This window comes from Staphylococcus sp. 11262D007BW, from assembly GCF_053547815.1.
The window spans coordinates 980418-1441790 of the sequence record NZ_JBPWPJ010000001.1 but is presented as its reverse complement, the minus strand read 5'-3'; the positions used below and the strand labels follow the sequence as shown (position 1 = coordinate 1441790).

Here is a 461373-nt window from a genome sequence, read left to right as displayed (position 1 = left end):
TCGGACGCAAACACTCGCACTGACGAACAGAAACATCATACTAAGGCTATGTAGAATGGATGAATCTGCTATACAAGATAAAGTCCTATACTACCCGAGTTCTATATAGTAAATGATGTGGTGACATGAGTGGAAAGAGGTTACACCTTACCCGGGGAGGTCTCATAAGCGATTCGTAGAATCGTAGTAACAACGAATTATGAGAAATCAGCAGAAGTCATAGTAGGTATAAACATATCGAAGGACTGAACAATATTAAATACAAAGTAAAGAATGGAGGTTATAGATTTACGGTGTGCAGAAAACGGTTTATACCGGCAACTTATAGAAAGATAAGTAGTGGAACGAAAAAAGGATATATAAGTGTGTACAGTAAATCTTAGGTGAAATGAAAGAAATGTATCGTGAGTCTCCATCTTTGATGGAACTTGTTGTAAGACCAAACAACATTGAAAAAGCAATTAAGAAAGTGAGAAAGAACAAAGGTGCACCTGGAATTGATGGTATGAGTGTTAGTGACTTGAATAGGCACTTCTCGCAGTACTTTCCTCAAATTCGAAAGAAACTGCTTGATGGTACATACAAACCACAAGCAGTAAGGAAAGTTGAAATCCCAAAATCAAATGGGAAAAAACGAGTGTTGGGTATTCCTGTCGCAAGAGATAGAGTTATCCAACAAGCCATTAAACAAGTCATTGAACCTAAAATTGACCGTACATTTTCAAATCACAGTCATGGTTTCAGACCAAATCGTAGTACAGGTACTGCATTGAAGCAATGTGCATTATACTATGAAGAAGGTTATTCAGTCGCAGTCGACTGCGACTTAAAACAATGTTTTGATATGTTAAATCATGACAAGTTAATGTATCTATTTGAGCGTCATATCCAGGATAAAACTATTTCTAAGTTCATTCGTAGAAGTCTACAAGTTGGTGCCATTGACCTCAATGGTAACTACAAGAATAAAGAAATCGGTGCACCGCAAGGTGGCGTTATATCGCCGCTATTATGTAACATCTATCTGCATGAATTAGATAAAGAACTGGAAAAACGTGGACATCGTTTTATTCGCTACGCTGATGACTTCGTCATCTTTGTGCGTTCAAAACGAGCAGGCCAACGTGTTATGGAGAGTGTGACAAAATTCATCGAAAAGGATCTTAAACTTATTGTAAATAAGGAAAAGAGCAAGGTAGGTGCAGTCACACGTTTAAAGTTCTTGAGTTGTCTAATGACCAAAGTAAATGGCATTTATCGTTTCAGACCGACTATGGAAGCAAAAAGAAGTTTAAAACGCTCCTTAAGACGCCTAACGAAACGAAATAGACCAGGTACCTTCAGACAGATTATAACAGAAATCAATCAAGTGACTCGAGGGTGGATAAATTATTTTGGTAGAGGGTTTATTAAAGGCTTTTTAACAAAAGTACAATCATGGCTAAACCGTCGTATTAGACAACTGATTCTTAAAAGATGGAAGAAAACGAAAACAAAATACAAAATGTTACGTAAATATGGACTTGACCATGATAGCGCAATGAGAGTTTCACAATCACGTAAGAAGTATTGGCGACTCTCAAGTGTAAAAGAAGTCCATCGTGCGCTTACAACAAAACAACTCTACGAGTGGGGACTAATACCTTTAGTCCACCTCGCAGAGCTGGCTTACGCAAGATATTGAACCGCCGTGTACGGAACCGTACGCACGGTGGTGTGAGAGGACGAATAACCAAATAATGGTTATTCTCCTACTCGATTAAATTCATGTTATATCAAACATAAAGCGTTCTTTCGAAATGTTTTTAAGAGTATTTTTGAAATCCCCAATTCCTCATTTATATTAAATAGCCTTTATTATTTACGCTTATATTTGCATGAGCAATTACATTTTATAAAATATTGTAAACAAATAGAATGTTTTATTTTCAATTTAATGGTATATTTAAGTAAATTATAGCGTGAGGTGTAGATTAATGTATATTATGGGGTTAATTCTGGTAGGTATCATATTAGCAGGAATAGGTTTTGGAATAATGAAAAAGTTTTATGATAAACAATAAAAAGTTTATTAGAGTTTTAGAAATAAGATGGTTAATGAAAGAGAAGGTGTAGTTACACTATATTATGTTTATCGCCTTAATAAATAAGCGTCTCACATAGATTGCAAAATCGTTTATGTGAGACGCTCATTTTTATTTTAGAAAGGTTCGCCTGCTCGCTGGCACTCGCATGCATAACGTGCACTAATCTCACTATGTTCGAAGTGCACGTAATTGTCCGCACTTTTATAAATATAATGTGCCGAGTGCGCCTGCGTAGGCTCCGTTGTGTAAATAATGTGGTTTGAAACCTCTTAAAATAGTATAGTTGGTCACGACTTCTTGAAGTAGTGGATTTTGATTGAAAGAAGAACCAATGTATACCACATCTTCTACATTATGTTCACGGGCTACATGAATGGCGACAGTGGTTAAACTCTCACCAACAACGCCGATAAGTGATGCTAGTTTATCGGCATCAGTAAATGTTTTGTCTAAATTAAGCAATACATGTCCGAAGTTAGCTGCTGTGAGTTCTCCCGAAATAGGCGGCGTATCATTTTTGTAGATATGTTTAACTTTTAAATCGATAATGTCGCGATTTCCTTCTAGCGCAAGTTGGGTGAGTGTTTCATAATCTTCTATATTTGTGAGTAAGTAGCCTAAACCACGAATCATGCCGCCGCCTGTACCAATACCACCAACACGTTTTTGGCCTTCCTCATCTGAATAGTGTAAAGATGTCCCAGTACCAACATTAGTGAAAATATAGCGATGAATATCAATATTTTGTTCTTTTAGCAACATTTCAACGCCTTTATCTGCAGCGTCAAACTCAATATAAGACTTTGGATTACAATCAATATAATTCGATAATACTTTGGCATTGCCGCCAGTAACGTGTATATCTTGACAAGGTAGCGTGTTCAACCACTCTGCCACTTGTTGAATTTCTGTTGCAAGATAAGTGCGATAAGTCCGCTCGCTTTGATCTTCTATTGCGACTTTGATGAGTGTTCCACCAGCATCAATTCCAATACGCATGTCATGTCACCTCAAAAAATAATTTGCCTTATTAGTATATCGATAAAATTGTAAAAAACAAGGAGAAATTTTCGACAAATTCGTTAAGTGACCCTTCATTACATTTCATTATCATGTTCACGTTCTTCAATGGTTTTTGAGAAGTCTTTTTCATCTTCAATATGTGACATTTTAAAGTGTCTTGTATGTTCTCGACGTAAGGCATTCATTAGCGAGAAAATCATTAATAATAATATGATTGAAAATGGCAGACCTGTTACGACAGAAGCCGTTTGTAAACTTGTTAAACCACCAGCAACCGTTAGCGCAACAGAAATCGCACCAATGAGGATGCCCCAAACCATTTTATGTTTTTTACTTGGATTTTCGACACCACCTGTCGCCATACCTGAAACGATATGTGTTGTGGAATCGGCACTTGTAATTAAAAATGTAAAAATCAAGATAATCGCAAGACTACTTGTGACTTCATACAGTGGAAATTTACTTAATAATTCAAATAGCGCAATGGTGTAATCTTGGTCGACAATTTTTTCAATTTGATCATTTTTCGTTAAAGCCCAATTGATGGCTGTGCCACCAAATCCTGCAATCCATGTAAAAGAGATAAAAGGTGGAATGAGCAGGACGCCGATAACGAATTCTCGAATAGTACGACCTCTAGAAACACGTGCGACAAAGCCGCCTATGAAAGGTGACCATGAGATAACCCATGCCCAGTAAAAGACTGTCCATTGTTGAATCCAGGAATTATCCCCTGAGTATGGATCGATGCGTAAACTGTATTGAATAAAATGCGTTAAATATTCACTGATTGAAGCGGTAAATGTTTCAACAATAAAACGTAAATCCCCAAAAATTAGAATAAAAATAAGTAATAACGCTCCAATAATAATATTTAAGTTACTCAACCATTTGACGCCTCGATTAATGCCAGTTAACGCTGAACCTAGGAAAATCACTGTCATGAGTAAGGTAATAATAATTAAAGTTAAAGCGTTGTTCGGAACTGAAAATACATGTTCCAAACCACCACCGATTTGTAAAATACCTAATCCAATAGACGTTGCTATACCCATTACAGTCGCGATAATGGCTAAAATATCGATAATATTTCGAAAAGGGCGACGGTACGTTTCACCAAAAACAGGTTCCATCGCTGTTGAAATAAGTCCGTCACGATTTTTACGAAATTGAAAATAAGCGACAATTAATCCACTAATAGCGAAAATAGACCACTGAGAAATGCCCCAATGGAAGAAAGTATATCCCATTGCTAGTCGTGCTGATTCTTCCGTTTGTCCTTGTACTTCATTAGGAAAGGGTGAATGGAGATAATGTGTTAGCGGTTCAGCAACACCCCAAAACACAATTCCGACACCTAAACCAGCTGAAAATAACATACCAACCCAAGATATAAATGAAAATTCAGGTGATTCGTTATCGCTACCGAGTTTGAAACGGCCATAACGTGAAATAGCTAAAAAGATTAAAAAGATATCTAAAACGAAAACGATGATTAAAAAGAGCCATCCAAAATTAATAGCAATGGCATCATATGTACTTTGTGCATAGGCACCAAATCGTTTTGGAAATATCGCAGCAAGTAGTGTTAAAATTAAAATAATTGTGAATGAAATGGTATAGACCAAATTTCGATTCTTTTTCTTTTGTGTTGTTTCTTTTTTCATCCTATCCCCTCTTTTATGCTGTTATCTATTTTGTTTACCCGTTCTAATTGCTAGAATGCGTGATACTGCATTTTTGTGTTTAATTTTTGGAAAATTAGTGTAAAAACTAAATAACTTATTAAAGCAAAGGAATGGGTAAACTAAAATGACAAAAAGTAAACACTTTGATGATATTACTATACAATTGTTTGACGAGCAATACCGCGAGGCTTTAAATCATTTTGAACTGAGCGAGCGTCAACAAATTTATTCTTCTTTACCTAAAGAAGTATTAGATGATGCATTAAATGATAAGGATAGAGTGGCTAATGTTGTGACGAATGAGGAAGGGGACGTAGTAGGTTTTTTCGTGCTACATAAACACTATCAACATGAAGGCTACGACACACCTAAAGAAGTCGTCTATATTCGTTCTCTCTCAATTAATGAAGCGTATCAAGGCAATGGGTATGGAACGAAAATTATGATGACGATACCTGAGTATGTGCAATTGATATTCCCTGATTTTAACCATTTATATTTGGTTGTGGATGCTGAAAATGAAGCGGCATGGAATGTCTATGAGCGTGCCGGCTTTATGCATACGGCTACAAAAGAAGAGGGACCTATTGGAAAAGAACGTTTATACTACTTAGATCTCGACCATAAATATGTATCATCTTTAAAATTAAGATATAATGAACACTCTGAAAGTAGTCCAATCAATATAGTAGATTTATGTTTAGATCATCAAAAAGTAGGATTTATTGCGATTGAAGCATTTGAGGAACGCTTAATTATTCGCTCACTTTACGTCTATGATCAATATCGCGATACAGGTATAGCGCAAAATGCTTTAAGACAATTAGCCACGTATGTACGCAAAAACTTCAATGATATCAAAGTAATCGAAATGACTTTATTCGGTCCAAGACACCGCTTAAAACCGTTATTTGAAAAAAGTAATTTTGTAGAAACCATTTCAACGAGTGATTTCATCACATTTGAAAAATACATTAACTATTAAAAATATAAAATGGATGTCTTTAAAAATGGTAAAAGTAAGAGATAAGGCGTTTGGTTTTTAATAACATTTCTCTAAATAGAAACGTTTTGAATTTTCATCGTCTTCCATTGCGAAATTATGAACAGTCATATATAATCTAATTCTGTTGGAAGTATATTTTTAGTAGTTGATGTGAACAACGTATCATTTTTTAAGATAAAAGTTTTTGAGAAAAGACAATGATATTGAAGTTAAGCTACCGTTTTGTGAATAAACTCTATATCATTGAAGTCAATCTTGAAAGGAAGATGCACGGATGAAGTTACAAGATTATACAAAAGAAATGGTAGATGAAAAGTCATTTATCAATATGACTTACAAATTATTAAAAGAAAAAAATACAACAATGAATCTGTATGATATTATCGATGAATTTAAGCGTCTTGGTGGATATGAAGACCACGAAATTGAGAACCGCATTGTTCAATTCTATACAGATTTAAATACAGATGGTCGTTTCCTAAGTGTGGGCGAGAACATTTGGGGATTACGCGATTGGTATTCTGTAGATGATATAGAAGAAAAGATTGCACCAACTATTCAAAAATTCGATATTTTAGATGAAGACGACGAAGAAGATAAAAACTTGACGTTGTTAGGTGAGGATGATGAAGAAGGCGATGCCAATATTCCTAACGAAACAGACGATCAAGAAGGTTTAGAAGATCCAGAAGATGAACATGTAGAAGATGAAATTGAAGAATCTGATCTAGTCGTTGAAGATGATGATATCGATGAAGAATATGATGACGATTATGAAGATGAAGCAGACAACGAAGACGACGAAGAAGAGGAAGCATCATACGAATAAGAGGTATGTATAAAAGTTTAGTTCGGTATAAAAATGATTGACTTTTATACTCAACGTGATAGAATTTTATTCGGGCTCCTTATAAAAAGGACGAATATATTAATGTGTACGTCTTAAGATGAATAGATCTTAATTTTTAATATATCAACTGATATTCAGTTTGACGTAAACGTTCCCCTTACAATATCAACATTGTGAGCGGGAACTTTTTTATTTGGATGTGGTTCATCGATACTGTCATTAATAGAAATGATAGAAATCAAAAAAGCTAAAATTAAAGCAATGAAGTATCAGTAATGAAGAAACTGACAACACAGACATTTGTGAAATTTTTAGTAGTAACGTGTGAAAAGATAGGTCGATGTCATAATTAAGTAGAAAAATCACTATTTTATTATTTATATTGAGTTGAGGAGGCAATAAATTTATGACTAAATTTATTTTTGTAACTGGTGGTGTTGTATCCTCTTTAGGTAAAGGGATCACGGCCGCTTCACTTGGACGTTTATTAAAGGACAGAGGATTAAAAGTCACAATTCAAAAATTTGACCCTTATTTAAATGTGGATCCAGGTACGATGAGTCCATATCAACATGGGGAAGTATTTGTGACAGATGACGGTGCGGAAACAGACTTAGATTTAGGACACTATGAACGTTTTATCGATATCAATTTAAATAAATATTCTAACGTGACAGCTGGTAAAGTGTATTCTCACGTCCTTCAAAAAGAACGTCGAGGCGATTATCTTGGCGGTACTGTTCAAGTCATTCCACACATTACGAATGAAATTAAATCTAGACTATTATTAGCTGGTGAAAGTACAAATGCGGATGTTGTCATTACAGAAATTGGTGGCACAACTGGTGATATCGAGTCACTTCCATTTATCGAAGCGATTCGTCAAATTCGAAGTGATTTAGGTCGTGACAATGTAATGTACGTACACTGTACCTTATTACCATACATTAAAGCTGCTGGGGAAATGAAAACAAAACCAACCCAACATAGTGTTAAAGAATTAAGAGGACTTGGTATTCAACCTGATTTAATTGTGGTGCGTACAGAATATGAAATGGGTCAAGATTTAAAAGACAAAATTGCTTTATTCTGTGATATCGATAATAAAAGTGTCATTGAATGTCGAGACGCTGAATCACTTTATGAAATTCCGCTTCAATTAAATCGCCAAGGCATGGATGATATTGTTATCAATCGATTAAACTTGTCTGTTGAACAAGATGCGCAATTAGATGAGTGGAATCATTTATTGAACATTGTTAATAATTTAGAAGGTAAAGTTACAATTGCGTTAGTCGGTAAATATGTTGCTTTACAAGATGCTTATTTATCAGTTGCAGAATCATTAAAACATGCAGGATATCAATTTATGAAAGATATTGATATTCGTTGGATTGATTCAAGTGAGGTAACAGATGAAAATGCCGCATCTTATTTAAGTGATGTCGATGGTATTTTAGTACCTGGTGGCTTTGGATTTAGAGCAAGTGAAGGTAAAATCTCTGCGATTAAGTATGCGCGTGAAAACAAAATACCATTCTTTGGTATTTGTTTAGGTATGCAACTAGCGACAGTTGAGTATGCGCGTCACGTTGTAGGTATGCATGATGCACATTCTGCAGAGTTAGATCCAAATACGCCATTCCCAGTAATCGATTTATTACCAGAACAAAAGGATATTGAAGATTTAGGTGGTACACTACGTCTAGGTTTATACCCATGCTCAATTAAACCAGGCACATTGGCAGATAAAATCTACAATCAATCTGAAATAGAAGAAAGACATCGTCATCGTTATGAGTTTAATAATCATTATCGAGAAAGATTAGAAGAAGCAGGTATGATTTTCTCAGGAACAAGTCCAGATGGTCGTCTAGTCGAAATGGTGGAAATAGAAGATCATCCATTCTTCCTTGCTTGTCAATTCCATCCAGAATTTTTATCTCGCCCAAATCGACCACAACCTATCTTTAAATCCTTTATTGAAGCAGCAGTTAATCAACAAAATAAATAATATGTTCAAAAGAGGTTGGGACAAAAGCGTTCAGGATTTGAACAGAAGCAAACGAAGCGCTAAAATTGTTTTTCAAATTTTGGCGAATCGTGAACTTTCTGCCGAAAATCCTGCTTTTGGGACACCGTTAATCGGTTTTCCAGAGCATTAGCGCTTTATGTCTCAGCTCTTTTTTTAGCTTTAATGTGGTACTTTCGTCAAAAATCTCACTATTTCACTCGCTAATAAAGTACCCAGATACTATACTTTATTGGCTTTTGTTTATATGAATAAAAATTATATTGACATATGCTTTAAATGTTCATAAAATTTATTGAGATATTAAAATCAATATCAAATACTTAATGAGAAAATGAGCTTCCAACTTGTTGAGTACAAAGGTTTTATGGTGTGTTCATTTACTCAAAAACAACGAGGATAGGAAAAGGAGGATGGGTGATGTTTCAATTTTTAAAGCCACCTAAATCAGCACCAAGCGTATCGGAAGATCGTGTTGATGATACATATAAGCGATTACGCTTACAAGTGTTTATTGGTATTTTTATTGGTTATGCTGGTTACTATTTATTGAGAAAGAACTTTTCAATGGCGATGCCTTACTTAACTGAAGAAGGCTTTTCAACAGGTCAATTAGGTATTGCATTATCTGCTGTCTCTATTGCTTATGGGATTAGTAAATTTGTAATGGGAACAGTGAGTGACCGTAGTAACGCGAGGACATTTTTAACATTAGGATTGTTATTAAGTGCGATTGTGAATTTGATGGTTGGTTTTATTCCAGCATTAACATCAAGTATATTGATCATGTTTATCATGATGTTTTTAAATGGATGGTTTCAAGGTATGGGATGGCCACCATCAGGTCGAGTACTCGTGCACTGGTTTAGTGTCAGTGAACGTGGTAGTAAAACGGCTATATGGAACGTAGCGCATAATGTCGGTGGCGGATTAATGGCGCCAATTGCGACGTTAGGGATTACTGTAGTTAGTTTATTTGGCATTAGTTATTTAAAAGGTTATGAAGGTGTATTCATTTTACCTGCCATTGTTGCCATTATTTTGGCAATTTTAGCTTATTTCTTAATTCGAGATACACCACAATCAGTAGGATTACCTACAATTGAATCTTACCGTAACGATTATCCGACTAAAGAAAGAAATACGTTAGAAACGGAATTGACAACAAAAGAAATTTTATTTCAATACGTACTCAATAATAAATGGGTTTGGGCTATTGCGATTGCCAATATCTTTGTGTATTTTGTGCGTTATGGCGTGCTGGATTGGGCACCGCTATATTTAAGTGAAGAAAAACAATTTGATATTAGCAATTCAAGTTGGGCTTACTTTTTATATGAGTGGGCAGGGATCCCTGGTACACTTGTATGTGGATGGTTATCAGACAAGGTCTTTAAAGGTAGAAGGGGACCAGCTGGATTTATTTTTATGATTGGTGTCACAATTGCCATTGTTGTTTATTGGCTTAACCCACCAGGCAATCCACTTATTGATAACTTAGCCTTAATTACAATTGGGTTCTTAATTTATGGACCGGTTATGCTCATCGGCTTACAAGCGTTAGACTATGTACCTAAAAAAGCAGCTGGAACAGCAGCAGGGCTTACAGGATTTTTCGGTTATTTAGGTGGCGCAGTGATGGCTAATATTGTATTAGGGTATGTTGTAGAATATTTCGATTGGAATGCAGGCTTTACATTATTAACAATCATCAGTATTTTAGCGATGGTTAGCTTTGTATTCACTTGGAATAAACGTGGACAAGAAGTCGTTAAATAATACGCTAAAGTAATCAAAATTAAGGTTGGGACAAGAGCATGAACGCTGTTGTTCCAACCTTTTTTACGTCACATTTTAATCATTAAATTATAAATCTAAATCTTTAATCATCTCTACCATTTGAGTGTAGATTTCATAATAAATGTAGTGGAATGCGATAGCATGAGGTGTAACCACTTTTTCAAAATCCTCGGTATAAACGATAGGGCGCGGGGTAGATAAATCGATAAAGTGTACCAGATGATCAGGTAAAGTTGTAGATTTCGGTTTATTCGTAATAACGACAATATCACGATCATCTTCAATTAATTGCGTTAAATCTTGCTCCATTGCCTCATCGAAGTAAGGGCTGAATAATAGCACACGATCAGTACTATCGAGTTGATCAAAATGATCTAAATCATCTAATGCTTTACTTTTTTTCAAATGCTCTGAGCTATGCATAATATATGATTCAAAAGGTTTAAGGTCACCATAACCTTTCACATAAACATAGCCTTCACCGCCGATTGCTTGAATTAAACTTTGTGCTGCCATTTGGATATCCAAATCTTGCGCTTCTAAGCGATTGAAAACGCCGGTTAATTGTGTGGATAACATTTTAGACAATGAAATCCCTCCTATTTTTAAATAAATAATTAGTTTGTAAGTCTATATACGTCACTTATTGTATTAAATTTAAATTTAACATTCAAATATATGTTTAATTAATGATTGAAAACTCAGGCGTCACCACACACGAAAAGAAGAGCTAGAAAAAGTTTTGAATTTATTCACAATTTTTTATAATTTAACCGATTTAGTCATGCAGAAGTTGTCTAATTTTGGTATAATTTCAGTATAAAATATTCGTGCTTCATGCACCATAGGAGGAACTTTCATGCCTTTAGTTTCAATGAAAGAAATGTTAATCGATGCAAAAGAAAAAGGTTATGCAGTAGGACAATATAACTTAAACAATTTAGAGTTTACACAAGCAATTCTTCAAGCTTCTCAAGAAGAAAATGCACCGGTCATTTTAGGAGTATCTGAAGGTGCCGCTCGATATATGGGTGGTTTCTATACAGTTGTAAAAATGGTCGAAGGATTATTACATGATTATCAAATTACTATTCCAGTAGCGATTCATTTAGACCATGGATCAAGTTTTGAAAAGTGTAAAGAAGCGATTGATGCTGGCTTTACATCAGTGATGATTGATGCGTCACACGAAACTTATGAAAACAACGTTAAAATCACATCTAAGGTGGTAGACTATGCGCATGAACGTGGTGTGTCAGTCGAAGCGGAATTAGGTACTGTCGGAGGTCAAGAAGACGACGTAGTTGCTGATGGCGTAATCTATGCGGATCCAATTGAATGTCAAAACTTAGTTAAAGCAACAGGAATTGATACGTTAGCACCTGCTTTAGGTTCAGTGCATGGACCTTACAAAGGTGAACCAAACTTAGGATTTAAAGAAATGGAAGAAATTGGTGCTTCAACAGGATTACCACTTGTCTTACATGGCGGCACAGGTATTCCAACACATGATATTCAAAAAGCGATTTCTTTCGGTACGGCTAAAATTAATGTAAATACTGAAAACCAAATTGCATCAGCTAAGCGTGTACGCGAAGTATTAGATGAAAATAAAGACATGTATGATCCGCGTAAATATTTAGGACCAGCAAGAGAAGCGATTAAAGAAACAGTGAAGGGCAAAATTAAAGAATTTGGTACATCTCAAAAAGCGGACTATATTAAAGGTTAGTCAGTGGCGTTTATTTAGAGTGTTTTGAGGTAAAGAATAGAGACATACCTTTCTTTATCGTTTATATGAACTTTATAAAGTTAAATGAATTGAGAACGGAGTGGAAAGTTGAAAGTGGGGGTTTCCATTTCGTTCTTATTTATTTAACTTTTATATGTGATAAATCATTTATCTTTTAGGGTTGTCTAAATATTGGAATTGAAAAACAGTGCCTTTGCAATTTTGGCACGAGTACATTATAATGCTTTTAATGTAGTATTTTATGTAGAAATGAGTAAGGGAAAAGGAGTTCAATGACATGGCACAAGAAGTTATTAAAATTAAGGGTGGTCGACCTTTAAAGGGAAAGGTCGATATCAGTGGTGCAAAAAATAGTTCAGTTGCGATTATTCCTGCATCATTAATGGCTACAGAGCAAGTGACTTTAAAGGGCTTGCCGAAAATTTCAGATGTTCAAACGCTAGTCAGCTTATTAGAAGATTTAAACATCAAAACGACTTTAGAGGGAACAACACTCCAAATTGATCCAACTCATATTCAAAATACAAGATTACCTAACCATAAAGTAGAATCATTGCGTGCGTCATATTATATGATGGGCGCAATGTTAGGTCGTTTTAAAAAGTGCGTTATTGGACTCCCAGGAGGATGCCCGCTCGGACCACGACCAATTGACCAACACTTAAAAGGGTTTAAAGCTTTAGGTGCGACAGTTGATGAAACTGATGAACATACAATGAAACTTGAAGCGGATCAACTTGTAGGGGCTAACATCTATTTAGATATTGTTAGTGTGGGAGCTACAATCAACATCATGCTAGCGGCAAGTCATGCTGAAGGGCAATCTATTATTGAAAATGCTGCTAAAGAACCAGAAGTGGTGGATGTAGCTAACTTTTTAAATAGTATGGGAGCTCAAATTTCTGGTGCTGGAACAAGTACAATTAAGATTAACGGTGTTCAATCTTTAAAAGGTGGCGAACATACCATCATTCCTGACCGTATTGAAGCAGGTACTTATATGTGTGTTGCTGCAGCTAAAGGTGAACGTGTTGTAATTAACAATATTATTCCGAAACACGTGGAGCCACTCACAGTGAAGCTTAAAGAACTTGGCGTCGGCATCGAGTTAGGTGATGACTACGTGGTGGTGCAATCACGTGATGAATATAATAGTGTGGATATTAAAACACTGGTTTATCCAGGTTTTGCCACAGATTTACAACAACCAGTTACGCCGTTATTATTTTTAGCAAATGGCCCAAGTTTTGTAACAGATACAATTTATCCTGAACGTTTTAAACATGTGAAAGAATTACAAAACATGAATGCGTCTATCACTTCTGATAGAGGCACAGCAACGATTAAACCTTCAGAATTAACAGGCGCCGATGTATACGCTAGTGATCTTCGAGCGGGGGCTTGCTTAATCGTAGCGGGACTGATTGCAAATGGTGTGACAACAATTTTTAATGTAAGGCATATATATAGAGGTTATACTGATATTGTTCAAACATTAAAACAATTGGGTGCAGAAATATGGACTGAAACAGTCGATGCCTAATCATAAATGTTGTTATCATATCGTATTTTTTTAAGAGGTGATAACTATGGAAGTATGCCCATATTTAGAAGAAACATTTAAAGTGCTAGGGCGTAGTTGGAACGGTTTGATTTTGCATTACTTATCAAAGTGTCCTAATCAAAAAGCCCATTTTTCTGAGATGAAACGGGATTTAAAACCGATCACAAATAGAGCTTTGTCACTCAAAGTGGCAGAATTAGCTGAAGCGGGATTGCTTACGAAAGAGGTTATATCAGAGAATCCACCTTCAGTATGTTACCATTTAACAGATAAAGGCATGGAATTAGCGAAAGCGTTAAAACCTCTAGAAGATTGGGCGCATAAGCATATCCAATTAGATGATACTCCAAAAACGAGTTAAATTATAAATAACGACAAGCTATGGCATACATTTAAAAGTATGTCATAGCTTTTTTTAATTGGTCGCAATGCGTTTTGTACTTAAGCGTAAAGCGTTTTAGCTATTGAATAATAGGTCGAAATAATTGCATAACGAGTGATAAAACGTTTATCCTGATTCCCTAACGGTTATAAAATAACTAACAAATTATTTAGAGGAGTGTCAGTTCATGAGAGATCAAGTAAGACAATATATTAATGGCGAATGGATTGATAGCGCAAGTGGCGAAACAATGGAAGTCATTAATCCAGCAACAGAAGAAGTTATTGGCCACATTGCGAAAGGTAACAAAGAAGACGTCGATAAAGCTGTAGAAGCAGCACGTAATGTTTATGTTGAATTCCGTAATAAGCCAGTAAAAGAACGTCAAGCACTTCTTGGAAAAATTGTTGAAGAATATAAAAATCGTAAAGATGATTTAATTGAAGCAATGACATTAGAATTAGGATCTCCAGTAACGAAATCTGAAGAAGTTCATTATCAAATGGGATTAAATCATTTCCAAGCAGCGTATGATGCATTAGATAATTTCCAATTTGAAGAACAACGCGGAGATAACTTAGTTGTTAAAGAAGCGATTGGGGTTGCAGGATTAATTACACCTTGGAACTTCCCAACTAACCAAACATCACTTAAATTAGCAGCCGCATTTGCAGCAGGTAGTCCAGTAGTATTAAAACCATCTGAAATGACACCATATGCAGCAATCATTTTAGCTGAAATCTTTGATAAAGTAGGCGTACCTAAAGGTGTATTCAACCTTGTTAATGGTGACGGTGAAGGTGTAGGTAACCCACTTACTGAACACCCAGATGTACGCATGGTTTCATTTACAGGTTCTGGTGCAACTGGTTCAAAAATCATGGAAAAAGCAAGCAAAGACTTTAAAAAAGTGTCATTAGAATTAGGTGGTAAATCACCATATATTATTTTAGATGACGCTGACATTAAAGAAGCGGCTAAAGCAGCAGTTGGAAAAGTTGTAAATAATACTGGTCAAGTTTGTACTGCTGGTACAAGAACAATCATTCCAGAATCAATGAAAGATGACTTTTTAGAAGAAGTTAAAAAAGTAGTGAGTGAAGTTAAAGTAGGAGACCCTCAAGATAAAGAAACAGAAATGGGTCCAATCGTGAGCGAAAAACAATTTAACCAAGTTCAAGATTATATTCAAAAAGGTATCGATGAAGGTGCGACACTATTCTATGGTGGTGTTGGTAAACCGGACGGCCTTGAAAAAGGTTACTTCGCTAAACCTACAATCTTCACAGATGTTGATAATAAAATGACAATTGCGCAAGAAGAAATCTTTGGACCTGTTATGTCAGTTATCACTTACAAAGATTTAGATGAAGCAATTGATATTGCAAATGATACAAAATATGGTCTTGCAGGCTATGTTTATGGTAAAGACACTGAATCATTGAAAAAAGTTGCTCGTTCTGTAGAAGCGGGTACAATTGAAATCAACGAATCAGGTCGCACACCTGACCTACCATTCGGTGGTTATAAACAATCAGGCTTAGGTAGAGAATGGGGCGACTACGGTATTGATGAATACCTTGAAGTTAAATCAATCACTGGTTATTATAAAATTTAATCATGTATTTAAATGAAGATGTTGGGGCAGAAGTATTTATACTTTTGTCCCAACTTTTTTAGGTTATATAGGGGTTACTATTGTTATTAAGGTTCACTTGCATAACGAACACTAAATTACTTCGCTCAAAGTGCACGTAATCACATTGAATCCTGAGCGCAATTGTCCACACTTTGTATAATCCGGTTCCAGAAAGCAGAAATTTCAACAGAACTACGCAAGGCGCAAAGATTAAAGAACAATCTTCGCTTCTTGCTTGATTCTTCTCAATTTCTAAACGCTTTCTTCCACACTTTGTATAATCCGGCTCCAGAAAGCAGAACCCTCAACAAAAATCCCAGGGCGCATAAATTTGGAAAACAATTTCTGCTTCCTGGACGATTTTGCTCAGGTTCAAAACGCTTTCTTCCACACTCTTTGTGTTTACTGAGGATTTTTGCTATAGTATTGTTGATGTCGTATCGCTAAATGCTTTATAATGATAGAAAATAAAATGAAATGAGTGTTTAATATGGCTACACGAGAAAGAACTTCGCCTCAATACGAGTCCTTTCATGAACTATATAAAAATTACACAACAAAAGCTTTGACGCAGAAAGCAAAAGATTTAAAGGTTGTTAATTATAGTAAGTTAAATAAAAAAGAATTGGTGCTTGCTATTATGGAAGCCCAAATGGAGAAAGACGGTAACTATTATATGGAAGGTATTCTTGATGATATCCAACAAGATGGTTACGGCTTTTTAAGAACTGTTAACTTCTCTAAAGGAGAAAAAGATATTTATATTTCTGCAAGTCAGATTCGCCGTTTTGAAATTAAATTAGGCGATAAGGTTACTGGTAAAGTAAGGAAGCCTAAGGAAAATGAAAAGTACTATGGCTTATTGCAAGTTGACTTTGTCAATGACCACAATGCAGAAGAAGTAAAAAAACGACCGCACTTCCAAGCGTTAACACCGTTATACCCTGAGGAACGCATTCAACTGGAAACTGAACCTCATCATTATTCAACACGTATGATGAATTTAATTACCCCAATTGGTCTCGGTCAACGTGGATTGATTGTAGCACCACCTAAAGCAGGAAAAACCTCATTGCTTAAAGAAATCGCTAATGCAATTGTTAAAAATAAACCAGATGCTAAATTATTTATCCTTCTTGTTGGAGAACGTCCAGAAGAGGTGACAGATTTAGAACGTTCTGTTGAAGAAGCTGAGATTGTTCATTCAACATTTGATGAACATCCTAAACATCACGTTAAAGTATCTGAATTACTTTTAGAACGTGCTAAACGTCTTGTTGAAATTGGTGAAGATGTCATTATTTTGATGGATTCAATCACGCGACTTGCAAGAGCGTATAACTTGGTGATTCCGCCTAGTGGACGTACACTATCAGGTGGTTTAGATCCAGCTTCTTTACATGGTCCTAAACGTTTCTTTGGGGCTGCTCGTAATATCGAAGCGGGTGGTAGTTTAACAATTTTAGCGACAGCGCTTGTAGATACTGGATCTCGCATGGACGACATGATTTACGAAGAATTTAAAGGGACTGGAAATATGGAATTACATTTAGATCGTCGCTTATCAGAACGACGTATTTTCCCAGCAATTGATATTTCACGCAGTTCTACACGTAAAGAAGAGATTTTATTATCAAAATCAGAACTAGATAGTTTATGGCAACTTCGCAATATGTTTTCAAATAGTCCGGACTTTTCTGAGCGCTTTATTCGCGCACTTAAACGTACGAAGACAAATGAAGAATTTTTTAATGAACTTCAAAAGCGTGCAGTAGAAAGTACCAAAACAGGTAAACCGATTATTTAACATGAATAAATGTCTATGTAGGGTTGCTTTTTAATTTTTTAGCATATATAATGTGTAAGTATTGGGTAAAAACTCACAAATAACTCTGTTCCAGATGGTTCAGGGCAAAGGAGCTGAAAATAATGAAACAAGGAATCCATCCTGAATACCGCAAAGTTATCTTCTTAGATACAACAACTAATTACAAATTCTTAAGCGGTTCTACAAAACAATCAAGCGAAACTATGGAATGGGAAGATGGCAACGAATATCCTGTTATTCGTTTAGATATTTCTTCTGATTCACATCCATTCTACACAGGACGTCAAAAGTTCGCAGCTGCAGACGGACGTGTGGAACGTTTCAACAAAAAGTTTGGTTTCAAATCAAACAACAACTAATGAGTATTCAAGCATTTCCATTTTGTATGGAAATGCTTTTTTAAGTTACATAGAAAAGTGAAATAGATAACATCAGGGAATAGGAAGGTTAAATTTTAAATGATTTTTTAACTCTTTTCGAGAATGACTATAACGATGTTAAAAATATGATATAATGAAGTGATTTTGTTTTGAAGAAAAAGGTGGAAAGTTTATGTATGAAGCGTACCATTCGGGTTGGATAGAATGCATCACTGGAAGTATGTTTAGTGGTAAATCAGAAGAACTAATTCGACGATTACGAAGAGGTGTGTATGCAAAACAAAAAGTAATCGTGTTTAAACCTACAATAGATGATCGTTATCAAAAAGAAAAAGTAGTGTCTCATAATGGCAATGCGATAGAAGCCGTTACTATTCAAAAGGCAAATGAAATATTAGAGTATGATTTTACAGGTGTAGACATTATAGGTATCGATGAGATTCAATTTTTTGATCAAGAAGTTGTACGTATCGCAGAACAACTTGCTGAAAAAGGGTATCGTGTGATTGTGGCTGGCTTAGATATGGACTTTAGAGGCGAACCGTTTCACCCTGTTCCAGAAATGTTAGCGGTCAGTGAGCATATTACGAAACTTCAAGCTGTCTGTGCTGTATGTGGTGCATCATCAAGCCGTACCCAACGACTGATTGATGGCAGACCTGCTAAATTCGATGATCCTACAATATTGGTAGGTGCTAATGAAAGTTATGAACCGAGATGTCGTGCGCACCATGTTGTTGCACCTTCAAATACTAAAGAGGAGGACTTAAATTAATGTTTAATCAATTAGATATCGTAGAAGAAAGATATGAACAATTAAATGAATTATTAAGTGACCCTGATGTTGTAAGTGATCCAGAGAAATTGAGAAAGTACTCTAAAGAACAAGCGGACTTACAAAAAACAGTAGAAGTGTATCGTCACTATAAGCAAGATAAAGAAGATGTCTCAGAAATTGAAATGATGCTTAATGACACAACAGATCAAGATGAAGTTGAGATGCTCAAAGAAGAATTAAGTACTTTAAAAACTGAGATTCCAGAATTAGAAGAGCAACTAAAAGTATTATTAATACCAAAAGATCCAAACGATGAAAAAGACGTCATTGTTGAAATTCGTGCCGCAGCAGGTGGGGATGAAGCTGCAATATTCGCAGGTGATTTATTCCGTATGTACTCAAAATACGCGGAATCTCACAACTTCAAAACTGAAATTGTCGAAGTTGCTGAAAGTGATCATGGTGGCTATAAAGAAATCAGTTTCCAAGTTTCTGGTGAAGGTGCCTACAGTAAATTGAAATTTGAAAATGGCGCACATCGTGTTCAACGTGTTCCTGAAACAGAATCAGGAGGACGCATTCATACATCAACAGCGACGGTAGCAGTCTTACCAGAAGTTGAAGATGTTGAAATTGAAATTAGAAATGAAGATTTAAAAATAGATACGTATCGTTCAAGTGGTGCCGGTGGACAACACGTTAATACTACAGACTCTGCTGTGCGTATTACACACTTACCAACAGGTATCATTGCCACTTCTTCTGAAAAATCACAAATTCAAAACCGCGAAAAAGCGATGAAAGTATTAAAAGCACGTCTTTATGATATGAAACGTCAAGAAGAGGAACAAAAATATGCAGCACAACGTAAATCAGCTGTAGGTTCTGGTGATCGTTCTGAACGTATTCGTACTTATAATTATCCACAAAGTCGTGTTACTGATCACCGCATTGGTCTTACATTGCAAAAATTAGATCAAATTATTGAAGGTAAGTTAGATGAAATCGTTGATGCATTAACGATGCATGAACAAACTGAAAAACTGAAAGAACTTAATAATGGTGAATTATAGATCTTGGGTACAAGCAGCAAAAGCTCAACTTGCTGATCATAATCAAGAATCACAAAATGCTGAGTGGTTAGTGATTGATTTAATGCAATGGTCAAAATTAGACTTTTTAATGAATCAACAAGAAGACATACCACCTGAGCAATTGCAACAATTGGATGGTGGGTTAAGCCAATTAATACATCATGTACCGTTACAATATATTGTAGGGGCGACATCTTTTTATGGACGAACATTTAGTGTGAATGACAATGTGTTAATTCCTAGACCTGAAACAGAAGAGGTTGTCCATCATTTTATGAGTCAGTTACCTGATAAAGGGTGTATTGCAGATATTGGTTGTGGTAGTGGCGTAATTGCGATAACACTAAAGTTGGAAAAACCACATTTAACTGTGTATGGAACTGATATTTCTTCAGAAGCTTTGAAAGTGACGGAAGATAATTGTAAAGCACATCAATGTGCCATTCATTTATTACAAGGCGATGGTTTAACACCACTCATAGAAGAAAATATCCGTTTAGATGGATTGATTTCTAATCCGCCTTATATTGGGGTTGAGGAAACGCAGTACATGGATGAAAGCGTATTGGACTATGAGCCGCACATTGCGTTATTTGCTGAAGATAATGGTTTCGCGATGTATAAAGCGCTATTTGAAAAACTACCGTACGTTTTAAATGAGGGAGCGCCTGTTGTATTAGAGATTGGTTTTAAACAAGGCCGTCATCTAACAATGATATTACAGCAAATGTATCCACATTTGACACCGGAAGTGATTCTAGATATTAATGGTAATGAACGTATTTTTAGTTTTATTTGGTCAAGTGCTTAAATGAAGATAGTAAATTGTATATTTTATAGAGGTTGGGAAATAAAGGTTTTACGCTCGAAGACTTAACAACGGTCTTCTACAAGCAGAGGTTATGGTAGAACATTTACGAATTTATGAAACTTAAAAAAGTGGTCGTTATCGTGTCGTTCTTCTTAAGCCTTAAACACTTTGCTCTCAACCTCTTTCTTTTAAATCGAAATGAGGTGATAGTTATGAAAGAGACACACATTTGGGATGTGCGCGAGTATACACACAGTTTGGAACGTTATCCTAAGTTTAATGAGATATTGGCCACTTTTCGTGATGGGGGGCTTGTCGTCTTACCAACTGAAACGGTGTATGGCTTAGGTGCTAATGCTTTAGATGAAACAGCCATTCAAAATATTTATAAAGCGAAAGGGCGTCCGTCTGATAACCCTTTAATTGTTCATATCTACGACAGGGCACAATTAGATGATTTTATATCACATATATCTACAGAAGTCCGTCAATTAATGGATGCGTTTTGGCCTGGACCGATTACATTTATATTACCGTTAAAAAAAGGATATTTAAGTGAACGTGTGACGGGAGGTCTTGACTCGGTAGCAGTACGCATGCCAAGCCATCCGATTGCGAGACAAGTATTAAAGGCATTAAATCTACCTGTTGCAGCACCTAGTGCCAACTTAAGTGGCCGTCCTTCTCCAACGACATTCGAACATGCTTACCACGATTTGAACCACCGCGTTGATGGAATAATTCGTTCAACACAAAGTGATGCTGGGCTTGAAAGTACTGTATTAGATTGTACTTCTTATCCTTTTAAAGTGGCACGTCCAGGTACCATTACACGAACGATGTTAAATGAAGTGTTACCACATTCTATTGATCAAAGCGATGTGGCTTTAAGTGATAAGCCGATTGCGCCAGGGATGAAATATAAACATTACGCTCCAAATACACCACTTGTAATGATTAAACATTTTAATGGTCCGGTAAGGCAAGATACTCATAATGATTGGGAAAACATCGCCTTCATTATTCCAAACACTTTCAAAAAATGGGTACCTTCTACTGCCAAAGTGCTTATTCTGAGTGAAGATGCCAACGATATTTCAACCGCAAACCATAATTTGTATAGTGCGTTACACCAATTAGATACATTAGACAATGTTGAAATAGCGTATATATATGGATATCCTGAATCAAATCAAACTGAAGCATTACATAATCGAATGCTTAAAGCGTGTAATCATCAAATAGTGGAGGATGAAACTTTATGAATATTGTTTTCGTTTGTACAGGCAATACATGTCGTAGCCCAATGGCTGAGGGGATCGCGAAGAATCTTTTAGCAGAACATCGCATTTCGTCAAAAGGAATTATGGTGCCTCAAGCTATGCCCATTGCAGAGCATGCTAAACAGTTAATGACCCAACATCAATATACAATTAAAGCACAATCAGAATCCTTTACAGAAAATGATGCCGAAGCGGATTTAATTTTAACGATGACTCCCGAGCATAAATGGTTTATTCAACAACAGTATGGCAGTGAAGTGAATGTACACGTCTTAACTGAATATGTCGATAAACCTGGCTATATTTCGGATCCGTTTGGAGGTAGCCAAGCGATTTACGAAGAAACGTTCAATCAACTGTATGCTTTAATTGAAGCGTTGAAACATAAAATTCATGCTTTCTGATATGTATAAACAGTATAAGTCATTAGCAAAATAAGTTATAATAAATGTATATCGCATGTTTAGTTGATATAGATGCGCATATAGTGACATTATGTAATGAGGTGGAGGTTGGGACACCGTTAATCGGTTTCCTAGAGTATTAATACTTTATGTCTCAACCCCTGACTTCTTATTTACATAAGGTAAGGAGGAATGCAATGAAGGCGTTAGATGATTTATTAGACGAACTTAAGGCGCAATCATTTTTTCAAAAAGGAGAAATTTGCGTGATAGGTTGTTCTACATCTGAAATTAACGGTCATCGTATAGGCACAGAGGGCTCGTTAGATAGTGCACAAATGCTGTTTGAAAAGTTGCAAAATATTGAAAAAGACACAGGTGTTATTTTTGCTTTTCAAGGTTGTGAACATATCAATCGAGCGTTAACGATCGAACGTGAGCATTTTGATGCTTACCAAATGGAAGAAGTATCTGTTGTGCCAGATACACATGCAGGTGGATCTTTATCAACTTATGCGTATCGACATATGAACAATCCAGTGGTGGTCGAGCGTATTCAAGCAGATAAAGGCATCGATATCGGTCAAACGTTGATAGGCATGCATTTAAAGCATGTTGCGGTACCTATACGCACATCTGTTAAGAAGATAGGAGAAGCCGTTGTCACTGTAGCTACAACACGACCTAAAAAAATTGGAGGAGAACGTGCTAAATATCATCTTTAAGAAAAGGGGAGATGTCAATGTCTTATATCGAAAAACAAGACAATGCAGTATTTGAAGCAATTCATAACGAATTCAAACGTCAGAATAGTCATATTGAATTAATTGCCTCAGAGAACTTTGTATCAGAGGCAGTTATGGAAGCACAAGGCTCAGTAATGACCAACAAATATGCTGAAGGCTATCCTGGGCGTCGTTATTATGGAGGTTGTAAGTTTGTAGATCAAACTGAGACATTAGCGATTGAACGTGCAAAAGCATTATTTAAAGCAGAACATGTCAATGTCCAACCCCATTCAGGTTCCCAAGCAAATATGGCTGTTTATTTAGTTGCTCTAGAACATGGTGATACAGTTTTAGGCATGAACTTAAGTCACGGTGGCCATTTAACCCACGGCTCACCAGTCAATTTCAGTGGTAAATCTTATAACTTTATTGACTATGGTGTTACAAAAGAAGAAGAGCGTATTGATTATGAAGAAGTACGTCAATTAGCTCAAAAACATCAGCCAAAATTAATTGTTGCTGGCGCTTCTGCGTACTCAAGACAAATTGATTTTAAAAAGTTCAAAGAGATTGCTGATGAAGTTGGCGCTAAACTAATGGTAGACATGGCACATATTGCTGGTTTAGTGGCAGCTGGATTACATCAAAATCCTGTAGAATATGCAGATTTTGTAACAACAACAACGCATAAAACATTACGTGGTCCACGTGGTGGTATGATTTTATGTAAGGAAAAATATAAAAAAGACATTGATAAAACCATTTTCCCTGGTATCCAAGGTGGACCTTTAGAGCATGTGATTGCAGCTAAAGCAGTGGCATTTGGTGAAGCATTACAACCAGATTTTAAAGATTATCAACAACGTGTTATTGATAATGCAAAAGTATTAGCAGAAACACTTCAGAAAAATGATTTCCGCATCGTTTCAGGCGGTACTGATAATCATTTAGTGGCTGTAGATGTTAAAAATTCTATCGGCATAACTGGCAAAGTAGCAGAAGAAACTTTAGATGAAATTGGAATCACATGTAATAAAAACACGATTCCATTTGATCAAGAAAAACCATTTGTAACAAGTGGTATTCGATTGGGCACACCTGCTGCTACAAGTCGAGGATTCGACGAAAAAGCATTTGAAGAAGTAGCGAATATCATGAGTGATGTACTTAAAAATCATGACGATGAAGCTACTTTGAAAAAAGCGAAAGAACGTGTTGCTCAATTAACTGAAAAATTCCCTTTATATCAGAACTAGTACAAACGGAGGCATGACCATGGGCAAGGTACAAGTATTAGATCACCCATTAATTCAACATAAACTAAGTTATATTCGTGACGTTAACACTGGTACGAAAGCATTTCGTGAGTTAGTAGACGAAGTTGGTATGTTAATGGCATATGAAGTGACACGAAATCTTGAATTGCAAGATGTAGAAATTGAAACACCAGTGACAAAAGCTGTGGCGAAACGTTTATCAGGTAAAAAACTAGCTTTTATTCCGATTCTAAGAGCAGGATTAGGTATGACAACTGGTATTTTAAATTTAGTACCAGCAGCACGTATTGGACATGTAGGGTTATATCGTGATCCTGAAACATTAGAAGCGGTTGAGTATTTTGTGAAGTTACCTCAAGATATTGAAGAACGTGAAATTATCGTCGTAGACCCAATGTTAGCGACAGGTGCTTCAGCTATTGAAGCAATCAATTCACTTAAAAAACGAGGGGCAAATCATATTCGATTTATGTGCTTAATTGCAGCGCCAGAAGGTGTTGAAAAGTTAAAACAAGCACATGAGGATGTGGATATTTATATTGCAGCCTTAGACGAAAAGTTAGATGAAAATGCCTATATCATTCCAGGACTTGGAGATGCTGGTGACCGATTATTCGGCACTAAATAATTTAAACAAGGAGTTTAATGGTAATGAAAAGGATTATGACAATTTTCGGTACAAGACCAGAAGCGATTAAGATGGCGCCTCTTGTTTTGCAACTTCAAAAAGATGATCAACTTGAACCAATTGTTGTTGTAACAGCACAACATCGTGAAATGTTAGATTCTGTACTTGATACATTTAATATCGAACCAGATTATGATTTAAATGTCATGAAACCTGGACAAACCTTATCACAGGTGACGTCAAGAGTACTAATGGGGTTAGAAGATGTCATCCAAGAAGCTAAACCCGATATGATTTTAGTACATGGTGACACGACAACAACTTTTGCAGGAAGCTTAGCGGCTTTTTACAATGAAATTAGCATTGGACATGTTGAAGCCGGATTAAGAACTTGGCACAAATATTCGCCATTCCCAGAGGAAATGAATCGCCAAATGACAGGTGTAATGGCGGATTTACATTTTGCACCAACAGATCAAGCAGCTCAAAATTTATTAAATGAAAATAAAAATGCAGAACATGTTGTTGTAACTGGAAATACAGCTATCGATGCTATGGGTACAACAGTAAGCGATGAATATCAATCTGATATTATTCAACGTCATCAAGGTAAACGCATTATTCTACTTACAGCACATCGTCGTGAAAATATTGGCCAACCGATGGAAAATATTTTCAAAGCAGCGCGTCGTGTAGTGGAAGAAGTTGAAGATGTCGTCATTGTGTACCCAATGCACAAAAATCCTAAAGTACGCGAAATTGCACAACGTCATTTAGATGGGCATGAGCGTATTGAATTAATTGAGCCATTAGAAGTGATTGATTTTCACAACTTTGCAGCGCAATCGCACTTAATTTTAACGGATTCAGGCGGTGTACAAGAAGAAGCACCATCATTAGGTAAACCAGTGCTTGTACTTAGAGATACAACTGAACGCCCAGAAGGTGTTGAAGCAGGTACATTGAAATTAGTGGGTACGGAAGAAGAAGAGGTTTATCAAAATACAAAAGCCTTATTAACGGACCAATCACTTTATGAAAAAATGAGTGTGGCTCAAAATCCGTATGGTGATGGACAAGCTTCAGAACGAATCTGTGAAAATATTAAGTACTATTATGACTTAATTAAAGAAAAACCATACCCATTTAAAGTATAAAAACGGAAAATGTGTCTAATTTGTGACAAAATTTCATGTATTTTTTATACCTTTTTGATGCGCAATTGACACATTTTTCCCCCTATATTATCATGAAAGTTGTATGTATGGAACGGCTTTCATCGGTGTGTCTGAAATAGAAAAGAGGGGCTTCATGAAACGCTTTATATCATTTGTACAGCCGTTTTTATCATATTATATTGTTATGTTTATCGTGCTTTTAATCCTGTATTATTTCTTCAATAATGCTTTCATTTTAGGACTAATGGTTGGTCTCGTTGGTTCTTTAATTAATACGCTTATTTTTGAGTATTATTTAAACCAATCCATTAAAAAGACAAGTGGAGCGATTTCTACTGGTAATGGCTGGCGTTATCTTATAGCGATACTTTGTTGTGTCGTTTGGTTGTTGTTTAAAGACCAACTACATATTATTGGGATATTAATCGGGTTATTAGTATCGTATGTGTTAATTATTTGCCGGCCTTTATTCAAACATGATTAAAGGTAGGAGTTTAGATGAAAAGAGGTGAAATTGAATATGGATCATAAAGACCCCATTGTAACTTGGCAACTATTTGGAGTGGACATTAATTTTAACTTATCTACTATCATGATGGTGCTTATTACCTCATTAATAGTGTTTGTTATTGCAGTCTTATGTACTCGTCGCCTCCAAAAAAGACCAAAAGGTGCTCAAAACTTTATAGAGTGGGTTTTTGACTTCGTAAGAGGTATCATTGAAAGTAATATGGCATGGTCTAAAGGTGGGCAATTTCACTTTTTAGCTGTGACCCTCATATTGTTTATTTTCGTAGCCAACATGTTAGGTTTACCACTACAATTCATAAATGATGAATACTTATGGTGGAAATCACCAACTGCGGATGCCCACGTAACACTCACATTAGCAACAATGATGATTGTGTTAACGCATTATTATGGTATTAAGATGCGTGGCGGTAAACAATACATGAAAGGATTTGGACAACCGTATATTGCATTACTTCCAATCAACATCTTTGAAGAGTTTGCTTCAACTCTAACGTTAGGCTTACGTCTTTACGGTAACATTTACGCTGGTGAAATCTTAATCGGCTTACTAGCAGGCGTAACATTTACTACATTTGGTTGGATTATCGGTATTCCAGGTTTAATCATTTGGCAAGGTTTCTCAATATTTGTAGGTTCAATTCAAGCTTACATTTTCATTATGTTATCAATGGTTTATATGTCACACAAAGTGGCAGACGACCATTAATTATAAACTAACTTTAAATTACTAGGAGGATTTATAAATGAATTTAATCGCAGCAGCAATCGCAATAGGTTTATCAGCTCTTGGGGCAGGTATTGGTAACGGTTTAATCGTATCTAGAACAGTAGAAGGTGTAGCACGTCAACCAGAAGCGCGTACACAATTAATGTCAATTATGTTTATCGGTATCGGTTTAGTTGAGGCACTTCCTATCATCGGGGTAGTTATTACATTCATCGTATTATTCATGTAATCAAACTTTTAATGAACCTTATCGTAACAAGTAATGAGTACGACAATTGTCGCGTTTCATATCACGATACATATGAACGAACAACTGTCAAAGAGGTTGGGACAAAAGCGTTAATCATCGGTTTTTCAGTGTATTAATTCTTTATGTTCCAGCCCTTTAAAATACTTTGAATTGATTTTCAAAATGGATGATTGTTTTAAATGAGTTCATCTTTATGGTTTAGGGCACTAATATTTGTACACTATCAACAAATGTTTAAATTTGAAGTGTTTAAAGTGTGTGAGACAAAACGCTGCTTTTGGTAGATCATTATTGTGCTTTCAAAGGTATTAATGTTTTGTGGCTCATCTCAACTTACACTCGTCCGATATCAGGCTCATTTACTGAGTACTCAGTGGCTTTATTAGACTATGGAATGAAGACCTTGAGTTGACTATCACCATTCCGAATTGTTTATTTTACTTAAAATAGTTGACTGAAAGGAGTGTACAACAACGTGACTGCTAACACATTTTTATTCGCGGCGGGTTCCGGAGTAAATATTGGTGACATCATTGTAACAATGGTTACGTTCATCATTTTACTAGCGTTACTTAAAAAGTTCGCATGGGGACCCTTGAAAAAAGTCATGGATGATCGTGAGCGCTCTATTAATCAAGATATTGATGATGCAGAAAATGCAAAATTAAATGCGCAACGATTAGAAGAAGAAAATAGAAAAAAATTAAAAGAAACACAAGAAGAAGTCCAAAAAATTATTGAAGATGCTAAACTTCAAGCACGACGTCAACAAGAAGAAATCATTCACGAAGCAAATCAACGTGCAAATGGCATGATTGAAACGGCACAAAGTGAAATTAAAAGTGAAAAAGAACGTGCATTGGCTGATATCAATAATCAAGTTTCCGAACTTTCTGTACTGATCGCATCTAAAGTTTTACGCAAAGAAATTTCTGAACAAGATCAAAAAGCATTAGTAGAGAAGTACATTAAAGAGGTAGGCGATAAGTAATGGCTAATGTGGCGCAAAGATATGCCCGAGCACTTTTTGATGTAGCTCAACAACATGAAGTGTTAGATGAGGTATATAGTGATTTTATTGAAATCAACACTGCAGTTCAGGATAAAATAAATTATTTAAAACAGATTGATTATGAACCAAAAGTATCAATTAGTGATCGTAAAAAGTTAATTGATCATGTCTTTAAAGGAATCAATCCGTTCTTATTTAACACATTAAAAATCGTTGCAGGACATCGCAATTTTCGTTTAATTGATGATATTTTTACTGCTTTTAAAGGGTTTTATAATGAATCACGTGGATTGGCAGAAGCGCATATCGAAACGGCGCAACCTTTAACTGATAATGAATTAATTCAAATTAAACAAGCTTTAATTAACCGAATTGGACTTAATGATTTAATTGTTGAGTCAGAGGTCAATGATTCATTAATCGGAGGCGTTCGTGTCAAAATTGGAACGAAAGTTTATGATGGCAGCGTTCAAAATGATTTAGAACAGCTCGTTAAAAAGTTTAACCGAGCAAATTAATAACGATGAGATAGAGGAGTGACATAGATGGCCATAAAAGCTGAAGAAATCAGTGCATTACTTCGCTCACAAATCGAAAACTATGAGTCTGAAATGTCTGTAACTGATGTCGGTACCGTAATTCAAATTGGTGACGGTATTGCGTTAGTACACGGATTAAATGATGTAATGGCTGGAGAATTATTAGAATTTCATAATGGCGTTCTTGGATTAGCCCAAAACTTAGAGGAAACAAATGTGGGTGTCGTAATCTTAGGGCCTTTCGATGATATTAAAGAAGGCGACGAAGTTAAACGTACTGGTCGTATTATGGAGGTACCTGTTGGCGAAGAGTTAATTGGTCGCGTAGTAAATCCTCTTGGTCAACCAATTGATGGTCAAGGTCCAATTAACACATCAAAAACTAGACCAATCGAGAAAAAAGCAACAGGTGTTATGGCACGTAAATCAGTAGACGAGCCTTTACAAACAGGTATCAAAGCGATTGACGCTCTTGTACCAATTGGTCGTGGTCAACGTGAATTGATTATCGGTGACCGTCAAACTGGTAAAACAACAGTAGCAATTGATACGATTTTAAACCAAAAAGATCAAGACATGATTTGTGTATATGTCGCAATTGGTCAAAAGGAATCTACTGTTCGTGCACAAGTTGAAAAATTACGTCAAGCCGGTGCGTTAGATTACACAATCGTTGTATCTGCATCAGCAGCACAACCTGCACCAATGCTTTATATTGCACCATATGCTGGTGTATCTATGGCAGAAGAGTTCATGTTCAATGGTAAACACGTATTAGTTGTTTATGATGACTTAACTAAACAAGCAGCGGCTTATCGTGAATTATCATTATTATTACGTCGTCCACCAGGTCGTGAAGCGTACCCAGGTGATGTCTTCTACCTACATAGTCGTTTATTAGAACGTGCGGCTAAGTTAAATGATGATTTAGGTGGCGGTTCAATTACTGCATTACCATTCGTTGAAACACAAGCAGGCGATATTTCTGCTTACGTACCAACAAACGTTATTTCCATTACTGATGGTCAAATCTTCTTACAATCAGATTTATTCTTCTCAGGTATTCGTCCAGCGATTAATGCCGGATTATCTGTATCTCGTGTAGGTGGATCAGCACAAATCAAAGCAATGAAAAAAGTTGCTGGGACATTACGTTTAGACTTAGCTTCATATCGTGAATTAGAATCATTTGCGCAATTTGGTTCAGATTTAGACGAAGCAACATCTCGTAAATTAGAACGTGGTAAGCGTACGGTTGAGGTGCTTAAACAAGACCAAAACAAACCATTACCAGTTGAACACCAAGTATTAATTATTTATGCATTAACACGTGGATATTTAGATGATATTCCAGTAGAGGATATTACACGTTTTGAAGCTGAAATTATTGAATGGGTTAAAGGTAATGCAAACGACATCTTCACTGAAATTCGTGAAACTGGCGGCTTACCAGCAGATGAAAAATTTGAAGATGCAATTAATACATTCAAAAAAAGTTTCAAAGTAACTGAATAACGTATGATGATTAATATAGAGAAGGTGGTGAAATAATGGCTTCATTAAAGGAAATTGATTCTCGAATTCATTCAACCAAAAAAATGAAACAAATCACGAGTGCAATGAACATGGTTTCTAACTCAAAACTTCGTAAAGCAGAGAAAAATAACAAAACATTTAAACCTTATATGACTAAAATGGAAGATGTGATTACTGCTATTGCAGGTTCAAATACCAAATCAGGACATCCAATGATGGTTGAACGTCCGGTTAAAAGAGTTGGATATATGGTTGTGACAAGTGATAGAGGGCTAGCAGGAGCATATAGTGCTAATGTCATTAAAAACATGTTAAGAGATATTGAAAAGCGTCATAACAGTTCAGACGAATATCGCATTATTGTGTTAGGGCAAATCGGTGCTTCTTTCTTAAAGGCTAGAGGTTATGAGATTGCTAACTCATTAACAGATATACCTGACCAACCTTCATTTAAAGCGATACAATCAATTGGTAAACGTGCGATTGATATGTATGTTGATGAAGAAATAGATGAATTAAACATTTATTATAGCCATTATATTAGTGTCATTGAAAACACACCGAAACACAAAAAACTTTTACCATTAACATCTGAAGATTCAAGTTTAGGACATAGTGCGATGTCTTCTTATGAATTTGAGCCAGATAAAGAATCCATTTTAAAAGTGCTTTTACCACAGTATATTGAAAGTTTAATTTACGGTGTTATTTTAGATGCTAAAACGAGTGAGCATGCTTCTCGTATGAATGCTATGAAGAATGCAACTGATAATGCTACAGAAATGATTGACGATTTATCATTAGAATATAACCGTGCCCGTCAAGCAGCAATCACGCAACAAATCACAGAAATTGTTGGTGGATCTGCAGCATTAGAATAATTGATTATAAGGAGGAAGAAAGATGGGATTAGGCCATGTAACACAGGTCATGGGGCCAGTTATTGATGTGCGCTTTGATGAACAAACTATTCCAAATATCAACAACGCATTAATTGTTGAAGTGCCTAGAGAAGGTCAAATGGAAAAATTAACATTAGAAGTCGCACTTCATTTAGGTGATGACTTAGTTCGTACAATTGCGATGGATTCAACTGATGGAATTCAACGTGGTGCAGAAGTTAAAGATACAGGAGCACCAATTAGTGTACCTGTTGGTGATGCAACGTTAGGTCGTGTATTTAACGTTTTAGGTGACCACATCGATTTAGATGGAGAATTGGATGATTCTGTTCGTCGCGATCCTATTCATAGAGAAGCACCACAATTTGATGAATTATCAACTGAAGTAGAAATCTTAGAAACAGGTATTAAAGTAGTTGACTTACTTGCACCTTATATCAAAGGTGGAAAAATCGGGTTATTCGGTGGTGCCGGAGTTGGTAAAACTGTATTAATCCAAGAATTAATTAACAACATCGCGCAAGAACACGGCGGTATTTCTGTTTTTGCCGGAGTTGGTGAACGTACACGTGAAGGTAATGACTTATACTATGAAATGAAAGACAGTGGCGTTATTGCTAAAACAGCCATGGTTTTCGGTCAAATGAACGAGCCACCTGGTGCACGTATGCGTGTAGCACTTTCAGGATTAACAATGGCTGAATACTTCCGTGATGAAGAAGGACAAGACGTTCTTTTATTCATTGATAACATTTTCCGTTTCACACAAGCAGGTTCTGAGGTATCTGCATTATTAGGTCGTATGCCATCAGCAGTTGGTTACCAACCAACACTTGCTACTGAAATGGGTCAATTACAAGAACGTATTACATCAACAAATAAAGGTTCGGTTACATCTATTCAAGCGGTCTTCGTACCAGCCGATGACTATACCGATCCAGCACCTGCGACAGCTTTCGCTCACTTAGATGCAACAACAAACTTAGAGCGTAAGTTAAGTGAAATGGGTATTTACCCAGCGGTGGATCCATTAGCTTCTACTTCACGCGCGCTTGAACCAACTGTTGTAGGTCAAGAACATTATGATGTAGCACGTCAAGTACAATCAACATTACAAAAATATCGTGAATTGCAAGATATCATTGCAATTTTAGGTATGGATGAATTATCAGATGAAGATAAGAAAACAGTTGAACGCGCACGTCGTATTCAATTCTTCTTATCACAAAACTTCCACGTAGCTGAACAGTTTACAGGACAACCTGGTTCATATGTACCAGTAAAAGAAACAGTTGAAGACTTTAAAGCTATTTTAAATGGTAAATATGACCACATTCCTGAAGATGCTTTCCGTTTAGTTGGTGGCATTGATGATGTCATTGCAAAAGCGAAAGACATGGGTGTTGAAGTATAATTCAATTAGGAGGCTTGGATAATGCAAACATTAACCTTAGATATCGTCACTCCTAATGGTTCTGTTTATAAAGAAGACAATGCTGAAATTGTTGTCTTACAAACTACAGCAGGCGAAATGGGTGTGATGCATGGTCACATTCCGACAGTTGCACCATTAAGAATTGGTCACATTAAAGTCACTCAAGAAGGTAAATCCGATTATATCGCTGTAACTGAAGGATTTGCTGAAATTCGCCGTGAAAAAATAAATATACTTGTACAAGCCGCAGAAGCTGCAGAAGATATTGATCTCGAAAGAGCAAAATCTGCTAAAGAGAGAGCGACTTTTTATATTGACGGTGATGAAGAAGATACAGATTTAAAACGCGCAGAACGTGCATTAAAGCGTGCTGAAAATCGTATCGAAATAGCTAAATATAAATAATCAAAAAAGTTCGATGAGATGCTCATCGAACTTTTTTACTATTCATTAACAATTTTATGCTGTCTTCTTGTTATAATTAGCTTATAACGGGTATGATACAATTTGAATAATTGGTCATATAAAACCGCTATTATTAGGATTTGATATAAAAATCATGTAAAATTAAGAAAAGGCAATGATTTGAAAGGATAAGACTGATCATGAATTACTTAGGTCAATTTTCTATCGTGCAAATTATACTACATGTTGTGTGTATATGTGTTGCGTATTGGGCATTAAACGCCATTCGTTTAGAACAATTTTTTAAAAAAGGGTTTCCTGTTCAAGTACAAGTCGTTATGATTTTTGCCGCGATCTTGTTAGGGACAGCAGTAAGTAACTTTTTAACTGATTTACTATATACATCAACGCAAATGAAGTATTTATTTAATTGATATTTAACGATAGCAACAAATAGATAAGAGTACATAACGTTAAACAAATCATGTTACAAATTGTCTCAAATAAGAAATTTAAAATTTTAAATGTAAGATGACTTTTAGTAATAAATTCATGTTACAATCTATTAGCAACGATCAAATAAAATGTCATTTTGAATAGAATTTTGTATATAATGAGATTAAGTGTTGATAACTAGTGGAGGATTATGAAAGATGGATAAAATTGTAGTAAAAGGTGGAAACCAATTAAAAGGGAATGTGCAAGTAGAAGGAGCAAAGAATGCAGTATTACCGATTATTACAGCATCACTACTTGCAAGTAACGGTAAAAGTACATTATGTAATGTACCTGCCTTAAGTGATGTGGAAACGATTAATAATGTATTGCGTGTTTTAAATGCAAAAGTAACTTATAAGGAAAAAGATCAATCAGTAATAGTGGATGCAACTAAAGATTTAAGTGAAGAAGCTCCATATGAATATGTTAGTAAGATGAGAGCAAGTATTTTAGTAATGGGTCCTTTATTAGCTCGATTAGGACGTGCAAAAGTCGCATTACCAGGTGGGTGTGCAATAGGTTCACGACCAATAGAGCAACATTTAAAAGGATTTGAAGCGTTAGGTGCAGAAATTCACCAAGAAGCAGGATTTATTTATGCAGAAGCACCACAAGGTTTAGTAGGGAACGAGATTCACCTAGATTTTCCAAGTGTAGGGGCTACACAAAATATTATTATGGCAGCATCTTTAGCACAAGGTCGCACTGTGATTGAAAATGTCGCTCGTGAACCAGAAATTGTGGATTTAGCCAACTATATTAATGAAATGGGCGGCGATGTAAAAGGTGCCGGAACAGATACTATTATTATCAATGGTGTTGAAATGTTAAATGGTGTGGAACATAATATTATTCCAGACCGTATTGAAGCAGGAACACTCATCATTGCGGCAGCTATCACAAGAGGAGATGTATTTGTTAAAGGTGCAATTCAAGAACATATGACAAGTCTTGTTTATAAGTTGGAAGAAATGGGTGTACAACTGGACTTTAGTGAAGAAGGTGTTCATGTTACAGCACCGGAAACTTTAAATCCAGTGGATGTCAAAACGTTACCACATCCAGGATTTCCTACAGATATGCAATCTCAAATGATGGCGTTATTACTAACAGCTGAAGGGCATAAAGTGATTACTGAAACAGTCTTTGAAAATCGCTTCATGCATGTAGGAGAGTTTAAACGCATGAATGCTAATATTTCAGTTGAAGGTAGAAGTGCTAAAATTAAAGGAAAAAGTGAACTTCAAGGTGCAGAGGTTAAAGCAACAGACTTACGCGCTGCTGCGGCACTTATTTTAGCAGGACTTGTTGCAGAAGGGACAACGATTGTCACTGAACTTAAACATTTAGATCGTGGATATGTGAACTTCCATGAAAAATTAAAATCATTAGGTGCTGATATTGAAAGAATTAATGACTAATCAAAATAAACGATTACAACGTTTATTTGAGTTGGTTTCTTTTCGAGTCATTTTATTTTTAGGTATCTGCTTTATCATGTTATTTATCGGTGTTATGTTCGGTTTATTATTAAATCATGATAATATATGGAATGTATTTAGTTATACATTCTGGCAACATATTGTTAAAGCAATAGGAGGCAAATAATGGAAACAGTTTTTAATTATAACGAAATAAAAAATATTATACCGCATCGTCAACCTTTTTTATTAATTGATAAGGTCGTTGAATATGAACCTGGTCAACGTTGTGTAGGTATTAAACAAGTATCGGGTAATGAACCATTTTTCCAAGGTCATTTTCCAGAATACGCGGTAATGCCAGGTGTGTTGATTACTGAAGCACTTGCTCAAACAGGCGCAGTAGCGATGTTAAATAGCGAAGAAAATAAAGGTAAATTAGCATTGTTTGCAGGTATTGATAAGTGTCGTTTCAAAAGACAAGTCGTTCCTGGAGACACTTTACAATTAGAGGTAGAAATCACTAAAATTAAAGGGCCTATCGGCAAAGGCACAGCTAAAGCGACTGTTGACGGCCAAGTTGCTTGTACGTGCGAATTAACATTTGCATTACAAGATCCGAACGCATAAATGATAAAAAAACAACACTAAGTTCAGATACATCATGTCTGATTTAGTGTTGTTTTTATTTATGTTAATCATTAATCTCTTTCATCTTTTAGTCTAGGTTTAGATTGCATCATTCGATTGAACGTTGTAATTAAAGCTTCTCCTTCTAATCCCTCATTAACTAATTGCTCAAGTAAGCTTTCAGCATAAACTTGTCGTAATGTATAGATATGACATTCAAACACTACAGATATCGTGGTATTTAATTGCGTAATTTGTTTGATTGTCGCATCAAATAAAGCAGGGTCGTTAGAAGGTCGTGTAATGACGACACGTATGTCAAGCATGGTTTCATTATCTAAATACATTTCCATCTGTTCTTTATGTATGTCAGAGATGACAATTTCTAAAAGCCATCCAGTTCCACTATTTTCTTTATTGATAATAACACCATCATATAGTTCATATTCTGTCACACTTCGATCATCAGAAACAATTTGAAAACGTACGGCCTTAAAAGTCTTCATAACATTATCACCTCAAATTTTTAAAAGTTTACGAAAATTCAACTTCTCACACTATTATAGCGTAGTTTTTAATAAAATTCTTGTTATGCTTAATTTTTTGCAAAGTTTTTATTGTAAAACATGCATTTTTGAACTTTGCCAAAATAATTATCTCTAGTATATGATAATGCTACCAAGGAGGTGAACACTATAAACCAATTTCAAGCTATTGGTAGAATAACAAAACCACCAAGGTTTTACCCAAAAGAAAATCGTGATTTTATTACTTTTACCATTTCAGTGGAACGTGATTATCGCAGTAAACTTAATAAACCAATATACGATTTTCTAAATTGTAAAGCTTTCGGAGCACTCGCAATTGAAATTAACCAAACGCTTTCAGAAGGTGATATTGTAGGTATCACAGGGCATATTCAAACTAGAAGGTTCGATTATAATGGTGAAAACCGTTATACTACTGAATTATTGGTGACAACAATTCAGCATTTATCTTTGCACGACGAGTTACCCTTGCTCAAGGCAAAGTAGGCATAAGTATTAAAAGATATAACTAGGCAATTAAAATTTTTTTCATATTTAACTCCTTTTATCTCTCAATATTATTTAAACAGTATAACCAGTCTATACTACTCCCAAATTTTGACGAAAATATAAGTATATAGAATATATCTCAGGAAATCAGCAATTAATATTTTTTTATAAAATGAAGTGATGGACATTTTATATGAAGACATTTGTGTATTGTACTCATATGACAATTTGAGCTTTACATTAATATAATCAATATTTTCATTATTCTCACATAGGTTATAGGCTAGTCCCTTAAATTTGCGCTTAAGAGACTGGTCTGTAGCCAATACATAAACTCAATAGTGCACAAATTGATATATTTGATATTTTGAAATCTATTTGATACATTAAAATCAAATTAATCAATAAAGACTACTAGGGGAGCCATTATTATGGCTGAGATGCATTAAATGTTAGACCCTTTGAACCTGATGTGGTACAAGCCATCGTAGGGAAGTAGCGTTATACATATTCTGAAAAGATATGTCATTAAGGCTACGTTCTAACAAGTAGTCTTTTTTTATATCAAAGGAGTAATGAATATGTGTTTTGTTAATCAACTTAAAAAAGAAGCGGAACCAATAATTACAAAAATTTATAATGATCCTTTTATTCAGTCTTTATTAAAAGGAGATATTTCAAAAGAAGCAATAAGTCATTATTTACAAGCAGATTCACGTTATTTAGATGAATTTGCAAAAATTTATGCATTATTAATTCCAAAAGTAGATACAAAAAAAGAAATACAATTTTTATGTGAACAAGTTCAATTTGCTGCTTCAGGAGAAGTAGAAGCACACCATATTTTAGCAGATTATGTAGGTAAACCATATGAAGAGATTATTGAAGAAGGAGAATGGTTTCCTACAGCTGACCACTATATTAAACATATGTATTATAATGCGTATGGCTTTGATAATGTTGCGTATACTATCGCTGCTATGGCACCATGTCCATACGTCTATCAACAAATTGGTAAACGTGCGTTAGAGAATGATGATATTGCGAAAGACAATCCTTTAAGAGCTTGGTTTGAATTTTATGCTACAGAAATGGATGACTTAATGAATCATATTGATGATTGGCTTAATCAGTATGCTGAACAAAGTGATCAAAAAGTACGAGAAGATTTTAAACGTAACTTCTTACAAAGTACCGTTCATGAACGTCATTTCTTTAATATGGCATATACGCAAGAAAGATGGGACTTTGGAGGTGCAGAAAATGAAAAAGCCTAATATTGCTTTATCAATTGCAGGTACAGATCCTAGTGGTGGCGCTGGTGCAATGGCTGATTTAAAATCATTCCATGCTTGTGGTGTATATGGTATGGCAGCGATCACAAGCATTGTCGCTCAAAACACTAAAGGTGTCCAACACATTCATAACCTTGATGTGGGTTGGTTGGAAGAACAACTTGATAGTGTATTTAATGATGAATTACCTCATGCCATGAAAACAGGTATGATTCCAACGACGGAAATGATGTCATTAATCGAAACGTATTTAAAGAAATATGATTTACCTTATGTCATCGATCCAGTGATGATTGCTAAAAGTGGTGATTCATTAATGGATCAAGGTGTTAGAGATCAACTCAAAACGACGTTATTACCGTATGCTGATGTTGCAACGCCTAATCTTCCAGAAGCAGAAGAAATTGTGCAATTTCAAATTGATAGCGTTGATAAGGTGCACAAAGCAGGACGATTTTTTATCGATGAAGTAGGCTCAAAAGGCGTTGTGATTAAAGGAGGGCATATGGAAGGAGATGCCGTCGACTACCTTTTTACTAAAGAGGGTCATTATACGTTTGAAAGTGAGCGCTTTGATACAAAACATACACATGGTACAGGCTGTACGTTTTCAGCTGTTATTACTGCTGAGTTAGCCAAAGGTCGCTCTATTTATGATGCCGTTGCAAAAGCTAAGTCTTTTATTTCTTTAGCGATTAAACATACCCCAGAAATAGGACAAGGTAGAGGTCCAGTTAATCATTTCGCATATCAACATATGAATGGATGGGATTAGAATGAATTATTTAACACAATTAAGAGAAAAGCAACCATTAGTCGTATGTTATACCAATGATGTTGTAAAAAATTTTACAGCTAATGGATTGTTAAGTGTGGGAGCAAGCCCTGCAATGAGTGAAGCACCAGAAGAGGCTGATGACTTTTTCAAAGTAACAAGCGCACTACTCATTAATATCGGTACGTTAACGGTTGATCGTGGGGAAGATATGATTAAAATTGCCCAAGCAGCTAATCGTGCCGATGTACCTGTCGTCTTTGACCCTGTGGCAGTCGGTGCTTCCCAATTTAGAAAGTCATTCTGTCAACGATTCCTTAAAGAAGTTGATGTATCAGTTATAAAAGGTAATGCATCCGAAATTTTAGCGTTAATTAATGAGGAAGCGACGATGAAAGGCACAGATAGTGCTTCAGATTTAAATGTAATAGATATTGCCAAAGAGGCACACGAATTATTGAATACTGCCATTGTGATATCAGGTGAAAAGGATATTATTGCTCAAGATGGTTCGGTTGTCGAGTTATCTAATGGTACACCATTACTAACTAAAATTACAGGAGCTGGGTGCTTACTAGGTGCAATTATCGCGAGCTTTTTATTAGGAGCGTTAAAACCATCACGTGACCAATTAGAAGAAGCGGTATCGTTCTACAACATTGCTGCAGAACGCGCAGAAATGATGGAAGGTGCTGATTTACCTGGTACGTTTTTAATCCAACTAATCAATGAATTAAACCAAATTACACCTGAGTCGTACCAACTCGAGGTTAAAAAGAGAGAAGTGTGAGCAAGATGCAATTTAAAAGATCTTATTTAAATGTATATTTTATTGCAGGTACCCAAGATGTTAAAAAAGGTGAGTTAACTGATATTTTAAAACAAGCATTAGAAGCTGGTATTACGATGTTTCAATTTCGTGAAAAAGGACCTTCAGCGTTAACAGGAGAGGCTAAAAAGCAGAAAGCGATTGAATTAAAAGCTTTATGTCATGAATATGATGTTCCTTTTATTGTGAATGATGACGTCATGCTTGCGATTGATATAGATGCTGATGGTGTTCACGTAGGTCAAGATGATGAAAAGGTCGCTAATTTTTATCAACAATTAAGTGATAAGATAATTGGATTAAGCGTGCGTGATTTTAAAGAATATGATCAATCTGATTTAACACATGTCGATTACATCGGAGTTGGACCAGTTTATGCGACACAATCCAAGGCTGATGCTAAACAACCTGGCGGTATTGAATTAATACGTCGTATGAGAGAATATGATAATACTATTCCAATTGTTGCGATTGGTGGTATTACTGAAGAAAATGTAGCACCATTAGTTAAGAATGGGGCAGATGGGATTGCGACAATTTCTTCTATAACTGCTAGCCAAAATATTGAAAAATCTGTGTCACGTTTTCTTGAAAACTTCAAATCATAAAAGAATTACTCGAATAATGTTTCCCCATTAAGATAATATATGATAAAATACACCTTATGTGAATAAATTATTGAGGTGGAAAAATGAAGAACAAAGCGCTATTAGCGACGCTCGTTGGTGTTGCATTATTATTAGCCGGTTGTGATTACAGTCAACCAGAAAATAGAACGGGTTTCTTTTATAATACGTTTGTTTCTCCAATGGATAGTTTAATTCATTGGCTAGGCGAAAACTTAAATAATAATTATGGTTGGGCCATCATTATTATTGTATTAGTTGTTCGTATTGTCTTATTGCCATTTATGTTAGCGAACTATAAAAATATGCATATGATGCGCGAAAAAATGAAAGTGGCTAAACCTGAAATGACAGAAGCACAAGAAAAGGTTAAGCGCGCACGTACATCTGAAGATAAAATGGCAGCAAACCAAGAAATGATGCAGGTTTATAAAAAATACAACCTTAATCCAGCTGCAACAATGCTCGGTTGTTTACCAATGATTATACAATTGCCAATTATCATGGCGTTATATACTGTTTTAAAATATCCGTCAGGTGGCGGTATTACGAAGTATTCGGATTTCTTATGGTTCCAATTAGATAAACCAGATATTTGGATTACATTAATTGCCGGTGCTTTATATTTCCTTCAAGCATATATTAGTATGGGCAATATGCCTAAAGAACAGCGTCAAATGGGCTATATGATGATGATTATTTCACCTATTGTAATTATTTGGATGTCATATAGTTCTGCCGCAGCATTAGGTTTATATTGGTCTGTATCTGCCGCTTTCCTTACTGTCCAAATGTATATTGCGAATAAAGTATATAGTAAGAAAGCCAAAGAAGAAGTGGCACCACTTCTTGCAAAACTGGAAGAAGAGAAAAATCCTAAAACCGGTAAAAATACACAAGTTGTTTCTAAAAAGAATAAAAAGAAATAATATGAAAGCGTGACGAAGCACTAGGAGCTTACGTCACGCTTTTTGTGTAATTTAGTCTAAATGATGGGATTGCCATTCATTAAAAAATTGTTGTAAAAATGTCTCCACAACATGATGGCGTTGATCGGCTATCTTTTTTCCTTTAGGTGTATTCATTAAGTCTTTTAATTTTAATAATTTTTCAAAACAATGTTTCACCGCTGAAGGAGGCAAAGTAGTCACGTCCTCCATTTGTTGCATTTCATTATAATTGTAATGACCGGTCCACAGGGGTTCTTCAAATACGCCAGCAAATTGAAAGGTCCTTGCTAATCCGATCGCACCTAACGCATCTAAACGATCTGCATCTTGTACGATTTGAGCTTCAATCGTTTGAAGGGTGTTTACTTGATGACGATGACGGAAACTCATATGCGTTATAACGTAGACAATCTCGTCTTGCTCCTCTTTGGAAACATGAATACGATTTAGAAATTGTCTCAGTGCCTCAATAGAAATGGCATGAGGTAATTTTTCATCTACAGTATCATGTAAAAGGGCTGCCAATTGAATCACACGTAAGTTCGCATTTGGGTAATCCTTGGCGATGGTTAATGCCAATTGTAAGACGCGTTCCACGTGTGTATGGTCATGACCGCTATGATCTCGTTGATGAAGAGAGGTCATAAATGCTCTCGATTGTGTAATATAATCGATTTGTGTCATCTTTTTACTCCTTGTCTATAAAATTGGCGACAATAATTGACTGATGGATTCTTTAAATTTAATCCATAATCCGCGTTGCTCATAACGTTCTTTTGTTAATTCAGAACAAACCTTTAAATCTTCTTCAAAGCTTTGTCTTACCTCTTTTGCTAAGTGGTCATTGTACACAAACGCATTCACCTCGAAATTTAAAGTGAAACTTCGATTATCCATGTTTGTTGTACCAACACTTGTGATTTCATCATCAATGGTTAAAGTTTTCGCATGTAAAAAGCCATTTTCATATAAGTACACTTTGGCGCCCGCTTCAAGTAGACTTGCTACATTTTTATATGTTGCCCAGTATACAAAAGGGTGGTCTGGCTTACATGGGATCATAATATTAACATTGACACCGCCTAAAGCTGCAATTTTAAGCGCGTCCATAAAGGCTTCATCAGGTATAAAATAGGGAGTTTGAATATAAATATCTTTTTCAGCCATAGAAATCATTTTTAAATATCCATATTTAATTTGTTCCCAAGATTCATCAGGACCACTTGAAGCAATTTGAACACCAATATTACCTGTTTTACCTTCTGCATTGTTTGGAAAATATTTACTTGAATATTCGATGTTATTGCGGTGTGATTGTGAGTTCCAATCTAATATGAAGCGTAACTGTAAAGCATTGACCGCTTCTCCGGTAATACGTAAGTGTGTATCACGCCAATAGCCAAACTTTTTAGATAAACCTAAATATTCATTTCCGACATTAAACCCACCCACATAACCAATATTGCCATCAATGACAACAATTTTACGGTGGTTGCGATTATTCATACGTAGATTAATCAATGGTAATTTTGAAGGGAAGAAAGCTTCGACTTTACCACCTTTTTCTTTAAACAACTTAAAGTCGCGTAAGGTTAAGGTCCGTGAACCCATATCATCGTATAACATTTTAATTTCCAGGCCTTCATCCAACTTTTGTTCGAGCAATTCTAAGATACTTTCACCTAATGTATCATTTCTAAAAATGTAATATTGAATATGTACATAGGATTTAGCATTTAAAATATCTTTTTTGAGTTGGTTGAATTTATCGTGACCATCAGTAAACATTTGAATTTCGTTATTATTTGTATAGAAAGCAGCATTATTATAAACAAGCATTTGAATCATGTGTTTATAATGCTCAATATGAGGATTATCCGCTTCGAATTCATCTCTACGTAATAAATCAAGTTGTTGATTTACAATTTGTTCTAAACCAATACGGTCTTTTTCCTCTAATTTAAAGATAGAACGTCTTTGAATTTGGCGACCAAATAAAAGATAAAGAATAAACCCTAAAATTGGAATTAAGCCAAGTACAAGAATCCATGCCCATATAGAACCTGCACTCCGACGTTCCATAAAAATAATAATAAAAACAAATCCTAAATTTAATAAGAAAGCACCAATGAAAATGTAATTCATGATGGCGTTCAAATCAAATCCATACGACACAAGCATATCTAGCATTGGATGTGTCCTCCCTTATCTTTTTAGTAGTATATCATTTTTTGTGATAAATCGGGAGTTGTCCCGTTGACATATACCTATATAGGGTATAATATAAAGGTAAATGATCACGATAGGAGTTTTTCATATGACGGAAAAAGCCCATCATTCAGAAGAAATTAAACGAAATTTAAAATCGCGCATGAATCGGATTGAAGGTCAGGTTCGGGCGATTAATCGTATGATAGAAGAAGATGTGTATTGTGATGATGTATTAACACAAATACGTGCGACACGTTCGGCGTTAAATAGTGTTGCGACACGGTTATTAGATCATCATATGAAGGGATGTATTATGCATAAAATCGAAAATGGCGCCGAACAAGAAGCCATGGAAGAACTATTAGTCACATTCCAAAAATTAATGAAAGATTGAGAGGAATCTATTGATGCAACAAAGCACAGTGCTTATTAAAGCATTAAATACTGAAGAAGATCAACAACGTTTAATGACTCGATTAAACGATATGACTGGTGTTGAACAAGTTACAATTGATATGGCTAATCAAACAGTCAAATTAAGTTATGAAACACCTATGAATTTAAATACTTTAGAAAAAGAAATTTATGATGCAGGTTTTCCTGTCATCGATGCGTATTAAAAACGATAAAAGGAGTGTCATTAAATGGAAAAATATACAATTGCAGTAGAAGGTATGACATGTGATCATTGTAAAGCAGCAGTAGAGGAAGCGGTAAGTGAAAATCAATCAGTTGTTTCTGTTGAAGCATTTCCTTCAGAAGATAAAGTAGAAGTTGAAACAAATGATGAATCAGCACTTAAAGATATTAAACAACGCATTTATGATGTTGGTTATGATGTGAAGTAGGACGAATAGCAGTCGTTTCATAGCGAGGTTGGGTTAATTCGATTAGGAGTTAAGCAATAGTCAACGAGATGTATCAATTAGTCAAATCGTGGGCTTACCGATAGTAATGTCTTATACCCAGCCCCGCTTTATTTAGACTTTAATAAATACCATATAGGGGTATAGGAGCGATTAATATGGTCAAAGAAACTTTTAAAATTTCAGGAATGCATTGTGCAGCATGTGCTTCACGTATCGAACGTGTCCTTAATCGAGAAGACGGTGTAGATGAAATGACGGTCAATTTAGTGATGGAAAAAGGGACAGTTTCTTATGATCCTAAGAAGATTTCGCGTGAGCAAATTTTTGAACGTATTCAAAAAATTGGTTTTGAGGCATATGAGATTAAATCGCATCAAGAGACAAAACAACGTCAAAAAGATGAATTGAAACATCAAAAATATAAATTTATTATCTCGTTAGTGCTCTCACTGCCATTGATTTATACGATGTTTGCGCATTTTAGCTTTTTAGATTTTGTCCCCGTTCCACAACTATTTATGAATCCTTGGTTTCAATTATTGTTAGCTACACCAATTCAATTTATTTTAGGGGCTCAATTTTATGTTGGGGCTTATCGTTCTTTAAGCAATAAAAGTGCGAATATGGATGTACTCGTAGCAATGGGTACGTCCGCAGCGTATTTTTATAGTATCTATTTAATGATAGTACATTTTGGTAGCGGCCATGATGTGCCACTATATTTTGAAACAAGTGCTGTATTAATTACGTTAATTTTATTAGGTAAATACTTTGAAAAACGTGCTAAAGGCCATGCAAGTGATGCAATCGAGAAATTAGCCTCTTTACAAGTCAAAGAAGCGGAAGTTGAACGCCAAGGTAAGGTTGAATTTGTCCCAGTTGAACGTGTCAAAGTAGGGGACGTTGTTTGGGTACGCAGTGGTGAAACAATTCCTTTAGATGGTGAAATTATCGAAGGTACCACTACCATTGATGAATCATTAGTGACTGGGGAGAGTATGCCAGTTGAAAAAAATGAAGGTCATGAAGTCATTGGAAGTACGATCAATCAAACTAATTTTATTAAAGTACGTGTAACACATGTCGGAGAGGATTTGGTTCTAAATCAAATTATCAATGTAGTCGAACAAGCTCAAAATGATAAACCACCTATTCAAAGATTAGCAGACAAAATTTCAAATATATTTGTTCCAGCTGTCGTCAGCATAGCGATTATTGCATTTTTAATTTGGTATATTTGGGTAACACCTCAAGAGATGAGTAAGTCATTAGAAATATTTATTGCTGTGATTGTCATTGCCTGTCCGTGTGCTCTAGGTTTAGCAACGCCAACTTCAATAATGGTTGGATCTGGTAGAGCAGCCAAATCAGGTATTTTGTTCAAAACGGCAGAAGCTTTAGAACAAACTCAAAAAGTAGATACACTTGTATTTGATAAAACAGGTACGATTACAAATGGTCATCCTCAAGTTACTTCTGTAGTTGAAATAATGCACGATGAGCACGTGCCTAGTTATATCAAAAGTTTAGAAATGCAATCTGAGCATCCGTTATCACGTGCACTAGTGGACTATTATGAAGATGCACAAGCCTATTCCATTCAATCGTTTCAAACGCATACAGGAAGTGGTATTTCAGGTATCATTGAAGATCAATCAGTGCGCATTGAATCTATTGCTTCGATTCAAAAAGAAATGACGTTAAATACAGCGCAACAAGATACGGTCGAGGAGATGGAAGAAACAGGTGCAACTGTAATAGGTGTTGTAATCAATGAACAGTTGATGACGCTCATTGGATTGAGAGACGAACCTAAACCGCACGCCGAAACGATGATTGAACAACTAAAACCAAACTATGATGTGATACTCTTAAGCGGTGATAGTCAAAAAACAGCAGAAGCCATCGCAAAACAAGTGTCTATTCAACAAGTGATTGCCAATGTTAAACCAGAAGAAAAATCTAATATCATTAGCAAACTACAACAAGAGGGCAAATCTGTCATGATGATTGGTGATGGGGTCAATGATGCTCCGGCACTCATGCAAAGTGATATTGGTATCGCAATGGGCTCTGGTTCAGATATTGCCATAGAATCTGCGGATATCGCTTTAGTTAAAAATAACTTAAATGATATTCCTAAATCTCTATTTTTAAGTAAACTTACTATGAAAAATATTAAACAAAATTTATTCTTTGCTTTCATTTATAACTTAATTGGTATTCCGATTGCAGCCAGTGGATTTTTAGCTCCGTGGTTGGCAGGAACAGCCATGGCATTTAGTTCTGTGTCAGTCGTATTGAATGCTTTACGCTTAAATATTATTAAAAAATAATTAAAAAACAATTAAAAATAACGATTTGATGTAGTAAAGTGTGAAAATTTGGGGTAGTATATAGTTAGTAGACTGATAAACTCGAGGTGATCATATGGCAAATCAAACTGATAAGCTACAAAATGTGGTCAAAATGTTATCATCAATCGGTGTGAAGGTTAAAAAAACAAAATCACGATTAGATATTATGCGATCACTACCAACAACAGAGCCAGCCACAAACAAGTTGAAATAATATATAATGTCACAAGCAGATTATGTCAGTCATTTAAAATCAACTTAAATTAAAATAAAGCTCAGTTGAGGTTGGGACAAAAGCGCTCAGGATTTGAGCAGAAGTGAACGAAAAGCTAAAATTGTTTTTCAAATTTTGGCGAATCGTGAACTTTCTGCCGAAAATCCTGCTTTTGGGACACCGTTAATCGGTTTCCGAGAGTATTAGCGTTTGATGTCTTAGCCTCGACTGAGCTTTTTTTAATAAAAGGGAAATGAGCAGCTTATATTAACTTTTCTGTAGATTTACGTTTACGATGAGGTATCTCCTTGCTGATACCGTTGTGGTCGATGGTAGTAAATACTTAAGAGTACACCGACACCGATCATTAAACTCCAAATAGAACTTCCGCCATAACTAATAAATGGAAGCGGGATCCCCGTAATAGGTAATAACTGAATGGTCATACCGATGTTTTGGATAATGTGGAATAGCAATAAACTCATATAACCAATGATAAATGTTTTATTAAATAAACTTTCTTGATGAATTGCTAAGCGCGCTAAATGCAAGAGCAATAATAAAAATACAACTAATAATAAGACAGCGCCAATAAATCCAAATTCTTCCCCGATAACTGAAAATATAAAGTCAGTATGGTTCTCAGGAATGTAAACCTCTCCATGATTAAAGCCTTTTCCAATTAATTGACCTGAACCAATTGCTTTCATAGATTCCGTTAAGTGGAAGCCATCACCTGAACTATATGTATAAGGGTCAAGCCAAGAATTGATACGCCCAAGTTGATACGTTTTAATACCAGCAATATTTTCAATGAGACTTGGTTTAAATATAATCGAAAGCACAAGACTCACACCGACCGCAATGATGACACCAAATATAGGTGCAAGTATTTTCCAGGTAATACCACTAACGATCATGACACCTGCAATAATCGCTAAGAAAACTAATGTCGTACCTAAGTCATTTTGTAAAAGGATTAGCACCATCGGAACAATTGAGACAAGCCCAATTTTGAGGATTAACTTCACATCTGTTTCGATGGATTTATTAAATGTAAATCGATTGTGTTGTGCTACGACACTAGCCAACGCTAAGATGAGCACAATCTTCATAAACTCTGATGGTTGAATGCTGATTGGTCCTAGTCGATACCAACTCTTTGCACCATTAATAACAGGTGTAATGGGTGACTCAGGAAGAATCAATAAACCTAAGAGCAAGAAGTTAAATATCACATAAATCAACATTGTATTTTTGCGAATAGTCTTTGGAGAAAAGAGCATAATGACTAAGGCAGCAATGGCGCCCGTTAAATAATAAAATCCTTGTCTAATACTAAAATCAGCGCTATATTGACCACCACTCATCGCTGAGTGAATGGTTAAAATACTGATTAAACATAATATCGCGAGTAAAATAATAAGCCGCCAATCTAGACGACGAAAAAAGGATTTTTGTGCTTGTTGACGTGAAGAAGCCATGACAATCTCCTTTGTAAAAAATTTTTCTATGTTTTATTATATACCGATTCTACCTAAGTTGTAATCAAATTGCTATTAAAGTCTAAAAATAAATGCATTATAAATCCATCTCATGGTAAGATGTAGTTTAGAAAATAATTTGGAGGCGGACTTATGGCAAAAGAAAGATTATGTATTATTTATGGTGGTAAAAGTGCCGAACATGATGTTTCTATATTAACAGCACAAAATGTTTTAAATGCGATTGACAAATCACAATATGATGTCGACATTATTTACATTACAAATGATGGTGCTTGGAAAAAGAAAGATCATATTACTGATAACATATCAGATATTAATATATTAAGGTTAGAAGACGTTGAAGAAGGAGAAGTTTCAACATTATTAACTTCATCTAGTCAAGGTGGTTCATACGATGCAGTGTTCCCATTATTACATGGACCAAATGGTGAAGATGGTACCATTCAGGGATTATTTGAAGTCTTAGATATCCCTTATGTAGGTAATGGTGTTTTAGCAGCTTCAAGTTCAATGGATAAACTTGTCATGAAACAATTGTTTGCACACAGAGGATTACCACAACTGCCATATGTGAGCTTTTTACGAAGCGAATATGAGAAATATCAACATAATATTTTAAAATTAGTTAAAGACAAACTTGAATTTCCTGTTTTCGTTAAACCTGCTAATCTTGGTTCAAGTGTAGGTATCAGCAAGTGTGATGACGAAGCATCACTTATCGAAGGTATTGAGGAAGCATTTCAATTTGATCGTAAATTAGTCATTGAACAAGGTGTAAATGCTAGAGAAATTGAAGTGGCTGTATTAGGAAATGATTACCCAGAAACAACATGGCCTGGAGAAGTCATTAAAGATGTTGATTTTTATGACTATAAATCAAAATATAAAGATGGCAAAGTGAAGTTAAGTATTCCAGCAGAACTCGACAAAAACGTTCAAATGACTTTACGTAATATGGCAATTGAAGCCTTTAAAGCAACTGATTGCTCAGGCTTATTACGTGCCGATTTCTTCGTAACAGAAGATCAACAAATCTATATTAACGAGACAAATGCGATGCCTGGATTTACAGAGTTTAGTATGTATCCAAAACTTTGGGAAAACATGGGCATTCCATATGCAGAGTTAATTACAAAATTAATCGAATTAGCAAAAGAACGTCATGCAGATAAACATAAAAATAAATATAAAATTGATTAATAAAAGAGGTGCAGACTGTTGATACATGTTACATTACATCAAATTGCACAATGGCTTGATGACTGCGAAATTGATGATCGTTATCTTGACCATACGATATCAGGCGCAACGATTGACTCAAGACATATTGAAGAAGGCCAACTGTTTATTCCTTTTAAAGGGGAAAACGTAGACGGTCATCGTTTTTGTGAACAAGCATTAAAAGACGGGGCTGGCGCTGTGCTCTATGAAACAGATAGCGACATTGAGCCACCCACTGAAGGGCCGGTCATCTATGTCAAAAATACGTTGAGTGCATTACAACAACTTGCTGAACATTATTTAGCTTATGTGCAACCAACTGTTATTGCAGTAACAGGATCAAACGGTAAAACGACAACAAAAGATATGATCGAAAATTTACTATCAAGTCGCTACCGAGTTAAGAAAACACAAGGTAACTACAATAATGAAATTGGAATGCCGTTGACGATTCTTGAATTAGATGAAGATACAGAAGTTTCAATATTAGAAATGGGCATGTCAGGTTTTCACGAAATTGAATTACTTTCAAAGATTGCTAAACCAGACATCGCTGTCATTACAAACATCGGAGAATCTCACATGCAAGATTTAGGATCACGTGAAGGCATTGCTCAAGCCAAATTCGAAATTGTTCAGGGTCTCAAAAAAGATGGTTGCTTAATTTATGATGGAGATGAGCCGTTATTAAAACCACACGTTGAAACGTTAAAAGAAGCGAAAACGTATAGCGTAGGGTTAGGTAAAGAGAACCATCAACAGTGCCACATTATTGAACATAATCAATTTGGTATTACATTCTCAATCAATGGTAAGGAAGAATATTCCATCCCAGTGCTTGGTGAACATAATATGCAAAATGCAACGTTTGCCATCACGATCGCGCAGTTATTAGATGTTTCAAACGAAGCTATTCATGAGCAATTAAAATACTTAACACTAACAGGTATGAGAATGCAGAAGTTTCAATCGCCGAGTGGGGCATTAGTAATTAATGATGCCTATAATGCGAGTCCAACAAGTATGAAAGCAGCAATCGATACGCTATCTTCTATGGATGGACGTAAAATATTAATTCTTGGTGATGTGTTAGAATTGGGCGCACAATCGAAACAAATGCATGCATCAGTCGGTAGATATTTAGAAAATAAAAATATAGACATGATGTATACATTTGGTGAAGCGGCCATGGATATTCATGAAAAAGGAAAACACTTTGTAGAAGAAGCGATTCATTTTGATACGAAAGATAAAATGAGCAAGTATATTCGTTCGATCCTTCTTCAAAAAGATATCGTTCTTGTTAAAGGCTCTCGAGGCATGCATTTAGAAGAAGTTGTCGATGAATTGATTGAAGCAAAATAAGTGACGATTTATGAGACAAAGACTCATTTCTCTATTAAGAGAATTGGGTCTTTTTTGATTTAAACAGGGTAGACTCACTTTTAAAAGTTGCGTTGATTTTTCTGTTTAAAAGTCAACTTAACGAGTCGGATTTTAAAGTGACATCGTCCTCGTTTATTGCGATATTGTGACTTAGGTGGTAATATGTAGAAGTTAGATTAAACTTATATAACAAAATCATATAGAATTACGAACGATAAAGGAGAATTACTTTGCAAAATTTTATTGAACTAGGTGTTTCTGAAAAGACAGCAGAAACCCTTGAGGCTATGGGATTTACTGAGCCGACTCCCATTCAAAAAGACAGTATCCCATATGCACTTAAAAATGTAGATATACTCGGGCAAGCACAAACAGGGACAGGTAAAACAGGCGCCTTTGGTATCCCGTTGATTGAGAAGGTAGTAGGTAAGCAAGGTGTACAAGCATTGATTTTAGCACCTACACGAGAGCTTGCAATGCAGGTGGCTGAGCAATTAAGAGAATTTAGCCGAAATCAAAAGGTCCAAATTGTAACTGTTTTTGGTGGTATGCCGATCGATAGACAAATCAAATCGCTTAAAAAAGGCCCTCAAATTGTAGTTGGTACGCCAGGTCGAGTGATTGATCATATTAATAGACGCACTTTAAAAACACAAGATATTAAAACATTAATCCTTGATGAAGCTGACGAAATGATGAATATGGGCTTCATTGATGATATGCGTTATATTATGAGCAAATTACCATCTGAAAATCGTCAAACAATGCTCTTTTCAGCGACAATGCCAAAAGCAATTCAAGAACTTGTTCAAAACTTTATGAATGATCCAAAAATCATTAAAACAATGAACAATGAAATCTCTGATCCTCAAATTGATGAATACTATACAATTGTTAAAGAATTAGAGAAGTTTGAAACATTTACTAATTTCTTAGATGTTCATCAACCAGAACTTGCGATTGTTTTTGGACGTACGAAACGTCGTGTCGATGAATTAACAAGTGCTTTATTATCAAAAGGCTATAAAGCTGAAGGATTACATGGTGACATTACACAAGCTAAACGATTAGAAGTACTTAAAAAGTTTAAAAATGATCAATTAGACATCTTAGTAGCCACTGACGTAGCAGCGCGTGGTCTAGATATTTCAGGTGTAAGTCACGTATATAATTTTGATATTCCTCAAGATACTGAAAGCTATACTCACCGTATCGGCAGAACAGGTCGTGCGGGTAAGCATGGTATCGCTGTTACATTTGTTAACCCGATTGAGATGGACTATATCCGACAAATTGAACAAACAAATCGCCGTCAAATGCGTTCACTACGCCCACCATACCGTAAGGAAGTTTTAAAAGCACGTGAAGATGAAATTAAAAATAAAGTTGAAAAATGGGTAGCAGGCGAAAAAGAAGCTCGAATTGAAAAAATCGCAAAACAATTATTAGAGACATATAACCAAGAAGATTTAGTGACTGCACTATTACAAGAATTAGTTGAATCTAATGATGACGTTGAAATTCAATTAACTTTTGAAAAGCCACTTGCGCGTAAATCACGTTCACAAAAAGGTGGACGTAAAAGTAACAATAAACGTCATTCAAAATCTTCCCGAAATTTCAAATCAAATCACCATAAAAAAGGTAATAACAAACAAAAACGTGATGTAAAAGTGAAAAAAGGACGTACTTTTGCAGACCATCAAAAATAGATAGATGTTTAAGGAGAATGTAGTACACATGTGCTACGTTCTTTTTTTATGGATGAAGTAAAATGGCTCTATTCCAGCAAGAACCAATTGGATTTTTATAAAATAGATTTTTTGAGGCTCTCCATAATAATTAAGCTGTATGCTATAATAACCAATAACAAAATCAAGGAGTCGAGCGGAATGAAAGGGCAGTTTCATAGGAGTCCATTATGTACAAGACTTTATTTATTGCAATATAATTTACTGGATTTATTGGTGACGTTTATTATATTAGGCGCATTTATTTTTGCGGCGGTTTATTATCATTGGCCTCATTTTTGGTTGTACCTCTTTATAGGGCTAGCCATTATTGATCTCATTTACCGTATCATTTCTCCAATTTCCGAGTTTTATTTTACACAATATCGGGTGATAGATGAACGTATTGAGGTAAAACGTGGCCTTTGGTTTCAAGAATTAGATGTAATTAAAATTAAGCATATTCAATTTATGTCTCGACAAAGTGGTCCCTTAACACGTCGTCATCAGTTAAGCGCTCTAACATTATTTACGGCAGGGAACGTTTTAACATTGCCTTATTTAAAAGAAAGTGATGTCACCCACCTTGAAGACGATATTTTAAATGTTTTGGAAAGAGGTGATGTTAATGGATAATCCACAAAAATTACATCCCATCACGTACTTCACGGGTCTCATTAAGGTGATTAAACAGAACTTTATATTGATCATTATTTTTGTATTTTTTCAGATGAAAGATTTTGATTTTACAAATTGGAAGAGTTATATCGTACCGGGTGTTGTGACCCTTGCTTTTCTTGTTGGATTTATTAGATCGGCCATTATCACCTATAGAACGCGTTATTGGATTGAAGGAGATCATTTTATTGTGACTTCAGGGATTTTTAATTATGAACGTAAGGAGCTCGATATTAGACGTATTCAGTCCATTGATACTACACAAGATGTCGTTCATCGTATTGTTGGGGGTGTCAAATTGATTGTTAAGACACCGAGTGATGGTATTGATTTAGAAACGATTACGCGCCAACAAAGTGAACTGATTCGTGAGACATTACAAACAAAACAAAACCAACTTTTACATACGCAAACTGATGCGCCAACGGACTCGGTAACTTCAAGTGCGGAAGTTGAGAAGGAAGAAGTGCCTACAGAAGCACTATTTCGCTTATCTACAAAGAATTTGATTTTAATGTCTATGACAAACGAAGCGATTTTTGTGGCACTATTGACTATTGGACCTATTTTAGGTTCGATGACGGAGTTAATCCCATGGGAAGCGTTATTTGACACAGTAGGTACAGTGTTTAGAGGCGCCATTAGCACTACTATTTTTACAATTTGTGTTTTATTATTGATTAGTTACATAATCGGTATCGTAATCAATTTTGTGCGTTATTTTGGATTTATGTTGTACCGAAATGGTGACTTACTAACAGTGCGTTATGGTTTATTGAGTGTTAAAAATATGACGGTACCACTTTCTAGAGTTCAATCGATTATCGAAAAACAATCCTTTATTCAACGTTTATTTGGATACACTTCTTTTCAATTTGTGACGACAAGCGATATGAAAACCAATTTAGAAGATGATACAACAGACGGTAACGTCATCGTACTCCCATTTATTCAAAAAGAGGAAGCGTTAAAAATCTTTAGTGAGCTTGTGCCAGATACTGCTTTTTATAATGCTCAAAAAGGGTTACCATGGCGAGGATTCCATCGTCGTTTTTGGCTTTGGTGTATAGGACTTATCGTTGTCGGTGGTGTTGCAGAGTATTATTTAAATCAGTATATTGCTCATTGGTTATGGCTTCCTATTAGCGTGATTATTATCTATTCTATTATTCATAGTTTGCTTGCGGTGACACAAAGTGGTATGACAATCACTCAGCAAGAACTTACAGTGCGAAAAGTAAAGTTATTTAGTTTTGAAACAGATTACGTGAAGCATTCTAAGATTATCGGATTCTATCAGATGAGCCATCCATTCATGCAACGTGCGCAATTGAGACACTTTCATTTTGAGGTGGCAAGTGGTCAAGACTATCGTAAAATAGGACTCAAGTTCGCTGAAAATGAGCAAGCTCATCGTTGCTTTAATTGGTACATCAAAGGAGATGTGAATGATGCATAAAATGAGTAAAAATGGCATAAAAGTCATGCGTCAAGTGGCATGGATTTATGCGTTGATTGGATTATTGATCGTACTCGGACTTTTGATTACGAGCTTCTTTGTAGATGGTTTTGCGCAAAGCGTCTTGAGAATCTCAACGTTGGTGGCTGCTGTTCTTTTAATCATCTTTATCATCATTAGTGTCTGGATTAAACCGAAATACGAATACCTTAACTTTGGATACGCTTATAACGAGGAGTTCATAACCATTCGCAAAGGATTTTTATGGATTAAACAAGCGAAAATGCCGATTTTTCGTATTCAAAATATTGATATGGATGAAGGGTTTTTTATGAGAAAGTATGATTTAGTGACCATCACATTATCCAGTGCTGGAGGAAATCGTACACTCAAATTGTTAGATAAGATGGAAGCGAGTAAAGTAATGCAAAAAATAAAAACCAGTGCCGTACCTAGCGATCAATTTAATAGAAAATTAGATGATGAAATCGCAGAATTATCGAATGACAATGAGAGAGAAGAGGAAGACGTATGATTCACGGGATAGGTATAGATTTAATTGAAATTGATCGCTTACAAACGATTGTGAACCGAAAACCTCATTTCCCACAACGCATTTTATCTGAAAGTGAATTTAAAAAATATAATCAGATTTCGAGTCCAAAGCGACAAATTGAGTTTTTAGCTGGTCGTTTTGCTGTTAAAGAAGCATTTAGTAAAGCTTTAGGGACAGGTATTGGTAAGGAAGTTGCGTTTCAAGACATCCATTGTGAAAATGATGCAAACGGCCGTCCATATATTCAATTTGAAGGTTTTACTGTACATGTTTCCATTTCTCACACAGATCATTATGCAACAAGTCAAGTAGTGTTAGAAAAAGCTTAAAAAAGTTGTCTTACATCTATGGTTTGTGTTTAACGTAGCATCCTTTAGCCTGTTATAATTAGAATGAGATACATTTGAGGAGTGAGAAAGATATATGGCAGGTAAATACTATCGACCCACCGTTTTAAATATAGATTTAGAAGCAATTACTGAAAACTACAAAGCATTAAGCACATTACATGCTAATAAAACATTAATGGCAGTTGTAAAAGCGAATGCTTATGGTTTAGGTAGTGTTGCCATAGCGAATCATTTAAAATCATTAGGGGCAGAATTTTTCTGTGTCGCTACTTTAGATGAAGCGATAGAATTAAGAATGTATGGTATTCGCGAAAAAATATTGATTTTGTCGAGCATACCACCTTATGCAATTAATAAAGCCATTCAACACCGTGTGGCTATTGCAGCCCCATCAAAAGAATGGTTAGAAGAAACAATTCGTTATATTGATGAAGATACAAGTAAATCCGTTTGGTTACATATCAAAATAGATACAGGAATGAACCGTCTTGGCATTAAGGATGTACAAACTTACCGAGAAATGATTGAAATGATTCATGCGCATCCAAACTTAATATTTGAAGGTGCGTTTTCTCATTTTTCTTCTGCTGATGAAGAAAATGATTCAGCTCAAAAACAATACGAAATATTTGAAGCAATTGTAAAAGAAGCTGAACGTCCTGATTATGTTCATATCCAAAATTCTGCTGGTTCACTTCGTTTTGATCCGGCTTTATGCAATGCGTTCCGTTCAGGAATTGCATTATATGGGTATTACCCATCACCATTTATTGAACAAAAAGAGACAGCGCAGTTATATCCATCCGTTCAGTTAACCACAGAAGTGATGCAAGTGAAATCACTGAAAAAAGGTGAAGTCATTGGTTACGGCGAAACATATAAAGCTAAAGAAGATATGTATATTGCTTTATTACCAATTGGCTATGCGGATGGTTATTTAAGATGTATGCAAGGCGCTCACGTCAGTATTAATGGTGAACAGTGTGAAGTCGTTGGTCGTGTGAGTATGGATCAAATTGCTGTTCAAGTCCCATCTACTGTAAAATTAGGGGATTCCGCCGTTATTTTAGAACGCGCATCGCACCATCCTCAATCATTAGAAGCCATTGCTGAAAAGCAACAAACTATCAATTATGAAGTATTATGTAATTTTGGGCGTAGAATACCAAGAAATTATCACTTAGGACAAAAAACTGAAATATGGAATGAATTGTTAAAATAGTATGGTTAAATGAAATAAATTTTGTTATCATGATTATTAATTAGAGAATTTTTGTGTTGTATTGGTTTGGAGGTCCTAGTTATGTCAACGTTCAATCAAACAAGAGTTAAAACATTGGAACAGTCATTAAAAGAAGGTTACTTACAAATGGCAGATTTAAATCTCTCCCTAGCAACTGAAGCCTATTCGGTGGAATGTGAAGCATGTGATTGCAATGAATCACATTTAAGCAATTATAAGGACGACTAGATGAAGCGAGGAGACGTTTATCTAGCGGATTTATCTCCGGTGCAAGGGTCTGAACAAGGGGGAGTAAGACCCGTCGTCATTATCCAAAATGACACTGGAAATAAATATAGCCCGACAGTTATCGTCGCAGCGATAACGGGCAGAATTAACAAAGCTAAGATACCAACACATGTTGAAATTGAAAAACACAAATATAAACTGGATAAAGATTCAGTTATCTTATTAGAACAAATTAGAACCGTCGACAAAAAACGACTTAAAGAAAAATTAACCTACCTATCTGATAAAAAAATGAGAGAAGTTAATAATGCTCTCGGTATCAGTTTAGGTTTACATATGCAACATCACAGAAAAGATCAACATGCGAAGTGATTATTGATGGGAATATGTTTAAGGTTATTCATTTAGTAGTGTCATTATGGGGTGTATTTAATGTGAATGGGAATATGGTCTCACATTAACACAATAGCATTACTATAAATGAAAACTTCAAAAGTGACCGGTTTCTAAAAGTGCGTGTCACATGCTTTTTAGAAACTGGGTCACTTTATTTTTAGTAGGAAGGAAGCGTCACAATCAAATATACTGATCTTTTCCCTTTAAGCATCTTTGTTTTTGATAGTGCACCACGTCCTGCTGTTTAATTGAGTAAAGGGAGGCCATGTTATGTCTCAAGATTTAGAGTCATTATACTTTAATAAATTAGACGCATTGCTTCAAGCGAATGATTCTAAACTGCTTTCGGAATATTTAAGTAATTTTCCCGAGGTAAGTAGTTCAGAAGCGATACCACCCGAACGTATTATTAAATTACATAAAATGTATTTACAACAACACCATTTAACTGATGAGCAATTGAATTTAAGTATGGATTGGTTAGAAGCTGTCGTACAACAGTTTGGATATAATTATTCAGACTATAAGCGGCTTGTGGATCGTATGCAAGTGCATGAAAAAGAGATGGATGTGGCTTCTCAATTACAACAAACTATGCTTAAAACGGATATTCCTCAGTTTGATAGCATTCAAATCGGGGTTATTTCAGTGGCGGCACATCGGGTGAGTGGTGATTATTTTAATTTAATTGATCATAAAGATGGAACGATGAGTTTTGCTGTAGCAGATGTCATTGGTAAAGGCATTCCTGCTGCGCTTGCCATGAGTATGATTAAATTTGGTATGGATTCGTATGGACATTCTCAATTGCCTAATGATGGATTGAAACGATTGAATCGTGTTGTTGAGAAAAACGTCAATCAAAACATGTTTGTGACGATGTTTTATGGACTTTACGAAGATTTAAATCATGTATTGTATTGTAGTTCAGCGGGTCATGAACCAGGATATATTTATCGTGCCGAAACAGATGAGTTTGAAGAAATCAAAGTAAGAGGTCGTGTGTTAGGGGTTAGTCCTCATATGCGATATCAACAAGAAGAAATCAAAATTCATATTGACGATATGATTATTATTTTTACAGATGGTGTAACAGAAGTTCGGAATCAAGATGGTGAATTTATCGATACAAACTATTTATTTGATTTCATTTCATCATATAAAGATTTACATCCTCAAGATATTGTGCAACTGTTATATGAAGAGTTATTAAGGTTGCAAGGGAATAGTAAGCGTGATGATCTTACGATATTAATTATAAAAAGAGTAGATTAGTACTGAAATTGAGATTAAAACGACTTAAAAAGGGTAAATTTGGTTAGTAAAGGATAAATGTAGGAGTGGAACAAATCATGAACCTTAATATTGAAACACGAGAATTAGAATCCTGCTATGAAATAAAAGTTGAAGGCGAATTAGATGTAGCGACTGTACCACAACTTGAAAGTATTTTAATACCAATGAGACAAGAGGGCAGTCACGATATATATGTCAATCTTGAAAATTTAACCTATATGGACTCTACAGGTTTAGGATTGTTTGTTGGTACATTGAAAGCATTAAATCAACATAATCGAGAATTATATATATTAGGTACAAATGCACGCATTAAACGTTTGTTTGAAATCACAGGTTTAAGTGAATTAATGCATGTTAATGAAGGATCGGAGGTTGAATAATATGACACAACCTAATGAGTGTGTTGAAATGAAAGTTCCAGCAGCAGCACAATATGTCAGTTTAATTCGCTTAACATTATCAGGTGTCTTTTCTCAAGTAGGTGCATCTTATAATGATATTGAAGATGCTAAAATTGCGGTGAGTGAAGCGGTCACAAACGCGGTAAAGCATGCCTACAAAGATAAAGAAGAAAAAGGATTTATTAATGTTGTTTTTGAGATGTTTAACGACTATATTAAAATTACTGTATCAGACAAAGGTGAAAGTTTTGATTATCAAGAAACAAAAGCTAACCTTGGACCTTATCAAGACAACGAAAATGTTGACTTTTTAAGAGAAGGTGGGTTAGGGTTATTTTTAATAGAATCTTTAATGGATGAAGTAACCGTAGACAAAGATACAGGCGTGACAATTAGTATGATTAAGTATATCAGAAAAGAGCAGGTGCCAAACAATGACGAAAGAGCAGAAATCGGTTAAAAACGTTTCACCTGAACAAATTAATGAGTGGATTACATTACACCAACAAGAACATGATGAAGAAGCACAAGAGAGATTAGTTAAACATTATGAGAAGTTGATTGAATCACTTGCTTATAAGTATTCAAAAGGTCAATCGCATCATGAAGATTTAGTGCAAGTAGGTATGGTCGGTCTGATTGGTGCGATTAATCGATTTGATTTATCATATGATCGAAAATTTGAAGCCTTCTTGGTACCTACTGTTATAGGCGAAATAAAGCGTTATTTACGTGATAAAACATGGAGTGTTCATGTACCAAGACGGATCAAAGAAATCGGACCTAGAATTAAAAAAGTAAGTGACGAGTTAACCAATGAGTTAGAGCGCTCTCCATCTATACATGAAATTGCTGAGCGACTTGAAGTATCAGATGAAGATGTTTTAGAGGCAATGGAAATGGGTCAAAGCTATAATGCGCTAAGTGTGGACCATTCTATTGAAGCAGATAAAGATGGCTCAACCGTAACACTCCTTGATATTATGGGAACTCAAGATGATAATTACGATTTAACAGAAAAACGAATGATTTTAGAACGTATTTTACCCATTTTATCTGAAAGGGAACGTGAAATCATTCAATGCACATTTATTGATGGCTTAAGTCAAAAAGAAACTGGTGAACGCATAGGATTAAGTCAAATGCATGTTTCCAGATTACAACGTACAGCTATACGTAAATTGCAAGAAGCAGCAAAACAATAATATGTATCACAACCGCCTTTTCTAAAGTAAATGTTGAAGCAATCTTTAGGAAAGGCGATTTTATTTGATGCCATCTCATATTAAAGTAATAACTGAAGTAGAAAAGAAAGTGGTGACTAGAGTGGAAGATTCATTGATTCAAACAATTCAACAAACATATCAGTATACTAAAAAACAAATAGAAGCAGTGTTAAACCTCTTAGAAGATAATAATACAGTACCTTTTATTGCTAGATATCGAAAAGAAGCAACAGGTGGGCTAGACGAAGTAGAAATTAAGACGATCTCGGATGAATATCAATATATGGTACAGCTTCAAAACAGAAAAGATGAAGTAATACATAAAATTGAAGAACAAGGTTTGCTCACTGAAGCATTAAAAAAAGATATTTTAGCACAAACGAAACTGCAACGTGTCGAGGATTTATACCGTCCATATAAACAAAAGAAAAAAACAAGAGCAACAGAAGCTAAAAGAAAAGGATTAGACGCATTAGCTGAATGGATTTATGCTCAAGAGATGACAACTTCTTTAGAAGAACAAAGTAAGAAGTATATAAACGACGAAGTTAAAACAGTAGATGAGGCGATGCAAGGCGCTCAAGATATAATAGCTGAAAAGATTGCAGACCAACCACAATATCGGAAATATATCCTTGATAAGACTATGAAAAATGGAACGATTTTAACTCAAAAACGTAAAAAAGCAGAAGACGAAAAGAAAACATATGAAATGTATTATGAATACGAAGAATCGATTCGTCATATTGCCAATCATCGTATTTTAGCCATTAACCGTGGTGAAAAAGAAAAAGTATTAACCGTTAAAGTGGATACAGATAAAGAAGCTTTAATTCAATTTCTTACTAAAAAAGAAGTACGCCACCAGAATGCATTATCAGAGGTAGTTCACCAAGCTATTGAAGATGCGATGAAGCGACTTATCTTTCCTTCAATTGAGCGTGAAATACGCCATGAATTAACACAAGGTGCTGAAGAACAAGCAATTACTGTATTTAGTGAAAACTTAAAAAGTCTATTATTACAACCTCCTTTAAAAGGTAAACGCGTTTTAGGTGTTGACCCAGCTTTTCGAACAGGTTGTAAATTAGCTGCAATTAATCCAGTTGGCACGTTTCTTGATAAAACTGTTATTTACCCACATCCACCGATTTCAAAAAAAGAAGAAGCGGCTAAACGTTTTGTCGATATGGTTAAAAAACATGATATTGAACTGGTAGCGATCGGTAACGGGACAGCAAGTAGAGAAACAGAACAATTTGTAGCTCAAATGATTCAAGACTATCAGCTACAAGCGCAATTTATCATAGTCAATGAAGCGGGGGCTTCAGTTTATTCAGCTTCTGAAATTGCACGTCAAGAATTCCCAGACTTTCAAGTTGAAGAGCGAAGTGCCGTGTCAATTGGTCGACGCGTACAGGATCCTTTAAGTGAGCTCGTAAAAATCGACCCTAAATCTATAGGAGTAGGACAATACCAGCATGATGTTAATCAAAAAGCGTTGACGAATGCATTAGACTTCGTCGTGGAAACAGTAGTGAACCAGGTAGGCGTTAACGTAAATACAGCTTCTACTACATTACTACAACACGTATCTGGGCTTTCAAAACAAATCGCAAATAATATTGTCAATTATCGTGAGGAAAACGGTTTATTTACACATCATACAGACATTCAAAAAGTAAAACGTTTAGGCCAAAAGACATTTGAACAATCAATTGGATTTATGAGAATCGTAAATGGCACTGAACCATTAGATAACACAGCCATTCATCCAGAAAGTTATGGGGTAACTTATGAACTATTAAAAGCATTAGACTTACCTGTTCATGAATTAGGTTCTGACATAATGAAAGATAAACTGAAATCGTTATCTATCTCTACCTATGCCCACGAGTTAAATGTGGGTATACCGACATTAGAAGACATTATTAAAGCACTTATTTTACCTAATCGAGATCCAAGAGATGAGTATCAAACACCTGAACTTAAATCAGATGTGTTATCTATTGATGATTTATCTGCAGGTATGAAATTAACTGGTACTGTTCGAAATGTCGTTGATTTTGGTGCATTTGTAGATATTGGTGTTAAACAAGACGGGTTAGTGCATATTTCAAAACTGGCGAAGCAATTTGTTAAACACCCAATGGATATTGTTAAAGTAGGAGATATTGTGGACGTATGGGTACATGAAATTGATAAAGAAAAAGAAAAAGTTGCTTTAACAATGATTAATCCAAATGAAAAATAAAGCACTACAACACTTAACAGAACGTATTGCTAAAGAAGTGTTTGGTAAATCTTTTCAACATCAGGCCTATTTTAATCATCGTTTAAGCACAACAGGTGGAAGATACATGTTGAAAACACACCATATCGAAATAAATCCGAAGCAATATGAGATATATGGTAAAGAGGCGATAATACGTATTATAAAACATGAGCTATGTCATTATTTTTTACATCTAGAGGGGAAAGGTTATCAGCACAAAGATCAGGATTTTAAATGATTAAGTCATCAAGTAGGTGCGCCTCGTTATTGCGATCCTGTAAAAAACTATCATCAACGTGTTCGTTATCTTTATCGTTGTACTGCTTGTGGTCAACAATATCAGCGTATACGTCGTGTAAATACTCAAAAGTTAAGGTGTGGAAAGTGTCATGGCGTTCTGCATATGACTCATAAATATTAAAAGGTGTCAAAGTCAGGGCATATAGATTATGTTATGTCCTGACTTTTTGAATGTTTTATAATTCATTTCAAACAAATTACAAACTTATCGTTGACAAAGTAAAACAATCTATGTATAATTCTAAAAGTCGCTTCGTTGAAACAAGAACCGATATAAAAAACTTAAATAAAGTGTTGACATCTCTTAACACAAATAGTAATATAGATAACATCGAATTGATTAATTATTAAGAAATGATTACAAACATTAAAAAATATTTAAATTATTGTTGACTTCGCTTAAAGCACATGATACAATACTTATTGTTGTAATCGCCTAAGCGGTCGTGGCGGAATGGCAGACGCGCTAGGTTGAGGGCCTAGTGGGAGAGATCCCGTGGAGGTTCAAGTCCTCTCGGCCGCATCAACCATCAAATATATATTTTAATTACAATCAAGCGGGTGTAGTTTAATGGCAAAACCTCAGCCTTCCAAGCTGATGTTGTGGGTTCGATTCCCATCACCCGCTCCATTATTTGAGAGTTATTATTAATGAACATTGAAAACTGAATGACAATATGTCAACGTTAATTCCGATAAAATAGTGTTGAAACACTAAAGTGTGATTGACTTAATCAATCAACGAGCTAAATCAAGCTTACTCTAATATGGAGAGTTTGATCCTGGCTCAGGATGAACGCTGGCGGCGTGCCTAATACATGCAAGTCGAGCGAACTGACGAGGAGCTTGCTCCTTTGACGTTAGCGGCGGACGGGTGAGTAACACGTGGGTAACCTACCTATAAGACTGGAATAACTCCGGGAAACCGGGGCTAATGCCGGATAACATGTTGAACCGCATGGTTCTACAGTGAAAGACGGTCTTGCTGTCACTTATAGATGGACCCGCGCCGCATTAGCTAGTTGGTAAGGTAACGGCTTACCAAGGCAACGATGCGTAGCCGACCTGAGAGGGTGATCGGCCACACTGGAACTGAGACACGGTCCAGACTCCTACGGGAGGCAGCAGTAGGGAATCTTCCGCAATGGACGAAAGTCTGACGGAGCAACGCCGCGTGAGTGATGAAGGTCTTCGGATCGTAAAGCTCTGTTGTTAGGGAAGAACAAATGTGTAAGTAACTGTGCACTTCTTGACGGTACCTAACCAGAAAGCCACGGCTAACTACGTGCCAGCAGCCGCGGTAATACGTAGGTGGCAAGCGTTATCCGGAATTATTGGGCGTAAAGCGCGCGTAGGCGGTTTTTTAAGTCTGATGTGAAAGCCCACGGCTCAACCGTGGAGGGTCATTGGAAACTGGAAAACTTGAGTGCAGAAGAGGAAAGTGGAATTCCATGTGTAGCGGTGAAATGCGCAGAGATATGGAGGAACACCAGTGGCGAAGGCGGCTTTCTGGTCTGCAACTGACGCTGATGTGCGAAAGCGTGGGGATCAAACAGGATTAGATACCCTGGTAGTCCACGCCGTAAACGATGAGTGCTAAGTGTTAGGGGGTTTCCGCCCCTTAGTGCTGCAGCTAACGCATTAAGCACTCCGCCTGGGGAGTACGGTCGCAAGACTGAAACTCAAAGGAATTGACGGGGACCCGCACAAGCGGTGGAGCATGTGGTTTAATTCGAAGCAACGCGAAGAACCTTACCAAATCTTGACATCCTTTGATCGCTCTAGAGATAGAGTTTTCCTCTTCGGAGGACAAAGTGACAGGTGGTGCATGGTTGTCGTCAGCTCGTGTCGTGAGATGTTGGGTTAAGTCCCGCAACGAGCGCAACCCTTAAACTTAGTTGCCATCATTAAGTTGGGCACTCTAGGTTGACTGCCGGTGACAAACCGGAGGAAGGTGGGGATGACGTCAAATCATCATGCCCCTTATGATTTGGGCTACACACGTGCTACAATGGACAATACAAAGGGTAGCGAAACCGCGAGGTCAAGCAAATCCCATAAAGTTGTTCTCAGTTCGGATTGTAGTCTGCAACTCGACTACATGAAGCTGGAATCGCTAGTAATCGTAGATCAGCATGCTACGGTGAATACGTTCCCGGGTCTTGTACACACCGCCCGTCACACCACGAGAGTTTGTAACACCCGAAGCCGGTGGAGTAACCATTTGGAGCTAGCCGTCGAAGGTGGGACAAATGATTGGGGTGAAGTCGTAACAAGGTAGCCGTATCGGAAGGTGCGGCTGGATCACCTCCTTTCTAAGGATATATACGGAATATCACCTTCAGGTGATAAACGGATTAACGTGACATATTGTATTCAGTTTTGAATGCTCATATTAATGAGGATTCATGATTGTACATTGAAAACTAGATAAGTAAGTATAGATTTTACCAAGCAAAAACCGAGTTACAAGCGAACGCTTGAAACAAACAATTATCGCTAGTCGTTGAAAAACGACTCACATAATTAATAACTGGTGATGATAACGAGTGTTCTGTAATAGAAGTGATAGACGTGAATGAAAACGTTTGTCAGTCTATGAATCATGAACAAGAACGAAGGCGCTTACTACGCGTAAGTAACTGAGTGATTGTGAAATGATGAAGCAGAATGCAAGCGTTTATCAGAACGTCTAGATTAAGTTATTAAGGGCGCACGGTGAATGCCTTGGCACTAGAAGCCGAAGAAGGACGTTACTAACGACGATATGCTTTGGGGAGCTGTAAGTAAGCTGTGATCCAGAGATTTCCGAATGGGGAAACCCAGCACGAGTCATGTCGTGTTATCCATGTGTGAATTCATAGCACATGAGAAGGTAGACCCGGAGAACTGAAACATCTTAGTACCCGGAGGAAGAGAAAGAAAAATCGATTCCCTGAGTAGCGGCGAGCGAAACGGGAAGAGCCCAAACCAACAAGCTTGCTTGTTGGGGTTGTAGGACACTCTTATGGAGTTACAAAAGAATGAGTTAGACGAATAACCTGGAAAGGTTAATCAAAGAAGGTAACAATCCTGTAGTCGAAAGCTGATTCTCTCTTGAGTGGATCCTGAGTACGACGGAGCACGTGAAATTCCGTCGGAATCTGGGAGGACCATCTCCCAAGGCTAAATACTCTCTAGTGACCGATAGTGAACCAGTACCGTGAGGGAAAGGTGAAAAGTACCCCGGAAGGGGAGTGAAAGAGAACTTGAAACCGTGTGCTTACAAGTAGTCAGAGCCCGTTAATGGGTGATGGCGTGCCTTTTGTAGAATGAACCGGCGAGTTACGATCTGATGCAAGGTTAAGCAGGAAATGTGGAGCCGTAGCGAAAGCGAGTCTGAATAGGGCGAATGAGTATTTGGTCGTAGACCCGAAACCAGGTGATCTACCCTTGGTCAGGTTGAAGTTCAGGTAACACTGAATGGAGGACCGAACCGACTTACGTTGAAAAGTGAGCGGATGAACTGAGGGTAGCGGAGAAATTCCAATCGAACTTGGAGATAGCTGGTTCTCTCCGAAATAGCTTTAGGGCTAGCCTCAAGTGATGATTATTGGAGGTAGAGCACTGTTTGGACGAGGGGCCCCTCTCGGGTTACCGAATTCAGACAAACTCCGAATGCCAAATAATTTAACTTGGGAGTCAGAACGTGGGTGATAAGATCCATGTTCGAAAGGGAAACAGCCCAGACCACCAGCTAAGGTCCCAAAATATATGTTAAGTGGAAAAGGATGTGGCGTTGCCCAGACAACTAGGATGTTGGCTTAGAAGCAGCCATCATTTAAAGAGTGCGTAATAGCTCACTAGTCGAGTGACACTGCGCCGAAAATGTACCGGGGCTAAACATATTACCGAAGCTGTGGATTGTCCTTTGGACAATGGTAGGAGAGCGTTCTAAGGGCGGTGAAGCATGATCGCAAGGACATGTGGAGCGCTTAGAAGTGAGAATGCCGGTGTGAGTAGCGAAAGACGGGTGAGAATCCCGTCCACCGATTGACTAAGGTTTCCAGAGGAAGGCTCGTCCGCTCTGGGTTAGTCGGGTCCTAAGCTGAGGCCGATAGGCGTAGGCGATGGATAACAGGTTGATATTCCTGTACCACCAACAATCGTTTTAAGCGATGGGGGGACGCAGTAGGATAGGCGAAGCGTGCTGTTGGAGTGCACGTCCAAGCAGTGAGACTGAGTGTTAGGCAAATCCGGCACTCATAAGGTCAGGCTGTGATGGGGAGAGGAAATTGTTTCCTCGAGTCGTTGATTTCACACTGCCGAGAAAAGCCTCTAGCTAGATATTTGGTGCCCGTACCGCAAACCGACACAGGTAGTCAAGATGAGAATTCTAAGGTGAGCGAGCGAACTCTCGTTAAGGAACTCGGCAAAATGACCCCGTAACTTCGGGAGAAGGGGTGCTCTTTGGGGTTCACGCTCCGAAGAGCCGCAGTGAATAGGCCCAAGCGACTGTTTATCAAAAACACAGGTCTCTGCTAAACCGTAAGGTGATGTATAGGGGCTGACGCCTGCCCGGTGCTGGAAGGTTAAGAGGAGTGGTTAGCTTCTGCGAAGCCACGAATCGAAGCCCCAGTAAACGGCGGCCGTAACTATAACGGTCCTAAGGTAGCGAAATTCCTTGTCGGGTAAGTTCCGACCCGCACGAAAGGCGTAACGATTTGGGCACTGTCTCAACGAGAGACTCGGTGAAATCATAGTACCGGTGAAGATGCCGGTTACCCGCGACAGGACGGAAAGACCCCGTGGAGCTTTACTGTAGCCTGATATTGAAATTCGGTACAGTTTGTACAGGATAGGTAGGAGCCTTAGAAGCGTGAGCGCTAGCTTACGTGGAGGCATTGGTGGGATACTACCCTAATTGTATTGGATTTCTAACTCGCAGCACTGATCGTGCTGGAAGACAGTGTCAGGCGGGCAGTTTGACTGGGGCGGTCGCCTCCTAAAGTGTAACGGAGGCGCTCAAAGGTTCCCTCAGAATGGTTGGAAATCATTCAAAGAGTGTAAAGGCATAAGGGAGCTTGACTGCGAGACCTACAAGTCGAGCAGGGTCGAAAGACGGACTTAGTGATCCGGTGGTTCCGCATGGAAGGGCCATCGCTCAACGGATAAAAGCTACCCCGGGGATAACAGGCTTATCTCCCCCAAGAGTTCACATCGACGGGGAGGTTTGGCACCTCGATGTCGGCTCATCGCATCCTGGGGCTGTAGTCGGTCCCAAGGGTTGGGCTGTTCGCCCATTAAAGCGGTACGCGAGCTGGGTTCAGAACGTCGTGAGACAGTTCGGTCCCTATCCGTCGTGGGCGTAGGAAATTTGAGAGGAGCTGTCCTTAGTACGAGAGGACCGGGATGGACATACCTCTGGTGTACCAGTTGTCGTGCCAACGGCATAGCTGGGTAGCTATGTATGGACGGGATAAGTGCTGAAAGCATCTAAGCATGAAGCCCCCCTCGAGATGAGATTTCCCAACTTCGGTTATAAGATCCCTCAAAGATGATGAGGTTAATAGGTTCGAGGTGGAAGCGTAGCGATACGTGGAGCTGACGAATACTAATCGATCGAAGACTTAATCAATTTTAATAACTCAGGCGATTGCTTGAAAATCTACTTACTATCTAGTTTTGAATGTATAATACATTCAAGTTTATCTGGTGCCAATGGCAAAGAGGTCACACCTGTTCCCATGCCGAACACAGAAGTTAAGCTCTTTAGCGCCGATGGTAGTCGGACTGACGTTCCGCAAGAGTAGGACGGCGCCAGGTAGAGTTAAACGATAGTTGCTTTCATATAATGAAAGTAGCTATCGTTTTTTTAGTTATTATTGAAGGTTAAAAACCTACATTCAGCGATGGTAAACTTAATGTAGTTTTTTTGTTTAAATGAGTAATGAATACAGCATTTTGTTTTCATTAATATAAATATTTTTAGGATCAAATTGACTAACTCGTTGTAATAGGGCACTACGGTCTTCATGATTTTGGAGTTGAATGCCGATGATGACTGTCCCCGTGTTTTGTGACGTCTTTTTCAAGTATTCAAATTTAGTAATGTCATCTTGAGGACCTAATACTTCATTAACAAATTGTCTCAGAGCGCCAGGGCGCTGTGGGAAATTTAGAATAAAGTAGTGTTTCATTTCTTCAAATAACAATGAGCGCTCTTCAATTTCTTTCATTCGATTAATATCATTGTTACCACCACTAATGATACAAACGACATTTTTTCCTTTAATATGTTGTTTAAATTGTTCGAGTGCACTGACACTTAACGCGCCTGCAGGTTCTGCTACAATGGCTTGTTTAGAATACATATCAAGAATGGTTGAACACACTGCACCTTCATCTATCTGTAAGTAGTGATGTAATAAGTTTTTGCAAATATTGAATGTGATGTCTCCCACACGTGCAACAGAGGCACCATCTACAAATTTATCAATATTTTGTAGGGTAACCACTTTGTTTTGACTGACTGATTCAAACATACTACTTGCGCCTAATGGTTCTACACCAATCAGTTGAGTTTGTGGGGCATGTTCGGCAAAGTATGTTGCGATACCAGACATCAACCCGCCACCACCAATTGCCCCAAAGACGTAATCAAAAGTAATTTGTGATTCATGGGCTGTTTCTAAAATTTCTTTTGCTACTGTACCTTGGCCTGCAATTGTATGAATGTTATTAAATGGATCAATAAAAGTCATATTATGCGATGTGGTATAGGCTAATGCTTCTTTTAAACAATCGTCGAACGTGTCGCCAATTAATTGTATATCCACATTAGAGCCTCCGAAAAATCGAACTTGATTAATTTTTTGATTAGGGGTAGTGACTGGCATAAAAATGACAGCTTTTAAGTTCAATTGTTGGGCAGTAAATGCGACACCTTGGGCATGATTACCTGCACTTGCACATGTTATCCCTTTTTGTTGTTGCTCTCTAGGTAACACAGAGATCGCATTGTATGCGCCACGCAACTTAAATGAGCGTACCCATTGAAGATCTTCGCGTTTTAAATAAACATTACATTCATATTTTTGAGAAAGATAATGATCTTTTTCAAGTGGTGTTTCTTTGACAGTTTGGTTAAGACGTAAAAAGGCATCATCTACGTCTTGAGCTGTTACTGTTTGTTTTTCTACAGCCATAGTATTCACTCCTCGTTGTGCTTAGTTTTGTCGTTCGTATTGTTTGATTTCATCCTCATATTGTAGTGTTAAATCGATATCGTCCAGTCCATTTTCAAGTTTATACTTCCAAGCTTTATCAATATCAAAATGAATTTTTTGATCAGGTAATTCAATGATTTGTTGTGGAAGGTCAATAGTGATGGTTGTGTGTTCAGCAATAGCCTTACGATTAGCCTCGTTAAGTTTGATTGGTAGAATGGCATTTTTGGTACAATTCATATAAAAGATGTCACTAAAGCTATCAGCAATGACAATATCAATACCAAAATCCTTAAGTGCCCACGCGGCGTGTTCTCGACTGGAACCACATCCGAAATTATCGCCTGTCACTAAAATTGTCGCATCTTTATATTCAGGTTGATTGAGTACAAAATCAGGATTAGGAGATCCATCTTCCAAATAGCGCCATTCATCAAACAAAAATTGACCGAACCCTGTTTTAGTAATTCTTTTTAAATGATACTTAGGAATAATTTGATTAGTATCGATATTATGATGAAAAAGCGGTGCGATTTTACCTGTATAACGTTGAATCGGTTTAATTTTCATGTTGAGCAACCACCTTTCGTACATCAATAAATCGACCGTGAATGGCAGCAGCGGCAGCCATTGCTGGAGAGACTAAATGCGTTCTAGCGCCTTTACCTTGTCTGCCTTCAAAATTACGGTTACTTGTAGAAGCACAGTGTACACCATTTGGCACTTGGTCTGGATTCATGCCTAAGCACATACTACAACCAGGTTCACGCCATTCAAATCCAGCGTCTTTAAAAATGGTATCTAATCCAAGTTGTTCGGCTTGTTGCTTCACTTTACGAGAACCTGGCACTACTATCGCGGTAATATTTGGGTGAACTTTTTGATTTTTAACATATTTACTAGCTTCTTTTAGATCTGATAACCGTGCATTGGTACAAGAGCCAAGGAATACGTAACCAAGAGGGATATCAGATGCTGTTTGACCTGGTTTTAAGCCCATATAGCGATAAGCTCTTTCATCATTATCATTTTTTATTTCAGGGAAAGGGGTGCTAAAGTGAACACCCATTTCTGGACTTGTGCCCCAAGTCACTTGAGGTTCCAAATCGCTAACATCAATATGAATCGTATGATCAAATTCAGCATCTGTATCTGAATAAAGTTGTTGCCATTCTTGGATTTTTTCGTTGATATCGCTGGTATAAGGACGGTTTTTTAAATAATTAAAAGTCGTTTCATCTGGTTGAATGAGGCCATATTTTGCACCCGCTTCAATGGCCATGTTACAAATAGTCATGCGTTCTTCCATCGACAATTGTTGAATAGTTTCACCTGTAAATTCTAGTGCATAGCCCGTTCCAAAATGCACACCATAATGATTAATAAGATATAGAATAATATCCTTAGCATAGACGCCAGGGGGTAACTGCCCGTTGACCTCTATTTTTAAATTTTTAGGTTTAGTTTGCCAGATCGATTGTGTTGCAAAGACATGTTCCACTTCACTTGTTCCAATACCAAAAGCGATGGCACCAAAAGCACCATGTGTTGCAGTATGACTATCGCCACATACAATGGTTTTACCAGGTTGCGTTAGCCCGAGTTCAGGTCCTACCATATGCACGATTCCTTGTTCATCACTTCCCATATCAAACAATGTGACATCAAATGCTTTACAATTATTTTGTAGCGTTTCAATTTGTTTTAAAGCAATGTCATCTTTAATATTAAAAATATCTTTAGTTGGGACATTATGATCAATCGTTGCAAACGTTAAATCAGGACGACGTAAAGAACGACGATTCATTCTCAAACCTTCAAAGGCTTGAGGGGATGTGACTTCATGGATTAAGTGTAAATCGACATATAATAGTTGCGGTTCGCCTTCTTTACCAGTAATCGTATGGTTGTTCCAAATTTTATCAAATAGTGTTTGTCCCATTGTTATGCCTCCTCTAAAAGTTGATGCATTCTTTCAAATATTTCACTTGTATGATAATCTCCTCCTAAATCAGGGGTAACCACTTTTTGATCTATGAGTTGATAAGTTAACGATTCAATGAGGTCTGCAGCTGAAGGTTGGTTTAAAGATTCTCTTAGACACATTGCTAGCGATAAAATCATAGCGTATGGGTTCGCAATATTTTGATCAGCAATATCTGGTGCAGAACCATGAATTGGTTCATATAGTCTAGGGCCTTCAATACTAAAACTAGCAGAAGGGGATAAACCGAGCGTGCCCGGTAAAACTGACGCTTCATCACTTAGAATATCTCCAAATAAGTTTTCAGTAATAATGACATCAAAATCAGTAGGACGCTGGAGTAGGTGCATACTACATGCATCTACTAGTAAATGTTCAACTTCTACGTTAGGATAATCCAACGCCACTTCATTGACGGTTTGTCGCCATAACTGACTTGATGAGAGTACATTTTCTTTATCAACGGATGTTAATTTTTGGCGTCTAGATTGAGCCAGTTTAAAACCTACATGAGCAATACGTTTAATTTCTTCTTTTGTATAATGTAATGAATCCAATGCTTCTTCAGACTTTAAATATCTTGGTTCACTAAAATATAGACCACCAGTTAATTCGCGCAAAATTACAAAATCTGTATTTTGGACAATATTCGCTTTTAACGGCGAATATTGCACTGTCGCTGCTGTTACAACAGTGGGTCTAACATTCGCAAATAGTTGTAATGATTGTCTTAACTCGAGTAACCCTTGTTCTGGTCGACAAGATGCATCAGTCCATTGCGGACCTCCTACAGCACCTAATAAGATGGCATGTGCCTTTTGACATGCTTCTAATGTTTTAGCAGGTAGGGGCACGCCATATCGATCAATCGCATCGCCACCAAAAGGAAAGAAGTCTACAGACACTGAGAAGTTAAATTTTTCTGAAATATGTTTTAATAATTCTACTGTACCACTCATGATTTCAGGGCCGATACCATCACCTGGTAGTGCGATAATACGATGCGTCATTGCGTATCACCGACCTTTTTTAAAGGGGATGTGACTAATTTCGATGATGCTTCTACATACGCTTTACAAGATGCATAAAGAATGTCATGGTCAAATCCAATACCTGTGACTTCTGTTTCACCTAATTTAAGTCGAATATGTACTTCTGCTTGAGCATCAATTCCTTCTGTAAGTGCTTCAATTCGATAGTCACATAATTCTGGTTTAATATTGAAAATACGATCAACAGCATTATAAATGGCAATAATAGATCCTGTACCAATACTTGAATCTTGATACACTTGATTGTTTTTATCTTTTAAAATGACGACTGCACTTTGTACGCCGGTAGAGACAAATTGTAATTGTAGCGCCTCTAATTGATATTGAGCATGTTGTTCATGTTCAGTACCTTGAATTAAAGCATGAATATCACGATCGGTAACTATTTTTTTCTTATCGGCAATAGACTTAAATGCCTTGAACAATGATTTTTGATCTTCTTCTTCAATGCGATAACCTAAATTTTTAAGTTTTTCTTGGAAAGCGTGTTTACCAGACAATTTGCCTAATGGTAATTCTGTACCTTTCACACCGACCATTTGTGGCGTCATAATTTCGTAAGTTTCACGATGTTTCAGAAAACCATCTTGATGTATACCAGATTCATGACTAAAAGCATTTTTACCAACGATTGCTTTATTACGAGGGACACGAATACCTGAATAACGTGCAATTAAATCTGACGTATGTTTTGTTTTTTCAAAGTTAATTTGAGTTGTAGCATTGTAGTGATCTTGTCGGACATACAAGCCTAGAACAACCTCTTCTAGCGCTGTATTCCCAGCACGTTCACCAATGCCATTCACAGTACCTTCAATGCGTGTTGCGCCATTTTCAATAGCAGCCATACTGTTAGCGACCGCGAGACCTAAATCATCATGACAGTGTGCACTATACGTAATTGGTACATCAGTTCGAATACGGTCGAGGAGTGATTTGAATATATGTCCATATTCAGTAGGGTAAGTGTAGCCTACAGTATCTGGAATGTTAATAACAGTGGCGCCAGCATCGACAGCAGTTTGGACACATTGAATTAAAAATGGAAGCGGTGTGCGTGTTGCATCTTCTGGTGAAAACTGTACTGTATCAAATAAAGTACGTGCATAAGAGACATGTTCTTGAATGGCATCTAATACTTCATCTTCACTCATTTTTAATTTATGTTCTAGATGAATTGGGCTGGTCGCAATAAAAACATGAATTGAAGGAGAAACAGCTTCTCGTGTTGCTTCATAAACGGCATCGATATCTGGTTTTCTACAACGTGCAAGTCCTAATACAGTTGCTTTATTTAGTGTTTGGGCAATTGATTGAACGGACTTAAAGCTCCCGTCACTGGAGGCAGGGAATCCCGCCTCTATGACGTCTACACCCCAATCTTCAAGCTGTTGTGCAATCGCAATTCTTTCTTCAAAAGAAAAGCTCACGCCCGGGGTTTGTTCACCGTCTCTAAGGGTTGTATCAAAAATTTGAATATGGTTAGACATCTATCATCACTCCTCACCTTTATCGAATTGTGTTTATTTTTGAATGCGTTTAGATTTAATAAATGGCATCATATCCCGAAGTGTTTGACCGACTTGCGTAATTTGATGGTTAGATTGGTCTTCTCTCAGTTGTTTAAATTCCTTAAATCCATTGTCATTATCTTTAATAAAACGATCGCTAAACTGACCACTTTGAATATCTTTTAAAACGGCTCTCATGTTCTCTTTTGTATCTTCTGTGATGACACGTGGGCCAGAGACATAGTCACCAAACTCGGCTGTGTTTGAGATAGAATAACGCATATTTTCAAGACCGCCTTCATACATTAGATCAACAATTAATTTCATTTCGTGTAATACTTCGAAATAAGCAATTTCTGGTTGATAACCTGCTTCTACTAGTACTTCAAAACCACTTTGAATTAAACGTGTGACACCGCCACAAAGTACTGCTTGTTCACCAAATAAATCTGTTTCAGTTTCTTCTTTGTAAGATGTTTCTAATACACCAGCACGTGTTGCACCAATTCCTTTTGCATAACTTAAAGCTAAGTCACGTGCTTCGCCAGTAGCGTCTTGTTCAACCGCAAATAAAGCGGGGACAGCTGATCCCTCAACAAAAGTACGACGCACAAGATGGCCAGGGCCTTTAGGTGCTACTAAAAAGACATCGACATTTTGAGGTGGTTTAATAACACCGAAGTGAATATTGAAACCATGGGCAAAAGCTAAGGCGTTACCAGTTTCTAAGTTAGGGGCAATCTCTTCCTCATAAACTTTGCCTTGGATTTCATCGGGTAGTAGTACCATCACGACTTCCGATGATTTTACAGCCTCTGCTACAGAATACACCTCGAAACCATCTTTTTTGGCTTGATCGAATGAGCGTCCAGGACGGATACCGATTACGACGTCATAACCATTATCTTTTAAATTTTGAGCATGAGCGTGTCCTTGAGAACCATAACCTACTACTGCGATTTTTTTACCTTGTAATGCATCTTTTTCAACGGATTGATCATAATAAACTTTTGTCATAATAAAAACCTCCAAATTTAATTAAAATAAACTTTATTCTATACCAGTAGTGCCAGAGCGAGACAATGCATCTATATCGAATGGCTTTAGGTCTTCAATAAGTTGATCTAAGGTGTAAGGGGGACCTGCAGCTTGTAAATAAATAAACTGATTTTCTTCTTTTAGTATCTTTAAAATATCTGAATAGGGTTGAATCACTTTTTCTAAATTATTTTTATTTTCAGTATTTTTAAGTTTGACTAATAGTAATTCTCGGTTAAATGTATTGGTTTCTGTAATATCTTTGACGGATAACGTATTTACTTGTTTTTTTAGTTGTTGGACAATTGTACGTAAAACTTGATCGTTAGGGACTTCAGCGACAAAAGTGATTTCAGTAATACCATTTTGTAATGTTTGACCTGCTGTGATATTGACGATGTTAAATTGGCGTCTCACAAATAGGCTGGTTAATCGGTTTAATGTACCGGCTTTATCGAATACAAGTACTTTAAAAGTTCTCCTCATAATAAGCCCTCCATTTCATGATTCGCTTTGCCACTAGGAACCATAGGTAATACAGGTTCAGTAGGGGAGATGCGAATTTCGATGACTGCTGGCCCATCGTATTGAAAAGCCTCATCTAGTGTTGATTCCATATTAGATGGATCTTCTATTAAAAAGCCTTTAACACCGTACGATTCACTTAACTGAATGAAATCGGGTTGATGATTAAATACTGAATGAGAAAAACGTTGATCGAAAAACTTATCTTGCCATTGTTTCACCATTCCAAGTGTCCCATTATTAATGAGTACTACTTTAATATTTAAATTGAATTCATTCATAAGCGCAATTTCTTGATTGGTCATTTGAAATCCACCATCACCAACAAACGCAACAATCGTTTTATCCGGTTTAGCAAATTTGGCACCTATTGCAGCTGGGATACCGAATCCCATTGTACCTAAACCACCACTTGTAATGAGTTGGCCGTGTGTTTTAAAAGGATAAAATTGGGCTACCCACATTTGATGTTGTCCAACATCTGTAGTGACATAAGCTTCGCCATTGGTAAGTTCACCAATATATTCAATAGCACGTTGTGGCTTACAAAAGGCATTTTCATGTGTTTCTGTTTGATACGTGAAAGGGTGTTTGTCCTTGTTAGATTGAACATGTTTTACCCATTCATCATGTTGTTGTGGTGCATAATTAAAACGTAATAATTGGGTAAGGACCTCTTTAGCATCTGCGACAATCCCTAAATCTGTTTGAATCACTTTATTGATTTCGGATGGATCGATATCGACATGGACAATCGTTGCATGAGGCGCAAATTCTGCAGGGTTACTTGCTAATCTATCGTCAAATCTTGACCCAAAATTAATGAGTAAATCGCATTCTGTAAGCGCCATATTACTCGCATATGAACCATGCATACCGCCCATTCCTAAAAATAATGGGTGAGAATAAGGGATGGCACCCAAACCATGTAACGTAGTAACAACAGGAATGTGATGTCGTTCAACAAAGGTAAGTAATTCCTGATTCGATTTTGAAAAATTAATGCCAGCACCAGCCAACACTACTGGTTTTTGAGCCTTTTTTAAGTAATTTAACAACTTTTGTACTTCATCTAATTGCGGTGTTGTATTAACAGTGTAACCAGGCGTATGAACAGTCGTATCATGTATTTCATTAGTTGAGAGCACGCCCATATCTTTTGGGAAGTCAATCACTACTGGCCCTTTACGGCCTGAATTGGCTACATGAAACGCTTCTTTCACGACTCTAGGAATATCTTTAACATCATGAATCTGATAATTATGTTTTGTAATTGGTGTCGTCATTGATAAAATATCTGCTTCTTGAAAAGCGTCTTTCCCGATCCCCGGAGTAGCTACTTGGCCTGTAATAACAATTAAAGGTAGAGAATCACTATAAGCGTCTGCAATACCTGTGATGGCATTGGTTGCACCTGGTCCACTTGTTACTACAACAACTCCTGGTTTACCGCTGACTCTCGCGTAACCCTCAGCTGCATGTGTTGCACCTTGTTCATGACGATATAAAATATGTGGGATATGTTCATCATAAAATGTATCGTATAACGGTAAAACAGCACCACCTGGGTAGCCGAAAATATACTCTACGTCTTCTTCTAAAAAAGATTGTACTAATAATTCGGCTCCTGATTTCAATGATTCTACAGGGGTTAAGTTTTTTTCTAATTTTTTGATGTCGTCATGAAATGTATGATTGATGTTTTCAGATTCTATCATGAGGACTCCCTCCAGTTTAAATTAAGTATGTTGGCACTTGCATTACACCACCAGTATTGGCACTTGTTACAAGCGCAGTATATCGTGCTAAATAACCTGTTTTTACTTTTGCTTTAAAAGGTTTTTGGTTTTCTTTACGACGATTTAAAGTTTCTTGGTCTACATCTAAGTCGAGCTTTCGATTTGTTAAATCAATGGTAATTTGATCGCCATCTTCAATTAAGCCGATGGGTCCACCAGAAGCGGCTTCAGGAGAAATATGGCCTACTGCAATACCACGCGTTGCTCCTGAGAATCGTCCATCTGTAATTAATGCGACATCTTTACCTAAGCCTCTACCAACGATGGAAGAAGTGGGGGCAAGCATCTCAGGCATTCCTGGACCACCTTTAGGACCTTCATAACGGATGACAACGACATGGCCTGAACGTACTCGATGATCATCAATGGCAGCTACCGCTTCGTCATGGCTATCGAAACAAATAGCTTCACCAGTGAATGTTTTAATTGATGGATCTACACCACCAACTTTAATGACTGCTCCCTCAGGTGCAATATTGCCAAAGAGTACAGATAAGCCACCTTGTTGATCATATGGTCGATCGAGGGTACGAATGACTTCCTCATTTAAAATTGCTTTATCTTTGTTGTTGTCACGTAACGTTTGACCAGTAACTGTGATACGATCTGGATGTAAAACACCTTCTTTTTTCATCAGTTCATTAATAATAGCAGGGACACCACCAGCTTGATGGACATCTTCCATTGAATAAGAAGAACTTGGTGCAATTTTGGATAGGTAAGGTGTTTTTTGTGCAATTTCGTTAATTCTTGATAAATCATAATCGATGCCAGCTTCATTAGCGATTGCGAGTGTATGTAGGACAGTATTCGTTGAACCACCCATCGCCATGTCTAACGCAAATGCATCATCTATTGCTTCTTTCGTTACAATATCACGTGGTTTCACGTCGTTTTTTACGTTTTCAACGAGTTGTTTAGCCGCTTGTTGAATCATTTCACGGCATTGGTCACTAATTGCTAGGGCAGTGCCGTTGTATGGTAAGGCCAATCCTAAAACTTCCATTAAGCAGTTCATTGAGTTAGCGGTAAACATACCTGAACACGAACCACAAGTTGGACATGCATTTTGTTCCATATCTAAAAAGTCTTCTTTAGTCATGTTTCCTTCTTTAAATGCACCAACTGCTTCAAACATTGAAGATAGGGTAAGGGCTTTTCCTTGTGATGATAATCCAGCTTTCATAGGACCACCAGAGCAAAAAATTGCTGGTACATTTGTTCTGACAGCTGCTAATAACATACCTGGTGTAATTTTGTCGCAGTTAGGAATGTAAAATACACCATCAAACCAATGCGCATTGATGACTGTTTCTGCTGCATCTGCAATAATTTCACGACTAGGTAGGGAGTAGCGCATACCAATATGTCCCATAGCAATGCCATCATCCACACCAATTGTATTAAATTCAAAAGGGATGCCACCTGCTTCACGAATGGCTTCTTTAGCGATATCACCAAGTTCTCTTAAATGCACATGTCCTGGTACGATATCGATATAGGAATTACAAATCGCTATAAAAGGCTTATTCATATCCGTAGGGGATTGAATTTGTCCTGTAGCATGAAGTAAACTTCGAGCTGGCGCTTGATGATCCCCTTTTTTGATAACATCACTTCTCATAGTTGTGACCTCCTCGATTTTTAGCAAATAAAAAATACGCCCCAATGATGAATTGGGACGTATTAGGTAAGTCCCATTCAACTTGAAATAGGACTTAAGCATTTAGTATAACGATACTAAAGCTCCAGCCCTGAGCGTAATAATAAAATAATAATATTTTGATGATTATGGGAAGGGTTAAATGGTGTATTCATAACGATTACGCTCCTTTCAAGTTAAATGGTAAAGTAAGTTTGTGTCTGAATTTAGAGAATTGTTAGAAAATTCATCTTCTTAATTTACCTCATCAGTAATCATTTGTCAACAAGAAAAATGAATTTTTTGAAAATATCTGTAATTTCGATTGATATTAACATAAAGTCAAAGTCATGAAAATCTGTTACAATAAATAGGAAGATTAACGAGGGAGCGTTCATATGATTACAATAAACAATATTGAAGAGATGCAACAATTTGCCAATCAATTAGTGCCATTGTTAAAAGAAAAAGATGTGATTTTACTTGATGGTGATTTAGGAGCAGGAAAAACGACATTATCAAAGTTTATTGGGCAAGCATTAGGTGTCAAACGAACGATCAACTCACCAACATTTAATATCATTAAATCCTATCGTGGACGAGAATTGATGTTTCATCATATGGATTGTTATCGACTAGAAAATGCAGAAGAAGATTTAGGGTTTGAGGAATACTTTAATGACCATGCCATTACGGTCATCGAATGGAGTCAATTTATTTCCTCATTTTTACCAAGCAACGTTTTAAAAATAAAAATTAAAGTGTTAAATGAAACACAGCGTAATATTGAAATTGAAGCATACGGCGAACATTTTCAACAAGTAAAGGAGGCACTTATTCATGGTTAGTTTGTGCATCGATACGTCTAATCAACCCATTTCAGTCGCGCTTGTTCAGGAGGGCGCAGTACTAAATGTGCATACTTCGAATGTTAAACGTAATCATTCTCTACAACTGATGCCAATTATTGAGCAATTGATCAGTGAAGCAAAGTTAACACCCCAACATATCAGCGAAGTTATTGTAGCCGAGGGGCCTGGTTCGTATACCGGACTACGCATAGGTGTGACGACAGCAAAAACATTAGCTTATACTTTAAACTGTCAATTGTATGGTGTTTCTTCATTAAAAGTTCTAGCAGCAACCGTTAAACAATCAGAGTGTTACGTTGTGCCAATCATTGATGCACGACGTCAATATGTTTATACAGGTGTTTACAAATGGTCTGATAAAGAATTGATGACGATAATGGAAGATCAATATATCGCATTAGAGGATTTACTTTCTCATATACAGTCATATGATAACGTCATATTTGTAGGACAGGATACGCAACATTTCGATGAATTAAAATCATATTCTCAACAACCTAATTTACCTCAAGCAGATCAAATGGTAAATATCAAGGATACACCAAGTGCAGTTCATTCATTTACACCACAGTATTTAAAATTATCGGAGGCAGAACAAAATTGGTTGGACAAACAACAATCGAAGAACGACTAAACATTCGAAAAATGACAGTTCAAGATGTCCCGATGGTTAATCATATTGAACAATTGAGTTTTAATGATAGCTCTTGGACAAAGGATGCGTTTTACCACGAGCTATTAGAAAACAACTTTGCACATTACTTTGTGATAGAGTATGACAATGACATTATTGGTTATTGTGGAATATGGATTGTGATTGATCAAGCACAAGTGACGACGATTGCTATCACACCTCACAACAGAGGCATTGGTTTAGGTCAATTATTATTACAATATGTGATGAATTATGCGGCACATTCAGCGACTACCATGAGTTTAGAAGTGCGAGTGGAGAATGAAACGGCGCAACATGTGTATCAAAAGTTAGGTTTTGAATATGGAGGACGTCGAAAAAATTATTATGGTGATGGAAAGGATGCTTTAGTAATGTGGGTGAATTTAAATGACGAATGAAACATTAATTCTGGCGATTGAAACCAGTTGTGATGAAACAAGTGTCAGTGTTGTTGCTGATGGTAAACAAGTATTAAGTAACAGTGTGTTAAGTCAAATCGACAGCCATAAACGATTTGGCGGTGTAGTACCAGAAGTCGCGAGTCGTCATCATGTTGAAAATATAACAATTATGATTGAAGATGCCTTAACAAAGGCACAAGTCACAATGGATGATGTGGATGCGATCGCAGTCACACAAGGACCAGGCTTAATTGGTGCGCTATTAGTAGGGGTAAGTGCAGCGAAAGCACTCGCCTTTGCGCATCAAAAACCGTTAATTCCTGTGCATCACATTGCTGGGCATGTGTACGCTAACCAATTAGAAGAACCGATGCAATTTCCGCTGATTGCTTTAATTGTTTCTGGGGGCCATACTGAACTGGTATATATGAAAGATCATCTTAATTTTGAAATCATAGGTGAGACACGTGATGATGCGGTTGGAGAAGCTTATGATAAGGTGGCTAGAACGATAGGATTAGCTTATCCTGGTGGTCCTGTGATTGATCAATTAGCAACTAAAGGGCAAGATGTATATGACTTTCCAAGAGTATGGTTAGAACCCGATAGCTTTGATTTTAGTTTTAGTGGATTAAAAAGTGCAGTGATTAACAAATTGCATAACTTAAAACAAAAAGGAGAAACCATTGTTCCTGAGAATGTAGCGACAAGCTTTCAAGAGAGTGTCATTGAAGTACTTGTAGGTAAAGCGATGAAAGCATGTGAAGCTTATAATGTTCAGCAACTCATTGTTGCGGGAGGCGTAGCAAGTAATAAAGGATTACGCAAAGCATTACAACAAGAAACAGAACAACGAAACATTGCACTTAAAATTCCAGAGCCCTCATTATGTACCGATAATGCGGCAATGATCGGTGCAGCAGGATACTATGTCTATCAAAAAGGCATCAGAGGAGATATGACATTAAATGGTAAAAGTAGTATGGATATCGAATTATATCAAACGATGTAATTTAACCTAATGCGCTAATGTCAATAGCGAACATTTGTACTTATGCACAATTTGTGAATAACTTGTGCATAAGTTTCTTTGTTGTGTGGGTAACATGTACATAATCACTTTCTATATATCATAAATCTAATGAAAAACCCTAGTAAATCGGCGCTTCATTTTAAACGTTATTTTATAGAATGTCGTACGCCACCATTACTAGGGATTATTTATAATTATTGATAGTCATCAAGTTGTAATTGTAATGTTTCCCATTCTGACAGGGTATCCTCAAGTTTTTGTTCAAGGGTTTGTCTTTCTTCTGATAATGATTGAGTCTTTTCATAATCATTCATCACATCTTCTTCTAACATTTGTGCATCAATTTCAGCAATCGATGCCTCAAATTGCGAGATGTTTGTTTCTAAATCCGAGATTTGTCGCTCTAGTTTTCTCTTTTCACGTCTAATGATTTTTTGATCTTGATAGTCATGTTGTTGCGTTGTAGCAGTTTTAGATGGACTAGGCTCTGTATTTGTTGCTTTTTGCTCTTGATATGCACTTAATGCTCGTTGTTCTTCTAGTTTATCAAGATAGTATTGATAATTACCTTGATAAACGGTTGCACCATGATGATCAAGTGCGACGATTTTATTCGCTAGTGCACGGATAAAATAACGATCATGCGAAACAAAGATTAAAGTGCCTTCAAAGTTTGTTAAAGCTTGTTCTAACATTTCTTTAGAATCAATATCTAAATGGTTCGTCGGCTCGTCTAAAATTAAAACGTTATTTTCTTCTAACATGAGTAAAGCGAGTTGAAGTCTTGCTTTTTCGCCACCAGATAAATCATGAATAATTTTATTAACATCATTTTGTGTGAAAAGAAAACGACCTAAAATAGCACGTATATCTTTTTCAGGAATATGTTTATATTGATCCCAAACGTAATCTAAAATCGTTTTATTAGATGAAAATTCTGCTTGTTTTTGGTCATAATAGCCAATTTTTAAGTTTGCACCTTGTACTATCTCACCAGACAAAGCGGGTAAACGTTGTGCAAGCGTCTTAATAAATGTTGATTTTCCAATACCATTTGGGCCGATAATCGCAATATGATCTCCTTTTTGCACCTCTAAATGAATTGGAGACGTAATCGGATGATCATAGCCAATTTCTAGATGTCTTATATGAAACACATCATTGCCTGTGTTACGTTGAAAATTGAACTGGATATTAGCACTTCTAGCATCAATCATAGGTTTCGCGATGCGTTCCATTTTTTCTAACATTTTGCGGCGACTTTTTGCCATACCACTTGTCGACGCACGTGTGATATTTTTATCAACAAACGTTTCAAGTCGTTTAATTTCCGCTTGTTGACGTTCGTATTCTTGTAGACGTTTTTCATAATATTGGTCGCGTAACTGAATGAATTTTTCATAGTTACCAATATAGTGTTTAACTTCGCCTAAAGAAACATCATAAATCTGTGTAACGATTTTATCTAAAAAGTAACGATCGTGTGAGATGATAACGATGGCGCCTTTAAAATAATTGAGATAATCTTCAAGCCATTCAGTGGTTTCCATATCAAGATGGTTCGTCGGTTCATCGAGTAATAGAATATCGGGTTCACTCAATAACATTTGAGCTAAAGATAAGCGTGTTTTTTGACCCCCACTAAAATCATTAACCGTACGATTGTAATCTTTTTCTGTAAAATTTAACCCATTTAAGACCGTTTTGATTTTACTATCAATTTGATAACCTTCTTGTTGTTCAAAAGTATTCGATAGTTGTTCATACCTTGATAGATGTTCTTGATAGGCGTCAGAATCATGAGCATCCGCATGTTCACTTAACCATTCCACTTCTTCTTCCATTTTTTTAGAGATAGATAGAAGGTCTTGGAAGGGTTTAGCCATTTCTTCATACACTGTATTTTGGGTATCTAAAGTCATTTGTTGGGTTAAATAACCAATGCGTAAATTTTTTACTTTTGATATATGGCCTTCATCATATGTCTCTGTACCAGCAATGAGTTTCATTAATGTTGACTTACCGGCACCATTTCGCCCAACTATACCAATACGTTCAGCGGTTTTTATTTCTAAATTGACATTTTCAAAGATTGTTTCGCCATCAAAGGATTTACTAATTTGACTTAATTGCATTAATATCATGAAGGACACTCCTCTCAAATACTTATTGTACAATAAAGCCACAAAGTATAAAATAGTTACTGTTTTAATACATAATAAATTCAGGTATAATTTAAGTATTAACTGTGAACAGTCTCACAAGAATGAACACTATTTCAAAGGAGGATAAATAGTGAAAGAAATAAATAAAATACCACGTGCAACATTGAAACGTTTGCCTTTGTATTATCGATTTGTAAATACCTTAAAGGCAAAAGGGGAAGATCGTGTAAATTCTAAAGCCATTAGTGAAGGTTTAAATATAGATTCAGCAACCATTCGTCGTGATTTTTCTTATTTTGGAGAATTAGGAAAAAAGGGTTACGGATATAATATAGACAGTTTATTAGAGTTTTTTAAATCAGAGTTGAGTGATTCAGAAGTCATCAATATAGGCGTTGTCGGTGTAGGTCATTTAGGGAAAGCATTAATCAATTATAACTTTTCCATACATGATGACATGACGATTACAGAAGCTTTTGATATAGACGAAGCATTGATTGGCACACAAATTGGAAATGTGACGGTTAAATCTATGGAAGACATCAAAAAATTAATAAAAGAACATCACATTGAAGTCATCATCTTAACGACACCAGCACGTGTAGCACAAGAAGTAACAGATTATCTTGTCGATAACGGCATCAAAGGCATATTAAACTTTACACCAAAACGCCTAAGCACACCAAACAACGTTCAAGTACATCAAATCGACCTAGGCGTCGAACTCCAATCCTTACTATTCTTCATGAAAAATTACGGGAACTAAAAACAGAGTGTGGACAATTGCAGTCAGGGTTCGATGTAATACCTAGGGACAAGCGAAAATCGCTCTTTGATTTTTGCGCGTCACGTAGTATTATCGAGAACCCTGCAATTGGGAGCCGGATTAAAACAAAGTGCGGAGTGCTGCGGTCAGAACTCGAGCAAAATCGAGCGCTGAACTCAAACCGGTCTTTGGTTTTAGTGAAGCGACTCATTTTGTCGAGAGTTTTGCAGCACGTAGCCGGATTAACAAAGTGCGGACAATTACGTGCACTTCGAACGCAGTGAGTTAGTGCACGTTATGCATGCGAATGAAGATGAGCAGGCGAACCGAGATTAACTTCGAACGCAGTGAGTTAGTGCACGTTATGCATGCGAATGAAGATGAGCAGGCGAACCGAGATTAACTTCGAACGCAGTGAGTTAGTGCACGTTATGCATGCGAATGAAGATGAGCAGGCGAACCGAGATTAACTTCGAACGCAGTGAGTTAGTGCACGTTATGCATGCGAATGAAGATGAGCAGGCGAACCGAGATTAACTTCGAACGCAGTGAGTTAGTGCACGTTATGCATGCGAATGAAGATGAGCAGGCGAACCTTTAAAACAATGCGCCTAGAGCTTTTTGTTGAGGGGACAACTTTTGAAGCAGTGTATAGCGCATAATCTGATGAATTAAATATTTAAACTGAGAGACGCAATCAAAAGAGGAGCCGTGCCAATGGGAAGGACACGACTCCTCTTTTTTGAGGAACATTTTTTTAATATTGGGAAGGGAGTTTTATAATTGGAGTATGGTTAAAGTATACAGTTAAAAAAGAGTGAAAAGTGAAACATTGCATGCTTTCCCGTATTTTGTGCTTAGCTGTAAAAGTGAGCACACTCAAAGACACCTAAGCATTCGTAATTGAACTTAATGTCGATTAAAGTGAGAAGCAATGCGAGCTTGCGCATAATCTTTACGAAAAACGCCTCTTTCCTGAAGAATGGGAATGACTAAATTGACAAATTGGTTAAAAGACTCAGGGATGGTTGGCGGCATGAGCATAAAGCCATCACAAGCCTCGTCTTTAAACCATGCAATCATTTCATCTGCTACTTTTTCAGGTGTACCTACGATGGTCTTATGACCAATCCAAGTCGAAAAACGCTCAAGTAATTGTCTTAAAGTAAGATGTTCTGTAATGACTGCATTTCGAATAGCTTCATACACTGAACGAGTCACTTTTTTAGGATGTGCTTCATAAGGTGGCAGCGTCGGTACCATTTCATCTAATTCCCAATGTTTTGTATCAAACTGAATGGCTTTTTCAAGTTGAGCTTGTTTATGTTGTAAAGGAATGAAACTATCTAACTTTTCTTTCATCTCATAAGCTTTTTGTTCATTTTCATGAACGTAAACAGTAAGGCCTGGCAATACAAGTGGTGGTGTACGTTTAAACTGTTGAGCGCGTTGATGAATATCATCTCGAAACGTTTTAGCATCATGTTTATTCCAAGCAATCGAAAAAATCGCATCCACATGTTGCGCTGCGACATTTCGACCAGGAATGGAAGTGCCGGCTTGAAAGAGTAAAGGTCTTCCTAGTTTATCAGAGGAAGGAATATTTAAAGCACCATCGACGTAAAAATGAGTGCCTTTATGATGAATCGGTTGAATATACTGCGCATCTAACCCTTTACCAGATTGTTTATCATTTTGAATCGCTTTATCAGAGAAAGAGGACCACAATCGCTTCATGACCTCGATAAATTCAGTTGCTCTTTCGTAACGTGTCTCTAGAGGTGGTAAAGTATGCATAGAATAGTTGTGGGCTTCTTTATCAAACTGTGAAGTAACGATATTGGCTCCTATTCTACCTTGAGAGATTGTATGTAAGCTTGATAACAAACGAGCAGCATGAAAGGGTTCATAAAACGTGCTTGAGATTGTACCGACTAAACCAATCGCATGCGTTTCTCGAGCAATGGCAGCTAGGGCGGTCATTGGTTCAAAATAATAAGAAAGGTGTCCAGTTTCTTCACCAGAAATATATTGTCCATCTGCTAAAAAGAAAGCATCCAATTTTCCACGTTCAGCTAATTGTGCAACTTCAATCAAATACTCAATCGTCCCAATTTCATTAATACGTGAGTGATCAAGTCGCCATGCAGCGGGGTGTAACCCTGTACTATAACACAACACCCCTAAGTGCATTTGTTTATCCATTTAATCATCCCCCTATATAATCTCTATGTTGAGTATAACAAAGAAACGATAGAATACTCAGATGATCCTCCTTCAATTGAAGCTCATAAAATAGAATATTGATATTAATTTTATATTTAAAGAGAAGTTAGGGTTGTCTGACATGAGCCTTTAGGAATATGATAAAATAGAATTTAAAGTTTTAAGGTGAAGTAACGTCATTCACCATTACATATTGAGTAAGGGAAACGACTGATATAAGTAATACAATCACAATATTAAGATTGATAGATACATATCAACAGAAAAGTCGTTTTTCTCCAAGATGAATATAAACGTTATAGTTTTTATATTCTATTGATAAACCAAGAAGTAACTAATACATTAAAGAGGAGGTACGCTTCCATGGAGCAATGGAGCCGAGATCAACGTTATCGAAAACTTGAAGATATTGATGATCAAACTTACGAAGCGCTTAAACAAAAAGTTGCTCAATCTTCTTTTCGACAACGATTTCATATACAACCTATAACGGGGTTGCTTAATGACCCAAATGGTTTAATTTATTTTAACGGGCAATATCATCTATCTCATCAGTGGTTCCCTTTAGGTGCTGTACATGGCCTAAAATATTGGGACCATTATAAAGCAACGAACTTAACCAATTTTAAACGTGAAGGCATTATTATGAAGCCAGATACGTCTTACGATAGTCATGGTGTGTATAGCGGAAGTGCCTTTGTATTTAACGATACACTTTACTATATGTATACTGCTAATCATCGTACAGCACAGTGGCAAAGAGAAAGTAGACAAATGATTGCTAAAGTAGATGAAAAAGGGGAAGTACATAAAATAACACCACCAGCTATTGAAGCACCGCCTGAAGGCTATACACAACACTTTAGAGATCCTAAAGTGTTTCAAAAAGATCATAAGCTATACGCCATCATCGGTGCTCAAAGAGAAGATATGACAGGCTGTGCGCTATTATATGAAGCGGATCACCCTGAAACACAATGGACATTTTTAGGAGAAATTCAAACGGACTTAACCAATTTTGGATATATGTGGGAATGCCCAGATTACTTTAATATTAATGGATATGATTTTTTAATGTTTTCTCCTCAAGGGGTAGAAGCGACCAATACTGCATTTAGAAATCAATATCAAAGTGGCTACATCATGGGTAAACTTGATTTTGACACGTTAGTATTTGAACATGGTCCTTTTCAAGAATTAGATCATGGTTTCGATTTCTATGCGCCGCAAACATTTGAAGATGAAGTAGGGCGACGTGTATTAATAGGGTGGATGGGCCTACCTGACACACAATATCCCACTGATGATGAAGGTTGGGCGCACTGTTTAACATTACCTCGCACATTAGTAGTAGAACATGGTCGATTGAAACAAAAACCACATATGCATTTACGAAAATTGCGTGGAGAAAAAGAAACAGCTCTAGGTTATGCTGACAAGTTTGTTAAACAATTAAATCCATACGAAGGTAAGCAATATGAACTTATTATTGATATTTTAGACAATGAAGCATCAGCGATTGAGTTCCAATTAAGAGCTTCAAAAATGGAACATACGACCATACGCTATAATAGCCGAACTAGAGAGGTTACTTTAGAGCGTTTTGATAGCGGTCAATTGCCATATCCAGTCGAAGGAACAGATCGTGTCGCAACATTGAATGAAGATTTATATCAATTGCGTATTTTTGTAGACACTTCAAGTATTGAAATTTTCTGTAATGAAGGAGACAAAGTTTTAACTTCTAGAATTTTTCCAAGTGACAACTCTAATAAAATTAAAGTCTCCACTGAAACAGGACAAGTGTATTTGAAAATGTCAAAATATGATATTCAAACTGAAGCTTCACAAGAAGATAACGAAATATAGTGTTATAAAAAAGAAAGGGACATCAAGCGTAACGGCTTTTGTCCCTTTTTAATGTCATTATATTTTCTTTAAATTACGTACTGATACATAACAAAATTCATCATTTTTAAAATATGCAATGCGTTCTTTAGAATTAACATGGGTAATGTTATGACGATTTAACACAAAACTATTGTGACATCTGAAAAAACGATCGTCTAATTGAGCAATTTCTTTTAAATTACCATAAAATTCTATTTGGCGATTATCTAAATGCGCAATAAGGCGATGAGATTTAGGAGATGATTCAAAAAACATCACATCATCGTAATTGACATAAACAGAATTGCTACCACGTTTAAGCTCTAATGTTTCAATAGTGTTGTCTTTAGTTAACAAATCTAAACGTGCTAATGCAGTTTCTAAACAATCTATAATGCGTGTTTGTAAGTTATCAGGATCATCTTTAAAAATGAAATCGAGTGCTGCGACTTTATAGACAAAAGTGAGATATGTTAGCTCACTATGACTTGTCACGAAAATAATATTGCCCACAGGATCATGCTTTCTAATTTCGCTACCTAGTTTGATACCATTGATATCTGATTCGAGTTGAATGTCTAAAAAGTAGCAACCGATATCAGTCATATTTTTAGCTGTATCTAAAATTTCGTATGGATCATCGGTAGCGACTTCAATTTCCATAGGCTTTTCTTCAATCATAATATAGTTTTCAATGATTTCAACCATACGTTCACGTTGTTTTTGATCATCTTCACAAATCAGAATCTTCATGTATCGTCACTTCCTTACAAATCTTCATTTAAGATTTCTAATTTTTGTATAAAATAATGATTTTCAATCGTTGTATCTAATAATACATTTGGTGTGTTATCTGTAATTTCTTTTAGTGTAGATAAACCAAGACCTCGACCAGACCCTTTTGTAGAATAGCCTTCTTGGAATAAAGTATGTAGTTTCGGTAAATTATCTGGTGCTTTATTCATAATAATAATAAGTACAGCATCATCAGTTTGAATAAATGCAATTTGTATCATTGGGTTCTCAATATCTAGAGAAGCTTCAATGGCGTTATCCATAATAATACCTAAAACACGACTTAAATCAATAAAATCCATGTTAATAGCATCAATCTCATCCGCTACTTCTACACTAACTTCGATATTGTTTTCTTGTGCTTGTAAAATCTTAGTAGTTAGTAAACCTTTGATTTCACGAATTTTTAATTTATCAATACCATTCAGTTTAATCGTATTCATTTCAAAATTGTTTTTTAAAGGACTAATTTTTTCATGATAATAAGTCTTCAAGCCCTCAAGATCGTCTTCTCTTAGGTATTCTGACATTGTTGATAAAATATTAATATAATCATGACGAAACTTACGCATTTTGTTATTAATCTTTTCAATTTGCAACGTATACTTATAATAATCCTCTATTTCTTTTTGATTACGACGATAGCGCATCTCTCGTGCGACACTAATGGATACAAGTGTAATCACGGCGATAAATGCAAAAAAATAGGAAAATACTAAAACTGAAACTGCGAGCATATCATCCAAGTCGTTTACGGTTTTCGGTATGTAGAAATAAATGGTAATGGAAAAAATAATTAAAAATGCAAATAAAGATATTAAATACCAACGATTAATGTATAACCAAGACACTTTTAATACATTCATTAATTGACGTAATACAAATGCGATAGAGAATGCTATAATCGCAAATACTAACCCGTACATAAATTGACTGAAATAATAATTATCATTAAAGCTAATAATATATTGATAGACCAAAGTTGAAACAAAGTCACATAATGTAAGTATCAATACACTAATAATTACACTAATAATACCAATAATTCTTCTCTTCTTATAAAAGAACCATAAAAAACCAACTGTTAAATATACAAGACTAGCCTTATCAATGAATAAATATAAAAGTATTGAAGGGATTACAATCCCTAAAAATATAGAGAGGTAATCCCTTCGTGTGTATGTTGGTTTGTCTATTAATATAATATTAGTGACTGTAAAAAGGACAAAAGCTTGGAATAATGCAGTAATAAAAATTAATATAATTTCCAAATTTATACACACTCTCTAATCATAAATCTTATTTATCTAAATCAAGTAATTCCTGAGGTACTTCAGGTTCATCGAAAAATACAGTACATGTATCAATTTTTGCGAAATTACCAATTGATTTGAATAGATTTGTAAATAAGTTTAATAAGTTGTCTAAAAAGTTCATAATTCCTTCTCCTCCTTAGGGAAAAATATGGGTAATAAAGTGCTTGCTTGTAATGCTAAACCATAATTAATCATTATATTATATGGTTGAGGTACTATAAGTGAAATTCCTATTAGTATTACCATAGTTAAAATAGATTTCCACTTTAAGTTGGGTTTACGTGATGCTTTAATAGGTTGTTTACGTGTTGCGGCTGGCGCATAACGTATGGCTATAATTAATCCTATTATAGATAAGCATAACATAAACACAAATGGTATGTCATAATGGCTCAAAAGTAGTGGCACTAATACAAAAAATAAAATATTTTGTATATGACATAACAGTGATGATTTCGCATGCGCACCATGCGAAAAATGTCGTAAGGCTGAGTAACTAAGATGAACTACGAGTGTGTATAAAAAGATGTTCAATAGGAGTGCTAGTCCGTATGTCACAATCCCTTTAAATAGATTGATAGCAACAACTTGCATACCTAAACGTACTTTTAAAAACGCGATATGATCAAGATTCTGTTTTTGTTGTAGTTTACGAGCAAGTCGTTCGATTCCTCTATCTATGATGTGCACAAGCTTTCCTCCTTAATCAAATTATATAACACTTTTAGTAGTAAATTATTATTTTTGCCTAACTGTTCAAATATTATGCTTAACTGTTTATGAATTAAATTATAAGCTTATATTAACATAAAAGTTAACAGTTAAGTACTTAAAATGGTGAGTTACGCAAAAATACACAAATACTAAAAATAACGTGTTTTAATATAACCATAATCACAAATAAGTGATTGGGTCGCATCATAATAGAAGATATGATAGAAGGCTTACTATTATTATGAGGCCTCAAGCTAAAAGTCGGTTTACATCTTAGTATGTCGTATTCTTCGCTCGGATAATGTCATACTAAGCAATTACACAATCTATAGTCTTTGGATTAACATATTTATAGGAGGTGGAGCACTATGGCACAAGATATCATTACAACAATTGTTGATTTCGTTAAATTAATCGCAGAAACAGTTCAAAAATTCACTAAGTAGTTCGTAGCCACAAAATATCCCGTATTTATATGAGAATATCAAAAGCGATGAGTCAAACTCATATAGCTAACACAAACACTATACTTAATAATCGGTAAATTCACTAATTTTTTCATAATTTAAACATCCCTAATTATAATAAGTAGAATAACTGTAATTAATAACATTCCCTTAATATTAATAGAAACCAAGCAAGTCCCTCCCAAACTTGCTTGGTTATTTTTATGACGTCAAATTCAACAATGCTCAAGTGTTCTTTTTAGCGTACCGATAGACATCTGGACGCATATTATCGAATACTGGAATAGCTTGTCTTTGCTTTGAAACGTTTGAAATATCAATATCTACAGTTAGTACCGTCTCTTCTTCACCCGCTTCAGCTAAAATGTTTCCATTTGGGTCGACTACCATTGAGTGTCCTGCATATTCCGTTGAATGATCTGTACCACAACTATTTGTCGCTACGACAAAACAATCGTTTTCTATGGCACGTGCTTGGAGTAATTGACGCCAATGATTAAGACGTGCTTTTGGCCATTGGGCAACATAAAATAAGATTTCACTACCTGTTGCTGCAGGGTAACGACTGATTTCCGGAAATCTTAAATCATAACAAATAATCTGTGAGGCTTTTGTGCCATTACTTAAATTGAAGGTATAAGGTACAGTTTGGCCACCTTGTAGAAAATGATGTTCATCTAACATAGGAACAAGATGAATCTTATCGTATTCATAAATTTGCTCGCCATTTTGATTGACTGTGAAAGCTGTATTATAGATGTGATTGTTTTTTTGATTTGATACTGAACCTGCCACAATGTCAACATTGTATTGTTTAGCAAGGTGTTGAATCTCTTTTAAAGAAGGTTGTAAATTTTGATCTGCCAATGTTGTTAATTGATCTAATGCATAACCGTTGTTCCACATTTCAGGTAAAACTACGACATCTGTTGCAGCGTGCACATTGTTTTCACAAAGTGTTTTGATATGTTGAAGATTATTGTTCAACTGTGCAGGTTCAATCGTCATTTGAAAGAGTTGAATTTTCATAAAAAGCCACCTTTCTTAAAATACGTTACATATTCATTGAGTAAAATGTTAAAATTTAAACCTTAGCTTAATGCTTTTCTTATATTGTACTAAAGGATGTAAAATGATACAAAAAACGCATTTTTAAATAAATACGTAATAAATAAAAATGACATTAAATACGCCTTCTATTAATGTTATAATGGGGTGGAAATATAAAGATTAAACTTTTAATAAGCACTTAGGTCCCAAAGTAATTTTTGTAATGATCGTTAATTCAGCTAGGAGTGACAAAAGACATGCGACATCAATATCCTATTTATTTAGGGAGGATTATGGGGACAGTTGTGATGTTGTTTAGTTTAATGACTATAACATCTAACCACATAGTTTCTGCAGCTGAGCAATCGAATGCGCCAGAAAGACAACAGTCCATGGAACCTTCCCAAGATTCAAGCTTAGAAGCCACTTTGGAAGAAGAAAACGATACAACTCAAACAGATACGACGGAAAACAGTGAGGAGGTGTCAGCTGAGCATCAGTCTGTTGAACAACCAGAAGACGAAACAGTGGAAACCACTGAAACACCGTCATCAGAAAATAATGACATGGATTCAACAGAAGCGGTGCCATCACCCGATCAACCTATCTCGCCGGAATCTAATCAAGATGCCAGTACTCTAGAAAAAAAACCACAAACTGGGAGTAGTGAAGAACCTATGTTAGAACCTGAAAAGAATGGGGGAGGAGGTGGCGGTGGTAACCCGATACCACCTCAATCTGAAGAAAACGATAAAGAATCTGTAGAGCCTTCTACTGAAAATGAAACGAATGTACCCTCTACAGAAAATAGTCGTGAACAAAACGGCCAGGAATCTACGCAGTCTTCCCAATTACCTTCATCACAGGAATCGAATAATAACAAGCGTAACCAACAATCAGTGCAAAATGAAGCATCAATGTCTAATAGCAATGAACGTCAAAATGATGTTATCCCTTCGTCTCAACAAGCGTCACAGCGCACACAAAAGGATACTCAAGTAGAGCATCAGCGTGATGAAGAAATCGAGACGTCATCATCCCAACAAATGAAGTCATCTGAAGAAGGGGGAGATAAATTAGAGGGGACTAAACCGCAGTCAGTGGTCAGTCGCGATGCCCATGATACAGTTAGAACAATAGAACAAAATGGAGAAAATGTCAGTACTACTAAAAAAGATATTGAACCAATGATACAACACGAACATATGAACCTCTTAAAGAAAATCATCATCGTGGCGACAAGTGTCGGCGTGGCATTTGCGATTGGGTTATTTATTTGGCGTTTAAAATAGAGTAATCAAATGAAATATAAAAAAAGGAGTGCACAGAAATAGATTGAATCGCTGTGTACTCCTTTTGTATTAATCTTGATTACATGATTATATGGTGAATAAAGAATGTAATAAAAGATGTTTCTTTTAACATTTCCTCAAAAACCTTTTCAGGAATAAGTAATTGCATGACAGTCACAAGTGCATTTTGGGCCATATGAATACCAATCGCAACGCTAAGTCTTTTAGTATAGATATAAAAGGCAGCAAATACCATTCCCATTACAAAATAAGTTAAGAAATGTGTAAAATCCATGTGCGCTAAAGAAAAAATAACTGAACTAACAATGGAAGCAACTAGAAATTTAATCGCTGGACTGGATTTAATGGCATTGTATATTTCTCCAAAGATAACCTTTCTGAAAACAAATTCTTCCAAAATAGGACCGACAATCGCAATTAAAATAATAAAGACGGGCATTTGTCGTGCTACTTTCATAAGTTCTAATGTATTTTCACTAGCTGGATCGATACCAAAGACAAGCGTAGTCAGTAAATTGATAACGATTTGAGCGATAAATACAACGCCTAATCCTGCGATGATCCAAATAGGTATGTATCGTTTTTCTTCTTTAGGTTGTAATTCAAAGGCCATTGGATTTTTAATGGTGTACTGTAAGATGATAATTAAAATGGCAGCCACAATGAAACTAATGACTTGTATGTTGATGCTCATTTTAGCGAGCTGTACCGCATTATCACTGGATAATAAGCCGGTTGATAAAGCGATAGATGGTAAAAATTGTGCAAGTAGATAAATAACAATAGTAAGTATCGATACAACTATACGATTCATAATTTTCCCCCTTATGCACTTATTTTAACTAAATTAATCGTTTGCTACAACGACTAGCATTTCACTTGCTATTTTGACCAAATTTGATTAATATAGACAATAGATTAGCAATGAAAGAGTTAGAGTGCTAAATAAGGTTAATATAAGGAGGCATTATGATGCTTAAACCATTAGGAAACCGAATCGTAATTGAAAAAAGAGAGCAAGAGCAAACAACAAAAAGTGGTATTGTATTAACAGACACTGCAAAAGAAAAATCAAATGAAGGTACTGTCGTTGCGGTAGGACCGGGACGCATTTTAGATAATGGACAACGTGTAGAAGTGGAAGTCAAAGTTGGAGATCACGTTGTATTTGATCAATATGTTGGCACAGAAGTAAAACGTAATGATGAAAAATATCTTGTATTACAAGAAGATGACATTTTAGCAGTTATCGAAGAGTAAGACATACTTAATAGAAGAAAATGGAGGGATATTCATAATGGCAAAAGAACTAAAATTTTCTGAAGATGCACGTCAAGCAATGCTTCGTGGTGTTGATAAATTAGCCAATGCAGTTAAAGTCACAATTGGACCTAAAGGACGAAATGTCGTATTAGATAAAGAATATACTGCACCGTTAATTACAAATGATGGTGTCACTATTGCAAAAGAGATTGAACTTGAAGATCCGTATGAAAATATGGGTGCAAAACTTGTTCAAGAAGTAGCAAATAAAACCAATGAAATCGCTGGTGACGGTACGACTACTGCAACTGTATTAGCTCAAGCGATGATTCAAGAAGGATTAAAAAACGTGACAAGTGGCGCAAATCCAGTTGGTATTCGTCAAGGTATTGATAAAGCAGTCGCTGTAGCGATTGAATCATTACAAAACATTTCTCAAAAAGTAGAAAATAAAGAAGAAATCGCACAAGTTGGCTCCATCTCTGCTGCAGATGAAGAAGTTGGCCGTTATATTTCAGAAGCAATGGAAAAAGTAGGCAATGATGGTGTCATTTCAATTGAAGAATCAAGTGGCTTAAATACTGAGTTAGATGTCGTTGAAGGTATGCAATTTGATCGTGGTTATCAATCACCATACATGGTTACAGACTCAGATAAAATGACTGCTGAACTTGAAAAACCATATATTTTAATTACAGATAAGAAAATTGGTTCATTCCAAGATATCTTACCTTTATTAGAACAAATTGTTCAATCTAATCGCCCAATTTTAATCGTAGCCGATGAAGTAGAAGGCGATGCATTGACAAACTTAGTATTAAATAGAATGCGTGGAACATTTACAGCAGTAGCCGTAAAAGCTCCAGGATTCGGTGATCGTCGTAAAGCTATGTTAGAAGATTTAGCAATCTTAACAGGTGCGCAAGTGATTACAGATGATTTAGGTCTTGAACTTAAAGACGCATCTATTGATATGCTAGGTTCAGCAAGCAAAGTCGAAGTAACGAAAGATAATACAACTGTTGTAGATGGCAATGGCGATGCGACAAATATTGATGCGCGTGTGAGCCAATTAAAAGCACAAATTGATGAAACAGAATCAGACTTTGATCGTGAAAAATTACAAGAACGTTTAGCGAAATTAGCTGGCGGTGTTGCTGTAATCAAAGTAGGTGCTGCCTCTGAAACAGAATTGAAAGAACGTAAATTACGTATTGAAGATGCGTTAAACTCAACACGTGCCGCAGTTGAAGAAGGTATTGTTGCTGGTGGCGGTACAGCATTAATGAATATTTATAAAGATGTTGCAGAGATTGAGGCTGAAGGGGACGAAGCAACAGGTGTGAATATCGTCCTTAAAGCATTACAATCTCCAGTTAGACAAATCGTAGAAAATGCTGGCCTTGAAGGTTCAGTAATTGTAGAACGTATGAAAAATGCAGAACATGGTGTGGGTTATAATGCGGCGACAGATGAATGGGTCAACATGTTAGATGCAGGTATTGTAGACCCTACAAAAGTAACACGTTCTGCGTTACAACATGCTGCAAGTGTGGCTGCAATGTTCTTAACAACAGAAGCGGTTGTAGCCAACATTCCTGAAGCTAATGACAACAGTAATGATATGCCACAAATGGGTGGCGGCATGCCAGGTATGATGTAAAAAGACCTCTAAACGGTGTCATATCAACGTTTAAGGTTTTCGATGATCATAATGATGACATAATCAATTAAAAAGACACAGTATATAAGGATGACGCTTATATACTGTGTCTTTATTTAATATCTTATTTAATTGGATGGTCATACCATGATGTTAAAAATTCGTATAAAACATCTGTGAATTGAACCAGTTCTGCTATTTTAATTTTTTCATTTGTGCCATGTGCTTCATTTAATGCGCCGGGGCCATATAAAATAGTAGGTACACCCGCGTTTGCCGTCCATCCTCCATCTGTCACTGTCGTACTCATAGCAGTTTGAAGCGGCGATTGATGTACTGTTTCATGGCACTGACTTAAAAGGGAGAAGCCCGGATGATCTTTAGGAATTGTAAAACTTGGGAAAATCTCTCCTTTATCTTCAATCATCGAGTCGCCACCCCAATCAAAACGTAACGGATGGTCTTTCAACCATAAGTCGCTATCAGCCACACGTTGTAAATAAGTTTCAATTTCTTCAATAATAGCTTCATAATCCTCATCAGGCAAATAATGAACCGTAATCCATAATTTACATTGATCCGCGATAAACGCTGGATGACGTCCACCTTCTATTACAGCAGGATTAATCGTATTGGCACCAGCAGGCATATCAGGGTAAGACTTTGTAACTGCCCAATGACGCTCAAGTTCTTGTAAAGCTTGAATGATTTTCATCATTTTTTCGATGGCACTTGCACCATGACGTCCACCACCTGCATGGATAATGTGACTTCTTGCACCATCATGAATGGTCTCATCACTTTCAATGGTAATCCATCCAGTAATAACACCACCTTGTCCCATCGCAATGGATTCACTTGTATCCAAAACAAGCGCTAAATCAGCTTTTGGACTATGTTCACAAGCTACTCGAGTCCCTGCTTCTCCTACTTCTTCTCCAACGACGGATTGTACAATAATATCTCCTTGAGGCTGTTTATTTTCTAAATGAAGTCGTTCTAAATTATAAAATAGGCTCGACATGCCACCTTTCATATCCGCTACACCGCGGCCAATTAAAACATCTTCATCTTTAGTGAGTTCAAACGGTGGTGTTTGCCAATATTGCTCGTTTTCAACTTCGGCAACATCGACATGTCCGTTCAAAATTAATTTAGGTGCATTAGGATCTTTTCCTTTTAATACACCTACTATAATAGCGTCGTTGTGATAAAACGGAATGTGTTGAACCTCAAATCCCCATTGTTCTAACCAAGATTGAATTTGATTTTGTAAAGGTAATGTATTTCTAGCAGGGGGACTTTGTGTAGGATGTTCGATTAACGTTTTTAAAAATTCAAAATGACGTTGTGCTATCATGATTCATCGCCTCCAAGTTTAAGAGTATAGATTTGCGGTGAAGCCCACTATTAAACCCACCTAAACGTCCATCTTTACGTACTACACGATGACACGGAATGATGATAGAAAGTGGATTTTGTCCAATAGCAGTAGAGACCGCACGCACACTTTTAGGTTTTTTTATTATATGCGCAATATCGCCATAAGTTACCGTTTGACCATAGTTTAGTTGTGATAATGCCTGCCAAACTTGCTGTTGAAATGGTGTACCAATGACAAATTCAAATGGTGTACTAAATGTTTTTAAATAACCATGAAAATACCCTTCAAGTTCAATGGCGATTTGATTAATAATAGGGTGGTGAGAAGTTTGTTTCAAAGGCGCTTGTTTGCGTAATTTTTGAAGTGCTGTTTGATAATCATTCGAATCTGTAAAAGATAAACTAACCAAAGCAGTTTGATTCACGACAGCCGTCATTTTGCCAATAGGGGTTTTAATTGTTTGATAGTAAAAACACATATGTATAACTCTCCTTAATCTAAAAGAAAGAGACATCTTACTCTTTCCTTGATGACCTTTCTAATGAGAATGGGGCTGAGACATAAAGTATTAATGCTCTGGAAAACCGATTAACGGTATCCCAAAAGCAGGATTTTCGGCAGAAAGTTCACGATTCACCAAAATGTGAAAAACAATTTTAGCTTTTCGTTCGCTTCTGCTCAAATCCTGAATGCTTTTGTCCTAACCCCATCATAGAATGAATATTTAAATATAACTGAATGGTGTACTCCTGTACATTAGTACATCATCGATATTACATGTTTATTGTTGTTGTAATGTTTGAATCGCTTCAGCAATCTTTTTAAACACATGTTCAATGTTTTCTTTTTCAATACAGCTAAATGCAATTCGAATATCTGTTTGATTTAAAGCGATAATACCAATCGATTCATTTTCGATTAAATAAGTACGTAATGTTTCAGGGTCCACATCCTTTACTTTTAACGCCATAAAGTAACCTGAATTAAAATCATACGGTTGCCATAATGATTGATATTGATCTTGGTAAACAATGTCTTTCGTTACATTATAACGTGCTTGAAGTGTATCGATATTTCGTTGAATCTCATGGTTGAATTGATCTGGATGCGCTAATACATGTTGAATCGCTGATTGTGAAGGTGTAGGACCACTTGAAATATTACTTCGGATAAGTCCTTTCACTTTAGCTTCTAACACTGATTTTGTCGTTGAATTAGATGTACCGAATGTAATAAATCCTACACGAAAGCCCCATGCGAAAAACTCTTTTGTCGCACCATCTAAGCGAATGGGTAAAACATAGTCATTATGAAGGTTCGTCAATGCTGTAAAAATAGATTGAGTATAAACATCTTCATAAAATAGACCGTAATAAGCATCGTCGACAATAGCGACAACGTTAACTTGACGTTTACCAAGTTCATCAATCGCATTAACGATTGTTTGAACTTCTTCTTTCGTGGGCGTGTAGCCAGCTGGATTGTTTGGGTAGTTCAAAATCATAATGACTTTGTCTTTATTGATGGATTGTAGTTTATTGACGAGACCTTCAGTTGAAAAGTGACCGTCTTCATCGAAAATAGGATATGTTTCAATTTGTGCTCTATGACGTACGCCGTATACTAATTTGTAATTGCCCCAATTATGTTCAGGTAATAAAACCGTATCATTTGGATCCACGAGTAAATCACCTGTTAGTGATAAGCCATGCGTAAGTGCATTAGTAACGATCGGTTGAGTTATATCATCAGCATTTAAATCTGGATTTTCTTTTAAGATCTTGTCTTGCCACAATTTGCGTAAGGATTCAATACCTTGTGGTGGCGCATAAGCGAATAGTTCATCAGGTTCAAGGTCATTAAACATACCTGCTAACGTATCTGCATACATTTTGCCATCGCCTTGTGTAGCCATCCCAATTGTAGCGTTGTAGTCTGTTGATTTTGCTTCAGCTGATTGCGTTAATATGCCTTTAGGATAGTACATACTTACCCCTAAGTCAGACAGCATATTTAAAACAGTAGGGTCCGATGATTTTAATTCTTCATTTAAATTTAATGCTAAAGGGTTCATAACGTTAACCTCTTTTCTAAAATACTTAATCTATTTCTATCATACCGTGAATATAGCGAAAGTTAAAGAATGAAAACAGTAAATAAAATTTTCTAGTCTTAAAAATAGAACATATGTTCGTGTTTGTGTTAAAATAAAATCAACTACCTAGGTCCTACTTCATTCATTAGGTTGATAAGCAACAACGTTTGTAGGGGGTGCATAATCATGTCTTTGAGCGAATTTATATTATCAATTCTCTCAGGAGGTATATTAATCGTATTTAGATGTTGGTTTGAATCCAAATGGAAACGTAATAACCGACATCAAAAAGACGATCGAAGGGATAAGTAAATCATTAGGGATGATTATGAATTGATGTTATAAGTGAATAGACAACGAATACTACACCCATTTATGTTTGAACGTTGTCGCGGGATAATGCTTTTGCTATACTTTTGTCGATGAGGTGAACAAATATGATGAAGCATTTGACGAAAATCTTTGTGATTATCGCATTGATCATCTTTATCATTGGTGTTGTCTTACAAGTAATGGGAGAAGAAGCTTCATCCATTAAATTATTTGTTGCAACAATCATGTTTATGATTTGTGCATTTATTAGTCGTCACAATGATCGAAAGAAAAATCGTTAACTTGATAAGGATTAAGCTAAGATACATGTGTAAAACTCTATTTGAATCTATGATGATAGAAACATTTGCATTGATTGTATCTTAGTTTTTTTAGTTAAACTGTATATATAGTATATATACAGTTTGGTTTTTAAATGACTTGATGTTAATTAGAAACCCTTTAATTGCACTGTTTTTGATAAATTAAGGTAAATGAATTTAAAAAATATATTTACATCACTGTCTATATTGTGTATATTAAGTATATACAGTTATCAAGGGGGTTCATCATGAAAATATTACTTCAAGAAAATAGTGAGTCTCCAATATATGAACAAATTAAACGTCAAATTAAGGAACAAATATTAACTGGTTCCTTGGATGCAGGTACCCATTTACCTTCAATGAGAGAGCTAGCCAAAACATTAGGGGTTAGTGTTATTACAACTAAGCGAGCATATGAAGATTTAGAAAAAGATGGCTATTTAATTTCAGTACGAGGCAAGGGTACATATGTGAAAGCACAAGATACTTCCATATTAAAAGAAAAGCAATTTATCGTTATTGAATCCCTCGCTCAAAATTTAACGAAAGAGGCTAAAACCATTGGTATGTCATTGGCAGAATTACAAGACATTGTGGCCATGATTTATGAGGAGGATGAACAATAATGACAACGCATGCTATCGAAGTAAACGGACTAAGTTATAAAAAGAAGCAGTTTGAACTTAAAAATATCAATTTTAATGTTCCTCAAGGCTATGTAACGGGATTTATCGGTGCTAATGGCGCAGGCAAAACAACACTTATTCGTATGATCATGGACTTGATTAATACTTATGAAGGCGATATTCAGGTGTTTGGAGCGTCAATGGCCTCTAACCCTGTAGCCATTAAAGATAAAATAGGATTTGTTTATTCGGAACTCTATTTAAATGAAAAGTGGACGATTAAAAAGGTTGAAAAAAGAATTTCTCCTTTTTATACAAAATGGAATCATCATACATTTCAATCTTTGTTAGACCGATTTCAATTGAATGATAAGCAAAAAATACATCAACTTTCAACGGGAATGAAAATGAAATTATCGTTAGCCATTGCATTTAGTCACGAAGCGGAATTGTTTATCTTTGACGAACCGACAGCTGGATTAGATCCGATTGTGCGACACGAAGTCCTTGAAATGATTCAAGAATTATTGATTGATGCTCATAAGACGGTGTTATTATCAACGCATATCATTTCAGATTTAGAACATATTGCAGATTATATTGTACATCTAAAAGAAGGATCTATCATTTTTCAGGAATCTAAAGAAACCTTGTTGGAAACGCATCGATTAGTGCGAGGCGATATTAAAGACTTAGACGACGAATTAAAAAGTTTAATGATTTCTTTAAAAGTAACAGATGATAGTTATTCAGGAGTAACCCAACATGCTCAAGTATTTAAGGAATTATTTGGTAATAAAATCACTATTTCACGAATGTCGATTGAAGATATTATGATAGCCTATGAAAAACCGAATAGCCATCATATATCTTTAGATGATATCAAACTGTGATATACGACATTATAAAAGAGGTTAGAGTTATGCGGCAATTATTAATGAGAAACTTATATTTAAGAAGATGGACCATCATACTTTATAGTATTTTGTTACTTATCTTTCCACTTTATCGTTTAGCAAATAAAGATACAGCATTATGGGTTCAAATTATCATCTTTTTACTGAATATCATTATTATCATAGATAGTGCACACGCTTTTCGGTTATTTAGACGTTTAGGGCATAGAGAGGCTTATATTTTTTATCATAGTTTACCAGTATCAAAATTACAGTTATTTCATGCACATTATTTAACAGTGATTTTACTAACCGCATTTGGTGCGCTGCTGATTCAACTATATGATGTCCAAGAAACAATGGTTGACTTTAATGGCATCACCTTTAGCACTTTTTGGTTATATATTAGTGTTAATTTATTTACTTTTATAATTGGGTTTCCACGATATAGTGAAAAAATGACGGATCATATACCGATTGTAGCGTATATTATAGCTATGTTTTTTGTTATCCCATTTGTGATTGGTATTATTTTGATCACATTAGGTATTTTGAAATATGATAATCCATTATATTATTCACCGCTAGATGTTGGCTTTTGGTATTTTATGTTATCACTTGGCTTAGCCATTATTGTTTATTTTTATAATTTAATTACACTAATGAAGCGATAGGAGGGTTTTTATGCAATTACAACATATTACGAAACAATATGGACAAAATACAGTCATCGATAATATCGATTTTGACTTTAAAGATAGTAAAATTGTTGGATTAATCGGTAAGAATGGTGTTGGTAAAACAACATTGATGAAAATGATGAATGGAAATATCGCAAATTTTTCAGGAGAAGTGAAAACTGATAAAGGGGATCGAATTGGATATCTAATCGAACATCCAAAATTATACGATAATAAATCAGGTTTATATAATTTAAAAATGTTCGCACAAGTATTAGGAAAGGGCTTTTATAAAGACTATACCAATGACATTATTCAAGCATTTGGTATGGAAACTTACATCAAGAAGAAAGTTAAAAAATATTCTATGGGGATGAAACAAAAATTAGCCATAGCCGTTTCATTAATGAATAAACCTAAATACTTAATATTGGATGAGCCAACAAATGGTATGGACCCAGATGGTTCAATTGATGTATTAAAAACCATTGAAAATTTAGTTCATTCTCTAGATATGAAAATATTAATCTCTAGTCATAAATTAGAAGATATTGAATTAATTTGTGATCGCGCTGTCTTTTTAAGAAATGGTCATTTTGTTCAAGATGTCAATATGGCAGAAGGGCAAACGACAGATCAAACAGTCATTGAAGTAGAAGAACAAGATTATCAAAAAGCATTAGATTGTTTAACAGAACATTTCAAAGTGCTTCAATCTCAAAAAGATTTATGCGAAATTACGGTGCCATCTCAACGTAATTATCAATCTTTACTAAAACATTTAGCACAAGTCGATGTTTTTCCTAAGTTCATTGAAACAAGAAAAGTCTCATTACGTGATACGTATTTCAATATTAATCAAAGAGGTGATCAATAATGAATAGTTTGCAACTTGTGAAATTTGATATGATCAGTGTCTTGAAAAGCCCCTTAACCTATATCGCTATTTTATTAGGTGTCTTACCATTAGTGATTACGGTAGCTATTATGGTTGCAAATGATACAGATGTGGATGCGAATACCATGTTTGAAGTAGCGAAATGGTTCTTTTCTTTAATTGGTTTATTATTTGTTATTAAAACGATTACGCGTGACAGTAGTCAGGGTACCATTCAACTTTATTTAAATAATACAAAAAACCGTGTTGGCTATTTTATTGCAAAATGTATATCTATTATTTTTATCGCTGTTTTTACGACAGTAGTCGTATTAATTATCACTTATTTAATTCAAATTTTTACAGAAGGTAAGAATCTTGAAACAGAAAGTATTTGGGAATTATTGGTATTTTATTTGATGTTGTTTCTAATCTATGGTTTATTACTATTCTTAATTAATCTATTTGTTCAAAAACCATCGTTAGTATTTACACTCGGTATTTTATTATTATTAATTTTACCAGTGGTTAAACCATTTATTCCATTAATTCCAGAAATTGGAGATAATATCCAAAAATCATTAAAATATATTCCAATAAGCTATTTAAGTGACAAAAGTTTAGAAGGAAATTTAACGTTTACAAATTGGCAATGGTTCATTAATATTGCGGCAATTGTTGTGCTATTTATCGCAAACTTAGGTAGTATCGTTAAAAAAGATATTTAAGTCACCTGAAAAGAGGGCTGGTGTTGGATGCCAACATCAGCCCTTTATCTGTATTTTTTAAATAAATCACAATCTAAATTAAACGGTCAACGATAGAATCATAGACATTTTTCCAAAAATGCGCATCTGTTTGATAACGATTATGAATGATTTGATGAACTTCTTTTTCTTTGCTCGCAAATTGGTCATCAGACCGATCAGGAAGATGTTGTGCACGAAGATCTTCAACAAAAGATTGAACTTGTTTAGCTCTTGGTCCCCAAACAGCTTGTTGTTCGAATTGTTCATTTAGAAATACAAAAATGGGAATTGAGCGAGACTTGCCGTTTGTTAAGTATTGATCAATCAATTGTGTATCATCATCACGATAAAAAACACGGACCTCTAAATCAGTGGCCTCGGCGATATGTTTTAAAATAGGGACGTTCATCATCGCATCACCGCACCAATCTTCACTAATTACAAGCACATAACGATACGGTTTTTGTTTAATCGCCTCTATTCTCGAATCATCTGTCGGCATATCAAAAGCATTATAAATCTTATTGAATCCTTCTTGGTTCGTTGTCATGTCAGCGATATATTGTTTTAAAGGCTTTGACTGTTCAAAATAAGCTTTTAATGTAGTCATACATATCACTCCTATTTTCTTTTTAGTATATCAGTTTAACGCTAGAAAGAAAATTAAAAAGATTTAGACAAATTAAGATTATAACAATTAAAATACATTTTCTTATGGAACATTTAAAATAAACAAAAAACACTCTATAATTTATATGAATGAAAATCAATGATTATACTGAAGAGGGGAGGTCGTATCAATTGAATAAAATAACGTATCTGAATGAATTAGAATATCGTCTAGATAAATTGCCAAGTAGGCAAGTGGACGAAATCATGTCTCAATATGAAAATATATTCTATGAAGAAGGCGCTAAGGGAAAAACGGATAAAGACATTATTCGTAAATTGGATACGCCAAAGAAAATCGCCAAACAAAAATATGCGGCGTATGCGGTAAAAAATGCAGAACGAAAACCAGATTTCAAACATATTTTAAGTGCATTAATCGCGACAATTGGTATAAGTTTGATTACACTGCTAATTGTTATGATTCCGTTATTAATCGTGTTATTAATTATTTTAGTAGGTACGTTTATTTCAATTGGTATGGTACTAGCCCCTGTTTTAGTAATTATTTCTTCCATATGGGTCGGGCTTCAATATTTCTCGTTAAGTAATTTAATTTTTAGTATTTCCTTTTTAGGGTTAGGTATTATTTTTGTCGTCATTATATTGAAATTATTACTTCTTGTTAGATATGCGATTATCAAATATTTAACATGGAATATTCAACTTTTTAAAAAAGGAAAAATTAAATGATGAAAAAATTATTTATTACTGGCATGGTCGTTTTTATCCTATTTTTTGTATTAGGGACAGTGGTTTGGTTTGGTTTTGAAAAAAACAATCATAAAGTAAAAACGGTCCAAAAAGAATATGATGCAGACGATATAGATCGTCTTATCGTAAATACAGATACCGCTGATATTTCGGTATCACCAGGTGACAAATTTAAATTTGAATATAAAGGGAAAAATAAGTTGAATGTTTCGACATTAAACCAAACCTTACAAATCGCAGAAGTACCGATGACGACTAAACGAATGTTAGATGTTAACCCGTTTAAAAATAATCATGGAGATCTTAAAATTGAAGTACCATCCTCAAAATTAAATGAACTTAAAGTAACGACGAGTGCCTCAAATATGGATATAGAGGAAATTAATAGTACTAATGCCACATTGTGGAATGAAGAGCATGGTGAAATTAATTTAAATAATAGTCATTTTGAACAAACACAAATTCGTGGTTATGAAACTTTTGTCAACGTTAATGATAGTACTTTGGTTGATAGTGATGTAAGTTTAGAACAAGGTGCCATCAATGTTGAAGAAACAGAAGTTAATAATAGTGTGTTTAAAGCAGTAGAAGGCATGATTAATTTCCGAAATATGCCAGCAGAATGTGCTTTAAAAGCTTCTATCAAAAATGGTGATATTCTATTACAATACAAAGAGGTTCCTAAAAACGTGATGTTAAAACTGATGCCAGATCAAGGTAAAGCACTCATTAAAAATGATCAATTAAAACAAGGCAAAAATGGTGATGGCGATCGAAAAGTTGAACTTTATACGTCTAAAGGGGACATTACAGTCAAATAATGTTTATAAATGATCAATCAAAAAGCGGTTATCTTTCACAGATAGCCGCTTTTGTTATGTGTATTTATTCTGAGGCAAAGGTGATTTCTGTGTCGAGATTGCCTGAAAATTGATGGTGTTGCAAAGGCGTTCCCTTTAACCATTTTGAAAAATCAATTTCAATTGGTGACTGATTTTCTCCGAGTGCAATATAGGCAGTTAATGAGTGAGGTTCATACATAGACGTGTGAATCGTCCCACTCCAACTTTTAAATAACTTACTATAAATTTGATAGTCAGGATTATTAAATCGATTAAAAACATCGAATTTATCTAAGTTGGAATAACTTAATGTTGTGTCTAAACGTTCAAGGCGCTCCATTGATTCTTTCGTATAATTACGATTTTCATGAGTAAGCAATTTAAAGTGATTCGTGCACGTTTGATCATATCTTACTTCCACACCTCTTGGCGTTACCTCGACGATAGCATGATTACCTGTAGCGTCTTGTAATATATATGAAAAGGAACTTCGGTGTGGTAACTGTTTTAAAAAGTATATTGCCTCATTCACATCTTTGCATAGTTCTAAGACGAGGCGTCCAATCATATAGCAGACAAAGCCATTCGCAGGCTTTTTGCGGTGCATAAAATTATAAGCCATCACTAATCCGCATTCATTCATGCCATCCATACGACCTGTTGTTCGTGACATTGGTCCAATTTGAGCATAGCCATGATCAGTAGGTTGATAAAGTTGATAACGGCCATCATATGTAGCGGGATGATAGTCATAATTTCTAACAAGATAATTGTCACCGATGAAAACAGTACAACCACTATCAGGTAAATCTGTAAAACGATAGTGTGCAAAGTTAAGTATTGCTTGGCGCAATGGAATATTAAGTACATCTCGTATGCCTAAAATTTCTTCCCATATTGCTGGGGCGAAGTGTTGATAAACAGCTTGAGTTTCATTGATGTTAATATCAAAACGAGGCACCCTTTTTTTCCATTCTTTTTCTCGATTTTTAAGCATTTCGGTTTGTAGTAACCATTGGCCAACGGAAACGCCATAATCATAGTGGTTACCTCTATAAGTTAAAATATCAGATGTTACACGTTGCATACTCTACGAAACCCTTTCTGACATATGTTTAAAATAATTTGTTATGATGTTGTAATCTATTATTAATGGTCATTCATCCACTCAATTATTATAATGAAGAAACATTGAAAATAGGTTGATAGATTAAAGGAGTGGAAAATGTGTTGGAAATGTTTGGTAAAACGTTTTTAAAGACACGGCAATGGGTTTATAGGAATTTTTTTAATTGATTCATAACCCTTTCTTAATTCTTAAGTGGTTAAAGAATTAAGTTGTACTGAACATTTAATGTGAACGCGTCATAGGGGAGAGGATTGATACGTTGAATCATTACGACGTATCAATTCCTTTATTCTGACATCCCTTTAATATTAGGAGCGATATACACCATTTTAATGCGATGAGGATTATCAGCCTCTGAATCGAATATAATCGTTATCATTGTTTTATTGGTTTCATTATAGTTTGCATGTTCATTAGAATAGGTATAAAAAATAACCATATTTTGCCCATGGAACCGTGCTCTATGAACAATTTCAAAATTCCATTGTAAATTTTCATTCGAATCAACTTGTTGCATACGTTTTTTAAGTAACGTCAGCAACATTGATTTTGTTAAATGTTGAGGAATTCCGAGTTCATTAAGATAATACACTACGACGTGATCATCTAACATCTCATCTACTCGATTAATATCATGATTTTTCCACGAGTTTAATAAAGATATGTATGGCATAAAACATACCTCTTTCATTTTTATTGTTATTATTACTGTATCATAATTGTTTAGATATTTATATAGTTGAAATGTTAGAAAGTAACTGATTAGGGTATTTATTTAATGAATCCTCACTTATGTGGTATGATATTAAAGAAGACAATGATTTAGAGGTGAATATTTATGTGGAATTTTATTAAAGGATTTTTTAAATTTGTATTAAGTTTTACACTAATTGCTAGTTTAGTATTAGGTGTAGGTGCTGCTGTATTAGCATATGTTTTCAAAAAAGACTTTGAAGACATCGAAAATAAAACAAGAGAAATTATTGCTGACATTGAATCTAATCAATAAAGCATATTGGGTTGAGGTGAGATATCTCAACCCTTTTTCTTTATCAAATTTAAAAAATAGGTGATGTGGGTGTATCAAAGTAAAAATAGTTTAGTATCCTATCAATTGAGTTCCCAAGTAGCTATTCAATTACAAAGGTTTAACGAACAAATCGATAACCAACATTTAAAACATACGATGCCAATTCAAATAATCGATCGTTTATTAGAAAATTTTTATGAAGCGAGACAAATTATTATTGGTGTGAGTAATGACGCATTAATGATAGAGAGTGCGCAACGTTTTAAACATCAATTAGAAAGCTATTTACATCATCACAATATCGTCCCTTATAATATTAACGTGGTTATTTGGAAAGAAAATGCTAAAAATATGAAGAAATTTGAGAGTGCTTTTGTCGATAATGATCCAGATTTATGGCTTATATTTTCGAAACCTTTTAGTTTTGGACGGTTATTAAAACGTCTGTATCGTAATCCTAAATTTGACCCTACGCGGACATTTTGTATGAGTAATTTTTGTTCACATGATTTAATGCAAGTCATTGGTTATAAATATTTTGAAGGCATCACAGGATTATCGCCAATGGGGAGAGCTTGGTGTGTACAAAGTGGGGAACTTGAATTATTGTCCTCTTAACTGCTTTATTCATTCAACATTTGTTACAATATGCATAACATATATTGGAAGGAGACATACTTATGACAAAAGGTTGGATTGGTTCCTATACTAAAAAAGATGGCAAAGGTATTTATAGGTTTGAATTAAATGAAGAAAAAGGACAAATTGAAACACTTGAAACAGGATATGAACTAAACGCATCCACTTATTTAACACAATATCAAGATATGCTTATTGCTATCACTAAAAATGACGAGCGTTCTGGTTTAGCTACTTTTCATATTCAAGAAGATGGCACTTTAGAAAAGACAGGAGAAGTCCTACAATCCTTTAAAGGTTCAGGATGTTATGTAGCAGTCTCACCAGATGGAGAATACGTATTTGAAGCGGTTTATGGTGATGGTATTGCACGTATTTATAAATTGAATGCAGAGGAACGCAAAATAGACAGACTTATAAAAGAGGTTTATCATGACTATGAACATGGTCCGAATGTTGAACGCCAAGAACAATCTCATGTTCATTATTTAGACGCAACACCAGATCAAAAATATGCGGTTGCTGTTGATTTAGGAGCTGATTTATTAGTCAGTTATCATTACGGTGATAAAGGGTTAGAGGTTGCTGAACGTACTACAATGGAACCTGGAGATGGCCCACGTCACATCGCTTTTCACACATCAGGTAAGTATGCTTATGTGGTGAATGAACTTTCTAATACAGTAGTTGTAATGGATTACCATGATGGTCAATTTAATGAAATCGAAAGACATTCAACGATTCCTGAAGACTTTTTACATCCTACTAAGCTAGCTGCCGTTCATATTTCCAAGGATCAACGTTTTCTATATATTAGTAATCGTGGCCATGACAGTATTGCGATATTTAAAATTACTAGTGAAGGCAAGCACTTAGAACTTGTAGATATTGTCTCAACTCATGGTGAATTCCCACGTGACTTTAATATTACCGCTTCTGATGACTATATTGTTGTAGCGCATCAAGAAGGGGATTCAGTGGTGACAGTATTTAAACGAGATCAAGATACGGGTCAACTCAAATTAGTACAAAACGAACATAATGCTAGTGAGGGTGTATGTGTTCAATTTATGAAAGAAAGCTAACACAATAGAGTGTATATTATATTTAAGAAGAGGTAGAGCGCTGATTGATTAATGGCGCTATCTACCTCTTTTTTAACATGTGGTAGAGATAAGAGATTTACTTCTTAAAAATTTGTTTAATGTATTTTAGTTTACCTTTATAGGGTGGAAAAAGTAAGGCTGTTTCCAGTTTGGTCGTTTTAAAAATATATGGTTTTTCGTGTGAAAAGGTATCAAATGAATAACGTCCATGATAGCGACCTATACCAGAACGACCGACCCCGCCAAATGGTAATTTAGGATTGGCTAGTTGAAGTATCGTATCATTAATCGCACCGCTACCAAAAGATAATTCACTCAGGATACGATTAGTCGTGTTTTCATCTTCACTAAATAAATATAGTGACAATGGTTTAGGTTTAGATTGAACATAAGCTATGGCTTCATCTAAATTACGATATGAAAGGATAGGTAAAATAGGGCCAAAAATTTCTTCTTGCATAATTAAGTCATCGGAGGTCACTTGATGCATAATCGTAGGTGCAATATAAAGATCATTTTGATCCGTTTCGCCACCATAAACAATTTGATGACGGTGTGACTCAATGAATTGATTAAGACGATTAAAATGTTTAAGGTTAACGATGCGGCCGAAATCCGGACTGTTTTGTGGATTTTTGGAATAAAATTCAATCAAAGTTTTTTGTAATGCTTCGATAAAATCTGATTTAACTGTTTCATCTATTAAAATATAATCAGGCGCCACGCATGTTTGTCCCGCATTTAAAAACTTTCCAAAACAAATACGTTCACTAGCCACTTTTAAATTTGCTGTTTTATCAATAATCGTAGGAGATTTTCCACCTAACTCTAAAGTGACAGGTGTTAAGTTTTTAGCTGCTGCTTCGTAAACGATTTGACCTACTCTTGGGCTACCTGTAAAAAAGATATGATCAAAAGGTAACGTTAACAATGATTGCAATACATGAGCGTCTCCTTGTACAACTCTAATGTAATCCTCTGAAAAAGTTGATGCTATGATTTTATGAATGACTTCACTCACATGAGGTGTGAGTTCAGAAGGTTTAAGAATGACCGTATTACCAGCTGCAATGGCACCAATTAAGGGTTCAATAACTAATTGAAAAGGATAATTAAAAGGGCCAATAATCAATACAGTGCCTAAAGGTTCTTTCATCGTGAAGCTTTTTGCCGGAAATAAATAGTATGGCGTTTCAATCGATTTCTTTTTAGCCCATTTAGTCACTTTTTGGCGTGCTTTTTTTATGTTATGAAGCGTAAAGCCAATCTCCGTAGCATACGATTCTACGTTACTTTTTCCTAAGTCTTCTTCTAAAGCATCAAATAATTCTTGTTGATGTTGCTTGATACTTTTAGCTAATAACTTTAATTGTTTTTTACGAAATGAGAGAGATTTTGTGGCTTGTGTATTAAAAAAAGCTTGGGACTGATCGAATAACGTTTGATATGGATTCACTCAGATCCTCCTTTCTGAAAATATGACATAAGTTACATTAATACAATCATTAAACCGCATATGGATATAAAAAGCGAGACAGTTATAAATCAAACAACAGTCTCGCTTAAATCGTTAGGAATGTCTTTCGACGAATCAACAAAAATTATGCTTTTAAATCGTTCAAATCCTCATTTTTCTCAAATTGATGTGAGACATAAGAACAAGTTGGTATAATTTTCAATTGCTCTCGTCTTGCTTTATCAATGACTTTATTAAACAATTGTTTTGCAATCCCTTCACCACGTAAAACAGGACTAACATAAGTATGATTGACATCAATGACGTCATTTCCGACGTGATTGAATGTAATCTCAGCAATCATACGCGCGTGTTCATCATTGATATAAAAACGATGAGAATCCTCTTGAATTTGATAATTCATAACATCACATCCCTTATGCTTGATTAAGAAAGTGCTTCAGTAATAGGGGGTACAATTTGTTTTTTACGTGAAACGATACCCGCTAAAAATGCTGTGTTATTTTCTAATTTTGTATCAAATGCATGCGCAACTTTGTCTTTTTCAGCACCTGCTACTAAAATTTTAGAATCGCTATTTAAAATATCAGTGACTACAAGGACAAACGTATTATATCCTTCATTTGCAATCGCTTCATTCATAACATTTTCAAGTGTTTCTTGTCTTGCGATTACTTCTTCGATATCTACGGTATTCACTTGAGCGATACGTACAATTTTATCACCCATATTGAATGATTTAGCATCTGCGTTAATTAATTCGCTATCTGATTTATCAGCTACAGAAGCACCTGCTTTTAACATTTCTAAACCATATGATTCTAAGTCGATGTTTGCAATAGAGGCTAATGCTTTTGCTGCATTGACATCTTCTTCTGTACAAGTTGGTGATTTGAATAATAAACTGTCAGAAATAATCGCTGAAATCATTAGACCAGCAATTTCAGGTTTAATGTCATAATTTTTTTCATTATACATTTTGTATAAAATTGTAGCAGTACAACCCACTGGTTCAGCACGATAATAAAGTGGCGCTGCTGTTTCGAAATTAGCAATACGATGATGGTCAATAACATGCTTAATAGATGCTTTATCAATCGTATCAGCACTTTGTTGGAATTCATTATGGTCTACTAAAATAACATCTTTATCTGTTAAGTCTTCATTTAATAATTCAGGTTGATCAACGTTGAAATACTCTAACGCATAAGCTGTTTCAGGACCAACTTCTCCTAAACGATATGCTTTTGCTTCTTTGTTGCCATTTAATTGTTCAAAATCTGCCATAATAATTGCAGAAGAAATTGCATCTGTATCTGGGTTTTTATGTCCGAAAATGTATGTTGTCATGATATAATCTCCTCATTTATTAATTAGTTTTAATACTATTTTATCATGGGTATGAATAATTATTCTACCGTTGCACCTAACGTATTTTTAAAGTGGTTTAAAGCCCACTCGTGTCCTGTTAAATCAAAAGAAGCAACACCATTTTTAGGAATAATTAATTGATAATTTAAGTTATAGGCACTTGCTGCAGTATGAAGTACGCAAATATCCGTACATACACCTACGATTTCTAACGTATCGATTTGACGTTCGCGCAGTAAGCTATCTAAAGGTGTGCCATAAAATGAATCAAATCTTCTTTTATCTAAAAAGAATACGTGTGAAGCGTCTTTAATCTTTTCATATTCTTGACCTATATCACCATATAAATCGCGACCATCAGTGCCTTCAATATTGTGTGGTGGAAATGTTTTAGTTTCTGGGTGATAAGGATCATTTTCGAAATGTAAGTCCATCATAAAGAAAATAGGACTGTTAGATTGATGATAGTCGCGAATACGATCGAGAATAAAAGGTTCAATCGCTTGACCAGGCTCTCCACATGTTAATTTGCCATCATTTGCCACAAAATCATTTGAATAGTCTACAATTATTAATGCACGTTTTGTCATAAATAGAACCTCCTAGAAATGCAGAATCGATATTTATTACAATATTATATATAGTATAACCTAATTTAAGGAGGAATCTACATTTCTAATGCGAAAACTTTTTAGAATTTTGAATAATATATTAATGACGATAAAAGATACTGTTCAATTACAACACGCTTTAAATAAAGGGAAACAACGACCAATCACGATTCATGTACCTAAAGGCATTTACTTTATAGGAAAAGCATTAAAAATTTATGAAGGGACAACATTGGTTTTACATCCAGATGCAGTGTTGTTAAGGAAAGGTCGAGATGCCCTGATTAAAAATGGTTCAAGTTTGCGAAAATACCATTTTTATGATGGAAACGGTAATATTCGAATTATAGGTGGCACATTTGATATGAATGGGAATGCGTGCCCATATAACAATACAGCGATGTGTTTAGGTCATGCTACAAATGTTGAAGTGGGTCATGTCACTATAAAAAATGTAGTGGGGGGTCATGGGATTGATGCTTGTGGCTTAAATCATGCCCATATTCATCATTGTCAGTTTCTAGGATTTTATGACGTGAATGGCAATCGCTCTTTTTCAGAAGCAATCCAGTTAGATTTGTTTGTCAAAGGAGCATTTCCAAAATTTGGCGCAAATGATGGGACGATTACTAAAAATATGGTAATTGAACATTGCTATTTTGGAAGCTCGCATGAAGGAAATATGCACGCATGGAACAGAGCGATCGGTTCACATGCCAGCCGGTTGAATCATTTTTATGAAAATATAGTCATACGACATAACTTTTTTGAAGGTACAAAAGACTATGCATTAACACCATTAAAAGGGAAACACATCCAAATTTACAACAATATCTTCTTAAATTGCGCTGGAGGCGTGCGCTATTTAGGTGTTTACAAAGGGAAAAATATGCATAGCCTTGATGGTACCGAAGCAGGGAAACAAGGCGGTTATCATTTTGATGTATGTCACAACATTTTTAAGAACTGCTTCAAAAGTGATACTTTGCATATACGCAGTCATCAAGAAGCACCCCATATCGATGTGAATATTATAAACAATACATTTTTAAACCATAACCAACCCATTCATCTAAAAGGCATCAAAGGGTTAGTCATCAGTCAAAACAAAAACTTACCACCTCTTAAAAAGATACACGTCCAAAACCAATAAATTACTCTAAAAAAGTGCGGACAATTGCGGTCAAGGTTCGATGTGATTACGAACACTTCGAACGTAAGTGAGTTAGTATTCGTTATGCATGCGAATGAAAGTGAGCAGGCGAACCTTTTTCTTAAGAAGAAAATCGCTCTTTGATTTTTGCGCGTCACGTAGTATTATCGAGAATCCTGCAATTGGAAGCCGGATTATACAAAGTGCGGACAATTTAGAAACACTGTGAACGTAAGTGAGTTAGTGTTCGTTATGCATGCGAGCGCTAGCGAGCAGGCGAACATTTCTTTATGAGCAAAATCGAGCGTCGAATGCAAAATAAAAGCTGTCAAAAACGCGTATTAATAACGTTTTTGGCAGCTTTTATGTTTAAGATAACGAAAGCGTATTAAAATGGCCTAATAAAGTGACATCAAAATCCAGTGTAGTTAAAATTGTCATTACTTTTTCTAAATGAGTTTGATCGATTGATTCAGCTTGTATAAAAAAGTGATACATGCCTAATTTAGTTTTAAGAGGGCGCGATGCAATCCATGTCAGATTAAGGTTCAACATATAAAATGTATTTAAAATACTCATTAACACACCAGGCTGATCAGAATTCGGTGTAATAATAAATAAACATTCACTGCCGGTTTGCTGCTTATACGTCATATTATTAGACAAAATTAAAAAACGCGTCATGTTATGTGGTGAGTCTTCTATATGATTCTGTAATGAATAGTACCCATAGAGTTCACCACTGCCTAATGGCGCAATGGCTGCGCTTGTATCATCAATATAGGAAAGGGCAGCGACAGTGCTCGATGCAATACCAATATCGAATTGATAATTTCGAATAAAAGTTTGTGCTTGGTTGATAGCTGGATCAATGGAATAAACTTTATGAATATCCGACACTGATTGATGTTGTTTACCATATAGAGCTAAATTTACCTTCATTACCACTTCGTCGACGACACATAAATAGTCACGTGTTAGCAAATCTGCGACGGTATTTATTATCCCTTCTATAGCATTTTCAATCGGAACAATCGCCATGACTTCTTCCGATGACTCTAATGCGGTAATGACTTCATATAAATTATTTTTAGGTACTAACTGAATACGCTCTGGATGCGTTTGGTGTGCTAAATATTGTTGTGCTGCTAAATAAGAAAATGTGCCTTCTGGTCCTAAATAATGTAACTGCATGCCATCAGCCCCTTAACGATATTTGTACTATTGTACAATAAGTTAATGAAAAGGGCACCCTGATTGAGAGGGCTGTTTATAGAAAAAGTTGGGTTCTCTAGTCTCGTTCGCATAACCATGATGATAGTTTGACGTTAAAGTAGGGGACAAAGGCGGTGCTAACCAGGACCATTTACCTGTGACAGTACGCTCGTTTTGTTCCTCGTTTCGTTCAAACTGCTCAAATTGTTTAGATGCGGTTAAGTGATCGACGATAGAAACACCTGCATTTTTAAATGATTGATAGACCGCATCATTTATTTCCACTAAAACACGATCCTTATTAAAACTACTATTTTTTAAATTATGATAACCCATCGCTTCAGCGAATTGAGGTAATAAATTGTAGCGGTACGTATCTGTGAAATTGCGGACTGCAATTTCGTTAACCATATACCATCCATTAAACGGTACAGTTGGGTAAGTGATGCCTCCAATTTTTAAGTCCATGCTAGAAATGATAGGGACGGCATACCATTTCAACTGTAAATCGGCTACCTTTGGAAATTCTGAATGGGTGATTGGTACTTCTTTAACTAACTCTGATGGATAGTCATGATATTTTATCGGTTCATTAGGTAATTGATAGATAAGTGGTAACACATCAAAAGCAGTGCCTGCGCCTTGCCAGCCTAAATGTTCAGCGAGTTGTGTGACCTTCTTTTCAGCAGGATCTCCTATATTATCGTAACCTGCATATCTAATGAGTTGATTATTGAAAATTTTAGGACCTTCTTCATCAGCTTGAGCATAAATAGTAATGGTTGGACGAATTTTTCCATGATTTGTAGCGTCTTCCAAGTGTTGATGAATAGAGTGAAGAAAGTCAGATTCTGTCTTAACATCACGCGCATCATGAACAATCAGACTGTTCCAAAAAAGCCGGCCAATACATCTATTAGAATTACGCCATGCCATTTTTGCACCATAAGTTAATTCTTCAGCCGTATGTCGATAAGTACCCGTTTCAGCAATGGCTTGTTTAATTTCAGCAATTCTCTCTTGATATTGTGTCTCTGGATAATTCAATTCTTGATACATTTGTTTAATAAACGATAGTGCTTTATCTAACATGTTTTCACCTCATTTACATTATAAGGAATTTAATATAAAGGGGGTATTAAAATGAAGAATTGTCATCATTTTGTTGGAGTTGAAAAGAAATGCGTGTATCACAGAAACTGAACGGTAAATATGATACTATGAAGATAATCAATTACAAATACATAAGCAGTGAAAAAACAAAGTTTAAGAGGAGATAATGATGTATCAATACAAAGATGATAGTTTAATGTTACACAATGATTTATATCAAATAAATATGGCAGAATCATACTGGTTTGATGGCATTCATGAACGTACAGCAGTGTTTGATTTATACTTTAGAAATATGCCTTTTGAAAGTGGGTATGCTGTTTTTAATGGTTTAAGAAGAGTGATTCAATTTCTAGATAATTTACATTTCTCTGACACAGATATCGAATATTTACGTTCTGTAGGTTATCAAGAAGACTTTTTAACGTATTTGTCGAATTTAGAATTTACAGGAAATATTCGAGCAATGCAAGAAGGGGAATTATGTTTTAATAATGAGCCGCTTATTCGCGTGGAAGCACCTTTAATTCAAGCGCAGTTAATTGAAACAGCATTGTTGAATATTGTAAACTTCCAAACTTTAATTTCTACAAAAGCAAGTTTAATTAAACAAGTGGCTATGAACGATACATTAATGGAGTTTGGCACAAGACGTGCGCATGAATTTGATGCAGCGCTATGGGGTGCTAGAGCAGCCATTATTGGTGGTTTTGATTCAACGAGTAATGTACGAGCGGGTAAATTATTTAACTTACCGATATCTGGTACACATGCGCATGCTTTTGTTCAAACGTATGGCGATGAATATGTCGCTTTTAAAAAGTATGCAGAACGTCATAAAGATTGTGTCTTTTTAGTCGATACCTTCCACACTCTAAAATCAGGTGTACCGAATGCGATTAAAGTAGCGAAAGAGTTAGGGGATAAGATTAATTTTATCGGTATTCGTTTAGATTCAGGCGATATTGCTTATTTATCTAAAGCTGCACGTAAAATGTTAGATGAAGCGGGCTTTAAAGACGCTAAAATCATTGCATCTAATGATTTAGATGAACAAACCATTACAAGTTTAAAAGCACAAGGTGCCACAGTGGACTCTTGGGGTGTTGGTACAAAACTAATTACAGCTTATCAACAGCCTGCTTTAGGTGCTGTTTATAAAATGGTAGCAGTAGAAGATGAAAATGGAAATCTTGTAGATCGTATCAAATTATCCAATAATGCTGAGAAAGTAACGACACCAGGTAAAAAACGCGTATATCGTATTATTAACACTAAAACGAATAAATCTGAAGGGGATTACATTACGTTAGAACACGAAGACCCTAATGCGTTAGATAAACTTAAAATGTTCCATCCAATTCATACTTACAAGATGAAATGGGTAAAACAATTTAAAGCAATTGATTTACATCGGGACATTTTTAAAGATGGGAAATTGGTTTATCAATTGCCTTCAGAACTTGATGCAAAGGCCTACTTACAAGACAATTTACAACTATTATGGGAAGAAAATAAACGTTATTTAAACCCTGAAGAATACCCTGTTGATTTAAGTTCTGAGTGTTGGGATAACAAACACAAACGCATATTTGAAGTGGCCGAAAATGTGAAAGAAATGGAGGAAGAACATGAGTGAATTACAATCCATTATCGTGGAAGAAATGAAGGTTCAACCTACAATTGATAGTGATAAAACGATTGAATCTATTAAACATTTTATAAAGGAATATATTACAAGTCATTCTTTTATAAAAACATTAGTATTAGGTATTTCTGGTGGTCAAGATTCCACATTAGCAGGAAAATTGGTTCAATTAGCTGTTAATGAATTAAATGAAGCGGGCGATGGGCACTATCAATTTATTGCCGTTAAATTGCCATATGGTGAACAACTTGATGCAGATGAAGTAGAAGATGCGATTGCGTTCATCCAACCTGACAAAGTGGTGACCGTAAACATTAAGCCAGCTGTAGATCAAAGTGTACAATCATTAAAAGAAGCGGGCATTGTACTGAATGATTTTCAAAAAGGAAATGAAAAAGCACGCGAACGTATGAAAGTTCAATTTGCCATTGCAGCTAACTTAAGCGGTATTGTTGTGGGGACAGATCATTCAGCAGAAAATGTGACTGGTTTCTTTACTAAGTATGGTGATGGTGCTGCTGATATTGCGCCATTATTTGGATTAAACAAAAGACAGGGTCGTCAATTACTTGAATATTTAGGAGCTAGTGCCCACCTTTACGAAAAAGTGCCAACAGCTGATTTAGAAGATTTAAAACCACTATTGCCTGACGAAGAAGCCTTAGGTGTATCTTATGAAGATATTGATGATTATTTAGAAGGTAAAGCCGTTTCTAGTGAAGCAGCTAAAACAATTGAATCACACTATGTTAAAAATGCACATAAACGAGAATTAGCCTATACACGATTTACTTGGCCGAAGTAAAAATTTCTAATGACAAATAAGCAATCAGTTGGTACAATAAGCTCAATTTTATTAGGAAATGAGGATCATGATGAGTTTTATTAATGATAACCCATGGATGATGATTATTGCGATATTTGTCATTAATGTTGCGTATGTAACAGCTTTAACAATGCGGGTGATATTAACATTAAAAGGCTATCGTTATGTCGCAGCGATTGTCAGTTTCATAGAGGTTTTAGTCTATGTAATCGGGCTAGGGATGGTAATGTCTAGCTTAGATCAAATTTTAAATATTATCGCGTATGCCCTAGGTTTTTCTGTAGGGATCATTGTCGGTATGAAAATAGAAGAAAAACTCGCTTTAGGTTATTCTGTCGTCAATGTGACTACTGCGGATTATGAATTAGATTTACCAAGACAATTACGTGATTTAGGGTATGGCGTTACCCATTTTGGCGCACATGGTAGAGATGGTGATCGATTAGTGATGCAAATCCTTACACCACGTCGCTATGAATTAAAGTTAATGGATACGATTAAACAACTTGACCCTAAAGCGTTTGTGATTGCCTATGAACCTAGATCAATCCATGGTGGTTTCTGGGTTAAAGGGGTACGTAGTAAAAAAGTAAAGGCGTATGATACAGATGAAATTTAAAGTAGAAGATAATGAAACCATTGAAGCATGTTTATCCAGAATGCGAGCACAAGGTTATATGCCTGTTAAACGATTTGAAAAGCCAGTCTTCAAAGAAAATAAAGACGGCTCTGTTGAAGTGCTAAAACAAGACATTGTGTTTGTAGGTAAAAAGATCGAAATTGAGTAAAGAAGTGGGGCATTTATTAACGTTATAGTGCAAACGTTATTTCCGCCCCTATCTCTTATGCATTATCTCGTCTTTTGAAAAGGATAAAATCATAAAAATTCGTGTTTTTGCATTTTGAGCGTTATTTTATTTCGTTATTAATTAGAATAAACACTTGATTACGAACATTAAATCTGTTTGAATAAGAAATGTACATAAATGTAAACTTTGCTATAATTAAATTATCCATATAGGTTAGGAGTTTAAAACAATGATTGAACGTTATTCTAGAGAAGAAATGTCAAATATTTGGACGGATCAAAATCGCTATGAAGCATGGTTAGAAGTTGAAATATTAGCAAGTGAAGCATGGAGCGAACTCGGTTATATTCCTAAAGAAGATGTTAAGAAAATTCGCGACAATGCTCAAGTAGATGTTGCACGTGCCAAAGAAATTGAAGAACAAACTCGCCATGATGTTGTGGCATTTACACGCCAAGTATCAGAAACATTAGGCGAAGAGCGTAAATGGGTACATTATGGATTAACTTCTACTGACGTAGTAGATACAGCGTTAAGTTATCAAATTAAACAAGCGAATGAAATTATCGAAAAAGATTTAGAACGTTTCATTGATGTATTAGCTGAAAAAGCTAAAAAATATAAAAATACATTAATGATGGGACGTACACATGGTGTTCACGCTGAACCAACGACTTTCGGCTTAAAAATGGCATTATGGTATGCAGAAATGAAACGTAATTTTGACCGTTTCAAACGTGTTAGAGAAGAAATTGAAGTTGGTAAAATGAGTGGTGCGGTTGGTACATTTGCTAACATCCCACCTGAAATTGAAGCATATGTTTGTAAACATTTAGGTATTGGTACAGCACCAATTTCTACGCAAACATTACAACGTGATCGTCACGCGTATTATATTGCGACATTAAGTTTAATCTCTACATCTCTTGAAAAATTCGCAGTAGAAGTGCGTAATCTTCAAAAAACTGAAACACGTGAAGTAGAAGAAGCATTTGCGAAAGGTCAAAAAGGCTCTTCAGCAATGCCACATAAACGTAATCCTGTCGGTTCAGAAAACATCACAGGTATTGCACGTGTTATTCGTGGCTATTTAACAACTGCATATGAAAATGTGGCTTTATGGCATGAAAGAGATATTTCTCACTCTTCTGCAGAGCGTATTATGTTACCAGACGTGACAATTGCATTAGACTATGCCCTTAACCGTTTTACAAATATTATTGACCGTTTAACAATTTATGAAGACAATATGGCAGAAAATATGAATAAAACATTTGGATTAATTTATTCTCAACGTGTCTTATTAGCGTTAATCGATAAAGGTATGGTTCGTGAAGAAGCATATGATACAGTCCAACCAAAAGCAATGGAATCATGGCAAACTAAAACACCATTTAGAGAGTTAGTAGAACAAGATTCTAAAATTACAGATCAACTATCTAAAGAAGAATTAGACGCATGTTTTGACCCTAGACACCACCTTAACCAAGTTGATACAATATTTAAAAGGGTGGGATTAGCATAACTTTACTACACTTTAATCTATTAATGCGTTAAAATGAACATAGATTAAAAATTAGGGGTTGTTTTGCATGCAAATTGAAAAGTTACGAGGACAGACTTTAGATGAACTGTTCGATGCAATTCTTACATTAGAAACGAGAGAAGAATGTTATCAATTTTTTGATGATTTATGTACAGTCAATGAAATCCAGTCGCTTTCTCAACGATTGCAAGTTGCTAAGATGATTAAGCAAGGCTATACTTATGCAACAATTGAGCAAGAGTCGGGCGCTTCTACAGCAACCATTTCTCGTGTTAAGCGATCACTACAGTGGGGCAATGACGCCTATACCATGATTTTAGATAGAATGAATATTGAAACAAAATTTTAATAGATTAAATGAAAAGTATGTTAATGCATAAAAAAACAGATAGAAATAGAACAAATGACGATACATTGAGTTGTTCTATTTCGACCACTTTTAACGGTTAGTGAATCAAATCACTAGCCGTTTTTTTAGGTTGAAAACGATGTGTCAATCGCTTTATTGTTCTTAGATATCATCGTTTAAAAATGCTATAATGAACTGTATGAAATTTTAAAGGAGTGTACGACGATGTATGACATTAACAACTGGAGACATGTATTTAAATTAGATCCAGCTAAAGATATCTCTGATGAGGATTTAGAAAAAGTATGTATGTCTCAAACCGATGCCATTATTATTGGAGGGACGGATAATGTGACTGAAGATAATGTATTACATTTAATGAGTCGTGTTCGTCGTTATCCCTTACCGCTTGCACTTGAAGTTTCAAACCTAGAAAGTACGATGCCTGGGTTTGATTTTTACTTTGTGCCCACAGTGTTAAACAGTAAAGATACTGAGTTTCATAACGGCATACTTCATCGTGCACTCAAAGCGTATGGTCATATGATTGATTTTGAAGAATTTATATTTGAAGGATATGTCGTACTGAATCCCGATAGTAAGGTCAGTCAACTTACGCAAGCACAAACAGATTTAGATGAAGATGATGTGATTGCATACGCCCAAATGGCCAATGAATTTTATCGTTTTCCAGTACTTTACCTTGAATATAGTGGTACATATGGTGATTTAAATTATGTGGAAGCTGCCAAAGATCAATTAACGAATACGCAATTATTTTATGGTGGCGGTATTTATAATTTAGAAAGTGCACAACGAGTAGCTGAAATTGCGGATACCATTGTAGTAGGTAATCTGATATACGAAGATATTCGTCAGGCGATTAAAACGACTAAAATAAAGGAGAGAACATAATGAATCCACTTTTAAAAAATATGAATAATGAACAAAGTGAAGCGGTGCGCACAACTGAAGGCCCGCTTTTAATTATGGCAGGTGCGGGTTCAGGTAAAACACGTGTACTTACCCATCGAATTGCTTATTTATTAGATGAAAAAGATGTATCTCCGTATAATATCTTAGCAATCACCTTTACGAATAAAGCAGCAAAAGAAATGAAAGAACGTGTCGGCACACTTGTTGGTGAAGAAGCAGAAGTCATTTGGATGTCTACGTTTCACTCTATGTGTGTAAGAATATTAAGACGCGATGCTGATCGAATTGGCATTGAACGTAATTTTACAATTATCGATCCTACTGACCAAAAATCAGTCATTAAAGATATTTTAAAAAAGGAAAATATAGACTCTAAAAAATATGACCCGAGAATGTTTATCGGTGCCATCAGTCAATTGAAAAATGAATTAAAAACACCAAAACATGCAATGGCTGAAGCAGAAGATATGTATAGTCAAATGGTGGCTAAGGTATATGAAGGCTATCAAAAACAATTGTTACGAAATCAAGCCTTAGATTTTGATGATTTAATTATGACAACGATTAAATTATTCGATCGCGTACCGGAAGTGTTGGAATTTTATCAAAATAAATTTCAATATATTCACGTGGATGAGTATCAAGATACGAATAAAGCACAATATACACTTGTGAATATGATTGCTCAAAAATTTAAAAACCTTTGTGTCGTGGGTGACTCAGACCAATCCATTTATGGTTGGCGTGGTGCAGACATTCAAAACATTTTATCCTTTGAAGAAGATTATCCTACAGCTAAGACGATCTTTTTAGAACAAAATTACCGTTCCACAAAGACCATTTTAACTGCAGCTAATGAAGTGATTCGTAATAATACAGAAAGAAAACCAAAAGGCTTATGGACTGCTAATCAACAAGGTGAAAAAATTCATTATTATGAAGCGTTTAGTGAACGTGATGAAACAGAATATGTTGTAAGAGAAATATTGAAACAACAGAAAAAGGGTAAACAGTTCAAAGATATGGCAGTACTTTATCGTACAAATGCCCAATCACGTGTGCTAGAGGAAACATTTTTAAAATCAAATATTCCATATGTAATGATTGGCGGTCAAAAATTCTATGACCGTAAAGAAATCAAAGATGTATTAAGTTATTTAAGATTAATTGCAAATAGTGCAGATGACATTAGTTTACGTCGTATTATTAACGTTCCTAAAAGAGGTATCGGACCTTCTTCAGTAGATAAAATCGCTAACTACGCATCAGCACATGACATTAGTATGTTTGATGCATTAGCAGAAGTTGACTTTATTGGTTTATCTAAAAAAGTCACTCAAGCGGCAGCTGAATTTTATACATTAATGAGTAACTTGATGAAAGAACAAGAATTTCTTGAAATTACGGATATTGTAAATGAAGTGATGGATAAGTCCGGCTATCGAGAGATGTTAGAACAAGACCGTACACTTGAGTCACGTAGTCGTCTTGAAAACATTGACGAGTTTATGTCTGTACCTAAAGACTATGAAGAAAATACACCTTTAGAAGAACAATCACTGATTAATTTCTTAACAGACCTTTCTCTCGTTGCTGACGTAGATGAGGCTAATTTAGAAGATGGTGTGACATTAATGACGATGCACTCTGCTAAAGGGTTGGAATTCCCAATTGTCTTCATCATCGGTCTTGAAGAATCTATATTTCCACATATTCGAGCAATCAAAGCAGATGATGATCACGAAATGGAAGAAGAAAGACGTATTAGCTACGTAGCCATTACACGAGCAGAAGAAGAGTTGTATTTAACACATGCATCCACACGTACGCTTTATGGACGCTCACAATCTAATTTCCGTTCACGTTTTCTAAATGAAATTCCTGAAGATTTATTAGATCAACCTACTCAAAAAACGACATCAATTAATTCAAAAAGCGAGAAACCTGCTAAGCGTGGCTTTAGTCGTCGTATTAATAATAAAACATCACACTCTACATCAGATTGGAACGTCGGTGATAAAGTAATTCATAAATCTTGGGGAGAAGGTATGGTTTCAAACGTGAATGAGAAGAATGGATCAGTAGAGTTAGATATTATTTTCAAAAGTGAAGGACCTAAACGTCTGATTGCACAATTTGCACCTATCGAAAAAAAGGAGGATTAAGTAATGGCAGACCTTAAATCTCGAGTGGCAGAATTACACAAACTGTTGCACCAATATAACTATGAATATTATGTACAAGATCAGCCTTCTGTGCCAGATAGTGAATATGATCAATTATTACGTGAACTTATGGATATCGAAGAAGCGCATCCTGAATATAAAACAACAGATTCTCCTACTGTCCGTGTAGGTGGAGAAGCGCAATCCACATTTGAAAAAGTACGTCATGACACGCCAATGTTGAGTTTAGCCAATGCTTTTAATGAAGAGGAATTGCGTCGTTTTGATCAACGTGTTCGTGAAGCTGTAGGCGATGTTACATATATGTGTGAACTTAAGATTGATGGTCTAGCAGTGTCGTTAAAATATGTAGATGGTAAGTTTGTTCAAGGTTTAACGCGCGGTGATGGTACGACTGGAGAAGATATCACTGAGAATTTAAAAACCATTCAAGCGATTCCACTGACATTAAAAGAACCTATTTCTTTTGAAGTTAGAGGCGAAGCATATATGCCTCGTCAGTCCTTTTTGAAGTTAAACGAAATGAAAGAACAAAATGATGAACAACCTTTTGCGAATCCACGAAATGCAGCGGCGGGTTCATTAAGACAACTAGATAGTAGATTAGCAGCCTCTAGAAAGTTAGACGTATTTATGTATAGCATTAATGATTTGACTGAATTAGATGCTACGTCACAAAGTGAAGCTCTAAATCAACTGGACCAACTAGGGTTTAAAACAAATCATGAGCGAACTGAAGTAGCGTCTATAGAAGGGGTACTAGACTATATCGAAAAATGGACTGATGAACGTGGTCAACTTTCTTATGATATTGATGGTATCGTAATTAAAGTCAATTCTTTAGCGCATCAAGAAGAGATGGGATTCACTCAAAAATCACCTAGATGGGCGATTGCTTATAAATTCCCTGCTGAAGAAGTCGTAACAGAACTATACGATATTGAATTAAGTATAGGACGTACTGGGGTCGTCACACCCACTGCTGTGTTAAAACCGGTCCGTGTAGCAGGAACAACAGTTTCTCGCGCGTCGTTACACAATGAAGATTTAATCCACGAGAAAGATATTCGAATAGGGGATCATGTAGTCATTAAAAAGGCCGGAGACATTATTCCAGAGGTAGTGCGCGTTATTTTAGATCGACGAGATGACAATGTTGAAAAATATCATATGCCAACACATTGTCCAAGTTGCGGTCATGAACTTGTGCGTATTGAAGGGGAAGTAGCGTTAAGATGTATTAACCCAAAATGCCAAGCTCAGTTAGTAGAAGGATTAATTCACTTTGTGTCAAGACAAGCGATGAATATTGATGGTCTAGGAGACAAGATTATCCAACAACTATTTTCAGCGAATTTAATTAAAGATGTGGCAGATATCTTCTACTTACAAAAAGAAGATTTATTACCTTTAGACCGTATGGGTGAAAAGAAAGTACAAAATCTATTGCAAGCGATAGAAGATGCTAAAAGTCAATCGTTAGAGCATTTATTATTCGGTTTAGGCATTCGTCATCTGGGTGTTAAAGCGAGCCGTGTATTAGCTGAAAAATATGAAACGATGGATCGATTATTAACTGTTACTGAAGAAGAGTTAGTTGAAATATATGATGTTGGCGAAAAGCTAGCACAATCTTTAATCACGTACCTTGCAAACGAGGACATTCAGTCGCTTATTCATAAACTAAAAGACCAAAATGTAAATATGACATTTAAAGGCCAAAAGGTTACTAATGTTGAAGGTCACCCTGAATTTAATGGGAAAACGGTCGTACTCACTGGTAAACTTGAGCAAATGACACGCACAGAAGCGTCAAAATGGTTAACACTTCAAGGTGCAAAAGTGACAAGTAGTGTAACTAAGTCTACAGATCTTGTGATTGCCGGAAAAGATGCGGGCTCTAAATTAACGAAAGCTGAATCATTCGGAACAGAGATTTGGGATGAACAACAATTTATTGATAAGCAAAATGAAATAAACTAGTATAAGGGGTTTAGTGATGAAAAAGAAGATAATGGTAATCTTAGGTTTATCCTTAGTATTAACTGCTTGTGCACCTGCCAAAGACAATGACGCTAATAATAATGAGGCGTCGAAAAATGCGTCTCAATCATCCGATGAAGTGAAAGATATAGCAACAGATAAAGCGGTACAAGGGGACGAATATCGTACCATTTTACCTTTTAAAGAAAGCCAAGCTAGAGGGTTAGTTCAAGAAACGATGGCGAATAGTTATAATGGGGAAGACTTTGAAGATGGATTATTAGAAAATAGTAAAAATGTCTTTCCAACTGATGATTATTTGTATCAAGATGGTCAGTACTTAGATAAAGATACGATTCGTGCTTATTTAGAGCCTAAATATACGAAAAAAGAGCTTGATCAGATGAGTGACGAAGAAAAAGAAGATAATAATGCAACAGAAAACTTAGGCTTAAACCCTTCTACAAATGGTGAAAAAGATGAAGAGAAAATTGCTAAAGCATCGCCACCTGTATTGTCTAATATCTTAGAACAAGATTTTTATGGCACATCTGATACAAAAGGTGAGAAGATAAAAGGAATGACAATAGGTCTAGCCATGAATAGCGTTTATTATTATCAAAAAGAAAAGTATGGCGAAACGTATAGTGAAAATTTAGATGAGAAAAAGGTAAAACAACAAGGTAAAGAAATGGCGGATGAGATTCTGACACGACTTCGTGCCAATGATGAATTAAAAGATATTCCAATTCACTTTGCGATTTACATTCAATCAGCACAAGATGATATTGTACCAGGCCACTTTGTCGCCTCAGCAACTTCCGAGGAAGCGGATGCTGATTTAAGTCAATGGAAAGATATTAACGAAAAAACAGTATTATTACCGTCTAGTGAAGCCAATGATTTAAATGAAAATTTAAATACGCATTTTCAAAACTTTAATAGTAATTTACAATCATATTTTTCAAACTTTACACAAGCAGTAGGAAAAGCGAAGTTTGTCGATAAAAAAGCAGATCACTTAGTTGTAGATTTGCCGATTGATTATTATGGTAAGGCTGAGTTAACTGGTATTACCCAATATGTTACGCAGCTAGCAGAAAATGAATTTAAAGATGTAGATAGTTATGAAATTCACATTAAAGATGGTAGCCAATCACGCGCGCTAATTGTTAAATCAAAAGATGATAAATCACCACAAGTGCATATTTACAATAACTAAAATGACATAAAAAGAGAGGAGAAATCATGATGAAGTGATTTCTCCTCTTTATTAATTTAGTGTTTAATATTGGATAGTTGACGTTTAACTTCTGCTAAGTCTTTACCAACAAAATCGCCTGGTTGCTTTGTAAATTTAGATACTACAATTGTAACAACTAAACTTACAATAAAACCTGGTACAATTTCATACAGATTAAAGATATCATTCATTTCACCTAATGGTAATACGAATACAATCCATAAAATAACTGTTAATGCACCTGCAATCATTCCACTTATTGCACCTGTTCGAGTTAATCCTTTCCAATATAAGGATAAAATCACAAGTGGTCCGAATGAGGCACCAAAACCAGCCCACGCATTACCAACTAAATTTAAGATCGTATCATTAGGCGTCCAAGCAATCAAGATTGCAACAATCGCTACAATCACGACTGAAATACGACCTACTAATACAAATTCTTTTTCATGCTTTGCTGAATCTGCTTTTGCACCGCGAACGAGTTTATAAAAATCTTCAGTTAAAGAACTTGAAGTAACAAGCAGTTGAGATGAAATCGTACTCATAATTGCTGCTAAAATAGCCGCCAGTAAAAATCCGCCTACAAGTGGGTGGAATAAAATTTGGCCCATTAAGATAAATAAAGTCTCTGGATCTTGAATTTCCACACCTTGTGCAGGTACGAATGCAATACCTAATAAACCAACTAGTACAGCACCAATTAAACCGATGCCCATCCAACCGATACCTATTCTTCTCGTAAATGGAAACAGTTTAACGGAACGAATAGACATAAATCGCACTAAAATATGCGGTTGGCCAAAATAACCTAATCCCCATGCGAAAAAGGAAATAATACCAACAATCGTTGTCCCTTTAAAAAAGTCTAAATTAGTTGGTTTCATTTCAGCGATAGTTCCAAAAGTATCTAATCCATTAAGTTTTAATAAAGTAACAATAGGTACCATAATCATTGCGATTAACATGATAACCCCTTGGAAAAAGTCAGTGATTGAAACTGCTAAATAACCACCAAAAAATGTATATAAAATGACAATGGCTGCAATTAAAATTAAACCGACACGGTAGTCTAAACCGAACGCACTTTCAAATAATTTTCCTCCTGATACTAAACCAGAATGTGTGTACAGTGTAAAAAAGACCACTATGATTAAACCAGAAACAATTTTAATGATATTAGTTTGGTCATTGAGTCGATTTTTAAAGAAATCTGGTAAAGTAATTGCATCACCAGCAATTTCTGTATGCACACGTAGACGTGGTGCCACCACCAAATAGTTAACATATGCTCCGATCGTTAAACCAATCGCTAACCAAAGTGCAGATAATCCTGTGGAATACACCTCACCAGGTAATCCCATGATCATCCAACCACTCATATCAGAAGCACCAGCTGATAAAGCGGTTACCCATGGTCCAATACTACGACCACCTAACATATATTCACTAAGGTTATTTGTTGCTTGCTTATAACCATAATAACCAATACCTAGTAAAATGATAAAATAGACGGCAATCATAATATAAGTTTGCCAGTCAGGATTCACTTGACTAGATAATGTAGCCCCTAATAAGTTCAAAATGTTTTCCCCCTTTTAATAACGTGCTTATATTTATTATACCGAAAAGTCAAATTAAAAAAAGATACTTTTTAAATTTAAGTCAAAATCTTGCTTTAAAAGACTGAAATAATTCATGAATTGTGTAGAATGAGGTTGGGACACCGTTAATCGGTTTTCCAGAGCATTAGCGCTTTATGTCTCAGCCCCAAAGATAAAATCAATCAAAATGAGCGTAGTAAACTAAAACAGAGGGGACTCAATCATGAAAGGTTTAGATTTTTATAATAAAATTTGATACACTTTATAGATAAAAGACTATTTTTAAGGGAGGCTTTGTTGTAATGACTGAAATTACACAAGAACAGGTCGAATATATTGCAAATCTTGCTCGCTTAAATGTGACTGATGAAGAATCAAAAGATTTACAAGGTACTTTAGAAGGTATCATCAATTTTTGTCATCAAATCGATGCTGTTGATACAGAAAATGTTAAACCCACGAATCACGTATTAGATTTACAAAATGTTTTACGTGAGGATCAAGCAGTTCCTGGTTTAACACAAGAAGAAGCTTTAACAAATGCTAAAGAAGTAGAAGCTGGTCAATTTAAAGTGCCAGCAGTTATGAATGAGGAGGACGCATAAAGATGAGCATCCGTTATGAATCAATTGAAACTTTACAAAAGATGATCCAAAATAACGAAATTAAACCATCTGACATTGTAAAAGATATTTATGATGCAATTGAAGAAACTGACCCTCAAATCCAATCTTTCCTTGCATTAGATAAAGACAATGCCGTGAAAAAGGCTGAAGAGTTAGATGCATTGCAAGCAAAAGGTGAAATGGAAGGTCAATTGTTTGGTATTCCAATGGGGATTAAAGATAACATTATTACAGAAGGCTTAGAAACAACATGTGCTAGTAAAATGTTAGAAGGTTTTGTGCCTATCTATGAATCTACTGTAATGAAAAAATTACATGCAGAAAATGGTGTACTCATTGGTAAAGTGAACTTAGATGAATTTGCAATGGGTGGTTCTACTGAAACGTCATACTTTAAAAAGACAGTGAACCCATTTGATCATAAAGCAGTACCTGGTGGCTCATCAGGTGGTTCGGCAGCAGCAGTTGCAGCTGGTTTAGTACCATTTACGTTAGGTACAGATACGGGTGGTTCAATCCGTCAACCTGCAGCTTATTGCGGTGTTGTTGGATTAAAACCAACTTATGGTCGCGTGTCTCGTTTCGGTTTAGTTGCGTTCGCCTCCTCTTTAGACCAAATTGGACCTATTACACGCAATGTTAAAGATAACGCGATTGTATTAGAAGCCATCTCTGGAGAAGATGAAATGGATGCGACAAGTGCGCCTGACGTGGCTAAAGACTTCGCAGCTGATATTGGTAAAGATATTAAAGGTATGAAAGTCGCATTACCAAAAGAATATATTGGTGATGGCGTTGATACTGAAGTTAAAGAAGCAGTATTAAAAGCAGCAGAAACATTAAAATCATTAGGTGCTGTTGTAGAAGAAGTGAGCTTACCGCGTACATCTGCAGGTATTCCTTCATATTATGTCATTGCATCTGCAGAAGCGTCTTCAAACTTAGCACGCTTTGATGGTATCCGTTACGGTTATCATTCAAAAGAAGCTAAATCTTTAGAAGAACTTTACAAAATGTCTCGTAGTGAAGGATTTGGTGAAGAAGTTAAACGTCGTATCTTCTTAGGAACATATGTTTTAAGTTCTGGTTATTACGATGCATATTATAAAAAAGCGTTAAAAGTTCGTACATTAATTAAAAATGATTTTGAAAAAGTCTTCGAAAACTACGATATCGTATTAGGACCAACTACGCCGACTGTCGCTTTCGATTTAGGTGCGGAAATTAATGATCCATTGACAATGTATGCGAATGATTTATTAACAACACCAGTAAACTTAGCAGGCTTACCAGGTATTTCATTACCATGTGGTTTAGCAGAAAATGGACGTCCGATAGGTTTACAATTAATTGGAAAACCATTCGATGAAAAAACACTATATCGCGTAGCATATCAATACGAAACTCAGTTTAATCTACACGATCACTATCAAAAATTATAAGGAGTGGCAAGAATGCATTTTGAAACAATAATAGGGCTAGAAGTCCACGTTGAATTGAAAACAGATTCAAAAATGTTTTCAAGCGCACCTGTTGCTTATGGTGCAGAACCTAATACAAACACGAGTGTTATTGATTTAGCATATCCTGGTGTATTACCGTCAGTAAACCGACGTGCTGTAGACTGGTCAATGCGTGCTGCAATGGCTTTAAATATGGAAATTGCTACAGAATCTAAATTTGATCGTAAAAATTACTTTTATCCAGATAACCCAAAAGCGTATCAAATTTCACAATTAGACCAACCAATAGGTGAACATGGTCATATCGAAATCGAAGTAGATGGTGAGAAGAAACGCATCGGTATTACACGACTTCATATGGAAGAAGATGCTGGTAAATCAACACATAAAGAGGGCTATTCTTTAGTTGATTTAAACCGTCAAGGTACACCACTTGTTGAGATCGTGTCAGAGCCAGATATCCGTTCACCTCAAGAAGCGTATGCTTACTTAGAAAAAATAAAGTCTATCATTCAATATACAGGTGTATCTGACTGTAAAATGGAGGAAGGTTCATTACGTTGTGATGCCAATGTGTCTTTACGTCCATACGGTCAAGAAGCTTTTGGTACGAAAGCAGAATTAAAGAACTTAAACTCCTTTAACAACGTCCGTAAAGGATTAGAATATGAAGTTAAACGCCAAGAAGAAGAGTTATTAAACGGTGGCGAAATTTTACAAGAGACACGTCGTTTTGATGAATCAACAGGTAAAACTATTCTAATGCGTGTTAAAGAAGCATCAGATGATTACCGTTATTTCCCTGAACCTGACATTGTACCACTATATATCGATGAAGATTGGAAAGAACGTGTACGTCAAACGATTCCAGAATTACCAGACGCAAGAAAAGAAAAATATGTGTCTGAATATGGTTTACCAGCTTATGATGCGCACGTATTAACATTAACGAAAGAAATGTCTGATTTCTTTGAAGGTGCTATTGCAAAAGGCGCTGATATCAAATTGACATCTAACTGGTTAATGGGCGGCGTGAATGAGTATCTGAACAAAAATCAAATTGAGCTAAATGATACAGCATTAACACCAGAAAATTTAGCTGGAATGATTAAACTGATTGAAGATGGCACAATGAGTAGTAAGATTGCCAAAAAAGTCTTCCCTGAATTAGCTAAAAACGGTGGCGATGCTAAGCAAATTATGAAAGATAAAGGGCTCGTTCAAATTTCAGATGAAGGTGCAATATTGAAATTTGTACAAGAAGCCATTGAAAATAACCCACAATCTGTTGAAGATTACAAAAATGGTAAAGGTAAAGCAATGGGCTTCTTAGTCGGACAAATTATGAAACTTTCAAAAGGACAAGCAAATCCTCAACTAGCTAACAAATTATTAAAATCTGAATTAGACAAGATGTAAAACAAGCTGTAAGTTTGATTTGCAGAAAGCTATAAAATTTAAATATTGAGGTGGGTTTCGATGAACGAACTCACCTCAATTTTATTTGTAGAGACGTGTTATTCAAACTTTAAATGAACTTAGTGAAACGCTTCCGAATTAAGGTTTCTGACTTTTAAAATGAGCGTTATTACTATAATATTAAGTGTGAGTAAATAAAAATAGAGGGATTTGTATGAGAAAACGTGCAAGAATAATTTATAATCCAACTTCTGGTAAAGAAGTTTTTAAACGGGCACTGCCAGACGTTTTAGCTCAAATGGAAAATGCAGGATATGAAACAAGCGCTTATGCCACGCAAAAAGCGGGAGACGCGACAGAAGAAGCGGCTCGTGTGATTCATCAAAACTTCGATTTATTAGTTGTAGCAGGTGGCGATGGGACTTTAAATGAGGTTATTAATGGTATTGCAGAGCAACCTAACCGTCCTAAACTTGGTTTAATACCAATGGGTACCGTTAATGATTTTGGTCGTGCTTTACATTTACCTAATGATATCTTTAAAGCCGTCGATGTCATTTTAAGTGGAAAGACAGTAGAAGTAGATATTGGTAAGATGAATAGCCGTTACTTTATCAATTTAGCAGGTGGCGGTAAAATTACTGAAGTTTCCTATGAAGCACCGAGCAAATTGAAATCGATTGTTGGTCCCTTTGCTTATTATATTAAAGGGTTCGAAATGTTGCCTCAAATGCATGCTGTCAATGTAAGAATTGAGTATGATGATGAGGTGTTTGAAGGCGACATTATGTTATTCTTATTGGGTCTCACAAACTCTATGGCTGGTTTTGAAAAATTAGTACCCGATGCTAAACTAGATGATGGAAAGTTTACGTTGCTCATTGTGGAAAAGGCAAATATCGCAGAGTTAGGACATATTATGACATTAGCTTCAAGAGGAGAACATATTAAACATCCAAAAGTGCATTATTATAAAGCACAATCCATTAATATTTCTTCTTATACAGATATGCCATTAAACGTTGATGGGGAATATGGCGGCCAGTTACCAGCTAATTTTTATAATTTAAAAAGACATATTGAAGTATTTTCACCTTCACAACAAAACAATGACTTATTGATGGATGAACCACAACAATCTGAATAAATACGTGAGCGAGACACAAATGACAGTGAACGGATAATGGTACACATGAGACCAATATGACAAGAGGTAAAGTATTTTCATAAATACTCACTGTTATGGTTCTCGCTCTTTTTAATGTATCAATTTTGTTAAAAAGACAATGTAAGGAGATAGAATATGGCAGTAGTTGAAAAGAACAAAATGTATGAAGGACAAGTAGTGGATTTGACACATGAAGGTCATGGGGTCGTTAAATTTGATCGTTATCCTATCTTTGTGCCACGTGCTTTAACAGGAGAAAAGATTACATTTAAAGTCATTAAAGTGAAGAAAAATTTTGCCATTGGAAAGCTTGATACTATTCAACAACAAAGTAGTCAAAGGGTTACCCCGCCATGTGAATATTATTATAAATGTGGTGGTTGTCAACTTCAGCATTTATCTTATCAAGTACAACTGGATATGAAAAAAGAACAGGTTGTCAATTTGTTTCAGAGAAAAGGTCGATTTTCAGATGTGACCATTCATCAAACAGTAGGTATGGAGCATCCTTTTTCATATCGTAATAAATCTCAAATTCCAGTTGGTTTAGATAAGCAAGGTCACATTAAGATGGGCTTTTATCGCCAAAGAAGTCATGATATTATCGACATTGATGAATGTCTAATTCAATATGACGATCAAGATCATATTTTAAATGCGTTAAAACGTATTTTTTCTCAGTACGGTATTAAGCCTTATAATGAGGAAAAACACGCTGGCTTATTACGGCATGTCGTTATTCGTAAGGGATATTTTACAAATGAGGTTATGGTGATTTTTGTCATTAATGGTAAGAAGATGCCTTATCAACAAGACATTATTCACGATTTAACACAACGTTTTCCAAACATCCAAAGTATGAAAGTAAATCAAAATATGAAGCAATCCAATGTGATTATGGGTGATCATTCGTATACAATTTACGGAAAAGACACGATTAACGATCAATTGAATGATGTGACATTTGAAATCAATGATCGTTCTTTTTACCAAATCAATGTGACTCAGACAGAGAAGCTCTATGGTATCGCGCAACGTTATGCGCAACTTACGGGTGAAGAAATTGTACTAGATACGTACTGTGGTATCGGTACGATTGCATTGATGATGGCACCTTATGCGAAACACGTGTATGGCGTAGAAGTAGTGCAAGCCGCAATAGAAGATGCTAAGCGAAATGCGCTCCAAAATAACATGAATAATACGACCTTTGAGGTAGGGGCTGCAGAAGAAGTTATCCAACAGTGGCAACAACAAGGCATTCAACCAGACGTGGTTACAGTTGACCCACCACGTAAAGGCTGTGATGAAACATTCATTCAGACACTATTAGAACTCGAACCTAAACGTATCGTGTATGTTTCATGTAATCCAAGTACGCAATTACGAGATGTTGAACGATTAAACGAGAAATATCAATTAGAAGAAATTACACCAGTAGATATGTTTCCACAAACAACTCATGTAGAGACAGTAGCATTACTTGTAAGAAAATAAAGCAGACCTTTAACTATATAACCATCGTTTTAACGATAAAAAGGGTGTGACAATGATTGAACGTCGAATCATTCATATAGATATGGATTATTTTTTTGCACAGGTAGAAGTACGAAATAACCCTAAATTGAAGGGAAAGCCAGTTATTGTAGGAGGGAAAGCGAGTGGGCGTGGCGTCGTCTCAACAGCTTCTTACGAGGCGAGACGTTATGGTGTTCACTCTGCTATGCCCATGGCACGAGCGCATCAGTTATGTCCGAATGGTTACTATATTACACCCCATTATGAGACATATAGAGAAGTCTCACATCAAATTATGGAGATTTTTAAAAGTTATACCGATCAAGTTGAACCGCTCTCATTAGATGAAGCGTATCTAGATATAACACACTTGGTCAGACGAGACTTACCAGCATCACGCATTGCTCAATTTATTAGAAGAGATATTTTTGAAAAAACGCAACTAACTGCAAGTGCTGGTGTTTCTTATAATAAATTTTTAGCTAAATTAGCAAGCGGGATGAATAAACCGAATGGACTGACTGTGATTGATTATCAAAATGTCCACAGTATTTTAATGGCATTAGATATAGGAGATTTTCCGGGTGTTGGCAAAGCTTCAAAAGTGAAAATGCATGAGCATCAAATCTTTACTGGTAATGATTTATATCAATTAAATGAGAAGACACTCATTCAATGGTTTGGTAAAAAAGGCCAACATCTTTATCAACGAGTGAGAGGCCAAGATGATCGCCCGGTAAAATCAGAGCGTATTCGAAAAAGTGTAGGTGCTGAACGTACATTTTCAATTGATACTAACGATGATGAAGAAATTCTAAGAAAGATTGAAGAATTGTCTGTGAAAATTGCTAAACGTTTAGAGGAATTAGAGCAGTTAGGTAACACGGTAACAGTTAAAATAAAAACCTACAAATTTGAAAATTATTCAAAACAAAAAAGTCTGTTGTATCCTATTAGAGAAAATGACGATATCTATCAAATTGCGTATGAATTGTATTACGAGGTAAAAGACCCGAACGTGCCGATACGATTAATTGGTGTCTCAGTAGGTGGACTACAAACGCACTTTGTTCAAAATATGACAATATATGATTATTTATAATACATCTTTATCCGTTAAATCCTTACCATATAGGGTCAACACATGGTCAAGGTCTGTATAGTGTTGAAGTAATCGATAAGTAATCATTCCACATGCTTTTGCATCATTTAATGCATCATGATGACCTTTAAAGTCTAATTGATAATAGCGCATCATATGATTTAAGCCGTATCGTGGTGCATCCACTGTGCGTTTGGCAAGTTGATAAGAACAAAAATATCGAATGTCAGGTGTTTGAAAGTGATCAGCTTTAAGACTCGCATGTAAAACGGACATATCAAATGCTGCATTATGTGCTACTACTGGATAGTCTTCGATAAATTGTAACATGTATGGAAAGACTTCTTTAAATGTAGGCGCTGAAACGACATCTTGAGGTTGAATTCCATGTACTTCGATATTACGTTTTGAAAAATAATCATGTGGATTAACGAGCGTATAAAATGTCTCTGTCAATGTATGGTTGATTATTTTGACCATACCTACTGAACAAATACTTGTACGTTTATAATTAGCTGTTTCAAAATCTAATGCGATAAAAGCTTGTGACATCAATATTCTCCATTTCTAAATAAAAATAATTAAAAACAGGCTGGGACCTCTATCATCATAATTGGATAACGATCAACCGTGTTCCTAAATAAGATGTTGTCCCAACCTTAATAAAGATTAAGCTTCACTGTTGAATGAACGTGTCGCTAAATCTTTTTCGTAAAGGTAAAGTGCATTGCAATCATCACCAATACGTTTTAGATAATCAATGTGTGTTTCAAAAGTAGATTCTTCTTCAACTTGTTCGTCTAAGAACCAATTTAAAAATGAAATGGTAGCATAATCTTTTAGACGATTTGCAATCTCAGACAGGTTATAAAAGCGTTGTGTTACATCTTGTTCTTGTTTTAAGCCATCCTCAAATGTCTCTAAAATAGAATTGAATTCTACTTTAGGCGCTTCTAGATTTGAAAAAACAGCTTTTTCTCCATGATCATTGATATAATCATATATTTTTTGACCATGAAAACGTTCTTCTTTCGCTTGTTCGATATAAAAGTTGGCAAAACCATCATAAGAATGATAATTGCAATATGCGGCCATGGCCATATAAGCATGAGCTGCATAATATTCGTGGTTCATTTGGTCGTTTAATGCATCTAGTAATTCTTTATCTAGCATAGAAATCCTCTCCTAGAAAATAGTTGTAGTGATAGTTTAAATGGTACCCTTTATTTTAGCTTAATACACATGAAATTGAAATCATCAAGTTTTTGGTATTGTAAATAAGCCTCGCGTGTTATAATAATGTAATGAAATTGGAGGAGAATATGGAATGAGACAATGGACAGCAACGCAAATGGCAAAACTTGCCAGAAAAGCAAGCCGTGCAGCAGGTAAAAAAGGAACAGACTTACCTGGTCAAGTTGCACGAAAAATCGATCATCATATTTTACGTAAACTTGCAGCAGAAGTTGACGAAGTGGTTTTCATTAGTGGGACGAATGGAAAAACAACCACTTCTAATTTAATTGGTCATACATTAAAAAGTAATGGAATTGATATTATTCATAATAATGAGGGTGCGAATATGGCGGCAGGGATTACATCTGCATTTATCATTCAATCTACACCTCAAACAAAAATCGCTGTAATCGAAATCGATGAAGGCTCAATTCCAAGAGTATTAAATGAAATGACACCGACAAAAATGGTGTTTACTAACTTTTTCAGAGATCAAATGGACCGTTTTGGTGAAATTGATATTATGGTTAATCGCATTATCTCTTCAATTCAACATAAAGGGATACAATTAATATTAAATGCAGATGATCCATTTGTGAGCCGACTAAAGATTGCGAGTGATCAAATTACATATTATGGTATGAAGCCGCATGCTTATCACTTTGAACAATCGACAATGAACGAAAGTAGATACTGTCCAAATTGTGGAAAATTATTAAACTATCGTTATATTCACTATAATCAACTTGGTGTGTATGATTGTCAGTGCGGTTTTCATCGTCATACGCCAGATTATGAGGTTTCAACGTTTAACATTAATCCATTTATTACATTAACGCTTGATGATGTGACGTTTAATATGAAAATTGCCGGTGATTTTAATGCTTATAATGCTTTAGCAGCATATGCGACATTAAGAGAATTAGGATTAAACGATACAGCCATTAGAAAGGGATTTGAAACATATACATCTGATAATGGTCGTATGCAGTATTTTGAAGGTAAGACACATAAAGCGCTGATCAACTTAGCCAAAAATCCTGCGGGTATGAATGCGTCAATGGCGATGGGTGAAAAGTTAGAACATCGTAAAACTTATGTATTGAGTTTAAATGACTATCCTGCAGATGGCCAAGATACATCTTGGATTTACGATGCAGATTTTGAAAAGCTGACGCATCAAGATATAGAAAAAATCATTGTAACAGGAACACGTGCTGAGGAACTTCATTTAAGATTAAAAATTGCAGGTCTTAATGTACCAATTGTAGTTGAAAAAGATATTTATAAAGCCACAGCATTAACAATGAATGCGTCGTCATTTATAGTAGCTATACCAAACTATACCTCTTTAACACCAATGCTTGATCAATTAGAGCGTTTATTCAAGGAGGAACAATCATGACTAATGAGTTAACCGTTTTTCATTTTATGCCAGATCGCTTAAATCTTTATAGTGACATTGGCAATATCATGGCATTAAAATATCGCGCTAAACAGCGAAATATTGAATTAAATGTAGTTGATGTTAACGAAACAGAAAATATTGATTTAACACAAGCCGATATCTTTTTTATCGGTGGCGGCAGCGATCGTGAACAATCACTAGCTACTCAAGAATTAAGTAAAATTAAAACCCAATTAAAAGAAGCAATAGAAGAGGGTATGCCTGGTCTTACTGTATGCGGAGGATATCAATTTTTAGGCGAGAAATACATTACGCCTGATGGCCAAGTATTGGAAGGTCTAAACATATTAGACTTCTATACTGAATCTCAAGAAGATCGTTTAACGGGCGATGTTGTGATCGAAAGCGATACATTTGGAACAATCGTAGGATTTGAAAATCATGGCGGACGTACGTACCATAATTATGATACGTTGGGTCACGTTACACATGGCTTTGGAAACAATGATAAGGATCAAAAAGAGGGTATTCACTATAAAAACTTATTAGGGACTTATTTACATGGACCAGTCCTTCCTAAAAATCACGAATTAACGGATTATTTATTACGCGCTGCAGCAGAACGAAAAGGCATTCCTTTTGAACCAGTTCATATAGACAATACAGTCGAAGAAGCGGCCAAAGCTTATTTAGTTAATCGTGCCAAAGAACAAAAATCAAAATAAAAAAAGAGTCTTTCTCATTTTAATATCGAATGAGAAAGACTTTTTTAACGTCAAATTTATTATTTTACACGATAACGTAATAGTAATATGCGATAAATTAAAAGTATTTCGTAGATGGTATGACTTTTAACTTGATTAGTATCAAACTCATTTAAACCTTTAACTGAGTTTTTCAATGTTGAAGCGGCTTTTCGTTCAGGTATAAATGTGCCACAATTGATAATCTCTTCAATACGTTGTGAGATCGAAATAATGGCTTTCTTTTCTTCTTCTGTAAATACCATCATCGCATCTTCAGGTAGATAAATAATATTAGAAAGATGTGTGATCAGTAAGCGATTTTCATGCGCACGATTGGTAAATTTTCGAATTTTTAACCAGTCTTTACGATGGCGTTTACTGTTATGGAATTTCAGTTCATCTCTTTGAAAGCCGAGTAATACTTCAATACGGTTATTAAACACTTGTAATTGTTCTACAGCCGCATCACTTGTTTCAGACTTAAATTGGCCAATCATTAATTCTTTCATACGGGTATTAAATAGCTGATAAATGTGCCGTTCAGTTTTTAGAATTAATTGGTCAATTTGATTGTAATACTTTGGAGGAAACACAATAAAATTAACCAAGCCCGCTGTCACAAGTCCGATAATAGCGGTAAGTAGTCGTGAAAAGAAATTGAACATATAGTTTTGTCCGATGTCAGGTATCATTGCTAAAGCAGTTAATGTAGCGACGGTAATACCTACTTGTAAGTTAAATTGAATACATAAAATAATCGTAATCGTTGCAGTTAAACCATATGTAAAAGCAGAATCTTCACCTAAAAAATAAGTACATACCACAGCTATAAAAGCACCCATAACGGTAGCTGGTAGCCTTTTGTATCCCTTTCGAATAGAGGCTTTAACGGTTGGTTCAATTGTCACCACTGCTGAAAGAATCGCAAAAATAGGATTAAGATCTAGCATGAGGCAAAATAAAGCAGTTAAAAATGTGGCGAGCCCAGTCTTAATTGTACGGGCACCAATAAGGTGTTTATGTTTTTTGACGTTCATTTCCATTACTCCTGTTATATAGTCACAACTAGTATATCAGAAAAATTTTGTTATAATAAGTAGGGTAGAAAATTAGATAAAGGAACGGGATAATATGATAGTAAAAACTGAAGAAGAGTTAAATGCATTAAAAGAAATCGGACAAATTTGTGCACAAGTACGCGATGATATGCGTGCAGCTACTAAACCGGGTATCACTACAAAAGAATTAGATGATATTGCGAAAGAAACATTTGAAGCAACGGGCGCAATTTCTGCTCCTATTCACGATGAAAACTTTCCCGGTCAAACATGTATCAGTGTCAATGAAGAAGTCGCACATGGCATACCAGGAAAACGTGTCATTAAAGAAGGCGATCTTGTAAACATTGATGTATCAGCATTAAAGAACGGTTATTATGCTGATACAGGTATCTCATTTGTTGTAGGAGAAACAGATGAAGATATGAAACAAAAAGTCTGTGATGTTGCTGAAGCGGCTTTTGAAGCAGCGATGACAAAAATTAAACCGGGTGGCAAGTTAAGTCAAATTGGTAAAGCCGTACACGCAACGGCACGAAAAAATGACCTTAAAGTCATCAAAAATTTAACTGGACATGGTGTAGGTCAATCATTACACGAAGCGCCTGCACATATTATGAACTATTTTGATCCTCAAGAAAAAACATTATTAAAAGAAGGTATGGTTTTAGCAGTAGAACCATTTATTTCATCAAATGCAACATTTGTAACAGAAGGTAAAAACGAGTGGGCTTTTGAAACGAAAGATAAAAGTTATGTCGCACAAATTGAACATACAGTGATTGTAACTAAAGATGGCCCACTATTAACGACAGAAAGCAAACAAGATTAATAATCCGACCTAAGTCTTAAGTTAAAATGGTTCCATAGCCTATTCCTTGGTTTATGGAACCATTTTATAATGGAATCAATAATGAGGTGATTCCATGACAGTACAAATCATTCCAGTATTAATTAAAAATATGATTGATACCTTGTACTTTGAAATGTTTCAAAATTACTTAGAAAAGTTAGATCAACAGCTCGAAAATACAACTCAAGCTATTCGATATATTCAAAATAAAAAACATCAGTTACAATTAATGATTGACAGACAAACGATCGAATTAGAAAATAAATATATTGATATAATGGAACAGTACCAAATTAACATCGCACAAAATATCTACTGTATGGATATTAGTAAAATGAAATGTGCCCTAAATGAAATTGAAAATGAGTATGCACAACTTGAAAATTACGTCATGCGTTTAAATGAAGACAAAGATGAGACGAAACAAAAATGTCATGTTGTCCAAGCGCTAATGAATGCATACTAGAAAGGTGGAAATATGACCCAAAAATATATTTCAACTGAGCTACTCATTATTTTTACAGCATTAATGATTATCGCTAATTTTTATTATATCTTTTTTGAGAAGATTGGCTTTTTATTTGTGCTCTTGCTCGGTAGTATTTTAATGTATGTAGGCTATATCTATTTTCATAAGGTTCGTGGATTACTCTGTTTTTGGATTGGCGCCTTAATGATTATGTTTACACTACTCTCGAACAAATATACTTTAATCATTTTATTTATCTTTATGATTCTAGTAGGGATTCGTTATTTTATTTTTAAACGCCGTCCATTAGAGGTACTTGCAAGTGATGAACCTACAGATTCACATGCATTTATTAAACAACGTTGGTTTGGTGAACAAAAAACGCCTGTCTATGTATATAAATGGGAAGATTTACAAATTCAACATGCTATTGGTGATGCCATGATCGATATGAGTAAAGCGGCAAATTTAAAGTACGAAAATAATATTGTGATTCGTCATATCGTTGGAAAAGTACAAATCATCGTGCCGTTGAATTATAATGTAAAGTTAAATGTTGCTGCTTTTTATAGTAACGTGAATTTAGATCAGCAAAAATATAAAGTTGAAAATAATAATATTCAACTTAAATCTGACCAAAAAGCCGATCGTTATAGTGTGAATGTCTTTATTTCAACATTTATTGGAGATGTTGAGGTGATTTATCGATGAATCACTATGTCAGAACGATTGGTTCAATGCTAATTCTTGTGTATAGCATGTTCACAGCTTTTTTCTTTATCGATAAAGTGTTTGCGAATATTATTTTCTTTCAAGGTATGTTTTATACTCAAATATTTGGCATCCCAGTTTTCTTGTTTTTGAATTTGGTTGTCATTTTTTTGTGTATTATTGTAGGCAGTGTCTTAGCTTATAAAATCAATCAACAAAATGATTGGTTAAAACAACAAATTGACCGCGCCATAGAAGGAGAAACTGTAGGTGTGAATGATAAACAGATTGAACTTTATAATGAAACATTAGAAATTTATCGTTCACTTGTACCTTTAAATCAAGAGTTACATAAGATGCGTATTAAAACGCAAAATCTTACGAATGAATCCTACAGTATGAATGACGTTAAAGTGAAGAAAATTATTGAAGATGAACGTCAACGTTTAGCGCGAGAGTTACATGACAGTGTATCACAACAACTTTTCGCTGCGAGTTTAATGTTATCAGCGATTAAAGAAACAAAACTACAACCGCCATTGGATCAACAAATTCCAACATTGGAAAAGATGGTTCAAGATTCGCAATTAGAAATGCGTGCCTTGTTGTTACATTTACGTCCGATTGGTTTAAAAGATAAGTCACTAGGTGAGGGGATTCGCTCACTTGTTACAGAATTACAGAAAAAGGTACCAATGAAAGTCACTCAAGAAATCGATGAGTTTGAAGTGCCTAAAGGTATTGAAGATCATTTGTTTAGAATTACCCAAGAAGCGATGTCTAATACATTACGCCATGCTAAAGGAGAACAAGTTACTGTAGAGTTACTCAAACGCCAAGATTATTTGTTATTGCGTATTCAAGATGATGGTATTGGATTTAATGTTGATGATAAAATAGAACAAAGTTATGGATTAAAAAATATGCGTGAAAGAGCAATAGAAATCGGTGCTACTTTTCACATCGTTTCACTTCCAGATGCAGGGACACGGATAGAGGTGAAAGCACCATTAGATAAGGAGGAACATCATGCCGATTAGAGTTTTATTTGTTGATGATCATGAAATGGTTCGCATTGGTATATCAAGTTATTTATCCACCCAACCTGATATAGAAGTTGTTGGGGAAGGTGCTTCTGGTAAAGAGGCGATTGAACAAGCAAAAGCCCTTGAACCAGATTTAATTTTAATGGATTTAGTAATGACCGATATGGATGGGGTAGAAGCCACAACGTATATTAAAAAAGATATGCCCCGTATAAAGGTTGTGATGTTAACAAGTTATATTGAGGATAAAGAGGTCTATCGTGCTTTAGATGCTGGGGTAGATAGTTATATTCTAAAAACAACGAGTGCGAGTGATATTGCCTCAGCGATACGTAAAACGTACCAAGGCGAATCGGTATTTGAAGCAGAAGTTTTAGTAAAAATGAGAAATCGCATGAAACAACGAGCAGAGCTTTATGAATTGTTAACAGAGCGAGAAATGGAAATTTTATTATTAATCTCTAAAGGGTACTCCAACCAAGAAATTGCGAATGCGTCACATATCACAATCAAAACGGTAAAAACGCATGTAAGTAATATATTAAGCAAATTAGAAGTACAAGACCGTACGCAAGCGGTTATCTATGCCTTTCAACATGGTCTTATCGAATAATAGTATATGGAAACAAAATCTTTAATGATGACTAATAAATAAACGCCAAGCGCTAGGAATATTTTCCTATATCGCTCGGCGTTTTTAAATTGCTCTATGAATTTATTTGTCATTGGTATCAATGTGAGTGTAGCCATCATGGACTAGTTCAAGTTCACCAGTATGAGGATCAATGACTAAGCCGTGTACTGGCACTTTATTATCAAATAAAGGATGTGTATAAATCATTTCAATATTTTGACGTACATTATCATACACATCATCGAATCCTTTAAGGAAGTTTGAAACATCAATGCCTGAGTGCTCAAGAATGTTAAAGACTTCTTCGTTGACACCACGTGATTGCATCGTTTGCATGACTTCATTTACATTAATGCTACCCATTCCACAGTCTTTATGTCCCATGATAATAATTTCTTCAGCACCTAAAGCATAGATACCTACTAAGAGGCTACGCATTGTAGAGCCATAAGGATGACTGATTGTCGCTCCAGCATTTTTAACGACTTTTAAGTCACCATTGTTAAATCCAAGCGCTTTAGTAGATAAATCCTGTAAACGCGTATCCATACAAGTTAATAATACGGCTTTTTTAGATGGTGTTTTACTTGTTGTATAAGCTTCATATGATTTATTTTCTACAAATTCTTTATTATACGATAATATACTTTCAAGTAATGACATGTTTCATACCCCCACAATTGATATCTCAAATTAATCTTTTTTCATTTTAATATGTTTGCTTAAACCTTCATTTTCATGGTTTACAGTTTCGTTAGATGAGGATGATGTAGATGATGTATTTTCTGAAGTGTGGTGTTCTTCGTCATCTTCATTTCCATAATTATTATATGATTCAGCTAAATCTTGTTTGTCTTCTTCTTCTAATTTATCGTAAATTTTTTCTTCCGGTGTCTTACCTTTGACCACTTTACGTTGGTGAATGATTGCATTAATTTCAGCACCAATAATTAAAATAAAGCCTGTAATGTATAACCAAAGCATTAGGACGATAACGCCCCCGATACTACCGTATGTTTTAGAATAGTTTGCAAAGTTTGAAACATAAAAACCAAAACCGACAGTACCAATAATCCAAATGATTGTCGCAAATAGGGCACCAGGTATCACTGATTTCATTTTAATTTTGACATTTGGCGCGACCGTATAAAGTACGACGAATACAACAAAGATAATAATAGCTGGTAGGGCAGTACGTAAAATACTAAAAACCCATCTCACTTGTTCATCTAAACCTAAAGGTCCGAAGAGCAAGTTACCAATTTCTTGACCAAACGTAAATGACACCATTGTTAATGGTAATGTGACGCCAATAATAACAGTGAATAGAATCGCTAACCCTTTAGAAACAAAAAAGTTACGGCTATCTTCTACATCATAAGCGACGTTAAAGGAATTCATTAAAGCTGTCATACCATTTGAAGCCGTCCACAATGCCAAGATTAACCCGACTGATAATAGGCCACCACTTGCATTACCCATGACGTCTTCTATGATACCTGTAATGATTGAAGCTGTATCAGCAGGTGCATTGTTTTCAATTTGTTTTACAACAGAATCTGTATCGATTTGGAATAACGGCACCAATGATAAAATAAAAATCAACATTGGGAATAACGCTAGCATAAAATAATATGCAAGTTGAGCTGCTAATCCTGATGTATCGTCTTTACCAATACGATAGATTAAATAACTTAAGAAATTTGGACGATCCGTATATTTCGCCGGTTTATTGATACGCGAAACGAAAAAAGTTTGATTATCTTTAGGCGCTTCCTTTGATTGGAAAGGTTGAGGCTTTACATAATTTCGATCCGCTTCAATCTTTCCTGAAGCATCTCCTTTACGGTTCGGGTTATTACCTTTTGTATCCCCTTTAATATCGTCAACTTTATCTTTAATTTTGTCTTTTAAATTTTCTGATGTCTCTTTCTTATCCGACATATTTAAACCTCCTTGAATAGGCCATATACTAAAATGAGTGTTAAAATGACATAATATTTTGAAACCAAACCAATACATCGAATGTCTTAATATTAGTTTTGTTCGGATATGTAGGTCAATCTATTGAAAATCACGATTAAAAGGCAAATCAAGTATTCAATGCGCAGTCTTAAAGCCATTGAATATTAACATTGACCTCATTTTACAATACTACAAATCATAGGGCCGGGAGATGTCCCAGCCCTAACCAAGTTACTGGTCAATTATTGACCAAGTTTTTTATTATTTTTACGCTCCATAAACGTATCTTTCGCATTAAGTAATGAGCGTTCTAATTCTGGATTGTTACGACGGATTTCGTCGAATGTATCTTTCCAATACATAATTTCATCTGTAATTTGTGAAAATTTAGATGGTCCATTGGAATTTTTTGATGCTTTTAGAGAGTGACGTGTGTTTTTATCAAACGCTGTGATTGCGCCACCTGCAATTGCACCACCGACTAGAGCGCCAATAATGACACTTGGAATGAGTTTGTTTTGCATAGTTGGTTACCCCTTTCTAATTTGCAGTGTCCTCAATGATAAAATCGATGAGATGATCACATGCGGATTGAATCATTTCATAGACACCTTCAAAATTGTTAGTATAATATGGGTCAGGGACATCTGTCTCTTCCATATCACTAAATTCAAGTAATTTAAATATCTTACCATTTAGATTTGGATTGATATACTTAATATTATCCACATTACTTTGGTCCATTGCAATAATGTAATCAAAATCATCATCTTTTGTGAATAATTCGCTTATCATACCTTCAAATCCAATGTCGTGTTCTTTTAAGATTTTTTGTGTCCCTTCATGTGGCGGTTCGCCTAAATTCCAACGACCTGTACCACGTGAATAGACATCAATGCCTTCAATACCGCGTTCTTCTAAGCGTTGGCGCATAATTGCCTCAGCCATCGGAGAACGACAAATATTTCCCAGACATACAAATGCAACTGTTGTCATTAGATTCCCTCCGTATCGTATTGTATATGCCCATTTTAGTCCTTTTTAAAACAATTCAAAACCCTATTTCTTAAAAATTTTTCAAAATTGCGGTGCCTCTGTTAAAATACTTGTTATGAAAGGGTGATTGAATGGCTTCAAATCAAATGGAAAAAATGATTATAGATATTAGAGATCGTTTAAATCTAGTTAATCCAGGATTAATTGATCCGGAGAATTTTAGCGACTCGGATTATGAGGATATTAAAGAGATTCATTCTTATGTAACGTCAAAAGATAATTTCACACCGAGTGAAATGTCTGGTATTACAGATGCATTAGGTCAATTAAGAAAAAGCTAACAAAGGGGGTTATTGCATGACTTTAGAAGAAAAATTAGAACAATATGCCCAATTATTAGTTAAAGTAGGGTTGAATGTGCAAAAGGGGCAACCTGTCTTTATTCGTTCGACTGTAGATGCTGTGCCATTTACGCGAATGATTGTTAAAGAAGCATATGAGTTAGGCGCTTCAGATGTACGAGTTAAATATGGCGATCCAGTGTTAACACGTTATGCTTATGAATATGAATCTGCTGAATTTTTTAAAGAAAACATTAAAGCATACGATGTAGATGAACGAATGGATTATGCGAATAGAGGCGCATGTAATCTTGCTTTGATTACGGAAGATCCAGATTTATTAAGTGGTATTGATTCTGATAAGTTAAAAGCAGCTCAATTGAATAAAAGTAAAGCTTTTAAACCATATATGATTCAATCTCAAAAGAATGCTTTTCCTTGGTTAGTTGCATGTTATCCTTCTGAAGCGTGGGCAAGCCGTGTTTATCCAGATTTAGAAAAAGAAACGGCATTTAATCGATTCTTAGAGGATATTTTAGACATCGTAAGAGTTGATGGGGAAGATACAATTGAAAAATGGGAACAACATAAAGCACAACTAGAAGCACGTGCGAATCAATTGAATAACAAAGCCTATCAATCACTACGTTACCGTTCAAAAGGTACAGACCTTGAAATTGGTTTGCCAGAAGGTCATTTATGGGAACACGCAACGAGCTATACAGATGACGGTCAAGCGTTTGTTGCTAACATCCCGACAGAAGAAGTGTTTACAGCACCACATGCCTATCGCGTGAATGGTTATGTTAGTAATACGTTACCACTTAGTTACAATGGTACAATCATAGATGGCTTTACTTTAACGTTTGAAGAAGGTCGAGTAGTCGATTTTAAAGCTGAAAAAGGAGAAGCGGTGTTAAAATCTTTACTGGAAACAGATGAAGGCGCACGTAGACTTGGTGAAGTAGCGCTTGTACCTGAGGATTCTCCAATTTCAAATCGCAATACTATTTTTTATAATACATTATTTGATGAAAACGCCTCTTGTCATATTGCACTTGGTGCTGCCTATGCATTTAACTTAAAGAATGGTACGACAATGGACGGGGAAACGCTTCAAGAGCACGGGCTAAACGACTCTCTTGTTCATGTTGATTTTATGATAGGTAGTGAAGACTTATCTATTAAAGGTGTCCTGCCTGATGGTACAGAAGAAGCTATTTTCTACAATGGCAATTGGACAAATTAAATAAAATATAGAGGCGATAGAATGACTAATGTAAATCAAAAATCAATGGAATATGCTAAAACGTTTAAGTCAAGACAGGTCTTTCCTCAAGATACAAACCATTTAGGTACGTTATTTGGTGGTACAATGATGGCCAATATAGATGAAATTGCGGCAATTTGTGCCAAAAAACATGCAGGAACGACAGTGGTTACAGCGTCCACTGACTCAGTAGACTTTTTGAAACCGATCAAGAATGGTGACATCTTAACGTATGTCGCGATGGTATCGTATGCTGGGCGATCTTCAATGGAAATTTGTATTCAAATATTTATTGAAGATATCGTGAATGGCGAAAGAGTACTTGCTGGGTTGAGCTTTTTAACGTTTGTCGCTATTGATGAAGAAGGTAAACCGACACCTGTACCTGAAGTATATCCCGAAACAGAAGAAGAAAAATGGTTTCATGACACAGCTTCAGTACGGGTTCAAAGAAGAAAAGAGCGTCGTAAAGAAAGCAAAGATACGATTGAGTTCTTAAGACAAATTCAAAATAAACACTAAAAGTAGCGAGGTTGGGACAAAAGTGTTCAGGATTTGAGCAGAAGCGAACGAGAAGCTAAAATTGTTTTTTTTCAAATTTTGGCGAATCGTGAACTCTCTGTCTAAATCCTGCTTTTGGGACACCGTTAATCGGTTTTCCAGAGCATTAATACTTTATGTCTCACCCTCGCTATTTTTCATCTTTAACAATTGCAGGGATTACTTTGATATACACTAATTCGCTGATGAGTTCTATGATCGTTTGAGTAACGACGACGGTTGTTGCGATGGTAGCCCATGAACTAGGCAAGGATAGAGCTAAAGGTAAGACGACTAAAGCGTTTCTAGTACTAGAGCTAAAAGCTAACGTTCTTATATTTTCTGGACTTAATTTAAAAAGTTTACCTAATAGTATGGCGATAATCGGTGCCATAATAGCAAAAGCGATATATACAGGAATAACTGATAACACAATACTGAAGTCATGTGATATTTTACCAATTTGAGAACTGACAACGGCAAATAATACAAGTGCCATGAAAGGGACAGGTAGCCATTCGGTTAAGTTTAAGACAGTATGGCTACTTTTGGAATGTCGGCTCAATAGTTGCAGGATTACGGCACAGATTAAAGGTATAAGGATGATCAAAGTAAAAGATTCCAAAAATGGCTTAAAATCAATAATGGCATTCATTTGTTTATCAATAAATAAGGATAAATAAATCGGTAATAACATGAGCTGTAATATTAATAAAATGGGTGTAGACATCAGCATATAATGTGTATTGCCTTGACCAAGGTTCGTAAATACGATGACATAGTCTATACAAGGTGTTAATAACACTAAATACGCACCGATCATTATAGGTGTTGTATGGACATTGAATATCGACATTAATACAAACACGAACATAGGTATTAACACGAAATTTGATAAGATTAGCGCCAATATATAATGAATATTAATACGATGCTTTGTTATTTGTAAAAATGGTATTTGAGTAAACATGCCGAACATCAATATCGCAAGCAGTATAGGTACTATTACTTCCAGTGACGCTGTGATTGTTGTAAATTGAAGACCTAAGATTGCCCCTAATATAAGGGCGATGAAATAAAGATAAACTTGTTTATTTTCCATTAATGCTTTCACATGATTCATATTTAAACTCCTAATAGTTTAATATTAATAAAGGTTACGCGAATGATAAATAGGTGCACTTGAAACGCTGATATGCAGAACTAAAACTCCGATAGTCAAACGTTAAGTACACCTATGTATGTTATTCATTACTGTCCGAACCTTATTTTAAAGGCGTATGAATGCGTTCATGCATTTTTCGTTCTTGTTCTTTAAAGTCGACATTAGGATAATACATATTTTTTACCAAAATATTTGGTCCTAAGCATTGGACATGTGGACAATGACAATTAATTGATCGAGATAAAGGTGATTCAAGCCACTTATTAAAGACATCGTCAAGTTTATCTTGTTTAATATTAGAAATCGTGCCAGTCTCATCACCAAAGTCTGTGACAATTACATCACCAGTAAATACATTCACGTTTAAGCGACTACGACCATCTGGATCATTACGTAACGTTACATTAGGTGCTTCATGTAATTTGGTTAATAACTGTTGATCTGATGCATCATTAATACATGGAAAGATCGGTAGTGTACCAAATAGCATCCATACATTTGGATCTCTCACATCAAGTAAATGGTGAATGGCTGATTTCATATCTGCTAAATTAAGCACTTCAAGTTGACTTGCAAAGTCTGCCGGATACATTGGATGTATTTCATGACGGCTACATTTCATATCATTGACTACTTCTTGATGAATAGATTGAAGATAAGGGTATGTACTTTGATTAAGCATCGTTTCAGCTGAGACGAACATACCTTGTTCACTTAAGGTTTGTGCATTGCGAATCATTTGATCATATAATTTTAATTTAGCTTTTAATGGAGGTTGTTTCTCCATAGCACCAAATCCTACATTGGCAAATGTATCTCTTGTGCCCCAATTATGTGAAATGTGCATCACATCGATATATTCCGCAATATCTAAATAACGATTTAACGGTAGGGTAAGATTTGAGTTCATTTGCACATATATCCCTCTTTGATAGGCATATTTTAGCAAAGGTTTAACGACTTCACGAATGGACTTTTTAGAAAACATAGGCTCTCCGCCTGTAATTGAAATCGTACGAAGTGTAGGGATTTCATCTAAACGTTTTAATATTAAATCCATCGGTAAAGCATCAGGGTCTTGGGTTTGTAAGGTATAACCAACTGCGCAATGACTACATCTCATGTTGCATAAATTGGTTGTTGTAAATTCGACATTACTTAATGTAAGGTGCCCATGTTCTTCAATATCTTGATAAGCTTCCCATGGGTCATTTTGAATTGAAATAGGTTTCTTTATAGGCATAATTAAAACTTCTTTCTATATTATTGTCGTCATTTGACTTGTCTAGTTTAATAAACACAAAATATGTTAATATATTGATAACAATGTCATTATAAAGGAGATTCCTAAACTATGAAAGAACCACAAACAATGAATCAAGTAAAAGAACGACTTTCTCAATTTTTAGAGGATATTGATCATGTTAATCCTGATACAGTAGAAGTAGAAGATATCGATGAATGGATTCAGTTATTAGATCAATTAGAAGAGAAAGTCAATCAATTAAGAAAGTAATCATCACTTTACTTAAAATGTAAGCAAGAATGTTTAAGTACCGTCCTTTCTTGGTTATAGTAAGTACTAGGTAATTGATAAACATTCTTAAAGAAAGGTGATTACGAGATGGCTAAAAAAGTAGCAGTTTTATTAGCAGATGAATTTGAAGATATCGAATTTACAAGTCCAAAAGAGGCTATTGAAAACGCTGGTCACGAAGTTGTTGTAATTGGTAATGAAGCAAACGCTGAAGTAGTAGGTAAACATGGCGAAAAAGTAACTGTAGATGTTGCCATTGCAGATGCTAAACCTGAAGATTATGATGGTTTATTATTACCAGGTGGCTTCTCACCAGACCATTTACGCGGTGATGAAGAAGGCCGCTATGGTACATTTGCAAAATATTTCTTAAAAGAATCATTACCAACATTTGCAATTTGCCACGGACCTCAAATCTTAATTGATACTGATGACTTAAATGGTCGTAAATTAACAGCAGTATTAAACGTACGTAAAGATTTATCTAACGCAGGTGCAAACGTTGTTGATGAATCAGTTGTTGTAGATAACAACCTTGTAACAAGTCGTGTACCTGATGACTTAGATGACTTTAATAGAGAAATTGCGAACCAATTAAATCAATAAGTCGATGATAATGATTCATTAATAAAATGGGAGTCATGAAGCGCATTATCGCTTTCATGGCTCCCATTTTTTGGTTTTATTTAACTTTTTTTATCTTTGTGTGAGTCGATAGAGAAGCGGGCGTAAAGGTTTAATAAAATCGCCTGGATATTCTTCTACGTGTGCGTTAAACCCATTCTTAAATTGTTGAACACCATAATCTTCTGCTTCTTTTGAAAAGTCTCCAGTTATACCATAAAAGTTATAACGAGGGATATTGTGTGCTTTAGCAAATTTTATCATTTCCCATTGTAAACGGTAAGCGCCCATAAAGCGGTTATATTTAGGATTAGAACCACTTGATAAATAATAAACTTCCCAATTATTAAAAATAAAGACAGCTGCAGCTAAGTCTAAAATTTCACCGTCTTCTTGATATAACTGATGTGCTTCTTTGTACTGACGTTCCATACTTGCGATTTGTTGTTTAAGTTGTTGCGCTTTTGTTTTATTCTTTTTAGAGTTTGGGTGTTCTTCTAAAGCCGCTTCTACTGTTTGAAGTTGATCTTCAAGGTCTTTTTGTTTACCACTTAGACGTTTTGTATACGTTTTAAGATTAATATAAGCTAATTTGAGTGTGATTTGATCGCCATATATGTTTTGAAGTCGTTTGAAATAATCTAAGTCTCTAAATTTAAAATCGTGCTTTTCTTCCGCCATTTTATTGAGTTTATAAAAGCGTTCAGTTTCCTCAATAGACAATGTTTTAACTTCGACACCCATTTCATAGGTTTTCTTGATATTTCGACGGGTTTGATAGGCCATATCTTTTAATAGTTGTTGTTCAGTTTTATCTTTTAAATCTAACACAGATAACCATCGAATTTGACTGATATCGGAATAACCAGTGGTATAACCTTGATGTTTGTAACCTAACTGTTCTAATTCGTTCATCCATGTTTGATAAGAAGATGTCGTAATAATATGACCATCTTGACCACGCACATGTTGAATAGCGTAAGGATCGACGCGTACGTATAATCCTTTATGGCGTTTTAAATAACTTGTTAAAGATTTGAAAAAGAAGTGGACAAGAGGGGTGTTATCAAAATCCATAATTGGTCCACGTTGCGTATAAAAATATTTAAAAAATTTGAGTGCACGTGCTTCTGTTAATAGACACGCAGCTATCACTTGATCTTGGTCGTTTTTGACACCGACAAGATGAGCATTATCTTGTGCATGATAAAGTGCACTAGATTGAGTATAATGACTAAAATGAGTGTCGGCAAAATGTTGAAACTCATCTTCAGTCAATTGTACAAACTTCATAAAGATTCCCCTTTAAAGATTATAATAAGTCATATTCCATTTATATTATATCAAATATAAAAGGACTCGCAAATATTATCCGCAACTTATTTCTTTCTTTAATAAGTAGGATATCAAAAAATAAATGAATATAAAAAACCACAAGAATCAATAAAATCCTTGTGGTTAATGGCTATATGGTTTAGAAGAAACGTTTCATTGCTGTAGTCAGTGATGGCATTTCACCAAATACAAGTTTACGATCTTCAGTTAAACTACGGTAAGCCCATTTAGCATAGTTTTTAGCTTCTTCAGGCACAATTTTACCTGGTAAAGGTGCTGCGTTATGATCGACAATGACATTGACGATGGTTGGTTTGCTTTGTTGAACGGCTGTTTGCACTACTGCATCAATATTTTCTGGGTCATCTAATGTAAGACCAACACCGCCGCAAATTTCAGCAAACTTAGCAAAGTCCATATCGCTAAAGTCGATACCATATTCTAATTCTCCAGCTGCTTGTTGTTCATATTTAATAAATGATAACTCTCTATTATTCAATACGAATAATACCATTGGAAGTTTATATTGAACAGCTGTTGCAAAGTCTTGCATAACCATTTCAAACGCACCATCACCAGTGATACCAATGACTTGGCTACCTGGAAATGCGAAACGTGAAGCAATAGCTGTCGGTAAAGCACAACCCATTGTACCTAACCAACTAGAAATGATGAATTTATTATCTATACCAAGATTTAAATAACGAGTTGTCCAAACTGTAGATGTACCAACGTCTGCTGCAATCACTGTATCTTTGTTAATCACTTTATTAATCGCATGCATTAAACGTTCTGGTCGAATTGGTTTAGAGTCATTTTTCATATCTTCTTTCATCCATAAATCCCAAGTTTCTTTATGATCTAACATTTCATTTAAGAATGGACGATTATCAACTTGGTCAATTGCTTCTGTTAATGATTGTAATGCCATTTTGCTATCGCCTACAATTGGCGCATCTATATTGAAACGATGACCAATCGCTTGTGTATCTGTATCAATTTGAATAGCAGGGATATCTTTTTTAGGTAAATAATCAACGTAAGGATAGTTTGTACCTGCTAAAATTAATAAATCTGCATTTTGCATTGCTTGATAAGATGGTTTTGTACCAATTTTACCGATATTACCTAAATGATAAGGGTGATCATCTGGTACAACTGTTTTTGCTGGTAATGTGACCATTGTAGGAATTTTACCTTTTTCGATAAATGCGCGTACTTCATCTTTAGCATGTTCAGCACCTTTACCAACTAAAATGACAGGTTTTTTACTTTTATTAAATAATTGTGCTGCATCATTAATAGATTGTTGTGACGGTGCTTGAGGTTGAGGGAAAGATTTATCAACTTCAGTAGGGAAGTTATCGTTAATTTTTGTACCTAAAATATTATTTGGTAATGTTAATACAGCTACGCCATTTTCTTGGTATGCTGTACGGATAGCTTCATCCACAATATCAAAAATGCGAGGGGCATCTCCATCAGTTAATTGATAATTGTAAACAGCCACATCTTCAAATAACTTAGGTAGATCAACTTCTTGGAATGCTTTCGTACCTAATTTGTCACTGTCTGCTTGACCAGCTAAAACAAGTTGAGGTACGTTATCCATTTTGGCATCATACATTCCGTTAAGTAAGTGAATAGCACCAGGGCCTCCGATCGCTAAAGATACACCAATTTTACCAGTCAATTTAGTGTAAGCTGCAGCTGCAAGACTTGCGACTTCTTCATGACGAACATGTACGAATTTAATGCTGTCTTCTGCAGCTTTTAAACCATCAATGACTGCATCGATTGAGTCACCTGGAATACCATAAACATGATCAATATCCCAAGCTTCAAGTGCTTTAACAACACCCATATTTGCTTTAACCTTACCCATAATATCACTACTTTCTTTCTTCTAATTAACATATTATAAAAAATCACTTTTCATATTATAACGAAATTCTCACATAATCTTTAGAAATCTGCTTATAAAAATGAAAAAAGTGGAAAATTGTGCTTTTATTAACAAAATGTTTGAACGATTCATAAAGACGTAATCTATATAATTTTTAGTAAAATGATACTCATCCTAGGGACTGATTTTCGCGTATAGATATAGATTTATAGAAAGGTTATTGATAAACTCAAAGGGATTAGGATAATGCTTAAATGCAAATACAGAAATATAATATTTGGGTTTATCAATGCTAAGTAAATAAGAAAGTAGGTCCAATTAATATGAAACGTTCAGACCGAATGCATCACCAGTATAAACAACAAGCGAGTGAGCCACGGTATAATACGTACTATCAACCTGTGGGTCAACCACCGCGCAAACAAAAATCAAAGCGTATTTTTAGAACAATAATATTTACTATATTATTACTGTGCTTATTATTTGTTGGAATGATGTATGTTTTATCTAGACAAGCCGATGTTGAAGAGCTATCTTCCATTGAAGATAAAACGACTTATGTTCCATCAAACTCAATGCCTGACTACACGAAAGGGGCATTTATTGCAGTTGAAGATAGGCGCTTTTATGATCATCATGGCGTCGATATCAAGGGGAGTCTTCGAGCGATATTTTCTACTGTAAAGAACAGAGATAACTTACAAGGTGGCAGCACGATTACACAACAACTTGTTAAAAATTACTACTATGATAATCAACAAACGGTGACACGCAAACTTAAAGAAATTTTTGTGGCATATCGAGTAGAAAGAGAATATGATAAAGCGCACATTTTAAGTTATTATCTCAATAATATATATTATGGTGATGATCAATATACGATTGAATCTGCCGCAAATTATTATTTCGGATCAACGGTTGATACCACTAACCCAAATTTATCTCAAATCACTGTTTTACAAAGTGCTATTTTAGCAAGCAAGGTTAATGCGCCATCAGCTTATCAAATTAATGATATGTCGCCATCGTTTATTAACCGAACTAAAATGACACTAGAAAAAATGAAACAACAAAATTATATCGATGAAAGCCAATACAATGAGGCATTGCAACAACTTGGAGCATAACGAAAGAATATGTCATAATGAGCTTATAAATTAAACTGGAAGTGAAACAATGGGCGCTTCCAGTTTTTTTGATAGAAGGGAAGAGTTTATGTCAAAGATTACTAAAATCGAAGTGCAACAAAATAATAAAGAGCGTTTCAATATTTATGTTGATGACCGCTTTGCGATTGGGATTTCAATGGATACGATGGTTCATTTCAATTTAAAAAAAGGAGATACAATTGAATCCAAACAATTAAAAGAGATAGAATTAAAAGAATATCAACAACAAGCTATTAATGATGCGTTAAATTATTTATCTTATCGCAAGCGCACACGTTTTGAGGTTGAACAACATTTAACTAAAAAAGGGTACCCTGAAACAACAATAGAACCTGCATTGATGTATTGTGAAAAACATCGTTTAATTGATCATGAAGACTATGCCGAAAGTTTAAAAAACACGATGATTAGAACATCGGATAAAGGACCGGAAATATTTCGTCAAAAATTACGTAAAGCTGGTGTAGAATCTCATTTAATTGAAAATATGGTGGACCGTTATGCGATGGATCAGCCATTTGATAATATCGTAAAGATTGCTCAGAAAATTGCCAATCAGAAAAAAGGTCCATCAAATAAGATCAAGCAACAAGTTCATCAGTCTTTAATGCAAAAAGGGTACCATCAAGATAGTATCAATGCTGTCTTAGACACATTAAATTTTGAGCAAGACCCTGAAGAGGTTGAGGAATTATTGCAACGGGATTTAGAGAAAGTCTATAATAAATATCAAAGGAAATATGAAGGCTTTGAATTAACGCAAAAAACAATTCAGGCGCTTATGCGTAAAGGATATACGTATGATGCTATTAAGCATAAATTAACAGAAAGTGGTATTGATAATGATGAATAAACGTTTTAGTGATATGACACGTCAAGAAATAATGCACGAGATTCAAACATATAAAGAAAAAATGAGAAAAGCGGAAATGAATGGTATTCTTAACGAATATGATGTGTACGAGAATAAAGTCGTCATAGCCGAGAGCTATTTGGTTGATCTAGATAGTATTGAACTCGGAAAGGTTTATCAGCTTAAAGATGGCACTGATGAATGGTTTAAAGTTAATCGACTAAAAGGTGTCTTTGCTTGGGGATACCGTCAAAATAAAGTCATTGCTACAGAAGAGGGATTGCCTGTATCTTTATTGAAATTATAGAGGGGGTAGCGTAATGGGTAGTGCTATTGTATTAAAAATGATAAAAGTCACACATTATTATCGAAATCAAAAAAAGCAGAATGTGTTAAAACCATTCAGCTATCAACCTGAAGATATAGAACTCAATAATATTACTTTACATATTTATCAAGGAGAATCATTAGGAATTATTGGGGAAACAGCTTCTTCAAAATCCTTAGTAGGCGAAATATTAGCGGGTACTGTAAAGCCGGATAAGGGACGAATTGTACGTAGTGGTTCAATGTTTTATGCGAATATGAATCAAAAATCAGTTGAGCATATTAAAGTGATAGATTATATACGAGATGCGATGAAGCTTTTTCCGTATGAGACACCAGAACATAAAGATCAACAAATTTTAAAATATGCTCATCTAGAAACAGTCGAAAATGAAACAATTGATCAACTCACAGATCAACAGTATGCACAGTTACTGTTTAGTTTGGCGCGTTCTTCTAAAGCAGAGATTGTTATTTTAAGTCATATCTTAAGTTATTTAACACATGACTTTTTTGATAAAGCTCAGCAAATGGCTAAAGAATACATTAATGAAGGCTTAACTTGGGTGACCATCGATAATGATATCGACAAAGTTAAAGCAGTAAGTAATTATATTGCTTGGATTTCGCATGGCCAATTGCGAGAAGAAGGGTCAATTAATCAAGTGGTTCCTCAATTTGTTGTACATGAAAGAGATCGAGCAACATTAAAAACGGAACAAGAAAAGAAGCAGTTTGATGAAGATTGGAAAAAAAGTCGTTCAAAAATGCCAGAACTGACATATAGTTTTAAGCGAATCGAGAGATATCATCATGCTAAACCGCCAGCTTTTTTATCTCGTATTTGGATGTTTACAAGTCTATTTTTGATAGGGATGGTGTTGTTTGGCGGGCTTGTGTTCGCAAATATTGGTAATATCGAATCTAATCAAGGCGATCCTTCAGCGATAACACAACAATCCAAAGATCCTTTTGTAGATAAACTGGCATATGGGGTCGTTAAAAAGAAAAGTGTACAATTAGATGCACAAGCTTCCAAAGATAAATCGTTAACATTACCTAAATATGCATTTATGACGATAATTGGAGAGAATAAAGTGCGTTATCAAGTTGACATGAATGATAAAACTTATACGGTGCCCAAAGAGGATATTCATTATTTTGATCCAGCTGCGTTATACAAAGAGGTAGAACAAAAAGAATTAGAACCTTATTTAAATAATAATTACATTTCATCCTATGAATATTTTAACGGCGAATTACATAATGATCATAAAGATGTGAATGAAAAACTTGTGCCGGAACGAAAAAATCAATATGTAGAACCTATCGTAGAGCAACCTATATCAATGATTTTTAATGATCAACAACAACTTATAGGGTACACATTTCCTATGAAAAATAAGGAAAAGTTAACCAATAAGTTTAATATTAAAGATGACTTCTGGGTTGCCAAAACAGAAGATGGATATTTTATAGCGGATATGAACCAATCTAATTGGTTGTATATTGAATTGTAGGTGAGAAACTTGGACAAATGGATAAACTTCTTTAAAACAACACCTGAGTTATTTCAACACAGTTTATATCGATTAAAGATGCAAAAAAAATGGATTTATTTAATGATTGCGATAGGTGGTTTATTCGTTTTGGGTATGGCCGTCCTATTAAAAACAATGGAACTACTTGATATCAAACAGGCAAATTTAATGTATCGATTTGTTGGTTTGATTGTATTTGGTGTGATTGTCGTAACAATCTATTTGAATTTTCGTTCTTACCCAAGAGACTATTATGTAACACGGCACTATAATGAAAGTCCATTATTTTATAATATTTTATCGAATGGCTTATATAGTATTATTTTATTAGGATTAATGCTATTTGCTTCAATTTTCACACCGGTAAACACTGATACTTCCATATGGAGTGTTATTTATTATACTGTGATGACTTTTTGTTTTATGTATATTATGTCTGTTTTACTAGGTATGATTCATATGCTTGTTACTAAATTAGTATATTGGTATGTCGTTTTGGCAGTCCTTCTATTTTTAACTGTACCAATATTATTTTTACCTAGTACATTTGGTTCCTTAGTGACTCATATAATGATGATGAATCCTCTTTATTATCTCGTTAATGGTATGCAACAAGCTATGATTATAGGGGATGATGCGATCAATCGTATAACCTATCATTTATACTTTTATTGTTTTATGGGACTCATCACTGTATTTAGTTTTGCTTTAAATGATTATGTTAGTCAATTACGACCAAATGAACATAAAATAGCGACGGAAGACCGCAAAATTGTAGATCATACAAAATAAATAAAAAAATCAGCTCATCTTAGCTATCGAAAGCTAAAAATGAGCTGATTTTTTATATTTAACAAACTTTTAATGAGCATAAAGCTTTTTCATTAATTTGGCTTCGCTAAATACCCAACCAGTATAAGAATGTAGCACTTCCATGTTTTGATCTAAGTGAACAATTGCTACAAATTGATAGTGGCCATTTTTTAAATAACGTAAATCAATGAATCTTAATTCAATGACTTCATTATTAATATGTTTAATATGCCATCTATAAATGGATGAAAAGTTTAAAAAGGCACGTATATTTGGATCATTTTGTGCATGCGTCATAATTTCTTCGCTTGGAAACGATTGACGTTTAACTTTATCACTGAAAACAATATTTCTACCATGACTACGGCCTACATAATCGTAATCTTCGGTTTGGATGGCAATGCGCCATTGCATAAAACGAATTGTTGGTGCTATAAATACTTTGATTGGATCACCAATATGTTTAACTTGATTTAAAGCTTGTTTTTTTAACCAATTTCGCATTTGGAAGCGAATGATATAATAAATCACAAATAAACCGAGTAGTGGAAAGAAAATGATATAAGGATGCACACCGAGTGCCCATATCACAATACCAATTACTAATAAAGCGAATAAGATAGGATCGAATGTATTGATCACACTCAATTGAATCCACTTATTGGATATCGGCCGTAATGCCTGTGTACCATATGAGTTGAATATATCTACAAATACATGTAAAAAAACAGCAAGTTGACTCCATAACCAAATATGCAAAGGGTCTACTGATGGAAATATGAGATAGGCTAATAAAGTCAACAGGATTGGCCAAAATATAGTGAATGGGATAGAATGTGTAATGCCTCTATGATTAGATATATATGTTGCATTATTTTTTAATTTTAATACGGTATCGATATCAGGTATTAGTGAACCTGCAATAATCACAGTCGCACCTGCAGCTATATTCTGGGAAAGTGTGGGATCAGTAGTAGCAAGTGCTGTGAGCCCAACTCCCATTGCGATGTGTGTCGCTGTATCCATTAAAATCACTCATTTCAAAGTTACTAAGTACTATTATAATCTAAATAATGGGTGAACAAAAAGATTTCGCAAGATTTGAAGGAGAAATATATGTATAAAACAGAAACGTTTAAACAGGACTTAACAGAATGGTTTAATCAAAATCAACGAGAGATGCCTTGGAGAGAGACGTCGAATCCTTATTATATTTGGATTAGTGAAGTCATGCTTCAACAAACACAAGTCGATACGGTTAGAAGTTATTATCAAAGATTTATTGAACGTTTTCCAACTTTAGCATCACTAGCCAATGCAAAAGAAGAAGAAGTGCTTAAATATTGGGAAGGTCTAGGGTATTATAGTCGTGCTCGAAATTTTCATACCGCAGTCAAAACAGTCGTAGATGAACATCATGGTGAGATTCCAAAAGATCCTGAAGCTTTTAAAGCATTAAAAGGGGTAGGCCCTTATACCCAAGCGGCTGTGTTAAGTATTGCGTTTGATGTGCCATTACCTACAGTTGATGGGAATGTGTTTCGTGTATGGTCTCGATTGAATAATGATTTTAGTGACATTGGACAAACTGCGACTCGGCGACGTTATGAAGCACAATTAACACCATATGTTCAGCAAAATTCTGGTACATTTAACCAAGCTATGATGGAACTAGGCGCACTCGTATGTACCCCTAAAAACGCGTTATGCCTTTTTTGTCCAGTATCAGAGCATTGTGAGGCGTATAGAGAAGGTACCGTTCAAGAATTACCAGTTAAACGTAAAAAAGTAAAAAAAGAAGTCATTGATTTGGACGTATACGTTATTAAAAGTGAGAAGGGACAATACCTGATTGAACAAAGAACCTCAAGATTATTAAATGGCATGTGGCAATTTCCAATGTTCGAATCAAATAAGGAAGACGCGCAAAAAGCACTAGGCGATTCTCTTACAATTGAAAAGGAAAACATCTACAAATTAAAGCATCAATTTACACACAAAACTTGGAATTTAACGGTGCATCAAGGATATTTTTCAAATCAACAAGATGAAGACAAAGATGCACCTTATCAGTGGATCGACTATGAGCAAAAAGAAAACTATTCTTTTCCTGTAGCAATGACAAAGATTTTTGAGTCGTTATAATTAATGGACTAAATCGAGTGTGATATAATAACCAAGTGAATAATAGAGAGGTGGTGTGACAAGTGGTTCAATCATGTATTCCTGAAGAAGGACAATCTATTAAAATTCAATCCTATAAACATGATGGTCATATACATCGCGTTTGGTCAGAAACGCTCATATTAAAAGGAACAGATGATGTGATTATAGGCGGCAATGACCATACACTCGTCACAGAAAGCGATGGTCGTACATGGGTTACGCGTGAGCCAGCCATCGTTTATTTTCATTCAGAGTATTGGTTTAATGTGATATGTATGTTTAGAGAAGATGGCGTTTATTACTATTGCAACTTATCTTCTCCTTTCGCATGTGATGAAGAAGCGTTAAAATATATTGACTATGACTTAGACATTAAAGTGTATCCTAATGGCAAATATCATTTATTAGATGAAGATGAATATGTGCAGCATATGAATCAAATGAATTATTCAAAGGATATCGATCAAATATTGAGACGTAACGTAGATATTTTGCAACAGTGGATAGAGCAGAAAAAAGGACCGTTCGCGCCTGATTTTATTAAAGTATGGCGAAATCGATTCCAAAAACTCAGAACAGAGTAAGGCTTTATATTTCTATTAGTCGCTCGAGTCACACTAGTGTTATTTATATTTAAAGGCGCATCATATGTACAACATAATAGTGTTTAATGAAGCGGAACAATACATCAAACAATTCAGTTCAGATGTGCGTTCCGCTTTGAATTTGAAATGATATCCTGCATATCATAATGAACTTTATTAATCATTTCATGTCATGACAGCAGTTTTTCGATACTTTAAATAAATGATTAAAACTAAAATAAAGGGGGATACAAAATGATTAAACGATACCTGGAATTTGTTAAACCCTATAAATGGCTCATTTTAGGGACCATTATAGTAGGTATTATTAAATTTGGTATTCCGTTATTGATTCCACTATTAATCAAATATGTGATTGATGACGTCATAAATAATGGGGCAATGACGGTTCAAGACAAAATGTACCATCTCACGATAGCGATGTTAATTGCTGCATTTATATTTGTCATTGTAAGACCACCAATAGAATTTTTACGTCAATATATGGCGCAATGGACAAGTAATAAGATATTATATGATATCCGAAAAAAGTTATACCACCATCTTCAAGCTTTAAGTTCTAGATTTTATGCGAATAATAAAGCAGGCGAAGTAATTTCTCGTGTCATTAATGACGTTGAACAAACAAAAGACTTCATTATGACAGGTCTTATGAACATATGGTTAGACTGTATTACGATTATTATTGCGATGGCCGTAATGTTCTTCCTAGATATTCAACTTACGATAGCTGCGATCATCATTTTGCCATTTTATATTTTAACGGTTTATTTCTTCTTCGGACGATTAAGAGCATTAACACGTCAACGTTCACAAAAGTTAGCCGAAACACAAGGCTTTTTACATGAACGTGTGAATGGGATGTCAGTCATTAAAAGTTTTGCTATTGAAGATAATGAGGCTAAAAACTTCGATGTTCGTAACCGTAACTTTTTAAATAAAGCATTCAAACATACACGTTGGAATGCTTATTCCTTTTCAGCAATCAATACCGTAACAGATATCGGACCTTTAATTGTCATTGGTTATGGTGCCTTTTTAGCAATTAACGGTTCGTTAACAGTGGGTACGCTTGCTGCTTTTGTGAGTTATTTAGAACAACTTTATGGTCCATTACGTCGTTTGGTTTCATCTTTTACAACATTAACGCAAAGTTTTGCATCAATGGACCGTGTTTTCCAATTATTTGATGAGCCTTATGATATTCAAAATAGAAATGATGCGAAGCCGATCCAAATTAAAGAAGGTCATATCGAATTTAAAGATGTTGCATTTCGCTATAATAAAGATGAACAAAATGTCCTCAATGGAATTAATCTTGAGGTTAAACATGGACAAACGGTTGCCTTTGTAGGTATGAGTGGTGGCGGCAAGTCGACGCTAATCAGTCTGATACCACGTTTTTATGATGTGACAAAAGGTAAAATATTGATAGATGATCATGATATTCAATCATTTGAAATTTCAAGTTTGCGTCGTCAAATTGGTATGGTTCAACAAGATAATATTTTATTCTCAGATACCGTAAAAGAAAATATCTTACTTGGACGTCCTGATGCAACATTTGAAGAAGTGGTTGAAGCGGCTAAAATGGCGAATGCACATGACTTTATTACGTCATTACCAAATGGCTATGACACTGAAGTCGGAGAACGAGGTGTGAAGTTATCAGGAGGTCAAAAACAAAGATTATCGATTGCACGTATCTTCCTTAATAATCCACCAGTATTAATATTAGATGAAGCGACAAGTGCGCTTGACTTAGAAAGTGAAGCAATTATTCAAGATGCTTTAGAAACGCTAAGTAATGATAGAACAACATTAATTGTCGCGCATCGTTTATCTACTATTACACATGCTGACAAAATTGTGGTCGTAGAAAATGGTGAGATTGTTGAAGAAGGTAATCATCAACAATTAATGCAACAACAGGGAGCATATTATCGACTCTACAATATACAAAATTTAAATTAATATAGACGCTTTATTAGAAGTGAGACAATTGGGATGAAACGGAGATAGAGGCTGAGGTCGAGAAGCAGCTGTTTTGATGGCTGATACGTTTTCGTCTCTCAGCTTAATATCTCTCATAATTTGATATTGGCAAAGTCGTTGATGAGCGATAATATAAAGTTGTATAGGTTTGAAAGGGGTATGGTTAAAATGCAATTTCTGACAATTTTGCAATTGTTTGTAAATATTCTCATTGTAAGTATTATAGTGATAGGGCTGATTGCCGCAATTTGGTTTTTAATTTTCGATAGAAGACAAAAACAACATAGTGTGTTACGTAATTATCCAGTGTTAGCAAGAGCGCGTTACTTTTTAGAACACATTGGTCCAGAATTAAGACAATATCTTTTCTTAAATGACAATGAAGATAAGCCTTTTACACGTGATCAATATCGTCATATTGTTATTGCTGGTAAATACAACAGTCGTGGGGATAGTTTTGGGACAGAAATGGATTATAATGAAGGATTTTTTATAAATAATGCAATGTTCCCAACTCAAAAATACGATTTACATATCAATAATCGTCAACTTGTATCAACTTTTGTTTATAAAATAAAAAGAGAAACATTTTTTAATAGAAAAGAATCCGTTGCAGAGAAGGATATTGAACCTTTTATGTTAGAAGAAGAAGATTATGTCAAACTAGGGAACAATATCAAATATCCTTATTATGCTAAACGTTTAGTAGGCCAATCTGGTATGAGTTATGGTTCATTAGGTGAACGTGCGATTACAGCACTATCTAAAGGTCTTGGTCGTGCTGAAACATGGATGAATACCGGGGAAGGTGGCCTGTCTCCTTATCACTTAAAAGGGGACGCTGACATTATCTTCCAAATCGGACCTGGGCTTTTTGGTGTACGTGATAAAGCGGGTCACTTTAATAAAGAAGCATTTATGGAGAAGGCGCAACATGAGCGTATTAAAGCTTTTGAAATCAAATTAGGACAAGGCGCTAAAACGCGCGGAGGTCATATTGAAGGCCGTAAAGTTACTGAAGAGGTAGCCAAAATACGCAATGTCGAACCATTTAAAACGATTGATTCACCGAACCGTTTTGAATTTATTGATAATGCTAAAGATTTATTAGAATGGGTAGACAGTTTACGTGAAATGAGTCAAAAACCAGTCGGCTTTAAAATCGTAGTAGGCCAAAAAGCGGATGTTCATCGTTTAGTCGAAACGATGGTTGAATTAGATATTTATCCGGACTTTATTACGGTAGACGGTGGAGAAGGCGGAACAGGTGCAACGTTCCAAGAGCTACAAGATGGGGTTGGATTGCCTTTATTTACCGCTTTACCGATTGTAGATGGGATATTAAAACAACATCATATTCGAGAACGTGTGAAAATATTTGCTTCTGGTAAATTAGTTACACCAGATAAAATCGCGATTGCTTTAGCATTAGGTGCTGACCTTGTCAATGTAGCGCGTGCAATGATGATTAGTGTAGGTTGTATTATGAGTCAACAATGTCATAAAAATACTTGTCCAGTAGGAGTTGCAACAACCGATCCTAAGAAAGAAAAAGCATTGATTGTGGAAGAGAAACAATACCGAGTCACTAACTACATCGTTAGTTTACATGAAGGGTTATTTAACATTGCTGGAGCAGTTGGTGTCAATAGTCCAACGAAAATTGGTCCAGAACATGTGACATTGAAACATAAATTAGGAAATATTGAATCAATTCATCAATATCAACTCAATTTAATTAAATCTGAATAATAACGAAAAAGAACAGAGAGAAGGCTTCATGTTGGCTTCTCTCTGTTCTTTTATTATAGGTCAAAATCTTCCTCGAGTATTTCAATATCAGGGTCAGTTGAATGATATTTAAAATAACTGAGACGTAAACGATTTAGATGTTCCAAATTATAACGATATTCTTCTAATGAGGAAATGATGTGTATAACATTAGTATAAGATAGGTCATTATCCTCTGGGTGTTTAGCGATTTCTTCTTTAAAAGCTGAGAAGATATCTTTTTTAATAGGATTTACAATAAGATGCGTATCATCATAATAAAACTTCGCTTTTTTAGTAATACTAATAAGAATTTGCTCATGAAATTGAACAAGTTCGTCAATTTCAAGTTTAAGTTGTAGAATGAAATCATCATTCATACTCATCATACTATTTTGATAACGATTTAACCTTCTTAAGACATCGTAAGCATCACGTGTCGATAGCACAATCTCTTTAAATAAAATCTTTTTACGTGTTTGGGCAAATACTTGCTTTTTAGTAAATGCACGTTCTTCTTTATAAAACTCCAATAACTGTTCAAGCTTAACAATACGCTGCCTTAGATTTTCAAGATCACTTTTAACATGATTAAATTCCGTTGCGTCATTGAGTACTAAATTGAACCATTTAAATATATCAGTAGAGATGTTTAACGAGTTATAATATATTTTTGTTTCAAATTTAGGAGGTAAAAACGTTAAGTTAACAATAAACGAACTAATAACCCCAATCATGACCAATGAAAAACGATAAAAAGCGGAAATGTAAAAGGAACCATCATGTTGACCCATTATGACTAACGCTGTAACAGTAGCAAGTGTCGCTACGTGAGCAATATTCATTTTAAATAATAGAGCGATAAGTAAAATAACAGTAGCGCCCATGATAATAATATTATTACCAAATACTGTTACCATTGCTACAGCGAGTAATGCGCCGATCACATTACCTTGAAATTGATCAATAATTGTTTTGAAGGTTCGATATACACTGGGCTGCATTGCAACTACAGCTGCAATACCTGCTACAGTAATCATGCCAGTATTCATTGGTAATAAGGAAGCAATTGAAACAGCGAGAATAATAGCGATACCTGTTTTTAATATTCTTGCGCCTAACTTCAATGAATAGCACTCCTTTAATAGTTCTAATCTCTAGCTATAAGGTTTAATCATGTTATACACCTAACTCAACATATTTTCAACTTTATAGTTGACTGAATGCGTAATCAGCAGCTTCAATCGTTTTTTGAATGTCCGCTTCTGTGTGCTCAGTTGTTAAAAACCATGCTTCAAATTTAGATGGTGCTAAGTTAATACCTTGATTTAACATCAATTTGAAAAATCGTGCAAACATTTCACCATCACTGTTATCCGCTTGATCGTAATGTGTCACTTTTTCATCTGTGAAATATAATGTTAGTGCACCATATACGCGATTGATCGTTGCTTTGATATTGTATTTTTCAATGGAAGCTTGTAATCCTTCTTCTAACATTTTGCCAAGATGATTTAGTTTTTCATAAACACCTTCTTGTTCAAGCACTTCTAATAGTGCAATACCTGCTTTCATTGAAAGGGGATTACCTGCCATTGTGCCTGCTTGATAAGCGGGTCCTAGTGGTGCTACTTGTTCCATAATATCTTGTCGACCACCGTATCCACCGATTGGTAAACCGCCACCAACAATTTTACCGAATGCCGTTAAATCAGGATAGACGCCTAATAAATCTTGAGCACCACCGTAGTGGAAACGAAATGCAGTAATGACTTCATCATAAATCACTAATGATTCATTTTCGTGAGCAATGTCATTAACTGCTTCTAAAAAGCCGTCTTCTGGTTCGACCATTCCAAAGTTACCGACGATAGGTTCGACAAGTACACCAGCTACATCATTACCCCAGTGATTCATGGCTTCTTTAAATGCCTCAATATCGTTAAATGGCACAGTGATCACTTCTTGAGCGACACTTTTTGGAACACCGGCAGAGTCAGGAGAGCCAAGTTGTGAAGGACCACTACCTGCTGCGACTAATACTAAGTCAGAATGACCATGATAACATCCAGCAAATTTAATGATTTTATTTCTACCTGTAAATGCACGTGCAATTCTAATCGTTGTCATTACTGCTTCAGTACCAGAATTGACAAATCTCATCTTTTCAAGAGAGGGAATGGCAGCTCTAAGTTTTTTAGCAAAATCAATTTCAAGTTCTGTAGGCGTTCCATATAATACACCTAATGCTGCTTGTTCTTGAATTGCTTCTGTAATATGTGGATGAGCATGTCCTGTAATGATGGGGCCATAAGCTTGGAGGTAATCGATGTATTCATTACCGTCAACATCATATAAATAAGCCCCTTTACCTTTTTCCATTACTACGGGTGCGCCGCCACCTACAGCTTTATAGGAACGTGATGGAGAATTGACGCCACCGAGTATATATTCATCAGATAATGTCTGAAGTGCATTACTCTTCTTGAAATCCATTATATATCAACCTCTTTTAATTTAATATTTTCATTACTTATCGTATCATAAAAATTAGAATAGAAATAAGGGAGAGAACAGTATGTTAAAAAAAGGGGACTCATTTCCAAACTTTTCGCTTGTTAATCAAAATGGCGAAACAATCACTAAAGATTCATTGAAAGGCCAAAAAGCAGTGATTTACTTTTATCCTAGAGATAACACACCTACTTGTACTACAGAAGCTTGTGATTTCAGAGACAATTTAGATTACTTTAATGAATTGAATACAACTGTCATCGGTGTTAGCGGCGACTCTCAGCGAAAACATCAAAATTTTATTCAAAAGCATGATTTAAACTTTGATTTACTCGTTGATGAAGATTATCAATTGTCTGATGCTGTCGAGGTATATCAAGAGAAAAAGACATTTGGTAAGGTGTCTATGGGAATCGTGAGAACTACATTTGTTCTTGATGAAGACGGAAAAATTTTAGACGTCATTGAAAAAGTAAAAGTTAAGACACAAATGGATCAACTTAAACAAATACTAGGGGAGTGATGAACATGCTTGTAGTTAGTTTGATGAGGTTAGGCGAAGAAGAATCACGTTTAAGAGAAGCATTTCCAGATGTGACATTTGAATTTTATAAACATCCATCAGCATTACCACACGCATCTCAGAATGAAATGGATATCTTAATTACATATCATCAAGAAGTAGATGAGGCATTTATTCAACAATCACCATCATTAAAATGGATTGCTTGGTATGCTACTGGTGTCAATACACTACCATTTCAAACTTTAAAAGAGAAAAATATTCAAGTGACTAATGCAAAAGGGGTCCATGCCCAACAATTAACAGAATTTTTATTTGCATTTATATTAGATGACTACAAAGAATTGAAAGAAGTATATGAAGAACAAAAACAACATGAATATAATGGGAAACGTGTAACCACATCGATTGAAAATGAAGTGATGCTATTTTTAGGGACAGGTAAAATCCCTCAACGTGCGGCCCAAGTTGCACAAGTGTTTGGTATGAAAACAATAGGCTTAAACACATCAGGACATGAAGCGGAATATTTCCACGAAACATATCCTTTAAATGAGCGACAAAATGTTTACAAAGAAGCAGATATTATTGTTAATTTACTTCCAGAAACAGAAGAAACGTACCATTTATTAACAGATGATGATTTTAAACAAATGAATGATAAAACGTTATTTATTAATATCGGAAGAGGTACAATTGCTAAAGAGGAGACAATTGTAACAGCACTTGAAAAGCAATGGATTCGAAAAGCTTATTTAGATGTGTTTGAGGAGGAGCCATTAGATCCTTCGTCTAAATTATACCAATTAGATAATGTATTTTTAACGAGCCATATCACAGGAAGTCACAAAACAAATAAACACAAAGCTACAGATATTTTCGAACACAATTTGACGCATTTTATCAATAATAATGAACTAGTTGAGAATGTTGTCGACATAAGTAGAGGATATTAACATATACATTGACAATGCAGGGGCTTAAGCATTATATTATTATTAAGTAATAATGATTATTAACTAGAAAGACGGGTGAAAAACATGGCTGCAGAATTAGAATCGCATGAGCATTTGTTAGAAGAGTCAATAGCAACTTTAAGACAAGCAGGTGTACGTATTACACCGCAACGTCAAGCGATTTTAAATTTTCTTATTCAATCAGATGCACATCCAACTGCTGATGAAATTTATCAATCATTATCACCTGATTTTCCTAATATAAGTGTTGCAACCATTTATAATAATCTAAAAGTATTTAAGAAAACAGGCATTGTCAAAGAGCTTAGTTATGGTGATGCATCAAGTCGTTTTGATTTTGATACGCAAAATCATTATCACGTTATTTGCGAAAACTGCGGTAAGATTGTAGATTTCCATTATCCGCTATTACATGAAGTGGAACAATTAGCACAACATGTAACGAACTTTAATATTTCGCATCATCGTATGGAAATATATGGTATCTGTGAAGAATGTAGAAATAAAAATCAATAATCATAATGAAGTGATTAGAAGCGTTAGTTATAATGTAGAGGTTAAACTAAGAGGATGGGACAAATGAAAGTTCCATCCTCTTTATTTATAGTGCGCCCGGCATGGGTAACATCTTGACGGTGAAAGTCCGTTACAGGCTTGGTAGTAGGAACTGTTAGCGAAGGACAAGGGTGTCCACTGCGAAGTGGAATCTGAAGGAAGTCGGACGCAAACACTCGCACTGACGAACAGAAACATCATACTAAGGCTATGTAGAATGGATGAATCTGCTATACAAGATAAAGTCCTATACTACCCGAGTTCTATATAGTAAATGATGTGGTGACATGAGTGGAAAGAGGTTACACCTTACCCGGGGAGGTCTCATAAGCGATTCGTAGAATCGTAGTAACAACGAATTATGAGAAATCAGCAGAAGTCATAGTAGGTATAAACATATCGAAGGACTGAACAATATTAAATACAAAGTAAAGAATGGAGGTTATAGATTTACGGTGTGCAGAAAACGGTTTATACCGGCAACTTATAGAAAGATAAGTAGTGGAACGAAAAAAGGATATATAAGTGTGTACAGTAAATCTTAGGTGAAATGAAAGAAATGTATCGTGAGTCTCCATCTTTGATGGAACTTGTTGTAAGACCAAACAACATTGAAAAAGCAATTAAGAAAGTGAGAAAGAACAAAGGTGCACCTGGAATTGATGGTATGAGTGTTAGTGACTTGAATAGGCACTTCTCGCAGTACTTTCCTCAAATTCGAAAGAAACTGCTTGATGGTACATACAAACCACAAGCAGTAAGGAAAGTTGAAATCCCAAAATCAAATGGGAAAAAACGAGTGTTGGGTATTCCTGTCGCAAGAGATAGAGTTATCCAACAAGCCATTAAACAAGTCATTGAACCTAAAATTGACCGTACATTTTCAAATCACAGTCATGGTTTCAGACCAAATCGTAGTACAGGTACTGCATTGAAGCAATGTGCATTATACTATGAAGAAGGTTATTCAGTCGCAGTCGACTGCGACTTAAAACAATGTTTTGATATGTTAAATCATGACAAGTTAATGTATCTATTTGAGCGTCATATCCAGGATAAAACTATTTCTAAGTTCATTCGTAGAAGTCTACAAGTTGGTGCCATTGACCTCAATGGTAACTACAAGAATAAAGAAATCGGTGCACCGCAAGGTGGCGTTATATCGCCGCTATTATGTAACATCTATCTGCATGAATTAGATAAAGAACTGGAAAAACGTGGACATCGTTTTATTCGCTACGCTGATGACTTCGTCATCTTTGTGCGTTCAAAACGAGCAGGCCAACGTGTTATGGAGAGTGTGACAAAATTCATCGAAAAGGATCTTAAACTTATTGTAAATAAGGAAAAGAGCAAGGTAGGTGCAGTCACACGTTTAAAGTTCTTGAGTTGTCTAATGACCAAAGTAAATGGCATTTATCGTTTCAGACCGACTATGGAAGCAAAAAGAAGTTTAAAACGCTCCTTAAGACGCCTAACGAAACGAAATAGACCAGGTACCTTCAGACAGATTATAACAGAAATCAATCAAGTGACTCGAGGGTGGATAAATTATTTTGGTAGAGGGTTTATTAAAGGCTTTTTAACAAAAGTACAATCATGGCTAAACCGTCGTATTAGACAACTGATTCTTAAAAGATGGAAGAAAACGAAAACAAAATACAAAATGTTACGTAAATATGGACTTGACCATGATAGCGCAATGAGAGTTTCACAATCACGTAAGAAGTATTGGCGACTCTCAAGTGTAAAAGAAGTCCATCGTGCGCTTACAACAAAACAACTCTACGAGTGGGGACTAATACCTTTAGTCCACCTCGCAGAGCTGGCTTACGCAAGATATTGAACCGCCGTGTACGGAACCGTACGCACGGTGGTGTGAGAGGACGAATAACCAAATAATGGTTATTCTCCTACTCGATTTGTTAAATAGGCTATTTAAGCAGAAGAATTAGTGCTTTTAACCAAAAAAGTGTTAGTTTTCAATATGAAGGAAATATTTATGCATATTATCCTATTAGAAAGTATTGACGGTCTATTGTTAACTTGATATGATGTAAAAGTCGCTGAAACAAAAGGCGATAAAACATTAAACGAAAGTTAGTTCTTTTAAGAAAATGTAAAAAGTGTAAAATTAACTCTTGCATATTTCTTAAGAACATAATAATATAGTTAATGTTGAAAAAACAAAACAAATTGCAAAAACAAGTTATCAAAAAAAGTTTTAAAAAAGACTTGACTTAGTAAAAACTAAGTAGTATAATGATTACTTGTAACGCATAAAAATGAACATTGAAAACTGAATGACAATATGTCAACGTTAATTCCGATAAAATAGTGTTGAAACGCTAAAGTGTGATTGACTTAATCAATCAACGAGCTAAATCAAGCTTACTCTAATATGGAGAGTTTGATCCTGGCTCAGGATGAACGCTGGCGGCGTGCCTAATACATGCAAGTCGAGCGAACTGACGAGGAGCTTGCTCCTTTGACGTTAGCGGCGGACGGGTGAGTAACACGTGGGTAACCTACCTATAAGACTGGAATAACTCCGGGAAACCGGGGCTAATGCCGGATAACATTTTGAACCGCATGGTTCTACAGTGAAAGACGGTCTTGCTGTCACTTATAGATGGACCCGCGCCGCATTAGCTAGTTGGTAAGGTAACGGCTTACCAAGGCAACGATGCGTAGCCGACCTGAGAGGGTGATCGGCCACACTGGAACTGAGACACGGTCCAGACTCCTACGGGAGGCAGCAGTAGGGAATCTTCCGCAATGGACGAAAGTCTGACGGAGCAACGCCGCGTGAGTGATGAAGGTCTTCGGATCGTAAAGCTCTGTTGTTAGGGAAGAACAAATGTGTAAGTAACTGTGCACTTCTTGACGGTACCTAACCAGAAAGCCACGGCTAACTACGTGCCAGCAGCCGCGGTAATACGTAGGTGGCAAGCGTTATCCGGAATTATTGGGCGTAAAGCGCGCGTAGGCGGTTTTTTAAGTCTGATGTGAAAGCCCACGGCTCAACCGTGGAGGGTCATTGGAAACTGGAAAACTTGAGTGCAGAAGAGGAAAGTGGAATTCCATGTGTAGCGGTGAAATGCGCAGAGATATGGAGGAACACCAGTGGCGAAGGCGGCTTTCTGGTCTGCAACTGACGCTGATGTGCGAAAGCGTGGGGATCAAACAGGATTAGATACCCTGGTAGTCCACGCCGTAAACGATGAGTGCTAAGTGTTAGGGGGTTTCCGCCCCTTAGTGCTGCAGCTAACGCATTAAGCACTCCGCCTGGGGAGTACGGTCGCAAGACTGAAACTCAAAGGAATTGACGGGGACCCGCACAAGCGGTGGAGCATGTGGTTTAATTCGAAGCAACGCGAAGAACCTTACCAAATCTTGACATCCTTTGATCGCTCTAGAGATAGAGTTTTCCTCTTCGGAGGACAAAGTGACAGGTGGTGCATGGTTGTCGTCAGCTCGTGTCGTGAGATGTTGGGTTAAGTCCCGCAACGAGCGCAACCCTTAAACTTAGTTGCCATCATTAAGTTGGGCACTCTAGGTTGACTGCCGGTGACAAACCGGAGGAAGGTGGGGATGACGTCAAATCATCATGCCCCTTATGATTTGGGCTACACACGTGCTACAATGGACAATACAAAGGGCAGCGAAACCGCGAGGTCAAGCAAATCCCATAAAGTTGTTCTCAGTTCGGATTGTAGTCTGCAACTCGACTACATGAAGCTGGAATCGCTAGTAATCGTAGATCAGCATGCTACGGTGAATACGTTCCCGGGTCTTGTACACACCGCCCGTCACACCACGAGAGTTTGTAACACCCGAAGCCGGTGGAGTAACCATTTGGAGCTAGCCGTCGAAGGTGGGACAAATGATTGGGGTGAAGTCGTAACAAGGTAGCCGTATCGGAAGGTGCGGCTGGATCACCTCCTTTCTAAGGATATATACGGAATATCACCTTCAGGTGATAAGCGGATTAACGTGACATATTGTATTCAGTTTTGAATGTTCATTCGAACATTATATAATGGGCCTATAGCTCAGCTGGTTAGAGCGCACGCCTGATAAGCGTGAGGTCGGTGGTTCGAGTCCACTTAGGCCCACCATTTAAATGAATTTAATATCCTTTAAGGGGGCTTAGCTCAGCTGGGAGAGCGCCTGCTTTGCACGCAGGAGGTCAGCGGTTCGATCCCGCTAGTCTCCACCATTTAAATTTATTGTACATTGAAAACTAGATAAGTAAGTATAGATTTTACCAAGCAAAAACCGAGTTACAAGCGAACGCTTGAAACAAACAATTATCGCTAGTCGTTGAAAAACGACTCACATAATTAATAACTGGTGATGGTAACGTTTGGCATTGATAGATGAATGTTTTTAACCACAAGAGGTGATTGAAAGCGTTTGTCAGTTAGCGAATTTCTTGATGAGCGAAGCGAAGTTTACTTATTGTAAATGAGTAAGTGAAGAAAGAAATGAGATGGAATGCGAACGCTTATCAACACATCTAGATTAAGTTATTAAGGGCGCACGGTGAATGCCTTGGCACTAGAAGCCGAAGAAGGACGTTACTAACGACGATATGCTTTGGGGAGCTGTAAGTAAGCTGTGATCCAGAGATTTCCGAATGGGGAAACCCAGCACGAGTCATGTCGTGTTATCCATGTGTGAATTCATAGCACATGAGAAGGTAGACCCGGAGAACTGAAACATCTTAGTACCCGGAGGAAGAGAAAGAAAAATCGATTCCCTGAGTAGCGGCGAGCGAAACGGGAAGAGCCCAAACCAACAAGCTTGCTTGTTGGGGTTGTAGGACACTCTTATGGAGTTACAAAAGAATGAGTTAGACGAATAACCTGGAAAGGTTAATCAAAGAAGGTAACAATCCTGTAGTCGAAAGCTGATTCTCTCTTGAGTGGATCCTGAGTACGACGGAGCACGTGAAATTCCGTCGGAATCTGGGAGGATCATCTCCCAAGGCTAAATACTCTCTAGTGACCGATAGTGAACCAGTACCGTGAGGGAAAGGTGAAAAGTACCCCGGAAGGGGAGTGAAAGAGAACTTGAAACCGTGTGCTTACAAGTAGTCAGAGCCCGTTAATGGGTGATGGCGTGCCTTTTGTAGAATGAACCGGCGAGTTACGATCTGATGCAAGGTTAAGCAGGAAATGTGGAGCCGCAGCGAAAGCGAGTCTGAATAGGGCGAATGAGTATTTGGTCGTAGACCCGAAACCAGGTGATCTACCCTTGGTCAGGTTGAAGTTCAGGTAACACTGAATGGAGGACCGAACCGACTTACGTTGAAAAGTGAGCGGATGAACTGAGGGTAGCGGAGAAATTCCAATCGAACTTGGAGATAGCTGGTTCTCTCCGAAATAGCTTTAGGGCTAGCCTCAAGTGATGATTATTGGAGGTAGAGCACTGTTTGGACGAGGGGCCCCTCTCGGGTTACCGAATTCAGACAAACTCCGAATGCCAAATAATTTAACTTGGGAGTCAGAACGTGGGTGATAAGATCCATGTTCGAAAGGGAAACAGCCCAGACCACCAGCTAAGGTCCCAAAATATATGTTAAGTGGAAAAGGATGTGGCGTTGCCCAGACAACTAGGATGTTGGCTTAGAAGCAGCCATCATTTAAAGAGTGCGTAATAGCTCACTAGTCGAGTGACACTGCGCCGAAAATGTACCGGGGCTAAACATATTACCGAAGCTGTGGATTGTCCTTTGGACAATGGTAGGAGAGCGTTCTAAGGGCGGTGAAGCATGATCGCAAGGACATGTGGAGCGCTTAGAAGTGAGAATGCCGGTGTGAGTAGCGAAAGACGGGTGAGAATCCCGTCCACCGATTGACTAAGGTTTCCAGAGGAAGGCTCGTCCGCTCTGGGTTAGTCGGGTCCTAAGCTGAGGCCGATAGGCGTAGGCGATGGATAACAGGTTGATATTCCTGTACCACCAACAATCGTTTTAAGCGATGGGGGGACGCAGTAGGATAGGCGAAGCGTGCTGTTGGAGTGCACGTCCAAGCAGTGAGACTGAGTGTTAGGCAAATCCGGCACTCATAAGGTCAGGCTGTGATGGGGAGAGGAAATTGTTTCCTCGAGTCGTTGATTTCACACTGCCGAGAAAAGCCTCTAGCTAGATATTTGGTGCCCGTACCGCAAACCGACACAGGTAGTCAAGATGAGAATTCTAAGGTGAGCGAGCGAACTCTCGTTAAGGAACTCGGCAAAATGACCCCGTAACTTCGGGAGAAGGGGTGCTCTTTGGGGTTCACGCTCCGAAGAGCCGCAGTGAATAGGCCCAAGCGACTGTTTATCAAAAACACAGGTCTCTGCTAAACCGTAAGGTGATGTATAGGGGCTGACGCCTGCCCGGTGCTGGAAGGTTAAGAGGAGTGGTTAGCTTCTGCGAAGCCACGAATCGAAGCCCCAGTAAACGGCGGCCGTAACTATAACGGTCCTAAGGTAGCGAAATTCCTTGTCGGGTAAGTTCCGACCCGCACGAAAGGCGTAACGATTTGGGCACTGTCTCAACGAGAGACTCGGTGAAATCATAGTACCGGTGAAGATGCCGGTTACCCGCGACAGGACGGAAAGACCCCGTGGAGCTTTACTGTAGCCTGATATTGAAATTCGGTACAGTTTGTACAGGATAGGTAGGAGCCTTAGAAGCGTGAGCGCTAGCTTACGTGGAGGCATTGGTGGGATACTACCCTAATTGTATTGGATTTCTAACTCGCAGCACTGATCGTGCTGGAAGACAGTGTCAGGCGGGCAGTTTGACTGGGGCGGTCGCCTCCTAAAGTGTAACGGAGGCGCTCAAAGGTTCCCTCAGAATGGTTGGAAATCATTCAAAGAGTGTAAAGGCATAAGGGAGCTTGACTGCGAGACCTACAAGTCGAGCAGGGTCGAAAGACGGACTTAGTGATCCGGTGGTTCCGCATGGAAGGGCCATCGCTCAACGGATAAAAGCTACCCCGGGGATAACAGGCTTATCTCCCCCAAGAGTTCACATCGACGGGGAGGTTTGGCACCTCGATGTCGGCTCATCGCATCCTGGGGCTGTAGTCGGTCCCAAGGGTTGGGCTGTTCGCCCATTAAAGCGGTACGCGAGCTGGGTTCAGAACGTCGTGAGACAGTTCGGTCCCTATCCGTCGTGGGCGTAGGAAATTTGAGAGGAGCTGTCCTTAGTACGAGAGGACCGGGATGGACATACCTCTGGTGTACCAGTTGTCGTGCCAACGGCATAGCTGGGTAGCTATGTATGGACGGGATAAGTGCTGAAAGCATCTAAGCATGAAGCCCCCCTCGAGATGAGATTTCCCAACTTCGGTTATAAGATCCCTCAAAGATGATGAGGTTAATAGGTTCGAGGTGGAAGCGTAGCGATACGTGGAGCTGACGAATACTAATCGATCGAAGACTTAATCAATTTTAATAACTCAGGCGATTGCTTGAAAATCTACTTACTATCTAGTTTTGAATGTATAATACATTCAAGTTTATCTGGTGCCAATGGCAAAGAGGTCACACCTGTTCCCATGCCGAACACAGAAGTTAAGCTCTTTAGCGCCGATGGTAGTCGGACTGACGTTCCGCAAGAGTAGGACGGCGCCAGGTAAATACATATCGGAGAATTAGCTCAGCTGGGAGAGCATCTGCCTTACAAGCAGAGGGTCGGCGGTTCGAACCCGTCATTCTCCACCATTTTAATAGCCGGCCTAGCTCAATTGGTAGAGCAACTGACTTGTAATCAGTAGGTTGGGGGTTCAAGTCCTCTGGCCGGCACCATCTTTAGAGCCATTAGCTCAGTTGGTAGAGCATCTGACTTTTAATCAGAGGGTCAGAGGTTCGAATCCTCTATGGCTCACCATTGTTAAACGCGGGTGTGGCGGAATTGGCAGACGCACTAGACTTAGGATCTAGCGCCTGACGGCGTGGGGGTTCGACTCCCTTCACCCGCATATGCAGAAGTAGTTCAGCGGTAGAATACAACCTTGCCAAGGTTGGGGTCGCGGGTTCGAATCCCGTCTTCTGCTCCATTATTTTGCCGGGGTGGCGGAACTGGCAGACGCACAGGACTTAAAATCCTGCGGTGAGAGATCACCGTACCGGTTCGATTCCGGTCCTCGGCACCATCTTTAAATGATGCGCCCGTAGCTCAACTGGATAGAGCGTTTGACTACGGATCAAAAGGCTATGGGTTCGACTCCTATCGGGCGCGCTACCTAATATATCGGGAAGTAGCTCAGCTTGGTAGAGCACTTGGTTTGGGACCAAGGGGTCGTAGGTTCGAATCCTGTCTTCCCGATAACCATACTTAATAATGGGGGCTTAGCTCAGCTGGGAGAGCGCCTGCTTTGCACGCAGGAGGTCAGCGGTTCGATCCCGCTAGTCTCCACCATTTATTTCAATTTTATATATACAAGATATGGCGGCGTAGCTCAGCTGGCTAGAGCGTACGGTTCATACCCGTGAGGTCGGGGGTTCGATCCCCTCCGCCGCCACTAGTCTTTAGGACCTTTAGCTCAGTTGGTCAGAGCTAACGGCTCATAACCGTTCGGTCGCAGGTTCGAGTCCTGCAAGGTCCATTTTCTTTGGAGGAATACCCAAGTCTGGCTGAAGGGATCGGTCTTGAAAACCGACAGGAGCTTAACGGCTCGCGGGGGTTCGAATCCCTCTTCCTCCGCCATTTATTATTAACGCGGGATAGAGCAGTTCGGTAGCTCGTCGGGCTCATAACCCGGAGGTCGGTGGTTCAAATCCGCCTCCCGCAATTACATAATGGTCCCGTAGTGGAGCGGTTTAACACGCCTGCCTGTCACGCAGGAGATCGCGGGTTCGATTCCCGTCGGGACCGCCATTATTATGGTTCAGTAGCTCAGTCGGTAGAGCAAAGGACTGAAAATCCTTGTGTCGGCGGTTCGATTCCGTCCTGAACCACCATTCTCTTTGCCGGCCTAGCTCAATTGGTAGAGCAACTGACTTGTAATCAGTAGGTTGGGGGTTCAAGTCCTCTGGCCGGCATCGTACGGAGGGGTAGCGAAGTGGCTAAACGCGGCGGACTGTAAATCCGCTCCTTCGGGTTCGGCAGTTCGAATCTGCCCCCCTCCACCATCTCATAGGGGCATAGTTCAACGGTAGAATAGAGGTCTCCAAAACCTTCGATGTGGGTTCGATTCCTACTGCCCCTGCCATGGCGGTTGTGGCGAAGTGGTTAACGCATCGGATTGTGGTTCCGACATTCGTGGGTTCGATTCCCATCAACCGCCCTTAAATAAAATTAATGGGCTATAGCCAAGCGGTAAGGCAACGGACTTTGACTCCGTCACGCGCTGGTTCGAATCCAGCTAGCCCAGTTACTTTTGGCGGCATAGCCAAGTGGTAAGGCCGAGGTCTGCAAAACCTCTATTCACCGGTTCAAATCCGGTTGCCGCCTCCATTCTTAATGCTATGCGGGAGTAGTTCAATTTTAGAACACTTTCCTTCCCGGAAAGAGGTATAGGTGTAAGTCCTATCTTCCGCTCCATATAATAACTTAATACGATGCGGGAGTAGTTCAATTCTAGAACACTTTCCTTCCCGGAAAGAGGTATAGGTGCAAGTCCTATCTTCCGCTCCATATTAACTTCCGTATTCCATTTTACTTGGAAGTTTTTTTACTGTTAGGCCGGTGTGGCGGAATTGGCAGACGCGCGGGACTCAAAATCCCGTGTCTTTTAGACGTGTCGGTTCGAACCCGACCACCGGTACTCTTTGGTTTAGGCTCAAATCAGGTCGTCGGACTTATGAATTTTTCATAAGTCCGATTTTTTTATCTCTAAATGTTCTCGCTTTGATTCATTTTCCTAACCATTTTTAAACCTCTTTCTTATAAAATTTATGCTCATTCCACTCATATTGTTTTCTCTTGGATATTTTAATTTTATGATAATTTTGATTTGTCATTAGTTTCGCAAAAATCATATTGCTCTTATAAATCGAATGTATTATGATTACAGTATTATACAAAGGGGGGAGAAGGGAATGGCTAAATCTAACAATAGCATTCTACATTTTTTTAGTGTCATTTTAAATGCAGTTGGGGCAGGCGTGATTATTGCCTTATTACCCAATGCTTTATTAGGGGAGTTATTGAAGTTTTTCAAAGAAGGTAATCTAATTTTAGAAAGTATCTATTTTATTGTTGTGATTATACAGTCATTTATGGCTTTTATAATAGGTGGATTATCAGCACATCAATTAAAGTTCTCTGGTACAGGAATTATGTTAGTAGCTTCAGCGGCTATGATAGGATCTGGTGCGCTCCAGTTCGAAAATGGTCAAGTTGTACTGCAAGGTATTGGTGACATCATCAATATTATTATTGTTGTGGTCGTTTCTTGTGCATTATTCATATTATTAAGAGGTCGCTTTGGTTCTCTCGAAATGATTGTTTTACCAGCTACGTTGCCAGTTATCGGTGGTGGTATTGGCTTACTGACTTTACCTTTTGTTAGTCAAATCACACAATTAATCGGTCAGGTTATTAATTCATTTACTGAATTGAATCCATTACTTATGAGTATATTAATTGCAGCTACGTTCTCTTTATTAATGGTCACACCCATTTCACTTGTAGCGATAGCAGCTGCTATTTCACTTACAGGTTTGGGCAGTGGTGCAGGTAATTTAGGTATAGTTGCAGCGTGTGTCACATTTATTTTTGGTTCTTTCCGAGTGAATAAATTAGGGGTTAATGTGGTGTTAATTATGGGAGCAGCAAAGATGATGATTCCCGTATATTTTAAGCATCCAATTATAGCTATACCTTTATTAATTAACGGTATTAGTGCAGGTATTGTTACATATATAATGAAAATTCAAGGAACGCCAATGTCTGCAGGATTTGGATATTCAGGATTTATAGGTCCAATTAATGCATTTAATCGTATGACAGGAGATCCATTAATGAATATTATATTACTACTATTAGCTTACTTAGTTATTCCATTTACACTAGGGTATATTGTTCATCTATGTTGTAAGAAGTTTTTACCCAAATATTCAGATGATATTTTTAAATACGAGATTAAAACAGAATAGGTTCGTATTTCTTAAAATGACTATTTAAAAAGATAATAATTTAGGATGTAATTTCTTTTAAATGATAGGGCGTATCGAAAGAATATGTTAAAATGTAGTGGTGAGTCTAAAGAGGTGACATAAATGGATGTTAGAGCATTAAAGCAAAAAATCATTGATTATGCACATGAAATTGGAATAGATAGCATTGGATTTACGACTGCTGATCCATTTGATGAATTGAAACAAAAGTTAATTGATTATCATCAAAAAGGATATGCTTCTGGATTTGAACCTTCCGATATTGAATTAAGAACGAATCCAACAATGACAATGCCGAGTGCTCAATCAATTATTGCAATTGCAGTAGGATATCCAAATAAATTAAAAAATGCACCTAAAAGTGTGAAAGGTGATCGCCGAGGTTTATTTGCACGTGCTTCTTGGGGACAAGATTATCATTCAATTATGCGTAAACGTTTAGACTTATTGGCGGAATTTATTCAATCATACGTTCCTGAAGTTGAATTACAGTCTATGGTTGATACGGGTGTATTATCTGATAGAGCAGTAGCTGAACGTGCTGGTTTGGGATTTACTGGAAGAAATGGTTTTGTGATTAATCCTGATTTAGGCACATGGACATATTTAGGTGAAATGTTAGTCAATATACCATTTCCACCAGATGATCCTATAATGGATAGTTGTGGTGATTGTACTATTTGTGTTGATCGTTGTCCTACTGGTGCTTTAGTAGGGAATGGTCAATTAAACAGTCAAAAGTGTATCAGTTTTTTAACTCAAACTAAAGGATACATGCCAGATGAATATCGTTATAAGATTGGTAACCGATTATACGGTTGCGATACTTGTCAACAAGTATGTCCTAAAAATCGAGGCATTAACACTCAACAAGAAGATATCATCTTAGAACCTGAGATTTTAAAACCAAGACTTATTCCGTTATTAACAATGAGTAATAAGACATTTAAAAATACTTATGGCCACTTAGCCGGTGCTTGGCGGGGGAAAAAACCGATACAAAGAAATGCGATTTTGGCACTTGCTCATTTTAAAGAAGTAACCGCTATTCCTCATTTAAAAGAAGTTGCTGAAAATGATCCAAGACCTATGATACGTGCAACAGCTTTTTGGGCAATCGGTCAAATTGATGGTGAGCAAGAAAGAGAATATCTGATGCATCACTATCAACATGAAATTGAAGAGGTACAAGTGGAGATCATTAAAGGATTGGAAATGGAGAGAAACTATTAATGACAGTTAATGTAGTATTATATCAACCTGAAATACCTGCAAATACAGGTAATATCGCACGAACATGTGCAGCCACAGATACGAAATTACATCTTATTCGCCCATTAGGATTTAGTACGGATGATAAAATGTTAAGACGTGCTGGATTGGACTACTGGAAATATGTAGATATTACATACTATGATAGTATTGAAGCATTTTTTGAACAAACAGATGGTCATTATTATTTACTGACAAAGTTTGGATCTAAAACACATACATCTCAAGATTTTTCAGATACAACAGAAGATCATTACTTTATTTTTGGAAAAGAAACAACAGGCTTACCTGATTGGGTTAAAGATCGATACGATAATACCGCATTACGTATTCCAATGAACCAAAATGTCAGAGCTTTAAACTTATCAAACACCGCAGCAATACTTATATACGAAGTGTTGCGTCAACAAGATTATCCTGGATTAAGTTAACATTATTCCTGGAACCAGGTTAATGTGGTTTTGATATTAAAATGTTTTAATTTCATTATAATAAGGGTATACGTCTAATAATATAATTGGCTATCTAAAGTGAACAGAGGAGTGTAAATTATGGCAATGAATTTTAAAGTATTAAAAGATACTGAAGCGGTAGCAGTTTATACGGCTGATATTTTAAGAAAACAATTTAATAGTAATCCAACTACAATTGCAGGGATTCACTTAAATAAGGAAGCTGCACCTGTATTAGATACATTAAAAAAGAATGTAGATAAACACGCAGTCGATTTCAGTCAAATTCATATTTTAGATTATGATAAACAAACATCTTACTATAAATCTTTAGGTGTTCCAGAAGACCAAATTCACGAAATTGCTGAAGATGATCAAGTAGAATCATTTATCGATCATCATGCTAAAACAAAAGATAATAAAGGTAAATTAACGTTACAAGTACTTACAATTGACGAAGCAGGTTATTTAAATGTAGACGTTAAAGGCGGCGTATTACCTGCTAGAGAGATTGTTGTTGTAATTACTGGCGAAAATAAAGCTGACATGGTTAAAAAGTTATATAAAGATAATGGCAGCACAACATTTATACCATCAGCATTAAAAACACATCGTATGGTTAATGTCGTTATGGATGAAGCGGCTGCACAAGGGTTACCAGAAGATGTACGTGAATACTTCACATCATTATATGCATAGGAAGAAGGGAAATGTATGACTGAAAAGAAAGATCATGAAAAAGATTATGAGAATGAAATGGTCGATGGTCTAGATGATATGAAAGAGCTTGGTAAAGAAATGGAACAAATTTCTGAAGAAAATGACCAAGACAAATTAGACCAAGACCATGATCAAGACGTTCGTTCTGATCAGTAATATTTGAGCATGAGCATGTTTTGAATTTATCTGGATGTGCTCATGCTCCATTTAAAATGTAAATCATTTTCCATAACAGGATATAAAAAGGAGCAACGATGAAACTAAGTCGATACTGGGTAATACTCCTCATACTTTCTACTGTAATCAATTTATTATCTATCAAAGGATTTCCATTGGCACTTGGTACGTTATATTTACCTGTTTTATTTAAGGTAGTAAAGTTACAGCTTAATTTATCAGATGGATTAGTCGATGCTGATAGTGTCAATGCAAATACATTTATTCGCACTAATCAAAAGGGCATTATCATTAGCGTAATTTGTTGTATCGCTATCACAGTTGCCCTATATATTTATTTAGATGATTTTTATAATACTCTAACTGGTGTGTTAGGCGGTCTCATCGCATTGAGCCCTGTTACATTAGTTATTGGCTTTATTTTATACATCTTAACGTCTATTAGTGTAGTTCAAGCAGTAAAAGAACGATTTCAATAAGCCTATTTTGTTTAGCCATCATTTTATAAGGTGATGTGCTATTCAAAATAGGTTTTTTTATATGCATTATTACTTTACTGTTGATTATATAGTGAGATTAATAGATAGAGATGGTATAGTGAAAGTAGACTAATGCGATAATCGCAATTGAAGGCTGATTTCAATTAGTGCTATAATTTAAATATAAATATAAAACAAAAAGGGGAGTCATATAAAGATGTCAGTTAGAATTGAACATGATACATTTGGTGAAATTGAGGTGCCTGGTGATAAATACTGGGGCGCACAAACGCAAAGAAGTAAGCAAAATTTTCCAGTAGGTCGCGAAAAGATGCCTTTAGAAGTCGTTTATGGCTTTGCACAATTAAAACGTGCTGCTGCTTTAGCAAATAACGAATTAGGCAAGTTAAGCGATATTAAAAAAGATGCTATTGTGCATGCTTGTGATAAAGTTTTAAATGGAGAGTTAGATGAACATTTTCCATTAGTTGTATGGCAAACAGGAAGCGGTACACAAAGTAATATGAACGTAAATGAAGTAGTGAGTTTCGTAGCAAATGAATATTTAAAAGCGCATCAAAGCGATGAAACGATTCATCCTAACGATGACGTTAATAAGTCACAAAGTTCAAATGATACGTTCCCAACCGCTATGCATGTTGCACTATATCATGAAATTGAGACTAAATTAGAACCTGCATTAAAAAATTTACGCGAAACATTTTATAAAAAAGAAACAGAATTTAAAGACATTATTAAAATCGGTCGTACACATTTACAAGATGCAACGCCGATTACATTAGGTCAAGAGATTAGTGGTTGGAGATACATGCTAGATGTATGTGAATCATTAATTAGTGAATCTAAAAAGCATATTCTTAATTTAGCGATTGGCGGTACAGCAGTTGGTACAGGCATTAATGCGCATCCTGACTTTGGTGATAAAGTAGCTGGCTATATTGAGAAAAATACAGGTTATCCTTTTGTGTCATCAGAAAATAAATTCCATGCCTTAACAGCTCATGATGAAGTAGTGCAATTACATGGAAGCTTAAAAGCATTAGCTGGTGACTTAATGAAAATTGCAAACGATGTTAGATGGTTAGCTTCAGGTCCACGTGCAGGTTTAGCTGAAATTTCAATTCCTGAAAATGAACCAGGCTCATCTATCATGCCAGGAAAAGTGAACCCAACACAATGTGAAATGTTAACAATGGTGGCTGTTCAAGTAATGGGTAATGATTCAGTCGTTGGTTTTTCTAGTTCTCAAGGGAACTTTGAATTAAATGTATTTAAACCTGTTATATTACACAATACGCTTCAATCTATTTACTTATTAGCAGATGGTATGAATACATTTAATGATAATTGTGCGACAGGTATTGAACCAATCGAATCTAATATTGATAATTACTTAAATCAATCATTAATGTTAGTGACTGCATTAAATCCTCATATTGGCTATGAAAATGCGGCTTCAATTGCGAAAAAAGCTCATAAAGAAGGCTTAACTTTAAAAGAAGCGGCAATTCAATCAGGTCATTTAACTGAAGAACAGTTTGACGAATGGATTAAACCTGAAAATATGGTTCATCCGAATTAATCAAGGAGGATTCTCACATCAATGATTAGAAATGGATTAATCGATATTGGTTCTAATACCATTCGGTTAGTGATATTTGAATTTAGTACTGAAACAGGATTAACTGAAATACAAAATATAAAAACGCCAGCACGTTTAAGTCAATATTTAACACCTTCCCAAGAAATGAATGAAGAAGGTATACAAGTACTTATTAAAGCGTTGCATAGTTTCAAAAAAGTAGCGGATAAATTCCAAGTCGCTCAATTATTTCCAATAGCGACAGCGGCAATTCGTCAATCTAACAACCGTAATGCCATTGTCAAACGTGTTAAATCTGAATTAGGCATAGATATCATTATTATCCCTGAAGAAGATGAAGCATTTTATGGGTCTTATGCTGTGACGCATACGACAAGTATCAATAATGGGATTACTGTAGATATTGGTGGAGGTTCAACAGAGCTCACTTATTTTAATCAAAAAAATATAAAAGAAGCCATTAGTTTTCCATTTGGTGTCGTCACTTTAAAGAACAAATTTTTCGCTCACAAAGATCATAACGATAAAGATGCGATTAAAGAAATGGAGAAATTTTTAAAAAGTGAATTTAAACAAGTGGATTGGCTTTTAAATCAAAATGTAAGTTTAGTGGGTATTGGAGGTTCGGCACGTAACAGTGCACGAATCCACCAATCTTTACACCAATATCCAATTGCTGGTGTCCATGGTTACACGATGTCAAAAAAAGACTTAAAAGAAGTGTATCAAGTGTTGAAAAAATCATCGCGTGATACCTTAACCAATTTGGATGGTTTAAGTCGTGATCGTGTTGATATTATTTTACCTGCCTTAGCCGTATTTAATGTATTATATGAATTGATTGATGCGCAAGCCTTCACTTTTTCTAGAAAAGGGATTCGAGAAGGGTTTATTATGAACCAAATTGCTAAGAGTAACCAAGCTGAGTTTAAAAAAGAAAATGTGTTAGAGGATGCATTACGTCATTTAGCAAATGAATATAAAATTGAACCTACAGCAGCAGAACAACGTGTGAAATTAGCCTCTTCTTTATTAGAACAACTTGAAGACTTTCACCAAATAAAAGTCAGCGAGACATTAAAGGCGCAATTTAAACAAGGTGCCTACTTGTATTATTTAGGTAAGTTTATTGATTCGGATTCAAGTGCGCAACATACTTACTATATTATTGCGAATTCTAGTATTAATGGTCTATCTCATATAGAACGGGTACGTCTTGCGTTATTAGCTAGTTTTAAAAATAAGACATTATTAAAATTCTTCAGCAAAGAAACAGGTTGGTTTACAGATGAAGAAATAAGTCTCATTCAATCTCTTGGTGGTATCATCAAATTCGTCAATGCTATGAATATTTCAAATACAAATTTAGTAAGTCAATTAACTTTAGCGCAACACGATAATAAATTTGACTTAACGGTATTTTGTAAAGGCGAACCAATAGCTGAAGAATATCAATCTAATCGACAGAAAAAACACATAGAAAAAATAATTAAGGATGAACTTTGCATTAACTTTAAAGAATCTTAACAATTAATTAATAAATTATAGTACGTAAATATGTTACTCTGAAACTATTCGGGAGGTTGAAACTTAGGAAAAGTTGTTGTATTGAAACTTTTATGATCTTATGACGCCTAAACTTTCAACCTCCTTTAATAATGAGGTGAATGAATAAAGTGGAAAATGACAAGTCACATTTTGATATAAATCATCCAGATTATTATAATAATAGGGAAGTTAGTTGGTTAGATTTTAACTATCGAGTATTACAGGAGGCTTGTGATCCTAAAAATCCTTTATTAGAACAATTGAATTTTATAGCGATCGGAAGTTCTAATCTCGATGAATTTTTTATGGTTAGGGTAGCTGGTTTGAAAGACCAAGTCAAAATGGGGTTTGATAAACCAGAAAATAAAGCCCAACTCACTCCAATGGAACAATTATCAGCAATTGAACAAAAAAATCGTAAAAATGTGGATTTTCAATACCAACGTTTTAATGAGTTAATTGAGGAACTTAAAAATTATGATGTTTATTTGCGTAAACCTGAGGAGTTAAGCGATCAATTAATTGAACAACTAGAAAACACATTTTTAGAAAATATTTTACCTACGTTAACACCACTTGGGATTGATGCGTATCGTCCATTTCCTAAATTAAATAATAAAACATTGAATATTTTTGTAGATATTGATACAGGTGATGCGATTAATTCTGCTATTGTTCAAATTCCTACACTTTTAGAACGTTTTACAACGATTAATGAAGGAAACAAGCAATACGTTATTCTGATTGAAGATGTTATTTCATACTTTATGAATTATTTATTCAATGGATATGAAATTTTAAATACGTATACTTTCAGAATTACAAGAAATGCAGATTTAACCATTCATGAAGATGGTGCAGAAGATTTATTAATTGAGATTGAACGGTTTTTAAAAGAGCGCAAAAGTGGTGCAGCTGTAAGACTTGAAGTAGATAATCGTTCTGGAGAAAATATAAATATAGAATGGCTTCAAGAGACGTTAGAGCTAGGATCTGAAGATGTTTATTATACAGATGGCCCATTAGACTTAACGATGGTATTCGATTTGGTAGGGCACTTATCTCATAAATTAAAAGCGTTAACTTATCCAAGATATACGCCACAACCTCCGCAATCATTAGGTAATCGAAATATATATGATTTAGCGTTGAAGCGTGATATCTTTTTCCATCATCCATATGAGTCATTCGATCCTATCGTCGATTTTATTAAAGAAGCTGCTGAAGATCCTAATACGATGGCCATTAAACAAACGTTGTATCGTGTAAGTAGTGATTCGCCGATTATTGAAGCGCTTAAAACGGCAGCAGAAAATGGTAAACAGGTTACTGTCCTTGTGGAACTAAAAGCACGTTTTGATGAAGAAAATAACGTTCAATGGGCACGAATGCTAGAAGATGCAGGATGCCATGTCATGTATGGTATGACGCATCTAAAAACGCACAGTAAAATCACTTTAGTGGTTAAACGAATCAATGGTACGTTAATTCCTTTTGTTCACTTAGGCACTGGAAACTACAATGATAAAACCGCAAAATTATATACCGATATGGGTATCATTACTACAAATGAAGAAATTGGACAAGATGCTATGAGCTTCTTTAATTATTTGAGTGGCTATGCGATAAAACCGAATTATAAACAGTTGATTGTGGCACCATATGAAATTCGTGACTTATTTATTGAACGAATTGATGAAGAAATAGAGAGTCACAAAAAGTATGGTAACGGGAAAATGATGATGAAGATGAACTCATTAACGGATAAAGCATTAATTAAAAAGTTATTTGAAGCCTCTCAAGCAGGTGTGAAAGTTCAATTAATCATTAGAGGTATTTGTTGTTTAAAACCAGGTGTACCTGGAGTAAGTGAAAATATCGAAGTTGTAAGTATCGTTGGCCGTTTACTTGAGCATTCGCGTATTTATTATTTTTACAATAATGGCGATGAAAAGATTTACCTTTCTTCAGCAGATATGATGACGCGTAATATGATTAAACGTGTTGAAATTTTATTTCCAGTATTAAACAAAAAGATTGCTAAACGTTTAGTCGCGTTTTTAAATTTACAGTTATCTGATAATCAAAAAGGTCGCTATCAAGATCAATATGGAGCGTATCATTACGTTAAAAATGATTTACCACCATTAAACTCTCAAGAGTATTTGATGGAGGAAGCAACGCAATTTGGTCTTCACTTAAAAAAGGAAAATATCGTGGAAACAGGTTTACCAGTACGACCTAAAACGAATTGGTTAACACGGATTAAAAATCGTTTTAGTTAATAGAAGGATATAAGACTGAAAATACAAATAGGTTGAGACTAAAAAGTTTTAAATTAATGTGGTTGGACACCGTTGATTGGGTTCCCAGCGCATTAATACTTTAGGTCTCAACCTTATTTGTATGCTTATTCTACATCATCTAAAGAGACAGAAATCATTTGCTGTGTAAAAGGGTGTGTCAGTTCGATTTGATAACTTTCAAGTTTAAGTTGGCGTAACTTAGAGTCACTATATAACGGATCGCCAATTACAGGATGCCCAATTTCTGCTAAATGCACTCTGATTTGGTGTGTGCGACCTGTATCTAATTTAATTTTTAATTCACAAACCCCTTCTTTTAACATGTGTGCCTCTACAATATGTGTGATGGCGCGTTGTCCAGTTTTAGAAATGCGACGTTTGTTAGGATGAAATTTATCTTTTCCAATTGGTAAATCAATCGTTTGAGGTTTGATAGGTAATAAACTTTTGACTTGTGCTCGATAGATACGGTGAATTTCATTATCTTCTAATTGTCGGTCTAAAATCTTTTTAACGATGGGGTTTTTAGCGACGATGAGCAATCCAACAGTTTCTTGGTCTAAACGATGAATGGGTTCTACATAAGAACAATCTAATGTATATCGAATATGGTTCATTAATGTATTGCTTTCTTTTAAATCATTTGGATGCGTTTTAACGCCTTTAGGTTTTAAGACAATTGCAAGATAATCATCCTCATAGGCGATTTTAGCGTAACGATAACTTGGAAGATATTGACTCGTTTCATCGCTATCTGGGAGTGTCACAACATCGTTTGATTGAACTGTAGCATTCAAATTGGAAGGTTGATCATTTACTTTGATTTCTTTAGACATATTTAAAAAGTGAAGTTCTTTTTTAGGTAATTTTAATGTTTTTAATAGCTCACGTATTGTCATATTGTGAAAGGGTTCTGCCACTGTAAATTTCATAATTGCCTCCTTAATCATTCCTTACTCATCATATCATAAACATCAGACAGGGTCATGTCGGTTTTTTAATCAAATCGTAGCGTGTATAATAAATGTAATAAAGATATTTGGAGGGCTTATTATGAGTAAACCCACACATTTAGCGCTATTAAAAGAGCTTGCTGAGTTTTTAAATGAAGAAACTGAAATTCAGTCCATGCTTGAAGGGGCCATTAATTATTTAATAAAGGGTAGTGACTTTACGACTGGATGGATCTTTTTTATTGATGATGAAGGGTATCATACATTAGAGGCAGATTATGCGCTTCCTAAAGCATTGAGTAATCATTCATGTAAATATCTTAAAGAAGATACATGTTGGTGTGTTCAAGCCTATCATCGACAAAAGTTAACGAAAGCATCTAATATTATTAATTGTTCTCGGATTAATTATGCTAGCCGTGAATTTGAAAATGAAACAGACCATATTACACATCACGCAACAGTGCCATTAAGATCGGGGCAAGAACAATTTGGTTTATTGAATGTGGCCACACCACATACTACCATTTATAGTGATGAAGATTTAGAACTATTGGAATCAGTGGCATTTCAAATTGGTTCTGCCATTAAACGCATATATCTGACAGATCAAGAAAAAGAAGCGGCTCGTATCAATGAACGAAATCGTTTAGCTCGAGATCTTCATGATTCAGTCAATCAGATGTTATTTTCATTAAAGTTGACGGCACATGCTGCTAGTCAAATTACAAAAGAACCAACTTCACAAAAGGCATTCACACAAATAGAACAAACCAGTCAAAATGCGGTGAATGAAATGCGAGCATTAATATGGCAATTAAAACCAGTTGGCTTAGAAAATGGATTAGTGTCGGCTTTAAAAGAGTACGCGAAAGTGGTAGGTATGACGCTGTTGGTTGAAGTTCATGGGTTAATTCAGTTAGAAAATCAAACCGAAACGCATATTTATCGTATTATGCAAGAAGCGATTAATAATACAAAAAAACATGCAGGTATAGATGTTATACATATCGATATCTCGCAAGGTGAGAAAATGATGACGATTAACATATGGGATGAAGGCACAGGGTTTGATATGACGCAAGTTGACTTTCACGCTCATCATGGTTTAACAAATATGAAACAACGACTCAATGTTTTAAATGGAAATATTGAGATTGACAGTCAAAACGGCACTCAAATTAAAATAACGATACCAGTGGAAACATAAGAAAGGAGCCTTTTCATGGCGCAGATCGCTTTAGTAGATGATCATTTTATTGTAAGACAAGGGTTAGAATTTTTATTATCTACCCAAGAAAATATTGAAGTAGTTGGAAGTTATGATGATGGAGAACAATTATTAAATGACTTACATGAGCAAACGATTAAACCAGAGCTTATTGTAGTTGATTTAGTGATGCCTAAAATGAATGGGATTACGCTTATCCGTCAATTAAAACAACATGACCCTAATATTAAAGTATTAGTTTTAACGAGTTATGTGGATGATGAACATGTTATCTCTGCTATCAACGAAGGGGCAGATGGTTATGAAATGAAAGACGTTGAATCAGAAGAATTAATGAAAACCATTCAAACAGTATTAGATGGGACACGTATGATTCATAGGGATGCACAACAAGTTATTGATAGTGCTTCTAAAAAACCTCATTTTGTTAATAAACTATCGAAAAGGGAAATCGAAGTACTTAAAGAAATGGTTAAAGGAAAAACCAATAAGGAAATTGCGGAAACATTATTTGTATCTGAAAAAACAATAAAAACGCACGTCAGTCACATATTTAATAAACTCAATGTAACAGATCGTACGCAAGCTGCTATTTATGCCATGGAAAATAAATTAATATAGTTTATTTTAATTAAAAAGGGTGGGCGATAAAGTGTCTTTAAATGCAAGTTTTTAAAGTCATAGATAAGAAGTATGCCCACCCTAACATCTGTCTAATATTAAGCTGATGTGATTAAATATGGTTCAATATGCACAATTGTTTCAACTTCTCCAAGATGATTTTGTAATTTACGCTCAATATCATCTGAAATCTCGTGACTTTCAATGACGTTAAGTTCGGGATTTACCGCCACTGTCACATCTATATAAGAAAGGACACCATGACTTCTTGCTTTGATATCTCTAATTTCTTGAATTCGATCTATTTGTGAAATGATTTGACGAATATTTTCTAATTCTTCTTCATCATAACCATCTGTAAGTGTAATCGCTGTTTCTTTAAAGATATCGATACTTGTTTTCATAATAAGTAGGCCAATAATAATAGCCGCGAGTGTATCGAGCATAGGAATGCCTAAATAAACGCCGATAACACCGACCACAGTACCTATTGAAACGAGCGCATCTGATAAATTATCATAACTTGCTGCTTTAAGTGAGCTACTCTTTACCTTTTTAGCTAAATTCCTATTAAAAAGAAATACAGCAAACATGACAATACTTGATAAAATACCCACTACGATTGAAGAAATACTTGGGCTTGGAAAATTACCATTATAAAAGTGCTGAATACCAGTAATAATGACTTGTACACTGACTGCAAACATAATAAAAGAAGCAATTAATGATGCGATGAATTCGGAACGATAATGTCCATAAGGGTGATTTTTATCAACGGGCTTCATTGAAATTTGCAATGCAATTAATATAGCAACAGAACTAATGACATCAGTTGCATTATTAATACCGTCAGCCATTAAACCACGACTATCTGCTATCCAGCCGTAAAATAATTTTACCAATGTCAGTAACAAGTAGGTCACAATACTGATGGTTGCCCCTTTTTTGGCTTGTGAAATTTTATGATTTAATTGCAAATAAAAACACCTCATATTCTCTTTGTCTTATTAATTATACCATCATCTTACATCAATAAATCAATATCTAATATTTAAGAGGAAAATATTTATTGCCAATATCACAATTTTCAGACTATAATTAATGTAATTAACAAAGGGGGAATTTTAAATGAAATTAAAGGGGTTAACATTTAAAATTATTATTGCTTTAATCGTAGGTATTATCTTAGGTTCAATATTTAATTTTTATGAATCGACGCAAGCGGTCTCGTTTATTGATAAATACATATTGAATGTGATAGGTGAGATTTTTCTAAACTTAATCTTTATGCTGGTAGTTCCTGTTGTTTTTGTTTCAATTGTGTTAGGTGTTATTGGAATTGGGGATCCAAAGTTATTAGGTGGGATAGGTTTAAAAACAATCCTATTCTTTTTATGTACAACTGCTTTGGCTATTTCATTAGCAATGGGTCTTGCTTTATTGATTAAACCAGGAGAGGGACAATCAGAATTATTAAAAAGTGAAGAAGTCGCATCATATCAAAAAGAGTTACAAAGCCAACAAAGTGCTGATGATTCACCGATGAATCAAACGTTTGATCAAACTTTAATTAGCTTCTTTCCAAAAAATCCGATTCAAGCAATGACAGAAGGGAACATGTTACAGGTCATTACATTTGCTATTTTTATAGGCATCGGCATCATGATGGTAGGTCAAAAAGGAGAAAAAGTCCATCGCTTCTTTGAGCAATTAAATGAGGTGTTAATGTATATTATATCTATGATTATGAGAAAATTTGCACCTATTGGTACTTTTGGTCTAGTGGCTCATGCTTTTACAGGGGCAGGATTTGGTGCGATTCGTCAATTAGGACTTTACTTTATTGTCGTATTAATTAGTTTATTTGTACATTTCTTTGTGGTCTATGGTGGTGCGATTAAACTGTTGACTAAACGTAGCCCATTCGCATTTTTTAAAGGATTTTTGCCTGCTATTACAGTAGGATTCGGTGGCTCAAGTTCAAATGCAGCCTTGCCAGTATCGATGCAATGTACTCGCAAAATGGGGGTCAGACCTGAGATTTCTTCTTTTGTTCAACCTTTAGGGGCGACAATTAACATGGATGGGACAGCGATTATGCAAGGTGTGGCGACTGTATTTATTGCGCAATTATCTGGTACGAATCTTTCATTATTACAGCTGATCACAGTGGTAGCAATTGCAGTGATCGCGTCTATAGGTACGGCTGGGGTACCGGGAGTCGGGTTAATTATGTTAGCGATGGTATTGTCAGCAGTAGGTTTAAATCCAGCGGCTATAGGTATTATTTTAGGAATTGATCGTCTGTTAGATATGACGAGAACCGCTGTTAACATTACAGGTGATGCAGCTTGTGCACTTATATTATCTGAGAGAGAAAAAGAAAAATTTAGCCAAACTGTTTCTTCATAATGTGTTGAAAAACAGAAAAGTTGAGGTTGAATGAATCTTAAAAGTTTAGACCAAAAGTTCATTCACTCTCAACTTTAGTAATGAAAAAGGTTAAATGTTGAATGTTTATACTCAATATAAGTATATTAATGAGTGGTTTTTCTATGTTATGTTTAACCCTCATTTTGAACATATTTTATACGACTATGTACGACTTCAAAAATAATAATAATGAGACAAAGTACCGCTATTTTTAAAGATTCTTCATGCCAACCATATAGAATTAAATCTGCTACAAATATTAATAGAGAGAAAATGCTAGCAACAATATTAAATAACCAATGCGAATGTTTTAATACTCCAATGATAATCAAAATGGCAAGTGCTATACTCAAAATCCATATAAAAACCAGATGAACCACTCCTAAATTTGATAATGAACGTTTCAAATATATGATAGATTTTAGTATAACAGATAAATTTTGTCTATTTGTATTCTATGTACTAGATCATTTTAAATTGTTATTAGAGTTTTGAGACTATTATGGCTTTTTATGCAAACGTTTATTTCAAAAAAACAGTCTTTTCATTTACTGTGATTTGTATTAATATGTAATTTGTGTTTCAAGAATTGTGTATAATTGCAATATCTTGTGTACGGATAAATTATGCGTAGAAAGGTAGTTTTCATAAATGGACAGACAAAACTTTACAGAATTAATTCAAACGAAATTTAAAATGGTACGTATTGAAGCGGGATATACGCAAGATACGATGGCACATACAATAGGTTTATCTAAAAAAACATTAGTACAAATTGAAAAAGAACGCGTATTACCAAACTGGACAACTTGTGTCTCAATTTGTGCTTTATTCAGAGATTCTGAAGTATTAAATAGTACATTTGGATGCGATCCTTTAGAAATAGTACAATCAATTTCACGAAATCAAGCAGCTTATCCAAAACATTCTACAGTTAGTGATATTTATTGGGATACTTTAGATACAAAAGGTGGATATATTTTACAATCTAACAAAGTTAGTGAATTATATCGTGTATTAGATGAAGATAAACAACCAGTCTTTGGAACACCTAAGTTAAGAGAAGCTGAAACATTTTTTCAACGCCAAATTAAAGAAGAACTTATTCGTGCTTAATTGAAAGTAAGACATACGAATCTTATAGTGTTTGATAACATACCATGTCAGTGTGCCAATTAAAATACATGTTATAAATAGATAAAGTGCCGGAACCGGGTACATCATAATTGTTAATTTTAATTAATTTTGGGTAAAATAATAGATATTGGATGCGAGACAAAATCCTATTTAGAGCAAGAGTAGGTTTGACGTCTCGCTTTTTTAAATGAAAATATAAGGAGATATATTATGCAATCATTTTTTATTGTCATTGCAATGATTATAATTGGTGCCATAATTGGTGGAGTAACGAACATGATTGCGGTCAAAATGTTGTTTCATCCATTTAAGGCTTATTACATTTTTGGAAAACGCATTCCATTCACACCTGGTCTTATTCCCAAACGACGTCATGAAATAGCGAGTAAAATTGGACAAGTCGTTGAGGATCATTTGTTAACTGAATCACTGATACGTGAAAAAATTACCTCAACTCAGATGCAAGACACTATCCAACAAACTATACGCCAACAAGTAGAAGTACTAAAACAAGATGACTATACGTTGCAATCCATAGCTTCAAACTTTGATGTTGATTTAGCTGAAAAAGGAAACTTATGGATTGACTCATTTGTAGATAAACAATTAACCGCCCAATACAAAAAGCATTATAATGAGGCGATTGATCAATTAATCCCGAATACAATTGTAGAAAAAATAGACACTACTATGGAAGATATGCATTTAACGTTATTATCACGTGTTAAAGCTTATCTTACTTCAGATAAGGGTTACTCAGATATTTATGAGATGTTAGAGTCGTTCTTTTTAGAAAAAGGTAAAATTGTCGGCATGTTACAAATGTTTATGACAAAAGAAGCAATTGCTGAAAGGATTCAAGTTGAACTATTGCGTCTTATTGAGCAGCCCAAAGCTCAAAGAATTCTTAAAAACCAAATTTTAAAAGAATATGAGCGCTTTAAATCTTTACCTTTAAATGAATTAATCAATGAACCTCAATTTGAGTCGATTAAACACCAAGTGAATGACTTAATTATTGAGAAAATAGACCTTAATCAACGTGTACATCAACCACTTCATCAATCTGTTCCTTTTATATTTAATATGTTAGATGAACGTGGAATAGAGAAGGCAAGTCACTTTATTATTGATCTTTTAGCTAATCGTCTATCTCAAATCCTTAAAAAAGTGAATTTAAGAGGATTGGTAGAAGAACAAATCAATCGCTTTGATTTAGATTATATCGAAAATCTTATATTTGAAATTGCGAATAAAGAACTTAAATTAATCATGCTTTTAGGTTTCATATTAGGGGGAGTTATCGGTTTATTCCAAGGATTGATTGCAATCTTTGTATAAGAATAAAAAATGTGGTATTGTAAGCAAGGAAAGAGATTGAAAGCATAAAAAACAATCTTGTACACATACTATTTAAATAAGGAGCGATAGACTTATGGCTGTAAATTTATATGATCATGCTAACAAATTAGAACAAGCTTTACGCGAAAGTGATGAATATCAAGCAATTCAAGAAGCGTATAACAAAGTTAAATCAAATGAAGCGTCTAAAAAATTATTTGATGAATTCCGTGAAACGCAATTAAACTTCCAACAAAAACAAATGCAAGGGGAAGAAATTGCTGAAGATGAGTTGAAAAAAGCTCAAGAACAAGCTCAAGAAATCGAAAAAGATGAAAATATTTCTGAATTAATGGCTGCTGAACAAAAAATGAGCCAAGTATTCCAAGAAATCAATCAAATCATCGTAAAACCATTAGACGAAATTTACGCTGACTAATTTCGATTAATGTCGTTAATTGAAGATTTAATGATTTTCACATTAGAGGTTGAGACATCCCTGTTTCAACCTCTTTTCCTTTATTAGGAAATGTTCTATGATTGAAAGTTCCATCCTCTTTATTTTACATACTGTTTAACTTAAAATTATGATAAAATATAAGAATACATACAAATTAAAGTTGAGACATTGCAAAAAGGTTATTTTAGCGTTTGAATTGATGTTTTCATCACAAATAGTGACTACTTTATGCGTTGTTTCGACTATATTTAAAGGAGAATGTATGAATGGTAAAATTTATACACTGTGCAGATTTGCATCTCGATAGTCCATTTGTATCTAAACACTATTTTAGTCCTCATATTATTCAAGATATTGAAAATAGTGCCTATGAAAGTTTTAAAAACATTATTGATTTAGCACTAAGAGAGGAAATTGACTTTTTAATTATTAGTGGCGATTTATTTGATCAACGTAACAGAACTTTAAAGGCTGAAGTATTTTTAAAGGAACAATTTAATCGCTTAAAGCAAGAACAGATTTTCGTTTATATTATTCATGGTAACCATGATCCATTATCCTCACGTATTACGACCGATTTACCAGAGAACGTTACTGTATTTTCTAATAAAGTTGAAACTTATCAAGCCATTACTAAACGTGGTGAGACGATTCATTTTCATGGATTCAGTTATCAAAATAACGAAAGCTATGAAAATAAAATTGATGAATACCCAACAAATGACACACGTAACGTCATTCATATTGGCTTACTACATGGTACATACAGTAAATCGTCAACATCGGATCGCTATACAGAATTTAGACTAGAAGACTTAAATGCTAAGTTGTATCATTATTGGGCATTAGGTCACATACACAAGCGACAACAACTCAGTGATTTACCTCAAATTCATTATCCGGGCAATATACAGGGACGTCACTTTAAAGAACAAGGAGACAAGGGTTGTTTAATAGTCGAAGGTAATCATATTGAACTTACGACGCGCTTTGTACCAACGCATTTTATTCGTTTTGATAGTGCTACGATTAAAGTTGAAGATGTCAATCAACAACATTTGTATGAAGCTATTCAAACATTTAAAGAGAGTGTTCGTCATCTAGGGCGTGCAATATATCGTTTGACTGTAAAGGTGAGTGGAGATAATTATTTTGACACTCAAACCATTCAACAAGTTGAAGCGATGATTGCAGAATATGAAGAAAATGAACATCATTTTATTTGTATCGATGAATTATTCATTCAATACACTGACATGAAACAAAGTTCTATTGTAAATGAGTTTTCTGACGCGTTACTAGCGGAAGATCACATTTTCGAAAATGCAATGAATGATTTATATATGAATCCTAAAGCTTCCAAGTTTTTGGATAATTATCAGCAGTTAGATCGTAAAGACTTAATTGAGCGCGCAGAAGCGATGATGAATGCTGAGTTAAAGGAGGACAAGTAAACCATGAAAATTAAATCAGTCGAAATATATGGTTATGGTCAATTTGTCCAAAGAACAGTCGAATTTAATCCATACTTTACAGAAATATATGGAGAGAATGAAGCGGGAAAATCTACATTACAAGCGTTTATCCATTCGATATTATTTGGTTTTCCTACAAAAAGGGAAAGTGAACCGCGTCTTGAACCAAGAATGGGGAATCACTATGGTGGACGTATTACTTTATTAATGGATGATGCTAGTGAAGTGGTTGTTGAACGCGTTAAAGGCGCTGCGCAAGGTGACGTTAAAGTCTACTTGCCGAACGGTTCAATAAAAGATGAAAAATGGTTGAACGAACAATTGAATTACATAGATAAAAAGCTATATCAATCTATATTCTCCTTTGATGTATTAGGTTTACAAGATATTCACAAACATCTTACTGAAAATCAATTGCAAAACTTTTTAATGCAAGCTGGCGCCCTTGGTTCGACAGAATTTATTGGTATGAGGGATTTGATTAATCAAAAAAAACAAGAACTATATAAAAAGAACGGTCAAAACCCTGAAATCAATCGCCAAGTTGAAGAGTTGAAACAATTAGAACTTCAAATTCGCGATCAAGCTACAGAACTTGAAACATACCAACGTTTAAATGAAACTCGAGATAAATCTCAAAAACGCTTTGATACGATTAAACAAAATTTGAGTCAATTGAATCGTTTATATGAAGAAAAACAAAAAGAACTCGCATTGCACGATCAAGTCCAAGAATGGAAAGGGCTTGAGAGTGATCTTAATATCCAACCTTTAGAGTTTCCAGAACAAGGTATTGATCGTTATGAAGCAGCCAAATTACAAACGCAACATTTAGAAAGGGATATTGGCTTAAGAGAAGAAAAACGTCTACAACTCGAACAGGATAATCAACAACTAAGTTTACCTGAAAAAACGCAATATGACACAATCGAAACATTATCAAAGCAAGAAGATCAAATTAAACAAAAAACATTTGATTTAAAACAAGTTAAACGAGACATTGATTCACATGAACAGGAAATAGAAGGCTTGAAAAGCAATATTGGTTGGGACACGGTTCATGAAGATGTCGATACGTCAGATGTACAAATTAGTTATACAACCGAGATATTAAAAGAGCAACAAAATACAATAGATACGTTGCAACGTCTAAAAGGTAGTGTAGATGACTATGGGATTGAAACGCAATCTTATAATGATGAATTAACAGAACTTGAGGCTCAGCTTGTAACGGATGAAGATTTCGAACAAAAGCAAATTCATGAAAAACAATTATTAGAACTTAATGAAAAACGAAACTTGTTTACTAAAATGAAAGAAAGCTTTGAACGAGAACATGTCGAGCGTATGAAACAAAAGACAATCATACGTACTTTTCTAATCATTTTAGCGTTAGTCTCAGCAGGTTTATCTGTTTTTGCATTCTTCACATCCAATGTCTTATTCGGTAGTATCTTTATTGTGATCGCATTACTAGCAGTGTTGGGTTGTTTCTTTGTTAAAACGAAAGAAATCGGTTATGATCAACAATTTGCTGATGAAATTGCCGAACTCGAGCATGAGGTATCTCAATTAGAAGCAAATTACAATCTTGACTTTAACTTAGAGGATCAATTCCAATTGAGAGATCAGTATGAGCAACGTCAACAAAGTATGACAGTGTTAAAAACGAAAGTACACAATGTTGAACAACAATTATCAAGTACTGAAACTCAATTACAACAAGTTTCGGAAAAGGTTAGCGAAATCAAACAACAATTATATTTATCGGATAAACTATCAAACGATTTATTAGTTGATGCGATTCATACGATCAAAAAAATAAAGACACATTATTCTAAAGTGCAACAATTACAAGAAACAAAAGACGAATTGTCGAATGCATTAACATCATTCTATACACAAGCTCAACAAGATGTTGAAGCGATCATTGGTCGTTTTGATACGTCATCTTTATTTCATGATTTACGTGAATGGTTGCAACGTACACAAAAAGATCAATCTCGTTTTGAGCGTAATGAAGAACAACACTCACTGATCGCTAATGAAATTAAGCATTTGGAATCCAGATTAAAAGAAAATCAACATGTTATTCAAAATCTGTTTAAGTCAATTGGTGCGATTGATGAAGAAAGTTATTATAAACATTATGATAATTATCAAACGTATCATTCTCGTTTGGCAAGATTTAATGATTTGACGAAGTATCTTGAAAACCAGGATTATGGTTATGAAAAAAGTTCTAAATTAAGCGATAAAACAACGGCACAATTAGAATCTGAATATGATAAATTAACTCAACAAATTGATACGTACAATGAGCAATTTCTTGAGTTACAAGGTGAAGTCAGTGATTTAACGGCACAAATTAATCATATGGAAACAGATGATACATTGAGAAACTTAAGACATCGTTATCAAATTTTACGTAATCAATTGAACGAAAAAGCAAAAGACTGGGCAGCACTTAGTTATTTAGAAGCGTTAGTAGATGAGCATATTAAACAAATTAAAGATAAGCGATTACCACAAGTGGTTGAAGAAGCAACACATATTTACCATAATTTAACAGATGGTCAATATGAACAAGTCGCTTATCAAAATGACGAACTCATCGTACGTCACAAAGATGGTCAAGTTTATCATCCAATAGAATTAAGTCAATCGACTAAAGAACTATTATATATTTCGTTAAGATTGAGCTTAATCAAAACACTTAAACCATATTATTCATTGCCGATTATTGTTGATGATGCTTTTGTACATTTTGATGTTAAACGTAAAATGAAAGTGATGAAATATTTACGTGCCTTGCCAGATGAGTATCAGGTGTTATATTTTACATGTAATCGAGATAGTCAAATACCAACAAAACAACTTGTAACTTTAAATAAAGTGAAGCAATAGTATAAGAAAGGCGTTATAATATGAGAAATATAGAAAATTTAAATCCTGGTGATTCTGTTAATCACTTTTTTCTAGTACACCAAGCTGTGCAAGGTGTGACAGCTCAAGGCAAAGATTATATGACTTTAAAATTACAAGACAAAAGTGGCGAATTAGATGCCAAGTTTTGGACAGCGACTAAACAAGATATTGAAACAATTAAGCCCGAAATGATCCTTCATGTGCAGGGAGACCTTATCAATTATAGAGGTAAGAAACAATTAAAAATGAACCGGTATCGCATTGCGGGAGAGGCTGATGGTGTCTCAATTCGAGACTTTATCGATAGTGCACCGTTGTCGATTGATGAAATTAAAAATGAAATACAAGGTTTTATCTTTGATATTGAAAATGCCAATTTACAACGTATTATTAGACACTTATTAAATAAATATGAACAGTCGTTTTATACATTTCCTGCTGCGAGTTCCCACCACCATAATTTCTCGGGTGGATTGAGTTATCATGTTTTAACGATGTTAAGAATTGGGAGTGCTTTATGCGATATTTATCCTAATTTAAATCGTAGTTTATTATTTAGCGGTATTATTGTGCATGATTTAGGTAAGGTGAAAGAACTATCTGGACCTGTAGCAACATCTTATACCGTTGAAGGGAATTTATTAGGTCATATTTCAATTGCAAGCGATGAAGTGGCAGAAGCAGCTAAAACTTTAGGAATAGAAGGAGAAGAGGTGATGTTGCTTCGTCATCTAATCTTGGCACATCACGGTAAGTTAGAATATGGTTCTCCTAAATTACCTCTAATAAAAGAAGCGGAAATTCTTCATTTTATTGATAATATTGATGCACGCATGAATATGTTTGATAAAGCATTTAAGTCTACTGAAAAAGGGCAATTTACAGAACGTATTTTTGGTTTAGAAGGTCGCCGCTTTTATAATCCAGAAAAGCTAGACTAATCAAAAGAGTGAGACTGACAGTTATTATACGTCAATCTCACTCTTTTTTATTTTAAATTGTAGAGAAGCCAGAGTGCATCGATACAAAGGTTCGCCTGCTCGCTATTCGCTCACATGCATAACGTGCACTATCTCACTGCGTTCGAAGTGTTCGTAAGCTCCCGCACTTTGATATAATCCGGCTCCAGAAAGCTGTTCCCTCAACAAAAAGCCCAGGGCGCATAGTGTCAAAGGTTCGCCTGCTCGTTATCACTCGCATGCATAAGAACCACTAATTCACTAAGTTCAAAGTGTTTCTAATGTTGCTTCCTGGGCGATTTTGCTCGGGGCCAAAACGCTTTCTTCCGCACTTTGTTTTAATCCGGCTTCGTGCTGCAAAACTCTCAACAAAAAGAGCGCCTCACTAAAACCAAAGATGGTTTGAGTTCGACGCTCGATTTTGCTCTTAAGAAACGGTTCGCCTGCTCACTTATGTTCGCATGCATAACGACCACTAACTCACTTATGTTCGAAGTGTTCGTAAGCTCCCACACTTTGTTGTTAATCCGGCTCCAGAAAGCTGTCCCCTCAACAAAAAGCCCAGGGCGCATCAATTTGAGAACCAATTGCTGCTTCCTGGGCAATTTTGCTCGGGGCCAAAACGCTTTCTTCCGCACTTTAATGTTACATACTTAGGTTTTGTTGATTCATGCCTGGTGCGCCTTGTGATGATTGTTGTTGTAAAGCTTCAGGGTTTAGGATTGTGTCTTCGATGGCTTTTTTAATGTCGCTATTTTTGTAATCGACTTTATATTCATCAAGTAAGTCTTTATAGGCGTTCGTTAATAATTCTGGGTTGTCTTGAATTTTACTTTGAACGAGTTTTTCTTTAAGTTGTGGTTTTTTATCTTCAAAGTCTGTTGGTTTGTCTGCTCGAATAATATGATAACCATAATCTGTTTTAACAACGTCTGAGATTTCACCATCTTTTAAGTTGAATAGTGCTTTTTCGAATGGTTCTACCATTTGTCCTTTAACGACATAATCTAGGCTACCATTTTTATCCTTACTGGAGTCCATTGATTCTTTTTTCGCAAGGGACTCGAATTTGTCTGGATCTTTATCAAGTTGCTTTTTAATATCATTGATTTTCTTTTTAGCTTCTTTGTCAGATAATCCTTCTTTATCATCTTTATCCTGCTTCACTTTGATTAAAATGTGTGATGCTTTTTTAGTATTATCTTTAATTTCTTTATCAGAAATATCAATTTTATCATCTAATAATTGCTTTTGATATTCTAATGTTTTACGTTGTTCTTTATATTGATCCATTGTTAAGCCTTGTTGTTTTAAAAGGGAATCAAATTGGTCTTTACCACCATAGTTTTCGATTTCTTTATCAACTTCTTTATTCACTTTATCATCATCGACTTTATCGCCATATTTATCTTCTAAAATTTTATCCAGTAATACTTTAAAAGAATTGCTGGCAATTTGCTCATTACCGATTTCTTTCATTACATCTTCTACATTAACATTTCCAGCTTTTGATGAGATAAGTGTTTCATCTTCTGAAGTAGGGGTGTTGTTACCACATGCTGCGAGTAAAACCGCAGTAGCTGAGATAGGTAGCATTATTTTTTTTAGGCTTTTGTTCATCGTGACGTCTCCTTTTTTATAAAGTAACACAAATAATATAACACATGGGAAAGCGAGCACCAACGCGTAACTGTTAATATCGGACTAAAAGATGAGAAATATATATTTAAAAGTGACAACATGGGGGATTATTCCAAGTAAATACTCTGGAAAAATTTCCAGAGTATCATGCAGTGTTTGAGGTAGTTTAATGGTGATTAGGGTTTTCATTGAGTAATACAAAACCGTTAACGTGTTCTTCAACATATTGACCTTGATGAGAGAAAATAATCACCTTTAGATAAAGTAAATCCATTACGGAATATCCTGCATTGAGTGATAATAAAAACATAAAATAATGCCCATAAGCAGGATAATGTTGGGCAATCCAAATACATAATATTGTAATGATGATAAGTGGCATAATTAAAATGATACAAAAATAAGGTTTACGTATTGGTTTATCTAAAAAGATATTGTAAATCGGAAACCAATGATTACGAAATAACTTTTTAATTCTAACATATTTCAAATATGGCAAGACCATGATCAAATGGATCATCTTATGGATAGGGTATAGACATATCATAAAAATGATAAACCACAAGAAGTTTTGGTCAGTGAAAGGCACATCTGAACTAAAATGAAATAACTCAAAACTCACAAAAAATGTAAGTACCACTGTCACAAAACTAATAAATGCAATACGAGGTAAACCGAAACGAGAATGGATGTCGATTGAACGTAAGCAATTTAACATGATCCTACTCCTTTAGTAACTGTCATTAATATAACGGTATTATCCACCCGAAATCATTCTTCGTCAAGTAAATTTTTTTGAAGCTTATCATGACAGTCTTTAAGGTCGTATAAAAACTCGCGTCCTTGTAATTTAGAGACAAGATAGTGCGCATCACTAAAATGGGGAAGATGAGAAATTTCTTCTTTTAACGTTTCAAACGCTTTAAAAATTGAATTGTTATCTTCTTCATATTGATCAAATACATCTTCTACAACGTTTTTTCCTTTTTCAGTTAAGGATAAATACGTATTTCGTTTGTCATTTGAATCTTTTTCAAATTTTAATAAATTTTGTTGTTCCAAGCGTTTTGAAAAATTAAAAGCTGTAGAGACATGAATAACACCTGGTTTTGAAATTTCAGTGATAGTGGCACGTTCATAGGCATAAATCGTGGCAAGAATAAGATATTCATTAATGGTAATACCAGATTTTTTGAGCCAATACTGCCAATCTTTTTCAGCATTTTTCCAAATGATTTTTGAAAGTAACGCAATGCGATGAGAATATAATAAACTTTCAATACGTTCTTTTTTGTCCATTAACAACTACCTCCTCATGATGTTGAAAATAAAAAATAGGGTGACATTCTAAATGCATTAAAAGAGATGTCACCCACTTTAAGTTTGATAGATTAAAGTATTTAAGACGATATCCAAAAATAAAATAGTGTTGTACTATCACATGAAGATGGACTAGGCATCATTAGATGTCATAGATTCTGCACGATTTTGAAGATTTTCGATATGTCCTTGTAGACGTTTAATGTTAGGATCAATGTCTGATTTGAATTCTCCAATCATTGTCTTAACTTCGTCACCGATTGAAGTGCCAATAGATTGGCTTTCATTTTTAATTTCTAAGGCATAATCTTTAATCGCTTTAAGATTATGCTTGATGACATCAACTTCTTGTTCTAATTCGGTTTTTGGTGCTTCAGCTTTAGGATTTGCAATTCTAACATCGCGATCACGTTGAATTAAAGCAATACCTAAACCTGTAGCAACACCAGCTACCACACCTAAAGAAATTTGTAAGGCTTTCATGATTTTCCTCCTTGAACTTTTTTAATTATTTACCCTTAACACATTAAAATATGCGTTACCATCATTACGGTTGTTGAATGTGTTTGCTAATCGAAGCAGCAATAGCTTCTTTTTGTTCATCATCAATTTCATTTTCATGAGTATTCCAATGATAACCAAACCCATCGATATCATTTTCATATCGAGGAATTAAATGAAAGTGAATGTGAAAAACAGATTGAGAGGCATATTCACCATTATTTTGAATAATATTCAGTCCATCTGGATTAAATGCGTCCTTAATCGCATTAGCTACAATTGGCAAAGCTTTACCGATATGAGCCATTGTTTCTGCATCTGTTTCAAAAATGTTAGGAGATGGCTTTTTAGGTACAAGCAAAGTATGACCTTTTGACACTTGTGAAATATCTAAAAAGGCATAAACATATTCATCTTCGTATATTTTAAAACTAGGGATTTCGCCATTAATGATTTTTGAAAATATTGTTTCACTCATTGAGATTCCCTCCATTCATTTATAAGTATTATATCATGAGTTTTACATATTCGATATGGCTAGGTATTTAAAATTCTGCTTTAAGCACTGAGTTGTTAATAGAGGTCGTTAAAAGTGTTTTTTGATACAATACCAATTGTGGAGGTGCAAAAATGACAGTAAACGTCACACATTTGACAGGAGGCTATGGCAAAAAGCCTATTATTAAAGATTTGAACTTTGAATTAAAATCTGGAGAAATCGTAGGACTTATCGGCTTAAATGGAGCGGGTAAAAGTACGACAATCAAACATATGCTTGGCTTATTAACACCAATGGAAGGGGATATGTCAATTTCTGGTATTGATATTAAAGATGATATCAATCAATATAGGAAACATTTATCTTATATTCCAGAATCTCCAGTGATATATGAAACATTAACTTTAAAAGAACATATTGAAATGACGGCGATGGCTTATAATATAGATCAAGAAACTGCGATGAAACGTGCGCAACCCCTTCTAGAGACGTTTCGTTTAGCGAATCAACTTCATGTATTTCCAAGTCATTTTTCAAAAGGTATGAAACAAAAGGTAATGATTATTTGTGCCTTTATTGTCGAACCAGACTTATATATTATTGACGAGCCTTTTTTAGGATTAGATCCAATCGGTATTCAATCAATGTTAGATTTAATGGAAACTAAAAAACAAACAGGTAAAACGGTTTTAATGAGTACACATATTTTAGCCACAGCTGAGCGTTATTGTGATCGATTTATTATCCTAGATCAAGGAGAAATCGTTGCGTTAGGCGACTTAGAGGAATTAAGAGCACAGACAAATATGCAAGGACGTTCATTAGATGAAATATATATTAAAGTGACAGAGCGTACACATTCATGAATACGGCAAAAGCATTATTTGAACGAAGAAATAAAGCGCATAAAAAAGAAAGACACTATTATAATCGATTCATCTTTAATGGACACTTTGCAATCTTTTTAATGATTTTGCTAGGTGCCTTCATCCTAGGCTATGGACAGTGGCTAAAAGATGTTCCAACTGGGATTAATTATGCTCTTATTATTGCGATTGTACTATCTGCTAGTTCGATTTTTCCGTTAAAAACCATGTTAGAAGAGGCCGATCAATTATTTTTATTACCATTTGAAGTAGAAATGAAGGAGTACATTCATAAAAGTATCATTAAAAGTTACGTCTCACGGTTACCGCTACTGATTATTTTATTAATTATAGCTTATCCGTTATTCAATGTACTTCATCCGGGGGCTACGCTAAGCTTTATTGCGTTAGTAATACTAGCATTAATTTTTCCGATTTTGGGGCTATTGCTTAGATGGGAATGGTATTTATATGATTTAGAAACGTGGTCCCTTAATAGTGTATTATTCATTATTTATTTAGCGGGATATTATGTCATTTTAGATACCCAAAGTATTATTGGTTTAGGTAGTTTTATTGCCATCGTATTATTACTAATTGTTTTTAAAGTAATTAATAGTAAAGCGCCGTTTCCTTGGCATACATTAATTAAGCAAGCACAACAACAACGTGCGAACTACTATAAATTTGTAAATATGTTCACAGATGTTAAAGGGATGGAAGTACCTGCTAAAAGGCGAAAATACTTAGACTTCTTATTGCGAACACCAAAAGTATTTGATGAACATCAAATGTACCCATATTTATTTAAACGCAACTTTTTAAGAAGTACCGATGCATTTAATATTACTTGTCGTTTAGCTATCATTACGATGTTATTAATGATTTGGTTAAGTCATCCGTTAATTAGTTTAATTATTGGTTCATTAGCAATGTATATTATCATACTACAAATGTCTCAATTTTATACACAAGAAGCGTATAGTTTATGGCCTCAAGTATGGCCAGTTTCAGAAGTTAATGTCATAGAAGGGTATAAGTCTTTCTTAAATTTAACGGTCATTATCTTAGGTATTTTATTGAGCATTGTTTATCTTATTATTAATATTAACTACTTTTATTTAGTGATTATTTTCTTTATTGTAGGCTTATTAACTGTTCGAACTACCATTAAGAAATTAAAATATCAAGAAACGTTATTGAAAGATTAATAAAAGTATCTCATTAAAAAGGGATTGAGCACATTTATTATGTGTTCAATCCCATCTTTTTATTGTGCGTCTACTGGGTCATCTTCTGTAATTGGATAGAAATAACGTTCTATATAGGATGAGTGTATAGCAGAAGAACCAGCTAATGGACGTACACTTTCTTTTGAAAAATGCTCACGGAATGTAGAAGACTTTTTAAAATCTTCATAGAGTTGACGAGACTCAAATCCAAATAAAATTTTATAGACATTACTTTTTAATGGTTTTAATAGTCGGAATGAATGATAGCCGTTAAAATCTGAAAGTATTGGTAAATAGGAATTTAACTTTTTCTCAAGTTGGTATTGATGATCATCTGAAGTTGGAATTGAAATGATGGCTATAAAGTCTTGTTCAGAGAGTTCGCCACTACGGGAAAGGACGCGGAACGTGTTAGGCTGTTGAAAAACAGTTTCTTTTTCAGTTTCTTCAATAAGGATAGATTCACCGTTACCTGAATAAATAAGTAAATTACGATCACTATTATTAGCTTGAATTTGACTTAGATAATTATAAGTGCCATAAGTTGTATAAAATTTCATAATCGTTACCTCCAATATTTCGTAATATAATTATATTACGTATCGCTATAAAGTACCAATTTATTTTTAAACCATAATGACTATATCAGGAAAGTAATGATAAATAATACTTTTTTGCTTATGATAAAGTAGAGAAGTTTTAAAAATTTAATGACAACCATTCGTTTTCTATGAGTCCGATGAAAGACTTATGTTATATTGAGAAAGAATGAATCTTTAAGGAGGAGCAAATGAATAATAACTTTAATGATACTATATTAAAAACAATAAAAGGAGAACCAGTATCGCATACACCCGTATGGTTTATGAGACAAGCGGGGCGTTCTCAACCTGAATATCGTAAGTTAAAAGAAAAGTATTCATTATTTGAAATTACACATCAACCTGAATTATGTGCTTATGTTACAGAATTACCTGTTTTAAATTATCAAACAGATGCGGCTGTATTATATAAAGATATTATGACACCGCTTAAAGCCATTGGGGTAGAGGTAGAAATAAAATCAGGCATTGGTCCCGTTATTAGTAATCCAATTCAAAAATATTCAGATGTTGAAGCGTTAAATCAAATTGATCCAAAGAGAGATGTCTCTTTTGTACTGGATACGATTGCTTTATTAACTCAAGAAAAACTTGATGTTCCCCTTATTGGTTTTACAGGTGCTCCTTTTACATTAGCGAGTTATATGATAGAAGGTGGGCCATCTAAAAATTATAACCAAACAAAAGCAATGATGTATCGTGATGAGGCAACATGGTTTAAATTAATGGACACTTTAGCAGATATGTCAATTACATATGTTGGTGCCCAAGTTGAAGCGGGTGCTCAATTAATTCAAGTGTTCGATTCATGGGGGGGCGCGTTAAATCGTGCAGATTATGATTATTACGTTAAACCATGTATGGAAAAACTGATTGCTGGTATTAAAGCGTATAATGTCCCAGTTATTTTATTTGGTGTTGGGGCTAGTCATTTGGCCACTTCTTGGAATGATTTACCAATTGATGTTTTAGGGCTTGATTGGAGAACATCTATCACAGAAGCACGTGAAAGTGGTATTCATAAAGTGCTTCAAGGTAATTTAGATCCAAGTGTATTATTAGCACCTTGGGAAGTCATTGAACAACGATTGAAAGCTATTTTAGATCAAGGCATGCAAGATCAAAAGCATATCTTTAATTTAGGACATGGGGTTTTTCCAGAAGTACAACCAGACACTTTACGCAAAGTGACAAAATTTGTACATGACTATACGAAACGATGATGATATAAAGGGTGGATAATTATGAAAAAGCAACTCGGATTATTAGTAATGGCTTATGGTACGCCATATCAAAAAAGTGATATTGAACCATACTATACTGATATTCGACACGGAAAAAAACCAAGCGATGAGGAATTAAATGACCTGATTGCGCGGTATGAAGCAATTGGGGGATTATCACCTTTAGCTGGAACAACAGAACGACAAGCTAAAGCTATTCAACAATCATTAAATGAAACATTTGAAGATGTAGAATTTCATTTATACATTGGATTAAAGCATATTCATCCATTTATTGAAGATGCAGTCTCAAAAATGAATGAAGATGGTATTGAAGAAGCGGTAACAGTAGTATTAGCGCCACATTATTCTAATTTTTCAGTGGGATCCTACAATCGTCGTGCCAACGACAAGGCTGAACCATTAGGTATTACTTTACACCATGTTAATCAATATTATACTCAACCAAAATTCATTGATTATTGGACGCAACGTGTAGACGAAACGCTTGAGAACATCCCTGCTTCTGAACATAAAGATACAGTCCTTATTGTGTCTGCGCACAGTTTACCTGAAAAAATGATTAAGGAAAGTCAAGATCCTTACCCACAAGCATTAGAAAAAACAGCTCAGCTGATTCAAGAGCAGTCATCTATTCAAAATGTAGCAATAGGATGGCAATCAGAAGGGAATACTGGTACGCCATGGCTTGGACCGGATGTTCAAGATTTAACACGTGAACTTTATCAAAAGCATCATTACAAGCATTTTATTTATACACCTGTTGGTTTTGTGGCTGAGCATCTAGAAGTGCTTTATGATAATGATTATGAATGTAAAGTCGTTTGTGATGAAATAGGTGCACATTATCATCGTCCACCTATGCCGGATACACATCCATTGTTTATCGGAGCGATTGTTGATGAAATTTCAAATTTATTGGAGAAAGCGTGAGAAATCATGACGAAAGTAGCCATAATAGGTGCAGGCATCACTGGGTTAACAAGTGCATACTTTATTAGAAAACAATATCCAGATGTTGATATCGAGATTTACGAAGCAACTGATCGACCTGGTGGTAAGATTAAGACATTAACGAAAAATGATTTTGTTATTGAATTAGGTCCTGAATCTTATCTAGGACGTAAAACAATTATGACTGAAGTGGCCAAAGATATAGGCATTAAAGAAGAAGATATTGTTACAAACGAAACAGGTCAATCGTTTATTTATGCCAATAATCAATTGTATCCAATACCAGGTGGTGCGATTTTAGGTGTACCAACCATGATTAAACCATTTATATCTACCAAATTAATTTCATTAAAAGGTAAAATTCGTGCTCTAAAAGACTTAACGATGAAACCAATAGAGATGAATGGAAACGATATTTCAATTGGACACTTCTTCCGTACACGATTAGGTGATGAAGTTTTAGAAAAACTCATTGAACCATTATTGAGTGGTATTTATGGTACAGATATTGATCAACTTAGCTTAATGAGTACTTTTCCATATTTCAAAGATTTAGAAGAAAAACATGGTAGCATCATTAAAGGAATGAAAGGGATTCGTAAGGAGCGTCAAGAGAAAGCTAAAACAGAGCGTGTGGGTCCTCAAGGTCAATTTAAGCAATTTAAAAAAGGACTAAATGAATTTGTTTTAGCACTAGAAGCGTGGTTAAAACATCAAAACGTAACATTCCATTATCAAACTAAAGTTGAAGATTTATCCGGGGTGCAACAAGGATATAATGTTATTTTAGAAGGGGACCAGTCTGTATTTTATGATGGTGTCATCGTCGCGACGCCTCATTACGTATTTCGTGAGTGGTTCCAAAAAGATCCAATGTTTGATTACTTTAATCAACTTGAAGCATCTTCAGTTGCAACCATTGCTATGGCATTTGACGATCATGATATCGAAAATGATTACAATGGTACAGGATTTGTGGTCTCACGTACAAGTAACACAAATATTACGGCATGTACTTGGACATCTAAAAAATGGCCACATACTGCACCAAAAGGTAAGACACTTATTCGAGCATATATCGGTAAACCTGGTGAAAAACTTGTTGAAAATAGTAGTGAAGAAGAATTGGTCGCATTAGCCCGAAAAGATTTAAGTCATATGATGACATTTCATGGAGAGCCTGAATTTACAGTAGTGAATAAAATGATTCAAGCAAGTCCTCAATATCATGTGGGCCATATTGCTCAAATTGAGGCGATTCAAAAACATATACATGATAATTATCAGCATTTACAAATTACAGGGGCACCATTTGAAGCAGTAGGATTACCTGATTGTATTCGTCAGGCTCAAAAGGCTGTAAATATCTTGTTACCAAGAATTACAATGTAAAATAATAAGACAGATAATCGACTAAAAATACTATTATTTTTAGTCGACTTTTTAATTTTGATTGCTCATTGTGCTTAAAAACTAAAGTATATTAGCATAAAATTTAGACCATATGTGATATGATATTTTTGTTGAATAATACTAGAAGGAGGTATGGAGACAATGACAAATGTATATATTGTACACGGCTATCAAGCAGATAGTAACAGTCACTGGTTCCAATGGTTAAAGTCATCTTTAGAGTTGGAAGGACATGATGTAACGGTGCTTGATTTGCCTAACTCAAGTGAACCGGAGTATAAAGCGTGGATTACATATATGAATGAACATGTAACGAAGGTCACAGGTGAGACAATTTTTATTGCACATAGTTTAGGTGTTATTACAACATTACGCTTTTTACAATCTTTACCTCAACAACATATTGGAAAGCTTGCTATAGTATCTGGTTTTAATGATAAACTAGGTGATTTAGCAAATTTAAACGACTTTATTGATGAAAATTTAGATTATGATGACTTAAAACAACGATTAAGTGATGCTTTTGGTATTGCAGCTATAGATGATGAGATTGTACCATGTGAATTAACTAAAGCATTGTGTGAACGATTAGATGCGAAATTTTATGAATTAGAAGAAGGTGGCCATTTCCTTGAAAGAGATGGTTATGATTCTTTCTTATTTTTGAAGAAAAAAGTTATTCAAAACTTTGATTAATATTTTATGTGTGGGGTTGAGTCTATTCATCGTAGACTCAACTTTTTTCATAGATAACGAAAAATTGAAATGGGTAGGGGAAATTGTTCAAAAACAATGAGTTATTTTTTAAGAGATTGTATATGATGGATATTTAAAGCAATAAGATTAATGAAGAAGGGGGAGGTTGATAAGAAAAAAAGATGTTATTTACACCCTAATTTTTCGTAATTACTATAAAGTAAATAAATTACACTAAATATTTATGGAAAAGGCGTTGACGTTTTAATATATACGCTATATACTGAGGAAGTCTTAAAAAATTATTAACTTTGGCTCCTTGGTCAAGCGGTTAAGACACCGCCCTTTCACGGCGGTAACACGGGTTCGAGTCCCGTAGGAGTCATCTCAACATGATTTTAAAATTAATTTTTCTTAAAAGAATTTTAAAAAAGTGTTGACATTAAATTTACAACTTGATATACTAAAAAGGTAAGTAATTCGAAATAATATTAACGCGGGATAGAGCAGTTCGGTAGCTCGTCGGGCTCATAACCCGGAGGTCGGTGGTTCAAATCCGCCTCCCGCAATTACATAATGGTCCCGTAGTGGAGCGGTTTAACACGCCTGCCTGTCACGCAGGAGATCGCGGGTTCGATTCCCGTCGGGACCGCCATTATTATGGTTCAGTAGCTCAGTCGGTAGAGCAAAGGACTGAAAATCCTTGTGTCGGCGGTTCGATTCCGTCCTGAACCACTTCTCTTATCACGGCGGTTGTGGCGAAGTGGTTAACGCATCGGATTGTGGTTCCGACATTCGTGGGTTCGATTCCCATCAACCGCCCTTATCGATAAATCATTTGCGGGTGTAGTTTAATGGCAAAACCTCAGCCTTCCAAGCTGATGTTGTGGGTTCGATTCCCATCACCCGCTCCATTTTATTTATCCACAGTAGCTCAGTGGTAGAGCTATCGGCTGTTAACCGATCGGTCGTAGGTTCGAATCCTACCTGTGGAGCCACGGCTCCTTGGTCAAGCGGTTAAGACACCGCCCTTTCACGGCGGTAACACGGGTTCGAGTCCCGTAGGAGTCATATAATCAGAAGTGAAATATCGCTTCTGATTTTTTTATTTATCATCTTAATAGAGTGGAGAGTTGTCCGAGTTGGCCGAAGGAGCACGCCTGGAAAGTGTGTAGGCGCCACAAGCGTCTCGAGGGTTCGAATCCCTCACTCTCCGTACTTTAGCCTATAACCCGCATGGTTATGGGCTTTTTATTTTCGTTGCCACAGTATTGCCACAGCACATAAAAAAACCGCCTCAAAATAGGGCGGTAATTACGAGTAATTTATTTTTCTATGCTCAATTATCAGTAGCGTAAAGGCGTTTAACCGTCCTCGGATACATAGTGGTGTGCACTCTTTTTTATAAAATTCGATATATGGAATGATATAAGGTAATTTATCATATACTTATAATTGTACAATTATAATCCACACCCTAACCGGTGTGGTATTTTTTATGCGAAAAAATAAAAAAAGATAGAGAAAAGTGTCGCTTTATGCTTTATATCTCATACGTGATATAACATAAATATAGAAAGGAGGCAACAGAGTGAAACGTTCAGAAAACGTAAGCAAAAGAAAAAAGAACGCAGAGACGACGCATTCTTTTGGATAGCGGTCGCAAGCTTGATAATCCAAATATTAGCGGCCATCTAAGCGTTCAAAGGTCAAGGGCTTGTAGCCCTTACCTCATTATAAATGGAGGTGGCTAAAATGGAAAGAGAAACAAAAAGAAATTTAACATTGTATATAATGATAGCTACACTTGTATTATCGATAATTAATCTAATATCACTATTTTAATAAAAAAAGGAGGTTTCACTCTGTAATTATAATGAATAATTTTTACGAAGTTTCAAATACAGTAACTAAACATATAGAATCTAAAGAAGTATCGAATTATAAAATAAACAAAGACACTGGTGTAGCGTATGGAGCTATAAGCGAATTAAGAAATGGCAAAAGAAAAATAAAAAACTTAACATTAGAAACTGCCGAAAAACTATATAACTATCAAAAAGGGCTGAATAAAATGGAAAATAAAACAAACATGTAGATATCTACCAACGCGATAACGATGTTAAAATCATCACTAAAGGAGAAAGTGGAGATTTTATAAGTTACACAATTCAACATGTCTGGTTAGATAATGTGAATTATTTAGTTGAATTAATTCGCGGCGATAAATTAGATACCCACTTTAATGGTGTAGAAGTTGAGGGTGTCATGGAACACGACTATACTATCGAAGATGTAAGAAAAGAATTAGAAAATTGTAAATAAAAATCAAGCGACCAATAAAATGATCGTTTTTTTAACGTCCCTAAAATACTGTTAGCCCTTGTAAAATAAACTTTATAAACTCCCTCACTCTCCGTACTTTAGCCTATAACCCGCATGGTTATGGGCTTTTTATTTTCGTTGCCCCAATATTGCCCCAGCACATAAAAAACCGCCTCAAAATAGGGCGGTAATTACGAGTGATTTGTTTTTCTATGCTCAATTATCAGAAGTATAAAGATAGGCAACAAATCAGGGATATGTAGTATTATTATCTAAAAAATGTGTATCATTAAAATGAACCTTGTAGTTATAATTCATATCACATCAAGTGTAGTCTTTTGTGTAAAAAAGTTGAAGAAAAGTATTGGTATTATTCCGATTAGATAGAATGGTTATATATGTAATTTAGTTGATAACTTACAAACCACCATGAGAGGAAGTGGTTAAAATGGATGCCATCATAAAAATGCTGATGTTCGTTGTACTTGTAACAATGTAACGAACATCAGCGATTTTAAAACAACTTAGAAAATAGCATCTTGATTATCTAGAGACCAATAAAGATAATCAGAATGATGAATAAATCCAAAGGGGTTAACAACCCCTTACCTCTTTTCATGGTTATTATATAATATAAAGGGCGTGTATTTCAATTGTATATACTTATTTTTATATTATTAGTCATTGTATCGTTGCCTGAGATTATTAAATTAGCTAGAGTTATTCACATGAGAAAAATAGGGTACAAACATGAAGGTGATAAACTTGTCAGAATACAAAAAAACAATTCGAAAACTACTAGATAGCAATGTATCAGGGTATCAAATATATAAAGATACTGGTATGTCACAAGGACGCATTTCTGATTTAAGAAGAGGTGTTAGAAAATTAGGTGGCATATCTTTAGAAATTGCTGAAAAATTATACAACTATCAAAAAGAACTAGAGAAAAAATCAAGCGACCAATAAAACGGTCGCTTTTTTCTATATACGAGTCAAGCACGTGTCAATTTAGTTATATTTACTTATTTTTTGTTAGAAAGTAATTTTCTATAAACCTTATAGTTATAGGCTTTTATACTATCCTATAAAATATAAATTATCCCTCATTCTCCGTATTTTAGCCTACAACCTGCATGGTTATGGACTTTTTATTTTCGTTGCCACAGTATTGCCTCAGTTTTGCCCCTGTACATAAAAAAACACCTTAAAATAGAGCGGTGATTACGAGTGATTTGTTTTTACATGCTCAGTTATAAGAAGCATAAAATAGGTACAAGTCTAGAATATGTAATGTTTTTATCTAAAAAAATGTATTATTAAAGTGGGCCTTGTAGTTATAATTCAGATCACATTACGTGTAGTTTTTTATGTAAAAATAAAAATGCTCCTAGATTATCCAGTATTAGCGGTACTGGTAATCCCAGGAACATTAAAACAACTAAGAATGTGGCATCTCGGTTATCTAAACAGAAAGCCAAACAATAAAGATTAAATTATCTAGAGCTTTTTGGCTCCTCCTTACATTTGAAGTTTATAATAAATTTTGGAGGTTTTCAAATATGATAGGTCAGACGTATTTATCATTATTTATTTTAAGTCTACCATTATTGTTATTTATTGGAAGTAAAGTACATTGTTACTATTTAGATAAAAATAACGTGAAAAGAAATGTTTGAGTTTAAAGAAACAATCCAAAAACTACAAGATGTAATGTAGCAAGGTATCTAATATACAAAGATACTGGTATATCACAGAGCTACATTTTTGATTTGAGAAGAGGTACTAGACAGTTAGGTGGTATGTCATTAGATACTGCTGAAAAATTATACAATTATAGAAAAGAACTAGAGAAAAAATAAGCGATCATTTTATTGGTTGCTTATTTAACATTCTCGGAACGTACCTAAAACACCCTCTAGTCTTTGTAAATCAAGCTTTATAAACTCTTTATTCGCCATATATCATGGTTTATAACTGCTGAGATGATGGTGTTTGATAATAGCAAGTACCAAATATATCAAGAAAATATTTCTCTGACATGTTGACCTTGCTCTTTTTACTGCATCTTTACAGTCTTAAAATATGTTCATATCATTAAAAACGGCTTTTTGCTACTTGATGTTTATTCTTACTATATAGCCATTGTTATAGTAATCTTTATAGTAAGACATTACCATCGTTTGATTTACGTATTAGTTATTGCGCTGAGTTAGTTGCCTCAGCTTTTGTTTTAAATCCAAATTTACACTTTACTACGATTTAAAAAGTAGTATTTTACATTATATTGCCTAATGTAGATGTTTCTTTTTTATGCTTTGTAACTGTAAATGACTTCATATTTTTATCACTCCTTAAAAAGTAAAAAAATAAGGGTACGTGTGTACCCTATGGTTATAAATTATCGACTGCGTATTGTGCTTCTTCCTCAGTAAATTGTTCTCCATAGCTAGATATTAATTGGTCATAAATTGCATTATCAGACATATTCATGTCATCAGCATAAGTCTTCGCTTTTTCTAAAGCATTCTTTTTATAATCGGCATCTAAATTGTCAATTGCATATTGTGCAGCATCTTCTGGGAACTGTTCACCATATTCTGAAGTTAATTGGTCATATATACCAGATTTAGACATATGCATAACGTTTGAATAAGTTTCCGCTTTCTTTAATGCTGATTTTTGTTCTCTTGTTGGTTTATCTGATTGATTATTGCTTTGTGAATATTCCGTTTTAGTATTTTCAGATTCATCTACACCTACGTTATTAGTATCATTTTCATTACTTTCTCTTTTTTGGTCAATAGATTGCTCATTATTAGAATTCTGTACAACTTCTTCATTATTGGTATTTGCAAAACTATTAATAGCGATAATTGCTATAATAACAGTTATAGTGATTTTAACCCATTTTTTCCAACCCATGTGTTTCCACATTAAATAAAGACCGATTGGGAAGAAAAATACTAATGTTAAAATAGTAAACCAAGCTGATTGATACCATTTTTTCTTTTCTGACATTTCTCATGTCTCCTTTACATATTTATATATAACTAACGGGGGAATTTGTGTAATATAATCCCCGTGAATTACCGATAAATCGTATTTATTTTTATAATGTTCGACAGTTTATTGTGTAAAACCCTTTAAAATTTCAAAAAAAGAGCCATTACATCCTAATAATGTAGACCTTACTCAAAATTCGTCTACAATACTAAGTAATGTAATGACGGACTCATATGCTTCTCTATATGTTTTTTTAATTAATCTAAAATATTATCAAAATATAAATGACGAGGTGTAACTTCCACAGCTAACACTTCATTTTTTGGGAATTACTTAAATTTATATCTATAAATATGACATCATTATCTAAAAAACAAGTAAACCGAATTTATCTTTTGCTTTTGTTATCATTTCAACAAACTCTTTATTTTACTTCTATTCTACCTCTTTTTTAGAATCACTTTATGTAATAATAATTTACTATAAATGATAATTGTTTGCAATAAAAATATCTAACTCTTTTTAAAATTTTTATCATTTTAATTGATGATATAGTTGTAATAGTTGAACATAAAGTGAAAACGATATAAGGCAAAATTAAGTAATATGTGTTTTTAAGTTATAATTTTCAATAAATAATATAATTAGTATTGGATATTAGTAATATCAATGTGAAATAGGTTTAACCATAAGCGGTAGATTAGTGAATAAATGTCTTTAACACATACTTATAGTGTGAAGGTTGTTATGTGAAAGTGTGTTAAAGTACCATGAACAAATAGTGAGATAAGAAGTTATTCAATTTTCAGTGAAGAACAATAATAATTAAAGTTAATGATTCTGTAAAATAGTTCACAAAGATACGCGAAATTAATAATATTATTATGTATTGAAAGTTATAAAATATCAAAACGAAACAATTTAATTGACAAACTTCAGTTGAATGATACCTTGTAATCAAATATAAATTTAAATAAAGTTGAAAAAATAGTCTTTCATCAATGACTAATTTGGTATAATGTATAAGAAGTAAGGAGGGGAGAATGAGGAGAACATAAAAGCAGCAAAAGTGTAAATTCTTGAGTAGAATTAATTTATTAGTCATTTAAATCCAATCCACTTTTGTTTTTAGATTAAAGAGAGGCTTTGTCCTCGAGACTTTAAAATATAACTTATTCCTCATTTCGAATATATGAAAATTACGGTGAAGATACGAAAAACAACAAGGAATGAAATGATAAAAGGGTTAATTACGTGGTTTATTTTAGCTCTAATTGTAATTATGATATTTAAGTGGAAGTTTTAAATGTATGGTATTAATAATATAAAAAATGTAATTCTTATTAGAATTTGTTATAACATCCTATTAGGTTGAAAAAGATAAGTGCATAACCGCTGCGAAGATGACAAGATTGCTTAGTGTTAAAAATAAAATTAACGATTTAACATTAAATATAGTGGGGAATTATACAATTATTAAAAGAACTAGAGTAAAATTAAAGCGACCAATAAATGGTCGCTTTTTCGATTTTTATTAAATAATTTACTTTTCAATATTAAATTAGTAGGGTAGTTTTGCTACTCTCCTAGTTATAAATTGTCAATCGCATATTGTGCTTCCTCTTCAGTGAATTGGTCACCATAACTAGATACCAATTGGTCATATATAGCGTTTTTCGACATATTTTGATCATCTTGATAAGATTGAGCAGCTTTCAAAGCATTTTCTTTATAGTCCACTTTTAGATTATCAATAGCATATTGTGCATCTTCTGCAGAAAATTGATCGCCTGCATCAGCAGTTAATTGATCATATATCCCTTGTTTTGACATATGCATTGTGTCCGCATATGTTTTAGCTGATTCTAAAGCTGCAGTTTGTTCTGCATTAGCATTAGAATCTTTTTGTATTTCTGATGACCCTTTATTAATTTCTTTGTCAACTTCATTAACTACAAAACTTGAACATGCAGTAAAAATGATTGCTAAAATAATAAAAGCACCTAAACAACCACCACATCCCCACAGCCAACGTTTTTTGCTCTTTGATGCTTGTTCCTTTTTATAATCCTCAAATTGTTGTTGCTGTCTAGCGAGTAATTCTTCGTTTGTTAATTCGGTTTTATCTGACATTGGCATGTCCTCCTTAAATTGATTTATATAACTAACGAGGGAAACTGAATTAATGTTATCCTCGTGAATTATCGTTAAGTATTTATAGTGTTGGTTATAGTAGGTAAGGCTACAAAAAGTGTTAATATTACTTAAAACAACTTTTTATAACGTAAATTTCTTAACACAATATTAGAAAATATCTGAAATTCAATCCTATATTTACCTAAAAATAAGGGTACTTACTTGATTTTATCGAGTTCTAACCTGAGTGCACCATACTTTTAAAATTGATATACATCAGGAACACTCACTTATATTTGAAGTGTTCCTAATGCTTATGTCTCTAACTCTAAAGTAAAAATACCATTTATAATTTAGACAACTCTTCTTGCATTTCTTCTTCTGTCATTAAGCCAGCATCAACCCATGATTGATATCTTTGTGCCATTTGATCTTCATAAGAGATACCATTTTGAATTTTGACAGAGCTTTCATAGGCTGCATGAGCCGGTCCTTCCATAACTGTACCTTGTGGAATGACTCCGTTAGCTACCGCACTGTTATAAGCTTCAATCTTTTGCTCTTCAGCGTAATTGCCATAAATAACATTTTCTAAAGTAGATTGGTCAGTTATATTAGAGGTGTTTATTTGTGCGTAAGTATTCTGATTGTATTCACTTTGCATACTGTCATCTTGTATATTGTCATTTTGTGAAATTTCTTCTTCTGCGGCATCGTTCATATTCTCTTGAGATGATGAAGATTGCTCATCAGAAGAAACATCTTGTTCCTCAGAAGACTTAGTTTCTGTATTTTCGTTGCTGTCATTTTTTGTTTCTTTTTTATCTTTAGATTCAGTTGTTTGTGCTTCTTTTGTTTTAGTGTCTTCTTTCTTATCTGTTTCTTGATTATCGCCACATGCTGTGAGCAGTAGGGCGGAAGATAGTGTTAACGCACCCAATAATTTTAATTTCATTGTAGTATCTCTCCTTAAAATTATGTAATAAGTCAATTTTTTCTATACTTCATTATTATGCGTATGTCTACTTCAAATTGAGTGACAAAATAAACAGTCAATCAGTTACTGAGATTGATATATTACTCACTTTGAATGAAGCACTATATTAGATGTGTACAAAGAAATATAGTAGTCCAATTTATTATATAATTATACGAAAGACATGACAATATGGATTATAAATAAATGTGTGAATTTTCGTTTGTATTGGTAAAGCGTTTATTTATATGACGGCCGTCTTCAATATGTTATCAATGCAAGTTCGCTAGTTAACGTCTATAATAGAAGTAATTGAGATAATAGGGGGATTTCTTATGGAACAACATTGGTTGGTCAAACAAGCGCAACAAAACCCTAATAAAATAGCGGTTGAGACATCTCAATATTCAATGACTTTTGAAGCTTTATTTGAATTAGCTCAAAAGAAAGGTATGGCTTTAAAAGAGCTCCAACGTCATAGATTAGGATTACATATAGATAATTCCATTGAGTCATTGATTTTGATTCATGCCGCATGGCTTTATAATATTGAAATTGCGTTAATTAATAATCGACTTACTGAGGATGAAATGATTAAACAAATGCAGTCTATTGATGTTGATACAATTATAACTACACAAGGTCTGTCGTTAGATGCGTCATTTAGATTGTTTACTTTTGAAGATTTGAATACGACATCATTGTATCCGGTCGAAACGTTACAATCTGAAGATCAAATTGCTTCTATTATGTTTACATCAGGTACGACTGGCGTTCAAAAAGCAGTACCTCAAACATTTGCAAATCATCGTGCCAGTGCTGAAGGATGTCAAAGTAGTTTAGGATTTGATGAGTCTTCTAAATGGTTACTGGTCTTACCGCTATATCATATTTCAGGTTTAAGTATTGTTTTAAGAAGTATGTTAGCTGGATTTACGATATATCTTATGTCGAAATTTGAGACGGAACGAACGTTAGATGTCATAAAAAATCAATATATTACACATGCGTCGTTAGTGCCTGTCACTTTAAAAAGATTAATGAAAAATGGCCTCACAGAACCTTTTCACTTAAAGAAAATTCTTCTAGGCGGAGCTAAACTTAGCCACCAGTTTATTCAACAGGGGCTTGAATATCATTTACCTATTTATAATTCTTTTGGTATGACTGAAACTTGTTCACAATTTTTAACCGCTTCTCCAGAGATGTTAAAAAGCCACAAAGATACTGTGGGCAAAGCAAGTGATAATCAGGCGATTAAAATTGTCAATGTTAATGATGAAGGGCATGGCGAATTGTGTGTTAAAGGAGCCAATGTGATGAATGGTTATTTATTCCCCGCTAATATTGATGATCAAGTATTTGATGATGAAGGGTATTTCTATACAGGAGATATTGCAAGTATCAACGAAGAGGGTTATGTCACTATTTATGATAGACGTAAAGATTTAATTATTAGTGGGGGAGAAAATATATACCCTAATGAAATTGAAAATGTAGCTAAAACACATCCTCTTGTTAATGATGCGATGTGTGTAGGTGTAAAAGATGAGACTTGGGGGCAACGTCCGTTTTTATATATTGTCGCTGATGACGCGTGCACTAATTTATTGCAGTTTTTATCTGAACGTTTGGCCAAATATAAATTACCTATTGCTATTCAACAAATTGAATCTTTACCGTATACAAGTACAGGTAAATTAAAGCGTCAATTCATAGCGGGTGAATGGACATGATATTAAAGCAGCTTCATTTTTATCGTTTTGATGCTGTCTTTCATCACGTCATTAAAACACCACGTATTGAAATGGCTCAACGTCCAACTTTAATCATTGGTATTACAGATGACGAAGGAAATGAATGGTTTGGAGAATGCAATGCTTTTGAAACGGATTGGTATCATTTCGAAACGATTGATTCAGTCATGCACACACTTCAATTGTGGTTCCAACGTGTGAAGGGACGTGCTATTGAATCTTTTAAAGCAGCTCAAGATATTTTGCAATCTCTAGATAGCAAACCTGCTGCACGTGCAACGGCGATGATGGCGTTATATCAAGCATTTCATGACTTATCTACATTTCAGGTTCAAATGACGACAACGATGAATGGGGATTTATCTCAGCGCATTATTAATCTCGAACAAACTGGTCGTATTAAAATTAAATGGAATACTGATATATTAGACCAAGTTAAATGGTTGAGTTCAATGTATCCAGACATACCAATTTCAACCGATGCAAATCAAACCTTAACTACAGCGCATTACGACGAACTAAGACAACTTCAACAGAGTCAATTAGCATTTATTGAGGAACCGTTTTTAAATTTTGAAGATATCGACCAAAATCAAATGATGCCGCCGATAGCCATTGATGAAAAAGCAACAAACTTATCTCGTATAGAAGCACTTATTGATGATTATCCTATTAGTGTGGTGGTAATTAAGCCATTTCGTATAGGGGGTATTGATCGAGTGGTTGAGATAATACGTAAGCTCCAAAATGAAGGTATAAAAGTAGTTATTGGTGGGATGTATGAGCTTGGATTAAGTCGCTATTTTACCGCTTATTTAAGTCAGTTTGGAGATTATGCTGGAGATGTCACACCTCATGGTTACTATTTTAAAGATGATATCGTGAATCATGTGGGGAAACTTCAAAATGGCCGGTTGACATTTGATAAACCGTACGTGGATAAACAGCAATTAACATACCTTTTTTCGGTCTAAGTATCAGAGGGGAGACGTAAATGACCACGTCTCAGCCTCTTAATGAATAGAAAGATTATTGTGATTTATGTTTGTGTTCTTTTTTTAAAGGCACAGGGTCAAAGCCACCTTCATGAAATGGATGACATTTTAAAATGCGTTTTAATCCTAACCAACCGCCTTTAAGTACACCATGCACTTGGATAGCTTCTAATGTGTAGTTTGAACATGTTGGGTAGAATCGGCATGAAGGTGGCGTTAATGGAGAGATGACTTTTTGATAAAATCTAATCATTAGAATGAATACGCGTTTCAAATTAAAACTTCCTTTATAGCTTAGTTTTATCCTATTTTAACACGAATAGAAAGGAGATGATGTTTTGAGGTATCGAGATAAATATCAACAACAAGTAGAATTAACATATCGATCAGATGGAGATGAAAAAACAGGAAGTCATGTATTAGCACTGCCAATCTATCGTAATCAGCTCCTTTTTACTAAACATAAGCGAAGAGGTATTGAGTTTCCAGGTGGTAAATGTGAAGCGGGTGAAAAAAGTGAGCAAGGTCTTGAAAGGGAGTTATATGAAGAGACGGGGGCCTCTATTCAAGACGCTTATTACATAGCACAATATAGTGTCAATGGGACTCATAATCACTTTAATAAAGATGTGTATGTTGTGTTTGTTGACCGCATTGAATGCAAAGAGGATTATTTGGAAACGAATGGACCGATTTTATATCATACGGTTGAGGATATACCTGAAAAAGAAAAAAGTGAGTTGTTAAAGGATCGAGCCATATTACAATGTGTTGAAAGGATGATGGAGCTTGGCTTTTATCGATAAAAAACGAATGCCAGCTGAGTTACAACATCATGTCGTTGAAGAATGGACTTATCAAGTAGATCAATTAAAAGTAAAAGGCTTATGCGTTATACCAACCAAAAAAGTACGTCGTATTGTGATTTATTTACGCGGTGGAAAAGGTCATGTTGGAAGAGTAAGATTAGCGCGGTTATTACAATTTAAAGATGCGCATACCCTTGTCTTTGCGCCATACTATCGAGGAAGTAATGGTAGTGAGGGGCGTGATGACTTTGCAGGGAACGATTTAAAAGACGTGACTGAAGCTGTACGTTATTTAAAAGATCAGTATCCACAAGCCTATTTACATTTAATAGGGTTTTCACGTGGAGGAATCCAAGGGTTATTGACTTATCAAAAGGTACAAGCAGATAGTTATATCATTTGGGGTGGTGTTACAGACTTACATTTGATGTACGAAGAACGTGTTGATTTAAGGGGCATGTTACGTCGAATGGTAGGACATCCTAAAAAACAGATAGAAGCCTATCGTCAAAGAGATGCAATGAAGCAAATCGATGCCTCATCACCACCGATTTTAATTATACATGGACATCAAGATATTCAAGTGGGGATTCATCAATCCTATGCTTTGGAGCAACATTTAAGAGAACAAGATGTTTATTTTGAAACGTTATATCAACAACACGAAGGACATGTGCCACGACCTGATGCGATGGCTAAGGTGTTAGACTATATTTATCATTGGATGGATCGTATTGAGCAGTCGAGTGAGAAAGCATAATATTAAAAAATCGAGGGACCACTGCCCTCGATTTTTTAGTAGATAATGATTAACCTTTAAAACCGCCATTTTTTTCTAAATCGCTAGAGGCTTCACCAAATTTTTTGAAGTTCTCTTTAAAGCGAGAAATTAAATCATTAGCTTGTGCATCATATGCTTCTTTATCTGTCCATGCATTTTTAGGGTTTAAAATAGTAGTTGGTACATCTTCAACAGATGTAGGGATATTTAAACCAAATACGTCATCTTGTTCAAATGGAACGTCTTTAAGTTTACCACTAATAGCATCATTAACCATTTTACGTGTGTATTTTAACTGGATACGATTACCTTCTCCATATTTACCGCCAGTCCATCCTGTGTTTACAAGATAAACGTCTACTTCATGTTTATCAATTAACTCACCTAATAAATCAGCGTAGACATTCGCATTTAAAGGTAAGAATGGGGCACCAAAACATGTTGAGAATGAAGGTTGTGGTTCAGTGATACCACGTTCAGTACCTGCTAGTTTTGAAGTGAAACCACTTAAGAAATGATACATCGCTTGATCTTTCGTTAATTTTGAAATAGGTGGTAAAACACCAAATGCATCAGCTGTTAAGAAAATAATTGTGTTCGGATGAGATGCTTTTGATGGTAAAACGATATTATCGATATGATGAATCGGATAAGCTGCACGTGTGTTTTCAGTGTAACGGTTATCATCAAAATCGATATAACCATGTTCATCGACTACTAAATTTTCTAAAACAGTACCATAACGAATGGCGTTATAGATTTGTGGTTCTTTTGTAGCAGATAAGTTGATTGCTTTTGCATAACAGCCACCTTCAATATTGAAGACACCATTAGCGTTCCAACCGTGTTCATCGTCTCCGATTAACTTACGATCTGGATCAGCTGAAAGAGTTGTTTTTCCTGTTCCAGAAAGTCCGAAAAATAGTGCTACGTCACCTTTTTCACCAACATTCGCAGAGCAATGCATACTCATAATATCTTGTTGTGGTAATAAGTAATTCATGACAGAGAAGATTGATTTTTTCATTTCTCCTGCATATTCCGTACCACCAATTAATACGATTTTATGTTTGAAAGAGATAATGACAAATGTTTCAGAACGCGTACCATCTTTTTCAGGGTCTGCTTTAAAAGTAGGCGCTGAAACGATAGTAAAATCAGAGCGAATTTTTGAAGCTTCTTCTTTTGAGCTTGGTCTGATAAACATATTTTGTGCAAATAAATTATGCCATGCAAACTCATTAATGACAGTAAGTTTAAGTTGAGAATCTTTGTCGCTGCCTGCATAACCGTTAAATACAAACACTTCATCTTTTTGATCAAGATAATCAAGTACTTGATGATAAAGATTTAAAAACTTATCTTCTGAAATAGGTTGGTTAATTGAACCCCAGTCGATATCGTCTTTTACTTGTGGGTTGTCTACGATAAATTTGTCTTTAGGGGAACGACCAGTGTATTCACCAGTTTTGGCATTAATTGCGCCAAGCTCAGTTAATTCTGCTTCATCGCGTTTTAAAATTTTGTTGTAGAGTTCAGTTGTTGTAAGTTGAAAATGTGAAGTAGGCTTGTCAATAAGTGCGTCCATTTGTTTTGTATCAAATGACATGAAATATCCCTCCAGTAATTTTTCGGCGTCGATAATGTAAGCCTTTACACTAAAAGAGTATAACACATTAGAGAATTAATCTATACAGTTAAATGACATTTTAACTAGAAATAACGTGTACATTGAATGAATATGTATAAATGTACAAATTATAAGTATTTGAGATAGGTTGATTTATAATTAAAATGACAAGCTTGACAGCCTTAATAGGTTTTCGTGTAAGAAAATTGACATATTTAATTGAGGTATTGTAATATAAACAAAGTGGATTCTCTTATCCTGAGTGGTGGAGGGACATGGACCCTATGAAACCCAGCAACCTCTTTGAACAAAGAAAGGTGCCAAACCGTTTGCAGACACATAGTCTGAACGATAAGAGCGAATGGACGTTTTGAGCCTTCACTCTATCTTTGGTAGTGTTGAAAGGCTCTTTTTTATTTAGCTCAGATATAGAGAATGCTCGTAATACATTTTAAAGGAGTATGTTATGTCAAATAATAAACGTTTATTTACATCAGAATCAGTTACTGAAGGCCATCCAGATAAGATTGCAGACCAAATTTCTGATGCCATTTTAGATGCCATTTTAAATGGTGATCCCAATGCACGTGTTGCTTGCGAAACAACAGTTACAACAGGAATGGCGTTAATCTCTGGAGAAATTTCTACATCTACATATGTGGATATCCCAAAAGTCGTACGAGAGACTGTTAAAGAAATTGGATATACACGCGCTAAATATGGATATGATTTCAAAACGATGTCTGTATTAACTGCAATCGATGAACAATCTCCAGATATTGCACAAGGTGTTGATCGCGCACTAGAATATCGTGATGAAACAAGTGAAGAACAACTTAACACTGGTGCTGGAGACCAAGGATTAATGTTTGGTTATGCTACAAATGAAACAGATACATTTATGCCTTTACCTATAGATTTATCTCACAAATTAGCTAAACGCTTATCAGAAGTGCGTAAAGATGGCACTTTAGAGTATTTACGTCCTGATGGCAAAGTACAAGTTACAATTGAGTATGATGAGCAACATCAACCTCAACGCATTGACACGATTGTCGTATCATCACAACATCATGAAGAAATTGAATTAGAAAAGATTCAAAATGATATTAAAAAACATGTCATTTATCCAGTCATTGATTCAAAATTATTAGATGAAGAGACTAAATTCTTCATTAACCCTACTGGACGTTTTGTTATTGGTGGCCCACAAGGTGACGCCGGTTTAACAGGTCGAAAAATTATTGTTGATACGTACGGTGGTTATGCGCGTCACGGCGGCGGTGCATTCTCAGGTAAGGATCCTACAAAAGTAGACCGCTCTGGAGCTTATGCTGCACGTTATGTTGCTAAAAATATTGTAGCTGCTGGCATTGCAGATAAGTGTGAAGTGCAGTTAGCCTATGCGATTGGTGTAGCACAACCAGTATCTATTTCAATCGATACATTTGGTACAAGTTCAGTGAGTGAAGAAGCATTAATTGAAGCTGTACGTCAAAACTTTGATTTACGTCCTGCGGGCATTATTAAAATGTTGGATTTACAACGTCCAATTTATCGTCAAACTGCAGCATATGGACACTTCGGAAGAAATGATATTCAATTACCATGGGAAAATACAGATAAAGTAGAAGTACTAAAAGAAACTTTAAAATAAAACGGTGTATTTTTAGATTATCTATGGCTAATTTAATATTTATCTAATATAATGGTTTAAGTATAGATTAACGAGATAAAAGGAAGGTAATTTAAAAATGACACAATTTGGTCCAATGGAAATTGGCTTAATTGCAGCTATTGTTCTTGCAGTGATATTTTTACTGTTATTCATTGTTACATTGAATAGTAAAAAGAAAGCGCAATCGAAATATGCACAACAATTTGAAACAAAACAAGAAAAATTAAAGCACGAGCGCGATGAAGAAATAGAAAAAATCCGTATCGAAAAGAAAAAAGCCGATACAAAACATAAGCAAGAATTTGAATCAATGGTATCTTCCAAAGACCGTGAAATTGATGCGTTAAAATTATTTTCAAAAAATCGTAGTGAATATGTAACGGACATGCGTTTATTAGGGATTCGAGAGCGTTTAGTAGCAGAAAAACGTATTCGACCTGAAGATATGCACATTATGGCGAATATATTTTTACCGTCTAATGAATTTGAAGACATTACAAGAATTAGTCATCTTGTATTAACGCGTACGGGTTTATATATCATTGACTCAGAAGCATTAAAAGGACATGTCTATCAAGGCATCAGCCAACAACAATTTGCTGAAAACCCAATGATGGAACATGTATTTAACACATTGAATATTGATTCAACATCACCACAAACGATTGTTTTAGATGAAGATGACTCACATCAAGATAATGGTTTAGCAATAAAGGATTATACTGACCGTTTATCACAAGTAGAAGATGTAGCTGCTAAGTTACAAAGAGAGCTTCAGTTAAAATATACACCTGTCTCTATACTTTATTTTAATCCGAAGCATGAGGGTGATGTCACAATTTCAAATTATGCAAATCATACCTCTACTAAAATACTTGTAGGACCAGAGCAATTAAACGAATACTTTAATAAATTCGTTTTCCATGGCCGTATTCAGTATGATGTTGATGCGTTACAAGATATAATGGAAAAAATTGAATCGTTCAATTAACAATATGAACCTACTATTTCAGTGAATTGAAATAGTAGGTTTTTTAAGTTGGGCCACTATGAACAGTCGACTAGGTGAGGGATCTTTATATCTCAGACCTTATTAACATATGCTTGAGTAAGCTAGTTTAATTAGTTTATTAACAGTCAACTCTGTTTTAAAATATAACTATCATGTTACAAGGAGTGAAAATGATGCGTTACTCATTTTATAATGGCAATCCAATCCCTAAGATAGGGCTTGGCACATTTCGCGTTGCCAACGATGATAATGTTAAAAATGCAGTCAAACATGCTATCAAAAGTGGCTATCGTAGTATTGATACTGCAAAAATCTATCAAAATGAAGAAAAAGTTGGAGAAGGTATTAGAGAGGCCATTGAAGAAATGAATTTATCACGTGACGATATTTTCGTGACTTCTAAATTATGGTTAACTGACTATGGTCGTGAAAATGTAGAAGATGCGTATAATGCTTCCTTAAAACGTCTAGGATTAGATTATTTAGATCTTTATTTAGTGCACTGGCCAGGTTTAGATGAAGACGTAATGATTGATACATGGAAAGGTATGGAAGACTTATATCAATCAGGTAAAGTAAGCAATATTGGTGTAAGTAATTTTAATGTAGAACATTTAGATAAATTATTAAGCCAAGCCAAAATAAAACCTGTCATCAATCAAGTTGAATTTCATCCTTATTTAACACAAGAACGTTTAAAAGCATATCTAAAAGCACAAAAGATTCAAATGGAATCATGGTCTCCATTAATGAATGCGCGCATTTTAGAAGATGAAACTGTTAAAGCGATTGCTGAAGAAGTGGGTAAATCTCCTGCACAAGTAGTATTAAGATGGAATGTGCAACATGAGGTTGTCACAATTCCTAAATCAGTGACACCTTCTCGTATTGAAGAAAATATAGATGTCTTCAACTTTGAATTGTCTCAAGACCAAATGGAACGCTTAAATCAACTTAACGAAGATAAACATATTGGTCCTGACCCATTAACATTTAATGGTGAATAAGGTTGAATTAAAAAAGTCTCTTGCCTAGTGTTAAAAAACTAGACAAGAGACTTTCTATTTTACAGACTATATGCGACATAACAACAGCCAAAACAACCTACATATTGTATAATTATATAAGTTAACACGAGGGCATATTGCTTTTGTTTAATCAATTGGACAAGCTCTAATTGAAGCGTTGAAAAGGTAGTTAGTCCTCCTAAAAATCCAGTGATGAGAAATACATTTAACCATTGATGTTGAAGTATGATGCCACTAATAAACCCAATGAGACAAGCACCAAGGAGATTGGCAATTAATGTTCCGATAGGCATTCGAATGTTAACATATCGTTGTGATAATTCAGTGATTACCATTCGACAAAGTGCCCCAATGCCGCCACCTATCATAACAAACAAACTATGCATGACGTACCTCTCCTAACTTCATACCACTATAACAACTTAGAAGGCCTAAACATAAACTACCTAGAGCATAAAGCGATAAAATCATAAAATTTCCAGATGTAAATAACCCCACCAATTCAAATTGAAAGGTTGAAAAGGTGGTTAATGTTCCTAAAAGCCCCGTCGTTAAAAAAACTTTATGGTGTGGTTGTTTTTTAAAGTAATGAGCACATTTGACTGTCAAAAATCCCATAAAAAATGCACCCACTAGGTTACATATTAATGTACCAATTGGAAGGGCATGCCATGTCGGTAAAAAAGAGATGGCGTAGCGAAGTAGTGCCCCAATTGCCCCTCCGATAAAAACATATAAAGAATTCATAGCATTTGACCTCGCTCTATTAAATTAATCCAAACGTTAATAAAGCAGATACGATATGGAAGACAATCACAATCAATAAAATGAATGGTAGGATACGCGCTGCGGTATGAATCCAACTTTTACGTTCAGGTAAATGTTTAATCGAACGATCTGCTAAACTAATTGCAATAATTAAAATAATGGCATTCACGATACTGCTAAATAGTATTAATTTAAAGATTGATGAAAAAAACTGATTAAGTATAGGAATTTGAGTGTTTAAGCATAAGCTAATAATAATAAGTATAACTGATAAATAAAAATATCTCTTAGACTTAGACATCGAAAGCCTCCTTCAATATATCGTTTGTTATCATATCATATTTTAAAGTTGAACGTTATCATTTCACAATGCGTTTCATTTTCAAATAGGTTTGATATAGCCCATCATTATTATTTTAAAGTTTTTATAAGCGAATCAATAGCGTAAAGTAATTTGAAAATGTTATAACATTAATATAAATTATTGCGTTACGAGGAGGCCAAACAAATGGCAGATTTAAATGTAAAAGTATTTGCAGATGGTGCAGATATTGAACAAATGAAAAAAGCTTATCAAAATAAAGAAGTAGATGGTTTTACTACAAATCCTAGCTTAATGGCTAAAGCAGGCGTTAAGGATTACACTCAATTTGCGAAAGAAGTAGTAGAAGCTATACCTGATGCTTCTATTTCATTTGAAGTATTCGCAGATGATATGGAAACAATGGAAAAAGAAGCGGAAGTCATTCAACAATTTGGCGACAATATTTTTGTTAAAATTCCGATCGTCAATACAAAAGGCGAGTCTATGATTCCATTAATTAAATCTTTATCTGCTAAACAAGTAAAATTAAATGTAACTGCGGTATATACGCTTGAACAAGTAGAAGCGATTACTGAAGCTGTGACTGAAGGCGTAGAAACATATGTCTCTGTATTTGCAGGACGTATTGCTGATACAGGAGTAGATCCACTACCACTTATGAAAAAAGCAGTAGAAGTCACACATCGTAAAAAAGGTGTACAACTATTATGGGCAAGCTGTCGTGAGTTATTTAATGTCATCCAAGCTGATGAGATTGGGGCAGATATTATTACATGTCCATCTGACGTTGTGAAGAAAATTCCTAATATCGGAAGAGATATTAATGAATTATCTGTAGATACAGTAAAAGGATTTGCTAAAGATATCCAATCTTCAGGCTTAAGTATTCTTTAGTTTGAAATGATTCATTGAGCATTTTTAATCTATAGTATAAAATTAATAAGCGAGGCAACAAACATATCAGGCGTTTACTATGTTGTTGTCTCGCTTATTATATTAATGAATGAGGCATAAAAAATGAGTAGTCAGGCATTTAAAAAACGTATTGATAAACAAACGTGGTTTTTAAATCATCGCGAAAAAGAAGCACTAAATCAATATATAAACCAACGTTCTGTTGAAACCATTCAACAAGAATATGCAACACCTTCTAAGTTTGTGGCTTCTTATTTAAAGTACGAGCTCTTTAATCAACCTAAATATCGTCATGTTCATGCAGTAACGAATATTTTAGGGTTATTAATAATGAATATCGTCTTGTTAACATTGTTTTTAACAGGATTGATTTTAAGTATAACGACAATGAATGGATTTTTAAGAGGAAATCAAGTTTTATCATCTACACAACTATTTTTATTTATGATTTTAGCGATTGTAGCGATGGTCATAGCAATTTATTTTATTCCTAAAAGTAATCGTTATTTTACCAAACGTATTATAGCTTCCCAATTTAATCGTAAACAGCGATAAAATACGAATTAAATGAATGGATTTGGACTTAATAGAGATGACAACAGATGCGCATCTTTCCATTTTTTTAAGCAAATCGTAAAAGAGACTGGCACATTGAGGGTATGGTTGTTTTTAAAATGAATAAAAGTCGAATTTTTATGAGAAGTTAACCCGATGACGTGTGACATATTTATGTAATACTGAATTGGTGCGCGTCGAGATTGTAAGGGTGATAAGACGATAGAAGGGGAAATATACAAAGGGATGAGATGGTTCGTATGAATCATTTCTCGAGCTAATAATTGTTGCGTATGAAAGTCTTTTTGATAGACATATAAGATTTGTTTTAAGACATTTTTCAATGTTAATTGAGATGTTAAGTGAAACTGTCGAAAAAAGATATCAGTTTGATATTGTATATTTTCTGAGGTTTTAAGATAAAGTAGTTCGTTGTATGCATTTTGATGTGGTTGATTCATGTGAGATGCTCCTTATAATTATGATAATAAATGATGACGTAAAAAATATAGTGTTTCTTTTTTATATTTTTTAACACTCGTAGTTGATTTCTTCATTTTAGTGGCAATTTCTGTTTGGTTAAAACCTTGTTGATATAAAGCGAACCACTGACGATGTGTAGGCGGTAATCGATTCACATAGTGGTGAATTAATAGCTTTATATCTAAAGGGATCGTATTAGTAGCCAAATGTAAGGTTTCTTCAACGGTGGACAATGATTTGGACTTTTGGCGAATTAAATCAATTAGAAAATATTTTAACTTGTATTTAAAATAAGTGTCTTTTTGCGATGATTTTAAGGCATTATAGGTATTCGAAAGTTCCCAAGTTTTAATCAACATTTGTTGATAAAATTCTTCATAGTCATATGTGATTCGATGTTGATGTAATAAGTAATGTATAAATTTGTCATATTTTAAATAGTTTTGATAAAATTGCAAAGTTTATTTCCTACTCTCTAAAATTTGACCGGTCAATTAAGTTATAGCATTACTTTATGTTTGAGACATCTTTTAAATTATGATATTTTGAGTTTAATCTCTTTCAATGAGAGTGTTTTATGATTAAAAGTGAAATAAAGTATGGTAAATATGGTTAATTTAGTCAAAGATTATTTGTTTTTGAGTTTGAGGAGGTTCAAATGGATTACGAACATTTAAATATTGAGCATTTTTTTGCGCGTAATGATGAATTAGATGTCATTAAAGACCGTTCTGATTTTGTGATGATTAATAATTTAACAAAAGTAATGATGTATCGTGAAGGCGAAGCAGAAGGTGAAATTGATTTAGCACCTTATTATTATAATAATCGTTCACAAGCAATGAGTTTTATTATGATGGATTATAAACGAGATCAAAAGTAATGAATTAGTTTACAAATTCGTTACTTTTTTTATGAGTATATGACAAAATCTAAGACGAATTGTTTATATAGTGGCAAGGTGGTAAAATGGTGAACTAAGTCATATTGATTTATACAATCAATTAACAACAAATAAGAGGTGCGATTATGAGGAAACATAAAAAGGGTTCCATTATTGCAGTAATCATATTACTTGTTGGTGTAGCAGTAGCAGGATTTCTGTTTTTTAATATGATTAAAGATCAAATTATTTTTAAATCTGTAGATCAAGTGGAAAATGTTGAAAAACTTGACGTCACACTTGATGAAGCGGCAAAGAAACAAATCGATAACTACACAAGTCAACAAGTGTCTAATAAAGACAATACAAATTGGCGTGATGCTTCAGATGGTGAAATTAAAGAAGCAATGGATAGTTCTAAATTTATGGATGATAAAAGACAAAAGTATCAATTTTTAGACTTATCTAAGTATCAAGGTATTGATAAAAACCGCATTAAACGTATGTTATATGATCACCCAACATTATTAGAACATACAGATGAATTTTTAAATGCAGCTAAAGACAAACAAGTTAATGAAGTGTATTTAATTTCACATGCGCTATTAGAAACTGGTTCAGTTGTCTCTGAATTATCAAACGGTGTAGAAATCGACGGTAAGAAATATTACAACTTCTACGGTGTTGGTGCGCTTGATAGAGACCCAATTCAAACCGGTGCAGAATACGCTAAGAAAAAAGGTTGGGACACACCTGAAAAGGCCATCAGAGGCGGTGCTGAATTTATTCATGAACAATACTTATCCAACCCCGACCAAAATACATTATATAGTATGAGATGGAATCCTAAAGATCCGGGAGAACATCAATATGCAACCGACATTAAATGGGCGAGCAGTAATGCCTCATTGATTGCAGATTTCTACAAAGATATGAAAACTGAAGGTAAATATTTTAACTGGTATGTCTATAAAGATGATAATAAACATAGTGATGGTAACAACTATTAATATCATTAGTATTACAACATCCTCTTCAAAAAGCATGAAGAGGGTGTTTTTTAATTGGTTCATATGGGGAGAATAATGCATAAACTTTCAGTTGAAGCAGGCTATTTTGCTTTATTTTTTCGACCTAAAGTAAAAAAGAGTACCACTGTAGCTATAAGTACTTTAATTATAAATTTAAACAAACGTAACACCTCATGAATGGTTTTAAATTACATACATTATAGCAAATTGCACACGTTTTTGTTAATACTTTTAAAATCGTAGACGTTTGATTGTATTTATGAGTTTTAACATATAAACATATTTAAAGTATGAGAAGTTAGGGTATAGACTAAGATGAAATAATCGATAATAAGGATGATGAGCATGAAAGTAGCAATTATAGGTGCTGGTACGGCTGGAGTAAGTGTACTAAGACAATTAGTCAAAAGAAAAAAGTTTAAAAAGTTAGAAGTAGATATATATGATCAACCGGAAAATATGGGACAAGGTGAACCATTTCAAAATGATAGTGAAGATTTACTCATTAATGTGCCTGTCGATATGTTGTCACTTAACCAGGATAACATTTTAGAATTTAGAGAGTGGTATAATCAGCAAAATACCTTTAATTATGGCGATGACGCAGAGTTTTTACCGCGTTACGTATTTGGTCATTACATGAAAGATTATTTAGAACATTATTGTAAAGAATATAAAAATATTACACCGATCTATAAAAAAGTGACACACATGTATGTTCAAGAACAAAAAAATGAGATCATTCCTAAACAAATCGTTGTTTGTACAGATGATGATGTCGATAGTTGTCGTGTATATGATTATGTGTTCTTTACGATAGGCACAATGTCTTATAACGATCCTTATCAATTAAAAGGTAAGCCGAATTATATGCACTCCCCATATCCTGCTAACCACACTCTTGATTCAATTGACGATGATCAGGAAATTGCGGTTATCGGAACAGGTTTAGCAAGTTTGGATGTAGTTCGCTTTGCATTATCTAATCATCATAAAAAACCAATTATATTAGCAAGTCGTAGTGGAAAAATGCCAAGTGTTAGAGGAACAATGCAACAAGTTAAGCTTAAACATTTAACGATGAAAACTTTTGATAAAATTAAAGCTCAAAATATGGGGGTAGTTCCTTTAGATGATGTCATTAACTTGTTCAAAAAAGAATGTGAACGTCTAGAGATTCCTTTAGAAAAGTTATTAAAACGACGTAAATACGACACAGTAAAGGATTTAAAATATGATTTAAATCATCCAGAAGAGGTTGGTGCGCTTCAAAGTGTATTAGAAGCGGTTAAAGAAAATATGGATTGGATTTGGAATAGCTTAAGTCGTGAGGACCAATTACAATTTATTCATAAATATTATCGTTACCTTCGTGAAAATACGAATCCAATGCCTCAAGATACTGCAAGAATTATCATTAATGCGATTCAAAACGAAGAAATTCTGATTTATTCAGGGTTAGAGAATGTAAAACGTTATTATGGTAAGTACCGTTTAGAGTTTAAAAATGAAGATGAACCTTTAAAAGTTGATGCCGTTATTAATGCGACGGGACCGAAGAAAAATATTGAGGACTTGGATGAAGAAGATGGATTAGTCCTTGATATTGCGAATCGTCAAATTGTGCAATCGCATCCAATGGGAGGTATTCAAATTGTACCTTCAACGAATGAAGTCGTTAGTCCGCTCTATGGAACGATCAACAATTTACGTGCCATTGGACAAGTTACAAATGGCGTCAATTTTGAACGAAATGGCGTTACAATGATTGTGCAACAAGCAGTCAAATCTGTAGATAATTTGTATGAAACGTATAAGGCTCAAAAGGCGCTTGAGAAAGATAAAAAAGGAAAAAAGAAGAAGAAAAAGAAAAATAAAAAGTAAGTCAGTTTGATGATTTGTCAAAAATCAAGAATTAATATAAGATATATACATGGATTTATTCCAATTATGATATCGTATCTTTAACTCAATACAATTTCATATATTCTTTCGGGGCAGGGTGCAATTCCCAACCGGCAGTAATGTTAAGCCTGCGACGAAATAATTTCGATTGTAATAATGCATCGTATTATTTCCTGATCTAGTGAAAATCTAGAGCCGACAGTGAAAGTCTGGATGGGAGGAAGAATATCGTTAACACATTACTTTGAATACTTTTAAGTATTTAAGTGTGTTTAAAAAGCGACTATCATAAGATGTGATCTTCGCGATTTAAGCATGTACTTAATTGATCAGTCAAAGTAAGTTAATGTTTAATAATACAATAAATGTTAGTCCACTGTTTTAAAGAGAGGGCTCATCTATGTGAGCGTTAGGTTTTAATCGAAGCGGTGACTAGCTTTATTTAAGTATATATTCCTACCACTCGAAGTCGACATACGAGTGGTTTTTTTATTTGAGGTGAAAGATATTGGATTATTTAAATTATGCGATTCAATTAGCTAACATGCTTGAAGGTCAAACAGGTACCAATCCTTCAGTTGGCGCTGTCGTTGTGAAAGATGGGCGAATTATTGGGATTGGTGCGCATCTACAACAAGGTGATAAACATGCTGAGGTTCAAGCAATTGATATGGCTGGTGCCGACAATGTTAAAGGCGCAACGATTTATGTCTCACTTGAACCATGTTCGCATTATGGACAAACACCGCCATGTGCACAACGTATTATCGATGTAGGCATTAAACATGTTGTTTATGCAGCAAAAGATGTAACATTACCTTCTCAAGGTGATGAAATGATGCAACAAGCAGGTGTTCAAGTCACTTATAGACGTCATCCTGAAGTTGAACAGCAATATCAAGCATTTTTCGATAGTAAAAATAATAAATTGCCAATTGTTACTGTTAAGGTCAGTGCCAGTCTTGATGGCAAACAAGCAACGGATCAAGCAGAAAGTCAGTGGATTACGTCAAAAAGCGTCAAAGCAGATGTATTTAAATTACGACATGAACATGACGCAATTATTACTGGTAATGGTACTTTAAAAAAGGATAATCCTAGTTTAACAGTACGCACTGAAGAAGGACGCGATCCGGTACGGATTATTTTATCGCGTTCCGGTAATATTGATTGGCAACTGGATTTATTTCATGATTTAAAAACAGATGTCTATATTTATACTGAAAACAAAGATCTCACTACTTCATTAAAAAATGTACACATTATATATATGGCGTCATGTGATATTAAGTCAATTTTAATCGATTTATATGAAAAAGGATTCGGTCGTGTACTTGTCGAAGCAGGTCCGAATGTAACATCACAATTTTTACAAACCCAATTTATAACAAACTTCATCCTTTATTTAGCCCCGAAAATAATAGGAGGTCAAGGTCTATTTCAATATTATCAAACACAATCAGTAGACCCACTTGACCAAATTCCGCAATTTGAGATTGTACATTCTGAAATGATAGATACAGATATAAAACTTCATTTGAAAAGGAAGTGACATCAAGTGTTTACAGGTATCGTCGAAGAAATAGGTACAATTCAATCTATTCGTAAACAAAATCCCACAACACAATTAACCATCTCAGCTTCTACTATCTTAGAAGATATGAAAATAGGAGATTCTATTAGTGTCAATGGCACATGTCTGACAGTGACTGAATTTGATACGTCCTCGTTTAAAGTGGATGTCATTCTTGGAACTGAAAATAAAACCTATCTTGGACAATTACAAGTTGGCGATACAGTCAATTTAGAGCGTGCATTACTCGCTACTGGGCGTTTAGGCGGTCATTTTGTTCAAGGACATGTAGATGATACTGGGAAAATTATAAATGTACAACAGTCCAATAATGAATGGATTTATACGATCCAAGCACCTGAATATATTTTAAAGCAAATGATTCCGCAAGGTGCGATTGCTGTAGATGGTATTAGTTTAACAGTATTTGCAATACAATCGAATGCATTTGAGATTCATCTTATTCCTGAGACACGTAAAGCAACCATTTTATCTGATAAGACGCGAGGAGACTTAGTGCATTTAGAAACAGATATGCTATTTAAATATGTGTCTTCTTTAATGGAGAAAGATCATACATTAACAATGAATGATTTGATTAAAGCGGGATTTTAAAGGAGAGGTAATGATGAAGTTTGATACAATTGACAGTGCATTAGAGGCACTTAAAAATGGTGAAATGATTGTAGTCCTAGATGATGAAAATAGAGAAAATGAAGGTGATTTAATCGCCATTACGCAATGGATGAAAGAGGATACAATCAATTTTATGACGCAGTTTGGTAGAGGACTGATATGTACACCTATTACACACACCATAGCTGAGGCAGCGGGATTACCATCTATGGTTCATCATAATACAGATCCTCATGGTACAGCGTTTACAGTAAGCATAGATCACATTAGTAGTACCACTGGTATTAGTGCTTTCGAACGTACGGCGACGGCTCGTGCATTAATTGATGATAATGTTTCACCTCAATCATTTCATCAACCTGGACACCTTTTTCCATTAATCGCGAAAGAAAAAGGTGTATTAGAAAGAAGAGGGCATACGGAAGCAACGATTGATTTAGCGCGCTTAACTGGGGCCAAACCTGCTGGCGTTATTTGTGAGATTATGAATGATGATGGCACAATGGCAAAAGGTGAGCAGTTGCAACAATTTAAAGAGCAACATAACCTTAAAATGATTACGATAGACGACTTAGTGCAATATTTAAAAACGAATACTTGCTTAATTCGTTCAGAAGCTCAAATTAAGTTGCCTACACGATATGGGGAGTTTGATTTATATGGATTTACATCTAAAATTGATCAAACTGAACATATGGCACTTGTTAAAGGAGACATTCATCCGCAAATGAATGTTAGAATTCATTCAGCTTGTGCGACAGGTGATATTTTTCATAGTGAAAGATGTGATTGTGGTGAACAATTAGAGGCTTCAATGAAATATATTCAAGAGCATGGCGGTATGATTCTATATTTACCTCAAGAAGGACGTGGAATAGGGCTAATGAATAAGCTTAAAGCGTACCAATTAATTGAGCAAGGATATAATACAGTCACAGCCAATGAAGCATTAGGCTTTGAACCTGATCTTCGAGAATATGATATTGCAGCGCAAATGTTAAAATATTTCGGTGTCACAGAAATTAATTTGTTAAGTAATAACCCTGAAAAGTTCTCTGGCTTAAAACAATACGGTATTGAAATTCAAAAAAGAATACCAGTGATTACTAAAGCAAATCAAAACAATCAAGATTATTTAGAAGTAAAAAAATTACAAATGGGTCATATGTTATAAAATAGGAGGATTATCAATGAAATTTGAAGGACAATTAGTAGGTAAAGGATTAAAAATAGGAATCGTAGTGAGTCGTTTTAATGATTTTATTACAAGTCGATTAGTAGATGGGGCAATGGATACATTGAAACGTCATCAAGTTGAGGAAGAAGCAATTGATATTGCTTACGTACCAGGTGCATTTGAATTACCAATAGTCGCTAAAAAAATGGCAGCAACTCAAAAATATGATGCGGTGATTACGTTAGGTTGCGTTATTAGAGGCGCGACTTCTCATTATGATTATGTATGTAATGAAGCTTCTAAAGGTATTGCCAAAGCAAGTGATGATACAGGAGTACCGGTTATTTTCGGTTTACTTACAACTGAAAATATTGAACAAGCTGTGGAACGCGCAGGTACGAAAGCAGGTAACAAAGGTGCAGAAGTTGCAGTAGGTGCGATTGAAATGGCAAATCTTCTTAAGCAATTTTAAAGCTAGAATATAAAGCATTTTATTAACGCTAAAATAACTAAAGAACGGCTAGCCACTATGTTTCACCCATAATGGTTAGCCGTTATTATTGTAATTATTTGCGACGTAATAATTTATATAATAAATAAAACGCTATTCCAACGCCTCCGATTGTAGCGATAGATTTTGGTTTAATAAATTCTTTAAAAGCAAGAATTAAGTTTTGAGGTCGTTCAGCTAAACGACGCATAAAATAACCAAACCAATCATCGCCATAAGGGACATAAATTGTAAAATGATACCCTTCGTTTGCGATAGATTCTGCTAGTTCGCTACGGAAACCGTATAACATTTGAAATTCTACTAAATCTTTATCAATGTTATGTTCTTCAATGAATTGTTTCGCATGGTCTATAATACGATCATCATGTGTTGCGATAGATGTCATATTTTGAGCATTCAGTAAACGTTTTTCAATTAAATGAATATAATTTTGATCAATTTCCTCTTTTGTTTGATAAGCAATGTGAGGAGATTCTTTATAAGCGCCTTTTACTAAACGTAATCGTAATTCCGGATATTTATCAATCAGTACTTCACCTTTAAATAAATAGGCTTGGATAACTGTACCAACATTTGAAAATTCAGACTTTAAACGGTCTAAAGTTTGAGTAATATCAAATAAACTATCATATTTTTCTGTATCGATATTAATGTGCATATTATTGTATTGTTTTGCTGTTGAAACAATCTCATAAATATTGTCATAAGCGAGTGATTTATCAAACTCACAACCGAGTTGACTAAGTTTAACAGACATGTGTGCATCTAAATCATGTTCGTAGATTGCTTTCATTACTTCAAGAATCGCATCCTTTGCTGCAATAGCATCGCTTTTGTTATTGACAAATTCCCCTAAATTATCAACAGTTACCGCAATATTCTTATTATTTAGATTTTTAATGGTATTAACAACCTGTTCTAGCGTATTTCCCGCAACTACGCGATTGGCACCTAGAGAAGGTCCCAGCTTTTTAGCAGTACTGTTTAGAATTTCATTATTTGATAAGCCAATAAAAAAATTTTTAACTATGCTCATGAAAATTCCTCCCATAAATAAACATTTTGTTTAGTATATGATGATAGTTTATCATGAACATATTGTTTTAGAAAACGTTTACAACAAAAACGTGTAAAACTATACTAAATCATTGCTTCACATCGTTACTGTATTTTTGTTAGAATGGGTTATTTTTACTACTTTAGAGAGATTATTTGAAGATAATGTAGTTGAATGGGAATCAAATTCAATAGGTTCTTGCATAAAAGCAAATATAACAGGTGATAGGGTGAAAATCAGAAGCCAAAGTACGCATTTTAGTATAAATTTCATTATAAACTCCTTTACCTCAATGTTATATTGTGACCTTACTGATAAATTAACATACCACATTGAATGCAATATAAAGGACATATTAAAGCTTTGTTAATTTACCGTAATTATTATTTTTTAAGGTTATGTAAATGTTAAAGGCAAAACTTAACGATAACTTTAAAAATGAGCGGCCACTTTCGTGATAAAATAGAATTAATTAAGGTTAAGGGAGTTATTATATGTTTAGAGATATGGCTTTTTACATGTTTGGGACTGAATTAGATACATTTATTCAATATTTTGTATTCGAGCTGATACTTTTAGTAATTATTGGTGCCGTTGTAGGTGTGATTACTAAGAAAATGTGGCTTGTTGTTACTGTAATTATTGGTCTTAATATTATTGATATTGGTATTTTAGCGAATTTTAATGCGAGTCAAGGTAATGGAACTTTAATCGGTCAATTCTTTCTTTTATTGTTAGCGAAACTTTTCCCTGCATTTTACGAAGTGTTAATTACGGTTTTATTACTTAAAATCCCATTTGTAAGAAAGAAATTTAAATTAAGTTAATGATGGATCCCAAAAAATCATTAAAATTTTGCATCTATGAGGTTGAGATAAAAGCATTTAAAGGCTAAGTGCTTTAGATCTCAGTCTCATTTTGTTTTTTATTAGCTATTTAACAGAGGTAAAAGTTATAATACATATAGTAATTTTGCTAGGAAGGAAAATGTAGCATGTGGAAATGGGAAACAGAAAGTGAAGCAAAAGGTGTTATCGTCATTGTTCACAATATGTTAGAGCATACTGGACGTTATGCTTATGTGATAACGCAATTAAGACGTAATGGTTATCACGTCATCATGGGAGATTTACCAGGTCAAGGTCAGACCTCAAGAACGCATAAAGGTCAAATTGAATCTTTTGATGTATATCATGAAAGAATATTGGAGTGGTTATCTATAGCTAAGGATTACCATCTCCCTACATTTATGATTGGTGTTGGATTAGGGGGCTTAATATGTACGAACCTTCTAGAAAAAGTAGAGGTGGAGCTTGAAGGATTAATTTTAATTTCTCCGTTATATGCATTCCATAATAATAAAAAAACACGTCAGAAAACATTGTTATCCAATATTGGTGATATTTCTAAAGGCGCCACTTTTGAATTAGGGATTCCATATGAAGACTTTACGCGTCATTCGGAAGTGTTAGATGATACTTATGAGGATGCTTTAATGTTAAAAAAAGTAAGTTATCATTGGTTTAATGAACTTGTTAAAGTGATGAAAGAAACAAATGATCATTGGAAGGATATGAAACAAGTGCCCCTATGTGTAATGTGTGGCGATCATGATCGCATTTCCAATATTGATGTAACTGCAGAACTCATCAAAATGAAACGTTTTAATGAGTTGCAGTTTAAAATATGGCAAGGATTGTTCCATGAATTACATAACGAGCCAGAACGAGAACATGTCATGCGTTATATTTTAAGTTTTTTAAATAACCGTTCCTTTAATGCTGGCTTTTTAGTGAATGATGTACACGAAGTCGATGCCTAAAGATAATCGAAAATGATTTATAACTTAGTTCGAATATTAGAATAAAAGTAATCAAACTCACAATCTTAACTCATAATAGCTACTGAGGCTATAGGGTTAAGGTTGTTTTTTAATGTTAAATATAAAATACTTGTTTAATTTATGCTTGCATGAATGTGAAAATCATGTTAAATTATATTTGTGAAAAAAATCACAATAAGTAATAAATATTGAAGCATTGGATTGGAGAGGTTCGTTATGACGAAAAAAAGTAATAAAGTTGTATTAGTAGGTAATGGTGCAGTTGGTTCAAGCTATGCTTTTACGATGATGAGTCAAGGTGTTGCAGATGAGCTTGTCATTATCGACATCAATGAAGATAAAGTACGTGGAGATGTATTAGACTTAAACCACGGTGCCCCTTATGCAATGTCCCCAGTCAAAGTTAAAGCAGGACAATATCAAGATTGTTCAGATGCTGATCTTGTAGTTATTTGTGCAGGTGCCCCTCAAAAAGTAGGAGAAACAAGATTAGATTTAATTGAAAAAAATGCGAAAATATATAAAGACATTATTTCTTCAATTATGGATAGTGGTTTTGATGGTATTTTCTTAATTGCTGCAAATCCAGTAGATATTTTAACGTATGTAACTTTAAAATACTCAGGTTTACCAAAACATAGAGTCATTGGTTCAGGAACGATTCTTGATTCAGCACGCTTTAGATATTTATTAAGTGAAGAATTTGACGTTGCACCAAGTAGTGTACACGCTAATATTATTGGTGAACACGGAGATTCTGAAGTCCCTGTATGGTCAACTGCTACAATAGCAGGTATTCCATTAGAAGATGTGATTAAAAATGATCCAGACAAAGCACACTTAATTGATGACATTTACGTAAAAACACGTGATGCAGCCTATGATATTATTCAAGCAAAAGGTGCGACATACTATGGTGTGGCAATGGGCTTAATGCACATCTCTAAAGCTATATTAAAAAATCAAAATGTCGTACTTACAGTATCAAGCTATTTAGAAGGTGAATATGGACAAACAGGTGTTTATACAGGAGTACCAACGGTTATAAATGGAGAAGGTGCAACAAGAATTATTGAAACACCATTAACAGAGGAAGAGAAAGAGAAATTTGTTAAATCTGTTAATATTTTAAAAGAACAACAAGATTCAATTGAGTATTTATTTTAGTTATGAATAATGTTTAATTATAAAACTATTAGAAATGTAAAATGATTAAGAACTTCTTTTTAAGGGTAAACCAGTGTAACGACTCTTAAAAAGGGGTTTTAACCATGGATCAAGTAATAAGTGATTATGAAGTTTGTGACCTGATATTTCTAAACGATTTACAAAAGGAAATTGATAAAATTTTTGGGGCGATACAAAGACAATTTCAAATTAGTAAAGAGGAATTTTTAATTTTACTTAATTTATGGGATAAAGGGCCAATGTCCCTTAAAGAAATGGATAAATATGTCCCAATTAAACGTTATAAGAGAACACGTACGTATAATCGTTTAGTTGCTAAAGGATGGATTTATAAGCAACGTACGCTTGGAGATGAGCGCAACGTCACAATAGATTTCAACGAAGATAAAGAAGATGTTAAACAACAAGTAGTAGATTTCGTATGTTCACAAATTAATTTACGTCATAAACGTCTTGAATCACTATTTAAATTATTTATGCAAAGTTGTTCATAAGTAATAGGGTTACTTATTGATGCATTTAATAATGCGACAAAAAGCGTGCTAAAAAATTAGCACGCTTTTTTATATTATAAGGGTCTATTTAATGAATTATCTTTTTTCAATACCTATTATATACGGAGGATGATTGCGTTGGTTAATAAACTCATATTTTAGGATGTGTGCTTTATTTTGATCAAAGTGTTGCAAATACTCTAAAACGACTTCGCTTTCGCGATAACCTTCTGGGTGACCTGGATAAATAGCTAATACGATGAGACCTTCAGTAGATAAATGTTGAAAAATTGTTTCAATCGCACGAATTGTAGTCTCTGGATGCGTTACGATCGTTTTATCTCCTTTAGGTAAATATCCTAAATTAAACATTGCGACATCAATACGCTGTTGATGTTCTTCGGCAAGGTAATTGGTAATGAGATCATGACTTGATTTAATAAGTTTTACGTTATCATATTGATTAATGCGTTGTGCAGTTTGTTGAATCGCTTCCTCTTGGATGTCACAAGCATATACGTAGCCATTTGGTACATTTTGTGCAAGGTATAAAGTATCGTGACCATTACCACATGTCGCATCTATTACAATACTGTCAGAGGCGATATGACTTTTAACTAAAGATTTAGCGAAGGGAAGAATGCGTTCTACAATCATGATGACACACTACTGTGGTATTTTGATCCTTGCACAGTACCACGACGTTTTAATTCGGCATCAATATCATTAAGTACTTCCCATTTGTTCACACTCCACATTGGACCAACCATTAAATCAATAGGGCCATCTCCAGTAATACGATGAACAATCATTTCTGGAGGTAAAATTTCTAATTGATCACAAACCAAGTTAATATATTCTTCTTGAGTCATAAATTCTAGCATACCTTTTTCATATTGTTTAATCATTGGCGTTCCTTTTAATAAATGTAATAAATGAATTTTAATACCTTGCACATCCATTTGTGCAACGGCTTGAGCTGTTTCCATCATCATATTATAATCCTCACCCGGTAAGCCATTTATAATATGTGAACACACATTGATATTGTGTTTGCGTAGTTTAGCAACGCCTTCATAATAACAATCCATATCATGAGCGCGGTTGATTAAACGAGAGGTTTGATCATGGACCGTTTGTAAACCAAGTTCCACCCATAGATATGTTCTCTCGTTTAATTCTGCTAAATATTCCACCACATCATCTGGCAAACAGTCTGGACGGGTACCTATAGATAAACCAACAACATTTTCTTGACTTAAAGCAGCTTCAAATTTTTCACGTAAAACCTCTACTGGCGCATGTGTATTTGTAAATGCTTGAAAGTAGGCGATATATTTCCCTTCATGCCATTTTTCATGCATACGATTTTTGATTTGTTCAAATTGGACCTCTATTGGATCAGCGCGATTTCCTGCAAAGTCACCGCTTCCTGCTGCTGAGCAAAAAGTGCAACCGCCATGTGCTACTGTACCGTCTCGGTTTGGACAGTCAAAGCCACCGTCTAAGGCAACTTTAAATATTTTTTCACCGAAATGTTGTTTTAAATGATAATTGAATGTATGGTAGCGTTTATCTTCAAAAGCATATGGAAAAACAGAACCCATAATAAAATTCGTCCTTTCAATATAATGTATCTCAAAATTTTAACATATTTATCAGCTGATAGGACAGCTAATTAAATGATTTTGTACTTAAGAAGCATATTTAAATATAAAAGTAAGATTTACATATCTAAAGCAACACAAGATTTTTACTTGCAACATATTGATAAATTTCATAAGATAGAGAGGAATGAGCATATAAATAAACAGTGCGATCAGGTGCTTGTGAAAAGTTTTCTATCACTGTTTTGATACAATGGAGTAGTAGCTTAATTGTTTTCTAAAGAGAGTTAGTGGTGGTGCGAACTAATGATAAACATTAAGTGAACTTACCGGCATAAATGACATTATGAACATCTCTTACTATTATAATGAAGTGCACATTTTGTGAATGAGGGTGGTACCGCGGCTTTTGTCGTCCCTAAACTGAATGATAGTTTGAGATGTTTTTTATATAGGAGGAATCACAATAGTGAATTATAACCATCAACAGATTGAAAAGAAATGGCAAAATTATTGGCTAGAGAACAAGACATTTAAAACAGAAGATCATTTAGGACAGAAAAAGTTCTATGCTTTAGATATGTTCCCTTATCCATCTGGAGCAGGCTTACATGTTGGCCATCCAGAAGGTTTCACAGCTACAGATATTATTTCTCGTTATAAACGTATGCAAGGTTATAATGTTTTACATCCAATGGGTTGGGATGCATTCGGTTTACCAGCTGAACAATATGCCTTAGATACAGGTAATGACCCAGCAGAGTTTACTCAACGTAATATTCAAACATTCAAAAGACAAATTCAAGAACTTGGATTTAGTTATGATTGGGACCGTGAAATTAGTACTACTGACCCTGAATATTATAAATGGACACAATGGATTTTTATTCAATTATACAAAATGGGCTTAGCTTATATTGATGAAATTCCGGTAAATTGGTGTGAGGCGTTAGGCACTGTATTATCAAATGAAGAAGTTGTAGATGGTGTATCTGAACGTGGCGGTCACCCTGTTGTCCGTAAACCGATGAAACAATGGGTATTAAAAATCACGGCCTATGCTGACAGACTTCTTGAAGACCTTGAAGATTTAGATTGGCCAGAGTCAATCAAAGACATGCAACGCAATTGGATTGGACGCTCAGAAGGGGCTAAATTAACGTTTGATATTGAAAATACTCAAGAAGAGATTGAAGTCTTTACAACACGACCAGATACAATTTATGGTACAAGCTTCCTTGTTTTAAGCCCAGAACATCACTTAGTTAATACCATTACAACAAGTGAACAAGCGGATAAAGTAAAAGCTTATCAAGACGAAGCGGCTAAAAAATCAGATCTTGAACGTACTGATTTAGCAAAAGAAAAATCAGGTGTGTTTACAGGCGCTTATGCGATCCACCCATTAACAGGTAAACAGCTACCAATTTGGATTGCAGATTATGTGTTAGCTTCTTATGGTACAGGTGCTGTGATGGCTGTTCCAGGTCATGATGAGCGTGACTATGAGTTTGCTAAAACATTTGATTTACCAATTATTACTGTTATTGAAAATGACGAAGATAGCTATTACACAGGTGATGGTGCGCACGTTAATTCAGAAGCATTGAATGGATTAAATAATGAAGAAGCGATTCAAAAAGCGATTGAACTTCTTGAAAGTAAAGGCATTGGTGAAAAGAAAGTAAATTATAAATTAAGAGATTGGTTATTCAGTCGTCAACGTTACTGGGGTGAACCAATCCCTGTAATTCATTGGGAAGATGGTTCAATGACGACTGTCCCTGAAAATGAATTACCATTACTATTACCAAAAACAGATCAAATTAAGCCATCTGGTTCAGGTGAATCTCCATTAGCTAATATTGAAGCGTTTATTAATGTAGTCGATCCTGAAACAGGTATGAAAGGACGTCGTGAAACAAATACGATGCCTCAATGGGCTGGTAGTTGTTGGTATTATTTACGTTACATTGATCCTAACAATGATCAAATGTTGGCAGATCCTGAAAAATTAAAACATTGGTTACCAGTTGATTTATATATTGGTGGCGTTGAACATGCCGTGCTTCATTTACTTTACGCAAGATTTTGGCATAAAGTGTTATATGATATTGGCGTAGTGCCTACAAAAGAACCTTTCCAAAAATTATTTAACCAAGGTATGATTTTAGGTGAAGGTAATGAAAAAATGAGTAAATCAAGAGGTAATGTCGTTAACCCTGATGATATTATCCAATCTCATGGAGCGGATACGTTACGATTATATGAAATGTTTATGGGACCTTTAGATGCTTCGATTGCTTGGAGCGAAAAAGGATTAGACGGTTCACGTCGCTTTTTAGATCGTATTTGGAGATTATTCGTAACAGAAGAAGGCGGTTTATCAGAAAAAGTGGTTCAAACTGAAACGCCAGATTTACAAAAAGTTTATCATCAAACGGTTAAAAAAGTGACAGAAGACTTCGAATCACTCAACTTCAACACAGCTATAAGTCAATTAATGGTATTTATTAACGAATGTTATAAAGTAGATCAAATTAATAAATCATATGTTGAAGGATTTGTTAAAATGTTATCGCCAATCGCGCCGCATATTGGTGAAGAATTATGGCGTATTTTAGGTCATGAAGGTACGATTACTTATCAACCATGGCCAAGCTTTGATGAAAGCTTATTAGTCGATGATGTCATTGAAATCGTGGTACAAGTTAACGGTAAAGTACGTGCTAAATTAGAAACACCAAAAGATGCCACAAAAGAAGCATTAGAATCACTTGCTTTATCGAATGAGAACGTTAAAGCTTCAATTGAAGGCAAATCAGTGAAAAAAGTGATTGTAGTACCACAAAAATTAGTTAATATCGTTGCAAAGTAAGGGCTTTGCCATAACTATATTTGAGTGATATGGTACTCTTGGAAGTACAACGTTAAAGTTAAAATTAATATATTTGAAAGGATGTTATTTATGAAGGAAATTTCAGTTGATGAGTTAAAATCTTTAATTCTAAGTTCTGAACCCGTAAATATTGTGGATGTTCGTGAAGATGAAGAAGTAGCAATGGGTATGATTCCAGACGCTGAACATATTCCAATGAATCAAATTCCAGATGAATTGAATCATTTTAGTAAAGACACTACTTACTATATCGTTTGTGCTGGCGGTGTAAGAAGCGCTAAAGTTGTTGAATATTTAAATGATCAAGGTATTGATGCTGTTAACGTAGAAGGCGGCATGAAAGCATTTGGCGATGAAGGATTAGAATATAAACGTATTTAAATGATAAAAAGAGGTTGAGATATGACATTATCTCAACCTCTTTTATAGTGCGCCCGGCATGGGTAACATCTTGACGGTGAAAGTCCGTTACAGGCTTGGTAGTAGGAACTGTTAGCGAAGGACAAGGGTGTCCACTGCGAAGAGGAATCTGAAGGAAGTCGGACGCAAACACTCGCACTGACGAACAGAAACATCATACTAAGGCTATGTAGAATGGATGAATCTGCTATACAAGATAAAGTCCTATACTACCCGAGTTCTATATAGTAAATGATGTGGTGACATGAGTGGAAAGAGGTTACACCTTACCCGGGGAGGTCTCATAAGCGATTCGTAGAATCGTAGTAACAACGAATTATGAGAAATCAGCAGAAGTCATAGTAGGTATAAACATATCGAAGGACTGAACAATATTAAATACAAAGTAAAGAATGGAGGTTATAGATTTACGGTGTGCAGAAAACGGTTTATACCGGCAACTTATAGAAAGATAAGTAGTGGAACGAAAAAAGGATATATAAGTGTGTACAGTAAATCTTAGGTGAAATGAAAGAAATGTATCGTGAGTCTCCATCTTTGATGGAACTTGTTGTAAGACCAAACAACATTGAAAAAGCAATTAAGAAAGTGAGAAAGAACAAAGGTGCACCTGGAATTGATGGTATGAGTGTTAGTGACTTGAATAGGCACTTCTCGCAGTACTTTCCTCAAATTCGAAAGAAACTGCTTGATGGTACATACAAACCACAAGCAGTAAGGAAAGTTGAAATCCCAAAATCAAATGGGAAAAAACGAGTGTTGGGTATTCCTGTCGCAAGAGATAGAGTTATCCAACAAGCCATTAAACAAGTCATTGAACCTAAAATTGACCGTACATTTTCAAATCACAGTCATGGTTTCAGACCAAATCGTAGTACAGGTACTGCATTGAAGCAATGTGCATTATACTATGAAGAAGGTTATTCAGTCGCAGTCGACTGCGACTTAAAACAATGTTTTGATATGTTAAATCATGACAAGTTAATGTATCTATTTGAGCGTCATATCCAGGATAAAACTATTTCTAAGTTCATTCGTAGAAGTCTACAAGTTGGTGCCATTGACCTCAATGGTAACTACAAGAATAAAGAAATCGGTGCACCGCAAGGTGGCGTTATATCGCCGCTATTATGTAACATCTATCTGCATGAATTAGATAAAGAACTGGAAAAACGTGGACATCGTTTTATTCGCTACGCTGATGACTTCGTCATCTTTGTGCGTTCAAAACGAGCAGGCCAACGTGTTATGGAGAGTGTGACAAAATTCATCGAAAAGGATCTTAAACTTATTGTAAATAAGGAAAAGAGCAAGGTAGGTGCAGTCACACGTTTAAAGTTCTTGAGTTGTCTAATGACCAAAGTAAATGGCATTTATCGTTTCAGACCGACTATGGAAGCAAAAAGAAGTTTAAAACGCTCCTTAAGACGCCTAACGAAACGAAATAGACCAGGTACCTTCAGACAGATTATAACAGAAATCAATCAAGTGACTCGAGGGTGGATAAATTATTTTGGTAGAGGGTTTATTAAAGGCTTTTTAACAAAAGTACAATCATGGCTAAACCGTCGTATTAGACAACTGATTCTTAAAAGATGGAAGAAAACGAAAACAAAATACAAAATGTTACGTAAATATGGACTTGACCATGATAGCGCAATGAGAGTTTCACAATCACGTAAGAAGTATTGGCGACTCTCAAGTGTAAAAGAAGTCCATCGTGCGCTTACAACAAAACAACTCTACGAGTGGGGACTAATACCTTTAGTCCACCTCGCAGAGCTGGCTTACGCAAGATATTGAACCGCCGTGTACGGAACCGTACGCACGGTGGTGTGAGAGGACGAATAACCAAATAATGGTTATTCTCCTACTCGATTTGTTTCGATTTTATTCTTAAGAAAAGGGGCGCTTGCTCGTTATTTCTGCCTCTATTGCTCTCCAAATTAGAATAATCCGGCTCCAGAAAGCTCTCCCCTCAACAAAAAGCCCAGGGCGCATCGTTACAAAGGTTCGCCTGCTCATTGTCATTCGCATGCATAAGAAACACTAATTTACTATGTTCAAAGTGTTTCTTATGTTGCTTCCTGGGCGATTTTGCTCGGGGCCAAACCGCTTTCTTCCGCACTTTTTATTAATCCGGCTCCCAATTGCAGGATCCTCGATAATACTACGTGACGCGCAAAAATCAAAGAGCGATTTTCGCTTGTCCCTAGGTATTACTCGAATCCTGACCGCAATTGTCCGCACTTTTTATTAATCCGGTTTCGCGCTGCAAAACTCTCAACAAAATGAGACGCCTCACTAAAACCAAAGAACGGTTTGAGTTCGACGCTCGATTTTGTTCGAGTTATGACCGCAGCGCTTCACACTTTTTTAAATAAGGCCTGCGTTGTATCCTGCGACGTATCCGGTGACTAGGGCGCAGGTGATGTTGTAGCCGCCTGTGTAGCCGTGAATGTCTAATACTTCACCGCATAAAAAGAGTCCTTCAGTGATTTTGGATTCCATTGTAGTAGGTGTGATTTCTTTAATGGAGACGCCACCACCTGTGACAAATGCTTTTTCAATGGGTAAGGTACCGTTAACGTTAAAAGTAAAGCCTTTCAATTGATTGATTAATGCTGCTAATTGTTGATTACTTAGATGATGAAAAGTTGTATCTAATGGAATGTCACTTTGCTCCAGCATAAACATAAGATAACGCTCTTCAATAAGGCCTTTGAGACTATTTTTAATCATTTTATCTTTATCTTGTTGAAGCCGATGTACGATTTCTTGTCTAAGTTGATCATGATTAAGTTCAGGAAATGCATCTATTTGCATTTGTATGGTTTGTTGTTTTTGTTTCTGTTGTTCTTTGTAGACGAATTGACTACATCTTAATGCAGCAGGGCCACTGATACCAAAGTGCGTAAACAACATATCCATTTGATGTGTGATTCTTTTTTTACCATTGTGTTTTAAAACAGAAAGACCTACATTTTTGAGGCTCAATCCTTTTAATGCTTTCGATTTTATAAAAGGCTCATTAGATGTAATAGGCACTTCAGTTGGGAATAAAGTTGTAATCTGATGGCCTAGTGATTGAGCGAATTGATAACCATCGCCTGTAGAGCCAGTATGTGGCACGCTTGTTCCACCAGTTGCAATAATCACAGATTTTGACTGAAATGATTGTTGATTAGCGATTTGTACATTAAATGTGTGATCATCATTTTGAGTAATATCGGTTACTTTTTGTTCTTCGATAATGTCGACGTTATTTTTGTGTAATTCTTGGAGTAGGACATCAATGACATCCTGAGAGCGGTTAGAAACCGGGAACATTCTGCCATGATCTTCTTCTTTTAACTTTAAACCTCTACTTTGAAAAAATTCGATAATTGATTGGTTATCAAAGGTTGAGAAAGGACTATACATAAATTTTCCATTACCTGGGATGTGTTGAATAATCTCTTCATAAGGTAAATTATTTGTCACGTTACATCGGCCACCACCCGATATTTTCAACTTACGTCCTAGTCCTTTTTTCTTTTCAATAAGTAATACTTTTTGGTTGAATTGGCTAGCAGAGATGGCAGCCATAATACCACTAGGTCCACCACCGATGACAATTGTTTGAAATTGCATGTTAAAACTCCTCTAATATTAATGTTTTAATTTTAACATATGATTATAGCGTGTATAATGATTGTATTATGTTATAATATGAATTTGAATATTGATAGAGTAGGTAGGTTAAGCTATGAGTGAAAATAAGGAATTAGTTCGAGGGACCTTTTTACTAACTTTAAGTATTTTAATTACTAAGATTTTAGGTATTATTTATATTATTCCGTTTTACCGAATTATAGGTGGTGCTGATAACTTAGCACCCTTTAACTATGCTTATGGTCCTTATAATATTGCGATTGCCGTAGCGACAGCCGGTGTGCCTTTAGCAGCGTCTAAGTATGTCGCTAAATATAATGCACTGGGTGCGTATAGGGTAAGTCAGAAGTTATATCGATCAAGTTTTCTTGTAATGTCGATTACCGGTATCATTGGATTTATCGTATTATATGTATTATCTCCAACAATCGCCGAATTAACGATTGCTAATAATACAGATCAACAAGCAGGATGGACTGTAGATCAAATCACAGCAGTCATGAGAACGATTAGTTTTGTTGTCATTTTTATTCCTGTATTAGCGACTTGGCGTGGTGTTTTTCAAGGGTATCAATCCATGGGACCTACTGCATTGTCAGAAGTGACAGAACAAATTGCTCGTATTTTATTTATTCTAGTAGGAAGCTATCTTGTTTTAAATGTCTTTGATGGTAGTATCTTGTTTGCAAACGGTATTGCAACATTTGGTGCTGCTATTGGGGCAATAGCTGGTATATTAACGCTCTGGTGGTACTGGATCAAACGCCGTCATGGCATTAATAAAATGACCGAATCTGATCATACAGGCATCGATGTGTCATACGGTAAAATGTACAAAGAAATTGTGTCATACAGTATTCCTTTTGTTATTGTCAGTTTGCAGTTTCCTTTAATTATGATTATTGACCAACTGACACATAATAACGCATTGAGTATCGCAGGGGTGGCTACTGAATTACAAGATTCATTATTTACAATGTTGAATATGACTACAAATAAAATTGTAATGATTCCAACCTCGTTAGCGGCTGGTTTTGCGATCAGTTTAATTCCTTTCATTACTAAAACGTTTGAAAAAGGGGATTTAACTGAGATGCATCGTCAGATTCGGACAGCGTTAGGTGTGTTAATGTTTATTACAGTACCTGCAAGTTTAGGTATTATGGCTTTAGCAGTACCTTTATATACTGTATTCTATGAGTATAGCTTTGTAGGTAGTCGTTTATTATTTATTTATGCACCAATTTCAATATTGATTTCCCTATACAGTGTGACAGCGTCAATGGTTCAAGGGATTAACAAGCAGAAGTTAACGATTTTTATCGTGATTTTTTCTATTGTAGTCAAACTTATTCTAAACGTACCTCTTATCATTGCATTGCACACAGCTGGTGCTATTTTAAGTACAGCTATCGCACTTTTTGTTGCAATTGGCTGTAATTTTGTTGTATTAAAAAAATATGCTCATTTCCATTTTAGAGAAACAATATATGATGTATGTCGTATTTTAATCTATAGTTTTATTATGATGATTGGTGTAGAAATAATTGCATTCATTTTAGGATTCTTTATTTCACCAGAAAGTCAAATTAGTGCATTAATCATGACAGTTGTTTGTGCATTAATTGGTGTCATCATTTATGGTGTCATTGTGATGAAAACACGTTTAGCTGATAAGTACTTAGGTGATATTCCTAATAAAATTCGTCGTAAGGTTGGATTTTTAAAATGAGATTAGATAAATTTTTAGCGCAAATGGGTTATGGTACGCGTACAGAAGTGAAACAAGCCATCAAAAAGGGACAGGTATCCATTAACGACAAAACGGTTAAAACACCAAAGCAACATATTGAACCTGATAATGATGTAATTCAATATAAAGATAAAGTCGTTCAATATGAACCTTATGTTTATTTAATGTTAAATAAACCGAAGAATGTTATTTCAGCAACTGAAGACGATCGTCATCAAACAGTTATTGATCTTATTCATGACTATCAACACTTAGATTTATTTCCGGTTGGACGTTTGGATAAGGATACAGAAGGATTATTATTAATTACAAATGATGGTCAATTTAATCATCGAATTATGAGTCCAAATCAAAAGGTACCAAAAACGTATTATGTACAAGCTAAAAATCCTATCACAGAGAAAGATATTGCATATTTTGAACAAGGTGTCGAATTAAGTGACGACACGTGTCGCCCGGCAAAACTTGAAGTACTAAATGAGTCTACCGAAGCACTTGTTACGATAGAAGAAGGTAAATATCATCAAGTTAAGCGAATGTTTCACGCTATAGATAATGAAGTTTTATTTTTAAAACGGATGGCTATCGGTGCTTTAAAATTAGATGATGATCTTGAAAAAGGGACCTATCGCAAATTAACTGAGGATGAAATTCACTTATTTGATTAAGTGATAGAAATAGAACGTAAAGATTATGTTTTGTTTTAAGTGGACAGGGTAAATAATACTCAAATTATATATGAGGTGATGAAATTGGCTAAATCAAATCAACTATTCAGAGCATTACTTGGTATTGGTGGTGCTGTAGCTGCAGTCGTTTTATCCAAAAAAGAAAATAGAGATAAGTTGAAAAATGAAATAAACAAATATAAAGAAAATCCAGATCAATATAAACAACGCGCTCAAGAAAAAGCATCACAAGTCGGTGGCGCTGCAGCTGAAGAGTTCCAAAAAGTTAAAAAAGATCCAAAAGCTTACGTTAATGAAGTGAAAGAAGATCCAAAATCTTTCTTAGCGGATAAAAAAGAAACGCTTTTAAATCCTGAGAAAAAAGAAGAGAAAAAAGAAAGAGTCGCTACATTTATCGATGAAGGTGGCGGCGACCCATCAAATAATTTACATGAGTCAACTGAAGAAAAATTAAAAGAAGAAAAATAATTTAATGCTTCATTTGATCTGAAGAGTTAAGGACTTTTATTTAATGCTGATAGAGCTTAGATTTTAGATCCTTAGCTCTATTTTTTTTACAATATAGTAAGTTCATGTATTTTTATCAACAAAATAGTAAGAAAAATCAGACAAAAATTTAGCGTTCTGACTGTTTTTTGATATTTAAATCATGTAAGATAGACTTAAGAACGTTCGAAAAGGAAGTTGATGAACATGTGGAAAGAAAAAGTTAAAGAATATGAAAATCAAATGATTGAAGATTTAAATGGCTTATTAAAAATCAAGTCGGTGCGTAATGATGAAGAAGCTTCAAAAGATGCACCAGTAGGACCTGGTCCAAAAGAAGCTCTAGAATATATGTATCAACTTGCAAAACGAGATGGTTTTAATACATACGATACTGATCATTTAGCAGGTCGAATTGAAGTGGGAAAAGGAGAAGACTTATTTGGTATTTTAGGCCATGTCGATGTGGTCCCAGCTGGTAATGATTGGGATACTGATCCTTTTGATCCTGTTGTAACAGAAGATCGCATTATTGCACGCGGTACTTTGGATGATAAAGGACCAACGATTGCTGCTTACTATGCGGTGAAAATTTTAAATGATATGAAAGTAGACTGGAAAAAAAGAATTCATATTATTATTGGGACAGATGAAGAGTCTGATTGGCAATGTACAGACCGTTATTTTGAAACAGAAGAAATGCCTACAATTGGTATTGCGCCAGATGCAGAATTTCCATTGATCCACGGGGAAAAAGGGATTACTACCTTTGATTTTGTACAAAATGAAAAAGTACAAGATGATGATGAGCCTGAAATCGAATTGAAATATTTCAATTCAGGGGAACGTTATAACATGGTGCCGGACTTAGCAGTGGCTAACGTGCTAGTTAAAGAAAATATGACAAATATGATTCAACAGTTCGAAATGTTTTTAGAAACACAAGGCCTAAAAGGTAGTTACGAGGTTGATAGTGGCGAACTTATTTTAAAAATAGTTGGTGTAGCTGTACATGGTATGGATCCGTCGATCGGTGTGAACGCTGGTCTTTATTTAATTCATTTCTTAAATACTTTAAATCTAAACTCTATGGCAAAACGTTGGGTCGAATTTGGTGACCATTATTTATTCGATTCACACTTTGGTGAAAAAATGGGTATGAAGTTCCATACAGATCATATGGGCGATGTGACAACAAATATTGGTACTTTATCCTTTGATCCAGAAAAAGGTGGCCGTTATGGTGTGAATTTAAGATATCCAGAAGGCTTTAATTTTGAACAATCTATCGAAAAGTTTGAAGCGGAAATTGCTCAAAAAGGATTTGGTATTGAAATGGGTAAAATTCAACACCCTCACTTTGTAGATCCTAAAGATCCATTTGTTCAAAAATTACTCAAAGCTTATCGTAACCAAACAGGTGATATGAGTCCTTCTTATACTATAGGTGGCGGAACATATGCGCGTAACTTAGATAAAGGAGTTGCTTTTGGCGCAATGTTTGATGACTCGGAAGACTTAATGCATCAAAAAAATGAATATATCACGAAAAAACAATTATTTAATGCAACAAGTATTTATTTAGAAGCGATATATTCAATTTGTGTGGAGGAATGAGTATGACAAAAGTATTATTAAACAACCAATTTGTAGACGAACAAGATGCAACTGTTTCATATCAAGATCGTGGATATAACTTTGGGGATGGTATTTATGAATATGTAAGAATCTACAACGATAAACTGTTCACACCAAAAGAGCACTTTGAACGCTTGTTTCGAAGTGCTAAAGAAATTGGGTTAGATCTTGATTTTACAATGGAAGAAATCATCGAGCGCGTGAGACAACTAGCAAAAATAAATAATGTATCGACAGGTGGGGTGTACCTTCAAGTAACAAGAGGAGTCGCACCACGAGATCATGCCTTCCCTAATCCACCCGTAGCACCAGTATTAACTGGATTTGTTAAGGCATATGACAGACCGTATGAAGATTTAGAAAAAGGGGTGTCGGTTGTTACCACTGAAGACATTCGTTGGTTGAGATGTGACATTAAAAGTTTAAATCTACTTGGTAACGTACTTGCGCATGAATATGCAACTAAATATAATGCTTCAGAGGCAATTCAACATCGCGATGGCATTGTGACAGAAGGAACAGCCAGTAATGCATTTGCCGTGAAAGATGGCGTGGTCTATTCCCATCCTACGAATAACCTTATTTTAAATGGTATTACACGCCAAGTCATTACATGGATTTGTGAAGATGAGGGTATTGAATTTAAAAATGAAACATTTGATGTGAACTTTTTAAAAGAAGCAGATGAAGTATTTATATCAAGTACTTCCATTGAAGTGATGCCAGTTGTTAAAATCGACGGAGACACATTAAATGGTGGTAAAGTGGGTAATATTACTCGTAGATTGCAAAAAGGTTTTGAGAAATATATACAATCTCATTCGTATTAACGATTCTAAAATTTTTGTGACAAATACACCAATGATAAAGGTAAAAAGACACAATTTGTGTCCCATTATTGGTTGAAAAATTTACGCTTTAATTATAAAATCTTTAATAAGCGCTAAATTAAAACGAGATTAAAATAATGATGTAAATATGGCTCTTGAACTTTTTCATGAGCCTTTTCTATTTGAAAGTGAGGTGAACAGGTTGTGGAGCAATTTTACCAACTAGGATGGACACTAGATTCTGCTGGAGGCGCATCTGGTGAAGCGTATATGGCGGAACAAGATGGTCAAAAGTTATTTTTAAAACGCAATTCTAATCCTTTTATTGCAGCGTTATCCGCTGAAGGTATTGTACCTAAATTGGTATGGACGAAACGTATTGAAACTGGAGAAGTTGTCACAGCACAACATTGGAAAAATGGTAGAGAGCTTGATGCGCACGAAATGCAAGAAAATAGAGTTGCTTATTTACTTAAAAAGATACATTCTTCAGATCCTCTCCTAGTAATGTTAAAACGAATGGAAATGGAACCAATCACCCCAGAAATTATGTTATCTAAAATTAATGCTTCTTTATCTAGAGAAGTCATGTCTCATCATGTTGTTAGAAAGGCGCTTATTTATTTAGAAGAACATGTGCCAGAATTCGATCCGCGTTTTTATAGAGTGGTTCACGGTGATGTTAATCACAATAACTGGTTACTTTCTGACAAAGATGAATTATTTTTAGTGGATTGGGAAGGGGCTATGATTGCCGATCCAGCCATTGATATTGGTATGTTGCTTTACAACTATGTTCCCGAAAGTAAATGGGGAGCTTGGTTTGAGGTCTATGGTGTAAAAGATACCATCAATTTAAGACAACGCATGAAATGGTATGCTGTCATTCAATCAATTGGTATGGTTCAATGGAATGAAGAACATAAACGTTTTAAAGATATGAATACTTGGTTAGAGTTTTTAAGTGAACTCATTCAACGCAATGTATTCATTTAAGGAGCTAACACTATGAGAATGAGAAATAAACCGTGGGCTGAAACTTATTTAAGAGAGCATAAAGATATTGTAGATATTGACGGTAATCACGCTCAGCATTTAAGAGAGTGGTTTCAAAATGATCAACCCATCCACATTGAAGTAGGGTCTGGAATGGGCAAATTTATCACAACATTAGCTGCTCAGAACCCCGAAATTAATTTTATATCAATTGAACGAGATAAAAATGTTATGATTCGTGTGCTCGATAAAGTATTAGAGCAAAATTTAACAAACATTAAATTAATATGTAATGATGCTCAAACATTAACGGAATATTTTCAACCTCACGAAATTGATCGTTTATATTTAAATTTTTCTGATCCATGGCCGAAGAAGAGACATACTAAACGTCGATTAACTTATCATACATTTTTAAAGATTTATCAACATATTTTAAAAGAAAACGGTGAAATTCATTTCAAAACAGATAATCGAGGTTTATTTGCTTATAGTCTAGAGAGTATGTCTCAGTATGGTATGTATTTTACCAAGCTCAATTTAAATCTTCATGAGGAAGATGATGAAGATAATATTCCAACTGAGTATGAATATAAGTTCTCTGAAAAGGGTTCTAGAATTTACAAAATGATTGCTAAATTTCACCAACAAACTGAATGACATGAGATTGACGAGATGCTGTTTTAAATGACAGCTCTCGTTTTTTTATATTTGAAATATAGCAACTTTTAAAGATACACTGAACTTACATACAAGGAGTGATAAAAATGCAAATAGGGCAATTTAAAATTGATGCTTTAGATGGTGGTATCACACATATGGATGGCGGGGCGATTTTTGGTGTTGTTCCAAAACCTTTATGGGAAAAACGTTATCCAGTAAATGACCGCAACCAAGTGCCATTAGTGACCCATCCCATTTTAATACGTACCCCTGATAAAAATATTGTGATAGATGCGGGAATTGGTAATGGGAAACTAACAGAAAAACAAATTCGTAATTATGGAGCAGATCATGAGTCAAATATCGTGGATAGCTTAAAAACGTTTGATTTAACCGTTTCAGATATTGACCTTGTCTTAATGACCCATCTTCATTTTGACCATGCTACAGGTCTGACAAATGAACAGGGAGAAGCTATTTTTCCAAACGCTTATCATTATGTTCAACAAGATGAATACCATGAGTTTATCGCACCCAATATAAGAAGTCAGGCGACATATTGGAAAATCAATAGAGGGACTTTTGAAAATAAAATGATCTTATTTGAAAATAGTATTGAGCCTTATCCTGGTATTTTAATGAAACATACTGGGGGACATAGTTATGGACATGCTGTGATAGAGTTACAAAGCGACAATGAAAAAGCAGTGCATATGGCAGATATATTATCCACTACAGCGCATGCTAATCCGTTGTGGGTTACTGCTTATGATGATTATCCTATGCAATCGATTCGTGAAAAAGAACGACTTACCAATTACTATGTGGCAAATGATTTTTGGTTCTTGTTTTATCATGACAGTCGTTATTTAGCAGCCAAATTTGCCGCAGATTTGAAATCAACAACCTCTGTTGTGGAACGTCCTAACTTTTATAATGATGAAGAACTATAAAAAGGTGGCGTGGTTGGAAAAGTCATCCAACCCACACCACCTTATTGTTTAGATACGAGCCCGTTTTAATGATCGAACATATTATATTGATTGAGATACACTGAAAGCATTAAATCTCAAAAATATCGATGACCTGTCCATTATATGCATCAGCGATAAATTCATAATGATAAATTTGGCCGTTTCGTTCGGCGCTAATGCCACCTTTGTATATTTCATATTCAATACCAAACTTTTGATAAGTTGTGGGTTCGTAAACGATATAAGATCCTGTTACATTTTTAAAATAACTTTTAACAGACTCAATTAATTGTTCTGGAGAGTAATAATGGACTGTGCTTTTTTTTAAAATGTAAAAATAACTCAGTGTAAGTAATGAGCCAATGGTGATGGGTATCAACAGTGGCCAATTTTTCTTTACTAACATTTCGAACCTCCTACCTAAAACCTTATTTATAGTTTACCATAGACTAAATGATATACTAAATAAAAAAGATGATATAAAAGGAGCGATTGTATGCATCAAAATACGATACATCTTATTAAAGCATTAACAGAACTACATGGGGCACCGAATTTTGAACACCGTGTAAGAGCATTTATGAAGGAACAAATGAAAGATGTTGTAGATGACTTTGTCTATGATCGTATGGGTGGATTTTACGGTGTGAAAAAGAGCCAAAATCCTAATGCACGACGTGTTATGGTCTCTGCGCATATGGATGAAATTGGCTTTATGGTCACTGAAATCACGTCAAATGGATTTTTAAAATTTACAGCGTTGGGTGGCGTTGCTAATGATATTTGGCAAGGCCAACGTTTAAAGGTTTTAACTTCAAAAAATGAAGAAATTTATGGCGTGGTGGCGAATATTCCAAAACACTTTAGAACAGGGCAAGAAGGCGCACCAAAGATTGAAGATTTATTATTAGATATCGGAGCAGAAAACGATCAAGAGGTGATTGAACGTGGAATTGAAATAGGAGACGCCATCGTACCTCATACTGAATTACTCCAGTTATCTGAGAATAGATATGCGGCTAAAGCTTGGGATAATCGTTACGGTTGTGTGATTGCTTTAGAATTATTAGCAGCATTAAAAGATACGTCGCTAGATTTTGATTTATATGTAGGTGCGAATGTTCAAGAAGAAGTGGGTCTAAGAGGCGCTGAAGCCGCTTCACGATTAATTGATCCTGATGTTGCTTTTGTCGTTGATTGTTCGCCCGCAAATGATATGAAAGGCAAACAAGGATTGTCAGGTGAACTAGGTAAAGGTGCATTACTTAGAATTAAAGATGGCACAATGTTGCTTAAACCTAGCTTTAAATCCTTTTTACAAACGATTGCTAATGAACATAATGTGAAATATCAACATTACATTTCACCTGGAGGGACAGACGGTGGGGTGATTCATAAATCCAATATCGGAGTTCCTACTGCAGTAATAGGGGTTTGTGCACGATATATTCATAGTTCTGATGCAGTATTTGATATACGCGATTATGAACAAGCGAAAAAATGGTTAACGACATCAATTCAATCACTTGATGAACAAACAATTAGCCAGTTACAATATGAATGATTGGTAGGTGTATAATTTGAAACAACTAGAATCTGAAAAACAATATGAAACGTATAAACAAAAACAAACCATCTTTTTATTTTCTGCAGACTGGTGTCCAGATTGTAAAATAATTGAACCAGATTTACCTCAAGTTGAAGAAAAATATCCTCAATTTGAGTTTGTGATGGTGGATCGAGATCAATTTATTGATTTAGCTATAGAGGAAGGCATTATGGGTATCCCAAGTTTTCTTGTTTATCAAAACGGAGAACGTGTAGGAGACTACATTGGTAAAGAAAGAAAAACAATTGAACAAATCGAACAATTTATTGATCAATTTTCATAATTTTTTCGCCCTTGGGACCTTGTTTTTCCTAGTCCTAGGGGCATATTTATTGTAAACTAATAAAAGGCACGAAATTAGGAGTGAAAAGATGAACATCTTTAAAATGAGAGACGAATTAAAGTCACGTTTAGCACATTTAGATGTAGCCTTTCAATTTAATCGTGATGAAGAGTCTTTAAGAATTTACAGAGTTGATAATAATAAAGGTGTTACAGTTAAACTGTCACCAATTGTTGCTAAATATAATAAAGGTCAAACTAATATTATTGACGAGATTCTTTATTATGTTGAAGAAACCATTTATCAAATGAAAGATGAAGCGCATAAAAGCGTTGATCAAATAAATATTTTTCCAGTTATACGTGCAACAAGCTTTCCTACTAAAACGAATGAGGGCCATGAATTTATTACTGACACACATACGGCAGAAACAAGAATTTATTATGCCCTAGACTTAGAAAAATCGTATCGTTTAATAGATGAAAAGTTACTTGATGAACTAAAAATGACACAGCAACAAATACGTGAAATTGCGATGTTTAATTTAAGAAAACTTGATAATACGTATTCAGTTGATGACGTAAAAGGAAATTACTTTTATTTTATTAATACAAATGATGGTTATGATGCAAGTCGTATTCTTAACCGTGCATTAATGAGAGAGTTTGAAAAGCATTGTGAAGGTGAAATGTTAGTAGCAGTACCACATCAAGATGTTTTAATCATTGCTGATATTCGTAATAAAACAGGATATGATGTGATGGCTCACTTAACAATGGAATTTTTCACAAATGGCTTAGTACCTATAACGTCAATGTCATTTAGTTATGCCAATGATCATTTTGAACCAATATTTATATTGGGTCAAAACAATAAAAAGAAACAAGATAACGCACCGAATGTGGTACAACATTTACGTGCAACAAAAGATCAAAAAAATAAGGAGTAGAAGGAAATGAATTTATTTTATAATCCAAAAGGTGTTGGAGACGTTGCCTTTTTACAAATTGAGACGGTTGAGGGACCATTTACTTACGAAACATTAAATAATATTACAGTTATTAAGAAAGATGATAAGGTAGTTGGTTTTAATTTATTTAATGCCTCCCAACATTTATCTCTTAATGGGAATGGTTTAATTAAACTAACCGAATCATTAGCTGAAGAAATACAAACAATGATTGATCAAGAAAATGTCGATTATCAATTAGATATTGATTTTTCACCTAAATTTGTTGTAGGTTACGTCGAGAAAAAAGAAAAACATCCTAATGCTGATAAATTAAGTATTTGTCAAATCGATGTGAAAGATGACGTATTACAAATTGTTTGTGGTGCACCGAATATCGATGAAGGTCAAAAAGTCGTTGTAGCTAAAGTAGGTGCTGTTATGCCAAGTGGTATGATTATCAAAGATGCTGAATTAAGAGGTGTTGCATCAAGTGGTATGGTTTGTTCCATGAAAGAGTTAAATTTACCAAATGCACCACAAGAAAAAGGCATTATGGTGTTAGATGATGATTACCAAGTAGGGCAACCGTTTTTTAATGAATAAAGGAAGGTGGTGTTTAAATGAGCTGGTTTGATCATTTATTTGGTGAAGATAATCAAAAGCATCAACCTAAAAGAACATCAGAACGACATAATACACTTTCTAATAAAAACGAAAATGACCTCTTGCCCCAATCGAATGAAATATATAATCGTCCAAGAGGAAAATTTCGCTTTCCAATTGATATGCATGATACAGAACCAACATCGAATGATTTTCAACATTCTCATGCATCAGAGGAAAAAGAACCAGAACGCAAGGAACATTCTACTCAGCATGCTAAGCCTTCATTCACTTTTAATCGAAATGAAAGACGGCATCGTGGGGATAGAGTAACAGACCGAACTTCTAATAAAACAACGAACGCACAATCATCGCAGCGTTCTTCTAATGAAACGCATTATCATCATCAACCTAAAGAAAGAAACGAGTCACGTTCAACTACATATCGTAATCATGAACCAATCAAACCGACATATCATCAACGTGATTTTAAGGCTAGCCAAGTACCATCTGCAATTTTTGGTACAAAAGAGCCGAAAGCATTTGAAAACAGTGGTTTAAATCCTATTTCGCACTCAACTACAGAAGAACGTGATACGCAACAAGAAGCAGAAAAAGAAAGACATACCAATACGTCGCAACACCACGTAAAACCTCAAACACCAAATTATTCAAAAAAAGATAATACGATTAATATCGAAAATATCTATGCTTCTCAAATTGTTGAAGAAATTCGTCGCGAACGAGAGAAAAAAGTACTTCAAAGAAAACGTTTTAAAGAAGCTTTAGAACAAAAGAAATCGCGTAATTACAACAGTGACAATGCGGATATGGAAAAAGCTATTGATGAAATGTATGCATCACAAGCGAGACAATTACTAGGTAAAGATAAAGTGGATAATGAATTTGTTTCACAAGACAATACGGCTCAAATTGACCATCAAGAAAATGAAGAACCACAAGCACAAGCGAAGGAACAACCATCCACTGAAGACACGAATGAGTTTCAATATGAAGAAGTCGATTTAACTCAGTTTGATCAAGATGACGCTTACTCACAAGTAGAAAACAACCATCAAGATATGACTGATTCAACACAAGCAATTGAAGACACTGAAGCAGTTAATCCTAGTAATCAGGTAACGGAACAAATTGAAGAAGAGATGAATCAAAGTGATGATTCGGAAAAACCAAATGATGTGGTTAGTGATGAATCAGAAGAGGAAACTCATCCACACAACGAGGTTGAAGTTATTGAAACACCTGATCACTATGACACATTAGAAGCAACGGTTGATCCAGAAGAAGAAATACCCTCAGCATCGCAAGAGGAAACCATAGATGAACAAGAAGCGACTCGCAATACAGTGGAGCTTGATAATGATAGGGTAGAGGAACAAGAAGCGGAAGCACCTGTTTCAAGTCAAAATGAAACGATTCAATCAACTGAAGATGAGTCAGTCGACAATACTGAGACAGATCATGACAATGATCACTTACCAAGTCAATCGACTGTGAATGTACCTGAGTTAGAACCTGAAATGGGTCAATCCACACCGGTGGAAATTTCCGCGCAAAAGGATGAAGAAGATGAAGAGCGTCACGATGTTTCTGAGCAACAATCAACGTCTTCCTCAGCTGATGTAAAAGAGAAACCTAAAACACCTATACGTAAAGGAAGTAAGCCATTTAATGTCTTGATGACACCATCAGATAAAAAAAGATGGCAACAATCTCAAACTACAGCGTCAAAACAAAATATGAAATCGAATACTGCTAAACAAAAAGATCTTGTCGAGCAGACTGATAAAAATAAAGAAACAAACCATGACGACGCTAGTCAGGAGGTTCAGACCTCTAACACTGCCTCAGAAAACGTAACTGAATCTAAAACAGTGAGTGACACAAACACTAATCAAACAACAACACAACCCGCTTTACGTAGAGGGCCAAATATTAAATTGCCTAGCATCGACTTATTGGATGTACCTGAAACTCAAGAACGTGATGAAGAGTGGATTCAGTCCAAAAAAGATGAGTTGAATGAGTCCTTTTACTACTTTAATGTACCAGCTGAAGTTGTGAATGTTGTGGAAGGTCCAAGTGTGACTCGTTTTGAGTTATCTGTGGAAAAAGGCGTTAAGGTGTCAAGAATAACGGCACTTCAAGATGATATTAAAATGGCTTTAGCGGCCAAAGATATACGGATTGAAGCACCTATCCCTGGCACAAGTTTAGTAGGCATCGAAGTACCTAATCAAAAACCTACTAAAGTTAATTTAAGATCTCTTATTGAAACAGATACTTTTAAACAATCAGAATCCAAATTAACTGTGGCAATGGGAAGTCGTATTAATAATGATCCATTAATGATGGACATTGCGAAAACGCCGCACGCGCTTATTGCAGGGGCAACAGGTTCAGGTAAATCGGTATCGATCAATAGTATTTTAATCTCATTACTCTATCGGAACCATCCAGAGGAGCTTAAATTACTTCTGATTGATCCTAAAATGGTAGAATTAGCGCCATACAATGAATTGCCACATTTAGTAGCACCTGTTATTACTGATGTGAAAGCAGCTACACAAAGTTTAAAATGGGCAGTAGAGGAAATGGAAAAAAGATATAAATTGTTTGCCCAAAAACATGTCAGAAATATAACGGCTTACAATAAAAAAGTGAATTACGATGAACGTATGCCTAAAATTGTAATCGTAATCGATGAGCTTGCTGATTTAATGATGATGGCGCCACAAGACGTAGAACAGTCTATCTCAAGAATTGCGCAAAAAGCACGTGCATGTGGTATTCATATGTTAGTAGCGACACAACGCCCATCAGTGAATGTCATCACAGGATTAATAAAAGCTAACATCCCAACGCGTATTGCATTTATGGTATCATCAAGTGTGGATTCTCGTACGATTCTTGATAGTGGGGGTGCCGAACGCTTACTAGGATATGGTGATATGCTTTATCTTGGTGGTGGCATGAATAAACCAATTCGTGTTCAAGGTACCTTTGTATCAGACGAAGAAATTGATAGCGTTGTAGAGTATATAAAATCACAACGTGGTCCAGAATACCTATTCCAAGAAAAAGAGTTATTAAAGAAAACAGAAGAACCTGCCAAAGACGAGCTATTTGATGATGTATGTGAATTTATGGTACAAGAGCAAAGTATTTCAACTTCTCTCATACAAAGACATTTTCAAATTGGCTACAACCGTGCAGCGCGCATCATTGATCAACTTGAATCATTAGGTTACATTTCAGGTGCAAATGGCTCTAAGCCACGTGATGTTTATTTAACTGAAATGGAATTGGACGAAATATAAATTAAAGAAAGGAGCGATATGATCATGACTAAATATCATTTTGTCGGCATTAAAGGCTCTGGAATGAGTTCCTTAGCTCAAATTATTTACGATTTGGGTTATGACGTGCAAGGCTCTGATATTGATCAACATGTTTTTACAGAAATTGCACTGAAAAATAAAGGGGTTAAAATTTTACCTTTTAGTGCTGATAATATTGAAGAAGGATTAACAATCATTCAAGGTAATGCCTTTAAAGATACACATGAAGAAATCGCTCGAGCGCATGAACTTGGATTAAAAGTAATAAAATATCACGATTTTTTAAGTGAAGTTATTAATCAATATACTTCCGTTGCGGTGACAGGAGCTCATGGTAAAACCTCAACCACTGGCTTATTATCTCACGTGATGAATGGGGATAAAAAAACGTCATTCTTAATCGGGGATGGCACAGGTATGGGCTTACCGCAAAGTGATTATTTTGCCTTTGAAGCCTGTGAATATCGTCGTCATTTTTTAAGTTATTCACCGGATTATGCAATTATTACAAATATTGATTTCGATCATCCAGATTATTTTAAAGATATCGATGATGTCGTATCTGCATTTCAAAGCATGGCCAATAAAGTCAAAAAAGCAATTATTGCTTGGGGAGACGATCCGCATTTGCAAAAGTTAGATGTTGACGTTCCGATATATTATTATGGTTTTAATTCAGATATGGACGTTTATGCTGAAGATATTAAAACAACACCAAAAGGCACTTCTTTTAAAGTGTATGTTAAAGGAGGCTATTATGGTGAATTTTTATCACCACAATTTGGAGATCACAATATTTTAAATACATTAGCGGTATTAACCATTTGTTATCTAGAAGATATGAATATCGATAACATTAAAGAAGCTTTACTAACATTTGGTGGGGTCAAACGTCGATTTAATGAAACTGTCTCACAAGAGCATGATCAAATATTGGTCGATGACTACGCACACCATCCGAGAGAAATTAGTGCTACCATTGAAACAGCACGTAAAAAATATCCACATAAAGAAGTTGTGGCTATTTTTCAACCACATACATTCTCTCGTACTAAGGCTTTTTTACAAGAGTTTGCAGATGTTTTAAACCAAGCAGATCAAACATATCTATGTGATATTTTTGGTTCAATTCGTGAAAATCAAGGCGAATTGACAATTGATGATTTATTAAAACTCATTGATAATGCAAAATTAATCTCAGAAGATAATGTTAGTATACTTGAAAATCATGATAATGCTGTTTTATTATTTATGGGGGCAGGAGATATTCAAAAAGTGTTAAAAGCCTATATGGATAAAATTGGTCTAAATCATGACTTTTAATGTTTGAGATATCTTTTGATAGGTAATATAATAAACTAAATAGTATATTTTTATGTCAATTAGGAGGCGTTTACGAATGGAATGGATTTTACCCATCGCTGGTATTATTGCGGCAATTGCATTCTTAATTTTATGTATTGGAATCGTTGTTGTACTTGTGTCAGTTAAGAAAAATTTAGATCATGTTGCTAAAACACTTGACGGAGTTGAAGGACAAGTACAAGGGATCACACGTGAATCAACTGATTTACTTCATAAAGCTAACCGCTTAACTGAAGATATTCAAGATAAATCAGAACGTTTAAATTCAGTTGTTAATGCAGTAAAAGGTATTGGAGATTCAATCCAAACTTTAAATGGATCAGTTGACCGTGTAACTCACTCTATTACACACAACATTTCTCAAAATGAAGATAAGATTTCTCAAGTCGTGCAATGGTCAAATGTTGCTATGGAAATTGCTGATAAATGGCAAAACAGATCAGCACGTCGAGGAAGTGCGGCATACAAAACAACAAATGTTTCAGATGACGCTAAATCTCATACAAACAATGCACAATCACTATCTAACAAAGGTTTAGTGAACAATGAATATGAAAACAAAGACTTAAATGATTTCTCTACAAACCCAGAATCAGTTAATACAAAATATACAACATTAGACGATTCAAAAAAATAATATTACCTGATACGAAATCTTAGTCTTTAACCCGAAGCACTTAAATGAGTCCATAACCTTATTTAAGTGCTTTTGATTTAAGGAGGCCAAAAATATGGAAAAATATAACCGTGATTTATATTCAAAGGGATTAGAAAGTTATGAAGTGCCACAATATGAAAATCAAAAACGTTTAGATTTTGTATTCGGATTTGTGACTGGTGCCGTTTTAGGTAGTGCATTAGGTATTATATTAAATACTTCTTCAAAGTCATCTAAAGTAACGATTAATCCTAAAGAGAAAAAAATGCAATATAATACGACATCACCTCAAATTCGTGAAGAGGCTGAACGTAAAGCGAATGCAATTAAAGAACAAGCGCGCAATGTTGCTATCAACCATTCAGAAGACAATCAAACTCAAGAAGAACCTACAGCTTCTGAAATTTCCGCTCAAAAACGCGCAATTCAAAGTGAAGTCGATTCAGATCGTTTAGAAGGTCAAACAAAATATGAACAACCGGACAATACAGATGTATCTGCTTCACGTTTAGCAGAGGCTGCAAATGACAAAAATGAATCACTACAAAAAGAACAATCATCCTCAAAAGAAGAAGTATCAGAATCATCATTAGCAGCCCAACGCCGTGCGATCCAAAGCGAAGTTGATTCAGACCGTCTAGAAGGCCAAAAAGGTACAGAAAAATCAACAGATGACAAAGCATCCAAAGAAGAAGTGTCAGAATCATCATTAGCAGCTCAACGTCGTGCGATCCAAAGCGAAGTCGATTCAGACCGTCTAGAAGGTCAAAAAGGTTCAACAAAGAACGATAGTCGTCAAAATGAAGCGCAATTTGATAAAGGTGTTATCACTCACGATAAAAAAGATGAGAAAACATCTTCCAACAATACAAAAACAACTGCTAAAAAAACAACAAGTAAAGTTGAAAAGAAAAAATTTAATCAATAATTTTTAATATAAGCATGAGATAGGAAAATGGCTGAGCATTTGATTAGCGACATACTTTAACCAAAGTTATGCTTTAATAGTATGGTTAAACGTTGAGGCATGTGATGAACAAATTCCTTATCTCATGCTTTTTTTGAGTGCCATAAATAAAGTAGAGTATCTATTTGTCTAAATTTTCAAACAAAATAGACAATGACTATTGAATTTTGATACATTTATTGATATGATACTCAATATCTAATTAATGAATTTATTGCTTTAAAGTACATAAGATATTTATAGTTGAGGTGAGAGTATGACAAATAAGTTAGAAATATATCGAGAAGAAATTGAAGCACTAAACGATCAAATTTTAAAGTTACTTTCAAAAAGAGGAGAACTTGCTCAAAAGATTGGTGAAGAAAAAAGAAAACAAAGTACGGTAATATACGATCCTCAAAGAGAAAAAGAAATGTTGAATACATTAATTGATAAAAACGAAGGCCCATTTAATGATAATGTCATTAAACAATTATTTAAAGAAATTTTTAAAGCCTCAACTGATCTTCAAAAATCTGAAAATGAAAAGCATTTGTATGTCTCTCGTAAATTAAAACCTGAAGATACAATTGTACAATTTGATAATGGAGGTATTATAGGACAAGGACAAAAATCATTTGTGTTCGGTCCTTGTTCAGTAGAATCATATGATCAAGTTGAAGCAGTAGCTAAAAATTTAGCAGCCAAAGGTGAAAAGTTCATCCGAGGCGGTGCATTTAAGCCTCGTACTTCTCCGTATGATTTCCAAGGATTAGGTGAAGAGGGACTTCAAATTTTAGGTCAAATTAAACAAAAATATAATCTTAATACCGTGAGCGAAATTGTTCATCCGAATGATTTTGAAATCGCCGACCAATATTTAGATGTTTTCCAAATCGGTGCGCGAAATATGCATAACTTTGAATTGCTTAAAGAAGCAGGGCGCACAAACAAACCAATTTTACTTAAAAGAGGTCTATCCGCAACGATTGATGAATTTATCTATGCTGCTGAATATATTGCGTCTCAAGGTAATCAAAACATCATCTTATGTGAAAGAGGCATACGTACTTATGAAAAAGCGACACGCAATACATTAGATATATCAGCAGTACCTATTTTAAAACAAGGTACACATTTACCCGTGTTAGTTGATGTCACACATAGTACTGGTCGTAAAGATATTATGCTTCCAACTGCAAAAGCTGCATTAGCTGTAGGAGCGGATGGGGTAATGGCAGAAGTTCATCCAGAACCATCCGTTGCTTTAAGTGATAGTGGTCAACAAATGGATTTAAATGAATTTGACGAATTTTATGATGTATTAAAACCGTTATCAGAACTTTACAATCAAAACAAAATTCAATAATAGTAGTTTTAATTTAGTTAATCCAAGGTTAGATGAGGTTGGGACAAAAGCGTTCAGGATTTGAGCAGAAGCGAACGAAGCGCTAAAATTGTTTTTCAAATTTTGGCGAATCGTGAACTTTCTGCCGAAAATTCTGCTTTTGGGACACCGTTAATCGGTTTTCCAGAGCATTAGCGCTTTATGTCTCAGCCCCGTCTAGCCTTTTTGGGTTTTATGTGCTTTTCGATGGTTGGTTGTTATTAAAATAGACGGCGATAGGTAAGCTACAACACGTTTATCACGCCAGTTCATAAAAAATTGACAATCAGATGACAAGAAAGCGTTTTAGATGTTATAAATACACAACTTATGATAAACTATGAAAGCAAAATGAAAACGGAATCGATTAATAAAATATAGATTTAAGGAGGTTTATTGATGACAGTAACAATTTATGATGTTGCAAGAGAAGCGCGTGTATCAATGGCTACCGTCTCTCGTGTAGTAAATGGCAATCAGAATGTTAAACCGGAAACTAGAGAAAAAGTAAATGAAGTGATTCAACGCTTAAATTATAGACCCAATGCTGTTGCAAGAGGCTTAGCAAGTAAGCGTACGACAACAGTTGGGGTTATTATACCTGATATTTCAAATATATATTACTCTCAATTAGCGCGTGGCTTAGAAGATATTGCGACAATGTATAAATATCATACAATTATATCTAACTCTGATAATGATCCTGAAAAAGAACAAGAAATCTTTAATAATCTACTAAGTAAACAGGTAGATGGTATTATCTTTTTAGGAGGCTCTTTAACTGAAAATATTAAAGAGCAAATTCAACGTTCTTCTGTACCAGTTGTAGTATCAGGAACGAATGGAAAAGAAGATGGCATTGCCTCTGTTAATATTGACTTTATTAAAGCAAGCGAAGAGATTACACAACATTTATTAGAAACAGGCGCGCAAAAATTTGCATTTGTTGGCGGTGGCTATTCTCAAAAAGCACAACAAGATGTCTATACTGGTTTAAAAAATATTTTGAGTCAAAACAATATGAAGGTGGATGAACACCTTATGTATATTGGGAATGAAACATACAAAGATGGTCTACGAGTATTTGAAGAGATGCGTAGTTATAAACCAGATGCAGTATTATCAATCAGTGATGAACAAGCTTTAGGTATTGTTCATGGGGCAATTGATAGAGGATTAAAAGTCCCTGAAGATATTCAAATTGTAAGTTTCAATAATACAAGACTTGTAGAAATGGTACGTCCACAATTATCAAGTGTCATTCAACCCCTATATGATATCGGGGCAGTTGGAATGAGATTACTAACTAAATTTATGAACAACGAAGACATTGAAAATGAAAATGTGCTATTACCATATACAATTCGTTATCGTGGTACAACGAAATCATAATTATCATGGTACATTAATAAAATAATATGTGTTTTAAAGGTTGAGACATGGACATAAAGTATGAAGCTTTCGTAAACCGATTAACGAGGCTTCTAAATGCTTGTGCTCCAAACTCAACCTTTTTATTTATAGGATAAAATACGTATCAAAACCAACTTAATATATTTGATGAGATATTGGTATTTTGTTTAACTATGTCATCACGTCGTGGGATAGGGTAATAGTCTGGATAAGTTTCTTCCCATTCTGATGGAATAGGGACCGGACTATAGTGTTGCCATTTATCTAACCATGATTGAGGTAATTGACCTTTCATGGGTGGATGATGAATTAAACTTAAATAAACGTGACTCCAAGCTCTTGGAACGACTCTCCAAATGTTATAGCCTCCACCACCAAGCATTATTTGTTTGCCATCACAATATTTTTCGGCAAGGTCTGTAATGATATATGGAATAGTATAAAGTGTATTTAAATCACAGTGCATATGTGTCAAAGGATCTAAATAATGAATGTCTGAACCATTCACACTCACAATAAAGTCTGGTTTAAACTGTTCAGCTACTTTTTCAATCGTTTTTTTAAAATTATCTAAATAGGACTGGTGTTCGGTATAAGGTTCTAAAGGAATATTAACAGTGTACCCAAAACCCTCATCTGTACCTCTTTCTGTATAATGACCAGAACCAGGGAATAAAAACTTACCAGTTTCATGAATTGAATAATTTAAAACTTGATTAGAAGTATAAAAGCTCCATTGGACACCATCACCATGATGTGCATCAGTATCTATATACAATACACGTTGATGATAGTGATTAATGAGATATTGAATATAAATAGCGACATCATTATAAACACAAAAGCCATTTGCTCGTCCTTCTAACGCGTGATGAAGGCCACCACCTAAATGGCAACCATTACGAAATTGACCTGACATAATGTGATCGATTAGATTTAAGCCGCCGCCTACAATAGTAGCTGTACTCTTATGAATATTAGGGAAAACATGGGTGTCTTCATCGTTCAATCCGTATTTGTGTTTTTCTTCCTCATTTAACAGGTTTTGTTCACCACGTTGAATCGCTTGTATATAGTCATATTTATGGACCATTGCTATTTCTTCAACTGTCGCTTGACGTGGTTCGATAATTTGAGCAGGTTGAAGGACATTGGCTTCTTCGAGTAATTCTGTTGTTAACTTTAACCGCATTTGGTTAAAAGGGTGCTTATTATGGAAACGGTATTGCAGTAATTTATCCGAATAAACATACCCCGTTTGATGTGTAAATGTAGTAGTCATATTGCTCCCCCTTAAAAAAAGAAACGATTCATAAAGCGAATGTTATCGAATTCATGCATTTGATCGACTGTAATATTTTTACCAATTCGGGCCATTAAACTATTGGCAGGGTGACTTGTTATTTCGGGATCATCAGTGGCAAAGACTTCTAATCCACCGTGAGACATCATTTTCTGCATAAGGCCTTTATATTCAAACACATCCAAGCCTGAGTTTTTTAAGTCCCAATGCCAATAATATTCTGTGGTGATAATGATATAATCTTCGTATTCTGGGCTTCGTGTACTTACTTTTAAAAGTTCGGCACCTAAACCATAACCTCTATGTTTAAGGCTGATTTCAATCGCACCTAATTCCAATAAATAAGGTAATTTACCTGTTGACCACCTTTCAAGCGGATCTGGATATAAATAAGTTACATAACCAATAATATGTTGAGATTGGCGAATGATATAAATACGACCTTCTTCTAAGAGACTAATGTCTTGTATGGCTTCAAATTGTTCATGGGGAGGACGAAAAGCATGGAGCCCTTGATCAAATGTCATTTGCTTTAAATACGATTTTGAGACAGGTCCTTCAATAATATATGACTGATGATTAATCATGTATGATTCTTTTTCATATGTTTTAACGTGGTTCATACGCGTTAACTCCTTCAAATAGATATACTAAATACTATTATAATGTAAAGATACCTTTAATGCATTACATTTCAGAAAAAGATGAATTTTTTGAAAATTAATATTCGTTAAGTTATAATAGGTTCGACTTATGAATTTAAACAAGGGGGTATATGACTATGAAAGTTGAAGTATACAAAGGGGAAACAGGGGACTTTAATCTTTCTAGCTATCAATCAGTTTATGACCAATTTGATTGGAAAGAGGTCGAAAGACACTTTACTTGGTCATCAACGGGGGAGGTCAATATGGCATATGAATGTATTGATCGCCATGTAGATGAAGGTAAAGGAGAGAAAGTCGCATTATACTACAAAGACGCTAAACGAAAAGAAAGCTATACATTTAAAGATCTAAAAGCACAATCCAATAAAGCAGCGAATGTATTAAAAGATAAAGCACACGTTAAAAAGGGGGATCGTGTCTTTATTTTCATGTCAAGAACACCAGAACTTTATTTTGCCTTATTAGGGGCATTAAAGCTAGGTGCTATTGTAGGACCGTTATTTGAAGCTTTTATGGAAAAAGCGGTTAAGGATCGTTTAGATAATAGTGATGCTAAAGTAATTATTACAACGAATGCGCTTTTACCGCGTATTCCTGTTGATGAATTACCACATCTTGAATCTATTATCGTCGTGGATGATGAGGTAGAAGAGGACTATATAGATTTTAATCAAGAAATGACTAAAGCGAGTCAAGATTTTGAAGTTGAATGGCTAGATAGAGAAGATGGTTTAATTTTACATTATACATCAGGTTCAACAGGACAGCCAAAAGGGGTACTCCATGTTCAAAATGCAATGCTTGTTCATTATATATCTGGACGATATGTGTTGGATTTACAAGAAGATGATGTATATTGGTGTACTGCAGATCCTGGATGGGTAACAGGGACATCATATGGTATCTTTGCACCATGGCTCAATGGGGCTACCAATTGTATTGTAGGGGGGCGTTTTTCTCCTGAATCTTGGTACAGTATGATAGAAGAGTACGGTGTTACAGTATGGTATACAGCACCTACTGCATTGCGTATGTTAATGAGTGCAGGTGATGACATTGTGACACGATATGATTTATCATCTCTAAGAAACATTTTATCTGTAGGAGAACCATTAAATCCAGAAGTGATTAAATGGGCAAAACATGTATTTGGTAAACGTGTGCTAGATACTTGGTGGATGACTGAGACAGGAGGCCACATGATTGTGAATTATCCTTCAATGGATATCAAGCTCGGTTCAATGGGGAAACCGCTACCTGGTATTGAAGCAGCTATTGTTGATAATAATGGTGAAGAACTACCACCAAATCGCATGGGTAACTTGGCGATTAAAAAGGGTTGGCCATCAATGATGTATAAAATTTGGAAAAATCCAAGTAAATACGAATCTTATTTTATTAACGATTGGTATGTATCGGGAGATTCAGCTTATCAAGATGAAGATGGCTATTTTTGGTTCCAAGGGCGTGTGGATGATGTCATTATGACAGCAGGAGAGCGCGTAGGTCCATTTGAAGTTGAATCGAAACTTGTTGAACATGAAGCAGTAGCTGAAGCAGGTGTTATTGGTAAACCTGACCCTGTACGTGGTGAAATCATTAAAGCATTTATTGCGTTACGCGATGGCTATGAAGCGTCGGACGCATTGAAGGAAGAAATCAGAGACTTTGTTAAAAAAGGATTAGCAGCTCATGCAGCTCCAAGAGAAATTGAATTTAAAGATAAATTACCGAAAACAAGATCTGGTAAAATCATGCGTCGTGTGCTTAAAGCATGGGAATTAGATTTACCTACTGGAGACTTAAGTACAATGGAAGATTAATAAAAAATTCGATGACTTAAAATCATGTAACCGGTTTTATTCGACATTTAAAATCAATTTCGTTATTATAATTGATGTGGAAATATTTTTTTAACACATATTGTATGCGTTTACAATGTATTTTCAAAAATGAATTTCAATTAAGGGGCTGAAGATTTTGAGTCATTTATCAGATTTAGAAATTGCAAATCAATCTACATTAAAACCAATTAAAGAAATTGCCGAAACTGCAGGCATTTCTGAAGATGCTTTAGAGCAATATGGGCACTATAAAGCAAAAATTGATATTTCTAAAATCAAAACTAAAGGTGAAAAAGGGAAAGTCGTTTTAGTTACTGCGATGAGTCCTACACCAGCAGGGGAAGGTAAATCGACTGTAACAGTTGGTTTATCAGATGCCTTTAAAAAGATAAACCAAAATGTAATGGTTGCCTTAAGAGAACCAGCTTTAGGACCAATTTTTGGTATTAAAGGTGGCGCAACAGGTGGCGGTTATGCCCAAGTATTACCAATGGAAGATATCAACTTACACTTTAACGGGGACTTCCATGCGATTACTACAGCAAATAATGCTTTATCAGCATTTATTGATAACCACATTCATCAAGGTAATGAGCTAGGCATTGATCAACGTCGTGTTGAATGGAAACGTGTATTAGATATGAACGATCGTGCTTTACGTGAAGTTGTCGTTGGATTGGGTGGACCAACAAAAGGTGTCCCACGTGAAGATGGATTCAATATCACTGTTGCTTCTGAAATTATGGCCATTTTATGTTTAAGTACTGGTCTTTTAGATCTTAAAGAAAGCATCGGTAATATCACAATCGGTTATACACGTGATCGTAAACCAGTTACAGTACGTGATTTAAAAGTTGAAGGTGCTTTAGCAATGATCTTAAAAGATGCTATTAAACCTAACTTAGTTCAAACAATTGAAGGTACTCCAGCATTAATTCATGGTGGACCATTCGCAAATATTGCACACGGTTGTAACTCTATCATTGCGACTGAAACTGCACGTGACTTAGCTGATGTTGTAGTTACTGAAGCAGGATTCGGTTCAGACTTAGGTGCTGAAAAATTCATGGATATTAAATCACGTAAAGCTGATTTCGAACCAGATGCTGTAGTACTTGTAGCAACAATTCGTGCGTTGAAAATGCATGGTGGCGTACCTAAAGACAACTTAAAAGAAGAAAATGTAGAAGCACTTAAAATTGGTATTGCTAACTTAGAACGTCATGTAAATAATATCCGTAAGTTCGGTGTTGAACCAGTTATTGCATTAAATGCATTTATTCATGACACTGACGCTGAATTCAACTTTGTAAAAGAATGGGCAGCTGAAAATAATGTTCGCTTATCTCTTACAGAAGTTTGGGAAAAAGGCGGCGAAGGTGGTGTTGACCTAGCTGAAAAAGTACTAGATGTCATCAACCAACCTAAAGAATTCAAACGTTTATACGATTTAGAATTACCATTAGAAGAAAAAATCGAAAAAATTGTTACTGAAATTTATGGTGGTTCTAAAGTAACGTTTACTTCAAAAGCACAAAAACAATTAAAACAATTTAAAGAAAACGGATGGGATCAATATCCAGTATGTATGGCTAAGACACAATATTCATTCTCAGATGATCAAACACAATTAGGTGCACCATCTGATTTTGAAATTACAATCCGTGAACTTGAAGCTAAAACAGGTGCTGGTTTCGTTGTCGCATTAACAGGTGCAATTATGACTATGCCAGGTTTACCTAAAAAACCAGCAGCCTTAAACATGGATGTTACTGAAGATGGTCACGCATTAGGTTTATTCTAATGACCGTTATGTATTAATACTCATAAAAAAGCACGAGATCGCATAGTATGCTATGCATCTCGTGCTTTATTTCATTATATAAGATATTTAGAAATATCGATTTTTAATGCATTTTGATATTGCTTTTTTGTAATTTGATTTTCAATCAGCATACGTTTTAACACGTACTGTTGTTTTTGAATAGAAGGTTGTAGTGCCTCAGCATCTTTTTTCTGACCATCTTTTTCGTACGGTGTGAAATAATAAGGACTTTGAATCAGGCCAGCGAGATAAGCAGATTCAGCTAAATTTAATGATTTTGGAGATTTTCCGAAAATATTATAAGACGCCGAGGTGATGCCTGTCACATGTTCACCGTAATGATTATATCCAAAGGGTACGATGTTGAGGTAGGTATACATAATTTCTTCTTTAGAAAGTAACTTTTCCACCCGTAACGCATACATAATTTCTTTTGCTTTTCTATCATAAGTTTTATCGCTCGTTAAAAGTTGATTTTTGACAAGTTGTTGGGTAATCGTACTTCCACCTGTAGCACCTGTATGATTAAAAATATCTTGATACATAGCACGTAAAATCGCTTTCGGTAAAATACCCGCATGAGATTCAAATTGCGCGTCTTCAGAAGCGATAATGGCTTTAGAGACAAACGGAGAAACTTCTGCCGGTCCTGCTATTAATAAAGGATAAGGTTGATTGTAAGCATCTATAATGTGATGTTGTTGAATATCTAAAGATTCTGAGCCAGGAAAGGTGGTCATTTCTATTAATAAAGACGTATCATCGATTGACCGTTCTTTAGAGATAATACTTCCAAAATAACCTAGGCAGACCCCAATACCAAGCATTACAACAATGACACATATAGTGACGATCACTTTAATAATGTTTTTAATACGAATAACATAATCATCAAATTGTTTTATAGACGAACGCTGGGTTAAATCTTGCAATCCTTTCACACGCATGACCTCCATAATTGATTATATTATAGCATGATATTGCGAGTCGTATACAACTCATTGACAATAAGAATAAAACACCGTATAATACAACTAATTCAATATGAAGTTGAAATTGAAGACAAGTAGTTCTATTGGTGTTATTTTCAGAGAGCTAGTGGTAGGTGAGAACTAGTAAACATAATAGTACGAATACACTTCAGTTAATGTATTTCAACGTTTGACAATGAACGTATCATTGTAAAAGTATCAAGTATGGTGGTAACGTGCACAAGCGCCCTTACATTTAATCAATGTGAGTGGTGCTTTTTTAATTTTAAGGAGGGTTTTTAATATGTCTAATGCATTAATAGATGATTTAAAGTGGAGAGGGCTTATCTATCAACAAACGGATGAAGCTGCAATTGAGGAATTATTAAATAAAGAGCAAGTAAAACTATATTGTGGTGCAGACCCTACAGCGGATAGTTTACACATTGGTCATTTATTGCCATATCTTACTTTAAGACGATTTCAAGAAGCGGGTCATCGTCCAGTTGTTCTTATCGGTGGAGGAACAGGCATGATTGGTGATCCATCTGGTAAAACAGAAGAACGTGTATTACAAACTGAAGATCAAGTAGAAAAGAATGTGAAAGGCATTCAACAACAAATGGAACGTTTATTTGATTTTAATCAAGATAATGGTGCCATTTTAGTTAATAACAAAGACTGGTTAGGCCAAATTTCATTAATTGAGTTTTTAAGAGATTTCGGTAAACATGTTGGCGTCAACTATATGCTTGGGAAAGATTCAATCCAGACACGTTTAGAACATGGTATTTCTTATACAGAATTTACGTATACTATTCTTCAAGCAATTGATTTTGGACATCTTAATCGAGAAATGGGTGTGAAACTTCAAATTGGTGGTTCTGACCAATGGGGCAACATCACAAGTGGGATTGAATTAATGCGCCGTATGTACGGCACAACAGATGCATATGGTTTAACAATTCCATTAGTCACTAAAGCTGATGGTAAAAAATTCGGTAAATCTGAATCTGGTACGGTTTGGTTAGACCCTGAAAAGACAAGCCCATATGAATTATATCAATTTTGGATTAATACGAGTGATGAAGATGTCGTTAAGTTCTTAAAATACTTCACTTTCTTATCAAAAGAGGAAATTGAAGCGTTAGCGGAATCTGTTAAAGAAGCACCGCATTTACGTAAAGCACAAAAAGCATTAGCTGAAAATGTTACACAATTTATTCACGGCGAAGAAGCATTAAAAGAAGCACAACGTATCAGTGAAGCGTTATTTAGCGGGGACTTAAAATCATTATCAGCAGAAGAAATTAAAACAGGATTTAAAGATGTGCCTCAAGTGACATTATCACGCGATACTAAAAATTTAGTAGAAGCATTGGTTGAAACGAAAATTTCATCATCAAAACGTCAAGCACGTGAAGTTATTACTAATGGTGCGATTTATATCAATGGTGAAAGAGAACAAGATTTACAATATGAATTAAGTGAAAAAGATCAGTACGAAGGTGCTTTTACAATTATTAGACGCGGTAAGAAAAAATATTTCATGGTAAATTATCAATAAGAAGAAAAAAGGTTGGAAATAGTTTATTTCCAACCTTTTTTGTAATGAAGTCAATGATATCATATTGATTTTAATTATTTGAACGAGCACTATTTGTGCGATTATCTGTTTCTGCAAGTTGAACCTCTACCGTTGTGGACTTGCCATCGCGTTGAACCGTCAACGTCACAGTATCGCCTGGTTTTTTCTCTTTGTAGAGGTAACCACGTAAGTCCGAATCATTTTCGATAGATTCATTATCTACTTTAGTAATGATATCGCCTTCTTTTAAATCAATGTTTGAACGTTGAACTTCAGCAACATATACACCTTTATCCTCGTCTTGATTTTCACGTAGGCGTTCTGGAATATCTGCTACGTTAATCATACCAATACCAATGGATGGACGTTTAATTTCGCCATCTTTAACAAGTTGTTCAATAATCGTTTTTACTTCGTTACTTGGGATAGCAAAACCAATACCTTCAACTTGTGGAGATGCTATTTTCATAGAATTAATACCCACAAGGTTACCATTAATATCGACAAGTGCACCACCTGAGTTACCTGGGTTGATTGCAGCATCTGTTTGAAGGACAGTGACTTGATTACTACCTTCTGATGTATCAGCTTCAATAGTACGTTCGCTCGCTGAAATAATACCGGAAGTCACCGTATTTGCAAAGTCTAAGCCCAATGGATTACCCATTGCAAAGACGCTATCTCCTGTTTGAACCTTGGATGAGTCTGCAAATTGAATGGCTTTAATGTCATCGGTATTTTGTATTTTTAATACGGCTATATCTGTGAGTGCATCTGTACCTACTAATTTCGCATCAACTTGTTTTGAGTTATGCAATTGTACTTTTAAAGAAGATGCACCTTCAATGACATGATTGTTTGTGACGATATAGGCATCTTTGCCACTTTTTTGATAGACTACACCAGAACCTATACCAGAAGGCTCAGCTTCTGTAGATTCACCTCTTAATAAGTCTCTCAAACTTGTCGCTTTTTGTTCATTAATAACACCGACAATAGAAGGTGACTTATCTTGAATCATTTGATTAACACTATCATAATTGTCGCTTTGACCATCAAGTGTACTACCTCCATTTTGGTCTTTTGCGACATTGACTTCAGAACCTGATTGATTTCCAAAGTTAGGTATAAAATTGGATAATGCACCCGTGAGTCCTAAAACAATCAATGCACCAATTAAGCCAGAAACGAGGGAAATGAGACAGATTTTCAACCAAGGTAGTTTAGGTTTATTCGGAGGGGGTGTACTTCGGTGTTCGAAATTCGAACTTGATGGATCAGTTTGGTTAGATGATGGGTTAAATTGTTCATTATCTTTCATAAAATGCCTCCTTCAGTCATATTATGATAGCTTTTATAAAATTTTACCAGTAACTTACTATCATACTTTAGACTTAATTATAAGATGACGATACTTGTTGAAAATATAGGAAAGTGATAAACTTTAGAAGATTAATCAATGTAAAGAGTAGGTGAAATTGTGTTATATCATATCATCGGAACAGTAATCAAATGGATTGTGGTAAACTTATTTAAAAATCTTGAAGTATTAGGAGAGAAAAATAAACCACAACTTTATCGCTATTTGGTAACTTGTAATCACGAAAGTTATAATGATGTTATTCTTTTAGGTGTAGCATTGCTGCCCAACCAAATTCATTACATGGCAAAACAAGAATTATTTGAAAACAAATGGTTTGGAAAATTATTAACTGGTTTAAATGCTTTTCCTGTTAATCGTGAAAACCCAGGCCCAAGCACATTAAAACAACCGGTCAAATTATTAAATGCTAATAAAACTGTAGGGATTTTCCCAAATGGACGTCGTACAACAGAGGAGGTACCTTTAAAAAGAGGTGCTGCGACGATTGCTTTATTAGCGAAAAAGCCAATTTTACCGGCTGCTTATGTGGGTCCACATAAAATACTAGGTATGTTAAAAGAGAAAGCCTATATTAAATTTGGTGAACCTATTGATGTGACTCAATTACCATCAGGACTTAAACGCCAAGAAAAAGTGGACTATATTACATCACTGATTAACGAAAGAACAAAACAATTACAACAAGAATTAAATGAATATGTTAAAGGTTCAACAAAATAAAAACATTAGAGATTGAAAAATAGGGCAAAAATGAGTGTGAAATCAATGGGTGTAGCATTTATTTTTGCCCTAATCTTTTTGCTAAATAAAGTGATTGTACAAGTAAAAAGATTATGGTACAATAAAATTTCAGAAAATTCGCTTCATTCGGAGGTGCAACATGACAAAATCGATTTTATTTGATGTTGATGGGGTCTTTTTAGATGAATCCCGTTGTTTCGATGTCTCGGCATTAACTGTGTATGAATTATTATTTAGTGAATCATATTTAAACTTAGAATCGGATATATCTTTTAATACATTAACTGATGAAGATATTCAATCAATTCGTAGAAAAGTATTTCAACGTGATATTATATTAAATTATTTGAAATCATTGGGTATTAACTCAAACTGGGACATGCTTTTCGTAGTATTTGCAGTACATTTAACTGCGATATTACATGAACTTCCGGAAGACGAAAGAGAATCATTTTTAACAGATAGTCAATTTAATCATCAAACTTTAAAACGTTTAGGTGAAAAGGTGGGTAACTATTCAATAGAATTTACCAAGCCATTTGAACTACTACTCCTCGCAACTAACGGAAAAGATGCGATTTATGAGGAGTTAAAAAATTATGTTTCAATATATCTTCAAACAGATTCAGTAGCCTTATTTGATATGCATAGTGCACTTTGGCAACTTTGCCAAGAAATTTATCAAGAATGGTACTTAGGAACTGAACTTTATGAAAAGGTAGAAAATAAATCAGCAAAAACAACCTTTAAAAAGGGATATATTTACCAAGAAAAAGTATTAGCTGATGTGACCGCAATTCAACGCTTACTTAAAACTTTAAGTGAAAAAGGTTATACATTAGGACTCGCAACTGGAAGACCACGTACTGAAACGATAGTACCATTTAAATCTCTAGGGTTATTAGAATACTTTGAGGAAGATCATATTGCGACGGCATCGGATGTTTTAGTAGCTGAACAACAATATCCTGATTTAAAGCCATTGGGTAAGCCTAATCCTTTTACTTATATTGTGTCTTTTTTAGGTAATCAATCAGATCATTATAAGGACTATGCAACAAACCAAAACAATCGTTTTTCAAATGAAGCTATTACGATTGTCGGTGATTCTTTAGCTGACTTGTTTAGTGCTCAAACGTTAGATGTCGACTTTATAGGTACACTAACTGGATTAAAAGGGGAAAAGGCTGCAGAAGAATTAAAAGAACACGGCGCCACAACGTTAGTTTCAAATGTTTTAGATATAGAGCAGTATTTAATTTAATACTATAAATCAGCACCCAAGTCGGATATTCGCTTGGGTGCTTTTTAACTAACTTAAAATGAATGAGGCATTATTGTTTTAATGTAACTTGGGTAATGTTTTTAAAGCCGTCAATCGTAAGTAGTGATGCCTGGACAGACTTTTCAACATTGTGATCAACTGACAAAATCATCATAGCATTACCACCAATTTGTGTGCGCCCTAAGTGCATTGAAGCGATATTTACCCCGTGCTCTCCAAGTATTTGTCCCGTTTTTCCGACTGTTCCTGGTTTATCTTGGTGGTTAATCACTAATTGATAGGTTTCAGGTTTAAAATCAACTGGATAATCGTTAATTCGTACAATACGAGGACCAAAACCATTAAGGACAGTTGCTCCAATTTTAACAACATCTTCTTTATTAATCAGTTCTAGTTCGATATAGTTGCTAAATCCTTGTTTTTTCTTTGTTTTTTCAATTGTATAGGTAACATTTTGTTCGTTGAGTAAAACGAGGGCATTGATAAGATTCACATGATCGCCTAAATCTTGTTTAAGCACACTCTTTACAAGTGTTCGCGTAATTAAACTTGTATCATCCAGTGCGATATCACCAGCATATTGAATCTTTAATGTTCTAGGAGCTTTAGTCATTAATTGAATACCAAATTCTCCTGTGGTTTGTGCTAAATCAATATAAGGTTGCACCTCTTCATCTTCTTTAAAAATAACCTTTGGTGCATTCACCGCATGTGTTACATTTTGATGTTTAATAATTTCAATAATCTCTTCTGAGACAGAAACAGCAACTTTTTCTTGAGCTTCAATAGTTGAAGCTCCTAAATGCGGCGTTACGATAATCTTAGGATGTTTCACAACTTTCGCCTCGGTAGCAGGTTCTGTTTCAAAAACATCGAGTGCTGCACCGGCTATTTTATTTTGATCAAGGACCTCTACTAGAGCAGCTTCATCAATGATGCCTCCGCGTGCAACATTAATAACACGTAAATTGGGTTTTGCTAAATTAAAAAAGTCTGCCCCGATTAGGCCTTTTGTTTTTTCTGTCAAAGGGGTATGTACAGTAACGAAATCAGCATGTTGTGCAATTTCTTCAACTGTAGCTCTAGTAATATTTAGCTCTTTTGCTTTATCTTCAGACAAATAAGGGTCATAAGCTAAGACGCGCATACCAAAACTTTGAAGGCGTTGAATAATACCTATACCAATACGACCAGTACCAATCACACCGAGTGTTTTATGATAAAGTTCGGTACCCCGAAATGCTTTCCGATCCCATTCGCCATTTTTTAAAGAATGATGTGCTTGAGGAATATTTCGAGCCATACTTAAAATCATTGCCACAGAATGCTCAGTAGCTGAGATTGTATTCCCATCAGGAGCGTTAATGACGATAATACCATGCTTTGTAGCTGCCTCAACATCAATATTATCGACACCGACACCTGCTCGAGCAATGACTTTTAAGTTTGAAGCTTGCTCGATAATCTTTGATGATATCGTTGTTTGACTACGCACAATGATAGCATCATAATTCGCTATCATTGATTGCAGTGTTGCTTCAGTTAAACCTGTTTGCACTTCAATTTGAAAATCTGAATCATCATATAATGCTTTTAACCCATCTTCAGAAATAGGGTCAGCAACAAGAATTTTATATATCATTATGTAAAACCTCCATAAACACTTTAGTTGCAACACCAATATATTGAGATTGTCTGTACTCTGTTAAAATCATTTCTAAACTCGCAAAGAAGGGGAGTAAATCAAATGGGGAAATAAAACCCATGTGTCCCACACGTAAGATATGATTTTTCAATTTACCTTGACCACCCGCAATAACGATATTAAAATCAGATTTTAACTTTGATTTAATGTGTGCGCATTCGTCCTCATTATTTGGGATAAATGCAGTCACTGTTGGTGAGGCATAAGTATCTTCTGTGAGTAAACGTAAATCTAAAGCAACTAATGCTTTTCGTACTGCACGCTGAATCTGTTGATGTCTTTGAACTACTTGGTCCAATCCTTCTTCTTGGATCATCTGACAATAAGCATTGACACCTCTAAAAGCTGACACATTTGGTGTGAAAGGTGTTGAGTTTTGTTGTTGTGCGTTTAAATATTGGTTTAAATCTAAATAAAAGCGAGGTGTTTGGACCGCTTTAAAACGCGTTTTTGCTCTATCATTGTAAGCAACAAATGCAATTCCTGGCGGTAACATCAGTGCTTTTTGACTTCCTGAAACTAAGACGTCTATATGATCTCTAGCCATATCAACATCAACTGCACCAATACAACTAACGCCATCTACCACAAAATAAATAGCGTCATCATAACGATGCAATGCACGGCCTAATTGAGCTACAGGATGGAGTACACCTGTTGATGTTTCGCAATATTGAGTGAACACAGCTGTGATTGGCACATTAAGTTGTTTAATTGTATTCACGACCGCTTCGACATCAAATGTATGACCCCATTCAATATTAATAACATGCACATTATCAAAATAAGTTTCAGCAATTTTTTGAAATCTCAAACCAAAAGCGCCAGATACGATGACTACAATATGATCGTCTTTTTCTACTAAATTTACCATACTTGCTTCAAGTGCACTTGTACCACTTGAAGTTAAAATCATCACATCATTGTTAGTGCCAAAGATAGGTTTTAAATTTTGAAAGGCAGATTGGGCAATTTCTTGAAAGTCAGATGAACGATGTCCAACCATCGGGGCATTCATTGCTGTTTGAATGTTTACAGGAATTGGAGTAGGCCCTGGTGTTAGTAACAAAGAATGGTATGTATATAACATAGTATGAACCTCCTTAAACTGATGTGTTTCATTTTACCAAATTTTCAGACAAATATATAGTGTAAAGTTTCAGTTAAAAGTGAAGGAAAGGGGTTTGCTCATTAAGTAATGGGTTAAATACGTTGGTAGAAACACAAGTATGAAAAGAGTGAGGTTGGGACAAAGAAGTATAGATGTTATTGGATACCTAATAATAGTGTCCAAAAATCTTATCCCAACCTTTTGTTGAAGTTTAATACGAGCATAGGGGGGAGTCTCTTATTTGATTTCTATTGATGGTTTTATTTGAATATCGACATTGCCTCTTAAACTGTTTGAGACCATACAATGCTTATCAGCTATCTCAATAAGACGTGTTATTTTACGGTCCATTTTTTGTTGTGCTATTTCGTTATTTACAATTATAATAGGTTGGTGAAGAATGTGTTTCATTTTAAAGTAACCATTTTCAAAAGAGGCAGTGCCTATACTGTGTACCTTAAGATGTTCAAATGGAAGATGAGCACGTTCTAATGTTGAGGCAAGAGAGATTGTGATACAACTTGAGGCAGCACTGATGAGTAACTCATCTGGATTTGTGCCTTCACCTATACCTCCTAATTGTTCAGGGATAGAGACAGAGTGATTGAGAGTATCGCTTGATACCTTTCCAGAGCTATCACGTCCTCCTTCCCAATTGGTGTAAATATGAAAATCATGTTCAGCCATACATTATGCCTCCAATTACAATATGATATGTTAAGTTTAATAAGGATTAAGATAAAAAGAAAGGAACTTGTCTATGAAGTTGGAGAAACCTCATAAAGCGTTTAAAACAATAGCACATCGGGGGATGTCAAAGCAATTTCCTGAAAATACACAAAGTGCTTTTATCGCAGCATTAAAACAAAATATCGATTTTATTGAAATCGATGTACATAGAACTTTGGATCAACAATTAGTCGTTATTCACGATGATACGATTGATCGTACTTCAAATGGAAAGGGGAGTGTAAAAGATAAAACATTAGAGGAATTAATGACATTTAATTTTGGTAAAGGTCCACAAACAGAAAGCATTCTTACATTTGAGGCGCTTCTAAAGTTAGCTAAAGATTATAATAAATCAATATTAATTGAAATTAAAAAACCAGACCTTTATCCAAATATTGGGGAACAGATTTTAGAAACCATAGATAGTCAGCACTTTCCGCGTCAATCTGTAATTATTCAATCATTTAATCAACCAATTATCAAAAGACTCCACCAATTGGATCCCAATTTACAATTAGGTGTGCTAATCAGTAGACGCAAATACTTCTTTAAAACAATTCCATATAAAGAAATCGCGCAGTATGCAAACTATGTTAATCCGGATTATCGCATCGTTAATGAATATTTAATTGATCATGCGCATCGTCATCAGCTTAAAGTATTCCCTTATACTGTAAATACTGTAAAAGATGCCAAGCCATTGATTGATTATGGGGTAGATGGATTGATTTCTGATTGTCTAGATGACTTATTCCACTTATAAAACAAAGCTAGTATAATCCAACGTAATCATAAAGGATCATACTAGCTTAAATGGAATGATACAGTTTTATTATTTTAATCGGTCATATGCACCGATAGCTACAGCTAAGTCATAATAAGAGGCACCGACACTTTTAAAAACAGTAATGTCTTCATTTGAGCGTTCAACATCTTTAGCTTCGACAAGCGATTGTAAAGTACCATTGACCTCTTCAAACTTAAAAATACCTTCTTTATCAGCATTGATAAACTCTCCAGCTTCTTCTTTAACACCTTCTAAGTCATCAAAAATAACAGTTTGAGCTTGTGGCAGTAAGTGGTAGTCAATCTCTTGCATATCAGGTCTATATGAACCGATACCATTAATATGCGTTCCTTTTTGAACGTCCTTAGCATCAAAAACGGGTGTTGCTGACTGTGTTTGACAATTAATAATATCAGATTGTTTAACCAATTCAGTAACGTCCGTAACCACCGATACTTCTAAATCAGGATGATGTTCATTAAGGAACTTTTGGAATTGCTGTGCTTTTTCAGTTGTGCGATTATAAAGTATAACGTGTTTGATTGCACGCACTTCGAGATTACCTAGTAACTGCTCGTAAGCCATTCCGCCTGTCCCTATAAGTCCAAGTGTCGTAGCATCTTTACGGCTAAGATATTTTGTAGCAATACCGCTGAGGGCGCCAGTTCTTAAACGCGTTAAATAGCTACCATCAATACTTGCGACATGCTCACCCGTTTCGATATTAGTCATAATAAGATTTGCTTGTGTTGTCGGACGATGATGTTGAGGATTAGAGGGTGTAATCGAAGTAATTTTAATCATGCCCATTTGTTTATTGTAATGAATGGCCGGCATATACAACATAGATTGTGCACCTTCGCCAGTAGGAATGACTTGTCGTGAAACCTGACTCACATCATCTAAGTTGTTTAAAATGGCTTCAATATCATTAATGGCATGGTGCATGTGATAGACCTCTTTTACGGTTTGTTCATCATAAACTTTCATTTTATACCTCCTTTAGGTAAGGGGAGATTGGAAATTGAATTGATATTTCATCAATAATCACGTATTATCTCCCAATCTCAAGTTTTACAATAGTGAAATCTCTCTGTTACCTAAAGTATATGGAAAGAAAAGTGAAATGTAAAATAAAGGCTGAGGCTTGAAAGGAAAGAAGATATAAAAAAACCAAGTTTGCTAATGCAAACTTGGCATTTTGGTTTAACAACTTAACGAGAGTAGTACTCAACGATTAATTGTTCATTAATTTCAGCAGGTAATTCGCTACGTTCTGGTAAACGAACGAAAGTACCTTTTAAGTTATCAGCATCAAAGTCTAAGTAATCAGGAACAAAGTTGTTGATTTCAACTGATTCTTCGATTACTGATAATTTTTGAGATTTTTCACGTACTGAAATTTCTTGACCAGGTTTTAAAGTATATGATGGGATATCCACACGACCACCATCTACTAAAATATGACCGTGACCAACTAATTGACGTGCTTGACGACGAGTACGTGCTAAACCTAAAGAATATACAACTGCATCTAAACGGCTAGCAAGTAAAATCATGAAGTTTTCACCATGAATACCGCCTTGGTTACCTGCAATTTCAAATGTGTTACGGAATTGACGTTCAGTCATTCCATATAAGTAACGTAATTTTTGTTTTTCACGTAATTGTAAACCGTATTCAGTTAATTTTTTACGTTGAGTAGGACCGTGTTGTCCTGGTGCATATGGTCGTTTTTCAAGTTCTTTACCAGTACCTGATAAAGAGATACCTAAACGACGAGATTTTTTCCAGCTTGAACCTCTGAATCTAGCCATTAGAGATTCCTCCTTTTCTTTTTTGTTGTTATGAAAAAACAAAAAAGAGTGTTGTATGCTCGGTGGGGTATAATGTTTTATGTGTCATCACCTCATAGCTACGGTTACACGACACGTCCACTCTGGGAACATCATAGAGCCTATCAATATACAACTGCTATTTTCGTTTATTCACACAAAGGTCATTATAGCATGGTGGTATAATTTGTCAATCATTATTTTACTATTTTTCTTAGAGATGTTTTTCTAAAATGGCCACCACTTGCTTTAAGCCTGCTTCATCATGCTGAGAAAAGCGATTTGTAATAGGGGCATCAATATCTAAGACACCCATTATCTCTCCATTTTGATAGATAGGTAAAACAATTTCTGATTGACTCATTGCATCACAGGCAATGTGACCAGGAAATTCATTGACGTCATCAATACGTAAGACTTTAGCTTCAGAGACTGCTGTTCCGCAGACGCCTTTACCGATAGGAATATGGACGCAAGCAGGTTTACCTTGAAAAGGACCTAATAATAATTCGTTTTGTTTGATAAGATAAAAGCCTAACCAATTAATATCAGACATAGACTCATTTAAAAGCGCAGACGCATTACTTAAATTAGCAATTAAATCTGTTTCTCCTTCAAGTAGTGCATCAAGTTGACGTGCAATTAAATCATAATTAATCGTTTCCATCTTTCCACTCCTATCTTGTTTTAAATATTTAAAACTATTATAAAGACCGACGAAATGAAACGCAATTGTTAGTTTGATTATCAAAACGAAAGAAGTTACATTTTCTTTTAATTTTTCATTTTAATGCACCGAAGAATTACGTTATAATAAGCGTATGTACATAGGAGGAGTCGAGTAAACATGGCATTATATATCATATTAGCAATCATTATTATTCTTCTCATTATTATAGGTATATTATTTTACATGCGTTCTAGTAAACGGTCGATGATTCAAACGGCTGAAGAACGTAGACAAGAACTAAATTCAATATCGTATGATAATAGTCTTGAAAAATTAAATAAATTAAATTTATCGGGAGAAGCTAAAGAAGTCTACGATGATCTAAACCAAAAGTGGACAACAAGCTCAAACGATCTTTTAGTGCCTGTAGATGAGAAAATTCACGAAGCGGAAGTAAGTTTAGATAAGTTTAAATTTTCTCAAGCACAAACTGAGATTGATGATGCACATGCTTTAATGGATCAGTTTGAGCAAAACTATCAAAATTTAACAGAAGAAGCTGAAGATGTGTTTAAAATGCACCAAGAAAGTGACGTAATATATGAAGAAACAAAAGCAACACATCGAAAAATGAAGCGAGACGTGCTTGCAAATCGTCATCAATATGGTGAAGCAGCTGCACCTCTTGAACAAGAGATTGAAGCGTTTGAACCAGAAATTGACTCATATGAGACGATTAAATCAGAAGGTAACTATCAAGAAGCGCATCAACACATTAAACAATTGAACGAAGATATCCATTACCTTAAAGAAGATATGCAAGAAATACCTGAATTAATTCGTGAAACTCAAAAAGAATTACCAGGTCAATTTCAAGATATTAAATATGGTGTGCGTGATTTAAAAGTTGAAGGTTATGATTTAGATCATGTCAAAGTGGATAGCACGCTTCAAGATTTGAAAACAGAACTTAGTTTTGTTGAACCGATGATTAGTCGCTTAGAATTGAAAGAAGCGAATGAAAAGTTAGAAGATATTAACCAAAAGCTAGATGAAATGTACGATTTAATCGAACATGAAGTAAAATCTAAAAATGCTGTTGAAGAATCAAAAGAACGTATTACAGATGATCTGTTTTATGCTAAAGATATGAACTATACTTTACAAACAGAGATCGAATATGTACGCGAAAACTACTACATCAATGAAAGCGACGTTCAAAGCGTACGTCAATTTGAAAATGAAATTCAAAATTTAGTCACTGTTTATGATGAGATATTATCAGAAATGTCTAAGTCAGCAGTTCGATACAGTGAAGTTCAGGATAATCTAAAATATATTGAAGACCATGTCAGCGTTATTAATGAAAAACAAGAAAAACTACAAAATCATTTAGTCTCCTTACGTGAAGATGAAGCAGAAGCAGAACAACATATCTTACGTGTCCAAAGTAAAAAAGAAGAGATTTATCGTAAGTTGTTGGCTTCAAACTTAACGAGTGTTCCTGAACGTTTCATTATAATGAAAAATGAGATTGACTATGAAGTAAGAGAAGTCAATAAACGTTTTAGTGAACGTCCGATTAATGTGCAACAATTAAAAGACAAAGTCAATAAGGTCGTACTTCAAATGAATAAATTTGAAGATGAGGCCAATGACGTATTAATTAATGCAGTTTATGCTGAAAAATTAATTCAATACGGTAATCGTTATCGTAAGGATCACCACGATCTTGATAAGAGTCTAAATGAGGCAGAGCGCTTGTTTAAAAATAACCGATATAAACGTTCAAGTGAAATTTCTGAACAAGCTTTAGAACAAGTTGAGCCAGGTATTTCACAGTATATCGAAAGAGAAGTCATGGAATCACAATAATGTTTATTAAAGAGTAGAGCTTACATGAAGCTCTACTCTTTTTATGAGTTTAAAATGATTTATAGAGAGCGAGATTCTAAAGTATTGACGCTTAATTGAAAATCATAGAAAATAATTTTATCATTTACAAACTCCTTAAAATTTATAGTACAATGAACAAGGTAATTCAAAATGGAGGCGTCATTTGACATGTTATATCTAGACAATGCAGCGACAACACAACCTCATTCTGATGTGTTGCGCAGTTTTATGAAGGTTAATGAAACCTTTTTTTATAATCCAAATAGCCCTCATGCAAAAGGGATTGAGGCACAACGTTTACTAGATGAGGCGAGAAATCAAATCAAAACAGCCCTAGACATTTCAGAGCGCTGTGTCGTCTTTACAAGTGGGGCAACTGAGTCGAATAATATGGCATTAAAAGGTGCCGCTTATCACAAACAAAAATATGGTAACACCATCATTACATCGCGCCTTGAACATCCGTCTGTTTTAGAAGTAATGCGTGAACTAGAAAAAGAGGGCTTTCATTTAGAATATGTTAATATCACGTCAGATGGACAAATAGATATAGACCATCTTAAAACATTACTTACACAAGATGTTATTTTACTGACATGCATGCAAGTGAATAATATTATGGGACAAATTCAGCCGATCCAAGATATTGTAGCATTATTGGCTGATTACCCAAAAGTTCATTTTCATGTAGATGCGGTGCAAGCGATTGGAAAGATGCCTTTAATTACACGTGGCGTTGATAGTTTATCGATCAGTGGGCATAAATTTAATGGACTTAAAGGCCAAGGCATATTAATTTTGAAAAATGAACATGCGATCGTTTCTACTGTGCAAGGTGGCGGACAGGAGTATGGTTTAAGAAGTGGTACAGTTAATCTTCCAAATGATGTCGCGCTCGCCAAAGCAGTCAATCTGGCAGTAAAAACTCAAACTCAACGTTATGATGCAATCAATCAAACTAATCAACAATTACGTCAATATATTAATACTTATCCAAACGTTGAGATTAACTCACCATCGACAGCTTCTCCTCATATTTTAAATATGAGTTTTCCAGGGGTTAAAGGAGAAGTATTAGTCAATGCATTTTCTAAACAAGGTATAATGATTTCGACAACAAGTGCCTGTTCGTCTAAACATGCAACATTGAATGAAGTATTGAGTGGTATGGGCTATTCGAAAACACGTATTGAAGGTAGTATTCGATTATCATTAGATAGAGGTTTAACAGAAGACGAACTACAAACATTTAAGCAAGCTTTTGACCAAGTGTATCAAGAAGTAAAGGAGTTATTAGTGAATGATTTATGATCATATTTTAGTACGGTATGGAGAATTGACATTAAAAGGAGGCAATCGCAAAACGTTTGTGAACCAATTACAATCAAATGTTAAACGTGCCTTAATGCCTTTAAAAGGATATGAAGTCAAAGCCAATCGTGACCGTATGTATATTCAATTAACAGATGAAGCAGACATTGAAGAAATGATGGAACGTATTTCTAAAGTATATGGTGTCCATTCAATTAGCCCAGTCATTAAATTAGATAAATCAATGGACCTTGTTAAAGCTCAAGCGATTCAATTTGCTAAAGAATATGCGCAAGGTGATAGTTTTAAAATTGAAGTTAAACGTTCTGATAAACAATTTGAACTTCAAACTTATGATATTCAAACTACAGTGGGTGGCGCCATTTTAAATGCTGTTGACCATGTGCACGTTGATGTAAGACAACCTATTCATGAAATTAAAATAGAAGTGCGATTAGATGCCATTTACATGTATGATCGTGTGGTGCCAGCGGTAGGAGGCCTGCCAGTAGGCACTGGTGGTAAGACATTACTGATGTTATCAGGTGGTATCGATTCACCTGTAGCTGGTATGGAAGTAATGCGTCGAGGCGTGACGATAGAAGCTATCCATTTCCATAGTCCACCATTCACAAGTGAAAAGGCAAAAGAAAAGGTCATTGAATTAACGCGAATTATGGCAAGTCGTGTAGGTGCGATTAAATTACACATTGTGCCATTTACTGAAGTACAAAAACAAATTCATAAGGTTGTCCACGAACGATATACAATGACTTCAACACGCCGTATGATGTTGCGGATTGCGGATAAACTAGTTCACAAAATTGGCGCAGACGCTATTGTTAATGGTGAAAACTTAGGACAAGTGGCGAGTCAAACATTGAAGAGTATGTATGCCATCAATGCAGTGACATCCACACCAATCTTACGACCACTACTTTCATTAGATAAATCTGATATTGTAGAAAAGGCAAAAGCAATTGGGTCATTTGAGACATCCATACAACCATTTGAAGATTGTTGTACAATTTTTACGCCTAAAAATCCAGTTACAGAACCGCAATTTGATAAAGTCGTAAAATATGAATCAGGATTTGACTTTGAAGAAATGTTAAATGAAGCGGTGGAAGGTATTGAAACACTTGAAATAGACAAAGATTACGATACGCACCATCAAGAAAAAAATGATTGGGACGACGATTTATTTTAATAAAACATTAAGTATGAGTAGGCTACTTCCATGATTAAATATTGGAAGTAGTCCTTTTTTATAGTGAAAGCACTGGATCCATTTTAGAGTATTATTTAATATCAATATGCTTTATATGATTTTTATATTGATTCAAAAAAGTTTCATATAAACGACGTCATTTCAGAAAAAGTTTGTTATGATTATGTTGAAAATATATTTGAAAGGGAGAATCCTATGTCGAAACGAATTGTAGCAATCATTTTAGCGGTTGTGATTGTCCTTGGCGGAATAGTAATGAGCACAATTACAACGGTTGTATCATCCTTTTTTTCTAATGATTCAATGATGGACAACGGTGCTCAAGCGACTGTTGTAGAGCCAGGAAATACGTCGAAACAAATTGCCGAAATTACGATCGATGGTCAAATCATGGATATGGGTTCAGGTGGTTTGTTTGGCGATGGTGGATACAATCATGAATCTGTTTTAAATCAGTTAGAAGCAGTTAAAGATGATATCACGGTTAAAGGGGTATTATTAAACATTAACACACCAGGCGGCGGTGTATACGAAAGTGATGAATTATATCAAAAGATAAAAGATATTCAAGATAAAGGTAAAAAAGTATACGTACAAATGGAAAGTTTAGTCGCTTCAGGTGGGTATTACATATCAGCACCTGCTGATAAAATATTTGCAGGTCCTCAATCGATGACTGGTTCAATCGGTGTCATTTCTGAGTCAACTGATTACTCAGAATTAATGGATAATCTAGGTATTAAAACAAATACTATTAAATCAGGTGATCATAAAGATATTATGTCACCGACACGTGAAATGACAGATGAAGAACGTGACATACTACAATCTATCAATAAAGATAGTTATGATCGTTTTGTAAATATCGTGAGTAATGGACGCGATATGTCTGAAAAGAAAGTGCGTCAATTAGCGGATGGTCGCTTATATAGTGCGCAACAAGCTGAATCAAATGGGCTGATTGATCAAATTGGTTACAAAGAAGCAGCCATTAAAGATTTGAAAAAAGCCATTAAAGCCAATGACGCTCAAATTGTGACATATGATCCAGAAGCATCAAGTTGGAACTCTATGTTTGGCTTTAGTACTTTCGTGAAAAAATTACAAGCTAAAGCAGAACAAGTCGATTCAATATTGCATAACGAATCAGAAGCGCGACCAATGTATATGTATAAAGGGTAGGTGAATCAGATGGAATATATTAATGAAGAAAAAAACTACAATCCATCACAGCCTGATCGTAATTGGTCTCAAAACGCCTTTGCAGGTGAACAGCAAGCACATGAAACCATTTCGAAATATCAATATGAGTTGAATGCATTTCTATATGCTGGATTTGGACGTCGCTTCTTTAGTTATATTATTGATTTACTGATATTATGGGGTTTTACACAGCTTGTGTTAAATCCAATTTACCAGTGGACACATATTGATGAATGGCAGTTATGGATTGGCTATTTTAGCGTAGGGCATATTCTCGATGCACTGATATACTTCGCTTATTTCACATTAATGACTAAATATTTTCAACAAACATTAGGTAAGATGATATTGGGTATTAGTGTGTATACGAAACATATTCAAGCCCCTACATGGACTGATGTATTATTTCGAGAATGGATAGGTCGAATTATTTCAAATATTCTTTTTGGATTACCATATTTGGCTGTAATATTCACGCCGAAACACATTGGTGTACATGATTATTTTGCTGATACAGTAGTTGTGAAAAATAAATATTTAAAAATGATACGTGAAAATGAAGTTTCTTCGCGTGATAAATCTCAATTTTAAACGTATAATATGAATAAAGTTAAAAGAGGAGGTTTCATTTATGACTCAAGTAACATTTAACGGAGATCCAATTCAATTAGAAGGCCAAGCAGTTGAGGTAGGGGATAAAGCACCTAACTTTACTGTAATAGATAATGGTTTAAATCCTAAATCATTAGAAGATTATAAAAGTAAGAAAAAATTAATTAACGTTGTGCCTTCTTTAGACACAGGCGTTTGTGATCAACAAACACGTAAATTTAATGAACAAGCAAGCCAAGAAGATGGCTATGTTTTAACGATTTCATTAGACTTACCATTTGCTCAAAAAAGATGGTGTGCTGCGAATGGATTAGACAATGTCATTACATTAAGCGATTATCAAACACATGATTTTGGTGAAAAATTTGGTGTCGTAATGAAAGAATTACAATTATTAGCACGCTCAGTATTTGTTTTAGATGAAAATGACGAAATCGTTTATAAAGAAATCGTACCAGAAGGCACTGATTTCCCTAATTTTGATGCAGCTCTAGAAAAGTATCAATCACTTTAATCGGTGAGCTGTAGGTCAGTTTTTCACAAGGACGGGTCTTATTAGATTGAACCTGTGAGGATTAAATACTATTTCACTAAGCGGAACAAAGGAATCTAATGGTTAAAGGTTAGGTTTCAGTTCCGCTTTACCTATTCTTAAGGAGAGGAAAACTAAAATGACTGAATCTAAAACGATAATGGAAGCATTATTTCAAATATTAGATGAAAAGACGCAGGAACTAAATGAAGAAAATGGTCAAAGTTTTATTGAAAATCTTGGGCTTGCGATGGAACACATTTACACATCAAGACGAGATGTTTTAGAACAAAGTACGTTTCAAGATCGACGTAAAGCATTCCAGTTTGCTTATTTGAGTCAACTTCAAAAAGAAGAAGTTCAAGCAAATCATCAAATTACGCCTGATTCAATCGGATTAATTGTTGGTTTTTTAATTTCTCAATTTGAACCTGAACAAAAAGAAATGCACGTTGCAGACTTAGGAAGCGGGGCAGGTCATTTAAGCGCTGCAATTCATGAAATGCTAAATGAACGCACAATCATGCATCATTTAGTCGAAGTAGACCCAGTATTATCAAGATTAAGTGTGCATCTTGCGAATTACTTAGAAATCCCGTTTGATGTCTATCCTCAAGATGCATTAATGCCACTTCCTTTTGAAGATGCAGATATCGTCGTAGGGGATTTACCAATTGGTTATTATCCGTTAGATGAGCGTAGTAAAGAAATGGCATTAGGTTTTGAAGAAGGGCATAGTTATGCGCATTACTTATTTATAGAGCAATCAGTGAATGCTGTAAAACCTGGAGGCTATGTATTTTTAATTGTACCGAGTCAATTATTTGAGGATAAACAGGTAAAACAGTTAGAAAATTTCATTGCTACAGAAACAGAAATGCAAGCGTTTCTTAATTTACCTAAAACATTATTTAAAAATGAAAAAGCTCGAAAATCAATCTTAGTTTTACAACGCAAAGATCAACAGAAATCACAGAAAGTCGAAGTTTTATTGGCTAATATACCAGATTTAAAAAACGCACAACAATTCCAAAACTTTATGAGCCAATTTAAAGAATGGCAGACACAAAATCGTCCTCAAAATTAAGCTGTAATACTCTTGAAATTAAGCTGTATTAATGGTTAAATAGATATGAATAAATTTAAATAAATATTGGAGGCAGTCCTTATGTCAAAATTAATTTTGGCCATTAACGCTGGTAGTTCTTCGTTAAAATTCCAATTAATTGAAATGCCAGAAGAAAAACTTGTTACAAAAGGTTTAATCGAACGTATTGGTTTAAAAGATTCTATCTTCACAATTGAAGTAGATGGTGAAAAACACAAAGTTGTTAAAGATATTAACGATCATGAAGAAGCAGTTAACATCATGTTAGAAAGCTTTAAAGAACATGGTATTATTGATGATATTAATGATATCGACGGAACAGGTCACCGTGTTGTGCATGGTGGGGAACGTTTCCCAGAATCTGCATTAGTTGATGATCAAGTGATTGAGGATATCGAAAAGTTAACAGATTTAGCACCATTGCATAACCCTGCTAACTTAATGGGTATTCAAGCATTCCGTAAATTATTACCAAACATCCCACACGTAGCAGTATTCGATACGTCATTCCACCAAACAATGCCAGAATCTGCTTACTTATACAGCTTGCCATATGATTACTATAAAGATTATGGTATCCGTAAATATGGTTTCCATGGTACAAGCCACAAATACGTTTCTCAACGTGCAGCAGAAATGTTAGATAAACCAATTGAAGAATTACGTATTATTTCTTGTCACATTGGTAACGGTGCATCAATTGCTGCTATTGATGGCGGTGAATCAATTGATACGTCAATGGGCTTCACACCATTAGCTGGTGTTACAATGGGTACACGCTCAGGTAACATCGACCCAGCTTTAATTCCATTTATCATGGAAAAAACTGGTAAATCAGCAGATGATGTATTAGATATTTTAAATAAACAATCAGGTTTATTAGGTATCACAGGTACTTCTTCTGACTTACGTGACATCGAAGCTGATGCAAACGAAGGTAATGAACGTGCGCAACTTGCTATCGAAGTATTTGCTTCACGTATTCACAAATATATGGGTTCTTATGCGACACGTATGCATGGTGTAGATGCAATCGTCTTCACTGCAGGTGTAGGTGAAAACTCTGACCTTATTCGTGCACGCGTATTAGAAGGCCTTGAATTCATGGGTGTATACTGGGATCCTCGTAAAAATGATGGTTTACGTGGTAAAGAAGCAGAAATCAACTACCCACATTCACCAGTAAAAGTACTTGTCGTACCAACTAACGAAGAAGTTATGATTGCTCGCGACGTTGTTAAGTTCGGTGAATTATAATATATCAAACAAACCCTTCTGTTACCTTTTATAGGAGCAGAAGGGTTTTTAAATAGGTAATTAATAGTAAACCCGAAAATGAAAAGGACTGCAGGCAAAAGTTCGCGTGCAAATACATTCATTTCCGGGTTTTATTGTTATATTCTGTTGTTTAATTAAATATCGAAGTCTTTTAAGAAGTCTTCTGTAGCAACAGTTGGTTCGAAGTGTTCAGGAATTTGTTCAGTTCTTACAACTAAAACGTCGCTATTAGCATGACGAACGATAGCTTCAGATACAGAACCAACGATAAAACGTTCTACTGCATTAAGGCCTGAAGTACCACACATAATTAAGTCAACATCAAGCTCTTCTTCACTTGCTTTCTTCGGAATAACAGATTTAGGAGAACCAAATTCTAAGTATGTCTCAACATCTTTAACGCCCTGAGATTCAGCCTCATTTTTATAACCTGCTAGTAACTTTTCAGCAAATGATTTTGATTTTTCCGTAAAGTGCGTGTCGTATACTTCAAAAGATGTATACGTTCTTGAATCGATAACATTCATAATGGTTAGTTTAGCATCATTTCTTCTAGCGACAGCTACAGCTTTTTGGAAAGCCCATTCTGCTTCGTGTGAACCGTCTACTGCGATTAGAATATTTTTGTACATAAACATAGCTAAAAACCCCTTTCTATCTTCATGTTAATTATAACACAATCTTTATAAAATTTCTGTCTTTCTCCTTTTTTAGTGCTTTAAGTCACTAATGATTGCGCTTACATTAATGATGCGTTATGATATTTTATGGAGGTGTTAGGAGTATGAAAATTGGAATTCCTACAGAGATTAAAAATAACGAAAATCGCGTTGGTTTATCACCAAGTGGCGTACATGCACTAGTAGAAGCGGGGCATGAAGTATTAGTGCAAAAAGGAGCAGGTCTAGGTTCTTATTTCGAAGATGAAGATTATAAAGAAGCTGGAGCTAACATTATTGATGACCAATCAGCAGTTTGGGATGTAGATATGGTTATCAAAGTTAAAGAACCTTTAAAAGAAGAATATGATTTCTTTAAAGAAGGCCTTATCTTATTTACTTATTTACATTTAGCAAATGAACCTGAATTAACAGAAGCGTTAATTGAGAAAAAAGTAGTAGCGATTGCTTATGAAACAGTACAATTACAAGATCGCTCATTACCATTATTAACACCAATGAGTGAAGTAGCTGGACGTATGTCAGCTCAAATTGGTGCGCAATTTTTACAACGTTTCAATGGTGGTTTAGGTATTTTACTTGGAGGTATTCCAGGTGTTCAAAAAGGTAAAGTTACGATTATTGGTGGGGGACAAGCTGGTACAAATGCAGCTAAAATCGCTTTAGGATTAGGCGCAGATGTGACAATCTTAGACGTTAATCCAAAACGTTTACAAGAATTAGAAGATTTATTTGATGGTCGCGTACATACAATTATGTCAAACCCATTAAATATTGAAGAAAGTGTTAAACAAAGTGACTTAGTGATTGGTGCAGTATTGATTCCAGGGGCTAAAGCACCAAAACTTGTTACTGAAGACATGGTAAAACAAATGAAAGCAGGCTCTGTTCTTGTTGATATCGCAATCGACCAAGGCGGTATCTTTGAAACTACAGATAAAATTACGACTCATGACGATCCAACATATGTTAAACATGATGTTGTTCATTATGCTGTTGCGAATATGCCTGGTGCGGTACCACGTACATCAACAATTGGTTTAAATAATGCGACATTACCATATGCATTACAAATTGCGAATAAAGGTTATCAACAAGCATTAAAAGATAACGAACCTTTATCACACGGATTAAATGTATTTGAAGGTAAAGTCACTAATAAAGCAGTTGCAGAAGCATTTAACAAAGACTATACGCCAGTAAACGACGTATTATAAAGCTAAATTGATAGTACTTCTGTAAAATAAAAAAATGAGGCCAGTCAAAAGTAAAATTACTTGTTGACTGGCCTTTTTTTAATAGTGATCTATGTTGCGTCTGAGAAAAGGTTTGTTCGCTTTCTCGTTATTCACCCACATATATAATGCGCAGTAATTTACCATATTGAGATGTAGTTGATGGTTCGCCTGCTCACTTTTGTTCGTATGCATAACGTACACTAACTCACTATGTTCGGAGTGTACGTAACTTTATTTAATCCGGCTCCCAATTGCAGGGTTCTCGATAATACTACGTGACGCGCAAAAATCAAAGAGCGATTTTCGCTTGTCCCTAGGTATTACTTCGAACCCTAACCGCAATTGTCCGCACTTTACTTAATCCGGCTTCGTGCTGCAAAACTCTCAACAAAATGAGACGCTTCACTAAAACCAAAGATCGGTTTGAGTTCGACGCTCGATTTTGCTCGAGTTCTGACCGCAGCACTCCGCACTTTACTTTATTTTGGTGATTTTGTGAGTATTGTGTAACCGTCTTGTGTGACGTAGATGTCGTCTTCTATTCTAACGCCGACTTTATTTGGAACGTAAATGCCGGGTTCGATGGTGAAGGTCATGCCTTCTTGTAAGACATCGTCATTTGTATTGGAAATGTCTGGGAATTCGTGGACGCTTAATCCTAACCCATGGCCTAAACGGTGAGGGAAGTAATCGCCATAGCCTGCGTCTTCAATGATACCTCTTGCTTTATCATCAAGTGCTTTTATAGATACACCTGGTTTAACCATAGCAATTGCCGCTTCCTCCGCTTTTAATACAACGTCGTAAACAGATTGAGCTTCTGCACTAGGGTTACCAAATGCAACAGTACGAGTGATATCACTGCAATAGTGGTGATAGATAACGCCCAAATCAAATAAAACATATTCATCTTGTTGAAGTTTTCGATCTCCAGGAACGCCGTGGGGCGCAGCGGCGTGATCGCCAAATAGAACCATCGTATCAAAACTCATTTCATTAACACCATATAGTTTAATCGCATTTTCAATATGATTAACCACTTCGCGTTCCGTAACACCTTCTTTTAAAAATTCAGTACCTATTTCAATGCATCGGTCAGCTAATTGTGTCGCTTGTTTAAGTATTTCTAATTCTGATGGTGTTTTAATATTTCGCATTTGTTTTAGTGTCATATCAATAGCATCAAAATGTTTGACGTTAAATGCGTCACGTAATTCATGATAGCGTTGGACGGTCAAATGTGTTTCTTCAATTAATAAACGTTCAAATGTATGTTGAAGGTGAGTAAATGGAGATTCAGTATCAAGATAACCAATGACCTGACCTTCAAAAGGTGATTGTTTGACTTCTTCGACATCAAGTTGTGGACAAATCATAGTTTCATTACCGTCTTCATCAATTAAATAAGCTAATAAACGCTCATGTGGTTCGCTATGAAATCCTGTTAAATAATAAATATTTGTAGGGTCTGTGATCCAAGCACCATTCGCATTTTGTGCTTGTAATGTTTTTAACAACGTATCTTTTTTCATACTAGTCCTCCTCCGTTATTTTATATTCAGTGTATTCGAGAATGAAAAAAATTACAATGAAGGCACGTGTGAGTTCGTTTACGATAGGGTATAATGTATGTAACATATTCAAAGGAGGATTATGCATGAAGTTATCTTTTCATGGTCAATCTACAGTATATTTTGAATCTAACAATAAACGAGTGATTATTGATCCATTTATTTCAGGGAATGAATTATCAGATTTAGACGTGAATGACGTAGAAGTAGATTATATTATTTTAACGCATGGTCATGCGGATCATTTTGGAGATACAGTAGAAATTGCGAAACGTACTGGTGCTACTGTGATAGGTTCAGCTGAGTTAGCAGATTATCTTACTACTGCTAAAGGTATCGACAATGTACACCCAATGAATATCGGAGGAAAATGGGAATTTGATTTTGGTACCATTAAATTTGTACAAGCATTTCATAGCTCAAGTTTAACAAATGATGACGGTGTGCCCGTTTATTTAGGTATGCCAATGGGATTAGTTTTAGAATTAGAAGGTACTACGGTTTATCACACAGGTGATACAGGTTTATTCAGTGATATGAAATTGATTGCTGATCGTCATCCTGTTGATGTATGCTTTATACCAATTGGCGATAATTTCACAATGGGTATTGAAGATGCAAGCTATGCGATTAATCAATTTATTAAACCAAAAGTATCTGTACCAATTCATTATGATACTTTCCCATATATCGAACAAGATCCAGAAGCATTCAAAAAAGCAGTTGAAGTAGGTAAAGTAGAAGTGCTTAAACCGGGTCAATCACTAGAATTTTAATCAATAAAGAAAAACCATAGTACGGTGATGTTACCGTACTATGGTTTTATTGCTTTAAGAAGACAGCAAGATTGTTTAACTTATTTTACAATAAGCACAGGAATTTTCGCACGTTTTGCGACTTTGTGACTGACACTGCCTAAAACAAATTTAGCTGATTCCTCTGCTTTACGGTTACTTAATACAACAATATCGTAAGCACCGCTATTTGCGTAATCCACAATTGTTTGTTTTGGATTACCACGTTCAATTTTTTCTTCGTATGAAATTTGATGTTTGTCTAAAGCTTCTTTAGTCGGTTCCATTTTACTTTGACGAATTTTAGTTAACTCATCAATATGTGTCCCCATTTTAACGGAAGCTTGAGCATCTTGTTCCCCAATGACATTTAATATAGTGACAACAGTCTTGTCTCCTGCAAGTTTACTCACTTCTTGCAATGCTTTTGTGTTTTTGAGATCCGTATCGACTGCTAATAAAATATTTTCATACATTAATATCATCCTCCTCAATAATTAGTTTAAATAAAATTAAGAATAATTGCATCCTTTTGATAGTTAATTCTTTATCTTATTATGCGAACCATCTTTCGCATCAGTGCTAAAAAAGGTTATAATATATTCAAGTTCAGAGGTTCAGCATTCTATTCAAAGTGGAAGGGCTTAACGCATTTATACCATGTCATATTCTAAAATAAAGCATACATAAAGTAATGAAAAATAGAGGGTAATCAATGACAAAACATGAACAAATTATAAATCATATTGAAAACTTAACAGTGGGACAAAAAATTTCAGTACGTAAGATTGCAAAAGATTTAGATGTATCTGAAGGGACAGCTTATAAAGCTATTAAAGATGCTAATCAAAAAGGGTTAGTAGCAACCATTGATCGTGTGGGAACTGTTCGAATTGAGAAAAAAAGTAGAGAGCAATTAAACCACTTAACATTTGGCGAAATTGCTAAAATTATTGATGGGGAATTAATTGGTGGAAAAAGTGGTCAATTTAAGTCGCTCACTAAATTTGCAATAGGTGCGATGGAAGTTGATAATGTCGTCAATTTTGTATCTAAAAATACACTTTTAATCGTCGGTAATCGCTTAGATGTTCAAAAAGCTGCTTTACAAAAGGGAAGTGCAGTACTCATTACTGGTGGGTTTGATACGACAGATGAAATTAAGGCGATTGCGAACGAAAAAGAATTGCCTATCATTTCTTCCAACTATGATTCGTTTATGGTTGCAAACATTATTAACCGAGCGATGTATAATCAGATGATTAAAAAGGAAATTTTATTAGTAGAAGATATTGTCATACCGATTGAAGAAACCTCATACTTGATGGAAAATATGAATATCTTGCAAGTCAAACTTAAATCTAAGGATTCAGGTCATTCACGTTTCCCTGTGGTAGATTACGATTTAAGATTAATTGGACTGATTACAAGTAAAGATATTATTGGTGCGCATCCTGATGATCCAATCGAAAAAGTCATGTCCAAACCACCTACAAGTGTTCAAATGAATACGACAGTGGCAAGTTGTGCGCATTTAATGATTTGGGAAGGTATTGAGTTGTTACCGGTGACAAATGCCAATAAACAATTAATTGGCGTCATCTCAAGAGAAGATGTTTTAAAAGCGATGCAAGTCGCTGGACGTCAACCTCAAGTCGGTGAAACCATTAATGACCAAGTGGCAAAACATATCGAAATTCGAAACAATCAAATTTTAGTAGAAGTGACACCACAGTTAACCAACCAATTTGGTACCTTAAGTAAATCTGTGTCAGTCGCGATTATTGAAGAAACAATAAAGTCTATCATGAGAAAATACAAAAAGCTTGAAGTTATGATTGAAAGTTTAAATATTTTCTATATCAAAACGGTTCAAATTGAAAATGAAGTCGAAGTGTTATATCAAATTCTTGATATGGGTCGTAACTTTGCTAAATTAGAAGTAACGATGCAAAGTGGACAAAAGACTGTAGCAAAAGCACTTATTATGTGCCAATTATTAGATAGTTAAAGGAGTTATAAAGATGCATACATTTAAAGCAATCCAGCAAAAAATTGAGTCTGCTGATACGATTATTATTCAACGCCATGTGAGACCAGATCCAGATGCTTTTGGTTCGCAATTTGCACTACAACGTTATTTAAAACAAAAATATCCAAATAAAACAATTTATGCTATAGGGGATATGGAACCTAGCTTGAGTTTTATGGGCGCATTAGATAACGTCCCTGAGGAAGTGTATAATGAAGCGTTGTTAATTGTCTGTGATACGGCTAATGAAGCGCGCATTGATGGTGCTAGCCTTGATGCCTTTCCATTTGTGATTAAAATCGATCATCATCCAGCTGTTGACCAGTATGGTGATATTAATTACGTTGATACGGACGCTTCTTCTACGAGTGAGATTATTTACAACATGATTGACTATTTAGGCGATCTTTCATTAATGAATGAAGAAATTGCTCAAGCGATTTATTTAGGTATTGTAGGGGATACAGGTCGATTTATGTTTAACAATACGACTCCGAGAACGTTACAAATTGCGAGTGAATTAATTCGTTATGATATTCAACCACAAATGTTATTAAATAAATTAGGGGAAAAAGAGCCTCATTTGATGCCATTTCACGGATATATTTTACAAAACTTTGAATTAGATAGTGATGGTTTTTGTCAAATTAAAATCACAGATGAAGTGTTGAAGCAATATCAAGTAGAACCTAATGAAGCATCGCTATTTGTCAATGCGGTGGCTGATCTAAAAGGCATTCGTATATGGGTGTTTGGTGTAGATGAAGGTTCAGAAATTCGTTGTCGCATACGATCAAAATCAGTTTCAATTAATGACGTAGCTGCTCAATTTGGTGGCGGCGGTCATCCTAATGCTTCAGGCGCATCCGTGTCAGATTGGCAAACGTTTGATCAACTTGCGACAGCTTTAAAAAAGAAATTACAGTCTGAGGCATAAGTCCTCGGATTGTAATTGAGAATCATGTAAGGAGGTGCCATGATGGTAGCACATTTAAATGTACATACGGCTTATGATCTTTTACGTTCAAGTTTAAAAGTAGAAGAAGCGGTATTACGTGCTAAAGAGCTCGGATATAATGCTATAGCAATCACAGATTTACATGTAATGTATGGTATCCCTCAATTTTATGATGTGTGTGTAAAACATAACATAAAGCCATTGCTTGGCATGTCGGTCGTATTAACAGATGAGTTAACTGAGCTGACGGCGGTTGTGATTGCTAAGAGTGATAAAGGATTAAAGCAGTTATTTCGATTGTCATCTGAAATAATGATGAATCAACATCAACATGTATCTGTTCAAACATTCAAATCCTTGGCTAGTGATGTGGTCGTCATTTTTCAAAATATGCGTGAAGCGCAAGCACATTGGTTAGAGGATTTTCCTGAAGAAACGTCACTTTATGTTGATCAGGGCTCTTATCAATCACCAATAGTAAATCGTGTTTGGGCGAAACCTTCTTTTTATAATACGCCTGATGATAAAGAGACCATTAAAGTACTTGCAGCGATTCGTGAAAATAAAAAAGTAAACTTTGTAGATAAGCAACCTGCGCATACGGCACATATTCAAAGTGTAGAGGAGCTGTATGAAAGTGAACAAATACCGACAGAGTTATTAGAACGTACAGATGAGATTGCACAGTTATGTGATGCTCAAATGCATTATCATCAGTCGTTGCTACCAGAGTTTCAAACGCCAAATAACGAAAGTGCGGATGAGTATTTGTGGCAAACATTGAATGAAGCTTTAGCACATTATCAATTAAATAATGAGACGTATCGACAAAGGTTAGCGTATGAGTACGATATTATTACATCAATGGGCTACGCAGATTATTTTTTAATTGTCAGTGATCTCATACAATATGCTAAGTCGCACCATATTATGGTTGGACCTGGACGTGGCTCTTCAGCGGGTTCATTAGTGAGTTATTTATTAAACATTACAACGATTGATCCAATTAAAAATGACCTACTTTTTGAGCGTTTTCTTAATCCGGATCGTGTAACTATGCCAGATATTGATATTGATTTTGAAGATACGCAACGTGAAAAAGTGATTCAATATGTACAAGAAAAATATGGTGACTATAGAGTAGCAGGGATTATCACATTTGGTCATTTATCAACCAAAGCTGTCGCAAGAGATGTTGGACGCGTGATGGGATTTGATGACATGACTTTAAATGAAATTTCGAAATGTATTCCAAAACAACTTGGTATTACGCTAGATGAGGCCTATCAAAATGAAACGTTTCGTCAATTTGTTCATAGAAATGATAAACATGAACATTGGTTTCATTTATGTCAAAAGTTAGAAGGGCTTCCTAGAAATACGTCTACACATGCAGCAGGTATTATTATCAATGACCAACCACTTTACAATGCGATCCCATTAACGGAAGGCGATAATGGTTTATTAACACAATGGACGATGACTGAAGCGGAAAAAGTGGGCTTACTTAAAATCGATTTTTTAGGTTTACGCAATTTAACTATCATCCATCAAACGATTAAACAAATTAAATTTAAAGAGAACAAAACAATTGATATCGAACAAATACCGATGAACGACCCTGAGGTATTTCAATTATTAGCCAAAGGTGATACAACAGGTATTTTCCAACTGGAATCCATTGGTGTAAGAAAAGTACTCCAACGGTTACAACCGCAACATTTTGAGGATATTGTTGCCGTTACTTCTTTATATCGCCCGGGTCCAATGGAAGAAATTCCAACTTACATTAAACGACGACATCAGCCTGAAACCGTTACTTATTTACATCCTGATTTAGAACCGATACTTAAACGAACATATGGGGTTATTATTTATCAAGAGCAGATTATGCAAATTGCAAGTAAGTTCGCAGGATTTTCATACGGTGAAGCAGACATATTAAGACGTGCAATGAGTAAAAAAAATAGAGCCGTGTTAGAAAATGAACGGCAACATTTTATCAACGGTGCAAGTCAACAAGGATATGAGACAGCACTGAGTGAACAAATTTTTGATTTAATCTTAAAATTTGCTGATTACGGTTTTCCAAGAGCACATGCAGTGAGTTATTCAAAAATTGCTTATATCATGACTTATTTAAAAGTGCATTATGCGTCTTACTTTTATGCTAATATTCTTAGCAATGTGATTGGAAATGTGGATAAAACAGTCCAAATTATGACAGAAGCGCGAAAACAACAGATTACGATAAATGGACCGCATATTAATCATAGTCGGTGGGCCTATGTGTCCGAGAATAACGCGATTTATATGTCATTAGGTGCCATTAAAGATGTGGGTTACCAAAGTGTTCAATTAATCGTACAAGAACGTCAAGATAATGGGCCATATACAGATTTCTTTAACTTTTGTGATCGTATTCCAAGTCGTATTCGTACTAGGCGATTGCTAGAACCATTGATTTTAACGGGGGCACTAGATTGTTTTGGGAAAAATAGGGCAACTTTGCTTCAATCTATTGATCAAGTCATAGATATTAAATCAGACCTAGATCAAAATTTCTTGGATTCTTTTGCCACGACGAAACGAGATTACTTTGAAACGGAGGAAATGCCAGATCAACGTATTTCGGAGTATGAAAAACAGTACTTAGGTTTTTATATTTCTACACATCCTATCGAAAAGTTATTTCATAAAAAGCAATATTTAGGCGTGTTTCAATTAAATTCGCAAGTGAAACAGCCTATTTTAATCACAATTGATAGTATTAAAATCATTCGTACAAAAAAAGGGCAACAAATGGCATTTGTGACGTTAAACGATGGTCAAAATACTATAGATGGCGTCATTTTTCCTGATTTATTTCAAAGATGTTCGGTGCCACTTGAAGAGGGTGTAGCATACGTCATTGCTGGTAAATTTGAAAAGCGTCAAAATAAATGGCAAATGATTATAGAAGATTTAAATACGTTAGAACAATTTGAAACACACAAATTACAACAACTTTCACAAATTGTGATACGAAAAGTATTGCCAGATGCGGTCGCTGAACATTATTTAACCCCTCATCAAGAAGGGGTTCCCGTTGTACTATTTGATGATACAACGCATCAACAAAAGACCTATGGCTATTTGAAAGATAATGAAGAAACCATAAAACAGTTTATAACAGAATTGAATCCACAAGATATCCGAGTATTATAAATTGTGATATTTCGTTTTGTGTGATTTTGATATCTATCTAAATTGTGCTATAGTATAGTGATGATTAATGTGATATAAACAAAACTTTATAGAATAAATTGATATTGGGAGATGATTTGGAATGTCATTAAGAGATGATGCTCTATACATGCATAAAGAACATCAAGGTAAAATAGCAATTTCACCAAAAGTTAAGGTGACAAATAAAGAAGAACTTAGTTTAGCTTATTCACCAGGTGTAGCAGAACCATGTAAAGATATTTACGAAGATAATGGGAAAGTTTATGACTACACTTCTAAGAGTAATACAGTCGCTGTCATTTCTGATGGTAGTGCCGTATTGGGGTTAGGTGACATCGGAGCAGAAGCAAGTATCCCTGTAATGGAAGGTAAAGCAGTACTGTTCAAAAGCTTTTCGGGTGTAGATGGCATTCCATTGTCTCTTGATACGAAAGATACAGAATCTATTATTCAAACTGTAAAGTTACTAGAGCCTAATTTTGGTGGCGTCAATTTAGAAGATATATCTGCACCACGTTGCTTTGAAATTGAGGAACGTCTTAAAAAAGAGACAAAAATTCCAGTATTTCATGATGATCAACATGGCACAGCTATTGTAACGGTTGCAGGATTAATTAATGCATTACGCATTGTAGACAAAGATTTGTCAGATATCAAAGTTGTGTTAAATGGTGCGGGTGCTGCAGGTATTGCAATTGTAAAATTATTACGTTCATATGGTGTTAGATCAATGATTATGTGTGATTCAAAAGGCGCTATTTTTGAAGGTCGTACTTATGGAATGAATGACACTAAAGAAACTGTTGCAAAATGGACAAACCAAGATAAAGTAGAAGGTAAATTAGTGGATGTAGTAAAAGATGCCGACGTATTTATTGGTGTATCAGTGGCAAATGCATTAACTGAAGAAATGGTTCAATCTATGAGTGATGACCCAATTATTTTTGCAATGGCTAATCCAAATCCTGAAATCACGCCAGATGTCGCAAAATCTGCAGGTGCTAAAGTTATAGGTACTGGCCGTTCAGATTTTCCAAATCAAATCAATAATGTGTTAGCATTTCCTGGTATTTTTAGAGGTGCGTTAGATGTTCGTGCAACACATATCAATGAAGATATGAAACGTGCAGCTGTTAAAGCCATCGCGGATTTAATTTCTGATGATGATCGTCAACCAGATTATGTCATTCCTGCACCATTTGATTACAGAGTAGCTCCAACTGTGGCTAGAGAAGTAGCTAAAGCCGCAATGGAATCAGGTGTGGCAAGAATTGAAGTAGATCCAGAAGAAGTTTACAATAAAACATTATCATTAACAGATCTCAAATAGTAAAATAAACGACACGATAGCCTATGGTAAGTGGAGGTAAAACAAATGTTTAAAGATTTTTTTAATCGTAATTCAAAAAAGAAAAAATATATTACGGTTCAAGACTCAAAACAAAATGAAGTTCCTGAAGGCATAATGACTAAATGTCCAAGTTGTAAAAAGATTATGTACACTAAAGAATTAATTGGCAACCTCAATGTTTGTTTCAATTGCGATCATCATCTTCAATTATCAGCTTATAGCCGCATTGAAGCAATATCAGATGAGGGTACTTTCGAAGAGTTTGATAAAGGAATGACCTCTGCCAATCCATTAAATTTTCCTGGCTATGAAGAAAAAATAGATAAAGATCAAGAAAAAACAGGGTTAAATGAAGCCATCGTGACTGGTACTGCTGAATTAAATGGAATTAAATATGGTGTGGGTGTCATGGACTCACGTTTCAGAATGGGAAGTATGGGCTCAGTTGTAGGTGAGAAAATATGTCGAATTATCAATTACTGTACTGAGCACCGTTTGCCATTTGTCCTTTTCACCGCTTCAGGTGGGGCAAGAATGCAAGAGGGTATTATATCCTTAATGCAAATGGCCAAAACAAGTGTGGCACTTGAGAAACATGCTGCTGCTAACTTATTATTTATTTCATATATGACTCATCCTACTACAGGTGGTGTTTCCGCAAGTTTTGCTTCTGTCGGTGATATTAATTTAGCTGAACCGCGAGCATTAATTGGTTTTGCTGGACGTCGTGTTATTGAACAAACAATTAACGAAAAGTTACCAGAAGACTTCCAAACAGCAGAATTTTTATTAGAGCATGGTCAGTTAGATAAGGTCGTTCATCGAAGTGATATGAAACAAACACTTGCGACACTCTTTGAAATGCATAGTGGGGTGAATCAATAATGTTAGATTTTGAGAAACCAATCGAAGACATTAAAAGTAAAATAGACTCATTGCAAGAAACACAACAAAAAAATGATGTGGATTTATCAGACGAGATTGAATTACTTGAAGCAGCTTTGCAAAATGAAAAAGAAAAAGTATATTTAAATTTAAAGCCTTGGGACAGAGTTCAAATTGCGCGTTTACCAGAGCGTCCGACTACATTAGATTATATACCTTATATTTTTGATGAATTTATGGAATTGCACGGTGATCGTAATTTTAGAGATGATCCATCAATAATTGGGGGACTTGCTTATTTAAATGATCAACCTGTCACTGTTATAGGACACCAACGTGGTAAAGATACTAAAGACAATATTTATCGTAACTTCGGCATGGCTCACCCAGAGGGCTACCGTAAAGCGTTACGTTTAATGAAACAAGCTGAAAAGTTTAATCGACCTATTTTTACATTTATTGACACAAAAGGTGCTTACCCAGGTAAAGCTGCTGAAGAAAGAGGCCAAAGTGAATCAATTGCTAAAAATTTAGTTGAAATGGCTTCTTTAACTGTACCAGTCATCGCTATTGTAATTGGTGAAGGTGGTAGTGGCGGTGCTTTAGGATTAGGCGTAAGTAATCGTCTGTTAATGTTGGAAAATAGTACATATTCCGTGATTTCTCCGGAAGGTGCAGCAGGTATCCTTTGGAAAGACAGTTCCTTAGCTCAAATTGCTGCTGAAACCATGAAGATTACAGCTTATGATTTATTAGAATTAAATATAGCGGATGAAGTTGTTAAAGAGCCGCTTGGTGGGGCACACCATGATATTGAGCAACAAGCTAAACAAATTAAACACAATTTCGTTCGTTTCTTAGACGAATTTGATAATATGACAGCGGAAGACATTAAAGAGGATCGTTATTCTAAATTTAGAAATATGGGTTCTTTTGTAGAATAAAGTATTATGATAAAACACTTGAGTGAACATTTACGAAAATGTAGTTACTCAAGTGTTTGTTTTTTGCAGGATATTCTAAAATAGCTTTGTAAGAAAAGCCTCATACGATTAAAAATGAGGTGTAAAAACGTTTACACGATAAACTATACCTTTTTTTAATGGAATGACGTTTTATTTTATGGTATTTTTAAATTAAGAATAAATCAAAAGAGGGTATGTCAACATGAAAAAAATTGCAGTTTTAACAAGCGGTGGAGATGCTCCCGGAATGAATGCGGCGATTCGTGCGGTAGTTAGAAAGGCGATTTATCATAACATTGAAGTCTACGGTATCTTTCAAGGGTATTCTGGATTAGTCAATGATGATATTCACAAGCTTGAATTGGGGTCAGTAGGGGACACGATTCAACGCGGTGGTACTTTCTTATATTCAGCACGTTGCCCAGAGTTTAAGGAAAAAGAAGTTCGAGCTAAAGGGATTGAAAACCTTCGAAAACGGGGTATAGAAGGTTTAGTAGTCATTGGAGGCGATGGTAGCTTCCGTGGAGCTCAACGTATTACAGAAGAGTGTAAAGATATTCAAACAATTGGTATTCCTGGCACAATTGATAATGATATTAATGGCACAGATTATACCATTGGGTTTGATACAGCACTTAACACAATCATTGACTCGGTCGATAAAATTAGGGATACGGCTTCGAGTCATGCAAGAACGTTTATTATTGAAGTCATGGGCCGCGATTGTGGCGATTTAGCGCTATGGTCAGGTCTAGCTGTAGGTGCAGAATCTATTCTTACACCAGAAAATGATTTTGAAATGAAAGATATTGCTGAAAAAATTCAACAAGGGATTGATCGAGGGAAAAAACATTCGATTATCATTGTTGCGGAAGGATGCATGACAGGTGAAGCTTGTGCGTCTGAGTTAACAAAATATATCAATGTCGACGCTCGTGTTTCAGTTTTAGGTCATATTCAACGTGGTGGTAGTCCAACAGGTGTTGACAGAGTATTAGCTTCACGTTTAGGTGGCTATGCTGTTGAACGTCTCATGGATGGTGATACTGCTAAAGGTGTTGGTATTAAAAACAATCAACTTGTTTCAACAGACTTTAATGATATCTTTAATCATACTTCCGAAATCAAATATACTCAACGTATGTTAGCGTTGACGAAAGAGTTATCGATATAATTTAGGAGGCAATAAATATGAAGAAGACAAAAATCGTTTGTACGATTGGACCAGCATCAGAATCTGAAGAAATGTTAGAAAAGTTAATGAAGGCTGGAATGAATGTAGCTCGATTAAACTTTTCACATGGTTCACATGAAGAACATGAGGCACGTATTCAAACAATTCGTAAAGTAGCGAAGAAACTAGACTTAAATATTGGTATCTTATTGGATACTAAAGGTCCAGAAATTCGTACGCATGATATGAAAAATGGTGCCATCAATTTAGAAAAAGGTTCTGAAGTCATCGTAAGTATGTCTCAAGTTGAAGGGACTGAAGATAAGTTTTCAGTCACATATGAAGATTTAATTAATGATGTAGAAGAAGGTTCATATATTTTACTCGATGATGGTCTTATTGAACTCCAAGTTAAAGAAATTCGTGAAGATGCTGGAGAAGTACTTTGTGATGTATTAAATAGTGGAGAACTTAAAAATAAAAAAGGTGTTAATTTACCAGGGGTTAAGGTTAATTTACCAGGTATTACGGATAAAGACGCAAACGATATTCGTTTTGGCATTGAACAAGATATCGACTTTATTGCAGCAAGCTTTGTTCGTCGTGCTAGTGATGTTCTTGATATACGTAAGCTATTAGAAGAAGCACAAAATACGAATATCAGTATCATTCCAAAAATTGAAAACCAAGAAGGTATCGACAATATAGATGATATATTAGAAGTATCAGATGGTTTAATGGTAGCTCGTGGAGATATGGGGGTTGAAATCCCACCAGAAACAGTTCCAATTGTTCAAAAAGATTTAATTCGCAAATGTAACAAATTAGGTAAACCTGTGATCACAGCAACACAAATGTTAGATTCAATGCAACGCAATCCTCGTGCGACACGTGCAGAAGCATCTGACGTAGCAAATGCGATTTATGATGGCACAGATGCTGTCATGTTATCTGGGGAAACAGCAGCAGGAAGTTATCCAGAAGAAGCAGTCAAAGCCATGAATAATATTGCGTTAGCTGCAGAAGATGCTCAAGCTTATAAAAAATTATTATCTGACCGTACAAAGCTTGTTGAAACATCATTAGTTAATGCGATTGGTGTGTCTGTAGCACACACAGCTTTAAACTTAAATGTTAAAGCGATTGTAGCGGCAACAGAAAGTGGTAATACAGCTCGTACGATTTCTAAGTATAGACCGAAATCAGATATTATTGCAGTTACACCTCGTGAAACAACAGCACGTCAATGTACATTAGTATGGGGCGTTTATCCAGTGGTACGTAAAGGTAATTACACAACAGATGAGTTATTAAATAATGCAGTTGCTACTGCGATTGAGACGGAACGTGTTGAAAAAGGTGATCTTATCATCATCACAGCTGGTGTACCAACTGGAGAAACAGGTACTACTAACTTAATGAAACTACATCTCATTGGTGAAGATATTGTGAATGGTCAAGGTATCGGTCGTGGTTCAGTGTGTGGACGTACAATCATTGTAAACGAAGCTAAAGAATTAGAAGGTAAAGATTTAACAAATGCCATTATTGTCACGTCATCAGTCGACAATGAAATGGTACCTTATTTAGACCAAGCAATTGGTTTAGTGACTGAAGAAGGTGGCTTAACTTCACCAAGTGCCATTGTAGGATTAGAAAAAGGTATTCCAACAATTGTGGGTGTAGAAAATGTAGCAGAAGCACTTCAAAACGATATGTTAGTAACAGTAGACGCTGCTCAAGGCAAAGTGTTTGAAGGTTACGCTAACGTGCTATAAAACATTGAACACTCCAGAATAGATACTAAATTTGGAGCAAACTTACTTTCGGGAGACCGTGATACGATCGGTTTCCCGGAGTATAGTTGTTTTAGGTCTTAAACTAATTTTTAATTGTAATAATTCCGTATAAAAGTTTGACAATGTGCTTTTATACGGTTCTTTTGTATCGTGATGGATATCATGAAATCAATTATATTTTGTTGAGAAATGTATTTAGTTCCAATACAATCACGTACATCACGCAATGATCATCACTCCTTGTTATTATTTATGATAAGTAAAGAGAATGACAGTGTTTCTATGTGATATTTTAAATTAAATTTGTTATACAACCGTTGATATGAGGCACTTTCATAAACTCATTTAGAATAATAGATAGTCAAATGTTCGACAATTCAGATAGCTTATGTTCTTAAAATGTTCACAAATATATCATTATTGGCTATAATAGTATATGAAAGCCATTACAAAAGGACGAATATAGAGTAAAGGGGAAATTCATATGGCAGAAGTAAAAAAAGGTTTAGAAGGGGTTATCGCTGCTGAAACAAAAATCAGTTCAATCATTGATAGCCAATTAACATATGCTGGATATGATATTGATGAGTTAACAGAAAACGCAGAGTTTGAAGAAGTCATCTTCTTATTATGGAATTACCGATTACCAACTAAAGAAGAGTTAGCAACATTAAAAGAAAAAATTCATGAATATATGACACTTAATGAGCGTATTTATCAACACTTTGAAGAATATGCGACTGATAAAGTGCATCCAATGACTGCATTAAGAACGTCAGTTTCTTATTTAGCGCACTTTGATAAAAATGCAGATGACAATAGTGAAGAAGCATTACAAGAAAGAGCGATTCGTATTCAAGCTAAAATTGCATCATTAGTAGCATCTTTTGCACGTGTACGTGAAGGTAAACAACCTGTAAAACCTGATGCTGAGTTAAATTATGCTGCAAATTTCTTGTATATGTTACGTGGTGAAAAACCAACAGATGTTGAAGTTGAAGGCTTTAATAAAGCATTAATTTTACATGCCGATCACGAATTGAATGCTTCTGCATTTACAGCAAGATGTGCAGTGTCATCTTTATCAGATATGTATTCAGGTATTGTTGCTGCAGTTGGCTCTTTAAAAGGACCTCTACATGGGGGCGCGAACGAACGTGTTATGAAGATGTTAACTGAGATTGGTTCAATAGATAACGTTGAATCATACTTAGAAAAAGCATTTGAAAATAAAGATAAAATTATGGGCTTTGGTCACAGAGTTTATAAAAATGGTGACCCAAGAGCAAAATACTTAAAAGAAATGAGTCGTAAAATTACTGAAGAAACAGGACAAAAAGAATTATTTGAAATGTCAGTGAAAATTGCGGACATTATGGAAAAAGAAAAAGGATTATTCCCTAATGTCGATTTTTTCAGTGCGACTGTTTACCACAGCATGAATATCGATCATGACTTATTTACACCAATTTTTGCGGTGAGTCGTACAGCAGGATGGACAGCACACATTCTTGAGCAATTAAGAAATAACCGCATCATGCGTCCTCGTGCAACTTATGTTGGTGAACAAGGACGTAAATACGTTGCTATTGAAAATCGTTAATTCATAACAATAAAACATAGATTTGCTTAAATACTATTCGGAGGGATTCTTATCATGAGTGAAAAAATCGTAAAAACAGATTCAGGATTACAAGTACCAAATCAACCTGTTATTCCATTTATTATTGGTGACGGTATTGGACCAGATATTTGGAATGCTGCTAGTCGTGTGATTGATGCAGCTGTTAAGAAAGCTTATAACGGCGAAAAAGAAATCGACTGGAAAGAAGTACTTGCTGGGCAAAAAGCTTACGACCAAACTGGAGAATGGTTACCTAAAGAAACATTAGATACGATTAAATCTTATTTAATTGCCATCAAAGGACCACTTACAACACCAATTGGTGGCGGTATTCGTTCATTAAATGTTGCGTTAAGACAAGACTTAGACTTATTTACATGTTTACGTCCTGTACGCTGGTTTAAAGGAGTACCTTCACCAGTTAAAAGACCTGAAGATGTGGATATGGTGATCTTCCGTGAAAATACAGAAGATATTTACGCAGGTATCGAATTTAAAGAAGGCACAGACGACGTTAAAAAAGTCATTGATTTTCTTCAAAATGAGATGGGTGCTACAAACATTCGCTTCCCTGAAACGTCAGGTATCGGTGTTAAACCAGTATCTAAAGAGGGAACTGAGCGTTTAGTACGTGCAGCCATTCAATATGCATTAGACAATAATCGTAAATCTGTAACATTAGTTCACAAAGGTAACATTATGAAGTTTACAGAAGGTGCCTTTAAGCAATGGGGTTATGACCTAGCAGAACGTGAATTTGGTGAAAAAGTCTTCACTTGGCAACAATACGATAAAATTGTTGAAGAACAAGGTAAAGACGCGGCAAACGAAGCGCAAGATAAAGCCGTATCAGAAGGTAAAATTGTGATTAAAGATTCAATTGCTGATATTTTCTTACAACAAATCTTAACACGTCCAGAAGATCATGATGTTGTTGCAACAATGAACTTAAATGGTGACTATATTTCTGATGCCTTAGCTGCACAAGTTGGCGGAATTGGTATCGCACCTGGTGCAAATATTAACTATGAAACAGGTCACGCTATCTTTGAAGCAACACATGGTACAGCGCCTAAATATACTGGATTAGATAAGGTTAACCCTTCATCTGTATTATTATCAGGTGTATTAATGTTAGAACATTTAGGTTGGCAAGAAGCTGCAGATTTAATTACGAACTCTGTCGAAAAAACAATTGCATCTAAAGTTGTAACGTATGACTTTGCACGTTTAATGGATGGTGCAACTGAAGTGAAAACATCTGAATTTGCAGATGAATTAATCAATAATTTATAAAATTAACACTATCTTTCAAAATAGCATTAAGCGGTTGGTGGAATGACTTCCCCAACCGTTTTATTTTTTGTAAATGCCAATGCTCATTATAATTATTTCTTTAAGTCCTATTTAAAAATCTTTATGTATACAACAAACACTTAATAATTAATCAATAGTGATGTGTAGTTATATCGTATTGTCATCGTAATTTTAAATAAATGCTAATTTTATATTAAGATATTGTAAAGTTACTTAAATATATGTGATTTTTAAGACTTGTTTAAGTTATAATGAAGAAAAATAGTACTAGGAGGTAACGGCATGGCCCAAAGAGTGCTTGTTGTAGATGATGAGCAGTCCATTGTGACATTATTAAAATATAACCTTGAACAAGCAGGTTACATCGTTGAAATTGCACAAGATGGTGAGGAAACTTTAAATAAAGTTCAGGAAGTAAATCCAGATTTGATTGTATTAGATGTAATGTTACCAAAAAAAGATGGTATTGAAGTATGTAAGACAATCCGATCTGATAAAAATCAAGTACCAATTTTAATGTTAACAGCAAAAGATGATGAATTTGATCGTGTGTTAGGTTTAGAATTAGGTGCAGATGATTATATGACTAAACCATTTTCACCACGAGAAGTAGTCGCGCGTGTTAAAGCTATTTTAAGACGTTCTTCTCAAGTACAAACAACAAATAACTCTGAAGAAGATGAAGATATTCTTATTGGTTCTATACGCATTCGTCCAGATTATTTTGAAGTTTATCGCGACGGAGAACTGCTGGAATTAACACCAAAAGAATTTGAATTATTACTTTATCTTATTGAGCGACAAGGCCGTGTAATTACACGTGAACATATGTTAAATTCGGTATGGAATTATGAATTTGCTGGAGATTCTCGAATCGTTGACGTACATATTAGTCATTTACGTGAAAAACTTGAAGAAAACCCTAAACAACCTCAGTTTATTAAAACGGTGAGAGGATTAGGCTATAAGTTGGAGCGTCCTAAATAAATGATTAAATTTTACCATAAGCTTTTAATGATACTTACAACGATTACAGTTGTAAGTTTTCTTCTATTAGGCTTTATTGTACATAATGCAATTTATACAATCTCTGTGAATCATCAAGAAAATGAACTGACCAAACAATCCCAACAAATCCTTTCTTTGTATAATTCTCAGGATGAATCTAGAATTCAGTTATTGGCTAATATTTATAAAGCGAATATGATGATTATTGATGGCAATGACCAAACTAAATTTAATTCTGGTAATAATTATGGTATAGAAAGTCAAAATGAAGAGATTCTACAACAACTTCAAACAGACCGTAGTGCTTATATTTTAAATAGTAAAGATGGCGAATATCTATATGGTTTTAAAAGTAACAATATCACAATTTTAATCAGTGGCACTTATACCATTGTTTACAATTTACAACTCGAATTTTGGAAATATCTTATTTTAATTTGTCTCTTCTTTATTGCATTAATTTATTTTTCTGTACGCTATATCAATCGGACTTATATTCAACCTATTAATGAAGTGTCATATGCCGCTTCTTTATTAACAGAAGGGAATTATAAAGTACGCGTGCCGGAAAGTAGTGTAAAGGAAACAAAAGATTTATACGTTACGATTAACGTATTAGCAAGACGGTTAGATTATTTGAATAAAGAACAAAAAATTCAACGCAATCGATTGGTGACGACGTTGGAAAATATTCCGAGTGCTGTGTTAATGATAGATAAACAAGGTATCATTGTTTTAGCCAATCAAACGTATTATGAAATCTTTAACCAAACTGAAAATATTGAACAACACAACTATGAATTATTATTACCTGAATCAATCAAATCATTAGTCGTTAAAAGTTTTAAATCTGAGCAATCTAAACATGAACAAATTGAAATTTATGTCAATAGTATTCATCAGAAGTTTTTTGATGCGTCATGTGTTCCGATTTTATCAAGACATCGTAAACAATTAGAAGGCATGGTCATCGTGTTACATGACATCACGAAATTAAAGAAACTTGAAAATTTAAGACGTGACTTTGTTGCGAACGTCTCACATGAACTTAAAACGCCAATTACATCGATGAAAGGATTTACAGAAACGTTAATAGACGGTGCTAAAGATGACCCAGAATCGTTAGATATGTTTTTAAATATCATTTTAAAAGAATCTAACCGTATTCAGTCTTTAGTAGAAGACCTCTTAGATTTATCCAAAATAGAACAGACTCAAAAAATTATAAAAGAGCCGATGAATTTATCTGAGGTAGCTCAATCCGCTCTGTCAGTGATGCAACCCATTGCTGAAGAGAAATCAATTCAATTGATTGATGCGATTGAACCTGATACGACTATTTTAGCTGAAGAAAATAAAATATCTCAGGTCATGGTTAATTTACTGTCTAACGCAATTCATTATTCACCGGAACATCGCTCTGTAAAGCTTAGTGTCTATACTGATCAACACGCAAAAGTAATAGAAGTAGCGGATGAAGGTATTGGAATGAAAGAAGAAGATAAATATCGTATCTTTGAAAGATTTTATCGAGTGGATAAGGCGAGAAGTAGAGCATCTGGTGGTACAGGGTTAGGCTTATCCATCACTAAGCACATTGTAGAAAGTTATGGAGGTAGTATAGAAGTAGAATCAGAATTAAATGTTGGATCTACTTTTAAAGTGATTTTTCCAGAAAACTAAATGACTAAATAGAAAGTTTAAAAGATAAAATAATGACGTCTTTATGTTAAAAATAAGTAAGGTTACCATTAAGGTTTGGGGTCCGAACAGGCTTTAATGATACTTCTAAACTTATGATTATTAAACATAAAGGCGTCATTTTTTGAGAAATTGAAAGGTGGCATATATCTTACATAGGATATTCTTTAAATCACTTAAATGATAGAAATCTATAAATCATCTTAAATCGTTTATTGCTCTTTTCCTTAATATGATAAAATAAAATCAAATGTAGATGGAGGGACTAATGTGGATAAACTTATATTAATAGATGGTAACAGTTTAAGTTTTAGAGCATTTTATGCGTTACCTTTACTTCAAAACAAGTCGGGAATCCATACGAATGCGGTTTATGGGTTTACACGTTTATTAGAAAAAATTTTAAAAGAGGAACAACCCTCACATTTCCTTGTTGCATTTGATGCTGGTAAAACGACATTTCGTCATGAAACTTATCAAGATTACAAGGGAGGACGTCAAAAGACACCCCCTGAGTTGAGTGAGCAATTTCCATATATTCGTCAATTGTTAGATGCATATCATATCGAACATTATGAACTGGATAATTACGAAGCTGATGATATCATTGGTACATTAAGTAAAGAAGCGGAACAACAAAATATGGAAACCATTATTATTACGGGAGATCGAGATTTAACACAATTAGCCTCTGACAATGTTACAATCTATTTTACAAAAAAAGGGATTACAGAGGTTGATCATTATACACCGCAATTTATTGCAGAAAAGTATAATGGTTTAGTACCATCACAAATTATTGATTTAAAAGGATTAATGGGCGATTCATCAGACAACATTCCAGGCGTACCTGGTGTAGGTGAAAAAACAGCTTTAAAATTATTATCACAGTTTAATACAGTGGAAGGTGTCTATGAAGATATAAACAATGTTTCAGGAAAGAAATTAAAAGAAAAATTAATCAATCATAAAGATGAAGCAATGATGAGTAAATCTTTGGCAACCATTAATCGAGAAAGTCCAATTACCATTACTTTAAAGGATACGGAACTACCTCAATCGATTGATGAAACCCAAAAAATACAATTATTTAAAGAACTGGAATTCCGTCAATTGTTAGAATCAATCGATCCGGAAAGTTCGGAGATCCAATCAACTCAAAAAACGTTTGAGCCTACTTCTGATATGTCAGTCGTCGATTTTTCAAAATTAGATAAAGCTACGATTCACATAGAAGTGGCGGGTCCAAATTATCTTAAAGATGCTATGTTAAAATTTGGATTATATGATGGTGATCATTTTGTAGTGATTGCGCCTGAGACGGTTTCTGAATACCCTGAATTAGTGGCGTGGCTTGAAAATCCAGAAACTCAAAAATTTGTTCATGATGCTAAAAAAACGTATATTGCGTTACACCGTTTAGGGATAAAAGTTGAAAATATCACTTTTGATACAATGCTAGCGAGTTATCTCATTGATCCATCACGTACAATAGACGATGTACAGTCGGTGATGATGCACTTTGATCAGACATTTGTGAATGATAACATCTCTATTTATGGCAAAGGTAAATCCTTTAAAATTCCAGAAGATGATGTATTAGATGAACATATCGCCTCAATTCTTGATGCGATTCAAACGGTCTATCCACAAATGTTAGATGTCTTAAAAGAACACAACCAACTAGATTTACTGAATGATTTGGAACTGCCTTTAGCTTATATTCTTAGTCAAATGGAAATCATTGGTGTGCATACTGATATTGAGACACTTAAAGAAATGGAAGAAGAAATTCAAACTCAATTAGACGAACTCATTCAATCAATTCATGAACAAGCTGGAGAATCTTTCAACATTAATTCTCCTAAACAGTTAGGTGTCGTTCTATTTGAAAAGCTACAATTACCAGTCATTAAAAAGACAAAAACAGGTTATTCCACTGCAGTAGATGTGTTGGAAAAACTACAAAATGAACATCCAATTATTGATGACATATTAAAATATCGTACATTGTCAAAATTACAATCGACTTACGTTGAAGGTTTACAAAAAATGATTTGGGATGACGGACGCATTCATACACGATTTAATCAGACACTAGCGCAAACAGGACGTTTATCTTCAGTAGATCCAAATCTTCAAAATATACCAATTCGTTTGGAAGAAGGTCGTCGTATTCGCAAGGCTTTTAAATCGACACATGAAGATTACGTAATATTGGCTGCTGACTATTCTCAAATTGAGTTGCGTGTTTTAGCGCACATTACTGGAGATGAAACATTACAGCAAGCCTTTAACGAAAACGAAGATGTGCATACCACTACAGCGATGAAGGTGTTTGGTGTAGAGGAAGAAGAAGTGACTTCTCTTATGAGAAGACAAGCGAAAGCGGTCAATTTCGGTATTGTATATGGCATTAGTGACTATGGTTTGAGTCAAAGTTTAGGTATTACACGTAAAGAGGCTAAACAATTCATCGATGACTATTTAAATCATTTTCCAGGTGTCCAAAAATACATGGAAACGATTGTTCAAGATGCGAAACAAGATGGCTATGTAGAGACGTTATTACACCGCCGTCGTTATATACCAGATATTACGAGTCGAAACTTTAATAAACGAGGGTTTGCTGAACGAACAGCGATGAATTCTCCTATTCAAGGTAGTGCCGCAGATATTATTAAACTGGCGATGGTCCAATTTCATAATGAAATGAAAACACAACAATTTAAGGCTAAATTGCTTTTACAAGTACACGATGAGCTCATTTTCGAATTACCAAAATCCGAAGTTGAAGCATTTACTGAAATGATTGAAAAGATTATGACCAATGCTTTACAATTAGATGTTCCATTAGCGGTAGAATCTAATTATGGACCAACTTGGTACGATGCAAAATAGAAAGAAGGTTAGTGAATGCCAGAATTACCAGAAGTAGAACATGTCAGACGTGGTATTGCGCCTTTAATCACGCATCACCAAATTCAAAATGTCGTTTTTTCTGAAAAGGTGATGTTAGGTAAATCTAATGGTAAAGAAACGATTATTAAAGGTATGACGTTGGACGATTTTAAACAAGCAACGATAGGGTATACGATTACACATGTTGATCGACGTAGTAAATATATTTTACTGCACCTTGAAAAACAACAAGATCAGCGTATGGTCATTGCCCATTTAGGTATGTCTGGTGCATTTTTTGTTGTTTCTAATATTGAAGATATTCCTATCCCTAATTTTAAAAAGCATTGGCACGTGATTTTAGAGTTGGATAATGGTCAATTGCTTGTTTATTCAGATGTGAGACGTTTTGGAGAGTTGCGGAATGTTCAAACATTATCGGAGTATCCTTCCATATTAGATATAGCACCAGAACCGTTTTCAAAAGAAGCGGAAGCGCATTTTTTAAAACAATTTAATGATAAAAAATATCAGCGTATGCCAATTAAACAAATGATTTTAGATCATAAAGTTGTAGCAGGTTGTGGTAATATATATGCATGTGAGGCTTTATTTAATGCACAAATTGATCCTCATACGCAAGCGCAATCGCTAACATTAGATAAGCGGAAACGTTTATTTCAAAGTATTATTCGCGTTTTACAGATGGGAATCGATTACGGTGGTACAAGCGTATCTGACTATGTGCATAGTGATGGTCAGCGTGGTACCATGCAAGATCATTTATCCGTATATAAGCAGTCTGAATGTCCAGTCTGTTTAAATCCCATTCATACAGATGTTATTGGAGGACGTAATACTCATTACTGTCCAAACTGTCAAAATTAAAAGGAAGAGTGAAAAGATGCCAAAAGTTATTGGACTAACAGGAGGAATTGCGACAGGGAAGTCGACTGTAGCAGAATTACTCCAAATACACGGTTTTAAAATTGTAGATGCAGATGTTGCTTCACGTAAAGCTGTTGAAAAAGGGTCAAAAGGACTTGAAGCTGTACGTGAAACATTTGGTAAAGAAGCAATCAATGAAGATGGTGAAATGAATCGTCAATATATTGGTGATATTGTTTTTTATGACGACGAAAAACGAGAACAACTTAACCAAATTGTACATCCTATCGTCAATCAAATTATGTCTGAAGCACGTGATCGTTATTTAGAAGAAGGTCACGATGTCATTATGGATATTCCTTTATTATTTGAAAATCAACTCGAAGACACTGTAGATGAAGTATGGTTAGTCTATGCTTCTGAACCTATTCAAATTGATCGATTAATGGAACGAAATCAATTATCCATTGAAGATGCTAAAGCACGCATTTATAGTCAAGTCTCAATCGATAAGAAAAGTAGAATGGCGGATGTCGTCATTGATAATTTAGGTACAAAATTAGAATTAAAGCAAAACCTCGAAAAAATATTAGTAGAAAAAGGATTTTTAGAACCTTATGATTCAGAGGAAGATGCTTAATTAACAAAAGCACCTCACCTAAGTATGAGAGGGCGAGGTTGGAACAAAAGCGTTCAGGATTTGAGCAGAAACGAACGAAAAGCTAAAATTGTTTTTCAAATTTTGGCGAATCGTGAACTTTCTGCCGAAAATCCCGCTTTTGGGACACCGTTAAACGGCTTTCCAGAGCATTAGCGCTTTATGTCTCACCCCCCTCATGCGTAGGTGAGGTTTTTTTAATATCATAATGAAACGTTTTACAATAAAGAAGTAAAATTTATTGAAGAAAACGATTTCATTCTGAGTTCATTATGTTATACTAATTTTGTAATAAGTATAACATAATTTTAAGGAGTGCTTTATACATGACGACAAAGATTGCGATAAATGGATTAGGCCGTATTGGACGTATGGTTTTAAGAATTGCATTGGACAGAGAGGATATCGATGTAGTAGCAATTAACGCAAGCTATCCATCTGAAACAATTGCCCACCTTATTCAATATGATACGACTCATGGACGTTTTGACAAAGAAGTAGAGGCGTTAAACAATGGTATAAAAGTAGATGGCAAAGAAATTAAACTTGTTTCAGATAGAAATCCAGAAAACCTACCATGGCGTGATCTCGGTATAGATATTGTGGTTGAAGCAACTGGTAAATTTAATCATGGAGATAAAGCGGTTGCCCATATTAAAGCAGGTGCGAAAAAAGTTATTTTAACTGGCCCATCTAAAGGTGGAGACGTACAAACAATTGTAAAAGGGGTTAATGATGACGCACTAGATGTTAATCAGTATGACATATTTAGTAATGCATCATGTACTACAAACTGTTTAGCGCCTGTAGCTAAAGTATTAAAAGATCAATTTGGTATTAAAAATGGACTAATGACAACAGTACATGCAGTCACAAATGACCAAAATAATTTAGATAATCCACACAAAGATTTAAGACGTGCGCGTGCAGCATTTGAAAGTATTATTCCAACTTCAACAGGTGCAGCAAAAGCATTAGCATTAGTATTACCAGAATTAGAAGGTAAATTACACGGTATGGCTTTACGTGTACCAACTAAAAACGTATCTTTAGTAGATTTAGTCGTTGATTTAAATCAAACAGTAACATCAGAAGAAGTTAATAAAGCATTTAAAGAACATGATTTAGATGGTGTCATTGATGTTTCGGAAGCACCACTTGTATCAGATGACTTTAACACGGATTCACATTCAGCAATTATCGACGCACCATCTACTATGGTAATGGAAGATTCTAAGGTCAAAGTGTTAGCATGGTACGATAATGAATGGGGTTATTCAACACGCGTAGTAGACGTATTAGAACAAATTGCTCAACAATTATAATTTGAGATATCATTAATATATAAACGGGTTTAAGGTCAGAGTACTCATGAAAAAGGACTCTGTACTTTAAACCTTTTTTGTTTGAACTGCTACTCGTTAGCACCTTATTTAAAATAACGATACAATTTAACAACTTTTGATATCGTTTCGTTTATAGTATAATTAAACAAAATTAAAGAGTAAGAAGGTGACAGAGTCGTGAAATGTCCAAAATGTAATCATACGCAATCTAGAGTAGTAGATTCTAGACATGCAGATGATATGAATGCGATTAGAAGAAGAAGAGAATGTGAACATTGCGGTACACGTTTCACAACTTTTGAACATATAGAAGCAAGTCCACTGATTGTCGTTAAAAAAGATGGGACGAGAGAACAATTTAGCCGAGAAAAAATACTTGATGGACTTGTGCGTTCATGTGAGAAAAGACCGGTGCGGTTTCAACAGTTAGAAGATATTACAAATAATGTAGAATGGCGTCTAAGAGAAGATGGTATTGCTGAAGTGTCTTCAAGAGATATTGGAGAAATGGTGATGAATCTTTTAATGAATGTCGATCAAGTGTCGTACGTTCGTTTTGCGTCAGTATATCGTGAATTTAAAGATGTCAATCAATTATTAGAATCAATGCAAGGCATTTTAAATGAAAATAAGCGGAGTGAATAGTATATGTCATTTGTAAACTATCAAAACGGATTAAATCCACATGATGGGTTTATTGTTGTGCGCCAATTTCAATTTGAAACGCGTCATCTTGAAATATTGTCGCGCTTATTTACACCGCTCATAGGTGCACAAGCCATCGGTATTTATCAATTTTTAAATCAATTTAAGGATATTACTTTTGATGAAGGTGTGACGCATTATGTTGCTATGGCTGAACTTAAAATGAATTTGAGTGATTTTAGATCATCACTCGATTTATTAGAAGGTATTGGTTTAGTTAAAACATATGTTAAACATTCAGATCAATCTACTCAATTTGTATATGAATTATTACCACCACCTTCTGCGCAATCTTTTTTTAATGATCCGATGTTATCCATTTATTTTTATGAAGTAGTAGGGCCCCAACGTTATCATCAGTTAAAAAAACAATTTTTACCGAAGCACTTTGATAAAACAGGTTATACAGAAGTGACGAAAAAATTTACGGATGTATTTAAAGTGCCAAAACAGGTACCATTTAATCGTGATCATGCATTGAAAGAGACGGAATATAATGGGGTAGATTTAACAGATGTTGATTTTGATTTTGACCTTTTAGCTGATATGCTTCAGTCGCATTATATCGGTCAACATATACTTACTGAACCTAATAAAACGATGATTATTCAATTAGCCACACTCTATCGCTTATCACCTGATGTGATGAAAACGATTATTTTAAAATCACTCAATAGTGACCAAACGTTATCTTTAACAGATTTACGAAAACAAGCTCAAAATTACTATTTAATCGAAAACAATCAACAACTCCCTTCATTAAAGACACAACAGGTGAATGAGGATCAATCGGCCAAAGAATCAGTGCATGTTAAAAATTGGGATGAATGGTTTGAATTAATGGATCAAACAAGTCCAATTGCTATGTTGACATCATATGGAGGCTCAGAACCACCTAAGTATCAAAAACAAATGATTGAAGAATTGATGCAAAGAGAAGGATTTAGTTTTGGGGTCATTAACATTTTGTTACAATTTGTAATGCAAAAAACAGATAATAACTTACCGGAAAAATATGTCTTTTCCGTTGCTTCTACTTGGAAAAAAAGTGGCGTAACAGATGCAAAATCAGCTTACCAAAAAGCAATGGAGATTCAAAAAAATCAGGAAAAAGCTCAACAAAAATCCTACGAGACGGCCAAATCTTCTAAACCATCGAAATATTCTAAGCAACAACCTAAACAACCGCGTTGGATTACGCATCCGGAAGAGTTTGAACATAAGGAAGAAGATCAAGAAGCTTTAGCGAAAGATAAAGCGGCCTTCTTAGAGAAATTAAAAAACAAACGTCGAGCAGGTGAACGCTAATGCAACATTTTAATCAAATAATAGGGAAGCATTCTGATATCGAGAAGCGTATTGAAAAAATCAAACGCCAAGTATTGAATGACCCTGATGTGAAGCAATTTTTAGAAGCGCATCAATCAGAAGTGACGTCTCAGATGATTGATCGTGATTTAAATATATTACAAGAGTATAAAGACCAAGAAAAAAGTTATACAGACAATCACACGTATGAAAATTGCCCAAACTTTGTAAAAGGTCATATTCCTGAACTGTATATCGAAAATCAATCTATCAAAATTCGTTATAAACCTTGTCCATGTAAGATTCAACACGATGAAGAAAAACGGACAAATAGTATGATTACTTCTTTTCATATGCATCCTGATACATTAAATGCCAAAATTAAGGATATATGGATGGATTGGCGTAGTCGCTTAGAATTAGCGATGCAATTGGATGATTTAACAGATGCCATCATTGAAGGTAAAACAGTAAAAGGCTATTACTTATATGGTGAATTCGGTACAGGAAAATCGTTTATTCTTGGTGCGATTGCCAATGAACTGAAACATAATCATGTACCATCAACAATTATTTATGTGCCGGAATATATTCGCACTTTAAAAAATGGTTTTAAAGATGGTACAACTGCTAAAAAAATACAAGAAGTTCGAGATGCAAAAGTTCTATTTTTAGATGATATTGGTGCAGAAGATATGACGTCTTGGGTACGTGATGAAGTGTTAGGACCTATTTTGCATTATCGAATGATACAACAATTACCTACATTTTTTAGCTCAAATTTAAACTTTGAAGAATTAGAAGAGCATTTAGCAGATACTAGATATGATAACGATAAATTAAAGGCAAAACGTATAATGGAACGTATTAAAACACTAAGTACACCTTATCTATTAGAAGGAAAAAATTATCGTGAGCATTGATAAATAAAAAATAAGCGTTATAATAGAAGTAAGTCAATATGATATTAAATAGTAAGGACATGGTATCTTTTTCCCTGTTGTACAGAGAGTTGCTGTCGTTGAGAATGTAACCAATATATTGAGATATTACTCCCTTTAGATAGGTATTTGTAATGAATACCCGGCTCAAGACCGTTATCTTAAGTAGAGAAGAGACAGTAGTTGTTTTCGATGTATTTCCTAAGATGAGGATATATGGCTATTGTCTTAAAATAGGGTGGTAACACGACAACCTCGTCCCTTGTTTGGGATGAGGTTTTTTTACGTTTAATATCATTGCAAATGATGAGGAGGAATGACTATGTCACAAATTAACGTTCGTTTTCCAGATGGTAATGAAAAAGCGTTCGATAAAGGTACAACAACTGAAGAGATTGCCCAATCTATTAGTCCAGGATTACGTAAAAAAGCAGTAGCAGGTAAATATAATCAAAAAATGGTAGATTTAACACGTCCATTAGAAGAAGATGGCGATTTAGAAATTATCACACCAGGTTCCGATGAAGCGTTAGAAGTGTTAAGACATTCAACTGCCCATCTTATGGCGCAAGCGCTTAAACGTCTATATGGAGACGTAAAATTTGGTGTCGGTCCAGTAATTGATGGTGGGTTTTATTATGACTTTGATATGGATGAGAAAGTTTCATCTGATGACTTTGAAAAAATTGAAAAAACAATGCGTCAAATTGTGGATGAAAATCATAAAATCGAACGTAAAGTCGTTTCAAGAGATGAAGCGAAAGCATTTTTTAAAGATGATGAATACAAATTAGAACTGATTGATGCAATTCCTGAAGGTGAAAATGTCACACTTTACACTCAAGGTGAATTTACAGATTTATGTCGTGGTGTACATGTGCCGTCAACTTCAAAAATAAAAGAATTTAAATTACTTTCAACAGCTGGTGCATATTGGCGCGGCGATAGTAACAATAAAATGTTACAACGTATTTATGGTACAGCATTCTTCGATAAAAAAGATTTAAAAGCACATCTTAAATTATTAGAAGAACGTAAAGAACGTGATCATCGTCGTATCGGTAAAGATTTAGAATTATTTACAAACAATCAACTTGTCGGTGCAGGTTTACCGTTATGGTTACCAAACGGTGCTACAATTCGTCGAGAAATTGAGCGTTATATTGTAGATAAAGAAGTGAGCCTTGGTTACGATCATGTATATACACCGGTTATCGCTAACGTAGACTTATATAAAACATCTGGTCACTGGGATCATTACCAAGATGATATGTTCCCAGCAATGCAATTAGATGAAGATGAATCTATGGTGTTAAGACCTATGAATTGTCCGCATCATATGATGGTTTACGCAAATAGACCGCATTCTTATCGTGAATTACCAATTCGTATTGCTGAATTAGGAACAATGCATCGATATGAAGCAAGTGGTGCAGTATCAGGTTTACAACGTGTAAGAGGTATGACTTTAAACGATGCGCATATCTTCGTAAGACCTGACCAAATTAAAGAAGAATTCAAACGTGTCGTTTTAATGATTCTTGATGTATATGAAGACTTTGGCTTTAAAGATTATAAATTCCGTTTAAGTTATCGTGATCCTGAAGATAAAGAAAAATATTACGATGATGATGACATGTGGAATAAAGCTGAGGCAATGTTAAAAGAAGCCGTTGATGAATTAGAATTAGATTATGATGAAGCCATTGGAGAAGCGGCGTTCTATGGCCCTAAATTAGACGTTCAAGTTAAAACTGCAATGGGTAAAGAAGAAACATTATCAACTGCACAACTAGACTTTTTACTACCGAAAAAATTTGAACTCACATATATTGGTCAAGATGGTGAGCAACATCAACCAGTTGTGATTCACCGTGGTGTGGTTTCAACAATGGAACGTTTTGTAGCCTTTTTAACAGAAGAAACAAAAGGGGCATTCCCAACTTGGCTTGCACCACAACAAGTTGAAATCATTCCGGTAAATGTTGATTTACATTATGATTATGCAAGACAAATTCAAGATGAATTAAAATCACAAGGTGTACGTGTTAATATCGATGATCGTAACGAAAAAATGGGTTACAAAATTCGAGAAGCACAAATGAAAAAAATCCCTTATCAAATTGTAGTAGGGGATAAAGAAGTAGAAAATAATGAAGTGAACGTCCGTAAATACGGTTCAAAAGATCAAGAAACTGTAGAAAAAGATACATTTATTTGGGACTTAGTTGATGAAATTCGTCTAAAGAAACAGAGATAAGCTTGCGATATCACTTAAATTAGTGTATATTGAATATAAATTATATAGAGATTTAGTTAGAGGATGCATTGTTAAAGAGTAACTTGTCAGAAGTAAGATAGTACAGAGGTTGAACAGGTGAAAGGTAGCAATGCCGAAATGATAAAAGGCTATCAACTTTTATTGTTGGGCTAGTATTCGAAAGGAACTAGACTGTCACATTTGTGATGCGCTACTATTGATGATTTAAAGGTTGCATCAGTTTGGTGCAACCTTTTTAATTAAACCAAATATTTTGAAAGGCGCTGTTCCTTATTTCATTTGAATCATAGTATTATTATAGGTTTACAAATGTTGAATAGGGTAAGAAATACTGTAAATGAGGTTAGTTTATCGAGTAGATGTCTTAACCTCCTAACTTCATTTAAGTATACAACGTTTTATACTCGTTGAATCAGAGTTGTCTATCCTCTAAGTAAAGGAAAGGATAAAAATATGAGTAACGAAAATAATAATCAAAATGGCGTCCAACGTCATTTAAAAGATCGACACATTTCGATGATAGCAATTGGTGGTGCAATAGGAACCGGGCTCTTTATGACGTCTGGTGGTGCAGTACATGATGCTGGCCCACTTGGTGCGCTATTAGGTTACACTATTATCGGTGTAATGGTCTTTTTCTTAATGACATCATTAGGAGAAATGGCTACATACTTACCAGTTTCAGGATCTTTTAGTACATACGCAACGCGCTTTGTAGATCCATCTCTCGGTTTTGCCTTAGGTTGGAATTACTGGTTTAACTGGGTTATTACGGTCGCTGCCGATGTAACGATTGCAGCCCAAGTTATTCAGTATTGGGAACCGCTGCAATTTCTTCCAGCTTGGGCATGGAGCTGTCTGTTTATGCTCATTATTTTTGGTTTGAATGCCTTATCAGTTCAAGTTTATGGTGAGAGTGAATATTGGTTTGCTTTCATTAAAGTAATTACTGTAATTATTTTCTTGATTGTTGGTGTTCTTACAATTTTTGGTATTATGGGCGGCAGTGCTGTTGGATTTGATGTCTTTACAACAGGCGATGCGCCATTGCTAGGTGATGGATTTGGTGGTAACTTACTTGTTATTTTTGGTGTGTTTTTAATTGCAGGCTTCTCTTTCCAAGGTACAGAACTTGTAGGTATTACTGCAGGTGAGTCTGAAAATCCAGAAAGAGCAGTACCAAAAGCGATTAAACAAGTATTTTGGCGTATTTTATTATTCTACATTTTTGCGATTTTCATTATCGGTATGTTAATTCCTTATGATAGCCCAGCATTAATGGGAGGAGAAGAAGATATTGCAACTTCTCCGTTTACTTTAGTATTTAAAAATGCGGGTCTTGCTTTTGCCGCATCATTTATGAATGCTGTTATTTTAACATCAGTATTATCTGCCGGTAACTCAGGAATGTATGCGAGTACGAGAATGTTATATTCTATGAGTAAAGATGGATTAGCTGCAAAAGCATTTGGAAAAACAAATAAAAATGGTACGCCACTTATTTCGATGTTAACAACTGCAGGCATTGTTGTTTTAATCTTCCTTGTGCAAAATTTAAGTGGTAATGCTTATGAATATATTGTTGCAGCGAGTGGGTTAACTGGTTTTATTGCATGGTTAGGTATTGCTATCAGCCATTATCGTTTCCGAAAAGCATTTGAGGCGCAAAATTACGATATAGGTAAGTTGAAATACCATGCTAAGTTATTCCCATTTGGTCCTATTCTTGCCTTTATACTGTGTATTATTGTCATAATTGGTCAAGATGTGGATCTTATTACACAAGGTGATTTTGATTTAAATCGTTTCCTTATCACTTATATGGGTATTCCAATCTTTTTAATCTTTTTCATCTATCACAAAGTGAGATATAAAACAAAGCTAATTCCTTTAGACAAAGTGAATCTAGACCAAGACGTGACAATGGATGAGAAAAACTTTCAGAAAAAGGTTGACTAAATTTTAAAATGTTGGTATAGTTGTTTTTGTTGAATACGAAACGGACCAAGTAGAAGCAACCCGCTTCTCACCTGTAGCGACGCAATAGCTGTTGGCAGGTTAACGATACTGACATGTGAAATGAATCATGTTGTTATTAGAAGCGGGGATAGTATATCCTCGCTTTTTTTGTACTTGGACCATTCGTAAACTTATGGGAGGTGTCAACCATAGCTAAGGATCAAACTCAAGTGAATGAAAAGATTCGTGCAAAAGAATTACGTCTTATTGGTCAAAATGGTGATCAAATCGGTGTCAAATCAAAACGTGAAGCTTTAGAAATGGCTGATCGTATTGGTTTAGACGTTGTGATTGTTGCACCAAATGCTAAACCACCTGTTGCGCGTATTATGGATTACGGAAAATATAAATACGAGCAACAGAAAAAAGAAAAAGAAATGAAAAAGAAACAAAAAGTCATCAATGTTAAAGAAATTCGCCTTAGTCCAACGATTGAGGAGCATGACTTTAATACGAAGTTGAAGAACGGGCGTAAGTTCTTATCAAAAGGTGACAAATGTAAAGTTTCTATTCGTTTCAGAGGACGTGCAATTACACATAAAGAAATTGGCCAACGCGTTTTAGAAAAGTTTGCTGAAGAATGCAAAGACATTGCAACAATTGAGCAAAAACCTAAAATGGAAGGTCGCCAAATGTTCCTTATGTTAGCACCAGTAAATGAAAAATAAAAGAATATAGGAGGATATTACTATGCCTAAAATGAAAACTCATCGTGGAGCTGCGAAACGTGTTAAAAGAACTGGATCAGGTAAATTTAAACGTTCTAGAGCATACACATCTCACTTATTTGCGAACAAATCAACTAAACAAAAACGTAAATTACGTAAAGCAACACTTGTTTCTAAAGGTGATGCAAAACGCGTAAAACAATTATTAACATACGTTAAATAATCAACTAAATTAAATGAATTTGAATTATGATATGACGATATATCATAAATTATAAAGGAGGAATTTACTATGCCACGTGTTAAAGGTGGAACAGTAACAAGAGCGCGTCGTAAAAAGACAATCAAATTAGCTAAAGGTTACTTCGGCGCAAAACGTACATTATATAAAGTTGCAAAACAACAAGTGATGAAATCAGGACAATATGCATTCCGTGACCGTCGTCAAAGAAAACGTGATTTCCGTAAATTATGGATCACTCGTATCAATGCGGCTGCACGTCAACATGACATGAGCTATTCTCGTTTAATGAATGGTTTAAAACAAGCAGGTATTGATATTAACCGTAAAATGTTATCTGAAATCGCTATTTCTGATGACAAAGCATTTGGTGAATTAGTAGACAAAGCTAAAGATGCTTTAAAATAAACGAAAAGGGTTGAGATATATCAGATCTCAACCCTTTTTATCTACCGATAAATTACTTTACCTCACTTTCAAACTTTTGATATGATAAAGAAAATCATCTAAAGGAGAAGCGCGATGTCTAAATTTGATGAACTTATAACTGTAGTTTCAAGAAAACATCTTTTTCAAGATGAAACAAATGCATTTAATGGGTTTATAACTAACGATCATCCTAAAAGCGAGGCAATTTATCGTTCACTAGCTGATTATGAAATCAAACGCCGTGGAGATATGGAGGAAGACCCTTCCTATAAACAATTAATTTCTTATTGTATTCTTGAAAATGAGGATAATGAAATTTTAGTATATCAACGCTTATCTGGTGGAGGAGAAGCACGCTTACACGGTCAATCTTCTATTGGCGTTGGCGGCCATATGAATGAGGTCGAACATGCTCAATCCATCGAAGAAGTCATCAATGACAATGCTAGTCGTGAATTAGAAGAAGAAGTCGGTTTAAATATAAATGAAGACAATGAACTAAGACATGTCGGTTTTATCAATGATGATCAAAATGAAGTCGGTAAAGTCCATATCGGTGTTGTATTTAAAGTGAAAGTTAAACGTGATGACGTTGAAGTGAAAGAAACGGATACATTATCAATTCAATGGCAATCATTAGAAGATATTCAAGATTTATCTCAATTTGAATCATGGAGTGCACTGATCTTAGAATCATTGAAATAGGTGATAGTCATGTCAGAAATCATACCTTTTCCAAAACTTGAAGAGAAATTGAGAAAAGACATCAATGAGAATGTGGACATAGCGAACTATGAACTTGCTTATGATCAAATGAATGAGTACGAATCCTACTTCACGCTATCGCCAGAATTAGCGATTACCAAATGTGATATACTTTGGCAATTAAATGCCTATTTAGAGTTGAAAGAAGAAGCGCATATTTTATTAATGCAAGGGTATCAACCTTATGATGCTTTAATGACTTACTATATAAAGTTTCTCTATGAATTAGAGCAGTATCATGATGTCGTTGAATTAGTGAATCAAGTGATAGATGAGGTCGCATCTCATAAAACACGATTAACTTTTTTACCATTAAAAGATCAAGCTCAGGCAAAATTGGCTGAACGTGAAGATTATATGGCTTTTCGTATTCAAAAGTTCAATTCCTTAAGTTTACATGAACAAACGCAGTTAATACTAGCTTTAATTGATGATCACGCTTATCAATTTGTATCAAGTTTTGTGTATTTACTAACAGAGGAGTCAATCACGCCTACGATTCAAAGTTTGATACTTGAATATTTGCGACTTGCTCGATACAATCAAAGCGTAATGTTTTCAAAACTTTCAAAATCGCTAGAGGTTATCCCTTCTAATTTACCTGGAATTGAACACAGTTTATTTAAACAAGAAGTCATTCCAAGGGTCATTGAATCATTAGAAGAGCAAGCACCTTCACTAGTCCACGAAGCAAGTGTCCATCTTAACACGCAAAATATTATATTATATCCAATTGACATTGAAGCGTTTGCTTCGACTTCAGGATGGGTTGAAACTTATGTACAATATTTTTTATGCTTAACTGGAGAAGGAGAATTTAATCAAGTACAAAATCAAGATTTATTGCAATTGATTAATTCGTTAAATACATAGGTGTTCATATTTAAATCAAAATGAACCTATGTTATAATAAGGAAGTTGAAAAATTTTAAAAACGAAAAGCATGGAGGTTTTTATACATGGCAGCAACTTGGGAAAAAAAAGAAGGTAACGAAGGATTATTACAGGTTACCGTACCAGCAGAAGAAGTAGATAAAGCTTTAGATAAAGCATTCAAAAAAGTAGTAAAACAAATTAATGTACCAGGTTTCCGTAAAGGAAAGGTACCTCGCCAAATCTTCGAACAACGTTTTGGTGTAGAAGCATTATATCAAGATGCGGTAGATATTCTATTACCACAAGCTTACAGTGAAGCTGTAGTAGAAAAAGGTATCAATCCAGTTGATCAACCTGAAATTGAGGTTACTCAAATCGAAAAAGGTAAAGAACTTAAATTTGATGCAACAGTTACAGTTGAACCTGAAGTAGAATTAGGTGAATACAAAGGTTTAGAAATCGAAAAACAAAACACAGAAGTAACAGATGAAGAAGTCGAAAATACTGTTCAACAACGTTTAGAATCTATGGCTGATATGGTCGTTAAAGAAGACGGTAAAGTCGAAGAAGGCGACACAGTTAATATCGATTTTGATGGTTATGTTGATGGAGAACAATTCGAAGGTGGCCAAGCAGAAGGTTACGACCTAGAAATCGGTTCAGGTATGTTCATTCCAGGATTTGAAGAACAATTAGTAGGATTATCAACAGGCGAAGAAAAAGATGTTGAAGTTACTTTCCCTGAAGAATATCATGCTGAAGAATTAGCTGGTAAAGCTGCAACATTCAAAACTAAAATTAATGAAATCAAAACTAAAGAAATCCCAGAATTAGATGATGAATTAGCAAACGAATTAGATTCAGATGCTAACACAGTTGATGAATTCAAAGCTAATTTACGTAAACAACTTGAAGAAACTAAAGCAAACCAAGCTGAGGATGCTAAGAAAGAAGAAGCAATTACAAAAGCAAGCGATAATGCAACAATTGACATTCCAGATGCAATGATCAAAACAGAACAAGATCGCATGTTACAAGAGTTTTCACAACGTATTCAACAACAAGGATTAAATTTAGAAACGTATTATCAAATTTCAGGCCAATCTGAAGAAGATTTACGTAATCAAATGGCAGAAGATGCAGAACAACGTGTGAAAACAAACTTAACATTAAATGCAATTGCTGAAAAAGAAGACATTCAAGTTTCTGAAGAAGAAGTAGACAAAGAATTAGAAACGATGAGTGAACAATTTAATATTTCTGTAGAGGACATTAAAAATACTTTAGGTAATACAGACATCGTTCAAAATGATGTGCGTATTAAAAAAGTAATCGACTTATTAGTTGATGAAGCTAAATTAGTTGATGCTCCTGAAAAAGAAGACGATTCAGAATAATGAATGTGAATTGAATCTCACCGTTATAAATCGTTAGCAGATACAAATCGATTTGTATCTGCTATCGTTATTTTATGCAAAAAACTTGAAAGTATTACATTGAACATAATAAAATGCTTTCTAGTATAGTCGTAAAAGAACAGGGGTGTATAAATAGTATGTTTAAATTCAATGAAGATGAAGAAAACTTAAAATGTTCTTTTTGTGGTAAAGACCAAAGCCAAGTCAAAAAATTGGTTGCTGGTAGTGGAGTATATATTTGTAATGAATGTATCGAATTATGTTCAGAAATTGTAGAAGAAGAGTTAAACCACACAGAAACTGAAGAACTTGAAGAATTACCAACACCAAAAGAGATTATGGATCAGTTAAATAATTACGTAATCGGCCAAGAAAAAGCTAAAAAGTCTCTTTCGGTAGCTGTTTACAACCATTACAAACGTGTTCAACAATTAGGTCCGAATGATAGCGAAGACGTTGAATTACAAAAAAGTAATGTCGCATTAATTGGACCAACAGGTAGCGGTAAAACATTGCTAGCTCAAACACTTGCACGTACATTAAATGTACCATTTGCAATTGCAGATGCGACAAGTTTAACTGAAGCTGGTTATGTCGGCGAAGACGTTGAAAATATTTTATTACGTTTAATTCAAGCGGCAGATTTTGATATCGATAAAGCAGAAAAAGGTATCATTTATGTCGATGAAATTGATAAAATTGCGCGTAAATCTGAAAATACTTCAATTACACGTGACGTTTCTGGTGAAGGTGTTCAACAAGCACTACTTAAAATATTAGAGGGAACTACAGCAAGTGTACCGCCTCAAGGTGGCCGTAAACACCCTAACCAAGAATTTATTCAGATTGATACAACGAATATTCTATTTATTTTAGGTGGTGCCTTTGACGGTATCAATGACGTTATTAAACGCCGTCTAGGTGAAAAGGTTATCGGTTTCGCAAGCAGTGAAGCATCAAATTATGATGAAGATAGTTTATTAGAGCACATTCGTCCAGAAGACTTACAATCATATGGTTTAATTCCAGAGTTTATTGGACGTGTGCCAATTGTTGCAAACCTAGAAACGCTTGATGTTGAAGCATTGAAAAATATCTTAACACAACCTAAAAATGCTTTAGTAAAACAATATTCAAAAATGCTAGAACTTGATAACGTAGATCTAGAATTTACTGAAGAGGCGCTTGCAGCAATTAGTGAAAAAGCAATTGAACGTAAAACAGGCGCACGTGGTTTAAGATCAATCATTGAAGAAGCATTAATTGATATCATGTACGATATTCCATCTTCAGATGATGTTAAAAAAGTCGTTATTACAAGAGAAACAATTGTTGATGAAACTGAACCAGAATTATATGATTCTGACGATCAATTAATTAATCATAATAAAAATACTGCATAGTAGTTAATGCGTTTTATAAAGTGAGACGGTGAAATCTTCAAGAGTTTCATCTCTCACTTTTTCGTTTATATTATAAAAAAGTATAAAGGAGAAAATAATGAATATTAATCCTAACAATATTGATTTACTAATTAGCGCTGTTAAACCTGAGCAATATCCAGAGCTCAACTTGCCAGAAGTTGCTTTAAGTGGCCGATCTAATGTAGGCAAATCTACATTTATTAATGCAATGATTGGTCGTAAAAATATGGCACGCACTTCTCAACAACCAGGTAAAACACAAACGCTTAACTTCTTTAATATTGATGAACAACTCATTTTTGTAGATGTGCCAGGTTATGGCTATGCTAAAGTAAGTAAAAAGCAACGAGAAGCATTTGGACGTATGATTGAAACGTATATTACAACACGTGAACCACTCAAATTAGTTATTCAACTTGTCGATTTGAGACATAAGCCTACTGAAGATGATATTTTAATGTATGATTTCTTAAAATATTATGATCTCCCAACCCTTATTATTGCTACTAAAGAAGATAAAATTGTGAAAGGGAAGGTACAAAAACACCTTAAAGAAATACGTAATACGTTAGAAATTGAAGAAGGAGATCAAATTATTAGTTATTCTTCATTCAAAAAAGATAAAAACAATTTAATCTGGGATGCGATTGCCTCTTTTTTAAATAAAGAAGAAGATTAAGGATTTCATACGTTTAAATATCACTGATTAAAGCTCTGTGACTATTTAATGAAAATTTTAGATATCGTTTAAAGAATAAAGTTATTTTAATTAGAATTACTATAATCTGTGTTATAATAAACGTATTGAAAAACGTATGGGGGCATTTTCATGTATATTATTGCCGTTAGTGTAAACCACAAAACTGCAGATGTTACATTAAGAGAACAACTTTCATTTAATAATGAGAATATGCTACATGTACATGAAGCATTATTTGAGACAAAATCTATTTTAGAAAATGTTATATTATCAACTTGCAATAGAACTGAAGTATACGCGGTAGTAGATCAAATTCATACGGGTAGATATTATGTGCAACGCTTCTTAGCACGTCAATTTAACTTTGAAGTCGAAGATATTAAGCGAATATCAGAAGTGAAAGTTCAAGATGAAGCGATTGAACATTTATACCGTGTAACATCAGGATTAGATTCGATTGTATTAGGGGAGACTCAAATACTAGGGCAAATTCGAGATGCTTTCTTTACTGCGCAACAAGCTCATACAACAGGTACAATATTTAATGAACTGTTTAAACGCGCAATTACATTTAGTAAAAAACATCATCATGAATCAGATATCGCTGATAATGCGATTAGTGTATCTTATGCTGCGGTAGAATTAGCGAAAAAAATGTATGGTAAATTGCATAAAAAACGTGGTCTTGTTATTGGTGCTGGCGATATGGGCGAACGTTCCATTCTCAATTTAAAAGGTGCTGGATTAACGGATATTACTGTGATTAATCGCACTTTTTCTAAAGCACAAAATTTAGCAGAGACGCATGGTATTAAAGCTAAACCGTTCGATGCATTAGCTGATGAATTAATCGGAGCAGATGTAGTCATCAGCTCAACAAGCTCAGATGAATTTGTCATTACAAAAACGATGCTTGAAATGTGTGATGATTTATCACGTGCATCTCAAAAGATTTTAATTGATATAGCAGTGCCAAGAGATATTGAACCAATTGATACAAAAGAGACGCATTTATTTATATATGACGTGGATGATTTAAAAGGACTTGTAGATGCGAATCTTCGCGAAAGAGAAAAAGTAGCTGAATGGATCGCTTCTAAAATCCCAGCAGAAATTGATAAGCATAATGAATGGGTTCAAATGCTTGGTGTTGTACCTGTTATTCGAGCTTTGCGTGAAAAAGCGTTAGGTATTCAACAAGAAACAATGGAAAGTGTGGATCGAAAGTTACCACATTTGAGTGAAAGAGAGCGTAAAGTGATCTCTAAACATACAAAAAGTATTATCAATCAAATGTTAAAAGATCCGATTAAAATGGCTAAAGAGATTAGTAATGATAAGGATTCACAAGCTAAATTAGATCTATTTCAAGATATTTTTAATCTTGAAGCAGAAACAGATTATAAATCAAAAGCCGTTGAAAATAAACGACTTATCTTAAAACAAAAATTATTGCGATTTGAAGGTTAATAGTTGGTGATGCTGTGAAAGAAGCATTTTTAATTCATTTTCATGAAATAGTTTTATTAGTTTATTTAATTTGTATCGTGGCATTTATATTAGATTTATTTCAAAAAAATAGACGATTACAAGCCATTGGGTTTAATACCCTTTGGATTGTCTGGTTAGGGCAAACAATCTCTCTGACGATTTTTATCTTGTGGAGAGGTTATTTGCCTTTAACATCGATTGTGGAAAGCATGCTTACGTTAACTTGGTTAATCTTAACCATTAGCTTTATCCTAGCTTCCCTTAAACAATCTGATTTTATGGTTGTGTTCTTAAATATTTTGGGATTTATTTTTATGGCTATTAATACATTTCATCCTTATCAATTTCAGTTAGATGTATCGCGTATAACAGTAGTCAATGAATTACTGGTATTTCATATTTCACTCGCATTGATAAGTTATGTTATTTTTGCTGTAGCTTTTGTCAATTCCATTTTATATTTAATTCAACATCATAATTTAAAAGAAAAGAAATTCACTCAAAACTTTTTTAGAATTAGTAGTTTGAGTACCTTAGAAAAGCTTGTATTTTATAGTATGGTACTTGGTAATTTGCTATTATTTGCGAGCTTAATTTTAGGTATTCAATGGAGTTTAATGACAGTCGGTGCAAACATCTTCACTGACATAAAAGTGATTTCATCACTACTTATTTTTCTATGTTATACCATATATATTTTATGTAGATTGACCAATCGATTTAAGCACATTTCTCTAATGTATAGTAATATTGTGCTTTTTTTAAGTTGTATGATTAACTTAGTATTGATTACACAAATGTCTTCGTTTCATCAATGGACAGGTGTTTAAGTAAAAAGGAGGAATTGAATCAATGCGTAAACTTGTGGTAGGGTCAAGACGTAGTAAGTTAGCCATGACCCAAACAAAACAGTTTATAGAACGTTTAAAGGCAATTGATCCTTCATTAGACATTGAAATTAAAGAAATTGTGACTAAAGGAGATCAAATTGTAGACCGCCAGCTATCTAAAGTGGGTGGCAAAGGTTTATTCGTTAAAGAAATTCAAAACGAACTATTTAATCATGACATCGATATGGCAGTGCACTCGCTAAAAGATGTACCAAGTGTATTACCTGACGGATTAACTTTAGGATGTATACCAGACCGTGAAAATCCTTTCGATGCATATATAGCAAAAAATCATACACCAATCGATCAATTACCTAAAGGAAGCATCATCGGTACAAGTTCGTTACGTAGAGGTGCTCAAATTTTAGCGAAGTATCCAGATTTAGACATTAAATGGATACGCGGTAATATTGATACACGATTAAAAAAATTACAAGAAGAAAACTATGATGCGATTTTACTTGCTGCTGCTGGCTTAAGACGTATGGGGTGGTCTGATGATTTAGTAACCACTTATCTTGATGAAACGATGTTAATTCCGGCTATAGGACAAGGTGCGCTCGGTATTGAATGTAGAGAAGACGATCAGGAATTATTAGATCTGCTTCAAAAAGTACACAATGAAGATGTTGCCAAGTGTGTTACTGCTGAACGTACATTCCTTAAAGAAATGGATGGCAGTTGCCAAGTGCCTATTGGTGGCTATGCTCAAATGACAGACGAGGGTGCTATTCAATTTACTGGTTTAGTGATGTCTCCAGATGGACAGTCACGATTTGAACATACTGAAGTTGGTAATAATAGTGTTGAAGTAGGTCGAAAAGTTAGCGATGAACTAAAATCTCAAGGAGCTTATGATATTATTCAATCTTTAAACGAAAGTGAATGAGGTGCTCAATATGAAGCCAATTGTAGTGATGACTCAAACACATAGATACGAAAATGATAACGTAGACATTATTCATCTACCTTTTATTGCTACTGAAGCAATGTCATTTGACCAACGTATCTTAGAAACACACTATGATTGGCTTATTTTTTCATCTAAGAATGCGGTTAAACATTTTTTACCACATTTGAAAAGATTGAATTATGATAAAGTAGCGGTAATAGGACAAAAAACCGCAGAATATTGTCATGCACATGGTATAAATATTCACTTTCAACCTCAGGATTTTTCTCAAGAAGGGTTTTTAAACGATTTTACAGGTGCCAATAAAGCATCTATACTTATTCCATCAAGCGAGTCAGCGCGGCCTTTATTACATCAAACCCTTAGACAACGTGGTTATCAAGTATGTAAAATTGACTTATATCATACAGTGCCGATTGACGATAATATTCAAAAAGTATTGAAAATGTTACATGACAATACGATTGATGCAATGACGTTTGCAAGTTCATCGGCGGCTACTGCTTTTTTAGAGAAGCTGTCAAAAAAAGAAGATTCACGAGCTTTTGAGGCTACACTTTATGCAATAGGTAAACAAACACAACATACGATTGAATCTTATGGTTATCACAGTGAGCGACCTGAAATTCAAACACTTGATGCTTTAATAGATAAAATATTAGAAACGAGGGAATAGCAAATGAATTTTGATAGACATAGACGATTACGTTCATCGAATACAATGCGTAGTATGGTACGTGAAACACATTTAAGAAAAGAAGACTTAATCTATCCTATTTTTGTTGTAGAACGAGATGATGTATATGAAGAAATTAAATCGTTACCTGGAATATACCAAATCAGTTTAAACCTTTTACACAAAGAAATTAAAGCAGCCTATGATTTAGGTATTCGCGCCATTATGTTCTTTGGTATTCCTAATGAAAAGGATGATTGTGGTACAGGTGCGTTTATTGATGATGGTGTCATTCAACAAGCCATTGGTATCGCTAAATCAATGTATGATGATTTACTTATTTTAGCGGATACATGTTTATGTGAATATACAGATCATGGTCATTGTGGATTGATCAATGAGACGACTCATGATGTTGATAATGATGAAACGTTACCATTACTTGTTAAAACAGCAATTTCTCAAGTTAAAGCTGGGGCAGATATTATTGCACCAAGTAACATGATGGATGGATTTGTTAGTGAAATCCGTAAAGGTTTGGATGAAGCGGGTTATCATCATATTCCAATTATGAGTTATGGTATCAAATATGCGTCAAGTTTCTTTGGACCATTCCGTGATGCTGCTGAATCTACACCTTCTTTTGGCGATCGAAAAACGTATCAAATGGATCCAGCTAATCGTTTAGAAGCGATGCGTGAACTCGAAAGTGACCTTAAAGAAGGTGCTGATATGATGATTGTTAAACCTGCTTTAAGTTACTTAGATATCATTCGAGATGTCCGCAATCATACAAATGTTCCAGTTGTCGCTTATAATGTGAGCGGGGAATATAGTATGACTAAAGCAGCAGCGCTTAATGGATGGATTGACGAAGAAAAAGTAGTCATGGAACAAATGATTTCAATGAAGCGTGCAGGTGCTGATATGATCATCACTTATTTCGCAAAAGATTTATGCCGTTACATTGATCAACAATAATGTTTAGGAGGATTTATGATATGCGTTACGATAATTCGATTAAAGCATTTGAAAAAGCTAATAAAATGATGCCAGGGGGCGTAAACAGTCCTGTTCGGGCATTTAAATCAGTAGATACTCCTGCCATTTTTATGGATCATGGTGAAGGAAGTCATATTTTTGATATCGATGGTAATGAATATATTGATTATGTATTAAGTTGGGGACCCTTAATTTTAGGTCATAAAGATCCGAAAGTGATTGAAGCTGTTCATCAATCTGTAGATAAAGGTACGAGCTTTGGTGCTTCTACTATTGAAGAAAATAAGTTAGCAGAACTTGTCATTGATCGTGTTCCTTCAATTGAAAAAGTCAGAATGGTTTCTTCAGGTACTGAAGCAACGTTAGACACATTGAGACTTGCAAGAGGCTATACAGGCAAAAATAAAATCATAAAATTTGAAGGTAACTACCACGGCCATAGCGATTCTTTACTGATCAAAGCTGGTTCAGGTGTGGCAACGTTAGGATTACCTGACTCTCCAGGCGTTCCTGAAGGCACTGCTAAAAATACCATTACTGTCCCATATAACGATTTAGATGCAGTTAAATATGCGTTCGAACAATTCGGTGATGATATTGCGGCTGTGATTGTAGAACCAGTATCAGGTAACATGGGCGTTGTGCCGCCAGTTGGTGAGTTCTTACAAGGTTTACGTGACATTACGACATCTTATGATTCATTGTTAATTTTTGATGAAGTCATGACTGGTTTCCGTGTGGGTTATCACTGTGCACAAGGTTATTTCAATGTGACACCAGACTTAACATGCTTAGGTAAAGTCATCGGTGGCGGTTTACCGGTTGGTGCTTTCGGTGGAAGAAAAGAGATTATGGATCATATCGCACCAAGTGGCTCAATCTATCAAGCTGGTACACTTTCTGGTAATCCGTTAGCAATGACAAGTGGTTATATGACACTTAGTCAACTTACTCCGGAAAGTTATGATTACTTTAATGAGTTAGGTGACATGTTAGAAGAAGGACTAACTGAAGTATTTAATAAACATCAAGTACCATTAACGATTAACCGTGCCGGCTCAATGATTGGCTTTTTCTTAAATGAAGGTCCGGTAACAAACTTTAAAGAAGCGAATCAATCTGATTTAGAATTATTTAGTGACATGTACCGAGAACTTGCTGAAGAAGGTATTTTCTTACCACCTTCACAATTTGAAGGCATGTTCTTATCTACAAAACATACACATGAAGATATTCAAACAACAATTAAGGCATTTGACAAAGCGTTATCAAGAATTGTTAATCACTAATTTTAAGATAAAATATTAAAAATGGTATAAAGTGTGTAATGAATCGAGCGAGATGCTGAATTTGAATTTCAAATTTTGTAGCTTGCTCGATTTTATTAAGTCATTAGATTAAGATGAGAAAGTTAAAACGAATTTGTATAGAAAGTAGTTTTTGGAGAACTACGCATCAATCATTTAAGAAGTGGAGGGGTGGGGTTTGACGAAGCATCTTGTTCGAAATAATTTTATTGTATTTATACTTTCTCTAGTTATAGGTTTCATCCTTTACGGGTTTAACATAATGTTACCGTGGATGTTCGGACCAATCATAGCGAGTTTGATTGTCGTTAAAGTATTCAAATTAGAAGTCAGATGGCCTTCATTATTGAGTGATTTAGGGTTAATTATGTTAGGTGTTCAAATCGGTAGTGCCTTTACAAAACCAGTGATTGAAGATATTAAAAATGATTGGCTTTCTATTATATTAGTCAGTGTATTATTGTTACTATTAGCACTTATCGTGTCTATAGGCTTTCGTAAAATTGCAAAAGTAAATTCTGAAACTGCCATATTAGCAGTTATACCAGGGGCACTTAGTCAAATGATGGTCATGGCAGAAGAAAATAAAAAGGCTGATATCTTAGTCGTTAGCTTGACCCAAACGTCGCGTATTATATTTGTAGTGATATTAGTGCCTATTATTTCATACTTTTTTAAAAGTGAATCCAATAGTTCTATGACAAATGAGTCCGGTATCGCAATGACAGATGTATTGCAACCATGGCATATTATGATACTTATTATTGGTATTGTAGTTGTTTATTATTTAATGAAATGGATTCATTTTCCCACTAAAATGTTATTAGCTCCAATCGTTGTGCTTATTATATGGAATTTATCGACTGGGTTATCATTTACAGTGGATGAACCTATTATAGCCGTTGCTCAACTGATTTATATGATACGTGTTGGGCTTCAAATTGCGCATTTAACAGATCGTTTAAAAGGGCGACTTGCCTTCGCAATCGCTTATCAAAATGTGCTGCTTATATTAAGTGCTTTAGTGATGGTCGCAATAATAAGTTTTATTACGCATGATCCAATAAATGATTTATTTTTAGGAGCGGCCCCAGGAGGTATGAGCCAAATTGTGCTTATCGCGCTTGATACAGGTGCAGATGTTGCTATGATTTCAAGTTATCATATCTTTCGAGTCTTTTTTATATTATTTTTAATTGCGCCTTTAATTAATATTTACCTAAAATACCGTTTAAAAGTATCAAGAGGAAAAGAGAATGATAAATAAAAGTATAAAATGAAAATGAGTTGAGGTAGTGAATTTTAATTCATATTGACTTAATGCTCATTTAAGTATACTATTAAAGAGAAGTTAATAGTTATTTTGGGAGGAGTAGGCTTAACGCTTTTTCAAGAGAGTGTATGGTTGGTGAAAATACACAAAAGCTTAAGGTGAATGTAGCCCAGTTCGAACTCTAACTGAAACGAGTAAGTTAGAGCGTGAAAAGAGCGTTAATCTTTTGAGTGCAATAGTTAATCGTTTAATTATTGAATATAGGTGGTACCACGGAGCATCCGTCCTATTTGTTTAGGATAGATGTTCTTTTCTATTTCATGGAGGGATATTAATGGAAATGAATTCAAAATATAACCCGCAAGAAGTTGAAGCGGGTCGTTATCAACATTGGCTAGATCAAGATTTATTTAAGCCAAGTGATGATACTAATAAAGAGACATATACGATTGTAATTCCACCCCCAAATGTAACAGGTAAATTACATTTAGGTCATGCATGGGATACAACATTACAAGATATTTTAACGCGAATGAAGCGTATGCAAGGTTACGACACACTTTATCTACCAGGTATGGACCATGCGGGTATTGCAACACAAGCAAAAGTAGAAGCTAAAATGCGAGAAGAAGGCATTTCCCGTCATGATATTGGTCGTGAAAAGTTTTTAGAAAAAGCTTGGGAATGGAAAGAAGAATATGCTGATTTCATTCGTCAACAGTGGGCGAAGTTAGGTTTAGGGTTAGATTATAGTAGAGAACGTTTTACACTTGATAAAGGGTTAAGTAAAGCAGTTAAAAAAGTATTTGTTGATATGTATCATAAAGGCCTTATTTATCGTGGGGAACGTATCATTAACTGGGATCCTGCAGCCCGCACAGCACTTTCTGACATTGAGGTTATTCACGAAGATGTAAATGGTAAGTTTTACCACTTTAAATATCCTTATGTCGATGGAGAAGGTTACATTGAAATAGCAACAACACGACCAGAAACAATGTTAGGTGACACAGCGATTGTCGTTAACCCAAATGATGAGCGTTACAAAGATGTGATTGGCAAAAAAGTACGCTTACCGCTTGTAGGTCGTGAGTTACCAATTTTAGCAGATGAATATGTCGATGAAGCATTTGGTAGTGGTGCGATGAAAGTAACGCCTGCACATGACCCAAATGATTTTGAAATTGGAAATCGTCATGAACTTGAACGTATTGTTGTGATGAATGAATCAGGTCAAATGAATGAAAAAGCCGGACAATATGAAGGTATGGACCGCTTCGAATGTCGAAAACAATTAGTGAAAGACCTTGAGGCTGAAGGCTTAGTAATCAAAATAGAAGATCATGTTCATTCAGTAGGTCATTCTGAGCGTAGTGGTGCAGTAGTTGAACCTTATTTATCTACGCAATGGTTCGTTAAAATGAAACCTCTTGCTGAACAAGCGTTGAAGAACCAAGATACAGAAGGACGCGTTAATTTTGTCCCAGATCGTTTCGAAAAAACATTCAACCGTTGGATGGAAGAAATTCGTGATTGGACGATTTCTCGTCAATTATGGTGGGGTCATCAAATTCCAGCTTGGTATCATAATGAAACTGGTGAAATGTATGTCGGCGAAGAAGCACCTGAAGATATTGACAATTGGACACAAGATGAAGATGTGCTCGATACATGGTTTTCAAGTGCGCTGTGGCCTTTTTCAACATTAGGATGGCCAGATACTGAGTCTGAGGATTATAAACGTTATTACCCTACAAATGTGCTTGTGACAGGCTATGATATCATCTTTTTCTGGGTAGCACGTATGATATTCCAAGGTTTAGAATTTACGGATCAAAGACCTTTCAATGATGTGTTATTACATGGATTAGTTCGTGCCGAAGATGGACGCAAAATGAGTAAATCATTAGGTAACGGTGTTGATCCAATGGATGTCATTGATCAATATGGTGCTGATAGCTTACGTTACTTCTTAGCAACAGGCTCTTCACCAGGTCATGATTTACGTTATTCAACAGAAAAAGTAGAATCTGTTTGGAACTTTATTAATAAAATTTGGAACGCGGCACGTTTCAGCTTAATGAACATCGGTGAGCATTTCCAATATGAAGATATTGATTTATCAGGCAATCTTTCTGTAGCAGATAAATGGATTTTAACACGATTAAATGAAACAATTGATACTGTCACTAAATTAAGCGATAAATACGAATTTGGTGAAGTGGGACGCGCATTATATAATTTCATTTGGGACGAATTCTGTGACTGGTATATTGAAATGAGTAAAATCCCAATGAACGGAGACGATGAGCGTCAAAAGAATGTTACAAGATCTGTGCTTAGTTATACATTAGATCGTATTATGCGTTTATTGCATCCATTTATGCCGTTTGTAACAGAACATATTTGGCAAAATCTACCACATAAAGGTGCTTCAATTGTGACAAGTGAGTGGCCAACCGTAAATACAGAGTTAATGTTCGAAGATAGCAAAGTCATTATGGAACAATTAGTGGAAATCATTAAAGCGGTACGTCAATCACGTCTTGAAGTTAACACACCATTATCAAAATCAATTCCTATTAAAATTCAAGCTAAAGATCAAGACATTAAATCATTGCTTGAACTGAATAAAGATTACTTAGAACGTTTTTGTAATCCTAGTGAATTAGTGATTGATTTAGATATTGATATTCCTGAAAAAGCAATGACATCTGTGGTCGCTGCCGGAAAAGTCATCTTACCATTAGAAGGGCTCATCGATATGGATAAAGAAATTGAGCGATTAGAAAAAGAATTAACGAAATGGGAAAAAGAGTTGGATCGTGTTAACAAAAAGTTAGCTAACGAAAACTTTGTTAATAAAGCCCCTGAAAAAATCATCAACGAAGAAAGAGAAAAACAAACAAAATATCAAGAAAAATACGATGGGGTTAAAGCAAGAATAGAACAATTACAATCTTAGGAGTCTTAATTATGAATTATCTTGATAGTTTATATTGGATACACGAAAGGACTAAATTTGGTGTTAAACCAGGCGTTAAGAGAATGGAATGGATGTTATCAAAATTGGATCATCCAGAACAAAAAATTAACGTGATACATGTGGGCGGTACAAATGGAAAAGGCTCAACAGTAGCGTACATGAGAGAAGCGCTTTTAAAAAACAATTATACTGTTGGTACGTTTACATCACCTTATATCGAAACGTTTAATGAGCGTATTAGTGTCGATGGTAAACCAATTTCAAATGAAGCCATTGCTGATTTAGTCACACGTGTGAAACCAATAAGCGAAGCCATGGAAGAAGAGACTGAACTTGGCACAGCTACTGAATTTGAAATCATTACAACGATGATGTATTTGTATTTTGGAGAATTAAATCCAGTAGATTTTGTAATTGTGGAAGCGGGTCTCGGTGTTAAAAATGATTCTACTAACGTCATTCAACCGATCATTAGTGTGTTAACAAGTATTGGCTTAGATCATACGGATATTTTAGGTAATACTTATCTAGACATTGCCAAAGATAAAAGTGCGATTATTAAACCGGAAACACCTGTCATTTATGCGATTAAAAACGAAGAAGCAATCAAACACTTTCGTGATACTGCAGAAAAATTAAATGCAAAAGCAATCGAATTTGATCGAGATATTTTTGTGAAGTCGGAAGATGATGAGTTCACTTATCGTTATAAAGATTATGAACTGGAAAATATCGCTTTAGATATGATTGGTGAACATCAAAAAGAAAATGCCTCTTTAGCTATTACAGCATTAATTGAATTATATGAAGAAGGTATTATCGAATTAGATTTTAATTGTATGATTGAAGGTATTGAACATACACATTGGACAGGGCGCATTGAAAAAGTGTCAGATTCACCATTGATTATTATAGATGGTGCGCATAATCGAGAAAGTGTTGATGCGTTAGTAGATACGGTGCACCGTTATTATCAATGTGATAAAGTAGATATTTTATTTTCAGCTATTGAAGGAAAACCGATACATCATATGTTGACAGCATTTAATGCGATTGCTAAGCATTTATACGTGACTGAATTTGATTTTCCTAGAGCTTTACCTAAGCAAACTTTGTATGAAGAAGTGGAATTTACAAATAAGTCGGTTGTCGATAATTATGTAGAATTTATAAAACAATACGATGGTGATTGTTTATTAATCACAGGTAGTTTATATTTCATTAGTGAAGTTAAATCAAAATTAGGCTTTAATTAATAAAATCCCCTTTAATTGAGACAGAAAGGAAGCTTCTGTCAAAAATTAAAGGGGAATTTTATTATCAAGCATGATAGAGCATTTACCTTCTTCAAAAGTGTAATTTGACACTTATAAAATGAGAACTTATAATAAAGTTACTTTTATAAAGTGGGGTGGGGCCTTGATTATTATTCTTTTTTGGACTGGTGCTTGTTTAATGAGTTTTTTAATGTTCATTATACAATCATCACAATGGCGTTTAGCTAGTTTAGTTAGAAGGTCTCATTGTAATGTATGTTACTCTAAGCTAACCTGGTATGAATTGATGCCAATAATAAGTTATATACTGCTTAAAAGACGTTGTACGCATTGTCAAAGTCTCATTCCTACTTATTTATTTGTTGCAGAACTTTTAGGTGGATTTATTGCAATTTATCCAATTCTTTTTCACATTACGATCCCACTTAAGCTTTTTTATAATATTGCTTTCATATTACTTGTATTATCATTTATTGACTGTAAAATACTTATCATTCCTCATCGTTGGTTAGTTATTTTATGTATCACGGCCATTGCGTTACATACTTTTCAGTTACCTGATTTCAAACAAACTATACTCACTGTATTATTATTTATTTTCGGTATGATTTATTATCGTTATATTGGATTTGGCGATATTAAACTATTATGTATAATGGCACTCATATTACCGTTTCCTTTTATGATTTGTCTATTAATCTTTCTTTGTCCCATAGCACTTTGTCTACTTCCATTTCTTCTAATATTTAAAGTAATCAAGTTACCGCACATACCACTGGTACCAGCTATACTGTTCACTTTCATAATTGTATCTACTTATTACGAACCATTTTATCATTATTTTGGGGGTTTTTTATGACACGTATTCGAGATTTATCTAACGAAGAAAAACCTAAAGAACGTCTTATTAAGAGTGGGGCGAAATCCTTATCCAATACAGAATTATTAGCGATTCTTATTAATACAGGAAGTAAGGGGCACTCAATTTTAGAAATTGCTTCTCAAATTTTAAGTTGTTATCCCACGGTAAACCAATTAAAACAACTTTCTATTGTAGAACTACAAGCTTTTACAGGCATCGGTTTAAATAAAGCCGTTACCTTATTAGCTGCTTTTGAACTCGCTTTTCGGTTAGATGATGGTCATATTGCAGGGCAATTAGATACTATACAAGCGCCTGATCAAGTCGCTAAATTATTATATAAGGAGTTTAAAGGTGTCCAACAAGAGCATTTTATATTATTTATTTTAAATACAAAACATCACATTATACATAGAGAAACATTGTTTATAGGTACGTTAAATAGTGCTGTTATTCATCCTAGAGAGGTTTTTAAAGTAGCATTAAAATGGTCGGCACATGCTATCATTGTAGCGTGTCACTTTGCTTGATATATGAGAATTATTTAACCTTATAAATGAGAAAAAAGCAACGCACTTTAAATAAGATACGTTGCTTTTTCGATTGATGAACACCTATAATTAAACTATTCATCTATTATTTATAATTTTTTGTATATACAATATTTCTAGTTTGTTAAAGAGAATTAAGAAAATAAATCTCGAAAATAATAGAGGGAAAATCAGTTTTTGATATCAAAATTATACATGTCAACGATAATACAAAATATAATACAAAATATAAGATGTTATCAGTATTTATTATGTATTTAGAATATTAAAATTCCTTCATTACACTCTTGGCGGTTTCACTTATCAACTTATCATTTGGCTTATCACTTTTATTGTCTTTATTCGTAAAAATGACTAAAACAATAGGTTCAGATTGGCCCTTAGGATAAACAAAAGCAACATCATTTCTAGAAGCATATGTTATTGCTTGACCACTTTTATCAGCAACCTTATAGTCTTTTGGAACACCGTCTTTAATTAAAGTATCTCCGCTTTTATTATTTAACATTAAATCAAGTAAGAATTTTTTGTTTTCTTTGCTTAATTTTCCATTTGCGATAAGTTTATTTAAAGTCTTACCGAAAGCAGCAGGTGTTGAAGTATCTTTTTTGCTCTTTGGTGAATAGTAATTTAATTCTATCTCATATCTAACTGGATTTGTTACTTTATCTCCTAGTTCTTTTAGACGTTGTTTAACTTTTTTGATTCCACCGATTTCTTTTATAATTTTATTGTTTGCTGTATTATCACTATATGTCATTGAAGCCTCAATAAGTGCTTTTAAAGTGATATCTTTTCCTACATATTTTTCTAAAATAGGAGAATAAGCAACTATATCATCTTTGTTAATATGTACTTTTTTATTTAACTTATTATAAGGTACTTGTTCTAACAAAATAGCACTATTTATCGCTTTTGAAGTTGAAGCATAGGCAAATCTCTTATCTGAATTAAATTTTACTTCCTTACCACTTTTAGTATCTAAAGCGTAAACACCAATATGAGCATTATATTTTTTTTCTAAATCATTTAACTCTTTGGCATGTGAACTGTTTGAATTACATGCACTTAAAACTAAAGCAATTACAATTAAAAATATTAACTTTTTCAAAATAAACCCTCCGATATTACAGTTGTAATTTTTATAAATCAATAATATTACAATTGTAATATCGGTGTCAATAGTTTATTATAAATATTTGAAAGAAGGTGTTGAAATGGCTAAGTTATTAATAATGAGCATAGTAAGCTTTTGTTTTATATTTCTATTGTTATTATTTTTTAGGTACATATTAAAACGCTATTTTAATTATATGTTAAATTATAAAGTTTGGTATCTAACTCTTCTTGCAGGATTAATTCCTTTCATTCCTATTAAATTCTCTCTTTTTAAATTTAATAATGTGAATAATCAAGCGCCCACAGTTGAAAGTAAGTCACACGACTTGAACCATAACATAAATACCACCAAACCTATTCAAGAGTTCACAACAGATATCCATAAGTTTAATTGGGATTCAATTGATAATATCTGCACAGTTATTTGGATAGTTTTAGTTATTATTTTAAGTTTTAAATTTTTGAAAGCCTTATTATATCTTAAATATTTAAAGAAACAGTCACTTTATCTAAACGAAAATGAAAAAAATAAAATAGATACGATACTTTTCAACCATCAATATAAAAAAAATATTGTGATTCGAAAAGCAGAGACTATTCAATCTCCAATAACTTTTTGGTATGGGAAATATATTATTTTGATTCCTAGTTCATATTTTAAAAGTGTAATTGACAAAAGACTAAAATATATAATATTGCATGAATATGCTCATGCTAAAAATAGAGATACTTTACATTTAATTATCTTTAATATCTTCTCTATTATTATGAGTTACAATCCATTAGTACATATTGTAAAAAGAAAGATAATTCATGACAATGAAGTAGAAGCCGATAGATTTGTCCTTAATAATATTAACAAAAATGAATTTAAAACTTATGCGGAATCTATTATGGACTCCGTATTAAATGTTCCATTTTTTAATAAAAATATATTAAGCCATTCATTTAATGGTAAAAAGTCATTACTCAAAAGAAGATTAATTAATATAAAAGAAGCCAATCTGAAAAAACAGTCCAAATTAATTCTAATTTTTATTTGTATTTTTACTTTTTTGCTCATGGTAATTCAAAGCCAGTTTTTGATGGGGCAATCCATAACTGATTATAATTATAAAAAGCCCTTACACAACGATTACCAAATTTTAGATAAAAGTAAAATTTTTGGTTCAAATAGTGGATCTTTCGTCATGTACAGCATGAAGAAAGACAAATACTATATTTATAACGAAAAAGAAAGTAGAAAAAGGTATTCTCCTAATTCAACTTATAAAATTTATTTAGCTATGTTTGGACTTGACCGACATATTATAAATGATGAAAATTCACGTATGTCATGGAATCATAAGCATTACCCTTTTGATGCTTGGAATAAGGAACAAGATTTAAATACAGCAATGCAAAATTCAGTTAATTGGTACTTCGAACGTATTAGCGATCAAATACCAAAGAACTATACTGCGACTCAACTCAAGCAATTAAATTATGGTAATAAAAATTTGGGAAGTTATAAAAGCTATTGGACGGAAGATAGTTTGAAAATATCTAATCTTGAACAAGTAATAGTTTTTAAAAATATGATGGAACAAAATAACCATTTTAGTAAAAAAGCAAAGAATCAATTATCTTCTTCATTATTGATTAAGAAAAATGAAAAGTATGAACTGTATGGGAAAACAGGTACAGGTATAGTAAACGGGAAGTATAATAATGGGTGGTTTGTAGGTTACGTAATTACAAATCATGATAAGTATTATTTTGCTACACATTTATCAGATGGAAAGCCATCTGGGAAAAATGCTGAATTAATCAGTGAAAAAATATTAAAAGAAATGGGTGTTTTAAATGGCCAATAAGCAAGTTGAAATATCTATGGCTGAATGGGATGTTATGAATATAATATGGGGTAAAAAATCAGTATCAGCTAATGAAATTGTAGTTGAAATTCAAAAATATAAAGAAGTTAGCGATAAAACGATTAGAACATTAATCACAAGACTATATAAAAAAGAGATTATAAAACGATACAAATCAGAGAATATTTATTTTTACTCATCAAATATTAAAGAAGACGATATTAAAATGAAAACTGCTAAAACCTTTCTTAATAAACTGTATGGAGGGGACATGAAAAGTTTAGTGCTGAATTTTGCGAAAAATGAAGAATTAAATAACAAAGAAATTGAAGAATTGCGAGACATTTTAAATGATATTAGTAAAAAGTAATTAGAGATATGTTTCAAACATAATACATATGTAAACTATGCTTGACTCTTATTAAATTAGTTTTGTTAATAACATTTAAAATATATTATTAAAGATGAGAGTGTACAGAAAATAACCATTTTCTGTACACTCTCTTTTTATGCCGAAATAAGTGAGTAATACATATATTTTCGTGTTCAAAAACCCAACAAAAAATCTATGTTCACAAAAGACCTTGAAATTAAGTTATGGTACACTGTATATGTATATAGGAGGTTTGTATTTTGAAAATAGGTTATGCAAGAGTTTCAACTGGATTACAAAATCTGAATTTACAGGAGGACCGATTAAACGCATATGGTTGTGAAAAGATATTTAGCGACCATATTAGTGGTTCAAAAAGTAAAAGACCTGGATTAGATAAAGCAATTGAATTTGCGAGATCAGGAGATACGATTGTTGTTTGGAGACTCGACAGACTAGGACGTAATATGGAGGATTTAATCACATTAGTTAATGAGCTTAACGAACGAGGTGTAAGTTTCCATAGTTTAGAAGAAAATATAACGATGGATAAATCAAGTTCTACAGGACAATTATTATTTCATTTATTCGCAGCGTTTGCAGAATTTGAACGAAATTTAATTTTAGAACGTTCTTCAGCTGGCCGAATTGCAGCACGTGCTAGAGGACGCTATGGAGGTAGACCCGAAAAATTAAATCAAAAAGATTTAAACTTACTTAAGACACTTTATGATAATGGCACGCCAATTAAGACAATTGCAGAGCAGTGGCAAGTTTCACGTACAACGATTTATCGTTACCTCAATAAATTGGAGGAAAAGGAAGATGAAAAACAAGGAGAAGTATCTAACTAATTTTTCTGAAGCCAAACGTAAAGAAGCTACTCAAAAGTACAATATTATAAAACCTTTTATCTTGGGCAAGCAATCTTTATCAAGCATTTCTAAAAGCAAAGGTATTGCGTTAAGTACACTTTATAGGTGGAATAAATTATATAAGGAACAAGGTCTTACTGGTCTAATTCATAATACAAGAGTTGATAAAGGTGAGCATAAATTAAAACAAAACATAATAGACGAGATTAAACGCCTTGCACTCAAGAATAAAAGAAATAGTATTGCTACGATTCATAGGAAAATCGCTAATTATTGTATAGAGAATAATTTTTATAAACCAAGTTATAAACAAGTTTATAGTATTATTAAAGCAATGCCTAAGTCTGTTATTGATTTCTCTCACCAAGGTGAAAAATACTATCAAAATAAGTACGATTTAATACAAATAAGAGAATCCTCAAGACCCAATGAAATATGGCAAGCCGACCATACTTTGCTAGATATTTATATATTAGATCAAAAAGGTAATATCAATAGACCATGGCTAACCATTATTATGGATGACTATAGTCGTGCAATTGCAGGCTACTTTATAAGTTTTGATGCTCCTAATGCTCAAAACACAGCATTAACACTACACCAAGCAATATGGAATAAGAATAATACCAATTGGCCAGTATGTGGTATACCCGAAAAATTCTACACAGATCACGGGAGTGACTTTACCTCGCACCACATGGAACAAGTCGCTATTGATTTGAAAATTAACTTGATGTTTTCAAAAGTTGGTGTCCCTCGTGGTCGCGGGAAAATAGAACGGTTTTTTCAGACAGTTAACCAAACTTTCTTAGAACAACTTCCTGGATATATAAACAATAATGATACTTCTAGCGATTTAATAGATTTTCAAAATTTCGAAGAAAAATTACGATACTTTTTAATTGAAGATTATAATCAAAAAGAGCACAGTGCTATCCAGAGCACTCCTATCAATCGGTGGAACAGTAATCATTTTTTTCCTAATATGCCAAGCAGTTTAGAACAACTTGATTTATTATTATTAGAAATACCTAAATCTAGAAAAATTCATTCAGATGGTATTCATTTTCAAGGCTTTAGATACAGTAATACAAACCTAACTGCTTATGTAGGTGAGTATGTATTAATTCGTTACAATCCCAATGATATGGCTGAAATACGCGTTTTTTATAGAGATGAATTTCTTTGTACAGCAATATCCCCTGATTTAGCTGATTATTCAATTGATATAAAAGAGATACAACACGCACGTAGTCAGAGAAGAAAACACTTAAAACAAAACATTGCTAGTCCAAGCACCACTGATTTAATTAAGGAAGAAAAAAGTTATGGTTACTCACCTCAAGAAACGACCAAAAACGTCAAAAAATTAAAGAGGTATCGTAATGACTAAAAATCAGAATTTCATTGAAACGAAAGAGTATAAACGATTTGCTGAATTTTGCGATGCTTGTATCAAATATCAATATATTGGGATCTGCTATGGTCAACCTGGTGTCGGAAAAACTTTATCTTCTAGGTATTACACAAATTGGAATACTATTGAAAAGCAAGTTAATCATAGAGGGTGGGAAGATCTAGCTAGTAAAACGACTGATGATATATTATCGGTGAATAAGATATTTTATACTGCACCGGCTGAAAAACAAACAAGATTAAGTAATGATCTATATAGTATTAGTGCAAGTATTGATTTGGGTCAAAAATTACACATCGTAAATAAGTATGGTCATGATCATAGTAAACATTATAGTGATATGTTTAAATATATTGATTTAATTATAGTAGATGAGATTGATCGCCTTAAAGTGCAACATTTAGAGCAATTAAGAGCTATTTATGATGAACATAATTTAGCAATGATATTTATTGGTATGCCAGGTATAGAGAAAAAACTATCTCGTTATCCTCAACTATATTCGCGTATAGGTTTTGCACATGAATTTGATAATCTAAGTAAAGACGAGACGCATCATATATTAGAATATAAGTGGCAAGATTTAGGATTTGATCTAAAACTCGAAGATTTTACTGATTATGAGGCAATAACGACGATTATTAAAATTACAAAAGGGAATTTTAGGCTGATTCATCGTTTATTTGCGCAGATAGATAGAATTATGGATATAAATGGCTTAGATAAAATCAGTACAGAAGTTGTAGAAACAGCTAGAGATAGTTTAGTCATAGGTATTCGTTAATAGAAAAAGCAATGTACTTTAATATAGGACATTGCTTTTCTCATTTACTAGGTAAAATCATTCTCATATATCAAGTAAAGTAACATGTAGCGCATAATCATCCGTCAGGAGATGTCTTAACCATAGTATAATAAATAATAGTAGTTAAAGTAGTTTAAGAGGAGATATTAAAGGGATATTTTACTTTAAATAAAAATTAACAAGGTTTATAATTTGTAGTAGTTAAAGTATTTAAAGAGGTGGGAACATGTGAAGGTTCAAAGGATAGAAGTGGAGAATAAGCCGTATCCATTGTATTTATTACTAGATAAAGAATACCAGCTAATAGAACCAGTAATGAAATTTATTAAATACTTAGATAATACTGGTAAGTCTCCTAATACCATTAAGGCATACTGCTATCATTTAAAGTTGCTGTACGAGTTCATGGAACAGAGAGGTGTTATTCTTAATGATATTAACTTTGAGTTGTTAGCAGACTTCGTAGGTTGGTTGAGATATCCTTCAGCATCAAATGTAATTGATCTTCAGTCAAAAAAAGCCATAAGAGAAGAAACGACAGTGAATACAATTTTAAATGTAGTTATGAGTTTTCTTGATTATTTAAGTAGATTAGGAGAATTTAAATCAATTGATGTATTTAAACAAGCAAAGGGAAGAAATTTCAAAGGATTTTTACATCATGTTAATAAGGGTAGATACCAAAAGAATGTCTTAAAGTTAAGGGTTAAAAAGAAACAGATAAGAACATTGAGATCAAAGGAAGTTAAGCAAATTATTGATGCTTGTCATACGAAAAGAGATAAATTAATTTTAATGCTTATGTATGAGGGTGGTTTAAGAATCGGTGAAGTGTTATCGCTTAGGCTTGAAGATATTGTCACTTGGGACAATCAAATCCATTTAACACCTAGAGATGTTAATGTTAATGAAGCTTATATTAAATTAAGGAAGGAAAGAACAATACATGTGAGTAAAGAACTTATGTCACTTTATACAGATTACTTGATATATGAGTATAGTGAGGAATTGGAGCATGATTATGTTTTTATTTCCTTAAAAGAAGGCTATTTTGGGAAACCACTAAAGTACCAAAGTGTTCTTGATCTAGTTAGAAGAATAGTTAAAAGGACTGGAATAGAATTTACATCACATATGCTTCGCCACACTCACGCAACGCAGCTAATTAGGGAAGGATGGGATGTTGCGTTCGTTCAAAAGAGATTAGGTCACGCACATGTTCAGACAACGTTAAATACCTATGTTCATCTTTCAGATCAGGATATGAAAAATGAGTTTAATAAATACCTCGAGAGAAAGGAGCATAAGAAATGAATGCTTCTAGTAAAAGGAAAATTATTAGTCAGAGTGAGATTAGCAAAAAAATAGCTGTAATGAATGAAGAAATGCAGGGGTTTTGGGCTAATAATAGTTGGGATATAAGAAAATGTCCACATCCTTCTGCCATAGAATTAAGTAAGAATCCTGCTTTAAGGAATCGTTGGGTTCGTTTTGAACGTGTTAAAAATCTGTGGTTAAGAACAGAATTGAAATATTTTTATTTTTACCATTTAAACAATGGAATATGGAATGCAAAAACTGTCTGGATTAGAAAAGGAACAGTAATTAATAAAATGTTAGATTTCTTAGATTTAAAGTATCCTAGCATTACTTCAATTACTGAAGTTCCTATTGAAAAAGCAATGACGGAGTATAGAACTTATTTGACAAAACGGGGTGTTAGAATTACCACTACTAATTATAAGATTACTGCTAATCAAGAAAAAACACCTGTAAAAGCTAATTCCTACTATGTTACTAATCTAAAACAATTTATGGAGTTTTATGAGAACTTTTATTTTGATGGAGAGGAGTGGGATAAAGACGTTTGGGATAGACGTAACTTACCTTTGCCAGATGATAAGGTTAACCCAACACAATATGAATATACAATTAACTTTAAAGGGTTTCGGAATACATATTTTAAACAACTTGTAAAAAGATATTGTAAGTTGAGATTGAACGTGGATAGCTTTTCCTATGTAAGTGATATTGCCCAAAGACTTAAAGAGTTCTTTAATTTTCTGGACATGAAATTTAAACAAGTTCAGAGAGTACACCAATTAACGAGAGTGGAAATTGAAGCATATTTAAGTGAACTAAACATGATGGGAATAAAACCTAGTACAATAACTGGGAGGATCTCTATATTGGAAGGACTATTTAGTACCCTTCTTAGGCTAGAATGGGATGATGTTCCTTCCAAAATATTAATTTATTCTGAGGACTATCCGAAAATACCAAGAGCAAAACCACGCTTTATAGATGAATTCGTCCTAGAGCAATTGAACAGTCATCTTGATAAATTACCCGAATATATAGCTACGATGACTATGATTGTTCAAGAATGTGGAATGAGGATAAGTGAATTGTGCACCTTGAAAAAAGGCTGTCTATTAGAGGACAAAGATGGAGATTTCTTTTTAAAGTATTATCAATGGAAAATGAAAAAGGAGCATATAGTTCCAATATCTAAAGAGGTAGCTTTACTTATTAAAGTTCGGGAAGATAAAGTTTCAGAGGAATTTCCAGATAGTGAATACCTCTTTCCAAGAAAAGATGGATCGCCATTAAAACAAGAAACATTTAGAGGTGAGTTAAATAAATTAGCTTATGAGCAAAATATAGTGGATAAATCAGGTGAGATTTATAGATTCCATGCCCATGCCTTTCGCCATACAGTAGGAACAAGAATGATTAACAACGGGATGCCCCAGCATATTGTGCAGAAATTTTTGGGGCATGAAAGCCCAGAAATGACAAGCAGATACGCTCATATCTTTGATGAAACTCTAAAAAATGAATTTACTAAATTTCAGGAAAAACTGGTTACCAATAATGGAGATGTGCTTGATCTAGATGAAGATAATGAAGTCGATGATGTAGAGCTTCAATGGTTCAAGAAAAATATAAATGCACAAGTGCTTCCAAATGGTTATTGTAGATTGCCAGTAGTAGCAGGTGGTTGTCCACATGCGAATGCATGCTTAGATTGCACTCACTTCTGTACCAGTAAGCAATTCTTACCACAGCACGAAGAACAGTTAGAGCGTACAGAAGAGTTATTAGCCATAGCTAAGGATAAACAATGGCAAAGACAAGTAGAGACTAATAGCCGTGTTAAAGAGCGTTTAGAACAAATCATTGGAAGTTTGACGGGGTAATTATCAATGGATAAACAAGTTAGAAATACAACAGAAATTGTACGTTTGGCGAAGCAGAAATCAAAAAAGACAAGGGAAAAAGTAGACAAAGCGATTTCTAAATTTTCGATTGAAGGTAAAGTTATTAATTTTAATTCAATAGCAAAGGAAGCTAATGTTTCTAAATCATGGCTTTATAAGGAACACGATATTAGGCAAAGAATCGAATCCCTTCGTGAGCGTCAAATAACAGCAAATGTAGTCTCAAAACCCAAGAAAAGTTCTCGTTCGGAGGAAATCCTTATTAAAACCTTAAAAAGAAGAGTAATGGAATTAGAAAAAGAAAATAAAAAATTACAGAACCAAATTCAAAAATTATATGGAGATCTGTATAATAAAGAATAATTATTAATCTGTAGACAAATTGTGAAAGGATGTACTTAAACGCTAACGGTCAGCTTTATTGAACAGTAATTTAAGTATATGTCCAATCTAGGGTAAGTAAATTGAGTATCAATATAAACTTTATATGAACATAATCAACGAGGTGAAATCATGAGCAATTTGATTAACGGAAAAATACCAAATCAAGCGATTCAAACATTAAAAATCGTAAAAGATTTATTTGGAAGTTCAATAGTTGGAGTATATCTATTTGGTTCAGCAGTAAATGGTGGTTTACGCATTAACAGCGATGTAGATGTTCTAGTCGTCGTGAATCATAGTTTACCTCAATTAACTCGAAAAAAACTAACAGAAAGACTAATGACTATATCAGGAAAGATTGGAAATACGGATTCTGTTAGACCACTTGAAGTTACGGTTATAAATAGGAGTGAAGTTGTCCCTTGGCAATATCCTCCAAAAAGAGAATTTATATACGGTGAGTGGCTCAGGGGTGAATTTGAGAATGGACAAATTCAGGAACCAAGCTATGATCCTGATTTGGCTATTGTTTTAGCACAAGCAAGAAAGAATAGTATTTCTCTATTTGGTCCTGATTCTTCAAGTATACTTGTCTCCGTACCTTTGACAGATATTCGAAGAGCAATTAAGGATTCTTTGCCAGAACTAATTGAGGGGATAAAAGGTGATGAGCGTAATGTAATTTTAACCCTAGCTCGAATGTGGCAAACAGTGACTACTGGTGAAATTACCTCGAAAGATGTCGCTGCAGAATGGGCTATACCTCTTTTACCTAAAGAGCATGTAACTTTACTGGATATAGCTAGAAAAGGCTATCGGGGAGAGTGTGATGATAAGTGGGAAGGACTATATTCAAAGGTGAAAGCACTCGTTAAGTATATGAAAAATTCTATAGAAACTTCTCTCAATTAGGCTAATTTTATTGCAATAACAGGTGCTTACTTTTAAAACTACTGATTTATTGATAAATATTGAACAATTTTTGGGAAGAATAAAGCGTCCTCTTGTGAAATTAGAGAACGCTTTATTACTTTAATTTAGTGAAACAATTTGTAACTATTGAAAATAGAAAGAAATTGTTCCTTCGATAGTTTATTAATATTAGTGACATTTGCATGCTTCAAAGCCTGTCGGAATTGGTTTTTAGTGAAAAGAACACGATATTCACGGTTTACCCACTTATAAACAAAAGATCGATACTTTTTGTAGTCCTTCTTTGAAATCAATGGTTGATGTCGTTCAAGAACAATCAATACAGAGTCTACACTTGGCTTAGGATGAAAATATAGTGGTGGTACTTTTTTGAGCATTTTTATATCCATCTCCACCATTAATAGTAAACCCAAAGCTCGTTGCAGATTTTGCAATCTTTTCGCAAATCCCTTCTCAACGATAAGATAGCTATATTTAGCCTGACTTTCAAAGGTAATTCTTTTGACAATATCCGTACTGATGTTATAAGGAATATTACCATATATCTTATAGTTTATATGTTTTGGGAAGGAAAATTTTAGAATATCCGTTTGAATCACTTTTATATTCTCAGAGGGGTTTACCGCTTCTTTAGTCACTTGACATAAGCCTCCATCAATTTCTATAGCAGTAACTGATCGACTCATTTTGACTAGCTCTTTGGTAAAATGTCCTTTTCCTGATCCGATTTCTATTACGTTGTCTTGTTTACTGATATTCGTGTGATTCAATATTTCTTTTACATGCTTTTTAGAAGTAATAAAATTTTGCGTGTCTTTAGGGTTTTTCTGGTTCATTATAATCTTCTCCTTACTGGTTATAATGAACTGACATTAAGCGTTCATTATAACCAATTAATTTTGATTTGAATGAGATAAAGTAATTTCTACTACTGCGATACTGGTGCACATAATTGAAACCTCCTTATGTAACTGAATATGATTGTATCATCTTTTCATTTTAGAATAAACCTTTATATGTAATTTTGCACTTGACACTTCAGATGGACGTTTTCTTCAAAATAATATGTTTTGAAACTTGATAAGAGAAGCCACTGTCTTTACTAAAAAGTAAAGGCTGCGATAAAGGACAGTGACTTTAATAAAGTTGCACTGTTGTATTGTCTTTGGATAAAATTGTCTAAAGGGAAGTTTTATCCCCAACGAAAAAACATCTAAAGTGGTAAGTAATGAAAGAATGTCGATAAAGTAGGAATGGGGGATCTTTTTGAATACAATAGAATCACAGTTTGATAAGGTTGCAGAAGATTACGATTTCGTGAATGAGCTTTTGAATGATTATTCATTCTTTGTGTCTAATATGTCTCCAAAGAAAGGCAGAGCATTAGATATCGGATGTGGCTCGGGTTTGTTAGTGGAGAAATTAGCAAGTTATTATGATGAAGTGGTAGGGATTGATATTTCTAATCAAATGCTCGATCTTGCCAAATCTAAACGTCAACTAACAAATACGGTCTATCTGAATATGAATGCAGAACAACTTAATTTTAATGAGAAGTTTGATTTTATTGTAAGCCGAACAACCTTTCATCATTTGGATGATATAGCCAGCGTAATACAGCAAATGAAGGAACTGTTGAATGAGGAAGGAAGAATAGTTATTCTTGATAATGTATCTGAAGTCGAGACACCGCCTACCTATGTTTATAAATTAGGGGCAATCCAAGAGTTTTTACCGCATTGTTTCAAATTTGGAATAAAAAATGCGATTAGAATTTATAATCACAACACATCTAAATCATGGCTTGAGCATTTAGCTTCAGATAAGTACCTATCTGAACAAAATTATTACGATTTATATGAAAAGTTGTTGCCTGGATGCCAATTCCATAAAATGGGTTGGGCAATGGGGGTTGTCTGGACAAAATAACTTAAAGCTGTGGCTTTGAAAAGTTGAATTTGTGATTGTTTTCAGAGCTATCGGGTGCTTTAGTATAAATAACAATGAATAAAAAATCAGCCTGTATCTTATGTTACTATTAAGTAATTTAAGATACAGGTTTTACTATTTTTGAAATAAGTACCTTCCACTTCAAATACATGTATTCAAAGTGAAAGTATTGATTTAAATGATTCTTTTGTAATTTACTCTTGATAAGATACTACACCATCCAAGGCCGATATGTTAACGACGGAACGATTAATGCAGTGCGGTAAAACAATGGGGATCGAGTTATTGGATCATATTATTATCGGAAATGAAACCTTTACCTCCATTTTGAGTGAAATAGAATAAAATGCCTTACTTCAAATTGTACTTTTAAAAAAAGACGTTCGAATCAAGGCATTGTTTTAAGTATAAAGCTATATATTTAAATAGTTTATAATCCATAGTACTAATTTATATACTAGAAATAACACTAGGAGCGCAAGACCTAGTCTTATCAAAAAGCCGATGATGGATAGACTTACTCTAAAAATTAACACCACCAACAATATAATTAGAAATAAATATAACAAATTCAATAATACCACTCCCTATTAAGTATTTTACTATGATATAGTCTAATATGCATCAAACTTTAGTCTATTCTCTTTCATCCTTAAGAATGATGTGAAGGATTACTAAAACGTATATACTATGTTTAGTAAATTTGTAATAAAGGAAGGCTCATTTTGAAAAAGCTTTTTAACATATTTATTATATTATTATTTGTTCTGGTCATTTGTTATATTGCTTTAAATTATGTACCAGCATTTAAACAACAAGATTGGAATCCATTTAAAGATGAACGTGCAGAACAATTATTTGATGAAGAAGGCTATAAGATACCAGGGAATGGTCGAGGCTATATAGTTGAAGATAACGACTTATTTAGAAACATCCCCAAAATGCAAGCGAGAAATATCTTTTCTTGGGTGGATAAGTATGAATTTATGCAGGTAAACGAGCTATCAAGAATGGGATATGATCAAGAATACCTAATAGCTGAACAAAACTCTCAATTTATTTTATATCATTTTGGTGATGAAGAGATGAGAGTTTATACGACTGAACATGATATGTATTTTGATTTAAATCAGCTGGGCCATTCGATTAAATTATTTCCTATTGAGGCTTATGCTGAGGGTGAAGACTAAAACGTCTTCCTTGTTTTTTTCAAATCGATACGTTAGTCTAATACATGTAATTTTCAATAAAGGGTGATATAAATGTCTGAACAAGATAAAGAACAACAAAACAATGAACAATTAAAAGCTCAAAATTTATTCGCTAAATGGCGTAAACATGAAACTTTATATAAAGAAGATGAAAAAGATCAAGAAGCGCAATCTTCAAATGAGAACGAATCAAAATAACCAAACGGTAATAAGGGAATTTAAAATATGAGCTTATGAAGCTTCTTTATTAGCTTGTAGTAAGCAGTCCCTAGTTCAAGAGAGAATAACTCTATTGAACCCATGTTTAGACAATTTGAGAAAATGATATAAATAAATAGTGATATATCGGAGAACCTTATAAGCCCAATGTCAATTGTTAGGATTAAGACTTTATTTGTCACGTTAGTCTTAATCCTTTTTGTTACCACTTTATAAATTACAAAGAGTAATATAAAATAATGTACTATAGACAAATACATATAATATGAGGTGTTGAGGTTGTCCAATTTTTTTAGAAACAACAAATTAGTCGTGTTGTTTTGTTCAATTATTATATTTATTGCGTTGATTGGCTTATCAATGAGGTCAAATTCACAGTCTGTACCTGAGCAATACGTAAGTGATACAGTCAGTTTTGGGCAGCGTATTTTTTCATATCCAGTCCAATTTGTTTCAGGTTCAATAAACCAATTATTTAATAAAGATGAGACACCCTCCAATAAAGAAAAACAATTAGAAGCGGAAAATAATCGATTAAAATCAGAAAATGAAAGTCTAAAAAAAGAACTCGATATGACAGATATTTCGAAATATGATCCTGTTTCTGCAGCTGTTATTGCTCGTCAACCTGACCAATGGATTGACACATTAGTATTGGATAAAGGGAAAAAAGATGGTTTAGAAGAAAATATGGCTGTAATGACTGCTGATGGTATCATCGGTCGTATAGCAAAAGTAAATCAATTTTCTTCACAAGTTAATTTGATTACTACAGAAGGTCGCGCTAATCGACTATCGGTAAATATTCAACATGATTCAAATGAAGTGTTTGGTTTAATAGACCATTATGATGAAAAGAAAGATCAATTAGTCATCAGCGATATTAACAATAAAGATTCAATTTCTAAAGGAGACAAAGTAGAAACAAGCGGTTTAGGAGATCAATTACCAAAAGGCTTATATGTTGGGGAAGTTGAAGAAGTAAAAAATGATCAGTATGGCTTATCTAAGCAGGTTGCTATTAAAATGGGGGCTCAAATGAATAATTTATCCCATGTCTATGTAGCGAAATCTTCAAATGACAACAATCAAGGTGACGCATCATGAGAATGATTTATTACTTCTTACTATCTTTATTGTGTTTTTATTTGGATACAATTTTGGCAATGATTTCTCCACTTAAAATCGGTGCCATATCATTGATTTTTGTCCCGCAATTAACATTATTATTTTTACTTTTTGTAACGATTTATAAAAATGCCGGTGTTGCTTTAATTTTAGGTATTTTTACTGGCTTATTACATGATATTTATTTTGGTGAAGTATATGGCGTATACGTATTTGGATACATTTTGTTTATTGTTTTAACAGATAAGTTTTTAAAGGTATTTTATAGAGATGACACAATGATTTTTGTCTCATTTTTAATCATAACAGTTTTAATGGATATGTATTTGTTAATCATATACTTCATTTTGGGCCTCGTTAAAGTAGAATTTCTATCGTTTATAGTGTTTAGAATTTTACCATCAGGATTCTTGAATTTTATTTTACTGTTAATTATTTTCTTGATCGTCGAACGTGTTAGAAATAGAAGAAATTCTATTGACATGTATTAATAGCAATGGTATGATGCAGTAGTTGAGTAGTTCATAGCTACATACAACCGCTCAAATATAGGTTTTTAAGTACGAATGTCACCTATATATGGCGTGACTTAATTATAGGAGGTGCAAAGTATGTTTGCTATTATTGAAACAGGTGGAAAACAAATCAAAGTTGAAGAAGGTCAAGAAATCTTCGTTGAAAAATTAAACGTTAATGAAGGTGACACTTTCACTTTTGATAAAGTTTTATTTGTAGGTGGAGATTCAGTTAAAGTTGGTGCGCCAACTGTTGACGGTGCAACTGTTACAGCAACTGTTAACAAACAAGGACGTGGCAAAAAATTAACTGTATTCACATACCGTCGTCGTAAAGACTCAAAACGTAAAAAAGGCCACCGTCAACCATACACTAAATTAACTATCGACAAAATCAATGCATAATTATGATTAATGTTGAAATTAGTTTAAATGACGAAGGTCAAGTTACTGACGTAATCATGACAGGTCATGCTGATTATTCAGAACATGGACAAGATATTGTTTGTGCTGGAGCTTCTGCAGTGCTATTTGGAAGTGTCAATGCTATAATGGGTTTAACTTCTGAAAAACCTGATATTGATTACGAAGATGATGGTGGATACTTCCACGTAAGAACAGTGGATGCATCTAATGAACAAGCACAATTAATTTTACAAGCAATGATCGTTTCTCTACAAACGATTGAAGAAGAATATAGTGAATATATCAAATTAAATCTTAAGTGAGGTGTAACTCATGTTAAAATTAAACTTACAATTTTTCGCATCTAAGAAAGGGGTAAGTTCTACAAAAAACGGACGTGACTCTGAATCTAAACGTTTAGGTGCTAAACGTGCTGACGGTCAATACGTTACTGGTGGTTCTATCCTTTTCCGCCAACGTGGTACTAAAATTTACCCAGGTGAAAACGTAGGTCGTGGTGGCGATGATACTTTATTCGCTAAAATCGACGGCGTTGTTAAATTTGAACGCAAAGGTCGCGACAAAAAACAAGTATCTGTATACGCAGTTGCTGAATAATTTGTCTCATTCAAACACCAGAAGTTGGCTTCTGGTGTTTATTTTTTTAATAAAATTTAAGTATATTCTTTTGTATTTAGGTATCTCTACTTATAAAATTTAAAAAATTGATTAAACCAAGATAACCGTTGAAGGGGCAATAAAAAATTTATAAATAGAAAAAAAGAGGTGAAATGATGTTTGTTGATCAAGTCAAAATATATTTGAAAGCTGGCGATGGTGGTAATGGTATCACTGCATATCGTAGAGAGAAGTACGTGCCGTTTGGTGGACCAGCTGGTGGCGATGGTGGTAAAGGTGCTTCTGTAGTCTTTGAAGTAGATGAAGGGCTAAGAACACTTATGGATTTTCGTTACCAACGTCAATTTAAAGCTAAAAAAGGTGAAAAAGGTCAAAGTAGTAATATGCATGGTAAAAATGCTGAAGATTTGGTATTAAAAGTACCACCTGGTACAACGATTAAATCATCAGAAACTGATCAAATACTAGGAGATTTAGTTGAACATGGTCAACGCGCTACCGTAGCAAAAGGAGGCCGCGGAGGCCGTGGTAATTCAAGATTTGCGACACCTAAAAATCCAGCACCTGATTTTAGTGAAAACGGTGAACCTGGAGAAGAAATTGAAGTCGTATTAGAATTGAAATTATTGGCTGATGTTGGTTTAGTAGGTTTTCCAAGTGTCGGAAAATCAACATTATTATCAATCGTTTCAAAAGCGAAGCCTAAAATTGGTGCTTACCATTTTACGACGATTCAACCTAATTTAGGGGTGGTTTCTACACCTGATCATCGTAGTTTTGTTATGGCAGACTTACCAGGACTCATTGAAGGAGCATCAGATGGTGTTGGATTAGGTCATCAATTTTTACGCCATGTAGAACGTACGAAGGTGATTGTTCACGTCATAGATATGAGTGGGATGGAAGGTAGAGACCCATATGAAGATTATTTAACAATTAATAAAGAGCTTAGAGCCTACAAAAAAAGATTAGAAGATCGCCCACAAATTGTAGTAGCTAACAAAATGGATATGCCTGAAGCACAAGAACATTTAGAGCAATTTAAATCCAAAGTAGATTCAAATATCACTATCATACCAATTTCTTCTTTTACACGTGAAAATATTGACCAGTTATTATATAACATTGCAGATACACTTGAAACAGTGAAAGACGAAGATTTCAGTATGGAAGATAAAGTGGGCGTTAACCGCGTTGTTTATAAACATACGCCTTCTCAAGATCAATTTAATATTACGCGTGATGATGATGGCGCATATGTCGTAAGCGGTAACGCCATTGAACGTATGTTTAAAATGACTGATTTTAATAGTGATCCAGCTGTTAGACGTTTTGCTCGTCAAATGAGATCAATGGGGATAGACGATGCATTGCGTGAAAAAGGTGCGGAAAATGGCGATATTGTAAGAATTTTAGGTGGAGAATTTGAATTCGTAGAGTAAACTAGGGGGATAATCGTGGTATGGAACATCAATTTTACCTTATTCGTGAAGATGTTTTACCTTATATTGTTCAGAGAGTATTGAAAGTGAAGTCAACTTTAAAGGACAACCACTCAATGACCATTCAAGAAGCTGTAGATTTACATGATTGTTCTAGAAGTGCGTTTTATAAATATAGAGATACCATTTTTTCATTAGATGAGATTAAACAAAATACAAACGAATTTACGATTATACTGTATGTCAATGATCGGGTAGGTATTTTAGCACGTATTTTAGAAAGAATCTCTGAACTTAAATTGTCTGTATTAACGATTCATCAAAGTGTACCAGTGGATGAGCGAGCTTCGATAACGCTATCATTAAATGCAACTAATACGAAGCTAAATGTCTATGAAATTATAAATATTTTAAGACAAATGAAAAATGTCTATAATGTTGATATCATAGGAATGAATATGTAAGGAGGTCAAGTGGATGTATGCTTATATTTTCGGTAAAATTACCGACTTAACACCCACACACATAGTGGTAGAAACAGCGTCGGGTGTAGGGTATGAAATTCATACACCTAACTCGTATCGTTTTCAAAAATATTTCAATCAAGAAACTAAAGTGCATACAACACTAATAGTAAGAGAAGACGCTCAATTATTATATGGATTTTTGGATGAAGAGGAAAAGTCACTATTTTTAAATCTCATTAAAGTAACGGGAATAGGTCCTAAATCAGCGTTAGCTATTTTAGCTGCAAGTGCACCGAATGATGTCAAAATTGCCATTGAAAATGAAAATGATGCTTATTTGACACAATTTCCAGGCATTGGTAAGAAAACTGCTCGTCAAATCGTTTTAGATTTAAAAGGAAAAGTCACAATTACTGAAGAAAATGAATCAACTTTAATGCAAATGACAAACGCTGAAAATAATGACATACAAGAAGAAGCTATTTTAGCATTAGATGCACTTGGTTATTCTAAGCGAGAATTAAATAAAGTGGAAAAATTAATGAAAGAAGCGTCATTTGATAATGTCGATGATGCCGTTAAATTTGGATTAAAACAACTCATTAAATAATTTCAGGAGTGGTCATATGAATGAAGATCGTATGGTAGATGGTCATGAACAAACTCAGGATGAAACATTTGAATTATCATTACGTCCAGAGTATTTACGTCAATATATTGGTCAACCTTCAATCAAATCAAATTTAGAGGTTTTTATTGAAGCTGCTAAGTTAAGAGAAGAACCTTTAGATCATGTATTGTTATTTGGGCCTCCTGGATTAGGTAAAACAACTTTATCACATATTATCGCTAATGAAATGGAAGTCAACATGCGAACTGTTTCTGGTCCATCAATTGAACGGCCAGGTGATTTAGCAGCTATTTTAACCGGTTTACAACCTGGAGATGTTTTATTTATCGATGAAATTCATCGTTTAAGTAGTGTTGTTGAAGAAGTGCTCTATCCTGCAATGGAAGATTTTTTCTTAGATATTATCGTAGGAAAAGGTGAAGAAGCACGAAGTATACGTATTGACTTGCCACCTTTTACTCTAGTAGGTGCCACAACACGTGCTGGTAGTTTGACCAGTCCTTTAAGAGATCGATTTGGCGTGCATTTACGGTTAGAATATTATAGCGAAGAAGACTTGAAACGCATTATTATGCGTACTTCTGAAGTGTTAGGGACTAATATTGATGAAGAAAGTGCTTTTGAAATCGCGAAAAGAAGTCGTGGGACACCTCGAATTGCTAACCGACTATTAAAACGTGTGAGAGATTTTCAACAAGTTAAACAGGATGATCAAATTTATATTGAGACAACAAAACATGCGCTTCAATTGTTACAAGTCGATGATAAAGGGTTAGATTATATTGATCATAAAATGATGGAATGTATTATAGAACAATACAATGGTGGCCCAGTTGGTTTAGATACTATAGCTGTATCAATAGGAGAAGAACGTATTACAATTGAAGATGTCTATGAACCTTTTTTAATTCAAAAAGGTTTTTTAGAGCGTACGCCAAGAGGTAGAAAAGCAACAGCCTATGCGTATGAACATTTCAATTATCCTAAAGCGTGAGGAGATTTCATTTTGAATATTGAAGAATTTGATTATGAGTTACCTGAATCATTAATAGCTCAAACACCGTTAAAGCAAAGAGATACGAGTCGTTTGTTATATATGAATCGCAAAACAGGAGAAACTCAAGATTTACATTTTAAAGATATTATCGACTTTTTTAATGCAGGAGACACACTAGTCTTAAATGACACAAAAGTCATGCCTGCGCGACTATTTGGTGTTAAAGAAGAAACGAATGCTAAAGTTGAAATGTTAATGCTAACTCAAATTGAAGGTGACGATTGGGAAGTATTATTAAAACCAGCAAAGCGTATTAAAGAAGGTCAAACGTTAAGTTTTGGTGAAGGGAAAATCAAGGCAACTTGTATTAAAACGCTTGATCAAGGTGGACGTATTATGAGGTTAAGCTATGAAGGCATATTACAAGAGCGATTAGATGAATTAGGTGAGATGCCTTTACCACCTTATATCAAGGAACGTTTAACTGAAAAAGATAGATATCAAACAGTCTATGCTAAAGAGACTGGTTCTGCTGCAGCACCCACTGCAGGATTGCATTTTACAGACGCACTTTTATCTCAAATTCGTCAAAAAGGGGTTAATATTACCTTTATTACCTTGCATGTTGGTTTAGGTACGTTTAGACCAGTGAGCGTGCAAGATATAGATGATCATGAAATGCATAGTGAGTATTATCAGATGTCTGAAGAAACAGCTGCATTGCTTCGTGAGACAAGAGAAAAAGGCCATCGAGTTATCTCTGTAGGAACGACCTCAACTAGAACATTAGAAACGATTTATAGAGATTATAATGATTATTGTGAAGCAAGTGGTTGGACGGATGTATTTATCTATCCTGGATTTGAATTTAAAGCAATAGATGGTTTAATTACGAACTTCCATTTACCAAAATCTACACTCGTTATGCTTGTGTCTGCTTTTAGTTCAAAGCAATTTGTGCTTAGTGCATATCGACATGCTGTAGAACAACAGTATCGCTTCTTTAGTTTTGGAGATGCAATGATTATTATTTAAAGAGAAGGAGCTTTTTAAATGCCAGCCGTAACATATGAACATATTAAAACTTGTAAACAATCAGGTGCGAGATTAGGGATTGTTCACACGCCGCACGGTTCTTTTGAAACACCGATGTTTATGCCTGTGGGTACGAAAGCTACAGTTAAAACAATGAGTCCAGAAGAATTAAAAGCGATGAATACTAAAATTTTATTAGGGAATACATATCATTTATGGTTACAACCGGGTAATGATATTGTAAAACAAGCAGGCAGCCTACATCGTTTTATGAATTGGGATGGACCAATTTTAACAGACTCTGGTGGTTTTCAAGTATTTAGTTTAAGTAATCTACGTAAAATTACAGAAGAAGGTGTAGAGTTTAGACATCATACGAATGGTTCTAAATTGTTTATGTCACCTGAAGATTCGATTAAAATACAAAACGATTTAGGTTCGGATATTATAATGGCGTTTGATGAATGTCCGCCAATGCCAGCAGAATATAAATATGTGAGAGAATCGATCGAACGTACAACTAGATGGGCAGAGCGTTGTTTAAAAGCCCACCAACGTCCAGAGGATCAAGCGTTATTTGGCATCATTCAAGGCGGTGAATATCCGGAGCTACGTAAGCAATCGGCAAAATCTTTAGTTAAACTCGATTTTCCAGGCTATGCAATCGGTGGGCTTTCTGTTGGCGAGCCTAAACCTGTAATGTATGATATGGTAAAGTATACAGAGCAGTTTATGCCTAAAGATAAACCACGTTATTTAATGGGAGTCGGTTCACCAGATGCCTTAATTGAATGCAGTATTTTAGGTATGGATATGTTTGACTGTGTCCTTCCTACTCGTATTGCACGAAATGGAACTTGTATGACATCAAAAGGTCGTTTGGTTGTTAAAAATGCACAATATAAAGATGACTTTAGACCTCTTGATGAGGATTGTGATTGTTATACGTGTCGAAACTATACGCGTGCCTATCTTCGTCATTTAATTAAAGCAGATGAAACTTTTGGTATTCGACTTACGACTTATCATAACTTGCATTTTCTGCTAAAATTAATGGAGGATATACGACAAGCCATCAAAGAAGATCGTCTTTTAGATTTTAAAGAAGCATTTTATGAACAGTATGGCTTAAATGTTGAAAATCCCAAAAATTTCTAGTTAGGAGTATTATATTATGGCTACATTAGTTAGTTTAATACCATTGATTCTTTTGTTCGTCGTAATGTGGTTCTTCATGATTCGACCACAACAAAAACGTGCTAAAGAACATCGTCAAATGGTAGCAGAATTAAGAGCTGGTCAACGTGTAACGTCAATTGGCGGTATCAAAGGTACTGTCCGTGCAGTAGACGAAACAACTGCTGTAGTTACAATTGATGGTAAGGGCAATGAATTAACGTTTGAAAAGCAAGCAATCAAACAAGTAGACCCGTCTTAAAGCAAAGTGATATAGAAAAAAGATATGGGTTTCCCATATCTTTTTTTATTTATAGTGCGCCCGGCATGGGTAACATCTTGACGGTGAAAGTCCGTTACAGGCTTGGTAGTAGGAACTGTTAGCGAAGGACAAGGGTGTCCACTGCGAAGTGGAATCTGAAGGAAGTCGGACGCAAACACTCGCACTGACGAACAGAAACATCATACTAAGGCTATGTAGAATGGATGAATCTGCTATACAAGATAAAGTCCTATACTACCCGAGTTCTATATAGTAAATGATGTGGTGACATGAGTGGAAAGAGGTTACACCTTACCCGGGGAGGTCTCATAAGCGATTCGTAGAATCGTAGTAACAACGAATTATGAGAAATCAGCAGAAGTCATAGTAGGTATAAACATATCGAAGGACTGAACAATATTAAATACAAAGTAAAGAATGGAGGTTATAGATTTACGGTGTGCAGAAAACGGTTTATACCGGCAACTTATAGAAAGATAAGTAGTGGAACGAAAAAAGGATATATAAGTGTGTACAGTAAATCTTAGGTGAAATGAAAGAAATGTATCGTGAGTCTCCATCTTTGATGGAACTTGTTGTAAGACCAAACAACATTGAAAAAGCAATTAAGAAAGTGAGAAAGAACAAAGGTGCACCTGGAATTGATGGTATGAGTGTTAGTGACTTGAATAGGCACTTCTCGCAGTACTTTCCTCAAATTCGAAAGAAACTGCTTGATGGTACATACAAACCACAAGCAGTAAGGAAAGTTGAAATCCCAAAATCAAATGGGAAAAAACGAGTGTTGGGTATTCCTGTCGCAAGAGATAGAGTTATCCAACAAGCCATTAAACAAGTCATTGAACCTAAAATTGACCGTACATTTTCAAATCACAGTCATGGTTTCAGACCAAATCGTAGTACAGGTACTGCATTGAAGCAATGTGCATTATACTATGAAGAAGGTTATTCAGTCGCAGTCGACTGCGACTTAAAACAATGTTTTGATATGTTAAATCATGACAAGTTAATGTATCTATTTGAGCGTCATATCCAGGATAAAACTATTTCTAAGTTCATTCGTAGAAGTCTACAAGTTGGTGCCATTGACCTCAATGGTAACTACAAGAATAAAGAAATCGGTGCACCGCAAGGTGGCGTTATATCGCCGCTATTATGTAACATCTATCTGCATGAATTAGATAAAGAACTGGAAAAACGTGGACATCGTTTTATTCGCTACGCTGATGACTTCGTCATCTTTGTGCGTTCAAAACGAGCAGGCCAACGTGTTATGGAGAGTGTGACAAAATTCATCGAAAAGGATCTTAAACTTATTGTAAATAAGGAAAAGAGCAAGGTAGGTGCAGTCACACGTTTAAAGTTCTTGAGTTGTCTAATGACCAAAGTAAATGGCATTTATCGTTTCAGACCGACTATGGAAGCAAAAAGAAGTTTAAAACGCTCCTTAAGACGCCTAACGAAACGAAATAGATCAGGTACCTTCAGACAGATTATAACAGAAATCAATCAAGTGACTCGAGGGTGGATAAATTATTTTGGTAGAGGGTTTATTAAAGGCTTTTTAACAAAAGTACAATCATGGCTAAACCGTCGTATTAGACAACTGATTCTTAAAAGATGGAAGAAAACGAAAACAAAATACAAAATGTTACGTAAATATGGACTTGACCATGATAGCGCAATGAGAGTTTCACAATCACGTAAGAAGTATTGGCGACTCTCAAGTGTAAAAGAAGTCCATCGTGCGCTTACAACAAAACAACTCTACGAGTGGGGACTAATACCTTTAGTCCACCTCGCAGAGCTGGCTTACGCAAGATATTGAACCGCCGTGTACGGAACCGTACGCACGGTGGTGTGAGAGGACGAATAACCAAATAATGGTTATTCTCCTACTCGATTACAAAATAGCTTGCTTAACTTTTCATCTTTAAAGTATGCTAGTAAGGTGATAAAAGTCAAAAGAGGTGTTTATGTGAAAAAGATAAGTAGATTGATTGCATTTTTACTTATTGTCATTCTTTTAGTTGGCGGCATGGCAATGAGTTATAAAAATGTAATCAAAAATGTTAACTTAGGTCTTGACTTACAAGGTGGATTTGAGGTTTTGTATCAAGTTAACCCATTACAAGAAGGAGATAAAATAGATAATTCAGCAGTAGAATCGACAGCCAAAACGTTAGAACAGCGTGTGAACGTTTTAGGGGTTTCAGAACCTAAAATCCAAGTTGAAGATGATAATCGAATTCGAGTACAACTAGCAGGTGTAGAAGACCAAAATCAAGCTCGAGAAATATTATCATCACAAGCGAATTTAACAATTAGAGATGCTGACGACAAAGTTCTTTTAACAGGGAAAGATTTAGTTGAAGGTTCCGCCAAACAAGAATTTAAACAAAATACAAATCAACCTGCAGTAACTTTTAAATTAAAAGACAGTGATAAGTTTAGAAAAGTTACAGAAGAAATTTCACAGAATACTGAAAACGTAATGGTTGTTTGGCTCGACTTTAAAGAGGGCGACAGTTACCAAAAAGAAAAATCAAAAGAGGATCCGAAATATGTTTCAGCCGCTTCTGTAGACGAGCCAATTAATTCTACAGACGTTGAAATTTCTGGTGGCTTCCAAGGCGACGATGGTATTGCTGAAGCAAAACAAATAGCTGATTTATTAAATTCAGGTTCACTACCAGTTGATTTAGAAGAAATTTATTCAACATCTGTCGGAGCTCAATTTGGTCAAGATGCCCTAGATAAAACAATTTTTGCGTCTATTGTAGGTATCAGTATTATTTTCTTATTCATGTTAGTGTTCTATCGCATACCTGGCTTAGTTGCGGTGATTACATTAACAACATACATTTACCTAACTTTAGTTGCGTTTAACTTTATCTCAGGTGTCCTTACATTACCTGGTTTAGCGGCTTTAGTATTAGGTGTTGGTATGGCCGTGGATGCCAATATTATCATGTACGAACGTATCAAAGATGAACTTCGGGTTGGTAGGACTTTAAAACAAGCCTATAAAAAAGCCAATAAAAGTTCATTTATCACTATATTAGATGCTAACTTAACAACAGTGCTAGCAGCAGCGGTATTATTCTTCTTTGGTGAAAGCTCTGTCAAAGGGTTTGCTACCATGTTATTGCTTGCTATACTAATGAGTTTCGTAACAGCAGTCTTCTTAACACGTATTTTACTTGCACTTCTCGTGCATTCAAATGTATTCAAAAAACGATTATGGTGGTTCGGTGTTAAACAAAAACAAGTTCATAATATTAACGAAGGTTATGATATTCATGATTTAAGTACACCGTATGATCGTTTCGACTTTATGAAATTAGCTAAACCATTGTTTACATTTAGTGGTATTGTCATCATCGTCGGTATTGTGATTGTCTTTATTTTTAAATTGAACTTAGGTATCGACTTTACTTCTGGTACGCGTGTTGACCTTCAAAGTAATCAAGCGATGAAACAAACTGAGGTCGAACAACGTTTAGATCGTATTGATTTACCACCTGATCAAATGTCGGTAGGTGGTAGTAATGATGAAAATGTATCAATGCAATACAAACGAGACTTATCTAAAGACGAAATTGCGCAATTGAACACAACACTCAATGAAGCATATGGTAATGAACCAACTGTCAATACGGTATCACCAGTCATTGGTCAAGAATTAGCTAAAAATGCTATGATGGCTGTCATTTTAGCTTCAATCGGAATGATTATATACATTACATTACGATTCGAGTGGCGAATGGGTATCGCTTCAATTATATCGTTACTACACGATGCGTTTATGATTATTGCGGTCTTTAGTCTGTTCAGATTAGAAGTAGATATTACGTTCATTGCTGCAGTACTAACCATCATCGGTTATTCTATCAATGATACGATTGTAACATTTGACCGCGTTCGTGAGATGTTATCAAAAGTGAAAGTCATTACAAAAGAATCACAAATTGACTACATTGTTAATAGTTCAATCAGACAAACGTTGACGCGCTCATTTAACACAGTGATCACCGTTGTCATTGTAGTAGTAGCAATATTAATCTTTGGTGCAACAAGTATTTTCAATTTCTCACTAGCACTATTAATTGGATTAATTTCTGGTGTATATTCATCTATTTTCATCGCCGTGCCGTTATGGGGCATGTTGAAAAAACGAGAATTACGAAAATCACCACAACATAGATTACGTGTACACAAACGTAAACGTACAAATGAAGAAAAAGTACTTGTTTAATTAAAAAGTGAATAAATATTATCTTGAGGATGGTTTAAGGGGTTAACCTGAATAATCATCCTCAATTTTTATATTAAATACTCACTTTAGTCTTAAGTACGTATTTTTACAATATAGTTTAAGACAGTTCGATACTTTTTATTTACATATATTTTCGCTATAATGAATTTGAGAAAAAGGCGGGATGATTTATGATTGATGCAAAATATCAATGGATTCAAGAAGATACAACAGAAGAAATAGATCGCGAAACCATTGAAACATTTAATTTGAGTTCAATAATGGTTAAAATCCTACAAAATAAAGGGTTTACATCAAAAGAATCGATACAAGCTATTATCGGTGATGATCATATTTATCATTCTCCATATTTATTAAGTGATATGGAGAAAGCAGTAGAAAGAATAAAACGAGCAATCGAAAAGGAAGAACCCATTTTAGTTTATGGTGATTATGATGCTGATGGCGTGACATCAACCACAATTTTAGTTGAGACGTTACGCTCATTAAATGCCATTGTCACTTGGTACATACCTAATCGTTTTACTGAAGGCTACGGGCCGAGTGAATTAGCCTTTCGTAACGCTCACGATGAAGGTGTTCAATTAATTATAACTGTTGATAATGGGATTCAAGGTCATCAAGAAATTGATATCGCGAATGAATTAGGTGTAGATGTCATTGTTACCGATCACCATGAAATAGGCGATACCTTACCGAATGCTTATGCGATTGTTCACCCGATGCATCCTGAGTATGAATATCCATTTTCATATCTTTGTGGGGCAGGGGTTGCATTAAAACTTTCTCAAGCATTAATTGATCAAGTCCCGAATTATTATTGGAGTTTGGCCTCTATAGGGACCATTGCAGATTTAGTCTCTTTAACGAATGAAAATAGAACCATTGTAAAAAAAGGTCTTGCCTATTTAAATGAAGATATCCCAGTTTCGATAGAGGCGTTATTACAACAAGCTCAGTATGAAGGTGAATTGACAGAAGAAACGATTGGATTTGTTATTGGGCCTCGGTTAAATGCAGTAGGACGACTAGAAGATGCGCAATTAGCAGCAGAATTATTAATGGCTGAAGATAAAGAAGAAGCCGAATTTTTAGCTGAACAAGTAGAATATTTTAATAATGAACGTAAGTCCATTGTTCAATCTTTAACTGAAGAAGCAATGCAACTAGCAGCAATGGAAGTAGAAGCAGGACATCGATTTTTAGTGTTAGCTCAAGAAAATTGGCATGAAGGTGTTTTAGGCATTGTCGCTTCAAGAATCGTTGAACAATATCATTTACCAACGATTATATTAAATCTGGATACAGACTATTCTAGAGCTAAAGGATCTGCGCGAAGTATTTCTCAAATTTCTATGTTTGAAGCATTAAATCAAAATCAATATTTAATTGAAAAGTTTGGTGGGCACCATATGGCTGCAGGTTTAACACTACCAATTGAAAATGTTGAACAATTGAAAACCGCGCTCAATGAATGGATGGACAAGACAGTGAGTGACATAGACTTAAAGCCTACCTGTCGTATTGATGCATTGATAGATGAAGCGGACATTACAATCGATAATATTGCTTCAATTGAGCGACTCCGACCTTTCGGAATGGATTTTGAAAAGCCTACATTTCAGTTGAATCAAATGACTATTAATCAAGTTAAAGCGATAGGCCAAAACAATAAGCATCTTAAATTAAACTTTCAAAATCAAGGGTTACAAGCTTTGTTTTGGAATAATGGTGAACTTGCACAATCATTAATGATGAATCAAAATATCGATATGATTGGTCAACTGCAAATTAATGAGTGGAACGGACATCGAACACCTCAATTAGTCGTTAAAGACTTATATAGTAAGGAAATCCAAATATTAGATTATCGAAGTAAATCCAAACGTTTACCTCAATTTGAAGATAAAGTATGCTATATTATCCATCCCCAAGTTGAAAAAAGTAAGGATAATGAATATTATTATGGGGAAGTAATACCAGAACAATATGACAAATGTGTATTTCGAGACCTTCCACGCGCTTTAGCAGATATGGAAAATACATTAAATCATCTTTCATCTTCACAAATTTATTTAGTGTTCGATCATAAACACTCTATTTATTTTGATGGTTTACCTCAAAGGGAAGTATTTAAAAATTGTTATAAATGGTTGTATCATAATAAGGAATTCAATTTAGTGAAAGATGGGCTTAAATTAAGTCAATTTTTAAAGATAAAACCTGAAATTTTAAAATTTGTCTTAAAAGTCTTCTTAGAACTAGGATTGATTACTCAAAATAATGATATGATATCTCTTGTGACAACAAATCAAAAACATGATATTGAAGCAAGTCGATATTATCAAGCAAGAAAACAACGGATTGAAGTAGAAAAACATTTACTTTATCAAGATTATCAAACAATTAAAATGTGGATTCAAAATCAATTGTCACACGAATCATAGGAGGATATTGAATAATGGATTTAAAACAATATGTTTCAGAAGTACAGGATTGGCCGAAAAAAGGTGTTAATTTTAAAGATATCACAACAATTATGGATAATGGAGAAGCGTATGGTTACGCAACCGATCAAATTGTACAATATGCAAAGTCTAAAGATGTAGACATCGTCGTTGGACCTGAAGCGCGAGGCTTTATTATTGGTTGCCCGGTCGCTTATGCGATGGGAATTGGATTTGCGCCTGTACGAAAAGAAGGCAAACTTCCTCGTGAAGTGATTCGTTATGAATATGAATTAGAATATGGAAGTAACGTTTTAACAATGCATAAAGATGCGATTAAACCAGGACAACGTGTATTAATTACAGATGATTTGTTAGCGACAGGAGGCACAATTGAGGCGGCCATTCATCTTGTAGAACAACAGGGTGGTATTGTTGCTGGGATTGCATTTATTATTGATTTAGCTTATTTAGGTGGTATGGAAAAAATTAAAGACTATGATGTCTTAGCTTTAATCTCATATGATGAATAGTTGCATATTAAGAACTGGTCATTGCGTATAAATCGAGTGGTTGGACAAAACTGTTTTAATATACTTCGAAAACAAGAGCGTTAGTGTTTGTTATGCACACGAGTGATAACAAGGAGACATACCTTTCGTGCACTTTCGGTCGAAGAATCTGCTTTTGGGAAATCGTTCATCGGTTTCCCAGAGTATTCATATTTTATGTCCCAGTCCCAAAAGATACTACGCGAGTAAAAGACGAGTTCTTTTTAATTATCAAAAAACTGCTCAACTGTAAAACGATCAATCATTTTGGTTTACTTTATGAGTGATTTTTTTATAGCTGTTTAATTTTGGTTCATTTATAGAGAATCATGTAGTATGATAGAGATATTATTTAGAATATGGGGGGTCCATATGAATAACGAATATCCATATAGTGCTGATGAAGTATTGTATAAAGCTAAAACTTATTTAAATAAAGAACAATATGAATTTGTGCTTAAAAGCTATCATATTGCTTATAAAGCCCATGAAGGACAATTTCGAAAAAACGGCTTGCCTTATATTATGCATCCTATTCAAGTTGCTGGTATTTTGACAGAGATGCGTCTTGATGGTCCAACGATTGTAGCAGGCTTTTTACATGATGTGATTGAAGATACACCATATACTTTTGATGATGTGGCGAACATGTTTAATGTAGAAATTGCTACGATTGTGGATGGGGTAACTAAATTAAAAAAAGTAAAATACCGTTCAAAAGAAGAACAACAAGCTGAAAACCATCGTAAGTTATTTGTAGCTATTGCTAAAGATGTTCGAGTTATTTTAGTCAAACTAGCTGATCGCTTACATAATATGCGGACGTTACGTGCTATGCCTAGGGAAAAACAAATCCGCATTTCTAAAGAGACATTAGAAATTTATGCACCACTTGCCCATCGATTAGGGATTAATACTATAAAGTGGGAACTTGAAGATACAGCGCTACGTTATATTGATAATATTCAATATTTCAGAATAGTGAATTTGATGAAGAAAAAACGTAGTGAACGTGAAGCTTATATTGACAATGCTATTGAAAATATTCGTAAAGAAATGGACATTATGCAAATTCAAGGCAGTATTAATGGACGCCCCAAACACATTTACAGTATTTATCGGAAGATGATGAAACAGAAAAAGCAATTTGATCAAATTTTTGATTTATTGGCTGTACGCATTATTGTGCATTCAATTAAAGATTGCTATGCCGTCTTAGGGTTGGTGCATACGTTATGGAAACCAATGCCTGGTCGATTTAAAGACTACATCGCTATGCCAAAACAGAATATGTATCAATCATTGCATACAACGGTAGTGGGGCCAAATGGCGATCCATTAGAAATTCAAATTCGAACACAAGAAATGCATGAAATTGCAGAACATGGTGTAGCTGCACATTGGGCATATAAAGAGGGTAAACAATTAAATCCAAATCAACCATCTTATAGTAAAAAGTTGAACTGGCTTAAAGATATTACAGAAACTGATCACACTTCCTCTGATGCACAGGAATTTATTGAATCATTAAAGTTTGATTTACAAAGTGATAAAGTTTATGCTTTTACGCCTGAAAGTGATGTAATTGAATTGCCTTATGGGGCCGTACCAATTGATTTTGCATATGCGATTCATAGTGAAGTCGGCAACAAAATGATAGGGGCTAAAGTGAATGGTAAAATTGTACCGATCGATTATATTTTACAAATAGGTGATATTGTAGAAATTCGTACGAGTAAGCATTCGTATGGCCCAAGTCGAGATTGGCTTAAGATTGTAAAATCATCTAGTGCGAAAAGTAAAATTAAAAGTTTCTTTAAAAAGCAAGACCGCTCTTCAAATATTGAAAAAGGTAAATTTATGATAGAAGCGGAATTAAAAGAACAAGGATTTAAACCAGATGAGCTGTTAACAGAGCAAAATATTAAAATCGTGAATGATAAGTACAATTTTGCCAACGAAGATGATTTATATGCAGCTGTTGGTTTCGGTGGTGTTACATCTACACAAATTGTGAATAAGCTCACAGAACGTTTACGTATCGAAAATAAACAAAAGGCCTTGAATCAAGCTCAAGAGGTCACTAAATCGGTCCCTATTAAGGATCATATCACCACGGATTCTGGGGTCTATGTAGAAGGATTAGATAATGTACTTATAAAATTATCAAAATGTTGTAATCCAATTCCTGGTGATAAAATTGTAGGCTATATTACCAAAGGACACGGTATCAAAGTACATCGTACAGATTGTCCTAACATTAAGTCCGAAACTGACCGATTAATCGATGTAGAGTGGGTTAAATCTAAAGATGCTTCTCAAAAATATCAAGTGGATTTAGAAGTGACAGCGTATGATCGAAATGGATTGCTTAATGAAGTGTTACAAGCGGTCACAAGTACATCTAGCCAACTTGTTAAGGTTTCAGGTAAGTCTGACATTGATAAAAATGCGATTATTAATTTAAGTATCATGGTTAAAAATGTGCACGAAGTCTTTAAAGTTGCAGATAGAATTAAACAATTAGGCGATATTTATACCGTTACGAGAGTCTGGAATTAGGAGTGAAAAATAAATGAAAGTCATAGTTCAGCGAGTGAAATCTGCAGCCGTTTCTAACGAACAAATTCATAATGAAATAGGAAAGGGATTTTGTCTGTTAGTCGGTATCTCTGAAAATGATACGATTAAAGATGTTGAAGTAATTACGCAAAAAATTGCTAATGCACGTTTGTTTGAAGATGAAAATGGTAAACTCAATTTTAATATTCAACAAATGGGTGGTGAAATTTTATCCATTTCGCAATTCACATTGTATGCTAACGTGAAAAAAGGAAATCGACCTAGCTTTACGGACGCAATGTCACCACAAGACGCGGAAGCATTATATCGCACTTTTAATGAACACCTTGAGCAATTTAATATACCCATTGAAACAGGAGAATTTGGTACTGATATGTTAGTCGACATTAAAAATGACGGTCCGGTTACGGTCATTTATGAAAGTGTGGACGGCAAAATTATATGAAACGTGTCAAAGTCAGAATAAGACCTAATAAGATCAATCCTAATATGATCTATACTATTTTATTTAGTCTAGCTATTCTTGTTATTTTAATTTGTTCATTTGCTTTATTTAACTTTCAAAATGATAAAAAGTTAAAAGTTGAGGAAGATGCAGACATTTTGACAGGACCTAATGCTGCATACCCTAAAATTTATAATGTTCAAAAAGGAGATACATTTAATATCATTTCTAAGGAAGGTAAATGGCTTGAAGTTGTGTCTCCGGATGAAAAGAAAAAAGGGTGGATTGCGGGTTGGCATACGAATTTAGATATTAAGGAAGATGTCAATCCCAATTCAGAGCCATTAAAAAATAAAGTTGTCATCCTTGACCCAGGACATGGGGGTGGAGACCAAGGTGCTTCAAGTAGTCAGTCTGGCAAACAAACATTAGAAAAAGATATCACACTTAAAACGAGTTTAGAATTAAAAAAGAAACTTGAAGATGAGGGTGCTAAAGTTAAAATGACTCGTTCTGATGATACATATGTTAAACTTAAAGATCGTCAGGACGAAGGCGATGTATTTATCAGTATTCACAATGATGCATTAGAATCGAAAAAAGCAAATGGTGCGACTGTGTACTGGTATAAAGAGCAACAAGAACGCTTGGCAGAATCTTTAAATTCAGCAATACAAGAAAAAGCGCTGTTATCTAATCGAGGTACGCGTGAAGAAAATTTTCAAGTGTTACGACAAACTGATTTACCAGCTGTATTGTTAGAGTTAGGTTATATTAGTAATCCAACTGATGAAGCGATGATGAAAGATAAAAATTATCGTGCAATCGTTGAAAGTGGAATTGTAGAAGGTTTGAAAGAATATTTTTTAAGTTAACTTGTTGAAAGTTACAAGAAAAACAGGTACTATAGACATTGAATAATATATGATAAACCGTTTGAATTCTTGAAATGATATGTTAATGGAGTTATTAAGAGAGTCTATTCATTGGCTGAAAGGTAGACCTTCTGATCATATTTATTGAACACAAGAAGAGGAACACTATCAAAAATAGTGTCGTGTTGCTAACGTTACTAGCAATTAGAGTAAGTGTGCATTTAAATGATAGCAATGCTTTGCTATGTTATACACTTTGGCACACTTTAAATGAGGGTGGCAACACGTTGAAAGACGTCCCTTGTATGTTTACCGGCATACAAGGGATGTCTTTTTTATTTTTACAAAAAAAGACAAATGAGGTGTTAAATTTGATTAATATCCCGAGAGGTACCCAAGACATTTTACCAACAGAGTCACCTAAATGGCGATATATTGAAAATAAACTAGATGAATTAATGGAACGATACAATTATAAAGAAATACGTACACCAATATTTGAAAGTACAGATCTATTTGCAAGAGGTGTAGGCGATTCAACCGATGTTGTACAAAAGGAAATGTACACGTTTAAAGATAAAGGAGACCGTAGTTTAACACTACGTCCAGAAGGCACTGCAGCAGTTGTGCGAAGCTATATTGAAAACAAAATGCAAGGATTGCCTAATCAACCAGTTAAACTATATTATAATGGTGCAATGTTTAGATATGAACGTAAACAAAAAGGACGTTATCGTCAATTCAGCCAATTTGGTGTTGAAGCTATTGGGGCAGAAAACCCTAGTATTGATGCTGAAGTACTAGCGATGGTGATGCATATTTATCAATCATTCGGTCTGAAAAAGTTAAAGTTAGTCATTAATAGTGTAGGTGATATAGATTCAAGAGAAGAATATCAAAAAGCACTACGCGAACATTTTCAACCAGTGATTCACACGTATTGTGCCGATTGTCAACATCGTATCGAAACAAACCCAATGCGTATTTTAGATTGTAAAGTAGACCGTGATAAACCTGAAATGAAAACAGCACCAGCTATTACGGATTACTTAAATGACTACTCTAAACAATATTTTGAAGATGTAAAAGCGCATCTAGATCGATTAAATATTCCATATGAAGTTGATTCTAATTTAGTGAGAGGCTTAGATTATTACACACATACAGCTTTTGAATTAATGATGGACAACGAAGGATATGATGGCGCAATTACGACTTTATGTGGCGGAGGTCGTTATAACGGTTTATTAGAATTGTTAGATGGACCTCAAGAAACAGGTATTGGCTTTGCATTAAGTATTGAACGATTACTTTTAGCACTAGAAGAAGAAGGCATCGAGCTCCCTGTTGAAAACACCCTTGATTTATTTGTAGCCACAATGGGTGAAGCGGCAGATGATTATGCAGTAACATTATTAAATGAACTACGTCATGCAGGTGTCAAAGTCGATAAAGATTACTTATCACGTAAATTAAAAGGACAAATGAAACAAGCGGATCGCCTAAATGCTCAATATACTATTGTTTTAGGTGACGATGAACTTGCTAAAAATGAAGTGAATATTAAAGATATGGCTACAGGTGAGTCTCAAACAATATCATTAAAAGATATCGCGAATTATATATTAAAGGAGAGTAAATAATGGCAAAACGAACAACTTATTGTGGGTTAGTAACTGAAGATTATTTAGGTCAAGAAATCACGTTAAAAGGTTGGGTTCATAATCGTCGTGATCTAGGAGGATTAATCTTCGTTGATGTACGTGATCGTGAAGGATATGTACAAGTGGTATTTAACCCAGATTATTCAAAAGAAGCATTAGAAATAGCAGAACGTGTTCGTTCAGAATACGTTGTTGAAATTAGTGGTGAAGTAACAAAACGTGATCCTGAAACGGTTAATCCAAAAATTAAAACAGGCAATGTAGAAGTTAAAGCATCAAGTATTAAAATCATTAATAAATCAGAAACACCTCCGTTTGCATTAAATGAAGATAATTTATCAGTAGATGAGAATTTACGTTTAAAATATCGTTATTTAGATTTACGACGTGCACCATTTGCATATACATTTAAAATGAGACACCAAATTTCTCAAGCAATCCGTCGTTATTTAGATGATGAAGGTTTTTATGATGTTGAAACGCCAGTATTAACAAAATCAACACCTGAAGGCGCTCGAGACTATTTAGTGCCATCACGTGTGCATGAAGGCGAATTTTACGCATTACCTCAGTCACCTCAATTATTTAAACAATTGTTAATGGTGAGTGGTTTTGATAAATACTACCAAATTGCCAAATGTTTTAGAGATGAAGATTTACGTGCTGACCGTCAACCTGAATTCACGCAAGTAGATATTGAAATGAGTTTCGTAGAGCAAGAAGATGTTATAGCTCTAGGAGAGGAAATGCTTAAAAAAGTAGTTTCTGAAGTGAAAGGACAAACGATTACTGAAGCTTTTCCACGTATGACTTATCAAGAAGCCATGGAACGTTATGGTAGTGACAAACCAGATACACGTTTCGGTATGGAATTGATTGATGTGTCTAAATTAGGTCATGTTATGGACTTTAAAGTATTCAAAGGCGCTGTAGAAAATGGTGGACAAATTAAAGCAATTGTCGTTGAAAATGCAGCAGAGGACTACACACGAAAAGATATAGATGGATTAACTGAGTTTGTTAATATTTATGGTGCCAAAGGATTAGCTTGGGTAAAAGTTGTAGACTCAGGTTTAACAGGTCCGATTGCGCGTTTCTTTGAAGATGATCACGTATCACTGCTTCAAGAATTAACATCTGCAAAAGCAGGCGATTTAGTTTTATTTGTTGCAGATTCAAAAGATGTCGTGGCGCAAAGTTTAGGCGCGCTAAGAAATAAATTAGGTAAAGAACGTGGATTAATCGATCCAGAACAACTTAATTTCTTATGGGTAACAGATTGGCCATTATTTGAATATGATGATGAAGCACAACGTTATGTAGCAGCACATCACCCGTTTACATCTCCAAAAGAAGAGGATCTTGAAAAATTAGAAACAGCACCTGAAACAGCCGAAGCACAAGCGTATGATATTGTGTTAAATGGATATGAGTTAGGTGGCGGTTCTATACGTATTCATAATGGTGACGTTCAACAAAAAATGTTTAAAGCATTAGGATTTACACAAGAGGAAGCGGAAGCACAATTTGGCTTCTTATTAGATGCCTTTAAATATGGTGCACCGCCACATGGTGGTATCGCATTAGGATTAGACCGTTTAGTGATGTTATTAGCAGGTCAATCTAACTTAAGAGATACTATTGCCTTTCCAAAAACAGCATCAGCTACTGATTTATTAACTGATGCACCAAGTCATGTGTCAGATCGTCAATTAGATGAATTATCGTTAAGAATTAAAAAGTAATCGCTATAAAACTTTAAACTTGCGATTAGTCATCAATGTGTTAATATAGAGCTATAAGATAGTCGTCTGTAGTGTACGTAAGTTCGCTTTTTGTATTTTGACCTAACACTCTTTGATCAAGGGAGTCCAATAGGTTTTCTTGTAGCGCACACGCCTCTATAGGAGGACGTGCAAACCAAGAAACAGGACACCCACCTGTACTTAGCAGGCCAAAATGATCAAGCACTTAAAACTACGGCACAACGGATTCTATCGATACGCAAGGCTTAATGTCTTGCGTATTTTTTTGAGTTTAAGATGGATTATTTAATGGAAATAGAAAAATAGTGATGTTGAGAGACAATACTTCAATCTAAAGAATTAAGAAGGGTAGAACATTAAATAGATTGTATTTTATCTCATGAGTTATTAGAGAATTTAGGAAATGTTTAATATAAAGGAGTTTCAATCATGAAGCATCAATTTTCGAGAAACGAATTAGCAATTGGTGAAGAAGGTTTAGACAAATTAAAACAAACAACAGTAGCCATCCTTGGTATAGGTGGTGTTGGTACTTTTGCTGCTGAAGCACTTGCGCGTACCAATATAGGTCATATCATATTGATCGATAAAGATGATGTAGATATTACAAATGTCAATCGACAAATACATGCATTAACAACAACCATTGGTCAAAGCAAAGTTTCATTAATGGAAGAGCGTATTAAATTAATTAATCCAGAATGCAAAGTCACTTCTTTACATATGTTTTATACAGAAGAGACTTATGAATCTTTATTTAATGATTACAATATTGATTATGTGGTGGATGCTAGTGATACCATCATTTATAAAGTACATCTCATGGAACAATGTCTCCAAAGAAATATAAAAATCATTTCAAGTATGGGTGCTGCAAATAAAACCGATCCGACGCGTTTTAATATAGAAGATATTTCTAAAACACATACAGATCCTATTGCACGCGTGATTCGTCAAAAATTAAAACGAAAAGGCATAAAAAAGGGTATACCAGTCGTATTTTCAGATGAAAGCCCAATTGTTATTAGAGAAGATGTGAAGGAGAAAGTTGGGGATGCCCAAGGTAAAAACAGAAAGGCTCAAATGCCGCCTTCTTCTAACGCTTATGTTCCTAGCGTAGTTGGACTTATTTGTGCAAGTTATGTATGTAATGACATATTAAAAGATATCCATGTCGAGCGTATAAAAGATAAACAATAGTAACATCGAAAAAGGTAGGAGTACATGAGCTCCTACCTTTTTATCGTTTATTTTGAATTAGATGATTGTCGTTTAAGGTTATTATAAATATCACTGAATTGTTTTTCGATTTTAGAAGTAGATTTTGCGCGATAATATGACCGTTTTTTTAGTAAATCTGGCAAGTATTGTTGCGGTACAAAGCCATTTTCATAATCATGAGGATAAAGGTATCCTTGAGCATGACCTAATTGTTTTGCACCTTCGTAATGGCCATCTTTTAAATAATCTGGAATTTGGCCGACATTACCTTTGCGTATATCTGTTAAAGCTCCGTCAATCGCACGATAAGCAGAGTTCGATTTTGGTGAGAGACAAAGTTCGATAACAGCTTGACTTAATGGGATTCTAGCTTCTGGTAAGCCCAATCGTTCAGCCGCTTCAATGGCTGCTAATGTACGTTGTCCAGCGCCAGGAGAGGCTAAACCAATATCTTCATAACTGATGACCAATAGACGTCTTGTAATAGTGGGTAAATCTCCAGCATATATGAGTCGAGCTAGATAGTGTAACGCAGCATCGACATCACTGCCGCGAATCGATTTTTGGAAGGCACTCATCACATCAAAATGCATGTCGCCATCCTTATCGCTAATAAACGCACCTCTTTGTAGACAATCCTCCGCATCAGATAAAGTAATTATAGGGTTCTCCTCATTTGCACTTAAAACAGCAAGTTCTAATGCATTTAATGCGCTTCGAACATCTCCTTGACTTTGAGAAGAAAAATAGGCCAACGCTTCCGGTTCAATAGAGGCATTATACGATTTTAGTCCTCGTGTTTCATCATCTAACGCCATCTGTAAAGCTTTTTGAATATCCTCTTGGGTCAATGGATATAATTCAAAAATTTGAGTACGTGAACGAATAGCTGGATTGATGGCATGATAAGGATTTGAAGTTGTAGCACCAATGAGTACAATTTTTCCATTTTCAAGATGAGGCAATAAGAAGTCTTGCTTTGATTTATCCAAACGATGGATTTCATCTAATAGTAATATAACCTGACCTGACATTTTTGCTTCATCTACTATCATTTGTAAGTCTTTTTTTGAATTGGTTACTGCATTGAGTTGACGAAACTTATACTGTGTACTGCCTGCAATCGCTTGAGCAATACTTGTTTTACCAATTCCTGGTGGCCCGTAAAGTATCATTGAAGATAAACGTTTGGTGTTGACCATACGTCGAATGATGCCTTTAGTACCTACGAGATGATCTTGACCTAAGATTTCATCTATATTTTGTGGTCTCATTCTCGAAGCTAATGGTTCAACCGTCATTTTAATCACCCTGTTCAAAAGATAAATTATGTAGAAGTATGTTATGCTTTGTAGTGAAGTTGCATTGGTATTATAATAATATAAATAATGACTAATTTTAAGTAAATCGGATTATATAAGGTGAGGTTAAAATATGAAAATATCAACAAAAGGACGCTATGGATTAACATTAATGATTGCATTAGCGAAACGACAAGGCACAGGTTGTGTTTCTCTTAAAGCAATTGCTGAAGAAAATGATTTAAGTGATCTTTATCTAGAACAACTTGTTGGACCTCTACGAAATGCAGGATTAATTCGTAGTGTGAGAGGTGCTAAAGGTGGATATGAACTTAAAATGCCTGCTGAAAATATTACAGCTGGAGATATCATTCGTTTACTTGAAGGTCCAATTACGATTGTTGAACGTATGGAATCTGAACCACCAGCACAACAACAGTTATGGTTACAGATGAGAGATGCAGTAAAAGAGGTATTAGACAAAACAACATTGCAATCTTTAGCAGATCATAAAGAACAAAAAGATAATTTAGAAGGTTATATGTTTTTTATTTAACGCAGTTGTATGTGATAATGACAAGATTGCAAGGTAAGGAAGAAAATGCTTCCTCTTTAAAATGGAAAGAAGCGGGTAGGATGTGGTTAAAACCTACTTTTGGGAGACTGTCATACGGTTTCCCAGAGCATTCAATCCAATTTACAATTTAACGCTCTAAAATTTAGGAGGTTTTCTGATGGATACATATACTTTAAGAAATGGTCAAATTCTTGATCAAGTTGGGTTTGGAACATATAAATTAAATGGCATGCAAGGTGCGCATGCGATTTCAAACGCAATACAATTGGGGTATCACGTATTAGATACAGCATATAATTATGAAAACGAAGGCGCAGTAGGTCGTGCGATTCAGCTGAGTGGCGCTCAACGTCAAAATCTATTTGTCACTTCAAAATTGCCAGGCCGTTATCAATCATATGATGATGTATTCGTAACAATTCAGGAATCACTTTTCCGCTCAGGGTTAGATTATTTTGATTTATATTTAATACATTGGCCAAATCCGAAGCAGGGACTTTATGTAGAAGCATGGAAAGCAATGATCGCAGCTCAAAAAGCGGGCTTGATTAAATCAATCGGTGTGTGTAACTTTTTACCTGAACATCTTGAAACTTTAAAAGAAGAAACTGGCGTATTACCAGAAGTAAACCAAATTGAATGCCATCCTTACTTCAGCCAAAATGAGCTGATCCAATATCATCAAAATCATCAAATTTTAACTCAAGCGTGGAGTCCATTAGGGCGAGATAATGGTGTCATGAAGGAACCTACTATTGTTGATATTGGGAAGAAATATCAAAAATCGCCAGCACAAGTCATATTAAGATGGCATCTTCAAAAAGGTGTGATGCCTATCCCTAAAGCAACCTCATCTGTTAGACAATTAGAAAATAAATCAATATTCGATTTTGAACTATCACAAGAGGACATGAATCAAATAGACGCGTTAACGCGAGAAGATGGGCGTCGTAAAAATCAAGACCCTGCTGTATATGAAGAATTTTAAAAAATATGTTTAAAGTGTTTAAATAGTGGTATTGTTAAAAGTAACCAAAATCAAAGGAGGCTATTATCATGGCTGAAAATGAAAGCAAATTTGATCAAGTTAAAGGTAACGTAAAAGAAACAGTTGGTAACGTAACTGACGATAAAAAATTAGAAAATGACGGTAAAGGTGACAAAGCTTCTGGTAAAGCTAAAGAAACAGTAGAAAACGTTAAAGAAAAAGCTAACGACCTTATCGATAAATTCACAGGTAACGATAAAGATAAAAAATAATCTGTAAACAAATAGCTAGGTGCGAAAGTGAGTTTACTCATTTTCGCACCTAGTTTTTTTATATCATATTTTAAACGTTACTTTATCAATTTAATACAATGAATCCATCACTTCTTTAAAGTAAGTGTAAGAGCGATGTTGTAAAGCTTCATCATAAATATAACTTACTGCCATGATTTCATCGATGTCACCGTAGTCTTCGATAAATTGATTAATTTTCGATTTAACTGTAATTTTATCACCGACTAATGATTGAGCAACCCTTTGTTTTGCCATTGCGATGACGCGAGGTGATAAAATGGATGACAAGTCATCAACAGGGGGTTGCATTTTTTGCACGCGACCATTTAGAATACTTGCAAATACTTGAACTTGAGTTGTTGCTAAGTAGTGCGCTTCATCATTTGTATCTCCAATAATGACATTTAAACATACGATCACATAGGGTTTCTCTAAATATTGTGAGGGTTGAAATTGTGATTTATAGATATCAATGGCTTCTTTCATTTGTTCTGGTGCAAAATGGCCAGCAAAGACATATGGTAAACCTTTGCGTGCAGCGACATAAGCAGAATCAGTTGAAGAACCAAGGACATAAACAGGTATATTTGTGTTAACTGCAGGAATCGCTTTCACAAAGCCTTGAGCAGTTTCAGAGCCAAAATATTGATTAAGTTGATCAATCTCTTCTGGGAATTGAAAGACACCATTATGTTGATCTCGTCTGAGTGCACTAGCGGTAGCCATATCTGTGCCTGGTGCACGTCCTACACCTAAATCGATGCGATCACCATATATTTTATATAATGTGCCAAATTGTTCTGCAATAATTAAAGGGGCGTGATTGGGTAACATAATGCCGCCTGACCCAATCCGTAACGTATTCGTATGAGCTAAGGTATGTTGAATCAGTAGAGAAGTTGCGGAACTAACAAGATTAGGTGCATTATGGTGCTCTGCAATCCAAAAACGCGCATAATCCAATTCTTCTAAATGTTGCGCTAAAGCAACATGTTGTTGTAACGCATCTGTATCTTTTTGTCCTTCTCGGATAGGTACTAAATTTAATGCAGAATAATTCATTTTATGTGTCAATGCGTCCTCCTCCTTTAAATATATTGATTGAAACCTACTATCACTATATCATTTAAGATGATTAACATTGAACTTAAAAGTTTTAAAGATTACAATAATAACGACTAATTATAAACGAGTAACTAGAATTTTTAGTGTGCTAATGCTAAAATAAGGAACATTGAATATAAGAAAGGACTGTCATATCAATGGGTGTATATGCGGACTATGCAGCAACGACGCCAGTGAAACCTGACGTTATTGAAAAAATGATGACGATTTATCAAGATCATTTTGGGAATCCATCGTCTATTCATTCACAAGGACGTGATGCGAGACGCTTCTTAGACGAGTCGCGACGTACAATTGCTAAACATTTAAATGCGCATCCAAACGACATTATTTTTACGAGTGGCGCTACTGAATCTAATAATACAGCGATAAAAGGCATTGCATATGCCAATCAACATAAAGGAAAGCATTTAATTACTACTAAAATAGAACATCACTCAGTATTGCATGTCTTTGAATTTTTAGAACAAAATGGTTTTGAAGTCACGTATTTAGACGTTGATACAACAGGAAAAGTTGACGTAAATCAGCTTAAGGAAGCGATACGTGAAGATACGATTTTAGTGTCGATTATGCTTGTGAATAATGAAGTAGGTACAGTTCAACCTGTTTATGATATCCAAAGCATTATTGAGCAAAGTTCAGCCTATTTTCATATGGATATTGTGCAAGCTATAGGCCATTTACCAGTAGATGTACAAGATTTAAAGGTAGACGCAGTGAGTTTAACAGCTCATAAATTTGGTGGCCCTAAGGGAATAGGAGCTTTATACATTAAAAAGGGGACACCTGTGCAATTTGTACAACATGGTGGAGAACAAGAAAGCAAGCGTCGTGCCGGTACGGAGAATGTAGCACAAATTGTAGGTTTAGCTACTGCATTGGAAGATGCTGAGACCCAAAGAGATGCAAATAATGTTCATTTAGCACTATTAAAAGAACAATTGTTGGTTGGTCTTCAAGATCGTGCGATTCCGTTCGAATTAAACGGTTCAATGGTTGAAACGACTAATCACATTATTAATCTTTACTTTCCATTTATAGATGTTGAAACGTTATTAACTTTACTAGATTTATCAGGTATATACGTGTCTTCAGGTTCAGCTTGTACAGCGGGTTCTACGATTCCATCCCATGTATTATCTGCTATGTTTGGTGACAATCCTAAAGTGACGCAATCTATACGAATTAGTTTAAATGAACAAATGACTAAAGATGATATCAATCAAATTATTATTGAACTACAAAAGATTTATCTAAAATTTAAGGAGGATTAAAAGTTGACACATTCAGATACCCGTGTAGTAGTCGGTATGTCAGGTGGTGTCGATAGCTCAGTGACGGCCTATTTATTAAAAGAACAAGGTTATGAGGTAATAGGTATATTTATGAAAAACTGGGATGACACGGATGAAAATGGCATATGTACTGCTACTGAAGATTATAATGACGTGATTGCTGTATGCAATCAGTTAGATATTCCTTATTATGCAGTTAATTTTGAAAAAGAATATTGGGATAAGGTATTTACGTACTTTTTAGACGAATATAAAAAGGGCCGTACGCCAAACCCTGATGTGATGTGTAATAAAGAAATTAAATTTAAAGCCTTTTTAGAGCATGCATTAAAATTAGGCGCTGATTATGTTGCAACGGGTCATTATGCACAAGTGAGACGCAATGATGACGGCACAGTAGAAATGTTACGAGGCGTAGATACTAATAAAGATCAAACATACTTTTTAAATCAATTAACACAAGACCAACTTCAAAATGTAATGTTTCCACTCGGACATTTAGACAAAAAAGAAGTTAGAGCAATTGCTGAACAACAAGATTTAGCCACTGCTAAGAAAAAAGATTCTACAGGCATATGTTTTATTGGAGAAAGAAATTTTAAAACATTTTTATCTCAATATTTGCCGGCTCAATCAGGTGAAATGAGAACATTAAATGGTGTTGTAAAGGGTCAACATAGCGGATTAATGTATTACACTATCGGTCAACGTCACGGTCTTGGTATTGGTGGCGATGGTGATCCTTGGTTTGTTGTAGGTAAGAATTTAGAGGATAACGTATTGTATGTTGAACAAGGTTTTCATCATGATGCTTTATATAGTGATTACTTGATTGCTTCTGATGTATCATTTGTTAATCCAATTGATTTGTCTCAACCGCTTCATTGTACGGCGAAGTTTAGATATCGTCAGAAAGATACTAAAGTTACAGTGACACGCGAAAATGATAATGCCATTCGTGTAACATTTGACGAACCGGTACGCGCAATTACGCCTGGACAAGCAGTTGTTTTATATGATGAAGAAGTTTGTCTTGGTGGCGCTACGATTGATGATGTATTTAAAGAATCTGGACAATTAGATTACGTATTATAAACGGTAAAAGGTGATTTGCTAATGGAACAAGAACAAATTCATCAACTGATGCAACAAGGAAAGTACGAAGAAGCGTTACAAGCTTGCTTTGATAATATCGAACATGATCCTAAAGCAGTTGAAAATTATATCAATTCTGGGATTTTACTAGCTGAAGCTAACGAAATTGAAAAAGCTGAACGTTTTTTTCAACGCGCGATTGATTTACAACCTGATAATGGCAGTGTTTATTACAATCTTGCTAATGTTTATTTCAATGAACAACGATTTCAAGAAGCGATAAAGTTATATCAACTGTCAAAAGAAAAAGGATTAGATACAAAAGATACCAATTACATGATTGGCTTAGCATTTAAACAAATGGAAGCTAATAGAGAAGCATTACCTTATTTAATGCGTGCAGCTGAAATAGATGACCATTTTGAGGATTTAGAAGTACAATTTCAATATGCGCTTGATTTATGTGAACTTGAAATGTTTCAACAAGCTATCCCAATTTTAGAGCGCATTTTAACATTGAATAACGAACATGCTGATGCACAATATAACCTTACCTTAGCAACATATATGCAAGATGAAGATATTGATAAAGCAATCGAGGGATTTGAACGTGCTACCGAAATGGATCCATCACATTTACTAAGTCAACATGCATTAAAAACATTCCAACGAATTAAAGAAGAGGAGCTATAACGATGGAAGAACCAACACTGTTAGATAACACTTTTGTCAAAGGCAATGTTGAAGCTATTTTATTTCAAAATAGCGAGAACTTTTATACTGTATTAAAAGTTGAAGTGAGTGAAACAAATGCTGATTTTGAAGGTGTTGCAACAGTTGTTGGTTTTTTTCCTAATATTGTAGAGGATGAGACCTATACATTTACGGGTAATAGTGTTAATCATCCACGATATGGCCAGCAACTAAAAGCTGAAACATTTCAAAAAGAATTACCTCAGACGAAAGAAGCGGTCATTACATATTTATCAAGTGATTTATTCAAAGGCATTGGTAAAAAAACAGCAGAATCAATTGTAAATACACTTGGCGAAGATGCGATTTCTCAAATTCTACGAGACGAGACAGTTTTAAATAAAGTAGCTAAACTTTCTAAATCCAAAAGACAGCAGATTGTCGACCAAATTCAACAAAATCAGGAAAGTGAAAGAGTCATGATTCGTCTAAACGAATTAGGATTTGGTGCTAAGTTAGCAATGGATATTTACCAATTTTATAAAGAAGATACTGTAAGGATTATTGAAGAAAATCCATATCAGTTAGTTTTTGATATACGTGGGGTTGGTTTTCATAAAGCCGACCAACTCGCTTTACAGTTAGGTATTAACCCAACACATCAAGATCGCATTAAAGCGGGTCTTTTATATGTGGTTGAAGATATATGTATCAAACAAGGGCATACTTATGTGCCAGAAGTATCGTTGGTTAATGAAACACAACAGCTGTTATCAAAACAACAAGAACAATTGATTGAGACAGAATTGATTAAGAATACGTTGTCGTATTTATATGAAGAAAAGAAACTTGTTCATTTTGATGACAATGTGTCGATGCCAAGTTTATATTATTCTGAACTAAAAAGTACACAAAATCTTTATAAAATAGTAAATCGTACAGATACGCTTCAAACGTTTGATATTTCAGATATTCAACTACAAATTGGTGAAATTGAATCGCAAAATAAAGTGAGTTATGCACCTTCACAAAAAGAAGCACTAGAGTGTGCGATGAAGAATAAAGTTATGTTACTGACTGGTGGTCCAGGAACTGGTAAAACGACTGTTATCAAAGGGATAGTGCAGTTGTACGCAGAATTACATGGCCTATCATTAGATTATGATGACTACGAGGAAGATGAGTTCCCAATCGTATTAGGTGCACCAACTGGTAGAGCTTCTAAACGATTATATGAATCGACAGAATTAGAAGCGACGACGATCCATCGTCTGATAGGATGGAATCAAGATACCAAACCTGATGATATTTTAGATTATGAGATTAATGCGAAATTAATTATTATAGACGAAATGTCGATGGTGGATACATGGTTATTTCATCAATTTTTAGCAGCTGTACCCGTTGATGCGCAAATTGTGCTTGTAGGTGATGAGGATCAATTACCTTCTGTAGGGCCTGGACAGGTCTTTAAAGATTTGATTGATACAAATATTTTACCGCGTGTTAATTTAACGGAAGTGTTTCGCCAACAAGATGGCTCCAGTATTATTGAGCTTGCACATAAGATTAAAATGGGGCAATCTGTTGATATTAAGGAACGTTATCATGATCGCTCTTTCATTCCATGTCAAACTTCACAGATTCCAGAGGCAGTCAATAAAGTTGTCACGAATGCAACGAAAAAAGGCTATACTATGGCGGACATTCAAGTGCTAGCACCTATGTATCGTGGCGATGCAGGTATCAAACGTCTCAATCAAATTTTACAATCCATTTTAAATCCAAAAGAGGATGATGATCATCGCGAAATTGAATTTGGTGATGTAAAGTTTAGAAAAGGGGATAAAGTCTTACAGCTTGTAAATCGGCCGAACGATAATATATTTAATGGTGATATTGGGGAAATTGTAGGTATTTTTTGGGCGAAAGAAAATGCTTTAAATAAAGATGTCGTTATTGTTGATTTCCAAGGTAACGAAATTACATTTATGCGCTCAGATTTAATGGAATTAACCCATGCCTATTGTACATCCATCCATAAAGCACAAGGGTCAGAATTTCCAATTGTTATCATGCCGGTTGTTAAACAATATTATCGTATGTTGCAACGTCCAATTCTTTATACAGGATTAACGCGCGCAAAACAATCACTCGTTTTTCTAGGTGATGCTCAGGCGTTTGAAATAGGTATCGAAACGCAAGGTCAGTTACGCCTAACTCAATTAGCCACTTTAATACGTCAATATTTTAACGATGACGATGAAACATCTGAGCATAAAGATGAAACGAACAATGATCACTCAGATATTATATTGAGTGAAGATACTTTATATGATATTAACCCCATGATCAATATGGGTGACGTCACACCGTATGACTTTTTAGAAATTGACAAATAGAAACCAGTTTTTTATAATTTAGATTAAGTTCAAGCGCATAGAGGAGTAAATTAATATATAACTACACAGAGACGTACAAAAGGGTGAGAATGTACGAGTTAGATTAATTGAATGCTACTATGCGTACATAATGATATATTTCTGAGTGGAGGATAGATTAAAGTGATGAGCATGTTGTAAGATTCATAAATGAAAGGTCATTTGTGTATTTAAATGCTAGCATACTTTATTCTTACCTCAACTAGGGTGGTACCGCGAAAACATTCGTCCCTTTGTGAGGATGAGTGTTTTTTATTTAAATCAAAAAAGGAGTTGTCGTGATGAAACAATTAAAAGCTAGTGAAATTAGACAAATGTTTATTGATTTTTTTCAAGAAAAAGATCATATGGTTGAACCTTCAGCCCCGTTAGTGCCTATTGATGATCCTTCTTTATTATGGATTAATTCAGGCGTAGCGACGTTAAAAAAATATTTTGATGGTCGAGAAATTCCAAAAAAACCGAGAATTGTCAATGCACAAAAATCAATTCGTACCAATGATATTGAAAACGTTGGATTTACTGCACGTCATCATACCTTTTTTGAAATGCTTGGTAACTTTTCGATTGGTGATTATTTCAAACGTGAGGCCATTGCATATGCTTGGGAATTTCTAACAAGTGATCGTTGGATGGGAATAGAACCAGACAAACTATACGTAACCATTCATCCAGAAGATACTGATGCCTATCGCTTATGGAATGAAGAAATTGGTTTATCAGAAGATCGTATCATCCGTATTGAAGGGAATTTCTGGGATATCGGAGAAGGACCGTCTGGACCAAATACAGAAATCTTTTATGATCGTGGTGAGGCGTATGGCCAAAATGATCCTTCTGAAGAAATGTATCCAGGTGGAGAAAATGAACGTTATTTAGAAATTTGGAACCTTGTATTTAGTGAATTTAATCATAATAAAGATCACACATATACACCGCTACCAAACAAAAACATTGATACGGGTATGGGGCTTGAACGTATGGCTTCTATATCTCAAGATGTCAAAACAAATTATGAGACAGACTTATTTATACCAATTATCAAAGAAGTTGAAAAAATTTCAGGTTACACTTATTTAACTAATGAAGATGCAGATATCGCATTTAAAGTAATTGCTGACCATATTCGAACAATTGCTTTTGCAATTTCTGATGGTGCATTACCAGCGAATGAAGGGTGTGGATATGTATTAAGACGACTTTTAAGACGCGCCGTTCGTTTTAGCCAATCATTAGATATTAATAAACCATTTATGTATCAATTAGTAGAAACGGTAGCTTCAATCATGGAACCATATTACCCAAATGTAAAAGAAAAACAAGACTTCATTGCGCAAGTAATTAAGTCAGAAGAAGAGCGTTTCCATGAAACATTAGAAGAAGGCCTATCTATTTTAAATGATATGATGGCGAAAGCGAAAAATGATGATAAAGTGATTGATGGTGCTGATGCATTTAAATTATATGATACGTATGGCTTTCCAGTTGAATTGACTCAAGAAATTGCTGAAAATGAAGGTTTAGATATAGATATGTCTGCTTTTGAAGAACATATGCAAGCACAACGAGATCGTGCAAGACAAGCACGTCAAACGAGTCAATCTATGCAAGTTCAAAATGAAGTCTTAAAAAATATTCACACAGACAGCCAATTTGTTGGCTATGAAACATCTTCTGTGGATAGTGAGATTACAGACCTTATTTTTGAAGGTGAGCGTGTTGAACAAGCTGAAGAAGAGCAAACAATCCACTTTGTATTAGCAGAAACACCTTTTTATGCGGTGAGCGGTGGACAAGTTGCTGATAGAGGAACTGTCAAAAATGATCACTGCGAAATTGAAGTGACTGAAGTGATTAAAGCACCTAATGGTCAACATTTGCATACAGGTTATATTAAATATGGTTCTGTATCAGCTAATGATAAGGTGACAGCAACGATAAATATGCAAGATCGTGAAGCGATTAAGAAAAATCACAGTGCAACTCACTTACTTCACGCAGCACTTAAAGAAGTGTTAGGGGATCATGTTAATCAAGCAGGTTCTTTAGTTGATAGTAAACGTCTACGTTTTGATTTCTCACATATCGCACCAATGAGTGCAGATGAAATTAAACGTGTTGAACAAAGCGTTAATGAAGAAATTTGGAAAAATGTATCGGTTGCGATTGAAGAAATGAATATTGATGATGCGAAAGCGTTAGGTGCAATGGCACTATTCGGTGAAAAATATGGTGATGTTGTACGTGTTGTAGATATGCGTCCATTCTCAATAGAGCTATGTGGTGGTACTCACGTTAAGAACACATCTGAAATTGGATTATTTAAAATTGTGAGTGAGTCCGGTACAGGTGCTGGCGTTAGACGTATTGAAGCAGTCACAGGACAAGAAGCTTTCTTATATCTTGAACGTTACTTTGATCAATTCCAAGACGTTAAGTCACAATTGAAAGCTAAAGATGACAATCAAGTTTCTGAAAAAATTGTCCAATTACAAGACAATGAAAAAGCGTTACAACAACAACTTGAGGACAAAAATAAAGAAATCAACCAACTAAAAATGGGAGATATTAAGGATCAAGTTACGATGATCAATGACTTACCTACACTAATCACAGAAGTTGAAGTGGATAATCCTAAAGCGTTACGTTCAACAATGGATGATTTTAAATCTAAATTGCAAGATACGATTATCATTTTAGCGAGTCGTCATAATGAAAAAGTGTCTTTAATGGTTACTGTTCCAAAAGCATTAACAGATAAAGTCCAAGCAGGAGATATTATGAAAAACTTAGCACCTCAAGTTGGGGGTAAAGGTGGAGGCCGCAAAGACATGGCTCAAGGCGGCGGTACGCAACCAGAAAATATCTCAGAAGCATTACAATTCATTAAAAATTATATTAAATCACTCTAATGCTAACAGAAATTAGGTAAAATAAAGAAAAGATATATTTGAAGCGGTTCGACAAGAAAGCTTTAAACAATATTTAATGATTAAAACGTGTTGAAATAAAAAGTTGGTTAAAAAAGGAGTGTAAATGTGATGTCAAAATTTGATAAAACAATGAAATTTAGCTCTGAAGAAATCCCGAAACAAAACGTCGAAATGATTTTAAAAAATGTCTATAACACTTTAGAAGAACGCGGCTATCATCCTGAAAATCAAATAGTAGGTTATTTACTTTCAGGTGATCCAGCTTATATTCCACGACACAATGAAGCAAGAAACCAAATTAGACAAATCGATCGTGATGAAATTATGAAAGAACTTGTGACTTTTTATTTAAATCACAATCATGAAGGAAATCATGCTTAAACATAAAATTATTGGCTTAGATGTTGGAAGTAAAACAGTCGGGATAGCAATTAGTGATTTAATGGGTTGGACAGCTCAGGGATTAGACACACTCCAAATTAATGAAGACCAAAATAATTTAGGAATAGCAGAATTGACTCAAATTATAAAACGTGAAAATGTGGGTACAGTCGTCATTGGCTTACCTAAGAACATGAATAATTCTATTGGATTTCGAGGAGAGGCATCTTTAAGATATAAAGAAGCTTTAATGGAAGAAAATCCACAACTAGAAGTAATCATGTGGGACGAAAGATTAAGTACAATGGCTGCTGAAAAATCTTTATTAGAAGCAGATCTATCGCGTTCGAAGCGAAAGAAAGTCATTGATAAAATGGCAGCTGTATTTATATTACAAGGTTATTTAGATTCTTTAAATTAAGGAGCGATGAATCATGGCAAATCATGAAGAGTTAGAAATTAAAAATGATGATACACTACTGACATTATATGATGAAGAAGGTAACGAAGTTTTATACCGTAAAATGTTAGAATTTTATCATCCAGGCTTTGAAAAAGAATATGTTGTCTTAGCTGAAGAAGGTGCTGAAGCGGACGAAGACGATTTAATTGAATTAATTCCAATGATCAATGAACCAGATGAGTCAGGTGAAGGTGGTAAATTTTTACCAGTTGAAACTGATGAAGAATGGGATATGATTGAAGAAGTTGTAAATACAAATATGGATGATAGTGAAACAGAATAAAAATAGAGTAGTCGTTACACGGTTAATCTGTTTTCAGTGTATTGCGCTTAATGTTTCTGATTTAAATGTTTTATGATAAGAAGAGAACCACTCAAAATTTAACTTTTGGTGGTTCTTTTTGGTTAAAAATAGTAGGGCTAAATAATAATGATGTTCCATATTTATAAGTTTTAAGAGAAACCCTCTTTTCCACTCCTAAATTTACTCTTTTAAGGGCCGTTCAGATTGTGGTAAAATATATAGAAGTTATTTAAAATGGCTAAATCCACTAAGTAATTGTAAGATAAGACAACAATCTATAATTAGTGTATGCTAGAAGCGGTTGAACGCTAGTTTTATAGATTAAAAAAATATAAATGACGTTCAATTTAGTTTGAATGCATTTATATGATTATATCAATGTTAAATCAGTCACTTGACTGGTTTATTTTTTGATAAATGTAAAGGACGTTTTGAAATGCAAAATAAAAATAATACTTATTTCATTGGCTTATCCCAACATCATTCACCAATTGATGCATTAAGGGAATATGCGGACGAGCATAAAGTGCCGATTATTGACGAACTTTCGTTAGATTTAATTAAACAAATTATTCGTATACACAAACCAAAGCGTATCCTTGAAATTGGTTGTGCAATTGGTTATAGTAGTATGCAATTTGCGTCAATAGATTCATCGATTCAAGTAACGACCATTGAGAGAGATGAAAATATGATAGAATGTGCGAAGGCAAACTTTGAAACATACGGTTATACGCATCAGATTAGATTAATAGAAAAGGATGCATTACAAGCATTTGAAGATGTGAATGATACGAATTATGATATGATTTTTATTGATGCTGCAAAAGCGCAATCAAGACGTTTTTTTGAATTATATGAACCCTTATTACGTACAGGTGGGTTGATTATAACAGATAATTTACTCTATCATGGGTTTGTTTCAGATATTAGTGTAGTACGGAGTAGAAATGTAAAACAAATGGTCAAAAAGATTCAGAAATTCAACACTTGGTTAAGTCAAAATAAAAAGTATAAGACCAATTTTATAAATATGGATGATGGATTAGCGATTTCGATAAAGGAGAATGATAATGACTGAGTTGTTAGTTACACCCAAATCATTAAACCATATAGAGACCCTCATTGAAAAAGGGGCAGATGCGTTTGTGATTGGTGAAGAAAAGTTTGGTTTACGATTAGCTGGTGAATTTAAAAGAGAGGATATGAAAAAAGCAGTAGACATCATACACAGTGCTGGCAAGAAAGCTTATGCAGCCGTGAATGGTATTTTCCATAATTATCATATTCCAGCACTTGAATCATATATTGAATTTTTACATGAAATTAAAGTGGATCGCATTATTTTTGGGGATCCGGCTGTTGTGATGATTGTAAATGAGCAAGAAAACCCAATTCCTTTACATTGGAATGCAGAAACACTTGTAACCAACCACTTTCAATGTGATTACTGGGGACGTAAAGGCGCTAAAAGAGCAGTGCTAGCACGTGAATTAAGTTTAGAAGAAATTATTGGTATTAAAGAGCGTAGTGAAGTTGAGATTGAGGTACAGGTGCATGGTATGACATGTATGTTCCAATCAAAACGCATGCTGTTAGGTAATTATTATACATTCCAAGAACGTCAAATGAAGATTCAGCGACAAGAAGTGGATGAAAATACGCAATTATTACTTTATGATGAAGAACGTGAAAACAAATATCCTGTTTTTGAGGATTATAATGGCACGCACATTATGTCACCAAATGATATTTGCCTCATTGAAGAACTAGATCCTTTATTTGAAGCAGGCATTGATAGTATCAAAATTGATGGATTGTTACACACTGAAGAATATATTAATGTGGCGACAGAACAATATCGTGAAGCCATTGATTTATATGAAGAAGACCCAGAAACTTATGAAGACGAAAAGTTTATGTTAGTTGATCCAATAGAAGCAATTCAACCAGAACATCGACCTTTTGATGAAGGATTCTTATATAAACAAACGGTATATTAATTGAATAGAGAAGGAGCGTATTTAGATGAAGGTATTAGAAGAAGTTAAGCCACAAGCAGACGCTAAAATGAAAAAACCCGAACTTCTCGCACCTGCAGGTAACCTTGAAAAACTAAAAATTGCCGTTCATTATGGGGCGGACGCGGTTTTTCTAGGTGGTCAGGAATATGGATTAAGATCTAATGCAGATAATTTTACGATTGAAGAAATTAGAGAAGGCGTGGCATTTGCAGAGCAATATAACGCAAAAGTGTATATTACTACAAACATCATTGCACATGATGAAAATATAGATGGATTAGAGGATTATTTAAGACAATTAGAGAGCACCGGAGCAACAGGTATTATCGTTGCGGACCCACTCATTATTGAAACATGTAAGCGCGTAGCCCCACGCTTAGAAATACATTTATCAACACAACAATCTTTAAGTAACTATAAAGCCGTTGAATATTGGAAAAATGAAGGGCTTGACCGTGTAGTACTTGCTCGTGAAACAGGTGCTATGGAAATGAAAGAAATGAAAGACAAAGTAGATATCGAGATCGAAGCGTTCATTCACGGTGCGATGTGTATTGCCTATTCTGGTCGTTGTACACTAAGTAATCACATGACTGCTAGAGATTCTAATAGAGGTGGTTGCTGCCAAAGTTGTCGTTGGGATTACGATTTATTAACAGTAGATGAAGACGGGGATTTGGATTTATATTATGAAGATAGTACAACGCCATTTGCAATGAGTCCAAGAGATTTGAAATTAATTGAATCTATTCCAAATATGATGGACTTAGGTATTGACTCATTAAAAATTGAAGGGCGAATGAAATCGATCCACTATATTGCAACAGTCGTTTCTGTGTATCGTAAAGTCATTGATGCTTACGCTGAAGATCCAGAGCATTTTAAAATTAAACCGGAATGGTTATACGAACTAGATAAATGTGCAAATCGAGATACTGCGCCTGCCTTTTTTGAAGGGACACCTGGATATGAAGAGCAAATGTTTGGTGATGAATCATCGAAAAAAGCACCGTATGATTTCATTGGTTTAGTATTAGATTATGATGAAACGAGTCATATTGCGACGATTCAACAACGTAATCATTTTAAACCTGGTGATGAAATTGAATTTTTCGGACCTGAAATTGATACATTTAAACAGGTTGTAGATGCCATTTATGATGAAGAAGGCAATGCTTTAGATGCTGCACGTCATCCTTTACAAATTGTACAAATTAAAGTGGATCACCCAATATTTAAAAACAACATGATGAGAAAGGAAGTCTAAACATGTCATCGACGACGATTATTGGGATAGCAGGGGGTTCTGGTTCTGGAAAAACCTCCGTCACAAACGAAATCATGAAACAATTGCAAGGACACAGTGTCGCCTTAATAGAACAAGACTATTATTATAAAGACCAATCTCATCTAACGTTTGAGCAAAGATTACAAACCAATTATGATCATCCATTTGCCTTTGACAATGATTTATTAATACAAAACTTAAAAGATTTACAAACTGGTCAAACGGTTAATGTACCGACGTATGATTATACGCGTCATACACGTAGTGATAAAACGATTGCATTTGAACCTAAAGATGTTATTATCGTAGAAGGCATCTTTGCATTAGAAAATGAAGAACTTAGAAATATGATGGATGTTAAAATCTTTGTAGATACTGATGCAGACTTAAGAATTTTAAGACGTTTGATGCGAGATACAAAAGAACGTGGACGTACGATGGAATCTGTAATCGATCAGTATTTAAATGTTGTGCGTCCAATGCATAATCAATTTATTGAACCTACTAAGAAATTTGCAGACATTATTATTCCTGAAGGTGGGAGTAATAAAGTAGCAATTGACATTATGACAACAAAAATTCAGACATTGGTACAAAAACAAAATTAATTTAAAGGAAGATGACATATGGAAAATCAAAAACAATATCCTATGACCCAAGAAGGTTATGAAAAACTTGAAAAAGAATTAGAAGAACTTAAAACGGTCAAACGACCAGAAGTTGTTGAAAAAATTAAGGTAGCTCGTAGTTTTGGTGACCTTTCAGAGAACTCTGAGTATGATGCTGCTAAAGATGAACAAGGTTTTATCGAACAAGATATTCAACGTATCGAAATGATGTTACGTCACGCTTTAATCATTGAAGACACTGGAGATAATGATGTTGTCCAAATTGGTAAAACTGTTACTTTTGTTGAATTACCTGGTGATGAAGAAGAGAGTTATCAAATTGTTGGTTCAGCAGAATCAGATGTATTTAATGGTAAAATATCAAATGAATCTCCAATGGCTAAAGCATTAATCGGTAAAAAACTTAATGAAGAAGTACGCGTACCATTACCAAATGGTGCAGAAATGAACGTGAAAATTGTAAAAATTTCATAGTCTTTTAAAAAGAGATTGGACAAAAGGTTTTATGCTTTGCAAAACAGGTAATTGTTTTGCAGAGATAAGGTTTTCAATTGATAGGTGATAATCGTATCTGTTGTAAATCACATACTCCTTTGTTCCAATCTCTTTTTTTATCGTTTCATTTAGCCGAGTTTAATTGTCAGTATACTCGTTTAATGCTAAAATAAAACGATGTAAGGGTTTTCTGAAAGGTGATGAAAATGCATTTTAGACAAATTAGTGAACAATCTTTTATGATATATTTTGAAGCTAATATTAGCGAAGAGATATTCGAACATGTATATGCTGTTGCAGATTACATACGTAATTTAAAGCATCCTCATGTACAAGAGGTTATACCTTCTTATCGTGCGATATTAGTTAATTTTGATGGGATGTCTATCCAATATGAATCCATTATTGATGAGCTTCAATTAAATGATTTTAAATTTAATCAACATGATTCTTCGTCTCCACGTCGAATTATTAATATTCCAGTACTATATGGGGGTAAATGGGGACCAGATATCGAAATTGTAGCTGATCATAATAATCTCACTGTTGAAGAAGTTGTAAGATATCATACAGAAGGCTATTACCTTGTGTATATGATTGGTTTTATGCCAGGGTTCCCATTTTTAGGTGGTTTAGATGAACATCTACACACACCACGTAAGGAAGAACCTAGATTAAGAATTAAAGCAGGCTCAGTGGGCATTGCTAATAATCAAACTGGTTTATATCCAGCAGATTCACCAGGCGGTTGGCAAATTATTGGACGTACGCCAATTGACGTTTTCGATTTAAATCGAGACCCTAAAATTTTATATCGTCCAGGAGATAAAATTAAATTTTATGCTATAAATGAAGAGAAATTCTTACATATACAAAGATATATTGAAAAAGGTCTAATAGATTATGATGAGTGGGTGATGATTGACGATGGCCATTAAAATTTTGAAATCAGGTTTATTTACGACAATTCAAGATAAAGGACGCTACGGACATCAATCAGAAGGTTTTTCTCCAGCGGGTGTATTAGATAAACCTAGTTATGAGATTCTCAATACGCTCTTAGAAACAGAAAATCAACCTGCTATTGAAATTACAATGGTTGGGCCAGAAATTAAGTTTTTATCACAAAATTTATTTGCAATCACTGGTGCTACGTTTTCTGCAACATTAAACGGAGAAGCTATCCCACATCAAACAGTCATCAAAGCTGAAGCGGGAGATATTTTAAGTATGGGTACTGCTAAAGAGGGAATGCGTGCATACATAGGGTTTGCCGAACCATTAGACATTCCTCTAGTTGAAGGCAGTTACTCAACACACACACGTACAAGAGTTGGGGGCTATCAAGGGCGAGTGCTTAAAGAAAATGATATTATCCCAACGCTACCTAATTTAATAGATATGAGTTTAATAGGACGGACGACAGATTACCGTAGTTATAGTCCTTCAAATAACTTACCAATAGGTATTATGGATGGACCGCAACTAGAATCTTTCTCACGTCGAACAATTAAAGAAATCGAAAGAATGGAATTTCAAGTTTCAGAAAGCTCCGATCGTATGGGGTATCGTTTAAAAGGGGATTCAATTAAACCAATTGATAGTGCTGACATTATATCAGAACCAGTAGCATTAGGTAGTGTTCAAGTACCTAATGACGGTAATCCAATTATCTTGCTTAATGACCGACAAACAGTAGGTGGTTACACTAAAATTGGTACTGTGATTGATTGTGATATAGTAGATGTCATTCAAAAGCGCCCAGGTGAAACTGTTAAATTTGAATGGGTTAGCTTTAACGAAGCAAACGAAATCCTTTCAAGAAAGGCACGTAAGCTTGAAGATGCTAAATCACAACTTAGAAGAAGACCAAAACGATATTTAAATCGTATTCGACCAACACAACAAAAAATTAAAGAAGTATTAAAAGGAGATTCAAAACCATGGATTTAAAACAAATTGAACAAACGTTAGATTTATTAAAGCAATATGGAGCGAAGCATTTTCGCTATAGCGATGATGATATTGAATTAGAACTAGATTTACCTTTAACAACAACATATGCATCTCAAAATACTCAGGCAACACCTCAAGCTCAACAACCAACTCAAGAACCAACGACACAACCTGAAGAAAACACTGAAGAATATAAAGAAGTACGTTCTCAAATGATTGGTACGTTCTATTTACAAGATGAAAAAGAACTCACAAAACCAGTTATTAAAGTTGGCGATAAAATTAGTAAAGGCGACATCATTGGTTATGTAGAAGCAATGAAAGTAATGAATGAAGTAAAAGCTGATGAATCTGGTGAAATTGTTGAGATTTTAGTAGATCACGGTGAAAATATCGAACATAATCAAGTGATATTAAAATTACAATAAGGGGGGATTCGATGTATCGTGTATTAGTTGCAAACAGAGGCGAAATTGCAGTACGAATTATTCGTGCATTAAGAGAAATGAATATGGAGTCTGTTGCTGTTTATGCAGTAGGGGATGAAAACAGTTTACATGTTAAATTAGCTGATTATGCGGTATGTATTGGCAATGCGAATCCTCTAGACAGCTATTTAAACATTCGTAATATATTATCAGCTGCTGAAATTTCACATGCAAATGCGATTCACCCTGGCTATGGATTCTTATCAGAAAGTCCAGTTTTTGCTGAAAAAGTAGAAAATGAAGGACTCTATTTTATTGGTCCAACGAAAGAAACAATGGAGTTGATGGGTGATAAAATTACAGCGCGTCAAACTGTCGACCAAGCAGGTGTACCCATTATTCCAGGTTCAAAATCATCTGTGGAATCTGTAGAAGAGGTCAAATCACTAGCTGAAGAGTTAGGCTATCCTTTAGTGTTAAAGGCTGCTAGTGGTGGTGGCGGTAAAGGTATCCGTATCGTCAAAGAAGAAAAACAACTTGAACAATCATTTAAAGAAGCTAAAAGTGAAGGTAACAAATATTTCAACGATGATCGTGTGTATGTAGAAGCGTTTATTCCTGTCGCTAAACACGTTGAGGTTCAAGTCTTAGGTGATGGTTCAACTAATTTCATTCACTTAGGTGAAAGAGACTGTTCAGTACAACGAAAAAACCAAAAGCTTATTGAAGAATCACCTTGTAGTGCGTTAACACCAGAAAAACGTGAACAAATGTGTAAGGATGCCGTTAAAGTTGCTAAAGCATCACAATATCGTAGTGCTGGAACAATCGAATTTCTTGTGACAGAAGATGCTTACTACTTTATTGAAATGAATGCGCGTATACAAGTTGAGCACACAGTTACAGAAATGCGTACAAATATTGATTTAGTTCAACAACAATTATTGATTATGCGTAATAAAACATTGGCACTCAAACAAGAGGACGTTACCTTTACTGGTCACGTGATTGAAGCACGTATTAACGCAGAAAATCCGGAACAACAGTTCAGACCAACACCAGGGACAGTAGAAAGACTACATTTACCACAAGGTTTCAATGTTCGTGTTGACTCATTGCTGTATAGCGGTTATACTGTTTCATCATATTATGATTCTTTAGTGGCTAAAGTCATCGTAAAAGGAGATAACAGATCTCATGCCATTGAAAAACTAAAAGTGACGTTAGATGAAATGGTCATTGACGGTTTTACAACAACAGCAGACTTTCTTTACGCTGTCCTATCCTACCCACCATATTATGAAGGAGATGCTAAAGACGTAGATATTAAGTTTTTAGATCGTCATGATATTATAGAGGAGGCTAACAATGACTAAGATTGATTTAAACTGTGACTTAGGTGAAAGCTTTGGTAATTACAAAATAGGTAATGATGATCATGTGATTCCTTTAATAACATCAGCAAATGTTGCTTGCGGCTTTCATGCAGGTGATGAAAATGTGATGTTAAAAACGGTTCAGCTCGCTAAAGAGCATGGTGTTAGTATCGGAGCTCATCCTGGTATTAATGATTTACAAGGTTTTGGAAGACGTAATCTAGATATGACGCCAGATGAAGTGTATAATATGATGGTCTATCAAATCGGTGCATTAAAGGCTTTTTGTGATATCGAAGGTGTTCGCATGAATCATGTGAAACCGCATGGCGCACTTTATCAAATGGGTGCTAGAGATCATAGTATTGCACAAGCAATTGCACAAGCGATTTATGATGTTGATAAAGATCTTTATTTAGTAGGTCTGTCAAACTCTATACTTATTGAAGAGGCACAAAAGGTTGGATTAAACGCAGCCTCTGAAGTATTTGCTGATCGACGCTATGAAAAAGATGGTCAACTGGTTAGTCGAAAAAAAGACGGTGCCGTTATAGAAGATACAGAGGAAGCGATTGAACAAGTTGTGCGTATGGTCTCTGAAGGTAAAGTGACAGCTATCACTGGTGAAGAAGTTGATATTGAAGCTGATACGATTTGTGTCCATGGTGATGGCGCACACGCATTAGAGTTTGTTCAACAAATCCGCAACAAGTTATCGGAGGTTAACGTAGACATTGTCAAATTAGGGGGTTAATGAATGGGGAGAAACGATTATAAACTCGACAATCCGAGTGAATTCAAATTTACGAAAGAACATCGAAGGTTATTATTAGGATCAGTGTTTTTAATGGCTACATCAGCCATTGGTCCAGCATTTTTAACGCAAACAGCAGTATTTACGGAACAATTTTTAGCAAGTTTCGCTTTTGCGATTTTGTTGTCTATTTTGATTGATATTGGTGCTCAAATTAATATCTGGCGTATTCTTGTAGTTACCGGTTATAGAGGTCAAGAAATTGCTAACGAAGTCATTAAAGGGTTAGGCACGTTTATTTCCATATTGATTGCTATCGGAGGTTTAGCGTTTAATATCGGGAATATCGCAGGCGCTGGACTTGGACTAAATGCTATTTTTGGTATTGATGTGCGTATCGGTGCAGCAATTACAGCGATTATAGCCATTTTAGTATTTATTTCGAAAAAGGGACAAAAAATCATGGACGTTGTCACAATGGTGTTAGGTGTTGTGATGATAGCTACAGTTGCTGTCGTAATGTTTAAATCTAATCCACCATATTTAGATGCAGCACAACACATGGTTTTACCTGAAAATCCACTTGCACTTGTATTACCGATTATTACCCTTGTAGGTGGTACAGTTGGTGGTTATATTACTTTTGCCGGAGCACACAGATTGTTAGATGCGGATATAAAGGGTAAACAATACTTACCTTTTGTAAACCGTTCAGCCATTACAGGTATTATGACAACAGGGTTAATGCGTACACTCTTATTTTTAGCTGTTCTAGGAGTGGTTGTTACTGGCGTCACTTTAGATGCAGAAAATCCCCCGGCGTCAGTTTTTGAATATGCTTTAGGTCCAATTGGTAAAAATATTTTTGGTGTAGTACTTTTTGCAGCAGCCATGTCATCTGTGATTGGGTCTGCTTATACTAGTACAACATTTATAAAAACACTACATCGCAAGCTAGATAAATTTGATAATTATGTTGTTATTGCATTTATTGTAATATCATCAGTCGTGTTTTTAACAATAGGACAACCAGTTAAGTTACTTATTATTGCGGGTGCACTAAATGGTTTAATTTTACCAATTACACTTGGTACAGTACTCATTGCATCAAAAAATAAACGCATTGTAGGAGATTATCATCACCCAACTTGGATGTTAATCTTTGGATTTATCGCAGTATTGGTAACATTAGTCACTGGATTCTTTTCTTTCCAAGGTTTAGCTGATTTATGGAATCAATAATAAATTAAATATTTAATGAAAGGTCTAGAGAAGGAAGTCAAACTTGATTTCAATCTTTCTCTAGACTTTTTTTATTAAAATGTTTAACCATCTAATATATAAGATTTAAGGGAATATTAAAAAAGATGTTACACTATTATCAAATACATGCATTACGGTCATATGTTAAAATAACAAAAGTGTAAGCATGGCGTTGAGTGAATCAGCTTGCCATTTAAAGACTGTTAATCATAAAAAAGTTAGATACATCATTTAAGAAGGAGTTATGATTATGATTGGTATCATTGGAGCAATGGAAGAAGAAGTCGAAATTTTAAAAGACGCAATGGATAACTTAAAAGAATTAAACACAGCACATACTGTATTTTATACAGGACAATTAGCTGATAAAGATGTCGTACTGATTAAAAGTGGTATCGGAAAGGTAAATGTGGCTATTTCTACAGCTTTACTCATTCATGACTACGCTCCTAAATATATTATTAATACAGGTTCTGCAGGTGCGTTACAAGATGGATTAGCTTTAGGAGATGTCGTCATCAGTTCGGAAGTGTCATATCATGATGCAGATGCTAGAGCATTTAATTACGAAATGGGACAAATACCAGGGATGCCAGCACGCTATCAAGCAGATCGTTATTTAATTGAAAAAGTAGAAGAAACTCTAGATGCGGTCCAACTTAACGGTCAAGAAGGATTGATTGTTTCAGGTGATAGTTTTATAGGTACGAAAGCACAGAGGGCACATATTCTTGAACATTTCCCAACTGCAATGGCAGCTGAAATGGAAGCCGCAGCGATTGCGCAAACATGTCATCAGTTCAACGTACCATTTATTATTACTAGAGCCATTTCAGATTTAGCGAATGAAGAAGCGGATATGACATTTGAGGCATTTTTAAAAGTTGCTTCACAATCATCAAGTAAAATGGTTATTGAATTACTGAAAGCAATTTAGGGATAATTTAATGAATAATTCGTGCTATAATCATAGGAATGAATAGAAAAGTGGAGGATTTTATGGGTATATTGAGACAATTATTTTTACCTAATCAATATGCACAATCAATATACGAAATTGATTATGACATATTAAAAAAGAAAAAAATTAAAGGAGTCATTACGGATTTAGATAATACGTTAGTTGGTTGGGATGAAGCAGAACCCACACCACGTGTAAAAGAGTGGTTTAATACATTGAATGATTACAATATCCAAGTAACGATTGTTTCTAATAATAAGGAAGAACGTGTAAAGTCATTTTGTCGTTCTTTAAATGTGGATTACATTTTTAAAGCGCGTAAACCTTTAAGAAAATCTTTATTAAAGGCGATTGCGCAGATGTCACTTAAACCCGAAGAAGTTATTGTAATTGGTGATCAGATGCTAACAGATGTATTTGGCGGCAACCGTGCGGGGTTATATACGATTATGGTAGTGCCTGTTAAACAATCGGACGGATTGGCTACAAAGTTTAATCGTTTGATTGAGCGAAGATTATTAAATTATTTTGAACGAAAAGGTTATATTAAATAAGGAGGTTTAGTCATTGAATGAAACGTTTAAATGTATAGGCTGTGGTGCTACGCTACAATCTGATAATAAGGATTTACCCGGATACGTACCTAGTTCAAGATTGAATCAAGAAGATGTGATTTGCCAACGCTGTTTTAGATTGAAAAACTATAATGAAGTTCAAGATGTCGGACTAGATAGTGAAGACTTTTTAAATTTATTACAAGGACTTTCTGATAAACCTGGCATTGTCGTAAATATTGTCGATGTATTTGACTTTGAGGGCTCATTCATTCATGCTATCAAGCGAATTGTCGGTAATAAAAAGATCATTCTTGTCGCAAATAAGATAGATATACTACCTAAACAAATCAATAAACGTCGTGTTAGTGAGTGGATTAGACAATCCGCTAAAAATTATGGTTTATATCCAGATGATGTCGTACTCATTTCAGCTGTTAAAGGATTTGGAATAGATGAGTTAATGGCTTCTATCGATAAACATCGTAAAGGACAAGATGTGTATATCGTTGGTACTACAAATGTAGGAAAATCCACATTAATTAATCGTCTTATTGAAGAGAGTGTCGGTGAAAAAGATGTCGTAACTACGTCCAAAGTACCAGGCACAACATTAGATATGATTGATATTCCATTAGATGATAATAGTTTAATGTATGATACACCAGGCATTATACAAGCACATCAAATGACACATCTTGTGACAACTAAAGAGTTAAATACTATCATACCTAAAAAGGAAATTAAGCAGCGTGTGTTTCAACTAAATGAGGCTCAAACACTTTTCATAGGTGGTCTAGCCAGAATTGATTACATCAAGGGAGGAAATAAACGCCCATTTATCTGTTTCTTTTCGAATGACCTTAACATTCATAGAACAAAACTCGAAAAAGCAGATACACTATGGAAAGAGCAAATTGGTAAATTATTAGCGCCACCACATGACGAAGCGCATTTTGATTTCGATCAATTAAAACAAGTGGATATCAAAACGAAAGACAAACGTCAAGATATCATGATTTCAGGATTAGGTTTTATTACATTAGAGGAAGGTGCGACACTCACTATTACAGTGCCAAAATCAGTTGATGTCGTAGTTAGACCTTCCATTCTTTAGGAGGTGTTTAGATGAATTTTGCAGTGATAGGTTATCCTATTAAACATTCTCTTTCACCAATGATGCATCATGCGAATTTTAAAAGCTTAAATTTACAGGATAATTATGAAGCTTTGGCTATTGCGCCAGAACATTTTCATCATATTCGAGATATTATTACCGAACATCAATTAGATGGATTTAATGTTACGATTCCACACAAAGAACGCATTATTCCATTTTTGGATGATATGTCAGAGGAAGCACGTTTAATTGGAGCAGTTAATACTGTAAAAATCGAAAATCATCGTTGGATAGGTTATAATACGGATGGATATGGCTATGTTAAGGGATTAAAAGACCACTATGGAGATTTAACGAATGCACGTATCTTAATTTTAGGTGCAGGTGGTGCAAGTAAAGGGATTGCCTACGCCTTAAATCAACAAACTAAAGAGATAGTCACAGTGGCTAATCGCACAATGAAACGTTTTGATGATTGGCAATTTGATATTAATAAACAACCGCTTAATGAAGTGAATACATCTATGAATGATTTTGACATTATCATCAATACGACACCGTTAGGCATGGATACATCAGAAGAAAGTATTTTAACTTTTGATGCTTTGGATTCAACTATTTTAGTTAGTGATATTGTGTATACACCTTTGGAAACAGAATTTTTAAGACAAGCAAGACTGAATGGTAATGATACATTCAATGGTCTAGATATGTTTGTATATCAAGGGGCTAAAAGTTTTCAAATATGGACAGGACATGAAGCGGATACAGCTACGATGAAAGAAACAATTTTAAACCATTTAAATAAAAATAATCGATAAGGAGAGGCTTTATGGCATTAACAGGAAAACAAAAACGATATTTAAGAAGTGAAGCACATCATATTGATCCAATCTTTCAAATTGGAAAGTCTGGCATTAACGAGAATATGGTGAATCAAATTGAAGATGCTTTAGAAAAACGAGAGCTTATTAAAATTCATATTTTACAAAATAATCTAGATGATCCTAAAGAAGTTGCAAATAATATTAGTGAGTTAACGAATAGTCATTTAGTTCAATTAATCGGATCGATGATTGTGTTGTATAAAGAATCCATAAATAATAAAAGGATTGAATTACCGTAATGACAAACGTTGTGGTTTATGGTGGTCATTTTAACCCTATTCATAGTGCGCATGAAATGATTATGAGTGAGGTTAATGCGCAAATTAAACCTGACCATTTTTTGATTATGCCGAGTTATATTTCGCCCCTTAAAGATATTAAGGATCCGATTGATATTAAACATCGCATTCATATGGTTGAACTAGTGATTCAAAATCTAGGCTTTGGTACTTTAAGAATGGATGAAATTGACCGTAAAGGCCAAAGTTATACTTATGATACGATGTGTGCACTGTCTAAAGAATTTCCGGATGCTCAATTTTATTTTGTGATTGGTACGGATCAGTATCAACAACTTCATCGTTGGTATAAGATTGAAGCACTGAAATCTTTTGTTACTTTTATTGTAGTTAATAGAGGAGAAGAGGCTATTCATGAAAGTGATGCCGTTAAGCCACTCTCTATACCAAACATGGAAATAAGTTCAACAGAAATTAGACAGCGTTGTAAGTCAAACCAACCTATCCATATGTGGGTGCCTTTGAACGTTGAAAAGTATATAATTGAGGAGAATTTATATGGATAAACAATTTGCAATTGAACTGGTAGAACAAAAATTACCTAAAAAACGTTTTGATCACTCACTGCGTGTTGCTGAAACTGCAGTGAAGTTAGCGCATATGTATGAAGGTGATGTAGAAAAGGCTGAAATGGCTGGCATTCTGCATGATTTTTGTAAATATGACGATTTAAGCTATATGTATCAAATTGTAAGACGTTATGAATTAGACTCAGAGTTATTAAGTTATGGTTCTGAAATTTTACATGGTCCGGTTTGTGCGGCGATTATGAAACACGACTATCATATACAAGATGAAGATATCTTATTAGCAATCGAAAATCATACAACTGGCAGAAAGCATATGACTAAAACAGAAAAGTTAATTTTTATAGCTGATTACATTGAACCAGGACGTACAACGCCAGGTGTCGATGAGGTACGAGATCTCGTATATAATGGTGGCGGCTTAGATAAAACGATTTATGAAATCTCCAAACGTACAGTAATGTATCTTGTCTCAAAAGATGTAAGTGTTTTTCAAGCAACAATTGATTGTTTAAATTATTATAATTTCAATGAATCTAGATAAAGGATGATTAAATGAACTCTAAAGAATTATTAGCTTTAAGTGTAGAAGCTGCGGATCAAAAAAAAGCAGAGGATATTGTTTCTATTACTTTAAAAGGTATTTCAGATGTTACTGATTATTTTGTAGTATGTCATGGTAATAATGAACGCCAAGTACAAGCTATAGCTAAAAGTATTAAAGATAGTGTAGAAGCACAAGGTATTGATATTAAAAAAGTTGAGGGTGCTAATGAAGGGCGTTGGATTCTGATCGATTTAGTAGATGTTGTTGTACATGTATTTCATAAGGATGAACGTCAATACTACAATATTGAAAAATTATATAGCGATGCTGAAATGTTAGGCTACCAAGAAGTTGTTAAGTCATAATGCAATATGAGAATCTAAGTCGATATTATGATATGTTATCGGATGATCAACCTTATGATAAATGGTTAGAAATCATTTACCAGCACTCAAAAGAGCACTCGGCAAAGTCTATTTTAGATTTAGCGTGTGGGACAGGTACACTTACGCAACGACTACCTGCTTATTTTGATACGGTATATGGCATTGATTTAAGTAGTGACATGATAGATATTGCTAAAACTAAATCTGAAGCGGTGAGCTGGTATGTCAAAGATATGAGTGATTTTCAGTTAGATCAATCGTTTGATATGATCACATTACTCTGTGATGGCTTAAATTATTTAGCTGACCCGACTGATGTGATGGCAACATATAATCATGTCTATCATCACCTTAATCAAGGTGGCGTATTTATATTTGATGTTCATACAACGCATAAGGTAATGACTCAATTTGATAATCAGGTTTATTTAGATGATCGTGAGGATTTAACACTAGTATGGCAAACTGAATTAGGTGAATTACCATATAGTGTTTGGCATGATTTGACATTTTTTATACGTTCTAACGATCACAAACACTATCAACGAATAGATGAAACCCATTTTCAAATGACATTACCTAAAGAACAATATTTAGAAATGCTGAAATCAATAGGTTTTCATGATATACAAACTTTCTATGATTTTGATGTGAATAATCAACAAGCTGAAAGTGATCGTTTATTTTTTATTGTAAAAAAATAAAGTAATCTTCCTCCTTTACACGTGTATTGATTTAAAGGGGGAGATTATCATCGATCATTTTAAGTTACTAAAAGAGTATCTTTTTAAATGGCGTTACTATTTAATAATTGGTATTTTTTGTATTATATTGGGATTATTTTATGTTCATTCACAAAGTACTACTTCAATGGAAAATAAAGAAGAGAACCAATTGATAGAATCTCAACTAATTTCAAGTGATGAAGAGAAAAATGAGAGCCTCAATCGTAAGGATGAACAACCCATGAAAGTAGTTGTGGATATTAAAGGCGCTGTTAGAAAGCCGAATATTTATACTATGATGTCAGATGACCGTGTTCAACAAGTCGTTGAAAAAGCGGATCCGTTACCTGATGCTGATTTATCACAAGTTAATTTAGCGGAAAAGTTAACAGATCAGAAACTGATTTGGATACCTTCGAAAAATGATCAATTAGTTCAAACAGCACCTACAAATGGTCAAGGTAATTCTGGTGATGACATGACTCAACCAATTAATTTAAACACTGCTGAAGAAAGTGATTTAACTGAAATTCCAGGGATTGGTCCAAGCAAAGCCCAAATGATTTTGGATTATCGGGAAGAACACGGTCAATTTAAATCATTAGAAGAATTAAAAGAAGTTAAAGGTATTGGGGACAAAACTTTCGAAAATTTAAAGGATTACTTTGTTGTTTAATTTTAAGGTAGCAATAGATTATATTTTAGAGGTGGTTATGAATGTATAGACTTCAATGGCAAGATTATTTTATGGCTCAGGCCCATTTATTAGCATCACGGTCCACTTGTACGAGATTATCTGTAGGTGCAACTATTATAAAAGATAATCGTATTATCGCTGGTGGTTACAATGGTTCTGTTGCTGGTGAGGTACATTGTATAGATGAAGGTTGTTTAATGGAGGATCATCATTGTATACGTACGATACACGCAGAAATGAATGCGATTCTTCAATGTGCCAAACAAGGTGTATCAACAGAAGGCGCTACCATATACGTCACACATTTTCCGTGTTTGAATTGTACTAAATCGATTATACAAGCCGGAATCAAAACCATCTACTATGCTCAAGATTACCATAACCATGAGTATGCGATTGCATTACTTGAGCAAGCAAATGTTAAATATGAAAAAGTACCTTTTGATGCAGACTTAATTGCTCAATACTTTTTGAATGTATGATTGTATACTTTTTCCTATCCTATGTAATAGGGCAAATTTATTATTTTCATTCCTTAACAGCGATTTTTATTTTTTTGTTAGTTATCTATAGTTTAATCATACACAAAGTAGATTTAAATATATTGATTGGTGTTATTGCATGTATGATACTCGGATATATGATTGAATCAACTATGCAACAACCACTTACCTTTCATCAAGAAAAGTTTATTAATCGTGATAAACAGCAAGTCAGTTTAAACATTAAGTTTAAGCAGTTACCAATCATACACGATAATCGGTACACTGCTTCTATTATCACTAATAACAAGCCGCTAACGTTATCTTCATACAATGCGCCACAATTATTCAAACCCGATGCTAAGTTCATACGAGAATATGTTTGTCGTATTGAGGGAGAATATAAGCCACCATCCGACATAGGGATGACCCCTTATTTTACAATTAAGCATTTTAAACAAGACCAGTGTTGGAAAGAAAATCCCACTTTTAAAGATAAAGTATACTATTTTCGCAATTATATAACTGAAGAAATTTTAAAATCTCATTTAGTAGGAAAGGCAAACATCATTGCTTTAATTACAGGACAGTCTCAATATATTGAAACAGAAAAAATGACTTTATTACGTCAACTTGGTATATCTCATTTATTTGCAATTAGCGGCACGCATATAGCCATTTTAGTGGTGCTAATACTAACGATTGGTAAACGATTACCCGTTCCTGCAGCATTAAGTAAGTGGGCGTTGCTTTTTATTTTACCGCTCTTTTTAATCTTTACTGGACAATCGCCAAGTGCTGAACGTGCTGTAATCATGGCCATTTTAGTTATCATATCGTCATTTTGGAAAAAGATGACAGCTTTGAATATATTATTAGTAGCTTATATACTAATCAGTAGTTTTTCACCATCTTTACATTTACATGTTGGTTTTCAATTTTCCTTTGTTATCTGCTTTTTATTGATATTTTTACAAAAGTGCTATAGTACTGCCTCTCTTTTTAAAAGTATATGGATTACTAGTTTAATTTCTACATTTGGAACGCTACCAATCAATTATCAACATTTTAATGAATTCCAATGGTTAGGGCTTATCACAAATATTTTATTTATCCCATTATACTGTTTTGGAATTATTCCACTATCATATCTCGCTGGTTTAATTACGTTAATAAACGTCAATTGGCTTAGTTTATTAGAACTCCCTTATCAATTTTTATTTAAGATGGAAGAAATCTTTCTCTTATTATTTTCATCGTTAACTCAATTTCGTATCTATTTACCAGATTACGGAGAAATAGGCTACCTTATTATCATTATTTTTTATTTACGTTAATATTATTATGTAAACTTAAGAGATATATAGTTTCGTCATCTGGTTATTTACGGGAGTCTTAATTTTTTCTTTTTTAGCTGGTCCGAGGGATAATCGTATGACTGTTTTAGATGTAGGGCAGGGTGATAGTATTTTATTTGAAAATAAAAAGGGAGAAGTTCTAATGATTGATACTGGAGGACAAGTTAATTATGGTTTACAAACGAGAACAAATTTTAATATAACTGAACGTAAATCGCTGCCTTTATTTAAGAAAAGGGGAATTCACCGTATTGACATGTTAATATTAACGCATGACCATGACGATCATATTGGTGAGTTTGAACATTTATCAAATGTAGTTCAAATTAAAAGTATTGTTTTGAATCCAAATCATTTTAATCAAAAATCTTTAAAAAATATTATTACGATAGCGAATCAAAAACATATTTCACTTAAACTATTTCCACAATATAATGAGTTCGACTTTGGAGTGTTTCATTTTAAGTTATTAAACTCAGATATTGTTCAAAGTGAGGATCCTAATGAACATTCAATTGTTACATTAGTAAGTATAAATGAAACCAACATATTACTAATGGGAGATGCCACTACCAAGAACGAAGAAAAGTTAATGACCACTTATCATTTACCTCAAATAGATATATTAAAAGTTGGACATCATGGCAGTTTAACAAGTAGTTCAGAGACATTTTTAAATACGATTCATCCCTCCATAGCGCTTATTTCTGCTGGAAAAAATAACCTCTACCATTTACCTAATCCTCAAATATTAGAACGTTTAGACAAGCACGATATATCGACCTATAATACTGCAGATAACAGTCATATTTCAATTCGTTTTGATGATCATCATTACGCTTTGTTAAAGGACTCTCAATAAAATTATTGAATGATTCATGTTATAATAAATGCGTTGAATTAAAAAGAAAGGAAAACTTTGATGTCACATATAAATGTTATTTATGGCGAAGTACTTGAATTAATCGATAAGGAATCGAATGAATTAATTCAATCCTACTTAAAAGATGAGCCTAAGGATGATTTTAATTTTGTTAAGTATAATTTATATGAAGCAAATTTAAATCAAATTATAGAAGAAGCTATGACATTACCGCTTTTTTCTGATAAAAAGGTAGTGCTTATACAAAATAGTTATATTTTTACGGGTGAAAAGATAAGTGATGATGTAAAAGGACAGTTGAATCAATTGGCCGAGTTTATAGAAAAATATGATTCAGATGCTTTGATTGTATTTCAAGTTCCTTCTGACAAATTAGATGAAAGAAAAAAGATTGTAAAAGCACTGAAAAAATATGCTCGCATTAAAAAGGTTGATGCATTTACAGAAGATGAAATGAAACAATGGATTATTGACTACTTACAAGCAGCTCATAAAGAAATTAAGCAAGATGCATTAGATGATTTTCTTCATTTGACGGGTGTTCATTTTCGAATTGTTCAGCAAGAATTAGATAAATTATTATTATTTATTGAGGATAGACTTACAATTACTAAAGAAGATGTACATCAAATTGTAAATCGCAGTTTAGAGCAAAATGTCTTTTTACTAACGGATTATATTCAAAAAGGTCAAAAAGATAATGCAGTTCAACTAATGAAAGACTTAATACAACTTAAAGAAGAACCTATAAAACTACTTGCTTTAATTACTAGCACCTACAGAATTTATTATCAGACAAAAATATTAAGTCAAAAGGGATATAGTGGTCAACAGATTGCAAAAACAATTAATGTCCATCCATATCGTGTGAAATTAGCCTCAGCAAAAATTAAGAAATATCGTTTGAATGACTTATTGAATATTATGAATCAATGTGTAGAAACTGATTATAAATTAAAGTCGTCATATTTAGACAAAGCGCTTATATTAGAGCTATTTATACTTGCTGTATAACGGTATGGCTAATAAAAAAACGATTGAGAAGCAAACTAATAGCGCTTCTCAATCGCATTATTAATCAACCTTAATTATTTTACTGACATTAATTTTGATTTCATTCTGTCAGCTTTGTTTGAATGAATTAAATTGCTTTGTGACGCTTTATCAATACGTTTTACTGCAAGATTGATTAATTCTTGTTTATTATCAGCATTTGATTCAATAGCTTTTTTAGCACGTTTTACAGCTGAACGCATGTCATTTTTTTGAGAAATGTTTTTAAGTTCAGTAGTTTCTGTTTTTCTTACACGTTTAACAGCAGATTTGATATTTGGCATGTGAAACACCTCCTAGAGTCTTCTTAGTATCAAATTAAATTTGATTACAACAGAGTTCATTCTATCAAAAGTCCCCATAATGTGCAACGATTATTTACAAATACGATACGATTTATAGCAGAAGCGACAGACCTCTTAAGGTGGAACGTTAAACTATTCAGTGATTTGCAATTGTAGAAGAAAAACGTTATCATATCAAAGATGTATTCGTTATAAAATAAGGTACCATTAAGAAAGTGAGTAGAATGATATGGAAAAACAAGAACGCTTAAATAGATTAAAATATATCCGAAACTTCTCAATAATTGCGCATATTGACCACGGTAAATCTACTTTAGCTGATAGAATACTTGAAAATACCAAATCGGTCGAATCTCGGGAAATGCAAGCGCAATTACTTGATTCAATGGATTTAGAGAGAGAACGCGGCATTACAATTAAATTGAACGCCCTACGTCTTAAATATGATGCAAAAGATGGAGAAACGTATACTTTCCATTTAATTGATACACCAGGACATGTCGATTTTACTTATGAGGTTTCTAGATCTTTAGCAGCTTGTGAAGGGGCTATTCTTGTCGTAGATGCTGCACAAGGTATTGAAGCGCAAACATTGGCGAATGTATATTTAGCTTTAGATAATGATTTAGAATTAGTGCCAGTGATTAATAAAATCGATTTACCTGCAGCAGAACCGGAACGTGTGAAAAATGAGGTAGAAGAAGTCATCGGCCTTGATAAAGATGATGCTGTGTTAGCAAGTGCAAAATCCAATATTGGCATCGAAGAAATTTTAGAGAAAATCGTAGAAATGGTTCCACCGCCTGAGGGTGACCCTGATAGTCCGTTAAAAGCGTTAATATTCGATTCGGAGTATGACCCTTATCGTGGTGTTATTTCTTCTATAAGGGTAGTTGAAGGTGTAGTGCAACCTGGCGATCAGATTAAAATGATGGCTACTGGCAAAACATTTGAAGTCACAGAAGTAGGTATTAATACACCGAAACCATTACCAACAGAAGAGCTTACAGTTGGAGATGTTGGATATATTATCGCGAACATTAAAAATGTAGATGATTCACGAGTAGGGGATACGATTACATTAGCGAATAATCCAGCTGAAGCCCCATTAAAAGGGTATAAAAAAATGAATCCGATGGTCTTCTGTGGTTTATTCCCTATAGATAACAAAGATTATAATGATTTAAGAGAGGCGCTTGAAAAACTACAACTTAATGATGCTTCGTTAGAGTTTGAACCTGAATCATCTAAAGCATTAGGATTCGGATATCGTACTGGCTTTTTAGGCATGCTTCATATGGAAATCATTCAAGAAAGAATTGAACGTGAATTTGGTATCGAACTTATTGCTACTGCGCCTTCTGTAATTTATACAGTTTATTTAAAGAATGGTGAAGAAGTCTTAGTAGATAATCCAGCGCAAATGCCTGAAAAAGATCAAATCGAAACAGTATATGAACCATTTGTGCGCGCTACAATGATGGTGCCAAATGATTATGTTGGTGCAGTTATGGAACTATGTCAACGTAAACGTGGGCAATTCGTTAATATGGATTATTTAGATGATATTCGCGTTAATATTGTCTACGAATTACCTTTATCAGAAGTTGTGTTTGATTTCTTTGACCAGTTAAAATCTAATACAAAAGGATATGCTTCATTTGATTATGAATTTATCGAAAACAAAGAAAGTAATTTAGTCAAAATGGATATCCTTCTTAATGGTGAAAAAGTTGATGCATTAAGTTTTATTGTGCATAGAGATTTTGCGTATGAACGTGGTAAAGCATTAGTAGAGAAATTAAAAACACTTATTCCAAGACAACAATTTGAAGTACCAGTTCAAGCTGCAATCGGTCAAAAAATTGTCGCTCGTACTAACATCAAATCTATGGGTAAAAACGTTTTATCTAAATGTTACGGCGGCGATATAAGTCGTAAGCGTAAATTACTTGAAAAACAAAAAGCGGGTAAAGCGAAAATGAAAGCAGTAGGTAATGTTGAAATTCCTCAAGATGCTTTCCTAGCTGTATTAAAAATGGATGATGATTAATTTAAAGTGCTCCCAATCACAAATAAAATAGTCGATTGGGAGCTTATTTTATCGTATAACTAGTTTTATGGGAGGATAATATATGAATGTTCAAAGCGCTTATATTCACATTCCTTTTTGCGTTAAAATCTGTACCTATTGTGATTTTAATAAATATTTCATTCAAAATCAGCCAGTAGATGAATATATTGATTGTTTAATTGAGGAAATGAAAACAGCTGAGACTTCTCATTTAAATACCTTATTTATTGGAGGAGGGACACCTACTGCCTTATCAGATGAACAACTTGAAAGATTGTTAAAGGCCATCAATGAACAATTTAAGGTAGATAGTGAATATACAATTGAGGCAAACCCTGATGAATTAACAGAATCTAAAATTGCGCTTTTAAAACAATATGGGGTTAATCGATTATCACTAGGTGTACAAACGTTTGATCAACAGCTTTTAAAAACTTTAGGCCGTAGCCATCAAACTGAAGATATATACCGCGCTATTCAGAATGCCCGGAAATATGATATACCTTCAATTAGTATCGATTTAATGTATGATTTGCCTGGCCAATCAATAGCACAATTTCAGGAGAGTTTACAAGAAGCGCTTAATTTAGACATCGACCATATTTCGAGTTATGGATTGATATTGGAACCTCAGACGCAATTTTATAATTTATATCGTAAAGGAAAGCTTGATTTACCGGATGAAGATGAGGGCGAAACGATGTATCAGTTATTAATGAACACCATTCAAGATAGTAATTTACATCAATATGAAATTTCTAATTTTGCTAAAGTGGGACATGAATCTCTCCATAATCAAGTGTATTGGAAAAATGAGGAGTACTATGGTTTTGGTGCCGGAGCAAGTGGATATGTGAACGGTATACGGTATACAAATGTTAAACCGGTTAATCATTATATAGAGAAAATCCGGGACAATGTGTCAGTTAGGTTATCAGAAACACAACTATCACAACAAGAACAAATCGAAGAAGAGATGTTTTTAGGGTTGCGAATGACAACAGGTGTAAGTAAATCTAGATTTAAACAAAAATTTGGTCAAAAAGTAGAAGATATTTATGGTAAAGAATTAGAAATGCTAGAAAGTCAAAATTTAATTCATCAAAATAATGACCATATTGCCTTAACAGAGCGCGGAAGAATCGTTGGAAACACTGTATTTGAGGCGTTTATAAAAATTTAAAAATAATAAGAGCTTTAACGTTGACTTACTTTGACCAATTTGTTAAATTATAATTAGCACTTGAGATAAGGGAGTGCTAATGAGGTGGAAACATGATTACTAATAGGCAATTTAGTATATTAAATGCTATTGTTGAAGATTATGTTGAATTAGGACATCCAATCAGTTCTAACACGATTTTACAACGACACGAAGTGAATATTAGTCCAGCAACAATTCGTAATGAAATGAAGTTGCTAGAGGGTTTAAATTTAATTGAAAAAACGCATACTTCGTCGGGACGCATCCCTTCAGAATCAGGGTTTCGTCTATATGCAAATCAATTGTTAGAGCAACCTTTGAACACCGAAAGTGAACAACTTTTAGATATGAATGCAATGTTTTTAGCACATCATTTCGATATTTCATCAACATTAGATGATTTTGCTAAATCATTTTCAAAAGAATCACATTACACAACATTAGTTGTAGGTCCAGATCATTCAAAAGCGACGATAATAGATATACGAATGATGAAGATTACAATGAAACATTTAATTATTGTATTAATCTTTGATACAGGTCATGTTAAACATTTACACGTTTCATTAAAAAATGAGATTAATGATTTGTCGATTACAAGAGTATCTAATTATTTATCTCAACATTTTAATCGATTTCTAGATGATGCTAAACATAATCGACTAGATACCTATCGAATATTAGGTTTTAATGATAATGAAATTAATCTCCTTATTCGTGTTTATCATTTAATATACCAATATCAATCGTCTGAGTCATCTCGTGTTTATCTAGGTGGAAAACATCGATTAATTGAAGGTTTAGATGAATCCACAGTATCGTCAATACAACCAATTCTTAAGTATATTGAATCGAATCAAATTACGGATTTAATTCAAACTAACTCTGAATATTCAATTACAGTAAAAATTGGATCAGAGATAAAAAGTGACCTGCGTGATATTGCAATACTTGCAAAACCTTATGAAATTGAGAATAACGTGAGCGGTTATATTGCGGTAATAGGTCCTACTGCAATGCGTTATCAAAATGTTATCCGTTTGTTGAATCAAATTTCATAAAGATGATTTATAAATTCAATTGTAATGTTAATGGAGGTTTAATTATGGCAGAGAACAATGAATCATTAGATCAAGAACAAAACGAACAAAATCAATCAGAGACGGTTGAAGAAGAAAATTCAAACGTCCAAAATAGCAACGAAGAAAGTGAAGAAAAGACAACGTCATCTTCTGAAAATGAAACAAATGTTGATGATGAAAAAGACGAAGAAATTAAAAATTTGAAATCACAAGTTGAACAAGAACAAGAAAAATATTTACGCTTATATGCGGAATTTGAAAATTATAAACGCCGCATTCAAAATGAAGCTGAAATTCAAAAGAAATATCAATCTCAAAGTGTTTTAAGTGATATTTTACCAACTTTAGACAACTTTGAAAGAGCCTTGAAAATTGAAGGAGATGATGAAGCATTCTTATCTCTTAAAAAAGGTGTCGAAATGGTTCATAATAGTTTAATTTCTGCTTTAGAAAATAATGGTTTAGAACGTATTAAAGCAGAAGGAGAACAATTTGATCCTAATTATCACCAAGCAGTAGTACAAGATGACAACCCTGATTTTGAATCAGGTGCTGTAACGGAAGAATTACAAACAGGCTATAAATTGAAAGATCGCGTATTACGTGCTTCAATGGTGAAAGTTAATCAATAATTTTTGACGAATAAAATGATATATGTAAAAATAATGATGTTTGAAAATTAGGAGGAATTTGACTATGAGTAAAGTAATTGGTATTGACTTAGGTACAACAAACTCTTGCGTTTCTGTATTAGAAGGAGACGAACCAAAAGTTATTCAAAACCCTGAAGGTGCTAGAACAACACCATCTGTTGTTTCATTTAAAAATGGTGAAACACAAGTAGGGGAAGTTGCTAAAAGACAAGCAATCACAAACCCTAACACAATTCAATCAATAAAACGTCATATGGGTACTGACCATAAAGAAGAAATTGAAGGTAAATCTTATACGCCTCAAGAGATTTCTGCAATGATTTTACAAAACTTAAAAGGTACTGCAGAAAGTTATCTTGGTGAAAAAGTTGAAAAAGCTGTTATCACAGTACCTGCTTACTTTAACGACGGTGAACGTCAAGCAACTAAAGATGCTGGTAAAATCGCTGGTTTAGAAGTTGAACGTATTATTAACGAACCAACAGCAGCAGCTTTAGCATATGGTTTAGATAAAACTGATAAAGACGAAAAAGTTTTAGTATTTGACCTTGGTGGCGGTACTTTTGACGTATCTATCTTAGAATTAGGCGACGGTGTATTCGAAGTACTTGCAACAGCAGGTGACAACAAACTTGGTGGTGACGATTTTGACCAAGTTATCATTGATCATTTAGTTAAAGAATTTAAATCTGAAAATAACATTGATTTATCACAAGATAAAATGGCGTTACAACGTCTTAAAGACGCTGCGGAAAAAGCGAAAAAAGATTTATCAGGTGTATCATCAACTCAAATCTCATTACCATTCATTTCAGCAGGTGAAGCTGGTCCATTACACCTTGAAACAACATTAACACGTGCTAAATTTGAAGAATTAGCTCATGATCTTATCCGTAAAACAATGGAACCTACACGCCAAGCATTAAAAGATGCTGGATTATCTAACTCAGATATCGACGAAGTTATTTTAGTAGGTGGTTCAACTCGTATTCCTGCAGTTCAAGAAGCAATTAAAAAAGAAATTGGTAAAGAACCAAACAAAGGTGTAAACCCTGACGAAGTTGTTGCTATGGGTGCTGCAATCCAAGGTGGCGTAATCACTGGTGATGTTAAAGACGTTGTATTATTAGACGTTACACCATTATCATTAGGTATCGAAATCATGGGTGGACGTATGAATACTTTAATTGAACGTAATACTACTATCCCAACATCTAAATCTCAAGTATATTCAACAGCAGCAGATAATCAACCTGCAGTAGATATTCATGTATTACAAGGTGAACGTCCAATGGCATCAGATAACAAAACATTAGGTCGTTTCCAATTAACAGATATTCCACCAGCTCCACGCGGTGTACCACAAATTGAAGTAACATTTGATATCGATAAAAACGGTATTGTTAATGTAAATGCTAAAGACTTAGGCACTAATAAAGAACAAAATATTACTATCGAATCATCATCTTCATTATCTGATGAAGAAATTGATCGCATGGTAAAAGATGCCGAACAAAATGCGGAAGCAGATAAACAACGCCGTGAAGAAGTTGATTTAAGAAATGAAGCAGATCAACTTGTATTCCAAATCGATAAAACATTAGAAGATCTTGGCGACAATGTAAGTGAAGATGACAAAAAAGATGCTCAAGACAAAAAAGAAGCATTAAAATCTGCACTTGAAGGCGAAGATATTGAAGAAATTAAATCTAAAAAATCTGAACTAGAACAAGTTGTTCAACAATTATCTATGAAAGTATATGAACAAGCTCAACAAGCTGCTCAAAATGGTCAAGGTGGCCAAGATGCTTCAACTCAACAAGATGATACAGTTGAAGATGCTGACTTTAAAGAAGTAAAAGATGACGATGATAATAAATAAGATACTCATCTAAATCACAGACTAAGATAAGTCGCTCAAAAAGGGGCTAGGACATTCATTCGTCCCAGCCCCTTTTTATCCTTAAATTAAAAAGGAGAGATTGGATTGGCAAAAAAAGATTATTATGATGTATTAGGTGTCAGTAAAAGTGCTTCTAAAGATGAAATAAAAAAAGCGTACCGTAAATTATCAAAAAAATACCATCCAGATATTAATAAAGAAGAAGGCGTTGATGAAAAGTTTAAAGAAATCACTGAAGCTTATGAAGTATTAAGTGATGAAAATAAACGTGCAAATTATGATCAGTTTGGCCACGCAGGAGCTCAAAACGGTGGTTTCGGCCAAGGCTTTGGCGGCCAAGACTTTTCAGGCTTTGGTGGCGGCGGTTTCGAAGATATATTCAGTTCGTTCTTTGGTGGCGCTCAACGTCAACGTGATCCAAATGCGCCACGTCGAGGAGACGATTTACAATATACAATGACAGTTACCTTTGAAGAAGCTGTTTTTGGTACTGAAAAAGAAATTTCAATACGCAAGGATGTCACTTGTCACACATGTGATGGTGAAGGTGCGAAACCAGGTACTAAGAAAAAAACATGTTCTTATTGTAATGGAGCAGGCCATGTTTCAGTAGAACAAAATACAATTTTAGGTCGTGTACGAACAGAGAAAGCTTGTCCTCAATGTGATGGTACTGGCCAAGAATTTGAAGAAGTTTGTCCAACATGTCGAGGTAAAGGGACAGAAACTAAAAATGTTAAGTTACAAGTGACAGTTCCTGAAGGTGTCGATAATGATCAACAAATTCGACTAGCAAACCAAGGTTCTCCTGGTGTCAATGGAGGCCCAGCTGGTGATTTATTTGTTGTATTCCGTGTAAAACCATCTGATACTTTCACTCGTGAAGGCGATGATATTCTATATAAACACAAAATCAGCTTCTCTCAAGCTGCATTAGGTGATGAAGTTAAAATTCCAACTTTAAATAGTGACGTTATGCTTACAATTCCTGCGGGGACACAATCTGGTAAGCAGTTCCGCTTAAAAGGTAAAGGTATCAAAAACGTTCACGAATATGGTTATGGCGATTTATTTGTAAATGTAATCGTTGAAACACCTACAAAATTAAATGAAAAGCAAAAAGAATTGCTAAGAGCTTTTGCTGAAGAAAGTGGCGAAACTGTTAATGAACAATCGTCTAACTTTAAAGATAAAGCTCGCCGATTCTTTAAAGGAGATTAACTCTCATGAAATGGATAGAAATCTCTGTGACTGTTAACAATGATGCAGAATCAATTGTTTCATCTGTATTACAAGACTTCGGTTCTAATGGTGTAGCAATAGAGGATTCTAATGAAATCAATCATCATCACGAAGATCGATTTGGTGAAATTTTTGATTTAAATCCTAATGATTATCCTGATGAACATACGATTATTAAAGGATATTTTAATGAAGATCAATTTAACACTTCATTTAAAGAACAACTAGAATCACGCTTAAAGTCTATTCCGGAAGTTGATACGACGGTTTTAAAGATTCAAGTTAATACAATGGATGAAACAGATTGGGAAAATGAATGGAAAAATTATTATCATCCATTTCAAGCTTCAAACCGATTTTTTATTGTGCCAAGTTGGGAACTAGTTGATAAAACAGATGATTATCTGTATATCGAATTAGACCCTGGTATGGCGTTTGGCACAGGAGATCATCCTACAACAAGTTTATGTTTAAAAGCATTAGAAACTATAGTCAAACCTGATGATGAAGTGATTGATGTGGGTACAGGCTCAGGAATTTTAAGTATTGCTTCATTTTTACTTGGTGCTCAAAAAATTAAAGCGATTGATTTAGATGAGATGGCGATTAAAGTCGCTAAAGAAAACTTTCAAATCAATCATTGTTTAGATGCAATTGACACGACAACGGGTCATTTACTTCAAAATGAAACAGCGCAATACGATGTTGTCATCGCTAATATATTAGCGCATATTATCGAAGAAATGATTACCGATGCTTATAAGCATACTAAGGAAAACGGCTATTTCATTACGTCAGGCATTATAGAAGAAAAAGAACAAAATATAACTAGTAAAATGATCGAAGCTGGATTTAAAATTCATTCAGTTCAACATGATAACGGTTGGGTTTGTATCATTGGACAGAAGGTGGCATCATAATGCAACGCTATTTTTTAAATAAAAACGCTGATTTAAATCAGCGTTTTTTCATAGATGATAAAGAAGATGTGCATCATATTGTAAATGTGATGAGAATGAGTGTTGATGATTTAATCATTGTTAATTTTAATAATGCTACGTACAAATCTAAAATTTGTAATATCACCCAAACTATTGAAATAGAGACTATTGAATGGATGCCAATGTCTACTGAAATGCCTGTAGATATTACTGTTTGTAGTGGCTTAATTAAAGCAGATAAGTACGAGTGGATGATACAAAAAGCCACAGAACTCGGTGCAACTTCTTTTATTGCTACTCAAATGGACCGCTCAATAGTTAAACTAACAGAAGCTAAATCTGATAAGAAAGTAGCAAGATGGCAAAAAATTGTTAAAGAAGCAGCTGAACAAAGCTATAGACAAATAATTCCAAAAGTTAAATATGTCTCGAATTTAAATCATGTTTATGATATGATTAGTGAATATGATTATGTACTTTTAGCATATGAAGAGACGGCAAAAGAGGGTGGAAATTCTCAATTTAAACAGATTATTAAAAACTTAAAGAATGCATCACGTATTCTTTTGATATTTGGTCCAGAAGGTGGCTTTTCAGAAGATGAGATCCAAACCTTTGAAAAGAAGGCCACACGAGTCTCATTAGGAACAAGAATATTAAGAGCAGAAACAGCTCCCCTTTATGCATTAAGTGCTATAAGTTATGAAATAGATTTAATGGGGTGAATATATGTCTACTGTAGCTTTTCATACATTAGGTTGTAAAGTAAACCACTATGAAACAGAAGCCATTTGGCAATTATTTAAAGAGGCTTCTTATGATAGAGTTGATTTTGAACAAAATGCTGATGTGTTTGTCATTAACACATGTACTGTTACAAATACTGGCGATAAGAAAAGTCGTCAAATTATTCGTCGTGCCATTCGTAGAAACCCTGATGCAGTTGTTTGTGTAACAGGTTGTTATGCTCAAACATCTTCTGCGGAAATCATGGAAATTCCTGGCGTTGATATTGTAGTTGGTACGCAAGATCGTCATAAATTATTAACGTATATTGACGAGTATCAACGCGAACGTCAACCGATTAATGGCGTAAGTAATATAATGAAAAATAGAACTTATGAAGAATTAGAAGTGCCATATTTTACAGACCGTACACGTGCCTCACTTAAAATTCAAGAAGGTTGTAATAATTTCTGTACTTTCTGTATTATCCCTTGGGCGCGTGGTTTAATGCGTTCACGTGACCCTGAAAAAGTGATTGAACAAGCAACACAATTGGTTAACTCTGGCTATAAAGAGATTGTGTTGACTGGTATTCACACAGGCGGTTATGGTCAAGATTTAAAAAATTACAATTTAGCGCAATTATTACGTGATCTTGAAACTGTAGATGGACTTGAACGAATTCGTATTTCTTCAATCGAAGCAAGTCAACTAACAGATGAAGTGATTGAAGTGATTAAACAATCAAGTAAGGTAGTACGTCATCTACACATTCCACTTCAATCAGGTTCTGATTCAGTATTAAAACGTATGCGCCGCAAATATTCTATGGCACATTTTTCAGAACGCTTAAAACAACTAGAAAAAGCGTTACCTGGCTTAGCAGTAACGAGTGATGTTATTGTAGGTTTCCCTGGAGAAACTGAAGAAGAATTCCAAGAGACTTATGATTTCATTGTAAATCATCAATTTTCTGAATTACATGTTTTTCCATATTCCTCTCGTATAGGTACACCGGCTGCACGAATGGATGATCAAGTCGATGAGCAAATTAAAAATGAGCGTGTGCATCGTCTGATTGAATTAAGTAATCAATTAGCAAAAAATTATGCTTCGAATTTCGAAAATGATGTCCTTGAAGTAATTCCTGAAGAAAAAGGTTCTGGAGAAGGCATCCTTGTAGGTTATGCAGATAACTATATGAAAGTAGAATTTGAAGGTGATGAAAGTCTAATCGGTCAAATTTGTAAGGTTAAAATTACGCAGCCTGGTTATCCAATCAATAACGGTCATTTAGTTCGAGTTGTTGAACATGCGACGAATGAGTCAGAACAAAGTGTTGCACTCTAAAAATATGAATTAAAAAAATCAATGTTTGTAGATTGACCAATATACTAAATTAATTTATACTATTATTTACATGGTTTATCGATCATGTAAACATGAATATGAAATAAAGCTTTCTTGATATTTGGAGGGAGGGAAATACAGATGTCTAAAACAGTAGTCCGTAAAAACGAATCATTAGAAGATGCATTACGTCGTTTTAAACGCTCAGTTTCAAAAAGCGGTACAATTCAAGAAGTTCGTAAACGCGAATTCTATGAAAAACCAAGCGTAAAACGTAAGAAAAAATCTGAAGCTGCTCGTAAGCGTAAATTCAGATAATTCATCGGATGTTGAACTCCCTCAACATAAAATATAGATAAAAGACTAAGGATAAAAGTGTATTTCACGCTTTTACCTTAGTCTTTTTTATTTTGTAGTACTTTAATTATCATCATATACAATTAAGAATGACTATTATATTAATTAATGTACTATTATATTCTATTTGTTTCATGTATACTAATGTTAAGAAAGGAGGGTTACACACATCTATACATTAATACATATGCCAATGTTGTTGTTTAGTTTAATAAACAACAACGTATTCACAATGTTAGGGCAAGCTTTAACTTCCTCAACATTAACACTTATTTTAACGTGCATTGTATTTTTAGGGTTTGTCTATCAGCTGTATTCAAAACGTATCAATGGAGTAGGCATTCTTGCTGTTTTAGCGTTATTATTACTGTTTTTAGGATTCATCATTGAAGGCAGTGTATCATTAATAACAATTATCCTTTTTATTGTTGGTGTCATATTTATCGTCCTTGAATTATTTATTATGGGGGCAGTATTAGGGATAGTTGGTGTCATTTTAGTGGTTATTAGTATTTTGACAATGGGAAATAACCCTTTAATGATGTGGTTTAACGTTGTTGTGGCACTTTTATTAACAAGTATCGAATGGGTGATTATCGTGAAATTTTTCAAAAAAAGAATATCATTTTTTGAAGATGTCATATTAAATGATTCCACTAACAAAGAATCTGGTTACACTTCTCATAATGACAATTCACATTTATTAGAAAAAGAAGCGATGACTTATACAGATTTGCGTCCTTCTGGTATTATTTTACTGGATAATGAACGAATTGATGCAGTTACTGAGGGCTCGTTTATTTCGAAAAATACGAAAGTTAAAATAATTGAAGTTGAAGGAACTCGGGTTGTTGTGAGAGAAATTCATTCAAATTAAGGAGGAAACAACATGGTAATATCTGGCCTTGTTACATTTATTATTATTGCTGTTATTATTATAGTAGCATTACTTGTCTTATTTTCATTTGTACCAGTTGGTTTATGGATTTCAGCCATCGCTGCTGGTGTCAAAGTAGGTATTGGTTCGTTAATCGGAATGCGTTTGCGTCGCGTATCTCCACGTAAAGTGATTGGACCTTTAATTAAGGCGCATAAAGCAGGATTACAACTAACGACGAATCAATTAGAATCACATTACCTTGCTGGAGGTAACGTAGATCGTGTGGTTGATGCAAACATTGCAGCTCAACGTGCAGATATTAATTTACCATTTGAACGAAGTGCTGCGATTGATTTAGCGGGTCGTGACGTTTTAGAAGCAGTACAAATGTCGGTAAACCCTAAAGTGATTGAAACACCTTTTATCGCTGGTGTTGCTATAGACGGAATTGAAGTTAAGGCTAAGGCTCGTATAACAGTGCGCGCTAATATTTCACGATTAGTAGGTGGTGCTGGAGAAGATACGATTATCGCACGTGTAGGTGAAGGTATCGTATCAACAATCGGTTCAAGTGAAAAACATACAGAAGTCTTAGAAAATCCAGATAGCATTTCAAAAACAGTTTTAAGTAAAGGTCTTGATTCTGGTACAGCTTTTGAAATTTTATCGATAGATATTGCCGATGTAGATATTAGCAAAAATATCGGGGCAGATTTACAAACTGAACAAGCGATTGCAGATAAAAATATTGCCCAAGCTAAAGCAGAAGAGCGTAGAGCAATGGCTGTAGCTCAAGAACAAGAAATGAAAGCGCGTGTTCAAGAAATGCACGCCAAAGTTGTTGAAGCAGAAGCCGAAGTACCACTTGCTATGGCTGAAGCATTACGTTCTGGCAATATAGGTGTTAAAGACTATTACAACTTAAAAAATATAGAAGCTGATACTGGCATGAGAGAAGCGATCAACAAGAGTGCACATTCAGAAGATCAGTCACATATGCCAGAAGAATAATGATGAGGTGATTGCATGTCAATAGGTACGATTATATTTATCATAACGATTGTCATTTCTATTATAAGTGCAATTGGAGATAAAAGTCATAAAGATCGCCAAAAGAAAAATAAACCTAATCAACCGCAATCTCCTTCATCAAATCAACCAGAAGAAAAAGAGACATTTTTCGATAAAGTCGAGAAAAAATTAAATGAGTTAGAAGATCAATACAGTGAACCACAAACTAAAGAAGTCGTAGAACAAACAGACTATGAGCCGCCTAAAGAACCTAAACAACAAACTACTTCACCTTCTTTAGAGCCATCAAATACAGTATCTTCAAAGCAACAACAAGATGAAGAGAACAAGAAAGCGTTACAAGCTTTATATGAAATGCAACTTTCTCAATTAGATAGAGAATTTGATCAAGCACATAAAAAAGAAAAAGCTAAAATTGAACAACGTGCTTTGCGTATTATGAATGATCCTCAATTATCTCATCGTACAAAACGAATGAAACTTGAACAATTAAATGTACGAGAGGCAGTTAAATCTTCAAACAAAGCAATGACGTTTTCTGAAAATCCGGTGGTTAACGGTATCATTTGGTCTGAAGTGATTCAAAAACGTAAGGAATTGTAAACGGCACTGATATATAGCGTTAAGGTTTTGAGAAACTGATTAACAGTGTCCCAACCTCGATAAAGACGATGAAGAATGTGAATCAAACACATTCTTCATCGTTATTTTTATTTAAAAAGAAGACATTTATAATAACTTCAAAAAACGTGATATAATGGGGATGAATGATTGTTAATTATTGCAACAAATAATTTGAATTTGATACATTAATCTTAACACTAATTGTAAAGGAGATACTTTATGCCTGAAATTATTCAGATTGAGGACATCCATCAAGCTCAAGCTTTACTAGGAAATAATGACGAACATATTAAACTCCTTGAAGAAGCATTTGATGTGATGATTCACGCAAGAGGCCAAGAGGTGGCGGTAAAAGGTCAAAAATTAAATGATGTTTCCAATGCGGAACGCGTCTTAATCAACTTATTAAAAGTGATTGAACAGGGAGCTACGATTTCTGTTAAAGATGTACAGGCAGCTATTAAAATGGCTAAAAATGGCCAAATCGAGCATTTGATTGATTTATATGAAGAAGAAATAACAAAAGATGCCTATGGTAAGACAATTCGCGCAAAAACAATGGGGCAACGTATGTATATTCATGCGATGAAAAACAATGATTTGGTTTTTGGAATAGGACCTGCTGGAACTGGTAAAACTTTTTTAGCCGTCGTCTATGCAGCTAAATCCCTACGTGCTGGACAGGTAAAACGTATTGTATTGACGCGACCTGCAGTTGAGGCTGGGGAGTCTCTTGGATTCTTACCAGGTGATTTAAAAGAGAAAGTAGATCCTTATTTGAGACCGTTATATGATGGTTTACATACCGTTTTAGGGGCAGAACAAACCGCACGACTCATTGAACGAGGTGTGATTGAGATTGCGCCACTTGCCTATATGCGGGGTCGTACTCTTGATGATGCGTTTGTTATTCTTGATGAATCTCAAAATACAACCCATGCACAGATGAAAATGTTTTTAACACGTTTAGGTTTTGGTTCTAAGATGGTTGTGACCGGCGATCGTACTCAAATTGATTTACCTAAGGGTGTTAAAAGTGGCCTTATTGAAGCAGAACAACGTTTAAAAGGGATTAAAGGTTTAAGTATACAGCATTTAGATGAAACAGACGTTGTACGTCACCCACTAGTTGGACGTATCATTACGAAATATGAGGAGGATTAATGATGTTTACAATAGATTTTTCTGACCATACTGAACAAGTCGACCCTAAATGGTTTGATCATATAGAATCATTACTCAATTTCGCTAAAACAAAAGAAGGTATAGAAGAAGAAGCTGAATTATCTGTCTCATTTGTTGATAAAGATGAAATTCAGTCCATTAATAAAGAATATCGAAATAAAGATAAAGTGACAGATGTCATTTCGTTTGCTTTTGAAGAAGAAGAAGACGTATTTGTTGGCATGGATATGCCTAGGGTGTTAGGAGATATTATTATTTGTACTGATGTAGCTAAAGAACAAGCTAATACTTATAATCATACTTTTGATAGAGAGTTAGGCTTTTTAGCGCTACATGGTTTCCTGCATTTGTTAGGTTACGATCATATGACAGATGAAGAAGAAAAAGAAATGTTTGGTCGACAAAAAGAAATTTTAAATGAATATGGATTAACTAGAACATAGTGACACGATTTAAACATGCATTTCAAGGATTTCTAATACTGTTAAATAAGGATCGTAACTTTCTATATCATATTATATTTGGACTCATTATTTTTGTGATTGCTTTAATATTTCAATTAAACACCGTTGAGTGGATATGGATTTTAGCAGCAATATTTTCCGTATGGATTACTGAAACAATCAATACGGCTATAGAGTTCACTGTGGATTTAATTACCAAAGATTATCAATTACTGGCTCAATATGCTAAGGACGTCGCAGCATTTAGTGTATTATTAAGTGCATTATTTGCGCTTTGTGTAGGTCTTATCATATTTCTACCAAAAATAATTAGACTAGGAGAAATTTATGGAATATACTAATCAACATTTTGAAGAAGTAAGAAAAGCACAACAAAATGCTTATGCTCCATACAGCGGCTTTAAAGTGGGAGCTTATTTAGTGACTAAAGATGGCCAAACTTTTTATGGTGCTAATGTAGAAAATGCAGCCTATCCTTCTTGTATCTGTGCAGAACGATCTGCATTAGTAGCTGCCATTTCTAAAGGTTATCGTCCAGGAGATTTTCAATCGATTACGCTAACTGTAGATAGTAGTTCAATTTCCTCACCTTGTGGTACATGTAGACAAGTACTTAATGAATTATGTGATAGTGATATGCCTGTATATATGACAAATCAAACTGGGGAGATGAGGGCTTCTACAGTAGAGCAATTATTACCATATGGATTTTCAGGAAAGGATTTATAATTAATGACACATTTTAAATCAGGTTTTGTAACGATTATAGGTAGACCTAATGTTGGTAAGTCTACGTTTGTTAATCGTGTTATTGGTCATAAAATTGCAATTATGTCTGATAAAGCACAAACAACACGCAATAAAATACAAGGTGTAATGACCAAAGAAGATGCTCAAATTATCTTTATGGATACGCCGGGCATTCACAAGCCTAAACATAAATTAGGAGACTATATGATGAAGGTAGCTAAAAACACCTTATCTGAAGTTGATGGAATTATGTTTATGGTCAATGTCAATGAACCTATAGGGCGGGGAGACCAGTATATAATAGATATGCTAAAAGAATTAAAAACCCCCGTTTTCTTAGTGCTCAATAAAATTGATTTAGTTCATCCTGATTCGCTAATGCCAGCAATCGAATCTTACCAAGAATATATGGATTTTGCCGAAATAGTCCCAATTTCTGCTTTAGAAGGGCACAATATTGATCATTTTCTTGAAACCTTAAAAGGCTATTTACCAGAAGGTCCACAATACTATCCTGAGGACCAAATTTCAGATCACCCTGAACAATTTGTCGTAAGCGAATTGATTCGAGAAAAAGTGTTAGAAACGACGACTGAAGAAATACCACATTCCATTGGTGTCAATGTTGAACGTATGATTCAAGAAAGTGAAGATCGTGTTAGAGTAGAAGCAATTATTTACGTTGAACGAAATTCTCAAAAAGGCATTATTATAGGAAAAGGTGGTCAGAAACTTAAAACAATAGGCCAACGTGCTAGAAGAGATATTGAGCATCTATTAGGATCGAAAGTCTATCTTGATTTATGGGTTAAAGTTCAAAAAGATTGGCGTAATAAAGCGAATTTTATTAAGCAATTAGGCTATGTGGAAGACGAGTAGAGAAATTGCGGTGATAGCGTGTTAGTCAAACAAAAAGGGATTATTATAAAAGTGGTTGATTATGGTGAAGCTGATAAAATTATTACGATTTTAAACGAACATGGTGCTAAAATTCCGTTAATGGTAAGAAGAGCTAAAAAAGTAAAATCAGGCTTACAAGCCAATACTCAGTTATTTGTGTATGGGTTATTTATTTATAATCAATGGCGTGGCATGGGCACTTTAAACTCGGTGGATGTCATCCATTTAAATTATGAACTAAGACAAGATATTTATGTCTATAGCTACGCCGCTTTATGTCTTGAAGTAATTGACAAATCGATGGAAAATAATGAGGTTAATAAACAATTATATCAATTGATGACCTTTGCGCTTGAACGCATTCATAAAGGGGTTTCAGCGCAACTGATTTCGAATATTGTTTTACTTAAATGTATTCGCTATTTCGGATTTGATATTCAATTGAATCGATGCGCTGTTACTCATGATACCAATCCATCAACCTTTGTGGCATATAGTTTTAAATACAATGGTGTTTTATCACAACAGGCGTTACACGAAGACCCTCACGCAGTGCCATTATCTAATAAAACCATTTATCTCATTGATGTATTAAAAAATTTACCACTTGATAAAATAAACGAGATCAACATTCATCAAGATATTATTGAAGAAATGTCTTCCTTTATTTTATTATTATACCGAGAATATGCAGGTGTATATTTTAAGAGTCAACGTTTAATCAATCAGTTAACGCGTTTAGAAAAAGAATAAAAAATTGGCCAAAGATAAAATGAAATCTTTGGCCATTTTTTTATATTAATATTTAACTTTTTCAGCTAAAAATGCATTAAGTTCGCTAATTGGCATACGAACTTGTTCCATAGAATCACGATCACGAACAGTCACTTGTTGGTCTTCTAAAGAGTCGAAATCAAATGTAATACAATATGGTGTACCGATTTCGTCTTGTCGACGGTAACGTTTACCAATTGATTGTGATTCATCAAAATCAATTGTAAAGTCACCACTTAATTGTTCGTACACTTTAATTGCTTCCTCTGATAATTTTTTACTTAAAGGTAAAACTGCTGCTTTATAAGGTGCTAAGGCAGGGTGGAAACGTAAAACAGTTCTAGCTTCTTTGCTGTCTTCAACACCTTCTTCATTGTATGCATCACATAAGAATGCTAATGTTACACGATCAGCACCTAATGATGGTTCAATACAGTATGGTAAATATTTTTCGTTTGTTTCTGGATCATGGTATTTAAAGTCTTCGCCAGAATGTTCACTGTGTTGTTTAAGGTCATAGTCCGTACGACTGGCAATACCCCATAATTCTCCCCAACCAAATGGGAAACGATATTCAATATCTGTTGTTGCATTAGAATAATGAGATAATTCATCTTCATCATGATCACGTAAACGAATATTATCATCAGTTAAACCAAGATTTGTTAACCATTCAGCTGCAAACTCTTTCCAATAATTTTGCCATTCGATTTCGCTACCTGGTTTACAGAAGAATTCAAGTTCCATTTGCTCAAATTCTCTTGTACGGAAAATGAAGTTACCAGGTGTGATTTCGTTACGGAAAGATTTACCGATTTGACCAATACCAAAAGGTAATTTTTTACGCATAGCGCGTTGTACATTTTTATAGTTTACAAAGATACCTTGAGCTGTTTCTGGTCGTAAAAAGATTTCGTTTGTAGAATTTTCAGTAACACCTTGGTATGTTTTAAACATAAGATTAAATTGGCGAATATCTGTCCAATTTGATGTACCACTTACAGGACATTTAATCTCTTCTTCTTCAATGATGCGTTTCATTTCATCAAAACTTAATCCATCAGCAACAAAATTTTCGTCACCTTTTTCATTAAGCATATATTCTTCAATCAACTTATCGGCACGATAGCGAATTTTACTATCCTTATTATCAATCATAGGATCATTAAAGTTGCCAAGGTGACCAGAAGCTTCCCAAGTTTTAGGATTCATTAAAATTGCAGAATCTAAACCAACGTTATATGGTGATTGAGAAATAAATTTTTTCCACCAAGCTTGTTTAATGTTGTTTTTAAGTTCAACACCTAGAGGACCGTAATCCCATGTATTTGCTAAACCACCGTAAATTTCACTTCCTGGAAATACGAATCCTCGATGTTTTGCTAATTGAACAATAGTATCCATATTTTTTTCCATAAATGTCACTCCTTTATCAATATAAAAAATCCCAAGGCAAAGAATATATACTTTGTCTTGGGACGAATTATCATAATCCGCGGTTCCACCCAACTTAGTGTAGCCACTCACTTATATTTAAAATGATTAATTAGCCATTTAAAGTGTTAAGCTTGCACCGCCCTTAACTCGCTTAATGTTAATTTTAGGATATCTTATTTAGAAAGGCAAGTAAAATCATAATTGTATCCATTATTAATAAAAGTTATAATAGGGGAGTATGCAAAAGAAAGATAATAGGTTAAATAAAATTAAACTTTCAATTATAGAACATTCCATTTATGAGTACCATTGACGCTTGATATCTATTTTATCTGAGATTAAATATAATGCTAATATTTAGATAAGGAGGTAGTTCTGCTATTTAATTAGCATAACCCTAATCGGTTTTAAATAGACAGAGTAACAAATAGAACTTAATCAAAGACAAGAGCGTATTGTAGAGATTGTGAAAAGTAATGGCCCTATAACAGGTGAAAATATTGCTAAACATCTTAATTTAACACGTGCTACATTAAGACCCGACTTAGCTATTTTAACCATGGCAGGCTATTTAGAAGCACGACCTAGAGTAGGCTATTTTTATTCAGGAAAATCCTCAACTGAATTATTGACAGAAAAGCTCAAACAATATGTTGTTAAAGACTATCAATCTCATCCTATAATATTAAAGGATAATGTAACGGTTTATGAAGCGATTTGTTCCATTTTCATTGAAGATGTAGGAACTTTATTTATCGTCAATGATGATAATGATTTAGTTGGGGTATGTTCAAGAAAAGATTTATTACGAGCTTCGATGGCTGGTCAAGACATTCATACATTACCGGTCAATGTCATTATGACGCGTATGCCAAATATTATTATTCTTGAACAAGATGACCTTGTACTCTATGCGGCAAAACAGATGATCACTAAGGAAATTGATTCAATTCCTATTGTGAAGACTAAAGACAATGGAAAATATGAAGTGACTGGCCGTATTTCTAAAACAACTATAACTAAACTTTTTGTATCCTTGTTTGATGAATAGGAGGAAGGTAAATGACAAAATATAAAATTATTATCGCATCGGATTCTGTAGGGGAGACAGCTGAATTAGTAGCTAAGGCGTGTATCTCTCAATTTAATGGTGCAGAAGATACTACACAAATCTTAAGATATCCATATATCGAAAGTGAAAAAAATATTGAAGAAGTCATTACTGTCGCTCGAGAAAATGAAAGTATGATCATCTATACTTTAGTGCGCCCTCATATTCGTGAGACTATGGAAAAATATATTCAAAAATACGATTTGAAATCAGTCGATATTATGGGACCTATGATGCGATTAATGGAAGATAGTTTTAATCAGCAGCCATTAAATGAACCTGGTATTGTACATAAGTTAGATGAAGATTACTTTAAAAAGATTGAAGCAATGGAATTTGCGGTCAAATATGATGACGGTAAAGATCCTAAAGGGTTACCTAAAGCTGATATCGTTTTAATCGGGGTTTCAAGAACATCTAAAACACCTATTTCTCAATATCTAGCACATAAACGATATAAGGTAATGAATGTACCTATTGTTCCAGAAGTTACGCCGCCTGACGCATTGTTTGAAATTGACCCTCAAAAGTGTATTGCGTTAAAAATAAATCCGGAAAAATTAAACGCAATCCGTAAAGTTCGTTTGAGTCAGCTAGGGTTATCGAATTCGGCACGTTACGCTAATGATGAGCGCATTGAAGAGGAAATTAATTACTTCAATGATATTGTAGAAAAGATTGGTTGTCCTGTTTTAGATGTATCTGATAAGGCAATTGAAGAGACTGCCAATAATATTATTCAGTTGATTGAGCAAAATCATTCCATTTCATAGTAAAAAACGGTATAATGACTGAACTATTTGAGTTTATTTAAGAAATAAAATGTCAATTGTAGAATTATGGTGGTAAAATGAGTATCTCACAAGAGGTCATTAATGAAATTAAATCAAAAACGGATATTTTAGATGTTGTTAGCGAGTATGTTAAGTTAGAAAAAAGAGGACGCAATTATATTGGATTATGCCCTTTTCATGATGAAAAAACACCATCATTTACAGTATCTGAAGATAAACAAATTTGTCATTGCTTTGGTTGTAAAAAGGGAGGGAATGTTTTTCAATTTATACAAGAAATTGAAAATGTTTCTTTCTCAGAAGCTGTTGAATCACTAGGTGAGCGTCTTAATATTAAGGTTGAAAATAGTGCTCCTACAGCTGAACATCATATTGCATCAGATGATTTAACAATGATAAATATGCATGAAGCATTGCTAGAATATTACCATTATATGCTTAAGAAAACAGTTGAAGGCGAAAAAGCACTCACCTATTTGTATAATCGTGGGTTTA

The 461373-nt window shown here is 34.8% G+C and carries 434 protein-coding genes, 37 tRNA genes, 6 rRNA genes, 1 other RNA gene, 3 pseudogenes, 4 riboswitches and 3 other annotated features (1 of these 488 cut by a window edge); of the genes and pseudogenes, 387 read left to right on the top strand and 94 right to left on the bottom strand.

Going from position 1 to position 461373, the window contains the following annotated elements; genetic code table 11:
• Nucleotides 1–397 precede the first annotated feature (397 nt).
• A complete protein-coding gene (ltrA, locus tag ACEE93_RS07165) occupies nucleotides 398–1684 on the top strand; it encodes a group II intron reverse transcriptase/maturase (RefSeq protein ID WP_449156320.1) in 1287 nt (428 codons plus the stop codon).
• A 604-nt stretch (nucleotides 1685–2288) separates the two neighbouring features.
• Here the strand turns inward: ltrA (ACEE93_RS07165) and coaW are convergent.
• On the bottom strand, nucleotides 2289–3086 hold the full coding sequence (gene coaW, locus ACEE93_RS07160; protein WP_449156066.1) for a type II pantothenate kinase: 798 nt from the start codon (nucleotides 3084–3086) through the stop codon (nucleotides 2289–2291).
• 98 nt (nucleotides 3087–3184) lie between these two features.
• Nucleotides 3185–4777 carry a BCCT family transporter gene (locus ACEE93_RS07155; protein WP_449156065.1) on the bottom strand — a complete coding sequence of 531 codons (1593 nt, stop codon included), beginning with the start codon at nucleotides 4775–4777 and terminating at the stop codon, nucleotides 3185–3187.
• A 145-nt stretch (nucleotides 4778–4922) separates the two neighbouring features.
• Between ACEE93_RS07155 and ACEE93_RS07150 the strand changes: the two genes are divergently transcribed.
• The 4 genes from ACEE93_RS07150 to glpT all read left to right on the top strand — a co-directional run bounded on the left by ACEE93_RS07150 (nucleotide 4923) and on the right by glpT (nucleotide 10465).
• Nucleotides 4923–5783 (top strand): GNAT family N-acetyltransferase, encoded by an 861-nt coding sequence (locus ACEE93_RS07150; protein WP_449156064.1) that lies wholly within the window; start codon nucleotides 4923–4925, stop codon nucleotides 5781–5783.
• Nucleotides 5784–6078: 295 nt separating this feature from the next.
• Nucleotides 6079–6633, top strand: a complete 555-nt coding sequence (gene rpoE, locus ACEE93_RS07145) for a DNA-directed RNA polymerase subunit delta (RefSeq protein WP_449156063.1) — start codon at nucleotides 6079–6081, stop codon at nucleotides 6631–6633.
• A 427-nt stretch (nucleotides 6634–7060) separates the two neighbouring features.
• The gene (locus tag ACEE93_RS07140; RefSeq protein WP_449156062.1) at nucleotides 7061–8668 is read left to right on the top strand and encodes a CTP synthase; all 1608 of its coding nucleotides are present in this window, start codon (nucleotides 7061–7063) and stop codon (nucleotides 8666–8668) included.
• A 438-nt stretch (nucleotides 8669–9106) separates the two neighbouring features.
• Complete coding sequence (glpT, locus tag ACEE93_RS07135) at nucleotides 9107–10465, top strand: glycerol-3-phosphate transporter (protein WP_449156061.1); 1359 nt, start codon at nucleotides 9107–9109, stop codon at nucleotides 10463–10465.
• Nucleotides 10466–10552: 87 nt separating this feature from the next.
• On the opposite strand, the gene ACEE93_RS07130 is transcribed toward glpT, so the two are convergent.
• Nucleotides 10553–11074, bottom strand: a complete 522-nt coding sequence (locus tag ACEE93_RS07130) for a DUF2529 family protein (protein ID WP_449156060.1) — start codon at nucleotides 11072–11074, stop codon at nucleotides 10553–10555.
• Between the two features lie 271 nt (nucleotides 11075–11345).
• On the opposite strand from ACEE93_RS07130, the gene fdaB reads away from it, so the two are divergent.
• The 28 genes from fdaB to fabZ all read left to right on the top strand — a co-directional run bounded on the left by fdaB (nucleotide 11346) and on the right by fabZ (nucleotide 36102).
• Entirely contained in the window at nucleotides 11346–12218 is an 873-nt protein-coding gene (gene fdaB / locus ACEE93_RS07125) for a class IIb fructose-bisphosphate aldolase FdaB (protein WP_449156059.1), read from the top strand.
• A 298-nt stretch (nucleotides 12219–12516) separates the two neighbouring features.
• Nucleotides 12517–13782 (top strand): UDP-N-acetylglucosamine 1-carboxyvinyltransferase, encoded by a 1266-nt coding sequence (locus tag ACEE93_RS07120; protein WP_449156058.1) that lies wholly within the window; start codon nucleotides 12517–12519, stop codon nucleotides 13780–13782.
• A 46-nt stretch (nucleotides 13783–13828) separates the two neighbouring features.
• Entirely contained in the window at nucleotides 13829–14164 is a 336-nt protein-coding gene (locus ACEE93_RS07115; protein WP_449156057.1) for a winged helix-turn-helix transcriptional regulator, read from the top strand.
• 208 nt (nucleotides 14165–14372) lie between these two features.
• The gene (locus ACEE93_RS07110) at nucleotides 14373–15803 is read left to right on the top strand and encodes an aldehyde dehydrogenase family protein (protein ID WP_449156056.1); all 1431 of its coding nucleotides are present in this window, start codon (nucleotides 14373–14375) and stop codon (nucleotides 15801–15803) included.
• Nucleotides 15804–16314: 511 nt separating this feature from the next.
• Nucleotides 16315–17631, top strand: coding sequence for a transcription termination factor Rho (gene rho / locus ACEE93_RS07105; protein ID WP_449156055.1), 1317 nt, complete (start codon nucleotides 16315–16317; stop codon nucleotides 17629–17631).
• A gap of 122 nt (nucleotides 17632–17753) precedes the next feature.
• Nucleotides 17754–18011 carry a type B 50S ribosomal protein L31 gene (locus ACEE93_RS07100; RefSeq protein WP_449156054.1) on the top strand — a complete coding sequence of 86 codons (258 nt, stop codon included), beginning with the start codon at nucleotides 17754–17756 and terminating at the stop codon, nucleotides 18009–18011.
• A gap of 193 nt (nucleotides 18012–18204) precedes the next feature.
• Nucleotides 18205–18807, top strand: a complete 603-nt coding sequence (locus ACEE93_RS07095) for a thymidine kinase (protein ID WP_449156053.1) — start codon at nucleotides 18205–18207, stop codon at nucleotides 18805–18807.
• Nucleotides 18807–19883 carry a peptide chain release factor 1 gene (gene prfA, locus ACEE93_RS07090; protein WP_449156052.1) on the top strand — a complete coding sequence of 359 codons (1077 nt, stop codon included), beginning with the start codon at nucleotides 18807–18809 and terminating at the stop codon, nucleotides 19881–19883. Before ACEE93_RS07095 ends, prfA begins: the two co-directional genes overlap by 1 nt.
• Complete coding sequence (gene prmC / locus ACEE93_RS07085) at nucleotides 19870–20715, top strand: peptide chain release factor N(5)-glutamine methyltransferase (RefSeq protein ID WP_449156051.1); 846 nt, start codon at nucleotides 19870–19872, stop codon at nucleotides 20713–20715. Before prfA ends, prmC begins: the two co-directional genes overlap by 14 nt.
• A 212-nt stretch (nucleotides 20716–20927) precedes the next feature.
• A complete protein-coding gene (locus ACEE93_RS07080) occupies nucleotides 20928–21980 on the top strand; it encodes an L-threonylcarbamoyladenylate synthase (protein ID WP_449156050.1) in 1053 nt (350 codons plus the stop codon).
• Nucleotides 21977–22402 (top strand): low molecular weight protein arginine phosphatase, encoded by a 426-nt coding sequence (locus tag ACEE93_RS07075; protein ID WP_449156049.1) that lies wholly within the window; start codon nucleotides 21977–21979, stop codon nucleotides 22400–22402. The genes ACEE93_RS07080 and ACEE93_RS07075 overlap by 4 nt, the downstream gene beginning before the upstream one ends.
• 197 nt (nucleotides 22403–22599) lie before the next feature.
• Nucleotides 22600–23127, top strand: coding sequence for a TIGR01440 family protein (locus ACEE93_RS07070; protein ID WP_449156048.1), 528 nt, complete (start codon nucleotides 22600–22602; stop codon nucleotides 23125–23127).
• 17 nt (nucleotides 23128–23144) lie between these two features.
• Entirely contained in the window at nucleotides 23145–24386 is a 1242-nt protein-coding gene (gene glyA, locus ACEE93_RS07065; protein WP_449156047.1) for a serine hydroxymethyltransferase, read from the top strand.
• Nucleotides 24387–24405: 19 nt separating this feature from the next.
• Nucleotides 24406–25035, top strand: coding sequence for a uracil phosphoribosyltransferase (gene upp / locus ACEE93_RS07060; protein WP_449156046.1), 630 nt, complete (start codon nucleotides 24406–24408; stop codon nucleotides 25033–25035).
• A 23-nt stretch (nucleotides 25036–25058) separates the two neighbouring features.
• Entirely contained in the window at nucleotides 25059–26192 is a 1134-nt protein-coding gene (gene wecB, locus ACEE93_RS07055) for a non-hydrolyzing UDP-N-acetylglucosamine 2-epimerase (RefSeq protein ID WP_449156045.1), read from the top strand.
• Nucleotides 26193–26346: 154 nt separating this feature from the next.
• On the top strand, nucleotides 26347–26697 hold the full coding sequence (locus tag ACEE93_RS07050; protein WP_449156044.1) for an ATP synthase subunit I: 351 nt from the start codon (nucleotides 26347–26349) through the stop codon (nucleotides 26695–26697).
• A gap of 36 nt (nucleotides 26698–26733) precedes the next feature.
• Nucleotides 26734–27453 carry a F0F1 ATP synthase subunit A gene (gene atpB / locus ACEE93_RS07045; protein ID WP_449156043.1) on the top strand — a complete coding sequence of 240 codons (720 nt, stop codon included), beginning with the start codon at nucleotides 26734–26736 and terminating at the stop codon, nucleotides 27451–27453.
• Nucleotides 27454–27490: 37 nt separating this feature from the next.
• Nucleotides 27491–27703 (top strand): F0F1 ATP synthase subunit C, encoded by a 213-nt coding sequence (atpE, locus tag ACEE93_RS07040; RefSeq protein WP_103207316.1) that lies wholly within the window; start codon nucleotides 27491–27493, stop codon nucleotides 27701–27703.
• A gap of 496 nt (nucleotides 27704–28199) precedes the next feature.
• A complete protein-coding gene (locus ACEE93_RS07035; RefSeq protein WP_449156042.1) occupies nucleotides 28200–28715 on the top strand; it encodes a F0F1 ATP synthase subunit B in 516 nt (171 codons plus the stop codon).
• Nucleotides 28715–29254, top strand: coding sequence for a F0F1 ATP synthase subunit delta (locus ACEE93_RS07030; protein WP_449156041.1), 540 nt, complete (start codon nucleotides 28715–28717; stop codon nucleotides 29252–29254). Before ACEE93_RS07035 ends, ACEE93_RS07030 begins: the two co-directional genes overlap by 1 nt.
• Nucleotides 29255–29281: 27 nt before the next feature.
• A complete protein-coding gene (gene atpA / locus ACEE93_RS07025) occupies nucleotides 29282–30790 on the top strand; it encodes a F0F1 ATP synthase subunit alpha (protein ID WP_449156040.1) in 1509 nt (502 codons plus the stop codon).
• Nucleotides 30791–30825: 35 nt separating this feature from the next.
• Nucleotides 30826–31692: an ATP synthase F1 subunit gamma gene (gene atpG, locus ACEE93_RS07020; protein WP_449156039.1), complete on the top strand. Its 867-nt coding sequence runs from the start codon at nucleotides 30826–30828 to the stop codon at nucleotides 31690–31692.
• A gap of 22 nt (nucleotides 31693–31714) precedes the next feature.
• Nucleotides 31715–33127 carry a F0F1 ATP synthase subunit beta gene (atpD, locus tag ACEE93_RS07015; RefSeq protein ID WP_449156038.1) on the top strand — a complete coding sequence of 471 codons (1413 nt, stop codon included), beginning with the start codon at nucleotides 31715–31717 and terminating at the stop codon, nucleotides 33125–33127.
• A 21-nt stretch (nucleotides 33128–33148) separates the two neighbouring features.
• Nucleotides 33149–33553, top strand: a complete 405-nt coding sequence (locus ACEE93_RS07010; protein ID WP_449156037.1) for a F0F1 ATP synthase subunit epsilon — start codon at nucleotides 33149–33151, stop codon at nucleotides 33551–33553.
• Nucleotides 33554–33753: 200 nt separating this feature from the next.
• Nucleotides 33754–33987 carry a DUF1146 family protein gene (locus ACEE93_RS07005; RefSeq protein WP_449156036.1) on the top strand — a complete coding sequence of 78 codons (234 nt, stop codon included), beginning with the start codon at nucleotides 33754–33756 and terminating at the stop codon, nucleotides 33985–33987.
• A gap of 219 nt (nucleotides 33988–34206) precedes the next feature.
• Nucleotides 34207–35472, top strand: a complete 1266-nt coding sequence (gene murA, locus ACEE93_RS07000; RefSeq protein ID WP_449156035.1) for a UDP-N-acetylglucosamine 1-carboxyvinyltransferase — start codon at nucleotides 34207–34209, stop codon at nucleotides 35470–35472.
• The gene (locus tag ACEE93_RS06995; RefSeq protein ID WP_449156474.1) at nucleotides 35465–35659 is read left to right on the top strand and encodes a hypothetical protein; all 195 of its coding nucleotides are present in this window, start codon (nucleotides 35465–35467) and stop codon (nucleotides 35657–35659) included. The genes murA and ACEE93_RS06995 overlap by 8 nt, the downstream gene beginning before the upstream one ends.
• Nucleotides 35659–36102 carry a 3-hydroxyacyl-ACP dehydratase FabZ gene (gene fabZ, locus ACEE93_RS06990; protein ID WP_449156033.1) on the top strand — a complete coding sequence of 148 codons (444 nt, stop codon included), beginning with the start codon at nucleotides 35659–35661 and terminating at the stop codon, nucleotides 36100–36102. Before ACEE93_RS06995 ends, fabZ begins: the two co-directional genes overlap by 1 nt.
• A 71-nt stretch (nucleotides 36103–36173) precedes the next feature.
• Here fabZ and ACEE93_RS06985 read toward each other — a convergent pair whose 3' ends face one another.
• Nucleotides 36174–36608 carry a YwpF-like family protein gene (locus ACEE93_RS06985; RefSeq protein WP_449156032.1) on the bottom strand — a complete coding sequence of 145 codons (435 nt, stop codon included), beginning with the start codon at nucleotides 36606–36608 and terminating at the stop codon, nucleotides 36174–36176.
• 180 nt (nucleotides 36609–36788) lie between these two features.
• Here ACEE93_RS06985 and ACEE93_RS06980 point away from each other — a divergent pair, with 180 nt between their 5' ends.
• From ACEE93_RS06980 to yidC, 6 genes are all read left to right on the top strand, one after another.
• A complete protein-coding gene (locus ACEE93_RS06980) occupies nucleotides 36789–37136 on the top strand; it encodes a single-stranded DNA-binding protein (protein WP_449156473.1) in 348 nt (115 codons plus the stop codon).
• A gap of 409 nt (nucleotides 37137–37545) precedes the next feature.
• A riboswitch (TPP riboswitch) is annotated at nucleotides 37546–37650 on the top strand.
• A gap of 70 nt (nucleotides 37651–37720) precedes the next feature.
• Nucleotides 37721–38416, top strand: coding sequence for a thiaminase II (tenA, locus tag ACEE93_RS06975; protein WP_449156030.1), 696 nt, complete (start codon nucleotides 37721–37723; stop codon nucleotides 38414–38416).
• Nucleotides 38403–39209, top strand: coding sequence for a bifunctional hydroxymethylpyrimidine kinase/phosphomethylpyrimidine kinase (gene thiD / locus ACEE93_RS06970; RefSeq protein WP_449156029.1), 807 nt, complete (start codon nucleotides 38403–38405; stop codon nucleotides 39207–39209). The genes tenA and thiD overlap by 14 nt, the downstream gene beginning before the upstream one ends.
• A 1-nt stretch (nucleotide 39210) precedes the next feature.
• Complete coding sequence (thiM, locus tag ACEE93_RS06965) at nucleotides 39211–39999, top strand: hydroxyethylthiazole kinase (protein ID WP_449156028.1); 789 nt, start codon at nucleotides 39211–39213, stop codon at nucleotides 39997–39999.
• Nucleotides 40000–40004: 5 nt separating this feature from the next.
• Nucleotides 40005–40646, top strand: coding sequence for a thiamine phosphate synthase (thiE, locus tag ACEE93_RS06960; protein ID WP_449156027.1), 642 nt, complete (start codon nucleotides 40005–40007; stop codon nucleotides 40644–40646).
• A gap of 83 nt (nucleotides 40647–40729) precedes the next feature.
• Nucleotides 40730–41593 (top strand): membrane protein insertase YidC, encoded by an 864-nt coding sequence (gene yidC / locus ACEE93_RS06955; protein WP_449156026.1) that lies wholly within the window; start codon nucleotides 40730–40732, stop codon nucleotides 41591–41593.
• 51 nt (nucleotides 41594–41644) lie between these two features.
• Here the strand turns inward: yidC and ACEE93_RS06950 are convergent, their stop codons facing one another.
• Together ACEE93_RS06950 and cls are read right to left on the bottom strand one after the other, a co-directional pair.
• Nucleotides 41645–42298, bottom strand: coding sequence for an HD domain-containing protein (locus ACEE93_RS06950; RefSeq protein WP_449156025.1), 654 nt, complete (start codon nucleotides 42296–42298; stop codon nucleotides 41645–41647).
• Nucleotides 42299–42313: 15 nt separating this feature from the next.
• The gene (gene cls / locus ACEE93_RS06945; RefSeq protein ID WP_449156024.1) at nucleotides 42314–43804 is read right to left on the bottom strand and encodes a cardiolipin synthase; all 1491 of its coding nucleotides are present in this window, start codon (nucleotides 43802–43804) and stop codon (nucleotides 42314–42316) included.
• A 127-nt stretch (nucleotides 43805–43931) separates the two neighbouring features.
• Between cls and csoR the strand changes: the two genes are divergently transcribed.
• The 5 genes from csoR (at nucleotide 43932) to ACEE93_RS06920 (ending at nucleotide 47265) form a co-directional block, all read left to right on the top strand.
• The gene (gene csoR, locus ACEE93_RS06940) at nucleotides 43932–44219 is read left to right on the top strand and encodes a copper-sensing transcriptional repressor CsoR (RefSeq protein ID WP_449156023.1); all 288 of its coding nucleotides are present in this window, start codon (nucleotides 43932–43934) and stop codon (nucleotides 44217–44219) included.
• 13 nt (nucleotides 44220–44232) lie between these two features.
• Nucleotides 44233–44445 (top strand): putative copper chaperone CsoZ, encoded by a 213-nt coding sequence (gene csoZ / locus ACEE93_RS06935; protein WP_449156022.1) that lies wholly within the window; start codon nucleotides 44233–44235, stop codon nucleotides 44443–44445.
• A gap of 24 nt (nucleotides 44446–44469) precedes the next feature.
• Nucleotides 44470–44673 carry a cation transporter gene (locus ACEE93_RS06930; RefSeq protein WP_449156021.1) on the top strand — a complete coding sequence of 68 codons (204 nt, stop codon included), beginning with the start codon at nucleotides 44470–44472 and terminating at the stop codon, nucleotides 44671–44673.
• A 176-nt stretch (nucleotides 44674–44849) separates the two neighbouring features.
• A complete protein-coding gene (locus ACEE93_RS06925; protein ID WP_449156020.1) occupies nucleotides 44850–47030 on the top strand; it encodes a heavy metal translocating P-type ATPase in 2181 nt (726 codons plus the stop codon).
• A 94-nt stretch (nucleotides 47031–47124) separates the two neighbouring features.
• The gene (locus tag ACEE93_RS06920) at nucleotides 47125–47265 is read left to right on the top strand and encodes an Lmo0850 family protein (RefSeq protein ID WP_449156019.1); all 141 of its coding nucleotides are present in this window, start codon (nucleotides 47125–47127) and stop codon (nucleotides 47263–47265) included.
• Nucleotides 47266–47555: 290 nt separating this feature from the next.
• On the opposite strand, the gene ACEE93_RS06915 is transcribed toward ACEE93_RS06920, so the two are convergent.
• Nucleotides 47556–48749 (bottom strand): FtsW/RodA/SpoVE family cell cycle protein, encoded by a 1194-nt coding sequence (locus ACEE93_RS06915; protein WP_449156472.1) that lies wholly within the window; start codon nucleotides 48747–48749, stop codon nucleotides 47556–47558.
• 153 nt (nucleotides 48750–48902) lie between these two features.
• On the opposite strand from ACEE93_RS06915, the gene ACEE93_RS06910 reads away from it, so the two are divergent.
• The 21 genes and pseudogenes from ACEE93_RS06910 (at nucleotide 48903) to rrf (ACEE93_RS06810) (ending at nucleotide 69326) form a co-directional block, all read left to right on the top strand.
• Nucleotides 48903–49973: a D-alanine--D-alanine ligase gene (locus tag ACEE93_RS06910; protein WP_449156017.1), complete on the top strand. Its 1071-nt coding sequence runs from the start codon at nucleotides 48903–48905 to the stop codon at nucleotides 49971–49973.
• An 18-nt stretch (nucleotides 49974–49991) separates the two neighbouring features.
• Entirely contained in the window at nucleotides 49992–51359 is a 1368-nt protein-coding gene (locus ACEE93_RS06905) for a UDP-N-acetylmuramoyl-tripeptide--D-alanyl-D-alanine ligase (RefSeq protein WP_449156016.1), read from the top strand.
• A gap of 251 nt (nucleotides 51360–51610) precedes the next feature.
• A complete protein-coding gene (cshA, locus tag ACEE93_RS06900; protein ID WP_449156015.1) occupies nucleotides 51611–53092 on the top strand; it encodes a degradosome RNA helicase CshA in 1482 nt (493 codons plus the stop codon).
• A 48-nt stretch (nucleotides 53093–53140) separates the two neighbouring features.
• Nucleotides 53141–53746, top strand: a complete 606-nt coding sequence (locus ACEE93_RS06895; protein ID WP_449156471.1) for a PH domain-containing protein — start codon at nucleotides 53141–53143, stop codon at nucleotides 53744–53746.
• Entirely contained in the window at nucleotides 53739–55247 is a 1509-nt protein-coding gene (locus ACEE93_RS06890; RefSeq protein WP_449156013.1) for a PH domain-containing protein, read from the top strand. Before ACEE93_RS06895 ends, ACEE93_RS06890 begins: the two co-directional genes overlap by 8 nt.
• Nucleotides 55240–55782, top strand: a complete 543-nt coding sequence (locus ACEE93_RS06885) for a PH domain-containing protein (RefSeq protein WP_449156012.1) — start codon at nucleotides 55240–55242, stop codon at nucleotides 55780–55782. The genes ACEE93_RS06890 and ACEE93_RS06885 overlap by 8 nt, the downstream gene beginning before the upstream one ends.
• A complete protein-coding gene (gene acpS, locus ACEE93_RS06880) occupies nucleotides 55779–56132 on the top strand; it encodes a holo-ACP synthase (protein ID WP_449156011.1) in 354 nt (117 codons plus the stop codon). Before ACEE93_RS06885 ends, acpS begins: the two co-directional genes overlap by 4 nt.
• Before the next feature lie 94 nt (nucleotides 56133–56226).
• The gene (alr, locus tag ACEE93_RS06875; RefSeq protein ID WP_449156470.1) at nucleotides 56227–57375 is read left to right on the top strand and encodes an alanine racemase; all 1149 of its coding nucleotides are present in this window, start codon (nucleotides 56227–56229) and stop codon (nucleotides 57373–57375) included.
• 81 nt (nucleotides 57376–57456) lie between these two features.
• Entirely contained in the window at nucleotides 57457–57624 is a 168-nt protein-coding gene (gene mazE, locus ACEE93_RS06870) for a type II toxin-antitoxin system antitoxin MazE (protein ID WP_449156009.1), read from the top strand.
• A complete protein-coding gene (locus ACEE93_RS06865; protein WP_449156008.1) occupies nucleotides 57625–57996 on the top strand; it encodes a type II toxin-antitoxin system PemK/MazF family toxin in 372 nt (123 codons plus the stop codon). It begins immediately after the preceding gene.
• Nucleotides 57997–58290: 294 nt separating this feature from the next.
• A complete protein-coding gene (locus tag ACEE93_RS06860) occupies nucleotides 58291–59295 on the top strand; it encodes a PP2C family protein-serine/threonine phosphatase (protein ID WP_449156007.1) in 1005 nt (334 codons plus the stop codon).
• Nucleotides 59296–59372: 77 nt separating this feature from the next.
• Nucleotides 59373–59699, top strand: a complete 327-nt coding sequence (locus tag ACEE93_RS06855) for an anti-sigma factor antagonist (RefSeq protein WP_449156469.1) — start codon at nucleotides 59373–59375, stop codon at nucleotides 59697–59699.
• A 1-nt stretch (nucleotide 59700) separates the two neighbouring features.
• Nucleotides 59701–60180: an anti-sigma B factor RsbW gene (rsbW, locus tag ACEE93_RS06850; protein ID WP_449156005.1), complete on the top strand. Its 480-nt coding sequence runs from the start codon at nucleotides 59701–59703 to the stop codon at nucleotides 60178–60180.
• A complete protein-coding gene (gene sigB, locus ACEE93_RS06845) occupies nucleotides 60155–60925 on the top strand; it encodes an RNA polymerase sigma factor SigB (protein ID WP_449156004.1) in 771 nt (256 codons plus the stop codon). Before rsbW ends, sigB begins: the two co-directional genes overlap by 26 nt.
• A gap of 121 nt (nucleotides 60926–61046) precedes the next feature.
• Nucleotides 61047–63200, top strand: coding sequence for a Tex family protein (locus ACEE93_RS06840; RefSeq protein ID WP_449156067.1), 2154 nt, complete (start codon nucleotides 61047–61049; stop codon nucleotides 63198–63200).
• Nucleotides 63190–63642 (top strand): annotated as a pseudogene (locus ACEE93_RS06835) (SprT family protein). Before ACEE93_RS06840 ends, ACEE93_RS06835 begins: the two are co-directional and overlap by 11 nt.
• A 319-nt stretch (nucleotides 63643–63961) precedes the next feature.
• A tRNA-Leu gene (locus ACEE93_RS06830) sits at nucleotides 63962–64044 on the top strand.
• A gap of 34 nt (nucleotides 64045–64078) precedes the next feature.
• Nucleotides 64079–64152: transfer RNA gene (locus ACEE93_RS06825), tRNA-Gly, on the top strand.
• A 133-nt stretch (nucleotides 64153–64285) separates the two neighbouring features.
• Nucleotides 64286–65836: ribosomal RNA gene (locus ACEE93_RS06820) — 16S ribosomal RNA — on the top strand.
• Between the two features lie 380 nt (nucleotides 65837–66216).
• Nucleotides 66217–69138 (top strand): 23S ribosomal RNA (locus tag ACEE93_RS06815).
• 73 nt (nucleotides 69139–69211) lie between these two features.
• A 5S ribosomal RNA gene (gene rrf / locus ACEE93_RS06810) occupies nucleotides 69212–69326 on the top strand.
• Together the 16S, 23S and 5S rRNA genes with 2 tRNA genes alongside form the textbook arrangement of a ribosomal RNA operon.
• A 113-nt stretch (nucleotides 69327–69439) precedes the next feature.
• Here the strand turns inward: rrf (ACEE93_RS06810) and ilvA are convergent.
• The 9 genes from ilvA to ilvD are packed head-to-tail and all read right to left on the bottom strand — an operon-like array spanning nucleotide 69440 to nucleotide 80262.
• Entirely contained in the window at nucleotides 69440–70708 is a 1269-nt protein-coding gene (ilvA, locus tag ACEE93_RS06805) for a threonine ammonia-lyase IlvA (RefSeq protein ID WP_449155759.1), read from the bottom strand.
• Nucleotides 70709–70729: 21 nt separating this feature from the next.
• Nucleotides 70730–71299 carry a 3-isopropylmalate dehydratase small subunit gene (leuD, locus tag ACEE93_RS06800; RefSeq protein WP_449155760.1) on the bottom strand — a complete coding sequence of 190 codons (570 nt, stop codon included), beginning with the start codon at nucleotides 71297–71299 and terminating at the stop codon, nucleotides 70730–70732.
• Entirely contained in the window at nucleotides 71289–72671 is a 1383-nt protein-coding gene (gene leuC / locus ACEE93_RS06795) for a 3-isopropylmalate dehydratase large subunit (protein WP_449156468.1), read from the bottom strand. The genes leuD and leuC overlap by 11 nt, the downstream gene beginning before the upstream one ends.
• A gap of 2 nt (nucleotides 72672–72673) precedes the next feature.
• Nucleotides 72674–73723 (bottom strand): 3-isopropylmalate dehydrogenase, encoded by a 1050-nt coding sequence (leuB, locus tag ACEE93_RS06790; protein WP_449155762.1) that lies wholly within the window; start codon nucleotides 73721–73723, stop codon nucleotides 72674–72676.
• Nucleotides 73720–75255: a 2-isopropylmalate synthase gene (locus tag ACEE93_RS06785; RefSeq protein ID WP_449155763.1), complete on the bottom strand. Its 1536-nt coding sequence runs from the start codon at nucleotides 75253–75255 to the stop codon at nucleotides 73720–73722. Before ACEE93_RS06785 ends, leuB begins: the two co-directional genes overlap by 4 nt.
• Before the next feature lie 33 nt (nucleotides 75256–75288).
• A complete protein-coding gene (gene ilvC / locus ACEE93_RS06780; RefSeq protein ID WP_449155764.1) occupies nucleotides 75289–76293 on the bottom strand; it encodes a ketol-acid reductoisomerase in 1005 nt (334 codons plus the stop codon).
• Between the two features lie 33 nt (nucleotides 76294–76326).
• Nucleotides 76327–76800: an acetolactate synthase small subunit gene (ilvN, locus tag ACEE93_RS06775; RefSeq protein ID WP_449155765.1), complete on the bottom strand. Its 474-nt coding sequence runs from the start codon at nucleotides 76798–76800 to the stop codon at nucleotides 76327–76329.
• Nucleotides 76797–78557, bottom strand: a complete 1761-nt coding sequence (ilvB, locus tag ACEE93_RS06770; protein ID WP_449156467.1) for a biosynthetic-type acetolactate synthase large subunit — start codon at nucleotides 78555–78557, stop codon at nucleotides 76797–76799. Before ilvB ends, ilvN begins: the two co-directional genes overlap by 4 nt.
• A 16-nt stretch (nucleotides 78558–78573) precedes the next feature.
• Nucleotides 78574–80262 carry a dihydroxy-acid dehydratase gene (gene ilvD, locus ACEE93_RS06765; protein WP_449155767.1) on the bottom strand — a complete coding sequence of 563 codons (1689 nt, stop codon included), beginning with the start codon at nucleotides 80260–80262 and terminating at the stop codon, nucleotides 78574–78576.
• A 416-nt stretch (nucleotides 80263–80678) separates the two neighbouring features.
• On the opposite strand from ilvD, the gene tsaE reads away from it, so the two are divergent.
• Genes tsaE through tsaD form a run of 4 tightly spaced genes read left to right on the top strand, consistent with a single transcriptional unit; the run spans nucleotide 80679 to nucleotide 83241 of the window.
• Nucleotides 80679–81128 (top strand): tRNA (adenosine(37)-N6)-threonylcarbamoyltransferase complex ATPase subunit type 1 TsaE, encoded by a 450-nt coding sequence (gene tsaE, locus ACEE93_RS06760; RefSeq protein WP_449155768.1) that lies wholly within the window; start codon nucleotides 80679–80681, stop codon nucleotides 81126–81128.
• Complete coding sequence (tsaB, locus tag ACEE93_RS06755) at nucleotides 81121–81786, top strand: tRNA (adenosine(37)-N6)-threonylcarbamoyltransferase complex dimerization subunit type 1 TsaB (protein WP_449155769.1); 666 nt, start codon at nucleotides 81121–81123, stop codon at nucleotides 81784–81786. The genes tsaE and tsaB overlap by 8 nt, the downstream gene beginning before the upstream one ends.
• Nucleotides 81787–81797: 11 nt before the next feature.
• The gene (gene rimI, locus ACEE93_RS06750; RefSeq protein WP_449155860.1) at nucleotides 81798–82226 is read left to right on the top strand and encodes a ribosomal protein S18-alanine N-acetyltransferase; all 429 of its coding nucleotides are present in this window, start codon (nucleotides 81798–81800) and stop codon (nucleotides 82224–82226) included.
• Complete coding sequence (gene tsaD, locus ACEE93_RS06745; protein WP_449155770.1) at nucleotides 82216–83241, top strand: tRNA (adenosine(37)-N6)-threonylcarbamoyltransferase complex transferase subunit TsaD; 1026 nt, start codon at nucleotides 82216–82218, stop codon at nucleotides 83239–83241. The genes rimI and tsaD overlap by 11 nt, the downstream gene beginning before the upstream one ends.
• A gap of 215 nt (nucleotides 83242–83456) precedes the next feature.
• On the opposite strand, the gene ACEE93_RS06740 is transcribed toward tsaD, so the two are convergent.
• The gene (locus tag ACEE93_RS06740) at nucleotides 83457–85406 is read right to left on the bottom strand and encodes an ABC-F family ATP-binding cassette domain-containing protein (protein ID WP_449155771.1); all 1950 of its coding nucleotides are present in this window, start codon (nucleotides 85404–85406) and stop codon (nucleotides 83457–83459) included.
• Nucleotides 85407–85557: 151 nt separating this feature from the next.
• On the opposite strand from ACEE93_RS06740, the gene ACEE93_RS06735 reads away from it, so the two are divergent.
• The gene (locus tag ACEE93_RS06735; protein ID WP_449155772.1) at nucleotides 85558–86193 is read left to right on the top strand and encodes a redox-sensing transcriptional repressor Rex; all 636 of its coding nucleotides are present in this window, start codon (nucleotides 85558–85560) and stop codon (nucleotides 86191–86193) included.
• A gap of 909 nt (nucleotides 86194–87102) precedes the next feature.
• Here the strand turns inward: ACEE93_RS06735 and ACEE93_RS06730 are convergent.
• The gene (locus ACEE93_RS06730; protein ID WP_449155773.1) at nucleotides 87103–88398 is read right to left on the bottom strand and encodes an NtaA/DmoA family FMN-dependent monooxygenase; all 1296 of its coding nucleotides are present in this window, start codon (nucleotides 88396–88398) and stop codon (nucleotides 87103–87105) included.
• 384 nt (nucleotides 88399–88782) lie between these two features.
• Between ACEE93_RS06730 and ACEE93_RS06725 the strand changes: the two genes are divergently transcribed.
• Complete coding sequence (locus tag ACEE93_RS06725) at nucleotides 88783–90288, top strand: sucrose-6-phosphate hydrolase (RefSeq protein ID WP_449156466.1); 1506 nt, start codon at nucleotides 88783–88785, stop codon at nucleotides 90286–90288.
• 57 nt (nucleotides 90289–90345) lie between these two features.
• Here ACEE93_RS06725 and agrA read toward each other — a convergent pair whose 3' ends face one another.
• The 4 genes from agrA to ACEE93_RS06705 are packed head-to-tail and all read right to left on the bottom strand — an operon-like array spanning nucleotide 90346 to nucleotide 93110.
• Complete coding sequence (gene agrA, locus ACEE93_RS06720) at nucleotides 90346–91062, bottom strand: quorum-sensing response regulator AgrA (RefSeq protein WP_449155775.1); 717 nt, start codon at nucleotides 91060–91062, stop codon at nucleotides 90346–90348.
• Nucleotides 91063–91076: 14 nt separating this feature from the next.
• The gene (agrC, locus tag ACEE93_RS06715; RefSeq protein ID WP_449155776.1) at nucleotides 91077–92375 is read right to left on the bottom strand and encodes a quorum-sensing sensor histidine kinase AgrC; all 1299 of its coding nucleotides are present in this window, start codon (nucleotides 92373–92375) and stop codon (nucleotides 91077–91079) included.
• A gap of 28 nt (nucleotides 92376–92403) precedes the next feature.
• Complete coding sequence (gene agrD, locus ACEE93_RS06710) at nucleotides 92404–92541, bottom strand: cyclic lactone autoinducer peptide AgrD (protein ID WP_449155777.1); 138 nt, start codon at nucleotides 92539–92541, stop codon at nucleotides 92404–92406.
• Nucleotides 92538–93110 (bottom strand): accessory gene regulator AgrB, encoded by a 573-nt coding sequence (locus ACEE93_RS06705; protein ID WP_449155778.1) that lies wholly within the window; start codon nucleotides 93108–93110, stop codon nucleotides 92538–92540. The genes agrD and ACEE93_RS06705 overlap by 4 nt, the downstream gene beginning before the upstream one ends.
• 392 nt (nucleotides 93111–93502) lie before the next feature.
• Here ACEE93_RS06705 and ACEE93_RS06700 point away from each other — a divergent pair, with 392 nt between their 5' ends.
• Nucleotides 93503–93580: a delta-lysin family phenol-soluble modulin gene (locus tag ACEE93_RS06700; protein ID WP_449155861.1), complete on the top strand. Its 78-nt coding sequence runs from the start codon at nucleotides 93503–93505 to the stop codon at nucleotides 93578–93580.
• Nucleotides 93581–93826: 246 nt separating this feature from the next.
• Here ACEE93_RS06700 and ACEE93_RS06695 read toward each other — a convergent pair whose 3' ends face one another.
• On the bottom strand, nucleotides 93827–94630 hold the full coding sequence (locus ACEE93_RS06695) for a carbon-nitrogen family hydrolase (protein ID WP_449155779.1): 804 nt from the start codon (nucleotides 94628–94630) through the stop codon (nucleotides 93827–93829).
• Nucleotides 94631–94908: 278 nt separating this feature from the next.
• Here ACEE93_RS06695 and ACEE93_RS06690 point away from each other — a divergent pair, with 278 nt between their 5' ends.
• Nucleotides 94909–95943 carry a hypothetical protein gene (locus tag ACEE93_RS06690; protein WP_449156465.1) on the top strand — a complete coding sequence of 345 codons (1035 nt, stop codon included), beginning with the start codon at nucleotides 94909–94911 and terminating at the stop codon, nucleotides 95941–95943.
• A gap of 79 nt (nucleotides 95944–96022) precedes the next feature.
• Here the strand turns inward: ACEE93_RS06690 and mroQ are convergent, their stop codons facing one another.
• Complete coding sequence (gene mroQ / locus ACEE93_RS06685) at nucleotides 96023–96778, bottom strand: intramembrane glutamic endopeptidase MroQ (protein WP_449155781.1); 756 nt, start codon at nucleotides 96776–96778, stop codon at nucleotides 96023–96025.
• A gap of 158 nt (nucleotides 96779–96936) precedes the next feature.
• On the opposite strand from mroQ, the gene groES reads away from it, so the two are divergent.
• Both groES and groL read left to right on the top strand, forming a co-directional pair.
• The gene (gene groES / locus ACEE93_RS06680) at nucleotides 96937–97224 is read left to right on the top strand and encodes a co-chaperone GroES (protein WP_449155782.1); all 288 of its coding nucleotides are present in this window, start codon (nucleotides 96937–96939) and stop codon (nucleotides 97222–97224) included.
• Between the two features lie 37 nt (nucleotides 97225–97261).
• The gene (gene groL, locus ACEE93_RS06675; RefSeq protein WP_449155783.1) at nucleotides 97262–98890 is read left to right on the top strand and encodes a chaperonin GroEL; all 1629 of its coding nucleotides are present in this window, start codon (nucleotides 97262–97264) and stop codon (nucleotides 98888–98890) included.
• A gap of 124 nt (nucleotides 98891–99014) precedes the next feature.
• Here groL and ACEE93_RS06670 read toward each other — a convergent pair whose 3' ends face one another.
• The 3 genes from ACEE93_RS06670 to ACEE93_RS06660 form a co-directional block, all read right to left on the bottom strand.
• A complete protein-coding gene (locus ACEE93_RS06670) occupies nucleotides 99015–100247 on the bottom strand; it encodes an acetylornithine deacetylase (protein ID WP_449156576.1) in 1233 nt (410 codons plus the stop codon).
• Nucleotides 100228–100752, bottom strand: a complete 525-nt coding sequence (locus ACEE93_RS06665; RefSeq protein ID WP_449155784.1) for a methylated-DNA--[protein]-cysteine S-methyltransferase — start codon at nucleotides 100750–100752, stop codon at nucleotides 100228–100230. Before ACEE93_RS06665 ends, ACEE93_RS06670 begins: the two co-directional genes overlap by 20 nt.
• 303 nt (nucleotides 100753–101055) lie before the next feature.
• Nucleotides 101056–102348, bottom strand: coding sequence for an aminotransferase class I/II-fold pyridoxal phosphate-dependent enzyme (locus ACEE93_RS06660; protein WP_449155785.1), 1293 nt, complete (start codon nucleotides 102346–102348; stop codon nucleotides 101056–101058).
• A gap of 207 nt (nucleotides 102349–102555) precedes the next feature.
• Here ACEE93_RS06660 and ACEE93_RS06655 point away from each other — a divergent pair.
• The 7 genes and pseudogenes from ACEE93_RS06655 to pmtD form a co-directional block, all read left to right on the top strand.
• Nucleotides 102556–102639: pseudogene (locus tag ACEE93_RS06655) on the top strand (Trp-rich small protein); the annotation flags it as partial.
• 170 nt (nucleotides 102640–102809) lie between these two features.
• Nucleotides 102810–102983 (top strand): SE1626 family protein, encoded by a 174-nt coding sequence (locus ACEE93_RS06650; RefSeq protein ID WP_449155863.1) that lies wholly within the window; start codon nucleotides 102810–102812, stop codon nucleotides 102981–102983.
• A 269-nt stretch (nucleotides 102984–103252) separates the two neighbouring features.
• Nucleotides 103253–103633, top strand: coding sequence for a PSM export ABC transporter transcriptional regulator PmtR (pmtR, locus tag ACEE93_RS06645; protein ID WP_449155786.1), 381 nt, complete (start codon nucleotides 103253–103255; stop codon nucleotides 103631–103633).
• Nucleotides 103633–104526 (top strand): phenol-soluble modulin export ABC transporter ATP-binding protein PmtA, encoded by an 894-nt coding sequence (gene pmtA / locus ACEE93_RS06640; RefSeq protein WP_449155787.1) that lies wholly within the window; start codon nucleotides 103633–103635, stop codon nucleotides 104524–104526. Before pmtR ends, pmtA begins: the two co-directional genes overlap by 1 nt.
• A gap of 29 nt (nucleotides 104527–104555) precedes the next feature.
• Nucleotides 104556–105203: a phenol-soluble modulin export ABC transporter permease subunit PmtB gene (pmtB, locus tag ACEE93_RS06635; protein WP_449155788.1), complete on the top strand. Its 648-nt coding sequence runs from the start codon at nucleotides 104556–104558 to the stop codon at nucleotides 105201–105203.
• Between the two features lie 10 nt (nucleotides 105204–105213).
• A complete protein-coding gene (gene pmtC / locus ACEE93_RS06630) occupies nucleotides 105214–106086 on the top strand; it encodes a phenol-soluble modulin export ABC transporter ATP-binding protein PmtC (protein WP_449156464.1) in 873 nt (290 codons plus the stop codon).
• The gene (gene pmtD, locus ACEE93_RS06625) at nucleotides 106086–106814 is read left to right on the top strand and encodes a phenol-soluble modulin export ABC transporter permease subunit PmtD (RefSeq protein ID WP_449155790.1); all 729 of its coding nucleotides are present in this window, start codon (nucleotides 106086–106088) and stop codon (nucleotides 106812–106814) included. Before pmtC ends, pmtD begins: the two co-directional genes overlap by 1 nt.
• Nucleotides 106815–106887: 73 nt before the next feature.
• Here the strand turns inward: pmtD and ACEE93_RS06620 are convergent, their stop codons facing one another.
• Nucleotides 106888–107445, bottom strand: coding sequence for a thioredoxin family protein (locus tag ACEE93_RS06620; protein ID WP_449155791.1), 558 nt, complete (start codon nucleotides 107443–107445; stop codon nucleotides 106888–106890).
• A 191-nt stretch (nucleotides 107446–107636) separates the two neighbouring features.
• Between ACEE93_RS06620 and ACEE93_RS06615 the strand changes: the two genes are divergently transcribed.
• Together ACEE93_RS06615 and ACEE93_RS06610 are read left to right on the top strand one after the other, a co-directional pair.
• The gene (locus ACEE93_RS06615) at nucleotides 107637–108197 is read left to right on the top strand and encodes an HAAS signaling domain-containing protein (protein WP_449155792.1); all 561 of its coding nucleotides are present in this window, start codon (nucleotides 107637–107639) and stop codon (nucleotides 108195–108197) included.
• The gene (locus tag ACEE93_RS06610) at nucleotides 108197–109039 is read left to right on the top strand and encodes a DUF4097 family beta strand repeat-containing protein (protein ID WP_449156463.1); all 843 of its coding nucleotides are present in this window, start codon (nucleotides 108197–108199) and stop codon (nucleotides 109037–109039) included. The genes ACEE93_RS06615 and ACEE93_RS06610 overlap by 1 nt, the downstream gene beginning before the upstream one ends.
• Before the next feature lie 64 nt (nucleotides 109040–109103).
• On the opposite strand, the gene ACEE93_RS06605 is transcribed toward ACEE93_RS06610, so the two are convergent.
• Together ACEE93_RS06605 and ACEE93_RS06600 are read right to left on the bottom strand one after the other, a co-directional pair.
• Nucleotides 109104–110147: a C45 family autoproteolytic acyltransferase/hydolase gene (locus tag ACEE93_RS06605; protein WP_449155794.1), complete on the bottom strand. Its 1044-nt coding sequence runs from the start codon at nucleotides 110145–110147 to the stop codon at nucleotides 109104–109106.
• Between the two features lie 328 nt (nucleotides 110148–110475).
• Nucleotides 110476–110862 carry a hypothetical protein gene (locus ACEE93_RS06600; RefSeq protein WP_449155795.1) on the bottom strand — a complete coding sequence of 129 codons (387 nt, stop codon included), beginning with the start codon at nucleotides 110860–110862 and terminating at the stop codon, nucleotides 110476–110478.
• A gap of 165 nt (nucleotides 110863–111027) precedes the next feature.
• On the opposite strand from ACEE93_RS06600, the gene ACEE93_RS06595 reads away from it, so the two are divergent.
• The 3 genes from ACEE93_RS06595 to pglS all read left to right on the top strand — a co-directional run bounded on the left by ACEE93_RS06595 (nucleotide 111028) and on the right by pglS (nucleotide 112943).
• A complete protein-coding gene (locus ACEE93_RS06595) occupies nucleotides 111028–111198 on the top strand; it encodes a hypothetical protein (protein WP_449155796.1) in 171 nt (56 codons plus the stop codon).
• Nucleotides 111199–111267: 69 nt separating this feature from the next.
• Entirely contained in the window at nucleotides 111268–111837 is a 570-nt protein-coding gene (locus ACEE93_RS06590; RefSeq protein ID WP_449155797.1) for a hypothetical protein, read from the top strand.
• A gap of 62 nt (nucleotides 111838–111899) precedes the next feature.
• Entirely contained in the window at nucleotides 111900–112943 is a 1044-nt protein-coding gene (gene pglS, locus ACEE93_RS06585) for a 6-phosphogluconolactonase (RefSeq protein WP_449155798.1), read from the top strand.
• Nucleotides 112944–113040: 97 nt separating this feature from the next.
• On the opposite strand, the gene ACEE93_RS06580 is transcribed toward pglS, so the two are convergent.
• From ACEE93_RS06580 to ACEE93_RS06565, 4 genes are all read right to left on the bottom strand, one after another.
• The gene (locus tag ACEE93_RS06580) at nucleotides 113041–114420 is read right to left on the bottom strand and encodes an aldehyde dehydrogenase (protein ID WP_449155799.1); all 1380 of its coding nucleotides are present in this window, start codon (nucleotides 114418–114420) and stop codon (nucleotides 113041–113043) included.
• Nucleotides 114421–114565: 145 nt separating this feature from the next.
• On the bottom strand, nucleotides 114566–114844 hold the full coding sequence (locus ACEE93_RS06575) for a GNAT family N-acetyltransferase (RefSeq protein ID WP_449155800.1): 279 nt from the start codon (nucleotides 114842–114844) through the stop codon (nucleotides 114566–114568).
• Nucleotides 114845–114867: 23 nt separating this feature from the next.
• Complete coding sequence (locus ACEE93_RS06570) at nucleotides 114868–115794, bottom strand: manganese-dependent inorganic pyrophosphatase (protein ID WP_449155864.1); 927 nt, start codon at nucleotides 115792–115794, stop codon at nucleotides 114868–114870.
• A 56-nt stretch (nucleotides 115795–115850) separates the two neighbouring features.
• Nucleotides 115851–116402 (bottom strand): cysteine hydrolase family protein, encoded by a 552-nt coding sequence (locus ACEE93_RS06565; RefSeq protein WP_449155801.1) that lies wholly within the window; start codon nucleotides 116400–116402, stop codon nucleotides 115851–115853.
• Nucleotides 116403–116526: 124 nt separating this feature from the next.
• Here ACEE93_RS06565 and ACEE93_RS06560 point away from each other — a divergent pair, with 124 nt between their 5' ends.
• Nucleotides 116527–117576 (top strand): glycosyl hydrolase family 28-related protein, encoded by a 1050-nt coding sequence (locus tag ACEE93_RS06560; protein WP_449156462.1) that lies wholly within the window; start codon nucleotides 116527–116529, stop codon nucleotides 117574–117576.
• A 369-nt stretch (nucleotides 117577–117945) separates the two neighbouring features.
• Here ACEE93_RS06560 and ACEE93_RS06555 read toward each other — a convergent pair whose 3' ends face one another.
• Nucleotides 117946–118770, bottom strand: coding sequence for a prephenate dehydratase (locus ACEE93_RS06555; protein ID WP_449155803.1), 825 nt, complete (start codon nucleotides 118768–118770; stop codon nucleotides 117946–117948).
• Nucleotides 118771–118812: 42 nt separating this feature from the next.
• On the bottom strand, nucleotides 118813–119883 hold the full coding sequence (locus ACEE93_RS06550; protein WP_449155804.1) for a nitric oxide synthase oxygenase: 1071 nt from the start codon (nucleotides 119881–119883) through the stop codon (nucleotides 118813–118815).
• Between the two features lie 190 nt (nucleotides 119884–120073).
• On the opposite strand from ACEE93_RS06550, the gene ACEE93_RS06545 reads away from it, so the two are divergent.
• The 10 genes from ACEE93_RS06545 to ACEE93_RS06500 all read left to right on the top strand — a co-directional run bounded on the left by ACEE93_RS06545 (nucleotide 120074) and on the right by ACEE93_RS06500 (nucleotide 131409).
• Nucleotides 120074–121543, top strand: a complete 1470-nt coding sequence (locus ACEE93_RS06545; RefSeq protein ID WP_449155805.1) for a nicotinate phosphoribosyltransferase — start codon at nucleotides 120074–120076, stop codon at nucleotides 121541–121543.
• Nucleotides 121536–122357 carry an ammonia-dependent NAD(+) synthetase gene (nadE, locus tag ACEE93_RS06540; protein ID WP_449155806.1) on the top strand — a complete coding sequence of 274 codons (822 nt, stop codon included), beginning with the start codon at nucleotides 121536–121538 and terminating at the stop codon, nucleotides 122355–122357. Before ACEE93_RS06545 ends, nadE begins: the two co-directional genes overlap by 8 nt.
• A 70-nt stretch (nucleotides 122358–122427) precedes the next feature.
• Nucleotides 122428–122997 carry a DUF2179 domain-containing protein gene (locus ACEE93_RS06535; RefSeq protein WP_449155807.1) on the top strand — a complete coding sequence of 190 codons (570 nt, stop codon included), beginning with the start codon at nucleotides 122428–122430 and terminating at the stop codon, nucleotides 122995–122997.
• Entirely contained in the window at nucleotides 122987–123166 is a 180-nt protein-coding gene (locus ACEE93_RS06530; protein WP_449155808.1) for an NETI motif-containing protein, read from the top strand. The genes ACEE93_RS06535 and ACEE93_RS06530 overlap by 11 nt, the downstream gene beginning before the upstream one ends.
• A 250-nt stretch (nucleotides 123167–123416) precedes the next feature.
• Nucleotides 123417–124712 (top strand): adenylosuccinate lyase, encoded by a 1296-nt coding sequence (gene purB, locus ACEE93_RS06525; protein WP_449156461.1) that lies wholly within the window; start codon nucleotides 123417–123419, stop codon nucleotides 124710–124712.
• Between the two features lie 67 nt (nucleotides 124713–124779).
• Nucleotides 124780–125082: a YerC/YecD family TrpR-related protein gene (locus ACEE93_RS06520; RefSeq protein WP_449155810.1), complete on the top strand. Its 303-nt coding sequence runs from the start codon at nucleotides 124780–124782 to the stop codon at nucleotides 125080–125082.
• Between the two features lie 225 nt (nucleotides 125083–125307).
• Nucleotides 125308–125997, top strand: coding sequence for a heptaprenylglyceryl phosphate synthase (locus tag ACEE93_RS06515; RefSeq protein WP_449155811.1), 690 nt, complete (start codon nucleotides 125308–125310; stop codon nucleotides 125995–125997).
• Complete coding sequence (gene pcrA, locus ACEE93_RS06510; protein ID WP_449155812.1) at nucleotides 125997–128183, top strand: DNA helicase PcrA; 2187 nt, start codon at nucleotides 125997–125999, stop codon at nucleotides 128181–128183. Before ACEE93_RS06515 ends, pcrA begins: the two co-directional genes overlap by 1 nt.
• Nucleotides 128184–128186: 3 nt before the next feature.
• Nucleotides 128187–130187 (top strand): NAD-dependent DNA ligase LigA, encoded by a 2001-nt coding sequence (gene ligA / locus ACEE93_RS06505; protein ID WP_449155813.1) that lies wholly within the window; start codon nucleotides 128187–128189, stop codon nucleotides 130185–130187.
• Between the two features lie 16 nt (nucleotides 130188–130203).
• Nucleotides 130204–131409 carry a CamS family sex pheromone protein gene (locus ACEE93_RS06500; RefSeq protein WP_449155814.1) on the top strand — a complete coding sequence of 402 codons (1206 nt, stop codon included), beginning with the start codon at nucleotides 130204–130206 and terminating at the stop codon, nucleotides 131407–131409.
• A gap of 56 nt (nucleotides 131410–131465) precedes the next feature.
• On the opposite strand, the gene putP is transcribed toward ACEE93_RS06500, so the two are convergent.
• Complete coding sequence (putP, locus tag ACEE93_RS06495) at nucleotides 131466–133013, bottom strand: sodium/proline symporter PutP (RefSeq protein ID WP_449155815.1); 1548 nt, start codon at nucleotides 133011–133013, stop codon at nucleotides 131466–131468.
• 323 nt (nucleotides 133014–133336) lie between these two features.
• Between putP and gatC the strand changes: the two genes are divergently transcribed.
• The 6 genes from gatC (at nucleotide 133337) to dinB (ending at nucleotide 140330) form a co-directional block, all read left to right on the top strand.
• Nucleotides 133337–133639 carry an Asp-tRNA(Asn)/Glu-tRNA(Gln) amidotransferase subunit GatC gene (gene gatC / locus ACEE93_RS06490; protein ID WP_449155816.1) on the top strand — a complete coding sequence of 101 codons (303 nt, stop codon included), beginning with the start codon at nucleotides 133337–133339 and terminating at the stop codon, nucleotides 133637–133639.
• A gap of 2 nt (nucleotides 133640–133641) precedes the next feature.
• On the top strand, nucleotides 133642–135102 hold the full coding sequence (gene gatA, locus ACEE93_RS06485; protein ID WP_449155817.1) for an Asp-tRNA(Asn)/Glu-tRNA(Gln) amidotransferase subunit GatA: 1461 nt from the start codon (nucleotides 133642–133644) through the stop codon (nucleotides 135100–135102).
• Nucleotides 135103–135114: 12 nt separating this feature from the next.
• Nucleotides 135115–136542 carry an Asp-tRNA(Asn)/Glu-tRNA(Gln) amidotransferase subunit GatB gene (gatB, locus tag ACEE93_RS06480; RefSeq protein WP_449155818.1) on the top strand — a complete coding sequence of 476 codons (1428 nt, stop codon included), beginning with the start codon at nucleotides 135115–135117 and terminating at the stop codon, nucleotides 136540–136542.
• 214 nt (nucleotides 136543–136756) lie between these two features.
• Entirely contained in the window at nucleotides 136757–137689 is a 933-nt protein-coding gene (locus tag ACEE93_RS06475) for a diacylglycerol kinase (RefSeq protein ID WP_449156460.1), read from the top strand.
• Nucleotides 137690–137845: 156 nt separating this feature from the next.
• A complete protein-coding gene (gene rlmD / locus ACEE93_RS06470) occupies nucleotides 137846–139207 on the top strand; it encodes a 23S rRNA (uracil(1939)-C(5))-methyltransferase RlmD (protein ID WP_449156459.1) in 1362 nt (453 codons plus the stop codon).
• A gap of 52 nt (nucleotides 139208–139259) precedes the next feature.
• The gene (dinB, locus tag ACEE93_RS06465; protein ID WP_449155821.1) at nucleotides 139260–140330 is read left to right on the top strand and encodes a DNA polymerase IV; all 1071 of its coding nucleotides are present in this window, start codon (nucleotides 139260–139262) and stop codon (nucleotides 140328–140330) included.
• Here dinB and ACEE93_RS06460 read toward each other — a convergent pair.
• Together ACEE93_RS06460 and ACEE93_RS06455 are read right to left on the bottom strand one after the other, a co-directional pair.
• Nucleotides 140325–140882, bottom strand: coding sequence for a 3'-5' exonuclease (locus tag ACEE93_RS06460; protein ID WP_449155822.1), 558 nt, complete (start codon nucleotides 140880–140882; stop codon nucleotides 140325–140327). The two genes, dinB and ACEE93_RS06460, sit on opposite strands and share 6 nt — an antisense overlap.
• Before the next feature lie 117 nt (nucleotides 140883–140999).
• The gene (locus ACEE93_RS06455) at nucleotides 141000–141503 is read right to left on the bottom strand and encodes a ferritin (protein WP_449155823.1); all 504 of its coding nucleotides are present in this window, start codon (nucleotides 141501–141503) and stop codon (nucleotides 141000–141002) included.
• Between the two features lie 154 nt (nucleotides 141504–141657).
• Between ACEE93_RS06455 and murT the strand changes: the two genes are divergently transcribed.
• Nucleotides 141658–142971, top strand: coding sequence for a lipid II isoglutaminyl synthase subunit MurT (gene murT, locus ACEE93_RS06450; RefSeq protein WP_449155824.1), 1314 nt, complete (start codon nucleotides 141658–141660; stop codon nucleotides 142969–142971).
• Nucleotides 142968–143699, top strand: coding sequence for a lipid II isoglutaminyl synthase subunit GatD (gene gatD / locus ACEE93_RS06445; protein WP_449155825.1), 732 nt, complete (start codon nucleotides 142968–142970; stop codon nucleotides 143697–143699). Before murT ends, gatD begins: the two co-directional genes overlap by 4 nt.
• 59 nt (nucleotides 143700–143758) lie before the next feature.
• Here gatD and ACEE93_RS06440 read toward each other — a convergent pair whose 3' ends face one another.
• Nucleotides 143759–144757, bottom strand: a complete 999-nt coding sequence (locus ACEE93_RS06440) for an FUSC family protein (RefSeq protein ID WP_449155826.1) — start codon at nucleotides 144755–144757, stop codon at nucleotides 143759–143761.
• Nucleotides 144758–144851: 94 nt separating this feature from the next.
• Here ACEE93_RS06440 and map point away from each other — a divergent pair, with 94 nt between their 5' ends.
• The 5 genes from map (at nucleotide 144852) to vraR (ending at nucleotide 148470) form a co-directional block, all read left to right on the top strand.
• Nucleotides 144852–145610: a type I methionyl aminopeptidase gene (map, locus tag ACEE93_RS06435; protein WP_449156458.1), complete on the top strand. Its 759-nt coding sequence runs from the start codon at nucleotides 144852–144854 to the stop codon at nucleotides 145608–145610.
• Between the two features lie 94 nt (nucleotides 145611–145704).
• Nucleotides 145705–146097 (top strand): hypothetical protein, encoded by a 393-nt coding sequence (locus ACEE93_RS06430; RefSeq protein WP_449155828.1) that lies wholly within the window; start codon nucleotides 145705–145707, stop codon nucleotides 146095–146097.
• Between the two features lie 12 nt (nucleotides 146098–146109).
• A complete protein-coding gene (gene vraT / locus ACEE93_RS06425; RefSeq protein WP_449155829.1) occupies nucleotides 146110–146811 on the top strand; it encodes a cell wall-active antibiotics response protein VraT in 702 nt (233 codons plus the stop codon).
• Nucleotides 146808–147851, top strand: coding sequence for a sensor histidine kinase VraS (vraS, locus tag ACEE93_RS06420; protein WP_449155830.1), 1044 nt, complete (start codon nucleotides 146808–146810; stop codon nucleotides 147849–147851). Before vraT ends, vraS begins: the two co-directional genes overlap by 4 nt.
• The gene (gene vraR, locus ACEE93_RS06415; RefSeq protein ID WP_449155831.1) at nucleotides 147841–148470 is read left to right on the top strand and encodes a response regulator transcription factor VraR; all 630 of its coding nucleotides are present in this window, start codon (nucleotides 147841–147843) and stop codon (nucleotides 148468–148470) included. Before vraS ends, vraR begins: the two co-directional genes overlap by 11 nt.
• Before the next feature lie 102 nt (nucleotides 148471–148572).
• Here the strand turns inward: vraR and ACEE93_RS06410 are convergent, their stop codons facing one another.
• The 4 genes from ACEE93_RS06410 to ACEE93_RS06395 form a co-directional block, all read right to left on the bottom strand.
• The gene (locus tag ACEE93_RS06410) at nucleotides 148573–149154 is read right to left on the bottom strand and encodes a beta-class carbonic anhydrase (RefSeq protein ID WP_449155832.1); all 582 of its coding nucleotides are present in this window, start codon (nucleotides 149152–149154) and stop codon (nucleotides 148573–148575) included.
• Nucleotides 149155–149184: 30 nt separating this feature from the next.
• On the bottom strand, nucleotides 149185–150435 hold the full coding sequence (locus ACEE93_RS06405; protein ID WP_449155833.1) for a YihY/virulence factor BrkB family protein: 1251 nt from the start codon (nucleotides 150433–150435) through the stop codon (nucleotides 149185–149187).
• 263 nt (nucleotides 150436–150698) lie between these two features.
• The gene (locus tag ACEE93_RS06400; RefSeq protein WP_449155834.1) at nucleotides 150699–150980 is read right to left on the bottom strand and encodes a YtxH domain-containing protein; all 282 of its coding nucleotides are present in this window, start codon (nucleotides 150978–150980) and stop codon (nucleotides 150699–150701) included.
• Nucleotides 150981–150996: 16 nt separating this feature from the next.
• Entirely contained in the window at nucleotides 150997–151452 is a 456-nt protein-coding gene (locus ACEE93_RS06395) for a low molecular weight protein-tyrosine-phosphatase (protein WP_449155835.1), read from the bottom strand.
• A gap of 131 nt (nucleotides 151453–151583) precedes the next feature.
• Here ACEE93_RS06395 and ACEE93_RS06390 point away from each other — a divergent pair, with 131 nt between their 5' ends.
• From ACEE93_RS06390 to ACEE93_RS06380, 3 genes are read left to right on the top strand one after another with little or no spacing between them, the layout of a single operon-like run.
• Nucleotides 151584–151793, top strand: coding sequence for a DUF1128 family protein (locus tag ACEE93_RS06390; protein ID WP_449155836.1), 210 nt, complete (start codon nucleotides 151584–151586; stop codon nucleotides 151791–151793).
• Nucleotides 151794–151809: 16 nt separating this feature from the next.
• A complete protein-coding gene (locus ACEE93_RS06385; protein ID WP_449155837.1) occupies nucleotides 151810–153042 on the top strand; it encodes an aminopeptidase in 1233 nt (410 codons plus the stop codon).
• Between the two features lie 21 nt (nucleotides 153043–153063).
• Nucleotides 153064–153585 carry an acyl-CoA thioesterase gene (locus tag ACEE93_RS06380; protein ID WP_449155838.1) on the top strand — a complete coding sequence of 174 codons (522 nt, stop codon included), beginning with the start codon at nucleotides 153064–153066 and terminating at the stop codon, nucleotides 153583–153585.
• 169 nt (nucleotides 153586–153754) lie between these two features.
• On the opposite strand, the gene ACEE93_RS06375 is transcribed toward ACEE93_RS06380, so the two are convergent.
• On the bottom strand, nucleotides 153755–154726 hold the full coding sequence (locus ACEE93_RS06375) for an arsenic resistance protein (protein ID WP_449155839.1): 972 nt from the start codon (nucleotides 154724–154726) through the stop codon (nucleotides 153755–153757).
• A 142-nt stretch (nucleotides 154727–154868) separates the two neighbouring features.
• Nucleotides 154869–156011, bottom strand: coding sequence for a radical SAM/CxCxxxxC motif protein YfkAB (gene yfkAB / locus ACEE93_RS06370; RefSeq protein WP_449155840.1), 1143 nt, complete (start codon nucleotides 156009–156011; stop codon nucleotides 154869–154871).
• Between the two features lie 111 nt (nucleotides 156012–156122).
• On the opposite strand from yfkAB, the gene ACEE93_RS06365 reads away from it, so the two are divergent.
• Nucleotides 156123–156284: an SE1561 family protein gene (locus ACEE93_RS06365; RefSeq protein WP_449155841.1), complete on the top strand. Its 162-nt coding sequence runs from the start codon at nucleotides 156123–156125 to the stop codon at nucleotides 156282–156284.
• Between the two features lie 108 nt (nucleotides 156285–156392).
• Nucleotides 156393–156911 (top strand): type 1 glutamine amidotransferase domain-containing protein, encoded by a 519-nt coding sequence (locus ACEE93_RS06360; protein ID WP_449155842.1) that lies wholly within the window; start codon nucleotides 156393–156395, stop codon nucleotides 156909–156911.
• A gap of 90 nt (nucleotides 156912–157001) precedes the next feature.
• Here ACEE93_RS06360 and ACEE93_RS06355 read toward each other — a convergent pair whose 3' ends face one another.
• A complete protein-coding gene (locus ACEE93_RS06355; protein ID WP_449155843.1) occupies nucleotides 157002–158222 on the bottom strand; it encodes an aminoacyltransferase in 1221 nt (406 codons plus the stop codon).
• Between the two features lie 181 nt (nucleotides 158223–158403).
• Entirely contained in the window at nucleotides 158404–160149 is a 1746-nt protein-coding gene (locus ACEE93_RS06350) for a pyruvate oxidase (RefSeq protein ID WP_449155844.1), read from the bottom strand.
• A 344-nt stretch (nucleotides 160150–160493) separates the two neighbouring features.
• Between ACEE93_RS06350 and sgtB the strand changes: the two genes are divergently transcribed.
• From sgtB to ACEE93_RS06325, 5 genes are all read left to right on the top strand, one after another.
• On the top strand, nucleotides 160494–161297 hold the full coding sequence (sgtB, locus tag ACEE93_RS06345; protein ID WP_449155845.1) for a monofunctional peptidoglycan glycosyltransferase SgtB: 804 nt from the start codon (nucleotides 160494–160496) through the stop codon (nucleotides 161295–161297).
• An 88-nt stretch (nucleotides 161298–161385) separates the two neighbouring features.
• Nucleotides 161386–162192: a recombination regulator RecX gene (gene recX, locus ACEE93_RS06340; protein WP_449155846.1), complete on the top strand. Its 807-nt coding sequence runs from the start codon at nucleotides 161386–161388 to the stop codon at nucleotides 162190–162192.
• Nucleotides 162182–162499 (top strand): YfhH family protein, encoded by a 318-nt coding sequence (locus ACEE93_RS06335; protein ID WP_449155847.1) that lies wholly within the window; start codon nucleotides 162182–162184, stop codon nucleotides 162497–162499. Before recX ends, ACEE93_RS06335 begins: the two co-directional genes overlap by 11 nt.
• 13 nt (nucleotides 162500–162512) lie before the next feature.
• The gene (locus tag ACEE93_RS06330; protein ID WP_449155848.1) at nucleotides 162513–164039 is read left to right on the top strand and encodes an ATP-binding cassette domain-containing protein; all 1527 of its coding nucleotides are present in this window, start codon (nucleotides 162513–162515) and stop codon (nucleotides 164037–164039) included.
• Nucleotides 164040–164048: 9 nt separating this feature from the next.
• The gene (locus tag ACEE93_RS06325) at nucleotides 164049–164852 is read left to right on the top strand and encodes a teichoic acid translocation permease (RefSeq protein WP_449155849.1); all 804 of its coding nucleotides are present in this window, start codon (nucleotides 164049–164051) and stop codon (nucleotides 164850–164852) included.
• A 69-nt stretch (nucleotides 164853–164921) separates the two neighbouring features.
• Here ACEE93_RS06325 and ACEE93_RS06320 read toward each other — a convergent pair whose 3' ends face one another.
• A complete protein-coding gene (locus tag ACEE93_RS06320) occupies nucleotides 164922–165899 on the bottom strand; it encodes a metal-dependent hydrolase (protein WP_449155850.1) in 978 nt (325 codons plus the stop codon).
• Between the two features lie 90 nt (nucleotides 165900–165989).
• On the opposite strand from ACEE93_RS06320, the gene mutY reads away from it, so the two are divergent.
• The 4 genes from mutY (at nucleotide 165990) to ACEE93_RS06300 (ending at nucleotide 171391) form a co-directional block, all read left to right on the top strand.
• Nucleotides 165990–167018, top strand: coding sequence for an A/G-specific adenine glycosylase (mutY, locus tag ACEE93_RS06315; protein ID WP_449156457.1), 1029 nt, complete (start codon nucleotides 165990–165992; stop codon nucleotides 167016–167018).
• A 62-nt stretch (nucleotides 167019–167080) separates the two neighbouring features.
• On the top strand, nucleotides 167081–167623 hold the full coding sequence (gene ntdP, locus ACEE93_RS06310; RefSeq protein ID WP_449156456.1) for a nucleoside tri-diphosphate phosphatase: 543 nt from the start codon (nucleotides 167081–167083) through the stop codon (nucleotides 167621–167623).
• Nucleotides 167624–167878: 255 nt separating this feature from the next.
• A complete protein-coding gene (locus ACEE93_RS06305; protein WP_449155853.1) occupies nucleotides 167879–169618 on the top strand; it encodes an ABC transporter ATP-binding protein in 1740 nt (579 codons plus the stop codon).
• A 189-nt stretch (nucleotides 169619–169807) separates the two neighbouring features.
• The gene (locus ACEE93_RS06300) at nucleotides 169808–171391 is read left to right on the top strand and encodes an FMN-binding glutamate synthase family protein (RefSeq protein WP_449155854.1); all 1584 of its coding nucleotides are present in this window, start codon (nucleotides 169808–169810) and stop codon (nucleotides 171389–171391) included.
• A gap of 53 nt (nucleotides 171392–171444) precedes the next feature.
• Here ACEE93_RS06300 and ACEE93_RS06295 read toward each other — a convergent pair whose 3' ends face one another.
• Both ACEE93_RS06295 and ACEE93_RS06290 read right to left on the bottom strand, forming a co-directional pair.
• Nucleotides 171445–172536 carry an FUSC family protein gene (locus ACEE93_RS06295; protein ID WP_449155855.1) on the bottom strand — a complete coding sequence of 364 codons (1092 nt, stop codon included), beginning with the start codon at nucleotides 172534–172536 and terminating at the stop codon, nucleotides 171445–171447.
• An 82-nt stretch (nucleotides 172537–172618) separates the two neighbouring features.
• Nucleotides 172619–173905: a glutamate-1-semialdehyde 2,1-aminomutase gene (locus ACEE93_RS06290; protein WP_449155856.1), complete on the bottom strand. Its 1287-nt coding sequence runs from the start codon at nucleotides 173903–173905 to the stop codon at nucleotides 172619–172621.
• A gap of 82 nt (nucleotides 173906–173987) precedes the next feature.
• Between ACEE93_RS06290 and bcp the strand changes: the two genes are divergently transcribed.
• From bcp to ACEE93_RS06080, 42 genes are all read left to right on the top strand, one after another.
• Nucleotides 173988–174446: a thioredoxin-dependent thiol peroxidase gene (gene bcp / locus ACEE93_RS06285; protein ID WP_449155857.1), complete on the top strand. Its 459-nt coding sequence runs from the start codon at nucleotides 173988–173990 to the stop codon at nucleotides 174444–174446.
• Nucleotides 174447–174451: 5 nt separating this feature from the next.
• Nucleotides 174452–175402, top strand: coding sequence for a phosphoglycerate dehydrogenase (locus tag ACEE93_RS06280; RefSeq protein WP_449155858.1), 951 nt, complete (start codon nucleotides 174452–174454; stop codon nucleotides 175400–175402).
• An 84-nt stretch (nucleotides 175403–175486) separates the two neighbouring features.
• Nucleotides 175487–175939 (top strand): peroxide-responsive transcriptional repressor PerR, encoded by a 453-nt coding sequence (gene perR, locus ACEE93_RS06275; RefSeq protein WP_449155859.1) that lies wholly within the window; start codon nucleotides 175487–175489, stop codon nucleotides 175937–175939.
• 598 nt (nucleotides 175940–176537) lie between these two features.
• A complete protein-coding gene (gene ltrA, locus ACEE93_RS06270) occupies nucleotides 176538–177824 on the top strand; it encodes a group II intron reverse transcriptase/maturase (RefSeq protein WP_449156320.1) in 1287 nt (428 codons plus the stop codon).
• Between the two features lie 552 nt (nucleotides 177825–178376).
• Nucleotides 178377–179927, top strand: a 16S ribosomal RNA gene (locus ACEE93_RS06265).
• A 95-nt stretch (nucleotides 179928–180022) separates the two neighbouring features.
• Nucleotides 180023–180099: transfer RNA gene (locus tag ACEE93_RS06260), tRNA-Ile, on the top strand.
• Between the two features lie 25 nt (nucleotides 180100–180124).
• Nucleotides 180125–180200 (top strand) — tRNA-Ala (locus ACEE93_RS06255).
• Nucleotides 180201–180503: 303 nt separating this feature from the next.
• Nucleotides 180504–183425, top strand: a 23S ribosomal RNA gene (locus tag ACEE93_RS06250).
• Nucleotides 183426–183498: 73 nt separating this feature from the next.
• Nucleotides 183499–183613, top strand: a 5S ribosomal RNA gene (gene rrf, locus ACEE93_RS06245).
• Nucleotides 183614–183624: 11 nt separating this feature from the next.
• Nucleotides 183625–183700: transfer RNA gene (locus ACEE93_RS06240), tRNA-Val, on the top strand.
• A gap of 8 nt (nucleotides 183701–183708) precedes the next feature.
• Nucleotides 183709–183784, top strand: a tRNA-Thr gene (locus ACEE93_RS06235).
• Between the two features lie 6 nt (nucleotides 183785–183790).
• Nucleotides 183791–183866: transfer RNA gene (locus ACEE93_RS06230), tRNA-Lys, on the top strand.
• A 9-nt stretch (nucleotides 183867–183875) separates the two neighbouring features.
• Nucleotides 183876–183957, top strand: a tRNA-Leu gene (locus ACEE93_RS06225).
• Nucleotides 183958–183960: 3 nt separating this feature from the next.
• Nucleotides 183961–184035: transfer RNA gene (locus tag ACEE93_RS06220), tRNA-Gly, on the top strand.
• A gap of 7 nt (nucleotides 184036–184042) precedes the next feature.
• Nucleotides 184043–184131, top strand: a tRNA-Leu gene (locus ACEE93_RS06215).
• 12 nt (nucleotides 184132–184143) lie between these two features.
• Nucleotides 184144–184217, top strand: a tRNA-Arg gene (locus tag ACEE93_RS06210).
• A 13-nt stretch (nucleotides 184218–184230) separates the two neighbouring features.
• A tRNA-Pro gene (locus ACEE93_RS06205) sits at nucleotides 184231–184304 on the top strand.
• Between the two features lie 17 nt (nucleotides 184305–184321).
• Nucleotides 184322–184397 (top strand) — tRNA-Ala (locus ACEE93_RS06200).
• Between the two features lie 29 nt (nucleotides 184398–184426).
• A tRNA-Met gene (locus tag ACEE93_RS06195) sits at nucleotides 184427–184500 on the top strand.
• 10 nt (nucleotides 184501–184510) lie between these two features.
• Nucleotides 184511–184584, top strand: a tRNA-Ile gene (locus tag ACEE93_RS06190).
• An 8-nt stretch (nucleotides 184585–184592) separates the two neighbouring features.
• A tRNA-Ser gene (locus tag ACEE93_RS06185) sits at nucleotides 184593–184685 on the top strand.
• Nucleotides 184686–184696: 11 nt separating this feature from the next.
• Nucleotides 184697–184770, top strand: a tRNA-Met gene (locus ACEE93_RS06180).
• Nucleotides 184771–184779: 9 nt separating this feature from the next.
• Nucleotides 184780–184856: transfer RNA gene (locus tag ACEE93_RS06175), tRNA-Asp, on the top strand.
• 7 nt (nucleotides 184857–184863) lie between these two features.
• Nucleotides 184864–184939, top strand: a tRNA-Phe gene (locus ACEE93_RS06170).
• An 8-nt stretch (nucleotides 184940–184947) separates the two neighbouring features.
• Nucleotides 184948–185020: transfer RNA gene (locus ACEE93_RS06165), tRNA-Thr, on the top strand.
• Between the two features lie 6 nt (nucleotides 185021–185026).
• A tRNA-Tyr gene (locus ACEE93_RS06160) sits at nucleotides 185027–185110 on the top strand.
• A gap of 6 nt (nucleotides 185111–185116) precedes the next feature.
• A tRNA-Trp gene (locus tag ACEE93_RS06155) sits at nucleotides 185117–185190 on the top strand.
• Nucleotides 185191–185192: 2 nt separating this feature from the next.
• Nucleotides 185193–185265 (top strand) — tRNA-His (locus ACEE93_RS06150).
• Between the two features lie 15 nt (nucleotides 185266–185280).
• Nucleotides 185281–185352: transfer RNA gene (locus tag ACEE93_RS06145), tRNA-Gln, on the top strand.
• Between the two features lie 8 nt (nucleotides 185353–185360).
• A tRNA-Cys gene (locus ACEE93_RS06140) sits at nucleotides 185361–185435 on the top strand.
• Between the two features lie 13 nt (nucleotides 185436–185448).
• Nucleotides 185449–185522 (top strand) — tRNA-Gly (locus tag ACEE93_RS06135).
• 19 nt (nucleotides 185523–185541) lie between these two features.
• Nucleotides 185542–185615 (top strand) — tRNA-Gly (locus ACEE93_RS06130).
• Nucleotides 185616–185662: 47 nt separating this feature from the next.
• Nucleotides 185663–185745, top strand: a tRNA-Leu gene (locus tag ACEE93_RS06125).
• Nucleotides 185746–186019: 274 nt separating this feature from the next.
• On the top strand, nucleotides 186020–187078 hold the full coding sequence (locus tag ACEE93_RS06120; protein ID WP_449156241.1) for a PTS transporter subunit IIC: 1059 nt from the start codon (nucleotides 186020–186022) through the stop codon (nucleotides 187076–187078).
• A gap of 123 nt (nucleotides 187079–187201) precedes the next feature.
• The gene (queG, locus tag ACEE93_RS06115; RefSeq protein ID WP_449156240.1) at nucleotides 187202–188332 is read left to right on the top strand and encodes a tRNA epoxyqueuosine(34) reductase QueG; all 1131 of its coding nucleotides are present in this window, start codon (nucleotides 187202–187204) and stop codon (nucleotides 188330–188332) included.
• Entirely contained in the window at nucleotides 188332–188802 is a 471-nt protein-coding gene (trmL, locus tag ACEE93_RS06110) for a tRNA (uridine(34)/cytosine(34)/5-carboxymethylaminomethyluridine(34)-2'-O)-methyltransferase TrmL (RefSeq protein WP_449156239.1), read from the top strand. The genes queG and trmL overlap by 1 nt, the downstream gene beginning before the upstream one ends.
• Nucleotides 188803–188922: 120 nt before the next feature.
• A complete protein-coding gene (locus ACEE93_RS06105; protein ID WP_449156238.1) occupies nucleotides 188923–189522 on the top strand; it encodes a 6-phosphogluconolactonase in 600 nt (199 codons plus the stop codon).
• 15 nt (nucleotides 189523–189537) lie between these two features.
• Complete coding sequence (locus tag ACEE93_RS06100; protein WP_449156237.1) at nucleotides 189538–189699, top strand: SAS053 family DNA gyrase inhibitor; 162 nt, start codon at nucleotides 189538–189540, stop codon at nucleotides 189697–189699.
• A 98-nt stretch (nucleotides 189700–189797) separates the two neighbouring features.
• Entirely contained in the window at nucleotides 189798–190199 is a 402-nt protein-coding gene (locus tag ACEE93_RS06095) for a hypothetical protein (RefSeq protein ID WP_449156236.1), read from the top strand.
• 217 nt (nucleotides 190200–190416) lie between these two features.
• On the top strand, nucleotides 190417–191802 hold the full coding sequence (fumC, locus tag ACEE93_RS06090) for a class II fumarate hydratase (protein WP_449156235.1): 1386 nt from the start codon (nucleotides 190417–190419) through the stop codon (nucleotides 191800–191802).
• Between the two features lie 21 nt (nucleotides 191803–191823).
• On the top strand, nucleotides 191824–193350 hold the full coding sequence (gene ppx / locus ACEE93_RS06085; RefSeq protein WP_449156234.1) for an exopolyphosphatase: 1527 nt from the start codon (nucleotides 191824–191826) through the stop codon (nucleotides 193348–193350).
• A 140-nt stretch (nucleotides 193351–193490) separates the two neighbouring features.
• Nucleotides 193491–195656, top strand: a complete 2166-nt coding sequence (locus tag ACEE93_RS06080; protein WP_449156455.1) for an RNA degradosome polyphosphate kinase — start codon at nucleotides 193491–193493, stop codon at nucleotides 195654–195656.
• Nucleotides 195657–195781: 125 nt separating this feature from the next.
• Here the strand turns inward: ACEE93_RS06080 and ACEE93_RS06075 are convergent, their stop codons facing one another.
• Nucleotides 195782–196609 (bottom strand): RluA family pseudouridine synthase, encoded by an 828-nt coding sequence (locus ACEE93_RS06075; protein WP_449156232.1) that lies wholly within the window; start codon nucleotides 196607–196609, stop codon nucleotides 195782–195784.
• A 121-nt stretch (nucleotides 196610–196730) separates the two neighbouring features.
• On the opposite strand from ACEE93_RS06075, the gene ACEE93_RS06070 reads away from it, so the two are divergent.
• The gene (locus ACEE93_RS06070) at nucleotides 196731–197840 is read left to right on the top strand and encodes a GAF domain-containing sensor histidine kinase (RefSeq protein WP_449156231.1); all 1110 of its coding nucleotides are present in this window, start codon (nucleotides 196731–196733) and stop codon (nucleotides 197838–197840) included.
• 15 nt (nucleotides 197841–197855) lie between these two features.
• Entirely contained in the window at nucleotides 197856–198482 is a 627-nt protein-coding gene (locus tag ACEE93_RS06065; RefSeq protein WP_449156230.1) for a response regulator transcription factor, read from the top strand.
• 98 nt (nucleotides 198483–198580) lie between these two features.
• Here the strand turns inward: ACEE93_RS06065 and ACEE93_RS06060 are convergent, their stop codons facing one another.
• A complete protein-coding gene (locus tag ACEE93_RS06060; protein ID WP_449156229.1) occupies nucleotides 198581–199459 on the bottom strand; it encodes a cation diffusion facilitator family transporter in 879 nt (292 codons plus the stop codon).
• Nucleotides 199460–199610: 151 nt separating this feature from the next.
• Between ACEE93_RS06060 and ACEE93_RS06055 the strand changes: the two genes are divergently transcribed.
• Nucleotides 199611–200894 (top strand): dicarboxylate/amino acid:cation symporter, encoded by a 1284-nt coding sequence (locus ACEE93_RS06055; protein ID WP_449156228.1) that lies wholly within the window; start codon nucleotides 199611–199613, stop codon nucleotides 200892–200894.
• Between the two features lie 152 nt (nucleotides 200895–201046).
• Here the strand turns inward: ACEE93_RS06055 and ACEE93_RS06050 are convergent, their stop codons facing one another.
• The gene (locus ACEE93_RS06050) at nucleotides 201047–201268 is read right to left on the bottom strand and encodes a hypothetical protein (RefSeq protein WP_449156454.1); all 222 of its coding nucleotides are present in this window, start codon (nucleotides 201266–201268) and stop codon (nucleotides 201047–201049) included.
• Between the two features lie 298 nt (nucleotides 201269–201566).
• Between ACEE93_RS06050 and xdrA the strand changes: the two genes are divergently transcribed.
• The 6 genes from xdrA (at nucleotide 201567) to yhaM (ending at nucleotide 209197) form a co-directional block, all read left to right on the top strand.
• Nucleotides 201567–202031, top strand: coding sequence for an XRE family transcriptional regulator XdrA (gene xdrA, locus ACEE93_RS06045; protein WP_449156227.1), 465 nt, complete (start codon nucleotides 201567–201569; stop codon nucleotides 202029–202031).
• Between the two features lie 231 nt (nucleotides 202032–202262).
• Nucleotides 202263–203393, top strand: coding sequence for a DUF445 domain-containing protein (locus ACEE93_RS06040; RefSeq protein ID WP_449156226.1), 1131 nt, complete (start codon nucleotides 202263–202265; stop codon nucleotides 203391–203393).
• Nucleotides 203394–203487: 94 nt separating this feature from the next.
• The gene (locus ACEE93_RS06035) at nucleotides 203488–203832 is read left to right on the top strand and encodes a YlbF/YmcA family competence regulator (protein ID WP_449156225.1); all 345 of its coding nucleotides are present in this window, start codon (nucleotides 203488–203490) and stop codon (nucleotides 203830–203832) included.
• A 287-nt stretch (nucleotides 203833–204119) separates the two neighbouring features.
• Entirely contained in the window at nucleotides 204120–205307 is a 1188-nt protein-coding gene (locus ACEE93_RS06030; protein WP_449156224.1) for a metallophosphoesterase family protein, read from the top strand.
• 3 nt (nucleotides 205308–205310) lie between these two features.
• Nucleotides 205311–208235, top strand: coding sequence for an AAA family ATPase (locus tag ACEE93_RS06025; protein ID WP_449156453.1), 2925 nt, complete (start codon nucleotides 205311–205313; stop codon nucleotides 208233–208235).
• 20 nt (nucleotides 208236–208255) lie between these two features.
• On the top strand, nucleotides 208256–209197 hold the full coding sequence (gene yhaM, locus ACEE93_RS06020) for a 3'-5' exoribonuclease YhaM (RefSeq protein ID WP_449156452.1): 942 nt from the start codon (nucleotides 208256–208258) through the stop codon (nucleotides 209195–209197).
• 663 nt (nucleotides 209198–209860) lie between these two features.
• On the opposite strand, the gene ACEE93_RS06015 is transcribed toward yhaM, so the two are convergent.
• The 5 genes from ACEE93_RS06015 to ACEE93_RS05995 form a co-directional block, all read right to left on the bottom strand.
• Nucleotides 209861–210835 carry a foldase protein PrsA gene (locus tag ACEE93_RS06015; RefSeq protein WP_449156221.1) on the bottom strand — a complete coding sequence of 325 codons (975 nt, stop codon included), beginning with the start codon at nucleotides 210833–210835 and terminating at the stop codon, nucleotides 209861–209863.
• Between the two features lie 187 nt (nucleotides 210836–211022).
• Nucleotides 211023–211574, bottom strand: a complete 552-nt coding sequence (locus ACEE93_RS06010) for a DUF3267 domain-containing protein (protein ID WP_449156220.1) — start codon at nucleotides 211572–211574, stop codon at nucleotides 211023–211025.
• Between the two features lie 53 nt (nucleotides 211575–211627).
• On the bottom strand, nucleotides 211628–212155 hold the full coding sequence (locus ACEE93_RS06005; RefSeq protein WP_449156219.1) for an HTH-type transcriptional regulator Hpr: 528 nt from the start codon (nucleotides 212153–212155) through the stop codon (nucleotides 211628–211630).
• 153 nt (nucleotides 212156–212308) lie between these two features.
• Entirely contained in the window at nucleotides 212309–212659 is a 351-nt protein-coding gene (locus ACEE93_RS06000; RefSeq protein ID WP_449156218.1) for a YtxH domain-containing protein, read from the bottom strand.
• A gap of 64 nt (nucleotides 212660–212723) precedes the next feature.
• Nucleotides 212724–213155, bottom strand: coding sequence for an HIT family protein (locus ACEE93_RS05995; RefSeq protein ID WP_449156217.1), 432 nt, complete (start codon nucleotides 213153–213155; stop codon nucleotides 212724–212726).
• 152 nt (nucleotides 213156–213307) lie between these two features.
• Between ACEE93_RS05995 and ecsA the strand changes: the two genes are divergently transcribed.
• Together ecsA and ecsB are read left to right on the top strand one after the other, a co-directional pair.
• On the top strand, nucleotides 213308–214042 hold the full coding sequence (ecsA, locus tag ACEE93_RS05990) for an ABC transporter ATP-binding protein EcsA (protein WP_449156216.1): 735 nt from the start codon (nucleotides 213308–213310) through the stop codon (nucleotides 214040–214042).
• A complete protein-coding gene (gene ecsB / locus ACEE93_RS05985; RefSeq protein ID WP_449156451.1) occupies nucleotides 214039–215253 on the top strand; it encodes an ABC transporter permease EcsB in 1215 nt (404 codons plus the stop codon). Before ecsA ends, ecsB begins: the two co-directional genes overlap by 4 nt.
• 59 nt (nucleotides 215254–215312) lie before the next feature.
• Here the strand turns inward: ecsB and ACEE93_RS05980 are convergent, their stop codons facing one another.
• Entirely contained in the window at nucleotides 215313–215834 is a 522-nt protein-coding gene (locus tag ACEE93_RS05980) for an antibiotic biosynthesis monooxygenase family protein (protein WP_449156214.1), read from the bottom strand.
• Between the two features lie 230 nt (nucleotides 215835–216064).
• Between ACEE93_RS05980 and hemE the strand changes: the two genes are divergently transcribed.
• The 18 genes from hemE (at nucleotide 216065) to ACEE93_RS05890 (ending at nucleotide 224187) form a co-directional block, all read left to right on the top strand.
• Nucleotides 216065–217099, top strand: a complete 1035-nt coding sequence (hemE, locus tag ACEE93_RS05975) for a uroporphyrinogen decarboxylase (protein ID WP_449156450.1) — start codon at nucleotides 216065–216067, stop codon at nucleotides 217097–217099.
• 21 nt (nucleotides 217100–217120) lie between these two features.
• Nucleotides 217121–218053 carry a ferrochelatase gene (hemH, locus tag ACEE93_RS05970; protein ID WP_449156212.1) on the top strand — a complete coding sequence of 311 codons (933 nt, stop codon included), beginning with the start codon at nucleotides 217121–217123 and terminating at the stop codon, nucleotides 218051–218053.
• Nucleotides 218054–218059: 6 nt separating this feature from the next.
• Nucleotides 218060–219466 (top strand): protoporphyrinogen oxidase, encoded by a 1407-nt coding sequence (hemY, locus tag ACEE93_RS05965; RefSeq protein ID WP_449156449.1) that lies wholly within the window; start codon nucleotides 218060–218062, stop codon nucleotides 219464–219466.
• 162 nt (nucleotides 219467–219628) lie between these two features.
• Nucleotides 219629–220183, top strand: coding sequence for an RBBP9/YdeN family alpha/beta hydrolase (locus tag ACEE93_RS05960; RefSeq protein WP_449156210.1), 555 nt, complete (start codon nucleotides 219629–219631; stop codon nucleotides 220181–220183).
• 313 nt (nucleotides 220184–220496) lie between these two features.
• Nucleotides 220497–220568 (top strand) — tRNA-Glu (locus ACEE93_RS05955).
• Between the two features lie 110 nt (nucleotides 220569–220678).
• Nucleotides 220679–220752, top strand: a tRNA-Met gene (locus ACEE93_RS05950).
• Between the two features lie 9 nt (nucleotides 220753–220761).
• Nucleotides 220762–220838: transfer RNA gene (locus tag ACEE93_RS05945), tRNA-Asp, on the top strand.
• 7 nt (nucleotides 220839–220845) lie between these two features.
• Nucleotides 220846–220918: transfer RNA gene (locus ACEE93_RS05940), tRNA-Phe, on the top strand.
• 14 nt (nucleotides 220919–220932) lie between these two features.
• Nucleotides 220933–221005 (top strand) — tRNA-His (locus ACEE93_RS05935).
• An 18-nt stretch (nucleotides 221006–221023) separates the two neighbouring features.
• Nucleotides 221024–221097: transfer RNA gene (locus ACEE93_RS05930), tRNA-Gly, on the top strand.
• Between the two features lie 9 nt (nucleotides 221098–221106).
• Nucleotides 221107–221181 (top strand) — tRNA-Asn (locus tag ACEE93_RS05925).
• 1 nt (nucleotide 221182) lies between these two features.
• Nucleotides 221183–221254: transfer RNA gene (locus ACEE93_RS05920), tRNA-Glu, on the top strand.
• A 56-nt stretch (nucleotides 221255–221310) separates the two neighbouring features.
• A tRNA-Ser gene (locus tag ACEE93_RS05915) sits at nucleotides 221311–221399 on the top strand.
• A 660-nt stretch (nucleotides 221400–222059) separates the two neighbouring features.
• Nucleotides 222060–222281, top strand: coding sequence for a hypothetical protein (locus tag ACEE93_RS05910; RefSeq protein WP_449156448.1), 222 nt, complete (start codon nucleotides 222060–222062; stop codon nucleotides 222279–222281).
• A gap of 95 nt (nucleotides 222282–222376) precedes the next feature.
• On the top strand, nucleotides 222377–222508 hold the full coding sequence (locus tag ACEE93_RS05905; protein WP_449156447.1) for a hypothetical protein: 132 nt from the start codon (nucleotides 222377–222379) through the stop codon (nucleotides 222506–222508).
• A 765-nt stretch (nucleotides 222509–223273) separates the two neighbouring features.
• A complete protein-coding gene (locus ACEE93_RS05900) occupies nucleotides 223274–223477 on the top strand; it encodes a hypothetical protein (protein ID WP_449156446.1) in 204 nt (67 codons plus the stop codon).
• A 415-nt stretch (nucleotides 223478–223892) separates the two neighbouring features.
• A complete protein-coding gene (locus tag ACEE93_RS05895; protein ID WP_449156273.1) occupies nucleotides 223893–224003 on the top strand; it encodes a hypothetical protein in 111 nt (36 codons plus the stop codon).
• Between the two features lie 67 nt (nucleotides 224004–224070).
• Entirely contained in the window at nucleotides 224071–224187 is a 117-nt protein-coding gene (locus tag ACEE93_RS05890) for a hypothetical protein (RefSeq protein ID WP_449156272.1), read from the top strand.
• 715 nt (nucleotides 224188–224902) lie between these two features.
• On the opposite strand, the gene ACEE93_RS05885 is transcribed toward ACEE93_RS05890, so the two are convergent.
• From ACEE93_RS05885 to ACEE93_RS05875, 3 genes are all read right to left on the bottom strand, one after another.
• A complete protein-coding gene (locus tag ACEE93_RS05885) occupies nucleotides 224903–225529 on the bottom strand; it encodes an Ltp family lipoprotein (protein ID WP_449156271.1) in 627 nt (208 codons plus the stop codon).
• 1575 nt (nucleotides 225530–227104) lie between these two features.
• Nucleotides 227105–227647, bottom strand: coding sequence for an Ltp family lipoprotein (locus ACEE93_RS05880; RefSeq protein ID WP_449156270.1), 543 nt, complete (start codon nucleotides 227645–227647; stop codon nucleotides 227105–227107).
• A 349-nt stretch (nucleotides 227648–227996) separates the two neighbouring features.
• Complete coding sequence (locus ACEE93_RS05875) at nucleotides 227997–228605, bottom strand: hypothetical protein (RefSeq protein WP_449156269.1); 609 nt, start codon at nucleotides 228603–228605, stop codon at nucleotides 227997–227999.
• A gap of 356 nt (nucleotides 228606–228961) precedes the next feature.
• On the opposite strand from ACEE93_RS05875, the gene menE reads away from it, so the two are divergent.
• Both menE and menC read left to right on the top strand, forming a co-directional pair.
• The gene (gene menE / locus ACEE93_RS05870; protein ID WP_449156268.1) at nucleotides 228962–230362 is read left to right on the top strand and encodes an o-succinylbenzoate--CoA ligase; all 1401 of its coding nucleotides are present in this window, start codon (nucleotides 228962–228964) and stop codon (nucleotides 230360–230362) included.
• Nucleotides 230359–231357, top strand: a complete 999-nt coding sequence (gene menC, locus ACEE93_RS05865) for an o-succinylbenzoate synthase (RefSeq protein ID WP_449156267.1) — start codon at nucleotides 230359–230361, stop codon at nucleotides 231355–231357. The genes menE and menC overlap by 4 nt, the downstream gene beginning before the upstream one ends.
• 55 nt (nucleotides 231358–231412) lie before the next feature.
• On the opposite strand, the gene yidD is transcribed toward menC, so the two are convergent.
• Entirely contained in the window at nucleotides 231413–231652 is a 240-nt protein-coding gene (gene yidD / locus ACEE93_RS05860; protein ID WP_449156266.1) for a membrane protein insertion efficiency factor YidD, read from the bottom strand.
• Nucleotides 231653–231716: 64 nt separating this feature from the next.
• Between yidD and ytkD the strand changes: the two genes are divergently transcribed.
• Both ytkD and ACEE93_RS05850 read left to right on the top strand, forming a co-directional pair.
• Nucleotides 231717–232184 (top strand): RNA deprotection pyrophosphohydrolase, encoded by a 468-nt coding sequence (ytkD, locus tag ACEE93_RS05855; protein ID WP_449156265.1) that lies wholly within the window; start codon nucleotides 231717–231719, stop codon nucleotides 232182–232184.
• Nucleotides 232168–232947, top strand: coding sequence for an alpha/beta hydrolase family protein (locus ACEE93_RS05850; RefSeq protein WP_449156264.1), 780 nt, complete (start codon nucleotides 232168–232170; stop codon nucleotides 232945–232947). Before ytkD ends, ACEE93_RS05850 begins: the two co-directional genes overlap by 17 nt.
• Nucleotides 232948–232996: 49 nt before the next feature.
• Here ACEE93_RS05850 and pckA read toward each other — a convergent pair whose 3' ends face one another.
• Nucleotides 232997–234577: a phosphoenolpyruvate carboxykinase (ATP) gene (gene pckA / locus ACEE93_RS05845; RefSeq protein WP_449156263.1), complete on the bottom strand. Its 1581-nt coding sequence runs from the start codon at nucleotides 234575–234577 to the stop codon at nucleotides 232997–232999.
• A 271-nt stretch (nucleotides 234578–234848) separates the two neighbouring features.
• Nucleotides 234849–234956: riboswitch (SAM riboswitch) on the top strand.
• Nucleotides 234957–235064: 108 nt separating this feature from the next.
• Between pckA and metK the strand changes: the two genes are divergently transcribed.
• The 3 genes from metK to ACEE93_RS05830 all read left to right on the top strand — a co-directional run bounded on the left by metK (nucleotide 235065) and on the right by ACEE93_RS05830 (nucleotide 238295).
• A complete protein-coding gene (gene metK, locus ACEE93_RS05840; RefSeq protein ID WP_449156445.1) occupies nucleotides 235065–236255 on the top strand; it encodes a methionine adenosyltransferase in 1191 nt (396 codons plus the stop codon).
• A 97-nt stretch (nucleotides 236256–236352) separates the two neighbouring features.
• Nucleotides 236353–237267 carry an NERD domain-containing protein gene (locus ACEE93_RS05835; RefSeq protein ID WP_449156261.1) on the top strand — a complete coding sequence of 305 codons (915 nt, stop codon included), beginning with the start codon at nucleotides 236353–236355 and terminating at the stop codon, nucleotides 237265–237267.
• Nucleotides 237268–237458: 191 nt separating this feature from the next.
• The gene (locus ACEE93_RS05830; protein ID WP_449156260.1) at nucleotides 237459–238295 is read left to right on the top strand and encodes an aldo/keto reductase; all 837 of its coding nucleotides are present in this window, start codon (nucleotides 237459–237461) and stop codon (nucleotides 238293–238295) included.
• A gap of 59 nt (nucleotides 238296–238354) precedes the next feature.
• Here ACEE93_RS05830 and ACEE93_RS05825 read toward each other — a convergent pair whose 3' ends face one another.
• Genes ACEE93_RS05825 through ACEE93_RS05815 form a run of 3 tightly spaced genes read right to left on the bottom strand, consistent with a single transcriptional unit; the run spans nucleotide 238355 to nucleotide 239385 of the window.
• The gene (locus tag ACEE93_RS05825; protein ID WP_449156259.1) at nucleotides 238355–238702 is read right to left on the bottom strand and encodes a fluoride efflux transporter FluC; all 348 of its coding nucleotides are present in this window, start codon (nucleotides 238700–238702) and stop codon (nucleotides 238355–238357) included.
• Complete coding sequence (gene crcB, locus ACEE93_RS05820) at nucleotides 238695–239063, bottom strand: fluoride efflux transporter CrcB (RefSeq protein ID WP_449156444.1); 369 nt, start codon at nucleotides 239061–239063, stop codon at nucleotides 238695–238697. Before crcB ends, ACEE93_RS05825 begins: the two co-directional genes overlap by 8 nt.
• Before the next feature lie 19 nt (nucleotides 239064–239082).
• Complete coding sequence (locus ACEE93_RS05815; RefSeq protein ID WP_449156257.1) at nucleotides 239083–239385, bottom strand: hypothetical protein; 303 nt, start codon at nucleotides 239383–239385, stop codon at nucleotides 239083–239085.
• 207 nt (nucleotides 239386–239592) lie between these two features.
• Between ACEE93_RS05815 and ACEE93_RS05810 the strand changes: the two genes are divergently transcribed.
• A complete protein-coding gene (locus ACEE93_RS05810; RefSeq protein WP_449156256.1) occupies nucleotides 239593–240303 on the top strand; it encodes a transaldolase in 711 nt (236 codons plus the stop codon).
• A gap of 123 nt (nucleotides 240304–240426) precedes the next feature.
• On the top strand, nucleotides 240427–240879 hold the full coding sequence (locus tag ACEE93_RS05805) for a hypothetical protein (RefSeq protein WP_449156255.1): 453 nt from the start codon (nucleotides 240427–240429) through the stop codon (nucleotides 240877–240879).
• 8 nt (nucleotides 240880–240887) lie between these two features.
• Here ACEE93_RS05805 and ACEE93_RS05800 read toward each other — a convergent pair whose 3' ends face one another.
• Both ACEE93_RS05800 and ACEE93_RS05795 read right to left on the bottom strand, forming a co-directional pair.
• Nucleotides 240888–241340 (bottom strand): competence protein ComK, encoded by a 453-nt coding sequence (locus ACEE93_RS05800; RefSeq protein WP_449156254.1) that lies wholly within the window; start codon nucleotides 241338–241340, stop codon nucleotides 240888–240890.
• Nucleotides 241341–241358: 18 nt separating this feature from the next.
• Nucleotides 241359–241820 carry a sigma-70 family RNA polymerase sigma factor gene (locus ACEE93_RS05795; RefSeq protein WP_449156253.1) on the bottom strand — a complete coding sequence of 154 codons (462 nt, stop codon included), beginning with the start codon at nucleotides 241818–241820 and terminating at the stop codon, nucleotides 241359–241361.
• Between the two features lie 200 nt (nucleotides 241821–242020).
• Here ACEE93_RS05795 and ACEE93_RS05790 point away from each other — a divergent pair, with 200 nt between their 5' ends.
• The 7 genes from ACEE93_RS05790 (at nucleotide 242021) to ribH (ending at nucleotide 249039) form a co-directional block, all read left to right on the top strand.
• Complete coding sequence (locus ACEE93_RS05790; protein ID WP_449156252.1) at nucleotides 242021–242245, top strand: hypothetical protein; 225 nt, start codon at nucleotides 242021–242023, stop codon at nucleotides 242243–242245.
• Between the two features lie 146 nt (nucleotides 242246–242391).
• Entirely contained in the window at nucleotides 242392–243255 is an 864-nt protein-coding gene (locus ACEE93_RS05785) for an N-acetylglucosaminidase (protein ID WP_449156251.1), read from the top strand.
• A 366-nt stretch (nucleotides 243256–243621) separates the two neighbouring features.
• The gene (locus ACEE93_RS05780) at nucleotides 243622–245160 is read left to right on the top strand and encodes an FAD/NAD(P)-binding protein (RefSeq protein WP_449156250.1); all 1539 of its coding nucleotides are present in this window, start codon (nucleotides 243622–243624) and stop codon (nucleotides 245158–245160) included.
• Between the two features lie 100 nt (nucleotides 245161–245260).
• Nucleotides 245261–245410: riboswitch (FMN riboswitch) on the top strand.
• Between the two features lie 276 nt (nucleotides 245411–245686).
• Nucleotides 245687–246733 (top strand): bifunctional diaminohydroxyphosphoribosylaminopyrimidine deaminase/5-amino-6-(5-phosphoribosylamino)uracil reductase RibD, encoded by a 1047-nt coding sequence (gene ribD / locus ACEE93_RS05775; RefSeq protein ID WP_449156274.1) that lies wholly within the window; start codon nucleotides 245687–245689, stop codon nucleotides 246731–246733.
• Nucleotides 246734–246739: 6 nt separating this feature from the next.
• Complete coding sequence (locus ACEE93_RS05770) at nucleotides 246740–247369, top strand: riboflavin synthase (protein WP_449156249.1); 630 nt, start codon at nucleotides 246740–246742, stop codon at nucleotides 247367–247369.
• Nucleotides 247370–247382: 13 nt separating this feature from the next.
• Nucleotides 247383–248564, top strand: a complete 1182-nt coding sequence (gene ribB, locus ACEE93_RS05765) for a 3,4-dihydroxy-2-butanone-4-phosphate synthase (RefSeq protein WP_449156248.1) — start codon at nucleotides 247383–247385, stop codon at nucleotides 248562–248564.
• A gap of 16 nt (nucleotides 248565–248580) precedes the next feature.
• A complete protein-coding gene (gene ribH / locus ACEE93_RS05760; RefSeq protein ID WP_449156247.1) occupies nucleotides 248581–249039 on the top strand; it encodes a 6,7-dimethyl-8-ribityllumazine synthase in 459 nt (152 codons plus the stop codon).
• A gap of 94 nt (nucleotides 249040–249133) precedes the next feature.
• On the opposite strand, the gene ACEE93_RS05755 is transcribed toward ribH, so the two are convergent.
• Nucleotides 249134–250117, bottom strand: a complete 984-nt coding sequence (locus ACEE93_RS05755) for a proline dehydrogenase family protein (protein ID WP_449156246.1) — start codon at nucleotides 250115–250117, stop codon at nucleotides 249134–249136.
• A gap of 515 nt (nucleotides 250118–250632) precedes the next feature.
• Here ACEE93_RS05755 and ACEE93_RS05750 point away from each other — a divergent pair.
• The 4 genes from ACEE93_RS05750 (at nucleotide 250633) to ACEE93_RS05735 (ending at nucleotide 253663) form a co-directional block, all read left to right on the top strand.
• Nucleotides 250633–250965 carry a hypothetical protein gene (locus tag ACEE93_RS05750; RefSeq protein ID WP_449156245.1) on the top strand — a complete coding sequence of 111 codons (333 nt, stop codon included), beginning with the start codon at nucleotides 250633–250635 and terminating at the stop codon, nucleotides 250963–250965.
• 167 nt (nucleotides 250966–251132) lie between these two features.
• Nucleotides 251133–251960: an alpha/beta fold hydrolase gene (locus ACEE93_RS05745; protein WP_449156443.1), complete on the top strand. Its 828-nt coding sequence runs from the start codon at nucleotides 251133–251135 to the stop codon at nucleotides 251958–251960.
• Nucleotides 251961–252197: 237 nt separating this feature from the next.
• A complete protein-coding gene (locus tag ACEE93_RS05740) occupies nucleotides 252198–253148 on the top strand; it encodes an L-lactate dehydrogenase (RefSeq protein ID WP_449156243.1) in 951 nt (316 codons plus the stop codon).
• 104 nt (nucleotides 253149–253252) lie between these two features.
• Nucleotides 253253–253663, top strand: coding sequence for a transcriptional regulator, SarA/Rot family (locus ACEE93_RS05735; protein ID WP_449156242.1), 411 nt, complete (start codon nucleotides 253253–253255; stop codon nucleotides 253661–253663).
• Between the two features lie 96 nt (nucleotides 253664–253759).
• Here the strand turns inward: ACEE93_RS05735 and ACEE93_RS05730 are convergent, their stop codons facing one another.
• Nucleotides 253760–254320 carry a class I SAM-dependent methyltransferase gene (locus ACEE93_RS05730; protein ID WP_449156318.1) on the bottom strand — a complete coding sequence of 187 codons (561 nt, stop codon included), beginning with the start codon at nucleotides 254318–254320 and terminating at the stop codon, nucleotides 253760–253762.
• A complete protein-coding gene (locus ACEE93_RS05725) occupies nucleotides 254317–255270 on the bottom strand; it encodes a TIGR01212 family radical SAM protein (protein WP_449156317.1) in 954 nt (317 codons plus the stop codon). Before ACEE93_RS05725 ends, ACEE93_RS05730 begins: the two co-directional genes overlap by 4 nt.
• 466 nt (nucleotides 255271–255736) lie before the next feature.
• On the opposite strand from ACEE93_RS05725, the gene leuS reads away from it, so the two are divergent.
• The 3 genes from leuS (at nucleotide 255737) to ltrA (ACEE93_RS05710) (ending at nucleotide 260392) form a co-directional block, all read left to right on the top strand.
• Entirely contained in the window at nucleotides 255737–258148 is a 2412-nt protein-coding gene (gene leuS / locus ACEE93_RS05720) for a leucine--tRNA ligase (RefSeq protein WP_449156319.1), read from the top strand.
• Nucleotides 258149–258238: 90 nt separating this feature from the next.
• Nucleotides 258239–258550 (top strand): rhodanese-like domain-containing protein, encoded by a 312-nt coding sequence (locus ACEE93_RS05715; protein WP_449156316.1) that lies wholly within the window; start codon nucleotides 258239–258241, stop codon nucleotides 258548–258550.
• Nucleotides 258551–259105: 555 nt separating this feature from the next.
• Complete coding sequence (ltrA, locus tag ACEE93_RS05710; protein ID WP_449156320.1) at nucleotides 259106–260392, top strand: group II intron reverse transcriptase/maturase; 1287 nt, start codon at nucleotides 259106–259108, stop codon at nucleotides 260390–260392.
• Between the two features lie 573 nt (nucleotides 260393–260965).
• On the opposite strand, the gene ACEE93_RS05705 is transcribed toward ltrA (ACEE93_RS05710), so the two are convergent.
• Nucleotides 260966–262222 (bottom strand): NAD(P)/FAD-dependent oxidoreductase, encoded by a 1257-nt coding sequence (locus tag ACEE93_RS05705; protein ID WP_449155757.1) that lies wholly within the window; start codon nucleotides 262220–262222, stop codon nucleotides 260966–260968.
• Nucleotides 262223–262337: 115 nt separating this feature from the next.
• Here ACEE93_RS05705 and ACEE93_RS05700 point away from each other — a divergent pair, with 115 nt between their 5' ends.
• The 8 genes from ACEE93_RS05700 to ACEE93_RS05665 all read left to right on the top strand — a co-directional run bounded on the left by ACEE93_RS05700 (nucleotide 262338) and on the right by ACEE93_RS05665 (nucleotide 270251).
• Nucleotides 262338–263975: a putative polysaccharide biosynthesis protein gene (locus ACEE93_RS05700; RefSeq protein WP_449155756.1), complete on the top strand. Its 1638-nt coding sequence runs from the start codon at nucleotides 262338–262340 to the stop codon at nucleotides 263973–263975.
• Entirely contained in the window at nucleotides 263972–264664 is a 693-nt protein-coding gene (locus ACEE93_RS05695) for a pseudouridine synthase (protein ID WP_449155755.1), read from the top strand. The genes ACEE93_RS05700 and ACEE93_RS05695 overlap by 4 nt, the downstream gene beginning before the upstream one ends.
• Nucleotides 264665–264748: 84 nt before the next feature.
• A complete protein-coding gene (locus ACEE93_RS05690) occupies nucleotides 264749–265153 on the top strand; it encodes a YtxH domain-containing protein (RefSeq protein ID WP_449155754.1) in 405 nt (134 codons plus the stop codon).
• 225 nt (nucleotides 265154–265378) lie between these two features.
• On the top strand, nucleotides 265379–266788 hold the full coding sequence (pepV, locus tag ACEE93_RS05685) for a dipeptidase PepV (protein WP_449155753.1): 1410 nt from the start codon (nucleotides 265379–265381) through the stop codon (nucleotides 266786–266788).
• Nucleotides 266789–266790: 2 nt separating this feature from the next.
• Complete coding sequence (gene dat, locus ACEE93_RS05680; RefSeq protein ID WP_449155752.1) at nucleotides 266791–267639, top strand: D-amino-acid transaminase; 849 nt, start codon at nucleotides 266791–266793, stop codon at nucleotides 267637–267639.
• Nucleotides 267640–267843: 204 nt separating this feature from the next.
• Complete coding sequence (locus ACEE93_RS05675) at nucleotides 267844–268635, top strand: phosphotransferase (RefSeq protein ID WP_449155751.1); 792 nt, start codon at nucleotides 267844–267846, stop codon at nucleotides 268633–268635.
• A gap of 12 nt (nucleotides 268636–268647) precedes the next feature.
• Nucleotides 268648–269295 carry a tRNA (guanosine(46)-N7)-methyltransferase TrmB gene (gene trmB / locus ACEE93_RS05670; RefSeq protein ID WP_449155750.1) on the top strand — a complete coding sequence of 216 codons (648 nt, stop codon included), beginning with the start codon at nucleotides 268648–268650 and terminating at the stop codon, nucleotides 269293–269295.
• Nucleotides 269296–269402: 107 nt separating this feature from the next.
• Nucleotides 269403–270251, top strand: coding sequence for a YtnP family quorum-quenching lactonase (locus ACEE93_RS05665; protein WP_449155749.1), 849 nt, complete (start codon nucleotides 269403–269405; stop codon nucleotides 270249–270251).
• A 109-nt stretch (nucleotides 270252–270360) separates the two neighbouring features.
• Here ACEE93_RS05665 and ACEE93_RS05660 read toward each other — a convergent pair whose 3' ends face one another.
• Complete coding sequence (locus tag ACEE93_RS05660; RefSeq protein WP_449155748.1) at nucleotides 270361–270678, bottom strand: hypothetical protein; 318 nt, start codon at nucleotides 270676–270678, stop codon at nucleotides 270361–270363.
• A 90-nt stretch (nucleotides 270679–270768) separates the two neighbouring features.
• Here ACEE93_RS05660 and ACEE93_RS05655 point away from each other — a divergent pair, with 90 nt between their 5' ends.
• The 10 genes from ACEE93_RS05655 to ccpA all read left to right on the top strand — a co-directional run bounded on the left by ACEE93_RS05655 (nucleotide 270769) and on the right by ccpA (nucleotide 282829).
• On the top strand, nucleotides 270769–271836 hold the full coding sequence (locus tag ACEE93_RS05655; protein WP_449155747.1) for a M42 family metallopeptidase: 1068 nt from the start codon (nucleotides 270769–270771) through the stop codon (nucleotides 271834–271836).
• A gap of 16 nt (nucleotides 271837–271852) precedes the next feature.
• Complete coding sequence (locus tag ACEE93_RS05650; RefSeq protein WP_449155746.1) at nucleotides 271853–272164, top strand: thioredoxin family protein; 312 nt, start codon at nucleotides 271853–271855, stop codon at nucleotides 272162–272164.
• Between the two features lie 88 nt (nucleotides 272165–272252).
• Nucleotides 272253–273113, top strand: coding sequence for a DUF1444 domain-containing protein (locus tag ACEE93_RS05645; RefSeq protein ID WP_449155745.1), 861 nt, complete (start codon nucleotides 272253–272255; stop codon nucleotides 273111–273113).
• 6 nt (nucleotides 273114–273119) lie between these two features.
• Nucleotides 273120–273719 carry a YtpR family tRNA-binding protein gene (gene ytpR, locus ACEE93_RS05640; RefSeq protein WP_449155744.1) on the top strand — a complete coding sequence of 200 codons (600 nt, stop codon included), beginning with the start codon at nucleotides 273120–273122 and terminating at the stop codon, nucleotides 273717–273719.
• Between the two features lie 17 nt (nucleotides 273720–273736).
• Nucleotides 273737–277060 carry a DNA translocase FtsK gene (locus ACEE93_RS05635; RefSeq protein WP_449155743.1) on the top strand — a complete coding sequence of 1108 codons (3324 nt, stop codon included), beginning with the start codon at nucleotides 273737–273739 and terminating at the stop codon, nucleotides 277058–277060.
• 24 nt (nucleotides 277061–277084) lie between these two features.
• Nucleotides 277085–278404, top strand: a complete 1320-nt coding sequence (gene murC, locus ACEE93_RS05630; protein ID WP_449155742.1) for a UDP-N-acetylmuramate--L-alanine ligase — start codon at nucleotides 277085–277087, stop codon at nucleotides 278402–278404.
• Nucleotides 278405–278480: 76 nt separating this feature from the next.
• Nucleotides 278481–279083 carry a DUF948 domain-containing protein gene (locus ACEE93_RS05625; protein ID WP_449155741.1) on the top strand — a complete coding sequence of 201 codons (603 nt, stop codon included), beginning with the start codon at nucleotides 278481–278483 and terminating at the stop codon, nucleotides 279081–279083.
• Nucleotides 279084–279177: 94 nt separating this feature from the next.
• On the top strand, nucleotides 279178–280032 hold the full coding sequence (locus tag ACEE93_RS05620; RefSeq protein WP_449155740.1) for a hypothetical protein: 855 nt from the start codon (nucleotides 279178–279180) through the stop codon (nucleotides 280030–280032).
• A 295-nt stretch (nucleotides 280033–280327) separates the two neighbouring features.
• Nucleotides 280328–281419 (top strand): bifunctional 3-deoxy-7-phosphoheptulonate synthase/chorismate mutase, encoded by a 1092-nt coding sequence (locus ACEE93_RS05615; protein ID WP_449155739.1) that lies wholly within the window; start codon nucleotides 280328–280330, stop codon nucleotides 281417–281419.
• A 417-nt stretch (nucleotides 281420–281836) separates the two neighbouring features.
• On the top strand, nucleotides 281837–282829 hold the full coding sequence (ccpA, locus tag ACEE93_RS05610; protein ID WP_449155738.1) for a catabolite control protein A: 993 nt from the start codon (nucleotides 281837–281839) through the stop codon (nucleotides 282827–282829).
• A gap of 145 nt (nucleotides 282830–282974) precedes the next feature.
• Here ccpA and ACEE93_RS05605 read toward each other — a convergent pair whose 3' ends face one another.
• The gene (locus ACEE93_RS05605) at nucleotides 282975–284132 is read right to left on the bottom strand and encodes an acetoin utilization protein AcuC (RefSeq protein WP_449155737.1); all 1158 of its coding nucleotides are present in this window, start codon (nucleotides 284130–284132) and stop codon (nucleotides 282975–282977) included.
• 11 nt (nucleotides 284133–284143) lie between these two features.
• Nucleotides 284144–284776, bottom strand: coding sequence for an N-acetyltransferase (locus ACEE93_RS05600; RefSeq protein WP_449155736.1), 633 nt, complete (start codon nucleotides 284774–284776; stop codon nucleotides 284144–284146).
• A 158-nt stretch (nucleotides 284777–284934) separates the two neighbouring features.
• Between ACEE93_RS05600 and acsA the strand changes: the two genes are divergently transcribed.
• On the top strand, nucleotides 284935–286644 hold the full coding sequence (gene acsA, locus ACEE93_RS05595; protein WP_449155735.1) for an acetate--CoA ligase: 1710 nt from the start codon (nucleotides 284935–284937) through the stop codon (nucleotides 286642–286644).
• Nucleotides 286645–286801: 157 nt separating this feature from the next.
• Nucleotides 286802–288469 (top strand): formate--tetrahydrofolate ligase, encoded by a 1668-nt coding sequence (locus ACEE93_RS05590; protein WP_449155734.1) that lies wholly within the window; start codon nucleotides 286802–286804, stop codon nucleotides 288467–288469.
• A gap of 74 nt (nucleotides 288470–288543) precedes the next feature.
• Here ACEE93_RS05590 and ACEE93_RS05585 read toward each other — a convergent pair whose 3' ends face one another.
• Complete coding sequence (locus ACEE93_RS05585) at nucleotides 288544–289437, bottom strand: transglycosylase domain-containing protein (RefSeq protein ID WP_449155733.1); 894 nt, start codon at nucleotides 289435–289437, stop codon at nucleotides 288544–288546.
• A gap of 328 nt (nucleotides 289438–289765) precedes the next feature.
• Here ACEE93_RS05585 and tyrS point away from each other — a divergent pair, with 328 nt between their 5' ends.
• A complete protein-coding gene (tyrS, locus tag ACEE93_RS05580; RefSeq protein WP_449155732.1) occupies nucleotides 289766–291028 on the top strand; it encodes a tyrosine--tRNA ligase in 1263 nt (420 codons plus the stop codon).
• Between the two features lie 70 nt (nucleotides 291029–291098).
• Here the strand turns inward: tyrS and ACEE93_RS05575 are convergent, their stop codons facing one another.
• A complete protein-coding gene (locus ACEE93_RS05575) occupies nucleotides 291099–292370 on the bottom strand; it encodes a S1C family serine protease (protein ID WP_449155731.1) in 1272 nt (423 codons plus the stop codon).
• A gap of 159 nt (nucleotides 292371–292529) precedes the next feature.
• Between ACEE93_RS05575 and ACEE93_RS05570 the strand changes: the two genes are divergently transcribed.
• Nucleotides 292530–293153 (top strand): lysophospholipid acyltransferase family protein, encoded by a 624-nt coding sequence (locus ACEE93_RS05570; protein ID WP_449155730.1) that lies wholly within the window; start codon nucleotides 292530–292532, stop codon nucleotides 293151–293153.
• 160 nt (nucleotides 293154–293313) lie between these two features.
• A complete protein-coding gene (locus ACEE93_RS05565; RefSeq protein ID WP_449155729.1) occupies nucleotides 293314–294438 on the top strand; it encodes an HAD family hydrolase in 1125 nt (374 codons plus the stop codon).
• Nucleotides 294439–294508: 70 nt separating this feature from the next.
• Here ACEE93_RS05565 and serA read toward each other — a convergent pair whose 3' ends face one another.
• The 3 genes from serA to ACEE93_RS05550 all read right to left on the bottom strand — a co-directional run bounded on the left by serA (nucleotide 294509) and on the right by ACEE93_RS05550 (nucleotide 297962).
• Nucleotides 294509–296101: a phosphoglycerate dehydrogenase gene (serA, locus tag ACEE93_RS05560; protein WP_449156442.1), complete on the bottom strand. Its 1593-nt coding sequence runs from the start codon at nucleotides 296099–296101 to the stop codon at nucleotides 294509–294511.
• Nucleotides 296091–297254 (bottom strand): pyridoxal-phosphate-dependent aminotransferase family protein, encoded by a 1164-nt coding sequence (locus ACEE93_RS05555; protein WP_449155727.1) that lies wholly within the window; start codon nucleotides 297252–297254, stop codon nucleotides 296091–296093. Before ACEE93_RS05555 ends, serA begins: the two co-directional genes overlap by 11 nt.
• A 258-nt stretch (nucleotides 297255–297512) precedes the next feature.
• The gene (locus ACEE93_RS05550) at nucleotides 297513–297962 is read right to left on the bottom strand and encodes an SACOL1771 family peroxiredoxin (protein WP_449155726.1); all 450 of its coding nucleotides are present in this window, start codon (nucleotides 297960–297962) and stop codon (nucleotides 297513–297515) included.
• 124 nt (nucleotides 297963–298086) lie between these two features.
• Between ACEE93_RS05550 and ACEE93_RS05545 the strand changes: the two genes are divergently transcribed.
• Nucleotides 298087–298770, top strand: a complete 684-nt coding sequence (locus ACEE93_RS05545) for a glycerophosphodiester phosphodiesterase (protein ID WP_449155725.1) — start codon at nucleotides 298087–298089, stop codon at nucleotides 298768–298770.
• A gap of 69 nt (nucleotides 298771–298839) precedes the next feature.
• On the opposite strand, the gene ACEE93_RS05540 is transcribed toward ACEE93_RS05545, so the two are convergent.
• The 3 genes from ACEE93_RS05540 to ACEE93_RS05530 all read right to left on the bottom strand — a co-directional run bounded on the left by ACEE93_RS05540 (nucleotide 298840) and on the right by ACEE93_RS05530 (nucleotide 301296).
• Complete coding sequence (locus tag ACEE93_RS05540) at nucleotides 298840–299784, bottom strand: ornithine cyclodeaminase family protein (protein ID WP_449155724.1); 945 nt, start codon at nucleotides 299782–299784, stop codon at nucleotides 298840–298842.
• A 224-nt stretch (nucleotides 299785–300008) separates the two neighbouring features.
• Entirely contained in the window at nucleotides 300009–300611 is a 603-nt protein-coding gene (gene rpsD / locus ACEE93_RS05535; RefSeq protein ID WP_449155723.1) for a 30S ribosomal protein S4, read from the bottom strand.
• A gap of 232 nt (nucleotides 300612–300843) precedes the next feature.
• A complete protein-coding gene (locus ACEE93_RS05530) occupies nucleotides 300844–301296 on the bottom strand; it encodes a GAF domain-containing protein (protein WP_449155722.1) in 453 nt (150 codons plus the stop codon).
• A gap of 180 nt (nucleotides 301297–301476) precedes the next feature.
• On the opposite strand from ACEE93_RS05530, the gene ezrA reads away from it, so the two are divergent.
• The 8 genes from ezrA to ACEE93_RS05490 all read left to right on the top strand — a co-directional run bounded on the left by ezrA (nucleotide 301477) and on the right by ACEE93_RS05490 (nucleotide 310449).
• Complete coding sequence (gene ezrA / locus ACEE93_RS05525) at nucleotides 301477–303174, top strand: septation ring formation regulator EzrA (RefSeq protein ID WP_449155721.1); 1698 nt, start codon at nucleotides 301477–301479, stop codon at nucleotides 303172–303174.
• 189 nt (nucleotides 303175–303363) lie between these two features.
• A complete protein-coding gene (locus ACEE93_RS05520) occupies nucleotides 303364–304506 on the top strand; it encodes a cysteine desulfurase family protein (protein WP_449155720.1) in 1143 nt (380 codons plus the stop codon).
• Complete coding sequence (gene thiI, locus ACEE93_RS05515; RefSeq protein WP_449155719.1) at nucleotides 304496–305716, top strand: tRNA uracil 4-sulfurtransferase ThiI; 1221 nt, start codon at nucleotides 304496–304498, stop codon at nucleotides 305714–305716. Before ACEE93_RS05520 ends, thiI begins: the two co-directional genes overlap by 11 nt.
• 216 nt (nucleotides 305717–305932) lie before the next feature.
• On the top strand, nucleotides 305933–306919 hold the full coding sequence (sppA, locus tag ACEE93_RS05510) for a signal peptide peptidase SppA (RefSeq protein WP_449155718.1): 987 nt from the start codon (nucleotides 305933–305935) through the stop codon (nucleotides 306917–306919).
• Nucleotides 306920–306928: 9 nt separating this feature from the next.
• The gene (locus ACEE93_RS05505; protein WP_449155717.1) at nucleotides 306929–307531 is read left to right on the top strand and encodes an RDD family protein; all 603 of its coding nucleotides are present in this window, start codon (nucleotides 306929–306931) and stop codon (nucleotides 307529–307531) included.
• A gap of 40 nt (nucleotides 307532–307571) precedes the next feature.
• Nucleotides 307572–308066, top strand: coding sequence for a thiol peroxidase (gene tpx, locus ACEE93_RS05500; protein ID WP_449155716.1), 495 nt, complete (start codon nucleotides 307572–307574; stop codon nucleotides 308064–308066).
• A 157-nt stretch (nucleotides 308067–308223) separates the two neighbouring features.
• Nucleotides 308224–309171 (top strand): class I SAM-dependent methyltransferase, encoded by a 948-nt coding sequence (locus tag ACEE93_RS05495; protein WP_449155715.1) that lies wholly within the window; start codon nucleotides 308224–308226, stop codon nucleotides 309169–309171.
• An 81-nt stretch (nucleotides 309172–309252) separates the two neighbouring features.
• Nucleotides 309253–310449: an acetate kinase gene (locus tag ACEE93_RS05490; RefSeq protein ID WP_449155714.1), complete on the top strand. Its 1197-nt coding sequence runs from the start codon at nucleotides 309253–309255 to the stop codon at nucleotides 310447–310449.
• 155 nt (nucleotides 310450–310604) lie between these two features.
• Here the strand turns inward: ACEE93_RS05490 and ACEE93_RS05485 are convergent, their stop codons facing one another.
• Nucleotides 310605–311108, bottom strand: a complete 504-nt coding sequence (locus tag ACEE93_RS05485) for a universal stress protein (protein WP_449155713.1) — start codon at nucleotides 311106–311108, stop codon at nucleotides 310605–310607.
• A gap of 146 nt (nucleotides 311109–311254) precedes the next feature.
• On the opposite strand from ACEE93_RS05485, the gene ald reads away from it, so the two are divergent.
• Nucleotides 311255–312367, top strand: a complete 1113-nt coding sequence (gene ald, locus ACEE93_RS05480; RefSeq protein WP_449155712.1) for an alanine dehydrogenase — start codon at nucleotides 311255–311257, stop codon at nucleotides 312365–312367.
• 500 nt (nucleotides 312368–312867) lie between these two features.
• Here the strand turns inward: ald and ACEE93_RS05475 are convergent, their stop codons facing one another.
• Entirely contained in the window at nucleotides 312868–313920 is a 1053-nt protein-coding gene (locus ACEE93_RS05475; RefSeq protein WP_449155711.1) for a M24 family metallopeptidase, read from the bottom strand.
• A gap of 125 nt (nucleotides 313921–314045) precedes the next feature.
• On the opposite strand from ACEE93_RS05475, the gene ACEE93_RS05470 reads away from it, so the two are divergent.
• A complete protein-coding gene (locus ACEE93_RS05470) occupies nucleotides 314046–314735 on the top strand; it encodes a metal-dependent hydrolase (protein WP_449155710.1) in 690 nt (229 codons plus the stop codon).
• Between the two features lie 80 nt (nucleotides 314736–314815).
• Here ACEE93_RS05470 and ACEE93_RS05465 read toward each other — a convergent pair whose 3' ends face one another.
• Nucleotides 314816–315229: a universal stress protein gene (locus ACEE93_RS05465; RefSeq protein ID WP_449155709.1), complete on the bottom strand. Its 414-nt coding sequence runs from the start codon at nucleotides 315227–315229 to the stop codon at nucleotides 314816–314818.
• Between the two features lie 239 nt (nucleotides 315230–315468).
• Here ACEE93_RS05465 and ACEE93_RS05460 point away from each other — a divergent pair, with 239 nt between their 5' ends.
• The 40 genes from ACEE93_RS05460 (at nucleotide 315469) to radC (ending at nucleotide 365570) form a co-directional block, all read left to right on the top strand.
• Nucleotides 315469–316764, top strand: a complete 1296-nt coding sequence (locus tag ACEE93_RS05460) for a DRTGG domain-containing protein (RefSeq protein ID WP_449155708.1) — start codon at nucleotides 315469–315471, stop codon at nucleotides 316762–316764.
• 13 nt (nucleotides 316765–316777) lie between these two features.
• The gene (locus ACEE93_RS05455; protein WP_449155707.1) at nucleotides 316778–317722 is read left to right on the top strand and encodes a DHH family phosphoesterase; all 945 of its coding nucleotides are present in this window, start codon (nucleotides 316778–316780) and stop codon (nucleotides 317720–317722) included.
• A 42-nt stretch (nucleotides 317723–317764) separates the two neighbouring features.
• Complete coding sequence (locus ACEE93_RS05450) at nucleotides 317765–320950, top strand: DNA polymerase III subunit alpha (RefSeq protein WP_449155706.1); 3186 nt, start codon at nucleotides 317765–317767, stop codon at nucleotides 320948–320950.
• Nucleotides 320951–321071: 121 nt separating this feature from the next.
• A complete protein-coding gene (locus tag ACEE93_RS05445; RefSeq protein WP_449155705.1) occupies nucleotides 321072–322301 on the top strand; it encodes an NAD(P)-dependent malic enzyme in 1230 nt (409 codons plus the stop codon).
• A 45-nt stretch (nucleotides 322302–322346) separates the two neighbouring features.
• Nucleotides 322347–323207, top strand: coding sequence for an acetyl-CoA carboxylase, carboxyltransferase subunit beta (gene accD, locus ACEE93_RS05440; protein ID WP_449155704.1), 861 nt, complete (start codon nucleotides 322347–322349; stop codon nucleotides 323205–323207).
• Nucleotides 323207–324151 carry an acetyl-CoA carboxylase carboxyltransferase subunit alpha gene (locus tag ACEE93_RS05435; RefSeq protein ID WP_449155703.1) on the top strand — a complete coding sequence of 315 codons (945 nt, stop codon included), beginning with the start codon at nucleotides 323207–323209 and terminating at the stop codon, nucleotides 324149–324151. Before accD ends, ACEE93_RS05435 begins: the two co-directional genes overlap by 1 nt.
• A gap of 223 nt (nucleotides 324152–324374) precedes the next feature.
• Entirely contained in the window at nucleotides 324375–325346 is a 972-nt protein-coding gene (gene pfkA, locus ACEE93_RS05430; RefSeq protein WP_449155702.1) for a 6-phosphofructokinase, read from the top strand.
• Nucleotides 325347–325363: 17 nt separating this feature from the next.
• A complete protein-coding gene (gene pyk, locus ACEE93_RS05425; protein WP_449155701.1) occupies nucleotides 325364–327124 on the top strand; it encodes a pyruvate kinase in 1761 nt (586 codons plus the stop codon).
• A gap of 505 nt (nucleotides 327125–327629) precedes the next feature.
• Nucleotides 327630–328748: a citrate synthase gene (locus ACEE93_RS05420; RefSeq protein WP_449155700.1), complete on the top strand. Its 1119-nt coding sequence runs from the start codon at nucleotides 327630–327632 to the stop codon at nucleotides 328746–328748.
• Nucleotides 328749–328799: 51 nt separating this feature from the next.
• Nucleotides 328800–330065, top strand: coding sequence for an NADP-dependent isocitrate dehydrogenase (gene icd / locus ACEE93_RS05415; RefSeq protein WP_449155758.1), 1266 nt, complete (start codon nucleotides 328800–328802; stop codon nucleotides 330063–330065).
• Between the two features lie 303 nt (nucleotides 330066–330368).
• Nucleotides 330369–331073, top strand: a complete 705-nt coding sequence (locus tag ACEE93_RS05410) for a response regulator (RefSeq protein WP_449155699.1) — start codon at nucleotides 330369–330371, stop codon at nucleotides 331071–331073.
• Nucleotides 331074–332777, top strand: a complete 1704-nt coding sequence (gene pnpS, locus ACEE93_RS05405) for a two-component system histidine kinase PnpS (RefSeq protein ID WP_449156441.1) — start codon at nucleotides 331074–331076, stop codon at nucleotides 332775–332777.
• 288 nt (nucleotides 332778–333065) lie between these two features.
• Complete coding sequence (gene polA, locus ACEE93_RS05400; RefSeq protein ID WP_449156440.1) at nucleotides 333066–335696, top strand: DNA polymerase I; 2631 nt, start codon at nucleotides 333066–333068, stop codon at nucleotides 335694–335696.
• Between the two features lie 15 nt (nucleotides 335697–335711).
• Nucleotides 335712–336584 (top strand): bifunctional DNA-formamidopyrimidine glycosylase/DNA-(apurinic or apyrimidinic site) lyase, encoded by an 873-nt coding sequence (gene mutM / locus ACEE93_RS05395; RefSeq protein WP_449155696.1) that lies wholly within the window; start codon nucleotides 335712–335714, stop codon nucleotides 336582–336584.
• 16 nt (nucleotides 336585–336600) lie between these two features.
• Nucleotides 336601–337224, top strand: a complete 624-nt coding sequence (gene coaE, locus ACEE93_RS05390) for a dephospho-CoA kinase (RefSeq protein ID WP_449155695.1) — start codon at nucleotides 336601–336603, stop codon at nucleotides 337222–337224.
• A gap of 344 nt (nucleotides 337225–337568) precedes the next feature.
• Nucleotides 337569–338567 (top strand): glyceraldehyde-3-phosphate dehydrogenase, encoded by a 999-nt coding sequence (locus tag ACEE93_RS05385; RefSeq protein WP_449155694.1) that lies wholly within the window; start codon nucleotides 337569–337571, stop codon nucleotides 338565–338567.
• A 198-nt stretch (nucleotides 338568–338765) separates the two neighbouring features.
• On the top strand, nucleotides 338766–339233 hold the full coding sequence (gene nrdR / locus ACEE93_RS05380; RefSeq protein ID WP_449155693.1) for a transcriptional regulator NrdR: 468 nt from the start codon (nucleotides 338766–338768) through the stop codon (nucleotides 339231–339233).
• Nucleotides 339234–339236: 3 nt separating this feature from the next.
• Entirely contained in the window at nucleotides 339237–340601 is a 1365-nt protein-coding gene (locus tag ACEE93_RS05375; RefSeq protein WP_449156439.1) for a replication initiation and membrane attachment family protein, read from the top strand.
• Nucleotides 340601–341524 carry a primosomal protein DnaI gene (gene dnaI, locus ACEE93_RS05370; protein WP_449155691.1) on the top strand — a complete coding sequence of 308 codons (924 nt, stop codon included), beginning with the start codon at nucleotides 340601–340603 and terminating at the stop codon, nucleotides 341522–341524. Before ACEE93_RS05375 ends, dnaI begins: the two co-directional genes overlap by 1 nt.
• Before the next feature lie 340 nt (nucleotides 341525–341864).
• Nucleotides 341865–343802, top strand: a complete 1938-nt coding sequence (gene thrS / locus ACEE93_RS05365; protein ID WP_449155690.1) for a threonine--tRNA ligase — start codon at nucleotides 341865–341867, stop codon at nucleotides 343800–343802.
• A gap of 49 nt (nucleotides 343803–343851) precedes the next feature.
• A riboswitch (Lysine riboswitch) is annotated at nucleotides 343852–344024 on the top strand.
• Between the two features lie 252 nt (nucleotides 344025–344276).
• Nucleotides 344277–345782 (top strand): amino acid permease, encoded by a 1506-nt coding sequence (locus tag ACEE93_RS05360; protein ID WP_449155689.1) that lies wholly within the window; start codon nucleotides 344277–344279, stop codon nucleotides 345780–345782.
• Nucleotides 345783–345823: 41 nt separating this feature from the next.
• Nucleotides 345824–345959 (top strand) — a sequence feature (ribosomal protein L20 leader region).
• Between the two features lie 23 nt (nucleotides 345960–345982).
• Nucleotides 345983–346510, top strand: coding sequence for a translation initiation factor IF-3 (gene infC / locus ACEE93_RS05355; RefSeq protein ID WP_449155688.1), 528 nt, complete (start codon nucleotides 345983–345985; stop codon nucleotides 346508–346510).
• Nucleotides 346511–346532: 22 nt separating this feature from the next.
• Nucleotides 346533–346733 (top strand): 50S ribosomal protein L35, encoded by a 201-nt coding sequence (rpmI, locus tag ACEE93_RS05350; RefSeq protein WP_449155687.1) that lies wholly within the window; start codon nucleotides 346533–346535, stop codon nucleotides 346731–346733.
• Between the two features lie 69 nt (nucleotides 346734–346802).
• Nucleotides 346803–347159, top strand: coding sequence for a 50S ribosomal protein L20 (gene rplT, locus ACEE93_RS05345; RefSeq protein WP_449155686.1), 357 nt, complete (start codon nucleotides 346803–346805; stop codon nucleotides 347157–347159).
• A gap of 114 nt (nucleotides 347160–347273) precedes the next feature.
• Entirely contained in the window at nucleotides 347274–347885 is a 612-nt protein-coding gene (locus tag ACEE93_RS05340; RefSeq protein WP_449155685.1) for an NUDIX domain-containing protein, read from the top strand.
• 9 nt (nucleotides 347886–347894) lie between these two features.
• Nucleotides 347895–348818 carry a hypothetical protein gene (locus ACEE93_RS05335; protein WP_449156438.1) on the top strand — a complete coding sequence of 308 codons (924 nt, stop codon included), beginning with the start codon at nucleotides 347895–347897 and terminating at the stop codon, nucleotides 348816–348818.
• An 86-nt stretch (nucleotides 348819–348904) separates the two neighbouring features.
• The gene (tig, locus tag ACEE93_RS05330; RefSeq protein WP_449155683.1) at nucleotides 348905–350218 is read left to right on the top strand and encodes a trigger factor; all 1314 of its coding nucleotides are present in this window, start codon (nucleotides 348905–348907) and stop codon (nucleotides 350216–350218) included.
• Nucleotides 350219–350376: 158 nt separating this feature from the next.
• Nucleotides 350377–351642, top strand: coding sequence for an ATP-dependent Clp protease ATP-binding subunit ClpX (gene clpX / locus ACEE93_RS05325; RefSeq protein WP_449155682.1), 1266 nt, complete (start codon nucleotides 350377–350379; stop codon nucleotides 351640–351642).
• Between the two features lie 97 nt (nucleotides 351643–351739).
• Nucleotides 351740–352342: a ribosome biogenesis GTP-binding protein YihA/YsxC gene (gene yihA / locus ACEE93_RS05320; RefSeq protein WP_449156437.1), complete on the top strand. Its 603-nt coding sequence runs from the start codon at nucleotides 351740–351742 to the stop codon at nucleotides 352340–352342.
• Between the two features lie 150 nt (nucleotides 352343–352492).
• Nucleotides 352493–353833, top strand: coding sequence for a glutamyl-tRNA reductase (gene hemA / locus ACEE93_RS05315; protein ID WP_449155680.1), 1341 nt, complete (start codon nucleotides 352493–352495; stop codon nucleotides 353831–353833).
• Between the two features lie 14 nt (nucleotides 353834–353847).
• Complete coding sequence (ccsA, locus tag ACEE93_RS05310) at nucleotides 353848–354684, top strand: cytochrome c biogenesis protein CcsA (RefSeq protein ID WP_449155679.1); 837 nt, start codon at nucleotides 353848–353850, stop codon at nucleotides 354682–354684.
• A gap of 22 nt (nucleotides 354685–354706) precedes the next feature.
• A complete protein-coding gene (hemC, locus tag ACEE93_RS05305) occupies nucleotides 354707–355633 on the top strand; it encodes a hydroxymethylbilane synthase (protein ID WP_449155678.1) in 927 nt (308 codons plus the stop codon).
• 10 nt (nucleotides 355634–355643) lie between these two features.
• A complete protein-coding gene (locus ACEE93_RS05300) occupies nucleotides 355644–356333 on the top strand; it encodes a uroporphyrinogen-III synthase (RefSeq protein ID WP_449156436.1) in 690 nt (229 codons plus the stop codon).
• A 3-nt stretch (nucleotides 356334–356336) separates the two neighbouring features.
• Nucleotides 356337–357314, top strand: coding sequence for a porphobilinogen synthase (gene hemB, locus ACEE93_RS05295; RefSeq protein ID WP_449155676.1), 978 nt, complete (start codon nucleotides 356337–356339; stop codon nucleotides 357312–357314).
• A gap of 20 nt (nucleotides 357315–357334) precedes the next feature.
• Nucleotides 357335–358624, top strand: coding sequence for a glutamate-1-semialdehyde 2,1-aminomutase (gene hemL / locus ACEE93_RS05290; protein WP_449155675.1), 1290 nt, complete (start codon nucleotides 357335–357337; stop codon nucleotides 358622–358624).
• A gap of 196 nt (nucleotides 358625–358820) precedes the next feature.
• The gene (locus ACEE93_RS05285; RefSeq protein ID WP_449156435.1) at nucleotides 358821–359909 is read left to right on the top strand and encodes an AbrB family transcriptional regulator; all 1089 of its coding nucleotides are present in this window, start codon (nucleotides 358821–358823) and stop codon (nucleotides 359907–359909) included.
• A gap of 89 nt (nucleotides 359910–359998) precedes the next feature.
• Nucleotides 359999–360207, top strand: a binding site (T-box leader).
• 42 nt (nucleotides 360208–360249) lie between these two features.
• Nucleotides 360250–362880, top strand: coding sequence for a valine--tRNA ligase (locus ACEE93_RS05280; RefSeq protein WP_449155673.1), 2631 nt, complete (start codon nucleotides 360250–360252; stop codon nucleotides 362878–362880).
• A gap of 11 nt (nucleotides 362881–362891) precedes the next feature.
• Entirely contained in the window at nucleotides 362892–364157 is a 1266-nt protein-coding gene (locus ACEE93_RS05275) for a bifunctional folylpolyglutamate synthase/dihydrofolate synthase (RefSeq protein WP_449155672.1), read from the top strand.
• 118 nt (nucleotides 364158–364275) lie between these two features.
• The gene (locus ACEE93_RS05270; protein ID WP_449155671.1) at nucleotides 364276–365037 is read left to right on the top strand and encodes a prepilin peptidase; all 762 of its coding nucleotides are present in this window, start codon (nucleotides 364276–364278) and stop codon (nucleotides 365035–365037) included.
• The gene (radC, locus tag ACEE93_RS05265) at nucleotides 365034–365570 is read left to right on the top strand and encodes a RadC family protein (RefSeq protein WP_449156434.1); all 537 of its coding nucleotides are present in this window, start codon (nucleotides 365034–365036) and stop codon (nucleotides 365568–365570) included. The genes ACEE93_RS05270 and radC overlap by 4 nt, the downstream gene beginning before the upstream one ends.
• Before the next feature lie 286 nt (nucleotides 365571–365856).
• On the opposite strand, the gene ACEE93_RS05260 is transcribed toward radC, so the two are convergent.
• Nucleotides 365857–366702, bottom strand: coding sequence for a BlaZ family penicillin-hydrolyzing class A beta-lactamase PC1 (locus tag ACEE93_RS05260; protein ID WP_000733283.1), 846 nt, complete (start codon nucleotides 366700–366702; stop codon nucleotides 365857–365859).
• 106 nt (nucleotides 366703–366808) lie between these two features.
• On the opposite strand from ACEE93_RS05260, the gene blaR1 reads away from it, so the two are divergent.
• The 9 genes from blaR1 (at nucleotide 366809) to ACEE93_RS05215 (ending at nucleotide 376556) form a co-directional block, all read left to right on the top strand.
• On the top strand, nucleotides 366809–368566 hold the full coding sequence (gene blaR1 / locus ACEE93_RS05255) for a beta-lactam sensor/signal transducer BlaR1 (protein ID WP_031771847.1): 1758 nt from the start codon (nucleotides 366809–366811) through the stop codon (nucleotides 368564–368566).
• Entirely contained in the window at nucleotides 368556–368936 is a 381-nt protein-coding gene (blaI, locus tag ACEE93_RS05250; protein ID WP_001284656.1) for a penicillinase repressor BlaI, read from the top strand. The genes blaR1 and blaI overlap by 11 nt, the downstream gene beginning before the upstream one ends.
• Before the next feature lie 263 nt (nucleotides 368937–369199).
• On the top strand, nucleotides 369200–369793 hold the full coding sequence (locus tag ACEE93_RS05245; protein ID WP_000690628.1) for a recombinase family protein: 594 nt from the start codon (nucleotides 369200–369202) through the stop codon (nucleotides 369791–369793).
• On the top strand, nucleotides 369765–371207 hold the full coding sequence (locus ACEE93_RS05240; RefSeq protein WP_000790705.1) for a Mu transposase C-terminal domain-containing protein: 1443 nt from the start codon (nucleotides 369765–369767) through the stop codon (nucleotides 371205–371207). The genes ACEE93_RS05245 and ACEE93_RS05240 overlap by 29 nt, the downstream gene beginning before the upstream one ends.
• Nucleotides 371200–372015, top strand: a complete 816-nt coding sequence (locus ACEE93_RS05235; RefSeq protein ID WP_000164963.1) for an AAA family ATPase — start codon at nucleotides 371200–371202, stop codon at nucleotides 372013–372015. The genes ACEE93_RS05240 and ACEE93_RS05235 overlap by 8 nt, the downstream gene beginning before the upstream one ends.
• A 249-nt stretch (nucleotides 372016–372264) precedes the next feature.
• Entirely contained in the window at nucleotides 372265–373350 is a 1086-nt protein-coding gene (locus ACEE93_RS05230; RefSeq protein ID WP_000868132.1) for a tyrosine-type recombinase/integrase, read from the top strand.
• Nucleotides 373347–375239: a site-specific integrase gene (locus tag ACEE93_RS05225; protein WP_001557544.1), complete on the top strand. Its 1893-nt coding sequence runs from the start codon at nucleotides 373347–373349 to the stop codon at nucleotides 375237–375239. The genes ACEE93_RS05230 and ACEE93_RS05225 overlap by 4 nt, the downstream gene beginning before the upstream one ends.
• A 6-nt stretch (nucleotides 375240–375245) precedes the next feature.
• Entirely contained in the window at nucleotides 375246–375623 is a 378-nt protein-coding gene (locus ACEE93_RS05220; protein ID WP_000361059.1) for a DUF6262 family protein, read from the top strand.
• A 150-nt stretch (nucleotides 375624–375773) separates the two neighbouring features.
• Nucleotides 375774–376556, top strand: coding sequence for an aminoglycoside nucleotidyltransferase ANT(9)-Ia (locus ACEE93_RS05215; protein WP_000067268.1), 783 nt, complete (start codon nucleotides 375774–375776; stop codon nucleotides 376554–376556).
• A 125-nt stretch (nucleotides 376557–376681) separates the two neighbouring features.
• On the opposite strand, the gene erm(A) is transcribed toward ACEE93_RS05215, so the two are convergent.
• On the bottom strand, nucleotides 376682–377413 hold the full coding sequence (erm(A), locus tag ACEE93_RS05210; protein WP_001072201.1) for a 23S rRNA (adenine(2058)-N(6))-methyltransferase Erm(A): 732 nt from the start codon (nucleotides 377411–377413) through the stop codon (nucleotides 376682–376684).
• A 430-nt stretch (nucleotides 377414–377843) separates the two neighbouring features.
• On the opposite strand from erm(A), the gene ACEE93_RS05205 reads away from it, so the two are divergent.
• The 27 genes and pseudogenes from ACEE93_RS05205 to ACEE93_RS05075 all read left to right on the top strand — a co-directional run bounded on the left by ACEE93_RS05205 (nucleotide 377844) and on the right by ACEE93_RS05075 (nucleotide 404485).
• Entirely contained in the window at nucleotides 377844–378506 is a 663-nt protein-coding gene (locus ACEE93_RS05205; RefSeq protein ID WP_001092058.1) for a class I SAM-dependent methyltransferase, read from the top strand.
• 240 nt (nucleotides 378507–378746) lie between these two features.
• A pseudogene (locus tag ACEE93_RS05200) lies at nucleotides 378747–378872 on the top strand (JAB domain-containing protein); the annotation flags it as partial.
• A 380-nt stretch (nucleotides 378873–379252) separates the two neighbouring features.
• The gene (locus ACEE93_RS05195) at nucleotides 379253–379717 is read left to right on the top strand and encodes a DUF4930 family protein (RefSeq protein ID WP_449155669.1); all 465 of its coding nucleotides are present in this window, start codon (nucleotides 379253–379255) and stop codon (nucleotides 379715–379717) included.
• Nucleotides 379718–379789: 72 nt separating this feature from the next.
• Complete coding sequence (locus ACEE93_RS05190; RefSeq protein WP_449155668.1) at nucleotides 379790–379936, top strand: hypothetical protein; 147 nt, start codon at nucleotides 379790–379792, stop codon at nucleotides 379934–379936.
• A gap of 300 nt (nucleotides 379937–380236) precedes the next feature.
• On the top strand, nucleotides 380237–381064 hold the full coding sequence (gene mreC / locus ACEE93_RS05185) for a rod shape-determining protein MreC (protein WP_449155667.1): 828 nt from the start codon (nucleotides 380237–380239) through the stop codon (nucleotides 381062–381064).
• Nucleotides 381061–381576, top strand: coding sequence for a rod shape-determining protein MreD (gene mreD / locus ACEE93_RS05180; RefSeq protein ID WP_449155666.1), 516 nt, complete (start codon nucleotides 381061–381063; stop codon nucleotides 381574–381576). Before mreC ends, mreD begins: the two co-directional genes overlap by 4 nt.
• A gap of 35 nt (nucleotides 381577–381611) precedes the next feature.
• Nucleotides 381612–381685, top strand: a sequence feature (ribosomal protein L21 leader region).
• An 11-nt stretch (nucleotides 381686–381696) separates the two neighbouring features.
• The gene (gene rplU, locus ACEE93_RS05175) at nucleotides 381697–382005 is read left to right on the top strand and encodes a 50S ribosomal protein L21 (protein ID WP_449155665.1); all 309 of its coding nucleotides are present in this window, start codon (nucleotides 381697–381699) and stop codon (nucleotides 382003–382005) included.
• 2 nt (nucleotides 382006–382007) lie between these two features.
• Nucleotides 382008–382328, top strand: a complete 321-nt coding sequence (locus ACEE93_RS05170) for a ribosomal-processing cysteine protease Prp (RefSeq protein WP_449155664.1) — start codon at nucleotides 382008–382010, stop codon at nucleotides 382326–382328.
• Nucleotides 382329–382338: 10 nt separating this feature from the next.
• Nucleotides 382339–382623 (top strand): 50S ribosomal protein L27, encoded by a 285-nt coding sequence (gene rpmA, locus ACEE93_RS05165; protein ID WP_037574233.1) that lies wholly within the window; start codon nucleotides 382339–382341, stop codon nucleotides 382621–382623.
• A gap of 176 nt (nucleotides 382624–382799) precedes the next feature.
• Nucleotides 382800–384086, top strand: a complete 1287-nt coding sequence (gene obgE / locus ACEE93_RS05160; protein ID WP_449155663.1) for a GTPase ObgE — start codon at nucleotides 382800–382802, stop codon at nucleotides 384084–384086.
• Nucleotides 384087–384106: 20 nt separating this feature from the next.
• Nucleotides 384107–384550, top strand: a complete 444-nt coding sequence (locus ACEE93_RS05155) for an ACT domain-containing protein (protein WP_449155662.1) — start codon at nucleotides 384107–384109, stop codon at nucleotides 384548–384550.
• Between the two features lie 13 nt (nucleotides 384551–384563).
• Entirely contained in the window at nucleotides 384564–385163 is a 600-nt protein-coding gene (ruvA, locus tag ACEE93_RS05150; RefSeq protein WP_449155661.1) for a Holliday junction branch migration protein RuvA, read from the top strand.
• Between the two features lie 16 nt (nucleotides 385164–385179).
• Nucleotides 385180–386178, top strand: coding sequence for a Holliday junction branch migration DNA helicase RuvB (gene ruvB, locus ACEE93_RS05145; protein WP_449156433.1), 999 nt, complete (start codon nucleotides 385180–385182; stop codon nucleotides 386176–386178).
• Between the two features lie 12 nt (nucleotides 386179–386190).
• A complete protein-coding gene (queA, locus tag ACEE93_RS05140; RefSeq protein ID WP_449155659.1) occupies nucleotides 386191–387216 on the top strand; it encodes a tRNA preQ1(34) S-adenosylmethionine ribosyltransferase-isomerase QueA in 1026 nt (341 codons plus the stop codon).
• An 18-nt stretch (nucleotides 387217–387234) separates the two neighbouring features.
• A complete protein-coding gene (gene tgt / locus ACEE93_RS05135; protein WP_449155658.1) occupies nucleotides 387235–388374 on the top strand; it encodes a tRNA guanosine(34) transglycosylase Tgt in 1140 nt (379 codons plus the stop codon).
• 16 nt (nucleotides 388375–388390) lie between these two features.
• Nucleotides 388391–388654 (top strand): preprotein translocase subunit YajC, encoded by a 264-nt coding sequence (gene yajC / locus ACEE93_RS05130; RefSeq protein WP_449155657.1) that lies wholly within the window; start codon nucleotides 388391–388393, stop codon nucleotides 388652–388654.
• A 562-nt stretch (nucleotides 388655–389216) separates the two neighbouring features.
• Nucleotides 389217–390503: a group II intron reverse transcriptase/maturase gene (ltrA, locus tag ACEE93_RS05125; RefSeq protein ID WP_449156575.1), complete on the top strand. Its 1287-nt coding sequence runs from the start codon at nucleotides 389217–389219 to the stop codon at nucleotides 390501–390503.
• 150 nt (nucleotides 390504–390653) lie between these two features.
• Nucleotides 390654–392933 (top strand): protein translocase subunit SecDF, encoded by a 2280-nt coding sequence (gene secDF, locus ACEE93_RS05120; RefSeq protein ID WP_449155653.1) that lies wholly within the window; start codon nucleotides 390654–390656, stop codon nucleotides 392931–392933.
• 191 nt (nucleotides 392934–393124) lie between these two features.
• Entirely contained in the window at nucleotides 393125–395401 is a 2277-nt protein-coding gene (gene recJ / locus ACEE93_RS05115) for a single-stranded-DNA-specific exonuclease RecJ (protein WP_449155652.1), read from the top strand.
• 14 nt (nucleotides 395402–395415) lie between these two features.
• Nucleotides 395416–395934 (top strand): adenine phosphoribosyltransferase, encoded by a 519-nt coding sequence (locus ACEE93_RS05110; protein ID WP_449155651.1) that lies wholly within the window; start codon nucleotides 395416–395418, stop codon nucleotides 395932–395934.
• Between the two features lie 390 nt (nucleotides 395935–396324).
• The gene (locus ACEE93_RS05105) at nucleotides 396325–398514 is read left to right on the top strand and encodes a RelA/SpoT family protein (RefSeq protein WP_449155650.1); all 2190 of its coding nucleotides are present in this window, start codon (nucleotides 396325–396327) and stop codon (nucleotides 398512–398514) included.
• A 13-nt stretch (nucleotides 398515–398527) separates the two neighbouring features.
• A complete protein-coding gene (gene dtd / locus ACEE93_RS05100) occupies nucleotides 398528–398980 on the top strand; it encodes a D-aminoacyl-tRNA deacylase (protein WP_449155649.1) in 453 nt (150 codons plus the stop codon).
• Entirely contained in the window at nucleotides 398977–399855 is an 879-nt protein-coding gene (locus tag ACEE93_RS05095) for an N-acetylmuramoyl-L-alanine amidase (protein ID WP_449155648.1), read from the top strand. The genes dtd and ACEE93_RS05095 overlap by 4 nt, the downstream gene beginning before the upstream one ends.
• A 371-nt stretch (nucleotides 399856–400226) precedes the next feature.
• Nucleotides 400227–401498 (top strand): histidine--tRNA ligase, encoded by a 1272-nt coding sequence (hisS, locus tag ACEE93_RS05090; RefSeq protein WP_449156432.1) that lies wholly within the window; start codon nucleotides 400227–400229, stop codon nucleotides 401496–401498.
• Entirely contained in the window at nucleotides 401498–403264 is a 1767-nt protein-coding gene (aspS, locus tag ACEE93_RS05085; protein WP_449155646.1) for an aspartate--tRNA ligase, read from the top strand. Before hisS ends, aspS begins: the two co-directional genes overlap by 1 nt.
• 60 nt (nucleotides 403265–403324) lie before the next feature.
• A non-coding RNA gene (gene ssrS / locus ACEE93_RS05080) (6S RNA) lies at nucleotides 403325–403517 on the top strand.
• 197 nt (nucleotides 403518–403714) lie between these two features.
• Complete coding sequence (locus ACEE93_RS05075) at nucleotides 403715–404485, top strand: tRNA threonylcarbamoyladenosine dehydratase (RefSeq protein ID WP_449155645.1); 771 nt, start codon at nucleotides 403715–403717, stop codon at nucleotides 404483–404485.
• A gap of 47 nt (nucleotides 404486–404532) precedes the next feature.
• Here the strand turns inward: ACEE93_RS05075 and ACEE93_RS05070 are convergent, their stop codons facing one another.
• A complete protein-coding gene (locus ACEE93_RS05070) occupies nucleotides 404533–405807 on the bottom strand; it encodes a replication-associated recombination protein A (protein ID WP_449155644.1) in 1275 nt (424 codons plus the stop codon).
• 133 nt (nucleotides 405808–405940) lie between these two features.
• Here ACEE93_RS05070 and cymR point away from each other — a divergent pair, with 133 nt between their 5' ends.
• From cymR to ACEE93_RS05055, 3 genes are all read left to right on the top strand, one after another.
• Complete coding sequence (cymR, locus tag ACEE93_RS05065) at nucleotides 405941–406363, top strand: cysteine metabolism transcriptional regulator CymR (protein WP_449155643.1); 423 nt, start codon at nucleotides 405941–405943, stop codon at nucleotides 406361–406363.
• A gap of 178 nt (nucleotides 406364–406541) precedes the next feature.
• A complete protein-coding gene (locus tag ACEE93_RS05060; protein ID WP_449155642.1) occupies nucleotides 406542–407372 on the top strand; it encodes an aldo/keto reductase in 831 nt (276 codons plus the stop codon).
• 68 nt (nucleotides 407373–407440) lie between these two features.
• Nucleotides 407441–407644, top strand: a complete 204-nt coding sequence (locus ACEE93_RS05055; protein ID WP_449155641.1) for a CsbD family protein — start codon at nucleotides 407441–407443, stop codon at nucleotides 407642–407644.
• 90 nt (nucleotides 407645–407734) lie between these two features.
• Here ACEE93_RS05055 and ACEE93_RS05050 read toward each other — a convergent pair whose 3' ends face one another.
• Nucleotides 407735–408727 carry an LLM class flavin-dependent oxidoreductase gene (locus tag ACEE93_RS05050; protein WP_449155656.1) on the bottom strand — a complete coding sequence of 331 codons (993 nt, stop codon included), beginning with the start codon at nucleotides 408725–408727 and terminating at the stop codon, nucleotides 407735–407737.
• 200 nt (nucleotides 408728–408927) lie between these two features.
• Here ACEE93_RS05050 and ACEE93_RS05045 point away from each other — a divergent pair, with 200 nt between their 5' ends.
• From ACEE93_RS05045 to holA, 33 genes are all read left to right on the top strand, one after another.
• A complete protein-coding gene (locus ACEE93_RS05045; protein ID WP_449156431.1) occupies nucleotides 408928–410067 on the top strand; it encodes a cysteine desulfurase family protein in 1140 nt (379 codons plus the stop codon).
• Between the two features lie 3 nt (nucleotides 410068–410070).
• Nucleotides 410071–411183 (top strand): tRNA 2-thiouridine(34) synthase MnmA, encoded by a 1113-nt coding sequence (gene mnmA / locus ACEE93_RS05040; protein ID WP_449155639.1) that lies wholly within the window; start codon nucleotides 410071–410073, stop codon nucleotides 411181–411183.
• A gap of 21 nt (nucleotides 411184–411204) precedes the next feature.
• Complete coding sequence (locus tag ACEE93_RS05035; protein ID WP_449155638.1) at nucleotides 411205–411876, top strand: tetratricopeptide repeat protein; 672 nt, start codon at nucleotides 411205–411207, stop codon at nucleotides 411874–411876.
• A gap of 2 nt (nucleotides 411877–411878) precedes the next feature.
• On the top strand, nucleotides 411879–414278 hold the full coding sequence (recD2, locus tag ACEE93_RS05030; RefSeq protein WP_449155637.1) for an SF1B family DNA helicase RecD2: 2400 nt from the start codon (nucleotides 411879–411881) through the stop codon (nucleotides 414276–414278).
• Nucleotides 414279–414598: 320 nt separating this feature from the next.
• Nucleotides 414599–417229 (top strand): alanine--tRNA ligase, encoded by a 2631-nt coding sequence (alaS, locus tag ACEE93_RS05025; RefSeq protein WP_449156430.1) that lies wholly within the window; start codon nucleotides 414599–414601, stop codon nucleotides 417227–417229.
• A 129-nt stretch (nucleotides 417230–417358) separates the two neighbouring features.
• Nucleotides 417359–417631, top strand: a complete 273-nt coding sequence (locus tag ACEE93_RS05020; RefSeq protein WP_449155635.1) for an IreB family regulatory phosphoprotein — start codon at nucleotides 417359–417361, stop codon at nucleotides 417629–417631.
• On the top strand, nucleotides 417624–418052 hold the full coding sequence (gene ruvX, locus ACEE93_RS05015; protein WP_449155634.1) for a Holliday junction resolvase RuvX: 429 nt from the start codon (nucleotides 417624–417626) through the stop codon (nucleotides 418050–418052). Before ACEE93_RS05020 ends, ruvX begins: the two co-directional genes overlap by 8 nt.
• 13 nt (nucleotides 418053–418065) lie before the next feature.
• Nucleotides 418066–418377 (top strand): DUF1292 domain-containing protein, encoded by a 312-nt coding sequence (locus tag ACEE93_RS05010; protein ID WP_449155633.1) that lies wholly within the window; start codon nucleotides 418066–418068, stop codon nucleotides 418375–418377.
• Between the two features lie 457 nt (nucleotides 418378–418834).
• Complete coding sequence (locus tag ACEE93_RS05005) at nucleotides 418835–419479, top strand: O-methyltransferase (protein WP_449155632.1); 645 nt, start codon at nucleotides 418835–418837, stop codon at nucleotides 419477–419479.
• Nucleotides 419472–420401, top strand: a complete 930-nt coding sequence (locus tag ACEE93_RS05000; protein WP_449155631.1) for a peptidase U32 family protein — start codon at nucleotides 419472–419474, stop codon at nucleotides 420399–420401. The genes ACEE93_RS05005 and ACEE93_RS05000 overlap by 8 nt, the downstream gene beginning before the upstream one ends.
• A 25-nt stretch (nucleotides 420402–420426) precedes the next feature.
• Nucleotides 420427–421689: a peptidase U32 family protein gene (locus tag ACEE93_RS04995; protein WP_449155630.1), complete on the top strand. Its 1263-nt coding sequence runs from the start codon at nucleotides 420427–420429 to the stop codon at nucleotides 421687–421689.
• Between the two features lie 2 nt (nucleotides 421690–421691).
• Nucleotides 421692–422318: a uridine kinase gene (udk, locus tag ACEE93_RS04990; protein WP_449155629.1), complete on the top strand. Its 627-nt coding sequence runs from the start codon at nucleotides 421692–421694 to the stop codon at nucleotides 422316–422318.
• Between the two features lie 18 nt (nucleotides 422319–422336).
• On the top strand, nucleotides 422337–422813 hold the full coding sequence (gene greA, locus ACEE93_RS04985; protein ID WP_449155628.1) for a transcription elongation factor GreA: 477 nt from the start codon (nucleotides 422337–422339) through the stop codon (nucleotides 422811–422813).
• Between the two features lie 227 nt (nucleotides 422814–423040).
• A complete protein-coding gene (gene pxpB, locus ACEE93_RS04980; protein ID WP_449155627.1) occupies nucleotides 423041–423772 on the top strand; it encodes a 5-oxoprolinase subunit PxpB in 732 nt (243 codons plus the stop codon).
• Nucleotides 423762–424787: a 5-oxoprolinase subunit C family protein gene (locus ACEE93_RS04975; protein ID WP_449155626.1), complete on the top strand. Its 1026-nt coding sequence runs from the start codon at nucleotides 423762–423764 to the stop codon at nucleotides 424785–424787. The genes pxpB and ACEE93_RS04975 overlap by 11 nt, the downstream gene beginning before the upstream one ends.
• On the top strand, nucleotides 424778–425218 hold the full coding sequence (locus ACEE93_RS04970; protein ID WP_449155625.1) for an acetyl-CoA carboxylase biotin carboxyl carrier protein: 441 nt from the start codon (nucleotides 424778–424780) through the stop codon (nucleotides 425216–425218). The genes ACEE93_RS04975 and ACEE93_RS04970 overlap by 10 nt, the downstream gene beginning before the upstream one ends.
• A gap of 11 nt (nucleotides 425219–425229) precedes the next feature.
• Nucleotides 425230–426594: an acetyl-CoA carboxylase biotin carboxylase subunit gene (locus ACEE93_RS04965; RefSeq protein WP_449155624.1), complete on the top strand. Its 1365-nt coding sequence runs from the start codon at nucleotides 425230–425232 to the stop codon at nucleotides 426592–426594.
• Nucleotides 426587–427348, top strand: a complete 762-nt coding sequence (pxpA, locus tag ACEE93_RS04960; protein ID WP_449155623.1) for a 5-oxoprolinase subunit PxpA — start codon at nucleotides 426587–426589, stop codon at nucleotides 427346–427348. Before ACEE93_RS04965 ends, pxpA begins: the two co-directional genes overlap by 8 nt.
• Nucleotides 427349–427351: 3 nt before the next feature.
• Nucleotides 427352–428590 carry an NRAMP family divalent metal transporter gene (locus ACEE93_RS04955; RefSeq protein WP_449155622.1) on the top strand — a complete coding sequence of 413 codons (1239 nt, stop codon included), beginning with the start codon at nucleotides 427352–427354 and terminating at the stop codon, nucleotides 428588–428590.
• A gap of 271 nt (nucleotides 428591–428861) precedes the next feature.
• A complete protein-coding gene (locus ACEE93_RS04950) occupies nucleotides 428862–429548 on the top strand; it encodes a 5'-methylthioadenosine/adenosylhomocysteine nucleosidase (RefSeq protein WP_449155621.1) in 687 nt (228 codons plus the stop codon).
• A 62-nt stretch (nucleotides 429549–429610) separates the two neighbouring features.
• Nucleotides 429611–430126 (top strand): YqeG family HAD IIIA-type phosphatase, encoded by a 516-nt coding sequence (locus ACEE93_RS04945; RefSeq protein WP_449155620.1) that lies wholly within the window; start codon nucleotides 429611–429613, stop codon nucleotides 430124–430126.
• A 13-nt stretch (nucleotides 430127–430139) separates the two neighbouring features.
• On the top strand, nucleotides 430140–431243 hold the full coding sequence (gene yqeH / locus ACEE93_RS04940; protein WP_449155619.1) for a ribosome biogenesis GTPase YqeH: 1104 nt from the start codon (nucleotides 430140–430142) through the stop codon (nucleotides 431241–431243).
• Nucleotides 431244–431254: 11 nt separating this feature from the next.
• On the top strand, nucleotides 431255–432067 hold the full coding sequence (aroE, locus tag ACEE93_RS04935; protein WP_449156429.1) for a shikimate dehydrogenase: 813 nt from the start codon (nucleotides 431255–431257) through the stop codon (nucleotides 432065–432067).
• Between the two features lie 11 nt (nucleotides 432068–432078).
• Entirely contained in the window at nucleotides 432079–432372 is a 294-nt protein-coding gene (yhbY, locus tag ACEE93_RS04930; protein ID WP_449155617.1) for a ribosome assembly RNA-binding protein YhbY, read from the top strand.
• Nucleotides 432372–432938, top strand: coding sequence for a nicotinate (nicotinamide) nucleotide adenylyltransferase (nadD, locus tag ACEE93_RS04925; protein WP_449155616.1), 567 nt, complete (start codon nucleotides 432372–432374; stop codon nucleotides 432936–432938). The genes yhbY and nadD overlap by 1 nt, the downstream gene beginning before the upstream one ends.
• Nucleotides 432931–433503 carry a bis(5'-nucleosyl)-tetraphosphatase (symmetrical) YqeK gene (gene yqeK, locus ACEE93_RS04920; RefSeq protein WP_449156428.1) on the top strand — a complete coding sequence of 191 codons (573 nt, stop codon included), beginning with the start codon at nucleotides 432931–432933 and terminating at the stop codon, nucleotides 433501–433503. Before nadD ends, yqeK begins: the two co-directional genes overlap by 8 nt.
• An 11-nt stretch (nucleotides 433504–433514) precedes the next feature.
• Nucleotides 433515–433871, top strand: a complete 357-nt coding sequence (rsfS, locus tag ACEE93_RS04915; RefSeq protein WP_449155614.1) for a ribosome silencing factor — start codon at nucleotides 433515–433517, stop codon at nucleotides 433869–433871.
• On the top strand, nucleotides 433871–434596 hold the full coding sequence (locus ACEE93_RS04910; protein ID WP_449155613.1) for a class I SAM-dependent DNA methyltransferase: 726 nt from the start codon (nucleotides 433871–433873) through the stop codon (nucleotides 434594–434596). The genes rsfS and ACEE93_RS04910 overlap by 1 nt, the downstream gene beginning before the upstream one ends.
• Nucleotides 434597–434762: 166 nt before the next feature.
• A complete protein-coding gene (locus ACEE93_RS04905; RefSeq protein ID WP_449155612.1) occupies nucleotides 434763–435293 on the top strand; it encodes a helix-hairpin-helix domain-containing protein in 531 nt (176 codons plus the stop codon).
• Between the two features lie 41 nt (nucleotides 435294–435334).
• A complete protein-coding gene (locus tag ACEE93_RS04900; RefSeq protein ID WP_449155611.1) occupies nucleotides 435335–435796 on the top strand; it encodes a ComE operon protein 2 in 462 nt (153 codons plus the stop codon).
• A gap of 158 nt (nucleotides 435797–435954) precedes the next feature.
• Nucleotides 435955–437133 carry a ComEC/Rec2 family competence protein gene (locus ACEE93_RS04895; RefSeq protein WP_449155610.1) on the top strand — a complete coding sequence of 393 codons (1179 nt, stop codon included), beginning with the start codon at nucleotides 435955–435957 and terminating at the stop codon, nucleotides 437131–437133.
• Nucleotides 437134–437230: 97 nt separating this feature from the next.
• Complete coding sequence (locus ACEE93_RS04890) at nucleotides 437231–438016, top strand: ComEC/Rec2 family competence protein (RefSeq protein ID WP_449156427.1); 786 nt, start codon at nucleotides 437231–437233, stop codon at nucleotides 438014–438016.
• A 57-nt stretch (nucleotides 438017–438073) separates the two neighbouring features.
• Nucleotides 438074–439051 (top strand): DNA polymerase III subunit delta, encoded by a 978-nt coding sequence (gene holA / locus ACEE93_RS04885; RefSeq protein WP_449156426.1) that lies wholly within the window; start codon nucleotides 438074–438076, stop codon nucleotides 439049–439051.
• 74 nt (nucleotides 439052–439125) lie between these two features.
• Here holA and rpsT read toward each other — a convergent pair whose 3' ends face one another.
• Nucleotides 439126–439374, bottom strand: a complete 249-nt coding sequence (gene rpsT, locus ACEE93_RS04880; protein WP_449155607.1) for a 30S ribosomal protein S20 — start codon at nucleotides 439372–439374, stop codon at nucleotides 439126–439128.
• Between the two features lie 250 nt (nucleotides 439375–439624).
• On the opposite strand from rpsT, the gene lepA reads away from it, so the two are divergent.
• The 19 genes from lepA (at nucleotide 439625) to recO (ending at nucleotide 457515) form a co-directional block, all read left to right on the top strand.
• The gene (gene lepA, locus ACEE93_RS04875) at nucleotides 439625–441448 is read left to right on the top strand and encodes a translation elongation factor 4 (RefSeq protein WP_449156425.1); all 1824 of its coding nucleotides are present in this window, start codon (nucleotides 439625–439627) and stop codon (nucleotides 441446–441448) included.
• A gap of 82 nt (nucleotides 441449–441530) precedes the next feature.
• On the top strand, nucleotides 441531–442652 hold the full coding sequence (gene hemW / locus ACEE93_RS04870; RefSeq protein WP_449155605.1) for a radical SAM family heme chaperone HemW: 1122 nt from the start codon (nucleotides 441531–441533) through the stop codon (nucleotides 442650–442652).
• 92 nt (nucleotides 442653–442744) lie between these two features.
• A complete protein-coding gene (gene hrcA, locus ACEE93_RS04865) occupies nucleotides 442745–443734 on the top strand; it encodes a heat-inducible transcriptional repressor HrcA (protein WP_449155604.1) in 990 nt (329 codons plus the stop codon).
• Between the two features lie 44 nt (nucleotides 443735–443778).
• Nucleotides 443779–444387 (top strand): nucleotide exchange factor GrpE, encoded by a 609-nt coding sequence (gene grpE, locus ACEE93_RS04860; protein WP_449155603.1) that lies wholly within the window; start codon nucleotides 443779–443781, stop codon nucleotides 444385–444387.
• A gap of 64 nt (nucleotides 444388–444451) precedes the next feature.
• Nucleotides 444452–446290 carry a molecular chaperone DnaK gene (dnaK, locus tag ACEE93_RS04855; protein ID WP_449155602.1) on the top strand — a complete coding sequence of 613 codons (1839 nt, stop codon included), beginning with the start codon at nucleotides 444452–444454 and terminating at the stop codon, nucleotides 446288–446290.
• 105 nt (nucleotides 446291–446395) lie between these two features.
• Complete coding sequence (gene dnaJ / locus ACEE93_RS04850) at nucleotides 446396–447532, top strand: molecular chaperone DnaJ (protein ID WP_449155601.1); 1137 nt, start codon at nucleotides 446396–446398, stop codon at nucleotides 447530–447532.
• 5 nt (nucleotides 447533–447537) lie between these two features.
• Nucleotides 447538–448473: a 50S ribosomal protein L11 methyltransferase gene (gene prmA / locus ACEE93_RS04845; RefSeq protein WP_449155600.1), complete on the top strand. Its 936-nt coding sequence runs from the start codon at nucleotides 447538–447540 to the stop codon at nucleotides 448471–448473.
• Nucleotides 448473–449219: a 16S rRNA (uracil(1498)-N(3))-methyltransferase gene (locus ACEE93_RS04840; RefSeq protein ID WP_449155599.1), complete on the top strand. Its 747-nt coding sequence runs from the start codon at nucleotides 448473–448475 to the stop codon at nucleotides 449217–449219. The genes prmA and ACEE93_RS04840 overlap by 1 nt, the downstream gene beginning before the upstream one ends.
• A gap of 4 nt (nucleotides 449220–449223) precedes the next feature.
• The gene (gene mtaB, locus ACEE93_RS04835; RefSeq protein ID WP_449155598.1) at nucleotides 449224–450570 is read left to right on the top strand and encodes a tRNA (N(6)-L-threonylcarbamoyladenosine(37)-C(2))-methylthiotransferase MtaB; all 1347 of its coding nucleotides are present in this window, start codon (nucleotides 449224–449226) and stop codon (nucleotides 450568–450570) included.
• A 141-nt stretch (nucleotides 450571–450711) separates the two neighbouring features.
• On the top strand, nucleotides 450712–450888 hold the full coding sequence (gene rpsU, locus ACEE93_RS04830; RefSeq protein WP_002471046.1) for a 30S ribosomal protein S21: 177 nt from the start codon (nucleotides 450712–450714) through the stop codon (nucleotides 450886–450888).
• Between the two features lie 226 nt (nucleotides 450889–451114).
• Nucleotides 451115–451804, top strand: a complete 690-nt coding sequence (locus ACEE93_RS04825) for an NfeD family protein (RefSeq protein WP_449156424.1) — start codon at nucleotides 451115–451117, stop codon at nucleotides 451802–451804.
• Nucleotides 451805–451816: 12 nt separating this feature from the next.
• Nucleotides 451817–452818 carry a flotillin-like protein FloA gene (floA, locus tag ACEE93_RS04820; RefSeq protein WP_449155596.1) on the top strand — a complete coding sequence of 334 codons (1002 nt, stop codon included), beginning with the start codon at nucleotides 451817–451819 and terminating at the stop codon, nucleotides 452816–452818.
• Between the two features lie 15 nt (nucleotides 452819–452833).
• Entirely contained in the window at nucleotides 452834–453442 is a 609-nt protein-coding gene (locus ACEE93_RS04815) for a hypothetical protein (RefSeq protein ID WP_449155595.1), read from the top strand.
• A 240-nt stretch (nucleotides 453443–453682) separates the two neighbouring features.
• Nucleotides 453683–454627, top strand: a complete 945-nt coding sequence (locus ACEE93_RS04810) for a PhoH family protein (RefSeq protein WP_449155594.1) — start codon at nucleotides 453683–453685, stop codon at nucleotides 454625–454627.
• 2 nt (nucleotides 454628–454629) lie between these two features.
• Entirely contained in the window at nucleotides 454630–455091 is a 462-nt protein-coding gene (gene ybeY, locus ACEE93_RS04805; RefSeq protein ID WP_449155593.1) for an rRNA maturation RNase YbeY, read from the top strand.
• A complete protein-coding gene (locus tag ACEE93_RS04800) occupies nucleotides 455091–455453 on the top strand; it encodes a diacylglycerol kinase family protein (RefSeq protein ID WP_449155592.1) in 363 nt (120 codons plus the stop codon). The genes ybeY and ACEE93_RS04800 overlap by 1 nt, the downstream gene beginning before the upstream one ends.
• Nucleotides 455440–455841 carry a cytidine deaminase gene (gene cdd / locus ACEE93_RS04795; protein WP_449155591.1) on the top strand — a complete coding sequence of 134 codons (402 nt, stop codon included), beginning with the start codon at nucleotides 455440–455442 and terminating at the stop codon, nucleotides 455839–455841. The genes ACEE93_RS04800 and cdd overlap by 14 nt, the downstream gene beginning before the upstream one ends.
• A 3-nt stretch (nucleotides 455842–455844) precedes the next feature.
• Complete coding sequence (era, locus tag ACEE93_RS04790; protein WP_449155590.1) at nucleotides 455845–456741, top strand: GTPase Era; 897 nt, start codon at nucleotides 455845–455847, stop codon at nucleotides 456739–456741.
• 18 nt (nucleotides 456742–456759) lie between these two features.
• Nucleotides 456760–457515 carry a DNA repair protein RecO gene (recO, locus tag ACEE93_RS04785; RefSeq protein ID WP_449155589.1) on the top strand — a complete coding sequence of 252 codons (756 nt, stop codon included), beginning with the start codon at nucleotides 456760–456762 and terminating at the stop codon, nucleotides 457513–457515.
• A gap of 45 nt (nucleotides 457516–457560) precedes the next feature.
• On the opposite strand, the gene ACEE93_RS04780 is transcribed toward recO, so the two are convergent.
• A complete protein-coding gene (locus ACEE93_RS04780; protein ID WP_449155588.1) occupies nucleotides 457561–458952 on the bottom strand; it encodes a glycine--tRNA ligase in 1392 nt (463 codons plus the stop codon).
• A 448-nt stretch (nucleotides 458953–459400) separates the two neighbouring features.
• On the opposite strand from ACEE93_RS04780, the gene ACEE93_RS04775 reads away from it, so the two are divergent.
• From ACEE93_RS04775 to dnaG, 3 genes are all read left to right on the top strand, one after another.
• Entirely contained in the window at nucleotides 459401–460024 is a 624-nt protein-coding gene (locus tag ACEE93_RS04775) for a helix-turn-helix transcriptional regulator (RefSeq protein ID WP_449155655.1), read from the top strand.
• 11 nt (nucleotides 460025–460035) lie between these two features.
• Nucleotides 460036–460857 carry a pyruvate, water dikinase regulatory protein gene (locus ACEE93_RS04770; protein ID WP_449155587.1) on the top strand — a complete coding sequence of 274 codons (822 nt, stop codon included), beginning with the start codon at nucleotides 460036–460038 and terminating at the stop codon, nucleotides 460855–460857.
• Between the two features lie 77 nt (nucleotides 460858–460934).
• On the top strand, nucleotides 460935–461373 hold the beginning of the coding sequence (dnaG, locus tag ACEE93_RS04765) for a DNA primase (RefSeq protein ID WP_449155586.1). It continues 1346 nt past the right edge of the window; the window shows 439 of its 1785 coding nt (coding positions 1–439); its start codon is at nucleotides 460935–460937; its stop codon lies off the right edge, out of view.

Bases quoted from the DNA above. Each gene is read 5' to 3' on its own strand.
- ACEE93_RS05565 (WP_449155729.1), top strand. From the start codon at position 293,314: ATGACAAAATCGATTTTATTTGATGTTGATGGGGTCTTTTTAGATGAA.
- ACEE93_RS05660 (WP_449155748.1), bottom strand. From the start codon at position 270,678: ATGTTAGTAAAGAAAAATTGGCCACTGTTGATACCCATCACCATTGGC.
- ACEE93_RS06040 (WP_449156226.1), top strand. From the start codon at position 202,263: ATGCAATCATTTTTTATTGTCATTGCAATGATTATAATTGGTGCCATA.
- ltrA (WP_449156320.1), top strand. From the start codon at position 259,106: ATGTATCGTGAGTCTCCATCTTTGATGGAACTTGTTGTAAGACCAAAC.
- ACEE93_RS05505 (WP_449155717.1), top strand. From the start codon at position 306,929: ATGGAATATATTAATGAAGAAAAAAACTACAATCCATCACAGCCTGAT.
- ACEE93_RS06535 (WP_449155807.1), top strand. From the start codon at position 122,428: ATGAGTTTTATTAATGATAACCCATGGATGATGATTATTGCGATATTT.
- upp (WP_449156046.1), top strand. From the start codon at position 24,406: ATGGGCAAGGTACAAGTATTAGATCACCCATTAATTCAACATAAACTA.
- ACEE93_RS06950 (WP_449156025.1), bottom strand. From the start codon at position 42,298: ATGACACAAATCGATTATATTACACAATCGAGAGCATTTATGACCTCT.
- ACEE93_RS06650 (WP_449155863.1), top strand. From the start codon at position 102,810: ATGAAGCATTTGACGAAAATCTTTGTGATTATCGCATTGATCATCTTT.
- ACEE93_RS06695 (WP_449155779.1), bottom strand. From the start codon at position 94,630: ATGAAAATTCAACTCTTTCAAATGACGATTGAACCTGCACAGTTGAAC.
- ACEE93_RS05060 (WP_449155642.1), top strand. From the start codon at position 406,542: ATGGATACATATACTTTAAGAAATGGTCAAATTCTTGATCAAGTTGGG.
- ACEE93_RS05110 (WP_449155651.1), top strand. From the start codon at position 395,416: ATGGATTTAAAACAATATGTTTCAGAAGTACAGGATTGGCCGAAAAAA.
- ACEE93_RS05460 (WP_449155708.1), top strand. From the start codon at position 315,469: ATGACAAAACATGAACAAATTATAAATCATATTGAAAACTTAACAGTG.
- tgt (WP_449155658.1), top strand. From the start codon at position 387,235: ATGCCAGCCGTAACATATGAACATATTAAAACTTGTAAACAATCAGGT.
- ACEE93_RS07050 (WP_449156044.1), top strand. From the start codon at position 26,347: ATGAAACGCTTTATATCATTTGTACAGCCGTTTTTATCATATTATATT.
- trmL (WP_449156239.1), top strand. From the start codon at position 188,332: ATGACAGTTAATGTAGTATTATATCAACCTGAAATACCTGCAAATACA.
- ACEE93_RS05455 (WP_449155707.1), top strand. From the start codon at position 316,778: ATGCATACATTTAAAGCAATCCAGCAAAAAATTGAGTCTGCTGATACG.
- ACEE93_RS05475 (WP_449155711.1), bottom strand. From the start codon at position 313,920: ATGAAAAAAGATACGTTGTTAAAAACATTACAAGCACAAAATGCGAAT.
- ACEE93_RS05700 (WP_449155756.1), top strand. From the start codon at position 262,338: ATGAGTGAAAATAAGGAATTAGTTCGAGGGACCTTTTTACTAACTTTA.
- pnpS (WP_449156441.1), top strand. From the start codon at position 331,074: ATGATTAAATTTTACCATAAGCTTTTAATGATACTTACAACGATTACA.
- ACEE93_RS04970 (WP_449155625.1), top strand. From the start codon at position 424,778: ATGGATTTAAAACAAATTGAACAAACGTTAGATTTATTAAAGCAATAT.
- ACEE93_RS05605 (WP_449155737.1), bottom strand. From the start codon at position 284,132: ATGACTACTACATTTACACATCAAACGGGGTATGTTTATTCGGATAAA.
- ACEE93_RS04825 (WP_449156424.1), top strand. From the start codon at position 451,115: ATGCCAATGTTGTTGTTTAGTTTAATAAACAACAACGTATTCACAATG.
- ACEE93_RS06555 (WP_449155803.1), bottom strand. From the start codon at position 118,770: ATGCAGTTACATTATTTAGGACCAGAAGGCACATTTTCTTATTTAGCA.
- tsaD (WP_449155770.1), top strand. From the start codon at position 82,216: ATGACGAATGAAACATTAATTCTGGCGATTGAAACCAGTTGTGATGAA.
- serA (WP_449156442.1), bottom strand. From the start codon at position 296,101: ATGATATATAAAATTCTTGTTGCTGACCCTATTTCTGAAGATGGGTTA.
- pepV (WP_449155753.1), top strand. From the start codon at position 265,379: ATGTGGAAAGAAAAAGTTAAAGAATATGAAAATCAAATGATTGAAGAT.
- sppA (WP_449155718.1), top strand. From the start codon at position 305,933: ATGTCGAAACGAATTGTAGCAATCATTTTAGCGGTTGTGATTGTCCTT.
- ACEE93_RS06440 (WP_449155826.1), bottom strand. From the start codon at position 144,757: ATGAACGTCAAAAAACATAAACACCTTATTGGTGCCCGTACAATTAAG.
- ACEE93_RS06305 (WP_449155853.1), top strand. From the start codon at position 167,879: ATGATTAAACGATACCTGGAATTTGTTAAACCCTATAAATGGCTCATT.
- aroE (WP_449156429.1), top strand. From the start codon at position 431,255: ATGAATTTTGCAGTGATAGGTTATCCTATTAAACATTCTCTTTCACCA.
- ACEE93_RS05880 (WP_449156270.1), bottom strand. From the start codon at position 227,647: ATGTCAGATAAAACCGAATTAACAAACGAAGAATTACTCGCTAGACAG.
- alaS (WP_449156430.1), top strand. From the start codon at position 414,599: ATGAAACAATTAAAAGCTAGTGAAATTAGACAAATGTTTATTGATTTT.
- ribH (WP_449156247.1), top strand. From the start codon at position 248,581: ATGAAATTTGAAGGACAATTAGTAGGTAAAGGATTAAAAATAGGAATC.
- ACEE93_RS07070 (WP_449156048.1), top strand. From the start codon at position 22,600: ATGAAGGCGTTAGATGATTTATTAGACGAACTTAAGGCGCAATCATTT.
- blaI (WP_001284656.1), top strand. From the start codon at position 368,556: ATGGCCAATAAGCAAGTTGAAATATCTATGGCTGAATGGGATGTTATG.
- ACEE93_RS06575 (WP_449155800.1), bottom strand. From the start codon at position 114,844: ATGAATTATCAAATTCAAGAGGATTCTCATCGTTTTTATATCAATGAT.
- yfkAB (WP_449155840.1), bottom strand. From the start codon at position 156,011: ATGCCTATAAAGAAACCTATTTCAATTCAAAATGACCCATGGGAAGCT.
- ACEE93_RS05615 (WP_449155739.1), top strand. From the start codon at position 280,328: ATGACAAATAAGTTAGAAATATATCGAGAAGAAATTGAAGCACTAAAC.
- ACEE93_RS06055 (WP_449156228.1), top strand. From the start codon at position 199,611: ATGAAATTAAAGGGGTTAACATTTAAAATTATTATTGCTTTAATCGTA.
- ligA (WP_449155813.1), top strand. From the start codon at position 128,187: ATGGCAGACCTTAAATCTCGAGTGGCAGAATTACACAAACTGTTGCAC.
- ACEE93_RS04890 (WP_449156427.1), top strand. From the start codon at position 437,231: ATGACTGTTTTAGATGTAGGGCAGGGTGATAGTATTTTATTTGAAAAT.
- pglS (WP_449155798.1), top strand. From the start codon at position 111,900: ATGACAAAAGGTTGGATTGGTTCCTATACTAAAAAAGATGGCAAAGGT.
- ACEE93_RS07155 (WP_449156065.1), bottom strand. From the start codon at position 4,777: ATGAAAAAAGAAACAACACAAAAGAAAAAGAATCGAAATTTGGTCTAT.
- ACEE93_RS06105 (WP_449156238.1), top strand. From the start codon at position 188,923: ATGGCAATGAATTTTAAAGTATTAAAAGATACTGAAGCGGTAGCAGTT.
- mreD (WP_449155666.1), top strand. From the start codon at position 381,061: ATGAGAATGATTTATTACTTCTTACTATCTTTATTGTGTTTTTATTTG.
- ACEE93_RS05830 (WP_449156260.1), top strand. From the start codon at position 237,459: ATGATGCGTTACTCATTTTATAATGGCAATCCAATCCCTAAGATAGGG.
- glyA (WP_449156047.1), top strand. From the start codon at position 23,145: ATGTCTTATATCGAAAAACAAGACAATGCAGTATTTGAAGCAATTCAT.
- xdrA (WP_449156227.1), top strand. From the start codon at position 201,567: ATGGACAGACAAAACTTTACAGAATTAATTCAAACGAAATTTAAAATG.
- rsfS (WP_449155614.1), top strand. From the start codon at position 433,515: ATGAACTCTAAAGAATTATTAGCTTTAAGTGTAGAAGCTGCGGATCAA.
- coaE (WP_449155695.1), top strand. From the start codon at position 336,601: ATGCCAAAAGTTATTGGACTAACAGGAGGAATTGCGACAGGGAAGTCG.
- prmC (WP_449156051.1), top strand. From the start codon at position 19,870: ATGGTGAATTATAGATCTTGGGTACAAGCAGCAAAAGCTCAACTTGCT.
- groL (WP_449155783.1), top strand. From the start codon at position 97,262: ATGGCAAAAGAACTAAAATTTTCTGAAGATGCACGTCAAGCAATGCTT.
- murT (WP_449155824.1), top strand. From the start codon at position 141,658: ATGAGACAATGGACAGCAACGCAAATGGCAAAACTTGCCAGAAAAGCA.
- ACEE93_RS04905 (WP_449155612.1), top strand. From the start codon at position 434,763: ATGGAAAATAAAGAAGAGAACCAATTGATAGAATCTCAACTAATTTCA.
- ACEE93_RS04810 (WP_449155594.1), top strand. From the start codon at position 453,683: ATGCCTGAAATTATTCAGATTGAGGACATCCATCAAGCTCAAGCTTTA.
- ACEE93_RS07140 (WP_449156062.1), top strand. From the start codon at position 7,061: ATGACTAAATTTATTTTTGTAACTGGTGGTGTTGTATCCTCTTTAGGT.
- radC (WP_449156434.1), top strand. From the start codon at position 365,034: ATGACACGTATTCGAGATTTATCTAACGAAGAAAAACCTAAAGAACGT.
- pmtC (WP_449156464.1), top strand. From the start codon at position 105,214: ATGCAATTACAACATATTACGAAACAATATGGACAAAATACAGTCATC.
- ACEE93_RS05420 (WP_449155700.1), top strand. From the start codon at position 327,630: ATGGCAGAAGTAAAAAAAGGTTTAGAAGGGGTTATCGCTGCTGAAACA.
- acpS (WP_449156011.1), top strand. From the start codon at position 55,779: ATGATTCACGGGATAGGTATAGATTTAATTGAAATTGATCGCTTACAA.
- atpB (WP_449156043.1), top strand. From the start codon at position 26,734: ATGGATCATAAAGACCCCATTGTAACTTGGCAACTATTTGGAGTGGAC.
- ACEE93_RS06740 (WP_449155771.1), bottom strand. From the start codon at position 85,406: ATGATATTAATGCAATTAAGTCAAATTAGTAAATCCTTTGATGGCGAA.
- ACEE93_RS05540 (WP_449155724.1), bottom strand. From the start codon at position 299,784: ATGAAAGTTTATGATGAACAAACCGTAAAAGAGGTCTATCACATGCAC.
- ACEE93_RS06475 (WP_449156460.1), top strand. From the start codon at position 136,757: ATGAGAAAACGTGCAAGAATAATTTATAATCCAACTTCTGGTAAAGAA.
- ACEE93_RS07030 (WP_449156041.1), top strand. From the start codon at position 28,715: ATGGCTAATGTGGCGCAAAGATATGCCCGAGCACTTTTTGATGTAGCT.
- ppx (WP_449156234.1), top strand. From the start codon at position 191,824: ATGATTAGAAATGGATTAATCGATATTGGTTCTAATACCATTCGGTTA.
- ACEE93_RS05450 (WP_449155706.1), top strand. From the start codon at position 317,765: ATGGTAGCACATTTAAATGTACATACGGCTTATGATCTTTTACGTTCA.
- gatB (WP_449155818.1), top strand. From the start codon at position 135,115: ATGCATTTTGAAACAATAATAGGGCTAGAAGTCCACGTTGAATTGAAA.
- ACEE93_RS05495 (WP_449155715.1), top strand. From the start codon at position 308,224: ATGACTGAATCTAAAACGATAATGGAAGCATTATTTCAAATATTAGAT.
- ACEE93_RS05005 (WP_449155632.1), top strand. From the start codon at position 418,835: ATGCAAAATAAAAATAATACTTATTTCATTGGCTTATCCCAACATCAT.
- ACEE93_RS05890 (WP_449156272.1), top strand. From the start codon at position 224,071: ATGATAGGTCAGACGTATTTATCATTATTTATTTTAAGTCTACCATTA.
- ACEE93_RS05655 (WP_449155747.1), top strand. From the start codon at position 270,769: ATGCATCAAAATACGATACATCTTATTAAAGCATTAACAGAACTACAT.
- ACEE93_RS05825 (WP_449156259.1), bottom strand. From the start codon at position 238,702: ATGCATAGTTTGTTTGTTATGATAGGTGGCGGCATTGGGGCACTTTGT.
- ACEE93_RS05545 (WP_449155725.1), top strand. From the start codon at position 298,087: ATGTCAAAGCAATTTCCTGAAAATACACAAAGTGCTTTTATCGCAGCA.
- dnaI (WP_449155691.1), top strand. From the start codon at position 340,601: ATGCAACATTTTAATCAAATAATAGGGAAGCATTCTGATATCGAGAAG.
- ACEE93_RS06550 (WP_449155804.1), bottom strand. From the start codon at position 119,883: ATGTTAGATAAAGCACTATCGTTTATTAAACAAATGTATCAAGAATTG.
- rlmD (WP_449156459.1), top strand. From the start codon at position 137,846: ATGGCAGTAGTTGAAAAGAACAAAATGTATGAAGGACAAGTAGTGGAT.
- ACEE93_RS06430 (WP_449155828.1), top strand. From the start codon at position 145,705: ATGACAGTACAAATCATTCCAGTATTAATTAAAAATATGATTGATACC.
- menC (WP_449156267.1), top strand. From the start codon at position 230,359: ATGATATTAAAGCAGCTTCATTTTTATCGTTTTGATGCTGTCTTTCAT.
- vraR (WP_449155831.1), top strand. From the start codon at position 147,841: ATGCCGATTAGAGTTTTATTTGTTGATGATCATGAAATGGTTCGCATT.
- atpA (WP_449156040.1), top strand. From the start codon at position 29,282: ATGGCCATAAAAGCTGAAGAAATCAGTGCATTACTTCGCTCACAAATC.
- ACEE93_RS05170 (WP_449155664.1), top strand. From the start codon at position 382,008: ATGATTAATGTTGAAATTAGTTTAAATGACGAAGGTCAAGTTACTGAC.
- ACEE93_RS06410 (WP_449155832.1), bottom strand. From the start codon at position 149,154: ATGTCATTACTTGAAAGTATATTATCGTATAATAAAGAATTTGTAGAA.
- atpG (WP_449156039.1), top strand. From the start codon at position 30,826: ATGGCTTCATTAAAGGAAATTGATTCTCGAATTCATTCAACCAAAAAA.
- ACEE93_RS05600 (WP_449155736.1), bottom strand. From the start codon at position 284,776: ATGAACCACGTTAAAACATATGAAAAAGAATCATACATGATTAATCAT.
- tenA (WP_449156030.1), top strand. From the start codon at position 37,721: ATGTGTTTTGTTAATCAACTTAAAAAAGAAGCGGAACCAATAATTACA.
- ltrA (WP_449156320.1), top strand. From the start codon at position 398: ATGTATCGTGAGTCTCCATCTTTGATGGAACTTGTTGTAAGACCAAAC.
- vraS (WP_449155830.1), top strand. From the start codon at position 146,808: ATGAATCACTATGTCAGAACGATTGGTTCAATGCTAATTCTTGTGTAT.
- ilvA (WP_449155759.1), bottom strand. From the start codon at position 70,708: ATGGCTGTAGAAAAACAAACAGTAACAGCTCAAGACGTAGATGATGCC.
- ACEE93_RS05745 (WP_449156443.1), top strand. From the start codon at position 251,133: ATGTGGAAATGGGAAACAGAAAGTGAAGCAAAAGGTGTTATCGTCATT.
- ACEE93_RS06855 (WP_449156469.1), top strand. From the start codon at position 59,373: ATGAACCTTAATATTGAAACACGAGAATTAGAATCCTGCTATGAAATA.
- ACEE93_RS05375 (WP_449156439.1), top strand. From the start codon at position 339,237: ATGTCATTTGTAAACTATCAAAACGGATTAAATCCACATGATGGGTTT.
- recD2 (WP_449155637.1), top strand. From the start codon at position 411,879: ATGGAAGAACCAACACTGTTAGATAACACTTTTGTCAAAGGCAATGTT.
- ACEE93_RS04945 (WP_449155620.1), top strand. From the start codon at position 429,611: ATGGGTATATTGAGACAATTATTTTTACCTAATCAATATGCACAATCA.
- ACEE93_RS06860 (WP_449156007.1), top strand. From the start codon at position 58,291: ATGTCTCAAGATTTAGAGTCATTATACTTTAATAAATTAGACGCATTG.
- ACEE93_RS06400 (WP_449155834.1), bottom strand. From the start codon at position 150,980: ATGCAAAACAAACTCATTCCAAGTGTCATTATTGGCGCTCTAGTCGGT.
- ACEE93_RS06925 (WP_449156020.1), top strand. From the start codon at position 44,850: ATGGTCAAAGAAACTTTTAAAATTTCAGGAATGCATTGTGCAGCATGT.
- dat (WP_449155752.1), top strand. From the start codon at position 266,791: ATGACAAAAGTATTATTAAACAACCAATTTGTAGACGAACAAGATGCA.
- ACEE93_RS06335 (WP_449155847.1), top strand. From the start codon at position 162,182: ATGATGAATAAACGTTTTAGTGATATGACACGTCAAGAAATAATGCAC.
- ACEE93_RS04840 (WP_449155599.1), top strand. From the start codon at position 448,473: ATGCAACGCTATTTTTTAAATAAAAACGCTGATTTAAATCAGCGTTTT.
- ACEE93_RS05410 (WP_449155699.1), top strand. From the start codon at position 330,369: ATGGCCCAAAGAGTGCTTGTTGTAGATGATGAGCAGTCCATTGTGACA.
- ACEE93_RS06290 (WP_449155856.1), bottom strand. From the start codon at position 173,905: ATGGATTTCAAGAAGAGTAATGCACTTCAGACATTATCTGATGAATAT.
- ACEE93_RS04910 (WP_449155613.1), top strand. From the start codon at position 433,871: ATGCAATATGAGAATCTAAGTCGATATTATGATATGTTATCGGATGAT.
- tpx (WP_449155716.1), top strand. From the start codon at position 307,572: ATGACTCAAGTAACATTTAACGGAGATCCAATTCAATTAGAAGGCCAA.
- ruvA (WP_449155661.1), top strand. From the start codon at position 384,564: ATGTATGCTTATATTTTCGGTAAAATTACCGACTTAACACCCACACAC.
- tig (WP_449155683.1), top strand. From the start codon at position 348,905: ATGGCAGCAACTTGGGAAAAAAAAGAAGGTAACGAAGGATTATTACAG.
- yhbY (WP_449155617.1), top strand. From the start codon at position 432,079: ATGGCATTAACAGGAAAACAAAAACGATATTTAAGAAGTGAAGCACAT.
- era (WP_449155590.1), top strand. From the start codon at position 455,845: ATGACACATTTTAAATCAGGTTTTGTAACGATTATAGGTAGACCTAAT.
- ACEE93_RS06665 (WP_449155784.1), bottom strand. From the start codon at position 100,752: ATGTGTTTTTACTATCAAACAATTAAAACCCCTATTGGCAAAATGACG.
- pmtB (WP_449155788.1), top strand. From the start codon at position 104,556: ATGCGGCAATTATTAATGAGAAACTTATATTTAAGAAGATGGACCATC.
- ACEE93_RS05105 (WP_449155650.1), top strand. From the start codon at position 396,325: ATGAATAACGAATATCCATATAGTGCTGATGAAGTATTGTATAAAGCT.
- ACEE93_RS06920 (WP_449156019.1), top strand. From the start codon at position 47,125: ATGGCAAATCAAACTGATAAGCTACAAAATGTGGTCAAAATGTTATCA.
- ACEE93_RS05155 (WP_449155662.1), top strand. From the start codon at position 384,107: ATGGAACATCAATTTTACCTTATTCGTGAAGATGTTTTACCTTATATT.
- ACEE93_RS05225 (WP_001557544.1), top strand. From the start codon at position 373,347: ATGAATGCTTCTAGTAAAAGGAAAATTATTAGTCAGAGTGAGATTAGC.
- ACEE93_RS05715 (WP_449156316.1), top strand. From the start codon at position 258,239: ATGAAGGAAATTTCAGTTGATGAGTTAAAATCTTTAATTCTAAGTTCT.
- ACEE93_RS05465 (WP_449155709.1), bottom strand. From the start codon at position 315,229: ATGTATGAAAATATTTTATTAGCAGTCGATACGGATCTCAAAAACACA.
- ACEE93_RS05020 (WP_449155635.1), top strand. From the start codon at position 417,359: ATGTCAAAATTTGATAAAACAATGAAATTTAGCTCTGAAGAAATCCCG.
- ACEE93_RS07005 (WP_449156036.1), top strand. From the start codon at position 33,754: ATGAATTACTTAGGTCAATTTTCTATCGTGCAAATTATACTACATGTT.
- ACEE93_RS05810 (WP_449156256.1), top strand. From the start codon at position 239,593: ATGGCAGATTTAAATGTAAAAGTATTTGCAGATGGTGCAGATATTGAA.
- rsbW (WP_449156005.1), top strand. From the start codon at position 59,701: ATGACACAACCTAATGAGTGTGTTGAAATGAAAGTTCCAGCAGCAGCA.
- ACEE93_RS06545 (WP_449155805.1), top strand. From the start codon at position 120,074: ATGTATCAATACAAAGATGATAGTTTAATGTTACACAATGATTTATAT.
- perR (WP_449155859.1), top strand. From the start codon at position 175,487: ATGGCTGCAGAATTAGAATCGCATGAGCATTTGTTAGAAGAGTCAATA.
- metK (WP_449156445.1), top strand. From the start codon at position 235,065: ATGTCAAATAATAAACGTTTATTTACATCAGAATCAGTTACTGAAGGC.
- ACEE93_RS05635 (WP_449155743.1), top strand. From the start codon at position 273,737: ATGAGCTGGTTTGATCATTTATTTGGTGAAGATAATCAAAAGCATCAA.
- ACEE93_RS04770 (WP_449155587.1), top strand. From the start codon at position 460,036: ATGACAAAATATAAAATTATTATCGCATCGGATTCTGTAGGGGAGACA.
- rimI (WP_449155860.1), top strand. From the start codon at position 81,798: ATGACAGTTCAAGATGTCCCGATGGTTAATCATATTGAACAATTGAGT.
- ilvD (WP_449155767.1), bottom strand. From the start codon at position 80,262: ATGAGAAGTGATGTTATCAAAAAAGGGGATCATCAAGCGCCAGCTCGA.
- recX (WP_449155846.1), top strand. From the start codon at position 161,386: ATGTCAAAGATTACTAAAATCGAAGTGCAACAAAATAATAAAGAGCGT.
- ACEE93_RS05555 (WP_449155727.1), bottom strand. From the start codon at position 297,254: ATGTTATATACATACCATTCTTTGTTACTAACACCAGGGCCTACTCCA.
- ACEE93_RS05220 (WP_000361059.1), top strand. From the start codon at position 375,246: ATGGATAAACAAGTTAGAAATACAACAGAAATTGTACGTTTGGCGAAG.
- hemL (WP_449155675.1), top strand. From the start codon at position 357,335: ATGCGTTACGATAATTCGATTAAAGCATTTGAAAAAGCTAATAAAATG.
- ACEE93_RS06355 (WP_449155843.1), bottom strand. From the start codon at position 158,222: ATGAAGTTTGTACAATTGACTGAAGATGAGTTTCAACATTTTGCCGAC.
- leuB (WP_449155762.1), bottom strand. From the start codon at position 73,723: ATGACGCATCGTATTATCGCACTACCAGGTGATGGTATCGGCCCTGAA.
- rpmI (WP_449155687.1), top strand. From the start codon at position 346,533: ATGCCTAAAATGAAAACTCATCGTGGAGCTGCGAAACGTGTTAAAAGA.
- ACEE93_RS06395 (WP_449155835.1), bottom strand. From the start codon at position 151,452: ATGACAACAGTTGCATTTGTATGTCTGGGAAATATTTGTCGTTCTCCG.
- accD (WP_449155704.1), top strand. From the start codon at position 322,347: ATGTTTAAAGATTTTTTTAATCGTAATTCAAAAAAGAAAAAATATATT.
- leuD (WP_449155760.1), bottom strand. From the start codon at position 71,299: ATGAAAATTAAACCGATTCAACGTTATACAGGTAAAATCGCACCGCTT.
- ACEE93_RS05780 (WP_449156250.1), top strand. From the start codon at position 243,622: ATGAAAGTAGCAATTATAGGTGCTGGTACGGCTGGAGTAAGTGTACTA.
- mutY (WP_449156457.1), top strand. From the start codon at position 165,990: ATGTATAAAACAGAAACGTTTAAACAGGACTTAACAGAATGGTTTAAT.
- ACEE93_RS05575 (WP_449155731.1), bottom strand. From the start codon at position 292,370: ATGAAAGATAATGAACAATTTAACCCATCATCTAACCAAACTGATCCA.
- wecB (WP_449156045.1), top strand. From the start codon at position 25,059: ATGAAAAGGATTATGACAATTTTCGGTACAAGACCAGAAGCGATTAAG.
- ACEE93_RS05980 (WP_449156214.1), bottom strand. From the start codon at position 215,834: ATGAAATTTTATACAACTTATGGCACTTATAATTATCTAAGTCAAATT.
- ACEE93_RS05490 (WP_449155714.1), top strand. From the start codon at position 309,253: ATGTCAAAATTAATTTTGGCCATTAACGCTGGTAGTTCTTCGTTAAAA.
- ACEE93_RS05275 (WP_449155672.1), top strand. From the start codon at position 362,892: ATGAATTATCTTGATAGTTTATATTGGATACACGAAAGGACTAAATTT.
- prfA (WP_449156052.1), top strand. From the start codon at position 18,807: ATGTTTAATCAATTAGATATCGTAGAAGAAAGATATGAACAATTAAAT.
- ACEE93_RS05960 (WP_449156210.1), top strand. From the start codon at position 219,629: ATGACAAATGTATATATTGTACACGGCTATCAAGCAGATAGTAACAGT.
- ACEE93_RS05470 (WP_449155710.1), top strand. From the start codon at position 314,046: ATGAAGTTATCTTTTCATGGTCAATCTACAGTATATTTTGAATCTAAC.
- rho (WP_449156055.1), top strand. From the start codon at position 16,315: ATGGCTACACGAGAAAGAACTTCGCCTCAATACGAGTCCTTTCATGAA.
- ezrA (WP_449155721.1), top strand. From the start codon at position 301,477: ATGGCATTATATATCATATTAGCAATCATTATTATTCTTCTCATTATT.
- ACEE93_RS06565 (WP_449155801.1), bottom strand. From the start codon at position 116,402: ATGACAAAACGTGCATTAATAATTGTAGACTATTCAAATGATTTTGTG.
- ACEE93_RS06280 (WP_449155858.1), top strand. From the start codon at position 174,452: ATGCTTGTAGTTAGTTTGATGAGGTTAGGCGAAGAAGAATCACGTTTA.
- ACEE93_RS05755 (WP_449156246.1), bottom strand. From the start codon at position 250,117: ATGAGCATAGTTAAAAATTTTTTTATTGGCTTATCAAATAATGAAATT.
- ACEE93_RS05620 (WP_449155740.1), top strand. From the start codon at position 279,178: ATGGAAAAATATAACCGTGATTTATATTCAAAGGGATTAGAAAGTTAT.
- ACEE93_RS06610 (WP_449156463.1), top strand. From the start codon at position 108,197: ATGAAAAAATTATTTATTACTGGCATGGTCGTTTTTATCCTATTTTTT.
- ACEE93_RS07150 (WP_449156064.1), top strand. From the start codon at position 4,923: ATGACAAAAAGTAAACACTTTGATGATATTACTATACAATTGTTTGAC.
- ltrA (WP_449156575.1), top strand. From the start codon at position 389,217: ATGTATCGTGAGTCTCCATCTTTGATGGAACTTGTTGTAAGACCAAAC.
- menE (WP_449156268.1), top strand. From the start codon at position 228,962: ATGGAACAACATTGGTTGGTCAAACAAGCGCAACAAAACCCTAATAAA.
- udk (WP_449155629.1), top strand. From the start codon at position 421,692: ATGTCATCGACGACGATTATTGGGATAGCAGGGGGTTCTGGTTCTGGA.
- cls (WP_449156024.1), bottom strand. From the start codon at position 43,804: ATGCTAGATATGCTTGTGTCGTATGGATTTGATTTGAACGCCATCATG.
- ACEE93_RS05190 (WP_449155668.1), top strand. From the start codon at position 379,790: ATGTCTGAACAAGATAAAGAACAACAAAACAATGAACAATTAAAAGCT.
- ACEE93_RS04895 (WP_449155610.1), top strand. From the start codon at position 435,955: ATGATTGAATCAACTATGCAACAACCACTTACCTTTCATCAAGAAAAG.
- ACEE93_RS04900 (WP_449155611.1), top strand. From the start codon at position 435,335: ATGTATAGACTTCAATGGCAAGATTATTTTATGGCTCAGGCCCATTTA.
- ACEE93_RS05815 (WP_449156257.1), bottom strand. From the start codon at position 239,385: ATGTCTAAGTCTAAGAGATATTTTTATTTATCAGTTATACTTATTATT.
- thrS (WP_449155690.1), top strand. From the start codon at position 341,865: ATGTCACAAATTAACGTTCGTTTTCCAGATGGTAATGAAAAAGCGTTC.
- pmtR (WP_449155786.1), top strand. From the start codon at position 103,253: ATGAAAATATTACTTCAAGAAAATAGTGAGTCTCCAATATATGAACAA.
- ACEE93_RS06595 (WP_449155796.1), top strand. From the start codon at position 111,028: ATGTGGAATTTTATTAAAGGATTTTTTAAATTTGTATTAAGTTTTACA.
- ltrA (WP_449156320.1), top strand. From the start codon at position 176,538: ATGTATCGTGAGTCTCCATCTTTGATGGAACTTGTTGTAAGACCAAAC.
- ilvB (WP_449156467.1), bottom strand. From the start codon at position 78,557: ATGATAGAATCTGAAAACATCAATCATACATTTCATGACGACATCAAA.
- ACEE93_RS06660 (WP_449155785.1), bottom strand. From the start codon at position 102,348: ATGAACCCTTTAGCATTAAATTTAAATGAAGAATTAAAATCATCGGAC.
- coaW (WP_449156066.1), bottom strand. From the start codon at position 3,086: ATGCGTATTGGAATTGATGCTGGTGGAACACTCATCAAAGTCGCAATA.
- hemC (WP_449155678.1), top strand. From the start codon at position 354,707: ATGCGTAAACTTGTGGTAGGGTCAAGACGTAGTAAGTTAGCCATGACC.
- ACEE93_RS05750 (WP_449156245.1), top strand. From the start codon at position 250,633: ATGTTTAGAGATATGGCTTTTTACATGTTTGGGACTGAATTAGATACA.
- hemA (WP_449155680.1), top strand. From the start codon at position 352,493: ATGTATATTATTGCCGTTAGTGTAAACCACAAAACTGCAGATGTTACA.
- ACEE93_RS06730 (WP_449155773.1), bottom strand. From the start codon at position 88,398: ATGGATAAACAAATGCACTTAGGGGTGTTGTGTTATAGTACAGGGTTA.
- ACEE93_RS06380 (WP_449155838.1), top strand. From the start codon at position 153,064: ATGACTAATGTAAATCAAAAATCAATGGAATATGCTAAAACGTTTAAG.
- nadE (WP_449155806.1), top strand. From the start codon at position 121,536: ATGAGTGAATTACAATCCATTATCGTGGAAGAAATGAAGGTTCAACCT.
- thiI (WP_449155719.1), top strand. From the start codon at position 304,496: ATGATTTATGATCATATTTTAGTACGGTATGGAGAATTGACATTAAAA.
- ACEE93_RS06910 (WP_449156017.1), top strand. From the start codon at position 48,903: ATGGCAAAAGAAAGATTATGTATTATTTATGGTGGTAAAAGTGCCGAA.
- ACEE93_RS06600 (WP_449155795.1), bottom strand. From the start codon at position 110,862: ATGCCATACATATCTTTATTAAACTCGTGGAAAAATCATGATATTAAT.
- pfkA (WP_449155702.1), top strand. From the start codon at position 324,375: ATGAAAAAAATTGCAGTTTTAACAAGCGGTGGAGATGCTCCCGGAATG.
- ACEE93_RS06360 (WP_449155842.1), top strand. From the start codon at position 156,393: ATGGCTAAAAAAGTAGCAGTTTTATTAGCAGATGAATTTGAAGATATC.
- fumC (WP_449156235.1), top strand. From the start codon at position 190,417: ATGTCAGTTAGAATTGAACATGATACATTTGGTGAAATTGAGGTGCCT.
- ACEE93_RS07075 (WP_449156049.1), top strand. From the start codon at position 21,977: ATGAATATTGTTTTCGTTTGTACAGGCAATACATGTCGTAGCCCAATG.
- ACEE93_RS05705 (WP_449155757.1), bottom strand. From the start codon at position 262,222: ATGCAATTTCAAACAATTGTCATCGGTGGTGGACCTAGTGGTATTATG.
- gatA (WP_449155817.1), top strand. From the start codon at position 133,642: ATGAGCATCCGTTATGAATCAATTGAAACTTTACAAAAGATGATCCAA.
- ACEE93_RS05695 (WP_449155755.1), top strand. From the start codon at position 263,972: ATGAGATTAGATAAATTTTTAGCGCAAATGGGTTATGGTACGCGTACA.
- cymR (WP_449155643.1), top strand. From the start codon at position 405,941: ATGAAAATATCAACAAAAGGACGCTATGGATTAACATTAATGATTGCA.
- ACEE93_RS05725 (WP_449156317.1), bottom strand. From the start codon at position 255,270: ATGGGTTCTGTTTTTCCATATGCTTTTGAAGATAAACGCTACCATACA.
- agrA (WP_449155775.1), bottom strand. From the start codon at position 91,062: ATGAAGATTCTGATTTGTGAAGATGATCAAAAACAACGTGAACGTATG.
- ACEE93_RS05075 (WP_449155645.1), top strand. From the start codon at position 403,715: ATGAAGCATCAATTTTCGAGAAACGAATTAGCAATTGGTGAAGAAGGT.
- ACEE93_RS05010 (WP_449155633.1), top strand. From the start codon at position 418,066: ATGGCAAATCATGAAGAGTTAGAAATTAAAAATGATGATACACTACTG.
- ACEE93_RS06095 (WP_449156236.1), top strand. From the start codon at position 189,798: ATGAAACTAAGTCGATACTGGGTAATACTCCTCATACTTTCTACTGTA.
- tsaB (WP_449155769.1), top strand. From the start codon at position 81,121: ATGGTTAGTTTGTGCATCGATACGTCTAATCAACCCATTTCAGTCGCG.
- ACEE93_RS05875 (WP_449156269.1), bottom strand. From the start codon at position 228,605: ATGAAATTAAAATTATTGGGTGCGTTAACACTATCTTCCGCCCTACTG.
- yihA (WP_449156437.1), top strand. From the start codon at position 351,740: ATGAATATTAATCCTAACAATATTGATTTACTAATTAGCGCTGTTAAA.
- ACEE93_RS05045 (WP_449156431.1), top strand. From the start codon at position 408,928: ATGGGTGTATATGCGGACTATGCAGCAACGACGCCAGTGAAACCTGAC.
- ACEE93_RS06000 (WP_449156218.1), bottom strand. From the start codon at position 212,659: ATGAAAGCCTTACAAATTTCTTTAGGTGTGGTAGCTGGTGTTGCTACA.
- map (WP_449156458.1), top strand. From the start codon at position 144,852: ATGATAGTAAAAACTGAAGAAGAGTTAAATGCATTAAAAGAAATCGGA.
- ACEE93_RS06065 (WP_449156230.1), top strand. From the start codon at position 197,856: ATGGCGCAGATCGCTTTAGTAGATGATCATTTTATTGTAAGACAAGGG.
- pckA (WP_449156263.1), bottom strand. From the start codon at position 234,577: ATGTCATTTGATACAAAACAAATGGACGCACTTATTGACAAGCCTACT.
- ACEE93_RS04815 (WP_449155595.1), top strand. From the start codon at position 452,834: ATGTCAATAGGTACGATTATATTTATCATAACGATTGTCATTTCTATT.
- ACEE93_RS05340 (WP_449155685.1), top strand. From the start codon at position 347,274: ATGTCTAAATTTGATGAACTTATAACTGTAGTTTCAAGAAAACATCTT.
- thiE (WP_449156027.1), top strand. From the start codon at position 40,005: ATGCAATTTAAAAGATCTTATTTAAATGTATATTTTATTGCAGGTACC.
- ACEE93_RS06785 (WP_449155763.1), bottom strand. From the start codon at position 75,255: ATGTCTAACCATATTCAAATTTTTGATACAACCCTTAGAGACGGTGAA.
- ACEE93_RS04965 (WP_449155624.1), top strand. From the start codon at position 425,230: ATGTATCGTGTATTAGTTGCAAACAGAGGCGAAATTGCAGTACGAATT.
- ACEE93_RS05835 (WP_449156261.1), top strand. From the start codon at position 236,353: ATGACACAATTTGGTCCAATGGAAATTGGCTTAATTGCAGCTATTGTT.
- ACEE93_RS05910 (WP_449156448.1), top strand. From the start codon at position 222,060: ATGAATAATTTTTACGAAGTTTCAAATACAGTAACTAAACATATAGAA.
- thiD (WP_449156029.1), top strand. From the start codon at position 38,403: ATGAAAAAGCCTAATATTGCTTTATCAATTGCAGGTACAGATCCTAGT.
- groES (WP_449155782.1), top strand. From the start codon at position 96,937: ATGCTTAAACCATTAGGAAACCGAATCGTAATTGAAAAAAGAGAGCAA.
- ACEE93_RS05360 (WP_449155689.1), top strand. From the start codon at position 344,277: ATGAGTAACGAAAATAATAATCAAAATGGCGTCCAACGTCATTTAAAA.
- csoR (WP_449156023.1), top strand. From the start codon at position 43,932: ATGACGGAAAAAGCCCATCATTCAGAAGAAATTAAACGAAATTTAAAA.
- fdaB (WP_449156059.1), top strand. From the start codon at position 11,346: ATGCCTTTAGTTTCAATGAAAGAAATGTTAATCGATGCAAAAGAAAAA.
- ACEE93_RS06080 (WP_449156455.1), top strand. From the start codon at position 193,491: ATGAATAAAGTGGAAAATGACAAGTCACATTTTGATATAAATCATCCA.
- bcp (WP_449155857.1), top strand. From the start codon at position 173,988: ATGTTAAAAAAAGGGGACTCATTTCCAAACTTTTCGCTTGTTAATCAA.
- obgE (WP_449155663.1), top strand. From the start codon at position 382,800: ATGTTTGTTGATCAAGTCAAAATATATTTGAAAGCTGGCGATGGTGGT.
- ACEE93_RS06375 (WP_449155839.1), bottom strand. From the start codon at position 154,726: ATGAATCATGTGAAAGCATTAATGGAAAATAAACAAGTTTATCTTTAT.
- greA (WP_449155628.1), top strand. From the start codon at position 422,337: ATGGAAAATCAAAAACAATATCCTATGACCCAAGAAGGTTATGAAAAA.
- ACEE93_RS06390 (WP_449155836.1), top strand. From the start codon at position 151,584: ATGGCTTCAAATCAAATGGAAAAAATGATTATAGATATTAGAGATCGT.
- hemY (WP_449156449.1), top strand. From the start codon at position 218,060: ATGACGAAAGTAGCCATAATAGGTGCAGGCATCACTGGGTTAACAAGT.
- ACEE93_RS06520 (WP_449155810.1), top strand. From the start codon at position 124,780: ATGCAAATTGAAAAGTTACGAGGACAGACTTTAGATGAACTGTTCGAT.
- pxpA (WP_449155623.1), top strand. From the start codon at position 426,587: ATGACTAAGATTGATTTAAACTGTGACTTAGGTGAAAGCTTTGGTAAT.
- ecsA (WP_449156216.1), top strand. From the start codon at position 213,308: ATGACAGTAAACGTCACACATTTGACAGGAGGCTATGGCAAAAAGCCT.
- mazE (WP_449156009.1), top strand. From the start codon at position 57,457: ATGTCAACGTTCAATCAAACAAGAGTTAAAACATTGGAACAGTCATTA.
- ACEE93_RS04950 (WP_449155621.1), top strand. From the start codon at position 428,862: ATGATTGGTATCATTGGAGCAATGGAAGAAGAAGTCGAAATTTTAAAA.
- nadD (WP_449155616.1), top strand. From the start codon at position 432,372: ATGACAAACGTTGTGGTTTATGGTGGTCATTTTAACCCTATTCATAGT.
- yqeK (WP_449156428.1), top strand. From the start codon at position 432,931: ATGGATAAACAATTTGCAATTGAACTGGTAGAACAAAAATTACCTAAA.
- ACEE93_RS07095 (WP_449156053.1), top strand. From the start codon at position 18,205: ATGTATGAAGCGTACCATTCGGGTTGGATAGAATGCATCACTGGAAGT.
- ruvX (WP_449155634.1), top strand. From the start codon at position 417,624: ATGCTTAAACATAAAATTATTGGCTTAGATGTTGGAAGTAAAACAGTC.
- ACEE93_RS05055 (WP_449155641.1), top strand. From the start codon at position 407,441: ATGGCTGAAAATGAAAGCAAATTTGATCAAGTTAAAGGTAACGTAAAA.
- murA (WP_449156035.1), top strand. From the start codon at position 34,207: ATGGATAAAATTGTAGTAAAAGGTGGAAACCAATTAAAAGGGAATGTG.
- murC (WP_449155742.1), top strand. From the start codon at position 277,085: ATGACTAAATATCATTTTGTCGGCATTAAAGGCTCTGGAATGAGTTCC.
- atpD (WP_449156038.1), top strand. From the start codon at position 31,715: ATGGGATTAGGCCATGTAACACAGGTCATGGGGCCAGTTATTGATGTG.
- ACEE93_RS05215 (WP_000067268.1), top strand. From the start codon at position 375,774: ATGAGCAATTTGATTAACGGAAAAATACCAAATCAAGCGATTCAAACA.
- ACEE93_RS05735 (WP_449156242.1), top strand. From the start codon at position 253,253: ATGGATCAAGTAATAAGTGATTATGAAGTTTGTGACCTGATATTTCTA.
- ACEE93_RS06015 (WP_449156221.1), bottom strand. From the start codon at position 210,835: ATGAACAAAAGCCTAAAAAAAATAATGCTACCTATCTCAGCTACTGCG.
- ACEE93_RS06035 (WP_449156225.1), top strand. From the start codon at position 203,488: ATGGCTGTAAATTTATATGATCATGCTAACAAATTAGAACAAGCTTTA.
- ACEE93_RS06405 (WP_449155833.1), bottom strand. From the start codon at position 150,435: ATGTCGGATAAGAAAGAGACATCAGAAAATTTAAAAGACAAAATTAAA.
- ACEE93_RS05790 (WP_449156252.1), top strand. From the start codon at position 242,021: ATGGATTACGAACATTTAAATATTGAGCATTTTTTTGCGCGTAATGAT.
- ACEE93_RS05800 (WP_449156254.1), bottom strand. From the start codon at position 241,340: ATGAATCAACCACATCAAAATGCATACAACGAACTACTTTATCTTAAA.
- ACEE93_RS05785 (WP_449156251.1), top strand. From the start codon at position 242,392: ATGAGGAAACATAAAAAGGGTTCCATTATTGCAGTAATCATATTACTT.
- ACEE93_RS05035 (WP_449155638.1), top strand. From the start codon at position 411,205: ATGGAACAAGAACAAATTCATCAACTGATGCAACAAGGAAAGTACGAA.
- ACEE93_RS06500 (WP_449155814.1), top strand. From the start codon at position 130,204: ATGAAAAAGAAGATAATGGTAATCTTAGGTTTATCCTTAGTATTAACT.
- glpT (WP_449156061.1), top strand. From the start codon at position 9,107: ATGTTTCAATTTTTAAAGCCACCTAAATCAGCACCAAGCGTATCGGAA.
- ecsB (WP_449156451.1), top strand. From the start codon at position 214,039: ATGAATACGGCAAAAGCATTATTTGAACGAAGAAATAAAGCGCATAAA.
- hemW (WP_449155605.1), top strand. From the start codon at position 441,531: ATGAATGTTCAAAGCGCTTATATTCACATTCCTTTTTGCGTTAAAATC.
- agrD (WP_449155777.1), bottom strand. From the start codon at position 92,541: ATGAACTTTTTAGACAACTTATTAAACTTATTTACAAATCTATTCAAA.
- ACEE93_RS05895 (WP_449156273.1), top strand. From the start codon at position 223,893: ATGCTCCTAGATTATCCAGTATTAGCGGTACTGGTAATCCCAGGAACA.
- ACEE93_RS06120 (WP_449156241.1), top strand. From the start codon at position 186,020: ATGGCTAAATCTAACAATAGCATTCTACATTTTTTTAGTGTCATTTTA.
- ACEE93_RS05550 (WP_449155726.1), bottom strand. From the start codon at position 297,962: ATGGCTGAACATGATTTTCATATTTACACCAATTGGGAAGGAGGACGT.
- ACEE93_RS05645 (WP_449155745.1), top strand. From the start codon at position 272,253: ATGAACATCTTTAAAATGAGAGACGAATTAAAGTCACGTTTAGCACAT.
- thiM (WP_449156028.1), top strand. From the start codon at position 39,211: ATGAATTATTTAACACAATTAAGAGAAAAGCAACCATTAGTCGTATGT.
- mroQ (WP_449155781.1), bottom strand. From the start codon at position 96,778: ATGAATCGTATAGTTGTATCGATACTTACTATTGTTATTTATCTACTT.
- ybeY (WP_449155593.1), top strand. From the start codon at position 454,630: ATGTTTACAATAGATTTTTCTGACCATACTGAACAAGTCGACCCTAAA.
- rpsD (WP_449155723.1), bottom strand. From the start codon at position 300,611: ATGGCTAGATTCAGAGGTTCAAGCTGGAAAAAATCTCGTCGTTTAGGT.
- ACEE93_RS06025 (WP_449156453.1), top strand. From the start codon at position 205,311: ATGAAAATTAAATCAGTCGAAATATATGGTTATGGTCAATTTGTCCAA.
- ACEE93_RS05730 (WP_449156318.1), bottom strand. From the start codon at position 254,320: ATGATTGTAGAACGCATTCTTCCCTTCGCTAAATCTTTAGTTAAAAGT.
- clpX (WP_449155682.1), top strand. From the start codon at position 350,377: ATGTTTAAATTCAATGAAGATGAAGAAAACTTAAAATGTTCTTTTTGT.
- ACEE93_RS06385 (WP_449155837.1), top strand. From the start codon at position 151,810: ATGACTTTAGAAGAAAAATTAGAACAATATGCCCAATTATTAGTTAAA.
- ACEE93_RS06560 (WP_449156462.1), top strand. From the start codon at position 116,527: ATGACGATAAAAGATACTGTTCAATTACAACACGCTTTAAATAAAGGG.
- ACEE93_RS05740 (WP_449156243.1), top strand. From the start codon at position 252,198: ATGACGAAAAAAAGTAATAAAGTTGTATTAGTAGGTAATGGTGCAGTT.
- pcrA (WP_449155812.1), top strand. From the start codon at position 125,997: ATGAATCCACTTTTAAAAAATATGAATAATGAACAAAGTGAAGCGGTG.
- ACEE93_RS06895 (WP_449156471.1), top strand. From the start codon at position 53,141: ATGGATGAAGTAAAATGGCTCTATTCCAGCAAGAACCAATTGGATTTT.
- gatD (WP_449155825.1), top strand. From the start codon at position 142,968: ATGACTAATGAGTTAACCGTTTTTCATTTTATGCCAGATCGCTTAAAT.
- leuC (WP_449156468.1), bottom strand. From the start codon at position 72,671: ATGGGACAAACACTATTTGATAAAATTTGGAACAACCATACGATTACT.
- ribB (WP_449156248.1), top strand. From the start codon at position 247,383: ATGAAGTTTGATACAATTGACAGTGCATTAGAGGCACTTAAAAATGGT.
- ACEE93_RS06515 (WP_449155811.1), top strand. From the start codon at position 125,308: ATGTATGACATTAACAACTGGAGACATGTATTTAAATTAGATCCAGCT.
- pyk (WP_449155701.1), top strand. From the start codon at position 325,364: ATGAAGAAGACAAAAATCGTTTGTACGATTGGACCAGCATCAGAATCT.
- ACEE93_RS06890 (WP_449156013.1), top strand. From the start codon at position 53,739: ATGGATAATCCACAAAAATTACATCCCATCACGTACTTCACGGGTCTC.
- ACEE93_RS05625 (WP_449155741.1), top strand. From the start codon at position 278,481: ATGGAATGGATTTTACCCATCGCTGGTATTATTGCGGCAATTGCATTC.
- rpsU (WP_002471046.1), top strand. From the start codon at position 450,712: ATGTCTAAAACAGTAGTCCGTAAAAACGAATCATTAGAAGATGCATTA.
- ACEE93_RS05270 (WP_449155671.1), top strand. From the start codon at position 364,276: ATGAGAACTTATAATAAAGTTACTTTTATAAAGTGGGGTGGGGCCTTG.
- cdd (WP_449155591.1), top strand. From the start codon at position 455,440: ATGGAATATACTAATCAACATTTTGAAGAAGTAAGAAAAGCACAACAA.
- rpmA (WP_037574233.1), top strand. From the start codon at position 382,339: ATGTTAAAATTAAACTTACAATTTTTCGCATCTAAGAAAGGGGTAAGT.
- ACEE93_RS05070 (WP_449155644.1), bottom strand. From the start codon at position 405,807: ATGACGGTTGAACCATTAGCTTCGAGAATGAGACCACAAAATATAGAT.
- ACEE93_RS07080 (WP_449156050.1), top strand. From the start codon at position 20,928: ATGAAAGAGACACACATTTGGGATGTGCGCGAGTATACACACAGTTTG.
- purB (WP_449156461.1), top strand. From the start codon at position 123,417: ATGATTGAACGTTATTCTAGAGAAGAAATGTCAAATATTTGGACGGAT.
- sigB (WP_449156004.1), top strand. From the start codon at position 60,155: ATGACGAAAGAGCAGAAATCGGTTAAAAACGTTTCACCTGAACAAATT.
- ACEE93_RS06300 (WP_449155854.1), top strand. From the start codon at position 169,808: ATGCAATTTCTGACAATTTTGCAATTGTTTGTAAATATTCTCATTGTA.
- mtaB (WP_449155598.1), top strand. From the start codon at position 449,224: ATGTCTACTGTAGCTTTTCATACATTAGGTTGTAAAGTAAACCACTAT.
- ilvN (WP_449155765.1), bottom strand. From the start codon at position 76,800: ATGAGGAGAACTTTTAAAGTACTTGTATTCGATAAAGCCGGTACATTA.
- alr (WP_449156470.1), top strand. From the start codon at position 56,227: ATGGCAGGTAAATACTATCGACCCACCGTTTTAAATATAGATTTAGAA.
- mutM (WP_449155696.1), top strand. From the start codon at position 335,712: ATGCCAGAATTACCAGAAGTAGAACATGTCAGACGTGGTATTGCGCCT.
- ACEE93_RS05585 (WP_449155733.1), bottom strand. From the start codon at position 289,437: ATGCGTGTGAAAGGATTGCAAGATTTAACCCAGCGTTCGTCTATAAAA.
- ACEE93_RS07010 (WP_449156037.1), top strand. From the start codon at position 33,149: ATGCAAACATTAACCTTAGATATCGTCACTCCTAATGGTTCTGTTTAT.
- ACEE93_RS06350 (WP_449155844.1), bottom strand. From the start codon at position 160,149: ATGGGTAAGGTTAAAGCAAATATGGGTGTTGTTAAAGCACTTGAAGCT.
- ilvC (WP_449155764.1), bottom strand. From the start codon at position 76,293: ATGACAAAAGTTTATTATGATCAATCCGTTGAAAAAGATGCATTACAA.
- pmtD (WP_449155790.1), top strand. From the start codon at position 106,086: ATGAATAGTTTGCAACTTGTGAAATTTGATATGATCAGTGTCTTGAAA.
- hemH (WP_449156212.1), top strand. From the start codon at position 217,121: ATGAAAAAGCAACTCGGATTATTAGTAATGGCTTATGGTACGCCATAT.
- ACEE93_RS05520 (WP_449155720.1), top strand. From the start codon at position 303,364: ATGTTATATCTAGACAATGCAGCGACAACACAACCTCATTCTGATGTG.
- queG (WP_449156240.1), top strand. From the start codon at position 187,202: ATGGATGTTAGAGCATTAAAGCAAAAAATCATTGATTATGCACATGAA.
- blaR1 (WP_031771847.1), top strand. From the start codon at position 366,809: ATGGCTAAGTTATTAATAATGAGCATAGTAAGCTTTTGTTTTATATTT.
- ACEE93_RS05385 (WP_449155694.1), top strand. From the start codon at position 337,569: ATGACGACAAAGATTGCGATAAATGGATTAGGCCGTATTGGACGTATG.
- ACEE93_RS04780 (WP_449155588.1), bottom strand. From the start codon at position 458,952: ATGGAAAAAAATATGGATACTATTGTTCAATTAGCAAAACATCGAGGA.
- ACEE93_RS06005 (WP_449156219.1), bottom strand. From the start codon at position 212,155: ATGGACAAAAAAGAACGTATTGAAAGTTTATTATATTCTCATCGCATT.
- ACEE93_RS05995 (WP_449156217.1), bottom strand. From the start codon at position 213,155: ATGAGTGAAACAATATTTTCAAAAATCATTAATGGCGAAATCCCTAGT.
- ACEE93_RS06995 (WP_449156474.1), top strand. From the start codon at position 35,465: ATGACTAATCAAAATAAACGATTACAACGTTTATTTGAGTTGGTTTCT.
- grpE (WP_449155603.1), top strand. From the start codon at position 443,779: ATGGCAGAGAACAATGAATCATTAGATCAAGAACAAAACGAACAAAAT.
- ACEE93_RS06075 (WP_449156232.1), bottom strand. From the start codon at position 196,609: ATGAAATTTACAGTGGCAGAACCCTTTCACAATATGACAATACGTGAG.
- hemB (WP_449155676.1), top strand. From the start codon at position 356,337: ATGAATTTTGATAGACATAGACGATTACGTTCATCGAATACAATGCGT.
- ACEE93_RS06725 (WP_449156466.1), top strand. From the start codon at position 88,783: ATGGAGCAATGGAGCCGAGATCAACGTTATCGAAAACTTGAAGATATT.
- ACEE93_RS06070 (WP_449156231.1), top strand. From the start codon at position 196,731: ATGAGTAAACCCACACATTTAGCGCTATTAAAAGAGCTTGCTGAGTTT.
- ACEE93_RS04975 (WP_449155626.1), top strand. From the start codon at position 423,762: ATGGCCATTAAAATTTTGAAATCAGGTTTATTTACGACAATTCAAGAT.
- ACEE93_RS04995 (WP_449155630.1), top strand. From the start codon at position 420,427: ATGAAGGTATTAGAAGAAGTTAAGCCACAAGCAGACGCTAAAATGAAA.
- hemE (WP_449156450.1), top strand. From the start codon at position 216,065: ATGAATAATAACTTTAATGATACTATATTAAAAACAATAAAAGGAGAA.
- ACEE93_RS06930 (WP_449156021.1), top strand. From the start codon at position 44,470: ATGGAAAAATATACAATTGCAGTAGAAGGTATGACATGTGATCATTGT.
- ACEE93_RS06100 (WP_449156237.1), top strand. From the start codon at position 189,538: ATGACTGAAAAGAAAGATCATGAAAAAGATTATGAGAATGAAATGGTC.
- ACEE93_RS06885 (WP_449156012.1), top strand. From the start codon at position 55,240: ATGCATAAAATGAGTAAAAATGGCATAAAAGTCATGCGTCAAGTGGCA.
- vraT (WP_449155829.1), top strand. From the start codon at position 146,110: ATGACCCAAAAATATATTTCAACTGAGCTACTCATTATTTTTACAGCA.
- ACEE93_RS06915 (WP_449156472.1), bottom strand. From the start codon at position 48,749: ATGGCTTCTTCACGTCAACAAGCACAAAAATCCTTTTTTCGTCGTCTA.
- fabZ (WP_449156033.1), top strand. From the start codon at position 35,659: ATGGAAACAGTTTTTAATTATAACGAAATAAAAAATATTATACCGCAT.
- ald (WP_449155712.1), top strand. From the start codon at position 311,255: ATGAAAATTGGAATTCCTACAGAGATTAAAAATAACGAAAATCGCGTT.
- ACEE93_RS06865 (WP_449156008.1), top strand. From the start codon at position 57,625: ATGAAGCGAGGAGACGTTTATCTAGCGGATTTATCTCCGGTGCAAGGG.
- ACEE93_RS06620 (WP_449155791.1), bottom strand. From the start codon at position 107,445: ATGACTACATTAAAAGCTTATTTTGAACAGTCAAAGCCTTTAAAACAA.
- ACEE93_RS06365 (WP_449155841.1), top strand. From the start codon at position 156,123: ATGAAAGAACCACAAACAATGAATCAAGTAAAAGAACGACTTTCTCAA.
- floA (WP_449155596.1), top strand. From the start codon at position 451,817: ATGGTAATATCTGGCCTTGTTACATTTATTATTATTGCTGTTATTATT.
- ACEE93_RS05530 (WP_449155722.1), bottom strand. From the start codon at position 301,296: ATGGAAACGATTAATTATGATTTAATTGCACGTCAACTTGATGCACTA.
- ACEE93_RS06330 (WP_449155848.1), top strand. From the start codon at position 162,513: ATGGGTAGTGCTATTGTATTAAAAATGATAAAAGTCACACATTATTAT.
- ACEE93_RS05445 (WP_449155705.1), top strand. From the start codon at position 321,072: ATGTCATTAAGAGATGATGCTCTATACATGCATAAAGAACATCAAGGT.
- yhaM (WP_449156452.1), top strand. From the start codon at position 208,256: ATGAGAAATATAGAAAATTTAAATCCTGGTGATTCTGTTAATCACTTT.
- rpsT (WP_449155607.1), bottom strand. From the start codon at position 439,374: ATGCCAAATATCAAATCTGCTGTTAAACGTGTAAGAAAAACAGAAACT.
- ACEE93_RS05235 (WP_000164963.1), top strand. From the start codon at position 371,200: ATGACTAAAAATCAGAATTTCATTGAAACGAAAGAGTATAAACGATTT.
- ruvB (WP_449156433.1), top strand. From the start codon at position 385,180: ATGAATGAAGATCGTATGGTAGATGGTCATGAACAAACTCAGGATGAA.
- ACEE93_RS06530 (WP_449155808.1), top strand. From the start codon at position 122,987: ATGAAATTTAAAGTAGAAGATAATGAAACCATTGAAGCATGTTTATCC.
- dinB (WP_449155821.1), top strand. From the start codon at position 139,260: ATGATTGAACGTCGAATCATTCATATAGATATGGATTATTTTTTTGCA.
- tyrS (WP_449155732.1), top strand. From the start codon at position 289,766: ATGTCTAATGCATTAATAGATGATTTAAAGTGGAGAGGGCTTATCTAT.
- ACEE93_RS06690 (WP_449156465.1), top strand. From the start codon at position 94,909: ATGCGACATCAATATCCTATTTATTTAGGGAGGATTATGGGGACAGTT.
- ACEE93_RS06320 (WP_449155850.1), bottom strand. From the start codon at position 165,899: ATGGATACAGCGACACACATCGCAATGGGAGTTGGGCTCACAGCACTT.
- atpE (WP_103207316.1), top strand. From the start codon at position 27,491: ATGAATTTAATCGCAGCAGCAATCGCAATAGGTTTATCAGCTCTTGGG.
- ACEE93_RS05485 (WP_449155713.1), bottom strand. From the start codon at position 311,108: ATGTTTATGTACAAAAATATTCTAATCGCAGTAGACGGTTCACACGAA.
- ACEE93_RS07115 (WP_449156057.1), top strand. From the start codon at position 13,829: ATGGAAGTATGCCCATATTTAGAAGAAACATTTAAAGTGCTAGGGCGT.
- ACEE93_RS05805 (WP_449156255.1), top strand. From the start codon at position 240,427: ATGAGTAGTCAGGCATTTAAAAAACGTATTGATAAACAAACGTGGTTT.
- acsA (WP_449155735.1), top strand. From the start codon at position 284,935: ATGAAAGTTGAAGTATACAAAGGGGAAACAGGGGACTTTAATCTTTCT.
- ACEE93_RS06010 (WP_449156220.1), bottom strand. From the start codon at position 211,574: ATGTTAAATTGCTTACGTTCAATCGACATCCATTCTCGTTTCGGTTTA.
- ACEE93_RS07100 (WP_449156054.1), top strand. From the start codon at position 17,754: ATGAAACAAGGAATCCATCCTGAATACCGCAAAGTTATCTTCTTAGAT.
- ACEE93_RS05300 (WP_449156436.1), top strand. From the start codon at position 355,644: ATGAAGCCAATTGTAGTGATGACTCAAACACATAGATACGAAAATGAT.
- ACEE93_RS06700 (WP_449155861.1), top strand. From the start codon at position 93,503: ATGGCACAAGATATCATTACAACAATTGTTGATTTCGTTAAATTAATC.
- recJ (WP_449155652.1), top strand. From the start codon at position 393,125: ATGATTGATGCAAAATATCAATGGATTCAAGAAGATACAACAGAAGAA.
- ACEE93_RS05435 (WP_449155703.1), top strand. From the start codon at position 323,207: ATGTTAGATTTTGAGAAACCAATCGAAGACATTAAAAGTAAAATAGAC.
- ACEE93_RS04955 (WP_449155622.1), top strand. From the start codon at position 427,352: ATGGGGAGAAACGATTATAAACTCGACAATCCGAGTGAATTCAAATTT.
- ACEE93_RS06030 (WP_449156224.1), top strand. From the start codon at position 204,120: ATGGTAAAATTTATACACTGTGCAGATTTGCATCTCGATAGTCCATTT.
- rplT (WP_449155686.1), top strand. From the start codon at position 346,803: ATGCCACGTGTTAAAGGTGGAACAGTAACAAGAGCGCGTCGTAAAAAG.
- ACEE93_RS05335 (WP_449156438.1), top strand. From the start codon at position 347,895: ATGTCAGAAATCATACCTTTTCCAAAACTTGAAGAGAAATTGAGAAAA.
- trmB (WP_449155750.1), top strand. From the start codon at position 268,648: ATGAGAATGAGAAATAAACCGTGGGCTGAAACTTATTTAAGAGAGCAT.
- ccpA (WP_449155738.1), top strand. From the start codon at position 281,837: ATGACAGTAACAATTTATGATGTTGCAAGAGAAGCGCGTGTATCAATG.
- gatC (WP_449155816.1), top strand. From the start codon at position 133,337: ATGACTGAAATTACACAAGAACAGGTCGAATATATTGCAAATCTTGCT.
- rplU (WP_449155665.1), top strand. From the start codon at position 381,697: ATGTTTGCTATTATTGAAACAGGTGGAAAACAAATCAAAGTTGAAGAA.
- ACEE93_RS07110 (WP_449156056.1), top strand. From the start codon at position 14,373: ATGAGAGATCAAGTAAGACAATATATTAATGGCGAATGGATTGATAGC.
- csoZ (WP_449156022.1), top strand. From the start codon at position 44,233: ATGCAACAAAGCACAGTGCTTATTAAAGCATTAAATACTGAAGAAGAT.
- ACEE93_RS06460 (WP_449155822.1), bottom strand. From the start codon at position 140,882: ATGTCACAAGCTTTTATCGCATTAGATTTTGAAACAGCTAATTATAAA.
- hrcA (WP_449155604.1), top strand. From the start codon at position 442,745: ATGATTACTAATAGGCAATTTAGTATATTAAATGCTATTGTTGAAGAT.
- ACEE93_RS06605 (WP_449155794.1), bottom strand. From the start codon at position 110,147: ATGCAACGTGTAACATCTGATATTTTAACTTATAGAGGTAACCACTAT.
- ACEE93_RS05050 (WP_449155656.1), bottom strand. From the start codon at position 408,727: ATGAATTATTCTGCATTAAATTTAGTACCTATCCGAGAAGGACAAAAA.
- ACEE93_RS05665 (WP_449155749.1), top strand. From the start codon at position 269,403: ATGCAAATAGGGCAATTTAAAATTGATGCTTTAGATGGTGGTATCACA.
- rpoE (WP_449156063.1), top strand. From the start codon at position 6,079: ATGAAGTTACAAGATTATACAAAAGAAATGGTAGATGAAAAGTCATTT.
- tsaE (WP_449155768.1), top strand. From the start codon at position 80,679: ATGATTACAATAAACAATATTGAAGAGATGCAACAATTTGCCAATCAA.
- ACEE93_RS07120 (WP_449156058.1), top strand. From the start codon at position 12,517: ATGGCACAAGAAGTTATTAAAATTAAGGGTGGTCGACCTTTAAAGGGA.
- dnaK (WP_449155602.1), top strand. From the start codon at position 444,452: ATGAGTAAAGTAATTGGTATTGACTTAGGTACAACAAACTCTTGCGTT.
- ACEE93_RS05095 (WP_449155648.1), top strand. From the start codon at position 398,977: ATGAAACGTGTCAAAGTCAGAATAAGACCTAATAAGATCAATCCTAAT.
- ACEE93_RS05885 (WP_449156271.1), bottom strand. From the start codon at position 225,529: ATGTCAGAAAAGAAAAAATGGTATCAATCAGCTTGGTTTACTATTTTA.
- sgtB (WP_449155845.1), top strand. From the start codon at position 160,494: ATGAAACGTTCAGACCGAATGCATCACCAGTATAAACAACAAGCGAGT.
- pxpB (WP_449155627.1), top strand. From the start codon at position 423,041: ATGCATTTTAGACAAATTAGTGAACAATCTTTTATGATATATTTTGAA.
- ACEE93_RS05000 (WP_449155631.1), top strand. From the start codon at position 419,472: ATGACTGAGTTGTTAGTTACACCCAAATCATTAAACCATATAGAGACC.
- ACEE93_RS05280 (WP_449155673.1), top strand. From the start codon at position 360,250: ATGGAAATGAATTCAAAATATAACCCGCAAGAAGTTGAAGCGGGTCGT.
- aspS (WP_449155646.1), top strand. From the start codon at position 401,498: ATGGCAAAACGAACAACTTATTGTGGGTTAGTAACTGAAGATTATTTA.
- dtd (WP_449155649.1), top strand. From the start codon at position 398,528: ATGAAAGTCATAGTTCAGCGAGTGAAATCTGCAGCCGTTTCTAACGAA.
- pmtA (WP_449155787.1), top strand. From the start codon at position 103,633: ATGACAACGCATGCTATCGAAGTAAACGGACTAAGTTATAAAAAGAAG.
- ACEE93_RS06455 (WP_449155823.1), bottom strand. From the start codon at position 141,503: ATGCTAGATAAAGAATTACTAGATGCATTAAACGACCAAATGAACCAC.
- ACEE93_RS05240 (WP_000790705.1), top strand. From the start codon at position 369,765: ATGAAAAACAAGGAGAAGTATCTAACTAATTTTTCTGAAGCCAAACGT.
- yajC (WP_449155657.1), top strand. From the start codon at position 388,391: ATGGCTACATTAGTTAGTTTAATACCATTGATTCTTTTGTTCGTCGTA.
- crcB (WP_449156444.1), bottom strand. From the start codon at position 239,063: ATGAATTCTTTATATGTTTTTATCGGAGGGGCAATTGGGGCACTACTT.
- prmA (WP_449155600.1), top strand. From the start codon at position 447,538: ATGAAATGGATAGAAATCTCTGTGACTGTTAACAATGATGCAGAATCA.
- ACEE93_RS06985 (WP_449156032.1), bottom strand. From the start codon at position 36,608: ATGAAGACTTTTAAGGCCGTACGTTTTCAAATTGTTTCTGATGATCGA.
- ytpR (WP_449155744.1), top strand. From the start codon at position 273,120: ATGAATTTATTTTATAATCCAAAAGGTGTTGGAGACGTTGCCTTTTTA.
- yidC (WP_449156026.1), top strand. From the start codon at position 40,730: ATGAAGAACAAAGCGCTATTAGCGACGCTCGTTGGTGTTGCATTATTA.
- lepA (WP_449156425.1), top strand. From the start codon at position 439,625: ATGGAAAAACAAGAACGCTTAAATAGATTAAAATATATCCGAAACTTC.